The following is a 461373-nucleotide window of genomic DNA, read 5'->3' on the forward strand; positions in this document are numbered from 1 at the left end:
CGATCGAGCCGCCCGGCGCTTACAGGATGGGATCGATGCGGTAGACGCGGCTGGACCGCAGGTCGACGAAGTAGAGCTTGCCGTCCGGCCCGAAGGTGAATCCGGCGAGCGAGCCGGCCGGCAGGCCGGTATCCAGGGTGCGGACCAGCCGTCCTGTCAGATCGAAGGCATAGAATCGGCTGGTGGCGTGATCGGTGGCGTAGACGATGCCTTCGTGGACCTCGATCCCGCTCGGCGCTTCCAGCGTCCCCGGGGGGACGAGCTCGGTCAGCGTGGCCCCGTCGACGTGCTTGCGCGCCCTGACCGGCTCTTGCCCGTCGAAGCCCGCGCCGGGCGCGCCGCTCGCGGTATCCAGCTTGAGCAGCCGGCCGTGACCGGTGTCGGCGACGTAGAGATGGCGGTCCTCGGCGCGATAGAAGACGTGGCTCGGCGCGTCGTCGCTGCCGAGCACCTCGCCGGCGGCATAGCGGAGGATCGCGCCGTCGGCGTGGTCGTCGTTCCCGGGGCCGTGATCGTGGGCGAAGTCGTACCGGTCGAGCGCGAGGTCGTGGCCGTTGAAGACCCAGTAGACGTTGCCCGCCTCGTGCGCGATGCCCTTGCAGAAGGGGCTCGAGTGGAGCATGTCGAGGTGCGACCCGAGGCCGTCGGGGGTCGATTTCGCGAAGACCGCGAGGTCCGACGAGAAGAGCGTCGGACCCATGAAGTCATTGCCGCCGTTGTCGTTGTCGCCGCAGACCCCGAACGTGCCTGCGTCGCCGAAGTCGATCGCCGGCGGCCGGTCCATGAAGTGCGCTGCGGCCGGGTCGCGGAGGCGGATCGAGGCGCTGTCGGGCGCGCCGGGCCGCGTGATGATGACCACGCTGTCGTCCTGGCGGTTGACGACCCAGAGCTCCTCGGGCCGCTCGGGGTTGAAGTCGAGATCGGTCGGCTCACGCTGCCTGTCCTGCTCGTGGACCAGCACGAGCGCGACCGACGACGGACTGCCGTCCTTGACGCCGATCGGGGATCCGGGCGGGAGCGCGACGCACTCGCCGCGCACCTGATCGCACAGGGGCGTTTCGGGCGCGGGGGCGCAGTCCGGTGAGGCCTTGCAGAGCAGCGGCGGCTCCGGAGCGGCGTCCGGGTCTGCCCCGGAGCAGGCCGACACGAGTCCCACGCTTACCAGGACGAGCACCCTTTGCAGCATCACGCCGGCCTCTCAGTTGACGGTGACGCGGACATTGTGACCCCGCCGGTCACGCTGGCCATCCCTTTCACGGTGGCCATCCCTTTGCGGCGTGGCTCCTTGTGTCGTGGCTCCCGGGCCCTTGCGTTGGGGCGGCGGCAGGCGGGGGGCGGAAGTGGGAGCGGCGCGGCGGAAGCGGGGGCGGGGTGGCGGCAGGCGGGCCCCGAGGTTAGTCTCATGCGTCATGAGCGAGATCGAGCGAGCCCCGGAAGGCACCGAGCGTGCGAGGGAGGAGGCCGAGCCTGCGAGCGCGGAGGGCGCCGCGCCTGGGAGCTCGGCCGATGTGGTCGCGACGCTGGTCGAGAGCCACCGGGAGTTCCTGCGATTCCTGGAGCGCAAGGTGGGCAACCGGGCGGTCGCCGAGGACATCCTGCAGGACGCGTTCGTGCGGGGCATCGGCCGCATCGACAGCCTGCGCAACGATGAGTCCGCCACGGCGTGGTTCTATCGGACCCTCCGGAATGCCGTGGTGGACCATTTCCGGCGCAAGGGGGCGTCGGAGCGGGCGATGGCGGCGCTGGCCGCCGAGCTCGACGAGGTGGCCGAGCCGCAGGTGGAGCAGCGCGCCGTGTGCCAGTGTGTCCGGGCGCTGGCCGGAACGCTGAAGCCCGAGTACGCCGCCGCGCTCCAGCGCGTCGAGGTCGACGGGCTCTCGGTCCAGGCGTTCGCCGAGGAGGCGTCGATCACCGCGAACAACGCGGCGGTGCGCCTGTTCCGCGCGCGCGAGGCGCTCCGCAAGCAGGTGGCCGCGTCGTGCGGGACCTGCGCCGATCACGGGTGCCTCGACTGCTCGTGCGGCCCGGTGCCGTCGAAAGCGGCGAAGGGCGAGCCGGAGCCGCGGCGAGGCTGCGGGCACGGGGCGGGGGATCGCGGTCCGGTCGGGTGAGGCGGCGGGCTCGAAGGCGCCGAGCAGCTCGTTGGAGGTCGGCCTGTTCGGCCGCTGATTGCTTGGTGGATTCGGAGGAGTCTTCGGGTCGTGACATGTCGCGTGACTCCTATGCTTTCCCGGTGAGCGATCGGCCCTCCGCGCTGTAAGGCGATCCGAGACGCCGCCCCGTGTCGAGACGACGTGCCTCCGGCAGGGGGCGCCCAGCAGGGTAGGCCAGATCGCGTGACGAATCCGGGATGCTGGCCGGAATGTACGAGGTGGGAGGCGGCTGCTCCGGCGCGTGCGGGAGCTGCCGCAGGAGCCGGGCAAGCCGCCCGGAAGTCCAGCATGGCTGCAACCACCCGAGAGATGACCCGATGCCCTCAGTCACGCATGAAGTCCTGGTCGACCTGTTCAAGAACCGCCCGAGGCTGGCCGCGGAGATGCTGCAAGACGCGCTCGGCCAGCCGGTCCCCGCCTTCACGGAGGCGCGCGTCGAGTCCTCGGACCTGGCCGAGGTCGTGCCCTCGGAGCGGCGGGCGGACGCCATCGTCGTGCTGCTGGCGAGCGAGCAGCAGCGGCCGGCGATGGCGATCGTGGTAGAGGTCCAGCTCGGCGTGGACCGGGACAAGCCGTACGTCTGGCCGGTGTACGTGACCCAGACGAGGGCGCGGCACCGCTGCCCGACGCGGCTGCTGGTGGTGACGATCGACGCGGCGATGGCGCGGTGGAGCGCGCGGCCGATCGACACGGGCCACCCAGGCTGGACGCTGACGCCGCTGGTGCTCGGGCCCGAGGTCGTCCCGGTCGTCACGGACGCCGAGCAGGCGAAGGCGGCGCCGGAGGTGGTGGTGCTATCGGCGATGGCGCACGGGGAGGGGGAGGCCGGGGAGGCGATCGGGGTGGCGTTCCTGGCGGCGGCAGGTGGGCTCGATGAGGAGCGCCGGGCCCTGTACGCGGACGTGGTGCTATCCTCGCTGAACGCAGCGGCGAGGCGGACGTTGGAGGCGATGATGAAGAGCGGATACCAGTATCAGAGCGAGTTCGCGCGTGGCTACGTGGCCAAGGGCCGGGAGGAAGGGGTGCGCGAGGGCACCCTGAAGACCAAGGCGCACGATGTGCTCGCCTTCCTCGAGGCCCGCGGGCTGGAGGTCCCCGCCGACGTGCGGGAGCGCGTGCTGGCGAGCACCGACATCGCCGAGCTGGATCGGTGGATCCGCCGCGCCGCGGTCGTCAGCGACGCCCGCGAGCTCCTCGCTACGAACGGCTCCTGAGCGCGCGACCGCGTACCGCCGACAGCCCGAATCCCCTCGCACGCCAGCCGAGCTCCCACCATCAGCCGAATCGATCCACGAGGAAATCGATCTCGGCGAGCTCCTGAAAGCCCACGCGGCGCAGGATCGGCCGCGACATCGGGCCGGCCCTCGTCACGACCCGCGGCGCGCCGCGACGGACGGCGTCCTCCCAGAGGGCGGCGAGCAGCGCGCGGTACGCGCCGCGACCGCGCGCCGCCGCCTTCGTCGAGCCGGCGTGCAGGACGGCGCCGGCGTCCGTGAACGTCGCGGTGGCGGCCGCGACCGCCTCGCCGTCAATCCAGGCGAGATAGCGGACGAACCGCGGTTCGGCGAGGTCCCGCGCCCCGTCGCGGTCAATCCGGGCGAGCTCGGCGCCGAGCAGGTCCAGCCGTCCAAACACCTCAATGGGTGATCGAGACGAACGTGCGGAAGTCGCCGACCGTCTCGACGCGCGACACCGCGATGCCCGCGGGAGCGCGCGGCGGCGGCTCGAGCAGCGCCATGACGACGGCCCGCGGGGGCTCGGCAGGCGACATCCCGAAGGAGCGCAGACGGTCGGCGAGGCCGGACGGCGTGGCCGAGCTCGCGACCTCCCACGTCAGCGCCCGCCGGCCGTGCTGCGCGGCCAGCGCGCGCACCTCCTCCACCGCATCGAGGACCGCATCCGGCGCGAGCCGCAGGCGCTGCACGACGTTGAACGCCGGGTCGTCGCCCTGCCCGAGGAAGAGCACGTACCGGTCCGTCACGATCAGCCGCTCTCCCTCCCGGATCGGCTCATCGACGCTCGGCGCCTCGGCGAGCCGAAGGACCGCCTCGCCGTCCAGCGGTCCACCGCCCATCACCGGCAGCATCGATTCGCGCGGAGCGCTCACGGGGCGGCGCTGCACCACACGGCCGGAGGCGCGGAGGTTCGATCGCCGGACGCGAGCACGCCACAGCAAAGGGCAAACAGGAGGACAGCCTTGCGGTGCGGCATCGTCGACCGGACGAGCGGACGATAGGCGGAGGGGATATCTATCGCAAGTCTGGCCAAGGATCGTCTCGCGCGGCATTCAACCCATCACCGCGCTCGCCTTCCCGACATCATCCATCGCGTCACGCCTCGCGGTGAGCTCGGCGGTGAAACGATCGCGATCCACGACGGTCGCCCGGTACGGCCTCGAATCGGTACCGGCTGCGCGGCCGAGATCGTTTTCGATCACACCCCTCTTTCCGCGCCGCCCTGTCGCCCGAAGGCGCAGAATGCGCCGGGAACCGGGCTCGGTCATGAGCCCTCGTGTGCCCCGAGGCCCGGGCCTCGCAAACCTGCGCCCGATACGCCCGAAGCCCGACTGCACCTCATCGAGGATCAGCCGGATACCGGGGCGCGTCGCCAGCCCCCGCAGCCCCTTCGGCCGCCGGGTCACGGGCGCCGGGAGGATGCCCCTCGCCCTGCACCCGGGCAGCGCTCGCCACGCGGCGCCACGTGGGCCCGCGCATCTGCCACGACCGCGCGGAGACGCCTGGATTTTGGTGATGATGGAATTTGAATCCTGGATGGCACGATCTGGAGGAAAAATGAAATTGAATTCTGTTTTCATTTTAGGTACCGGAAGTTTTGTAGAATGGACGTCACCTCGGTTGCTCGACCCTCGCGTCCCGGACCGCGGGCCAGGCCAAAGGCGGGCGCGGTGGCACGAGGTCGCCTCGCGCTGCGAGGCCCGTTTGCAGGCGTGTTGGCCTTCCTGATCCTCGGCGTGCAGGCGCCGGCGCGCGCTCAGGACGGCGGCATGCCCGGGCGCGCGGGAGGTGACGGTGACGTGAGCGTGCGCGCGCCTGCCGCCGGATCGCCGGGCGGCGAGCGCTCATCGCCCGGCGCCGGAGGCCCCCACGTCGAGCCGCCGCAGCTGCTCGAGCTCGCCGAGGCGGAGTACCCGCAGGAAGCCCGAGCGGCACGACGAGCGGGCACCGTCGTGCTGAAGCTCCGGATTGATGCGGCGGGGCGCGTGACCGAGGCCGAGGTCACGAATCCCGTGGGTCACGGCTTCGACGAGGCCGCCCGGGCGGCGGCGCTCCGGTCCCGCTTCGCGCCGGCCCGCCGGGACGGCGCGCCGGTCGCCGCGCGCATCCTCTACAGCTACGAGTTCCGGCTCCCCGAGGAGCCCCCGGCCGAACCGCCCTCCTCGACGGAGGGAACCCGGGCCGCGGCCACGCCCCCGCCAGGGTCGGCTCCCCCGCCATCCACGGGGCCCGGCCAGGCACCCAAGGCGGCGCCCGTCCAGGTGATCGTGCGCGGCGCCGAGGCCGAGCGCCTCCGGCAGTCCGCGCAGGCGATCACGGTCATCGAGACCGAGGAGGCGCAGCGGCGGACCGCCGACATGGGCGAGGTGCTCGCCCGCACCGCGGGCATCAGCGTGCGGCGGAGCGCGGGGCTCGGGTCGTGGGCGCGGTTCTCGCTGAACGGCCTCACCGAGGATCAGATCCGCTTCTTTCTCGACGGCGTGCCGCTCGATCTCGCGGGGTACCCGTTCGGCGTCTCCAATGTGCCGGTGAACCTGGTCGAGCGCGTCGAGATCTACCGCGGCGTGGTCCCGGTGCGCTTCGGCGCCGACGCGCTGGGCGGGGCCGTCAACCTGGTCACGGACCGGGACGTCCGCGGCACCCATGGCGCGGTGTCCTACGAGATCGGCTCGTACGACACGCACCGGGTCGCGCTCTCGGCGCGGCACCTGCACGAGCCGAGCGGCTTCTTCACCCGCGTGAGCGGCTTCTTCGACTATGCGAAGAACGACTACCCGGTGGACGTCCTGGTGGCGGACGAGCGCACCGGGCGCGTGCGGCCGGCCCGAGCTTATCGCTTCCACGACGCCTACCGAGCCGCGGGCGGGGGCGCCGAGCTCGGCTTCGTGAACCGGCCCTGGGCGCGGCGGCTGCTCCTGCGCGCCTTCGTCACCGACGGCGACAAGGACCAGCAGCACAAGGAGGGCCATATGGACATCCCCTATGGCGAGGTCACGAGCGGCGAGCTCTCGCCGGGCGCGACGCTCCAGTACGAGCAAGGGCTCGGCCGCGGCGTCGCCCTCGACGCGCTCGTCGGGTACACGCTCGGGCGCGGCACCTTCCTCGACGTCAGCGACTGCGTTTACGACTGGTTCGGACGCTGCGTCCGCAAGCGCACCAGGCCAGGTGAGGAGCAGTCGCCCCCCCGGGATCAGGTGTTCTGGGAGCACAGCGGCCTCGGCCGCCTCAACCTCCGCTACCGGCCCCACCCGGAGCACGCGTTGCAGCTCTCCTTGTCTCCGACGTTCGTCTCGCGAACGGGAGAGGAGCGGAGGCCGGACAACCCCCAGGCCCGCGCTCGGCTCGGCGCCGAGCGCAGCCTGTTCACCTGGGTGTTCGGCGTCGAGCACCAGCTCAACGTGCTCGACGATCGGCTGGAGAACCGCTTCTTCGTGAAGGACTACGTGCAGATGCTCCGCGCGAAGGAGCGCCTCCCGGGGCTCGACGGGCGCTTCGGCCGGCGGGATCGCGACACCCATCGCGTCGGCGTCGGCGACGGCCTCCGCTACCGCTTCTCCGAGTGGCTCTATGCCAAGGCGTCCTACGAGTGGGCGACGCGGCTCCCGCGGCCCGACGAGGTGTTCGGCGACGGGGCGATGATCGTCGCCAACCTCGGTCTCTCGCCCGAGACGAGCCACAATGGAAATCTCGGCTTCACGATCGACGCGCGCGACACGCCTTCGGGCGCGTGGCGCCTCGACGCGAACGGCTTTCTCCGCGCGATCGACCGGCTCATCGTGCTGGACAACCACACTCAGCCGGCCACCTACGTGCATGTCACGGGGGCCCGGTCGCTGGGGATCGAGGCCGTCGCCGGCTGGACGTCGCCGGGAGAGTACATCGCCCTCGACGGCAACATCACCTATGAGGATTTTCGCAAGACGTCCGACGAGGGGAACTTCGCTGGCTCCGAGGGCGAGCGGATGCCGAACCGGCCGTGGCTCGTCGCCAACGGCTCGGCGCGCGTGCAGCTCCAGCAGCTCTTCGCGCCGCGCGACACGATCTCGCTCACCTGGGACACGCGCTATGTGCACGAGTTCTACGTCGGCTGGGCGAACGTCGGGCTGCGCGAGTCCAAGGCCAAGCTGCCTTCGCAGCTCCTGCACTCGCTCGCGCTGACCTACGTCGTGCGCGACGCGCCGCGCGTGGTGAGCTTCACCATCGAGGCGCACAACCTGACCGACGCGTGGGCCTCCGATTTCCACGGTGTCCAGCGGCCCGGGCGGACGTTTTCCTCCAAGGCGACGCTGGAGATGTGACGACGATGTCGAGGCGAACCGTTTCCCTCGCGCGACAGGAGAAAGAGTAGATGAGAGTGATCCAGCGAAAGCGGCGGCCATCGAATCGCGCGAGCGCCGCGACCTTCGTGCTCGTGCTCCTGACCGGCGTGTTCGGCGGCGGCTGCGGCGACGACGAGACGTCGAACCCCGCCGATCAGAGCAGCAGCGGCGGGCAGAACGGCGGCGATGCGTTCATCGTCGCCACGCGCATCTGGGACGACACCGCCACCAACTCTTACTATCACGTGGTGTCGTCGCTCGACGCAGCCACGGCGGTCGACCAGACCCAGGCGCTCGAGATCACCGGGTCGGCGAGGCTGTTCGCGTTCGAGGGAATGGGCTGGTTCGGCATCGGTGACGCCGAGTCGCCGACGATCTCGCGTTACACGCTCGATGGTCCCAACAAGCTCGTCAAGGGAGACGCGATCAGCCTCCAGCCCTTCGGCGTGGAGAGCCTCTGGCCCACGAATTACGCTATCTCTCCGACGAAGGTCTACCATCCGGATCGCGCGGGCGAGCAGATCGTCGTGTGGAACCCCACGACGATGGAGGTGGAAGGGACGATCCCGCTGCCGAACACGCACCGCGAGGGCTACCTGGCGCTGTACGGATACGGGTCTGTCCTGCGCGGCAAGACGCTCCTCTTCTCGGTGGGGTGGTTCGACTGGAACACGACCGACACCGTCCTCCCGGAGACCGGGCTCGTCGCGATCGACACCGAGACGGACACCGTCGTGCGGTTCGACGTCGACGATCGGTGCGGCGGGATCACGCAGTCCGTCGAGACGGCCTCTGGCGACGCCTACTTCGTGAGCTCGGCGCTCGGGGCAGCGGCCTATCAGCTCGATCGGCTGGAGACCGAGCCGTGCGCGCTGCGCGTCCTGAGAGACGCGGACGCCTTCGACCCCGAATTCCACCTGCTCCTGAGCGAGCTGGCGGGCGGCGCGATCGCGGGCGATCCCATCCCTGCGGGCGGGGACAGCCTCTTCCTCCGGGTGTTCGACGAGGACCTCGCCACGATCGAGGAGGAGACCAAGACCTTTGAAGTCACGGGCCAGCCGGCGTGGCACTGGTGGCGGTGGGACACCGCGACGGACGAGGCCGCGGCGATCGCGGCGCTGGCCCCCTCGCCCGCGAACGTCTCCTTTTTCGAGGTCGACGGCCGGGTCTTCACGATCGATGAGGGCGCCGACTCCACGGAGAGCACCCTGATCGAGCTCACGGCCGAGGGTGGGCCGAAGCTCGGCCTGACGACTCCGGGGTACCTGCACGGCCTGGCGAAGGTGCGTTAAGCTCGCGCGACGCGCGGCGCTCCGCGCGAGGGGACAGGGTGACTCGCGATGGCCAAGAAGCTCTCCCGCCATGCCTTCACGACCTTCTGGGACGTGCACGCCTGGGCCGGCGTGATCGGTGGGCTCTTGCTCCATGTCATGTTCCTGTCGGGGGGAATCACGCTCTTCCGGAGACAGCTCGCGGTGTGGGAGGAGCCCATCACCCAGCAGCGCTCCTCGGTCGAGCAGGCGGGGCTCCAGGCCACGCTGGATCAGGGGCTCGCCGCCGCGGGCACGACGCCCGAGCAACTCTGGCTCGACTTGCCGGAGAGCGGGCTGGGCGCCGCGCGGCTCCAATACTCCTCGCAGGGCGAGCTGGCCTCGTGGTGGCTCCACGAGGGGCTCTTGCCCGAGCGCGAGCGGCTGTCCGACTTCCTCTACGACCTGCACTACCTCTGGCACCGGGCGACCGGATCGTGGCTTTTCTATGTGGGCGGTCTCCTGTGCGTCGCGCTCCTGCTCGCGCTGGCGACCGGCGTGCTCATCCACCTGAAGGACATCGTCCGGCAGTTTCATCAGTTCCGGCCGGACAAGACGCGCCGAGTCCTGTGGTCGGACATGCACAAGGTGCTCGGCGTGATGGGCCTGCCATTTCAGCTCCTCTACGCGTACTCCGGCGCGCTCTTCGTTTTTTTGGGGTTGCTCGTGCAGGTGTTCACGGGTCCCGTGTTCGGCGGGGATGCCGGCCGGGCGGACCTGGCGGCGTGGGGGGCGTCGTACGTCGACGAGCCGGCGAGCGGGGCGCCCGCGCGCGGCCTCACCCTGGACGAGCTCACGGCGCGCGTGCGGGCGGTCGAGCCAGGGTTCGTGCCCGAGAGATACCGAATCCGGCATCTCGGCCTCGACAGCGGCACCGTGGATGTCCGCGGCTCGATCGCGGGGGTGCCGTTCGGGCGCGGCCTCGTGCGCCTGCGGGCGACCGACGGCGCGGTCCTCTCGGCCGACGTGCCCGGCGCGGAGGGCGCCCGCAGCGGCGTGCTTCGCTGGATCTACGGCCTGCACTTCGCCGATTTCGGCGGCGTCACCCTCCGCGTCCTGTTCTTCGTGCTCGCCCTGGCGACGTGCGCCACGATCCTCACCGGCAACTGGATCTGGCTCGCGCGGCGGGAGGCGCGGCAGGAGAGCGTGGGCAACCGCCTCCTCGCGCGGCTCACCGTCGGCTTCGGGGCGGGGACGGTCGTCGCGATCGCGGCGCTCTTCCTGGCGAGCCGGACGCTCCCGCTCGGCTGGGCCGGCCGCACGACGGCCGAGGAGCTCACGTTCCTCGCGGCGCTCGGGCTCTGCGTATCGTGGGCGCTCGCCGCGCGCGACGGCGGGAGCCTCTGGTGGCGGCAGCTCGGGCTCGCGGGGCTCTTGCTGCTGCCCGTCCCCGCGCTCGCGGCCCGCTGGTCGAGCGCGGGGCTCTTCGGCGCGGGGCCGAAGCTCGCGGCCGTCGTCGCTGTCGACGTCGCGCTCCTCGTGACGGCCGCGGCGCTCTGCGCCTCGGCCTGGGCGCTCCGCCGGGCGGCTTCGCGGCGCGCGGCGCCGCGGCAGGCGGCGCAGGACGAGGCGCCGGCATCGCTGTCCCACGGCGGGGCGGGGCTCATGGCCAGGGGCCAGACGGCGTCCGATGGTTGAGATCGCGTCCCTCCTCTCGGCGTACCTCGCCTTCGCCTTGCTCCACGCGGCGCGGCCGGAGTGCGTCCCGTTCCGCGTCGCGCCGCGGCTGCGCGGGAAGCGCGCGTGGCGCGTCGCGGCCCGCGCGCTGGCCGCCGCGTCGTTCGCGCTGTCGGTGTGGCTGTGGCGCCGGACCGAGGCCGGCCCCGCGGCGTACCTCGTCCCCTTCGCCGCGCTCCTCTGCGCCGCGAGCCTGTTCGTCCTGCTCGCGCCCCTCTGGCCGCGCGCCGCGTGGGGCCTCGCGCTCCTGTCTCCTCCCGCGGTCGTCGCGCTCTCGCTGGCAGGAGCGTGTCATGGCTAGCGGCCGGCTCGCGCGGCTCGGCGCGACCCTGCGCCCGCTGGCGGCGCTGGTCGGGACGCTCCCGGTCGCCGTTCTGGCCAGCGCGTGCGTCGCGCGGTTTGCGCCGCTCTCCGCGGACACGCGGGGCGTCCTCGCCTTCGCGCTCGTGGCACCGCTCTGGGTGACGGCGATGTGCGTCGCCTTCCTGGCCCGCAGCGCCGCCCGGGCGTGGGCGGTCTGCGCGGCGCTCGGCGCGGTGCTCTTGGCCCTGGCCTACGGCGTGCCGCAGTAACCCTCCACGAAAGGCGCCGCCGCCCGGCCGCCTGCGCCGCCGGCCGGGGAGGGCGGGTCCGGGCGGCACGCGACAAAAAGCTAATAAATATTCGGTAGTTGTGTCGTCGTGGACGCTCGCTGCGCGCGGGCGCGATCGCCCTCGCCGTCCGAACCGAGCTCCAAGGTAGAGCCGGCCGGCCCGCTGCCCTCGCCGCCGTCCCCTGGAGGCCCTCGCCCGTCCCTTGCGCGTCCCCGCACGATCTTTTTGTGCACGGCGGCAGCCTCTTTGGTATGTTGCCGCTCCCTCGACGGACCGCGCCGAGCGTCTGTCGAGTCAACGCTCTTTTTACTGTCGAAGCTTCGAGATCCGCATGGGACCCTGCGCCGAGCATGGGCCGGGCGGATCCTCCTGGAGACCAGGAGAGGTGGCCGAGTGGCTGAAGGCACACGCTTGCTAAGCGTGCGATCGGGAAACTGATCCGCGGGTTCGAATCCCGCCCTCTCCGCCGTGATCGCGCTCAGCGCTACGCCCGTCGTGAGGCGGCCTGAGCCCCGCGTGTGGACAACGTAGCGGCGGCGGACGTCGCCTACATGCGCCGATGCCGCATGCGCGGCGTCCGACGTGCTGTGCGCGCGCTCGCGCGTGTGCCTGCCCCTGCCCGCGCGCGGATCGCCGCCGGCGCGCGCCTCAGGCGGCCCTGGTCCTCAGCACGCGCGACTGCAGGAACTGATAGATCGTCTTGATCGCGTCGAACGAGCCGACCGCGCTCTCCTTGATCACCTCGTTCACCGTGCGCGAGCCGTTGACCGCGCCGAGCACGAGCTCCTCGATGCGCGTCAGCTTGCCCGAGCCCACGCCGTCGAGGGCGACCTGATCGACGACCACCACCTGGTCGAAGTTGATCGTCCCCTCCATGAGCCGCCACTCGTCGACGCGCCGGAACCCCTCGAGCACCAGCGCGGACACGGCGAGGCCGAGGCGCGCCTGCTCGACCTCGGGGCGGAACGGCTCGCGCGTGAACGAGAAGCGCCCGTAAGGCCAGCGCAGCACCTCGTAGATCAGCTCGCTCGACTGGCGCTCCAGCACGGCGATGAGATCGTCGTTCGTCGCGACGCCCGCCTCGACGAGCACCTGGCCGAGGAGCGTCTGCGGCGCCTTCATGCGGAGCAGCGCCTCGAGCCGCTCGCGCGTCACGAGCCCGCGCTCGATGAAGTAGCGCCCGAGCTTGAACTCGTCCGACGAGTTGCGCGCCTGCACGAGATCGATGAGCCCCTGGCGGAGCGAGATCGTGACCGACGCGCGGTTCGTGGTCACCCGGAGCACGCCCGTCTGCCGCTGCATCTGGAGCAGCTGGAGGATCTCGGCGAGCGGGATCGCCGAGACGTCGCCGCTCATCACCTCCTTCGCGTCCGGGGGCGCGTCGAGATCGCGGAGCGTGAGGGTCAGCTTCGAGACCACCTCGCTCGTCATCACGCGGGCGACCGCCTGCATGACGGCCGCCTCGTTCGTCCTCGCCTCGGGCGACAGGCTCATGATCGCGGGCGTCATCACCGTCGCCAGCTGCTGCGCGAAGTCGACCCCGGCGCGCTGGCGCATGTTCCGGGCGAGGAGGCTCGGCCGCACGCTCTCGGCGATCGTGTCCTCGTCGGGCATCTTCGCGCCCTCCGGCACGGGCCGCGCGCGCCCCTCGGCCGTCTTCGCGAGCGCGCCCTCGATCACCGCGACCAGCGCCCGCGCGTCGAACGGCTTCGTGATCGCGTCGACGGCGCCCGTCTGCTGGACGAACTGCCCCCGGATCTTGTCGCCCTTGGCGCTCATCAGGACGACGGGGACCGTGCGGTGCGACGGGTTCGACCGCAGCTCCCGGCAGAAGGCGTAGCCGTTCATCCTCGGCATCACGAAGTCGAGGAGGACGAGGTCGTACTTCGGCCCCTTCTTGATGAGCTCGATCCCGGCGAGCCCGTCGCGCGCCACCGTCGGATCGAACCCGTTGCGAGCGAGGATGGCGCTGACGACCTTCAGGATGGTCGGGCTGTCATCCACAACGAGGACTCGCGCCGGGGAGGCCATGGCGAAGGATACAGGCCCTACCCTATCAGAAGTGCGCGGCCTGCAAACATAAAGGCCGAGGGGCGCGGCCGCGCGCGGCGAGGCAGGGCACAGCGCGCGCGGTCGCGGCGGCGCCCCGCCGCGCTCGAGCGCCGGGGCACCGCGGTCGAGCCGTCCGATCGCGATCGCGCGCGCGCCCCCCGGTCCGGCATCAGGCGCCGGCGCTGCCGGTGCCCGCCGCGCCCGGTCGGGCGTCCGCGGGCGCGACCGTCTTCACGTGCAGCTCGGCGAGCTGCGCGCCGTCGACGGCCACGGGCGCGCCGGTCATCTGGTCCGTGCCCTGGTTGGTCTTCGGGAACGGGATGACGTCGCGCAGCGTCGGCGCGCCGCTGAGCAGCATCGAGAGCCGGTCCATGCCGAGCGCGATCCCGCCGTGCGGCGGCGCGCCGCTGCGGAGCGCGTCCAGGAGGAACCCGAACTTGTCGCGCGCGTCGCCCTCGTCGATGCCCAGCGTCTTGAAGACGCGCGCCTGCACCTCCGGATCGTGCAGCCGGATCGAGCCGCCGCCGATCTCGAACCCGTTCAGCACGAGATCGTAACGGTAGCACTCGACGCGCGCCGGATCGCTCTCGAGGAGCGGCACGTGCTCGTCGATCGGCCGCGTGAACGCGTGGTGCGCGGCGGCCCAGCGCCCCGTGTCCTCGTCGAACTCGAACAGGGGTGGGTTCGTCACCCAGAGGAACCGCCACTGGTCGCCATGCCCGTACTCCGGGATGAGCCCCATCTTCTTGGCGACGTCGATGCGGAGCTTCGCCATGACCGTGTGCACCACGGCCTCCTTGCCGAACTGGAAGCAGAGGATGTCGCCGGGCTTGGCGCCGAGCGCCTCGTTCAGCTTCTGCCGGAGCTCCGGCGTGATCGACTTCGTGAGGGGCGACTGCGTCCAGGAGCCGTCCTCGGCGAGCTTGGCGCGCGCGAGCCCCCGGAAGCCCTTCACGTCGCGGAGCCCCTTCTCGAGGTCCTCGGTCTGCTGGCGCGAGAGGTTGGCGCTCGCCGGGATCACGAGCCCCTTCACGATCTCGGCCGGCAGGTCGCGCCGCAGCTTGCCGGACCGGTACTTCTCGGCGAGCTCCACCCAGAACGGCACCCCGCCGCCGCCGTGCTCGATGATGATGTCGGTGAGGTCGGTGTGCTCGATCCCGAAGCGGAGGTCGGGCTTGTCGTTGCCGAAGCGGCGCATCGACTCGGCGTACGGCATGCGCGGGAAGCGGCCGGTCGGGTAGAGCTCGGTGAGGTCCTTGCCGAGGGCGGCCTTGAACAACGCGAAGACGAGCCCCTCGATCAGCCCGAAGACGTCGTCCTGGTTCACGAACGACAGCTCGACGTCGATCTGGGTGAACTCCGGCTGCCGGTCGATGCGCAGGTCCTCGTCCCGGAAGCACTTCACGATCTGGAAGTACCGGTCGAAGCCAGCGACCATGAAGAGCTGCTTGTAGAGCTGCGGGCTCTCGGCGAGCGCGTAGAACTTGCCGGCCGAGATCCGCGACGGGACGAGGAAGTTGCGCGCGCCGCCCGGCGTGTACTTCACGAGGAACGGCGTCTCGAGCTCGAGGCAGCCCTGGTCCGACAGGTAGTTCCGCGTCGCCCGGTTGATCTCGTGGCGCATCCGCAGCGTCCGCTGGAGCGGCGTCCGGCGCAGGTCGAGGTACCGGTGCTGGAGGCGGATCTCCTCCCGCGTCTCGATCTCGTCCGCGATCTCGAACGGCGGCGTCTCGGCCCGATTGAAGATCGTCGCCTCGGCGACCCAGACCTCGATGGCCCCCGTGTCGATCTTGTCGTTCACGTTGCCTTCACGGCTCACCACGACGCCCCGGACGCCGACGACCCACTCGGACCGGGCCCGCTCGGCGGCGGCGTGGGCGTCGACGAGGTCCTTCTCCTCCGCCTTCACGCCGTACTTCGTGATCGCTCCGAGGTAGCTGCGATCGAAGACGATCTGCGTCACGCCGGTGCGGTCGCGGAGGTCGATGAAGATGCAGCCGCCGTGATCGCGGCGCCGCGCGACCCAGCCGAACAGCACGACCTCCTTGCCAATGTCCGCCTCGCGCAGATCGCCGCAGCGGTGCGTCCTCTTGAGCTCATCGATGAAACGGGACACGAGCCGACCTCCGAATTTCCGTGGGAGGGGCGACTCTAGCCCAGGTCGCCGCTCACCGCCTCTCCGGATGATCGCGCCCCTCGCGCGGGGATCGGCCCCGCGCGCCGCCGTCGGGGGCGCGGATCGGGCCGCGCGCCGCCGCCGGGCCACGCGCCGCCGGGGCGCGGCCGTCCGGCGCGCCGGAACTTGGCCCGCCCGCGGCCGATCTGGCATGGCCGCCCGGTGAGCTCCGAAGAGAAACGCTGCTGGCTCGATCGGTCGCTCGCCTTCCTGTCGGCCGCGCTGCCCTTCGGGCTCTCGCTGGCCCGCGCCGCCTCGTCAGGGCAATGGCGAGAGGATCTCACGGCCGTCCGCGACCTCGGCCTCGTCGCGGTCGGGGTCGGCGGCGGCCTCTCGACCGCGGTCTCGCAGGCGCTGAGCCTGCTCCCGCTGGGCTCGCGCACCTTCCGCACCGCCCTCGGATCGGCGCTCGCGCTCGCGCTCGCGTCGCGCCTGCTCTACGAGATGGTCCGCCGGCTCCTCCTGGAGTCCGCGCGGCCGGCGCCCCTCCCCGGGCTGTCGCTCCTCCGCAAGCTCTTCGGCGCCGCCGAGGCGATCCCGGCCGCGGCGCGGCCCGCGCCGGCCGCGCCCGGCGGCGCCGCGAGCCCGCGGCTCGCCGCCGCGCTGTCGGCGATCGCCGTCCTCACGGCGGCGCTGTCGCCGACCTGGCAGCGGGAGGCGACGGTCGGCGGCGGCGCCATGCTCGCCACCTGCTGCGCGCTCGTGGCCCTCGCGCTCGCGTCGGTCTGCGCCGAGCAGGCGCGGCACGCGGGGCGCGCGTGGATCGCGCTCGGCGCGGTCCTCGGGGCCACGTTCGCCGAGAGCCCTCCCGCCGGCCTCGCGGCGATGGCGGCGTCGCTCGCGATGGTCCTCGCCCGCCGGGGCCTCGGCGGGGAGGCGGCGGCCGCGGGCCCGCCCCGGCGCCTGCTCGGCGCCGCCGCCGGCGCGGGCGCGCTCACGGCCACGCTCCTCCTCGCGCCGCTCGTGCTCCGGCCGCTCGCGCCGCGCGCGTGGGCCGACATCGGCCGCGCGCTCACGGCGGGGAGCCTCGCCGCCGCCGACGTCGCGAGCGCGCGCACCACGGCGCTCGCCGCGTGGAGCCGCGAGATCGGCGTCGTCTCCCTCCTCATCGCCGCGGCCGGCCTCGCGCTCTCGCTCCTGCGCCCGCGCGCGCGGTGGCTCGTCGCGCCGTTCCTCGTGCTGCTCGCGCTCGACACGCTCCTGCCCGCGCGCGCGGCCGGCGTGCTCTCCGCGGATCCGCTCACCCCCCTGCGGTCGCTCGCGGTCGCGGCGATCGCCGTCGGCTCGGCGCTCGGGGCGCACGCCGCCGTCCGGGCGCTGCTCGACACGCGCGTGCCGTTCTCGCGGAGCGGCGCGGTGCTGCTCGTCGTCTTCCAGCTGACGCTGGTCGCGCTGACGAGCGAGGAGGCCGGCTTCGCCGCCGACCGGAGCGAGCAGACGGCCGCCGAGGTCTGGACCGACGAGGCGTACGGCAGCCTCGATCCGAGCTCCGCCATCCTCGTGCGCTCGCCGGCGATCGCGTGGCGGGTCTGGGCGGCGCGGATCACGCGCGGCGAGCGGCCGGACGTCCTCGTGGTCCCGATCCCGCTGCTCGATCGCGGCCAGGTCGCGGCGAGCCTGCTCGCCGAGGAGCGCAAGCTCGCGCCGCTCCTGCGCGACTTCGCGCTCGCGGGCGAGCCCAGCGAGTTCGCGCTCTCCACGCTGGCCGACGTCCGGCCCCTCTACGTGGAGCTCGATCCGAGCTGGTCGAAGAGGCTCCTCGGCCACCTGAACGTCGCCGGGATCTGGCTGGAGTACGCCCCGCAGCCGCTCGGCCCCTCGGATCGCAAGCTGGCGACCGCGCAGTCGATCGTGCCGATCAAGCGCGTGCTGGAGGCGCTCTCGGCCGCCGCGGTGCCGGACACGTCGACGGCGACGGTCCTCGCGTCCACGATGCGCGGCCAGTCGAACGTCGTCAGCCTGCTGGGCGAGCGCGTCGTGGCGCAGTCGTTCGTGGACCGGCTGGGCGAGCTCTCCGCCCAGGACCCGTTCGTCTCCGGCGGCCCGACCCGCCGCGCCGTCACCGGCATCCGCCAGGCGTTCATCGCGAAGCGCCCGGTGCGGCGCCGCTGAGCGGGCGCCGCGCGCAGCGACGCTCCGCCGCGCGCGGCGCGCCGCGCGCGGCCGAGGCCCGCGATCAGGGCGACGCGTGGAGCCCGACGTTGCCTGCCGCGAGCGCGCGGCGATCGGTCGAGCGCAGCGCCTTGACGCGTCGCTCGAAGTCGCGGCTGTCGTCCTCGGTGAGCTGCGCCCCGCCGAAGCGGGCGCGCAGGTAGACCTGCGTGAGCTGCAGGATCTCGCGCGCCAGCGGGTGGTCCGCGTGCTCCAGCGCCTCGGCGTGGCGCAGCGGCGGCATGCTGGGCGGGCGCGGCACGCCCTGCGCGAGCATGGCGGCCTCCAGGCTCTCGTAGAGCGCGGTCGCCAGGATCGCGCTCGGGGTGCGCCCCCCGTCGGCGCGCGACTCGTCGCGCCCGCGGCGCGCGCGGCGGAACCGCCAGTAGAGCAGGCCGCCGCCCAGCGCGAGCGCGACGGCGGCGACGGCGAGGATCCGCGGGCGCGACAGCGCGACGTCGCCGCTCGAGCCGGACCTCCGGTAGCGCGACGTGAGCGTCTGGAGCAGGCTCACCTGCTGGTTCAGGTCGTAGCCGACGATGTGCCTGTCCCAGCGCTGGCTCGTCGCCTCGATGAAGTCGCGGAGGTACGCCCAGACCCCGACCAGCTCGCTCTTCGGCGCGGCGTCGGCCGGCGGCGTCGGATCGAACGTCTGCCACCCCTCGCCGTCGAGGAACACCTCGACCCACGAGTGGGCGTCGCCCTGGCGCACGGCGTAGAACCGGCCGAAGCGGTTGTAGGTGCCGCCGACGAAGCCGGTCACGTTGCGCGTCGGCACGTCCACCGCGCGCAGCAGGATCGCCATCGCCGTCGAGTAGAACTCGCAGTGCCCGCGCTTCGACTCGAACAGGAAGTGATCGAGCGGCTGCGGGTCCGCCCCCGACGGCGACGCGAGGTCGTACCGGTACTCCGTGCGCAGGCGATCCTGGACCGCGCGCGCGCGGTCGGCCGGGCGCTCCAGGCCCTGCGTCCATTGCTGCGCGAGCTCGACGACGCGCGGCGGCAGGTCCTTCGGCAGCTCCAGGTAGCGCCGCCGCTCGCCCGCCGGCAGGCGCTGGAACGTCGGCGACCGCTTGCGCGACAGGAAGACGTCGTAGACGAGCCCGCGGTCGTCGAGGGGCTGGTACCGGAACTCTCCCTCGGGCCCGCGGTGGGCCATCGTGTTCGCGTCGATGCCGAGCTGCCCGCGGCTCTTGAACCGGAGCCCCGTCGCGTTCGGCGGGATGAAGATCACGGGCGGATCGATCGGCTCGAGATCGATGCGCATCACCGGATCGACCGACGGATCCGGGTACCGCTCGATCGGCACGAGCCCCCCGTCGCTCTCGGTCGGGCGCTTGAACGCCTCGCTCTGGGTCCAGGTGCGGCCGTCGTACGCGTCGAGCGCGGTGCCGCGCAGGTGCATGGTGAGGCGCGGCGGCGGCGGCTCCGGGAGATCGGGGATCTCGACGCGCATCGCCAGCTTGGGATCGCTGCGCAGCACGCCGACCGCGCCCAGGTCGACCTTGCCCGAGAAGCCGATCATCCGCCCCGTGTGGCCGCGGTTCAGGAGGAGCAGCGAGAGGCCGACGCGCGGAAAGATGACGAACAGGAGCGCGGTGAAGACGAAGATCGGGATCGAGAGCAGGCAGGTGACGGCGAGGAACGAGCGCCCGACGACCCGCCGGGAGCGCAGGATGCGCGGCACGTCCACGGGCAGCCCGGTCCGGTCGCGCGCCCCCTGCCGGTAGTTGCCCTCGACCTCGCGCCTGAGGTGGCTGAGCACGAGGGCGCCGGGCGCGACGACGAGCACGCCGAGGAAGCACAGCCCGTAGCCGAGGCCGCCGCCGAGGACGGTCCCGGCGATGAGGTGCAGGAGCGCGAGCACGATGACCTGCTGGTCGTGCGCCGCGCCCTTCCGCGTCGCGAGCCGGATGATCTGCAGCGCCGCGGCGAACTCCACGAGCACGTCGAGCACGCTCGCGTCGGTCGCGACGATGCGGACCACCTGGACGGCGATGACGACCAGGAGGACGCCGGTGTCGAGGTGGCGGAGCGCCGGGTGCCGCTGCCAGGACTCGCGCACGACGAGCGCGAGCGCGAGGCCGATGAGGATGGCCCAGCTCACGTAGCGGTTGAACTGCCCGCTGGCGACGAGGGCGATGACGCCGAGCGCCGCGAGCGCGTCGGTCATGACCCGATGCACCATCCCGAATCTCATGAAGCGGTCCTCGGCGTGCTGGTGCGGCGCTCGCCGCTCGTGGGGCCCGGGCTGGAGACCTGCCGCGCGGATGCCCGAGCGGCGCGCGCTTCGCCGAGCTCCGGCAACCGCCCCTCGTCCACCGCCTCGAGCAGCGCCAGGAACCGGAGGATCGCGTCGGAGCCGATGTTGCGGTCGCCGCGCACCCGCTCGCCCACGGTCGTCGCGACGACCACGGCGTCGCCGCGCTTGATGTGGGCGACCGCGCGCGAGGCCGCCTCGCGGATCCTGCGCTCGAAGGTCTGCGCGAACCCGTCGCCCTCGCCGGCGGGCCGCACCGTGTCGACGACGATCCGCACGTCGGGCCGCGTCTCCCGGGTGCGCTCGCGCAGCACCAGCTGGTCGCGCATCGTGCTCTTCTTCCAGTAGATGTCGCGCGGATCGTCGCCTTCGCGCATCGGCCGCAGCCCGAACGTCTCGTCGCCGCCGCCGCGCCCGCTGAGGCTCGCGCCGCCCTCGCGCCGCCCCGCGTCCTCGACCGGGAGCCGCACCGGATCGACGGCGGGGTAGATGATGAGATCTCCCTCGGCCTCGACCTCGCGCGATTTCTCGAACAGCCCAAAGGGAAAGCGGGTCGCGATGCGGAACCCGGTGTGCCGGTCGCGGCCGCGCTTCGCCGGCGTCCGCCGGTAGGCGGCCACCTGCGCGCTGGAGGGGCTGATCTTCAGGAAGAAGCAGCGCTTGTCGGCCGGCTGACCGGCGCGCAGGTCCTCGACCTCGATCGCGTACGACGGCACGCGCTTCTTGTGGTTGTAGACCTCGATCTCGACGAGGTGCGCCCGGCCCACCTGGGCGCGGGCCGGGAGCCGCCGGGTCACGGTGAGGTGTCGGAGCGACAGGTCGCTCATCACGCCGGAGACGACGATCAGCGACAGCAGCATCCCGAGCAGCAGGTAGAGGAGGTTGTTGCCCGTGTTGATCGCCGCGAAGCCGACGCCCAGCGTGATCCCGAGGTAGTACTTCCCCTCCCGGGTGAACTTGAGCTTCCGGGGCGGCCTCAGGGCCAGCAGGACCTTCGTCCATGAAGCCGCCTGCTCCCCGCGCGAGGGCAAGAGCGGGCGCTGCTCGATCGGGGGCCGCTCGCGCTTCAGGCGGCTCGGCCGGATCGCGCTGCGCGCGGCCCCGCCTTCGCGCTCGGCGCCGCGGGAGCTGCCGCTGAGAGATCCCCGCTCCCGGTCCTCTGCGCCCATCGCCCCCTCAGAGCGGGACCGGCACCCGCGCCACGAGGTCGCGCACCGCCGCCTCGCATTCGTCGCGGGTCGGCATGTAGCCCTCGGCGTGGGCCGAGAGCCGGACCCGGTGCGCCAGCACGGCGACCGCGAGGTCATGGATGTCGTCCGCGATACAGTACGAGCGGCCGCAGAGGACGGCGCGCCCCCGGGCCGCGCGCGCCAGGTTCATGCCGGCGCGCGGCGAGGCGCCCAGCGAGAGGGTCGGGCTCGAGCGCGTGGCCGCGAGCACCGCCTGCAGGTAGGTCGCGAGCGACGAGTCGAGCTCGACGCGATCGACCTCGCGCTGCAGCGCCACGAGCTGCGCGGGATCGATGACCTGCGGCACGTTCCGCGCGCGATCGGGCTCGCCGCCCTGGAGGAGCAGCCGCATCTCCACCTGGGGCGGCGGGTACCCGATCCGGATCCGCACCATGAACCGGTCGAGCTGCGACTCCGGCAGGGGAAAGGTGCCGGCGAAATCCTGCGGGTTCTGGGTCGCGAGCACGAAGAACGGCTCCGGCAGCGGCGTCGCCGTCCCCTCGATGGACACCTGCCCCTCGTTCATCGCTTCGAGCAGCGCCGACTGGGTCCGCGGGCTCGCCCGGTTGATCTCGTCGGCGAGCAGGACGTTCGCGAAGATCGGCCCCTGGCGGAACACGAACTGCCCGAGCCGCTGGTCGAAGACGCTCACCCCGAGGACGTCGCTCGGCAGGAGATCGCTGGTGAACTGAACGCGACGGAGCTCGCCCCCTACGGCCTTCGCCAGCGCTCGCGCCAGCGTCGTCTTGCCGACGCCGGGCACGTCCTCGATGAGGACATGGCCCCGGGCGAGCAGCGCGATGAGCGCCAGCTCGACCGCCTCTGGCTTCCCTTCGAGGGCCTGCTCCACGGCAGAGCGAAGCTTCAGAAGAAGTGGCGAAGCTTCACGCGCGACCGAGAGCGCTGATGTCATCACGGGCGATGGTAGCACGAGGTTACGGCCAGCCTGCGGGGATGCGCATTTTGCGTTCCACAAGCCGGGGCGGCCGGTGCGAACGCGGATTCGCGACGTGCGCCGCGGGGGCCGCGGGCCCGGGTGCGCTGCGCCACGTTCCGCCAGGCGCGTCGGCTGGGCCCGGGGCGCTCGGCCCGTCGCCGCCGCTCGGTTCCGACAGTCCCGAGCGTCCACGTTCCTGCTCTTTTGCCTGCCGCGGAATGGCCGTGACCGGTGCTCCCGGGTATGCTCCGGCCGCCGTGACCGCCTCGGGTCCTCTCTTTCGCCACAGTGCCCCCGCCTTGCCTGCCCAGGAGGCGCCGGGCGCCGATGCTCGCCCGGACGCCGGCGCGCTGGACAACCCTGCGCCGGCCGAGCAGGGCGGCTCACCCGCCGCGATGAGCTCCGTCCCCGCCGGCAAGCCTCCCTCGTCGCCGCCGCGGAGCGGCGTGCCGAGCTCGCGTCCGCCGGAGAGCGGGCCCCCCTCGGGCGGCCTGATCGCGCAGCCGCCCATCTTGCCCGACTCGCCCAGGGGGACGCTGCTCTGGCGCGTGCGCGGGATGATCCGGGCGATGCGCCCCCACCAGTGGGTGAAGAACCTCTTCGTCCTCGCCCCGGTGGTGTTCGCCAAGCACCTGACCCACCCCTCGATCATCATGAGCGCGGTCGGGGCCTTCGCGATCTTCTGCCTGCTCGCCGGCGCCGTCTACATCCTGAACGACATCGTCGACGCCGAGGCCGACCGGGTCCACCCGGTCAAGCGTTTCCGGCCCATCGCCTCGGGCCGCGTGCCGATCCCGGTCGCCAAGGCGATGGCGGTCGGCCTCGCGGTCATCGCGCTCGGCGCCAGCCTGCTCGGCCCGCCGCTCTTCGCGGTGGTCGCCGCCAGCTACTACGTCCTCAACGTCGCGTACTCGTTCCGGCTCAAGAAGATCGCGTACCTCGACGTCGGCTGCATCGCGATCTTCTTCGTGCTGCGCGTGCTCGCCGGCGGCTTCGCGACGAAGACGCCGCTCTCCGGCTTCATGATCGCCTGCACCGCCCTGCTCGCGCTCTTCCTCGGCTTCGGCAAGCGCCGCCACGAGCTCGCGTGCGCCAACGCCTCGAAGCAGCGCGCGGCGCTGGACGCCTACACGCCCGGCGCGCTGACGGCGGCGCTCGCCGTGACCGGCGTCGCCACCATCGGCACCTACCTCGCGTACACGCTCGATCACGACACGCAGCGCTTCTTCGAGAACCCGTACCTCTGGCTGACCACGATCCACCCGCTCTTCGGGGTGATCCGGTTCCTCCAGCTCGTGGCCGGCAGCGCGAAGGCCGAGAGCCCCACCCAGGAGATCCTCCGGGACACCCCCTTCGTGCTGAACCTCGTCCTGTGGTCCGCGGAGGTGCTGGTCATCGTGTATCGCCTGAGGCCGTCCTGATGCTCGGCGCCGGGCCGGAGCTCGCCCGGCCGGGGGCGGCTCCTCCCGGCGACAAGCCGACCGCGAAGAGCGACGCGCTGACGGATCTGGCGCTGACGATGCCGATCTTCGTCCTCTACCACATCGGCGTCGCCTTCCTCCCCATCCGCAACGCGGCGGATCCGGTCACCGCCGAGCTCCGGGCGCTCGCCAAGCACAGCCTCCCGCTCTACGCGGGCCTCACGTTCGCCGTCGGCGCCGCGTTCGTCATCGTCCTCTCCGTCCTCGGCCGCGGCCACGCTTTGAAGACGCGGCGCTTCGCGCTGCTCGCCACCGAGAGCGCGCTCTACGCCATCCTGATGCGCTTCGCCGGCGCCTACGTGGTCGGCTCGCTCCGGCTCGGCCCGCCCGTCTTGTCGAACGACATCTTCACCGGGGTCGTGATGTCGCTCGGCGCGGGCTTCTACGAGGAGATCGCGTTCCGCGTCGGCCTCTACGGGCTTGGCGCGCTCGGGATCAAGCTCTTCTTCGGCCGGGGGGTCCAGGGGGTGGTGCTGCTCGTCGGCTGGGCGGTCGTGGCCGCGGCCGTCTTCTCCGGCTGGCACTACGTCGGCTCGATGGGCGATCCCTGGAACCTGCCCTCGTTCGTGTTCCGCATGGTGTGCGGGCTCGTGCTCACGGGGATTTATGTCTTCCGCGGCTTCGCGCCGGCCGTCTGGACCCACGCGCTCTACGACGTCTGGGTCCTCGTGCTCCGCTGAGCCCGGAGGCCGCGCCCCCCGGGCGCGGGGCTGGGCGCCCGCGTGCCATGCCCGCGTCATGGCCGCGCGTCGCCGTCCCGGCGAGGGCGCAATCGCGATCGGCGGCCGTTTGGCGCTATGCTTCGCGCCTCGACGCATGCGGCTACCTCCCTTCCCGAAGCTCGCGCTCAGGCTGGTCCAGACGATCCCCTCGCTGGACGGCCCTGGTTTCCTCAACGTGCGGCGCCAAGTGTTCCGCGTCGAGTTCCCGGACGGGTCGCTGAGCGACCCGTTCACCTACGACAGCGTCGATCGCGAGCGCCTCGACGCGGTGGTGATCGCCCCGCATTACCGCGGCGCGGACGGGCGCCGTCACGTCTACCTCCGCTCGGCGCTCCGGCCTCCGGCCGCGACCCGCGCGCCCGAGGTGTGCCCGTTCCCGGAGGCGCCGACGCTCGGCGCGCTGTGGGAGCTGCCGGCCGGGCTCGTGGAGCTCGACGAGCGGAGCCCCGAGGGCCTGAAGCGCTCGGCCGCGCGCGAGCTGCTCGAGGAGGCGGGGTTCGACGTGCCCCCGTCCGAGCTGAAGCCGCTCGGCCCGTCGACGTTCCCGGCGCCGGGCATGGTGGGCGAGCGGCACTTCTTTTTCCACGTCGAGGTCGATCCCGCGCGCCAGGGGGCGCCCCTCGAGGACGGCTCCCCGCTCGAGCGGCACGCCGTCATCGTGGCGGTCCCGCTCGACGAGGCGATCGAGCTCACCCGCCGCGGCGAGATCGAGGACGCGAAGACGGAGGTGGCGCTCCGGCGCCTCGCGGAGCTCTGATGGCGGAACAACCCCTCGCGCCCGCGCAGCGGCGTTCGCCCCGCGTCGCGCTCGTCGTCAAGCGCACTGCCTGGAGGATCTACCGCGACGAGCGGAAGGACCCGCGCATCACGCGGCTCATCGAGGCCGGCGACGCCGCCATCGCGCGCCTCAAGGCGTCGCACGAGGCGCACGAGCAGACCGTGCGCGAGGTCAAGGCGGCGCTCGACGACCTCGGCGCCCGCGTCGAGATCCTCGCCGGCGCGGCGCAGTCGTTCGACGCGGGCGAGCTCGACCTCGTGATCACGGTCGGCGGCGACGGGACGCTGCTCAGCGCCTCGCACAACGTGGGCGACGTGCCGATCCTCGGCATCAACAGCGCTCCCGGCCACTCGGTCGGCTTCTTCTGCGGCGCGACGAGCGGGGACGCGGCCGACGCGATCGCGAAGGCGCTGCGCGGCTCGCTCCGCCGCACGGTGCTCACCCGCATGCAGGTCACGGTGAACGACAAGCTCGCCACCGCGCGCGTCCTGAACGACGCGCTCTTCTGTCATGTCTCCCCGGCGGCCACGTCGCGTTACGTGATTCGGCTGGGCAAGGCCGAGGAGGAGCAGAAGTCGAGCGGCTTCTGGATCGGCCCGGCGGCCGGCTCCACGGCCGCGCAGCGCTCCGCCGGCGGGCGCGTCCTGCCGCTCACCTCGACGCGCCTCCAGCTCGTCGTGCGCGAGCCGTACACCCCCCACGGCGAGGAGTACCGCTTCCGCCACGCGCTGATCCAGCCGGGCTCCTCGCTCGTCGTGCGGAGCAAGACGCACGACGCGAAGCTCTTCTTCGACGGGCCGATCCACTCGGTGAACGTCGGCTTCGGCGACGTGATGGAGTTCACGCAGGCGCCGCAGTCGCTGACGATCCTGGGCCTCTCGGCCAAGCGGAAGTGGGGCGCGGGCTCGGCGGTCAGCCGCCGCTAGGCTCGCGACGGGCCGCCGAAAGGTCCCGAGAGGCTCGCGCCGACCCGCCGCCGCGAGGCCGCGAGCCGCCGTCGCGAGGCCGCGAGCCGGCGCTGCTGGGCGCGGGAGCTGCGCCGCTCGCCCGCCGCGCGGGGCGCGACGGCGAGGCGCGTCGCGCGCGCGCAGCGCTGGATCGAGCGGGGCGGCGCGGCGCGATCGCGCGCGCGGGGCGGGGCGGAGGAGGGCCGTCGGCCGAGGAGGCTCGACCCGAGGAGGGCGCGCGCGGCCCAGATCGCCTTCAACGGAAGGGGATCGGGTGATCTCCTACCCCGAGCGCCCGGCGTCGGACCGCCCTCGAGGAGGGCGCGCGAGGCCCGAAGACCGGTCGATTTCGGCCGTTTTCCTGGGGTTTTGGCGACCCGCGTCAGGCCCCCCCGGCGGTCTTTCCGGCGGCGCGACGCGCCCCCCGGGGCATGAAACCCCTTCTTTTGTAGCTCCGATCGACGATTCGACACTGGATCTGCGGCGGCCGTTGTGTTTCCTTTGGCGCGCAAGAGGCCACAAACCTCAGGAGGAATGAACATGGCGGCGAAGAAAACGGACGGGAAGAAGAGCACGTCGCTCAGCAAGAGCGCGCTGATCAACGCGGTGGTCGAGGCGAACGAGAACGAGATCTCGCGCAAGCAGGTCAAGGCGATCCTCGAGGCGCTGACCGACATCGCGTACAAGGAGCTGAAGAAGAACGGCATCTTCACGATGCCCGGGTTCGCGAAGTTCCGCGTCGTCAAGAAGCCCGCCACCAAGGCGCGCGAGGGGATCAACCCGTTCACCAAGCAGCCGATGACGTTCGCGGCCAAGCCGGCCAGCAAGTCGGTCCGCGCTCGCCCGATCAAGGCGATCAAGGACTCGCTCTCCTGAGCCTACCCGGCTCGCCGGAGGGCTCCTCGGCGCGGGGAAGGCCCGCGGCGGCCCCCTCTCCGGGACCGGATCGTCCCCGGGGAGCGAGCTTGGCTGGCCCCGCGCGGCCCCTGCGGTAGCATGGTGCGGCTGCCCTGCCGCACATGACGCTCGCCGTCCGACTCCTCCGCGCGCTGTTTGCGTTCTCGGTCATCCTGACGAGCTACCTGATCCAGCTGGGGCTCGGGCGGGTGTTCGCGAGGCGCCTCGGGAGCGGCGGCGCCGCGCGTGAGCTGCCCGGCTGGCTCGTCGCGCGCCGCGCCCGCGTCGATCAGAACAACGCCCGACGCCTGCTGCGGGCCATGCTCAAGCTGCGGGGCGTCTTCATCAAGCTCGGCCAGGTGCTGTCCATCATGGGCGGCTTCCTGCCGCGGGCCTACGGCAAGGAGCTCGAGCAGCTCCAGGACCAGGTGCCGCCCCACCCCTTCAGCGATCTCGAGGCCGCGCTGCGCGCGAGCTTCGGCCGCTCGGCGGGCGAGCTGTTCGCGTCGATCGAGCGCGCGCCGCTCGCGGCCGCGTCGCTGGGGCAGGTGCACGTCGCGCGCCTGCGCGACGGCCGCAAGGTCGCGGTGAAGTTCCTCTACCCGGGCATCCGCGGGATCATCGCCGTCGATCTGCGCGTCCTGCGCCTCGCGATCCTCGTCTACAAGCGGTTCGTCCCGGTCGGGCACATCGAGCGGGTGCACGAGTCGCTGGTCGACCTGCTCCGCCGCGAGACGGACTACCTGCACGAGGCGGCGTGCATGGAGCGGATGGCGCAGAACTTCGCGGGGGACGCGGGCGTCGCGTTCCCGGAGGTCATCCACGAGCTCACGACGCGCGACGTCCTCACGATGACGTTCATGGAGGGCATCAAGATCACCCGCCTCGACGCGCTGCGGAGCGCGGGCGTCCTGCCCTCGGAGGTCGCGCTCAAGCTCGTGCAGGCCTTCTACAAGATGCTCTTTCTGGATCGCTTCTTTCACGCCGATCCGCACCCGGGGAACTTCCTCGTCGCCCCGCGGAGCGCGGACGAGGGCGGCGGGTTTCGCCTGGTCGTCCTCGACTTCGGCGCGAGCTGCGAGGCCCGCGACGAGCTCATCGACGGGCTGCTCGACATCCTGAAGGGCATCTTCGCGCAGGACGACGCGGCGGTGGTGCGCGGCTTCCGGCGGATGGGGTTCGTCGCGCCCGGGGGCAACGACGCGCTCCTCGAGCGGACCGTGAAGACCTATTTCGCGAAGCTGCTCAAGATCCGGGATCGCACGCCCGCGGCGCTGATGCGCGCTCGCCCCGAGCAGCTGGAGAAGCTGGCCGACCCCGAGCTGGAGCGCGGCGAGCTCCAGGAGCTGATGCGCTCGTTCGAGTACCCCGAGGACTGGTTCTACGTCGAGCGCGCCTGCGTGCTGCTCTTCTGGCTGGCCGCCCAGATCGATCCCGACCTCGACACCATGGCGGCAGGCTTCCCGTACCTGATGCCGCTGATGGCCGAACGCGAGGCCAGGGCCGGCGAGGCGAGCCAGGCGCCCGGCCGGCCGCCCGAGCGCTAGCGCGCCGGGGCGGGGCCGAAGCGCGGGCCGGGGCGGGTCAGCCCGAGCCGCGCCAGGGAGGGGGCATAGCTCGCGTCGCGATCCGCCATGATCTCGGCGAGCCTGGCCTTGACCTCGGCGATCCCAGCCCCTTGAAGGCGCCGGTAATTGTCCTCGGCCGGGTCCGCGGCGGGCTCGACGCCCGCCCCCGCGAGGACAGTCCCCGAATGGTTCAACCCTTCTGGAATCGTTTGAATGAACGGATCCGGCGCGTGCCGGAGGAGGCCGACGAGCCGGTGCGAGTTCGTCTCGTCCCCGGCCATCTCGGGGTGGAACGCGGCGAGGACCGGCGCGGGGTTGCGCAGCCGCCGCAGCTGTTCACCCAGGCGCGACGAGAACCGCTCGAACTGGGGCGACGGAGCGTGGATGCACGGGAAAATCAGGTGCACCACGGCGGACTCCGCCTCGACCACGGCCGCCAGCGCCGTCTCCAGGACGGGCTCGCGGTCGAGCAGGACGTAAAAGCGTCCGAAACCGGTTGCGGCGTCGCGCATGAACGGGCACAGGCGATACCGAGCGACGACCTCGTCTGCGTAACGCCCGTGGACCCGGCGCACCTCGGCCGCCAGCCGAAGCGCCTCCGGGTGGTGGGCCAGCTCCCCCCGCACGACCGGCTCGCTCAAACGCATCACCTCAATTTCTTGGGGAAGCAATCTTCCCTCACCTCGTGATAGCTTACGCCGCGCTGCGGCGGAAGGAGGAGGCGTGCAGGAGACCGCGAAGTTAACGCTGAACAAGAACGGTGTGGAGCAGACGATCGAGCTGCCGGTGATCACGGGCACCGAGGGGGAGAAGGCGATCGACGTCGCATCCCTACGCGCGAAGACCGGGTACGTCTGCATCGACCCGGCGTTCGTCAACACGGCCTCGACCACGAGCTCCATCACGTTCCTCGATGGGGAGAAGGGCATCCTCCGCTATCGCGGCATCCCGATCGAGCAGCTCGGCGAGAAGTCGACCTTCGTGGAGACCTCGTACCTCTTGATCTACGGCAAGCTGCCGAACAAGAGCGAGCTGTCGCGGTTCTCCACGCTGCTCACCCGGCACTCGCTGATCCACGAGGACATGAAGCGCTTCTTCGACGGCTACCCGTCGACGGCGCACCCGATGGCGATCCTGTCCGCGATGGTGCTCTCGCTGTCGAGCTACTACCCCGAGGCGATCGACGTGAAGAACACCGATCTCCTCGACATCACCATCGCGCGGCTGCTCTCGAAGGTGCGCACGATCGCCGCGTTCTCGTACAAGAAGTCGATCGGCCAGCCGTTCGTCTACCCGCACAACTCGCTCTCGTACTGCGCGAACTTCCTGAACATGATGTTCTCGGTCCCGGCGGAGCCGTACGAGATCGACGAGGACATCGTGAAGGTCCTCAACCTCCTGCTCATCCTGCACGCCGATCACGAGCAGAACTGCTCGACGTCGACGGTGCGCCTCGTCGGCAGCGCGAAGACGAACCTCTTCGCCTCGATCGCCGCGGGCATCTGCGCGCTGTGGGGCCCGCTGCACGGCGGCGCCAACCAGGAGGTCGTGACGATGCTCGAGGCGATCCGCGCCGACGGCGGCGACGTCTCGAAGTTCGTCAAGCTCGCGAAGGACAAGACCTCGGGCTTCCGCCTGATGGGCTTCGGTCACCGCGTCTACAAGAACTACGACCCGCGCGCGGTGCTCATCAAGGCGGCCGCCGACAAGATCCTGGCGAAGCTCGGCATCAAGGATCCGCTGCTCGACATCGCGCAGCGGCTCGAGGAGACCGCGCTGAAGGATCCGTACTTCGTCGAGCGGAAGCTCTACCCGAACGTCGACTTCTACAGCGGCATCATCTACCGCGCGCTCGGCTTCCCCACGAACATGTTCACCGTCATGTTCGCGCTCGGTCGCCTCCCCGGCTGGATCGCCCACTGGAAGGAGATGAACGACGATCCGAGCGGCAAGATCGGCCGCCCGCGGCAGATCTACACGGGCGAGAACGCCATCGCCTACACGCCGCTCGAGGACCGCTCCTGACCGCCGCGGGGCCCCTCGGCCCCGCCGGCAGCCCTTCCTCCACGCCGCGTCTGCCGGCGGCGCCCTCCGAGGTCCCGCTGGCAGCGCCGCCCGTCAGCAGCTCAGCAGCAGCAGAACGACGATCACCGCCACGATGACGCCCGTGGCGAGCGAGGCGCCGCCGACGAGCAAGAGCAGCTTGCCCGTCGACCATTGCGTGAGCGGCGTGCCGGAGCCGGGCGGCACCGTCGCGCTGTCGTCGAGCGTGCGCTCCGGCCGGCTCATCGAGTGGCTCGGCGCGGCGGCGTGCTCCAGCACGGTCGGCTGCGGGCGGGCGCTCGGCGACACGCCGCCGGGGGACGGTGTCATCGGCGGCGACGCGAGCGGCGGCGCCGGCTGCGACAGCGGCTGGCCGGCGCGGATGCGCCCGTCGAGGACGGCCTGCGCGTACGGGGGCAGCCCGCCCGCGCGCACCGCGCGGACGTCCGCGCGCATGGTCTCCGCGTTGGGGTAGCGATGGAACTTGATGAACGCCAGCGATCGATCGACCACGGCCGCGACTGCGGGCGAGATCCCGGGCGCGACCGAGGCGAGCGGCGGGGCCTGCTCGGTCGCCGCGGCGATGACCTCCATCGCCTCCGTCACGTCGCCGTGCACCTGCCGGCCCGAGAGCAGACGGAACATCGTCGCCCCGAGCCCGAACAGATCCGTGCGCCCGTCGATGTCGTGGATGAGGCCTGTCGCCTGCTCCGGCGCCATGTACGTCGCCGTGCCCATGATCATGCCGGTCTTTGTCGCGGTCTTCTCGGGCAGGCCCGTGAGCCCGTCGACGACGCGCGCGATGCCGAAGTCGAGCATGCGCACGCGGCCGTCGATCCCGAGGTGGATGTTCTCGGGCTTCACATCGCGGTGCACGACGCCGCGCGCGTGCGCGATCGCCAGCGTCTCGAGCACCTGATCCGCGAGCGCGAGCACCTCGCCGGGAGGCATCGTCCCGGTGCGCGCCATCCGATCGAAGAGCGTCTCGCCCTGGAGCACCTCCATCGTCAGGTACGCGAGCCCCTCCGGCGACTCGCCCGAGCCGAGCACGCGCACCACGCCGGGCACCGCGTCCGTCCCCCCGAGCGAGTTCCCGATGAAGCCCTCGCGCAGGAAGCGCTTCCGCACCTCCGCGATCGCGTTGAGCTCCGGGTGCAGCACCTTCAGCGCGACCTGCGAGCCGTCCGCCGCCCGCCCGAGCAGCACGCTCCCCATGCCGCCGGTGCCGAGCACGCGCTCGATCCACCACGTTCCAGCGAACGTCTTGCCGACCCAGTGCTCCGCGTCGTCGTCGTACACGAAAGGCGCCCTCGTTCGACCCGCGCCATCCGAGGAGCGGGATGCTCAGCGGCGAAGCAACTGGTAGGCCGCACCGCGGCGGGTGCGCAAGCTAATTGATGGAGGTCGTGCCGAAGCGGGCGTCGTCGTCAAGCCGCTCGGCCGCCGCCTTGAGCCCGGAGGCGACGCCGCGGAACGCGTCCGCCGGCATGCGAAACGTCACGCCGGGGCCGAGGAGTGTCACGTGAACGGTACCGCACCCGCACCGGGTGACGCGCGTCGCCTCATTCGAGGCGAGCTCCGTGTGTGGACCGCATTTCTTGGACGCCGCCATGGTTGAACCTCTCCCACATCCTAGCAGCTTCTACCCCCGTTCGGCCACGACGGCCCGGCTCGCGCCGGATCCCTGCCGGCCGCGTGACATCATGGTCCTGAAATTGCCCAACGGTGTATATCTCCATCATTGCTGCTCCATTGACTGGAGGACCTCATGGCTGCTCGACGGCTGACGTTCGGTTTGCTTGCCCTCGCGCTGGGGGCTGCTGCCTGCATTGACGACCGCACGGGCCCTGGACCGGGCTCGACGGGCTCCGGTCCGGGGCCGACGGTGGACGAGTCGCTGCTCGATCCGCCTCCGGTGGGCCACGGCTTCCAGATGCAGACGGAGGACATCGAGGTGCCTCCGGGGGTGGAGCAGCAGGACTGCTACTTCTTCAAGGTCAGCGAGCTCGCCGCGTCGAACGGGCTCGACCCGCAGGCGCCCGTGAACCTCCACCGCGTGCAGATCGCGCAGCGCGACGGCTCGCACCACATGAACCTCTTCCGCGTGCGGACCATCAAGGGGCTGGGGCCGGAGGGCGGGCTCATCCAGAAGAACCAGAACGGCGTGGGCGAGTGCTTCAAGAGCCCCAACTGGGCCGACTGGCCGCTCGTCGCGAACTCGCAGCAGGACGGCCAGCTCGACTGGGAGTTCCCCGAGGGCGTCGCGAACGTCCTCCAGCCCGACGAGTGGCTCATGCTGCAGACGCATTACGTGAACGCGACGTCGCAGAAGACCCCCCAGGCGGTCGGCCGCGTCCGGGTGAACTTCTGGGCGCTGCCCGACGAGCAGGTGACGGCCGAGATGGGCACCGTCTTCGCGACCAAGCAATCGATCCGCGTCTGCCAGTCGAATCCGCGGCCCACGTTCGAGGGCTCGTGCCAGATCAACAGCCCCTCTCCCGTGCGGATCATCGGCGCCAACGGCCATTTCCACAGCCGGGGCACGCGGTTCGACATGTACGCGTGGGACGGCACATCGATCGGCACGCCCCCGGCCTCGGAGCGCTTCTACACCTCGAACGCGTGGGATGACCCGCCGATGCTCACCTCGCCGCAGCTCGACCTGGAGCTCCCGAAGAACGGCGGCGTCTGGTACGGCTGCACCTACGAGTGGCAGCCGCCGGACCCCTCCGTGGGCTGCAGCGGCCTCGACGAGTACGACGCGACAAAGAACAACACCTCGGAGGACCGGCTCGATTGCTGCTACACGTTCGGCCCGATCGTCGAGAAGAACGAGCACTGCAATATCTTCGTCTACTACTATCCGAAGCAGGACGACGTGTTCTGCAACTGAGCCCCCGGACAGGCGCGCGCCGCGCGCGCCGACAGGATCGCTCCAGGCTGGTCTTCTCCCCGATGCGCACCTGCTTGCATCCCGTTGCCGCGATGGCGCTCGCGGCGGCCGCCCTCGGCGGCTGCTCCGACGATCCTGCGACGCCGCCGTCCGAGGACGGACCGCCGGCGTGGCGCGTGCTGCTCGACGAGGGCGACCTCGATCGCGCGGTCCTGTCGATCTGGGGGACGGCGCCGGGCGACGTGTTCGCCGTGGGGGGGCCGCTCGGCAACACCGGGCGCGCGTCGCTCGCGCTGCATTACGATGGGTCGACGTGGCGTGAGCTCCCGGCCGGCGGGGAGGAGACGTTCTGGTGGGTGGCCGGCTCCGGGCCGAAGGACGTCTGGATGGTCGGCGAGCGCGGCCGCGCCGCGCGCTGGGACGGAGCAGCGTTCACCGAGCACGAGACCGGGACGGACGCTACGCTGTGGGGCGTAATCGCCTTCGCTCCCGACGACGCCTGGGCCGTCGGCGGCACGCCCGGCAGCGGCGCGGGGGCGGAGAAGGATATCGTCCTTCACTGGGACGGCAGCGCATGGTCGAGAGAGCCGCTGCCCGAGGAGCCCGGCCGCGCGCTCTATAAGGTCTGGGGGGAGTCGCCCGACGACCTCTATGCCGTCGGCGAATTCGGCGTGATCTGGCACCGCGCGGGCGCGACCTGGGAACTGCAGTCCGATCCGCCGATCGCGCAGGGCACCCTGTTCACGGCCGCCGGCTGCAGCCGTGAAGAGGTGTACGCGGTCGGCGGGAGAGACGTGCTCCGCTCGGACGGCACGGCGTGGCGCCGCCTCGACATCGAGCTCACCAACGACGTGAACGGCGTCGCCTGCGGCCGCCCGGGCGAGGTCGCGATCGTCGGCTATGGAGGCCTCAAGCAGCGCCTCGTGGACGGGGCCTGGATCGACGAGTTCACGGAAGAGCCGTATGCCGACCTGCACGCCGTCTGGGCCGAAGGGGAAGGGGCCTTCTGGGCGGTCGGCGGCGACTTCCTCAGCCAGCCGACCCCGGGCAGGGCGCGCAAGGGCGTGGTGGCGCGCTACGGGAAAGGGCAGATCGCCGACACTGTGAGCCGCTGATCACCAAGGCGCATGTCCTCTCACCTGCCCTGACATGCGCGCAGTGTGGCATGTCGCATCAGCGCACCGTGAACTCCGCGACACGCTCGGCATAGCGAGCACGACCGCAGAGATTTTTTTCTTGGGAAATGCTTCAAGGGGTAGTGCTGGTCGTCCGATTGCAATACCCGCGGAGACCACACGCGGATCCCGCGCTCTCAACCCAGGAGAATTGGCATGCGACGGACCATTGCTCAGCTTTTTGTAAGCGCTTTTACTTTTGCTGTTCCTTTGCTCGTTGTTTCTTCCGCATCAGCCCAGCCCAATCCGTGCGGGAACCTCCAGGCCGCGGCGGCCGGACAGTGCGAGATCCGCACCTCCGGCGGCTGTGAAGGGTACTGCGAGCCGGTCCAGTTCACCGCGGAGTGCTCCGGGCGGTGCACCGGTAGCGCGGAAGCCTCGTGCACGGGCAGCTGCAAGGCGGACTGCGAGGGGGAGTGCAACGTCGACCCGGGGAGCCTGGACTGCGAGGGGAGCTGCACGGCGAGCTGCAAGGCGAACTGCAGCGCCAATTGCTCGGCGCACGCCGACGGATCAGGGGCGCGGGCCGAGTGCGAGTCGTCGTGCAAAGCGAGCTGCGACGGAGAGTGCAACGTCAGCTGCGAGGGGACCCCGCCGAGCGCCTCGTGCGAGGCGAAGTGCGAGGCGAGCTGCGAGGGCGAGTGCAAGGTCGAGGCGAACATCGACTGCAACGTCGACTGCACGTCCGAGCTCAAGGGCGGGTGTGAGGTGCAATGCTCCACACCGGACGGCGCGCTGTTCTGCAACGGGCAGTACGTCGATATCGCCGGCACCATGGAGGAGTGCAAGAACTGGCTGCTGACGCAGGGGATCGACGTGGAGTTCCACGCCGAGGCCGAGGCCGAGGCCAGCGTCTCCTGCGCCGCGGCGCCGGGGTCGTCCTCGTCCGCGCCGTTCGCGGGCACCGGGCTCGCGGCGCTCGTCGCGGGCGCGGGCGTGGCCGCCGCGCGCCGCCGCAAGCGGTCCTGAGCGGGGCCCGGCGCCCCCGACGGCGCGGGCGCTGCCGCGGAGGCGCCTCCAGGCGAGGCTCCTCCGCGGCCCGTCGCGCGCCGCCGGGGAGCGCGCCTCGCGCCATGAACCGATCCCCGGGCCGGGTCGCCCTGCGCGGCCCGGCCTGGCTTTCTCCGGCACCGTAGTAGATTCGCGCCCACCCTGATGACCCTGCATCGTCGTTCGAGGCCGCGCTGGGTGCTCGCCCTCGCGCTGCTCGCCGGCTGCGAGGCCCGCACGCCGCCCGCCCCGCCCGCGGCGGCGCCCGCCGCCTCCAGCGCGCCGGCCCCCGGGAGCGCCGCCGCGGTGGCCAAGGCCGCGATCGCCGCGGTGCAGCCGGCAGCCCCGGCGGCGGCGCCGGAGCCGCTGCCCCCGGATCCGCCGATCGCGCTCGCCTCGGGGGGCGCGCGGGCGGTGCGCGGCGACGCGGGGCTCGTGACCTCGGTCGAGGAGCACGCGACGCGCGCCGGCGCGGACGTGCTGCGGCGCGGGGGAAACGCGATCGACGCGGCGGTGGCCGTCGCGTTCGCGCTGGCGGTGACGCACCCGAGCGCGGGCAACATCGGCGGCGGCGGCTTCATGATGGTCCGCCTCGCGAACGGCGAGACGCAGGCGATCGACTTCCGCGAGGCCGCGCCCGCGTCGGTGACCACCGCGTCGAACATGGCCATGGTGCGCGCCGGGGCGCACGGCTACGCGTCGGCCGGCGTGCCGGGCTCGGTCGCCGGCCTCGCCCTGGCGCACGAGCGGTTCGGCACGCGGCCGTTCGCCGAGCTCCTGGCCCCCGCGATCTCCCTGGCGCGCAAGGGGCACCGCCTCGGCGCGCGGCAGGCGCTGACGCTGCGCTGGGCGTGGCCGCGGCTGAGGGCCGATCGCGCCGCGAGCGCCGTCTGGGGGCGGGGCAAGGGGCCGCTCGCCCAGGGCGAGCTGGTGCGCCAGCTCGATCTCGCCCGCACCCTGGAGACGCTCGCCGCCGAGGGGCCGCGCGCGTTCTACGAGGGCGCGATCGCCCGGAAGATCGCCGCGGCGATGCGCGAGCGCGGCGGCCACATCACCGAGGACGACCTGCGGGCCTACCAGGCCAAATGGCGCGCGCCGCTCCGGTTCTCGTACCGCGGCTTCACCGTCGACACGATGCCGCCCCCGTCGATGGGCGGCGTCGCGCTCGCGGAGATCATGCTCACGCTGGAGCGGGTGAAGGCGCACGAGGCCCCCGCCGACTCCGGGCTGTCGCTGCACCTGTTCGTCGAGGCGGCGAAGCGGGCGTACGCGGATCGGCGCAAGGTGGGCGCCGACCCGGATTTCGCCCCGCCCGAGACGGGGCAGCTGCTCGCGAGGCTCCTCGACGGGAGCACCCTGATGCGCCGCAGCCCGCCCATCGACCCGGAGCGCGCCACGCCGGCGGGCGACATCGCGAGCGCGGCGGACGCTCTTCTGCCGGAGTCCCCGCAGACGACGCACTTCTCGGTGATCGACGCGCAGGGCAACGCGGTCTCGTGCACGACCACGCAGTCGGCGAGCTTCGGCGCGAAGATCGTGATCCCCGGGACGGGCATCCTGCTCGGCAACGCGATGGGCGCGTTCTCGGAGACGGGCATCAACGCCGTCGCGCCGGGCAAGCGCATGGCGAGCTCGATGACGCCCACGATCGTCAGCCGGGACGGCAAGATCGCGCTCCTCCTCGGCTCGCCCGGCGGCGACACGATCCCGAACACCGTGGCCCAGGTGCTCCGCAACCTGGTCGATCACGGGATGACCATCGACGAGGCGGTCCGGCACGCGCGCGTCCACCACCAGTGGATGCCGGACCGGGTGCGCGTCGAGCGGCTGACGCCGCCGCCGCAGGCCGCGCTCGACGACCTCGCGCGGCGGGGGCACGCCGTCGTGCTGGATCCGATGCCGATCGGCGACGCGAACAACATCCTCGTCGACGCCGCCGGCGTGGCGTGGGGCTACGCCGACACGCGCGAGGGGGGCACGGCCGAGGGCGTCAGCGCGCCCGACAAGCTCGGCCCGGCGGCGGAGGCCAGCGCGCCGCCGGCCTCCGGCGCGCGGTAAGTCGGGCGCGCGCGGGCGTCAGCGCGCGGCAGGTCGTCGCGCCAGGGGAAGAGCGGCGCGGGGCAGGCCGCGCGCCGGCCGTCAGCGCAGCCTGGGGTCGTACTCGGCCGCGTCGGCGTCGTCGTCCTCCTTGGGGCGCACGACCACGACCGGGCACGGCGCGTTCCGCGCGATCCGATCGGCGGTCGAGCCGCCGAACAGCCGCTGGAGCGGCGACTGCGGGTGCGTGGCCACCACGATGAGATCGGCGCTGAGCTCCCGGGCGAGCGAGACGATGGCCTTGTCGGGGCGGCCGGTGCGGAAGTGCATCGCCATGAGCCGGGCCTGGCCGTCCGCGAAGCGGTGCTGGAGCACCCGCAGCGAGGGCGGCGACGACGCGCCCGGGACCGTCACGTCGCACACCGCGGGGGCGACCTGCCGCGGGCCGACGACGACGGCGTGGATCTCGGTCTCGCCCCGGAGCGCCGCGAGATCGAAGGCGAAGCGCCACGCCCGCCCACCCGGCTCGGACAGGTCCATCGCGACCACGACGATGTACGGCTTCACGCGGCGACCGGCGCGCGCGCTCGCGCGGGCCGGCTCGCTCGCGGGGGGGGCGGCGTCCACGGCGCGCCCCGCGGGCTCACCCCGCCCGGGCTGGCCCGGGAGGTCCGCCGGCGCCCTGGCGGCTCCGGTCGGCTCGTTCGCCCCCGCGGGCAAGGTCTCGGGCGCGGCATCGCTCTCGGTGGACGGCGGGCGGACGACCGACCTGCCCTGGTCGGGGCGCGCGGGCGCCGGTGCTTCGGTAGGCATCGGGCGCCAACGTTTGGAGCGCGCCGCGCGACCGCAAGCGCCGCGCGGCGCGCTCCAAACGTCGGCGCGCGTCCAGGACCACTCCATCCTTGACGCACCCTCCAGACCTTCGCAGCGTCCCGCCCATGATCCCCCGCTATACCCCGTCCGAATTCGAAGAGCTCTGGTCGCCCGCCACCCGATTCTCGACCTGGCTCGAGGTGGAGCTCGCCGCCTGCGAGGCGATGGAAGCCGAAGGCCTCGTGCCCGCAGGCGTCGCGCAAGGGATCCGGGCGAAGCAGCTCTCGCTGGATCCGGAGCGGATCGAGTCGATCGAGCGCACGGTCAAGCACGACGTCATCGCCTTCCTGACCCACGTCGAGGAGCTGGCGGGCGAGGGGGCGCGGTGGCTGCACCGGGGGATGACCTCGAGCGACGTGCTCGACACGAGCCTCGCGATCCTGCTCGTCCGCGCGGCGGACCTGCTCTCGACGCGGCTCGACAAGCTCTGCGACGCGCTCGCGCGGCGCGCGGACGAGCACCGGCGCACCCCGATGATCGGCAGGAGCCACGGCATCGCCGCCGAGCCGATCACGTTCGGCCTGGCGCTCGCGGGCCACCTCGCCGAGATGAAGCGCGGCCGGGCGCGCCTGCGCGCCGCGCGCGAGGCGATCGCGGTCGGGAAGATCGCCGGCGCCGTCGGGACGTACGCGCACCTGTCGCCGCGCATCGAGGAGCGCGCGCTCGCCGCCCTGGGCCTGCGCCCCGAGACGGTCTCGACGCAGATCGTCGCGCGCGACCGCCACGCCGAGTTCTTCGCCGCGCTCTCGCTCATCGCGGCGGGCATCGAGCGGCTCGCGACCAACGTGCGGCACTGGCAGCGCACCGAGGTCCGCGAGGCGGAGGAGCGCTTCTCCGTGGGCCAGAAGGGCTCGAGCGCGATGCCCCACAAGCGCAACCCCATCCTCAGCGAGAACCTGTGCGGCCTCGCGCGAATCGTGCGCGCGGCGGTGATCCCCGCGCTCGAGAACGTGCCGCTGTGGCACGAGCGCGACATCTCGCACTCGTCGGTCGAGCGGATGATCGCCCCCGACGCGACCTCGACGCTCGGGTTCATGCTCGATCGCGCCGCGGGGCTCGTCGACGGGCTGGTCGTCTACCCCGAGAAGATGCGCGAGAACCTCGATCGCACGGGCGAGCTCTTCTTCAGCGAGGCGGTGCTGCTGTCGCTCGTGCAGAAGGGCCGGCCGCGGCAGGCGGCCTACGAGATGGTGCAGCGCTGCGCGATGCGCGCCATCGCGGGCGAGGGCCGCTTCCGCGACAACCTCGCCAAGGACGCCGACGTCGCGGCGCTGCTCGCCCCGGACGAGCTCGCGCGCTGCTTCGACCTCGACCACGCGCTCTCGCACGTGGACGCGATCATCGATCGAGCGATCCGCGGGTAGTCGGTGGCCTGCGCCGTTGACCCGCCCGGGCCGGTTTGAGAGGCTCCGGCCCGCCATGGCCGCACCTGCCCCCACGCCCGCCCGCCGCCCCCGCTCGCGCCGCCTCGTGGCGCTCGCCGCGGCGCTCGCGCCGATCGCCGCCTGCAGCGGGAGCGCCTCGGCGCCGCCTCCGTCCGCCGGCGAGGCCCCGCGCGCGGCGGCGCCTCCCGCAGCCGCAACGCCCGCGGCGCCCGCGCGGCCAGACGAGGCGCCGCGGGAGCCGTTCGCGGCGCTGCGCGGCCGGATCGTGCGCGAGTGGGTGGCGGACGAGCCGGCGTTCGCGCGATCGCGCGGGCTGCACGAGCAGGACGGCAAGGTCGGCGACTACTCCGCGGCGGCGATCGAGCGGAGGCTCGCGCGCCTGGAGCGCGATCGCGCGGCCCTCGCCGCCATCGACGCCGCGGCGCTCTCGCCGGACGAGGCGCTCGATCGCGCGCTCCTGCTCCAGCAGATCGACCTCAAGCTCTTCAACGGCAGGGATCTCGAGGAGTGGCGCCGGCGGCCGCAGTTCTACGGCGAGCTGTTCGGCGTGAACCACTACCTCGATCGCGCGTATGCGCCGCTGCCCGAGCGCGCGAGGCGCCTCCTCGAGCACGAGAAGGCGGCGCTGGCGCAGGTGCCGCGCGTCCTCGAGAACCTCGCGAGCCCGCTGCCGAAGCCGGTGGTCGAGGTCGCCGCGAAGATCTTCCGGGGCTACGCCGAGTACCTGCGCGGCGACGTCGTGAAGCTGCTGAAGGGCGTGGGCGACGCCGCGTTCCAGGCCGATCTCGAGAAGACGAACGCGGCGCTCGCCGACGCGGCGGAGCGGCTCGCCGAGCACCTCGCCAAGGTCGAGCTGCCGAAGGGCGACGCGAGCCACGTGCTCGGCGAGGCGCGGTACAGGAAGCTCCTCCTCGCGCAGGAGGGGCTCTCGATCCCGCTCGCCGAGTTCAAGAGGATGGGCGAGGAGGACCTCGCGGCGAACAAGGCGGCCTACCAGGAGCTCGCCAGGAAGGTGAAGCCCACCCGGCCGAAGGCGGAGCAGCTCCTCGCCGAGGCGACGCGGGTGATGGAGGCGTCGCGCAGGTTCGTCGTCGACCGGGAGATCGTGAGCCTGCCGTCCGACGAGCGGGCGATCGTGAAGGAGACGCCGCCGTACATGCGCTGGAACTCCGCGTTCCTCGACGCGCCGGGGCCGTTCGAGCGGAAGGGGCTCGAGGCGTTCTACTACATCACGAAGCCCGACCCATCCTGGCCCAAGAAGGAGCAGGAAGAGTACGTGATGCCGCGCGGGACGCTGCTCTCGACGACCGTGCACGAGGTCTACCCGGGGCACTTCGTCCAGGGCCTGTGGCTGAACCGGGCGCCGACCGAGGCGCAGCGGATGTTCGAGAGCTACTCGTTCGTCGAGGGCTGGGCCCACTACGCCGAGCAGATGATGATCGAGCAGGGGTTCGGCAAGGAGGACCCGCAGAGCCGGCTCGGTCAGCTCGCGGACGCGCTGCTGCGCAACTGCAGGGTGGTCGTGTCGCTCGGCGTGCACGCCGAGGGCATGGGGCTCGACGAGGCCGAGCGCCGCTTCGTCGACGACTGCGCCCAGGACCGCGCGACGGCGCGGGAGCAGGCGCTGCGCGCGACGTTCGACCCCGGCTATTTCGCCTACACGCTCGGCAAGCTCCAGATCCTGAAGCTCCGCGAGGAGGCGAAGGCGGCCCTGGGCGCGGCGTTCTCGCTGCGCCGATTCCACGACGCGCTCCTCGCGCACGGGTCGCCTCCGCTGCCGCTCATCCGCGAGCGCGTGCTCGCCGAGCTCAGGGCGCCCGCGCCGCTCCCGGCGAAGTAGCGCGGTAGGTCGTGCGCCGCGGCAGCCGCCGTTTTTTCCGTTTCGGGGGAGCCGGCGAGCGCTCGTTCGGAGCGGATCGTGCACCCGACGGCGATGCCGCGCGCCCGCGGGAGTAGGCTCGCCCTAAGCCGGAGGCATGAGGCGGTATACTCCTCGCGCACGAGCGCATCACCCGATCGGAAGAGCCCGCTGGAGCACGCATGATCACCCACCTGACCGTCTCGAACTACCGGAGCCTCGGCGAGAACGTCCGGATCGAGTTCGGGAAGCTCACCGTGCTCGTCGGACCGAACGGATCCGGAAAGAGCAACGTCATGGACGCGTTGCGGTTCGTCGCGGATGCGATGCACATGGGTCTCTCGGGAGCGATCACCATGCGCCACGGGATCGGGGCGGTCCGTCGCTGGAGCGGCGGGCACCCGTTTAACGTCGTCCTCCGGGTGGGCCTCACGCTGCCGTCCGGGAGGGCTGAGTACGGCTTCGAGCTGACCGGATCGAGCGCCGAGGAGTACGAGGTCAAATCGGAGGACGCGGAGGTCATCCGCGGCAACGGACGCTTCCGTTTCCGGGTCAGCGGCGGTAAGTGGCAGGACGGGCCGGAGGGGCTCCGGCCACCGCTGGACAAGAAGAACCTGGCCTTGCAGCTGATCGGAGGCGACGAGCGCTTCGAGGAGCTCGTCCACGCGCTCCAGAACATCGCCGTGTACGCGATCTTCCCGGACACCCTGCGAGCTCCGCAGAAGTACAGCCCCACCAAGCCGATGAGCCGGCACGGCGACAACTGGGTCTCCGTCCTGAAGGACCAACCCGCCGCCACATGGAAGCCGGACCTCATCGCGGCGCTCAACAAGCTCACCGGCGACACGCTCGACATCAAGGTGGCGCAGGCCGCGAGCTACCTCGTCGTCCAGTTCCAGCACGTATCGCCGAACAAGAAGCCGAAGTGGTTCGACGCCACGCAGGAGTCGGACGGGACGTTGCGCGTCGCTGGCATCATCACGGCGCTCCTCCAGGAGCCGTCCGTACCGGTGATCGGCGTGGAGGAGCCCGAACTCACCGTGCATCCGGGCGCCATCCCGCTCCTCTACGATCACCTGAAGCAGGCGACGAAGCGGAGCCAGGTCATCGTGACGACGCACAGCCCGGAGCTCCTCGACCTCGTCGAGCCCGAGGAGGTCCGCGTGGTGATGCGCGCCGAGGGGGAGACGGTGGTCGCGCCGATGCGCGCGAGCCAGCGGGAGGTGGTCAAGAGCGGGCTCATGACCCTCGGCGAGGTCATGCGCATGGAGGGGCTGCAGCAGGAGCTGCCCTTCGCCGCCGCGGAATAAGGCAATGAAGGGCTACATCCTCGTCGAGGGGGAAGGCGAGCTGGGAGCCGCGGAGAACCTGATCACACGGCTCTGGCACGAAGCCGGTCACTGGCAGCACTGGGCACGCGCCATCACCTGCAAGAACACGCATCAGCGCAGGGGGATCGAGAAGGGGATCGGCCTCGTTCGCGCCAAGCGCGACGCTGGTGCGCTGCTCATCCTTCGCGACGAAGACGACGCCTGTCCCAGAGAACGAGGGCCGCAGATGGCTTCCTGGGTGCGCGAGATCGATCCGCCCTTCCCCGTGGCGGTCGTGCTGATGTGCCGCGAGTACGAGGTACTCTTCTTGCCCTGCGTCGAGCGCATGGCTGGCCGCCCCCTCATCGGTCCGGACGGTCAGGAGCGACCTGGTCTCCTGCCGGGGACGCGCTGGGAGCACGGCGATGATTGGGAGCGGACGCGCGACATCAAGGGATGGCTCAGCGATCACTTCCCGCCCGGGCGCGTCTACAAGCCCACGGTCGATCAATGGCCCATGACGCGGATGATCGACGTGCCGACGCTGCGGGCCGCCGGCGTGCCCTGCTTCGGAACGCTGGAGCGAGCGCTCGCGTTTCTCGCCTCCTCGTTCGGAGGAGCCGGCGTCTACCCGCCGCGCGGCGGCTGACGACCGGACGGGCGTACGCCGCGCGGCGCGCTCCGCCCGGCTCACCTGTGGCTCACTCCCAGCGCGTCGGCCGCGACTTCAGCGTGCGCACGTCCAGCGCGTCGCACCACGCCTCGAAGCGGCCGCGCGGCACGCCGCGGAAGCGCAGGTCGTCGAGGCGCTCCGCGAGCGGCACGTCGGTCCGGAGCGTCGCCAGCGTGCGGTAGAGCAGCGCGTCCTCCCGCTGCTCGACCAGCGCGCGCGCGACCCGATCCGCGCCGCGCACCGGCACCGACCACGCCGCCGGGTCGTCCGGGATCCGCTCGATGTGCCCGTAGGCGCCGAGCAGCGCGGCCGCTGTGCGCTCGCCGATGCCCGCGAGCCCCGGGATGCCGTCGGCGTCGTCCCCGGTCAGCGCGAGGAAGTCCGGGATGCTCGCCGGGGCCACGCCCCGCGCGGCGCGCATCGCCGCCTCGTCGATGACGCGCTCCTTCCGGCGATCGACCTGCACGACCCGATCGCCCGAGAGGCACTGCCCGAAGTCCTTGTCCGGGCTGAGGATGCGCACCTGCGCCACGTCGCCCTGGAACCGCGCCGCCGCCGTCGCGAGCGCGTCGTCCGCCTCGAAGGCGTCCATCGACCAGACGACGACCCCGAGCGCGCGCACCGCCTCCTCGACCGGATCGAACTGCGCGCGCAGCGCGGGATCCATGCCCTCGTCGCTCTTGTACCCGGCGAACAGGTCGTTCCTGAACGAGCGGATCGGGTTGTCGAAGGCGACGGCGAGGTGCGTGACCTCCTCGTCCGCGTGGCGCAGCAGCGCGAGCAGCGAGGCGACGACGCCCACCGTGGCCTTCGCGTCCCAGCCGCCGGGCGCGCGGTGCCCGGGCCGCTTGGAGAAATGGGCGCGGAAGAGCTCGTAGGTGCCGTCGATGAGGTGCAGCCGCATCGTGGCGCCTCCCGCGGGCCGCGCGCCCGCTACGCCGTCATGTCGGCCATGAAGATCGGCGGCGTGTGCAGGGCCATGATCTCCGGCGTGGGCGGGGCCGACTGCTTCGCCATCCGGAGCGCCTCGTCCATCGTGCGCGCCGTCTCCCAGCCGAGCAGCTGCGGGATGTACTCGTTGTCGGCGCCGACCACGATCATCCGGCCGATGTGCTGCCGGCCCGCCTCGCCCCAGTACCACATGAAGAAGGGGTGGGTCGGGTGGTACGCGTGCCCGAAGCGGTACATCTCGATGTAGGCGGGGTTCTCCGAGAACTTCTTCTCGTAGCGCTTGTGCAGCTCCATCGCGTCGCGCGTCTCCGGCAGCAGCCGGTGCACGAACTCGATGTACGGGGCGTGGTGCTCGTTGTCGAACAGGTCGGTGCAGGGGTGGAGGATGATCATCGTCCCCCCCTTCTTGAGCATCGGCGCGCCCCGGTAGAGGTTGAACAGGTAGCCGTTCGCCATCACCTGCACGAGCAGCGGGTTCAGGAACGAGTTCACGTTGTACGGGCTGATGTACGGGATGCCCGTGATCAGGATGTCGGCCTGGCCCGTGACCGGGACGAGGTACTGGTCGAAGCTGCGCTTCAGCGTGTGCTCGTGGACCGCCTCGGTCTCGCCGGCGAACACGCCGGTCACGCCGTACGGCGAGGGGACGCGCTGGAAGATCGCCTGGCGCGCGGGCTGCGGCACCTTCGACAGCGTGAAGCGGAGGGCGCGCAGCGCGCTCTTCTCGCCCGCGCTCAGGTCGTCCTCGTTCCGGGCGAGGAACTCGAGCGGGCGATCGAACATGCGGTTGTTGATCGTCGTCTCGATCGTGAAGACGTTGAGCTTCTTGTTGGCCAGCCGGCCCATGCGCTCGACGCTCGTGTGCAGCGCCGAGCTCTTCGGGTCCATGTACGAGTAGCAGTCGCGCATCACCCGCGGGTTGTGGTGCGCGCGCAGGCTCCGGTACCCGCACAGGCCGACCGAGACCGACTTGTGCCCGCCGTCCATCGGGACGAGGTTCAGGTTCACGTAGATCACGAGGTCGCTGTCGACCGCGCGCTTGTTGAGCTCGACCTCCTCGCCGGCGTCGGTCGTGCCGAGGTACTTCATGTTGGCGAGGTTCTCGGCGTCGTGGTTGTAGAGCTTCTTCGGCCAGTAGGCGTTGAAGATCCGGTCGCCGACGATGTGGCGGACCTCCCAGTCCTTCATCCGCCGGTGGACGCTCGTGGCGATGATGATCTCGACGTCGTCGACGCCGTAGTCCGAGAGCAGATCGAGCACGATGGTGAGCACCCGCTCGCGGATGTCCGGCCGCTTCATCGGGGGCAGCGGCAGCGAGATGTCGTCCACCGCGATCGTGACCTTCATCCCCGGGCGGAGCTTCGCGTAGAGCGGCTCCGAGTTGTGCGGGTGGTTGATCGCGTAGCGGATCGCGGCGTCGACGTCCTTCAGCGGCTCGAGGGGCGGCTTCGCGTAGAGCACCCGGGTGCCGGTGGGCAGGTCGACCTCGACCAGCTGGTCGCCTGAGAAGAGCACCCGGGGGGCGCTGCGGCTGTCTAGCGTGACGACGCAAGGATGGCTCATGGGGCTTTCAGAGCAGGTGGTGCGACGTGTTGGGCTGCAAGGTGGTCTCCCGCCGCCGTGCGGGAGGGGCCGGGGTCATGCGGCGAGTTCGAGGATCGGCCAGTGGTAGGCCTGCGCGAGCAGCTTGAGCTTGCGGTCCGGGTTCACCGCCGCGGGGTAGCCGACGACCGAGAGCATCGGGACGTCCGAGTAGCTGTCCGAGTAGCCGAAGCACTCGTCGAGGTTGTGCCCGTGCGCGTGGGCGTGCTCGCGGATGAGCCGCGCCTTCTCGGGCCCGGCCACCACGGGGCGCAGGAGCTTGCCCGTCGCGAAGCCGTCCTTCACCTCGAGGCGGTTCGCGATGATGCCGGTCGCGCCCAGGTGCTCGGCCAGCAGCTGCATCAAGAAATCCAGCGCGCCGGAGATGAGGACCACGTCGTGCCCCTTGTCGAGGCTGCACTTCACGAGGTCGCGCGCCTTGGCGTAGATCGCCGGCTTGAGCACCTTCGCGAACGCCTCCTCGGCGAGCGCCACCAGGCGATCCTCGGAGACGCCATCGAACGAGCTGAAGAGCAGCTCGTTGAAGAGGCGCCGATCCTGGAGCTCCGCCATCGCCATCCATGGCGCCTTCACCAGGGCACGGCCGAGCTTCGCCAAGCTGTGCATCGGCGTCGGCTGGTTCAGCATGTAGAACACCGTGGGGTGCACGAGGTTGGTCGTGACCAGGGTGCCGTCTACGTCGAAGTAGCTCGCCGGCATGTGGGGCAAATCTCCCTGCATGCCGTTTGAGTCAAGATCGAGCTGCCGCGAACCGGGTTTCGCAGGCGGATCGTCACGCGGCGAAGAGGCGCAGGCGGAGCGTCACGCGGCGAAGAGGCGCTCGTACCGGTCGTCGAGGTCGACGCCGCCGTCGGTGTCGCCCCGGTCGACCGGGTTGATGCCGCAGTACTCGACGCTCGCCAGGTGGCGCCAGCGGCCGGCGCGCTCGGGCTCGTCGGGCAGGACGGGCGTCGTGCACGGGAAGCAGCCGATGGTGCGGAAGCCCATCGCGTGCAGCGGGTTCTCGATCGCGTCCGGGTGCGCCGCGAAGTACGCGTCGAGCTCCTCGCCGCTCAGCGACGCGAACGGGTGGACGCGGAGGACGTTGTTCGCGGGGTCGAGGCCGAACGGCGCGACCTTGGCGCGGGCGCCGCCCTCGCCCCGGCGGAGCGCGGCGACGAGCGCGTCGTAGCGGCCCCGGATGGCGTGGAGCGGGGCCGACTTGCGGAGGTCGCAGCACCGCTCCTGCCCCTCCTTCGAGAGGTAGAGCAGCCCCTCGTCGCGCGTCTGCTGCGCGAACGTGCGCTCGGGCGAGAGCGTGACGACGCGCAGGTTCGGGTGGGTGCGCGCGAGCTCGTCGCGCGTGGCGAGCGTCTCGGCGTGGAGCACGCCGGTGTCGACGAAGATGACGTCGAAGGAGAGCCCGGCCCGGTCGGCCATGTGGCACAGCGCGGTCCCGGCCCGCTGCATGCTGCTCATGAGGGCCGCGCGGGGGCCGAAGGTCTCGCGGACGAAACGCAGGAGCTCGACGGGCGACGCGCCCTGGAAGCGTCGGTTCAGCGGTTCGAGGTGTCGCTCGGTGATGCGCATACGTGATGCATAGCAGAGGCCGCTTCCTTGATCCGGGTTGCGTTCGCCCGAGCTCGCGCCTAACTCGGCAGACGCGGAATGACCATCGCCCATCTAGCCTCAGAAGCGGGCGGGCTCGGCCAGGATCTGCCGGAGCTCGAGGGCCGGCGCTTCCTGTTCGTGACCGGCAAGGGAGGCGTCGGGAAGACGACGATCTCCGGCGCGCTCGCCCTCGCCTTCGCCGCCCGCGGCAAGCGCGTCCTCGTCGCGATGTGCAACACGAAGGAGCGGCTCTCGGCCATCCTCGGCACGAAGCCGATCGGCCAGGAGGTCACCCACGTGGCCGAGCGCGTGTGGGCCGTGAACATCTCGCCGGACAAGGCCCTCAGGGAGTACGGCGAGATGGTCCTCAAGGTGCGCGCCGCGGCCGATCTCGTGTTCGACAACAAGTACACGCGCACCTTCTTCCGCGCGGTGCCGGGGCTGTTCGAGTGGGCGATGCTCGGCAAGGCCTGGTTCCACACGACCGAGCTGCTGCCGGACGGCTCCCACCGCTTCGACGTGGTCCTGCTCGACGCGCCCGCGACCGGGCACGGCGTGGACATGCTGCGCGTGCCCAAGGTGATCCTCGACGTGGCGCCGCCGGGCATCCTGCGCCGCGACGCCGAGGCGGCGTGGGCGATGTTCAGGGACCCCGCGCGGAGCGGGGTCGTCGTGGTGACGCTCCCGGAGGAGATGCCGGCCACCGAGACCGTCGAGCTCGTGGCGGAGGTCCGGGGCGAGCTCGGCCTGCCGGTCCACCGGCTGATCATCAACGGCGTGCTGCCGCCGCTGTTCTCGCCCGAGGAGCGGCGGGCGCTGCTCGCCGAGCCGGGGCGGCTCGACATCCAGGCGCCGGCGCGCGCGGCGCACACCGCCGAGAGCGCCGTCGTGGCCGGCGCGCGGCGGGCGATGCGCGAGTCGGTGCAGCACGAGAGCCTGGCCCGCCTGCGCCGCGAGCTCGACCTGCCGACCGTGATCCTGCCGTTCCTCTTCGACGAGGCCTCGACGGTCGCCGGCACCCGGACGCTGGCCGCGCGGCTCTGAGCGACGCCGATGCCGGCGGCCATGCTGCGAGCGAGCCCGCTGCTCACCGACGGACGCGCGCTGCTCGACGCCGAGCGCCTGCTCCACGCGGGGGTCGCCGACCGGCGCGCGAGCTTCGAGCTCGCCTTCACGGCGATGCCGCCGCACACGGGCTTCCTCGTGGTCGCGGGCGTCGAGGCGGCGCTCGACGCGCTCGCGCTCAACGACGCGCGCCTCGACGCGGGGGCGGTCTTCGCGGCGCGCGAGGCCTGCGGCCTCAGCGACGCGCTCGTGGAGCGGCTCGCCGGCGCGCCGATCTCGATCGACATCGACGCGATGCCCGACGGGACGATCGCCTTCCCGGGCACGCCGGTCGTCGCGGTGGAGGGGCCGTTCATCGAGGCGCTCCTCGTGGGCGCGCTGCTCGTGCCGGCGCTCCGCCGGGGCACGGCCGCGGCGACGCGGGCGGCGCGGCTCCACATCGCGGCGGACGGCGGCGCGGTCGTCGACGGGTCGTCGGCGCGGGTGCCGTTCGCCGAGGAGGCGCTGGCGCTCGCCCGCGCGGCGCACGTGGGCGGGGCGGCGGCGACGACGAGCGCGCTCGCGGCCACGGCGCTCGGGATCCCGTTCCGCGGCGAGGCGGGGATCGAGCTCGGCGAGCTCGCGCCGCCGCCGTCGCCGCTCGAAGGCAGCTGGCCCTGGTACGCCGATCGGATGGTCGACCTCGGGGGCCACGAGGAGGAGGCGCTGCTCCTCGAGGCGCGGCGCGTGGGGACGACCGCCGGCGGCTGGATCGCGACGGGGCTCGCGGAGCCGGAGGGCGCGCTGCCCGCGGCGCGCTACGAGCTCGTGGCGCTCGAGGAGTCGGGCGCGTGGGCGCTGCGGCAGGGGACGAGCGATCGCGGCGACGTGATCGCGGGGCGCAAGATGGTGGCGCGCTACTACGACGAGGCGGGGCGCGCGGCCTGCGACGTGATCCACCTGGCGCACGAGCGGATGCTGGCGCCGCGCTCGCTCGGGGCCGCGCGGCTCGCGCCGCTCGCGCGCGCGGTGATGCGCGGCGGGCACGCCCTGGAGGCGCCCGAGCCGCCGAGCGCGGGGCGCGAGCGCTCGATCGCGGCGCGGCAGCTGCTGCCGCACGCGGTCGCCCACCTGCGGGCGCCGGCGCGGTACCCGGTGCAGCTGTCGCCGGCGCTGATCGCGCTGCGGGAGCCGGAGCCGCCGAGCTCGTTGCGGTAGGCCCGGCCCCCGGAGAGGGTGTTCTCGGCGCGGGGCAGGGGGGCGGGGCCCCGCCGAACTCGCCCGAGATGTGAGCCATCCGGCAAGCCGGATGACCCACATCTCGGGCTCAGACATCGGCCCATCCCCACCCCCCTGCCCCGCGCCGAGAACACCCTCTCCGGGGGCCTACGGTGGATATGAAGGGGGGCGCCGTCACGGGAACGAAGGCTTCCGTCGCAGGCCCGGAAGCTTCCGTCACGGGAACGAAGGCTTCCGTCGCGGGCCCGGAAGCTTCCGTCACGGGAACGAAGGCTTCCGTCGCGGGGCGGGACGCGAAATTCGTCGGAAATTCGTGCTCCGGCGAATGCCGGACGGCGCCGGGAGCAGGGCCGGCACTCCTAAGTGCACGAAATGTCGTGCTCACGAGCGCGCCGGAAGGCTTCGTTTCGGCGACGGAAGCTTCCGGAGGGCGCCGGAAGGTCTCGGGCACGCGCCGGAAGCCTTTGTTGGTGTGCCGGATCACTCCAGATCGGCCGCCTCGGTGTCGTCGATCGACTCGCCGGGCTCGGCGAGCGTAGCGGGGTCCTCATCCCCGAGCGCGCGGCGCGCGGTGAGGGAGGGGCGGGCCGCGCGGCTCACATGTCGAGCAGCAGCTGCGTCAGGATGTAGTTCGTGACGAGCACGGTGACGCAGCTCTCGACGACGGCGCGCGTGGTCGCGACGCCGACGCCGCGCGCGCCGCCCGAGGCGAAGAAGCCGTGGCGGCACGAGATCGACGAGACGATGAAGCCGAAGACGCACGCCTTGATGAGCCCCATCGAGATGTCCTTGGGCAAGGCGAAGTCGCGGATGCTCTGGAAGAACGCGCCCTCGTCGCCGCCGAGCCAGAGCACGGCGACCAGGTACGAGCCGCACATGCCGACGCTCGTGTAGAGGATGCACAGGAGCGGCAGCATCACCGTCGCGGCGAAGAGCCGCGGCGAGAGCAGGTACTGCACGGGGCTCACGCCCATCGTCGCGATCGCGTCGATCTGCTCGGTGACGCGCATGTTGCCGAGCTCCGCGGCCATGGCGCTGCCAGCGCGGGCGGTGACCATGATCGCCGAGAAGACCGGCGCGAGCTCGCGCGCCAGCGAGACCGCGACGAGGCCGCCGACGCGGCCCTCGGCGCTGAACGCGCGCAGCGCGTAAGACGTCTGCAGCGTCACGACCATGCCGCTGAAGACGCCGGTCAGGCCGACGATGAAGACCGACTGCGCGCCCATGAAGTCCATCGCCGCCAGGAACTGCGCGGGACGAAACGGCGGGCGCACGAGCCAGACGAGCGTCTGGAATGTCAGCGTGACGATGTTGCCGATGTTGTCGAAGAACGCGAGGACCGGCTCCAGCGCCTTCGTGAGCAGCTCGCTCCGGCTGGTCTCAGCGCCTTCCTTCACGGTGCGCTCTTGTATCACGCAACGCCGCCGCGCACGGGGTCGGGCGTGCGAACTGCGGCGCAACTCGGTCGCCTCCTCGTGCGGCTGCGTCCGCCCGGGAGGTGCGGGCACCGGAGAGCCGGGCTGCGGAGCGGCCGTCGGGGGGACCGGCACCGTCGATCCGGAGGCCGTACGCGGTCGGCCCGCGCCGCCGCGGCGGCGCCTTCGCACCCTGCGGTGCCGGCTGCGCCCGATGGAAGCGTGGTACGGCGGCGAGCGGCGAGCGAGGATGCAGTCACATCGGCGCTCGACCTGCCCGAGGAGGCGGTGGCGAACACGGCGACCCTGGCGAAACCGCTAGCTCCCCACGTTTCCAGCGCGTATCACCCGTCGAGCCTCGATGCGAATCGACGAGATCAGGCTGATCAACTTCCGCGCCTTCGAGCGGTTCGCGATGCAGCTGGAGCCGCGGCTCACCGTGCTCGTCGGCCGCAATGGGACGGGCAAGACGACCGTGCTCGAAGGGCTGGCGGTGGCGCTGGGCGCGTGGCTGAGCTTCTTCAACGCGAGCCGGGATGATCGCCCGATCCCGAGATCGGCAGCACGCTTCGTTACCACGATGCACGACGGCGTCCCGAGCGTGACGACATGTTACCCGGTGCGCGTCGAAGCGAACGGACAGACGCCGATGGGGCCGGCAGCGTGGGCGAGGGAGCTCCGCAGCGCCGACGGACGCACGACGACGAGCGGCATCGCATCGGACGGCCGAACGGTCCTGCTGGAAGCGAACCAAGTCCAAAAGATCCGGCGCGACATCGAGGACGGCATGGCGGGGACCGAGCCCATCGCGCTCCCGGTGCTCGCCTACTACGGCACAGGTCGGCTCTGGCGCCACAAGCGGGACAAGACGCCCGAGAAGGCGGGCCTGAAGTCCAGGCTTCAAGGCTACCGGGCGGCGCTCGAGGCCGCGTCCGACCAGAAGGGGTTCGAGGCCTGGATGGCCTGGCGCGAGGAAGATCGCGTCCAGCGCCTCGCGCGCGCCGCGGAGGAGGGGCGCCCGCTCTCCGAGGTGCGCAGCCCCGAGCTGGAGGGGGTGAGCGCAGCGGCCTGCGCCTGCCTGGAGGGCGCCCGCCGGATCTACTACAGCGCCAACCATCAGGAGCTGCGCGTCGATTTCAAGGACGGCTCCTCCCTCCCCTTCGGCGCCCTCTCCGACGGCCAGCGGAACCTCATCGCCGTGGCGGCGGACATCGCGTGGCGCGCGACGCAGCTCAACCCGTCTCTCGGCGCCGAGGCCCCGGCGCGGGCGACGGGCGTCGTGCTCATCGACGAGGTGGATCTCCACCTCCACCCCGCGTGGCAATGGCGCGTGCTCGACGATCTCCTTCACGCCTTCCCGGGCCTCCAGTTCGTCGTGACCACGCACTCGCCTCAGGTGATGTCCGCAGCCCCGCGCGGCTCAGTGCGTCTCCTCGACCTGGATCACCAAGCGCATCGGGTCGAGCGGATCGCGGGAAAGGACACCAACAGCATCCTAGAGGACATCCTCGGCGCCCCGTCACGCTTGAAGGAAACACGGGAGAAGCTCGACGAGCTGGCGCGGTTGATCGACGACGGCCAGCTCGTGGAGGCGAAGGCGTTGCTGGCGGAGCTGTCGGGCCTCCTCGGCGAAGACGACGCTCAGATCGTCGCCGCGCGATGGGAGCTCTCCATGGCGGAGACCGGCGATGCGCCGGATTGAGAAGGACCGCGAGCCCGCTTGCCTCGCCGACCTCCGGGGCACTCCCGGCGCGGCCTGGAGCTCGGTGCACGGGACGCAGAAGCAGCAGATGCGCGAGCACGCGTTCAAGGAGCAGCACGGGCTCTGCGCGTACTGCATGTCCCGGCTGCCGGGACCGCCCAGCGCCGATGGCATGAAGATCGAGCATTTCAGGACGCGCGCGCTGTCGCCGGAGCTGGTCTTCGACTGGGACAACCTCCTCGGGGTCTGCCTGGGCGACGTGGGCATCCACGATGGCGGAGGAGATCACCGCGACCGCTATCACTGCGATACCTACCGCGGACACCTCCCGACGGAGGAGCAGCGGCTCGAGCTGAACCCGGCGGCATTTCCGCCCGACGTCAGCTCGATGTTCTCGTATACGAACCAGGGCGAGATGCGGCCCGCGCACGGCCTGGAGCCCACGATGCGCGCCAGCGCCGAAGCGCAGATCGAGCGTTTGAACCTCAACATCGCCCGCCTTCAACGCAACCGGAGGGCCGTGATCGACGCCCTCCGGTCCGAATTTCAGAGGAAAGCGCCGAGGGCCGCACGCGTGAAGGCGCTGCTGGAGCTCTCATCGACCCCGGATGCTGCCGGCCTCTTGCCGCCTTACTGCCAGGCCGCTGCCTACTATCTGGAAAAGAAGCTCCGGCAGCTCGGCTGAAGCGGCGCGTGCGGGTCGCCGCCGCCGAGGCGCATCGGACCCATGCGGCAGCACGTCCCCCGAACCGCTTGCCCGTGGCCACACCGCCACGATGCGCCGAGCTTACGAGCGCAGATCTCTCTCCAGCGCCGCGAGCACCTCGCCGCTCCGCGCGCCCGTCGCCCTGATCTCGGCGGCGCGGCCGGGCGCCGCGGCGTCCTCGGGGGCGATGAGGTGGATCAGGAGCGCGTCGCCGCCGAGCGCCTCCACGAACGGCTCGCCCCACTCCACCACGACGAGCGCCCCCTCCGCGCGGCGCTCGCGCAGCCCGAGCTGGGCGAGCTCCGCGGCCGCGCCGCCGGCCGCACCCTCCGCGGCCGCGTCGTCGCGCGCGCCCTCCGCGGAGGACGCGCCCCCGAGGCGGTAGGCGTCGGCGTGCGCGATCGGGACGCGGCCCTCGTGCTCGTGGACCAGCGTGAAGGTCGGGCTCGTGATCGGCAGCTCCGGCGGCACGCCGAGCGCACGGCAGAGGGCGCGGGCGAAGAACGTCTTCCCGGCGCCGAGGTCGCCGGCGAGGACCACCAGATCGCCGCCCGCGAGGCGGTCGGCGAGCGCGCGCGCGAGGCGGATGGTGCTGCGGCGGCTCGGCAGCTCGACGCGCATGCGTCAGAACCGGGCCCCGGCGCCGAGCGTCGCGCCGAGCAGGAGCAGGGAGCCGTCCCCGGTGGGGACCCACCGGAGGTTGCCGAGCTGCGCCTCGAGCTGCACCGAGGGGCTCAGCGCGAGCGCGACGTCGAGCGACGCCCCGATCACCGGGTGCACCTCGAGGTCGCCGCGGTACGTCGCGCCGCCCGGGCCCACGGCGCCCGCGCCCGACCTGAAGAACGCGCCGGCGTGCAGCGCGGGGCCGACGTGGAGCGGGAACGCGCGCCACGCGCCGCCCTCGGGCGTCCGGCTGGGCGTCAGCATCAGGCGCGCGCCGCCCTCGATCCAGCCGGCGAACGGCCCGACCAGGTTGCCGCCGCCGCCGGCGAACAGCTCGAGCCCGCGATCGCCGACCGCGTACGCCACGCGCGCCGCCCCGACCAGCGAGGCCGCGCTGCCGCTCGCGCCCGGGAGGCGCGCCGCCGCGACGGCTGTCCCGAGCGACGCGGACACGGCGAAGCGGCGCCCGCCCGAGTACGCAGGCCAGACGCGCTCCGGCCCGAGCGGGTACGCCATCTGCACCTCGTTCGCGGGCGGCGCCGGCGGCGGCGCGGGCACCGGCGGCAGCACCGTGGCGCCGCCGGCGGACGAGGGCGCGGGCGGCGCGGCGCCCGCAGGGCGCTCCCAGGGGAGCTCGCCGATGCCGACGCCCTCGGGGCGGAGGAGCACCGCCAGCATCTCCTGCGTCTGCTGGGCCGATCGGCCCCGGTCGACCTCCCGCGCGACCGACTCGACCCGGCCCGTCGAGGCGAGGTACGCGGTGAGCTCGACCCGGGCGGTCGTGACCGCAGGCTCGACGGTGCCGCTCAGGACCCAGTCCGCGCCCGTCTGCGCGCTCACGGCGCGGTACTCGTCCGTGGTGTCGGCGACGCCGTCGGCCACGCCCTTGAGCGCGGCCGCGACCGCGCCGTCCGGCACCGCGGTGTGGCCGAGGGCGGCGAGCCCGGCCGCGACCTCGGCCTGCGCGGCGCTCCGGGCGGCCTCGTCGGTGCCGCCGCGCGCGGGGAGCACCGCCACGCGGTCGGCGAGCGCGGCCGGGGCGAGCGCCGTCAGCGCGGCGGCGGCGGCACAGGAGAGGGCTCGGCGGATCATGCGGCGCCATGCTACGCCCCCCGCGGCGCCGGAGCAGCCCCAGGACGACGCGGCGGCACGCTCTCCACGCCACGCGCGAGCCCCGCACGGCGACCGGGCGCCGGCCAGGCGCGGCGGCCGCGCGCTCGTCCGGCGGCTCGCCCCGCTCATCGCGCCTTCTCGATCTCGCGGTGGCCGACCACCCGCGGCAGCACGCGCTTTCCGCCGAAGCCGGCCGCCGCCGTCGTCCAGAGCTCCACCGTCGCGCTGCTCAGGGCGCTCGCCGCCGCGAGGCGCCGCGCCTTCACCTCGGCCGGATCCTCGGTGCCTGTCTTCGGCAGCCGCTGCACGCCGGCCCACGCGAGGACGCCGGCGTCGCGCCCGAGCGCCGCCCAGAAGCTCGGCGGCGACGGGTGGGTGGCGAGCCACACCGCGAGCGCGGCCCCCGCGCCGCCCGCGCCCGGCGGAGGCTGCGCGCCGGCGGGCGCCGCGACGAACGGGAAGAGCCCCGCCGTCGCGACGAGCGACCCGGGCGGCGGCGGCACGGCCGCCTCGAAGCCGAGCGCGAGCGTCACCGCGCGCGGCGCGGCGCGGATCGCTTGCTCCGCGCACGGCGCGTCCCCGGCCAGGATGATCCCCCGGACGGCCGGCGGCCGGAGGGTGCGCGGATCGAAGGCCGCGTCGCACGGGAGCGCGAGCGCGATGCCGCGCTCGGCCAGCGCCGCCGGCGCGGCCCCGGCGCCGCCCGGCGCGGCCGCGGCCCCAGGCGCCGCGCCCCCGGCGGCGCCCGCCGGCGCGGAGGGCGCCGAGGCGGCCGCGTCCTTCCGGGCGCCGGCGTCGCCGCCCACGAGCGCCACCGGCTTCGCGCCCCGCTCCGCGAGCGCCGCGGCCAGCACCTCGATGCCTCGCGCGGGCTCCTCGCCCACGACGAACACGAACGCGCCGTCGAGCGCCGCCGGCTCCGGCGGGTGGACGAGCAGCACCGGGATCGCGTTCGCCCGCGCGAACTTCGCCACCGCGGTCGCCTGCTCGCGGTCGGAGCCGGCGATCAGCACCGCGGCGCCCTCGGCGGTGCGGCTGCTCAGCGCCTCGTCGACGCTGCCCTGGCCGCCGTCGTCGCGGCTCACGAGCCGCGCATCCGACCCCGGCCTCAGCAGCCCGAGCCCGTGCGCCACGCCGGCCGCGATCTCGACGCCCCGGCGGCGCGACTCGGACGTGCGCGTCGACAGCAGCAGGCCCACCGTGGGCGGCTCGACGCGCGCCGTCCCCGCGCCGGCCGCGAGCTCCGAGATCGCGTCGCCCTGGTTGCCGAGCAGCGCTCCGGCCCGATCGAGCAGCTCCTTCGCGAGCGCCACGTCGCGCCGCTCGCGGGCGACGATCGCGAGGCGCTCGGCGACCAGCGAGCGCAGGTCGACCTGCGGGTCCACGACCTCGCCGGCGGCCTCGCCCGCGCGCATCGCGGCGACGAGGTGCGCGATCGGCACCTTGCGCAGGAGCGCCCCGATCTGCGCCCGGATCGCGGCGCGGTCGTCGTCGTCCGCCTCGCGCAGCCACACGCCCATCAGCTCGACCGCCTGCGTCCACGCGCCCGCCTCCATCGCGGCGGTCGTGACCTCCTCGTTGAGGAGCGAGCGGACGTACGCGTCGATGACCTTGCTCACCAGCGGGCGCAGCACCCCGAAGGCCGGCTTCGGCTTGCCGGCGCGCCGGAGCGCCGCGCCGCGGAGCACGCGCGCGAGGTCCCCGGTCGCGCCCGGCCCCTCGGCCTCGACCTCGGCCGCGAGCGCCTCGGCGCGGCGGAGGTCGCCTCGCTCCAGCGCGATCCACGCGAGGTGGGCGGTCGCGACGCGCGCGAGGCCGTCGCCCGCGTGGCGGCCGCGGAAGGCGAGGAGCTCCGGCTCGAGCGCGATGCGCTCGGCGCGCGCGCCGCTCGCGAAGCGCGAGAGGATGCGGCGGAGCTCGGCCTGGGCCTCGGGCGACCCGCCGAGCGCCGGGCTGACCGCCTCGGCGCCGTCCTGCGCGCCGCAGCCGGCGCTCGCCGCGCCGAGCGCGATGAGCGCCGCGACCGCGACCGCGGGCGCACGGGCGAGGAGCGGCCGCCGTCGCCGCGCGGGGCGCCGCCCGGGCGCGCCGTCGGTCGACGCGCCGAAGGCAGCGGAAAACCGGCCAGAATTGTCGACTGCGTTCACCTTGACGTCACCCGGGGCATCCCATACACCCGCCGCGCCCGCCTTCCATCGAGGTCAGCGTGTCCGAGGCAACCCCCGCGAGATCGCTCTTCCACAAGAGCCGCCGGTCCTTTCTCCTGCGCAAGCTGCATTCTCTCACCGGCGCCCTCCCCGTGGGCGGTTTCCTGCTCTTCCACTTCTGGACGAACGCGAAGGCGCTCCAGGGGCAGGAGCGGTTCGACGCGGCGGTCTCCGAGATCTCGCACATGCCGTACCTGCCGGTGCTCGAGATCGGGCTCGTCGTGCTGCCGCTCGCGTTCCACGCCCTCTACGGGGTCAAGCTGGTGCTCGAGGGCAAGCCGAACGTCGGCAGCTACACGTTCTCGCGCAACTGGATGTACACGATGCAGCGGGTCACGGGGGTGCTCGCGTTCGCGTTCATCGGGTTCCACCTCTGGCAGTACTGGGCGCAGAAGTGGCTGGGCCGGATGGCGCCCGAGGAGTTCTACCCGCGGCTGTGCGCCGACATGGCGTCAACCGTGGGCGGCGTCCCGGTGATCGCGCTCGTCTACATCTTCGGCATCGCGGCGAGCGTGTTCCACTTCGCCAACGGCCTCTGGGGCTTCTGCTTCTCGTGGGGGGTCACCGTGTCGCGCCGGGCGCAGCGGATGGCGGCGGTGGTCTTCGGCGCGGTGGGCCTCGTGGTCTTCGTGCTCGGCGCCAACACGGTGATCTACTTCGCGACCGGCGCGCCGTTCCCCGGGACGCCGGGCCCCGCCGCCGAGGGGGCGCGCACGTGCGCGGACATCGTCGCCGGGCCCGGGCCCGGGCGCGCCTCGCTGGCCGCGCCGGCCTCGCACTGACCATCGTATCGGCCGCGCCCGGGTGGCAGCGGCGCGGGAGCATCGGGATCGAAACATGGCCGCGAAGAGCACGACGAGGAGCGAGGGGGGGAAGGTTCGGCGCGTGATCGTCGTCGGGGGCGGGCTCGCCGGCCTGATGACGGTGATCAAGCTGTGCGAGGCGAAGGTCCCGGTCGACCTGATCTCCCTCGTGCCGGTGAAGCGCTCGCACTCGGTGTGCGCGCAGGGCGGCATCAACGCCTCGGTGAACACGAAGGGCGAGGGGGACAGCCCCCAGGTGCACCTCGAGGAGACCGCCTACGGCGGCGACTTCCTCGCGAACCAGCCGCCCATCAAGGGGATGGCCGAGGCCGCGCCCGGCATCGTGCACATGCTCGATCGCATGGGCGTGCCGTTCAACCGGACGCCCGAGGGCCTGCTCGATTTCCGCCGGTTCGGCGGCACGCTGTACCACCGCACGGCGTTCGCGGGCGCGACGACGGGGCAGCAGCTGCTCTACGCGCTCGACGAGCAGGTGCGGCGGTTCGAGCTCGCCGACGTGATCGACGAGCACGGCGTGGCGATCCCGGGCGAGAAGATGGTCCGGAAGCACGAGTTCTGGGACTTCATCGAGGCGATCCTCGACGACTCCGGCACGTGCGTCGGCTGCGTCGCGCAGGACCTGAAGACGATGCAGATCCGCGCGTTCACCGGCGATGCGGTCGTGCTCGCGACGGGCGGCTGCGGCATCGTCTTCGGCCGCTCCACGCTGAGCGTCATCTGCACGGGGACGGCGGCGTCGGCGGTCTACCAGCAGGGCGCGGTGTACGCGAACGGCGAGTTCATCCAGGTGCACCCGACGGCGATCCCGGGCGCCGACAAGCTGCGGCTCATCTCGGAGAGCGCGCGCGGCGAGGGCGGCCGCGTCTGGGTGCCGAAGGACAAGACCGACGCGCGGAGCCCGCGGGACATCCCCGAGAAGGAGCGCGACTACCTCCTCGAGCGGCTGTACCCCGGCTACGGCAACCTCGTCCCGCGGGACATCGCGTCGCGCGCGATCTTCCGGACGTGCTTCCACGAGGGGCGCGGCATCTTCAACGCCGCGACGGGCCGGAACGAGAACGAGGTCTACCTCGACCTGACCCACAAGGACGAGAAGTTCCTCCGGGCGAAGCTCGCGGGCATCCTCGAGATCTACGAGAAGTTCGCGGGCACCGACCCGTACAAGAACCCGATGAAGGTCTTCCCGGCGGTCCACTACTCGATGGGCGGCCTGTGGGTCGACTACGAGGCGGACGCGCGGGGCGCGCTCAAGGTGGGGTCGCCGCGCAACCACGCGACGAGCATCCCGGGCCTCTACGCGGTGGGCGAGGTGGACTACCAGTACCACGGGGCCAACCGGCTCGGCGCCAACTCGCTGCTCTCGTGCATCTACGGCGGCATGGTGTGCGGCCCCGCGGTCGCGAGCTACCAGAAGAGCATCAAGCGGAGCGCCCTGGACCTGCCGCGCTCGATCTTCGACAAGGCCGAGAAGCGCGCCGAGGCCGACTACCAGCGCATCCTGACGCAGAACCAGGACGCCAAGCAGCCGGAGAACGCGTACCGGCTGCACCAGGAGCTCGGCGAGACGATGCTGCGCGACTGCACGATCGAGCGCGACAACGCCACGCTCGACCGGGTGCTCGAGAAGCTCGGCGAGCTCGAGGAGCGGGCGGGGCGGATCAAGAGCACGGACACGGCCCCGCGGGTGAACCAGGGGGCGCAGTTCGTGCGGCACCTCGAGAACATGCTGGTGCTCGCGCGGGTCATCGCGGAGGGGGCGCGGAACCGCGACGAGTCGCGCGGGGCGCACTACAAGCCGGAGTTCCCGGCGCGGAACGACGCCGAGTGGCAGCGCACGACGCTGGCGCGCCACGAGGAGAAGGGCGCCGTGCGGTTCATCCGCGCGTTCGACTACGCGTGCGCCGGCCAGTCGATCCACGTGACCGACGCGGTGGACACGTCGCTGGTGGCGCCGCGGGAGCGCAAGTACGAGCAGGCGGGCGCGGCGAGCGCGCAGGCGACGGGGAAGCTGTCGCAGAAGAGCGTGTAGGATGGCCAAGGCGAGCGGAGACAAGGCGAACGGGGCGGCGGCGCCGGCCGAGGCGCGGGGCGAGGGCCGGCTGGTGCACCTGCGCGTGCGGCGGCAGGACACCGCGGATCGTCCGGAGACGCGGCGCTGGGAGGAGTTCAAGGTCCCCTACCTGCCGCAGATGAACGTCATCAGCGCGCTGCAGCAGGTCCAGCGGGATCCGCGGACCGTGGACGGCAAGGAGGTGCCTCCGGTCGTCTGGGAGGCGGTGTGCCTGGAGGAGGTGTGCGGCTCGTGCACGATGGTGATCAACGGCCGTGTCCGACAGGCCTGCTCGGCGCTCATCGATCAGATCGCGCCGAAGGGCGAGGTGATCACGCTCGAGCCGATGTCCAAGTTCCCGCTGGTGCGCGACCTGCTCGTGGACCGGAGCCGGATGTTCGAGGACATGAAGCGGGTCCGCGCGTGGATCGACATCGACGGCACGCACGAGCTCGGCCCGGGTCCGCGCGAGTCGCCGGAGCGGCAGGAGGAGCGGTATCCGCTCTCCCGCTGCATGACGTGCGGCTGCTGCGTCGAGGCGTGCCCGCAGTACAATGACGGGACGAAGTTCGTCGGCGCCTTCGCGATCAACCTGGTGCGGCTCTACAACATGCACCCTTCCGGGGCGATGCACGCGGGCGAGCGCCTGGAGTCGGTGATGGGCGAGGGCGGGATCACCGATTGCGGCAAATCGCAGAACTGCGTCGAGGTGTGCCCGAAGGAGATCCCGCTCGTCGACTCGCTCGCGACGGTCGCCCGCGACACCACCAAGCGAATGCTGTTTGGGTGGTTGCTGAAGTGAGATCGCAAGCTCGTTGACCCGACGTCGCCCCTGAGCCCCTGACTCGCGATAGGCCTTCGGAGCCTGCACGGCGCGCGGCGCACGGAGCGCCGATGTCCGAGCGGGATCAGGGAAACGGCGATCCTGCCCCGAACCCGAGCCCGAGCCCGCTCCCGAACCCCAGCCCGACAGGCTCGGTCGTGGTCTGCCGCTCCAGCTTGCGGATGCGCAGCCCGAGCAGGTGCGTGACCAGCGTGCAGGTCTGGTGCGCCCGCGGCGTCACGCCGCAGCCCAGCCAGACGCCGAACGGCTCCCGCTCGCCCTCCTCGACGTAGCGGATCACCGCGCCGCTCTGCGCGACCGTGAGCCACGCGGTCGCCTCGCCCGGCAGCGACGCGTGCAGCACGCCGATCTGGCCCAGCGGGTCGTCGTTCGGGCCGATGACCCGGCCGTCCGGCTCGAGCAACGCCAGCGGCTCGGCCTCCAGGCCGAACACCCGCCCGCCGCGATCCACGTTGAGCTGGTGCTCGCCGTTCACGAGGATCTTGCCGTCGGGCAGGACGTCGACCGCGAGGTTTCCGTGCACCCAGCGCGCGCGCGGGATGTCGAGCAGCGCGCCGCCGCGGGCCCAGTTGGCCGGGGGCGCCGCGGTGCACGCCGCGAGCAGGGAGAGCGGCACGACGAGAGCGAGGCGTCGCATGCGCCGAGCATACCGCAGCGGCGCGCGGCGTTGTCGTCCGGCGCGCCACGGCGGCGCGTCGTCCGGCGCGCCACGGCAACGCGCCGGCGCAGCGCTACACCTTCTCGGTACCCGTCGTGCCGAGCAGCCCCGTCGGCTTCACGAGGAGCACCCCGATCAGCACGGCGAACACGAGGACGTCCTGCAGGCCCGAGTAGGGCGTGAGCTTCGTCATCTCGCCGATGATCCCGATCAGCATGCCCCCGAGCATCGCGCCCGTGATGTTCCCGATGCCGCCGATGACCGCCGCCACGAAGGCTCGGTTGCCGATCACCACGCCCATCGTGGGATACACCTGCGACTGATCCAGGCAGTAGAGCACCGCGCCCACCGCCGCGAGCATCGAGCCCGTGACGAAGGTCAGCGCGATGATGCGGCTCGTGCGGATGCCCATCAGCCGGGCGGCCTCGACGTTCACGCTGAGCGCGCGCATCGCCTTGCCCGTCCAGGTGCGCCGCACGAGCAGCTCCAGGCCGATCATCACGAGGATCGAGGTGACGAAGATCACCTTGCGCGTGTGCTCGATCGGCAAGAGCTGCGGATAGCCGCGGTAGCGCGCGGTGAACAGGAGCTGCGCCAGGTTCTGGAGGAGGACGCTCATCCCGAGCGCCGTGACCAGCGGCGTGATCCGGGTGTTGGCGAGGCCGCGCCCCCGGGATCGCAGCGGCGCGTAGGCTACCCGCTCGACCAGGACCCCGAGCGCGCCCGCGAACGCCATCGCGCAGAGGGTGCCGGCCACGCCCGCGAACAGCGGCGCGTCCTGGCCGCCGAACGCCGCGATCCCGAACAGCCCGGCGAAGGCGCCCATCATGAACACCTCGCTATGAGCGAAGTTGATGAGCTTGAGGATGCCGTAAACCATCGTGTAGCCGAGGGCGACGAGGGCGATCATCGACCCCTGGGCGAGCCCCGTGATCAGGGCATTCACGATCTTCTCCATGGAGACCCCTTCACCACGCGCGCGGGGTGGAGCCCGCGCGCGCGGCACGACCACTACTGCTTCGCGGACTTCTCGTTGACCGTCGCGTAGTAGGTAAACTGCTTGTCCTTGATCCGGACAATCACGACCGGCTTGTCGGCGTTGCGGTTCTCATCGATGGTGATGACCCCCGTCGCGCCCTGGAACCCCTTGGTGTCCTGGATGGCCTGCCGGATGGCGTCCGGCGTCATCTCCTTGGCGCGGCCCATGGCGTCGGCGAGCAGCCTGGCCGCGTCGTAGGCCTGGGCGGCGATGCTCGACGGCGTGCGCTTGTACCGCTCCTGGTACTTCTTCACGAACGCCTGCGAGTTGGGCCAGGGGACGTCCGGCGCGTAGTGGTTCGTGAAGTACGCGCCGTCGAGCTCCTCCGCGGCGTCGCGCAGGAGCTCGTTCGCGTCCCACCCGTCGGTGCCGACGAACATGCTGCCCGGCACGCCCGCGGCCTTGGCCTGCCGCGCGATCGGCGCCATCGAGGTGTAATAGATCGGCGCGTAGATCATCTCCGGGTTCGCCGACTTGAGCTCGTTGATGTACGTCGTGAAGTTGGTCTCCTTCTTGAGGAAGCTCTTCTCCATGACGATCTCCCCGCCTAGGCGCTTCACCTCGGCGCGGAACTCGTTGGCGAGGCCCGAGGAGTAAAGATCGTCGGAGGCGAAGAGGAGGCCGACCTTCTTCTTGCCGAGCGTGTTCACGATGAACTGCGCGCCCATCTGGCCCTGCACGTCGTCCGTGAAGCAGGCGCGGAACACGAAGGGGCCGACCTTCGTCACGTCCGGGTTCGTGGACGACGGCGAGATCATCGGCACCTTCTTCTTGTTCGCGACGATGCCGCCGGCGCGCGACCGGGACGAGGCGACCTCGCCGAGGAGGGCGAGCACGTGATCGCGGTCGATGAGCTGCAGGACCTTGTTGGTCGCCTCCTCGGGCTTCGACTTGTTGTCCTCGTAGAGGACGTTGATCGGCTTGCCCTTGACCCCGCCCGCCTTGTTGATCTCGTCGATGGCGAGGTCGATGCCCTCCTTCGAGTCGACGCCGAACGCCGTCTCCTCGCCCGAGAGGCTGAAGTAGGCGCCGACCTTCCACTCGGGGTCGTCCTTGGCGTGCTTGGCCGGGTCGCCGCCCGAGCCCTCGCTCTTCTTGCCGCACCCGAGCGCCATCGCGCTCAGCGCGAGCGCCCCGGCGATCATCCTCACCAAACCCCGTCGTCCGAGCATGCTGTCGTCCTCCCTGTCGCCGGGCCGCCTCCCGTGTGGGTCCGCCCGCCGGTGGCCATGGCCGCCCACGCAGCGGCCCCAGAGCGCGTGTACTCATCGCGTCTACCATTGTCTACGCGGCACGTCAGCTATCTCCGGCCGCGACGCGCTCGGCGCCGGCCCTCTTAAGTGTTCGATTCTCCACGGATTCCGCCGGTCGAGCCCGCCGCCGGCCCGCGCGGCGTCGGGGCTGACGCAACCGGATGCCGCGGCGCGCCGCTTGGGGCGCAGCCCACAAGCCGGCGCCCGACGCGCCTCGCGGGCCGCTGAAGCCGGCGCGGCGTGGCTAGCCGGCGCGGCGCGCGTGGACGAAGTGCTCGACGTTCCCCTTCGGCCCGCGCACGGCGCTGTCGACCGCCCCGACGACGGAGAAGCCCGCGGCCTCGATGGCCTGGCGCGCCTCGGCGATCGCCGCGAGGCGGGTCGCCTCGTCGCGGATGACGCCGCGCCCGCGGGCGGCGGCCTCGCGGCCCGCCTCGAACTGCGGCTTGATCAGCGCGACGAGATCGCCGGAGGGGCGGAGCAGGCGGGCGATCGCCTCGATGAGCCGGGAGATGCTGATGAAGGACGCGTCGACCACCACGAGATCGATGGGGCAGTCGAAGTCCTCGCGCCGGAGCTCGCGCGCGTTGACCCGATCGCGCACCTCGACGCGGGGATCGGCGCGGAGCTTGCTGGCGAGCTGGCCGTAGCCGACGTCGACCGCGAACACCCGCGCCGCGCCGCGCTGGAGCAGGCAGTCGGTGAAGCCGCCGGTCGAGGCGCCCACGTCGACGCAGGTCTTCCCGGCGACGTCGAGGCCGTGCTGCGCCGCGAACGCGGCGAGCGCATGCTCGAGCTTGTCGCCGCCGCGCGAGACGAACCGGGGGCCCGACGCGACGTGGACCTCGGCGTCCTCCGGGAGCAGCGTGCCCGGCTTGTCGATGCGACGCGGCCCGGAGGTGACCTTGCCGGCCATGATCAGCGCCTGCGCCTCGGTGCGCGAGGCGGCGAGCTTCCGGGCGACGAGCAGCGCGTCGGCGCGGACGCGGGTCACGGCGCCCCCGCCGGCGAAGGGGGGACGAGGCCCGCGCCGCCGTCCCCGGGGGCGGCCGCCGCGTCGGAGAGCGAGAGCGCGTCGCCGTGGAGCGCCCGGGCGACCTCGGCGAGCCCGTCGCCGATGCGCGGCCCCGGGCGCAGCACGGCGTCGGTGCGGAGCGGGCGCACGCGCCCCTCGCGCACGGCGCGCAGGGATCTCCAGCCGGGCGCGTCCCGGAGCACCGCCAGCCTGGGGGAACCTTGCGCGCGCGGCGGGTCGGCGCCGTCGGCGCCGTCGGCGCCGGCCGTGCCGTCGAGCAGCACGTCGGGATCCAGCGCGAGCAGGTGCTCGACGCTGATCGACGGATAGGCGCCGCCGCGGGCGATCGCGTTCTCGCCGCCGGCGAGCCGGATCAGCTCATCGGCGAAGCTGCCGGGACCCGCGGCGAAGATGGGCGAGGTGTCGAACAGCAGGGCGACCCGGACGCGCGGTCGCCCCTTCACGGCCTGCTCGACCTCCTGGCGGCGGGCGCGGATCCGGGCGATCGCCCGCTCGGCGCCGGGGGTCGCGTCGAGCCGCCGGCCGAGCTCCGCGAGCATCTCCTCGATCTGGGCGAGCGACTCGGTCTCGGGGAAGCACGTCGCGATCCCGTGCCCGCGCAGCGCCTCTTCCAGCGCCGGCCCCGCGGGGCCGCGGGCGCCGACGACGAGGGTCGGCGAGAGCGCGATGATCGCCTCGATGCTCGGGTCGGCGTAGCCGCCGACGCTGGGCAGGCGGAGCACCTCGGGCGGGTGGTCGCAGTGGCGGGAGCGGCCGACGAGCGCCGCGCCGGCCCCGATCGCGAAGACCGCCTCCGTGGTGCTGGGCGACAGGGAGACGACGCGCGCTCCGCCCTGCGCCGCCGGGGCCCGGCGCCCGCACGCCGCGAGCGCGACCGCCGCGAGCGCCGCGAGCGCGGCCCGCCGCGGGAGCGCGGCTCCCTGCGAAGACGCGGCTCCCCGCGGGAGTGCGGCGCCCCGCGCGCGGAGCGTCGACGATGAGCGCCGCCCTTCAGCCAAGCCGATCCCGGCTGCGGCGCCGCCGCAGGCTCGCCACCGCGCCCAGGCCCGCCGCGCCGAGCAGCCAGGGGACCGGCTTCGTCGGATCAGGCCTCGGCTGGACGCTGCAGGACCCGGCGGGCGCCTCGTCCTCCCCGTCCCCTTCGCCGTCGACCTCGGGCGGCGGCTCCGGGAGCTTCGCGCAGAAGCCGAGCTCGTCGTTGCAGCTGTAGCCGCTCGGGCACGTCGCGATCTCGGTGCAGGGGCGGGTGCAGTAGCCATCGAGGCACGCGTTCGTCGAGCACTGCTCCGGCTGCTCGCAGGCGCCCCCGAGCTCCGCCGAGTAGATCGGATCGGTGGGGAAGCCGGTCGCCCAGCGGGGCGCCGTGTAGCCTCCGAGGTCGGCGGCATGCAGGGTCGCTTCCTTAATCCATTCCGCCCAGCCGTACACATAGCCGTAGATCGGATACTCGCAGCCCTCGGCCCCGCGCGAGGTCACGCCGATGACCCGGTGCATCAGGTCGAGGCTGGGGCCGCCCGAGTCCCCCTCGCAGATGCCCGTGTCCCCGACCCACTCGGTCGGCTTCACCACGGACGCGGGGCAGCCGTCGGCCACGCAATCGATGAAGAGGTTGTCGCGGCGCCGCCGCAGGCCCGCGCCGGTGCTCAAGTCGTTCGTCGCGCCGAAGCCGATCGCGTAGTACTCCTCGCCCCTCTCCAGGGGCACGTCGACGCGCGGGACGAGCGGCACGGCTTCGCTCTCCGGGATGAGCTCGTCCAGGATGAGGATCGCCTGGTCGTTGCCGCAGAAGCTGTCCGCTTCCGTGCCGGGGAGCAGCACGATCTCGCTGCCGCCGTAGTAGCGCGAGGACCTGCCGATCTCCGCGTCGGTCGTCACGAAGATCCGCCGCGCCAGGTGCGTGTCCGTGAACTTGGTGCTCCGGCAGGTGATCTGGCCGTCCCGCTCATTGGCCATGTCCGATACGCAGTGCCGGGCCGTCAGCACCACGTTCGGGGCGATCAGGCTGCCGGTGCAGATCGCGCCGATCTCATCGTTGTAGATGCCCACGACGGCCCTGTCGCCGTCGTCCAGGTAACCGTCCTGGATGGCGTCGCGCGCCTCTCCGGTGTCATCAGGGAGCTCCTCCAGGGCCGAGCTGCACGCCGTAGCAGCGAGTCCCAAGGCAAGAATCAAGGCGACTCTGGGCGACCAAAACGACATCGCTAGCCTCCAAGTACTGCAATGTAGGTGCGAGCCGTGAGGCGACGCGCCGAGCCGATGATTCTAGAGGGGAATGTGCGGTCATGCACGCGCGCCACGCGCGTTGAACGACTCGTCTCGTTGCATGCACTACATCAAGAGACCGTCCCAGAGCCCTTGCAGGCTCGTCAGGGTACCGGCGTCCCCCGGATCCGCCATGGCGGCGCCAGGGACCTGGCGGCCGGATCCACCGTGAAAAGCCGCGGAAACGGGCGCGGCCCGGGTGTTGCGGGGCGGTGCGGCCGTGATCGATCCGGTCCTGCTCTTCGGGCTCGCGCTCGCCGCGGGCGCCCCGCTCGCCCTCTCCCCGATCCCCACCGCGCTCGGCGCGGCGCTCGCCGCGGCGGCGCTCCGCCGCCGGGCCGGCCGCGCGGCGCTCGCCGCCGCCGCGGTCGCGCTCGCCGTCAGCGGCCTCCGCGCCCGCGCGCTGCTCGACGGCGCGAGCGGCCTCTACGACGGCGCCGCCGATCTGCTGCATCCGCCGGCGCGCTGCGAGGTGACGGCCGCGGTCGTCGGCTCGCCGGTCGTGGTCGGGACGGCGCAGCGGCGCTCCGACGAGCCCGGCGAGGCGCCGAGCGCGCGCGTCGACGTGGAGCTCACCGGCGGGACGTGCGGCGGGCGAGCGCTGCCGGGACCGCTCCGGGCGCGCCTCTATGGAGCGCCGCTGGAGCTCGCGCGGGGCGACCGGATCGAGGTCGTCGTCGACCTCGCGCCGATCCACCTCTTCCGCAACGAGGGGCTCCGGGACGCGACCGCCGCGATCGCGCGGAGCGGGATCGTCGCGAGCGGGACGATCGTCGACGCGCGGCGGACGCTGGCGGGGCGCTCGATCGGGGCGGCGGTCGACCGCGCGCGGGCCGCGGTGCGGGCGCGCATCGAGGCCACGTTCCACCCCGACGCGGCCGCGCTCGGGCGCGCGCTCGTGCTCGGCGAGACCGACCTCACGCCCGAGGACCAGGACGCCTTCCGCGAGAGCGGCCTCGCCCACCTGCTCGCGGTCTCGGGGACGCACCTGATCCTCGCGGTGGCGGGCTTCGCCGCGGTCCTTCGGGCGATCCTCGTCCGCGTCGGCCCGATCGCGGCGCGGTGGGACGCGGGCCGCATCACCGCCGCGCTGTGCGTGCCGGCCGCGTGGCTCTACGCCGACTTCGCCGGCGGCGGCGGATCGGCCATGCGCGCGGCGGCGATGCTCAGCTGCGCCATGGGCGCCCGGCTCCTCGGCCTCCGCCCGGTGGGCGTCCGCAACTTCGCCCTCTCGCTCGCGGGCGCCGCCGCCGTCGATCCGCTGATCGCGTGCGATCTCTCGTTCGGCCTCTCCGCGGCCGCGACCGCCGGGCTGCTCTGGCTGCAGCGGCCGCTCGCCGCGCTGCTCGTCCCCGGAGCGCGAGGGCGCGAGGACGGCGACGGCGGCGGCGGCGTGGAGCGCGCGCCGCTCGACGCGTCGCCGCGCGCGCTCGCGCGCAAGGTCCTCGAGCCGCTGGCGACGACGCTCGCCGCCATGTTCGGGTGTACGCCGCTGCTGCTCATGAACGGCGAGACGTTCCCGCTGCTCGGCGTGGCGGCGAACGTGGTCGCCGCGCCGATCGGCGAGCTGGCGGCGCTCCCGTTCTGCCTCGCGCACGCCGTGCTCTCGTGGGCGCCGCCGGTCGAGCGCGGGTGCGCGCTCGTCGGCTCGGGCGCGCTGCTCGCCGTGCGCGCCGTCGCCCGCGCCTCGGCGGAGACCGGCGTGGTGCTGCGCCTGCCCGAGCCGTCGCCCGCCCAGCTGGCCGCGCTCGCCGCCGCGGTCGCGCTCGCGTGGGCCGCGGAGCGCCGCGGCCGCCGGCTCGCCGCGCTCGCGGCCGGCGCCGCCGCGTGGCTCGCGCTCGAGGTCGTCGCCGTGCGCGCCGGCGCGCCGCGCGGCGTGCTGCGCGTCAACGTCCTCGACGTGGGGCAGGGCGACGCCATCCTCATCGACCTGCCCGAGGGCGGCGCGATGCTCGTCGACGCGGGCGGCTTCGTGGGCAGCCCGGTCGATCCGGGGGCGCGCGTCATCCGGCCGCTCTTGCGATCGCGCCGCCGCGCGCGCCTCGACGCGATCGTCCTGTCGCACCCGCACCCGGACCACTTCGGCGGCCTGCCCGCCGTGGTCGAGGGCGTGGAGGTCGGCGAGCTCTGGGACACCGGCCAGGGCGAGGCCGAGGGCGCGGGCCCGGTCTACGCCAGGCTGCTCGCGGACCTGCGCCGGCGCGGCGTGCCCGTCGTGCGGCCCGCCTCGCTGTGCGGCAGGCCGCGGGTGCTCTCGGGGGCGACGATCGAGGTGCTCGCGCCGTGCCCCGAGCTCCACCCCGACCGGGGCGCCAACGACAACTCGTTCGTCCTGCGCATCACCTACGGGGCTCGCTCCGCGCTGCTCGTGGGGGACGCGGAGCACGAGGCCGAGGACGCGCTCGTCTCGCGCCACGGCGCCGCGCTCCGCGCCGATCTGCTCAAGGTGGGGCACCACGGCAGCCGGACCTCGACCGGCGCGGCGCTCCTCGCGGCCGTCGACCCCTCGGTCGCCGCCGTCTCCTGCGGCGTCCGCAACCGCTTCGGGCACCCGAGCCCCGAGGTGCTCTCCCGCCTGTCGGCCCGCGGCGTGGCGATCGCGCGCATGGACCGCGGCGGCGCCCTGGTCTGGGAGACCGACGGCGAGCGCGTGCTCTGGTCCCGCCCGGGCCGGCCGCCGAGCCCGGCCCCGGGCTCCGGACCGCGCCGTTCGCCGCCCGTGTCCTTGCGCCTGGACGCCCCCTGAGGGACGCTCCGGCGATGTCTCGTAGCGCGATGACGACCACGATCCGCCGCCGGCTCGCGAGCGAGATCGGTCGTATCGACAAGCAGGCGCCCTTCCGCGTCGCGCTGTCTTACCCATCCCCGTACCGGGCTGGCATGAGCTCGCTCGGCTTTCTCCAGATCTACAAGCTGATCCAGGCCGAGCCCGGGATGGCGTGCGAGCGCGCCTTCCTGCCGGACGACGAGGGCGTGAGCGCCGAGGGCGCTCCGGTCACGTACGAGGGGCTCCGCCCCCTCTCCGACTTTCCGGTCATCGCGCTCTCGGTGGCGTACGAGCTCGAGCTCGCCGGGGTCGTCCGCCTGCTCGAGCTCGCCGGGCTGCCGGCGCTCCGGGAGGAGCGCGACGGCCGCCACCCGTTCGTCCTCGCGGGCGGTCCGCTCACGTTCTCCAACCCGCTGCCGCTCGCGCCCTTCGCCGACGCGATCCTCATGGGCGAGGCCGACACGCTGGCCGTGGAGGTGCTCCGCCTGCTGCGGGACGCCCCCTCGCGGGAGGCGGCGCTCGACGCGCTGGCGGGCGTCCCCCACGTCTTCGTCCCCGCGCGCCACGGCGCGGACATGCCCCCGGTCGCCCAGTGCGACGACGCGCTGCTGCCCGCCTGGTCGCCGATCCGCGCCGAGGAAACCGAGCTCTCGAACATGTTCCTCATCGAGGCCGAGCGGGGCTGCTCGCGCGGGTGCACCTACTGCGTGATGCGCCGCTCGACCAACGGCGGCATGCGCATCGTCCCGAAGGACCGCCTCCTCGGGCTCATCCCCGAGGACGCGAGGCGCGTCGGCCTCGTCGGCGCCGCGGTCAGCGATCACCCGAAGATCGTCGAGGTGGTCCGGACGCTCGCCGAGCGGGGCTGCGAGGTCGGGCTGAGCAGCCTCCGGCCGGACCGGCTGACCGACGAGTTCGTCGGCGCGCTGCGGCTCGCGGGCTACAAGACGCTCACGACGGCGATGGACGGCACGAGCGAGCGCGTCCGCGAGACGCTGGAGCGGCGCGCGCGGCCGAGGCACCTCCAGCGGGCGGCCGAGCTCGCGCGGCAGCACGGGATGAACCGGCTCAAGCTGTATTTGATGGTCGGCGTCCCCGGCGAGACCGACGCCGACGTCGACGAGTGCGTCGCGTTCGTCACGGAGCTCTCCCGGATCGTGCCGGTCGCGCTCGGGATCGCGCCCTTCTGCCCGAAGCGCAACACGCCGCTCCACGGCGCGCGCTTCGCGGGGATCGACGTCGTGAACAAGCGGCTCGACCGGCTCCGCCGCGGGCTGCGCGGCCGCGCCGACGTGCGGGCCACGAGCGCGCGCTGGGCGTGGGTCGAGGCGGTGCTCGCCGCCGGCGGCGAGGCCGAGGGGCGCGCGGTGCTGCAGGCGGTGCACGCGGGCGGCTCGTTCCGCGATTACGAGCGCGCGTTCGAGAGGATCAAGCGCCCGGAGCCGCCGCGTCAAAAGAGCTTGCCGCTGCTCGCGGCGGGGTGAGCGAGGGGACCGCGCGTCCCGGAGGAGCGGATGAAGACGGTGACGCTGTTCACGCGCGAGCGCTGCCACCTGTGCGAGGACGCCCATGCCGCGCTCGAGCGCGTGCGCGCCCGCCTCCCGTTCGAGCTCGCCGTTGTCGACCTGGACCGCGAGGCCGGGCCGGAGAAGCGGGCGCTGTACGACTGGGAGGTCCCCGTCGTCGAGCTGGATGGGCGGAAGATCATGAAATACCGCGTCGACGAGGGGCGGCTCGAGCGGCTGCTCTCCGGGCCGGAGTGATCTTCGCGGCGCCGGGACGCTTCGCCTGCTTTCGCCCCGCGCCGCGCTAGGCTATGCCCACTCCCGTGAAGTGGACGACCATCGCGCAGATCCTCTTCATCCTCGTCGCGGCCGTCGCCGTGTACGGCTTCGTGCACGCGGCGCAGAACGACCAGCGCTCCACGGGCTGCAAGGCCATGTGCGCGCTGCGCCCCGCGTACGCTGGCCGCAACCGGCTCGCGCCGGACTTCGAGCTGCCGGACATGAACGGCAAGCCGGTCCGGCTCTCGTCGTTCCGGGGCAAGACGGTCTTCTTGAACTTCTGGACCAAGACCTGCGCGCCGTGCCTGCAGGAGATGCCGGCGCTCGCGGAGCTCGGCAAGATCGCCCAGTCGCGGAAGGACTTCGTCGTCCTCACGATCTCGACCGACGAGGGGCCGGACGACGTGCGGGACGCGCTCAAGGTGGCCCTGAACGGGGATCCGCCGTTCCCGGTCCTCTTCGATCCCGAGTCCAAGGTCGTGCTGGACCAGTACGGCACGCAGCTCTACCCGGAGACGTGGATCATCGATCCGAACGGGATCATCCGGGCCCGCTTCGACGGGGCGCGGGACTGGTCGAGCAGCCTGGCCATCGACGTGGGCGAGATGGTCTCGCGCTGGGGCGGGTGCCCGGTCGAGATCTACAAGGGCCAGCCGCGCGGCGGCTTCGCCGGCCTCTGCACCGACGACTCCTGAGCGGGGTCCGGCGCGGCACCGGAGAGGGGCGCGGGGAGGCGCGCGGCGGGTGCGCCGCGGGCGTGCAGGGGCGCGCTCCGGCCGCGGAGGGAGGAGCGCGCCGGGAGCGCGGGGCGCGCTGGCCGCTTGGCGCTTTCCCGAAAGATCGTTATGTGAGTCACCCATCATGACCGCCCGCAGGCCGACGTTGTCGACAGCGCACCCGCCGCAGCCGCCCGCAGCGGGCGAAGGGGGCGACGGGTCAGCCTCGGACGAGCGGGTCGCGGCCGCGCGGCAGGCGTTGCTCGAGGGGGTCGGCGCCGAGATCGCCGCCTCGTTCCCCGGCATCACGCGGCTCGGGGGGCAGGTCGTCGCGGCCCTCTACCTGGCGGACGTGCCGCGCTCGATGGATGAGCTCAGCCAGGAGCTCGGCCGCTCCAAGAGCAACATCTTCGCGAACCTGCGCGGCCTCGAGGCGGCCGGGATCATCGAGCGCCGGCGGGAGTCGGGGGCGCGGCACGACTCGTTCGCGCTGCGCGGCAAGTACCCCGACGTCATCGTCGGCGCCTACCTCGGCCGCCTGCGCCGCGTGGTGCAGGACAAGCGCGCGCTCGCGCGGCGCGCGCTCGCGCTGCTCGGCGACGCCGAGGGCCCGGAGGCCGACGCGATGCGCGCGCGGCTCGACGACCTGTCGCGCAAGTACGACCTGTTCGCCGAGCTGATGGAGCAGCTCTTGCCGTCGATCGACGGCCCCGTCGATCTCGAGCGGCTGATCGCGCAGGTGCCCGAGGCGGTGGTCCGCTCCCTCAACGCGGCCGCCCGCGTCGCCTGGGCCGCCGGCGACGCGATCAGCCGCCTCAGCAGCCGCGCCAGCCGCAAGCGCTGAACGGCGCTCAGCGGCACAGGGGCGGAGGCGCCGTCAGCCCCGCGGCGGGCAGTCCCTCATCTCGATGAGGATGCCGGTCGACGTCTCGATCCGGTGCATCAGGTTCACCTCCCGGGTCACCGGCGACGGCGTGATCGGGTTGGGCGCGGCGCCCACGATCATCGGCCGATCGGGGTCTCCGTCCACGAAGACCAGGAGCACCTCGATCCCGGGCTTGAGCGGGAAGTGGATGCCGTAGTTCGGCCCGGCGTGCGGCTGGATCATCCGTACGAGCCGCGACGGAAACGCGCGCGAGGCGGGCTCCCCCGCGTCGAAATGGAAGCGCACCCGGTAGCGCCCCTGCTCGTCGCTCAAGAGCTACTCGCGCTGTTCGCACCGCCCAACTCCGCATCCGAGCTCGAGTCGGAGATGTGTTTCCGCATTGTAGAGCGCGCTCAAGCTCGGGCACGACGGATATCGTCGATCTGTTCGATCCAGATGGTAGAATGCAAAACTTCTTGTCCCAATAGACCGTGGTCGAGTCCGCGCATCAGCCGAGGTGGATCTCCTTCCCGTTGATCGTCATGGTCTCCTCGGTCAGCACCGTCAGCGCCGGCCCCAGGTACTCCTCGGCGCGCACGGACGCGGCGCGCTCCCGGACCACGGCTCCCTCCGACATGATGGTCCCTCCAACCTCGTCGCGTTGCTGGCCGGAGCTGCCCCGCAGGGGCGCACGCGGGCGGGAAGATCGTGGCCTGATCTTCCCGTCTCGATGTTGAGCTCCGGCCAGCACCCCTCTCTCCGGCTCAGTCCTTGCGGAAGCGCTTGTACAGGCTGCCGAGGAGGCTGGGCCGCCCTTGCTTCGGCGCGGGCGGTTCCGGGACGGGCGCGCGCGGCTCGGGCGAACGCTCGACCTCGGCACCGCGCTCGGGTGTGGGCGACGGCGCGGCGGTAAGCGCAGGCGCAGGCGCGGCGACCTGCGCAGGCGCGGCCTCCGGCGCCGGCGGCGACGCGAGATCCTGCGCGGGCGCGGCATTCGGCGCAGGCGCAGGCGCAGGCGCAGGCGCGGCGTCCTGCGCGGGCGCGGGCGGTGACGCGAGATCCTGCGCGGGCGCGGCATCCAGCGCAGGCGCGGCGTCCGGCTCGCGCAGCTCGACCGTGCCCTCCAGCGGCGACGCGGGCACGGGGATCGCCGCCGCGCGGCCCGCCGACCACGGCGCGCCCGGGGGCTCGCCGCTCTCCCGCTCGCCGCGCACGCCCGCAGGCGCGATCGGAAACGGCGCGTGCACCGCGTCGTTACCCTCGCCTCGGAGCCGCGCGGGGGGCGGCAGCGCGGCGCGCGCCTCGCGGGACCGCGCCTCGCTCCCCGTCGGTGGCAGCGTGTCGTCGAGCGGGAACGTGCCCGCCAGCGGGTGCGTGCCCTCCAGCGGATGCGCCCGCCCGGCCGCGACGCTCTCCGGCGCCTCGACGAAGTCCTCGTCGTCGAGGGTCACCGTCGTGCTCCAGTCCGTCAGCTTCATGGTCTCCGGCGCCGCCTCCGCGAGCGGCGCCCTGGCGAGCACCTCGGCGAGGTCCGGCCACGGCACCGGCTCGCCGCCGGCCTCCACGCCCACCGCCACGCGCAGCGCCGAGAGCGCCTCCTCCGAGGCCACCTGGAAGCTCCCGCGGAAGACCACCGCGCACCGCTCGGCGTCGGCGTGCACGATCAGCGTGTCGCCCGCGAGCGACAGCCACCGCTGCACGCCGTTCGGCAGGTAGATCGTCGCGAGCGCCCGCAGCGCCGGCAGGCGCGTGGCCAGCGCCGGGTGATGCGGGCTCAGGCCCTCCAGCACGATCTGCTCGCCGCCGAGCACCCGGTCGAAGCGCTGATCCAGCGGCGCCGACTGGAAGTACGACCAGTCGAAATCCTCCGGGATCGACGCGGCCCCCTCCAGCTCGCTGCGCGCGAGCCCGCGGAGCAGGCGCGCCCGGGCCGGCGCGATCGGCGGGATCGGCCCGAGGCCGATCGGCGCGCGCTCCCCGTCCGGCGGCAGCACGTTGGGCAGCGACATCTTGCCGTCCGGGTCCGCGAGCGCGCCGACGCCGAACGGGTTCTCCGGCACGTCGACGCCGCCCCAGGCGCGCTGGTACTCGATCGGCATCTTCACGAACGGCTCCGGCTCGGGCTCGGGCGACGCCGCGGAGGCCGCTCGATCGCCGACGACCTCGAGGCGCTTGTCGACCAGCGCCGCCGCCCCGCGCACGATCGCGAGCCGCACCGGCATCCGCCGGACCGGCACCCCGCCCGGCGCCCACGCGTGCCCCGTGAGCACCACCTCGGCGCGCTCCAGCCAGGGCGCGAGATCGCTCGCGGCGAGGAGCGGCTTCATCGGGTGGCCGCGCACGTAGACCTCGCTCCGGATCACCTCCATCGGCTCGATCCGCCGCGCCTCGCCGCCCGGCACCATCGCGAAGGTGGCCTTCGCGACGAGCGTCACGTGGAGCTGACCGCGGCTGCGCCACAGCCTCGCGCCCGCGGCGACCGGTCCGGCGCGGAGGACGTCGAGCGGCCAGCGAGCGGCGGTCATGGGCGATCGCTCCTCCGGCGGAGATCGCGCCGGCTCGGCCGCGCGCGGCCGGTCGGCGCTCAGTTGGTGTTGAGCTCGACGCGCAGCAGCTTGCGGCCGATGAAGAGGTAGTCGCCGTGGGCGAGCTCGCGCTCGCTCTTGATCCGCACGTAGGTCCCGTTGCGGCTGTTGAGATCGGTGAGCGTGAACTTGCCGTTGTGCTCCTCGAGGCGGCAGTGCGAGCCCGACATGTACAGGTCGACGGGGAAGTTCAGGTCGCCGCCCTCGCGCCCGATCTGCAGCGAGCTGCCGCGCGCGCACACGGTCATGCCGACCGCGCCGCCCTGGAGCACCTGGGTGAGGCGGAACGGGCTCGGGTGCTTGGGCGAGGAGTAGAAGAAGGTCCCGTCCGGATCCTGGCCGTCGGAGGCGCGCGGCGTCGGATCGAGCCGGAAGAGCTGCTCGCCCGCGAGGAACGTGTCGCCCGGCGTGATGTCGATCGTGCCGCGCACGCGGATGTACACGCCGTTCAGCGAGCCCTCGTCGCGCACGACCAGCTTGCCGTCGCGGTAGAAGAAGTTCGCGTGCTTCGGCGAGACGAACGGATCGTCCGGGAAGACGAGCTGCCCGTTGCGGCCGACGATGTGCTGCTCGGCCTTCAGGTGGAAGGAGAGGCCGTCCATGCCCTCGCCGCGGATGAGGATCAGCTTCGCCTTCGCCGGGTTCTGCATGTCCCCGAAGAACAGCGTCTGCGCGTTGAGGATCTCGGGCGGGACCGCCGTTCCGCACCTCCCGCAGAACTTGTGGCCCGAGGGAACACCGCTCGAGCAGGAACGGCAGACGTAGTTACGGGCTTGCTCCATCAGCTCCTCCTGGGAGAGTTCGGCAAATTCGCTCTTGGACGAGGTGGTCTTGGGGCTCCGCCCCGCGCCGCGCGAGCTCGTCGGGTCGAGCCGGGGCTCCCTCGCGCCCAGGCTGCCGGCGGCGGGCGTCGGAGAGCGACGGGCCGACGCGGCCGGCGCGTTCCCCCGGCGCGGCGTGAACAGGGCCAAGTCGTTCGCGCACTCAGGACAACGCGCGGTGCCCATCGGGCTCCACAGGTCGCACTGGCCACAGACGATGCCAATCTCGTGCTGCTCGGTGTGCAAACGTCTCCTCGGTGCATTGGAGGACCGCGGACCGCGGTTCTCCGACCCGCGCCAGCAGAAGGCCGCCTGGGCGGACCTCCGACCGATGAAGCGAGCCCGGGGGCGGAGGACCCTGCCCGCTGCTCGCGCTGGATCCCCGACCCGGGTGGAGAGAACCACGGTTCTAGACGTCGAAGAGCGGAGGGGTCAAGCACGAGCTGACGCGGGCCGTCGACGCTGCCGTGGCCGCCGGCCTGACGTGGCCGCTGGCGCTGTCAGCGCACGAAGGTGAAGCGGCGCTGGTCGTCGCTCCAGCCCCCGGCGCCCCAGAGCCGGAACACGATCCGCTGGCTGCACGCCGCGCGCGGCTGGAGGCCGAAATCGCGCGAGTCGTCGTGGTAGCTCCGGTTGTCGCTCAGCAGGAAGACCGTGTCGGGACGCACCTCCACGCGGTGGCGGCGCTCGAGCGGCGGCCTGCGGCCCGTCGCCCGCAGGTGGAGGCCGGGGCCCATCCTCACCATGTCGCACGCGACCTGGACCGTGTCGTTCGTGGCGGGATCGACGATGCTCAGCTTCGGCTCGGTGCAGGCGACCTCGGCCTCGTAGCGCTGCCCGTTCACGACCAGGGCGCTGTGGTCGACCTCGACCGTGTCGCCCGGCACGCCCGCGATCCGGCCGACGATGTGGCTGCCGGGGACCTCGGGGTCCGGGCACCGCACCAGCTCGCCGAAGCCGGGCGTGCCCCGCGTCAGCACGACGACCACATCGCCCGGGGCGAGGCTCGGCGCGATCGAGGCGCCGAGGCTCGGGTCGTCCGGCACCGCCCACACGTCGAGGACGAGCGCGCGGAGCACGACGCCGATCACCAGCAAGGTTCCGACGATCCAGAGCAGCCCGTTGAACAGCTTCCGCATGGCGGCCCCGCAGCCTAGCGCAGCGGCGGCCGCGGGCGGCGAGCAACGCGGGCCCGCGGACGCCGCGCCGCCGTCAACGCAGGCAGCTCCGGTACGGCGGCAGCTCGCTCGGGCTCGCGCCCGCCGCGATCTCGCGGGCCGCGGAGAAGAGCTCGGGCCACACGTCGAGGCGGCTGAAGTACGAGGTGCCGGTCGTGTGCTCGTCGCCGTCCATCACGCTCGACGAGATCACGCCGACGACGTCGCCCCACGCGTCGCTCCGCGCGGGCCCCCCCGAGTCCCCCGGGCAGATCGAGGCGGTCGCGACGAAGTGCCCCGGGGCCAGCCGGTCGATCGTGCCGCCCAGCCGCGGCACGAGGTGGATCGGATCGCGCGAGAGCGCGCAGCGGCCGAAGCCGTACGGGGTCACCGTCTCCTTGAGCGCGGGCTCGCCCTCGATCCGCGGCGCGAGGGTCGGGATCCCGATCAGGCGGCGCGACAGCACCAGGATCGCGATGTCGCCCTCGCCCGACGTGTACCCGCAGTCCGGCGACACCACCGCGCGGACCGTCACGTCGCCCCACGGCAGGTGGTCGCCCCCGAGCTCGATCGAGATGGCCTCGGGCTCCTGATCGCGGCGCAGCGTCCTGCCGTTCTCGTCGCGCGCCGCGACGCAGTGGTGCGCGGTGAGCACCAGGTCCTCGGTGATGAGCGTCCCCGTGCAGGTCACGTCGGTGACGATCCGGACGATCGCGTCCTCGTTCGTCGCCAGCTCGAACGGCGGCCGCAGCTGGACCGGGCGCTGCTCCTGGCCCGGCTTCGCGGCGGGGATCGCCAGCCCTGCGTTGGTGATCGGCGGCGCGCAGCCCGCGGCGGCGGTGAGGCCGAGCGCTGCAGCGACCACGACGGCGCGTCGGTACAACCCTGTCGATGCAGTCGCCAGGGCGCCCAGCGTGCGAGCTTGCGGCTGTTCCACCTGAGGGAGACCCTCCCAAGCGCAACCGGTTGTTCAATCGGACAGCGCCCCCGGTGTGGACGCGCCGAGCAAGACCCAAGGCTACGACAGAAGGCGGTGACCGTCATTCGACAACGACAGGGTTTCCAAGCTTGGATACGACCCTGACGATCGGCGACCCCGCCGCGGGCGCCCTCGCCGCGCTCGCGCCCCCGCGCTGTCCCATGGACCGCCTGACGAACTCCCCTCCTGTCCAGCCAGATCGAAGAGATTGGCCCTGAGCAGATTTCTTCCGATGCGCGCGCACGATCTCGGCGCCTCGATCGTCCCTGACGCGCGCTGGGCGCGCTGCGTTCAGCGCATCGCAACGAGGCGCACCTCGCTCGCGCTGCGCTCGTAGGCGGCGCGCGCGGCGGTCGCGTCGAGCTGCGGATCGTCGACGCCCGCGGCGACGAGCTGCTCGAGGAAGGCGCGCTGCCGCTCGGACTTCGCCGCGAGCCACGCGGGACAGACGCCCGCCGCGCAGGCGGCCGAGGCCTGCTCGGCCGCGGCGAGCGCGTCGCGGACGCGACCGCGGCGGAGCAGCGCGCGCGCCGAGAGGTGCGCCGCCTCGGGGAGCTCGCGCACCTCGCGGGGCGCGGCCTCGAGCGCGGAGGAGGCGAGGCCCGGCTGATCGCGATCGAGGTAAGCCGCGGCGAGCGCGGTGACGCTCTCCCGCGTCCGGCCCTCGGCGTAGCGCGCCTCGAGCTCGGCGAGCTCACCGAGCCCCGCCGTGGCGCGCGCCGGCAGCAGCTGCGACGCCTGGACGCTCGGCCCGAGCCCGACCGTCCAGGCGACCCCCGCGAGAACCAAGCCGTTGGCGACGAACAACCCGAAGCGCATCACCCGACCTCCAGGAGCTGATGGAGCGGAGTGACAGCCGGGCGGCGCGGAGGTTCCCGCGAGCCTCGAAGAACGCGCGATCGGGTGGCCGTCGCGCCTACAGGGTGCGCCCGGGCGGCGGCGGGGTCACTCGCTCGGGAGCACCACGAGGTCGTCGCGGTGGACGACGACGTCCTCGCCGGCGTCGTCGCGCTTCTTCCGCGCGATGCGCGCGGCGTCGCCGGCGGACATCCGCGCGAGCCCGCGCGCGATCTCGGTGCCCTCCGGGTCGAAGACGGCCACGGCGTCGCCCGGGAGGAAGGTGCCGCGCACGCCGAGGACGCCGACCGCGAGGATGCTCCGGTTCTTCGAGGCGATCGCCTCGGCGGCGCCCCGGTCGACGAGGATCGCGCCGCGCGGGCGCAGCGTGTACGCGATCCAGTGCTTGCGCGCGCTGAGCCGCTGCGGGACGGCGGCGAAGAGGGTGCCGACGTCCTCGCCCGAGAGGATGCTCGTGATGATGCCCGGCTCGCGCGCGGCGGCGATGACCACGTGCGAGCCCGCGAGCGTGGCGCGCCGCGCGGCCTCCACCTTGCTGGCCATGCCGCCGGTGCCGACACCGGAGGTCGAGCCGCCGGCGAGGTGCCGCGCCTCGCGGGCGACGCTGCGCACGAACGGCACGCGGCGCCCGTCGCCGTCGAGCAGGCCCTCGACGTCCGAGAGGAGGATCAGGAGATCGGCCTCGCAGAGCGGCGTGACCATCGCCGCGAGCTGGTCGTTGTCGCCGAACTTGATCTCCTCGACCGCGACGGCGTCGTTCTCGTTGATGATCGGGATGGCGCCCGCCTCGAGCAGCGCGGCGAGGGCGTTCCTCGCGTTGTTGGTGCGGGTGCGGTCGGCGAGGTCGGCGTGCGTGAGGAGCACCTGCGCGACGCGCAGGCCGACCTTGCCGAAGGCCTCCTCGTAGCGCTGCATCAGCACGCTCTGGCCGGCCGCGGCCGCGGCCTGGAGCCAGGCCATGTCCTTCGGCCGCGCCTTGAGGCCGAGCTTCGTCACCCCGAGGGCGATGGCGCCGCTCGACACGATGACGAGGTTCCGGCCGGAGCGGGCGCGGAGCGCGGCCACCTCGACGGCGAGCCGGTCCCATGCGTCGCCGGAGAGGCTCTTCGAGCCGATCTTGACGATGATGCGGCGGCAGCGCTTGAGCGCGGCGCGCGCGCCGTCGGCGTCGATCTCGGGCGCGGGGCCCTCCGCGTGGCGGCCCGCGGCGCCCTTCGTGGCGGTGCGTTCCTCGTGGTCAGTCATGGGGCAGGCCGGCCGCGGCGATCTCGTCGAAGGCCGCGTCGAGGCGGCGCTCGATGTACTCGGGGACGGCGGCGCCGGCGAGCAGGAACGCATCGATCCAGCGCGTGAACTCGTCGCGCAGGTCCTCCGCGCCGCTCGGCAGGATGGTGACGCTCGCGTGGAGCGAGGGGGAGAGCGAGCGCCGCACGGCGCGATCGACCGCGTCGCGGATCCAGCGCGCCTCGTCGGCGTGGATGCGGACGGCGCTGCTCCGTCGGAAGCGCGTGATGTAGCGGTTCAGCAGGTGGCCGAGGGCGTAGACCTCGAGGCCGCGCGCGGCCGCCGCGAGCGCGAGGGCCGGGTTGAGCCGCCGGAGGACCTCCTTCGTGACGAGCTGCGCGGCCTTGCGGAGCGGGGTCTGCTCCGCGCCGGGCTGGGCGAGCAGGGCGCGCGCGTCGGTGGTGAGGCTGAGGCCGTGGCGGGCCACCGTGTCCTGGGCGATCGCCCCGCGGATGCGCAGGAGCATCCGATCGGGGAGGACCGGGACCGGGAGCCACGAGGCGCCCACCGCGAACGCGGTGAGCACGGCGAGTCGACCTCCGGGAGGCGGGCCGCCCGGGGTGACCTGAGCGGCGGACGGCTTGTTCGCGGCGGCTTCGGATGACATCGGGCGCACGGTACTACGGCGCCCGCCGGGTGGCGAACAGTGGCGACGGCGGCGCGGGGCGGAGAGAGCGGAGGCGAGGGCGGCTGACACCGCGGGGAGGGGAGGCGGCGAGAGGGCGAGGGCGAGCCCGAAGGCTCCCCTCGGCGCTCCCGCAAATCGCGCTGCCACGGCCGGGAAACGCGATGGTCCCGCGGCGAGCCGCGTTCCGAGCCGTTCCCCTCGGCCATCGCCGCGGGCGCAGCCGTTTCGAAGCGCTCGGCGGCGCCGGCGCCGCCGGATCCTCGCCTTTCTGACGGCTCCAGCGCCGCCTCGCCGCGGGATCGTCGCGCGCGGAGCGGCTCCAGCGCCGCCTCGCCCCTGGGTCGTCGCGCGCGGAGCGGCTGCTGCGTCCATCGAGCGCCCCTTGCACCGCGCTCGAGCGGCGGAGCAACATCACGCCCGGGCCGCCGCCCACGGTTGAGACTGCGAAACGTCGACGCGACCGCATGGTGCCCGCGCCCGCACCCATGCATGGTCATGCCATGGATGGCGACGACCTGCGCAGATGGTTGTGGACCGACGCGACCGCGGGCGCGCCGAACGATCCGACCGGGGTCCTCTCGTCCGTGGAGCGGGATCACGTGGACTCGGTCTGGAGGGAGCACGGCCAGATCGATGTTCGCGTCCTGATCCGGAACGAGCAGCGTCCGATGGACATGGAGGTCTTGCCGCGCCGGGTCGATGCGCCGTCGCGGTGCACCGTGCCCGAGCTCCTCGCCCGCCACGAGCGCGTGCTCGTCGTCGGCGGGCGAGGCTCCGGGAAGACGGCGCTCATCGCGCGGCTCGCCGCGCGGGCCGCGGCGGACCACCGTCAGGGCACGCGGACGCTCGTGCCGTTCGTCGTCCTCGTGTCGCTCCTCGACGACCCTCGCTTGGACGAACGCGCCATCGCGAAGCTCTCGCCGATCGGCGGGGTCGTGCTCCTTCGCCGTGCGCTCGAGGAGCGCCGCGCGCTCGTGCTCGTCGACGGGCTCGACGAGGCGGGATCCGGCGCGAGGCGGCTCTCCGAGTCGGTCGAGGCGTTCGCCGCGGCCCATCCGGGCAATCCGATGGTGGTCACGACGCGCCCGCGTCGCGCGGGGATCCCGGGCTATGCTCGCGTGGAGCTGCGCGGATTCGTGACCGCGACCCTCTTGCCGCAGCCCGGCACCCGCGTGGTCGCGGCGCATCAGTTCTTGGCGCGACGGGATCCGGGGCGCCGTACGTCCTTGATCGCCTCCGCCGTCGACGTGCTGCTCGAGCGCTACGCCGCCGAAGAGCTCAGGCCCGACGCGATCCTGAAGTCGCTCGATCTGCGCGACCGGCGGCTCCTCTTCAGCTCGATCGCCTGGCTGATGCACTCCGACCGGCTCGTCGAGCTCCCCGTGGAGCCGCTGGCCGAGCTCCTGCGATGGCGGCTGGACGGCGCCCGCTGGGTCGAGGGGCCGCGCCTCGTCCTCTGCAGGGCGGACGAGGAAGTCGACCTCTGCAGGGCAGACGAAGAAGACGACGAAGAAGACATGGATGAGGATGAAGATGAAGACGGCGATCCCCAGGGCGGCCCGCTCGAGCGCGGCGCGGCCGGCGACGCCCGTGAGCTCGGAGAGCTCGCGCAGGACATCGACGGGATGGTCGAGCGCGTCATCGAAGAGATCCGCGGGCAGCAGGGGTTGCTGATCGAGCGACGCCCCGGGGCCTTCTCGTTCGCGGACCTCTCCTACCAGGCGTACCTGAACGCGGTCGATCACGTCAGGATCGGCGCGCTCGACGCCCTCATCGAAGCGCGAAGCGACCCGTGGTCCCATGAGACCATCGTTCACGCGGCGGGCATACCGGAGGTAAACGCGGCCGCGTTCATCCGGGCGCTCCTCGAAGCGGATCGGGGTGAGGCGCCGGTCGCCACGCTGCTCGCCAGCCGATGCGCCGAGGTCGCCGGCGGGCGCCTCCCGCCCCAGCTCCGACGCACGATCGCGCGGCGGCTCTCCGCTGTGGTGCCGCCGCGCAGTTCGTTCGACGTCGCGTATCTCATCGACGACGTGGGCGAGATCGCGGGTCCAGCGCTGATCCAGGCGCTCGGCTCCGCCAGTCCGAGCGAGCGGGCCTACACGGCGATAGCGCTCGGAGGCCTGCGCCATCGGCCCGCCTACGGCGTGCTGGTGCGGATGGCCGCCGACGATTCCCCTGTGAACGAGCCGATCGTGTGCTGGCTCTGGGACGAGGAGCAGCTCGTGAAGGATCAGGTCATCGGCTGCTTCGCGCTCCTCGCGCTCTTCGACGTCGCGCTCGCCGTGCCGTCTGCGAGCACGCTCTTCCTGCAGGCCGTCGAGCGCGCTCCGCGCGGCGCGCTCGACGGCGTCTACACGCTCATCGATGACCAGCATGAGGAGAGGATCGGGAGGGCCTCCGAGGACGGGCCGATTCGCGATGTGGAGGCCGTCGATGTGCTCCTCGCAAAGATGCGCAAGGTGCTCGACCGCACGGGCGGGCCGTCGGCGTGGAAGTTTCCGTAGCCGCGCTGCGAGGAAGGCGTCGCGATCGCGATCTCCGCATGCCCATGGCAGACCGGAGATGAGGCTCCGGTCCGCCGACCTCCCACCCACGATCTGCCCGATGGCCAGCCCCATCCTGGCTTCCGGCGTCCCTTGGGCGAGCACGCCCGCGGCGTCCAGCAACCCATTGCCCCGCACCGGCGAAAGATTGACCAACTTGCATGCCGCGCAACACCGCTTGGCTCGGGTCTCTCTATTGAGGCTCTCGAGTCCATTCTCCTCCCACTTTGCTGCGAAAGGCTACCCATCCGAGGGGCAGGTCAGCCACCTCCGTTACGCTCGGATCCATAGCGACGATCTCTTCCAGATGGACGATCCGACCATCGCCCGGGTCGCTGGTTGTTCCACATAAAAATTGCCATCCGCCGTCGTCCGCGTCATGGGAGATCATCAGGATTGGGGCCCCCGTGAGGACTGGCGCCGTTGTGATAACGCCGAGGCACGGATCCTCTTCGAAACCTAGGTGGCTCACTTGGGTCCCTTCTCCAGGTTGCAGTTGCGACATAGAAGTTGCCCGTTCTCAACCGTGCCGGAACCTCCCTTTAGCCGGGAAGTCACGTGATCGACATGTCCTTCATGATTAGGTGGAGTTACGGATTTCGTGTGCTTCTGAGGCTTGACAACGTTGGCGCCACAGTTGTCGCACTTGTTAACCCCCCCATGCACAGCCGCGTTCTGTTTCCATATCTCGTCCTTCCCGGCCTTCGTAAATGGCTGTGCAGGTCGGCTTCCTGGCGCGCCGCCCCGCGCGGCAGGTGCGGCGACCTGCGGGCCTCTGCTGCCCGATCCTTGCGACATCAGCGCCTGCGACAGGCCCTGGATCCCCGCCGCGATGTTGCCGACGCCGCCGACGACGAGCCCGGTCGACACGACGATCGCAGGCACACCGATCGCGGCGCCGACGCCGGTGGCGCTCGTGATGCCCCCGAAGGCCTCCCCCGTCAAGCCCCCGATCGTGAGGGCGAGCCCTCCCACGATCTGCCCGATGGCCAGGCCCATCCGGGCTTCCGGCGTCCCATGGGCCAGCACGCCCGCGGTGTCCAGCAGCCCATGCCCGACGCCGGCGAAAGGGACCGCCCCGAGCGACAGCCCGGCGACGAAACCGCCCTCGAGCTGCACATAGGGGTTCTGCGACCAGTCGATCGGCGCCGTGGTCACCGGCTGGGGCACATGCCCGGTCGTGCTGACGTCGATCGGCGGCATGGCGCCGCCCGTCTCGGCAGCCACGGTGTTGGTATCGGTGTCGGGGCGCGCCTCGTGCTTCGGGGACGGGACGACGCGCAGATCGAGTCCGAGCGGCGCCAGGTCGTGTACTTCCAACCCGAGCTCCGCGCCAGGCGGCGGCGGTGGGCGAGCCCCGTCTTCCGGGGGCGCTTGCTGAAAGCCGCCCGGGTCGACGTAGGCGAGCGGGTTGTTCAGCACGTAGCTGTACGGGTTCCAGCTCTGCCCGAAGGACGGGATCGACACGATCGGGTCCGTCGTCAAGAACCGCCCGATCCTGGGATCGTAGATCCTGCCCTTCATGTTCACGAGCCCGAGCTCGTCGTCGCTCTCGTGCCCGGTGAACCCCTGCGTCGTCTCGCTCGGGAACGACGCCGGCGGGCGCTCTCCCCATACGGGGTTCCTGCGCTGCCCGAACGGGTCGTAGCTCCGCCGCTCGATCACGTCGCCGTCCTCATCGGTGAGCGCATCGATCGAGCCGAGGTGATCGACGTGCACGTAACGGGTGCCGCCGTCCGAGCCTCCCCGGGTCACGATCGCCACCACGCGCTCCGGCGAGTGGACGTGGTACCGATGCTTCACGGTGCCCGACGCCCGATCGGTGACCCGCTCGACCAGGTCGCCGAAGTAGAGCGTCTCCTTCTCCGGGGTGGTCTTGCGGATCCGCCGCTGGTCGCCGTCGTACCCGAACGTGATGGTGGTCGCGCCCTGCGTGATGCGCTCCGGCAGATCGAACGGCGTATAGCGCACCGTCGTGCCACCTGGCCGCGCCGTCTGATTACCGACAGCGTCATGCGCGAAGCTGCCCGTGCCCGCGCCGGTGACCGCGTGCGGGTGCAGCGGGTCATCGTAGGAGAGCGTTCCGACGTCCGACTTGAAGGTGAGATTGCCGTTCGGGTGATAGTCGTAGCGGAGCGCGCAGGGCGCCGAGGCGCGCTCGACGTCGCCGAAGTACGCGCAGGTCAGCCGCTGGAGCGGATCGTAGCGAAAGCGCTCCGTCGTGTTCTCGGGCTGGAGGGCGTCGGTGCGGCGCGTGAGATTGAGGAGATCGTCATAGCCGTAGTCCAGGTCTTGCACCTCGCCCGCGGCGCTCTGCGTCGCCATGTGCCTCAGGCGCTGCTTGTCGGCGAAGTAGCTCCGCTCCGTGACGGCGCCGTTGCCGAAGACCTCCTCCCGGAAGCGCCCCGCGTCGTCCACGTCCGAAAGGCGCCAGTAGGCGAGCTTCGTTCCGCTGTCGCGCACGGCGAGCACATGGCCGTGCGCGTCGCGATCGTGGACCACGATGAACGGCGCCGCGCCGGCCGGCGCCGGATACGTGACCGTCTCGGTGCGACCGAATTCGTCGTAGCGCAGCCTGGCCTCCAGGGGAGAGCGCTCGCCGTCGATGCGGAGCGAGATCCTGTCGAGCTGGCCGCGGTCGGTGTACCCGAATGTCTTCTCCCCGTCGCGGCTCGCGAGCGCGTGGAGCTTGCCGATCCCATGCGCCGCGGTGTCCCAGGTCCACGTGGTCGTGTTCGAGAACATCACTGTCGCAGGATGGGCTCTTCGTAATCAATGGCTCCCTCGCTCGCTTCAGCTTGGAGATAGTCCTGAACGTCTCGCAGATTGACGTTCTCTGGGATGCTCGCCGCCAGCAGATTGTGGGCCTTGATGTACTCGGTTGAGCACCCCAAAGCGACGAGCTGGTTGTTGACCCGCTCTACGCAAGCGCGATCGAAGAATACGACCCTTACTAGCGAGTTCCGCGATCGATGCACAACTTGCTCGAACCAAAGATGGCCGTCTTCTTCACGCACCAGCACAGTATCGCCGAGCGTGGCCTCCCGAGCGAAGAAGGGGAGGTTGTCGAGGACAAACTCGCTTGCTCTTGTAGTCGGCTGTGCCCAAACGGATTCCACGGCGACGGGCGGATAGCCGTCCTCGTCCTGAACCAATCGAAAATACACCTTCACTGTCTGGCCCATCAGTCGGAACCCTTTCGGAGGTTGCAGTCACGACAGAGCACTTGACCGTTGTCGGGGGAGCCGTTTCCGCCCTTGGACTTGGGGATTATGTGATCGACATGTGTTTCATTGGTCGGCGGCGTGACACCCTTGCGGCTCTGCTGCGCCGGAATCGTCGGCCGACCACAGCCCATGCAGGTCGTTTGTCCGCCATGGGCCGCGGCGTTTTCTTCCTTGACTTCGGCCTTGCCGGCCCGTGTGAATGCCTTGCCAGCGCGCTCGCCGCCGGGCGCGCTCCCTGCGGCAGGTGCGGCGACCTGCGGGCCTCTGCTGCCCGATCCTTGCGACATCAGCGCCTGCGACAGGCCCTGGATCCCCGCCGCGATGTTGCCGACCCCACCGACGACGAGCCCGGTCGACACGACGATCGCAGGCACACCGACCGCCGCGCCGACGCCGGTGGCGCTCGTGATGCCCCCGAAGACCTCCCCCGTCAAGCCCCCGATCGTGAGGGCCAGCCCTCCCACGATCTGCCCGATGGCCAGCCCCATCCTGGCTTCCGGCGTCCCATGGGCCAGCACGCCCGCGGCGTCCAGCAGCCCATGCCCGACGCCGGCGAAAGGGACCGCCCCGAGCGACAGCCCGGCGACGAAACCGCCCTCGAGCTGTACATAGGGGTTCTGCGACCAGTCGATCGGCGCCGTGGTCACCGGCTGGGGCACATGCCCGGACGCGCTGCCGGTCGTGCTGACGTCGATCGGCGGCATGGCGCCGCCCGTCTCGGCAGCCACGGTGTTGGTATCGGTGTCGGGGCGCGCCTCGTGCTTCGGGGACGGGACGACGCGCAGATCGAGTCCGATCGGCGCCAGGTCGTGTACTTCCAACCTGAGCTCCGCGCCGGGCGGCGGCGGTGAGCGAGCCCCGTCTTCCGGGGGCGCTTGCTGAAAGCCGCCCGGGTCGACGTAGGCGAGCGGGTTGTTCAGCACGTAGCTGTACGGGTTCCAGCTCTGCCCGAAGAACGGGAGGGAGATGATCGGGTCCGTGGTCAAGAACCGCCCGATCCTTGGATCGTAGATCCTGCCCTTCATGTTCACGAGGCCGAGCTCATCGTCGCTCTCGTGCCCGGTGAACCCCTGCGTCGTCTCGCTCGGGAACGACGCCGGTGGACGCTCTCCCCAGACGGGGTTCCTGCGCTGCCCGAACGGGTCGTAGCTCCGCCGCTCGATCACGTCGCCGTCCTCGTCGGTGAGCGCATCGATCGAGCCGAGGTGATCGACATGCACGTAACGGGTGCCGTCGTCCGAGCCTCCCCGGGTCACGATCGCCACGACCCGCTCCGGCGAGTGGACGTGGTACCGATGCTCCACGGTGCCCGACGCCCGATCGGTGACCCGCTCGACCAGGTGGCCGAAGTAGAGCGTCTCCTTCTCCGGGGTGGTCTTGCGGATCCGCCGCTGGTCGCCGTCGTACCCGAAGGTGATGGTGGCCGCGCCCTGCGTGATGCGCTCCGGCAGATCGAACGGCGTATAGCGCACCGTCGTGCCACCTGGCCGCGCGATCTGATTACCGACAGCGTCATGCGCGAAGCTGTCTGTACCCGCGCCGGTGACCGCGTGCGGGTGCAGCGGGTCATCGTACGAGAGCGTTCCGACGTCCGACTTGAAGGTGAGATTGCCGTTCGGGTGATAGTCGTACCGGAGCGCGCAGGGCGCCGACGCGCGCTCGACGTCGCCGAAGTACGCGCAGGTCAGCCGCTGGAGCGGGTCGTACCGGAAGCGCTCCGTCGTGTTCTCGGGCTGGAGGGCGTCGGTGCGGCGCGTGAGATTGAGGAGATCGTCATAGCCGTAGTCCAGGTCTTGCACCTCGCCCGCGGCGCTCTGCGTCGCCATGTGCCTCAGGCGCTGTTTGTCGGCGAAGTAGCTCCGCTCCGTGACGGCGCCGTTGCCGAACACCTCCTCCCGGAAGCGCCCCGCGTCGTCCACGTCCGAAAGGCGCCAGTAGGCGAGCTTCGTTCCGCTGTCGCGCACGGCGAGCACATGGCCGTGCGCGTCGCGATCGTGGGCCACGACGAACGGTGCCGCGCCGGCCGGCGCAGGATACGTGACCGTCTCGACGCGACCGAGCTCGTCGTAGCCCAGCCTGGCCTCCAGGGGAGAGCGCTCGCCGTCGATGCGGAGCGAGATCGTGTCGAGCTGGCCGCGGTCGGTGTACCCGTATGTCTTCTCTCCGTCGCGGCTCGCGAGCGCGTGGAGCTTTCCGATGCCGTGCGCCGCGGTGTCCCAGGTCCACGAGGTCGTCAGGCTCTCCGCGCCGTCCTGGTCCACGCGCGAGCGGGGTCGACCGAGCGCGTCGTACGTCCACGTGACCTTTCGGTCGAGCGCATCGGTCGAGGAGATCAGCTCGCCAAAGCCGTCATGGATCGAGACCGTCGTGCCCCGATCGGGGTCGTCGAGCTGCCGGACACGGCCGAACGCGTCGCGCCTCGTGCGCGTCACCGCACCGCCTGGATCGGTGACCGTGTGGAGCATGCCGAACGGGCCGTAACTGTAGCGAGTGATCCCGTCGGCCGCGTCGGTGATGGTCTTGATGCGCCCCAGCGGGTCCTGCTCGGTCACCGTCACGTGATCGAGCGGGTCGGTGACGCGCACGAGCAGGCCATCGTACGCCGTCGTCGTGACCGCGTTCCACGGCGTCGTATGCCGCACCTCGCGGCCCACGGCGTCGTGCTCGTAGCGCTCGTACAGCCGCTCACGCTCGGGGGTATCTTCGCGGACCGGCACCGAGCGCCGCGCGATGCGCTCGCCCAGCGCGTCATACCCGATCTCTTGCAGGATGCGCTTCGCCTTGCTCGAGCCCTGCGCAGCCTCCGGGTCGGGCCCGTACCACCACCACCGGATCGGGCGGCCAAGGCTGTCGAATTCGACCGTGTCGTCGGCGCCGCCGGCCGTTGTGCTCCGCTCCATCACGCGCCAGGCGTCCTGGTTCGGCCCACCGTCCTTGGTGCGCGAGAGCGCCACCGTCGTCGTCGTGCCGTCCGGACGCTTCACGACGCCGAGGCGGCCGAAGCCGTCGCACAGCCACGCCGTGACGCGCTGATTCGGGTCGACCCGCTCGAGAAGCACGCCGAGCGCGCCGTCGAACTCCACGAGCGTGGTGTGCCCGGCCGCGTTCACGTACTTCTCGGGGAAGAGGCCCTCTTCGTCGAAGCCCGTGCTGGATGTGCGCTTGTGCCCGAAGGCGTCCTCCGCCGTGACGTTGGTGATGTTCCCGAAGTCGTCGCGCGCATAGGTGAGCTTCAGCTTCGTGTCCCGCAGGCCGTCGTCGCTCTCCGTGGACTCGGTCTCCACCTCGCCGTAGATCGTGGTCGTTCGCGTGAGGCTCCGGCACTGCGACATCCCCGCCGCCGCGCTGCACTCCTCCTGCGTTTCGAGCTGGCCGAGGACCCAGCGCTCGGTGTCGTTCGTGAACGTCCGCGTGACCTTGAGCGTCAGGTCGACGCCATCGGTCGAGACCTCCTCGGCGCGCACGTTGCCGAACGGGTCGAAGTCCGTCACCTTCAACACCGAATCGTGCAGCAGCGTCGCGCCGTCGCCGCCGCCGCGCTCGATCTCCCGCACGTACGCCTCGATGGACGGCGCCGCGCCGCCCAGGGGCGGATAGACCCCTTGCGTTCGCCTCACCCGGCGCTCGGTGGGCAGCGTGAAGTACGTCGCGCCGTCGTTCGTCGATACGAGCGTCCGCGTCACGTCGACGAACGAGAGCTCGATCTGCTCCGGCCTGGGCTGGCTCGCCAGCCCAGGAGCCCCGCGCAACGTCCGCTGGACGCTCCCGGCGAAGGGAAAGACCTGGAGCTCGTCGTCGAAGGTGACGTGGTCGTAGACGTCGATCGCCACGGCGCCCGTATCCAGGTCGGAGACGATCCGCTCCCCGAACCCGAGAAATCCGCGGCCCAGCCGGTGGTAGCGCCCGTCGCGGTAGCCGACCTCGAAGCGCCGCGGTCGATCCGCGCCGTTGTTGAGCGCATACGCGCTGACCACCCGGCGAGGGCCCACGACGCAGCGCCGCGGGTAGCCGCAGTCGTCCGCCGCGCCGGAACGCGCGAGGTAGAGCGGGCTCTCCCGCGCCGGATCCCCCGCTCCGTCGCCCGTCGCCACCGACGCGTCGGTCAGATGCCCGTACGAGATGCTCACGTTGGGCACGAAGCCCGGCTCGGTCGGGTCGTGCGCGTTCATCCCGTCCGAGACCGCGACCAGCAGATCCTGGTCGGCCGAGAGGTTCCGGAAGACGTTGAACACGCCGCCGAGCGACAGGATCACGTCCTGCGCCCCATCCCCGTCGACGTCGCCGATGCGCGGCCCGCGCGTATCGGCGAGGGTGACCGCGTCGCCAAGGCTGGCCTCGAACGGGACCCCTGCATCGACGAGCCTGAACGGCGGCCCCACGCGATCGCCGGTCGCCAGCAGGACGGCCCATGACGGGAGCGCGTCGGAGCCGCCCAGCAGCATGCCTGGAGGAACCGGCATGAGCAGATCCTGCCGCCCGTCGCCGTTGACGTCGAGCGGTACGGCGAACCGGAAGAACGCGTCCTGATCGGGAAGACCGAACAGATCCCCGAAGCTGAACGCGTCCACGGTCCGGAACGGCGAGGCCACGAAGGTCGGCCCCGTGTTGAAGTAAGTATAGAGCTGGTGGTCACCCGGGCCGGATTCGACGGCATCGGGCAGGCCGTCTCCGTTCACGTCGAGAAAGACGACGCGGCCTCCGCCCCACACGACGGGTAGCTCGGTGTCGATCACCTCCCAGCGCCCCTCGCCCCGGCGCATGATCGCGTCGTAGCTCGATCCGAGGACGACCGTCCCGTCACCGAACCGCCGCATCGACGGCACGATGAGATCAATCTTGCTGTCGGCGTCGAGATCGAGCGTGTGGAGCTCCGTATCGCAGGGATAGCCGGTGAGCAGCTCGATCGATTCGCCCATTGGGGCGAATCCCGCGGGCGCCCCGCCGCGTGCGGGCCGCCAGAGATGGACGGCCCACACGGCTGCGAGCGGGAGCGGCGCCTGTCCCTCGCGGGCGTGGTCCTCGCACTGGATCAGATCCGGCACGCCATCGCCGTCCAGATCAGCCAGGTGCATCGAAGCGCCGGGGCTGCTCAGGCTCGGCGGCGCGGGCGTGACCCCGAGCGGGAAGGGCCGGCGGATGCCCGTGTCATGGAGCGCGAAGGTCCAGTCCGGCCGGGACAGGAGCACATGCCACGTCGTCTTGGCATCGTAGACGTCGTGGAGCAGCACGTCCGCCCGCCCATCGTCGTCGTAGTCCAGGACCGTCCCGAGCTCGGGCTGAAGAAGGGCCGGATCGGAGGGCCCCACCGGATCGGCGACCGTGGGCCACTCTTCGAGGAAGGCGAGCTCCGCCGGTGCGAGAAAGGACGGCGAGGCGCGCGGCCCGACGTTTCGCGCCACCCGCCACGCGGTGATCGGGTTCATCGGCGTGCTGAGCCCCGCGACCATGTCCGGAATCACGAGGTCGTCGCGCCCGTCGGCGTCGATGTCGAACACCATCGGGCTCGCCCTCTCGGAGACCGGCTTGTCGATGTCCGTCGTCACCCGCTCGAATCCGGGCGTGGCGCGGTTGTAGCGAAACCGCGTGGCGGGCTTGCAAACCCCGTCGCTCGCGCACTCCTCGACCTGCGTCAGGAGCGTGCGGCGCGTCGCCGGGCCGAGCTCGTAGCCGAACCCGTAGCGCCGGACCAGAGTATCGCCCGGGCCGAGCATCTGAATCTCGTCCAGGCGAAGCGCGCGCTGGAGCGCCATGCCGCCCGAATAGTCGGTGCGAATCGCAGCCGGATCCTTCGTCCCATACACGAAGCGCACCGCCCGCGAAGGCTCGAGCGACGGCGATCCCTCAAAAGCCGTGTAGCGGATCTCGTCGACGGCGTACTCGGCGGCATGGCCATCCTCCGCCTCAGCGAGGCAATACGCGTACGTCATGGCGTTGCCGCGGCCGTCGCGGGCCTTGTTCGCGAGCCACGCGCGCGGGACGCCTCCCCGGGCGAGCGGCTTGCTGCCCTCGGTGCGCCCGTACTCGACGACGCGGCCGGTGGGCAGATGGGCCTCGAAGAAGAGCGCCTCGGCGGGCGCACCGCCTTCCGGACCGTAGTGCCCGACCACCTTGACGAAGGTGTCCGGGAACATCCGGTATTCGATGGTTCCCGGCCGCTCTCGCACAGGCACGAGGCGCTGGCCGTCGAGGCAGAGCGCGTCGTCGCCGTCGTACCGCACGCCGCGGATCTCGCCGTCCTGCGCGAGGCTCTTCGGACATCGCGTGATCGCGGACAGCCCGGCGATCGAGAAGCCGGCGCCGAGCACGCCGGCGCCGCCATCGCTGCGATAGACGAGCTGGAGCCGAGGTCCCATGCCCGCGCGGGAGGGCACGGTGGTCAAGTCCATCGTGTACACGGCCTCCCCGGTGCTCGAGATGGAGAACGTCCCCGGAATCGTGCCGGCCGCGACGGTCTCGACCTCCGGCGCGGAGCGGGGCGTGGCAGGGCGGTGCGCGCGCTCGGTCCGGCAGGCGATGAAGCCATGCGGCTCCGGGATCGGGTCGCCGAAGCTGCACTGACACCCGCCCTGCGCGACCACGCAAGCGAGAAACATCAAGAGCGGGATCAGCGCCCGGGGCACACATCGAGGAACGATCGCCATCGCAGCCTCCCTCGCGCCGAGGAGGCCATGACACGGCGGCCCGAGTCAACCGCTGTTCTGGAGTCGATACCGCCTGCCTATGCCGAGTTCGAGCCATTCGTCGGGACATCTGTGCCCGGCCGACATGCACGCACAGCAGGAACGTCTTGTGTCGATAATGCATTCCGCCGTCTGCGCTGGAGCGCAGTGAGCCGAGCTCGATCGGACGGTGCATCGACATCATCGCCCGCCCATCGCCCTGGGGGTGGCCCTGGTTAGAGTCAGCCCGCCGGGGTCGGCACGCCGCTTACAACGACCCAATCGACGCTGGACTACTCGCACGCCACGGGGCACGCGCCGCCGCAGTCGATGCCGGTCTCTTGGCCGTTCTGCGTGCCGTCCGTGCACGTCGGCGCGCGGCAGACGTTGCCGATGCACACGCCGCTCGTGCAGTCCCGCTGATACGCGCACCGCTCACCGCCGGAGCACGCGGGCGCGTCACGGCCGCCGCAATCAACGTCCGTCTCGCTGCCGTTCGCCCGCCCGTCGCTGGCGGTGGGGGCGGCGCAGCGCTCGGACTTGCAGGCGCCAGAGGAGCAATCCGCATCGACCTGGCACCTCTGACCATCGGCGCACGGCACGCAGGGGCCGCCGCAATCGGTGTCCGTTTCGCCGTCACCAGGACGGTTGTCGACGCAGTGACCAGGCACGCAGGCGTTTTGATCGCACACTTCACTGTCGGAGCAGTCGGCCTGTCCGATGCACTCCACGCACTTCCCACGCGCGCAGTAGCCGTCGCGACATCGCGTCCCATCGGGGTGCGCCGTGTGGGTCGGTCCGGTCTCGTCGCACTGGTCAACCGTGCAATCGTTCCCATCATCGTGCATATCGGTGAAGTCGATGACATGCTCGAGGACGCCATTGCCGTCGCACCTCCGCCGCGTGCAGTCCCCCACCTTCTGGCTTTCCGTCGTCCCGGCCTGGAAGGTGTGCCCGCACCGCCCGGCTGCGCACGAGCTGACGTTCGGGCACGTGGTCGGCACGGGGGGGCAATCCGAGGGCAAACGGCAGTCGAAGTCCGCGCCCTCGCAGCCCCTGGTGCCCTCGGCACATTCCCAGCAAGGACGGCACACGAGCTTGCAATCCGGATCGTCGGCCCGCCTGAAGTCGCAGCAGATCGCGTAAGTCGGGTCCTGGCATTTGCAGACGTCCTCGACGCAGACCGTGCCTGGGACGTTCTGAGCTCCAGTGTGACAATCCTGGCTCACGTCACAATTGAGATAGACGTAGGGAGAATCGCACGCCAACGGGATCGTGAACCACATCGCCGTCACGACGGCGGACGCGAACATGCGGAATGACATATCACCTCCTAGCTGGACGGCGCATCGTGCACGAATACCATCCTTCGGACTCGCAGAGCTCCTCCGTCGGCGTGCGCGTCGTTCGCCGGGGGGCCGGCGCGCGGGACGAGGCCGGGCGCGTCGGCGCGACGGCGGACGCCGGCTCCGCTGGCGCGGGCGGCTCCGCTGGCGCGAGCGGCTCCGCTGGCGCGGGCGACGCCGTGGCGGACGGCGGCGGTGCAGAGGCCGGCGCAGGTACCTGCACCACGATGGGCGGCGGGCGGAGCAGCACGGCCAGGCTCGCAGCGGTCCCGAGCGCCAGCGCTGCGAGGCCGAGCGCCACGACGGCCACGGGGCCCGTCACACGGGGGGGCGGCGCGGGGAGCTCGGGGACCGACGGCGCCGGGGGCGCGGCCCCGCGCCGCACGGCTCGTATTTCTATCGACGCCGGGACCGTCGCCCGGCTCGACGGGCTTCGGGGCGTCTTCGGCCCGTCGTCCCTCTCGACGGGGGCCGTATCGCGATCGGCTGGCACGACGAGCTGGGCCGCGAGCACCTCTGTCGATGCGTCTCGCAGACGATCGAAGAGCTCGAGCATGTCGGTGTAACGCTCCTCGTGGTGCTCCGCCGTTCCCCTCGTGATGAGCTCGGCGAGCGGCGCAGGGAGGACGGCGCCCGCCGGCAGGCGCTCACGCACGATCCGATCAAGGATCGCCGCCAGGCTGTAGACATCGGCCTGCGGGCCGGTCGGATAGCCGCGCCTCAGCACTTCGGGCGCTTGGGGCCGATGCGCCTCGCAGAGCTCGACCCGGAACAGCGCCAGGAATCCAAGCCGCGCGATGCGCACTTCACCCCGCGCGTCGAGGCTCAGAGACTCGAGCGTCAGGTCCCCATGACACACGCCCATCTCGTGAGCGGCTGACAGCGCCCCCGCAGCGTTCAGGGCGTGACGAAGCATCTCTGCGATCCCCTGCCATCCACCCGGCAGGCAAACAGGCGTCCCTGCTGGCTCGGTGACGACGTACGGGCGGCCCTCTTCCGTCATCCCCCCATCGACGATGGCCGGCGACCACGGGAGCTTTACGCGCCGCAGGCGCTCCAGGCGCTCTGAAAAACCTGCGTCACCTCGGGGCGCCGCGTAGATGCACCACGGCTCGCCCTCCTTGGTGCATCGCCACCCCTGGAGCGGCGGAGGCGCGTCGATCCGATCGCCGATCTCGTAGCCCTGAATCACCATCGGCGTGCCACTGCCACGGATGCGCCGTCCGGCTGCAGGTACCAGTAGACGCCCGTGCCGGCGCCCAGCAGTGCGGCTCCGATGAACGCGCCGATCGCGACCGTGCGAAGCGTGAAATGCTCCTCCGCGAGCGCGGTCACCTCGTCACAACCGGGCCGCGGCGCGGCGCATCCATTCATCGGGCTGATCTGGTTCGCGCGCCGGACCGCGGTGACGCGCCGGTCCTCCGCGATCGCGAGCGCGGTCCCGCCGACCACGGCGGCCGTGGCGGCGCCAGCGAGGCCGACGTACATCGGCCACGTCGGGCCCGGCGCGGGCGGCGGAGAGGGCCGGCGCGCGGGGCGGGCGGGCCGCTCCGGCGGGAGCTCGGGCCGCTCCGGCGGGAGCTCGGGCCGCTCCGGGGGGAGCTCGAGCGTCACCTGCCGGCGCTCGCCCGCAGGCACCAGCGCGGGAGCAGACGCGCGCCGCCCTGCGCGCTCGATCTCCACGAGATGATCGCCGGCTCGCACCCACGTCTCGCGGGCCCCGGGCTCGAGCTCCCGCCCGTCCACCCGCACGGTCACGTCGGGGTCTGCACGGACGATCAGGCGCCCGAGCCGCGCCTCGACCCGCGCGAGCTCGATCCTGTGCGCCTCGTTGGCGTCCAGGCGCACGCAGATCGCCAGGTACTCCCGGGCCGTGACGAGCTCGCCCATGCGGCTCGATAGCTGTCCAATGTTACAGGCGGCCTCCGGCGCCTGCGCGGCCTCCCACAGCGCCCGCCAGAGCTCGCGAGCGTCGGCCAAGCGTCGCTCCGCGACAGCTCGGTTGGCCGCCTGGATCGTCTGCTCGCGCATGTCGCGGCGCGGCGGCTCGGCGCGGGCGACCGCCGACGCGAGGAGGACAGCCAGACACACACCGAGGAGACGCATGTTGGCGAGGCTACCGCAAGAAAACGTAAAAAACTACGGGGCCATTGGGAGTGCTCATCCCCCTGTGGCTTTGCCGGCCGTGCCCGAACCTTCATTCGTACTTCGCGGCCCAGTCGGTCGATTTTGAGGAAATTTGGCCGCGCCAACCGTAAGGGTGACACGGACTGCAAAGAAGGCGGCGTGGCGCTGGTCCTACGGGAGAGCCATCCTTCATCCACTCCCTACGATCCGACCAGGCGCCCACGTGGAACGAATGGTTCCGGCGCTACCTGCTCGACGGCGGCCCCTCGTCGCCGGCGATGCGCGCGAGGACATCCGGGAAGAGGTGCAGGCCGCCGCCGCTCACTCGCTCGATCGCGCGGAGCGCCTCGAGCTTGTCGAGGTCCCGCTGGACCGTCTGCCGGACGACGCCGAGGTACGCGGCGATCTGAGAGGCGGTCGGCTTTTCGTCGAGGGAGATGTGGTTTGCGCCGGCCCGCTTGGCGCCGAACCGGCGAGCGTGGTTGAGCAAGAATGCGGCGAGCCGTACGTGCGTCGTCGCCCCGAGCGAGCCGAGCCGTAGCTGGGTCTCGACCACGCGCCGGTACTGCTCGTTTCCCCACGCGAAGTTGAGCTCGGCATCCGTGGCGAGGGCGGCGCGCAGGGCACGAGCCGGCAGCTCCACGAACATGACCGGGCCGAGCGGGGTCGCCGTCGTACGGTACCTGACCTCGTAGACGGCTTCATCGCCGATGATCTCGCCGGGGCGGTACCACCCGACTGGCACCGTGTGCTCGGCGATCGTGGCGTCGAGCCGGACGGCGCCGCGGACGAGGAGCAGCGCGTGCGCCGCGGGGCTCCCCTCGGTATAGATCGGGTCGGGCCCCTCGGCCTGCGCGGTGCTGCTGGAGCTCGCGATCTGGATCAGCGTGTCGGGGCTCGCACGCTTGAGGACCAGCGAGCGCGCGAGCAACTCGACTCGCTCATGCAGGGTAACGTCGGGGAGCGGAGGCACGCGCGTATCCTAGACGAGCGCGACCGGTGCGCGGAAGGCCCGACCTCGACCTTCGCTAGTACCTCGAATCGCCACCGGGAGCGAGTCTACGCCTCGATTCACCTGCTCGAGGGCGGGCCTTCCTGGTCGGCGATGCGCTCGAGCACCGCGGGATGGATGTACAAGCCGCCGCTCACGCGCAGGATTCCGCCGAGCTCCTCCAGCTTGTCATAGTCCTTCTGCACCGTTTGCCTCACGACGCCGAGATACGCGGCGATCTGCGAGGCGGTCGGCCGATCCACCAGCAAGAGCTTGTTCGTTTCGAGCTCCTTGCTGCCGAACCGGCGCGCGTAATCCAGCAGGAAGCCCGCGAGGCGAATATGCGTTTTCGCGGCGAGCGCGCCCAGCCGTAGTTGCGTCTCAACCAAGCGCTCATGCTCCAGGTGCCCCCACGCGATCGCGAGCGCGGCATCGGACGCGAGCGCCGCGCGCAGGGCGCCGGCCGGTAGCTGGACGATCGACGTCGGGCTGAGCGGGATCGCCGTCGCGCGGTACGTGGGCTCATACGCGGCTTCCTCTCCGATGAGCTCCCCGCCGCGGTACCACCCGGTCGGCACGGTGCGCCCGCGGATGGTCGCATCGAGCCGAACGGCCCCGCGGACGAGCAGCAGCACGTGCAGCGCGGGGCTCCCCTCGGAGTAGAGCGGATCAGGCCCCTCGGCCTGCGCGATCGTGGCGGCGCCGGCGATCTGGGTCAACGTGTCGGGGCTCGCACGCCGGAGCACGGACGAGCGCGCCAGCAGCTCGACGCGGTGACGGAGGAGCTCGTCGGGCAGCGGGGGCACGGGCGCATGGTACGCGAGCGCGCCCCGTGCGCGGAAGAGCGGAGGCGCAGTGTCGCTTTTACGACACCTATGACAGGCCCACACCAGGCAGGGTGCGATCCGGCCGGAATTGCGAGGTGGGCTCCTCTTCCTCGCCGGGCTCGCTCAGCACGGGGAGCTCGGTCAGCGCGGCGGCGCGCGCGGCGACCCGGCGATCATCGGCCGGCCTCCACTGCCTGCTTCGCTCGCACGCGGGCGGGGCTGGATGATCGAGGGGTGCAGCGACCACCTGCGTCTCGGGAGCAGGGGCGGGACGACGCAACGGGCGCTGGCTCGGGCTCGGCCCCGGGACGTGAACGTATCGGCCCGGCGGCGGTCCCTTCGGCTGTGGCGGCGGCGCCGGGACCGTGGGCGGCGGCGGAGGCGGCTCGCCCGGGGGCACCGTCGGCACGGGGGGCGGCACCAAGGGCTCGACCGGGGCGGGCGCCTTTGGCTCGGCGCTGTCGGCGGGAGCGGGGGCGCCGGGGAGCTCGGCCAGCTCGGCGAAGGCGGCACGACGACGCGAGATCGCAGCCGCGAGGGCGTCGCGCGTGCGAACCATGGTCGTCTCCGAGAGCAAGCGATAGGCGGCATGGATGCGGGAGAGCATGAGCCACGCGTTGACAGAGACCCCCGTAAAGTCCGCGAGGTGCCGCGCCATCCTTTCGTTGATGGCGCGACGCCCGCAGATGACGGTCGCGGCGGCACCGGGGGACAGGCCGGATGCATAGGCAAACCTGGTCTGCCAATCGTCGTCCCCGCGGCAGAGCAGCCTGAAGGCTTCCGCCGGAGACGGCACGGATCGACCGCGAAACTCGTCGATCTCGGCGATCATGGCGTCGGCGGTCGTCGCAAACAACCGAAGGAGGCGTTGCATCTCCTCCACGTCCCAATTTTGAATCGCCCCGACAGCTTCTTTCGCCGCGCGCTCTCGCTCGACTGCGGCATCCCGCTCGCCTCTGGCTCTGCCGAGCTTTCGGTTCGCGAGGGCGAGCTCACCGACGAGACCGGCGATGACGAGAACAGAGACAAGCAAACCGAGCGCGAGCACACCGACGTTGATGCGTAACACCTCATGTACCTGAGCCCATGTCATAGGCACCTCCGGACAAAGCGCGGCCCAGCCAGCCTTGAACGCGCCACGCGTCGGCGCCGTCCCCCGGGGGGATGGCCGAGGAAGTAGCCAGCGGGCTGGACCGCATCGGGGCATTGTGTCACATTTGCGACATCATGAGGAGCCCCAAACAGGAATTCGAGAGATGTTGCAAGGTCGGGTCCGCCTGCTCCCCGAGCTGCACCGCCAGCGCGGTGGTGGACGCGGCGACGCGCGGGGCCTGGGCGCGGCGGGGCTCGGGGTCGACTTTGGTGAACGCCTGGTCAGGGGTGGCCGGTCGGCGCTCTCGGCGTGCGCCGCGACGGCGCTCCTGCTCGGGGTGCTCTCATCGCCCTTTACATGGTGTCGCATTTATGACACTGTTTGAGCATGGCGAAGGGGGACAATCGCTATCCGGGGATCGACGTCCTTCTTTCTGATCGCGCCCGCGGGCGCCTGATTCGATGGCTTGTCCGCCTCGGTGTTCCGTCATCAGACGTGCACGACGTGGCGCAGGATGTCTTGGAGCAGATGCTCAGGACATGGGGAAAGTACGACGCCGATCGCTCGCCGGCCGATCGATGGCAGAACCGAATCGCGGTCTTCACGGCGTCCCACTATCACGAGAAGGCCCAGCGCCGCTCACGGGAACAGCCAGGCACCGAGCCAGATCCCGAGATACCCGACGAGGGCCCCACGGCCCTCGAGCTCGTCGAGGACGTGTCGCAACGCCAGCACGCGCGCGCCCTCATTCAGCAGATCCCCCCCGAGCTGCGCGACGTGCTCACGCGTTACCTGGCTGGGGTGCCGATGGACGAGATCGCAACGCAGCTCTCGCTCCCGGTCTCAACGGCGTACAAGCGCCTGACCCGCGCCTGCGAGGAGCTCGGGCGCCTCCGGCGGATGGCCGAGGCTGCAGCGAATCAAACGCTCATTCCCGAAGCCCCGGACCCTCGAGCGCGACGGATCCGGGATAAGGAGTGAATGCCGTTGGGTGGTCGAACGGGGCTGGAAACTGACACGTGCCGTATTGCAAGATCGCGGCCACGATCGCCGCGATGCGGTCGCGTGGCTGGGTGGCGCGCTGCCGGCCCGCGGCGAGAACGTGCCGGCATGTTGCGATGCGCTCGCACCTCGACGAGCCTGCCGGGCCATGTTGCGGCCGTTCCGGCCGCGTTTTCCGAGAAGGCCATGTTGCGGCCGTTCCGGCCGCGTTTTCCGAGAAGGAGGGGTGCATGGCGTCGAAATTGGTGACCGACAGGGACAAGTCCAGCCGCGCCGTGGCCGCGTCGGCCGAGACGCACGCGGACGAGATCGCGAAGGGGATCGCGGCAGAGCTCGCGCCCTGCCTGAGGTCCGGCGAGAAGATGCCCGACGTGGCGTTGCTCGTGCGCCTCGTCGCGCGCCGGGTCGCCGCGGACACGGCCGCGCTCGTGGCGGCCGACGACGCGCACGAGCGCGAGCTCTCCGACGATGCGGCGCCCCGCGACGCGCGCGACGAGGCCGCCGCCCGGTTGCGTTCGGTGCTCGTCGACGGGCGCGCCGCCGTCGACGCGGCGTTCGGGCCGGCGGGCCTGCGCAAGCTGCTGCTGGACGGGGCCGTTCCCGAGGACCCCTCCGTGCTCGCGACGACCGGCGAGCGGGTCGTGAGCGCCCTGCGGGACGCGGAGATCAAGCTCCCGAAGCCGAGGCGCGCGTCGATGAAGCTCGATCGCGCCGCGCTCGCCGACGAGATTGCGGCCGAGCTGCCGGCGCTGAAGAAGGCGCTCGCGAAGGTCGCGACCGAGGAGCGCGAGAAGGAGGCGACGCTGCGCGCGAAGCAGAGCGCCATGCGCAAGAGCGACAAGAGCTTCGGCCGGGGCGCCGCGCTGCTCGCGGCGAGCTTCACGTTCGCCGGCCTCGAGGATCTCGCCGCCAAGGTGCGCCCGTCCGGCCGCAGGCCCGGCCGGACCGCGGCCGAGGAGGACGACGCGCTGCCCCCCGAGGCGCCCGCCTCGCCCGAGCCTGCTCCTCCGCTCGAAGGCGGCTGACGCCGGCCGAGCCTGAAAGGGGCGCCCACGCCGCCCACATCGCGCTGGCACGGCGAAGTCGCGCTGGCACGGCCGGGAAACGCGATGGTCCCGCGGCGAGCCGCGTTCCGAGCCGTTCCCCTCGGCCATCGCCGCGAGCGCGGCCGTCCCGGAGCGCTCGGCGGCGCCGGCGCCGCCGGATCTCGCCTTTCTGACGGCTCCAGCGCCGTCTCGCCCCGGGACCGTCGCCCGCGGAGCGGCTGCTGCGCCGGCCCGCCCTGGGCTCGTCGCCCGCGGAGCGGCTGCTGGGCCGTCTCGCCCCGGGACCGTCGCCCGCGGAGCGGCTCCAGCGCCGAGCGCGACACCCGCTGCTCGCCCTGCGCTCCGGCGGACGCTCGACCCGGGACGCTCAGAAGAGGGGGGTGAGCTCGACGATCGCGGCGCGGCAGCGCGCGGCGGCCAGGACGACGTCGCGGGTGGTCGCGCCTTCGGGCAGCGCGGCCGAGAAGCGCGCCGGCCCTCCCCGCAGCGCGATGCCCCGGGCGGCGAGCTCCTCGCGGAGGAGCTCCGCGTTGCTGCGGACGGTGAGCGTGTAGAGGCGCCCGCCGGCGGCGACCTCCGCGAACGTGCCCGAGAAGGCGAGCTCGCCGCCGGCGAGCACGAGCACGTCGGTGGCGCCGCGGACCAGGACGCCCCGCGGGCCCTCGACGTCGAGGCGCGCCGCCGTGAGCAGCGCGCCGCGGCCCTCGGTGGCGCCCGCGAGCGCGGCGAGGACGAAGCCGGCCGCGCCGTCGTCGAGGCCGACGAGCGGATCCTCGGCGATCAGCACGGGCGGCGCCGTCGCGATCGCCTGGGCGAGGACGAGCGCGCGGCGCTCGGGCAGCGCGAGCGTCCGGAGCGCGCGCTTCTGGGCTGCCGCGAGGCCGACCCGGGCCAGGGCGGAGGGCACCAGCTCGGCGGCCGCGCGCGGCGAGGCCCCGTCGAGCCGCGCGCCCCAGGCGACGTAGGCGTCCACGGTCCACGCGAGCGGCAGCGGCGGATCGAGCGGCGCCGCCCCGCTCGCGGCCCGGTGCGCCGAGCGCGCGACGTCGCGGCCCGCGATCGCGAGCCGGCCGGCGACGACGCGCGCCTCGCCGGGCGCCGTGTCGAGCGCGTCGTCCGGCGACGCGAAGCGGACGGCCGACAGGGGGATGCCCGTGAGCGCCGCGAAGAGCGCGCCGGTGTCGCCGGCGCAGAGCACGCGGTCGCCGCGCGACGCCGCGGTGAGCGCGTCGATCGCGACCACATCGTCGACGGCGATGCGCGCGGCGCGGGCGTCGAAGAGCGGCGGGCCCGCGGCCTCGGCGTCCCCCATGGGCTCAGCGCTCCTCGAGCGACGGCGGCGCGGGCTCGTCCTCGCGCGCCGTCGCGGGGGCGCCGAACGAGATCTCGCCGGCGAACTCGCTGCGCGCGAGCGGCCTGTCGGCGCCGAACACGAGGAAGGGCGTGAGGGCGCGCGCGGCGTCGAGCATGACGGGCGGGATGGTCGCCGTCGCGAGCTCGCCCTGGGCCTGCGCCGAGAGGCCGACGAGGCTGAGCGCGTAGCCGAGGAGCGACGTGTCCTCCTCGGGGAGCGACAGGACCGGCGCGTCGCCGGGCAGCTGGCCGAGCCGGCGCGCCTCGGCGAGCGCCTCCCGCAGCCCGCCGACGCGATCGACGAGCCGGCGCTCCAGGGCCTGGGCGCCGGTCCACACGCGCCCGCGCGCGATGGCGTCGACCTCGTCGGGCCGCATGCGCCGGCCCTCGGCGACGCGGGCGACGAACCGGTCGTAGAGCTGCTTGACCTTGACCCCGAGCTGCTCGCGCTCGTCGTCGGTGAACGGCCGGTAGATCGACTCGGCGTCGGCGCGCGGCGACGAGCGGTGCGTCTCGATGCTGACGCCGAGCTTCTGGAGCAGCCCGGTGACGTCGACCTTCCCGTAGAAGATGCCGATGGAGCCGGTGATGGTGGAGCGGTTCGCGAAGATCTGGCCGCCGGCGACGGACGCGTAGTAGCCGCCGCTCGCGGCCTGCGAGCCCATCGAGACGATGAGCGGCTTCACGCGCGCCGTGAGGATCGCCTCGCGGAGGATGACGTCCGACGCGAGCGTCGAGCCGCCGCCGGTCTCCACGCGGAGCACGACGGCGCGGACGTTGTGGTCCTCGCGCGCGCGGCGCAGCGCCCCGGCGATCGTGTACGAGCCCGCGAGCTTGACGCCGAGGAGCGGGATCGACCGGCTCTCGCCGTCGATCATGTCGCCGTCGAGGTAGACGAGGGCGATCTTGGGCGAGTAGCCCCAGCGCTCCGGCGCCTCGTCGCCCGCGTCGTCGTCGACGACGCGGGAGGCGCGCCCCATCACCTCGTCGATGACGCGGCCGAGCTCGTCGTCGTAGGCGAGCAGGTCGACGAGGCCGCTCTGCCGCGCCTCCTGCGCGAGGAACGGGCCGCGCGCGAGCCGCCGCTTGAGCTCCTCGACGGGGATGCGGCGCCCGGCGCTCACCGCGTCGAGGAACGCGCCGCTCAGCTGATCGACCAACGCCTGGTGGTCCTCCTTGCCGACCTGGGTGCTGCCCTCGCGGGCGAACTGCTCGGCGGCGAGCTTGTGCGGGCCGATGCGGACGAGGTCGGCCTGCACGCCGAGCTTCTTGAGGAGCCCGCCGAAGTAGAAGTAGCTCGACGAGATGCCGGAGAAGCGCAGCCCGCCCGCGGGGTTCATGGCGATCGCGTCGGCGTGCGAGCAGACGTGGAGCGCGCGGCCGCCGGCGTCCTCGAGGTGGCAGAGGACCTTCTTGCCGTGGCTCCTGAGGTTGCGGATCGCGTCGGCGACCTCCTCGGCGTGGGCGAGCGAGCTGGCCGGCTCGGCGCGGAGCACGAGCGCGACCCCGGAGACCTCCGGGGCCTCGGCGAGGCGCCAGAGCTGCTGGAGGAGCCGCGTGTGCCTGCGGACGCCCGGGGTCGAGTCGAGGCGGACGCGGACGACGCGGGCCAGCCGCCGGACGCCCGGCTCCGAGAAGCTGCGGAGCGCGACGCTGGTGTAGAAGCCGGTGCCGCTCTTCGTGACGGCGTCCCCGAAGACGCCGCCGCCGGAGACCTGGAGCCCGCCGACGTTGACGTCGAGGCCGGCCATGGCGGCGACCTCGGGGCCGTCCTCGCTGGCGAGGTCGCGCAGCGTCACGTCGCCGCGGAGGGTGCCCACGTAGGGCACGCGCAGGCCGAGCGTCGCGCGCGGCGTGAAGGTGCCGCTCCGGTCGGGGTCGCTGTTCTCGACGTAGGCGGTCTCGAGCCCGATCTCGAGCGCGCGCCTGCCGCCCACGGGCCGCACCGCGACGCCGAAATCGTAGCTGCGCTCGAGGGCCTCGCCGAGGCGGTTCTCGGGGCGGTTCCAGTCGCGCGCGACGGCCGAGAGGGAGAGCCAGGTGAAGGGCCGGAGGGTGATGCCGCTCGTGAGGGAGAAGTACCCGTCGAGCGCCGGCGCGTCGGAGCTGCCCCAGCCGAGCGTGGTGCCGAACGCGAAGCCCGGGCCGGTGTCGAGCGCGAGCCCCCAGCGGAACCACCGCGAGGGGCTGTCGAACGGCGCCGGCGCGGCCCCGGGCGGGTCGAGGAAGTCGAAGCGCAGGCCGGTCGACACGAACCAGAGCGGCACGCCGAGCGCGAACGCGTGGCCGCGCGCGGGCAGCGGCGAGGCCGAGCCCGTGGAGACCCAGGTCCACCGGAGCTCCGTGCCTGGGAGGAAGGAGAGGTTCGCGGGGTTCACCGCGATGGCCGAGGTGTCGTCGCTGCTGGCGACGGGCTTGCCCGGGTCGGGGATCGGCTGCGCGGGGCCGTCGGTCGGCGCGGCGAGCGCGGTGGTCGCGCTGGCGAGCGCGCACAGGCCGAGGAGCGCGGCGGCGGTGCGGGCGAAGCGGGCGCGGCGGGCGGGGGTCTCGGGGCGGGGTAGGTCGTTCATGCGGTGACGAGCTCCCGGAGCGTATCCGCTTCGGCGTCGTACGTCCGCTGGACCTCGGCGAGGGCGAGGCGTTCGACGAGGGGGCCGAGCAGGCGCAGCCGGATCTGGATGTCGCCGTCGACGCGGCGGCGGGTGCGCCCCTGGGGCAGGCGCTCGAGCCGGTAGGTGCCTGCGGAGCGGAAGTAGCTGCGCCACTGCTCCTTCGGGCTGACCTGCCACGTGGAGGCGTGATCGGAGAGCCGGTAGGTCGAGCGCTCCTCCCAGGACATGGCGTCCTTGGCGACGGGGTAGTCCTTGAAGATCGGCAGCGGCGCGCTGGCCTGGAAGCGGAGGATGCGGAGGAGCTCGCCGTCGCGGAGCGCGTGCTCGACGGTGACGACGCTCTCGAGGGAGGCGACCTTGGTGGCCAGCCGCGGCCCGAGCTCCGGCGACAGCACGGCGAGCTCGACGGCGTCGAGGGGGGCGTCGAGCTCGTGACAGATGGTGAAGTGCACACGGCCTTCTAACACGCCCTCTTCGAGGATCGGGTGGGGGAGGGAGAGGTGCGGTCGCGGGCGTGAGGGGATCGGGCGCCGGAGCGAGAGGAGCGGGCGCTGGAGCGAGAGGATTGGGCGCCGGAGCGAGAGGATCGGGTGCGGGCGTGAGAGGATCGGGTGCGGGCGTGAGAGGATCGGGCGCGGGCGTGAGAGGATCGGGTGCGGGCGTGAGAGCATTGCGTCCCGCGGGCGATGTTAGGCTTCCGCGGTCAGCTCCGGGCTCGATGCCGGGGCGGTGACGGGCGCGATGGGCTTGGCCTTCTCGCGGGAGCGCCGGCGCAGGCGGCGCGCCAGGGAGGTGAGCTCGCGTTCCGCGACGCTCACCGGCATGTCGGGGGCAGCCGCGTAGTTCGGGTCCAGCGCGAGGAGCGCCCCGTCGGCGGTGGGGTCGTGGCGCGAGGAGGCCGGGGGCTTTGTTCGCGGCCCCTGCGTCTTCCTGGATGTGGATGATCTGGGCTCGGTCTTGCTGGCTACCGGTTTGCTCATGGCAGTTCGTGTCGGGGGCACAGGTTCCCTCCTGGTTCAGGACAACCGGGCGATGGTCGCGCCCTGGGACGGGGAGTCAAGCGCGTTCGGGCAGTGGTGGGCGTCGGGAGATTGCTGGGCTTGGGGCTTGGACGGGTGGGGCCCGGGGGCGGGATCCCTGGCGGGGTGGGGAGAGGAGAAGAAGAGAGTGGTTGTCGTTGGCTGACGGCCGCGCGTGGGATGCGCCGCCCGCGGCCCCGGCGTCCTCACGGGCGAGAACGCAGGCGCGAGGGGCCGTTCGACGTCGGCCGGATGGCTGCCGGGTGGACGCGCGCGAGCGCTGGGGCTTGACGGCCGAACGCCCCACGGCGACACTGCTTAGGCTACGTGGCGCGGGTGGGCATGCTCTTTGGCAAGGTAGAGGCCGTCAGCCGGCGCTAGTACCGCGTCGCCTAAGTTCGTACCTGGTTCCGCGAGAGGTCTTGCCAAGCCTTCCCGATCAGACGACAGGCGTCAGCATCCAGGGGAAGTCGTGCACCAGGACGTCGAGGATGTCCTTGAGGGGCGCGCGGATGCCCGTCGGCTCCCAGCGCCCGGAATGTGTGGCAATCTCAAGCCTCCAGAGCTGGACGGTGCCGCGCCGCAGGCGCGCATGCGGGATGGGGTCGTCGTCGGGACCGGACTCGATGACGACCAGCTCGCCGCGCTTGCGAGCGCGCAGGTGGGGGAATCCGCGTGCTGACAGCCGCGAGGCGACGGCTTCGGCGTGTACCGGGTCGGCGTGGAGCTTGGCCATGACGGGCCGAGCGTCAGCTCAGGCCGCTCGAGGATGCAAGGTGCGGCGAAACCGGCCGCGGAAGGTCCAGCGGAAGGGGCGCGCCTCGACCCGGTTCCAGTGCTCCACGAAGGCAAGAACGCGAGCGGTCAGCTCGTGCACCGAGCGGAACGCGGCATGCTTCAGCACACGCCGCGTCAGGATGCTGAACCACACCTCGACCTGATTGACCCAGGAGGCATGCAGCGGCGTGTACACGAAGTGAAAGCGACCACCGTGGCGCGTGTTGAATTCGGCCCACCGTGGACCGCTGTGGATGTTGAGGTTGTCCCAGACGATGTAGACCGGTCCCGCCGGGTAGCGCTCGGCCACCCGCTCCATGAACGCGAGCAGATCGTGGGCCTTACGCGTGGGGCCGCAGGCGGCGAGGACCTCGCCCGTGCGGATGTTGAAGCTCGCGATCAGGGTGCGGGTGCCGCGGCGGCGGTACTCGAACTCCTTACGGCCGGGGCGACCTGGACCGCACGCTCGCGGAGCGAAGCGTTGCTCCCGCGCCTGCATCCCTGGCTTCTCGTCGATGCACAGCACCGTCGCTCCCTCGGGCGGCTGCACGTACAGGCGGCAGATCTTCGCTACCTTGGGTCGGAAGTCTGGGTCCGGGCTGTGCAACCAGAGCCGGACGCGATGCGGCTTTAAGTTGGCGCCCTCGAGGATCCTCCAGACCTCGGTCCGGCTCATCTGCACGCCGGTCGACCCGGCGAGCGCATCGGCCAGTGTTTTGAGGGTCCAGACCTGCTCGAACGGCGACTTGTCGTCGGGAGGCCGCTGGCAGGCGAGCTTGATGAGCTCGTGATGCACCTCGAGCGAGATGCGCGCTGGCCGGCCCCTGCGGTAGTCGTCTTCCAGTGCCAGGGGGTCCTCGAGCGCGGCCATGCGCTCGCGCCATTTGCGCACCGTCTTGACGTCACAGCCTACCTGCTCAGCGATCCCGGCGTTGGACAGCCCCTGCTCGGCAAGCAGCGCGATCTTCGCCCGCACGACGATGCGGTGCGGAAGCTTCAAAGAGCGCGCGTAGCGGGCCAGGCGCTTGCGTACCTTCGGCGGCAACTTGACGGGCGTAGCTTTCGGTCCGGGCATCCGGCCGGTGCGACCGGCCCCGAGCAACGAAATTCAAAAAGACCGAAGAGCGCACGGCGATGAGAAAAACGGCGCTGCTGGACGCAACGCATGCGGAGATGCCTCACGCTCCGCACCCCCTCTCCTCGCTCGGCACCTTCTGGCGCGCAGAACCAGGGAGGAACTTAGGCGACGCGGTACTAGCCGGAGAGGATGCCGTTTCCGGCGGCGGATTAGCGAATCGCGCAAGTGACCGGAAGGATTCGCTTATTCGCGCCGAGGCGTCTCGTTGAGGACGCGAAGTGAAGCGGGCGAGCGGAGCGCTGGCGCGGGGTTAGCGGAATGCCTTGGGTAAGTGGTGAATATTGTTATGGATTTGGATGGGGCTCCCGAAGGGGACATGCCTGCTCAAAGGGCATTGAAACAGATGATCAGTTGGTGCTGACATGATTTTCTCCTTGCGTTCGCCCCGAAGGGGACATGCCTGCTCAAAGGGCATTGAAACCGCTGTCGAACCCCGTCACGTTATCCTTGCCGTCCTCGCCCCCCGAAGGGGACATGCCTGCTCAAAGGGCATTGAAACGCGTTCTCGATTTCGCCTTCGTGCGGGATCGGCTGAGCCCCCGAAGGGGACATGCCTGCTCAAAGGGCATTGAAACAAGGAGATGGATGGAGAGCGAGGTGGGGTCGATAGTCTCCCGAAGGGGACATGCCTGCTCAAAGGGCATTGAAACAGGGAAGGGAGCAGCGCGAGATGTGATGGCTGCTCCCTTCCCGAAGGGGACATGCCTGCTCAAAGGGCATTGAAACAAAAAAGCGGTTGAGCCCTACCACACGCGTGGCAGGGCCCCGAAGGGGACATGCCTGCTCAAAGGGCATTGAAACGCGCCGCGATCTGAGCAGGTGGCGGTTGGCTCGGATATTCCCGAAGGGGACATGCCTGCTCAAAGGGCATTGAAACAGGGGCGATAACAGGCTTCCCGCCGCCCGATAAATTGCTCCCCGAAGGGGACATGCCTGCTCAAAGGGCATTGAAACAGTTGCACTTTCCCTCCAGCACGCATGAGGAAGGGGAGGCCCGAAGGGGACATGCCTGCTCAAAGGGCATTGAAACATCGTGATCCCACTGCACGAGCAGGAAGTAGTCGCAGGGCCCCGAAGGGGACATGCCTGCTCAAAGGGCATTGAAACAGTAACAAGCAGCGACTTTTGCGTTTCCATGATCCCCCCATCCCGAAGGGGACATGCCTGCTCAAAGGGCATTGAAACAGTTCTCGTAGCACTTGTCCTCCTCGTCTTGGCAGTCCCCGAAGGGGACATGCCTGCTCAAAGGGCATTGAAACAGCTTGATGAAATCCTTGAGAACCACGGCCGAAACGCCCGAAGGGGACATGCCTGCTCAAAGGGCATTGAAACATTTCCGGTTCGACACCCCGAATGTTAGCTGTATCCAGTCCCGAAGGGGACATGCCTGCTCAAAGGGCATTGAAACAGCTTCCGCCTCCCGGCTCATCATCGTCGTCCCTCATCAACCCGAAGGGGACATGCCTGCTCAAAGGGCATTGAAACACCCACTCGGATCTTGCTATCATCCTCCATGCGGTACACCCGAAGGGGACATGCCTGCTCAAAGGGCATTGAAACAAGTCGATCGTGAGACAAGTGGCTTCCTGCTGCTCATACGCCCGAAGGGGACATGCCTGCTCAAAGGGCATTGAAACAGCATTCCGAGCTCATCTTCCACAGTGCAACCCATCGCGCCCGAAGGGGACATGCCTGCTCAAGGGGCATTGAAACACGCATCCGTTCTCCGGGCCATCCTCGTCGATGCACTCGACCCGAAGGGGACATGCCTGCTCAAAGGGCATTGAAACATTCAGTTGCTCCTCCTGTCAAAAGTGCCATGCCGGAGACCCGAAGGGGACATGCCTGCTCAAAGGGCATTGAAACAGCAATTGGAGGATGGCGGAGCGGGCGAATGCATCTGCAGTCCCGAAGGGGACATGCCTGCTCAAAGGGCATTGAAACATTCAGATCCTGACAAAGCTGTACGCAAGAGCTGTCATCAGCCCGAAGGGGACATGCCTGCTCAAAGGGCATTGAAACGGGCAAGCGTAGGTCTCGAGCTCCTGGATGAAGAGCTGGGCACGAAGGAGACATGCCTGCTCAAAGAGCATTGAAACACTGACTCCTACTCCCTCGTCACCTACGCATCGGAGGTGGCCCGAAGGAGACATGCCTGCTCAAAGGGCATTGAAGCTGGCGCCTGGGCACACCGCCTGCTTGGTGGGCGACGGCTCCCTATTACCGCGCCCTCCCAAAAGTGGAGTTCGCCCCGATCTCGATCCCTGTTCGTGATGGCTATCTCCTGAGTGGTCCGTGCTCCTCCATCATGGAGTCGGTACCGAGCGGGGAGAGGAAGCCGGGGTGGATGCAGCGGCTCCGTCGTCGGTCGGCGCTCGCCGTCGTGGATTCCGTGTTCTCACCAGAAATTCTCACAGAATCTTGGACCCAAAGCTACATCGCTTCCGTTGTCATGCGTTCCGGCTCCTTGCCCTAAATTACCAGTGCACGTTGCTCCACGTCAGCACCGCCGCTGACGTAAGGCCGGGCCGACGGAGCGGAGCATCGGCGCGAGGCCGGCCACAAAATAGGTGACGAGGGGATGCGTGTTGTGGCGACCCGTCCTCCCCTCGTCGTGCTCCGAGCACCATGCAGGAGCGGAGCTCATGCAGGATCGTTCAAGCCGACGTGGATATCAAGCGCTGGATGACGGTGCTGCCAACGATTGAGCACCTGCGGCCGGCGCGCTGTCCCTGCTGCGACGCGGCCGGCCGACCCGTCGACGGCCCGCTGGTGATGCGTGGCCACGGCCTGCGCGAGCGTCAGGTGTACGGCCCGCTCGAGGCGGGCGGCGCTCCGCAGCAGGTCACGGTGCAGGCTCGGCGCTACCGCTGCAGCGCCTGCCGCGCGGTCGTGCTCGTGGTGCCTCGCGGGCTGCTGCCCCGGCGGCGCTACTCCGCGGCGGCGATCGGCTGGGTGCTCGCGCGCATCGGACTCGACGGCGCGACCACGCCCGTCGTCCGCGCCGAGGTCTGCTGCTCCACGATCCTGGGCGTCGCGGCGGCCGAGCGGTGGCTCGCGCCGTCGAGATGGATCGAGGCCAGTCGCCGCGGGCAGCTGTTCCTCCGGCTCGGGCGCCATGGCGCCGAGAGCACCCGCGCGCAGGTCGCCGAGCGGACGGCGATGCAGCTCGTCGCGCTGTCGCCGCGAGGCCGCGCCGGCGACCGTGTATTGCCGCCCGGTCTCGATGATGCTCCAGCCCCTCACATCGAGCATGCTGCGTGATGGTGAGGAGCTCTACGCAGCGAAGATGGCCATCATGGAGGGCGCTCGCTCCGCGTACGCAACGAGGGAGGACGACACCCCTGAAGCCGCGGTACCTACATTCCGGCCAGCTGCCCCGAATTCTCATCGGAAGGAGCTACCGGCACGTGACTGCATCTATTCCGGCCACCGCTCGAAAATTACCACCCATCGTTGCTCCCACGCCCGCCTCACGACGGGGTAGGTCCACCAGCGGAGCGGAGCAGCGGCGCGGTGCCGGCCACAAAATAGGCGACGAGGAGACCTGATCTTGGCCGACAGCCTCCTCGTCGTGCTCCGGTTCTTGTGCCCAGGAATCGAAGCGGTCGCAGTGTTATCCAGAGCGCCATCGACATCAAGCGCTGGCAGCAGCAACCCCCCTCGGTCGTCGAAGCGCGCCCTGCTCGCTGCCCCGCCTGCGGCGTCGCGAGTTGTCCGCTCGGAGGCGCCATCCAGCTCCAAGGTCACGGCAGGCGCGAGCGGCAGGTCTGGGGCCCTGCCAGCCCGGACCAACCGCCCGAGGTGATGCCGGTCACCGCCCGCCGCTACCGCTGCCTCCGTTGCGGCGCCGTGCTCCTCGTCGTTCCTCGCGGTGTGCTCGGTCGGCGCACGTACAGCGCCGCCGCGATAGGCTTCGCCCTCGCGCTCTGGGGCCTCGCGCTCGCGACGGCAGCCGAGGTCCGGCGGCGCGTGGGCCCGGCGAGGATCCTCGGCGACAGCGCCGTCACCGGCTGGGCCACGCTGCGCCGGTGGGCGCGCGATGTCGCGCAGCGACGTCTCTTTGCGGAAGCCCCCGGCCCAGGCCCACCCGCATCCCTTCGTCAGAGCGCGGCCAGCGCCGCGGCAGCGCTCGCGGCGAGCGCTGCCCCAACGACCCGGGCGCTGCCGATCGAGCACCGCGCCTTCCTCGGCGCCGCGCACGCGGCGTGAGGGCCTCTGCCCTTTCAGAGTCCCAATCGTACAGCCCACCTGAGAGGATCCCTGCCGAAAACGCCGCCGATCCCGGACAAGGACCGCGCGCCAGCAAGGCGCAGAAAGGACCTGTTCGAATGGCTCTCGGCCCCGCCGACCACGCCGAGACCGTGGCGATCTATCGCGCCACGGTCATCGGCCCTCTGATGCACCGCGTGCTCACCCACGGCCAGCTCGCCGCCGAGCTGCGCACGCTCAGCGAGCAGCGGTTTCGCCCGCCGGGCGCGCACAGCACGCGCACCTACTCGGTGCCCACGCTCCAGCGCTGGCTGTACGCCTATCGCGCAGCTGGCCTCGACGGCCTGCGTCCGCAGCCACGCAGCGATCGAGGCTTCGCGCAGCGGCTGCCTGAAGAGCTGCGTGCGTTGCTGCTCGATATCCGGCGCGAGCATCCCTACGCCTCGGTGCCGCTCATCCTCAAGACGCTCGTCGATGACGGACGCCTCGAAGCGGGCAAGGTCTCCGAGCCCACCGTACGGCGCCTGTACGCGGCGCACGGACTTCGCCGCCGCGCTGCGCGCGCCGAGGGCGAGCCGAAGACGCGGCTGCGCTGGCAAGCCGAGCGCCCCGGCGCGCTCTGGCACGGTGACGTCTGTCACGTGACCGGCTGCACCGTCGGCGGCAAAGCGATGCCGCTCCGCATCCACGGGCTGCTCGACGACGCCTCTCGCTACGTCGTCGCGCTCGAGGCGCACACCACCGAGAAAGAGGTCGACATGCTCGGCATGACCGTCGACGCCCTGCGCCGTCACGGCAAGCCCGACGCGCTCTATCTCGACAACGGCTCGACCTACCGCGGCGACATCCTCAAGACCGCGTGCGCGCGGCTCGGCATCACGCTCCTGCACGCAAAGCCCTACGACCCCGAGGCGCGCGGCAAGATGGAGCGCTTCTGGCGCACGCTGCGCGAAGGGTGCCTCAACTACCTCGGTGCCGTGGCCTCGCTCGTCGACATCAACACGACGCTCCGCGCCTTCCTCGACAGGCGCTACCACCCGGCGCCACACGCGGGCCTGCTCGGCAAGACCCCGGCGCAGCTCTACGCAGCCCGCCCCGCCGGAGACAGCGCCGTCGATGAGAAGGCGCTACGCAGCGCGCTCACCGAGCGTACCCGGCGCCGCGTCTCGGGCGACAACATCGTCTCAGTCGACGGCATCGCCTGGCAGCTCGACCAGGGCTACCTCGCTGGCCAGATCGTCTCTGTCGCCCGGTGCTTCATCGCGCCGGACGAGCCGCCGTGGGTCGAGCACGAGGGCAAGCGCCTCATGCTGCATCCGGTCGACCCGCAGCGCAACGCGCGGCGCAAGCGGCCTCCGTGCGGCGGCCCAGCGGCGGATAAGCCGACGCGCCCGGTGGACTTCAACCCCGCGCGGACGCTCGGCCGCCGGGCGGGCGGAGGCGAGGACACCGGCGAGGCCGGAGGTGCAGCGTGAGCGAATCATACGTCCGCTTCTTCACCCTCTCGGCTGCGCCCTTCTCCAAGGAGATCCAGGACGGCGAGCTGTGGCTGCCGCCCTCCAAGGAGCAGCTCGTCGAGGAGGTGTGCGAGGCCGTGCACGAGCACGCCCAGGTGCTGCTGGTCGGCGAGCCCGGCGCCGGCAAGACGTGTGTGCTGCGGGCCGTGCGTCATCGGTTGCCGCAGGCAGGCTTCCGGTTGACCTACTGCCACAATGCCACACTGGGCCGTCGCGACTTCTATCGTCAGCTCTGCCATGCGCTCGGCCTCAACCCCGCTGCAACCGCGGCGGCCGTCTTCTACGCCGTCAGCGCGCATGTCGAGACACTCGGCCGCGAGCGTATTCACCCGGTCTTTCTGCTGGACGAAGCGCATCTGCTCCACCAGGACACGCTTGATCATCTCCACATCCTGCTCAACTACGAATGGGACAGTCGTGCGCTGCTGTCGCTGATCCTGGTAGGGCTCCCTGACCTCCAAGATCGGCTCGAGCTGCGCAAGAATCGCTCGCTGTACTCGCGGATCGAGCGGCGTCTGTCGATTGGTCCAATGGTCCCCGACGATACCGGCCAGTACGTGCGGCTACGGATGAGCCGCGCCGGCGCCGACCGCGAGGTCTTCACCGCCGACGCCCTCCTCCTGCTGCACGAGGCGGCCGGATCGAGCCTGCGCGAGATCGACCGCATGGCCACCGCCGCGCTGCGCGAGGCAGCGCGGCGCAAGAAGAAGCTCGTCGAGCGCGAGGTGATGTCCCACATCGTCGGCGACCTGGGGACGGACGGCAGCTGACGCTGGACCGAGGCGGCGGGAACGCCCTCGGCGCCGGCGCAGGAGCGCCTCTTCGGCGCCAACGTCGGCGGACACGCGGTGATGGCCATCGCGAGGCAGCCCGCGGCGCACGCCGGAGCGATGGCCATCGCCCTCCTTGACCGCAACGGAGCACGCCCGCGATGGCCATCAAGGGGCCTGCTCGGCGAGCCATCAGCCAGCCTGAGCGTCAACACCGTGCCGCTCACCTGGCGTTCCGCGGCGCCGCGCTCGCCGCGTGATGCCCATCCGCAGGCAAACGCGCGCTCCGGCGACTCCACCACACAGGATCGGGCACGGCGGCCGGCAGATGAGGCACGGGATCCACACGGGTCGTCGAAACGCACCCGTGGAAAGGACCGTTCGTGGACATCCTCAAACCCAAAGATCACGCGGAGGAAATCGCCATTTTCCGCCATGGTGTCATCGGGCAGATCTGCGCTCGTGATCTCGAGCACGGCGACCTCGCCCAAGCGCTACGCACCCTCTCGATGCAGCGCCTGCGTCCGCCCGGGAGCGCGTGCACGCGCTCTTTCTCGATACCGACCCTGGAGCGCTGGCTCTATGCCTATCGCCGGCGGGGGCTCGAAGGTCTGCGCCCTCGCGCCCGTCGCGACCGCGGGCGCGGCCGCGAGCTCGACCCCGTGCTGCGGCAGCTCTTGTGCGACATCCGGCGGGAGCACCCGGATGCCTCGGTGCCGCTCATCCTGCGCACGCTCCGCGCCGACGGACGGCTGTGCGCCACGGTCAGCGCCTCGACCGTGCGCCGCCTCTTCCGTCAAGAGGGGCTCGACAAGATCCCGCAGCGCGACGGCAAGGGGCCGACGACCCGGCTCAAGTGGCAAGCCGACCACCCCGATGCGCTCTGGCACGGCGACGTCTGTCACGGCCCCACACTCCATCTCGCCGGGCGCAGGGTCACCGTCCGAATCCACGCCTTGCTCGACGATGCTTCGCGCTTCATCCTGGTTACCTCGGTCGAGAGCGACGAGAAGGAAGACACCATGTTGCGGCTGCTCGTCCGCGCCCTCCGGCTCTACGGCGTTCCAAGCGCGCTTTATCTGGACAACGGCGCTACCTGCCGGGGTGATGCCTTGCGCCTCTTCTGCTCGCGCCTCGGAATCACCCTGCTCCACGCGCGCCCTTACGACCCGCAGGCGCGCGGCAAGATGGAGAGATTCTGGCGGACGCTTCGAGAAAACGTGCTCGACCACCTGGGCTCGATCACCTCGCTGGAGGACATCTCCTCTCGTATTCAGGCCTTCGTCGACGTCCACTACCACCCGTCCCCGCACGCCGGTCTGATGGGGCGCGCGCCAGGGCTCGTGTACGCGCCCGGGCAGCGCGAGATCGACCCCCTCTCCGAGGCTCGTCTGCGCGAAGCGCTCACACTCCGGCAGCGTCGGCGCGTGCGCCGCGATACCACCGTCTCCGTCCGAGGGCGGCTCTACGAGCTCGATCACGGCTACCTCGCCGGCCGTGTCGTGACCGTCGCCTATTGCCTGCTCGACGAGCCTCTCGCCCCGGTCGTCGAGATTGAGGGACAGCGGATCCCGCTTCGCCTCGTCGACCCGGTACACAATGCACACGTCAAGCGGCCTCCGCGCCGCGTCACGCAGAGCGGCGCGTCACCCGCGGGGCAGCCGGTCGCCTTCGACCCAGCCGGCGCCCTGCTCGTCAAGAGCGCGCGCGACGCGGCTCTGGCCGCTGGCGCAGTCGACGTCGACGCAGAGGAGGATCTCGATGCGATCTTCTGAGCTCGGCTTCTTCGGCCTCCGCACCGCCCCCTTCTCCAAGGAGCTCGACGATGCCGAGCTGTGGCTGCCCACGTCGAAGCAGGTGCTCGTCGACGATCTCGAAGCCGCGCTCCTCGAGCGCGCCAGCGTGCTCCTCGTCGGTGAGCCGGGGGTCGGCAAAACGTGTGTGCTACGGGCCTTGCGGCGTAAGCGCCCGACCAACGCCATCGTGACGGCCCGTGCGGCGCCGGTTAGCTGTTCCCATCGCGACGAAGGAGGAAGCGATGGCGACGAGAGTGGAGTGGGCCGAGCGGGTGCAGCGATGGGAGCGGAGCGGGCTGAGCGCCGAGCAGTTCGCACGACGCGAGGGGTACAAGGCCAAGCAGCTGTACTGGTGGCGCTGGAAGCTGCGGGCTGACGGGGGCTCGCAGCCGTCGCCGCCGTCGGCAGAGGCGCCGCGCTTTCTGCCGGTGCACGTGGTGGCCGACACATCGCCGGCGACGACGGAGCCGATCGAGATCGCGCTGCCCAACGGCCGGGTGGTCCGTGTTCGGCCGGGCTTCGACCCGGCCACGCTCGAGCGGGTGCTGGCGCTCGCTGCCGAGGAGGTGCCGTGCTGACGCTGCCGCCGTCGGTGCGCGTCTACGTCGCGGCCGAGCCGACCGACCTGCGGAAGAGCTTCGATGGCCTTTCGGCGCTGGTCGCGCAGTGCTTCGGAGCCGATCCCCTCTGCGGGCATCTGTTCGTGTTCAGGAATCGGCGAGGCGACCAGATCCGGATTTTGTTCTGGGATCGCACTGGGTACATGCTTGTGGCGAAGAAGCTGGCGTGCGGAAGGTTCCACTTGGCGCGCGACGTGCCGCAAGGGGCGACGCACGTCGAGGTCGAGTCCGCGGAGCTGTCGCTGATGCTCGAAGGGCTGGACCTGTCGACCGCGACACGGCGCAAGCGCTGGCGCCCGAAGAGGGCCGAGACGGAGAAAACTCCGTCTGAAAACGGAACGCCTTGTTTGTCCGGCGCGCCGTGGATACATGGCGCGCCCGATGACCGAGCCGCCCGCACCGCCCGCCAAGCTACCCGTCGACATTGAGGATGTCCGGCTCAAGCTCGAGCAGCTGGCAGCCGAGGGGCGCATCGCGGACCTCATCGAGCTGGTCGTCCAGCTGCTCGTCGGGCAGCGAGACACCAACACCGCGCTGAGCGTCCGGCTGGCCAACGCGCTTCGTGAGCTGTACGGCCGCAAGAGCCAGAAGGTCAGCTCCGAGCAGCTGTCGCTCATGCTCGCGGCGCTCGGCGACGCGGAGCAGAAGGGCGGCGAGCCCGCGCCTGCTCCCTCGAACGAGGCGGCAGCGACAGAGCCGGGCGACGGCCCCGTCCCGCAGCCGCCTGATCCTCCGAAGCCTCCGCGCGGCCGTGGTGGCCGCGCGCCGCTGCCCAGGGACCTGCCGCGCGAGGAGCGCGTCATCCAGGTCCCTGAGGCCGAGCGCGCCTGCGAGCACTGCGGGGAGACGAAACAGTGCATCGGCTATCGCACCAGCGAGGTCCTCGAGTTCGTGCCGGCCCAGTTCCGGATCATCGAGGAGAAGCGCGAGAAGCTGGCCTGCCCCGCCTGCCCCGAGGAGGGCGTCGTCACCGCGGCGAGCGAGAAGGTCATGGATCGGGGCCGACCGGGACCGGGCCTGCTCGCGCACATCCTCGTGCACAAGTACCACGATTCGACGCCGCTCTACCGGCAAACGCAGCAGTACGAGCGCAGCGGCGTGTCGCTGTCGCCCTCGACCCTCGGCGACTGGGCGGCGTTCGGGGTCGACGTGCTCACCCCGGTCGCCGACCGCATCTTCGAGCGGGTGGTCGAGGCGTTCTACCTGCATGTGGACGACACGGGCCTGCGCGTGCTCGATCGCGATCATCCCAACGGGGTCAAGCGCGGGCATGTCTGGTCGTTCGCGGCCCAGGTCGATGATGGCACCAAGCTGGTTGCGTTTCGTTATGCCCCGGACTGGAGCTCGAAGCGGCCGGCCGTGATGCTCGCCGGCTTCTGCGGGTACATGCAGGGCGACGGCTACGCCGGCTATGACGCGATGGAGGACGAGGACGGCGCCCCCGTGGTGCCTGACGAGCGCCGTCTCGGCTGCGGCATGCACATCCGCGCCAAGTTCGAGAAGGCGGCGAAGAGCGGCGATGCGCGCGCCGCCATCGCGCTGTCGTACTTCAAGACGATCTACCGGGTGGAGGCCGCCTGCAAGGCCGAAGGACTGGGGCCCGATGCGCGCAAAGAGCGACGCGACGAGCAGGCGCTCGGCGCGGTCGATGAGCTGTATCGGTGGATTCGCGAGCTGCACCCGCGGCTCGTACCGAAGACACCGCTCTACGAAGCGACCCGCTACGCGCTCGGTCAAGAGGCGGCGTGGCGGCGCTGCTTCACCGACGGTCGATTCGAGATCGACAACGGTGAGGCCGAGCGAAGCCTGCGGCGTATCTCGATCGGCCGGAAGAACTACCTGTTTGCCGGCTCGGACAAGGGAGCAGAGCGCCTCGCCCGTGCGTATACCGTCTTCGGCTCCTGCCAGCTGAACGGCATCGACCCGCTGGCGTGGGCCACGGACGTCATCGGCAAGCTGCAAGCCGGCTGGCCGCTGTCGCGCCTGGACGAGCTGTTGCCCGACGCCTGGGGCAAGTCGCCGGCGACCGACGCGTGAGCCGAGGCCCCCCCGGGGGGGCGGCGGCTGATCGAACAGATCGCGGGGAGCGCGAGAGCCGCCGCCTGGTGCGCTGCGGCGACGCGGTCGCGTATGGCCGCGGACGGCCGCAGCTGCGCCGGGCGCCACTCCGCGCGGGCCTCGCCGCCTGCGAACGCGCGCGCACGGCTCGCAGCGGCGAAACGGCGGAGCGTGCTCGCGGGAGCGCGACGGCACAAGATGGCGCCTGTCGGGCGGTTACCTTGCGGCATCGGCTACCCCAGGCCGGCTTCCGCCTGACCTACTGCCACAATGCGACGCTCGGCCGGCGCGACTTCTACCGCTACCTCTGCCACGCGCTCGGCCTGCAGCCGACATCGAGCGCCGCGAGCCTGTTCCTCGCCGTCGAGCGGCATGTCCATGAGTTGCGCAGGGATCAGGTGCACCCGGTGTTTCTGCTCGACGAGGCCCATCTGCTCCACCCGGACATGATGGCGCATTTGCATATCCTCTTGAACCACGAGTGGGACAGCCGCGCTCTTCTGTCGATTGTCCTTGTCGGCCTTCCGGAGCTGGAGGGCCGGATGGCGCTGCGCTCCCACCGCTCGCTGCTCACTCGCATCCACCACCGCTTCATGATCGAGCCAGCAACGGTGGACGACACGGCGGAGTACGTGGCCTTCCGGCTGAAGGGCGCCGGCGCGGACCACGAGCTCTTCTCACGCGAGTCGCTCACCGCTCTGCATGAGCTCGCGTCCGGCTCGCTGCGCGAGATCGACCGCCTCGCCTCGGCGGCGATGCGGGAATCGGCGCGCCGCAAGCGGAAGCTGGTCGACCGCGACGTGGTCGCCCGCGTTGCGGAGACGCTCACGCTCTCCTCGTCGCTCGGCTAAGCGGCGGCGTGCAGCCCGCGAGGCTCATCGGCCTCGCGGGCTAAGTCGCTCAGGTCCACGATGGCCATCGCCTCGCCGCAAGGGGCGGTGGCCGGCAGGATGCCCATCGCAACGAGCGGCGTCGGGGCAACGCCCGCGATGGCCCTCGGCGCAGATGAGACCCTGCCGAGCGGCCGCGAGATGGCCATCCTCCAGGCGGAGCGCAGTGACACTAGCCAGTCGGCTCGGTAACAGCTCCCCGAAGGAGACATGCCTGCTCAAATGGCATTGAAAATCGCTGTAGCCTGATGGGTCATCGGTGTCTTGAGCCTCCGAATGGGGTATGCATGCTTGCATGTCGTTGAGGTCTTTCGAGGCTGTTTGAGATGTCGGTAGATCTGAAGAGCTCGCGGGGCGTGTCGGTGCCACGAGCACGGACGCAGCGAGTGGCGGAGCGACCGTGGCGCGCTACGTTCTTGCGACCAGGACGGCCCATGTCCGCTCCAGGGGCATCGCACCAGGATCCCTGGGTGGCGAGCACGCCGACCTCGCGGCCGCCTTGTGCTCGGTCCCCCCGCGCCGCTACCATCCCGCGGAGCCGGCGCGCCCGTCCGGCCGAGGAGCCGTATGACCACGTCCCAGGCCACCGCCAGCCGCATGCGCTTCGTCTCCACCTTCCTGTCCCACGCGTCGTCCGACAAACCCCTCGTCGATGACGTCGCGAAGCAGCTCGCGCGGCGCGGCGTCCTCGCGTGGCTGGACAAGGAAGAGCTCGCGCTCGGGCCGCTCGACGCAGCGCTGAAGCAGGCCGTCCAGCGTCAGGCCACGATGACCATCTTCCTGTCCGACGCCGCCGTCGCGTCGGACTGGTGCAAGGACGAGCTACGCTGGGCGATCGAGGCCGCGGACGGCGTCGAGCACCTCCTGCCCGTCTACCTGGGCGATCCGCTCAAGCTGGTGCGGCAACACGAGCGGCTGCGCACTCGGTTCCTCCACCCCGACGGAGACAAGGTCAACCAGCTCGGCTTCCTCGACAAGAACAACCCCTTGAACCCTGATCCGGAAGCCATCGCCGAGAAGATCGCCGCCGCGGCGTACCGGCGCACCATCCCCGCGACATGGTCCGAGATCGCGATCGTCCTGGACCAGCGCGGGAACGGACCTCGCCGCGGCCCGCCGCCGGTGCCCGCGAACGTCGCCAGCCTCGACATCCCGGCGCTGACCTTCCGGCCGGGCCTCGCGCCGCGCGAGCAGCGAGAGCTGCTCTCCGGGGCCGACTGGCAGCACGCGGCGCAGAGCCTGACATGGGCCCTGTCCAACGCGCTCGGCACGCTCCGCGGAGATCCGCGCAAGGTGCGGGTCCTGGGAGAAGCCCAGGCCGGGCTCGTGTGGGCGGTCGGGCGGCACTTCAACCGCACGACGTCCGTGGACCTGTACGGCTACGACAGGAACGGGGTGCCCGTCACGAACAAGGGACAGGTGAGGCATACACCCCTCCCGGGCGGCGATCCCGCCTGCGCCAGGCCCGTCTCCGGGACCCTGCTGCCGTCCCAGCCCGTGGTCGCGCTGGGGGTCGGCTCGTCTGCGAGATACGCACGGCTCGCGGAGCAGGCGGTCCCGGGCACGCCGCTCCTCTGGATCGAGTCCGGGCTCATCGCAGACTCGGACCAGGCCATGAAGCTGGTCGCGGACATCGTCGCGGCGGTCGAGCGCCTCCGCCACGACCACGGGGTACGCGAGGTGGTGCTCTTCTGGACCACGGCCAACCACGTGGCCCTGCTCGCCGCCGCCAACCTGACGCCGCACGTGATCCCCGCACTGCGCATCATGGAATGGGACCACGGCGCCGGCGCCTACGTGGAGCTGCCCATGCCTTGATCGTCGGAGCGCTCGGCTCCGGAGGCGTCGACGCCCAACCCGGTCCGCCGCTCCTCCGTCACCAGGAGCCGCTGGGCCCAGCCGAGCACGTAGAGTAGCTCGTCCGGATCGCTCACCCGCTCCAGGAGAGGACGGACCTGCTTCGCGATCTCGAGGAGCTGCGGGCGTGCGCTCTTCGACATTTTCGCGTGGAACGAGGTCGGCAGGAGGTTGAGGAAGCCTCCGAGCTGCTGAACGTCTCGGACCATCCGGAGATAGCGGTGCAGCTCCGCGAGACGCGATGGATCCACCGGATCGTCCGAGCCGGGAGCTCGATACCGCCTCAGCGAATCGGCCAGGCGCTCCGCCTCGCCCAGCAGCGGCTTGATGCGCTCCCGCGCGATCATCGATCATGCCCCGGCGTCGCCTGGAGCACTTCGAGCACGTGCTGCGCGGACTTTGGAAGGTGTGCCATGGCCCCTTTCATGGCGTCCTGCGCCAGCTTCGTGGCCTCCACCTCGCCGAGGTCGGTCGGCTTCGGCGTACGGTAGTCCCGCCGCAACAGGGCACCCGCCACCTCCGTCCGGATCCGGCCGAAGCCGCCGAATTTGCCGCCGCCGATGCGCAGCCGGAACGAGCCGTCCGCTCCGGCGGCAAGGAGGACGAGCCCAGCCTCGACGTGGGTCACATTGTGGAGGTTGAGCCGGGAGGTGAAAGACACGTCGGGCTTCACCGCCGCGTAGAGGACCGGCCTCTCGCTCCATCGATGATCCCCACGGTAAATCCGGCGCCCCTTCTTCAGCTTCGGCTCCCGCGGCATCGGCCCGTCCACCGCCACGATGCTCGCCGTGGCGCGCTCCCTATCTACCGGATGAGCGTCACCGAACCCGACCCGACCCAGGTATCCGCCCCTGGGGAGCAGGTGACCGAAGAGCGCGCAGATCGCGCAGGGAGGCGAACACGTCCCCTTCAAGTCACAACCGCCGCCCAGCGCCTCCGCGATGCTCCGCACCGCCCCCTTGAGCGACGCGCCGGGGATCACCGGCGCCTCGCCGTCACCGAACCGCTGCACCACGATGTCCCGTACGAGCCGCGTGTCCCGCGGCCCGATGGACCACTGGTTCGAGACGCCGCTGCCCATGTGGAGGTGATCGATCGTGGTCAGCCGCAGCTCGATCCAGCCCGACAGCTTTTCGGGATCCGTCCGGTCATGAGCGCGATCACGGAGCGGCGGAACGTCGCTTTGCGCGCGCGCCGTGGGCAGGATCGTGTACGTCGGCGGCGGTGCCCGGCGATCGTCAGGGCCGCTCATGCGTTCCGCTGGCTCCCGGCGTCGCAGAGCGCCGTCCAGGGCTCGCCGGCGCATCCGTCGAGCAGCGCCCAGGCCGCCGTGGAGCCGGTCCAGCGCCAGCGACGCCCGACCGACGCGGGGTCCTCCTCGCCGCCGTACGCGCCCCCCACGAGGTCCGTCGCGCCGGCGCGCAGACCGTAGGGCTTGACGAGATCCGGCCGCAGCGCGCCGACGCCCGCGGGCCGATCGAGCCGCCGGCGCGGGTCGGTCTGTTCGAAGACCAGCCGCACGGGCTCGACCTTGACCTGGCCGAGCCCCCGGCTCTTCGACGAGCCGAGACGCACGAAGCCTGCCTCGATGTCATGCAGCACCAGCCCGACCAGCGCGAGCTGCCAGAGCTCCACATTGGTGAGGTGAATCGAGGTGTCGAATGAACCGCCGGTGACCAGCTCCATATCGAAGAGCTTGCCCTTCCCAGGGCCGCCCGTCTGCCGGTCGATCGCGACGCTGCTGCGCTGCTCGGTCGTGTTCGCGCGCGCCCGATCGCCCTCCGGCGGGTAGGCGTCGGCGAAGGACACCCGCGATGCGAGCGCCTGGCTCCCGAAGGTGCGGCAGGCGTGGCACAACATCCGGTACACATCGGCTTGCGGATGGTCCACCCGCTCGGCGGCCTCGCCGCGCGGGTCGACACCGCCCCGTTTCCGGGCGAGCTCGTCCGCGAGAGCGCCAGCGGCTCTGTGACATGGGCTGTCGTGATCGAGCGGATCGCAGGCCTCCAGCTCCACGGTGCGCAGCACCCGCTCCGCCGACGAGCGGAACACGCCTTTCAGGCTGGAACCCGGGATATACACGGTCTCTCGTTCCCGCGAGCCCGTCCGTACGAACATCAGGGCAGGCCGCTCGGGGTGAAGCATCGCTGCCCCCTTGTCGCCGGCTTTGATCAGCAGCGGCGTCTCCGGCGTGATCTTCAGATCGATCCGTACGCGGTTGACAACGAGCTTCAGCATGCCCGTTCCTCCGCGGCCTCATGCGCCGCATCGATCTCGCGCGCCCACGCCGCCAGCGAGGCCTGCCGGAATTCGTCCCAGGTCAGCTCCGTCGGTCCCTGACCCGCCCGCAGCCGACCGATGTCGAGCAACCTGACGCGGGCACCCTGAAGCGCGACCCGCCCGAGCCCCCGGGACGTCGCCCCGCCGATCCGGATGAAGCCCTGATCGAGGAGATCCAGCCCCAGCACCAGCAAACCTTCCTGCCACGGCGCGGCCGAGTCGACCGCCACGCTGAAGGACAGCTCCGCCCCGGCCGCGAGGACCTCGAAATCATATTTCATACCACCCGAGACGCGTCCGAGATCCCGGTCGATCGCCACCCCATCCCGCCGCTCCACCCGCGCACGTCCCCGGGGACGTGCGTCCTGGAAGACGACGTGTGAAGCGAGCCCCGCCGTGCCGAAGGTCTGGCAAGCGCGACAGGCCGCCTTTACCCGCTCGCGCTGCCATACCGCGCGCTCCGCGAGCCGCATCTGGTCGACCGACCGATCCTCCTCGCGTGGATCGACGCACGGATCCAGGAAGGGATCGCAGGCCCACGCCTTGCTTGCCGAGGGGTCTTCCGGAATGCCGCGGAGCACCGCCTCGAGGGCGCTCCGGATCGCACCCTTCAGGGAGGCACCCGGAACGAGCGGCTCACCGCGCCCATCCTTCAGGACCGGCAGATCGGACGCCGCGATGTCACCGGCAACCTTGCCCGTCCCGATGCGCAGCGCTGTCTGGCACGCCAGCGTGGCATCGATCTCCACCCTCCGGGTGAACCGATCGAAGAACATCTCACCTTCTCCTGTCGCCGCGGAACCCCTCCCGGGCCCCACCTCGGCGATCTCCCTGCGCCGACCGGCCGTCGTGAGGCCCCTCCGCCCCGCCGTGAGGCCCGGTACCACCCTTGCGCTCCCCGGGGCTGCCGGGACCGGCCGCAGACGAGCCCTTCGCCGCTCCGGCTGACCCCTTCTCCGTCCCGACCGGCTCCCTGCCAGCCGCAGACGACTGCTTCGCGGCCGCGGCCGACTCCGCCTCGGCCGCGTGGTAGTACCGGTGCAGCATCACCAGGAAGCCGAGGTAAGCCACGGCGAGCTGCACCGAAGCGAGATCGCGGTCGCCCTCGGGCAAGCTGCTGACCTCCGCCTTCGAAACCAGCTCTGTCAGCTCGCTCTCCAGGCTCGACACCAGCCCGGCGTCCCACTTGTCCTTGTCCCGGCCCTGCTGATAGCGCAGGAGCATCTGCACCTCGAGCAGGCAGCTCGCCTGGATGGTCGCCCCGAGCAGCGTCCGGATCGCGGTCGGCTCCATCCGGGCGAGCTTCGACTTGATCTCCTGCTTCTCCGCGAACGACCACGCGCGCTTCGCCAGCGTTGCACGACGCGCCTCGACCCACGTCCGCACATCTTCTGCCATGGTCACCACCTCACCCGGCGCAGAACAGCTCATGATCGAGGACGAGCCGCCCGAGCCCCAGCTCACGCAGCGCGCCTATCCCCTCGGCTTCGAGCTGGGCGAGCCGCGCGTCGTTCGGGGCGACGCCACGCTCGTGCACGAACAGCCACGCCGACCCGCCCGCGACGACGGGCATCAGCGGCCGCGGCCCGGCCGGCGCGCCGTTCTTCCCCTCGCTCCATCCGGACCGCCACCCGGTCCCCTGGGCCGCAGCCACGCAGCGCGCCCGCGGCGCATCCGGGCCATAAAGCGCCTTCAGAAGCAGCTCCGGGCAGCGCTCAGGAGCGAGCGCCAGGTCGGTCCGCGCCAGCACGGCCAGCGCGCCCCTCGCCTTGAGGCCAGCGCGCTCGCCGAGCAGGGGCAGCGCATCTCTGATGGCCTCCCCGTAATGCTTGCGCCGCGCCGCGACGGCAGCCGCCCCGAGGCCGACACCGCCCGCACGGATCGTCAGCCGTATGCGGCCCTGGCCGCGGCTCCGTCCACCCCCAAGCCGCAGCTCGACGCTGGAAAGGCGGCGCAGCAAGTCGAGAGCGCGCGCCGAGAGCCGCGCCACCGTGCCGAGGAACACGGACCCAGCCTCGATCTGCGTCACGGTGTAGAGCATCCCATGCAGCGCCGAGCCGGTGTAGACGTCCCGAGCCAGGCGCGTCACCACCCGGCGCTGGAGCGGGACCGGAGGCCATTGTCCCTGCGCTCCCCGGAGCGGACCATGGCACGTCGGGACGGGGCAACGGTGGCTGACGACCGAACCGCCATGGCGCTCCAGAAGGTGGGGGACCAGCGCAAGGTTCAGCAGCCCATCCCGCGGCATGGGCAGCCCACCCTGCGCCGGCGAGCTCCGGGCGCGGTGGTCGGCTCGCTCCGCGTGCTTGCAGGCGAGCGAAGACCTGGGGACAGGGACCGGCAGGGCCGCGTCGCCCCGCCGCGCCGGAAGCGCGTCCGAGAACAGGAGGCACGTGCTCGGCTCCACGATGATCTCGTGGAACTCCGGCCCTGTCCCGAGGCGCGCGGCCGCATTGCCCAGGGCACCCCGGAGCGTGCTGCCGGGCACGAAGGAGAGCGTCTCGAGGAAATTCGATGTCTGCGAGAGCGCACCCAGCACCAGCGGCTCGAGCGCCTCGATTTCCACGATGCCCAGCTCGCCGTCGGGAACGTTGGCGGGGAAAGCGTGCACCGGCGCCGACGCGGCCAGCGCCGCGGATCGCAACGTGACCTGCACGCGGCCGAGTCCTCGGCTCTTGCTGTTGCCTAGCCCGGTCACCAGCGGCAACGCCCGCTCGAAGAGCGACCAGGCTTCCGGCTGGAGCCCCTCCGCAACCACAGGCGCGATGAGCTCCAGACCCGGCACGTCCAGCACCTCGCGCTCGAACAGCACCTGCGGCGTCGCCGCCCGGCGCTGGCGGTCGATGCCCACCCCATACCGCACGCGGAGCGCACGCTCCGGCTGCTTCAGCGAAGACCCTGGCCGGGCATCCCCCAGCATGAGCCGCCCGGGGGATCCCCCTTCGACCGATGTGCCGGCGAGCACAGCGTCGGTGCCCGACCCCGGCGCCCCGAAAAGGGCGCATACCACGCAGTTTCCGTGGCAAGGCGCGTCGAGCGTACACGCATGCGCTCCCTCGCCGCGCGCCAGGCGCGTGCAGGCCTCGCGCAGCGCGCCTCGGAGCGCAGAGGTCGGGATCACCGGCACGCCGGCCGCGTCGACGGCGGTCGTTGCGTCCAGGTGGCCTTCCGCCGTCGCGTAGCCGCCGACGAGGAGCGCCCCCTCGAGCCGCACGACCAGCTCCGCACGAAGGATCACCCTGCGTCCTCCTCAGCGCGCATCCCGCCGACGAAGCGCGCTGCCTCGAGGAGATCGGTGAGCCCCGTCGCCCACGTCGTCGAAGCCTTGGGGTTTCCGACGGGCGCCATCACCCACTCGCAGATCTCGGGTGGCACGGCGGCGAGCGGCTGGTCTCCAACAAGCGCGTTCCGGAGCGCTGAGTCGCGGACCATCTGATAGCGGACCGCGAGCAGCCCCACCTCCGGCTGCTGCATGGCGGCGCGCAGGTCGTGAAGCGCCGCGCGCGACACCCGCGCGAGCTGCCGCGCACGGTCGAGCATCCGCCGGAAGTCCGCCAGTGGATACGGACACCGCGAACGCCTGAGCGCGCCGATTCGATGCTGCCCGAGCTGCATGACGAGGGGCATCGTCTGCGCATCACGGAGGCTGCGAACGGACGACGACACGGGCGAGCCGCCTCGAAGGACGACGAAATCGACGGCCGACCGCGCCCCCTCCTCCCCGTCGCTGATGGCGTCCTTCGCAGAACGGACCAGCTCGCTCGCATAGTCGAAGCAGAACCGGGCGGGGATCCCCGACGTCAGCACCACGCCGACCCCGGCGCCGAGCCGGCGCACGTGGCGCAGGAGATCGCGATCCGCGTCGAAATAGTTCTCCAGCGCCACCTCGTCGAAGGCGCCTTCCGCTCGCTTCGCGAGGTCCGCCGCGAGCGTGAGCGCATCGCCCTGGCCTCCATCCGGCCGGCGGAAATGCCCGGGGACGACGATCAAGAGATCGTCCCCGCCAGCGATGGGCAGTTGATACCGCCCCGCGGACACCCCAAGCTTCCCTAGCTCCGCGTCGCGCGTCGCCGGGTCGAGCTCGAAGGCCCGCTGCAACGCGCAGGACACTGCGGCGTACTGCGCCATCGTGCGCAGCCTCTCCAGCAAGGTACCGACGCCGTGGCCGTCGAGCTTGATGAATGCGAGGTGGCGTGCTCGCTGGACCTCGGCGCCTTCGCTGCCGCTCCCCGCGGGGTCGCCGAGGATCTCCGCGAGGTCGCGCGCCTCGTCGAACTGCTTCTTTCCTTGCTGCCCCTGGCGTCGGTTGTGCCCGCAGCGGATACAGCGGTTATCCGTGGCGCGCGGTCGCTCCGCGCACTCCTCACACCGCGCCGCGGCGGACTCGTCCCACGCGGCTCGGGCCGGCGCACCCTTGCGGTGCCTCAACAAGAACGAGAGCGTCGCCATGCAGGCGCCGAACCCTCCGGCCCCCCTCGGCGACCAGGCAAGTCGGCGCGCGAGCGCGCCTTTCAGCGCGGGTGTGCTCGCTGCCGCCCCGCGCGGCCCTTCCACCAGCTCCCTGGCCGACAGCGGCAGGCACGCCACGGAGCAGGGCGCACCGGCCGTGTGCCTCGCAAACTCCTGCAGCAGCGTCTCCTCGATTCGAGGGGCGTGCTCCCGCCGTACGAGCATCGTCGCTTGCCCACCCCCGGCGAACAGCACCGCGGCGTGCGTGCCCAGCACCTCCCCACCGCCGAGACGCGCGTCCCATCTCTGCAGAACACGGCTCGCTCCAGCGATAGTAACCGGCCGAGGTGACGCGAAGACCTGAGCCTGCACGGAATCGGCGTCAAAGGCCACCAGGGCCAGGTCTCTCTCTGTCGGGAGCCGCGAGCCATCGCGCCCGGCGATCACCGAGCCAGCCAGCTCCATCGACAGCCCTAGCTCCGCGAGGCCCCGCGTCAGCCGCGCGATCCGGAGCTCCGCCTGCTCTGCGGTCACCTGGAGCCTATCCGCCAGATCATCGCCCCCCCTCTCCTGGATGCGTACATGCATCCAGAACGGCACGCTGGCAGGCCAGCGTACAACGACATATGCCGAGCGCCGTCGAGCGCGTCAAGTGGGAACCTGCCCTGCGATCACCTGGGTTAATACAGCCGTGCTCGCGTGGCCCGGAGGATCGCTCTTCATTTGCCTCGCCAGCGCGCTTGCCGGCGGCGATCCTCTCTCCATGCAGCTCCGCGCGACCGACTTCCAGGCCGCCTACCGCGCCTGCCGCCCCTTCCGGCTCCCACACCACAGCGGGAGCCTCCTCCGCGGCGCGCTCGGCCGCGCCCTGCGCCGCGTCGCCTGCCACGCCGCCTCGCTCACCGCCTCGCCGCCGTGCGCCGCCGACTGTGCAGAGCCTCGCCGATGCACCTACACGCGCCTCTTCGACCCCCTTCCCCCGGAACCAAGCCCGCACCCCTTCGTGCGCGGTCAAACCCGCGCCCCTCAGCCTCTCCTGCCGTTGTTTCCCCCGCCGGGCGCCCGCCATCTCGCCCCGCACGACTCCCTTCCTTTCAAGATACGCCTGCGGCTCCTCGGCCCCACGCACCCCGGTGACACCGATGTCCTCTTTACCGCTCTCGAAGCCTTCGACGTGATCCCCCTCGGCCGCGAAGGCGTCTGCCTCCGCCTCGAATCCGCCGCCCAGATCGGCCCGCGCGCGCATCGTATCGGCCTCGATCCGCCGCCGAGCTCCACCGTCCACCGCGTCCGCATCACCTTCGACACCCCCGCCTGGCTCGAGCGCGGTGACAGCCTCGCGGTCGATCTCGACTTTCGCTTCCTCTTCCGATCCATCTATCGTCGGCTCACCGTCCTCGCCGCGCTCTACGGCACCCCCGAGCCAGACGACGACGCTCGCTTCCAGCGCCTCGACGCCCTCGCCGCCCAGGTCCGTACCGGCGCCACCTCGCTCCGCCGTGCCGGCTGGAAGCGCCGCTCCACACGCCGCGGCACACACGAGATGCAGGGACTCCTCGGCGAGATCTCCTTCGATGGCCCGCTCACCGCCTTCGTCCCGATCCTCCGCCTCGCCGAGGCCATCCACATCGGCAAGGCGACGAGCTTCGGCCTGGGCCGCATCACGGTGGATGCCCACGGCGCGCCCGCGCCCGGTGGGGCCGCTTGACGAGTGACGGGGCCGGGCACACCGCTCTGCGTCCCGAAGCCGCGCCCGGCGGTCTGAAGCGGCTGAACGGCGCGCCCGGGTCACCGCCGCCTGCCGGACCGCTTCCTTGCTCGACCAACCGGAGCCGCGCTACGACCGCCGCAGGACCCCTCGCATGCGATCCCCGCGCCCGCCCCGCGCCGCCGCCCGCGCGCTCGTCCTCGCGGCGGGCGCCGTGCTCTCGGCGCTGTCCGTCGCCTGCGGCGGCGGCCAGACGCAGGGCGAGGCCTTCGATCCGCGCTGGAAGGACGACGGCGGCGCCGGGATCGCCGCCTTCCAGCGGCGGTTCGCCGGGAGACCCATCCCCCTCGGCGCCGACGTGGCCGTCGGCGTCGTGGCCGCCACAGGAGCGCGCCAGCTCGTCGGGGTGCCGCTCGGCGGCGGCCCCGCGTGGACCTTCGAGCACCCGCTCGACGGGCGGCCGGCCGTCGCGGGGAGCGTCGTCGTCGGGCTCGGCCAGGGCGAGCTGTTCGCGCTCGACGCGCGCACCGGCGAGCTGCTCTGGATGCGGAGGGCCGGCGGCAGGCTCCGCGGCGCGGGCGACGACGGCGAGACCACCGTGGTGTCGCTCGTGTCGACCACCGGCACCATGAGCGTGGTGCTCGCCATCGGCCACGACGGGATGGTGCAGCGCCAGATCGAGGACGACGCCGACATCGGCGTGCCCGCCGTCGTGGGGCGCTACGCGTTCCTGCCGTGGCAGGGGCGGTACGTCACGGTCTTCGACCTGCAGACGGGCCGCGAGGCGGCGCGGGCGCTGCTCCGCACCGAGGTGAGCCGCGCGTTCCTGCTCGGCGGCGCCGTCTTCTTCGGCGGCGGCTCGGCGGCGACGCGCTTCGACGCGGCCATCGGCCTCGGCGCGGCCGGGCGCGCGTCGACCGCGCGGCTGCCAGCGCGCGAGCTGCCCGGGGCGCCGATCTGGATGAGCGACGGGACCGAGGTGCTCGCGCCCGTCGCCTCGGCCGAGGACAGGGCGCGCCTCTACGCCCGCCCCCGCGCCTCCGGACCGCCCGGCATCGAGGCGGAGCGCTTCGTGGCGACGTACTACCGGGCCGCTGTCGGCATCAACGCGCGCACGGGCGCGCTCGCGTGGGCCCACGCAGGAGAGGCCGACTTCCTCGGCGGCGCGGCGTACGCCGGCGGCTTCGCGCTGTGCGACGCGCGCGGCGGGATCACGTTCTTCGACGCGCAGGGCGGCGCCGTGACAGGGCGCGCGTCGCTCGACCGGCCGGTCCAGGCGTGCGTGGTGCAGGCCGACGGGCTCACCGCCGCGGCGCTCGCGGCGCGGCGCCCAGGGCGCTCCGCGACCCCGGCCGGCCCCCCGTAAGCCGTCTCCGGGGGGCCTCTCGTGAGCAGTGGTCAAATTTGAACATGAAGGCGGGAAGGCCGGAAGAAAACCTTAATGATCTTCCCGCCTTCCCGCCTTCATGTGGACTCTCTCCGGGCACAGTCGACCACGACCCTCTCGTGCCCCGGCCGATCCCGGTGAAGCCCGCCCTCAGCGGGGCTTCTCGCCCTTGTCCTCCGGGTCGACCGCGATGCGGAACCCCGGGTCCTCCGGCGTGGGCCCCGTGGGCCGCGCCTCGGGCGCGCCGGCCTCCGCGCCGCCCTCCGGGCGCTCCTCGCGCGGCGGCGCCGCCGGCGGCCCCTTGCTCAGCTCGGCGCCGATCCGGCCGACCACGTTGGTCGCCGCCCGCACGAGCTCGCGCCCGGCGTCGTCGATCGCCTTGCCGACGCTCGTTCGATCGAGGTCCTTGCGCAGGTCCACCGCCGTCTTGCGCGCCGCGCGCCAGAGCAGGCTCAGCCCCTGCTTGAGATCGTCCTTCGGGTCGTCGCGATCCGGATCCGAGCTCATCGCGCCTCCTTGGCTTCGCCTCGCCGCGTCACGGTGGCTTATGTTCCCGCCGCGTGTGCGCCGCAAGCGGCGCGCGCCGCCTCACGCACCTCACGCGCCTCTCGCCCCGCGCGCCCCGCGCGCCGCACGCGCCGCGCCGCCTCAGGCCGCGGTCTTCGGCTTGCTCGAGGGATCAGCCTCCGACGGACGCCTCGGCTTGCTCCGGGGCTCGGCCTCGCCGGGCGCGCCGGGCGTCTTCGCCGGCGGCGGCCCCGAGGCCGCGGCGCGCCTCCCGGCCGCCGGCGCGCCGTCGTGCCCCGCGGGCGCCGGGCCGCCGCCCGCCGCGGGCGGCCTGCGCTGCGGCGCGGGCGCCGCCGTCGCGGGCCTCGCCGACGCGGGCCGGGCCGCCGCGGGCGGCGCGGACCTCGACGGCGCAGGCGGCTCCGACGCGGGCCTCGCCGGCGCGGGCGGCTCCGACGCGGGCTTGGTCGGCGCGCTCGCCTCCGGCGCGGGCGGGTGGCCGCTGCCGGACCGCATCGACGGCGACCACGCCGTCGAGCGGTTCCGGCCCGACCGCTTCGAGACGTACAGCGACTCGTCCGCGGCCTTGAAGAGCTCCTCCCACGTGCTGCCCGCCTCGGGGTACGTGGCGATCCCGATCGAGCAGGTGACCTGGCACTGCACCGGGCCGTTGCTCCCGGCCGCGTGGAACGTCGTCCGGCCGAGCTCTTCGCGCACGCGCTCGGCCAGCAGCATCGCGCCGCGCGCGTCCGTCTCCTCGCAGATCACCACGAACTCCTCGCCGCCGAAGCGCGCGACCGCGTCGGTCGTGCGCTTGGCGCGCCGGAGCACGTCGCCGAGCCCCTTGATGATCACGTCGCCCACGTCGTGGCCGTACGTGTCGTTCACCTTCTTGAAGTGGTCGATGTCGGTCACGAGCACCGAGAGCCGCCGCGAGAACCGGCGCGCCGCCGTGATCTTCTGGTCGGCCACCTCGAGCATCGCCCGCTTGTTGAGCAGCCCGGTGAGCCCGTCCATGGTCGCGAGCTCCTCGAGGCGCCGCATCATCCGCGCGTTCGAGAGCGACACGGCCATGTGGCTCGCGAGGACCTCGAGCGTGCTGCGAACCGAGTCGGTGAAGGCCGCGCGCCGCCGCGAGCCGAGGACCAGCGTGCCGAGCGGCCGGTCGTGGACGACGAGCGGGAGCACGATGATCGACGGCATCGACGGCGGGGTGACGCGGCGGGTGAAGACGACCTGCCGCTTCTCGTCGTACTCGCCGCGGTACGGCAGCGGGTGGCGGTTCTGGAGCACCATCGAGACGAGCCCGGCGTTGTGGCGGAACCGCTGCCCGGTCAGCTCGGCGACCCCATCGCCGCTCACGGCGCGGATCTCGTGGACCTTCTGGGCCTCGTCGTAGAGCGTGACCGCCGCGAAATCGACCGACGTGATCTCGCGGGCGCTCGTGACCCCCGCCTCGATGACGCCCGGCTCGGTCGTGGCGGCGCCGAGCGCCTCGGCGGCGCGGTAGAGCTTGCCCTGCTCGACCTTGGCGCGCTCGAGCTGGACGAAGACGCGCTCGTTCTGGATGGCGCGCACGGCGTAGCGGCACGCCTCGTCGATGAGCTCGAGCTCCCGCGGCGAGAACGGCCGGTCCTCGACGCGATCGACGACGAGCACGCCGCGGAGCTGGCCGTGCTCGAACACCGGCAGCGCGCACACGGCGCGCACCGGGGAGGGGCCGACGTAGTAGGGGAGCTTGTAGCCGGGCTTGAGGCCGCCGATGACGACCGGCGCGCGCTGCGTGATCGCCGCGCCGAAGACGCCGTCGCCCGAGAGGAACGGGCCCTCGGAGAGGTTCGGGGCGTCGCTCGCGAGCTCGCTGATGCGCAGGTGCGTGCCGGCGTCGTTCTGCCAGAGGAGCATCGCGGTGTAGAGATCGAGCGACTCGCGCAGGAGGCGCAGCGCGAAGAGCACCGACTGGTGGATCTCCTCGACGCCGGAGCGGGCGAGCCGCTCGTCGTCGCCCTTCTGGGCGGCGCCGCGCGCCTGGGCCGGGGCGGAGAGCAGGCGGTAGCTGCGCGCGTCGTCGCGGAGCCGCTCGATCTCGGCCTTCAGCCGGGTGTTGGAGGCCTTCCGGACGCGGCTGATCTCGGCGCGGAGGATGGCCGCGTTCAGCACCGAGAACACGGCCATGAAGCCGATGTGCGGCGCGGCGGCGCCCCACGCGATCGGCGCGCCGCGCTTGGCCATGGCCGAGCGGACGGCGAGCTCGAGGGCCGCGGCGGCGAGCGCGACGAGGAGCGACGCGCCGGGGCGGGCGAACGCGCTCACGAGGGCGATGACGACGTAGAGGGCGGCGTGGGCGTCGCCGTCGAGCGAGCCGTCGAGGCGGAGGACCGCGGCGAACGTCGCGACGACGAGGAGGGCGCCGACCTCGAGGTCGAGCAGCGCGCTCGCCTCGATGGCGGCCGCGCGCCGCCGCGCCCGCTGGACGAGCGCCGCGACCAGCACGATCAGCGCCACGGCGGCCGCGAGCTTCGGCAGGGGCTCGGCCGCGTCGAGGACGACGAGCCCCCCGAGGGCCAGCGCGCAGGCGAGCGGCGCCGCGTTGCGCGCGATACGGCGGGCGGTGAGCACGGCGAGCACCAGGTTGGCCATGGGCTCGCATGCCGGTAGCAGAGGTCGATCCTCAGGGCCCAGTTCTCTGTCGGCGAAGGGAGGAGGCCAGCCGGTGGGGTGGAAAGGGGCGAGAGCGGGGGTGGGGGTGCGACCTGGAGTCGCGGATGGCGGAGAGCTTGAGGGGCCTGGCGCGGATAGGCGCAGGCGGGGCAACGATCCTTGTCGACACGCGCGCGGCTCGACGAGCGCCAGCGGGCACCGTGAACGATCTCGCGCGGGCAACTGAGCTACCCCACGGGAGCGTGGACGGTTGGTACGCGCGGAGCGCGAGGTCGACCGGGGCTGGTCGGCCCTTGGGAGGCACGGCGCAGGACTGTGGCGATTGTGTGGCAGCTAACTAACTGCTGGACGAGCACCGGGAGAGCAGCGATAGAGTAAAGGATCGTGTCTCAGCGTCAGTGCAGCACCGAGATCAGGGGCGGTGACAGCTTCGAGGCTGTCGCTCAGGCGTCCGCTCTTACGACAAGGATGACCGAGGGAGCGCGAGGCGAGCCGGGCAGCTCGGCGGAACGCTCCTTCCGGGAGTCATGGCATCAGGTCGAGACGCTGAAAGGCCTCGAGACGCCGCCGGCGCGGTGCGCCTCCGGGGGGCCCCATGGCCTGCGTTTCACGCTGCTCTACCACCCGGACCTGCGCCGGGTCGGCGCGCGGGCAACCGTGGTGGCCGTCCCCGGGTACGCGGTGCCCCTTTCCCGCCTCGAGCCCGATTTCGCGCAGCCGCGCAGCCACGAGCGCGCGCCGCTCTGCGACCCTCACGTGAGCCGGAAACCTCACCTTGTGACGTGGGGCGCAGACGAGTCGCTGACCATCACGCCCGCGGGGCGAGGCCAGCTGTCTGTGGAAGGAGAGCCCATCGACGACGCGCATCGGTTTTCAGCGGAGGCCCTGCGCGCGGGCCTGATTTTGCAGCTCTCCAAGAAGATCGTGATCCTCGTCCATGTGGTGACCACCGCGCCCCGTGCGCCGAGACACGGGCTTGTCGGCGACAGCGACGCTCTCGAGGAGGTCCTCAGGTCGGTCGCGCGCGTCGCCGATCTGCAGGTACCAGTCCTGCTTCGGGGAGAGACTGGCGTCGGCAAGGAGCGCGTTGCGCAGGCGATCCACCAGGCGAGCCCGCGGGCCGGTCGTCCCTGGCTCGCCGTGAACATGGCCGCGCTCGCCCCGACCACCGCCGCCTCGGAGCTGTTCGGGCACGCGAAGGGGTCGTTCACGGGCGCTCACCACCGCCACGTGGGCCTCTTCGAGCGCGCGCACGGCGGGACGCTCTTCCTCGACGAGATCGGCGATATGCCAATGGATGTCCAGGCGATGCTGCTCCGGGCGCTCGAGACCGGCACGATCCGGCCGCTCGGCGAGGGCGAGGAGCGCGCGGTGGATGTCAGGATCATCGCGGCGACGGACGCCGACCTGGAGCAAGCCGTCGAGCAAGGCAGGTTTCGCGCGCCGCTGCTCCATCGGCTACAGGGCTACACCATCACGATTCCTTCCCTCCGCCAGAGCCGCGAGGATATCCCCCGCCTGCTGCTCCACTTTCTGCGCGAGGAGCTCGCGCGCGTCGGAGAGCTGTCCCGGCTGGAGCCGCCCGTGGACGGCGCCCTGCCATGGTTTCCTCGATCCCTCATGGTGCGGCTGATCCAGCACGGCTGGCCCGGCAACGTGCGCCAGCTCCGGAACGTCGCGCGACAGCTGGTGATCTCCAGCCGCGGCTCCGACGCCATCGTCATCGATGAGAGCCTGGAGCGGATGCTGGAGCAGGCGGGTCAAACAGCGCGGCCCCCGTCGGATGCACCGCGCCTGGCCGAGAGGCGAGATGCGGACGCCTCCACGGCCAATCCAGCGGACCACCCCATGGACCGGGAGGTCGACGAGGACGCCTTGCTCAGGGCGCTTCGGCAGAGCCACTGGTCGATCGGACCCGCGGCGGCGACGCTCGGCGTCTCGCGCACCGCCCTCTACCGTCTCATCGAGCGAAGCCCTCACGTCCGCAAGGCGGCGGACATCCCGCAGGACGAGCTGATGCGCTGCCACGAGGCGTGCGGCGGAGATCTCGACGCCATGTCGGCGCGTCTCGAGGTGTCGAAGCGGGGGCTGACGCTGCGCCTGCGGGAGCTCGGTCGCTCCGGGCGGCTGCGCGAAGCGCCGCCCGACTGACCGCGGCGGGCCGGACGGTCCGCGGGCGGTCCGGCTCATGGGCGGTCGAGCGACTCAAGCGTCCAGAAACCGTCCGCCAGCGTTCACGGACGGTTCGTGGACGCTCCACGGACGGTTGAGCGGAGCGCGCCGGGGGCAATAACGGGCTGAAATGGCCGGGGTTGGCGCCGCCTCGCCCCACGGCACCGGAGCTGCTTTACGGCGGCCGACGAAGGCGCGCTGGGCCGCCGCTCGACGGGCGCCGCGCGGGGCTCGCCGGGGGCAAAGGTCGCAGATCTCGAAAGCCCGAGGCTGCGAGCCCAACGCCGCCGTGCGCCTTCGTCGCGAACATCATAAGGAGCGATCCGTGTACAAGTATCGATACATAGCGTGGGGGGTCGCCTGGCTGCTCGCCGGGTGCGCGACCCACCAAAACGGGGCGGAGCGCGGGGACGCCCCGGAGCCATTGTCCAACGTCCAAGAGGCACTTGCGGCAGATCTTGACGACCTCACGCTGCCGGATCGTGATATCGATCCTACCGATGACCCGCTGGACATTCTCAACCCTCCGCCCCCGGATCCGCCGGCGCCGCCGGAGGAGCTCGTGATGCCCGACGACCCGATCGTGCCAACGAGCGACCGGGTCGGTGCGATTCCGGCGACCTGGGCCGTGGAGCAAGGACGCGCAACCTATCGGATTCCCATTGAAGTTCCGAAGGGTCGTGCAGGGATGCAGCCGGACCTCGCGCTCTCCTATACAAGCGGCGCGGGGAACGGACCGGCAGGCGTGGGGTGGAGTGTGACGGGGTTGTCCTCCATCAAGCGGTGCGCGAAGACGATAGCGCTCGACGGCAGACCGCGCGGTGTCAATTTCGATGACAAGGACGCATATTGTCTGGACGGAGAGAGGTTGCGTTCTCTTCCGCCGAACCCCGCCCTGCCGGATGCGGTTGAGATGCGGACAGAGCGAGACTCCTTGGCGCGCGTCCTCCTGTATGGCTCTTTGGGAGATCCGACGCGCTTCGAGGTGTGGGGCAAGGATGGGCGAATTTCTACCTACGAGCGCCTCGCGGCCAAGCGTATCCAGCCGACCACGCTGGGGTCCGGCTACGTGGAGGAGAACGAGGTCGGCGTCGCCTGGGTCCTGACGCGAGCGGAGGACCGCGCCGGCAACGCGATCACGATCTCGTACGACACGCGGCAGAATACCTCCGCGCCGTTCGATTTCGCCTATGCGCCCCGAAACATCGAGTACACGTCACGACAGGGAGAGGCTCCGCGCAGGAAGGTCCGCTTCGTGTACCAGTCGAACCCGGACGATGAGTTTCGATACGTCAGCGGCGTGCGCCTGAGCCAGCCCTGGCGGCTGCAGAGGCTGGAGATGTACGCGCTGGGCTGGCAATCGCCCGACACGACCCTGGCGTGGGAGTACCGGCTATCGTATGAGGAGAGCCCGACGACGGGACGCTCGCGGCTCCACCGGGTCGAGCGGTGCGGAGCCGAGGGGTCGTGCCTGCGCGCGAAGGTGGTGGAGTACGACGATACGCCCCTCGCGTTCAAGGCGGAGCCCGTCGCCGCGCACGACGCGCCGAAGCCGCACTGGCTGGACGGCGAGCCGAAGCCGCTCGTGATCGACGCGGATGGGGACGGGCGCGATGACCTCATCTACCGTATCGTCGGCACCGCCAGAGACTTCGAACCCTCCAGCACCGACGATCCCACGGAAGACTCGCTTTGGATTCGCCTGGGGACCGCCGATGGCCTGGGGGCGCCCATTCGACTGCTAGCCGGCGTCGGCGTCGACGATACGCTCACGTTCTCCGTGGAAGCTTCCATCAAAGTGGATGTGAACGCGAGCGGGAAGATGGCATTCACGGCGAAGGGGTGGGGAGACGATCCGATCTATCCGCTTCTCCGATTCAATCCGTCTACCAAGCGACTGGACTCCGCGGGGCTGGCGTTCCCAGGGATCTTTGCGACCGGAGGCTCTTACCTGCCGTTGCGCGCAGTCGCGGCGGATCTCGACGGCGATGGTCGCGCCGAGATCGTTCATCGACCCTACATTGGCGATGATTCCCTGGAGTGGCATATCCGCTGGAACCGTGCGGGATCATTCTCTTCGTCTCAGGTCATCGAAGGGGCCCTCGCGCCATGCGCCGCCTCGGCGCGGGTCCTGGACAAGAGCGGCGACGGGCGCGGGGACGTTCTGTTCGGCTGCGCATCGATGCAGATCCTGACGACCTCCGACACTGGAGCGCTTGTCGTCGAGGACGCCGAAGACCTCTACGACGACGCTGACAGCCTCTTCGCCGACATGAACGGGGATGGGTTGGATGATCTTGTTTTTCCGATATTCGACGACGGAGCGACTGGCGTAAGTTGGAATACGGGTCGAGGGTTTGGGCCCGTCGAAACGGTTCCGAATGGACCGCTTCCCGATGTGGCGCAGAACAACGACGAAGGCTTGCGGACGGCCGACTTCAACGGTGACGGCCGCGCTGATTTCATTGTTTTTCACGATTCCCTGACCAGAGAGATCGAGGTGTCATTGTCAACGGCCACGGGCGGCTACCGACCGACCATGATGTTGCCGTTCGACTCGGGTATCCTCTTCATCAATGGAGATCTGCCTTGGGGCGCATCGCGCGTCGGCGACTTCAACGGAGATGGGCAGACGGACCTGGTCCACGTCAACTCCACGACGTCCGACTGGGAGGTGCTGCTGAACCGCGGTGTTGACACCGATCGCGTGGTCGCCGTGAGAGACGAGGCCGCGGAGCAGCCCCAGGTCCGCTTCTTCTACGCGCGTGTGCGACCCGACTCCTCCAACACATGCATCTACCCGCAAGTATGCCAGAAGCGCGGCGTACCGGTCGTGCAGCAACTCTGGGAAAGCCAGGGCAGTCAAGTCGCCGCGTTCCGCCGGACGATCTACGGCTACCGCGATCTGCGGTTCGACTGGTCCTCTCGGAAGTCGCTGGGGTTCGGTGAGATTCGCATGTGGGAGCCCGAGCGCCCTCGAGAGACGCGGATCACCTACGATCACACGACCCAGATCGCCTCCCGCTACCCTCTCGCCGGGTCGCCGTCCAAGACGGTGGTGATCACCCCTGTCCTCGGGCCATCGGTGGTAGGTATACCTCCGGCGACGAGCGCGCCTACCACGCGCATCGTCGAGACTGTGAGGAATTATGCGTTAAGGCCGCTGCATTCCGGTCTCACGTATTTCGTCTACCCGTACACATGGACCGAGAACGAGTGGGAGCAGGCGGCGACCATCGACTGGGCGGACTTCGCGTGGACCCATGTGAGCTACGCAGGCTCGAGCAAGCCGAGCACGCGGCGCGAGCAGGTGGGGACGCAAGCCCTCGATGAGTTCGCGAACGTCACCCAGGTGGCCACCATCACGACGGGTGGCCAGCGTCATATCGTTTCGACGACGTACGACAACCTGACGGAGGACTGGCTCATCGGACTCCCGCGGCAGCGGCTCGAGACGGAGTACAAGAACGGGAGCACGCCGCCCGCGCCGCGCAAGGTGGAGTGGACGTACGACGATCGCGGCCTGTTGCGCGTCGTAGATATCGAAAAAGGGAGCACAAACGAGTCGATTCCAATCTCAATCACGTACAGCCGTAACCCGGATGGCCTCCCGTGGATGATCGTGCACTCGCCGGTCAGCGGTGAGGACCGACGGCAGTACATCGACTGGGGCGACGCGTCGATGGGCGACGAGCGCGTCTTCCCCAAGCAGAGCTGGACGGACGTGAATGGTATCGATCATTCGCGGTGGACTGTATACCATCCCGCGACCGGAGATCTGGTCGCTGAGATGGACAGCAACGGCGTCACCGTGACGCGGCAGTACGACGAGTTCCACCGCTTGCGCGCGGAGACGCCGGAGGGCGGCGCTCCCACCGGCGTGACCTATGAAGCGCTTCGCGAGGGTTCGCTGGTGACGGGGACGAAGGCGACGGTCGTGCGCGGCGGCGCCGTGGCGGCGGGTCGGGAAATCCTCTTTCTGGATGAGCTCTCGCGCCCGATTGAGATGGCCCACGAGCGCTTCGACGGAGCGCTCGCGAGCAGCCGCCAGAGCTATGACGTGCTGGGGCGCGTCGTTCGGACGACGCGGCGGGCCACGCCGGAAGAGGCGGTGCAGGTCACCCATTATAGCTACGACACGCTCGACAGGCTGGTCGAGGAGCGGCGCCCGGATGGGAGCCGCAATCGCTACGAGCACTCGCTCCTTGAGACCACCTCCTTCGACGCCGAGGGGCGCGAGCACCGCACCAAGATCGATTGGGACGGGCGCCTGGTGTCCAGCACCCGGGTCGCGCCGGAGGGAACCCAGACGCTGCGCTACGTGTACGAGCCGTTCAGCCTGCTAGGCAAGGTGATCAACGAGTCCAGCGGGAATTTGGTGCTCCTGGAGCAACGTTATGATCAGCGCGGCCGGCGCAGATGGTACAATGAGCCTGTGTCGGCGCTGACGAGCGTGACGTACAACGCGTTCGGCGAGGTGGTCGCGCTGGTGGATTCGATGTCCACGCGCACGTTCGAGCGCGACGCGCTGGGGCGTGTCGAGGAGATGGTCGACGCGGATGGCGAGACGGAGTTCGTCTGGGATACGGCGGCGCACGGCGTCGGCCGGCTGGCCAGCTCTACCAGCCCGGACGGGGTTCAGAAGACCTTCGCGTACGACGCGCACGGGCGGCCTGAGGCGACGACGTGGACCATCGACGGCAGCTCGTACGTCATTCAGCAGACGTACGATGCGCTGGGGCGGGTGGATCTGCTAGAGTACCCGTCCGTGGAGGGAGCGACCGGGTTTCAGGTGAAGCACCGCTACAACGCCCATGGATATCTTCATGAGGTCGTCCGTCGGCTTGTGGCCGGAAATGGGACGATCAGCAGCGCGGTCTTTCTTCCGATCTGGCGCATGAACAGCCGCAACAGCGACGATCAGCCGCTCTCTGTTCAGCTGGGCGCGACGGTCGAGACGACGTACAGCTACGAGCCGCTGACAGGGCGGCTGGATCGGGTTCGGACTCCTGGGGCGTACGATCTCGACTACGATTACTACCTGGATGGCCGCGTCAAGCGACGCTACGACAGGCAGTCGAACCGGGACGAGACGTTCGGGTATGACGCGCGCGAGCAGCTCAGGTGGTGGGAGCTGCAGACCAGCACGACGTCGACGAGGACGGATTACTCGTATGACGCCCTGGGAAACGTCAAGGAGGTGTCCGTCGACGGCGCGCTCCGGGAGGAATACGTCTTCGGGCCGCCCTACAGGCCGAGCGAGGTTCGGATCGGCGGCGCGGTGGCGGACACGCTCTCGTACGACGTTCGCGGTCGCCTGTTCAGCCGAGGTGGGCCGCGCGCCCCGATGAGCGTGACGTTCACGGAGTTTGACCTGCCCAGGCTGGTCGTGCACGGGGGCGGAACGACCTCGTTCCAGTACGACGCCGACGGCAAGCGTGTGATGAAGGAGGGGCCTTCGGAAACGGTATTGACGCTCGGTCGGCTGTACGAGCGGCGGACGGCGGGAGCGCAAACGACCCACGTCTTCCATGTATTCGCGGGCGGCGAGGAGGTGGCGCAGCACTTCGTTCACCCGGACGGGAGTTCACAGGACCGCTTCGTGCAGAAGGACGCGCTCGGAAGCGTGGGCGTGGTGCTGCGCCCGGATGGCAGCGTGCTCTCCCGGAACTTCCATGAGCCCTTCGGTGGGCGCATCGACGAGAACGGGGGGCCGATCGCCGGTCTGCCCCTCGGGATCAGCGACGTACGGACCGGGTTCACGGGGCACGAGCACGATGACGAGCTCGGCTGGATCGACATGCAGGGGCGTGTCTACGATCCGAGCGTTCGCCGGTTCCTCACGTCCGATCCCGTCATCCCGTCGCCGCTGACGGCGCAAGGGTACAATCCCTATGCCTACGTCTTGAACGATCCCCTCAACTTGAGGGATCCGACGGGCTTCCAGCCGTGCGACGGGACGAACTGCACGCCGAACACGCCCGAGACGATCGCGCCGCCGCCGGGGGTCATCATCGACAGCGACGGCACTGGCGCGAAGGAGGTGAATGTCTTCGAGGACGGTGAGGCGCTCCTTCCCGAAGACGACGGTTCCATCGAAGGCTCCGGCGGTGACGGTGGAGCGAGTCCTGGCGGAGGACTTGGCGGCGCAGAGGGCGGCCCCTCGTCGGAGGGGGACAGAGGGGAACTCAGGTTCAGCATCGCTCCGATGACGGGGGCGGACGCGCGCCTGCTCCTGCACACCTGCCTCGATGCTTGTGGCTTCGCGCCGCCTCCGATCGGCCCGACATGCGACGTGGTGAATGCCTGCTTCTACTCCGAGGAAGGTGACACGGAGAATGCGGCACTGAGCCTCATGGCCGCCCCTCCGGGGGCCGGCGACGTCAGCAAGCTTTATTCCAGCCTGAAGGGCGCGGGACAGGTTGGCAAGGCTGGCAGGATGGCTCGTGAAGCGGGGGCAACTCAGGCCGCAAGGGGGGGATCGCGAGCAGCAGCAGCAGCGAACCTGCGTAGGATGGGGCTAGAGGGCGTGAACCTCGCCGGGGAGACGTACAATTCGGGTCGCAAGGCACTGGAGCGAGCGGGATTCGTATTGGAGCGCACAACGGATACCGGGCGGCGCGTGTTTAAGAATTCCCAAACTGGTGCCGAAGTCTTCTATGACTCGGGTCGAGCTCTGGCTCCCGGACAAAAGCCTCACTGGCATATTCGAGACGCCGGAGGGAATCGCTACGACAGATCAGGTCGAATTGTGGACAGCGACGAAGTTGCCGGACATATTCCAGGAGGCTGATGTGAACCGCGAGCTGCTCTTGAGCATCTTCCGAGACGCTCATATCGTTGATATCGACATGTCCGATTGGGATCAGTGCATTCGACTGGCGGTGGTCGCGATGGAGGCGACAGCATTCCCGGCGAAAAGGCTGCCTGTCTATAACGTCGAGTTGCAGCGCGTTACAGAGTTCGCAGTCAAATTCGGCCATCACGAGCGTGCGCCGGATTTCGGGCACTATCAATGGAATGTCGATGCCGTGCAGCTAGAGAACTCCGACGAAGGATTCCGGCTTCGCCTGAGCGGATCGCGATTGATGCCGGTATTCACCGTCAGCTTCGCAGGTTTGGAAATACGGCAGCTGGACAACTCCATGCTGGATCGCTGCTTTCCAGGCTGGAGCAAGCCCGGCGCTTCGTTCATACGTTCTGGAATAGAGCAGCAGGTAGAAGAGAAGAAGCGAAAGCCGTGACCCAGCCGCAACTCGCAGGACGTCACGTATGAGGCTCTGTCTGACGAATCCGATACGCGCAAGCACCCCTCGATCCCTGACGAGCGCGTCGAACCGCACGCCGTGGCTGCCGCAGACCACGTGCAGCTTGGTGGTCAACGCGCCGCGTGGTCGCCCAAGAGCATGGTCGTCCGGTCCCTGGGCCCCCACGGGAGCGCGTGGGCGGGCTCATGGGGGGCGTTGACGCTCGGCTTCGCGGGCGCTGAGCAGGCGCGGATGGGGCTGATCCGGCGGCCGGGCCTACGATCCGGCCCAGCGGCGGTTCCTCAGCCCCGACCCGCTGGTGAGCGACCCGTACTTCGACCAGGCGAGGCACCGCTACAGCTACGCGCACAACAACCCGGCGACGTTCACCGACTCGATCGGCTACTGGGTGCCGCCCGCCTGGCTGTGCGGGCTGTTCGTCAACGCCGGGTACCTCACCATCGGCTCGTTCCAGTTCTCGTTCGGGAGCTACTCACCTCTGGGCGGCGGCCCGTTGTCGTGGCCCGAGGTCCGGGCGACCTTGCCGGACGTGACGCCGGACTCGTACCGGAGCCCCACGCCGACCGGGCTGACGTTCAGCGGGCCGGGGTACGCGGGCGGCGATGTGGTCGCGCGCGCTGATCGACCATGGTGTCGACGCATGGCTGCAGGAGAACGGGGACGCGGCGATCAACGTCTCGCTCGGGGGGCGCACGCGGCGCTGACGGTGGCGACGTACGGCATGGCGGCGGAGGCGGGGGTGTTCGCGGGCATGAGCGCCCGGATCGCGAGCGTCGGGGCGAGCTCGTGGCGGGCGATCACGGGCGTCGCGGGCGTGGTCGGCGAGGGCGCGCGGCGCTACGGCAACCAGGTCACCCGGTGGGGCGCGCAGGTGATCGGATGTTGTCTTGGCAAACCTGGGGTCGTTTGATTCAAACTGGCTCAAATTCTGGGGTCTACAATGAGGATCGTTCAACTGACTCCTCTTGCCAAAGCGCGAGTGTGGGTTTCCGAAAGCGCCACCTTTGGGGTGGAGTTTACTGGCGCCATATCCGGATCGTTTGTGGCAGCGAGAACTGCCTCCCCTGAGCACGCCGCAGTGACAGTAGAGGCTTTGGTGCCGCGGGGGGCCATGGCCGAATATGGTCTTGTCGGGCTCGATTTTCAGTCGATCCCGTCGGAGACATCGCGTGTCGAGGTTGGGTGTTCTGTCAGCGAAGGGATGAGGTGGGATAAATCCATCGCGGCTACCATTGATGACGTGAGGCTCGGGCTGTCGGAGGAGTATTCGCAGGCTGTATGTCAAGCGCTCTCGTCAGCGGCCACCACGAAGCTCGGCCCCGGAGTGCTGAGGCTGGTGGAGGCAGCTCACGGGGCTGTCGGGTCGAGCCCGAGCTTCTTTGCCAAGCTGTCGTTTGCGGCTGTGGAGCTAATGTTTGTCGACGTGTCGGACGCGTCCGACGAACTGCTGGCGGAGCTCCTTAGACGCATTCTTGTGGGATAATCGAGACGGATGAACATTGCCCGCATCGGTGTCATCTCGCCCGCGTGAATCGAGGCGGCCCTTCCACGATACACGTCGGTGCCCAAGCCCGCATGAGATTGCCCGTTTTGCACTCGCGTTCAGCGGCAGCTCTGCTGCGCATACCCGCTGTCATTCCACCTCTGCCTACCCGCCCGCGGGACGCGCCGGCGGCGAGCCGCCCTCCGGCGGGGCGCCCGCCCCGCCGACGGCGCGCGGCAGCTCGACGGAGAAGGTCGCGCCGCGCCCCGGCGCGCTCTCCACCCGCACGGCGCCCCCGTGCTGCTCCACGATGAGCCGCACGATCCACAGGCCGAGGCCGAACCCGCCGTAGTGCATCACCGACGCCGCGCGCTGGAACCGCTCGAAGATGCGCGCCTGGTCGCCGGGCGCGATGCCGATGCCGCGGTCCTGCACGGCGAACCGGACATGCGCGGCGTCGGCCTCGACGCGCACGTCGATGGGCGCGCCGGCGCCGTATTTCACGGCGTTCGACAGGAGGTTCGTGATCACCTGCTCCATGCGGGCGCGATCCCAGCGCACGAGGACCTCCTCGCCCCCGAGCAGCCGGATCGACGAGCCCCGGCGCGGCCCCTCCTCGAACCGCTCGACGCTCTCGCGGAGCAGCGCGACGAGGTCGAACTCCTCGACGTGGAGCGACAGGCCCCGCGCCGAGATCCGGGAGACGTCGAGCAGCTCGTTCACGAGGTCGCTCAGCCGGAAGACGCTCCGGTGCATGGTCGAGAGCTTGGCGTCGAGCCGCGCCGCGTCCTGGGAGGCGTGACCGAGGCGGAGCGCCCGGCGCAGGCTCTCCACCTGGAGGAGGAGCGCCGTGAGGGGCGTCTTGAGCTCGTGCGACGCGATGGAGAGGAACTCGTCGCGCACCTCGACCGCCTCCTCGAGGCTCCGCAGGAGCCGCTCGCGATCCTGCTCCAGCCGGAGCCGCTCGGTCTCGTCGCGGGTGTTCATCACCGCGCCCGCGGGCGCGCCGTCCGCGCGGCGCAGCGGGGACGCGCTCGCGGAGAGCACGCGCGCCGAGCCGTCCGGCCGCTGGACCTGCCAGCAGACGCTCTCCACCTTCTCGCCGCGCAGGGCGCGGTGGAGCGGCGTCTCCGCCGCGGGCGCCGGGGCGCCGTCCGGCGGGGCGGCGCCCGTCGCGCGCGCCCACGCGTCGATCGTGAGCTCCGTGGCCGGCCCGAGCTGCCGCTCGGCCTCCGGGTTCATCAGGCGGACGACGCCGTGCTCGTCCACCATGACGATCCCGTCGCCGCTCTGCCCGATGATGCGCCGCAGGACCGCGTGCTCGGCGGCGCGCCTCGCCTCGCTCTCCCGGAGCGCGTCCTCGGCGCGCTTGCGCTCGATCCCGTGGGCCACCGTGACGGCGATCGTCCCGAGCGCGTCGAGCACCTGCTCGTGCAGGGGCCGCCGCGCGAACATCGCCATCACGCCGATGAGCCGATCCTCGACGAGCAAGGGGTAGCCGGCGAACGACACCATGCCCTCGCGCCGCGCCCAGCCCTTCTCGCTCACCTGGGGATCGCGGAGGACGTCGTTCGTGAGGTGCGGCCGGCGCTCCTTCGCGATGCGGCCGATCTTGTAGCTGCCCACGGGGATGCGGCTGTGGGGGCCGTCGAGGTGCGTGTACATCCCCGCGCTCGCGCGGAGGTCCAGGACCTGCGCGCGCTCGTCGAGCAGCCAGATGCGGGCGAACGCCGCGTCGAGGTGCCCCCGGATCGCCTCGGCGCAGCGCTGCAGGAGCTCGCGCATCGTCCCGGGGAGGGACAGCGCCGCGCTCACCTCGGCCCGGAGCGCGCCCATGAGCGCCTGCGCGGAGAGCAGCTGCTCGCTCCGCTTGCGCTCGGTGATGTCCACGAACGTGACGATGGCGCCGACGACCTCGCCTTGCCTGCGGACGGGGCGGGACCAGTACTCGACGGGGAAGCTGGTCCCGTCGGCGCGGAAGAGCAGCTCGCCGGCGAGGTGCGCGGCCTCCCCGGCCCGGACCGTGCGGCAGATCCGGCAGTCCGACTCGGGCAGCGGCGCGCCGCCCTCGCGCGTGTGGTGGACGAGCTGGTGCATGGCGCGGCCGACGAGCTCCGCCTCGTCGCGGTACCCGAGCAGCCGCACGCAGGCCCGGTTGGCGAACGTGCACCGGCACGCGCGATCGAGCCCGTAGATCCCTTGCTCGGTCGACTCGAGCAGCGCCTGCGCCCGCTCCTCGCTCTCGCGGAGCGCCTCCTCCGCGACCCTGGCCCGCGTGACGTCGACGGAGAGGCCGCGGGCGACGGGCCCCCCGCCGGCGGGGGCCACGCGGCGGGCGAGCTCGCTGCTCAGCCACACCGTGCGGCCGTCGGCGGCGAAGAAGCGGTGCTCGATGCGCTCGGTCGACCCCTCCGCGAGGACCTTGCGCGCCACGGCGAGCAGCCGCGACCGGTCCTCCGGGTGCTGGTGCCGCCAGAAGAGGCCGTCATCGGCCGCCCAGCGCTCGGCGGCGTGCCCGAACAGCTCCCTCGCCGGCGCGCGCACCGTCGACAGCTCGAGCGCCTCGCCGGAGACCTCCCAGATCAGCGCGTCCAGCGCGCCGAGGAGCGCCGGCGCCCACGCGCCCTCGGCCGGCGTGTCCCGCTCGCCCTCGGCCGGCGAGTCCCGCTCGTCCTCGGCGCGCGCCGGGCCCTGTCGGCCTGAGCCCGGTGCGCTCCTCGTCTGGCCCTGCGCGTCGCTCGCCGGACAGCCCACATGTCAGGCTAGCATGGCTGCCGCAGCGCGCCGGTGGGTCTCCCGCTCTCGAGCCTGCGCGGATCGGCCCCCCTCGGCGCGCACGGCCGATCCTCCGCCGGGGCTCCGGCGCGGCGGGCGGCGATCGGCGGCCCAGCTCCCTCGATCCGCGCCGCGCCGGCTCGCCTGGCGGCGCGCGGGCGGCGGATCCGCCGCCTGCCCCGTGCGATCGGGGGCGACCTGGGCGAGGATGGCGCCGAAGGGGCAGGGACACGCCGTGCGGCTCGGGATCCGGCTTCAGCTCTTGTTCGCGCTCGGCGCGCTGCTCGTGCTGGCGTTCGTGCCGCTCTTCTTCGCCGTCGCGAACCTCACGCGGGCCACGATGGTCGGCGCGCGCGCGTCGAGCGCCCGCGCGATCGGCCGCGCGATCGCCGGGCACGTCGCCGCGGCGCGGGCGAGCCGGTCGGCGCCGGAGCTCTCGCCGCTGCTCGAGGCGCAGCTCGGGCCCGACGGCGCGTCGGCGATCGGCGTCTACGACGCGGCGGGCGCGCTCGTCGACCGCGCCGGGGAGCCGGACGCGGCGGCGGCGCTGCCGGCCTCGGTGGAGGCGGGCGCGGAGGTGCTGAGGACCGTGCGCACCGCGCGGGGCGGCGCGGTCCTGGTCGTCGTTCCGGAGCACGCGCGCGAGCCGGCGCCGCGCGCGGACGCGGAGCCCGACGCGGAGCCCGACGCGGCGCCCGCGCGGCCGCCGCAGGTCGGCTCCGTGGCCGTGCTGGTGCCGACGGACCCGTCGACGGTGCCGGCCGCGCCGCTCGTCCGGATCGTGGCGCTCTACACGGGGATCGTGGCGCTGGCGCTGCTCGTGTTCGCGTACATCGCGATGACGCGCCTCGTGGTGCGGCCGGTCGACGCGCTGTCGGAGGCCGCCCGCCGCGTGGCCGGCGGGGCGCGCGACCTCGAGGCGCCGCGCGCCGGCGCGCGGGAGCTCGCGGAGCTCGGGGCGAGCCTCGCGCACATGACGGCCCGCCTCCGGGCCGACGAGGAGTCGCTGCGGGCGAAGATCGCCGAGGTCGAGCGCTACGCGGCGGACCTGAAGAGCGCGCAGGAGCGGCTGGTCCGCTCCGAGCGGCTCGCGTCCGTGGGGCGGCTCGCGGCGGGGCTCGCGCACGAGATCGGCAACCCCATCGCGGCGATCCTCGGCTTCCAGGAGCTCCTGCTCGCCGGGGGGCTCACGCCCGACGAGGAGCGCGAGTTCCTCGAGCGGATGAAGCGCGAGACCGAGCGCATCCACAAGATCTTGCGCGACCTGCTCGACTTCGCGCGGCCGGCGGCGCGCGGCGCGGGCGACGCCGGGGAGGAGCCCTCCGGCTCGGTCGCCGAGGCGCTCGAGGACGTCGTCTCGCTGGTCTCGCCGCAGAAGGCGTTCCGCGCGGTCGAGCTCGTGCGGGACGTCGCGCCCGACGTGCCGCCCGTCCAGCTGTCGCACGGCCGCCTGGTGCAGGTGCTGCTGAACCTCCTCCTGAACGCGGCCGACGCGGTGCCGCGCGCCGGCGGGCGCGTCTGGGTGCGCGCGTCGCGGGCCGCGGGCGGGGGCGCGCGGATCGAGGTCGAGGACAACGGGCCGGGGATCGCCGAGGCGGTCTGCGAGACGCTGTTCGAGCCGTTCATCACGACGAAGGAGGTCGGCGAGGGGACGGGGCTCGGGCTCGCGGTGTGCCGCGGGCTCGTCGAGGCGGCGGGCGGCGCGATCGGGGTCGAGGCCGGGGCCGAGGGCGGGGCGCGGTTCGTGGTGCAGCTGCCGGGCGCCGCGGGGTGAGGGCTTCGCACGCGCTACGCGCCGAGCCGCGCCATCGCGTCGACGGCGGCGCGCCGGAGCGCCTCGGCCTGGTAGACGACCGCGCCGGCGTGCCCGGTGTCGAGCCACCGGAGCTCGCTCGACCTCCAGTGCGCGTGGAGCGCCTCGACCTGCTCGGCGAACACGTACCCGTCGCGGCGCCCGCCGACGAGGACGGTCGCGTCGAGCCGCCGCGGCGCCGGGTGGCGGTCGAGGTCGGCGGCGCCGAAGAGGGCGCCGAGCCGCGCCCGCGCCGCCGCGGGCCCGCCCAGCGCCTCGAACTCGACGCTGACGGACAGCATCCCCTCGGTGAACACCGGCACGGCGCTGCGGCCCGCGCCGAAGACAGCGACCGCGAGCGGGCGCGCCGTGACCGCCGCGGCGAGCGCCGCCGACGTCCCGCCCATGCTGAAGCCGACGACGCCGATGCGCTCGTATCCCTCGCGGGCGAGGTGCTCGACGAGCGCGCGCGTCTCCTCGACGGTGGAGAGGTTCATCAGGAGGTGCTCGGCCACGGTGCGGATCGCGGTGGCGCGCTGCCCGGGGGGCCGGCGGAGGCCGTACATCGCGTTCTCGAGGAGGATGACCTCGATGCCCTCGCGGGCGGCGAGCGGCCGGAAGAGCCGCGTCCGCGCGGCGAAGCCCTCGTCGCCGGAGGCCGCCAGCGCGACGTAGACCGGCCGGCGGCGCCCCCGCTCGGGCGCCCTGGGCGCGATGCGGCGCACGAAGGCCGTGCCCGCGCAGGGCGGCAGGCCCGGGAGCGCGGCGGCGAAGGAGCCGTCGGTCACGTCGACGGGCCCGTCCGCCCGCGGCCGCCCCCAGGCGACCGCCGCGGCGCGCGGGGGCTCCGAGAACCGCGCGATGGTCGGGACCCGCTCGAGGACGCCCTCGTCGCCCCAGCCGGCCGCGAACAGCCGGCGGCGGCGGGACAGGACGGCGTGGGCGTGGTCGAGCCAGTGAACGGATCGCGCGCGCACCGCCGCCCTCACGCTCCTCCGTCGAGCACCACGCCCCGGGCCTGGAAGCGCATCACCTCTTTCCCGTCCTGGTTCCAGCAGCCGCCGCGCATCGCGAGGCGCACGCGCCCCGGCTCGCGCGCGACGTCGGTGATGGTCGCCTCGCAGCGGATGGTGTCCCCGGTGAAGACGGGCCGCAGGAACTCGAACTGCATCTCCCGGGCGAGGAAGTCGATCTCGCCGCCGAGCCGGGTGGGGAGCGTCGCCGTGAGCAGGCCGTGCACGACGCGCCTGCCCTGCGCGTCCGGCTGCGCGTGATGGCGGCCGGCGTCGCCGGAGACGCGCTGGAACTCGACGACGTCCTCGTCCGTGAAGCGGCGCTCGACCGCCGACACGTCGCCGACCTGAAAGGCACGCTCGCGCTTCATCCCGTCATCCTCCTGCCTCGTGCAGCCGAGCCCTCTTCAATCGTATCCCTCTTCAATCGTATCCATGACCGCGAGTACAGCATCGAAGGCTCGCTCGGCGATGTCAGCCGGGAGCGCCTCCCGGATCGCCGTCTACCATGCTGGCAGCGTCGATGATGAGGAGAAAGCCCTCTCCGCCCTGCGCGCCTGGGGGTTGCAGCAGATGATCCAGCCGCGCGCCACCCTCGTGCCATTGATTGAAGCTTCGACGCGAGGGCTGTCGTTGCTAGAGCACCGATCACGCCGATCGACCGAGAATGCACCGCCAAGGACGCCAAGAAAAGAACAAGACCTTGGCGCCTTGGCGGTCTGAATTTCTGCTCTTTCGAGCGGCTTCAACCCGTCTGTCGCTCGAGACCTCGCCGGCGGGAGGCCCCTACTCCTCGACGGCACCCGGAAGCCACCACGAGGCGACCGCGAGCTCTCCGTGGAACGGAGGCAGCACGACGCGCTCGTCGTCCTGCGCCGTCGCCGTGAGCGCCGGCCTTCCGCCGACCGTCTCGAACACCTCGACCAGCCGGCGCATCGGGTCCACGATCCAGCTCCAGCCAACGCCGGCGCGCGCGTAGAGCGGCAGCTTCACCGCCACGTCGTCGCGGGCGGTCCCCGGCGACAGGACCTCGCAGCACCAGTCGGGAAGGATCGTCAGCGGGTTCTCGTCCGGCAGCTCGGGGACCCGCTCGACGCGGAATCCACACAGGTCCGGCACGACGAGCCGACCGCCAGGGAAGCGGATCTCGGTCTCGGGCTCGATCCACCAGCCGGCCCCACCGACGTTCGCGTCGAACGGGACGAGGCCGTGCAGGCAGAGCCTGGCCGCGCGGCGGTGGCGCTTCCCGGGCCGCGACATCGTGCGGAGGACGCCGGGCTCCAGGATCTCGCCCGTCAGGTGCTCGGGCAGGGCGCGGATGCGCTGGTAGAGCTCCTCGAAGGTCAGGGGGGCCGCGGCAGGTTGACCCATGCCAGCGAGGGTATCCGATCGCGCGCAGCGCGCGAGCGGCGATCGGGCGATGTCAGTTCAGCCCGCGCCCCAGCGGCGGCCACGGACGCTCCCCGCCGAGCTGGTCGAGCTCCTTGCGCAGCTCGTCGGTCGGCGCGAGCACCTGCATCCGCTCGAGCACGCTGCGCAGCCGCGCCGCGTCCGAGCGGCTCGTGTAGATCGAGCGCAGGTTGTTCAGCATGCGCACCAGGATCTGCCGCTTCTGCGCCGGCACGAGGAGCCGCGGGTCCGGATCGCGCGTGGCGCCGGTCGCGCGGGTGTGCAGCGCGCGCAGGTCGTCCCGGCCGAGCAGCCGGCCCTCGAACGGATCGATGAGCAGCACGCCGCCACGGACCGGCGTCCTCACCAGGAAGTGCCCCGGGAACGACACGCCCTGCGCCTCCAGGCCGGCGCGCTGGCACACCTCGAGGAGCACGACCGCCAGCGTGATGGGGATGCCCGTCCGGCGATCCAGGACCTCGTGCAGGTAGCTGTTCTTCGGGTCGTAGTAGTCGCCCGCGTTCCCGTGGAACCCGAGGTCGCCGTAGAACCAGCGGAGCAGCTGCTCGATCGGGCCGCTGCCGGGCGTCGCCTCCGGGGCGCGCAGGGGGCGCTCGATCGCCCGGCGCGCCTCGCCGCCGAGCTGGTCGAGCACGCGGAGGTAGTGCGGGATGTCGAGGCCCGGGTACGCGGCGTCGTCGATGAGGAGCGCCGCCTCGGCGAGGTCGAGCTCGTCCTCCGGCCTCGCCGCGATATGCGCAAAAAGCGTGAGACTCACCGGCGCAGCCATCGGACGGAGCGTAGCGCCACCTGCGAGAAATGGTCTAGGCCAGGGCGTCGTCCCGGCCGCCTTCGTCGAGCCACGCGTCGACGCGGACCCCGACCAGGTTGCGGTGGCCCATCGCCGCGAGGATCCGCGGGAGCGCCGCGACCCCCGCGGGCGCGTGGTCGTCGCGCTCGGCCGCGTCGTGCAGCAGCACGATGGCCCCGTCGCGGAGCCCCGGGATGACCCGGGCCGCCACCCGCTCGGGGCTCGCCCCGGCGAGCCCGTCGAACCCCCGCGCCGACCAGCCGATTACGTCGAGGTCGAGCGCGTCGACCGCCCGGGCGATGCGCGGGCTCGTGTGGCCGACCGGCGGCCTGAACAGCGTCGGGCGGGCGCCGGTGATCCGCTCGAGCACGTCGAGGCCCCGCCGGAGATCGCGCTCGACGGCGCGGGCCGAGCGCAGCGAGAACAGCCGGTCGTGCGCGTGGCTGTGCAGCGCGACGGCGTGGCCCCGCGCCGCGATCTCGCGGACGAGCTCCGGGTGGGCCTCGGCCTTGCGGCCGATGACGAAGAACGTCGCCTTCGCGCCCGCCTTGTCGAGGAGATCGAGGACCCGCGGCGTGTGCTCCGGGCTGGGCCCGTCGTCGAACGTCAGCGCGACGCCCCGCGCGCCGGGCGGGCCGCGCTTCACCACGTCCACGAACATGCCGAGCCCGAGGAAGAAGACCCCGCACAGGACGAGCGCGAGGTACCCGACGATCGCCGCGCCGGCGACCGCGAAGGGCACCGGCGCGACGAGCAAGGACCGCGCGACCAGCGCGAGCGCGCCGAGCGATGCCGCGTAGAGGAGCGCCCGCGCGACCGGCACGGCCTACTTCTTCGCGCGCTTCTTCTCGGGCTCGACCTCGAGATCGTCGTCGAGCTCGTCCGCCGCGGCGGACGCCGCGATGCGCTTGTTGCCCCCGGCCGCGGCCTTCACCGCCGGCTTCGCGCCCGGCTTCTCCTCGTCCGCGGGGTCGTTGTCGGCCTCGTAAAAGCCGCCGAGCAGGGCGGCGATCGCCGCGAGCGACGTGATCGCGAGGCCGCCGAACGTCCCGCCGCTCCCCGCGGCCTCGCCGAGCGACAGGTTCGCGCCGCCGAGCTCGCCGAGCGGCGCCGGCACCTCCATGGTCAGCCAGCGCCGCGCGGCGTACATCAGGCCCGCGCCGAGCAGCGCGCCCACGAAGGCCTTCATCCCCGCCTCGATCTTCGCGTCCTTGGCCCAGATGGGCTTGCCGGCGACGAGCCCCACGAGGACCCCGGCGAGCGCCGCGGCCAGGTAGGCGATGATCGCGATGGGCGCCGCGTAGCCGAGCTTCGCCAGCCCGAACCCGAGCAAGCCCCCCACGATGAGCCCCTTCACAATCCCGAGGATCAGGCGACCCAGCATCTGCTCCATCCTTGGCACGACGAGGGGCGCCGTTCAACATGGCGCCGCGCTGCCACCAGCCGCGCCGCGCGGCGCGCGCCGTGGTAGACGGCGCCCACCGCCCGGGTAGCCCGCGCGTTCGGCCCTGCCGGCCGTCGCCCCCCTCGCCGCAAGCCTGACCCGGGCTCCGACCGGCCGTGCTCTTCAACACCCTCCGCTACGCCGAGTTCTTCGCCGCCGTCTTCGTCGGATCGTGGGCGCTCGTGCGGTTCGCCGGCATCCGCGCGCGCGTCGTGTTCCTGCTCCTCGTGAGCTACGGGTTCTACGCGGCCTGGGACTGGCGCTACCTGCCGCTCATCTTCGCCTCGTCCACGGTCGACTTCCTCCTCGCCCGCGCGATCGCCCGCGAGACGAGGCCCCGGGCGCGGCGCGCGATGCTCATCGCCACCGTGGCGCTGAACCTCGGGTTCCTCGGCTTCTTCAAGTACTGGAACTTCGCCCTCGAGAACGCGGCCGCGCTGCGCGCGTTGCTCACGGGCGAGCCGGCGAGCGTCGGGCACGCGTTCCGGGTGCTCCTGCCGCCGGTGGGCATCTCGTTCTTCACCTTCGAGTCGATGAGCTACGTCATCGACGTCTACCGGGGCGAGCTCCCGCCCCACAGGAGCTACCTCCGCTACCTGCTCTTCGTCGCCTTCTTCCCGCACCTCGTCGCCGGCCCCATCGTGCGCCCGCGCGACCTGCTCCCGCAGTTCGAGCGCGCCCCGAGCCTCACCCGCGAGGAGGGCGGCGAGGGGCTGTTCCTCGTCGCGATCGGCCTCGTGAAGAAGGTCGTCCTCTCGGATCAGCTCGCGCTCAACCTCGTCGACCGCGTCTTCGAGCGCCCGGAGAACTACTCGGCGCTGGAGGTCCTCGCGGGCGTCTACGGCTACGCCGCGCAGATCTACTGCGACTTCTCCGGCTACACCGACATCGCCATCGGCTCGGCGCTGCTGCTCGGCGTGCGGTTCCCGAAGAACTTCGACGCGCCGTACAAGGCGCAGAACCTCGCCGATTTCTGGCGCCGCTGGCACATCTCGCTCTCCACGTGGCTGCGCGATTACCTGTACATCCCGCTCGGCGGCAACCGCGGCTCGGAGCTCGCGACGTACCGCAACCTGATGATCACGATGCTGCTCGGCGGCCTCTGGCACGGGGCGTCGTGGAACTTCGTCTTCTGGGGCTTCCTCCACGGCCTCGGCCTCGCCGTGACGCGCGCCTTCCAGCGCGCCGTGAAGCGCCGGCGCTCGGGGGCGGAGGGCGAGGGGAGGGCCGCGCGCTCATCCCTGGCCGGCTTCCCGATCCGCGCGCTGTGCGTGCTGCTGACGTTCCACTACGTCTGCCTCGCGTGGATCTTCTTCCGCGTGCCGACCTTCTCGCAGGCCGTGCTCATCCTGCGGCAGCTCGGCACGCTGACGACGTTCCACCCGAACCTGCCGCCCGTGCTCGTCGGGCTCCTCGCGGTCGCGCTCCTGTCCCACTACGTGCCCGAGCGCCTCTACGAGCGCGCCCGCGGCGCCTTCATCGCGGCGCCGGCGCCGCTCCAGGGCGCGCTGCTGTTCCTGGTCGCGGTCTCGCTGCACGAGGCGGCGAGCGCGGCCGCGGTGCCGTTCGTGTACTTCCAGTTCTGAGCGCGCGCAGCCGCAGCCCACCTCGGGGGCCGGCGATGAAAGCCAGCGCCGGAGACGCACCACGTCGGATCGATGACCTCATCGAGAGGAACGCGGTTCAGGGCGTCGGCAAGGAACGGCTGCGGATCGAAGCGCAGCGGGCCGAAGCGATCTTGCAGCTTGCGCCAGGCGAGCGCGAGCGGAACGCAGAAGACGAGATCTGTCCCCGGTGCGTGGGGCTCGGCGAGGGTGGCGCACATCGTGATGGGCATTGGACCTCTCCTATGCGAATCAGCCGGTTCGACGAGGCGACGACGTTGGCTCGAAGGGCGTCATTCTGCCGCGCGGCCCCGCGATGGTTACACCGGGCAGGGTTGGATGATCATACATGCTGTCGCCGACGCAGCCAATCGTCGTTACCTGAGTTTCGTTCGCGACCTGCTGTGCGATCGAGCCTCCGGGCTGCCCCGGAGGATCAGTGCCTCCATGACAGACCGTCATATGAATCGAGCTGCCCCTGAACCCGGCGCCGTGTATGAGCTGGCCGAGATCCCGACCCGACCACAGCCACGGGAAGCACGGCCCGCCCGTGTTGAGACTGACGATCTCCTTGAGCGTACCCGGCTCGTTGCCGTGACAGGCCTTGATGCACCCGCCGACGGTCAGGGCCTTCGCACCGTTGATCTTCGTGCGCATCGGCGCATCGATGACTCCCTCGGCCACCGTGCCCATGGTCGGGTAGGGGATAGGCACGGGGCTCGGCGCGGCGGGCGTGGTGCGCACGCTCACCGCCATGCCGGTCATCTGGTGGCCGGATCTCTCCGTTATCGTGTCCATTCCAAGCGCGGTGACCTTGCTCACGGCGCCGCGAGCGTAACGGACCGCCGGTCTCGCGGTCTACTCGCGCCCCTGACGGTCTCGGTGGGGGAGGACGACGGCTTCCGGCCGCTTGACGTCGGCGTCCGCATCGACGCCGACGGGCTCCCCCTCGCGACCGCTCGCGCGACGACAAGTCAGCGCGAGCTCTCGTTGTGATCTACGCTCACGCCGTGCGCCCGTCCCGTGCCGCTGCCCTCGTTCCCTTCGCCGCCCTCCTGGCCGGCGCGCTCTCGCCCGCGTGCAGCGTGGCCAACGTGCCGTCGAACGCGATGCCGATGGTCCGGGCGCGCGCCACCTCCGACCTCGACTGTCCCGACAAGGACGTCCGCGTCGAGGAGCAGCTCGGCGGCCAGTTCAAGGCCGTCGGCTGCGGCCGCAAGGCGTACTACCGGGCCGCGTGCGAGGCGCTCCGCTGCGTGGTGAGCGGCGAAGGCGAGGCGGCCGTCCCCTGGAGAGACCGGCCCGAGCCCATGGACGTCGACCGGGGCCGGGGCCTGCAGTAGGCCGCGCCGCGGCGGCCGATCCCGGGTTTTCCGGGCTTTTTGGGGGCACGTGGGTCCGGGTTCGAGGTAGCCTGCGGCGTCTCGATCATCCGCCCAGGGGTTCGGCCATGGCCTTCATCATCACCGAGAGCTGCACGTGACGGACAGGGCGCCGGCCGACATCGACGGTCCGGAGCCGGCCGCCGCCGGACGGTCCGAGCCGGCGGAGGGAGGCGGGCGCGAGCCGGCCGCCGCGGACCGGCCTGCGCCGGCCGGGCCGGACGCGACCTCGCCGCCGCGCGAGCCGGCCGACGCCGAGCCGCGGCGCCGGACGAAGAAGCGCGCCAAGCGGCGCGACGAGAAGGAGGCGCCGCCCCCCGGCGACGCCGCGCCGGGGCGCCCTCGCCATCCCGAGCTCGAGCGCCTCGAGCAGGCGTTCGAGCGCGGCGACTACGCGCTGGTCCGGGCAGGCGCGAGGCGGCTCTTGACGGACGAGATCGCGCGCAGCGAGCCTCCGGAGGAGGACCACCCCTATCGAGCTCGCGACGAGAAGAAGTCCGCGAAGGACCTGGCCGAGCAGCACGAGCGCGAGCGCGACGAGATCCGCCGCGCCGCGCGGGCGCTGCTGCGCCGGGTCGAGCCCGACCCGCTCGCCGTCGCCCTGCTCGTCGCGGCCGCGGCGCTGCTCGCGTTCCTGTCGCTCTGGTACTGGTCCCACAGCCACGGTTCCCCGTGACGACGCCGCCCGTGACGACCCCGCCGGTGGCGACCGACGAGGCAGCGCGGTGAGCCCCGCGAGCGAGCGCACCCCCGGCCGCCCTCGCGCGCCGCGGCTCGCCGCGCTCGCGCTCGCGCTGCTCGGCTGCGGGGGTGCGCCCGCCCCGGTCCGGCCCGCGGCGTGGAACGCGGCGCCCGACGGGCAGCAGGGCGCCTCCTCGGGCACGCGGGCCGAGCGCTACTTCCCGCTCGTCGACGGGCACATCTACCACTACGCGACCACGAGCGAGCGCGGCGAGCAGGGCCTCCTCGTCGCGCGCGTGCACCGCGCGGACGAGCGCCGCGGCGAGCTCCGGTTCCCCTCCGGGGTGAAGCGCTTCGCGTTCACCCCCGAGGGCGTGATCCGCAGCGACACGGGCGTCTTCGTGCTCAAGGAGCCGATCGCGCCCGGCACGACGTGGACCGGCGAGCACGGCGGTCGCGCCCGCATCGCCGCGGTCGACGCCGCGATCGAGGTGCCCGCGGGCCGGTTCACGGGGTGCGTGCAGACGGTCGAGGAGCGCCTCGGCGACAGGCCGGCGCGCTTCGTGTCGACGTTCTGCCCGGACGTCGGCGTGGTGGCGATCGAGGCGGCGAGCGGCGCGAGCTACGAGCGGGCCGAGCTCAAGAGCTACGCGCCGCCCGTCGACGTGGGCCCCGACGGCCTGCGGAGCGCGCCGGCCGTCGACGTCGGCCCGCCGCCTGGCGCGCCGTAGCGCGCCGCGGGGTGGAAAACGCGCCGTAGCGCGCCGCGGGGTGGAAAACGCGCCGTAGCGCGCCGCGGGGTGGAAAACGCGCCGTAGCGCGCCGCGGGTGGAACGCGCGCCGTGAGCGCGCGGCGCCGCCCGCCGGTGGAAGGCGCGGCGGGCCCGTGAAACCGCCCTCCGGACCGGGCGCGCTTTCCGTGCGCGCGGCGCCGGCGCACTTCCGTTTCCGGGGTCGCGGGAAGTAGACTCCCGGCGCCGCTCGAGGCGCCGGCGCACCGCGCGAGCTCCCCCGGCGGCCCGTCTCGCGATCGCCACCGACATGAACTACTGGGATTACATCCACGTCGAGGAGCTGCTCGCCCTCCAGGGTGGATTCGACGACGACGAGCAGAAGGTCAGCAACGACGAGGCCCTGTTCATCGTCGTCCACCAGATCTACGAGCTCTGGTTCAAGCTCATCCTCCGCGAGCTCACCTCGGCGCGCGAGCTCTTCCGCCAGAACCCGGTGCCCGATCAGAAGCTCGCCTCCGCGGCCCGCTCGTTCCGGCGGGTCGTCACCATCTTCGAGCAGGCGATCCAGCACTTCCGGGTGATGGAGACGCTAACGACGCGGGATTACTTGGATTTTCGGGATCGCCTCATCCCTGCGAGCGGCTTCCAGTCGGCGCAGCTGCGCGAGATCGAGGTCCTGCTGGGGCTCGACGACGCGCTCCGGATCCCGCTCGGCCGGGAGGGCAGCTACAAGGAGGCGCTCAAGGCCGCCGACGGGTCGCCGTCGTCCGCGACGCGCCGGCTCGAGGCGCGGCTCGCGAGCGGGCCGAGCCTCAAGCATTACCTGTACGAGTGGCTGTCGCGGACGCCGATCGACGGCTCGAGCGAGCCGGAGGCGGTCCTGCGCTTCCTGCGCAACTACATGCGCTCGATGCGCGCCGAGAACGAGCGCCGGGTGCAGATCGCGATCGGCAAGGCGCTCAGCCCGGCGGACGTCGAGCGGCTCCGCGCGCGGTACGAGGCCGAGAACGCGAACGCCGAGGCGTTCCTGCTCGCCGAGGACGACCCGGGCGCCGACGCGGCCACGCGCGAGAAGCGGCGGGCCGTCCGCGCGGCGATCGTCTTCATCGAGAGCTACCGCGATCTGCCCCGGCTCGCGTGGCCGCGCGAGGTGCTCGACCGCATCCTGGAGATGGAGCAGGCCATGCTCATCTGGCGGCAGCGCCACGCGCGGATGGTCGAGCGGGTGATCGGCCGGCGCACGGGCACCGGCGGCTCCGCGGGGGTCGACTACCTCGACCAGACCGCGCTGCGCTACCGCGTCTTCGGCGATCTCTGGACCGTGCGGTCCCTGCTCTTGCGACAGCCGAGCGTCCCCGAGCTCGAGCATGCATCGGATTACGGATTCCGGGTCGAGGACTCTCCGTGAAATCACTTCGCGATCATTTCTTGCGCATCGACGCCCGCTCGCTCGGGTTGTTTCGCATCACCTTCGGGCTGGTCCTCATCGCCGACCTGTTCGCGCGGTGGCGGTGGGTGCGGGACTTCTACTCGAACGAGGGCGTCCTCCCGAACCACAACCACCTCTTCAACCTCCGCGGCAAGCAGCAGGTCTTCAGCCTATTCCACGCCGTCTCGACGGTGGGGGAGGCCCACTTCGCCTTCGCGCTCGCGCTCGTCGTCTACGCCCTGTTCCTCCTCGGCTACCGGACGCGCGTCTTCCACGTCCTCGCGCTCGTCGTGCTGGTGAGCCTGACGTCGAGGAACATCCTGCTCGAGAACGCCGGCAACTACGCGGCGATCGCGCTGCTCGCGTTCACCGCCTTCCTGCCCTGCGGGAGCCGCCTCTCGCTCGACAGCCTCCGCGCCTCGCTGGCGCTCCGGGACGAGAAGCGCGACACGGAGCTGAACGACCGGTCGCGGACCTCGGACGCCGAGATCGAGGCCGAGCGCCTGCCCGGGTGGTCGCCGACGTCGCTCGCCGCGCTGGCGGTGCTGCTGCAGCTCGCGCTCATCTACCTGTGTACGGCGCTCCAGCAGCGCGGCGAGGCGTGGCGCGACGGCACGGCGTTCTACTACGCGCTCCACGCCGAGCGCCTGGCGAGCGACGCGGGCACCTGGCTCCGCGACGCCCTGCCGCTCGGCACGCTGCGCGGGCTCACGTTCGGCACGTGGGCCATGCAGCTCGCGATCCCGGCGCTCATCGTCGTCCCCGCGCTCTTCCGCTGGACGCGCGGGGCCGCCGCGGCGCTGATGGCGGTGCACGGGCTGATCCTCGGCGTCTTCTTCGATCTCGGGCTGTTCGGCTGGGGGCTCGCCGCCGCGGCGCCGCTCGTGATCCCCGGCGAGCTCTGGGACGCGTACGAGCGCTCCTGGAACGAGCGGCGGGCGCGTACGCTCGTGTACGACGCCGACTGCGGCCTGTGCCTCACGCTGTGCCGCCTGATCAAGCGGCTCGATCTGCGCGGGCACGTGGCCTTCCAGGGCAACGGCGCGCTCGACGAGCTCTACGTCCGCAACCAGACGGGCGCCACGGAGCGCGTGCCGATGCCGAAGGAGGTCACGCCGGAGCTCGTCGAGCGGACGGTGCTCGCGATCGACCGGAACGGGCGCGTGCACACGCAGGGCGGGGCGGTGACCGAGGCGCTCCTGGCGCTGCCGTTCGGCTGGCTCGCCTGGCCGCTCAAGCTGCCGGGCGTCTCGCACCTCCTCGACGCGCTCTACGAGGTGGTCGCGACGCGCCGGCACCACATCAGCACGCTCCTCGGCAAGCAGGCGTGCGGGATCCCGCTGTTCGACGAGAGCCACGCGGACGGCGACGACGAGGGCGCCGCGCCGCCGAGCCCCGCGCCGGCGGTGCGGGTGGCGCGCCTCGCGCTGGGGTCGCTGCGCGAGGCGGCGGTGCTGGTGGTGCTCGCCGCGATGCTGGCGCAGACAGCGAAGGAGAACCCGTTGCCCGGCGCGGCCGCCATCCCGCAGGGGCCGGTGCTCGCCGGCGTGGCGTCGTGGCCGCGCATGCTGGCGCGGTGGGACGTGATGGCGCCCGAGCCGCCGCGGGTCAACGCGCTCCTGGTGATCGACGGCCAGACGCGCGCGCAGCAGCCGATCGATCCGCTGACCGGGGAGGAGCCGCGGCTGCAGCCGGACGGGCACCCCGGGGCGAGGCTCGGCCAGCTCTGGTCCGACTACCTCGATCGCGTCCGGCGGCCGGAGTGGTCCGATTTCCAGCGCGCCTTCCGCGACTACCTCGCGAAGGGCGGGCCGCTCTCGGAGGAGGGCGGGCGCGAGATGGCGCTGACGGGCTACGACGCGTACTGGGTCTCGGCGCCGACCCCCGCGCCCGGCGAGCCCGCGCCCACGGCCTTCGAGCGGGAGAAGCTGTTCTCGCACTCGCGGGGTGGCATGGGGAAGCTCGGCGAGCGCATGCCGCCCCTCGCGCCGGGCCTCGCCCGACCGATCAAGCCGAACTGAGGCGCTCGCATGCGTGAGCCTGACGAGGATCCGACCGCCGCCGATCGCGGCGCGCCGGAGGAGAGCGCGCGTGCTGGCGAGGAGGCGCCGGAGCAGAGCGCCTCGCCCGGCCAGGAGCCGACGGAGGAGAGCGCGCGTGCTGGCGAGGAGGCGCCGGAGCAGAGCGCGTCCCCCGGCGACGGCGCGTCCCCCGGCGACGGCGCGCCGCCCCGGGCCGCAGCCGGCGCCCCGAGGCCGCCTGCGAGGGAGCGCCTCCGGCGCGCGGGGCGCTGGATCAAGGAGCATTACTGCACCATCGACGTCCGCACGCTCGGCCTGTTCAGGCTGGTGCTCGGCTTCCTCCTGGCGAGCGACTGCGTGCGCCACTGGGCCGAGGCGCGCTGGATCTACAGCAACGACGGGGTGCTCACCAACCACTACCACCTCTTTCACCCGAGCAGCGGATTCAACTTCAGCCTCTATCACGCGTTCTCGTCGATCGAAGAGGTCCACGTCGCGTTCGCGCTCTCGCTCTTCTGCTTCCTCTGCTTCTTCGTCGGCTGGCACACGCGGCTGTTCTCGATCCTCTCCTTCCTGCTCGTGACGAGCAGGGACAACCGGGTCGTCATGATCGAGAACGGCGGCTATGTCGTCGTGAACCTCATCACCTGCTGGGCGATGTTCATGCCGACCGGCAGGCGCTTCTCGGTCGACGCGCTGATCCGCTCCTACCGCGAGCGGCAGGAGCGGACGGCCGCGGATCTCGCGGACCGGAGCCGCCCCGCGTGGGCCGTGCGCCCGTACGTCTCGGGGATCGTGCTCCTCGCGATCGTCAACCTGGCGACCATCTACTATTTCAACGTCGTCAACAAGTCAGGCCTCATCTGGCGTCGCGGCGAGACGGTGCATTATGTGCTGCACCTCGACCGCATGGTGACGGGGCTCGCGGTCGTCGCGCGGGAGTACATCCCTTACTGGGCGAAGCGGGGGCTCACCTGGGGCGTCCTGATGGTCGAGGCGCTGCTCGTGATGTGGATCCTCTCGCCCTACGGCCGCCGCTTCACGCGCGCGCTGGCGATGGTCGGGATGTGGGCCTTGCACGGCTCGTTCGGCGTGATGATGCGCCTCGGCCCCTTCTCGTGGTTCATGATCGGCTGGTCGTTCCTGCTGCCGACGTCGCAGCACTGGGACGCGCTCGAGCGCTGGTATCGCCGCCGCGCGGCGCCGCGGGTCGTCGTCTACGACGCGGGCTCGCCGCTCGCCTTCGCGTTGATGCGGCTCCTGGTCCGGCTCGATCACCTCGAGCTGCTCCGGTTCGAGGAGGCGCGCGCGCCGGCCTTGGCGGAGGCGGAGGCCGCGGGGGAAGGGGAGGCCGTGGGGGGAGGCGAGGCGGTGGGGGGAGTAGAGGCGCGGCCGGAGCTCTTCGAGGCGCGCGATCCGTCGGATGGCCGCGTGTTCCGGGGCGCCGCGGCGCTGCGCGAAATCCTGCAGGCGCTCCCCGGCGGTCGCTTTGCCCGCCCGCTGGTCTGGGCGCTCTGCCTCGGCGCGCCCGGCGCGCTGCTCGCGGCCGTGTCGCGGCGGCGCGACGCCGTCGCCACGTTCTTCGGGCTGACGCGGCCGCCGCGCGCGAGGGCGCTGGCGGCGGGGAGCCCGTCGCCGCTCGCGGAGCAGGTCGCCCGCGGCCGGGCGATCGCGCGGGAGGCGCTGGTCGCGTACCTCGGGCTCTGCGCCGTGAGCCAGGCCATCAACGAGAACAAGAGCGTGCCTGCCGTCCTCAAGCACGCTCAGCCGAAGATCGTGCAGGCGACGATCGTGTATCCGCGCCTGCTCCAGGGGTGGGGGATGTTCGCCCCGAACCCGATCACCGAGGACGGGTCGATCAGCGTCGACGCGATCACCGTCGATGGGCGGCACGTGGATCCGTTCACGGGGCTCCCGCCCGATCTCGACCTCTCCGACGCGCGGGGGCTCGGGCTCGGGCAGATCCGGCAGGACTATTTCAACCGGATCCGGCTCGACCGGAACAAGCCGTTCCGCAAGCCCGGTCTCCAGGACTACCTGCTCGCGTACCACGAGCGCACCGGGCGGCCGGACGACCAGATCGTCGCGTTCGACGTCTACTGGGTGCGGGATCAGTGCCCGAAGCCGGGGGAGAGCGCGCCGTACAAGAACGAGGCGATCCCGATCCTGTCGTATCGGAAGCCGGGGTATCGGCCGCGTCCGGGGCTGCCGCCGCTGCCGCCGGCGCCGAAGGAGCAGAGCGCGGGGAATTGAGCCCGCGTCGCGAGGAGGCGAGGGGCGGCGGCGAGCCGCCCCGCGCCGCCGGAAGCGCGCGACTCCGGGGAGGCGGGGCGACGGATCACCCGGACGGTCGCAGGGCGGTCACCGCTGGCACTGGAGCGTCACCGTCCGGCCCGACGCTTCGGCGGGGACCGCCGTGCTGCGCACGTCGCCGCGCCCGCACTGCCAGCGGGCGTAGTACCCCTTGGCGCAGCCGTACGCGGGATCTCCGATGACACGGTGGTCGACCGCGTACTGGCAGTAGGTGAGGCCGTTGCAGGCGGCCCCGAGCACCCGGCCCGCACGGGTTGTTTAACGTCACCCCGGAGCACGTCGAGCCCCTTCCCGCGGCGTCCAGCGCGGCTTTCCGACGAAGAGAGGGCGTCCTGACCTTCCGGTATTCCGTGTGCTCGCCGCGGGGTAGTGGTCAACTTTGCCCTGAGAGAGTCCACATGAAGGCGGGAAGGCGGGAAGAACATCAAGGTTTCCTTCCCGCCTTCATGTTCAAATTTGATCACTACTCAGCGAGGAGCCCGCCAATCCCCCGTCACATCGGCCGGCCGCCGCTCGCGCGGATGATCTCCCCCGTGACCGCGGTGTTCGCGGCCGAGCACAGGAAGACGATGGTGGGCGCGACCTCCTCGGGCCCCAGGAGCCGCCCCACGGGATACGCCTTCCCGCGCTGCGCCAGCATGTCCGGCGACGCCCGCGCGCTCATCCGATCGGTCACGGTCAGGCCTGGCACCACCACGTTGGTCAAGATCCCGTGCGGCCCGAGCTCGCGCGCCAGCACCGCGGTGAGCCCGTGGAGCGCCGACTTGGCGGCGGCGTAAGGACCGGCGCCCACCACGCCGTCGAGCGCCACGCCCGAGGAGACGTTGACGATCCGGCCCCAGCCGCGGGCGCGCATGGAGGGCACCGCGGCCTGGATGGCGGCGAAGGCGCCGTCGACGTTGTCGTGGATGGTGCCCAGCCATTCGTCGAGCGGGATGTCTTCGAACCGCGGCGCCTCCCAGGGCAGGCGCTCGCTCCAGCGGACCGCGTTGTTGACGAGGACATCGATCTGCCCGAAGCGCGCCACGGTGGCCGCGACCGCCGCCTTGACCGACTCGAGCGACCCGAGGTCGAGCTCCAGCGCGAGCGCCTCGCCGCCTCGCCGCTCGATCGCCTGGACGACCTCCGCGGCCTTCTCACGCTCGCTCCGGTAGGTGAGCGCCACGCGGGCCCCCTCGGCCGCGAGCTGCAACGCCACCTCCTTGCCGATCCCCTGCGAGCCGCCGGTCACCAGCGCGGCCCTGTTCTCCAGCCCCAGCTTCATGCGCCACCTCGCTTTCGACGAGAAGGTAACCGAACTGGAAGAAACTTCCATGATGAAATTGGAAATTTCTTCCACTTTGGCCCGCGGTGGGCCGCTGGTCAGCGGCGCGGGGCTGCGGTAGGGAGGGCCATGGCCGTGGCGCGACAGAGCGGCGTGGCGCGCCGGGAAGCGCTGCTCGACGCGGCGCTGCGCTGCTTTGAGCAGCGGGGCCTCTTGCGCACCGGCATCGAGGACGTCCGCAAGGAGGCGGGGGCGAGCCCATCGAGCGTGTACCACCTCTTCGAGGACTTCCCGGCGCTGGTGGCGGCGCTGCTCGAGCGGACCTTCGAGCGGCTGCTGGGGGACGTCACCGCGCGCGTGCGCACTGCCAGGACGGCGCGCTCGGCGGTGCGGGCGCTGGTCTCGGCGCACCTGACGTGGGTGCTCGACCACGAGGCCGAGGCGCGCTTCATGTACCAGGCGCTCGCGCTGGAGCTCGACGGGCATCACCGCGCCGCGCTGCGGGAGACGAAGGCGCGGCTCAAGGCGGAGATGACGGCGCACCTCGCGGAGCTCGGCGTCCTCGCCGGGGCGCGCTCGTCCGAGGTGATGGTCGACGTCGTGCTGCTCGGCCCGGCGCACCAGGCCTGCCGCGCTTACTTCTCGGCGCCCGGCGCCGTGGACCCCGCGTGGATGAAGGCGACGCTGCCCGACCTCGCGTGCGCGGCGCTGGCCACGCTCGCGCCGAAGGAGCGTGGAAGTCCCCCGGCCAACGGCGCACCTCGCCGCCGTCGGTGAGCGGCGCGGCGGGCCGTGTGAGTCGGTCGCTCGAGGGATGATGGCAGGTCGCGTTCTGCGGGCTCATGGCCCCGCGGACCGCGCTCGGAGCTCACGAGGGGCGAATCGGCTCCGCGAGCCAGCGGACAAGCGCCTCGCCCTCGAGATCGAGCAAGGCGTCCTCGACCTCGCCGGGGCCGACCGCATGGGCTCGCTCGAGGATCATGCGCTCTTCTTCGGCCGTCGGCCGCCGGCCGATCCGCCGCGCGAAGAGGCGGCCGAGCAGCTCGAGGATCGCCTCCTGTTTGCCGCGTTGCTCTCCGCGTTGCTCGCCGCGCAGCTCTCCACGTTGCTCGGCCTCGATGATCATCTCGCCGATGATCGGCGTGCGCCGGAGCAGCCCCTCTTCCTTGTCCTCCACCATCTTGACCAGCTCCTTGTGCAGAGTATGCCCCCAGGGATCGACGGTCGCCATCACGAGCAGCGCCGTGTACAGCTCGGCCCGCTCCTCGGCCGTCGCTGCCCTCGCGTGGATCTCGGCGACGACCTCCCGCAGCGCCGCCGCGGTCGCGTCGCGCGCGAGCGGCGCGAACACCAGCCAGAGCACGCTGCCGCGCGCCCGCAGCTCGGCGACGGTGCGCTGGTAGACGGCGTCGACGCGGAAGCGCGCGCCGCTGAACGGCCGCCCCGGCCAGGCGATGCGGCGCTCGCCCGATGCCGGCAAGCGCCGCCTGCGGCCCGACAGGACCACGGCGACGCTCTCGATCGGCGGCACCGGCTCGCCAGGGGTCTCGCGCCGGAGCGCGGCGAAGAGGAAGCCGAGGTACTCGAAGACGCGATCCGGGACGTCGTCGCGGAGCGCGAAGCAGAACTCGATGTGCAGCACGCGCGGCTGCTCGTCGACCCGCAGGCGCAGGGCCTTGTCGAGGCGGCGCTCGAGGGTCGTGACCTGGCTGTCGACCCAGCCGAGGACCTCGATGGCGCGGACCTCGGGGACGAGGGCGCGCACCAGGTCCTCGGGGCGCCTCCGGGCGAGGTGGCGCAAGGCGATGTCGGCGTCTCCCATGCGCGGGCCCATGGCAGGGCGCGTGCCAGGGGCGCGGGGGGCGAAAACCTCGCGATGCGGGCGGCGGCGCGCGCCGCGGGCGGGTGGCGGCGCCATGGCGGCGGCGGCCTCGCGAACCGCCGGCGGGCAGGTGGAGCCCGAGGGCCGCCGGCCCGCATCGGTCGCCCAACCCGGCTTGGGTTGCCCCGGACAACGGGGCGACCACGGATGCCGGCGTCCCGAAGAGCCGGATGTGAGGTCCACAAGTCCGGTCTCTGAGAGGGCCCCCTGGGCGATCCAGGGGCCCTACTCGACGGTGGCGCCTCCAGCTGGTGCCTCTCGCACGTCTGACTCTGGCGGCCGCCGCCAGAACCGAAACTAGGTCTCGGACCTCTTGTGTGGCTTGTGGAGAGAAGCGATTTTTCTACACGCTTCATCGTGGAAGAGATCGGTGGTCATCATGATCGAATAGGGGTCGTAATCTTCAACGAACTTGCGCGCGTTCGCGCGAACGTCGTCCTCGGGCCGGAAGAATGGCTGTTCGCCCTCAATAATAAAAGCCAGATCGGACCGCATTATTGACTGGTCTTTGCGGCTCCATGGTGCCGGCTACGAGCCGAGGCTTTTCACGCACAGCGAGAGGACGGTGCCTTCGCGCGCGTCGACGCCCTCGTCCGACGGCGCGCACGCGTCCGACGGGCGCGCGCAGCGGGCACCGCCGCCCTCGGCGACGCACGCGCCCCCGATCGCGCCGCAGTCGTTCTCCGAGGCGACCGCGCCTGTGCAGATCCGCGCCCGGCCGCCGTCGGGCGAGCACGCGACGCCGCCCGGGTCCTCGCAGGGCGTGAGCGCCATCTGCGGCGCGAACGGCGCGATCCTGCCCTGCGCGCCCTCGGCGCCGGGGCGAGGGCCGCGCCGCGCCGGGGGTGGAGCTCGACGAGCTCCCCGCGTTCACGAACGCGCTGGAGACGAACCGCCTCGTCGCCGCCGAGGCTGACGGCGATCTGGAGCGGCTGGCGAATGCTGAAGGAGGGTGTCGGGACCAGAGCAAGGTCGCGCGGACGACCGCGCCAGGCGAGTTGCGGAAGGCTACGAGAGCCGGAGGACGCGGAAGACCACGATGGCGATCTGCATCAGAACCAGGAAGACGTTCCCGACGAGACCGAAGACGCGGGTGCCGCGGTGGAGCTCGCGCGACCCGAGGTAGCGTGGCGTGGATTTTACGAGGAAGACCACCAGAAGCCCGGTCGAAATCACGAGCAGGGCGACGACTGCAGCTGGGCTGGAGACCCAGAACGATCCGATCGCCATGGCCAGGCCCGGATAGTACCAGAAGTCATGCTTCCCGATGCCGAGGAACTCCTTAACGTTCTCGTCCACTCGTCCTCCCAGCTTCGGCTTGTGACAGGCCGATGGCGAGCCGCATCGGGCGCAGTGTACCTCGGGCGACCCTGGCTCGTCACCCGGCATAGGGGTGGGCAGGGCGGAGCGCGCTCCGTGTTCGGTCGAGGCGCGTCGTCCGGATAGCGCTCCCCAGCGCGGTGGCGGCCGAGGCTCCCGTCGAGCTCGGCGAGGGCGCCGAAGTCGTCGTCGCTGCCGAGCTGCCCCCCCTCGCCCTGCGCGCACGCGCGCTCACGGCACGGCCGTGAGCAACCCGAGGCTGTACTCGTTCAGGTCGTAGCTGCTCCCGGCCCGGGTGCGGCCCTGGAACAGGTATCGCATGTTGCACGTGTCGATCGTCATCGTCTCGTCGGGGTTGTCGCGGAGCATCTCGCCGTGGCTGATCCCGTCGTTCGACCAGCCGGCGCCGGAGACGTTGCTCTTCCCCGCGAAGGGGTTGGCCTGCGTGGCCGCGAGCGGCGTCCACGCCCCGTCGAGCCTGTCCGCCGTCCAGGAGCGGAAATACCGGCCATCGCCGATGGCCTCGTGGATCAGGAGGTACTTGTTGCTGCCCTTGATCTTGTAGACGTTGGCGGCCTCGAACAAGGCGAACCTGGAGTCGCTCAGGGCGATGACCGGCGTGCCGAAGCCGTTCGGGAAGCTCGACTTGCTGGTCTGGCTCCGATAGAGATGCCCGTTGTCATCCGAGAAGAACAGGTAGCAATTCGCGTCGTCGCAGATCACCCAGAAGTCGATCCACGTGCCCGAGCCCTTGTTCTCGGTGACGATGGCGGGCTCCCTCGCGATGAACGTCTTCGGCGCCGACCAGGACCTGACGTCGCTCGGGTTCGTGCTTGTCGAGTAGGCAGGCGGCTGTGTCTGGTAGACGAGGTACCACAGCTTCTGCGGTGAGAAATAGAAGAGCTGCGGGGCGCACTTGTAGCCGGTCAGGTTGCGGTTCGTGCTCAGGAGCGTCTTCGGCGCCGACCCGGCCTGGTCCCAGTCGGTGAAGTTCAGATACGTCATGTTGTAGCCGCCGGAGTAGTGCGTCGCGTACACGTGCCACTTGCCGTCATGGAAGAGAACGGTCGGGTCCTTGATCGACACGGAGCCGCTCGGCGGCGTGATCAGCGGGGGCGACGCCGTCCATTCGAAGCTCGTGGGCACGCCGCAGCCAGCGCCCGTGCTGCCCCCCGCGCCGCCGCCGCCCCCCGCGCCGCCGCCGGTGCTCGTGGACCCGCCCGCGCCACCGCCGCCGCCCGCGCCGCCGGCCCCGCCCGATCCGGCGCCGCTGCTCGCCGAGGAGCTCGCGGACGAGCTCGCGCTGCTGCTCGAGGAGGCGCTCGCGCTGGCGCCCGAGCCTCCGCCGCCGCTCACCGACGCGATCGCCGGCTTCCCGGTGCCGTTGGCGCAGAACCCCCACGTGGCCGAGGCGCCCGGACCCAGCGTCCCGTTGTAGTTCTCGTTGGCCGCCTGGATCTGCCCGCCCGACGCGGTGACGCGCGCGTTCCACGCGTTGCCCAGCGTCGAGCCGTTGAGCCCGACGACGACCCCCCAGGAGGTGACCGCGCTGTCGCCCGTGTTCTTCACCGTGACGTTCGCGCAGTACCCGGTTCCCCACTGCGATTGCAGCGCGAGGTCCGCCTCCATCGTGCCGTCCGGGCTCTTCAGCTCGGAGTCCAGGGACTCGCTGTCTTCGTGGTCAGAAGGTACGGAGACGCACGCGAGCGAGCAGCACGCGACAGAGGCGGAGATGCAGCTAAGCAAATAGGGGATGCGCATAAGGGTTCTCCACGGCCGGAGCGGCCGAACTGCAAGGTTTCACCGTCGAGCAGCCGCCACACGATGCCTGTGTCGATGACCACACGCGGCATGGATCCGAGGCGATGCTGAAGATGTGCGAGCGAATGTCGGGGCTCGTGGCCGTGACCGCTGTCACACCGCAGCCAGCCTGAACAAAGGAAAAGAATGCTACCGCGCCCCAATGTGAGCGTTCACATTGTCGATGTCAACGCGAATTCACCGACCCGCGGCCATCCTTCTGAATGCGGATGAAAGACTCGAGCATGGATGGATTCCATCCGCCCGCGCGCTACATCCCTGACCCGACGAGCGCGTCGACATCCGGCCCGAGGTGGGAGCCCAGAAGGTGAGCGCGCACATGAAGCTCCATGTCCGCTCTTCGCGATCGCTGCGGGCCGACGGGGGACGACCTGCGGGGTGGTGAACCGCTATGGCCGTTCGCGCGGGCGGATCGAGCTCGGGCCTCGGCCGCGCACCGGGCCGTCGGCCCCGCCGTCGACGGCGCCGCGCGGCTCAGCCCAGGCGCTGCTGCAGGCGGTGCAGGTGGTGCTCCTCGCCGTTCAAGGTCAGCACCGCCATGAACCCGTTGCGCACGAGCTCCTCCTCGAGCCTGAACTCGTGCGTCCCCGGGGTAACCGAGGTGTCGACGATGCGCGCGATCTCCGGCTCCAGGGCAGCGCCGGGGTAGCTGTAGATCTCGAGGCGCAGCGCGCAGGCGCGCTCGATCGTCGCGCGCGCGACGAAGGCGCCCGCGCCCTCGGTCACCGAGAAGGCGCGCCCGAACTCCCCCTCGACGGAAGATCGCCTGAGCGCCCATGCGATCTGCTGGCCGGCGATCGGGGCGTACACGTCCAGCACCATCACGTCCTTGTTCTGCTCCTTGAAGCGCGCGTGGAAGCGCGCCCGGGTGACGGCGTCCACGCCGCCGCCGATGGTGATGAGGTCGAAGTCGCCGGCGTGGAACTCCGCGTCCGCCGACTCGCTCGACGTGCCGACCGCCGAGTGCCCCTGCTGGTTCAGCGCCGCCACGCTCCGCTCGAGGATATCGGCCCTCTTGCCGATGACCAGGATCCTCTTCGCTCTCGATGCCATGCTCTCTCCTCTCTCGCGAGCTGCAGCCGCGTTATCGGAACGCCTCCACGTGGCGCTCCAGCCACTCGTCGAACGTCCGCGCCCTGCGCCCGAGGAACTGCTCGACCGTGGGCGAGGGCTCCTCGCCCTTGCCGCCCCTGATCAGCGCGAACGCCTCGAGCACGGCGCCAATGAACACGTCGGGGAGCCCCGCCTTCGCCATCTGCTCGCGGGCGGCGTCCTCGCTCACGTCGACGTACCTGAGCGGTCGCCCGATCGCGGCGCCGATCTTCGCCACCTGCTCCGCCGCGCTCAGGGCCTCCGGCCCGGCGAGCACGTACTCCTTGCCTTCGTGCCCCGCCGAGGTCAGCGCCTTCACCGCGACCGCCGCGATGTCGCGCTCGTCGATGGGCCTCGTCTTGGCATCGCCCAGGGGCTGGAACACCGCGCCCTGCGCCTTGATGGACCCGGCCCACTGGAGCGTGTTCGAGGCGAACCCTCCCGGCCGGATCATCGTCCAGCCGACGCCCGACGCCTTGACCCTCGCCTCGGCCTCGCGGTGCCAGCGGCCGATCTGGATGTCGGGCGCGCTGACGACGCTCGACGACGAGAGCAGCACGATGTGCTTCACGCCCGCCTTCTTCGCCGCGCCGGCCGCGTTGCCGGCGAGCTCTGGCAGGTCGCCGCCGGCGCAGACCAGAAATGCCCTGTCCACGCCCGCGAACGCCGCGTCGAGCGTCTCATGCTTCGAGAGATCGCCCTTCACGACGGCGACCTCGCCGCCGCGCCCTGCCAGCCTCGCCGGGTCGCGCACGAGCGCGCGGACCGGGTGGCCCGCCTCGACGAGCTGCTCGAGCACCGCGCCGCCGACGTTCCCTGTCGCTCCGGTCACGAGGATCATCTGCCGCTCCTTCTCCTGATCCGTGGTTCATCGCCCTCGCCCCGTCGGCGGGGGCGTCCGGAGAGCAGCATGCAGCGGCGCCTCTCGAGCGTTGGACTTCACGCCAATGTATTGGAAGAATTCTGCTCGTTTGTTGCACGCGCGCTGCGCGGTCCGCCCGCGACCTGTCCACCTGGCCGCGTCGCGTCACGGCGGCAGGGTGACAGCCGCGCTCATGCGCAGCCGGTCTGGCCGGCTCTGCTCAGCGGGCGGGACAGACGAGGTCACCGAACCGCGCGAGGTAGCGCCATAGTGTTGTACCAGTCGGCGATCTCTCCGCCGGTCGTCACCCAGACCTCGCGGCGCGAGGTGATGTGGGCGAGCGCCCTGGCGAGGTACTTGCTGCGATGCGGGTGCCCGCTCAGGAACGGGTGCAGGCAGATCGCCATGACGCGCCCCGAGCGCGCGCCGTCCTCGTAGAGGACGTCGAACTGATCGCAGATCATCCGCCCGAACGTCTCGCCGCTCTGCCCTTGCTCGAGGAAAGCCGTGTAGTCGTTGATCTCGACCGAGTACGGGAGCGACAGCACCGAGCCGCTCTTCACCCGCATCGGGTAGGGCTGCTCGTCGTTGACCCAGTTGGCGACGTACTCGATGCCGGCCGCGGCGAGCAGGTCGAGCGTGCGGTGCGATTCGGTCAGCCCCGGGCTGAGCCAGCCGCGGGGCCGCTGGCCGGTGCTCTGCCGGACGGTCTCGATCACGGAGCCGATGAGCTGCCGCTCCTCCTCCTCCGACTGGCCGTTGATCAGCGTGGAATTGTTGGTGCCGTGGGCCATCCACTCCCAGCCGAGCGCGTTGCCCCCCTCGATGATGCGAGGATAATACCGGCAGACGTCGGCGTTGAGCGCCGCGGTCCCCTTGACCCCGTGCTTCTCCATCACATCCATCATCCGCCAGACGCCGACGCGGACGCCGTAGTCGCGCCAGGAGTAGTTCAGCACGTCCGGCACGAGGCCCGCGGTCGCCGCGATGATCGAGGCGGAGGGGCGATCGAACAGGAAGTGCTCGATGTTGGGAATGACCCAGACCGCCACCCGCGCGCCGTTCGGCCAGCGCAACGGGGGACGGTCGGAGATGGCGGAATACGGGAAACGATCGTGCTGCTGCGGCGCTGATGGAGCGTGCGACATGGACTCTCTCCTTGGTTGGGAAGCCTGGTGGACACGCTACCTCCGCTCGACATCATGGACAACGACGCTATAGTTCCGAACACTTCGGATCCAGGTGTCCGAAATGGAGACGGCGCGAATGGACAGCCTCGGCCCGCTCAACGCCTTCGTTCAGGCCGCTCAGACGCGCAGCTTCACGGTCGCGGGGCGGCAGCTCGGCGTGTCGTCGTCGGCGATCGGTAAGGCGGTCGCGCGGCTGGAGGAGCGGCTGGGCGTGCGGCTCTTCCACCGCTCGACGCGCACGATCACGCTGACGCCGGAGGGCGCGCTCTTCCTCGAGCGGTGCCGGCGCGTCTTCGCCGAGATCGAGGCGGCCGAGCTGGAGCTCGCGCAGACGCAGGGCGCGCCGCGCGGCAAGCTGCGCGTGAGCCTGCCGCTCGCCGGCATGCTGATGATGCCGGCGCTGAGCGCGTTCATGCGAGCCTATCCCGAGATCGAGCTCGACCTCGATTTCTCGGACCGGCTCGTCGACGTGATCGAGGAGGGCTTCGACGCCGTGGTGCGCGCGGGCGAGAACCGCGACTCACGGCTGATGGCCCGCGCGCTGGGCACCTTCCGGCTCAAGCTCGTCGGCGCGCCCGATTACCTCGCGCGGAGGGGTATCCCGCGGAGGCCGGAGGACCTCAGGTCTCACGCCTGCCTGCATCATCGCTACGCGACCAGCGGCAAGCTCGAGCCGTGGCCGCTGCGCCGCGGGCGCAAGCACATCGAGATCGATCTGCCGACGACGGCGGTGGTGAACACGATCGAGCCTCTGATCCACATGGCCGAGCAGGGGCTCGGCATCGCCTGCCTGCCGGATTTCGCCGTCCGCCGTCAGCTCGACGACGGCGCGCTCGTCACCGTGCTCGACAGCCACACCCATCACGCGGGCCTGTTCCGGCTGCTATGGCCCTCGAGCCGCTACGTGTCGCCAAAGCTCAGGGCTTTTGCGGACTTCATGGCGCAGCATCTGTTCCCGGCGTGACCGACACGCCGTTCGCTGCCAGGGGACGGCGGCCGTCAGGAGGCGGGACAGGCGAGGTCGCCGAACCGCGCGAGGTAGTGCCACACCCTTTTGAGATCCTGCGGGTCGTGCTGCCCGCCGCGGGCGGCGTCGCCGATGAGCGCAGGCGTGAGATAGCCGTCGACGGCGAGCGCCAGCCCGAGCTCGACGTACCGAGGTCCGCGGTATTCTGGATGCTGGCGCAGCACCTCCACCGGGAGACGGAACCCGGCGTGCCACTCGAGCGGACACGGGAGCTCGCGCGCCAGCGCGTCCACCTCGGTGCCGCGATAGCACGGGTCCAGGACGAGCGCCTCGACGTCATCGCCCAAGCGAAGCGGCCCGTGCACGTGCGCCTCGATGTAGTCATCGAGCGCGTCTCGCTCGTCCGCTTCGGCGAGCGGGATGAGCGACATGCGGGAGGCGACGCCGAAGTGGACGGGCTCGAAGACGCTGTCGGGGTAGCAAAACGTGCAGCGGCTCAGCACCTCGGGGCGCAGGCGGAGGTGAGCGGAGCCGAAGCGCGGCGAGCCGCCGGTCGCGCGCCGGCGGTAGTTCAGCGTGCCGTACTTGGGCCGCTCGGCTGGCGGGGCGTCGTCGTAGGCGCCGCCGAATATCCGGCTCTCCCAGCGCCAGCGGTCGCCCCCCGGGTGCGCGGTCAGCCCACCGTTGCTCGTCCCGGTCTCGAACTGCGAGCGGTAGACGCCATCGGCCGCGAGCGCCCGCAGCACGGGGACGCCGCGGTGGAGCCGGTCCGGATGGAAGTTCAAGGTCACGCGCAACGTCGGGTCGGCGCTCTCCCCAGCGCTGAGCGAAGCGACATGGGCGAGCGCCCGCGCCTGTGCCGACCCGACCGGCGGAGTCCAGCCCTGTCTCGTCATGGGTCGATGAGCAGCCGCTCGGCGATCATCCCGTCGACGGCGTAGCGCCTCTCGCGAGGCAGCAGCTTCGCCGCGCTGTCCGCGCGGCCGGCCTGCATCTGCTGGTACATCTTCCGGACCAGGGGGGTCCTGTCCTCGACGGCGGCGACCCAGCTCTCTGCGTACTCGCGGATGAGGTCGCGGCCGATGCCGACCTGGATGCTGTAATAAGGCAGCGGGCCGCCTCGGAGGTTGCGCTCGGTGTCCCACTGGACGTGCACCTTGGCTTCGGCGAACGCCCTGCTCCACGCGTCCGGCGCGCGGAACACCGTCGCTTCCGGGGAGGTGAGGACGGCGAGGGAGAGCGCCCGCTCCCAGCCGGTCCGCCGGACGCGGACGGCGAGGATCCGCTCCTGACCGGGCTTTCGCCCCCAGTTGCTGCGGTGCATGAGCCAGAGGAACGACGGCTTGATCCACGTCATGCGACCGAACGAGAACGGAGCGACGAACCGCTGGGCGGCGAGCGCGGGCTCGGCGATCGCCGGCGCGTAGGCCTGGTACACGACGATGGTCTCCGCGTCGTAGTCCGCTCGGATCTCGTGAAGCTTCGGCATGCGGTCCACTCTCGCGATCGCCGTGACCGGAGGGCAGACTACCCTGCGGGGTCGTGAATCGCCACGCGGCCTCGACCGCCGCGAGCGGGCGCCTGCGCGAGGCCGGGCCCATGCCGCGCGGTCAGCCGCGCCGGGCCGCCGCGCCGTCGACCACCGCCGGCACGGACGCCCGCATCGCCTCGATGAAGCGCCGCAGCCGGGCCGGATAGAAGCGCGCCTGGGGATAAACCAGGTAGACGGGCAGCGGATCCGCCTGCCACGCCGGTGCGAGGTGCAGAAGCCGCCGCGCCGCCAGGTCGTCGGCGACCAGCCAGGACGAGCTCACGCAGACGCCGAGGCCCATCAGCGCGGCGCTGCGCAGGGCGTACAGGCTGTCGGTGCTCATGCGCGGGCGGATCGCGAGCTCGATCCGCTCGCCGCCCGGCGCGTGCGTCAGCGCGATCGTGTCGCGGTAATACGTGCGCAGCGAGAGCCAGGGCAGGTCGGCCAGCGCCGATGGATGATCCGGCGGCGCGACCCGGCCGAGCACCGAGGGCGCGGCGGCCACGATGCGCGGCACCTCGGCCAGGCGGATCGCCACCACCGCCGGATCGGCCACCGCGCCGACCAGGATCGCGCAGTCGATGCCGTCGGCGATGAAGCTCGGCGGCCCGTCGCGCAGCAGCCACTCGACCGAGACGCGCGGGTAGCGGCGCAGGTAGTCGGCCAGCGGCTTGACCAGCTGGTGCTGGCCGAACGCGTGCGGCACGACCACGCGCAGCGTCCCGTCGGGCTGGTCGCGGTCGCCCCGCAGGTCCGACTCGAGCGCGTCCAGGCTCGCCAGCAGCGCCTTGGCCCGCTCGAAGCAGCGCTCGCCGTCCTCGGTCAGCTTCATCGTGTGCGTCGAGCGCTGCAGCAGCGGCAGGCCCAGCGACCGCTCCAGCGCCTGCAGGCGGCGGCTCACGGTGGGCTGCGTCGTCCCCAGCTGGGCGGCCGCGGCCGACAGGCTCCCTGCCTCGACGATCCGCACGAACGTCTGCAACAGGGCGACGCGGTCCATCGACGGTGGGGAGGGCGGCGCCGGCCTGGTCATGCGTCGAGCGTATAACCGTCGTGCGCCGCACGCCACTACAGCGCCGGAGCAGCGCTCCACATACTGCGTGCACCATGGAAGCCATTCCGCTGACGCATACAACCCCTGCCCTCCAGACGGCGCCCGCCGCGTCCGCGGCGCCCCTGCCCGCCGCCCTTGTGCTGCTGCTCGCCACCGGCGCGGGCCTGGCCGCGGCCTCGCTCTACTACAGCCAGCCCATGCTCGGCGTGCTGGGGGCCGACCTCGGCGCGGGAGGCCGCGCGCTCGGCCTCGTGCCCACGCTGGCGCAGCTGGGCTATGCGCTGGGCATCCTGCTGCTTGCGCCGCTCGGCGACCGCTACGATCGGCGGCGCATCATCCTGGCCAAGGCGGCCGTGCTGGCGGCCGCGCTGCTGCTCGGCGGCGCCGCTCACGGGATCGGCGCGCTGCTGATCGCCAGCCTGATCACCGGCCTCACCGCGACCCTGGCGCAGGACATCGTGCCCGCGGCCGCGACGCTGGCCCCCGAGGCGGACCGCGGCAAGGTGGTCGGCACCGTCATGACCGGCCTGCTGCTGGGCATCCTGCTGTCCCGCGTGGTCAGCGGCTTCGTGGCGGAGCATTTCGGCTGGCGCGCGGTGTTCGTCGCCGCCGCGGCGAGCATCGCCCTGCTCGGCGCGGCGATGTGGCGCGGGCTGCCGCGCTTTCAGCCGACCACGCGGCTGAGCTACGCCGCGCTGCTCGGCTCCCTGGCCGAGCTGTGGAGGCGCCACGGCGCCTTGCGCCGCGCGGCGCTGGCCCAGGGGCTGCTGGCGGTGGGGTTCAGCGCGTTCTGGTCCACGCTCGCCGTGATGCTGCACGGCGCGCCGTTCCACCTCGGCAGCGCGGCGGCGGGGGCCTTCGGCCTGGCCGGCGCGGCGGGCGCGGTGGCGGCGCCGCTGGCCGGCCGCATCGCCGACCGCCGCGGGCCCGAGCTGGTGACGCGCATGGGCGCCGCCCTCGCGGTCGTGGCCTTCGCCGCCATGGCGCTGTCGCCCTGGCTGTCGGCCCACGGGCGGCTGTGGCTGCTCGGCGCCAGCGCCGTCGCCTTCGATTTCGGCATCCAGGCCGCGCTGGTGGCGCACCAGACCATCGTCTATGGCATCGAGCCCGGCGCGCGCAGCCGCCTCAACGCCGTGCTCTTCGTCGGCATGTTCGTCGGCATGGCCCTCGGCGCCGCGCTGGGCGGCGCGCTCTTCGCTCAGTGGGGCTGGCTCGCGGTGACGGCGCTCGCCTCGTCGACGGCGGCCGGCGCGCTCCTCGTCCGGCTCTGGCCGGCGGCGCGCCGGGCGCCGCGCGCGTGACCGCTCGCGAAGGTCGACCCCCGATGCCCGGCCTGCGCGTGGAGCAGCTCAGTAATGCTCGCCGCGGCGCTGCGGCATGATGGGCGAAGGCTGCGACGCCTCCCCATTGATCGTCGTCCCGCCGCCGTAGACCCCCGGCGCGAGCCGCAGAAAAGGGATGGGGAACGGCAGCTGCGGCGCGGAGACCGCGTCGAGCGCCGCGACCTGCTCGGCCGTCAACGTCACCTCGAGCGCCTGCACGTTGTCCTCGATGTGCGCGAGGGTCCGTCCTCCGATGATGGTCGACGCCACGCCGGGCTGCGAGCGCACCCAGGCCAGCGCCACGCGGGGAACCGTGGTGTCCAGCTCCTTGGCGATGCGGGCGAGCACATCGACGATCGCGTAGTCCTTGTCCTGCACCCGCCCCGCGACCATGGCGGCGCGGCCTCCGGTCACCTTGCCCGCGTTCTCCCGGGTGTACTTCCCGCTCAGCCGACCGCTCGCCAGCGGCGACCACGGCACGACGCCCAGCCCCAGCTCCCGCGCCATGGGGACGAGCTCACCCTCGACGGTGCGCTCGGCGAGCGAGTACTCGATCTGCAGCGCGATGAACGGCGCCCACCCGCGGAACTGCGCGAGCAGCTGCGCCTGCGCGACCTTCCATGCCGGGGTATCCGAGATGCCGAGATAGCGGACCTTCCCCGACTGCACGAGGTCGTGCATCGCTGCGACGGTCTCCTCGATGGGCGTGTGCTTGTCCCAGATGTGCAGGTAGTAGAGGTCGATGTAATCGGTGCGCAGGCGGCGCAGGGACTGCTCGCAGGCCGCGACGATCGCCTTTCGGTTGGAACCGCCGCCGTTGGGGTCGCCGGGGTAGAGGTTGCCGCTGAACTTGGTGGCGATGACCACCCGGTCGCGCTTCTCCCGGTCGTGCGCCAGGTGGTCACCGATGATCTTCTCGGAATGGCCGCGCGTGTAGAAGTTGGCGGTATCGATGAAGTTGCCGCCGAGCTCGAGGTACCGGTCGATGATCTGCTCCGACTCCTTCACGCTCGAGCCGAAGCCGGGGCCGAGGTCTTCGCCGAACGTCATCGCGCCCAGGCAGAAGGGGCTGACGCGGAGGCCTGAGCGGCCGAGGGTGACGTAGTGATTCAGGGGCATGGGCTCTCTCCGTGGGCTTCCCCGCTCGCAGATCCGCAGCGTCGCGGTTGCGCATGAGGGTCTTGGTTGAGCTACACGGAACATTGTTCCGTTTCTGCCGGGATCAATACGGAACGTTGTTCCGTTTGTCAAGGAGCAGCGCGGCCATGTCGTCCAGGATCCCGCAGGGGGATCACGAGGACGCTTGCGCGCGAGGGTGGCCGCCGTCTTCGTCTATCCTTGTCGCCATGAGCAAGCCCAGGAGGAGCGGTCGAGCTGCGCCGGCGGACGACGTGTTCGCCGCGAGGAGGCGCAAGCCGGTACCGCACGAGTTCGTGCTCGAGGCGCTGGCCCCGCTCGGGCCCGAGACGCGGCCGATGTTCGGCTGCGTGGCGGTCTATGTCGAAGACAAGATCGTCTTCGCCCTGCGCGACAAGCCCGCGCCGCCGCAGGACAACGGCGTCTGGCTCGCCACGACGGAGGAGCACCACGCATCCCTGCGCGCGGAGTTCCCGAACATGCGGAGCATCGCGGTGCTCGGGCGCGACGTGACAGGCTGGCAGGTGCTCCCGGCGAACGCGCCCGATTTCGAGGAGGCCGCCCTGCGCGCGTGCGCGCTCATTCATGCGGGCGATCCGCGCATCGGGAAGGTACCGGGAGAGCGGCGAAAGCGGGGCGAGGCGCCGGCGAAGAAGAAGGCGGTGGAAACGAAGAAGATGGCGACGAAGAAGGCGGCGGCGAAGAAGGCGGCGGCGAAGAAGGCGCCGGCGAAGAACGCGGGGAAAGCGGCCGCGGAGAGGGCCAGAGGCGGGATAGCGAAGAGGGGATAGTGAGCGTCGACTTCGTCGCTGCGGGCCGGCCCATCCGACCCGGTCAGGCGGGGCAGGTGTCAACCCCGTCGGGTCCGTTCATCTCATTGCCGGCGCGCGACGGTGGTGCGTGCCTTGCGGATCAGGCGCTCGAGGCGGCGGAGCAACCTGTCCTCGCCGAGGGCGGCCTCGAGCTCGCCGAGGAGATCGCGGATGCGGTCGAGGTCGAGGTCGCGCTGCTCGATCAGCACGCCGCGTACGTCCTCGAGGTCCTTCGGGCGGCCGGCCAGGACCTTCGTGACGACCAGGTCTTCCGGGCTGATCATCGGGACGCGCACGCCGCCGAGGTCGATCACCCTGCGGCGCGCCAGGAACTCGACGTGCAGGCTCGACGCCGCGATCACGACGTCGATGGGCATGCAGGTCGGGCGGTGCACGAGCGGGAGCAGGCGGGCGTCGCGGAGGAAGTCCTCGCCCAGGTGGATCCGGAGGTCGAAGCCCGCGCGCGAGAGGTCGTCCACGAGCGCGAGCGTGCTGGTGTGCGCGAGGTCGACGGTGACGTCGACGTCCGCGGTCATGCGGGGCCTCCCGTAGGCCACGGCGGCCTGCGCGCCGAAGACATACCAGCGGAGGCGCCGCCTCCGCAGCGCCCCGGCAAGATCAGCGAGCAGGGCGACGGGGGCGGGGCGGGACGCGGTCGAGGGCCTCGAGGACGCGGAGGTGCGTGGCGAGGTCTTCGCGGCGTTCTTCCGCGCTCGGCCAGCCGGGCTTTTGCGCGAGGACTTGCTTGCGGAGCTCATCGGCGATCCGGATCCCGGCGGCAGGGCCGTGCTGCCTCTTCCAGTCGCGCCAGTAGAGCTCCTTGTCGCGCTGGGCGGCCACCCAGCCCTGGCGAGCGAACCGCCGGAGCTCGTCAGCGTTGCGCATCGTGCTCAGACTACCACGACCGGCAGCGCCGCGGGACGCGGACCCGTGTCTCGGCCCGCGGCGCTCCTGTGCGTCATCCTGGAGGCGGCGAGGCCCAGGGATCTGCGGCGCGAGCACCGAGGTGAGCCCGTAAAGCGCCGACCTGGCGGAGGCCGATCCCGCGGCGACCTCGCGGGGACCCAGGATGCGAGCGACGGCGGGCTGAGCTGCGGGCGGCTCAGGTGAGCGGCAGCGCGCCCCCGGTGTTCAGCACACCCTCGCCGAAGCTCGTCATGTCGTCGAAGCCCATGTAGTGGAAGCAGCTCACGAGCATGTCGGCGAAGGAGCGCTTGCCCTTGAAGTCGAGCAGCCGCCCGCGCCGGAAGTGGTCGTGCGCCTTGCCCGCGAGGACGACCAGGCTGTCCTCGATGCTGTGGGTGTCGCCCTGCCCGAGCTCGTTCCAGTGCACGACGAGCGTGTGATCCCAGAGCGTGCCGTCGCCGTCGCTCGTCCCCTTCAAGATCTCGTAGAGCTTGGTGTTCTGTTGCCAGAGGTGCTTGTGGATCTTGCGGATGTCGGCGAACGCGGCGGGGTCGCTGTTGTGCGAGATGTCGTGGTGCCCCTCGCTGAGGCCCAGGTTCGAGTAGACACGATTGCTGGTGTTGCCGCTCCAGTTGAAGTTCACCACGCGCGTCAGATCGCAGGCGAACGCCAGGGCGCTGATCTTGAAGAACAGCTCGCCGATGATCGCGTGGTTGTCGTCGTGGTAGGGGTTGAGCTTCTCGCCGAGCGGCGTCTGCACACACGCGGCCGCGCCGTTGCCGGTCTGGAGCGCGCGCTCGACGTCGCGGATCGACTCGAGGTGCTGCTGGATCTTGGCGCGGTCCTCGGCGCCGAGCCGGGTGAGCAGGGAGTTGCCCTCCTCGCGCACCAGATCGAGCGCCGACTGCCGCTTCGCCAGGCGCCTCAGCACCTCTTGCTGCGCGGCCTGGTCGTCGGCCGTGAAGGCGAAGATGCGGGCGTAGGCCGCGTACGGGTCGGTCTCCGGCGGGATCGGGGTCTGCTGGCCCGCGGGCCCCGCGTGAGAATGCGTGTTCCAGATGTCGTTCCACTTGTCCCCGACGCGGAACACGAGGTGCCGGTGCGCGACGCGCTCGTCGGCTTCCAGCACGCGGCCGCCGATCGCGTGGTCGGCGCTCGGCCCCTCCACGTAACCGATGGTGCTCTCGGTCCCGCCGATCGGGAACGACCCGGTGCCCGACTTCCACGGCGCGAGCGAGCTGCCGCCCTGCTGGTGGTTGTCGGCCCGCGCGTCCTCCGGCAGGTCGTAGAAGCGCTTGTGCAGGTTGTTGAGGAACACGAGGTCCTCGCGGTATGGCTCGAGCGGGGAGAGGAACTCGCCGAGCTCGAAGCTCGTCTCGCCGGCGGCGCTGAAGCGCCTCGCCGTCTCGTCGCCGTTCGCCTGGAAGACGAACATGATGCGCCGCGGGGACTGCGCCGGCTGGGCTCGCGCGCGGCTCGTCCGCATGGCGTCGAGGAACGGAAGCGCGAGCGCGACTCCGGACGCGCCACGCAGGAAGGTTCGGCGGCTCAGCGGTTTCATGGTCTCTCCGGGTGGATCACGGGGCGGTAGCGGAAGGCGTCGGTGCGCGTGAGCGCGACCACGAGCTCGGACAGGCTGTAGCCGCTCTCCTGGAAGGCGACCGAGAGCGACGCCATCGAGCAGCGATCGGCGTCGGTCCGGTCGCGACCGTAGAAGAAGCGGAAGTTCTGCAGCACGTAGCAGGCCCGCGCCTCCTCGCTCTCCGCGAGGCGCTGGCCCAGCTCGGCGGCGTTCGCCACCGGGCCGTCGATGTCGCGCGTGTAGGCGATGGTGCTGGAGGTGTCGACCGGCTTGCCGTCCTCGTCCGTGGTGCGGGAGCGGCCCACGGCGTCGAACGACTCGAACACCACGCCGATCGGATCCATCATCTGGTGGCACCCCGCGCAGGTCGGATCGGTGCGGTGGCGCTCGAGGCGCTCGCGCTGCGAGAGCCCCTCGCCGAGGCCCTCGAGGTCGAGCTGCACGTTGTTGGGCGGAGCGGGCACGAGCCCGCACAGGAGATCGGTGCGCACCTTGAGGCCGCGCCGGACGATGGAGGTGCGCGTCGCCTTGTCGCGCGTGAGCAGCATTCCCTGGGTGAGCACGCCCGAGCGGCCGGGCATGTCGACCCTGACGAAGTCGTCGCCGCTCACCCCGTCCACGCCGTAGTGCCGCGCGAGCGCGCCGTTCACGAAGCTGTGATCGGCGGTGAGGAGCTCGCCGAACGAGCCGCCCGGGTCCGCGAACACGCTCATCACGAAGGCGCGCGTCTCCTCCTGCAGCAGGGCGGGCAGGCCGGACACGAGGCCCGGATACACCGCGGGATCGCGGGTCATGCCGCTCAGCAGGTCGATGTCGAGCCACTGGTCGAAGTACTCGAACAGGCGCTCGGCCTTGGGATCGGCGAGCATGCGCCGCACCTGGGCCTCGATCTGGTCGGGCGTCGCGAGCTCGTCGGCGGCCGCGGCGCGCGCGAGCTCCTCGTCCGGCTGCGACTGCCAGAGCAGGTACGAGAGCCGCGAGGCCATCTCGTACGGCGTGGGCTCGGTGACGTCCCCCGCGCTCTCCTTCCCGAGCTCGACGCGGTAGAGCACGTTCGGCGACTGAAGCATGCTGAAGACGACCCACTCGATGCCGTCCTGGAAGGTGTACCCGTCCGCGCCCGCGGTGAAGCGCTCCTCGTAGCTCTGGACCTCGGCCTCGGTGAGCGGCCTCCGGTACGCCCTGGCGCCGAAGGTGCGGATGAAGTCGCGCGCGCACTCGAGCTCACCGAGCGCCGCCGGATCGCAGGAGACCAGGCCCGGCGCCTTGGCCGCGACGGCGGCGATCTGCTCCGCGGCGTCGAGGTACTTCTGGGCGACGAGCGAGCCGACGGTCAAGAAGCCCGCGTTGTTGCGGAAGCCGAGCGACTCAGGCTCGTTCGGGAACGTGGCGACCGCCGCGTCGATGGTGGAGGCCACGCCCGCGACGCCGGCGAAGAGATCCTTCAGCGTGTTCGTGTATTCGTCGTTGCTGAGGCGGCGGAGCGGCGCCGCGCCGGGCTGCGGCGTCTGGCAGAAGGGCGAGGCCAGCACGTCGTCCGGGGGCTGGCCGCTCTCGGGCTCGCCCACGCCGCCGCTCCCAGCGCCCGGGCCGGGCCCCGTGTCCTCACCACCGGGCCCGCCGATCTGGCCGTTGCAGGCCGCGACGAGCGCGAGCAACAGCGGCGCAGCGCGCCTGAACCGTGAGCCGGTGAGCTCGAATGGAAAGCGATGCGTGTGTTGCTCGGGGTTCACCGTCTCCTCCACGCCGCGTCCGAAGAAAGGCACGAGTCGGTGCGAGCGCCGACCCCAAGGGTCGACGCCGGCACGGGTTCACGCCGCTGCGACGCGACAGCGACGAGAGGAGAAACGTACCAGAGCTCGCTCGGTCAGGCACACGCCATGGACCGATCGCGAACACTTTTGTGCGCCAAAAACTCACTCGCTCATCCAATTTCTCTACTATCGCTGCGCTTTTTGAATCTCCACGGCAACTGCGCGCGATGCCTCGCGCGGCGCCGGACATCGCCGCGATAGTAATATGTAGTAACGAATCGCCGTTCACCCCTCGCCGGCGGCTCCTGGATCGCCGGACCCGGGCGGCCCGGTGTCAGCGCCTGGACGCCGGCGCACGACGGACGGGCTCGCCTACGGGTTGAAGAAGCAGAGCGGCCATCGTCGTTCCAGCTCGGATACCTGTCGCTGGCCGCGAGGAGCTCATCGCGGTGGACGACGGGTATCCGTGCTGTCCGTTACGCGGTTACGCGGTTACGCGGTTACGCGGTTAAGCGGCAGTGTGGTCGCGCTCGACGCGGTGACAGGAAAGCTCCTGCGGCGGGCCTACCCTAGCACGGGCCACGGCCACGGCGCCAGCTCCCCCGCGGATCCGGCTCATGTTAACGTTCTCGCGGAGGTTCCACCATGCTTATGAAATTCCGTGCAGGTCCGATGATCGCCGCCGCCTCGCTGGCGCTCGCGGTGAGCTCGACCGCGGTCGCCAAGCCTTACAAGGGAGGAGAGCTCTACACGACCCAGGGCTACCTTCATGGTCGTATCGAGGTGCGCATGCGCATGGCGCGCGGGAGCGGCATCCTGTCGACCTTCTTCACCTACAAGGACGGGTCCGAGATGTCCGGCGCCTTCTGGGAGGAGATCGATATCGAGGTCTTCGGGAAGGACAACGCCCGGAGCTGGCAGTCCAACATCATCACCGGCATGGGCACGAGGGTGACGTCGGAGGCGGTCCACAACGCGGGCTTCTCCCTCGCCGACGGCTATCACACCTACGCGCTGGAGTGGACGCCGACCTACGTCTCCTGGAGCATCGACGGGACCGAGATCAAGAGGTCGACGGGCGCGCAGGTGACCGCGCTCACGAACCCCCAGTCCCTGCGCTTCAACTTGTGGTCCTCCGAGGCCGTCGAGTGGGTCGGGGCGTTCGACGATTCCGTCCTCCCGCAGCACCAGTTCGTCAACTGGATCAAGTACTATCGCTACAACAATGGAGCCTTCGAGCTCGCGTGGCAGGACGATTTCGACTCCGTGGACAGCGGGCGATGGGGCAAAGCGGACTGGACGTTCGACGGTAACCGCGTGGACTTCGTCCCGCAGAACGTGACGGTGAAGGACGGCACGCTGGTGCTGTCGCTGACACGGGAGGGGCAGACCGGATTCAATGGAACCGTGCCCCGCGACGAGGGCACCGAGCCTGGCACCGGCGCGGGCGGCGGCGAGGGCGGGGCGGGGACGACGACCGCCTCCTCCGGCGGCGGCGAGGGCGGGGCGGGGACGACGACCGCCTCCTCCGGCGGCGGCGCGGGCGGGGCGGGGACGACGGCCACCTCCTCCGGGAGCGGCGCGGGCGGGGCGGGGACGACGGCCACATCTGGCAGCACGGGCGGCGGCGCGCCGGGCGAGGGAGGTGCAGGCGGCGGGACAACGCCGGACGACGGATCCTCCGACGGAGGTTGCGGGGTCGTCGCCGCCGGGGCCAGCGCCCCGGCGAGCTCGTGGGCCGCGGCGCTCGCCGTGGGGCTCTCCGCCCTGGCGATGCGACGGCGCCGGAACCGCGGCTGATCTCGGGCCAGCCGAGCGGCTGAGGCGGCGTCGCCCGCCGCCGGCGGCGCTCCCGGCGGCAGCAGCTGCTGTTCCTCCGCCCGTGGAGCTCGCAAATACGCCTTCAGTTCATTCCTGCTCGCGTACGAGATGATCTCAGCGCCCCCATCGACGGGCGCCACTTCACGGTGCGGCTGGCCGTCGTCGCCGGTGTCATGGTCGACGCGGAGCTCCCGGGCGTGGAACAGCGAGCCTGGCATGGTGAACCTGTGTCGGGTCAAACGTCGTTCAGTCATGTTCAAATCCGGCCACCACCCCGTCGAGGGCTCGCTCCGCCGCCTCGCCACCGACCCCGACGCGCGGGGGCGATCGGCTCATCGCTCCTCGCGCGGCGCGGTGACCCTCGCCCACAACGCCAGGATCATGGCCTGTTCCATGGTGCTCGGCGGGGGATGGCCCCTCGGCGGCTCGGCCGGCAGGGGCGCCGGGGGCTTTCCCCTGCGCCATGGCGCGTCGTGGCGCGCCGAGGCCCCGGCCGTGGGGCCGCGGCGCGCGACCTCGTAATCGACCGCGGACACCGCCTCCTCGAGGGTCGAGAAGCGCTCGACCAGCTTGCCATCCAGCAGGACATGCCACCGCTTCCCGCGACCGCCGCGGGCGAGGACGGCGACCTCGCTGATCGCGCCGGGCTTCCTCTCGAAATGGAGCGCGAGCCCGAAGCGGCCGAGCGACACCCACGCGTTGCGCGAGATGGCCAGCACCTCGGGATCGACGCGGAGGCTCAGGGGATCGAAGCGCGCGGCGCGCTCCTGGATCTCGCGCAGCGTGATGCGGCCCGCCTCGACCTCGAACCCCGGATAGTCGAAGGCCACCTGCCGGTAGAAGCGGCTCGCCTCGGCGGCGTCCCTGCCCTCGAGATCGAGGTCGCGAGGCATGCCGAAGAGCGAGGGGAGCGTGCACAGCTGGAGAGAGGAGAGGTCGACGAAATCGAGGACGAGGCAATCCTTCTTGCCTGGATGGAGGCGGGTGCCGCGCCCGACGCACTGGGCATAGAGCCCCTCCGAGCGGGTGGGGCGGGCCATCGCGACGCAGGAGACGCCGGGGTCGTCGAAGCCCTCGGTGAGGACAGCGACGTTGGTGAGCACCTGGACGCGCTCTTCCCGGAAATCGGCGAGGATCCGGCCGCGGAGGTCGGAGGGCATGTCGCCGTGGACGTAGGCGGCCCGGACGCCGAGGTGGTTGAGCGCCTTCGAGAGGTTCCTGGCGTGCGCCACCGTGACGCAGAACGCGATGGTGCGCCGGTCGCGCGCGAGCTCTTGAATGGAGCGGGCGACGAGCGCGTTGCGCTCCTCCAGGTCGACGGCCTCCTCGAGCTCGTCCGCGGCGAAGTCGAGGCCGCCCCCGTCGAGGCGGGAGAGATCCGTGGCGGTGGCGACGCGGTAGCCGGTGAGGGGGGCGAGGTAGCCGTCCGCGATCATCTCGGGGAGGGTGCGGCTGTAGACGATCGCCTCGAAGACGTCGTCGAGGCCTTTGCCGTCGCCGCGGGCCGTCGTCGCGGTGAACCCGAGGAGGGTGCCTGTCCACGCGGGGTCGAAGGCGCCGAGCTGGCGGAGGACGCGGCGGTTGTCCTCGGCGGGGGCGTGGTGGCATTCGTCGTAGATCACGAGGCCGATATCGCGGCCGCGGGTGACCTGCTCGAGCCGCTTCTCGTGGAGAGAGCGTATCGAACAGACGATGACCCGCGCGTCCGCCGAGGCGCGGAGCTCGCCCTGCTCGACGGCGACCGCGGCCTGCCCGCCGAGGGCGCGCTCGATCTTGTCCTTGGCCTGGAAGAGGAGCTCTTCGCGGTGGGCGAGGACGAGGACCTGCCGCCTGGCGAGGCGGGCGAGATGGGAGAAGATGACGGTCTTGCCAGCGCCGGTGGGGAGGCACACGACCATGCGTCGGACGCCGCGCCTGCGGGCCGAGAGGACGGCGTCGACGGCGGCGCGCTGGTAAGGGCGCAGGGCGGGCGCGCCGGGGCCCATCGGCGCTGAGGGGGTCGTGAGGGTGGCGCTGGTCATGAGCTGTCGCGCTGGCGTCGCGCCAGCATAGCCCGGGGCCCCTGCCCGCGCCCTTTATGGGTGCAGGCCCGCGCCGCGCAGGCTACTCCCGGCGGACGCGGGCGCGCATGTGCTCGGTGCCCGCGAGCTGCGCGAAGTACTCGACGAGGCCGATCTGCCCGTTCATGAGGCCCTGCTGGGCCTCGCCGATGGCGCACTCGGCCCCGAGCGCCCCGCCGTAGGCGTAGGCCGCTCCGAGCTTGCTCACGCACGCGGTCACCTCGGGCGAGCCGGCGAGCGTCTCGGCCAGGCCCGTCGCGCCGGCGACAGGCCGCTTCTCGCCCTCGACGGCGATGTAGCCCGAGTCGTCGATGGGAAGGCCGCTCTCGTCGGCGCGGTAGCGCCCCGTCCCGTCGAAATGCTCGAGCGCGAAGCCCGTCGGGTCGAACGACGCGTGGCACCCGTTGCAGGCCTCGGCCGAGATGTGGATCTCCTCGTAGCGCGCGCGCGTCGTCGTCCTCCCCGGATCGGGCTTGGTGATCGCCGGGATGTTCGCCGGCGGCGGGGGGACGTCGCCGCAGAGGAGCCGCTCGAAGACGAGCAGTCCGCGGTGGGTCGGCGACGAGCCGTCCATGCGCGAGTTCCCCGCGAGGATGGAGCCCTGGGCGAGCAGCCCGACGCTCCACTCCGCGGGCCGATCCACGCGCTGGAAGGCCGAGCCTGTGACGTTGCCGTACCCGTAGAACGTCGAGAGCCGGTCGTTGAGGAAGGTGTACGGCGCGGTCAAGAGCTCGGCCACGCCGGCGCCGCGGGTGTAGAGGACCTCCTCGAGGAAGAGGCGTGTCTCTTCCTGCATGAGGGCCCCATAGGTGCTGAAGTCGGGGAGATTCTCCTTCGCGATCCCGTTCACCTTGCCATAGCTGAGCCACTGCTGCAGGAAGCGGCTCATGGCCTCGTGGCCGCGCGGCGAGCCGAGGAGCGCGCGCGCCTCGTCGACGAGCGCCTCCGGCGAGCCGAGCTCCCCGCGCGCCGCCTTGTCGAGCAGCTCGGGCGTGGGCGTCGTGCCCGTGTAGTTGTAGGCGAGCGCCGTCGCGAGCTCGTGCTGGGACAGCTCGTAGCGGCCGCCGTTCGGGGCGCCGATCTCCGAGCGGTAGAACGCGTGGGGCGACTGGATCATGGAGACCAGCGTCCACTTGAGGCCGACGCGGAAATCGGACTTCCCGCTCACCGAGGCGTGGAGCGCCAGGAGCTCGCTCTTCTCCTCCTCGCTCACCGGCCGGCGGAACAGCCGCAGCCCGTACCGGGCGACGAACTCGGCGGCGCACTCGGGGCCAGGCTGCGTCGCCGCGCACGGGAGCGACGTGGCCAGCGCGCCCTCGGCGGTCACGATGTCGGCGACGTCCTCCGCCGTGCCCAGCAGCTCCTTCGCGGTCTGGACGCCGACCTGCAGGGCCTCGGCGTCGTTGGTGAAGCCGAGCTTCGATGTCGGGTCGGTGCCCAGCCGGACGCCCGACCACGCCGCTGCGCCGAGCTCGGGGAAGATGTCGCGGAGGCTGTTCCCCAGCTCCAGCGCGGAGAGCCGCCGCAGCACCGGCGCGCCGACCTGCGCCTGCTCGCACGAGTCGCCGTCGATGGGAGGGTCCTTCTCGGGGTCGCCCCCGCCCGCGTCACCGACGCACGCGAGGAGCGATGAGGCGACCCCGGCGAGCACCCACGTTTGCCAGCGGATCATGACTTCAGCTCCTGGATCGGCTGCGCGCTGTGCGCGCCGATCTGCTTGATGGAAACGCCCATGGCATCGCCGAGCGTGGCCAGCATGTTGACGTGGTCGGTGTCGACGTCGACGACGCCGCGGCTCGCGATGCGGCCGCCGGCGTTGCCGATCAGGATCGCCGGAAGGTAGGAGTGGACGATCTGGTTCCCGAGGTAGACGTCGTGGACGTCGGAGTTGTGATCGGCGCCGTCGCCGATCTCGCTGCACACGTAGATGAGCGAGTTGTGGAGGACGGTGTTGCCGGGATCGAGCGGGTCGGGCTGGTCGAGGACGGCGAGCAGCTTCTCCGCGAGCCGCGCGAAGAACCAGCCCTGGACCGAAGCGAACTCCTTGCGACCGGGCGGCTCCCGGGCGTGGGACGTCGCCCCGTGGTAGTTGCTCGCGCTCCCGGGGCCGCCGGTGAAGCTCATGGGGAGATCGCAGTTGACCCACAGGTTCTGCATCGTGACGACGCGCGCCGTGCCGCACACCATCGCGTTGGCGGCGACCTCGAGGTGCGCGTCGATGACGCTCCGCAGGTTCGCCTGCTCGAAGACGCTCTTGCCCGAGAGCGCGTCGAGCGCGGGCAGCGCCGGCCGCTCGCTGCAGGCGTTCACGACCGGCCTGTCGGCCGCGGCCTTGAGCGAGCGCACCGACTCGAGGTGCACCCCGAGCTTGCGCTGCTCGCTCGTGAGGCCCGAGAGCGCGCGCTGCATCTTCTCGAGCTGCCGCTCGGTGAGCCCGAGCGCCTCGTTGCGGAACGCGACCTCGTCGGTAGCCGGGGCGCCTCCGCCCTGCTGCCCCCCGCCGACGGCCCCGAGCATCTCCGCGGCCGCGGCCGCGGGGTCCTCGATGGGGCGTACCCAGACACCCCCGTGCTTGATCAGGTAGGAGTTCTTGTCGAACCCCGTCCCGTCCGGGTTCCTCGGGTACGGGTTGGCCCCGAGGTTGTAGGCCTCGACGCCGAGCGCCTGCGCGATGGTATGGTCGATCGAGTCGGCCCCCGCGCCGTCCTTCACGCCGGTGAGCACGCCGGCGACCGCCTCGTGGTTGTTGAAGCCGTTGATGCCGAGCCCGCGGCAGACATTGACGTATTTCCCGAAGGGCGCGAGCGCCGACAGGACCGTTGAGCCCTTCAGGAAGTCCGCGCCCGGGGAGCCGTACGGCTCGGCATACTCCATGGGCATGCCATGGGGGACGAAGTAGATGAACAGCCGGACCGGCGCCGCGCTCGGCTCGGCCAGCGCCAGGTTGCTCATCCGGAAGGCGAGCGGCGCCGCGATTCCGGCGCCGAGCGCCTTCAAGAAGACGCGGCGCCCCAGCGCGAGGTCGCTCTTATGGTGTTTCTTGGCAAGAGAACGCATCTCGTCGTCTCCATTCGGGCAAAGCAAGAAAGCCCCGTGGATGGTCGTCGTACCGTCGTTTTGTTGCTGCGCCGGTAAGAAAGGAAGTTTGGCGTGAGAATTATCTCACGGTCGGCGCGCGAAGCAACTCCATTGAACGTCGATATCTTGTGCTGTGTCGCTCGGTGATGTAAAATACATTCGCTCGCGCTATGCGGCCAGGCGGGGAGTGGGGCGCCGGGCGGAGCGACGGATACGTGCGCTTCGGATGGCTCAGCGGCGGTCGCGACGCCGCCGCGCGCGGCCCGCGAGGGACAGCGCGAGCCCGAGCGCGGGCAGCGCCCAGCCGCACGAGGCGCCGCGGTCCGCGCTCGCCGAGCAGCCGACGCTGACGTGATCGCCCTCCGGGTCCTCCGGAGGGGCGCCGCCGGCGCCGGGATCGTCGCAGGAGCTCACGTCATCTTCGGCGCACTCGCTGGGGTGCCTCTCGCACGTCGCCGCCCTCGCGCTGCACCAGGCCTCCTCGAAGCCCTCGGGCGGAGCCGCGCACCCCTCGATGGCGTCGGCGATGGTCGCCGCGTCGGCCGGGAAGATGCCCGTCGCGCCCGCGTCGCCGTGCGGGACGCACGTGCGCTCCTTCTTGATCGTCGTGCCGTCGACGAGGCTCCTGTACGTGAGCTGGTAGCAGTACTCCGTGGCCGCGACGTCGTACGACTCGCCGAGGAACCCTCCCCAGACGGTCTTCTGGCCGAGCTCCTCCCCGTCGGGGCTCGAGAAGGTAAAGGTCTGCACGTACTGGCCCACGCCGTGGTCCACCCCCCCGCTCACATCGAGGTAGACCTTGACGTAACGCTCCACGTCCTTGGCCACGCACATCTCTTCCGGACCGCAGGTCCACCCATCGTCGATACAGCAGCTCGTCTCGCCGTGCCAGCGCTCGTCCACGACGACGCTGGCCTGGACGGGGACGGCGCCCACGTCCGTATCGACCGCGGCGCTGGCCTGGGTCTCCCAGATCTCGGCGCCGATGCTCTGTTGCTCGACCGTGACCTGGTAGGTGTGGCCGTCGACGAGCGGGGCCGCGGGGCGAAAGGCGAGCAAGGTCTCGCCCTCGCTCACGGGCACGTCGGCGACCTCCTCCTGGGCGCCGGCCAGGACCTCGCCTGTTTCCTTGTCCGTGACCACGAGCACGGGCGCGGTCTCCGGACAGTTGTAGTAGCAGCTGACCCGGGCCACGATGACCCCGTCGAGCGGCACGGCGCGCGGGACCGAGGACGCATAGCGCCCGTCCGGCGGAGGCGAGCAGGCGGCGCTCGGACGGGAGATACAGAGAGCGCTCAGGCCTCCCAGGACGGCGAGGGTCAACGCGGCGAAACGAGAACAAGGCATCGAAGTTCCTCCTCGAGCGACCCGGCGCGGGTCAGCTCCGCAAGGGCGTGTGCGGACACACGTGCCGGTGTGCAGTCGCCGTGCCGGCCGCGGATCGCCCGACCGCCGCGAGGTTCTCGCGGGCTCCGCGCGCGCCGCGCATGACGGTGGTGTCAGCCTGTGCCGCCAGCCATGGGCGCGCCGTCGCACCGTGGAGCCCTGCGCGCGCCCAGTCACCGATTTCATCGACCTGGTGCTCCCCGAGCTGCGCCGCCGGGGCCTCTTCCGCACCGAGTACGAGGGCCGCACGCTGCGCGAGAACCTGGGGCTGCCGCGCCCCGAGAACCGGTTCGCCCGGCGCGCCGCCGGCGCCGCCTGAGCGAGCGCCGGCAGCGCCGAACGCTGCGCTCAGCCTCCGTTCGCGTAATCGGGGAGCGCGATCTTGTCGGCCGGCGAGGAGACGAGCCAGCCCTCGCGTCGCCGCAAGAGGGGGCTTGACGCAACGCGAAGGGCCGTGTGGAGGAGCGAAACGCCGAGCCTCGATTTCGGGTGCGCGATCCAGGGGACGCCTGGCGGGAGCTTCTGGGCCAGGTCGACGTAGGGGCGCATGCGCTTTTCATAGGCCGCGAAGGCGCCTCGATGGTCGGAGTGCCGCGACAGCTCTCCCGCGAGCACGTAAGCGCCGACGAGCGAGAGGCTCGCGCCCATTCCGCTGACCGGCGACGGACAGTACGCAGCGTCGCCCACGAGCGCGGCCCGACCGTGTGACCAGCGCGGCGCCATGACCTGGCTGACCCCGTCGAAGTAGACGTCCTCGGCGTCGGCCAGCGCGGCGAGCACCCGCGGCGATTCCCAGCCGGCGTCGGCGAAGACGCGCGCGATGAGCGCCTTTTGCTCGGCGGCGCTCAACCTCTCATGGCCGCGCGCGGGCGACAGGAACCACAGCGACGCGCGGGTGGTGCCCACGTTGTCGGGACGCAGGATGATCGATCGGCTGCCGGGCGCGTGGTACCAGCGAGCCCAGGCGCTGTCGGACGCTCCGCGGGGGATCGTGAAGTAGCTGCCATAGAGGCCGAGCGGGCGGATCGTGGGCTCATCGCCGACGATGAGCGTACGGGTTCGTGAGCGGATGCCGTCGGCGGCGACCACGAGGTCGACGTCGCGCTCGGCGCCGTGCTCGAAGGAGACCGTCACCCGGTCGCCGTGGTCGCGGAGGCCCGTGATCTGGTTACCAAAGATATATTCCGTCGTGTTTCGGGTGCGGTCGTAAAGGATCTTGGCGAGGTCGCCGCGGAGGATCTCGAGCTCCTGGGTAAACCCGCCGCCGTCCGAGCTCGCCGCGGGGAACTCGGCCTTGGTCACGTCGCGCTCGTCGACGAAGCGGAGCCCCTGCTCCCCCGTGTTGGCGGCTCGGATGTCGCCTTCGATGCCCATGCGGCGCACGACCTCCCGCGCCGCGCCCTGGACGTCGATGTTCTGCCCGCCAAGCCGGAGCGCGCCGGCGCGCTCCACGACGACGGGCCTGAAGCCGTAGCGCGCGAGCCAGAAGGCGAGCGCGGGGCCGGCGATGCTCGCGCCCGCGATCAGAACAGTTCGATGTTCCACGGATCATTCGCTCCTATCTCGTACGATCGCCGTGAGGCGGTGAAGCCGCTCCGTTAGCCAGGCTCCAGACATTGCATGAATCCGCAAAATGTCGATAGTACCCGGATCTTCCACCCATCACGAGCGGCTCGTCGTGCGCGGCACCCTGCAGAGCGGCATTGCGTTCGCGATGGGGCGCGGATGAGCGCGATCGTCGGCGAGCCACCTCCACGTCCTCCGCGAGCGGCTGCTCGAGGACGACACCAAGCCGTTCGAGCGCCCGTGGCTTGCCTACCCCGACCTCAGCGGGGGCGCTCGACGAGCTCGATGCGGGTCCACACGTCGCCCTCACACGAGCCCTCGGCTTCGACCCAGGCGCGGCAGCGCTCGCACTCGGTATAGATCTCGAAATGCGCGGGCAGCCGGAAGCGCTCCCGGTCGCAGGCCGCAATGGCACACTCCTCGTCGACGTGCTGCCGTGGTGGTGAAGGCATCCCCTGCACCCATTCGAACAGGCCGCAGGGACCGTCCTTTCCCTGCCAGCCGTCGAGCGCAGTCCCACACCTGGGGCAAGCGAGCTGCGGCGCCGGCGTATACCAGTCAAACATCCCCATGCTGGAAACCTCTCGATGTGGTTGGTTCGCCCTGCGGCTCGGCGGTGCGCTGCCGCGCCGCAGGCGGGGTCAGCACCAGCGCTCCCGTCGGTCGTTCGCGAGACGGCACGCGGCTCCGCCTCGCGAACGACCGACGTCCTTTGGCACAACTTGCCACAATCCCGCTGATACCAGAAGCCGGCCATCGTGCACGCCGCAACATTGTATTTTCTCTGCTCAGGCTCTATGGTGCGGGCCCGAACGGACGGAAGGCGCGGATGAAGGACACCCTGTCGGCGGCGGAGGCCCGGCGCATCGCGCTTGCGGCGCAGGGCTTCCGGGCGGAGAGGCCCGGGCCGGCGGCGACGAAGCAGCATCTGACCCGGCTGATCGAGCGGCTTGGCGTGGTGCAGATCGACAGCGTCAACGTGGTCTCGCGCACCCATTACCTGCCGGCCTTCTCGCGGCTGGGGGCCTATCCGCGGCCGATGCTGGAGGAGCTCGCCTGGGCGCGGAAGCGGCCGCTGTTCGAGTACTGGGCGCACGAGGCCTCGCTGCTGCCGCTCGCCGCCCAGCCGCTGCTGCGCTGGCGGATGGCCGACGCGCGCGATGGGGTGGGCGTCTGGAAAGGCGTGGCGCGCTTCCTGCGCGAGCACCGGCCGGTGGTGGACCGGGCGCTGGAGCAGATCCGCGAGCGCGGGCCGCTGGCCGCGTCCGAGCTCGAGGTCGGCGCGAAGGGGGCGGGCGGCTGGTGGGGCTGGAGCGACGCCAAGCGGGCGGCCGAGTGCCTGTTCTGGAGCGGCGAGCTGACGACCGCCACGCGGCGGGGGACCTTCGAGAGGGTGTACGGCCTTCCGGAGAAGGTGCTGCCGAGGGCGGTGCTCGAGGCGCCGACGCCCGCGCGCGACGACGCCCAGCGCGCGCTGATCCGCATCGCCGCCCGGGCCATGGGCGTGGCGACCGAGCGGGACCTGCGGGACTATTTCCGCATGGGGGTCGCCGAGGCGAAGGCGCGGGTCGCCGAGCTCGTCGAAGCCGGTGAGCTGATCCCCGTGGGCGTGAAGGGCTGGCGGGAGCCGGCGTTCCTCGATCCCGCCGCCCGGCGGCCGAGGCGGATCGAGGTTTGCGCCCTGCTCTCGCCCTTCGACAACCTGATCTGGTTTCGCGAGCGCACCGAGCGGATGTTCGGCGTGCGGGTGCGGCTCGAGATCTACACCCCTGCCGCGAAGCGGACCCACGGCTACTACGTGCTGCCGTTCCTCGAGGGCGACGCGATCACGGCGCGGGTGGACCTGAAGGCCGATCGCAAGGCGGGCGTGCTGGTCGTGCAGGCGAGCCACGCCGAGCCCTCGGCGGGCGCAGAGACGCCGGAGCGGCTGGCGGGCGAGCTGCGGACGATGGCCGCGTGGCTGGGGCTGGAGCACGTGCGGGTGGAGCCGAAGGGCGACCTGGCGGAGCGGCTGACGAAGGCCGTGTCGGGCGCCTCGGCGTCCCGCAGGAAGCGCTAGCCGGACACGCGCTCGACGAGGTACCCCATCTCGCTCGTCTCTTCCTCCGCGCCAGCCAGCTCCTGTGGACCCGACGCTGGAGGGCCAATCCGCTCGGCGAACCAGCGCAGCACATCTCCAAAGGAGGCGCCGTCGAACAAGAGGTCGGAGCCTCCAGATGTCGGATGGGAGCTGTCTGGAGCGTAGATGATCGTCGTGCTCCGAACGATCGTCGCCATGGCGCGGGCAGCCTCGCGAAGACCCTCGCGGACGTGGGGCTCGAACACGAATGACCACCACCGGGCGGGATGCGTGAGCTCGAGGCCCGTGCGGAAGACAGTCGCGGAGAAGGAGCCAGGACCCGACAGCGAAAGGTGTCCTGCCTCGAACAGCTCCTCGGCGACGTTGCTGTAACGTGGGTCTCGGTCCCAGCGCCACGGACGAGGCGTGTCATCCAGGTCGAGGTGGGCATCGAGCACTGCTGCGGGACAGCCGAACCGCGCATCCAGCAGCTCCGGAAGGCGATAGAGCTCGTCCCAGGAGAGCGAGTGGTCGAGCAATGCGGTGAAATCGATGCCCACTCGAAGAACCTACCACGGTCCTCGACGCCCTCGCCGTGCATGAAGCCCACGAGGGGAAGCGTGCTGGTTCGCGCGAGATCCACCGGCCGTTTCGGCCTGAACGGATGATCCGCGTCGCGGGCGTCTTTCCCCGCCTCCCGCTTCAGCATGTATACCGGAGCTTGAGCGATAATACGATGAAAAATCGCATCGGCGGTGCCATTTCGTCCTCCGTCATCCACGCGGCGCGCGTGGTGAAAGGGAGAGAGACGATGCGGGTACTGCTGACGGGAGTGGGGACGCGCGGTGACGTGCAACCCGTGGTGGCTCTGGCCGTCGAGATGCGGCGCCGGGGGCACGACGTGCGGCTGTGCATTCCGCCGAACTTCATCGACTGGGTGGCCGGCATGGGCTTCACGGCGAGCCCGATCGGCATCGCGATGCGTGCGCCGAGCGGGGCCGCCGGCGCGCAGGCCGCGATACCGACGCCAGAGCAGGTCCGCGCGCTCGTCGCGCACCTCGTGAGAGACCAGTTCGACGCGACCGCGGCGGCCGCCGATGGATGCGACGCGATCGTGGCCGGCGGAGCGCACCAGTACGCCGCGCGGTCCATCGCGGAACGGTTGGGCATCCCGTCCGCGGTCGCCCTGTACGCGCCGGTGGCCCTGCCGTCGCCGGATCATGCGCCCGGCGGGGTGCCTGGTGGCGATCCGGACTCCAACCTCCGAGGCTGGCAGGGCGAAGCGCGGAGCTGGAACGAGCGGGTCCTCGAGCGGCTCAACGACCATCGGGAGCGGCTGGGGCTAAGTCCGCTGAGCGATGCCTTCAGCCACATCCTGGGCAAGGCTCCGTGGCTCGCGGCGGACCCGGTCCTCGGGCCGCTGCCGACGACGCCCGGCCTGGAGGTCGCGCAGACGGGAGCCTGGATCCTTCCCGACAAGACGCCGCCCGTCCCCGAGCTGGAAGCGTTCCTCGCCGCCGGCGAGCCGCCCGTCTACGTCGGCTTCGGCAGCATGCCTGTGGACCCGCAAACCGGCCGGATCGTCATCGAGGCGGTGCGGGCCGCGGGGCGCCGCGTCGTGCTGTCGCAGGGGTGGGCCGAGCTCGGTCTGGTCGACGACGCCGCCGACTGCATCGCGATCGGCGACGTCAACCAGCAGGCGCTGTTCCCGAGGGTCGCCGCGGTGGTGCACCACGGCGGGGCGGGGACGACCACGACGGCGGCGCGCGCGGGGGTGCCGCAGGTGATCGTGCCGATGTTCGCGGATCAGCCGTATTGGGCGTCGCGCGTGCGGGCGCTCGGGATCGGGACGTCGGTGGCGTGTGGGGCGCTGAGCGCGGAGTCGCTCCGGGCGGCGCTGGGGGGCGCGCTCGATGAGGGTGTCGCTGCTCGCGCGGGCGCGATCGCGGGCGCCGTGGCGGTGGATGGCGCGGCCGTCGCCGCGGGCCTCATCGAGCGGACCGCCGCGTGAACCTCGGGGGATCGCCGCGTTCGGGTCGCCGGGCGCGCGCAGGGACGTCGCTTGCGGCCTCGTGCGCGACGAGCTCGGTCACGCGGAGCTGATCTTGGTGCGTCACTGGAGCCGGACCCGCCTCGACGCAGGTCGACCGCACGCGGGGGATGGCGACCCGAACTGGACCGGGAAGGTGGATCGGCTGGTGCGGGGTGAGGCGAAGGCGGGCTCATCCAGCGCAGCGGGCAGCGCCGGAGCGTCGCGCAGCTGCCGAGAATCGCCGCCTGCCGCCGGCCGAGCGGCGCTTGCGAGCCCGCCGTCTCCGTCGCCGCGGCACGTCCTCGTCGATGGGGAGGCGCGCCTGGGTGGTGGCCCAATTTGCCCCGGAGTGATGCACATGAAGGCGGGAAGGCAGGAAGATAATTGATCTTTTCTTCCCGCCTTCCCGCCTTCACGTTCGAATCCGGCCAGCAGCAGCGCCTTCGGCCTCGGCGATGGCGGGCCTGGCGGCTGGGTGCTCCTGGATGAGCCGGAGCTCCACCTCGGGCCGCGGCCCGACAAGGTGGTCCCCGATCTCGCAGGGTGGAAGCGGGAGCGCATGCCGGACGCCCTCGGGGACGAGGACACGCCGGCGCACTACGACGTCGCTCCGGACTGGGTCTGCGAGGTGATCTCGCCGCGCACCGAGCGCGTCGACCGGGGGAAGAAGATGCGGATCTACCGGCGCGAAGGCGTGGGGCACGTGTGGCTGCTCAGCCCCTTGCTGCGGACGCTCGAGGTGTACGGGCTCGAGGGCGGGCGGTGGGTGCTGCTCGAGACCTACGAAGAGGACGCGAAGGTCAGGGCCGAGCCGTTCGACGCCGTGGAGCTCGATCTGGCGGCGATCTGGACCCGATGAACGACCGGACAGTGAACCGGTCGCACGCGGTACAAGCGTGGACGAGGTTCTCGATCTCATCGGAGCCACCCGCTGCCAGCGGGTGGGAGTCATCAATCTCCAGCTCGCCTCTCACTGACGTCTCGGAAACGCCGCAGCATCCACACCGGCCAACGACGGCGGCCCGCACGGCTGCGCCCGCTCCATGTGCCATCGCGCGTCGATGAGCCATCCGCCCAATCCGTCCTCCAACATGGAAGATTTGCAGGGACATGCGAGCCCGCGTGTCGCTCATGTTAAAATCTGTTAACAATCGTCGAACCCGGGAATGCGTGAATGGCCTCCGGCGCTTGGTGCCTCCGCAGTACCTGCCCATGGGTGGGCAGGAGGAGGAAACCACATGCGCTTACTCGATCTCGTTCAGAACCTCCGCCGTTTCACGCCGTCCCGCTCCCTGGGCTTGCGCGCCCTGGTGGGCGTTGGCGTCCTCGCGGGGGCCGGCCTGCTGGTTCCCGAGGTGGCCTCGGCGGACCCCGTTCCCTGCCCGTTCGACGGCGTCCTCTGCCTCTTCGAGGAGGAGGGCTACGGCGGGGAGATCTTCAACGTCCGGGCGCTGAACCCGCAGGTGGGCACGTGCGTCAACCTCCCGGAGCACGGCTGGGAGGGAAGGGCACACTCGGCCTACAACACCAACGGCGTCGGCGCCGCGATCTTCACGAACGAGGACTGCCTCGGCTACCCGTACCCCGTGGCCGGGGAGAGCGGCCTGAGCCCGCTGCCGTTCGTCCCCAAGAGCGTCTACGTCTTCTGAGGGCGATGATTCGGCTCGACCCGCGGCGCTGACTGCGAACCGCGCAGCGCCGCCGCGATGCGCCCATTCACCAGGCGGCGCCGGCCCGGACGGCCGCCCTCTCGCTCACTCGTAATCGCTCTTCAGCGCCTCGTAAAACGCATCGCTCATCAGGTAGTCCGCCCACCACGGCTCCACCGGCGTCGCCCCGCGGCGCTGCTGGAACAGCACCAGGTCGTCCAGCTCGCCGTCGTACCAGCCCCACAGAAACCGGGCCCGCAGCACGTCCACGTTCCGCCGGCGCAGCTCGGCCACCGCGTCCTCGAGCGACTCGTCGTCGAACTCGTCGACGAGCGCCTCCGCCTCGTCGATGATCTCGCCGAGGTAGGCCAGCCCCTTCTTGGTGACCTCGAACCGCGCCTTGCGGCGATTCACCTCGACGAGGTCCGCGTTGACGAGCTCCTGCAGGACGTCCTCCAGCGGGCTCAGCTCGGACGGCAGCACGACAGGGAACTCCATGCCTCCGTCGGCGGGCTTCAGGTCCATCTTCTTCAGCACGTAGATGCCGGCATAGACCAGCTTCTGCTCGCGTGACACGATCGGCTGTCTGCGTCCTTCGAACATGCTCTCACTCCGCGGTGCGCCAGGACTCCGCCTCGAGGCGGATGTGCCGGCGCCCGTCTGCGTCGGTGTCGAGCCACGCGTCGACGTCGCCGTGGGCGTAATACACGGGGGCGCGCCCCGCCGCCTCCGGCCGCCGGATGCGCGCGGCGTGGGGGTTGCACATGGCGAGCACGATGGCGCGCTCGCCGGCGTACGCCGCGGGCAGCCAGCGCTCGAGGAACGCCGACAGGAGCACGGTCACCGAGTAGCCCTTGGCGACCTCCTCGACGAAGAACTCCAGCTCCACGTCGTCGGCCAGCTCCTCCGGATCTTCCGCGGCGTGGACCGCCACGACGAGCGCGTCGGCCACCCGGAGCGGCCCCCGATCCGCGCGGCCATCCAGCCAGAGCGCCTCGACCCGGCACCAGCCGAACTGCGTGGACTCCACGTCCGGCGCGTCGCGGTGCTGCTCGAGGTTCAGCAGCTCCAGCGCGGGACGGCAGCGGAACGGGAGCTCGGAGATGCTGCGCAGGGGCTGCATCGCGGCGGGCGGGCAGGCGGCGGACGAGCGGCCGCTGCTATGCGACGAGGCGCTCGGGCCTGCGGCCGCGCTCGCCGCGGCGGACGCCGAAGCGCGAGCCGGCGCTGGACTTGCCGCTGCCGAAGCGGCTGCTGCCGGTGTTGTTGTAGCGCCGGCCCGTCTGCGACGACTTGCTGTGGTCGACCGCGGACGGGTTCGAGGCGCGGTACGCGTCCCGGTGGGACCGCAGATCGGGCGCGCGGCCCGGCGGCGTGGTGTACGGCTGCGTGTACACCGGCACGTAATTCGGGCGCAGCGCCGACGACACCATGGCGCCGAGGAGCATGCCCGAGGCCAGGCTCATCACCGGCGAGCTGTAGTAGGCGTAGGGGCCGAACCCGGACGTCTGCATCTGCGCGGCGCCTTCGCCCGACACGTCCCGGCGGATCGTGAACACCTTCTCGGGGTCCTGCACGCCGCCGTCGCCGTTCTTGTCGAAGAAGCCGGTGACGACCTGCGTCTTGGCGTCCACGTCCTTCACGGCGACGCTGATGACCTCGCTCCCATGGTAGAGCTCGTTGACGCGCCGCTCGAAGTCCTCGGGCCCCTCGGCCGCCTTGTAGGCCTCGTTGACCTTGTCGAGGTCGAGGTCGACGGTGGTGTTCTCGGTGGTCGCCCACCGCTCCTTGGACGGCCTGCCGTTGCCGGCGCTGTCGCAGCCGGCGGTCGCGACGGCGAGGGCTGTCAAGAGCACGACGGGCAGGGTGGTCTTCGTCATCGTCATCTGGGACGATCTGTCTGGGGCCTCGGGGGGATTCTGTCAAGCTGGCGCGGATGAGCCCGGCACCGGGAGCCCGGCAGGCACCGGGAGGGGCGCACGCACGCGAGGGGCGCACGCACGCGCGGTGTGGGGCGCCGCGCAAAATCCTGGAGAAGCGCGGAGAAGCGCGCCGCGTCCGCGTGGCGAGCGCCCCGCGCTCACAGGCCGAGCACCGCGCGGCTGCCGGCGCAGCCCGCTCGGTTGAGCCCCTCGACGCCTCGGTCGAGCTCCTCGGGTCCGACGGCACGCTCCCGCCAGGGCGCTCCGCCATGGCTCATCGCCACGGCGGGAGGCGTCTCGGCGTGTTCAGTACGGAAGCTCCAGCGCGCACTGGACGATCAGGGTTGACCCGGGCACAGGAAGTAGGCGGGGTCGACGAAGCCGCCGCAGATGGCGCGCACCTCTTCATTGCATTCGATCACGCCGCTGCAGCCGCATTCCGGCCTCGCTCGGCAAATCGTGCCGCGTCGGCCCGGCTCATTGCACCATTCCACGTAGACGCAATCGCGCGCCCTGGCGGCGACGCCTGCTGTGCCGGCGTCTTCGCCAGGTGTTCCATCGGGGATCTCCGCGCTCATGCTCGAATCCCCGACCCCGTGCAGCCGCATGACCCCTTCCCCAAGATCCTCCACGGTTATCTCGGCGGAGCTCTCTTCCGCCTCGCCGCACCCCGCCAGGAACACCGCCGCGACACTCAGGCTCATCAGTCGCCTGCCCATGTGACCCATAGAGCACCTCCCTTCAGGGAATCCATGACCAAAGGTTGCCGCCATCGCCTGATCCTGGGAGCCCGTCGAGCCCGCCGTGCTCCCAGAATCTCTTCTCCCGATGCTGCCCCCGGACGGGTTCGTCCCGTTCAGTACTGGAGATTCAGCACGTACTGGACCGAATCTCCCAGCTTCAGCCTGTCCTCCGAGTCGGGATACGCGTCATCCGGCTGACCGTGGTCGTGGAAGACGACCACGTACGACTCCCCCTCGGGAAGCGGATAGGTCGTCGCCCGATCCGCGCAGCGCGCCGGCACGGACACGGGCCACCTGGGCGCCATCCCGGGCTCGCTCTCGGCGGGCGGGCCGTTGGGATCGACGTAGGGCCCCACGCAGAGCACCGGCTGCAGGGTGTTCCCGCCGCCCGGCACCGTGCTGACCGATACCGCCCTTGCCCCGGTGGTCGCCTTGCTGATGCGATAGACGTCCTTCTCGCCGCGCCCGAGGATGCCCGTGACGCCGCTCTGCGTCAGCCAGAAGTCGGGCCCGGACTCGTACGCGGCCTGCAGGGAGAGGACGTCGTCCGCGCCGATGTCGTCCGTGGGGCCCAGCGGATCCCAGGTGACGGTGTTCGTCGTCGTGCCGCGGGGCTTGTATCCCGAGAGCACGAACGTCGCCTTGCCGTACTGCGCCTGCGGCGCGATCGCCTCCGAGTAGCGCTCCCACAGGTATTGATACGGGACGCTGCCGGACGCATCCGGATTCGTGGCGTCGAAGACGTACCACGGAACGGTGTCGCTGTTCGGGGCCGAGCTGCTGTTCTGCGTCTTGCCGCCGTGATGGGGCACGCTCGGGATGTACGCCTCCGTGAAGAAGTGATTGCCCCAGCCGCCGAGGTTGCCGTCGCTGGAGACGACCCGAGAGAGGACACCCGCGCTGCGGGCGATGGACGCCAGGACCGGCGCGTAGTCGTAGCACTGGACGCCGCCGATTCCGTCCTCCCAGCTGAGCTGCGAGTTCGGCTTCGCGTACTGGAGCGATTCGGCGGGATCCAGCCCGTCGCTCAGGAAGATATTCGACACGTCGCCCTGGTTGGTCGGCTGGCTGTACCGGTAACGCTGCGTGACGAGGCGATACAGCCGGCGCATGGTCTCGAGCTCGCTCGTGGTCCCCTGCGCCGCGGCCACCGCGTGATCCAGGAACGAGAACTTCGACTCGTCCGTCGTCCGGCGGAACGCCCCGGTGAGCTTCCTCTGCACGTCGTACGGCGGCGACCACTCGTAGAGCACCGTGAAGTGGTCGCGGATGTTGTCTTGATCGCTGCCGTACCCGCCGTTCAGGTTGACGCCGTCCTCGTCCTCGTCGTAGCCGTACGTCTCGAGCTCGGCCTTGGAGATCGCGCCGCTGGCGACGAGCGGGTAGGGGTTGTGGATCACGTAGAACACGACGTCCTGCCCGATGCGGGCGCCCCAGGGGGTGAAGGCTCGCGCGTAGTAGCGTCCGACGGGCGCGTCGCTCGGGACGGTGACCCGCCAGTGCTCGCGGTTCCGGCTGGAGAACGCGCCGTTCGCGAAGATCCCTCCCTGGTAGTCGCCCTCGGTCGGCAGGGACTTGGCCCAGGACACCTCGGCGCCCGTGGCGTCCGAAATGATCCGCACCGTCGCGTTCTGGGTCCCGTTCAGGCTCGAGTCCTCGACGGCCACCGAGAACGTCGTGCCGCGGCGGACGGGCGGCGGGCGGACCCCGTTCACGACCGTGGCGCCCTGCGCGAAGGCCACGCCCTCGCTCCAGGCGTCGTAGTCGCCCGTGCGCATCGCGCCCTGGTAGAGGAACTGGACCCGGTCCCAGCTCGCCTTGGCGGCCGCCCGCGCGAAGCTCTTCTCGCTGACCCCGAACCAGAACTTGGCAGGATTGTAGGCGCTGGCCGCCAGCGAGAACTCGAGCGTATGCTCCGCCGCGTTCAGCTGCCCGAGCGGGAAGTTGTACTGGCCCTGATCGAACCCGCGGCGGTAGAGCAGGTTGCCGTTCACCTTCACGTTGTCGGCATAGGCGAACTGGCTGGGATCGGTGTTCCGGTAGGCGCCTCCCTTGAGGAACACCGGGGACGCCGAGGCGTCGACCGCGACCTTGGCGCGGACCTGCGCGGCGGCGCTCGGGGGGTCGACCCACACGATCTTCAAGGAGTTCCCGGAGGCGTCGTAGGCCCTGAAGCTCAGGGTGCGGCCCGCGTTCGGGGCGACGTAGGTGAGCTCGAAGCGATACCAGCCCTGGCGTGAGCCGGGGACGTCGTACACGCGCTGGCCGCTGCTGTTCGGCTGCGTTTGCTGGATCTGGTCCGACTCGCCTGGGCGCGAGGTGACCTTGACGGACTGGAACCCATGGCTCGTGTCCACCTGTCCCGTGCTCGTCTTCGCGGCGAGCTCGAACCGGATCGTCTCTCCGTTCGCGTCGGGTTGATAGACGTGGACGATCTGCGAGAAGGTCCCCGAGCCGGCGAACGTCTCCTCGACGGATTTCATGTAGACCCTGCCAGGGACCTCGAGGGCGCGGATCGGCGCCAGGGTCTTCTGGAGAGCTTCGTCCGGGATCGTGGGGATGCTCGTGAGCTCCTGAGCGGCGGCCTCGACCGGGGTCTCGAGCGCGAGCTCGTTCTCGAGCGCGAGCTCGTCATCGGAGCACCCGACGGCGGGGCCGAGGGCGCCGAGGAGCAAGAGGGCCAGAGCATGGCCGTGACGGGCGGCGCCCCGAGCGCGACGAGGTGTGGCGTGCGTCGACGAAATGCTGTTGTCCAACATACTGCCTTTCTCGGAGATGCTGGGCCGCGCGCGCGGGGTGAAAAAGAGGGTGCGCGCATGGCGTGATTGGCCCATCGCGGCGAGCCGGCTCGCCCGCGGGCACGCGGCGCCCAGCGTAGATTCGACAGATATCTGGATCATTGTAAATACATTTTCCAAATCGAATGATGCATATCTATCATGCATCCTGTGCATCTCGTCGCCATGGCGTCTCGCGGGCGTGATCCCCGCGGCGCTGGTGTGCGTCCGCCGCGCGCTCGCGCGCTCGCGCGCTCAGCAAAGCGCCGGTACGCTCCTGCCTCGGTCTCCTTGACACGGCGGGGTAGGCGCCAGATACGCTACCTCGTGACGATGTGCGGGCGGCGCGGCACGATCGAATGTGCGCAGAGCACCCACCCGCGGAAGAGGCGGTCGCCGGCACGCTCATGAGCACTTGGACGGTATGGTCAAACCCGGAGCGGAGCGAGATGGCGCTCGTCCGTGGTGAGGATCCGCCACGCTGCTCCGCTCCGCCTTTCGCGGCGAGCTCATCGACGCCGATCACCCGGTCTACGACAGGGCCCGCGTCGTCTGGAACGCCCGGATCGACCGGCGCCCCGCGCTGATCGCCCGCTGCAGCGCCGATCGGGACGAGCTGGATCGAGCGTCGAGAGGCCCTGGAAGCAGCCGGGAATCGCGCGATCTGTGCCAGCTCGGCCGCGGCACACCTCGCGACGCGAATGTCGCTCTCGGAGCCGTCGAGCGCCGCTCCCGGCCGCAGCCGGCACGGCCGCCAGGCTGGCATCACGCTTGCTCGACTCCGGCCAGCTTCGGCGCGGGAGAACCCAATCGATGCGAGCCTGGATTTTGGCGCCTTGTGCGGCCGTGCTTTCGACAGCTGCGCTGACGGCGTGCGGCGATGCCTCGGACGTGAAGCCCGGCACGGGTGGGCGACCCCGCACCGAGGTGGACTTTCGCACGGAGCTCGCCACGCGCGACGATTACACCTCCCTGGCAGGCGACGGCGCGGAGGTGAAGTACCTGATGGTCGTCGACGGCCGCGAGCCGCCGGCGATCTTCGCCGGCGCGGAGTGCCTGTTTCAGGACACCGACAAGTACGCCTACCATCTGCAGTTCCTCCGTACGCTGCCGGAGTACGCGTCGCTCGCGCCGGAACGCTACGCGGACATGGTGCTGCGCCGCGCCAGCCGCGCGATGTGGGGCGGCGGCCTGAAGCTCTATCCGGCCACGCCCCATCCCCAGACCGGCGCGGCGGGCGTGCTCGCGTACACGGTGTACAGCGAGACCGGGCCCGACGAGATGTTGACCGTCGACGACATCGTGCAAGCCGACCGACGGCTCAAAGGCTGCAGCCCGTTCGCGGAGAGCTTCCTGGTGTTCACGCCGGATGGCGCTGCCCAGAGCGCGGCCGTGCGGGCCATCTCCGACGAGCTCGCCGCGGCAGGCGTCGCGCTCGTCGACCCGGACGCGCTGCTCGGCGGGCTGTCCGCCGAGACCTACAGCGAGGGCGAGGCGTACGGCTACCTGAACATCGTGGACGGCGCCGCCACGGCCGGCGTCGGACCGCGCGACGTGCTCGTGATCGACGCAGCGCCGAGCGATCTGGGGCTCGTCGCCGGCCTCGTCACCCGGCAGCCGCAGAGCCTGGCCAGCCACCTGAACCTGCGCCTGCGCGAGAAGGGGATCCCGAGCGCCGCGGCGCCGGGCGCGCTCGACAACAGCGTGCTCCGCGCGCTCGCGGATGGGCTGGTCCACCTCACGGCGCGCGGCGCGCACGTGGAGATCGAGCCCGCGCGTCTTGAAGACGCCGAGGCCTTCTGGAGCAAGCGCCGGCCGCCGCTCGGCGATCCGGCCGCGGATCTGGAGGTCGCCACGCCCGCAGCCCTCGGCTCGCTCGGCGCGGCGGACGTCGCGGCGTTCGGCACCAAGGCCGCGAACCTCGGAGAGCTGTCCCGGATCCTGCCCGAACCGAACCGCGTCGACGGTTTTGCGATCCCGTTCCGCGCCTACGCCGACTTCATGCAGCGGCGCGGGCTCGACGCCGACGTGACGGCGCTGCTCGCCGATCCACGGGTGTTCACCGACGCCGCCTACAAGAAGCGCCGCTTGTCGGAGCTCAGGGCCCGCATGCGCGCCGCCGAGCACCTGCCCGAGCTCGGCGCGGCGCTCGAAGCCGCGGTTCGCCAGGCCTACGGCCCCGCCGGGCTGGTCACCAGGCTGCGCTTTCGCAGCAGCACCAACGCCGAGGACCTGCCGGGCCTGTCGGGAGCAGGCCTGTACGACTCGCGCAGCGGTTGCCTGGCCGACGACCTCGACGCCGACGCGCTCGGGCCGTCGGCGTGCTTGAGCGCGGAGCACGAGGCGTACCTGCGCGGCGAGCTCGCGCGGCGCCGGCTCGAGCTCGCCGAGCACCCCGATCGGAGCCATCTCCTGCCGATCATCGAGGACCTGGAAGAGGACTTGACCGAAGAGAAGAGCGCGCTGCTCGCGGTGTGCCGGGTCTGGGCCAGCCTGTGGAACGAACGCGCGTTCGACGATCGCGCGTACTACGGCATCGATCATACAAAGGTGTTCATGGGCGTCGCGGTCCACCCCGCGTTCGTCGGGGAGCGCCTGGAAGCCGTCGTGATCACGGGGCTCGAGCCCGACGCGCCGGAGCCCTTGGTGCGCGTCGTCAGCCAGGTGGGCGAGGTCGGCGTCGTCGAGCCGTCGGACCCCACCGCCAGCCCTGAGATCCTGACGTTCCGGCGTCCTGCCGCCGGATCGCCGAGCGAGATCACGCTGGTGTCGCCGTCCTCGCTGGCCGCGGACGGGGCTCGGCTCTGGTCCGACGCAGCGCTCGACGAGCTCGCGGGGCTGCTGTTCGTGGTGCACGACCACTTCGCGGCCAGCGTGTATCCGACGCTCGCCCCGCTGTCGCTCGATCTGGAGGTCGACGTCACGATGCACGGGCGGACCGTGATCAAACAAGCCAGACCCTACACACCCTGATGGAGGCAGACATGACCTCGAAAATGACCCTGTACGGCCTCGCGATCTTGCTCGTGTGCGCCGGCTGCTCGAGCTCCGATCCAGGCGACGGAGCGCGCCCGGGGGGCGGCGGGGGCGGCGCCGGTGGCGGAGGCGGCGGCGATGGCGGAGGTGGCGCCGGCGGCGCAGGGCCGGGCGCGAGCGACGAGCTGTGCGGCGAGCGTCCCGGCGGCAGCTTCTACGCCGCCCACGTGCTGCGCTTCGAGGCCAGCGACGGGCAGATCGTCATCCAGCTCAGGCGCACCTGGGAAGAGGCCGGCGTCGGCGAATCGTCCTTGTTTCGGCTGGATGGGTTCAGCGTATTGCTCGACGGTGAGGCGACGTGCGTGACCGAGCCGAACAAGCTCGAGTACGTCAACACCCATCATAACTGGACGGACGTCGCGCGCGCCGACGCCGGCGAGGAGCGCTATGAGCTCGCCATGAATCTCGGCGCTCCGGCCACGTTGAGCGCGTTCGCCGCCGACGGCACCGTGCTGGTCGACGCCGCCCCGCTGATCGCGACCGGCAGCCCGGCGTTCTGTCCGGCGTGCCCGACGCCGATGCCCGTGTCGATCTCGGAGGTCATGCTCGACAACACGACAACGCTGGCGGACGACGCCGGCGAGCACGAGCCGTGGATCGAGCTGTTCAATCCATCCTCGGGGGACGTCGATCTGACGGGCTGGACGCTGTCCGACGACTTCACCGAGCGCGGCAAGTGGCCGCTGCCCCCCGTCACCCTTCCGCGCCACGGCCTGCTCGTGCTGTTTGCCGACGGCGACACCGACCAGGGCGAGCTCCACACGAGCTTTGCGCTCGATCCCAGCGGCGGCGAGCTCGTGCTGACCGCCGCCGACGGCTCGAGCGACGGTGGCCTCGTGCTCGGCGCGCAGGCGCCCGATGTGAGCCTGGCTTACCAATGGACCGCGGGCGACTACGTCATCGGCCAGCCGACACCCGGCGAGCCGCCGGCAGAAGACTGAGCGCGCTTCCGCGATCTCACCCCGCGCGAGCGGGCCCGCGCGGCCCGGCCCCCAGCGAAAGGCGCCCCACGCCGCGCGCCGGCGACGGAGGGCGACGACCGCCAGCCCTCTCCGTTGACATCCACCCACTTAACCGGTACAGCGATCCGAGCAACGTCGGGCGCGGCTCCGGGGTCTCGTACGATCCCACTTCCTTTCTTGGTTGCCGCGTCACGGCGCCGCGCGCTGTCACGGAAAACGAATCGTCGCGGGGAACCAGGCGTCGCCCGCGCGGAGAGGCTTGTCATGATGACTGGACTGATGCCGCGTCGCATCATCTTCCTGTCGGCGCTGATGCTGTCCGCCAGCGCCGCCGCGGGCTGCTCTTCCAAGGACAAGGGAGGCGCCTGGGCCGCTGGTGGCGCTCCGGAGGGGTCGGCGGCGCCCGCGTCGAAGCCGGCGGCCAAGGGCGCCGCGATGGTCACGATCTCGCGAGAACAGCAGGCTTCCTGGGTACGGAACTTCAACCCGCTGCTCGCCGAGGGGAACGTGCGGTTCCCGACCGTCGCCGGCATCTACGAGCCGATGCTCATCTACAACACGATGAAGAGCGAGTACACGCCGTGGCTCGCGACGAGCTACGCGTGGAGCGACGGGAACAAGAAGCTCACGTTCATGATCCGCCCCAAGGTCGCGTGGTCGGACGGACAGCCGTTCTCCGCGAAGGACGTGGCGTGCACGTTCGAGCTCCTGAAGAAGCACCCGGCGCTCGATCTCTCGGGGGTGTGGAAGTTCATCGACGCCGTGGCGGCGAAGGACGGCGCGACGGTCGAGTTCACGCTGAAGCGGCCGTACGTGCCGGGGCTCAGCTACATCGGGCACCAGCCGATCGTGCCGGAGCACACGTGGAAGGACGTCGCCGACCCGGTCACGTACGCGAACGAGAACCCCGTGGCGACAGGGCCGTTCACCGAGGTGAAGGTCTTCCAGAACCAGGTGTACGAGCTCGGCAAGAACCCGAACTACTGGCAGGCGGGCAAGCCGGCGGTCGACGGGCTGCGCTTCCCGGCCTACCCCGGCAACGACCCGATCAGCCTCGCGCTCACGAACGGCGAGATCGACTGGGCGGGCGCCTTCGTCCCCGACATCGACAAGGTCTTCGTCGCCAAGGATCCGGCGAACCATCATTACTGGTTCCCGCTCGTCGGCGGCACGGCCACGCTGTATCCGAACACGACGAAGAAGCCGTTCGACGACGTGCGGGTGCGCAAGGCGATCAGCATGGGCATCGACCGGGCGCAGATCGTCAAGATCGCGGCGAACAACTACACGCAGCCCGCGGACGCGACCGGCCTCGACGACTCCTACGACCGCTTCCGCAACGAGAAGGCGGTGGCGGCGGGCGACTGGGTGAAGCTCGACGTGGCCCGGGCGAACCAGCTGCTCGACGAGGCCGGCTACGCGAAGGGCGCGGACGGGATCCGGGCGAAGGACGGCAAGCCGATGCGCTTCGAGATCAACGTCGTCACCGGCTGGTCCGACTGGGTCCGCGCGGTCCAGATCATCGCGCAGAACCTGAAGCAGCTGGGCATCGACGCCACCCTCAAGACGTACGACTTCAGCGCGTTCTTCGAGGCGCTCCAGAAGGGCACGTTCGACATGTCGATGGGCTGGACCACCGTGGAGCCCACGCCCTACAACTTCTATCGCGATCTCATGAGCGCGGAGCTGGTGAAGCCGGTGGGCGAGGTCTCCGCCCGCAACTGGCATCGCTTCGGCGCGAAGGAGGCCGACCCGCTGTTCCGTGAGTTCGAGTCCGCGATCGACCCGGCCGAGCAGAAGCGCATCCTCGACGCGCTGCAGACGATCTTCGTGCAGGCCGCGCCGGTGATCCCGCTCTTCAAGAACCCGTCCTGGGGTGAATACAACACGAAGCGCTTCACCGGGTTCCCGACCAAGGAGAACCCGTACGCCAAGCTGACGCCGAACAACCCGCCGGAGTACCTGCTCGTCCTCACCGAGCTCCGGCCGAGATGACACGATGGGCGCCGCCCGCTCGGCGTCGGTCGGCCCGCCGGGTCGAAAGGTGCAATCAGGAGAGAGGAAGGGATGACATGACGTACGTGAATCATCGGTCGATAGCTGGTTGGGCCGGAGCCGCCCTCGTGGCGCTGGGCCTCTCCGTGGGGTGCGGCGACGGCTCGGGCGACCCGCAGGGCTCCGGGCAGGACGCGACCGGCACGGGCGGGGGCGCGACGGGCTCGGGCGGGGGGGCCGCCACGTCCGGCGGCGGCGACGGCGGCGCGTCGACGAGCAGCGGCGCGTCGACCAGCGACGGCGCCTCGACGAGCGACGGCGCCTCGACGAGCAGCGGCGCCACGTCGGGCACGGGCGCCGGGGGCGGGGGAGGGGGCGAGCCGTCGACGGGGTTCTCGGTGCGCGGCCGGTTCCTCTACGACCGCTGCGGTGAGAAGGTGCTGCTCCGGGGCGTCAACGAGATGGTCGTGTGGCTGCCGTCGGGCCCCGACGGACTGCCGGAGCTCGCGGAGATCGCGAAGACGGGCGCCAACACGGTGCGGATCGTGTGGAATACCGAAAACACCGCGGCGGGCCTCGATACGGCCATCACGAACGCGCTCGCGCAGAAGCTCATCCCGATCGTCGAGCTGCACGACGCCACGGGCAAATGGGATCTCCTGCCGAGCCTCGTCGACTACTGGACCGAACCGGAGACCGTCGCCGTGATCAAGAAGCACGAGCAGAACCTGCTCGTCAACATCGGCAACGAGGTCGGGGACCAGGTGGACAACGCGGCGTGGGAGGCGGGCTACAAGCAGGCCATCACGAGGATGCGCGAGGCCGGCATCACGGTGCCGCTCATCATCGACGCCTCCAAGTGGGGGCAGAACATCGACCAGCTCCAGGCCGTCGGCCCCGCCCTCGTCGCGCACGATTCGAACATCATGCTCAGCGTGCACATGTGGTGGACCGACGGGAGCGGGGCCACGATCACGAAGGAGCTGAACGAGTCCGTGGCGCTGGAGCTGCCCCTGATGGTCGGGGAGTTCGCGCAGCACGCCGTGTACGAGTGCAGCCAGCACCCGTTCGATTACAAGACGCTCCTCGCCAAGAGCGTCGAGCTCGAGGTGGGGTGGCTCGCCTGGTCGTGGGGCGCCGTCGAGAACAACGACTGCAAGGACGACGGGCCGTTCGACATGACGACCGACGGGACCTTCGCGGGGCTCACCGGCTGGGGCCGCGAGGTCGCGGTGACCGACCCGAACAGCATCCAGAACACCTCGGTGCGCCCGCACTCCATCGAGACCGGATCGTGCAAGTAGCGCGAATCGTGCCGCAAGGGCGCTGACCTTCCGGGACATCGCTGCACCCCGCGAACGACAAAGTCGAGCTCTGGCCTGCCGCGCCAGCGGCGCACGCGCTCTCGTAAACCGCCCATCGCACCCGCAGACGGGGCTCGCGTTCCGGGCAATCCCCCCCGGTGCGCTCGACCGCGCCGGGCCGCCGCACGTGCGCCTTGACAGGGACGGTGCCTCCCGGTAACTGTCGGCGGCGTCGATAATGAAAGTGATATTCGTTTTCGATGTGTGAGGCCTCACGACGCTGGCGCTCCGGGGCCCGGGTCCCTGCCGGACGCGCCCCCGAGGACCTGCCGTGCCGGGAGCGCGCCCGGTGCGGCTCCCCATGGGCGGCGCCGGCGCTCGCCGCCGCGCTCGCGCTCGGCGTCCCGCAGCGCGCGCGGGCCGAGCCGCCGGTGCCGCTCTCGAGGCTCACGGGGCAGGTCGAGATCGACGGCGTGGTGGACGAGGCCGCGTGGGAGGCGATCGCCCCGGTGCCGACCATCGTCTACTGGCCCGCGTTCGGCAGCGCGCCCTCCGAGGTCACCGAGATCCGCGTCGCCTACGACGACGGGCACCTCTACCTCGGGGCGCGGCTCCGCGACTCCGATCCCTCGGAGGTTCGGGCCAACTCGCTGTCCCGCGACGAGGACGCCGGGGATGACAGCGTGGGGCTCATCGTCGACCCGTTCAACGACGACGCGACGGCGCTCTCCTTTTACACGATGCCGACCGGCGCGCGCGTGGACGGCACCATCACGGGCGATCTGGCCTCCGGCGAGCCCGACTGGAGCTGGAACGGCCACTGGGAAGCGGCGGCGCGGCGGACGAGCGACGGATGGTCGGCGGAGATGCGTATCCCCTTCTCCACGCTCGGCTTCCAGAGCGAGACGGGCCGCGTGACCATGGGCCTCTCGGTGGTCCGCTGGCTCGCCCGGCAGAACGAGCGGCACGTCTGGCCGCACGTCCCGCCGAAATGGTTCAACGCGTACTCGAAGCCCTCCAAGCTGATGGACGTCGCGCTCACAGGGGTCGTCCCGCGCCGCGCGCTGTACATCACGCCCTACGCGCTCGTCGGCTACTCCGTCAGCACGCCGCCGGAGGCAGCGCGCCGGCCCGTTCGGGACATCGAGACCGCCGTGTACAACGCCGGCGTGGACGCCAAGTACGGCGTCACCAGCGAGCTGACCCTCGACCTCACCGTCAACACCGACTTCGCGCAGGTCGAGGCCGACGATGAGCAGATCAACCTGACCCGATTCCCCCTCTTCGCCCCGGAGAAGCGTCAGTTCTTCCTCGAGCGCGCCGGGATCTTCGAATTCAAATTCAACCTCTCCGGGGATGGCCGCCTGTTCCACAGCCGGCGCATCGGGCTCGCCGAGGGCGAGCCGGTCGCGATCCTCGGCGGCGCGCGTCTCGCCGGCCGCGTCGGACGGTGGGACATCGGCGCGCTGGACATGCAGACGGCGCGGAGCGACGCGCTGCCGTCCGAGAACTTCGGCGTCCTCCGGCTGCGCCGCCAGCTCGACGATCCGCTCTCGACCGTCGGCGGCATGCTGACGAGCCGCGTCGGCCTCGACGGCCGTTACCAGCTCGCCTACGGGCTCGACAGCACGGTCCACGTCGTCGCCGACGAGTTCCTCACGCTGAAATGGGCGCAGAGCCTGCGCTCGGCGCGGCCGGACGAGGCGGCGCCGGACGAGGCCGAGCCGGCGCGCCCCATCGACAGCGGCCGCGCCGTCGCGCTGTGGGAACGGCGGCGCGGCGAGGGGTTCAGCTACCGCGCGGAGCTGAGCTGGGCCGGCGACGATTTCGACCCCGGCATGGGCTTCGAGCCTTACCAGGGGTATCGCTCCGCCGAGGTCTACTCCAGCTATTCATGGCTGCTCGACGCCGGCTCTCCCGTGGCCGAAGCCTGGCTCGACACGCGCGTCCAGGCCTACCAGCGAAACAGCGACGATCTCATCGAGTCTGCGCTGCTCAGCCCCATGTTTGGGCTCACGCTCGCGAGCGGAGACGCGTTCGAGGTGCTGAGCCGCCACCGGCACGAGGCGGTGCGGGAGCCGCTGGTCCTCGACGGCGGGATCGAGGTCCCGGAGGGCCGCTACCTCTTCCATCGGGCCGGCGCGTGGCTGACCATGCCGGCCGCCCGCAGGCTGCGCTGCGACGTCACCCTCGAAGGAGGGGAGTTCTACGACGGCCACAGCTTCTCGGCCCTGCTGAGCCCGGGGTGGAACCCGTCGCCGCACTTCAGCCTCGGCGGCGACTACCAGATCGAGGCGATCCGCTTCCCGGCGCGGGACGTCGCCCTCGACGCGCACATCGCGCGGGTGCGCCTGAAGCTGGCGTTCGACATCCACGCCTCCCTCAGCGCGTTCCTCCAGTACAGCAGCCTCACGGACCGCACGAGCGTCAACGTGCGCCTGCGCCACCACGTCCGCGAGGGCACCGACCTGTGGCTGGTCTACGACGAGCGCGCCGGCGGAGAGACGGCCCATGAGCGCACGCTCCTGCTCAAGTACACGCACGCGATCGTGCGCTGAGCGCCGGCGCGGCCCCTCGCAGCGACGCCATCACGGCGCGGCGTAATCGCCGGTACTGGTCCGCCGCACGTCGCGCTTGACATCGACCCCTCGATCGGGTACCCCTCGCGCTGTTGATATTGAACATAATTTTCATTTTCGATGTGGTTTGAATCACCGATCCGGTCCGGGTCGCCCCCGCCGTCGGGGGCCTCCGCTGGGCGGATCGGCGGCTTCGTGGCGCGGCTGCTCGTCGAGCCGCGCCCAGGAGGGCGCCCCGGCCTCGGGGACCGGCGCGCCGGTGGAACGTCTCGGGGCAGGAGGGGCGCTGGACCCAGCGCCTCCGAGGGCCCGCGCAATGCCCATGAAGGAACTCACGCAATGAACGCTTTGCAACCGGCAGCACCCGCAGGGTCGATGAGGAGCTTCGTCGAGCTGATGAGCGAGAGGGCAGCCATCCACCCGCAGCGGGTGGCGCTGCGGTTCCTCGGCGACGGAGAGGCCGTCAGCGATACGTTCACGTACCGAGAGCTCCACGAGCGCGCCTGCGCGCTGGCCGCGTCGCTGCAATCGATGGCCACGAAGGGCGAGCGCGCGCTCATCGCGTGTCCGAGCGGGCCCGACTACGTCATCGGCTTCCTGGCCTGCCTGTACGCAGGGCTCATCGCCGTCCCCGCCTATCCGCCGGACCCGGGCCAGGTGCACCACGTGAAGCGGCTGCTCTCCATCGTCCGCGACGCGCGCCCGCGCCTCGTCCTGACGAGCTCGGAGCTGCTCGGCCCGTTCGAGGCGGTGAAGCAGGGGTTCCCGGAGCTCGCCCAGGTGGAGATCGTCGCGGCGGGCGGCCGAGGCGCCGCCGAGCACACGCTCTGGAAGATGCCGGCGATCGGCCCCGGCGACATCGCGTTCCTGCAATACACCTCCGGATCGACCGCCGCGCCCAAGGGCGTCATGGTCGGCCACGACAACCTGATCGCCAACGAGGTGGTGATCCGGAACGCCTTCTCCATGCGCGACGACGATGTCGTCGTGAGCTGGCTCCCGCTCTTCCACGACATGGGGCTCATCGGCGGGCTCCTCCAGCCGCTCTTCAGCGGGCAGTCGGCGGTGCTGATGGGGCCGCAGCACTTCATCGAGCGGCCGATGCGCTGGCTACAGGCGATCTCGCGGTACGGCGGGACCGTCAGCGGCGCGCCGGACTTCGCCTACCGGCTCTGCGTCGAGCGCGCCCGGGCGGCCCTGCCGGAGGGGCTCGATCTCTCCGGCTGGCGACTCGCGTTCTGCGGGGCAGAGCCGCTCAAGGCAGCGACGCTCCGGGCCTTCTCCGATCGGTTCGGCGCGGCGGGGTTCGACCCGGCGGCGCTCTATCCCTGCTTCGGCCTCGCGGAAGCCACGCTGTTCGTCACCGGCGGGCGGCGCGGCGGCGGCGCGGTCGAGCGGCGCTTCGACGCGAAGCGGCTGGCCGAGAACGCCGTGAGCCCGGCCGAGGCCGGCCAGAGCCTCGTGGGCTGCGGCGACGCGCAGCCGCTGCACGAGGTCGTCATCGTCGATCCCGAGACCGGGGCGGCCGCGGGGCCAGGCCGGGTGGGGGAGATCCAGGTCGCGGGCCCGAGCGTCACCCTCGGTTACTGGGAGAAGCCCGAGGCCACCGCGGCGACGTTCGCGGCGCGGGACGGGCGCGTCTTCCTGCGCACCGGCGATCTCGGGTTCAAGCACGAGGGCGAGCTGTTCATCACCGGCCGGCTCAAGGACCTCATCATCGTCCGCGGGCACAACCTGTATCCGCAGGACGTCGAGCGGACGGTCGAGGAGCAGGTCGAGGTGGTGCGCAAGGGGCGCGTGGCGGCGTTCGCCGTCGATCTCGGCGGGAGCGAGGGGATCGGCGTCGCGGCGGAGGTGAGCCGGCGCATGCAGAAGCTGATCGAGCCCGAGGACGTGTGCCGATTCATCAGCGAGGCCGTGGCCGAGGCGCACGGCGAGCCGGCCAGCGTGGTCGTGCTGGTACAGCCCGGCGCACTGCCGATCACGACGAGCGGGAAGCTCCAGCGCGCCGCGTGCCGGAAGGGCTGGCAGCGGGGCGCGCTCGACGCGTTCGCCGTCTACGAGCAGGGCCGCACGACGGTCGCTTCAGCAGCAGTTCGGAGTGTCGAGGAGCAGGTGCAATGAACCACGAATCCATCGAGAGCGCCGTCGAGTCCCAGATCGAGGTCGTCAAGAAGGGCCGCGTGGCGGCCTTCTCCCTCGCCGAGGGCGGCGAGGCGGGCATCGGCGTCGCCGCGGAGGTCAGCGCGGCGCTCCGGCGGATGATCAAGCCGGAGGCGCTCTGCCGGGCGATCGACGAGGTCGTGGCGCGCGCGCACCAGGGGCCCGCGGGCGTGATCCTGCTGCTGAACCCGGGGGCCATGCCGCTCACCGCGAGCGGAGAGCCGGTGCGCGGGGCCTGCCGGGACGGCTGGAGGGACAGGTCGCTCGACGCCTTTGCCGTCTACGAGCGCGGGAAGCTCCTCGCGCGGGACGCGGCCGCGCCGGCGGCCGCCGCGAGCGGCGCGGCGGCCACCGCGACGGAGGAGCGGCTCGCGGCGATCTGGCGGGAGGTGCTGCGCGTGCGCCGGGTCGAGGGCGACGACAGCTTCTTCGGCGCCGGCGGCGACTCGCTCAAGGCGGCGCAGCTCCTGTCGCGCGTCAACGAGGCATTCGGCGTGCGCATGGAGCTGCGCGGCCTGTTCGAGGCGTCGTCGTTCCGCGCGCTGGCCGCGAGGATCGATGAGCTGAGGCGCAGAGGGGCGCGCGCGGAGCCCGCGGCGATCGCGCGGGTCCGCCGCGACGGCCGGATGCCGCTGTCGTTCGCCGAGCAGCGGCTGTGGTTCCTGTGGCAGATGGAGCCGGACAGCGCGGCCTACAACATCGCCGGCAGCGCCGAGCTCGCCGGCGCGCTCGACGTCGAGGCGCTCCGCCGCACGTTCCAGGCGCTCGTCGCCCGCCACGAGGCGCTGCGCACGCGCTTTCCGCAGGAGGACGGGCAGCCGTACCGCGCGATCGACGAGGCCGCGCGGATCGCGCTGCCGGTCGTGGATCTGAGCGCGGCGCCGGAAGGGGAGCGCGAGGAGCGAGCGCGCCTCGTCGCGCAGGAAGAGGCGTGCGCGCCGTTCGACCTGGAGCGAGGGCCCGTGCTCCGGGTGCGGCTGATCCGGCGCGCGGAGCGCGACCACCGGCTGCTCGTGACCATGCATCACATCGTCTCGGACGGCTGGTCCATGAACGTGATGATGGACGAAATCGGCGCTCTTTATGAGGCGTACAGCCGAGGCCTGGAGCCGGCGCTGCCGGCGCTGCCGATCCAAACCGCCGACTATGCGGTCTGGCAGCGAGCGTGGCTGGAAGGAGGGGAGATCCAGCGGCAGCTCGAGTACTGGAAGCAGCAGCTCGGGGCCGAGCAGCCGGTGCTCGAGCTGCCGACCGTCCGGCCCCGGCCGGCGTCCCCCAGCCATCGCGCCGGGACGAGCGAGTTCGAGGTGGGCGAGGCGTTGACACGGCAGCTGAACCGCGTCGCGCGCGCGAACGGCGCGACGCTGTTCATGCTCTGCCTCGCCGCCTTCAAGGTGCTCGTCTACCGGTATTCGGGCCAGAGCGACCTCCGGATCGGCGTGCCGGTGGCGAACCGGAGCAGGGTGGAGATCGAGAAGCTCATCGGCTTCTTCGTCAACACGCAGGTCCTCCGCACCACGCTGGGCGGGAACCCGAGCTTCAGGGAGCTGCTCGGCAGGGTGAAGGAAGCGGCCCTCGGGGCGGAGGCCAACCAGGATCTGCCCTTCGAGCGGCTGGTGGACGCCCTCCGGCCCGAGCGACGGCTGACGCACTCGCCGCTGTTCCAGGTCATGTTCTCGTGGCGCCCGGAGGTCGGGGCGGAGCGCCACGCGATCTCCGGCCTGGAGATCGTGCCCGCTCCGCCCTCGGACGCGGTGGCGAAGTTCGACCTCACGCTGCACCTGACCGAGACGCGCGCGGGGCTGCGCGGGTCGTTCGTCTACCGGGCGGATCTGTTCGATCCCCGGCTGATCGCGGGGATGCAGGAGGGGTTCTTGCTCCTCCTGCGGGAGCTCGAGGGCAAGATCGACCGGCCCATCGCCGCGCTCGAGTGGGTCGAGGCGCGCGAGCGGGCCCGCATCGTCGCGGGGTTCAACCCGACGGGCGTGCCCTACGCGCAGCGGGGCGTGCACGAGTGGATCCAGGCGCAGGTGGAGGGGGCGCCCGAGGCGACGGCCGTTCGCTTCGAGGAGAGCGCGCTGAGCTACGCGGAGCTCGATCGGCGCGCGAGCCAGCTCGCCCGCTGGCTGCGCGCGCAGGGCGTGGGGCCCGAGGGGCGCGTGGGGCTGTACGTCGGCCGCTCGCTCGACTTCGTCGTGGGGCTCTACGGCGTGCTGAAGTGCGGCGCGGCCTACGTGCCGCTCGATCCGAAGCTGCCGGCCGCGCGCCTCCGCGACATGGTGGAGGACAGCGGAGCGCAGCTCGTCCTCGGCCGCAGCGAGGCGCGGGACGCGCTGTCTCAGCTCGGGGCGAGGCCGACCTTCCTCGACGATCCGGAGCTCCTGGCGACGCCGGACGGCGCCGTCGGCGAGCGCGTGCACCCGGACAGCGCGGCGTACGTCATCTACACGTCAGGCTCGACCGGGCGGCCCAAGGGGGTCGTGGTCACGCACCGCAGCGTGAGCAACTACGTGCAGGGGGTGCTCGAGCGGATGGCGCTCCCGGAGCGCGCGAGCCTCGCGATGATCTCGACGGTCGCCGCGGATCTCGGGAACACGGTGCTGTTCGGCGCCCTGTGCTCGGGGCGCGCGCTGCACCTGATCTCCGAGGACCGGGCGCTCGATCCGGACGCGATGGCCGAGTACATGCACGCGCACGGCGTGCACGCGATCAAGATCGCGCCGAGCCACCTCTCGGGGCTCCTGCAGGCCGCGCGGCCCGGGTGGGTGCTCCCCGAGCACACGCTGGTCGTGGGCGGCGAGGCGACGTCCTGGGAGCTCGTCAGCGAGGTGCGGCGCCTCGGCGCGTGCAGGCTCCTGAACCATTACGGGCCCACGGAGACGACGGTCGGCGTGCTCACGCACCTCCACGCGCCGGACGAGCCGCGGCCGGCGACCACCGCGCTGCCGCTGGGCAAGCCGCTGCCGAACAGCCGGGTGTACATCCTGAACCGCGATCTGCAGCCGATGCCGGTCGGCGTGCCGGGCGAGATCTTCATCGGCGGCGAGGGCGTGGCGCGCGGGTACCTGAATCGGCCCGACCTGACCGCGGAGCGCTTCATCCCGGATCCGTACGGCGAGCCCGGCGCGCGGATGTACCGCACGGGGGATCAAGCGCAGTACCTGGAGGACGGGACCATCGAGTTCCTCGGGCGCATCGACGAGCAGATCAAGCTGCGGGGATACCGCATCGAGCTCGGCGAGATCCGGGCGGAGCTCCGCGCGGCGCCCGGCGTGTCCGACGCCCACGTGCTCGTGCACGGCGGGCAAGCGGGCCACGCGCGGCTCGTGGCGTACGTGATCGCCGCCGGCGAGCGCCGGGACACCGAGGCGCTCCGGGCCGCGCTGAGCGCCCGGCTGCCGGACTACATGGTGCCGAGCGATTACGTCTGGATGGATAGCTTCCCGGTGACGGCGAACGGCAAGCTCGATCGCAAGGCGTTGCCGGAGCCGGTCCGCGCGGAGGCGCGGGCGCTCGTCCTGCCGCGCACGGAGGTGGAGGAGAAGCTCGCGGCGGTGTGGCGAGAGGCCCTGAAGGTCGAGCAGGTCGGCGTCCACGACAACTTCTTCGCGCTGGGCGGGGACTCGATCCTGACGCTGCAGGTCGTGGCGCGCGCCAGGAAGCTGGGCGTCTCGCTGACGCCAAAGCAGCTCTTCGCCCACCAGACCATCGCCGAGCTGGCCCGCGTGGCGGAGGTCGCGAGCGAGCCCTCCGCGGCGGCGCGCGAGGAGGCGTCCGGAGAGGTCGAGCTGACGCCGGGCCAGCGGCGCTTCCTCGCGCAAGGGGCTGCGGCCGACCTGCGCGCGGCGCAATCGGTCCTCCTCGAGCTCGCGGCGCCGATCGACGAGGGCCAGATCGAGCGCGCGTTGCAGCACCTCGCGGCGCACCACGACGCGCTCCGGCTGCGATTCCGGCGAGAGGGAGGGGCGTGGAAGCAATGGCTCGCCGAGGGCGCTTCGCCGCGCTTCACCCGGCGCGTCGACGTGGCGGGCGAGCGCGACCTCGAGGCGGCGGTCCAGCGCGCCGCGGAGGAGGCGGCGCAGGGCCTCGATCTGGAGCACGGGCCGCTGCTGCGCGCGGTGTACCTGGACCGCGGGGCCGAGCGCCCGGCCGGCCTGCTGCTCGCGATCCATCGCCTGGTGGTCGACGGCGCTTCGTGGCGGATCTTGCTCGAGGATCTGCAGACGGCGTGCGCGCAGCTGCGGGACGGGGTGCCCGTGGCGCTGCCCGCGAAGGGCACGCCGCTCAAGCGGTGGGCGCGGCTCGCCAGCGAGCCGGCGGAGGGCCCGGCCCTGGAGCGAGAGCTCGCCTACTGGCAGGAGGTGGCCCATGTCGGCGCCAGCCAGCCCGCCGGGACGCGGGACCGGGGGCGCGGCGGCGACGCGGCGACGGCGCTGCTCGTCGAGCTGCCCGAGGAGCAGACGGCGCAGCTCCTGTCCGCCGCCGCGAACGACGCCTACAGGACGCAGCCGCGCGAGCTGCTCCTCAGCGCGCTCGCGAGCGCGCTGTGCGACGGATCCGGGCAGGAGAGCGCGCTCTTCGAGCTGGAGGGGCACGGCAGGGGCGCGCTGGGCGACGGGGTGGACGCGGCGCGGACGGTGGGCTGGCTGGCCGCGCGCTGCCCCGTCCGGCTGACGCCGGTCGCGGGCGATCTCGGCCGCTCGATCAAGGCGATCAAGGAGCAGCTGCGCGCCGTGCCCCGCGGGGGGATCGGCTACGGGGCGCTGCTCGGGTCGGATCGCGCCGAGCTCGCGTCCGCGCGGGCGGCGCGGCCCGAGGTCAGCGTCTCGCTCGCGGCGCTGTGGGATTGGCCCCTGGAGGGCGGCGCCTTCCGGTTCGTCCGTGAGCTCTCGGGCGACGAGCGCGGCGATCACGGCGCGTCCGAGGCCGGCATCGCGGTGACGGCGGGCGTCGACGAGGGGCGGCTCCGGATCCGCTTCGGCTTCCGCGCGGGCGCCTGCACGGAGGAGCGGGCGCGCGAGGTCGCGGCGCGGTGCGCGCAGCAGCTGAGCGCGCTCGTCGCGCATTGCCTGGACGAGCGCGCCGGGGGCGTCACGCCGTCGGATTTCCCGCTCGCGCGGATGACGCAGGAGGAGCTCGACGCGCTGCCGGCGGCGCCGCGGGACATCGAGGACATCTTCCCGCTGAGCCCGATGCAGCAGGGGATGCTGCTGCACACGCTGCTCGAGCCGGGGTCCGGCATCTACGTGATGCAGGACCACTACCGCATCGACAGCGCGATCGATCCCGAGGTGTTCGTCGCCGCCTGGCGGCAGGTCGTCGCGCGCCACCCGGCGCTCCGCGCGTCGTTCGTGTGGCAGCACGAAGAGAAGATGGTGCAGATCATCCACCGGCGCGTGCCCTCGGCCGTGGAGTACCTCGACTGGAGGGGCACGCCGGAGGAGGAGCAGCAGCGGCGCATCCGCGAGATGATGGCGGAGGAGCTGCGGAACGGCTTCGACCTCGCGCGGCCTCCGCTCCTGCGGCTGCGCCTGTTCCGCCTCGGCGAGGCCAGCTTCCTCTTCGTGAAGAGCCGCCATCACATCCTGATCGATGCCTGGTGCCGCTCGCTCATGCTCGTGGACTTCTTCAAGCTCTACCGCGCGCTCTCGACGGGGACCGACGCGGCGCTGTCGGCCCCGCCGCTCTACCGGGACTTCATCGCCTGGCTCATGGGCCAGGACCGGGAGAAGACCCGGCAGTACTGGAGAGACGAGCTCGCCGGGTTCGAGGCGGCGACGCCGCTCTCGATCGACAGGCCGCTCACGAAGGACGCCCGTGTCTCGGACGTCGTCGACGCGGCGCTGTACCTGAGCGAGGCCGAGACGGAGGTCCTCGGCCGGGCGGCGCAGCAGCACCAGATCACCCCGAACACGATCGCGCAGGGCGCGTGGGCCGTGGTGCTGTCGCAGTACAGCGGCACGAACGACGTGCTGTTCGGGGTGACGGTGGCGGGGAGGCCGGCGGAGATCCCGGACATTCAAGAGACGGTCGGCCTGTTCATCAACACGATCCCGCTGCGCGTGCGGGTCCCCGCGCGCGAGCGGACCGCCGTCGTCCGGTGGCTGCGGGACCTGCAGGACAAGAACGCTTCGCTCCGGCAGCACGAGCAGCTGCCGCTGGTGGACATCCAGGCGTGCAGCGAGGTGCCCCGCGGTCTGCCCTTGTTCCACAGCCTGTTCGTGTTCGAGAACGCGCCGCTGGATCACTCCCTGTCGGAGTGGGGCGCGGAGTTCCGTGTCGATTTCGGCAGCCACCGGACGCACACGAACTACCCGATCACCGCGGTGGCGATCCCCGGCAAGCGGATGAAGCTGCTCCTGTCCTACGACGCGCGGATGTTCGCGGCGGCGGACATCGAGCGGATGCTGGGGCAGTTCCGGCGGCTGCTGCTGGCGATGGCGGAGCGGCCCGAGGGGGGCGTGCACGAGCTGCCGCTGCTCGGGCGCGAGGAGGCGGCGGCGCAGGACGCGTGGAACCGGACGGAGCGGGCGTATCCGCTGGAGCGCGGGTACGTGGGCCTGTTCGAGGAGCAGGTGCGGAGGCAGCCGGAGCGGGTCGCAGCGAGATGCCTGGGCCGGAGCGTGAGCTACGGCGCGCTGAACGAGCAGGCGGCGCGGGTGGGTCGGGCGCTGTCGGCGGCCGGGGTGAAGGCCGGGGACGTGGTGGCGGTGTTCGCCGAGCGCGGGCTGGAGCTGCTCGCGATGATGCTCGGGGTGTTCAAGGCGGGCGCGGCGTACGTGCCGCTGGACAGCAAGCACCCCGCCGAGCGCACGGCGCAGCTGATGAAGCTGTCGGCGGCGCGGGCGGTGGTGGTGAGCGAGGGGTGCCGCGGACACCTGAGCGAGGCGGAGCAGCGGCTGGAGGGGGAGCCGCGGCCGGCGGTGCTGGTGTTCGAGGAGCTCCAGCGAGAGGGCGATGCGCTGCGGGAAGAGGTGCTGTGGCGCGGGGCGCCGGTGCACCCGGCGCAGCTTGCGTACGTGATCTACACGTCGGGCTCGACCGGTACGCCGAAGGGGGCGATGGTGACGAGCGCGGGAATGCTGAACAACCAGCTCAGCAAGGTCCCGTATCTCGGGTTGACCGAGCAGGACGTCATCGCGCAGACGGCGTCGCAGAGCTTCGACATCTCGGTGTGGCAGTTCCTCGCAGCGCTGCTTTGCGGGGCGCGTGTGGAGATCGTGCCGGACGAGGTGGCGCACGACCCGATGGCGCTGCTGAGGCACGTGAACGAGACGGGGATCACGGTCCTCGAGAGCGTGCCGTCGCTGATCCAGGGGATGCTGGGGGAAGCGAGGGTGGAGCTCCCGAGGCTGAGGCGGATGCTGCCGACGGGCGAGGCGATGGCGCCGGAGCTGGCGCGGCAGTGGCTGCGGCGGTATCCGCACATCCCGCTGGTGAACGCGTACGGTCCTGCGGAGTGCGCGGACGACGTGTCGCTGCACACGGTGGAGGCGGAGCCCGGGGAAGATGTGGTGTTCCTGCCGATCGGGCGGCCGACCGACAACAACCGGCTGTACGTCGTGAATCAGGCGATGCAGCGCGTGCCGGTCGGGGTGGTGGGCGAGCTGTGCGTCGCAGGCGTGGGCGTCGGACGGGGCTATCTCGGGGATCCGGGGCGCACGGCGGAGGCGTTCGTGCCGAACCCGTTCAGCGACGTGGCCGGAGAGCGGCTGTACCGGACAGGGGATCTGGCGAGATACCGGGCTGATGGCGTGCTGGAGTGCGTGGGGCGCGTCGACCACCAGGTGAAGATCCGCGGCTTCCGGATCGAGCTCGGCGAGATCGAGGCGCGGCTGCTGGAACAGCCCGGGGTGAAGGAGGCGGTGGTGCTGGCCCGGGAGGACGCGCCCGGGCAGAAGCGGCTGGTCGCCTACGTGGTGCTGGAGCGCATCGACGGGGGGGCGCACACGGGCGATGACCCGCGGCGCGCGTGGGAGGCGCTGCGGGCGCAGCTGGGCGAGGCGCTGCCGGAGTACATGGTGCCGCAGGTGTACGTGCTGCTCGAGCAGCTGCCGCTGTCGGCGAACGGCAAGGTGGACCGCCGGGCCCTGCCGGCGCCCGACCTGAGCCAGGCGCAGCGCGCGTACGTGGCGCCGGAGAGCGCCCTCGAGCAGAAGCTCTCGGAGATCTGGAGCAAGTCGCTGCGGGTCGAGCGCGTCGGACTGCACGACAACTTCTTCGAGCTGGGCGGCGACTCGATCATCGCGTTGCAGGTGGTCGGCCGGGCGAAGAGCGCGGGCATCGGCCTCCATCCGAGGGACGTGTTCCAGCACCAGACGCTGGCGGCGCTCGCCGGGGTGGCGCGATGGATCGAAGCGGCGGTGATCGACCAGGGCGACGCCGAGGGCGACGTCCCGCTGACGCCGATCCAGCGGTGGTTCTTCGACCAGGATCTCGCCGAGCCGCACCACTGGAACCAGTCGGTGCTGCTCGAGGTCACGGAGCCGCTCGACCTGGAGCTCCTCGAGTCCGCGCTCCAGCACCTGGCGCGGCACCACGACGCGCTCCGGCTGCGCTACCGGCGCGAGGCCGGGACGTGGACGCAGTGGTACAGCCAGGGCCCCGAGCCGCGGCTGACCTCGCGCGTCGAACTGACGGGCGAACCGGACGCGCCGGCGGCCATCGAGCGCGCGGCGAACGCGGCGCAGCGGAGCCTGGACCTCGAGCAGGGCCCGCTCGTGCGCGCGGTGTACATGGGCTGGACGGACCGGGCGTCGGGCCGCCTGTTGCTCGTGATTCACCACCTCGTGGTGGACGGGGTGTCGTGGCGCATCCTGCTGGAGGATCTGCAGACGGCCTACCGGCAGCTGCAGAAGGGGGAGAGCCCCGCCCTGCCGGCGAAGAGCAGCTCGTTCAAGCGCTGGTCCGAGGAGCTCCAGCGCTATGCCGCGTCCGAGCGGCTCAGCGCCGAGCTCGCCACCTGGAAGCAGGCGCTCGATGGAGAGGCGCCGATGCTGCCCGCGCGGGATCCGGGCGGCGAAAACACGGTGGCGTCGGCGCGCACGCTGCGGGCCGAGCTGAGCGACGCGGAGACGCAGGCGCTGCTCACCCGGGCGCCGCAGGCGTACCGGGCGCAGGCGAGCGACCTGCTGCTCACGGCGCTGACCCGCGCGCTGTGCGCGTGGTCGGGCCAGGAGAGCCTGCTCGTCAGCCTGGGTGGCCACGGGCGCGAAGACCTGTTCGAGGGCGTGGACGTCTCGCGGACCGTGGGTTGGTTCACGACGCAGTACCCCGTCCGGCTGACAGCCGCGGGAGATGACCTGGGACGGTCGATCAAGGTCATCAAGGAGCAGCTCAGGGCCGTGCCCGGCAAGGGCATCGGCTACGGCGTGCTGCGCTATCTCTCGGGCGCCGGGGAGGCGCTGAACACGCCGGTTCGCCCGCGGGTCGCCTTCAACTACCTGGGGCAGTTCGACTCGACCGCGGATGGCAAGAAGCTGTTCTCCCTGGCCAAGGAGCCGTCCGGCGACGACCGCGCGGGGAGCAGCGCGCGGGACGCCTGGTTCGACGTCAACACCGCCGTCCACGGGGGCCGGCTGCAGATCAACTGGCGCTTCAGCGAGGGCCTCCACACGGAAGGGCAAGTCCGTCAGCTGATGGAGCGCTTCGTCGAGCAGGTGCGCCGCGTCATCGAGCATTGCCTCGACGGGCGGTCCGGCGGGGTCACGCCGTCGGACTTCCCGCTGGCGCGGCTGACGCAGGAGGAGCTCGACGCGATGCCCGTGCCCGCGCGGAACATCGAGGACATCTATCCGCTGAGCCCGATGCAGCAGGGCATGCTCGTGCACACGCTGCTCGAGTCCGGCTCCGGCATCTACCTCATGCAGGAGCACTTCCGCTTCGACAGCGCCATGGATCCCCAGGTGTTCCTCGCCGCCTGGGAGGCGGTGGTCGAGCGGCACCCGACGCTGCGCACGTCCTTCGTCTGGCAGACGGAGGGCAGGATGCTGCAGATCGTGAACCGGAGCGTCCCGTCGCCGGTCGAGTACCTCGACTGGGGCCACATGACCGCGGACGAGCAGCAGCAGAGCCTCGAGGCGCTCATCCAGGACGAGCTCCGGCGTGGGTTCGACCTGGCGAGGGCGCCGCTCATCAAGCTGCGGCTGATCCGGTTCCACGAGCGGTGCTTCTATTTCATCAAGAGCTATCACCACATCCTGATCGACGGCTGGTGCAGCTCGCTCCTGCTCGTCGAGTTCTTCGCGCGCTACCAGGCGATGATCGAGGGCGGCGAGCCGCGCCTGTCGAACCCGCCGCAGTACCGCGACTTCATCGCGTGGCTCGGCGCGCAGGACCGCGCCGCGGCGCTCCGGTACTGGCGAGAGACGCTGGCGGGGTTCGAGGCGCCGACGCCGCTCGCGATCGACCGGCCCATCCCGAAGGACGCGGGCACCTCGCGCGTCGCCGAGATCGTCGTGTACCTGAGCGACGCCGAGACCGAGCTGCTCGGCCGGGCGGCGCAGCGACAGCAGATCACGGTGAACACGATCGCGCAGGGCGCGTGGGCGGTGCTGCTGTCGCAGTACAGCGGCGCGAACGACGTGCTGTTCGGGGTGACCGTTGCGGGGCGGCCGGCGGAGATCGAGGACATCCAGGACACGGTCGGCCTGTTCATCAATACGATCCCGCTGCGGGTGGAGGTGCCGGGCCCGTCGGACGACGTGACCGTGTCCGGGTGGCTCAAGCGGCTCTTGGCCCAGAACGCCGTGATACGGCAGTACGAGTACATGCCGCTCGTGGACGTCCAGGCGTGCAGCGAGCTGCCGCGCGGCAAGCGCCTGTTCCACAGCCTGCTCGTGTTCGAGAACGCGCCGCTGGATCACTCGCTCATGAAGCGGAAGTACCAGTTTCACGCGGATCTGAGCAGCCACCGGACGCACACGAACTACCCGATCACGGTGGTGGCCATCCCCGGCAAGCGGATGAAGCTGTTCCTCTCGTACGACGAGCGGATGTTCGCTGCGGCGGACATCGAGCGGATGCTGGGGCAGCTCCGGCGGCTGCTGCTGGCGATGGCGGAGCGGCCCGAGGCGAAGCTCCGGGAGCTGCCGCTGCTCGGGCCCGAGGAGGCGGCAGCGCAGGACGCGTGGAACCGGACGGAGCGGGCGTATCCGCTGGAGCGCGGGTACGTGGGCCTGTTCGAGGAGCAGGTGCGGAGGCAGCCGGAGCGGGTCGCGGCGAGGTGCCTGGGCCGGAGCGTGAGCTATGGAGCGCTGAACGAGCAGGCGGCGCGGGTGGGCCGGGTGCTGTCGGCGGCCGGGGTGAAGGCCGGAGACGTGGTGGCGGTGTTCGCCGAGCGCGGGCTGGAGCTGCTCGCGATGATCCTCGGCGTGTTCAAGGCGGGCGCGGCGTACGTGCCGCTGGACAGCAAGCACCCCGCCGAGCGCACGGCGCAGCTGATGAAGCTGTCGGCGGCGCGGGCGGTGGTGGTGAGCGAGGGGTGCCGCGGACACCTGAGCGAGGCGGAGCAGCGGCTGGAAGGAGAGCCGCGGCCGGCGGTGCTGGTGTTCGAGGAGCTTCAGCGAGAGGGCGATGCGCTGAGCGAAGAGGCGCTGTGGCGCGGGGCGCCGGTGCACCCCGAGCAGCTGGCGTACGTGATCTACACGTCGGGCTCGACCGGTACGCCGAAGGGGGCGATGGTGACGAGCGCGGGAATGCTGAACAACCAGCTCAGCAAGGTCCCGTACCTCGGTCTGACGGAGCGGGACGTCATCGCGCAGACGGCGTCGCAGAGCTTCGACATCTCGGTGTGGCAGTTCCTCGCGGCGCTGCTTTGCGGGGCGCGTGTGGAGATCGTGCCGGACGAGGTGGCGCATGACCCGGTGGCGCTGCTGAGGCACGTGAACGAGACGGGGATCACGGTCCTCGAGAGCGTGCCGTCGCTGATCCAGGGGATGCTGGGGGAAGCGAGGGTGGAGCTCCCGAGGCTGAGGCGGATGCTGCCGACGGGCGAGGCGATGGCGCCGGAGCTGGCGCGGCAGTGGCTGCGGCGGTATCCGCACATCCCGCTGGTGAACGCGTACGGCCCTGCGGAGTGCGCGGACGACGTGTCGTTGCACACGGTGGAGGAGGAGCCCGGGGAAGACGTGGTGTTCCTGCCGATCGGGCGGCCGACCGACAACAACCGGCTATACGTGGTCAACAGCGCCATGCAGCGCGTGCCGGTCGGGGTGGTGGGCGAGCTGTGCGTCGCGGGCGTGGGCGTGGGGCGCGGGTACCTCGGGGATCCGGGGCGCACGGCGGAGGCGTTCGTGCCGAACCCGTTCAGCGACGTGGCCGGAGAGCGGCTGTACCGGACAGGGGATCTGGCGAGATACCGGGCTGATGGCGTGCTGGAGTGCGTGGGGCGCGTCGACCACCAGGTGAAGATCCGCGGCTTCCGGATCGAGCTTGGCGAGATCGAGGCGCGGCTGCTGGAGCAGCCCGGGGTGAAGGAGGCGGTGGTGCTGGCCCGGGAGGACGCGCCCGGGCAGAAGCGGCTGGTCGCGTACGTGGTGCTGGAGCAGGCAGCGCCGGAGGGCGGGGACGACGCGCGGCGGACCTGGGAGGCGCTGCGGGCGCAGCTGGGCGAGGCGCTGCCGGAGTACATGGTGCCGCAGGTATACGTGCTGCTCGAGCAGCTGCCGCTGTCGGCGAACGGCAAGGTGGACCGCCGGGCGCTGCCGGCGCCGGACCTGAGCCAGGCGCAGCGCGCGTACGTGGCGCCGGAGAGCGACCTCGAGCAGAAGCTCTCGGAGATCTGGAGCAGGACGCTCGGCGTCGAGCAGGTCGGCCTGCACGACAACTTCTTCGAGCTGGGCGGCGACTCGATCATCGCGCTGCAGGTGGTCGGCCGCGCGAAGAGCGCGGGTATCGGGATCTTGCCGAGGGACGTGTTCCAGCACCAGACGCTCTCGGCGCTCGCCGGGGTGGCGCGATGGATCGAAGCAGCGGTGATCGACCAGGGCGACGCCGAAGGCGAGGCCCCGCTGACGCCGATCCAGCGCTGGTTCTTCGAGCAGGAGCTCGCCGAGCCGCACCACTGGAACCAGTCGGTGCTGCTCGAGGTCACGGAGCCGCTCGACCTGGAGCTCCTCGAGGCCGCGCTCCAGCACCTGGCGCGCCACCACGACGCGCTCCGGCTGCGCTACCGGCGCGAGGCGGGGACGTGGACGCAGTGGTACAGCCAGGGCCCCGCGCCGCGGATGACCTCGCGCGTCGATCTGCGCCGCGAGGCGGATCCCTCGGCGGCGATGCTCCGCGCGGCGAACGCGGCGCAGCGCAGCCTGGACCTCGAGCAGGGCCCGCTCGTGCGCGCCGTGTACATGAGCACGGAAGAGAGGGCGGCGGACCGTCTCCTGCTGGTGATTCACCACCTCGTGGTGGACGGGGTGTCGTGGCGCATCCTGCTGGAGGACCTGCAGACGGCCTACCGGCAGCTGCGGAAGGGCGAGAGCCCCGCGCTGCCGGCCAAGAGCAGCTCGTTCAAGCGCTGGTCCGAGGAGCTGCAGAAGGTCGCCACGTCCGAGCAGCTCGCCTCGGAGCTCGACCATTGGATGCAGACGCAGGGCGGCGAGGCGCCGATGCTGCCCGCGCGCGATCCGGCCGGCGCCAACACGGTGGCGTCGGCGCGCACGCTGCGGGCCGAGCTGGGCGAGGCGGAGACGCAGGCGCTGCTCACCCGGGCGCCGCAGGCGTACCGGGCGCAGGCGAGCGACATCCTGCTCACCGCGCTGGCCCACACGCTGTGCGCGTGGTCCGGCCAGGAGAGCTTGCTCGTCGGCCTGACCGGCCACGGGCGAGAGGACCTGTTCGAGGGCGTGGACGTCTCGCGGACCGTGGGCTGGTTCACCGCGCATTACCCGGTCCGTCTGGCGCCCGCGCCGGAGGACCTCGGCCGGTCGATCAAGGCCATCAAGGAGCAGCTCAGGGCCGTGCCCGGCCGGGGCATCGGCCACGGCGTGCTCCGCTATCTGAGCTTGCATGGCGAGCGCCTGCGCGACGCCGCCAGGCCGCTCGTGGCCTTCAACTACCTGGGTCGGTTCGACGACCTGTCCGACGCACAGGCGCTCTTCCGTCCGGTGGCGGACTCCTTTGGAGACGACGCCAGCGGCGCGAGCCGGCGAGAGACCTGGCTCGACGTCAACGCGGGCGTGCACGGCGGCCGGCTGCAGATCGGCCTCCGCTTCAACGAGAACCTCCACGCCGAAGAGGAGATCGCGCGCCTCCTGGAGCGGTTCGTGGAGCAGCTGCGCGGGCTGATCGCGCACTGCCTCGACGAGCGAGCCGGCGGGGTCACGCCGTCGGACTTCCCGCTGGCGCAGCTGACGCAGGAGGAGCTCGACGCGATGCCCGTGCCCGCGCGGAACATCGAGGACATCTTCCCGCTCAGCCCGATGCAGCAGGGGATGCTGCTGCACACGCTGCTCGAGCCGGGCTCCGGCATCTACCTCATGCAGGAGCTCTATCACTTCGACACGCCGATCGATCCGGCCGCCTTCGTGAGCGCCTGGGAGGCGGTGGTCGAGCGGCACCCGACGCTGCGCACCTCGTTCGTGTGGCAGTCGGAGGGCAAGATGCTCCAGATCGTCAACCGGAGCGTCCCGTCGCCGGTCGCGTACCTCGACTGGAGCCACATGACCGCCGAGGAGCAGCAGCGGAGCCTCAAGGAGCTCGTCCAGGGCGAGCTCCGGCGGGGGTTCGACCTCGCGCGGGCGCCGCTCCTCGGATTGCGGCTGATCCGGCTCGCGGAGCGCAGCTTCTACTTCGTCGAGAGCTATCACCACATCCTCATCGACGGGTGGTGCAGCTCGCTCCTGCTCGTCGAGTTCTTCGCCCGTTACCGGGCGATCGTGGCCGGCGAGCGCCTGGAGCTCACCCATCCGCCGCCGTACCGCGACTTCATCGCCTGGCTCGGCCGGCAGGACAAGGAGCGGATGCTCCGGTTCTGGCGGGAGACGCTGGCGGGGTTCGAGGCCGCCACGCCGCTCGTGATCGACCGGCCGATCCCGAAGGACGCGGGCACGTCGCGCGTCGAGGAGCTGGTCGTCTACCTGAGCGAGGCGGAGACCGAGCTGCTCGGCCGGGCGGCGCAGCGGCAGCAGATCACGGTGAACACGATCGCGCAGGGCGCGTGGGCCACGGTGCTGTCGCAGTACAGCGGCGCGAGCGACGTGCTGTTCGGGGTGACGGTGGCCGGGCGGCCCGCGGAGCTCGAGAACATCCAGGACACCGTGGGCCTGTTCATCAACAGCATCCCGCTGCGGGTGGAGGTGCCGGGCGCGTCGGACGACGTGACCGTGTCCCGGTGGCTCAAGCAGCTCTTGGCCCAGAACGTCGTGATGCGGCAGCACGAGCACGTGCCGCTCGTGGACATCCAGGCGTGCAGCGAGCTGCCGCGCGGCAAGCGCCTGTTCCACAGTCTGCTCGTGTTCGAGAACGCGCCGCTCGACTCCTCCTTGATGAAGCGGAGGTTCGAGCTCCAGGCGGAGCTCACGAGCCAGCGCACGCACACGAACTACCCGCTGACGGTCGTCCTCACGCCAGGATCGCAGCTGGAGCTCCGGTTCTCCTACGACGAGCGGATGTTCGCGGCGGCGGACATCGAGCGGATGCTGGGGCAGTTCCGGCGGCTGCTGCTGACGATGGCGGAGCGGCCCGAGGCGAAGCTCCGGGAGCTGCCGATGCTCGGGCCCGAGGAGGCGGCGGCGCAGGACGCGTGGAACCGGACGGAGCGGGCGTATCCGCTGGAGCGCGGGTATGTGGGCCTGTTCGAGGAGCAGGTGAAGAGACACCCGGAGCGGGTGGCCGCGAGGTCCCTCGGGAACATCGTGCGCTACGGCGAGCTGAACGAGCAGGCGGCGCGGGTGGGTAGGGCGCTGTCGGCGGCCGCGGTGAAGGCCGGGGACGTGGTGGCGGTGTTCGCCGAGCGCGGGCTGGAGCTGCTCGCGATGATCCTCGGGGTGTTCAAGGCCGGCGCGGCGTACGTGCCGCTGGACAGCAAGCACCCCGCCGAGCGCACGGCGCAGCTGATGAAGCTGTCGGCGGCGCGGGCGGTGGTGGTGAGCGAGGGGTGCCGCGGACACCTGAGCGAGGCGGAGCAGCGGCTGGAAGGAGAGCCGCGGCCGGCGGTGCTGGTGTTCGAGGAGCTCCAGCGAGAGAGCGATGCGCTGAGCGAAGAGGCGCTGTGGCGCGGAGGGCCGGTGCACCCCGAGCAGCTGGCGTACGTGATCTACACGTCGGGCTCGACCGGTACGCCGAAGGGGGCGATGGTGGCGAGCGCGGGAATGCTGAACAACCAGCTCAGCAAGGTCCCGTATCTCGGGTTGACCGAGCAGGACGTCATCGCGCAGACGGCGTCGCAGAGCTTCGACATCTCGGTGTGGCAGTTCCTCGCGGCGCTCTTGTGCGGGGCGCGTGTGGAGATCGTGCCGGACGAGGTGGCGCACGACCCGGTGGCGTTGCTGAGGCACGTAAACGAGACGGGGATCACGGTCCTCGAGAGCGTGCCGTCGCTGATCCAGGGGATGCTGGGGGAAGCGAGGGTGGAGCTCCCGAGGCTGAGGCGGATGCTGCCGACGGGCGAGGCGATGGCGCCGGAGCTGGCGCGGCAGTGGCTGCGGCGGTATCCGCACATCCCGCTGGTGAACGCGTACGGTCCTGCCGAGTGCGCGGACGACGTGTCGCTGTACACGGTGGAGGCGGAGCCCGGGGAAGACGTGGTGTTCCTGCCGATCGGGCGGCCCACCGACAACAACCGGCTGTACGTGGTCAACGGCGCCATGCAGCGGGTTCCCGTGGGCGTCATCGGCGAGCTGTGCGTCGCGGGCGTGGGCGTGGGACGGGGCTACCTCGGGGATCCAGCGCGCACGGCGGAGGCGTTCGTGCCGAACCCGTTCAGCGACGTGGCCGGAGAGCGGCTGTACCGGACAGGGGATCTGGCCAGGTACCGCGCTGATGGCGTGCTGGAGTGCGTGGGGCGCGTCGACCACCAGGTGAAGATCCGCGGCTATCGCGTGGAGCTCGGCGAGATCGAGGCGCGGCTGCTGGAGCAGCCCGGGGTGAAGGAGGCGGTGGTGCTGGCCCGGGAGGACGTGCCCGGGCAGAAGCGGCTTGTCGCGTACGTGGTGCTGGAGCAGCCCGACGGTGGCGCCCCGGCGGACGGCGACCCGCGGCAGGCCTGGGAGGCGTTGCGCGCGCAGCTCGAAGCGGTGTTGCCCGAGTACATGGTGCCGCAGGTGGCCGTGCTGCTGGAGCAATTGCCGCTGTCGGCCAACGGCAAGGTGGACCGCCGGGCGCTGCCGGCGCCGGACATGAGCCAGGCGCAGCGCGCGTACGTGGCGCCGAGCACCGCGCTGGAGCAGAAGCTGGCGGAGATCTGGAGCAAGTCGCTGCGGGTCGAGCAGGTCGGGCTGCACGACAACTTCTTCGAGCTGGGCGGCGACTCGATCATCGCGCTGCAGGTGGTCGGCCGGGCGAAGAGCGCGGGCATCGGGCTCCAGCCGAGGGACGTGTTCCAGCACCAGACGCTCTCGGCGCTCGCCGGGGTGGCGCGATGGATCGAAGCGGCGGTGATCGACCAGGGCGACGCCGAGGGCGACGTCCCGCTGACGCCGATCCAGCGCTGGTTCTTCGACCAGGATCTCGCCGAGCCGCACCACTGGAACCAGTCGGTGCTGCTCGAGGTCACGGAGCCCATCGACCTGGAGCTCCTCGAGGCCGCGCTCCAGCACCTCGCTGGCCACCACGACGCGCTCCGGCTGCGCTGCCGGCGCGAGGCCGGGACATGGAGGCAATGGCACAGCCAGGGTCCCGAGCCGCGGCTGACCTCGCGCGTCGATCTGCGCCACGAGGCCGACGCCTCTGCGGCGATCGAGCGCGCGGCGAACGCGGCGCAGCGCAGCCTCGATCTGGAGCGCGGCCCGCTCCTGCGCGGCGTGCTCATGAGCACCGGTGCGGGAGAGCGGCTGCTCCTCCTGTGCCATCACCTGGCGGCCGACGGCGTATCCTGGCGCATTCTGCTGGAGGACCTGCAGGCGGCCTACCGGCAGCTGCGGGCAGGCCAGGCCGTGGAGCTCCCGCCCAAGACCACGTCCTTCAAGCGCTGGTCGCAGCTGCTCCACGACCACGCGAAGGGCGACCTCGCGCGGCGAGAGCTCGCAACCTGGCAGCGGGCGGTGGAGAAGGGCCATCCCGACCTACCCGCGACGAACCCCCGGGGCGACAACACGGTGGCGCGCGGGCGCACCGTCTCCGTCGTCCTGAGCGAGGCCGAGACGTCTCAGCTGCTGACCCGCGCCAACGAGGCCTATCACACGCAGATCAACGATCTGCTGCTAACGGCGCTCGCGCAGACGCTGTGCGCGTGGTCCGGGCACGAGAGCGCGCTCATCGAGCTGGAGGGGCACGGAAGAGAGGATCTGTTCGAGGGGGTCGACACGACCCGCACCGTCGGTTGGTTCACCATCCTTTACCCGGTGCGGCTCACGCCGGAGCGGACGGACGTCGGCCGCTCGATCGAGGCCATCAAGGGCCAGCTCAGGGGGCTGCCGAGCAAGGGCATCGGCTACGGCGTCCTGCGCTACCTGTCCGAGGAGGGCAGGGCCCTCGCCGGCGGCGCGCAGCCTCGGGTACAGTTCAACTACCTGGGGCAGTTCGATCAGACGTTCGACGAGCGCGGCTTCCTGCGGGTCGCGCCCGAGCCGTACGGCGACGAGCGCAGCCCGAGGAGCGTGGAAGATACCTGGTTCGGCGTGAGCGGGCACGTGCTCGGCGGGCGCATGCAGCTCAACTGGCGCTACAGCGCCGACATCCACACGGAGGAGGTTGCGCGTCACCTGCTGCACCTGTATGTCGAACACCTGCGGGGGATCCTCCAGCATTGCCTGAAGCGGGCGTGAGACGCCGCGGCGGCGGCCTTCGCCGCCGCCGCGCCCGGCCCGAGGCAGGGCCACCGCAGTAGGTTGGTTTCACTTGTGGCTTCGCCCCGCCGGCTGGCGGCGGGGCGGTCGAAGGAATGGGTGCTTCATGGACATCTCGAAACGACGCGCGCCCCTCATGGTCTCTCGCCGCATGGCGCTGTTCTCCCTCGCCGCCCTCGCGAGCTGCGGCAACAACGAGCCCGGCGGCGAGACCACGGAGTACGCCGGTGGTCCCCTGTACCTCATCGCGACCGAGGTCAGCGCGGGCGATCACTTCCAGGTCTACCTGGTCCTGTCCCCGACCTTCGATGCGTCGACGGCGATCGACGCGACCCGCGGTCTGGAGCTGCAGGGGCGGCCGATCCCCATCGTCCACAACGGGGCCGTCTACGTCTCCGACCGCACCGCGCCCACGGTCACACGCTACCTCGTGACGGAGGATGGACAGCTCGCGGCCGACCGGACCGTGAGCTTCGCCAGCGTGGGCGTGCAGGGCATCGACGGCGCGAACATGCACATCGTCAGCGACGAGAAGGCCTACCTGTTCGATCCGGCGAGCCTGCGGATCATCGTCTGGAACCCCACGGAGATGAAGCTCACCGGGGCGGAGATCGACCTCACCGAGATCAGCCGAGAGGGGTACACGGCGTCTGCCTGGCTCGAGCCGTTCAACATCGCCTCCAGGGGCGATCGCCTCTTCATCCCCGTGAGCTGGTACGATCAGGACGGCAACATCGCGTTCGGCGCCGCGCTGCTCACCATCGACACGAGCTCCGACAAGGTGATCGCCTTCTCGAAGGACGACCGGTGCGGTGAGGCGTACATGAGCGTCGAGGCGCCCTCCGGGGACATCTATTTCTTCCCTTCGGCGGAGAGCAGCGCCCAGCATCATTACGGGGACGGCGCGCGGCGCCCCTCCTGCGTGGCGCGGGTGCGCGCGGGGGCGGACACCTTCGATCCCGACGACGAGGTCCTTGACCTCTCGGCGCTCGTGTCAGGCCGCGCCGCGCAGGGCGCGATATCGGACGGGGCGACGGGCTTCTTCTTCGCTGCGGCGGATGAGGCGCGCTGGGAGGAGCGGGAGCAGAACGGGTGGTCGTTCTGGCGCATCTGGCACTACGACTTCGAGACGAAGGAGGCGCGCGAGGTCGACTCGCTCCCGTGGTGGGCCGGCTCCACCTACCACTACGAGATCGACGGCCAGAAGTACCTCCCCTTCTGGGAGGCCACGCCGGACGACGGCTGGAAGACGACGGTGTTCAAGATGAGCGGGACCGACAACCCCGCGCCGCTGTTCTCCTTCGCCGCCTCCTACAGGGCGATCGCGCGGCTCAAGTGAGCTCTTCGTGAGGCTCGATCCCGGAGCGTCGAGGTCCGATGTCAATAATCTACGGTCCCCTTGAAGTAGAATGCGCGTCCCGGCTTCTCCACCCGGAGCACGTCGTACGCGCGGGCATCGGTCAGGTTCTGCACCTCGAGGGTCGAGCTCACGGTGACGGCGCCTCGCACGAGGTACGTCAGCCCGATCGCGTGCAGGAGCTGCGACGGGATCGCCGCCTTCACCGCCGCCGGCAGGCCGGCGCTCTCCCAGCTCGGGAGGAACTCGTGGACGTAGCGCGTGGACCAGGAGAGCGACAGCTCATCGCCCGGCGCGTTGACGCCGGCGAACCTGAGCCCGGCGGTCGCGTTCGCGAAGAGCCAGGGCCGGTTGGGGAGCCGCTCCCCCGCGAACCGCTTGTAGGCGCCCTCGTCCGAGATGTTGCGGAGGTCCATCCAGGTCACGTTGCCTTCGAGCGAGACAAGCTCGCCCGGCGACGTCCAGCCGAGGGAGCCCTCGACGCCCACGGAGCGAACGGTCGCGATGTTCTCATGCATCTCGTGCAAGCGGTCCACGGAGGGGAGCCGCGCGATCATGTCGTCGACGTGGCGCACGAAGCCCTGAACCGTGCCGCGCACGGCGCCGGCGGGGGTGTCCTGCCAGGCGAGCGTGGCGCTCACGGTCGCGTTGTGGCTCGTCTCCGGCGCGAGCTCCAGGTTCGGCGAGAGGAGCGCTCCGTCGCCGAACACCTCCTCCGGCTGGGGGAGGCGCGTCGCGAGCTCGTACGCGCCCTTGAGCGACAGCCACTCGGCGGCCTGGAACACCAGCCCGTCCCCGATGCCCAGGCGGTGCGTCGCCCGCTCGAGCGGACGGACGGAGTTGTCGAACGTCTCCACCTGATCGGTCGACAGCCAGTACAGGTAGTCCTTGGCGAAGAGGATGTTCTCGAAGCGGCGCTCGGCGGCGTAGGCCTGGTACTCGACGCCGCTCACGAGCGTGAGCACCTCGCGGCGCGTCGTGAGCGGGTCGATGCGGCTCGGGTTCAAGCGCAGCCGCTCCTTGCCGGTCCGCCGCGTGTCGCTGGGAGCGACGGTGATGTGCAGCGCGTGGTCGTCCGCCAGGTAGATGTCCGCGTGGAGGCGGCCGAGCGCGCGGTGCTCCCACTGGGTGAGATCGCTCCGGAAGGGGCCCACCTCGCCGGCCGTCGACATCGCTGGCCGCTCGTACGTCCGGCGGCCGTACCAGTCGTAGACCCAGCGAGAGGTGTCCTTGAAATCGATCCTGCGATGGGTGTATCCCCCGGTCAGGGACACCGCGAGCCCGCGGACGAACAGGTTCCGCTTCTCGTAGCGCAGCGTCCCGCCCTGCGCCGATTCGCCGGACACGACCTCTCCGTAGGGCACGGTCATGCCGACGTTGTGCTGCAGCTCCTTCTCGAAGCTCGTCGAGAAGAGCCGGAGCAGCAGCCGCTTCGCCCACGGCCGGTCGACGACCCCGAATTCGACGTTGCCGCCGAGCGCGCGGTACCCATCGTGGAAGCGGTGCACGCGCGCGGGCCTGGGCTCTCCCGCCACGTCGACCTGCACATCGATGGGGTAGTTGTTCGCGGCGTAGTCGACGAAGCCGCTCCCGTTCACGACGAGCCCGCTCGGCTCATGGCGATGCCGGGCGGCGATCGTGGCCCGGTACGTCGCGAACGAGCCCACCTGGTACGAGGCGCCGGCGTGCGTCCCACGAACATCGTGATCGGTCACCAGGTTGATCGCGCCGCCGAGCGCGTCCGCGCCGAAGCGGATCGGGACGACGCCGGCGTAGACCTCCGCGCGCTCGATGGCGTTGACCGGGACATCGCCGACGCCGTTCCCGAAGCCCGCCGCCTCGAGCGGGATGCCGTCGAGAAACACGCGGATCTGGCCGTCGGTGAGCCCGTTCAGCTCGAGGCGGTTCCTGGATCCGAGCCCGCCCGCGCGCGTCACGGCGACGCCGGGGCTGCGGCTCAGGACCTCGCCGAGACTGGCGCTCTCGCGCCGGGCGCGCTCGGTCTCGATCACCTCGATCGGCATGGCCGACCTGCGGAGGCGGTCCGCCTCCGACGCGCCCTTCACGACGACCTCGATCGGCGCGGCCGCGCGGGCCGGGCGCGCCGGGCGATCGCGCGCCGGCGGCGGCGGCGCATCGACGGCGCCTCCCGCGGCGAGCGGCGGCGGCGCGGCCGGCGGCGGGGCCGCGTCGACGGCGCGAAACACGTAGTCATAAAGGATCTTCGCCGCGACCGGCTTTCCGTCGACCGTGGCGGGCGCGAAGCTGAGCTCCAGGGCCGCACGCGTCGCGGCCTCGTCAAACCCGTGTCCCTGCGGCGTCACCACCTCCGCGGAGGCGACGCGCCCCTCCGCGTCGACGAGGAGCTTGAGCCGGACGACCGCCTCGATCCGCGCCGCGCGCGCGGCCTCCGGGTACTCCGCCTCAGCGTGCTTCAGGAGCCGAGGCGCCTCGACGCTGCCCGTGCGCTCGGACGCCGGCCGCTCCCCGTCCGGCGGTGTCTGCGCGCGCGCCTCTCCCGCCATGAGCAGGAACCCCGCCGAGCCAGCGCCGAGCAGACGGATGAGACGATTGGCGCTCTTCGACCTCCGTGCTGGAAACTGCCTGAAACGACCGCCGCGAGCTCTCGACATGCTGGAGAGCGCCTCCGTTCCTGCGCATCGCGAACATTGCATCTCCAGCGCACGCGGCGCGGAGTGCTGCGCGATGAGTTTGTGATCTGAAATAGTGTTTGACAGGTTTCTCCGGCCGTGTCAAATGGCTCTTGAATGTGAAAGTGATTTTCAAGTTCCGGAAGGGACGTCCTTTCACCTCGGTTTGCCCAGCTCCGGGTGACGCCCCTCGGGCGGCGGCGTGGGCATCGACGTGAGTGTTCTGCAGCGCGCGAGCGCTGCGTGGCGGAAAGCGTGCCGATGGCGACGAGCGAAGCAGAGAGGCTACCTGGGTGGAGGCCGGTGCAAACGGACGTGCCGGGCGGGGGAGGGCTGCTCTCCGCGCTGGTCCGCTCGTCGCGCGGGCTGCTCGCGGCCGCGCTGATCACGAGCCTCATCAGCGGGTTTTGCGCGGCGCCGCTCGTCGCGCTCATCAACCAGGCGCTGAACGGGCAGAGCGGCGACTTGCCTGCGCTCGGCTGGAAGTTCGCCGGGATCAGCGTCCTTGTGCTGCTCACCCGCTGGGTGTCGCAGTCCCTCTGCGTGCATCTGAGCCAGGTCACGCTCGCGCAGATGCGCTCCCATGTCAGCCGCCAGGTGACCGGCGCGCCTTATCGACACCTCGAGCTCCAGGGCTCGGCGCGCGTCCTCGGGATCCTCACCGAGGACATCGCGACCCTCTCGCAGTTCTTCGTGTCGGTCCCGTCCCTGTTCCTGGACGGCGCCGTCGTGCTGGGCTGCCTCATGTACCTGTGTTTCCTCTCGTGGCGCGTGTTCCTCTTCGCGGCGGTCATCGTCGTCGTGGGCTCGCTCGGGTTCCACCTCGCGAACACGAGCGCCCTCCGTTACCTGCGCGCCTCACGCCTGCACGAAGACAGGCTGTTCCATCACTTCCGGTCGCTGTTCGACGGGGCGAAGGAGCTCAAGCTCCACCGGGCGCGCCGGGGGGCGTTCCTGTCGAGCATGCTGGACGGCAGCATCGACAAGGTGCGCGAGGAGCGCACGAGGGGGCTGACGATCTACGTCGGCGCGGAGAGCTGGGGCAGCTTCCTGTTCTTCGTCTTCATCGGAGCGGTCCTGTTCGTCTTCAGCCGCTTCTTCAGCGTCGACACCTATGTGATGTCCGGCTATGCGCTCGTCTTCCTGTACATGCAGCTGCCCATGGAGGCGGCGCTGCGGGCGCTCCCGAACATCAGCCGAGCGCGCGTCGCCCTGGAGCGCATCGAACAGGTGACCGGCAGCCTGTCCGCCGAGGGCGTCCGGGCCCTCGCGCCGCCCCCGCCCCCGTTCGAGCGGCTGCGGCTGCGGGGCGTCACGCACGCCTACTACCGGGAGCAGGAGGGCCGCACCTTCGTCCTCGGCCCGATCGACCTCGAGCTTCGCCCCGGGGAGATCGTCTTTCTGGTCGGCGGCAACGGGAGCGGCAAGACCACGCTCGCCAAGCTCATCGTGGGTCTCTACGCCCCGGAGGGCGGGGAGATCCTGCTGAACGGCGCGCCGGTCACCGAGGAGACGCGGGACGCGTACCGCCAGCTGTTCTCCGCGGTGTTCTCGGACTTCTTCCTCTTCGACAGCCTGATCGGCCTCGAGGGGGGCGCGCTCGACGAGCGCGCCCGGAAGCTCCTCGCCGAGCTGGAGCTCGGCCACAAGGTGACGGTGCGGGATGGAGCGCTCTCCACCACGGAGCTGTCGCAAGGCCAGAGGAAGCGGCTGGCGCTCCTGGTCGCGTATTTGGAGAACCGCCCTGTCTATGTGTTCGACGAGTGGGCCGCCGATCAGGATCCGGCCTACAGAGAGGTGTTCTACCGCCGCCTTTTGCCCGAGCTCAAGGCGAGGGGGAAGGCCGTGCTCGCCATCACGCACGATGATCGCTATTTCCACCTGGCCGACCGCTGCGTCAGGCTGGAATTCGGCCGGCTCGCCGCTCGCGGTGAAGAGGGAGACGCAGCGGAGAGCCACGCGGAGGCGCATGCCGTCGTGAGCGCCTGACGCGAGGCGCGACACGCAGGGCCGCTCCCGGCTTCGTGAGCGGCTGTCGCTGGACATCGCCGTACGGGCGGGAGCCGCCGCGCGAGCCGCGTTCGCCCGCGCCGGCCTCTGCGCCGCGAGCGCGGCAGCGCAGACGCGCGCCGCGCTGGATGCAGGTACGAGAATCGAAAGGTGCACGAGCATGCAAAAGGTGTTTGCCAACTCGCAGTTTGCCATCTATGATGACGTCCTGAGCTCCGCTGATTTTCAGCGGTTCTGGACGATGTTCCAGAACACGGAGTTTCAGCCCGCGCACGCCAAGCGGATGCGCGATTTCTACCGGGTGAGCGACGGCAACCCGTTCGTCGGCGAGAACATCGCGTGGGCGCCGGTCGCGATCGAGCCCATGCTGCCGCCCGGCATCACCGTCGAGTCCCTGCCGGTCCGCTTCTACCCGACGAAGACGGCGCTCGACGCCCTCCTCGACGCGCTCCAGAAGCTCCTGCCGACCTGCACGGATCTCATCGGCAGCAAGGGCCACGACTGGATGGGGATCGTGGGGAAGCTGTACGCCTATCCCGCCGGGAGCAGCATGTCGTGGCACAGCGACGACGACGAGCTCGACGGCTCGTTCATCTTCTACGCCAATCCGGTCTGGGACGTGCAGTGGGGCGGCGAGCTGTTCGTGGCCGACGAGTCCACGCGCAACCAGCTCGTCCGGGAGTCGATGCACAATTTCGGCAGCAAGCAGGACACGGAGGTGCTCCTGCGCAAGGGGTTCGGACACTACATCATGCCGAAACCGAACCGGCTCGTCGTCGTCGGGCCGGGCAACCCCCACAAGGTCGGCAAGGTCTCCTCGGGGGCCGGCGACCACGTGCGCGCGTCGTTCTCCGGCTTCTTCATCGCCCCCGCCGGCCTGGAGAAGCTCATCATGGCGGAGCGCGCCCGCCGCCCTCGCGGAGAAAGGCAGTAGGCCAAGCGGCGGAGGGAGAGGGTGTCGAGCGCCCGGCGCGCGCCGTCTCGCGCGGCTCCCGGGGCAAGAAAGGAACGGGTGCACGACCATGAAGCCAGTTTCCATCAATTCGCAGTTCGCTGTCTTCGATGACGTCCTGTCTCCGGAGGAGTTCGAGCGGTTCTGGCGGATGTTCCGGAACGCCGACTTTCGCACCATCCACGCCGAGCGCGTGCGCGCCTACTTCCGGGCGAGCGACGGCCACCCGTATACCGGCGGGAATATCGCGTGGACGTCGACGTCGATCGAGCCTTTGCTACCGCCGGGCGTGGCGATCGACGCCTTGCCGGTCCGCTTCTACCCGACGCGCGACGCTTATGACGCCGTCATCGACGCGCTCCGGCAGCGCGTGCAGAGCTGCGCGGAGATCATCGGCCGGGAGGGGCACGACTGGGTGGGCATCCTCGGGCGGCTCTACGCCTACCCGTCCGGGTGCAGCATCTCATGGCACAGCGACGATACGGACTGCACCGGCGCGTTCATCTTCTACGCCAACCCGGTCTGGGACGTGCAGTGGGGCGGAGAGCTGTGCGTGGCCGACGAGTCCACGCGCGATCAGCTCGTCCGCGAGGTGATGCACGACTTCGACAACCGGCACGAGACGGGCGTGCTCATGCGCAAGGGCCTGGGGCGCTTCGTCATGCCGAAGCCGAACCGGCTCGTGCTCGTCGGCGCGGGGAATCCGCACATGGTCGCCAAGATCTCGCCGGCGGCCGGCGATAACGTGCGCGCGTCGTTCGCGGGCTTCTTCATGAAGCCCAAGGGCGTCGAGCAGCTCCTCAGTCCGCTGCGCCGCTCATGAGCGCCGGGCTCGGCCGCATGTCTGCGGCGGGATGCGTGGGGAGACTCTTTTTTTGATCTGCAATTGAAAAGGACTTTCAAGTTCGACGAGGAGCGACAATGAGCTGGGATGACGAGGAGGCGACCTTCAAGGTCGTCGTCAATCACGAGGAGCAGTACTCGATCTGGCCGGAGTCGATGGACCTGCCGAGGGGCTGGCGAGCGGCCGGCAAGGCGGGCAAGAAGCAGGAGTGCCTCGCTTACATCAAGGAGCGTTGGACGGACATGCGACCCTTGAGCCTGCGCGAGCACCTGGAGCGCGCGCGCTCGTAGCGCGGCCGGAGGAGAGCGCTGGGGGCTTTCGGCCGCGGCCGTGAGGCGCCGGCGCCCCCTGTTCTGCCGCGTCGGCCGGCAGACGTCCTCGGGAGCTCGATGCTCCGGGGCGATTCACGTCTTTTTTTGATGAGGTGAGCCATGCGTCCTGGTGTCGAGATGGACTCTTCCAAGATTGTTGCGTTTGAGGCGAAGCCCTTCGCCCTGTCTGCCAACTACGCCCTCGGCGAGAACGAGCTCCTGGCGAGCCAGAGCCGGAGGGAGTCGAACGCGCGGAGCTACCCGCGGCGGATCCCGATCGCCCTGAGGCGCGCGCGCGGGATCTACGTCGAGGATGTCGAGGGCCGGGTGTTCATCGATTGCCTGGCCGGCGCCGGGACCCTGATCCTGGGCCACAACCATCCCGTCGTCATCGAGGCGATCCAGCGGGCCCTCCGCGAGGAGCTGCCCATGCAGACGCTGGATCTCACGACGCCCGTCAAGGAGCAGTTCATCGACGATCTCTTCTCGATGCTGCCTGACGAGCTCGCGCGCCACGCGAAGATCCAGTTCTGCGGCCCGACGGGTACGGACGCGGTCGAGGCCGCGCTGAAGCTCGTGAGGACGGCGACGGGCCGCGGCACGATGCTCGCCTTCCACGGGGCGTATCACGGGATGTCGCTCGGAGCGCTGAGCCTCATGGGCAACCTCGGCCCGAAGGCGGGGCTCGGCGGCGCGCAGACAGGGGTCCAGTTCCTCCCGTACCCGTACGATTACCGCTGCCCGTTCGGGCTCGGCGGCGAGGCGGGGGAGGCCGCCGGGCTCCATTACATCCGGAACATGCTCCACGATCCCGAGAGCGGGGTGCTGCCGCCGGCGGGGTTGATCCTCGAGGCGGTGCAGGGCGAAGGTGGGGTGATCCCCGCCTCCGCGTCATGGCTGCAGGGGATCCGGCAGGTGACGCGCGAGGCCGAGGTGCCGCTCATCCTCGACGAGGTCCAGACCGGCCTCGGCCGGACCGGGAAGTTCTTCGCCTTCCAGCACGCGGACATCGTGCCGGACGTACTGGTGCTGTCCAAGGCCATCGGAGGGAGCCTGCCGCTCTCGGTCGTGGTCTATCACGAGTCGCTCGATCGCTGGAGGCCGGGCGCGCACGCGGGCACGTTCCGGGGCAATCAGCTCGCCATGGCGGCCGGCTCGGCCACGATGCGCCTCGTCAAGAAGGAGCGCCTCGATCTGCACGCGGACGCGATGGGCCGCAGGCTGAAAGGCCACCTCCAGCAACTGCAGCAGCAGCTCCCGTGCATCGGCGAGGTGCGCGGCCGAGGGCTGATGCTCGGCGCGGAGATCGTGGACCCCAGCGGCCGGACCGACGCGCGGGGGAAGCGCCCGGCGCACGCGAAGCTCGCGTCCGCCATCCAGTCGGCGTGCTTGAAGCGCGGGCTGATCCTGGAGCTCGGAGGGCGCTTCGGGAGCACGATACGGCTCCTCCCGCCGCTGATCATCACCGAGCCCGAGGTCGACCGGGTCGCGGAGATCCTCGCGGCGGCGATCCGGTCTGCGGTCGAGTCGATCGATCGCGTGGCGTGAGCCGCCGAAGACGAGCGCGATGAGACGGATCGGCAAAGCACTGCTCGCGCTCCTCCTGGTGGTGGCGCTCGCCGCCGGAGGAGCGCTCCTGTTCATCCGCAGGTCTCTCCCGGCGATGTCCGGCGAGGTCGCGGTGATCGGCGCCTCGCAGCCCATCGAGATCCTCCGCGATCGCCACGCGATCCCCCATATCTACGCCCGGAGCAGGGAGGACGCGTATTTCGGGCTCGGTTACGTCCACGCGCAGGACCGCCTGTGGCAGATGGAGGTCAACCGGCGGCTCGGCTCGGGCACGCTGTCCGAGGTCTTCGGGGAGGACGCGCTCCCGCAAGACCGGCTGTTCAGGACCGTGGGCCTCCGCCGCGTCGCCGAGGAGAACGTCAATCACCTCTCCCCCGAGACGCGCGCCGTGCTCGAGGCGTATGTGCGCGGCGTCAACGCCTTCCTGTCCGAGGATCCCCCGCTCCCGCCCGAGTTCCTGCTCTTCGGCGTGGAGCCGCGCCCGTGGACGCCGGTCGATTCTCTCGTGTGGCTGAAGGTGATGGCCTGGAACCTCTCGGGCAACTGGGAGCGCGAGCTGTTCCGGGTGCGGCTCCGGGACCGGCTCTCGCCGCAACAGGCCGCAGAGTTCCTGGCGCCGTATCCCGGCGACGAGCCCCTCGTCGCGCCCGCGCCCCCGGAGCAGCACGGGGCGCTCGAGGCGCCGGCGAAGGCGCTCCGGGCGGCGGTGCCCGCGCCGATCGATCGCGCGATCGGCTCGAACAACTGGGCGGTCGACGGCACGCGGACCGAGAGCGGCAAGCCGCTGATCGCCAACGATCCGCACCTGGAGCTCTTCGCGCCGTCGCTCTGGTACTTCGCGCACCTCAGCGCCCCTGGGCTCGACGTCATCGGAGCGACGCTGCCGAGCCTTCCCGCCGTGCTGCTCGGGCGCAACGGCAGCGTGGCCTGGGCGTTCACGAACACGAGGTCCGACACGCAGGACGTCTTCATCGAGCAGCTCGTCCCCTCGGATCCCTCGCGCTACATGGCGCCTTCCGGGCCGCTGCCGTTCACGACCGTCCGCGAGACGATCCAGGTGAAGGGGCGGAGCGACGAGGTGCTCGAGGTCCGCATCAGCCGGCACGGGCCTGTCATCTCGGATGTGAGCGACGTCGCGCGGCGATCGATGCCCGGCGGACAGGTGCTGTCGCTGGCCTGGACGTCGCTGCGCGCCGACGATCGCACGCTGGAGTTCCCGGTGAGGGCGGCGGAGGCGCGGAACGCCGACGAGCTCCTGTCGGCGACGCGCGACTTCCACTCTCCTCAGCAGAACATCGTGTATGCCGACGCGTCGGGCGCCATCGGGTTCATCGCCGCCGGTCGCGTCCCGATGCGGCGGCCCGAGAACGACGTGAGGGGGCTCGTCCCCGTGCCAGGGTGGGTGGAGAAGTACGACTGGCTCGGGTTCGTGCCCTGGGAGGAGCTGCCGCAGTCCCGCGCGCCGGCCTCGGGGCGCATCGTGACAGCGAACCAGAGGATCACGCCGCCCGAGTACCCTCACTGGATCTCCGCCGACTGGGATCATCCCTCTCGGGCCGAGCGCATCGAGGCGCTGCTCGACGGGAGCCCTGCGCACTCGGTGCGTCGCTTCGCGGAGATCCAGATGGACGTGCGGAGCGGCGCGGCGGCGCTGCTCTTGCCCGGGCTGCTCCGGGCCGCCACGGCGAGCGACGAGGAGCGGCGCGTCGTCGAGCGCCTGCGCGCGTGGGACCTGGAGATGAGGGCAGACGCCGCAGAGCCGCTGATCTTCGCGACGTGGGTGCGGGAGCTCTCGCGGCAGGTCTACGAGGACGAGCTCGGAGAGCTGTTCCGCGAGGGCTTCAGCGAGCGGATCGCCTTCCTGCGCAGCGTCCTGTCGGACACGGGCGGCGAGGGGCGCTGGTGCGATGATACCCGGACACCGGACAGCGAGTCCTGCGAGGCGGTCTCCGGGCTGGCGCTCCGGCGGGCCCTCGCGTACCTCAAGGCGGAGTACGGCGACGACCCGGCGCGCTGGTCGTGGGGCGAGGCGCACCCCGCGATCTCGCAGCACGCGGTGCTGGGCGGCATTCCGGTGCTGTCACGCTGGTTCGACGTCACGGTGCGGAGCCCGGGCGACAATCACACGGTGAACCTGGGCGGCTACTGGATCAACCAGGAGGACGACCCGTTCGTCAGCCGCGATGGGCCGGGCTTCCGGGCGATTTACGACCTTGGCGACCCCGAGCGCTCGGTGTTCGTGCTCAGCACGGGCCAGTCCGGGCACCCGCTGTCGCCGCATTACAGGGACCAGAGCGAGCTGTGGGCCGCCGGCGGCTACGCGCCCATGACCACGCAGCGGAGCGCCGTCGAGAGGGACGCCATTGGCAAGCTTGTGTTGATTCCCCGCTGAGGGCGGGCAGAGACGAAAGGACCATGGGTCATGAATGTCGTTTGTGCGAATTCTCAGTTCGCCGTCCTCGACGACTTCCTGCCGCAGGACGAGTTCGAGAAGTTCTGGGCCATGTACCGGAGCAGTGAGCTCAAGAGCGTCCATGTCCAGCCCCTGCGCGCCGGCTACCGGGCGAGCGACGGCAACCCGTACGTCGGCGAGGACGTGGTGTGGACGCGGAGCGCGATCGAGCCCTTGCTGCCGCCCGGCGTGCCCGCGAGCGCCTTGCCGGTCCGCTTCTGCCCGACGGGGAAGGCGTACGACGCCCTCATCGAGCGGATCCGCGGGCTCGCGCTGCCGGCGTGCGAGGGCCTCATCGGCCGAGAGGGGCGCGACTGGGCGGGCATCCACGGTCGACTGTACGCCCACCCTGCCGGGAGCAGCGTCACCTGGCACAGCGATCCCCTCGAGGTCGCCGGCTCGTTCCTCTTCTCCGCCCACCCCGAGTGGGACGTGCAGTGGGGCGGAGACCTGTACGTGGCCGACGAGTCCACGCGCGGACAGATGATCGACGATCCCACGACGATCCGCTTCGACACCCGGCGCGAGACGGAGGTGCTTTTGCGCGCGGGGACGGGCCATTACATCATGCCGAAGCCGAACCGGCTCGTGCTCCTCGGGGCCGGCAACCCGCAGAAGGTGTCCAAGGTGTCTGCGGCGGCCGGGGATCAGATGCGGGCGTCGTTCGCCGGGCACTTCCTCACCGAGCTCGGCGTGGGGCAGCTCATTGAGCAGCTGCGCCCGAGGTGAGCGGCTGGCGGGCAGGAGCCGTAGGATGAGGCGCAAAACGCGCCCAAGTGCCTGGAAAGCAAGGCTTCGAGCGATCGAATCGTCAGGGCGAAGTGTCAGCGCATCGCGCGGCTGAGCTCTATCGAGGTCGAGGGCGCCATGCTGAGCGGCTCCGCCGACCACGACGAGGGCGCCGAGGTCGAGGGCGACGTCGCGATCCAGCACGCGGCGATCGGCAGGCGCATCCGCCCTGATCCAGCACGGCCAGGTGGTCGACGGACACTAGCGCCAGCCCGACCGCCAGGCCCGAAGCCAGGGCGGCCGGCGAGCTGCGGCAGAGCGAAGCATCCCCCCGGCCCATTCCCGCGCCGAAACTCAAGCCAGTCAACTTCACATAAATTCAACACCGGGTTCGACTCCCGGCGCCTCCACTCAGAAGACACGGCGAGAGCCGTGTCTTTTTTCCTTTGTGTGACCTGCGTGTGACCTGACAAATTTCGGCGACGCTCGATTTGGGGCGGGCTTCGTGTGAGTGGAACCACCGGGAGCGGGCGCGGCGGGTGACGTCAGGGTACGGGGCTCCACGGAACTCCACGAGCGGCACCAGGCCGGCGCGGCGGATCCCGGGGCCGAACCGGAGTGCTGGCGCAGCCTGGAGCCGAGCCCGAGCCGAGCGAGCTGACGTGGCTGGTTCTATGGAAGGGACGGGTACCCGAGCGCGAAGGGCCGGTCCCTCCGCACCCCCTTGGCGCACCAGAGCACTCAGGCAGACTCGGCAGCCTTATGGTCCGACCATCACTGTCGCAGCCGAGAAGTTCCCTCTCCCGAGGAAGAGCACGTGTGCTTCCGACGCAGAAATCACGATGCCGCACACTTTCGGTCTAGCTGGGAGGAAGTAACCGCCATCGCGAGGATGGCGATCAATCCGCGGTGTTGGCCGTGACCCACGGCGAACAGGACAGGAAAGGATTCCCCCTGTCGGCCACACAGGCACGAAACTCGATCAACTGACCCTCGGGAAGATCGTAGTTACATTGCTGACTGGTTCCGTAGCCCGATGCCCAACAAAAGTGATTCCAGCGCCGAACCTCACTCACGGCCGAGTGGCCATCGGACCTGGTATCGGTAACGAGCATTCGTTCACCATACGAATCAAAGACCGCTCGCGCTCCCACAATCTCAGCGACATAACTCAGCTCCGATTCCGCTTGCCCGGTCTGCTCGTCGTACTCCTCGCCTTCTGTCTCTCCTACACACGCAGACGCGCCGGCGCAGAGCAACGCCAGCAAAGACATGCTCACTCCGAGGTCAATGAATCTCTTCTTCATATGCCATACTCCTAAATTGTTGGAACAGACACGAGGCGGACAGCCTGTTCCGTCGAGACTCTCGTACCAAGACTTTTCGTAAAGTGCTGCCAGCACAGTCGCAAGGGCTAAACCTGGGACATCGAACTCCTCTTGAGTCCGTATGACGGGAGCAACTGCATGGCGGAGTCATCCGCAGAACGCGCGGCTGCCGGCAATCTCTTCGCATCCTTGGGCGCGTCCGTCCTTGACTCAACGCTCGAGAATATAGAACGAGATAGCGCTTGTCTTGTTACGCGGGCGTAGTACTTGGGCACCTCTGAGGTGTCACAGATCCCCGCGGGTTTCTACGTCCATGTAGATTCTTGACCAGTTCACTCGGGATCAGTTGCCGATCAGGTCGTTCTCATGAGGCCGGTTTCTGGCGCCAATCGTCCCCTTATGCCGGAGCTCGCATACCTCGTGGCAGGCGTATCTTGCGTGCCAGCGGCAGGCATGCCTCACGGCAGGCGGGAGCCGGGGCACCTGCGTACGCGCACGACGGAAACCGGCCCCTCGTCCGACACCACGCAACCGGCCCCCTCAGCCTGTCGGTACCTCGGGCATGATCGACCCTGACGAGCTCGACGCCATCGCTGAAGCCGTTCTCGCTGAGGAGGACGAAACCTTCTCCCTGCCCGTCGCGCCCGGCCTCGTGCTGGAGCTCGCCTACGACGGCTGCGGGCTGTTCGCCGCGACCTGGCGGGGCGGGCCTTGGTGGCGGGCGGCCGAGATCGGGGAGGCGTGATGCCTTGCCTCGCGTGCCTGCGGCAGGCATGACCTCGCGAAGTGCATACGCCCACAGCGGAACGACCAGGAGCTTGTTGGCGCTCGCGGTAGATGATGGGTGAGGGCCGCTTTTCGCTCACGCAGGATGATGGCTCGCTCGCGCGCGCGATGGTCATCGCCGACCCATCCGGTGCGCGGAGCCCCCGCCGGAGGCTCCGTCCGCCCATCGCCCGCGCGACGCGGCCGCCGGGGCGCGCAGGGCGCGTCAAGGGCGGCGCAGCCGCCGAGCCCTGCGAGGGAACCCTTGACGCGTCCGAGCACCCCGGCACGCTCAGGACTCGATGGGCCGACCATCACGCCCGTGACCGAGGCCCGCTCACCGTCGCGATGGCCATCAGCCAGCCCGAGCGAGAGAGCATCAACCAGTTTGACTCTCAACAGCTACCCGCCACCATCACCCCGGCTTGCTAAGTCACAGCGAGCTGCCCGCTCGGGTAGCGGTCAGGTCGCCGCCGGCTCCGCGGTGCCGGCCTTCCTCCGCTCCTGTCCCCGCGCCCTCGCCGGGTCGCGGCCGAGCAGCACGAGCGCCGCGATCAGCGCGAGCGCGCCGTGCGCCAGGAGGATCCCGGCCCCCGGCGCGACCCGCGCGAGGACCTGCCTCGCGTCCTCCTCGCGGAAGCGAAAGCGAGGGACGGCGGCGAAATCCGCCGGGCGCAGCGACTCTCCCTGGAGGACGCGCGGAAAGAAGAACCCGCGCATCTCGCCCAGGAACGCGTGCGCCTGCTCGGTGAACCGATCGTGCCGCTCCTGGCCGCTGCCCGCGAGCTCCTGGAGCGCGCCGTGGACGACGATGGCCGGCGACAGCAGCTGGTACCGGCTGACCACCGCGTTCTGGCGCGCGAGCGCGGCCTTGTACTCCGCCTGCACGGGCAGCGTGCGGGCGTCGATCGCGTCCTCCACCGCGAGGTAGCCGGCGATCCAGGAGGGCACGTCCTTGGCCTGCGCGCCCGGGCGGAGCTCCGGGTGGTCGTGGAGGTAATCGGCCAGGATCTTCGCGCCGCGCTGCTCGGCGTCGTTCGCGGCCGCGCGCATCTCCTGGGTGAAGAGGAGCCGCGAGGGCGCCGGATGCGCGAGCGAGGCGGCCAGGTTGGTCGACGCGGGGACGACGACGACCATGCCGAGCCACAGGCACGCGAGCACGATGGCGTTGGCGGCGGAGCTGAGGCCGAAGCCGTTGACGACCGCGGCGAGCGCGACCCAGAACGCTCCGTAAAGGGCGACCACGAGCAGCCACAGCGCGAGCCGCCCCGCGCCCTCCGCGCTCGCGAAGGCGCCCCCGGCGAGCGCGGCGCCGGCGACGGACGCCAGCACGGCGAGGCCGATCACCACGGCGCCGCGGAAGATCGCCTTGCCCGCGATGAGCCGTCGCAGCGAGATCGGCTGGCAAAGGACCATGGCGAGCGTCCCTTGCTCCCGCTCCCGGGAGACGAGATCGAAGGTCAGCGCGAGGGCGACCAGCGGCAAGAGATAGATGATCACGAACGCGAGATCGAAGCGGCCGGCCAGCAGGTTCAGCGGGTTCTGCACCTCGCGGTTCCTGAGCAGCGTCCGCGCGTTCGACCACAGGTTCGTGGTGGCCCGCGACGTCAAGAGGTCGCTCTGCCCGATGGCCAGCGCGGTGAGCGGGCCCGGCGGCAGCAGCATCTCCTGGTACTGCCGCCCCACGTACAGCGCGCTGCTCGGGTTGCCGTAAGGATCTCCTCCCTTCGCCGGCCCCTCCTCCGCCTTCGCCTTCAGCGGGGCCAGGGTCTGCTCGTACGACGCGCTGGCGTTCCGGACATCGGCGTCGAGCGCCCTCGTCCAGGCGATCCCGTTGCCAATGGCGTAGACCGAGATGACCAGGAAGAGCCCAATCACCCAGAACAGGGTGCGATCGGCGGCCATCTGCCGGAAGTCATGGTGGATGAGGCGGGTCAATCGAACAGGTCGCATACGGTTCACACCACTTTCATCTGGCTGGCCGAGCGGGCAGCGGCAGCCACGGCGACGACGAGCCAGGCGGCGAGCACCGCGAAGGGGAGGAGCTGGCGCCGCGCGACGTCGGCGAGGCCAGGAGCGCTGTAGGCGAACACCGGGGCCTGCTCCCACAGGCCGCGTCCGGCCATGTAGCTGGGGTCCCGGTTGCGGGCGAGATCCGCGTTGAGGAAGCGCTGGAGGTCGCGCCGGTGCTCCTCGGCGGCGGTCGCGAAGTGCACGTGGTGGTGGACGTCGGTCCCGGCGAGCCCCATCGACGCGCTGCGCACGGCGAGCAGCGGCGCCGCGATCGACCCGAGCAGCTGCAGATGCGCCTGGCGCTCGTAGGCGCCCCACAGCCGGCCGAACTCGCGATCGAGCACCTGATTGCCGTGCTCCTCCCCGGCCTGGAGCTTGAGCCCGGCGAAGTTGACCGGCAGATCTTCGACCCGCTCCACTCCATACTTCGCGAGGACCTGGGCCTTGAACTTCAGCACCTCCGGATCGTTCGGGTTGTGGCTGCCGAGCCCCGTGGCGAGCTGCTCGCGGACCGGCACCCAGAAGGCGCTCGCCGACGGCGTCGGCTCGATCCGCTCCGAGAGATCCGCGAAGACCCGCGGCAGCATCAGCCCGTTGCCGATCCAGAAGGCGAGCAGCACGACGAGCGCGGTCCGCGACGACGGCGCCCTCGCGGAGACGGCGAGCGTCACGGCGACGAACGCCGAGAGATAGAGGACGTAGGCGACCATCATCAGCGCCATCCGCGCCGCGAGGTCGGACGGCGCGGCGTCGCCACGGACGAGCAGCAGCGCCGCGCCGCCGAGGACGGCGGCGGGCACGAGCACGAGCGCGAGCGCCAGCGCCACGCCGAGCGCCTTGCCGAGGGCGAGCCTCCCCGGGGGGACGCCCAGGCTGGCGAGCTGCCGCAGCGTGCCGCGCTCGCGCTCGCCGACCAGCGCGTCGGCCGCGAGGAACACGATGAGCAACGGCAGCAGCAGCTGGAGGACGGCCGCGGCGGTGAGCTCGCCGAAGCGCTGGAGCGCCGTCCGGTCCTCGGCGGGCCGATCGTGCGCGAGGTTCTGGGTGTGCGCCTCGAGCCAGACGGCCTGGCCCGCGTACGCGTCGACCCCGCGATCCGCGAAGGCGAGCGGCGAGCTCGGCCGCGTCGCGTAGACGCCGTAGTGCGCGGCGGTGTGCGGGTCCTTCTCGCCCTGCTCGACCCAGGTCTGCCGGTCGAGCCGCTCGGCGAGATCGCGCTCGGCGGTATACCGACGCTGATGGACGATGCCGGTGACGAGCGCGGCGAAGAGGAGCACGAGGCAGACGCCCGAGCACCAGCGGAATCGCCGGTCGCGGACCATCTCTCGGAGCTCCTTGCGAGCGACGGTGAAGATGAGATCCATGTCAGTCCTTCATGTGCTCGAGGTACGCGCGCTCGAGATCGGCGTGGCCGATCTCGCGCGGATTCAGCATCTGCACCATCCGGCCTTGCCGCATGATCCCGATCCGCGTGCCGGTCTCCTTGGCGCGGAAGAGATCGTGGGTCGCCATGAGGACCGCCACGCCGCGCGCGCTCAGCTTGAGGAGCAGCTCGGAGAACTCGTTCGACGCCTTGGGATCCAGCCCCGAGGTGGGCTCGTCGAGGAGCAGCGCCTCGGCGTCCTTGGCGATCGCGACGGCGATGCCGACCTTCTGGCGCATCCCCTTCGAATACGTCGACACGCGGCGGTCGATCGCTCCCTCCGGCAGGCCCGCTTCGACGAGGTGGGCCCGGAGCGCCGCGCGATCCTTCTCGACGCCGGCGAGCGCGCAGAAGAACTCGAGGTTCTCGAGGCCGGTCAGGCTGCCGTAGAGCATGACCTGCTCCGGGATGTACGCGAGGTGGCGCTTCGACTCGAGGGGCGCCTGGCCGACGTCGACCCCCTTGACGAAGGCGTTCCCCGAGGTCGGGGCGATGAAGGAGAGGAAGAGGTTGATCGTGGTCGTCTTGCCGGCGCCGTTCGCGCCGAGCATGCAGAACACCTCGCCTGGAGCGATCGCCAGATCCAGGGAGCTCAGCGCGAGCACCTCCCCGTAGCGCTTGGTGAGGCCTCTGGCCTCGAGCACGGCGTCTGTCGGCTCGGCGCGCTCCCGCCGGCCGGCGGCGCCGCCCCTGCTTTGCTGGTGTTCTGCGGTGTGATCCATGCTCGTCACGGTAGCTCCCATGTTGGGGTGAACGGTCCTTGGCTCGTGCGTCGCGCGAGGCGCTGGGCGCTGGGCGCGCGGTCGCCTTCAGGATCAGGCGAGGATGCGCCGCAGCGCCGGGATGCGGTCGACCAGCAGGTGATCGAGCGCCAGGACGGCGATCAGCGAGATCCCCATCAGCGGAAACACCGCTCCGAGCACGATCATGATGGCCGCCGCCCCCCGCCAGAGCGGCATGTCCCTGGGCGTGGCGGGCGCGCCGATCCGCCCTTTGGGCCGTCGAATCCACCACATGACCACCCCCGTGAACGAGAGCAGCACCACCGCGGCGCACGCGCCCAGCATCAGCAGCTGGTTGGCGAGGCCGAAATACCGGCCTTCGTGGAGCGCGAGCCCGAGCTCCACGGCCTTGGGCAGCACTCCATAGTCTTCCCAGCGGACGTCCGCGAGGACATCGCCGCTGTACTGGTCGATGTGCAGCATCGCCTCGTTCGCCGGATCGTCGGGGAATACCGAGACGGTATAGACCCCCTCGGGCCCCTGGGGCAGGCTGACGCTGTACCCCGGCACGACGCCGCGCCGCTCCGCCGTCGCGACCACGGCGTCGAGCGTCGCGGGCGCGGGCGCGCTGCGCGGGCCCTCGCGATCGGCCCGGCCGCCCTCGGACGGCGGCGCCGTCGACTTTGGCACGTCGTCCCACATCTGCTCTGGAAAGTGATGCCAGACGCCGACGAGCTGCTCACCCCAGAAGCCCGTCGCGGGCAATCCGGTGATCAGCATGAAGAGCAGGAGGAGCGCGCCCCAGAAGCCGGGGACGGCGTGCAGATCGCGGTAGAAGACGCGCCTGTTGCTCGGATCGAGCCGCGGCAGGAGCGTGCCCCACACCTTGAAGCCCCGGCGCGGCCACCACAGGTAAAGGCCGGAGATCAAGAGGACGATCGCCCAGCACGCCGCGAGCTCGATCGCGCGGTCGCCCAGGTCGCCGGCGAGCAGCTCGGTGTGCAGCTTGAGGGCGTAGTGCTGGAGGTTGTTCTTCTCGTCGCGCTCGCCGAGCACCCGCGCCGTGTACGGGTCGACGAACACGGTCAGATCGCGGCCCGCCTCGCTGGTGAGCATCACCTCCGCGCTCCGGTCGGCGGCAGGCGCAGGCTTGAACTTTGTGACGGTCGCGCCGGGATAGGCCGCCTGCGCCGCGGCGACCTGCTGGCTCGGGAGCAGCGCTGTCGCCGCGGGCGCGACCGTCTGCGGATACATCCACCGATCGAGCTGCGGCTTGAACAGGTAGACGCCGCCGCTCAGCGCCAGCACGACCAGGAAGGGAACCACGAAGAGGCCGGCATAGAGGTGCCAGCGCCACGCGACGCGATAGAGGTGGGTCGCTGGCACCGCCGCCCGCGCCGCCTCGGGACGACGTCCGATGTCGGGCGCAACGGTCGCTTCGTTCGAGGTGAATGACATGACGGCGTTCCCTTTCGCAACGCAGGCGCACGCGGCGAAGCCATGCCGGCCCCAAACCCGTCGAGGATGTGAAGTTGAAAGTTATTTTCTTTATCAATACGCACATCGTGAGCTGGCTGTCAATCGCATTCGTCGGCGATCTGCGCTGCCTCGGGGGCCCAGGGGTCGCCGGAGGCCGTCTGCAACGGATTTCGGGGTGTTGGCGGCGTTACGGGGCCGGGAGAGGCCGCCGCGTCGTGCGGCTCGACGGCGAGCCGCAGGGGGCTGCACGTCGAGCTCTGCTTCGCGCTCCGCAGGCGCAGCTGCGGGCCGCGGTGCGGTTCGTGACGTGCCCTGGCGTCGGGGCGCACGCGGGTCACACGGCGTGACGACTCGAGGGAGGTGCCCGGAATTGAAGAGGTGGAGACGGCTGCTCCGGCCCCTGCGGCACATACGCCCAGGGCCCGGCACCGCTGCCCGACGTGGCTGCTGATCGTGACCATCGACGCGGAGATCGCGCGGTGGTGCTCGCGGCCCATCGACGCGGGCCACCCCGGCTTGAAGCTGACGCCGCTGGTGCTCGGGCCCGCGGGCGTCCCGGTCGTCACCGATCTCGAGGCCCGCGGGCTGGAGATCCCTGCCGAGGTCCGGGAGCGCGTCCTCGCGAGCACCGATCTGGCCGAGCTGGATCGCTGGATCCGCCGCGCTGCCGCCGTCAGCGACGCCCGGGAGCTGCTCGCGACGTCCGGCTCCTGAGCGCGCACGGCCCCGGCGCGGTAGGAACGCGCGCGAGCGACCCACGGCTGGCCCGTTCGTGATGGGCACGCGGCCATGGGCCTGCTTCCAGTCGCGCCAGCTGCCGAGCCCACTCGGCCGCCAGGCTGCGCGAGCCATCAGGAACGGCGTCACGGCGGCTCAGCGCCCACCCTCCGAACGGGTCGATGGCCATTCACCCTTGCCGGACCGATCAAAGCGACTTCAGGTATTCCACGAGATCGCGCTTCTCGTTGGGATCGAGCCCGAGCGCGAATCGATCGTCGTAGCTCCGCACGACGTCCAGCAGCGTCGCGAAGCGGCCATCGTGGTAGAAGCGGCCCTTGTTCTCCCGCTTCATGAACAGCCCTCGCTCCCGGACGAAGAGCGCCGCCAGGTTCATCGTCTTGTACGAGTTGCCGGGCGCTCGGTCCGCCTGGAAACCGTCGATCCTCATCTCTTCGGGCGTGTGCAGGTTCCAGCCGGCGTCGGTCCAGAGCGGCTTGTTGTGGCAGCCCGTGCACTTCGCCTTGCCGACGAACAGCCTCTTGCCGCGCTCGGCGGCCTCCTCGTGGAAATCGACGCCGGGCACCGGCCTCGGCGCCGGGAGCGCGAGCTGGTAGAAGTGCAGCGCGGGGAGCTTCGGCGTGACGAGATCGTCCTCGGGTTTGACGATCACGTTCCAGATCCCGGTGGCCGCCGCGTTCGGGTACTTCTCGGGGTCGCTGAGCCGTGGATCGAAGAAATTCCCCCTTCCATGCATCTGGGTCACGGCGACGTACGCGTTCCAGTAGGGGACCGAGCCCCAGTTGCCGGTCCAGGTGTGCTCGTTGATTCCACCCATGTCGAAGGCGTTGGGGAGCAGGGTCGCCCCGGACTTCCCGTCAGGCCGGAACGCCTTGCCATCGAGGAGCAGCTCGGCGTCGTACTTGCCCGGCCCCCAGCTGAGGAGGACCCTCCTCACGCCCTCCTCGGTGATGCCCGCGGGCACCCTCGGCAGCAGGTCGACGAGCGGCCGCAACGTCGGGGCCGAAGCGATGATGGCGCCGACGTTCAGATCGCGGTTGGCCCAGCCGTCGAGGCGCGCGCCGATGCCCGGCGCCACGGAGTCGTTGACCGTGGAGTGGCAGAAGGCGCACTGGAGGCCGATCGAGGCGAGCTCGCCGCGGCGATCGAAGAAGCCCGTCACTCCGAGGATCGCGTTGAGCCGCAAGAGGGTCCGCGTGACGGCGGGGTCGCGGAGGTCCACCTGGCCGCGCTCGATCTGGCCCCGCAGCGTCGACGGGAGCGCGTCCGCGTCGACCTTGAGCCCGAGCGCCAGCGCCTGCGCCGGCGTCACGTTGGCGATGCTCTCGTGCAACCGGAGCCTGCCGCCCCAGAACTGCTCGTCGCCGAAGGTGTCGAATCGAAAGATCTCCCGGCCCCGCCGGAGCAGCTGGTCCGTGTTTCGATCCGTGAGGGCGTCGAAGTCGCTGAACCGCGCGCCGCGGGGCAGATCGTCCTCGGCGGAGGCGATGTGCTCCGTTCCTTCGCTCCGGTCGGCCGAGCTGCAAGAGAGCGCGGCCACGCCGAGCGGAATCGCCGCTCCGACGAGCACGAACACCGTGGTGAGATGTGTCATCATGGCAAGCCCTTTCGAACTCCTCGCGTCATGCGGTGAATCCAAACGTGATGTGCGCCTGCGTTGCTGGGCAAGTAAGAGATTGCATGATCGTCTCATCGGGTGAGCGGCTCACGCGCAGATCGCTGGCGGCGACGGGCGTCGAGCGTCCGAGATCCGGTCGCGCCCGTGGGCGCTCATTCCTGTTCATGGCGGCTGATTCCTGTCCATGGCGACCGCGGAGTTGCGGAGATCCGCTCCTCGCGACGACGCCGCGGGCGATGGCGCGCCTTGCGCCTCGCACACAAGGGCCCGTGTTCGGGTCGACCTCGACGGCTTCGTCGACCTCGACGGCCTCGTGGTCTGAAAGAAAGGTGGCTTACGTCGGTGCGCCGCCGCCCGGCGATCGCCGGCGGGGGCTCCGGCGAGGCGCCGCTCGGCCGATGGCGCCCCTGACCGGCCTCTCTCCGCGCCCGGGATCCGTGGTGTAATCCCCGTGCTCCTCCCCTGGCAGCCCCCGCTGCCAGGGCCACCCCGCGGTGCCCCCCTTGAGCGATTCAGCCCCGAAAGCGACCATCGCCGTGCTCGAGCGGAACCGGGTCGTCGGCCAGCGGATCGCGCGGGTCATGTCGGCCGCGGCCGGCATGCAGGACGTGCCCGTCGCCGGCGATCCGGACGAGCTGCGCGCGCGGCTGTCCGAGCGGCCCCTGCTGCTCGGCTGCGACGCCGCCGACCTCGACCTCGCGCTCGAGTGGGCGGCCGAGCGCTACCCGAGCCTGCACCTCGTCGTGTGGACCTCCGGCAGCACCGACGCCGTCCTCCGCGCCGCCCTCAAGGAGCCGCGGCTCTCCAGCATCGTCGGCTGGCCGAGCTTCGCCTCCATGCCCCGGCCGTGGGAGATCTCGCTCGCCGTCCGCCGCATCCTCAAGCCGCTCGCGCTCCCGCCCCGCCTCGCCGACCTGCTCTCCTGGGGCGCCACCATCGTGAAATGGCGCCCCCGCACCAGCGAGGACCGGGACCGCACCGTCGGCGAGGTGGCGCACTGGGCCGAGCGCGCCGGCGCCCCCGCGCGCGTCGCCGAGCGGCTCGCCGCGCTCGCCCACGAGCTGCTCATGAACGCGATGTACGACGCGCCCGTCGATGGCCGCGGCCGCCCGCGCTACACGCACGACCGGCGGTCCGACATCGTGCTCGAGGAGAACGAGATCCCCACGCTGCGGCTCGGCACCGACGGCGCCCACCTCGCGCTCCAGGCCCACGATCCGTTCGGCGGCCTGAGGCGCCACCACGTCTTCGAGGGCATCACGCGCGGCCTGAGCGCCCGGGGCGCGGATGCGGCGCGCGCCGCCGTGCTCGACACCTCGCGCGGCGGCGCCGGCCTCGGCATGCTCAAGATCTACGCGGCCGGCGCGGTGCTGGTCATCGACGTCTCGCCCACCTCGTCGACCCTGGTCACGTCGTTCTGGGACCTCGACGTGAACCCGCGCGAGTTCCGCTCCCTGCCGGCGTCCATCCACTTCTTCGAGCGCTCCACCACCCCGGCGGTGGAGACGCTGGAGCCGGCCGAGTGGTAGCGCGCCGGCCCGCCGCGCGACCCAAAGAGCCCCGCCGAGGCGGACGCCATGGCTGAGATCGATCCGCTCCTCGCGCGGCAGCTCCGGCGCCTCGGCCTGGAGGACCTGAGCGAGCCGCCCGACCGGGAGACCTGGCAGAAGGTCGTCGCGCGCATCAGCGAGCACTACCGCCACGTCGCCGACGACCGGAGCCTGCTCACCCGGTCGCTCGACCTCTCCACGAACGAGATGGGCGCGCTCCACCGCAAGCTGCAGGCGGAGCGGGACCGCCTCCGCAGCGTCGTCGTCGCGATCGGCGACGCGCTGACCATCTTCCACGACGCCGCGAGCTCGCAGGTCGAGCCGGCGCGGCCGCTCGACGTCGACTCGACCATCTCGATGGCCAAGCGCCGCTTCGCGGCCAAGCTGAGCGATCTCCTCTCCCTGAGCGGCGCGGCGCCGGGCGGCGAGGCCCCGGGCGCGCCCCCGGCGAGCGAGGCGGACGAGGCGATCCACGAGGTCCGCGTCCAGCTCGTCGCGCTCGGCGACCGGCTGGTGCAGCTGCTCCACGACACCGCCGAGCGGGCGTCGCTGAAGAAGCAGCTCGAGGTCGCGCGCGCCGTCCAGCAGATGCTCGTGCCGAGCGACGACGTGATCGAGCGGCGCTCGCTGCGGCTCGCCAGCCACTTCCAGCCCGCGGCGGAGTGCGGCGGGGACTGGTGGACCTTCCACGACCTGCCGGACGGCAAGCTGCTCACGGTCATCGGCGACGTGACCGGGCACGGCATCTCCTCGGCGATCATCACCGGGGCGGCGAAGGCCGCGTGCGACGTCGCGCGCACGTTCGGGCGGGAGGAGCTCAGCGCCGCGCAGCTGCTCCGGCTCATGAACTGCTCGATCTTCGAGGCGGGGAAGCAGAAGTACCTGATGACCTGCGCGGCGTGCATCTTCGATCCGGAGGCGCGCACGCTGACCCTCGCCAACGCCGGCCACCCGTTCCCATACCTCGTGAGGAACAACACCGTCCGCCAGCTCGCCGCGCAGGGCTCGCCGCTCGGGGCAGCGAGCTCGGCCGAGTACGCGTCGAGCACCGTGCACCTGGAGGGCGGCGACGCCCTCCTCTGGTTCACCGACGGCGTGACCGAGTGCGAGAACGCGTCGAGCGAGCAGTTCACCGAGAAGCGGCTGCGCGCGCTGTTCCAGAGCGTCGCCACGTACGCGCCCGAGGAGGCGCGGGACGCGATCGTCGCGGCGGTCTCGAGGTTCCGCGGCGAGCGATCCCTCGACGACGACATGACGCTCGTCGTGGCCCGCGTGCTGTAGCCTGGGGGCGACGAGCCCCATGATCCTCGAGACGTTCCACTACGATCGGGACACCCAGAAGTGGTCGGTGCGGGTGCTGCCCGTGCTCGACAGCGACCGGACGCTGGTGCTCGTGTTCGGCGCGCCCGAGTTCCTCGACGACCCGGGGGCGATCCGTGAGCTGCGGCGTGCGTACCCGCGGTCGCACATGGTGGGGTGCTCGAGCGCGGGGGAGATCGCGGGCACGGCGGTGCGGGACGGGACGCTGTCGGTGGCGGTGGCGCGGTTCGAGCGCACGACGCTGTCGGCGGCGCAGGTGGAGGTGGCGAGCGCGTCGGGGTCGTTCGCGGCGGGGCAGGCGCTCGCGCGCGAGCTGGACCGGCCGGGGCTGCGCGGGGTGCTCGTGCTGTCGGAGGGGCTCGGGGTGAACGGCAGCCAGCTCGTGGCGGGGCTGAACGCGGTGCTGCCCGAGTCGGTGGTGGTGACCGGGGGGCTGTCGGGGGACGGGACGCGGTTTCAGCGGACGTGGGTGTGCGTCGGGGACACGGTGCGCAGCGGGCTCGTGGCGGCGGTGGGGCTGTACGGCGAGCACGTGGTGATCCAGCACGGGTCCAAGGGGGGATGGGACAAGTTCGGGCCGGAGCGGGTGGTGACGCGCTCGGCGGGGAACGTGCTGTACGAGGTCGACGGCAAGCCGGCGCTGTCGCTGTACAAGGAGTACCTCGGGGACAAGGCGGCGGAGCTGCCTGCGTCGGCGCTGCTGTTCCCGCTGGCGCTGCGTGCGACGGCGCGGGACGAGAAGTTCCTGGTCCGCACGGTGCTTGCGGTGGACCACGAGCAGCAGTCGATGACGTTCGCGGGGGACGTGCCGGAGGGCCACCTCGTGCAGCTGATGAAGGCGGACTTCGAGCGGCTGATCGGGGGCGCGGAGCAGGCGGCGCGGGCGGCGAGCGAGGCGGCGGCGGCGGGCGAGGGGGCGCTCGCGATCGCGATCAGCTGCGTGGGGCGGCGGATCGTGCTCGGCGACCGGACGGAGGAGGAGGTCGAGGCGGTGCTGGACGTGCTGCCGCGGGGCACGCAGGTGACGGGGTTCTACTCGTACGGGGAGATCTCGCCGTACGCCGCCGGCCACTGCGACCTGCACAACCAGACCATGACCCTCACCGTCCTCTCCGAGGCCCTCACCCCGCTGCTCGTCCGGAGCGAGGGCCCGCGGGAGCGGAGGCCGCGCGCCGCGAAGGGGACGCCGGCCGTGGCGGCCCGCGTCGTGGCGCAGCCTGCGGGCGGGATGGCGGAGTTCGAGGAGCTCGAGATCGCCTCCGACACCCATTTCGACGTGCCGTCCACGGCGTCGAGCGCGGCGCTCGGGATGCGGCTCGCGACGTTCTCGTTCTCGCGCGCGACGGGCAAGTGGTCGGTGCGGGCGCTGCCCGCGCTCGACAGCGACCGGACGCTGGTGCTCGTGTTCGGCGCGCCCGAGTTCCTCGACGACCCGGGGGCGATCCGTGAGCTGCGGCGTGCGTACCCGCGGTCGCACATGGTGGGGTGCTCGAGCGCGGGGGAGATCGCGGGCACGGCGGTGCGGGACGGGACGCTGTCGGTGGCGGTGGCGCGGTTCGAGCGCACGACGCTGTCGGCGGCGCAGGTGGAGGTGGCGAGCGCGTCGGGGTCGTTCGCGGCGGGGCAGGCGCTGGCGCGCAAGCTGGACCGGCCGGGGCTGCGCGGAGTGCTCGTGCTGTCGGAGGGGCTCGGGGTGAACGGCAGCCAGCTCGTGGCGGGGCTGAACGCGGTGCTGCCCGAGTCGGTGGTGGTGACCGGGGGGCTGTCCGGGGACGGGACGCGGTTCCAGCGGACGTGGGTGTGCGTCGGGGACACGGTGCGCAGCGGGCTCGTGGCGGCGGTGGGGCTGTACGGCGAGCACGTGGTGATCCAGCACGGGTCCAAGGGGGGATGGGACAAGTTCGGGCCGGAGCGGGTGGTGACGCGCTCGGCGGGGAACGTGCTGTACGAGGTCGACGGCAAGCCGGCGCTGTCGCTGTACAAGGAGTACCTCGGGGACAAGGCGGCGGAGCTGCCTGCGTCGGCGCTGCTGTTCCCGCTGGCGCTGCGTGCGACGGCGCGGGACGAGAAGTTCCTGGTCCGCACGGTGCTTGCGGTGGACCACGAGCAGCAGTCGATGACGTTCGCGGGGGACGTGCCGGAGGGCCACCTCGTGCAGCTGATGAAGGCGGACTTCGAGCGGCTGATCGGGGGCGCGGAGCAGGCGGCGCGGGCGGCGAGCGAGGCGGCGGCGGCGGGCGAGGGGGCGCTCGCGATCGCGATCAGCTGCGTGGGGCGGCGGATCGTGCTCGGCGACCGGACGGAGGAGGAGGTCGAGGCGGTGCTGGACGTGCTGCCGCGGGGCACGCAGGTGACGGGGTTCTACTCGTACGGGGAGATCTCGCCGTACGCCGCCGGCCACTGCGACCTGCACAACCAGACCATGACCCTCACCGTCCTCTCCGAGGCCCTCACCCCGGTGCCGCGGAGCCACGGCGCCGCGCCGGGGACGCTGCGCGCGGCGCGCGACGGCGGCGAGGAGGCGCGGCCGCTCGGCCGGCCGGCGCGGCCGCTCGTCGAGGAGGCGCGGCCGCTCGTCGAGGAGGCGCGGTCGACCGGCGACGAGGCGCGGCCGACCGTCCGCGTGCCGCCGAACGGCCAGCGGACGGCGCGCCCGCGCATCCCGGGGCCGCCGTCGGGGCCGCTGCTCGCCGGGTCGCGTTCGGGGCCGCTGCTCGCCGGGTCGCGTTCGGGGCCGGTCTCATCGGGGCGCCTGCCCACCACGGTGGACCGGCCGTCGCTCTCCTCCTGGTCGCCGCGCGCCGCGCCGGCGCGGATCGTGCCGCCCGCCGGCGCCGCCGGCCGCCTCGACAGCCTCGCGTTCGACCGGCAGAGGATCGGCGACGTCCTCGTCGTCCGGCTCGCCGGGCGCATGACCGAGTCGTTCAAGGGCGCGGCGCTCGCCCGGGAGCTCGACGGCAAGGTCCTGCTCGACCTCGCCGGCATCGAGCGGATCACGTCGTTCGGCGTGCGCGAGTGGCTCCAGATGATCCAGGCGGCGCAGCCCCGCCTCCGCGCCCTCTACCTCGCGCGCTGCTCCGAGCCGGTCGTCAACCAGCTCAGCATGATCCGCAGGTTCGCCGGGAGCGGGCAGGTCGTCTCGTTCTACGCGCCCTACTGCTGCGAGTCGTGCGGCGCCCAGTTCGAGCGGCTCGTCGACTGCGCCCACGACGCGGCCTCGCTCGCCGAGGGCAAGCCCCCCGAGGCGGTGTGCCCGCGCTGCCGCGGCGCCGGCGCCTTCGACGACGACGCGGCGACCTACTTCGGGTTCGTCGCCCAGCACGGCGCCGGCGCCATCCCGCCGGAGGTGCGGGAGATCCTCCTCGAGCTCGAGAAGGGCGACGAGCCGGCCGCCGGCGACGCGGTGGAGAAGTCCGTCGAGGGGCGCGTCACGCGGGTCAAGGTGGGGAGCAAGCTGACCGCCTCGCTCCGCTGGAGCCGCATCATCGACGGCCTCGAGGGGCAGGTCGTCTTCGACCTGAGCAGCGCCCCCGGGGTCACCGCCGACGGCGCGGCGCGCTTCGAGTCGGCGCTCCGCAAGCTCGACGGCGCCGTCGAGGCGGTCCGCATCGAGGGCTGTCCCCGGCTGCTCGCCGAGCGCATGGCGAGCCCCTCGTGGCCCGAGCTCGCGCGGCTCGCCTCCGCGGTCGTCGAGGGCCGCTGCGCGTCCTGCGGCGCGGCCCGCGCCGCGCTCGTCGAGGTCGACAAGCACGATGTCCTGCTCCGCGGCGGCCACGATCCGCGCGTCGCCTGCAAGCGCTGCAACACGCCGCTCGCCTTCGACGACGGCGACCGCGCGCTGCTCTCGCTGCTCGGCGCCCGCGCGACGCGCCCGCCCTCGGCCCCGCCGCCGGCGAGCGCCTCGCCGCCGCCGGGCGCCCCGCCGGCGGCGAGCGCCTCGCCGCAGCCGGGCGCCCCGCTGGCGGCGAGCGCCTCGCCGCCGCGGCCGGCCGCCCCCGCGGCGGCGCAGCCCGGCGCGGGCGCCAGCGCGGCGTTCGTCGCGCTGCTCGCCGGGGTGGCGATCGTGGCCGCCGGCTTCGCGGTCTGGCGCGGCGGCGCGCGCCTCGCCGGGGCGCCGCCGGCCCCCGCCCGGGCGCCCGCGGCTTCGACGGCGCCCGCGGCCTCGGTAGATCCCGCGGCCCCGGCGGCGCCCGCGATGGACGCGCGCGCGCCGGCGCCCTCGGCCAGCGCCCGGGCGCGGGCGGGCTGGTCTGCCATCGACGATCTCCCGCCCGCGTGGGTGGAGCGGCCGTTCGTCCTCGAGGGCGACAGCGTCTTCGTCGTCGGCCGCGGCGGCCCCGCGGTCAGCGACGCGGACGCGCTCGCGGAGGCGCGCAGCAGCGCGATCGAGCGCCTCGCGTCCGGCCTCGCCGCCGAGCTCGCGAGCTCCCCCGTGGCCCACCTGCTCGCCGCGCACCCGCGCGAGGTCGCCGAGGCGCGGCCGGAGCAGCGCGCGGAGGTCGTCGAGCGCGTCGCCCGGCGGTTCCTCGCCCAGGTCGGGTCGCTCGCGACGCCCGAGCGCGTCGACGCCGTGGTGCGGCGCGAGGGCGGCCGCGTCCTCGCCTTCGCGCGCTACCGGCTGACGCGGCCGAGCTTCGAGGCGGCCGCGGCGACCTACCGCCAGACGGCCACGTTCCAGGGGCTCACCGTCGCGCGCTTCTTCCCGCTGCTCGAGGCGAGCGCGCGCACCTCCGGCGAGCTCGTCGTCGTCGCGGTGGAGCGCCCGCAGCGCGGCGCGGAGCCGGGCATCGCCGCGGGGGACGTCGTCCTCTCGGTCGACGAGCGCCCGGTCCACTCGGTCGAGGCCTTCGCCAAGGCCGCGGCGGACGCGTGGGCGCGCACCCCGCCCGGTGGTACGATGGCCCTCCAGATCGAGTCGCGCGGTGAGCGCCGCAGCGTCAGCTTCGCGAAGCCCCACGCCGAAGGCCCTCGATGAGCACCCTGATCGCCCGCCGCGCTCCCTCCGAAGTGACGGTGCCGGCCCCCACGGCGGAGGCGAGCGCATGACCGAGCGCCCCGCCGCGGGCCCCCTGAGCGCCGCGTCGCGCCGCCCTACCGCGCTCGGCAGGTACCGCCTGCTCAAGAAGATCGGCATGGGCGGGATGGCCGAGATCTGGGTGGCCTCCGTCGCGGGCATCTCGGGCGTGAGGAAGATCTGCGTCGTCAAGCGGATCCTCCCGCACCTCGTCGACAGCCCCGAGTTCGTGCGGATGTTCCTCGACGAGGCGCGCATCGCCGCCACCCTGGACCACCCCAACCTGGTCCAGATGTACGACATCGAGGAGGTCGACGGCGTGCCCGTGATCGCCATGGAGTATCTCCACGGCGAGGACCTCAGGACGATCAAGAAGTCGCTCCGGTCGGCGAACCGGCGGATGCCGGTCGAGCACGCGATCACCATCGCCGCCGCGGTCGCGGCCGGGCTCCACTACGCGCACGAGAAGGTCGGCTTCGACGGCAAGCCGCTCGACATCGTCCACCGCGACGTGTCCCCGCACAACGTGTTCGTCACGTACGACGGGGCCGTGAAGATCCTCGACTTCGGGATCGCGAAGGCGGCGAACCGCGTCAACGAGACGCGGGACGGCGCGCTCAAGGGCAAGGTCCCGTACATGTCGCCCGAGCAGTGCACGAGCGAGAAGCTCGATCGCCGGAGCGACATCTACTCGGTGGGCATCCTGCTCTACGAGATGTCGACGGGCAGCCGGCTGTTCCGGCGCGGCGCCACCGAGTTCGAGCTGATGCGGGCGATCGTCGAGGATCCGGTGATGCCGCCGAGCCAGGTGTGCGACGACTACCCGCCGGAGCTCGAGCGGATCGTGCTCAAGTGCCTGGAGCGGGACCGGGAGAGGCGGTACGCGACGGCGCGGGACCTCCAGATCGACCTCGAGGCGTTCGCCCGGGAGGAGCGGCTCGCCACCTCGTCGCTCGCGCTGTCGTCGTTCATGGCGGAGCTGTTCGGCCAGCGGGTGGAGGCGTGGCGGGGCGCGCTCGCCTCGGAGACGGAGCTCCTGTCGCACATCGTCCAGAAGCAGGAGTCGACCCAGAGCGACGACTCGTCCGCGGGCGATCTCGACGTCGCGGGCGGGGCGCCGCAGGGCGCGCTCAGCGTCGAGCGCCCCGGCGGGGTCGCGACGAAGCTGTCGGCGCCGCTCTTCTCGGCCTCGCGGCTCGAGGCCGCGCACGACCCGGATCCGCCGCCGCCGCGCTCGAGGAGGCTCCCGTCGCTCGTGGACGCCGGCCCCGGGGTCGAGCCCGAGGGGGCGCACGGGCCCCGGGCCCTCACGGTGACCAAGCGCCGGCTGGGCGGCCTGCTCATCGTCTCGATGTCGGGGCGGATGACCGAGGAGCTCCATGGCCTCGCGGTCGCGCGTGGCATCGCTGGCCGCGTGCTCTTCGACCTGGGCGGGGTGCAGCGGGTCACGTCGTTCGGCGTGCGCGAGTGGATGGCGATGCTGGCCGAGGTGTCGCGGAGCGCGCCCGAGATCTACGTCGGCCGCTGCACTGAGCCGATCGTGAACCAGGTCAGCATGATCCGCCGCTTCTTCGGCGACGGGCGCATCGTGTCGTTCTACGGCCCGTACCGGTGCGAGCGCTGCGGCGCCACGTTCGAGCGGCTGTTCGACTGCGACCGGGACGCTCACGTCGTCAGGGCGCACGATCCGCCCGCGAGCCCCTGCCCGCGCTGCGGGGGGGCGGCGGTGTTCGACGACGACGCCGAGAGCTACTTCGCGTTCGCGGCCGCGCACGCGGGGATCCAGCTGCCCGACGACGTGCGGGCCGCGCTCGACGAGCTCGCGCGGCTCGACGCCGGGACCCACGAGGCGATCGAGAAGACGGTGGACGAGCGCGGGACGCGCATCCGCGTGCGCGGCAGGCTCGACGCGCACGTCCGGTGGAAGCGCGCGCTCGACGGGATCGAGGGGGATCTCGTCCTCGATCTCACGGCGGCGGCGGGGGTGACGCCCGAGGGGGCGCAGGCGCTCACGCTCTCGCTGCGCGCGCTGGGCGACGAGGTGACGTCGATCCAGATCGAGGGCTGTCCGGTCGCGCTGCTCGAGCACCTCGCCGCGTCGAGCCCCCCGCTCGGGGCGGCGGTGGTCTCGGCGCTCGTCGACGGCGCCTGCGCGCGGTGCAGCGCGCCCCGGCAGACGCTGCTCGACGTGCGGGATGCGGCCCAGGCGGCGCTCGAGGACCGGGAGCCGTACATGCCGTGCAAGCGGTGCAACGCGCCGCTCTCGTTCGCGGCGCTCCTGCCGGTGCTGAAGCGGCTCGGCGCCGCGCTGGAGCCGGCGCGAGCGCCCTCCGGCGCGCCCGGGCCGGCCGCGACGAGGCGCTCCGCCGGGATGGCGCCGGCGACGGCGGCGGCGGCGGGGGCGGCGGCGGCGGGGGCGGCGGCGGCGGCGGGGGCGGCGGCGGCGGGCGCGGCGGCGGCGGGCGCGGCGGCGGCGGGGGCGCTGGCTCCGGGGGCGCTGGCGGCGGGGGCGTCGGGAGCGCCGGCGGGGGCGTCGGGAGCGCCGGCGGGGGCGCAGGCGGCGAAGGCGCCGGCGTCCGCGTCAGCGGCGCGGGCGACGGCTTCCGGGGCGTCCGGGGCGCCAGCGTCGAGGGGGCCGGCGTCGGGCGCGTCAGGGGTACCGTCGTCGGAGGCGGCGACGGCGCGCCGGCGGGCGCGGCCCGCTGCCGCGGCCGGCGGGCCCGGGTCGCGCTGGGCGTTCGCGGCGGTCGGGGCGGCGGCGGCGTTGCTGGTCCTCAGCGTGGGCTACGCGTACCTGGGCTGGGGCCGCCCGCGCCCGGTCGCCGGCCCGAGCGCGGCGCCCGCGGCGAGCGCGAGGTGGCGCCCGGCGCCGCCGGCCGACGAGGTGCCTGCCTGGATGCAGCAGCCGTTCGCCGCCGAGGGCGACGCGATCTTCGTGGTCGGCGAGGGCGCCGGCGAGACCCGCGAGGCGGCGCTGTCGGTCGCGCGCGCCGACGCGATCTCCCGGCTCGCGAGCAACGTCGTGCCCGCGCTCGCGGGGTCGCAGGCGTACGCCTTCCTCGAGGCGCGCGGCGGCGGCGCGCGGCGGCCCGGCATGGCGGAGGCCGAGGCGAGCCGCTACCTGAAGCAGGTCGGCGCGTTCGCCACCCCCGAGCGCGTCGACGCGCGCTTCCAGGAGCGCGACGGCGCCGTGATGGCCGTGGCGCGCTACCGCATGCGCAAGGAGAGCTTCGACGCGGCGGTGCAGAGCTACCGGCGCACGGCGAGCGCGTTCGGCATGACGGCGGTGCCCGTCTTCCCGCTGCTCGAAGGCGAGCTGAAGACGAGCGGCGACGCCGTCGTCGTGGCCGTGGACGAGCGCAGCCCCGCCCAGGCCGCGGGCGTCCGCGTCGGCGACGTGGTGGTCGCCGTCAACGGCCGGCCGCTCGCCAACTTTGACGCGTTACGTTATTCGCTGTCGAACCTGCCGGAGGGCGTCGCGGTCGAGCTCACGGTCGAGTCGGGCGGCGCGCGGCGGACGATCGCGATCAAGAGCGCGAGCGGGGCGCGGAAGGGCGGCTGAGCGGGCCATTGCGACGAGCGCCGCAATGGCGTCGCGGCGAATCGGCGGCGGTGCGGCGAATCGGCGGCGGTGCGGCGAATCGGCGGCGGTGCGGCGAATCGGCGGCGGCGCGGGCGTGAAATGCCGGCGTTCCGCGGCGGCGGAGCCGCTCCCGGCGCTCCGCGGCGGCGGTGTCGCACTATGGCGTCGCTGAACTCGAGGCCGTCGGCTCGTCGGTCGCCGCGCCGCGGATCGACTGCGGTATGCTGGGCATTGCGGCGCGGCGTTCTCGGTCGGAGGCTTCGGACATGCGCGGCCTGGAAGAGATCCAAGGGCTGGAGATCGGGACGCTGATCGCCGGCAAGTACCGCGTGGATCGCCTGCTGGACAAGGGCGCGATGGGCGCGGTGATCGCCGCGACCCACATGGATCTCGGCGAGCTGCGGGCGATCAAGCTGCTGCTCCCGGCCACCGCGGCCGATCCGGAGATGTGCGAGCGTTTCCTCCGGGAGGCGCGGATCGCGGCGCGGCTGAAGAGCGAGCATGCGGTCAAGGTGCACGACGTCGGGCGGCTTCCGAGCGGGCTGCCCTTCATGGTGATGGAGTTCCTCGACGGCCGCGATCTCCGGGTCATCCGCAAGAAGCGGGGCCCGCTGCCGGTCGAGGAGGCGACGCTCTACGTGATCCAGGCCTGCGACGCGCTCGCGGAGGCGCACGCGCTGGGGCTCGTGCACCGCGACGTGAAGCCGGCCAACCTCTTCTTGACGCATACCCGCGAGAACGCGCCGTGCATCAAGGTGCTCGACTTCGGGATCTCCAAGGTGTCGGAGGCGGCGTCGCTGGGCGTCTCCGAGATGCGGACGAGCACGGGTCAGATGCTCGGGACGCCGCACTACATGCCTCCCGAGCAGATGCGCGGGCAGCGCGACGTCGACGCGCGCGCGGACATCTGGGCGGTGGGGTCGCTGCTGTATGTCCTGCTCACGGGCCGGTATCCGATGCACGCCCGCTCGGTGCAGACGGTCTCGCTGGTGCTCGGCGGCAAGTTCGTGCCGCCGCTGCCGTCGCAGGTCCGCCGCGGGCTCACGCCGGAGATCGATCCGATCATCATGCGGTGCCTCGAGCGGGATCGCGACCGGCGCTGGCCCGATCTGGCGGAGCTCACGCTGGCGCTCCGCCCGTTCGCGCCGCCCGCGGCGGAGCCGCTCGTCGAGCGCATCCAGCGCGTCCTCCGCGGGGGCCTGCGCGACTCGACGTCCGGCGCGCGCGTCGGCGTGGACGGAGAGGGCGCGGGGGAGCGCGGCCCGAGCTCGGCGGCCACGGGCTCCTGTCCGCCTTCGGGCGGCGCGGCGTTCGCGCTGCCCGCGGGGGGGCAGTCTTCGCCGGCCCCGCCGCCGTCGGCGCCGGGGGAAGAGGTCGATCCGGTGGAGCAGAGCGAGGTCGCCACCCTGCCGGACACGCCGCGCGCGCGGGCGGAGGCGGCGCTGGCGGCGGGGGGCGAGGAGGCGCTGGCGGCGCCGGGCGAGGCGGCGATAGCGGCGGGGGGCGAGGAGGCGCTGGCGGCGCCGGGCGAGGCGGCGCCGGTGCCCGCCGCGTCGTGCGCGCAGGCGGCCGGTACCGTGGCGCCGAGCGAGGCGGTCACCGTTGCCGGGACGCGGGTCGACGTCGACGAGGACGTCGAGATGGCGCTCGTCGATGCGAGCTCGCGCGACAGGGACTCCTCGGCGACGTGGGAGCGGCGGTTGCGCTCGCCCTCCCGGGCGGGCTTGGTCGTGGCGGCGCTGGCGGCGGTGATCGTCGCCGCGTTGCTCGTGAGCGGCGCTCAGCCCGGCGAGCCGCCGCCGGGCCCTCGCGCTTCCGGTGCGACGCCCGCGGTCGTCGCTGGGCACGAGGCGCGCGGCGCCGACGCTGCGGGTCAGGCCCTCCCGTCCGCCGCGGCGTCCTCGGCGCCCCTGCCACCTCCGTCCGGGCCGGTGGCGGACCTCCAGCGCGAGGCGCTCCGGGATCCGATCGGGCGCATGGCTCGCGACCCCTCGGGCCGCGCCGCGGCGGTGCCGGGGCTCCCCGCGAGCCGGAGCCTTCCGGTTCCGGGGTCGTCCCCGCGGCAACAAGGGATACAGGTCAGCGCTCCTCCTCGATGACGCAGAGGAGAGGAGTAGTTCCACCCGCCGGGAGTCCGGAGAGAGCTCAACGCAAAGGCCCCGGCGACGGGGCCGACGCGGGGTGCATCTGCTGCAACGCATAACGAATGCCGCTCTGGAGCGTGCCAGATGTCACGATCGATCCCAGATCGATGCCCAGCTCCACGAGGGTCTGCGCCACCGACGGCTTGATCCCCGTGAGCACGACCTTCGCGCCGACGAGGCCGACCGCCCGAGCGGCGCGGACGAGGGAATCTGCCACGCTCGAGTCGACGTCGCGAACGCCGGTGATGTCCAGAATCGCGACGGACGCCTGCCTCGCGACGACGCCGTCGAGGAGCGTGTCGAGCACCTGGTTCGCGCGGGTGCTATCGATGGTGCCGATGAGCGGCATGACGACGATCTTGTCGGCGATCGGGATCAACGGGGTGCTGAGCTCTCGCACGGCCGCCGCATGTGCTGCTCTCTCGTCCGAGAGCTGCCGTGCGATGTGCTCCGATGTGACGTCCCAGAAGATACCCTGGATCCCCACGATCTCGCCGCGCAGGTCGCGCACCGGCGCCTTGATCACCTTGACGTAGATCATCTCTCCGGTCGTAGGCACCCTGTGCTCCTCGATCGTCTCGAAGGCCTGACCGGTCTTCAACAAATGGGCGTCATCTTGCTTGTACTTCTCGGCCAGCTCGCGCGGGTAGATATCGAACGGCGTTTTTCCGCGAAGCTGCTCCATGGACATCCCCACCGATGCGAGGAGCGCGCGGTTCGCGAAGACACACCGCCCGTCCAGATCGCTCCGGTAGATGCTTTGAGGGAGCATGTCGAGGAGCGACAGATGAACGAGGTCGCGCTCGCGCCAGGCTTTCTCCGCGAGCTCCAGCTCGGCGACGCGTTGACGCAGAGTGCTCAGCTCGTCTCGGTCATCCTGACCCTTCATCATTGGAATGCCCCCTCCGTGCCGTGCACGGCCCGCACCGGATCGAGGCGTAGCATGGGTGCGCCTCGCTCCACAACAAGCTCGCCCCTGTGAGCCAGGACGCGAACAGCCGTTCGATCGCGGCCGTGTCGCCCCCGCTGCGGACGTCGCGTGGTCCGAGCCTGTCTGCCTCTGCCGAGCCCGCCGGAGAACACAGGGGATCAAGACCAGGCGCCGTGTGCGTCAGCGTGCGACGCCATGCTCGGCAGGCCATGTGAGCGTCGTTTGTGGAACAGAGGCGTGCCCGTGCTCACGTCGCCGTACTCACATCGTTTGAGCGGCCACTGCCCGGAACCGTCTTCCGTCTTCCGTCTTCCGTCTTCCGTCTTCCGTCTTCCGTCTTCCCTCCCGCGTGCGTGCGCGTGCGCGCTGACTCCGGGAAATCGCGCACGCGCACGCGCACGGAGGACGAGCACGGGAGAGGGCAGACGGGAGAGGGCAGACGGGAGAGGGCAGACGGGAGAGGGCAGACGGGAGAGGGCAGACGGGAGAGGGCAGACGGGAGAGGGCAGACGGGAGAGGGCAGACGGGAGAGGGCAGACGGGAGAAGGAAGAGGGCTGATCGCTCTAACGCACCAAGCCGCCAGAGAGGAACGGCATACCGGCAGTCCTCCCGGCGTCCTTGGCCCCTCGGCTTCGAGCGAGGTGGACTCAACGCATCCTGAGCGCGCCGCGGAGGCGGCTCACTTGCTCTGCCCGATGACGCCGCAACCGATGCGACCACCCGCGTTCCCGGCGGGCTGGCTGCCGTCGTCCTGCTTCTCGTGGACGATGATGGCGCGCCCGAGGAAGGAGTTCGGCGCGCCTTGCTTGAGGTTCGCCCCCTTGGCGACGATCTCGTGGGTCCCGGTCCCGTCGGCCTTGACCTCGATGTTGCCGAGATCGCCGAGGTGGCGCGCCGCGCCGTCAGGCAGGCCGTGCGGGTGGTTCTCGGGGTTGTAGTGCGCGCCCGCGCTCTTCGCGTCCGGCGCGCTGCAATCGCCGGTCTCGTGCACGTGCACGGCGATCTTGCCCTTGGGCGCGCCCGAGACCTGGACGGCGACCTTCACGCCGCCCTCGACCTCGGTGAACGTCGCGGAGCCCTTCAGCTTCGATTTGCTCCGCGCCTCGATGGGTACCTCGACGGTCACAGGCGCCGCGGGCGCAGGCGCCTCGCCGCCACCCTCCGGGGTGGCCGCGGCCTCGGGGGCCGCCGGCTCGGGCGCGGGCGCCGGGGTCGCCTCCGGCGCGGGCTGCGGCTGGGCGGGCACGTCGGGGACCGCAGGGGCCGGCTCGGGCGAGCCGCCGCAAGCGGCAGCGACCAGGACGAACGAGGCGAGCAGCGAGAGACGATGGGCCGGTTTCATCACAGCGGAGACCTCCAGGTTCGTGAGGCGTTGGACCTCCGCCGTCTCGTAGGCCGGACCCGGCGAGCGATCAATCGGCGAGCCCAACAATCGTCCGCCGCCGCCGCCGCCCCGGCCCCGCGGAGACCCGAGGATTCAGGGCCCGCCCGACGCCGGCCCCGGCGCTGCAATGAACGAGGCGCGGAGTCAACCTCCGCGCCTCCGAGCTCAGCGGGGCGAGCTCGAGCTCACTTCTCGGCCGGGCAGCCGATGGGCCCGGTGCCGATCACGACGTCATCGATCCACATCGCGCGGGGCGCGTCGCTCTGGTAGGACTCCCAGCCGAAGCCGATGCTGGTGAACTCCGGCGCGGTCCACTCGTAGTTCTCAATGTTGTTGGCGCAGCCCTGGCCGGTCCCGGACATCGTGAGCTCGGGGATCTCCGTGCCGTCCATCGAGAAGCGCATCTCGTTGTTCGGCCCGTCGAACGTGAACTCGACGCACGTCCACTTGCCCACCGGGACCACCTTCCCCTCGGCGTGATGCCAGCAGTCCGTCGCCGGCCCGGTCGGGGGATTGGTCCACTGCCCGGGCGTATCGTAGTTCGCCATGAGCTGGCTGCCGCTCGCGCTCGGATGCTGGCCGCCGTAGCGGTACACGGCCGTGTAGGGCATCCCATTGAAATCCTTGCCCGGAACGGTGCCCGCGCCGTCGATGATGGTCCAGTGCACGTCCGTGTCAGGCGCGGCCTCGAGGAAGAACATCATGCGTCCATGGATGACGTTCCCGTCGACGGGGAGGGCCGCCGCGTCCTTGAACTGGATCATCGCCGACTTGTAGTTGTTGTCTCCCGAGCTCTCGGGCGTGGTCACCTTGACGGACTTGGTGCCGCTGTACGCCATGGCCGTGTCGACCGTGACGGCTGAGCCATCCATCGCCGTGTAGACCGTCCACTTGCCGCCGGGCGCGCCCTGGGCCTCGTACGACTCGAAGTCGTCGCAGACCAGCGCCCCGTCGGCACAGGCCGAGTTGCCGCCGCCCTCGCCGGCGCCGCCGGTGCCCGTCGTGGCGCCGCCCGTGCCGGTGCCGCCGCCGCCCGTGCCGCCGCCGCCCGTGCCGGTGCCGCCGCCGCCCGTGCCGCTGCCGGTCGAGGTCGTCGCCGTCGTCCCGTTGCCATCGTCATCCGAGCACGCGCTTGCGCCCACTCCAGACGTCACGAGCAGGCCCAGCAAGATAATGCCATGTCGAAGCTTCATGTCGGTTCTGTCCTCCGCGGCGACTATTGCACGAGCGCGTCGCGTGGTTCAAGAACGAACGCTTTTGGTAGATCGCTCGATCCACGGGCTCGATCCCGCGTGGCGCGGCGCGCGCGGTGATGCGGGTGACGCCAGAATTACCCCTTGAATCACCGGCCTTTGCGCGGCTCCCAGCGAGCGAGAGCCCTCAGGCGCCGTCGGCCCCGCCGCCGATTCGCCCCATGTTAACGTTCACCAAGATCGCCTCCGGCGACATCGCATAGAGCTTCTCCTCTCCCTGCTTGCCCCGGATCCGGACGAGCGCGGGCATCGCCCCTGTCGGGCTCCCGGCCGCGGCGAACGTCGCCTCATCCATCAGCAGGCCACCGGCCTTCGCCTGTGCCTGAATCCGAAACGCGGTGTTCACACGATCGCCGATGATCGTGAACTCCCGCCTGCCGCTCGACCCGATGCTCGCGAGCAGGACCGGCCCTGTCGCGAGCCCGAGCCGCGTCGGGAAGGCGGGCCGGCCCCGCGAGCGCTGGTGTTCGTTGAAGGCCGCGATGCTCCGCTGGATCCGCTGCGCCGCCGCGAGCGCGTCCGGCGCGCTCCGGAAGAACGCGAGCATGCCGTCGCCCACGTACTTGTCGACCTCGCCCTCGTGGTCGTAGACGACCTGCGCCACCGTCGCCATGTACAGGCTGAGATCCGCGAGCAGCGGCCCCGGGTCCTCGTGCTCCGAGAGCCGCACGAACTCCTCGATGTCGCTGACCAGCACCGTCAGCACCTCGCGCGCCGGCGCGCTCGGCCGGTTCGACGATACGCTCTCCTCGATGCTCTCCCACGCCCGGTCCGAGAGGTACCCGCGCAGCGCCGCGTGCATCTGGCGCACCTGCGCGTAGCGCTCCTCGAGCTCCTTGCGCTGCCGCTCGAGCTCCCGGCGCTGCCGGTGCAGGAGCAGCTGCGTCCCCACCCGCGCCAGCACCTCGCGCAGCTCGAACGGCTTCGTCACGTAGTCGACGCCGCCCGCGTCGAACGCCATCACCTTGTCGCCGATGCCGGTCATCGCGCTCAGGAAGATGACCGGGATGTCCGCCGTCCGCGCGTCCGCCTTGAGCCGCCGGCACACCTCGTAGCCGTCCATGTGGGGCATGCTCACGTCGAGCAGGATCAGGTCCGGCGGCACCGCCGACGCCGACATCAGCGCCATCGCGCCGCTGATCGCCGCCCGCACCTCGTACCCCTGCGCCGTCAGCATCGAGGTGAGGAGCGACAGGTTCGCCGGCATGTCGTCCACGATCAGGATGTTCGCGGGCTCCTCCCGGGGGCGCTCCGGCCGCGCGCCCGAGGCCGCCCCGCGAGCGAGCGGCTTTGCGTCCGTGTCCGTCATGACGGCTCCTCCTCGTCGGCGCTCGATAGCGCCAAGATGCTGTCGAAGCGATACCCCCGCGCGAGCTCGGCCACCGCGCCCGCGAGCTCCGCGTCCTCCGGCCGGAACCGGTCGATCGCCGCCTGCACGGCCTTGGCGTCGAGCCGCGTCGCCGCCCGCCGGAGGTCCTTGCGCAGCGACGCGGGCAGCCCCGCCGCCGCGCGCGCGAGGTCGACCGCCGGCGGCCCCGCCGGCCGCCGCTCCGCGGGGCCCTCCTCGAGCTCGAAGCGGGCGCCGAGGTGCTTCGTCAGGAGGCTGAAGATCTCGGCGTCGCGGAACGGCTTGCTCAGGAAATCGTCGCACCCGGCCTCCGCCGCGAGCGACCGGTTCTGCTCGAACGCGCTCGCGGTCATCGCGACGACGACGGTCTCCCGCCCGCGCGGGCTCGACTTGATGCGGGTCGCCGCCTCGTAGCCGTCGAGCAGCGGCATGCGGAGGTCGAGCAGGACGAGGTGCGGCGACCACGTCTCCCACTGCGCCACCGCGCCGAGGCCGTTGGTCGCGCTGCGCACCTCGACGCCCACCGAGTCGAGCAGCTTGAGCAGGCAGTGGCGCACGTCCCACCGGTCGTCGACCACGAGCACGCGGTACCTCGGCTGCCCCGGCGAGAGCCCCACGACCCGCCGCGCGCGCGGCGCAGCGCCGCCCGGTCGCGCGTCGCCCGCGTCGGCCAGCGTGAGGCGCACGTCGAAGCGGAGCGTCGTCCCGCGGCCGGGCTGGCTCTCGACCTGCATGTCGCCCCCCATCATCCGCACGATGCGCCGGCTGATGTGCAGGCCGAGGCCGGTGCCCTCGCCGGACCTCCGCCCGGTCGCGGTCTGCCCGAACGCCTCGAAGAGCTCCTCGACCTCCTCCTTGGCCATGCCCCGGCCGGTGTCGACCACCTCGAACGACACCCGCACCCGCGCCGCCGCCGCGCCGTCGTGCGCGCCGCCCTCACGCACGCCTGTAGAGCGCCGCGCCCAGGCGCGCAGCGTCACCGACCCCCGGGGCGTGAACTTGAGCGCGTTGCCGAGCAGGTTGATCAGCACCTGCCGGAGCTTCCCCTCGTCGCCGTGGACGTGCTGCGGCACGTCCTGCTCCCGCTCGATCGCGAGCGTGAGCCCCCGCTTCTGCGCCTCGACCGAGAACATCTCCGACAGCCCCGAGAGCAGGGCGTGGAGGTCGAAGTCGGCGTCGACGAGCGTCATCCGGCCGGCCTCGATCTTCGCCATCTCGAGGATGTCGTTCACGAGGCCGAGCAGGTGCTCGCCGCTCTTGCAGATGACCATGAGGTTCTCGCGGTGGCGGTGGCCGAGCGAGAGGTCGCGCTCCATGAGCTGCGCGAAGCCGAGGATCGAGTTGAGCGGCGTCCTGAGCTCGTGGCTCATATTGGCGAGGAACGCGCTCTTCGCCCGGCTCGCCGCCTCGGCCTCCGCCCGCGCCCTGCGCGCCTCCTCCTCGGCCCGCCGCGCCTCGACGAGCTCCTCGCCGAGCCGCTGCTCCGCGGCGCGGCTGACCGCGAGCTCCTGCTCCTTGCGCTCGAGGGCGCGCTCGCAGGCGAGGAGCCGCCGGCGGAGCGCCCAGAGGACGACCACAAGGAGGGTCCCGACGACCACCGAGGCGGAGATCCCGACCAGCTGCATGCGATAAGCCCCCCACCCACCTGCTGGACGGCGGGATGGGCCGGAGCGCCGATCCCGCCCGAAGGCAGCGATCAGCGTACAGGAGTTCGGGACAGCGCGTGCGGCCCGCGTTCGGCCGCGCCGCGCGGCGCCGCCACGGAAGCGGCGCGCTCGTCAGGCGGCCCACGGAACCGCCCCGCCGCGGCGCGGCGCGGCGGTCGCTGTCCTGCACGCTGGGTGCATCTCTGCGCGCGTTGCCGGCGTCACGGCGTGCCGGCGTCGTCCGGCACGGGCCGCCGACGGGGCGTGATGATCGCGTCGGGCGGCGGCGCGCCGGCGTCCCCGCGCGGCGCGGCGTCCCCGCGCGGCGCGGCGTCCCCGCGCGGCGCGGCGTCCCCGCGCGGCGCGGCGTCCCCGCGCGGCGCGGCGTCCCCGCGCGGCGCGGCGCTGCGCCCGAGGGCGGGCGGCTCCGCCGGCGCGAGCGGCTCCCTCGGCGCGAGCGACGGCTGGCGGAGGCCGCGCAGCGAGGCGAGCCGCTCGACGAGGGCGCCGGCCTCCTCGGCCGACAGCTTGACGCGGGCGTGGAGCGCCTTGCCGTCGGCGGCGATCGCGACGCGCTCGAGCACGGCCCCGAGGCCGATGAGCCGCGTCGCGAGGTCGCCCGCGCGCGCGTCGCGGGCGGCGCGCAGCTGCGCGCCGAGCTCGGCGCAGGGGGCCTCGGCGTCGCAGAGGACGGCGCCGTGGACGGCGATCTCGGGGCCGAGCGCGACCGCGGCGCCGCCGGCGACGATCGACGCCGCGGGCGCCCGGCCGGCGCCGCTCAGCGCGAGCTCGCGCCCGAGCTCGGCGCGCTGCTCGGGCGTGAGGACCACGGTGACGCGCGCCGCGCCCTCGCCGACCGCGCGGGCGATGTGGTCGTGCGCGCCGCTCGCGCCGACCGTCGCCGCGCGCCCCTCGGCGGCGTCGACCATGGCGCGCAGGTACGCGCCGCCGCCGAGCAGGATCGGCCCGCCGGGGCGCACGGCGATCTCGCCGCGGCCCTCGTCGCTCGAGTCCCGCACCGCGCGGAAGCTGCCGAGCTCGGCGACGACGGGCTTGCCGCCGCGGGCCTCGATGACCTTCGAGGCGCACGCGAGCAGCGCCTGGTCCTGGACGGCGCCGGCCGCGACGAGCCCGAAGTCGCCGCCCTCGCCCGCCGCCGGGATGGCGATGGCGACCTCGGTGAGCCCGGCCAGCGGGTCGAAGCCGCACACGTCGCGCACCTTGCCGAGCCCCGGGATCTCGCGCTCCTCGCGCAGGAACGAGGCGAACGCGGGAGAGGCGCGCAGCGCCGGCAGATCGAGCGTCGCGACGAGCAGCGCGCCCGCCGGCACGGCGTCGAGCGCGCGGGGCGCGGCGGGGGGGCTCTCCCGCCGCCGGCCGAGCAGCCAGGCGAGCCCGCCGCCGAGCAGGACCCCGACGAGCAGGAGCACGAGGCCGTCTCTGGTCCGCGTCTGCACGCGCGACCCGTTAGCACACGGGCGCGGCGGACGCCCCGCGCGCGGCGCCTACGCCCCGGTGCGCGGCGGCGGCGACCAGCGCGTCCCGTGGACGATGTCGAACACGGGCACGGTCACGTTGAAATTCCAGCGCTTCATGAGCCGCGGGTCGTGGTGCCGCCGGTGGTGCTCGCGGAGCCGCGCGAGCCCCGGGACGCGGTACACCGGGCTCTCCGCCGGCAGGTGATACGCGAGGTGCAGCCACTCGTAGCCGACGAAGAACGCCATCGCCGTCGCGAGCCCGAGCAGCGCCGCGTCGCGCGAGAACAGGAGCGCCGCGCCCGCGGCGAGCGGCAGCAGCAGGGCGAGGAGAAGGAGCGCCGAGTAGGGCGGCGTCAGCACCAGCCAGAGCTCGCGGGCGCTCCGCAGCGCCATGTCGTCGGCGGTGAAGGCGAGGTGGTGCTCGCGCTCGTGCCGCTCGCAGAGCACGCCGAGCAGCGGCGCCCGGCGGTGCAGCACCGACCGGTGCGCCCACCACTCGAAGGCGAAGGCGAGCAGCAGCGTCGCCGGCACCGCGAGGAGCTCGACGGCCTCGACGGCGTCGAGGAGCCACACCGCCGCCGCGAGCACGAGCGCGCCGAGCGCCGTGGGCGCCGCGAGGTGGAGCGCCGGGGAATACCCGCGCGGGATCCGCGCCGCGATCGCCGCGCGCCGCGGCGGCCGCGGCCGCCGCGGCGGAGCCGGCTCGTTCACAGCCATCGAAGACTATGAATTTCAAAAAAACAGAACGCAAGCGCGGGCGGGGGCGCCGGCGCGGCGGCGCGCTCAGCTTTCCTGGCGCTCTTCCTGACGATCCGCACGATCCGCACGATCCGCGCCGTCCTCGGGCGCGTCTCCGTCCGCCGCGGGCGCGTTCCGCTCGAACAGCCCGCCGATGGCCTCGCCGATGCGGCCGATCTTCGCGGCGAGCAGCACCACGATGAGCAGGAAGGCCGTCAGGGCGATCTCGTTCGGGGAAGCGCCGAGCACCATGTGGCGAGGTCTACCACGCTGCGCGCGCCGCGGGGCCCGTGCGGCGCTTGGCGGGGCGCGCCCACGCGCCGCGAGCGCCCGCCCACGCGCCGCGAGCGCCCGGCCGCGCGCCGGCGATCTGCGGCGGAAGCGCCGCTGCCCGGCGGGAACACCCGAGGCGCCGCGAACCCGTTTGACAGCCCGCCTGCGACCGTTGAGAGTCCAGGCGATACGGGGGCCTGGGTGCTGCTCCGCTGGGCCGCCGCCACGAGATGACCGCCGTGTCCGAGCTCCGCGACGACCACGAAGCCGTGCAGGCGCGCCTGCGCGCGGGCGCCATCCTCCTGGCCGACGCCTCGGCGGAAGGGGCGGCGATCGGCGCGGCGCTGCGGGCCCGGGGCTTCGAGGTGATCGCGGCGCCGATCGACGCGCTCGAGGCGCGCCTCGCGAGCGACGCGCCGCGCGTCGTGATCGTCGACATCGACGAGCCCGGCGCGATCGAGGCGCTCGAGCGCCTCTACCTCCGGGCGGGCGGCGTCGCCGCGTCCGTGCTCCTCGTGGGCGATCCGGTCCGCTCCGCCGAGCTCGATCCGCAGCTGTTCGGGCAGGTGTTCGAGCGTCCGGTCGACATCGCCGAGCTCGCCGCGCACGTGAGCGCGGTCGCGGAGCCGGGGCGCTTCCGCGGGGATCAGGCCGCCGCGGCGCGGATGCCGTCGGGCTACTCGAGCCCGGTCGACAGCGAGGTCCCGTCGAACCCGGACTTCGCCAGCGATCTCGACCCCCTCGACGTCGGCTCGGTGCTGCCGCCGCCGGAGGACGGCGACGCGGTCGGCCCGCGGCTGCTGCCGGCGCGGATCAGCCCGGAGCTCGAGGAGATCCTCGTCGCCGCCGAGCAACGGGTCACGGCGAAGGCGCACCCGTCGAGCATCCCGGCGGCCGAGGAGGACGTCGACCTGATGCTGTCGCCGGAGCTGCTCTCGGCGCTCGACGAGCCGCTCGATCCGGAGGAGGACGAGCAGCACACCGGCGCGAGCGCGGGCCAGGCGCCGCTCGGCGCCGGCGCGGCGTCGCAGCCGAGGACCAGCTCCGATCCGCACGGCGCCGCGGCCGCGCTGCACCCGCCGGCCACGCGCGCCGAGCACACCGGGCCCGGCGACTTCCTCGCCGAGCTCGCCGAGCCGGGCGAGGACGAGAGCGACGGCGAGCTCCACGCCGATCCGTCGCTCGACGCGCCGTTCGCGACGAAGCGCGCCGGGCTCGAGCTCGCGGCGCTCTCGATCGACCTGCCGGGCAGGGAAGAGCGCGACCACGGCGCCCCGGCGCGCCGGAGCGGCGGGCGCGACGCCGCGCCGCCGACCCCGCGCGAGGCGGGCCGGCCCCACGGCTTCGGGTCGCCGCCGCCGCGCACGGAGTCCCCGTGGGAGCGCTCGCCCGCGCCTTCGCCCGCGCCGCGCGAGGAGCCCGCGTGGGACCGCGCGCTGCCGTCCGCCGCGCGCGGCGAGGACCTCGACTGGCGCGCCCCGTCGGCGCGCCTCGAGCCGAGCGTGCGCCAGCGTTACACCGAGCCGCCGCCGACCCGGTCGCGCGGCGCCCGCGACCCGCGCGCGCCCGGCTTTCCGCCGCCGCCCCCGCCGCCGCCGCCCCCGCCGGGCGTCGCGTTCGTGTCGCCGCCCTCGGTCGAGGTGAGGACCGCGCTGCTGCCGCCGGGCGGCGGGGCCGAGCCCGAGCCGCTGCCGCCCGCGCCGGTCCGCTCCGCCGCGGGGGCGCGCGCGCCGACGCCCCCGGGCGGGCCCGCCACGCTGGGCGCGGGGACGCTCGGGCGCGGCCTCCTGCCGCCGATCCCGCCGAGCACGCCGGGGGCGCTCGGCCGCATGCCGCTGCCGGCGCCGCCCTCCGTGGCGATCTCCGGCGCGGGCTTCCGTGGGCCGGCGCCCTCGCCGCCGATGCCGCCCGCGCCCTCGCCGCCGATGCCGCCCGCGCCCTCGCCGCCGATGCCGCCCGTGCCCTCCGGGCCCGCCACGGTCAGCACGGGCGCGCTCGGCCACGCGCCGCCGCCGCAGCTCGTCGAGGAGGCGCCGATCTCGAGCGACGCCTCCTCGACCACGGTGCTCGGCCCGGGCGACGCGCCGCGCGCGCTCGCCCGCGCGGTGGGCAGCCGCGCCTCCGGCTCCCTCGCGATCGCGACCGAGGAGGGCGCGCGGCGGATCGTCCTGCACGAGGGCGATCTCGTCACGGCCGGCTCGAGCGTCCCGGAGGAGACGCTGCTCGCCTTCCTGGTCGGGCGCGGCGACCTCGAGCGCGAGGTCGCCGCGCGGCTCGCGGGCAAGCTCCCCGCGTCGGGCCGGCACGCCGGCGCGGCGCTCATCGCGCACGGCCACCTCGGCCAGGACGACCTCTGGCCGGTCCTGCGCGCGCACGCCGAGTGGGTCATCGGCCACGTCGTGCTCGTCGAGGCCGGCACGTGCGATCTGGAGGCCGAGCCGCCGGGCCGCCTCAAGGCCGAGCCCAACGTCTTCGGCGGCGCGACCGGCGCCGAGGTCTTCGTCGAGACGATCCGCCGCGTGATCGCCCCCGAGGTCGCCCTGCGCCGCCTGGGCGGCCCCGGCGCGCGCCTCGACGACGGGGCCCGGCGCAACCTGCTCGGCGAGTGCGCGCTCCGGCGCGAGGAGGAGGAGCTCGTGCGCACCGCGCGCGGCCGGAGCGTCGGCGAGCTCGTGAACGCGGCGGAGCCCGAGAACGCCAGCGTGCTCTACGCGCTCGTCTGCCTGGAGGTGCTCGACGTCCTCATCCCGCCGTCGATCACCGAGGCGCCGCCCCCGCCGGTCGAGGATCCGCTCGACGAGGAGGCGATCCGGCAGCGCGTCCGGGCGCGGCTCGCGCTGGTGGAGGACGGGGACTACTTCTCGATCCTGGGCATCCCGCGCGACGCGACGAACTACGAGATCCGCCGCGCGTACCTCGCGCTCCGGAAGGCGTTCGAGCCGTCGACCCTGCTGACGGCCGCGACCGTGGACCTGCTCGACGACGTGCGGCTGGTCATCGAGGTGCTCGACGAGGCCTACGAGATCCTGCGCGAGCCGCACCGGCGGGAGCGGTACCGGCGGGCGATCGAGGCGGGGCCGCCGTAGCGGGCGATCGAGGCGGGGCCGCCGTAGCGGGCGATCGAGGCAGCGCCGCCGTAGCGGGCGATCGAGGCAGCGCCGCCGTAGCGGGCGATCGAGGCAGCGTCGCCGCTCGTCGAGCGGGCCGAGGTCCGCCCCTTGCAAGCGCCCGCGCTGCAGGAGGCATCATGTCCAAGGCGAGCGCATTCATCGAAGCCCTGCGCCGACTCGAAGAGAGCGGCGACGTCGAGCCCATGGCGCGGCTGTTCGCGCCCGACGCCGAGCTCAGCAACCCGACGATCTCGAGGCCGCTCCACGGCCCGGAGGGAGCCCGCGAGTTCTGGCGCGGCTACCGCCACACCTTTGGCGAGGTGCGATCCGAGTTCCGGTGCATCGCCGAGTCCGACAGGGCCTCTCTCCTCGAGTGGAAGAGCCACGGAACGCTGGCCCATGGAGCGGTGTTCTCGTACGAGGGCGTGAGCGTCATCGAGCACCCGGCCGGTCTCATCAGACGGTTCAAGGCGTACTTCGATCCGAGGGCGCTCGGGCTCCAGCTGGGGCGCGCGGCATAACGCCTCGCTTCCGCGGGAGCGCGCCGCGGAATGCCATGGCGCGCGGGGGCGATCGCGGGCCGCGGCCGCCCGGCTCGCCGCCGGGATCGGGCCGCTGGGCGCGGCGGCAGGGCGTCACTTCTGGAGCGCGGCGGCGACGAGCCCCGGGTTCAGCCGCGCCTCCGCGGGAGCCGGGGTGTTCTCGAGCATCTTCGCCTTGTTCATCGCCTGGGCCGTCGCGTCGTAGGCGGCCCAGAGCGACGGCCCCCCGGCGGATCGGTCGAAGAGCTGCCGATTGCGCGCGAGGTCGAGGAGGCTCAGGCCGGTCATGCTGCTCTCGAACTCATCGACCTTCATCCCCTGGGCTCGCGCCATGAGGCCGAGCGCCTCCGAGGGCCGGGCCCGCCAGAACTCGAGCGCTCGGTCCCATCCGCGCAGAAATGCGACGGTGTCCCGTCCGCGCCGCGCGGCGGCCTCCCGGGTCATGAGGAGCACGTCCGTGATCTCGTTCGGGAGCTCGGCGCTCGAGAAGATCTTTTTGGCCCCGTCGGCGACGGCCTGGGAAAGGAAGGGCTCCCAGCTGACGGCGGCGTCGACGTTCCCCGTCCGGAGCGCGTCGGTGGTCTGCTCGAGCGTGAGGTTGACGATCTCGACGTCGGACGTCGACATCCCCGACCTGTCGAGCGCCCGGATCAGCACGAGATGGCTGATGGTGGCCAGGTCGGCCGCCACGCGCTTGCCCTTCAGGTCGCGCATGCTCGCGATCCCGTCGCGGGCGACGATGCCGTCGGCGCCGTCCGAGGTGTCGAGCGCCATGACGGTCTGCAGATCGATCCCCTGGTCTGCCAGCCGGAGGGCGCCGAACAAGGTCGATGCGACGATGTCGAGCTTCCCGTCGATGAAGGCGCGCTCCATGTCCACGCCGGTGCTGAAGGTGATGATCTCCGCCTCGACGGGCGCGTTCATCTTGTGCTCGGCCGCGATGTAGAGCGGCGAGTATCCCACCCAGACGAGCAGCCCCACGCGGAGCGGCGCGGGCGCAGGCTCGCTGCACGCCGCCGCGAGGAGCGCGAGCAGGGCGAGGCCGGCGAGGCGCCGGAGGCGGCCCCCGCCGCGCGAGCGCGCCGGGGCGGGGAGCGCGCTCGCGGGGCGCGCGAGCGTGGCGCGCAGCACGAGGAGCACGGCCGCGAACAGGCCGAGCGACGCGGCGCCGGCGATCGCGAGCATCCGGAGCGCGGCGGCGGTCGCGATCGCGTCGACGTCCCGCCGCTGCATGACGAGCTCGATGGCCCCGACCACGTGCTGGGCGGTGATGCCCCCCGCCGGGCTATGGTACATGGGCCGGACGATCGTCAGCTCGCTCCGCTCGTCCAGCAGCTGGACCATCGGCCGGCTGGCGCCCTCGTCGAGGAAGCTGCGCAGCAGCGGAGAGGCGCTCGACGTCCCGACCTCGGGGCGATAGCTGCTCGCGAGGATGTTGCCGGAGAGGTCGGTGAGGCGCACCCGGCGCACGCTGGTGACGAGCGCGCAGTTCGCCAGCACGCGCTGCATCGCGTGCGGCGCCCCCTGCTCCAGGAGCGCCCGCGCGCTGTAGTTGAGGAGGTCGGCAATGGCGTCCCCGTGCCGCGCCAGCGCGGCCGCCTCCTCCTGCCGCGCCTGGTGGTACGCCGCCCCGGCGACGACGAGCGGGAACGCGACGAAGAGCACGCCGACGCGCAGCGCGACCCTGGACAGGAGCCCGGCGCGCTGCCCGAAGGACGCGCGTCCCCGCTCCTCTCCTGCGCGCGTAGGCTCCCCCATGCGCGGCATGATACACGAGCCCGATCGAGGGTACCGGCTCACCGGGCGAGGCCTCGAAGCGGGCGGCGCGGGCCGCGGGCGCGGGAGCTCAGGGCGCGCGGCGCTCGGCGGCGGTGAGCGCATCCGAGAGCTCGCGGCTGACGATCCTCGCGCGGAGCGGCGCCTCGGCCGGGAACGTCACGGCGGTGCCCGTTTGCGACGGCGCGACGTCGGCGCCCAGCCGATCGAGGAGCGCCTGGAGCGCCTTGTCGTCGAGCCCGGCGCCGCTCACCCTGGCCCGGAGCGCGCGGACCCGCAGCGGGGCGAGGGCGGCGAACGCCGACGGCGCCGGCTCGGCGCGGATCTCCATGTGATAGAGCAGCGCGGCCGCGGCGCCGCTCGCGTCGCGGCCGCGGAACCAGACGCCCAGGTCCGCCACCTCGAGCGCGGCGCAGCGGGCGTAGAGCGCGCCGAGCTCCGCGCCGGCGGCCTGGTAGAGGCGCTCGGCGACGGCGATGAACCTGGGCCGGACCTGCGCGTCGAAGAAGGCGCGGCCATAGCCGTCGCCGAAGGTCACGGTGATGTGGCTGAACGCGCGGGAGCTCGGGGGGCTGCCCTCCTTGACCGTGACGGTTCCATCGGTCACGCGGCTCAGCGCCGCGTCGAGCGCGGGCGTGAGCCGCCGGCCGGCCGTGATGTCGCCAAGGGACGCGGCGGAGAGCGGCGGGGCGTCCGCGCCGAGCGCCGGGGCGGCGTCGCCGGCGCGCGAGCCCGCCGGCGCCTGGGCAGCGCCGGTGGGCTCGCGCGACGGCGCCTCTGCAGCGCTCTCCGGCGAGGGGCGCTCCTCGGCGCCCGGCTCGCCGCCGCCGCGGGCGAGCCAGAGATCGACCTCCCAGCCGACGCCCTCCAGGGGGCCGAGCGCCGCGCCGCTCTGGAGGCGTACGCGGCTCTGCTTGCACGCCTCGCTGACGAGCTGGCGCTGCTGCTCCCGGTGGTGCGGCTCGCTCCTCGGGTTCGGCTCGCGCTCCCCCGACCTCCGGAGCGCGAGGACGCCGAGCCCCGCGAGCGCGACGGCGGCGGCCCCGAGGAGGACGCGGCGCGCGCCCATGGACGGGCGCCGGCTCCGCGTCGTCGCGCTCGCCCGGTCCTCGTCGCCGCCGCGGTCCTCGGGCGCGCGCCGCGCTGGCGTCGCGCTCTCCCAGAGCTTCGCCGTGCTCACCGTCGTCGCGTACCGCCGCGCCGGCGCGCCCCCCGCGGCGGCCCCCCGCGGCGGGTCCGGCTCCGCCGCGTCGCGCGCCGGCTCGGCCCGCGGCTCCGGAAGCGGCGCCGCGGGCGGGGTGCTCCTGGACGCCGCGCCCCGTGGCTCGGCGAGCTCCATCGTGAGCGTGGGGCCCTCGACGTTGACGGGCTCGTGGGCTCCGGCGGGGGCCGTCCGGGCGGTCGGGACGCCCGGGCCGCTGCAGAGGATCCGCTCCAGGGGCGCGCGGGCGCGCTCCGGCGCGAGGGGCGCGAGCGACCGCGCGAGATCGGCGACGGTCTGAGGGCGCAGGTACGGGCGCTTCTCCAGGCAGCTCAGGATGACGCGCTCCAGCTCGTCCGGGATGTCCGCGCGGTGGCGGCGCGGCGGCGCGGGCGGATCGGCCACGATGCTCGCGAAGATCGCGGACGCCGCCTCGGCCTCGAACGGCCGCCTGGCCGTGAGCATCTCGTAGAGGATCACGCCGATGGCCCAGATGTCGGTCCGGGTGTCGACGTTCCGCGCGCTGCGGACGTGCTCGGGCGACATGTACGGCGGAGAGCCGAGGATCATCCGCGTCGCTGTCAGCTTGCTGTCCGCGCCGAGCGCGCCCGCGTCCAGGGTCTTCGAGATCCCGAAGTCGATCACCTTGATCTGGCTCGAGCCGTCCTCCCGCTCGGCGAGGAAGATGTTGCTCGGCTTCAGATCGCGGTGGACGATCCCGAGCGCGTGCGCCTCGGCGATCGCCTCGCACACCTCGAGGACGTAGCCCACGGCGTCCTCGATCGAGAGCGGCCCGCGCTGCTCGATGAGCTCGGCGAGGTTGATCCCGCGGAGGAGCTCCATGACGAAGTACGGCACGCCCGCCTCGGTCGTGCCGACGTCGATGACGTGGGCGACATGCTGGCTCGTGATGGCGGCCGCCGCCTGCGCCTCGCGGAGGAAGCGCGTCACGTCCTGCGCGTCGCGGTTCTCCTCGGGGAGCAGGAACTTCAGCGCCACGCGCCGCTTCAGGGTGGTGTGGCGCGCCGCGACGACGACCCCCATGCCTCCCTGGCCGATGACGTGCTCGATGCGGTACTTGCCCCCGACGATCTCACCGGGTCCCGGGATCCCCCGCAGCGAGCCCGGTCGGTGAGGGCCGCCTCCCGCGCTGCTCATCGAGGTGCAGCTTACACGAGCGATCGGCCGGCGGAGACCCTTTCGCGCGCGCGGAGCGTGCTCCGCGCGGCGCCTCGACGCGCGGATCTCCGCCGGATCTCGGCTTCAGCTCGAGCACGCGGCGTAGCGCCGCTCGCCGGCCCGCGCGATCGCGTCCACCACGACCTCGCCCTGCTCGACGCCGATGAGCGCCGCGGACCCCTCCTCCAGCTGGCCGCGCAGGATGAGCTCCGCGAGCGGCGCCTCGATGAGCCGCGCGATCGTGCGCTTCATCGGCCGGGCGCCGAGCTCGGGGTCGAACCCGCCCGCGTCGAGCAGCGCGTCGATCGCCGCCGGCTCGACCTCGAGCTCCACGCCGCGCGCCTCGAGCTCGCGCTCGAGGCCGCCCAGCAGGCGGCGCGTGATCTCGGCGACGTCCGCCCGCGTGAGCGGCGAGAAGCAGAGGACCTCGTCGATGCGGTTGTAGAGCTCGGGCGGGAGCGCGGCGCGGGCGGCGGAGAGCATCGCCTCGCCGAGGCGCTCGGGCGACACGGCCCCGGAGGCGCGCGCGAAGCCGACGGCGCGCTCGGACCGGAGCGCGCCGGCCTCGGCCGCGCCGAGGTTCGAGGTCATCACGAGGACGGTGTTCGTGAAGTCGACGCGCCGGCCTCGGCCGTCGGTCAGGCGGCCCTCGTCGAAGACCTGCAGGAACGCCTCGAGCACGTCGCGGTGCGCCTTCTCGATCTCGTCGAGCAGCACCACCTGGTACGGCCGCCGCCGCACCGCCTCGGTGAGCTGGCCGCCCGCCTCGTGGCCGACGTAGCCGGGCGGCGCGCCGACCAGCCGCGCGACCGCGTGCGACTCGGCGTACTCGGAGAAGTCGAGCCGCGTCATGGCGTCCGGCGAGTGGAACAGCGCCTCGGCGATCGCCTTCGCCGTCTCGGTCTTGCCCACGCCGGTCGGGCCGAGCAGGAGGAACGATCCGATCGGCCGGCGCGCGCGCAGGCCGGCCGCGTTCCGGCGCAGCACCCGGGCGATGCGCGCGAGCGCCTCGCCGTGGCCGACGACGCGGTCGGCGAGCAGCGTCTCCAGCGCGAGCATCCGCTCGCGGTCGGTCTCGAGCAGCCGTTCGACCGGGAGGTCGGCGAGCTCGGCGACCACCTCGGCGACCTCGGCGGGCCCGACCTGCCGCGCGGGGTCGCGGAGCTCGGCGCGGGCGCTCTCGGGCGGGCGCGCGCGCCGGCGCGTGCGGGCGCCCGCGAGGTCGAGGATCGAGAGCGCCTTGTCGGGCAGCGCGCGCCCGGGCAGGTAGCGCACCGACCAGGCGACGGCCGAGGCGAGCGCCTCGTCGGTGAACGCGAGGCCGTGGTGCGCGCCGAGCCCGACGGCGACGCTCTGGAGCAGCAGGAACGCCTCGTCCTCCTCGGGCTCGTCGATCTCGACGACGGTGAAGCGCCGCGCGAGCGCCGGGTCGACCTCGATGCTCTTCCGGTACTCCTCGGGCGTGGCGGTGCCGATCAGGGTGAGCTCGCCGCGGGCGAGCGCGAGCTTGAGCTCGGCCATCGCCTCGTCGAGCGCGCCGCTGCCGAAGAGCTCCGACATGCCGTCGATGAACAGGATGACCCGCCCGCCCGCCTCGCGGAGCTCCGCCCGCAGCGCGGACAGGCGCTCGCTCAGCGCGCCGCGCGCGCCCGTGCCGGCGAGCAGCTCCGACGGCACGAGCTCGACGACGATGCGCGGCTCCCGCTCCTCGAACGCGAGCCGGTGCGCGATGCCGCGCGCGACGGAGGTCTTCCCCACGCCCGCCGGGCCGAGGAGGCAGGGGTTGTTCGCGTGGCGCTTGGCGAGGACGTCGAGCGCCTGCTCGATCTCGCGCTCGCGCCCGACGATCGGCTCGAGCTCGCCCTGGGCCGCGGCGAGCGAGAGGTTGTGGCCGAGCGAGGCGAGGGCCGGGAAGCGCGCGCGGTCGAGGGTGAAGCGCGCCGCGACGGAGCTCGCGGCGGCCGGGAGCCCCGCGAGCGGCCGCACCACGGAGGGCGGGACGGGCGAGGCGGCCGCGTCGTCCGCCGCGAGGGCGCGCCGGGGCGCGGGCGTGAGGGCGGTCGGCTCGGCGGGGAGGGGGGCCTCGCCGGCGCTCGGGGCCGCGATGGGCCGGCGCGGCGGCGGGAACAGCGGCACGGTGACGCCGGGGCCGGCGCCCTTGGAGGGCCGCGGCTCCGGCACGGCGACGCCGGCGCCCTTGGAGGGCCGCAGCTCCGGCACGGCGACGCCGGCGCCCTTGGAGGGCCGCAGCTCCGGCACGGCGATGCCGGTGGCCTTGGACGGCCGCAGGTCGGCCGAGGGGCGCGGCGTGCGCTCTGGACCTTCGACGTCGCCGCGGGCGCGGCGCGCGGGCGCCGTCTTGGCCGGCGCGGCCGGCTTCTCCGGCGCGCCGCCGTCGTGGACCACCCGGATGGGCGTCCGCCGCGCCTGGACCACGCCGAGGGCGATCTGGAGCGCGGCGGTCCTGAGCCGCGCGAGGTCGACGCCCGACTGCGTGAGGGCCCGGTGCGCGGCGGAGCTGCGGTCGGACAGGAGCGCGAGCAGCAGGTGGAGCGCCGCGGGCTCCTTGGCCGTCGCGCGCTTGGCGACGTCGCGCGCGCCGCCCATGGCCCGGCCGATCGGGTCGGGGCCCTCGTCGTCGACCGATCGGCTCGCCTTGAGCAGGGCCTCGTCGTCGAGCCGCCGATCGCGGAGCAGCTCCGCGGCGGGGCCTCCGCTCAGGGCGATGGCGGCGAGGAGGTGCACGCTCGACAGGCGCTCCTTGCGCTGGGCGGCGAGGTCCTGCGCGAGCTTGCGCAGCGTGACGAGCTCGGCGTGGGAGCGAGGGCTGGTCATCCTTGCAGAGGTCTCCAGGCCCCGGGTTCGCATGCTGGGGGCGGGAGGGCCAAATTTCGGATCGGAGGTCCCTTGCCCGCCCCGGCGTCCGCCAGGACGAGCTCGCGCGGCGCCGCTCGGCCGGCCCGCGGTTGTGCCCGGCGCGCGCCGCCCTGTCCCATGCGACACGACGGAGGTCGGCGGCTCGCCGGAGACGCTCAGCCGACCCCTCGTCCAGGTGCTACGCGCCAGGCACCCCGAGCTCTACGCGCCCCCGGAGCGTGGTACCGGACCTCGGCCTCCACCCGGCACACGCAGCAGGCCCTGCGTCGGTTCATTGACAGCGGCGCCAGGGGATCAGTCCATCGATATAGTTGAACTTGACGGCTGCTCTTCCCGTGCCACCGATCGTGGCACGGAGCTGCACGTTGACCGTAGCCGAGGTGGCGCCGCACGGGGCGCTGCCCGCTTGTTCCCCGGCAGGGATGGAGAGCAGCTCGAACACGCCTTCGACGTCCGTGTCGATGTTCTCAAACGTCTTGGAGACGCTGGCCGTGCCGGCCAGTGATTGGCTTGCTTGAACCGTGACGACAGCTGCGTCTTCGGTATATACGTCACCAAACACATCCAGGGACGGCGCATCGAACGTGTAGCCCGCTGGAAACGTGTAGGTGACCTCGACGTCGCAAGCGACGTCGTACGTGCCAAAGTCGTCGCGGCCCCCGCGAGCGTCATCGAACGTGAGCGCGTATTCCGTGTTGAGGGCCCCGACCTGCGTATCCATGGTTCCGCAGCCGGAGGCAGCTGCCGTGATCGAGACCTGGCTCGGGTCAGGCACGTCGCCGCCGTCGAGGGCGGCCGGCTGGCCTTCCACCAGCTCGCCTTCGTCGGAGGCGTCGGCGCACGCGACGCACAGGGAGGAACAAATCAGCATCGCAAGGCACGACCGAACATGACGGTTCAAAAGCTCGCTGGTAAGTTGGAATCGCCTCATAACGTCCTCTCATGGTGACCGGAAAGTTCGGCCCATCGCAAACCGCGCGCCATCCGGGTCGCGGCGGCGACGGTGCGTTCCCCCCGTGGGGCCGCGCGGCGTCGCTTCAGTCCGTGACCAGAGGCCCGATGCGGTCGGCGAACGGCCACCCCTGGCTCTCGTCGGTGTGGATCTGCCAGTCGAACGCCCCGCGGAGCGTCGGGTGATTGCCCTCGACCTCGTTCCACGTGGGGATCGCCTCGTCGATCGACATGTAGTGCTGCGCGTCCCAGATCCCGAAGCCCACGACGACGTGCGTGGGACCGAGCAGCTGGACCCACTGGTCCACGTTGTTCACGATGTAGGACTGCTGGTCCAGGTCGGGGCCGTCGTAGTACTGCGGGGCGGCGTAGTCCATGGCGCCGGCGTCCACCATCGCCTTGCAAAAATCCTTGTCGCGCTGGTTCCAGGGCGCCGGAGGCGCGGTGATGATGAAGCCGGGGAAGCGCCGCTTCAGCTCCAGGCTGATCCAGATCATCTCCTCGGTGTCGGGGTTCTGGTTGGCCTCGAAGGTGTTCCAGTCGATCCCGTCGAACCCACCCAGGTCGTTGTAGATGCCGACCACGCTGTCGACGAACGTCTGCGACTTGCCGCGGTCCGGGAAGCTCATGCCCTGGCCGGCGCCGCCGATGGAGAGGATGATCCTGCGATCCTGGGTCGTCCGGGCGTACTGGATGTCCTCCTTGAGGTGCGTCGCCGCTCCCCTGTCGTCGCCCGGCGGCGTCCAGGTGACGGCGCCGGTGGTGCCGGGCGGCCCTCCCACGGGATGCGCGGCGAAGAGGTAGATGAGGTTGTAATTGCTGTTGATGTCGCGGATGCGGACGGGCGACGGCGTCCAGTTGGGGTAGTAGCCGGCGACGACCTTCGCGGGGAGCGCGCCGACCGCGCCGGGCTCGGGGGTGTCGGCGCAGGCGGAGTAAGGCTCCCAGAAGTACGTGCTGACCGTCGGGATATAGCCGGGATTGTCGTGCTCGGCGATGTAGGCCGACCCCTCGTAGATCACGATGGCACCCTCCTCGTACCATTGACCTTCGTGCCATTCCGGATAGTCAGCGCACACGGCAGATTCGTTGTGCCCTACATCGGCCTCGCCCTGCGACGACCCGGAATCGAGGCATCCGATCCCGCCCGCGGCGATGGCGACAAGGAGAAAAGACATCCTGGCAGCAGTGAAGATAGAATTATGCAGCATGGCAGAACCCTTTCGCACATCGGCCCAGAGCACACAGGACAGCTCGCCTCCCGGATCCGGGCAGCTCATGGACTTGATGGCGCGACGGGGACCAGCCCTTCAGACTATTTGATCAGGGCTTGTTCGGCCCGTTCGCTCGTACGCCGCGTGATGATGCGGTTACGAACGGGTTAACCATGTACCGAGGCGCGGCATTTCCTGTCGCGCCGAAATCATCCGTGATCGCGGGACCACGGAACCGATGCAAGCCCCATGGCGGGTCCGCCTGGACGAAACCAGGTTCACCGCGCTGGCGCCGCACCTCCGAGCTCGAGCGGTGGCGTCGCGCGCCCGGCGACAGGTCACGGTCGCGGCGTGACATGTCACGCCGCGACCGTGACATGTCACGGCCGAAGCGTGACATGTCACGGTCGTGGCGCGAGGAGCGCCGCGGTCACCCCCGAGGCGCCGACAGAGCCCTGGCCCCGCGCGCGGAATGGAAAGCGTCGTCATTGGCCGATATTCCCGGCATCCGCGGCACGCGGCCCCCGGAGCGGGTTCGCCAGGTCCGCTGAAGCCGCCGGGGAGCCACGGCCGGCACGGCTGTTGCTGACGACGGACGGTTCAGGAAGCGGACTCGTCAGCGCTCCCACCGAGAGCTCAGCCCGTCGCCGTCCGGCGTCGTCGAGACGATCACCGGCGAAGGGCCGCCTGCGCCCACCATGGCGGTTCGGCGCATCGCGCAGGGCTCTCCCTGCGAAGCAGGGTCTCTGGAACCAGAGCAGGAGGAGCGCCCCGCTGCCGCGAAGGGAATATCGAAGTCAGTGAGAGCGACATTAAAAAAGCTATCAGTCGCCGGCACGCTCGCGGTGCTCGGCACCTGCTTCAACACCCCAGCATATGCCGTCGGAAACGGCATCGTGGACACCGGGAACCAGTACCCTCACGTGGTGAGGCTGAACTTTGCAAGCGGCTACTGCAGCGGGACGCTGATCACACCGTTCTGGGTCGTTTCAGCGAAGCACTGCTTCCTGAACGACGACGGGACCCTCAAGAACCAGAACTTCAGCGTCTCCCTAACCACGGATCCCGACGCGGCCTCGCCCGCCACCACCTTCATGCACACGACGGCCGTGTCGGGCCCGGTCTTCGTCGGCTCCACCGTGCCGAACAGCACATGGGACGACGACGAGCGGTCGCGCGACATCGCCGTGTTTCGCCTGGACACCCGGGTCCCGCGCACGCTGGCCCGGCCTCTGCACCTGCCGGACGAGGACGCGTGCGGCTCGGTCTTCGACGGTACCATCGTGGGGTTCGGGGGCGACACGGACGACATCCTCGTCTGCAGCGATATCCCCTCCTTGCGGAGGTACAGCAGCAGTACGCTCGAGTACGACCGCTCGCACGAGGACTACGGCGACATCTTCTACGACACCTCGATCTGGACGCTGGTGAACTGGCCTTGGGTGTGCGACGAGTACGAGGGGAGCTACGGCGGCGACTCCGGCGGACCTCTCCTGGATGACGAGGGCAGGCTCTGCGGCGCGGTCAGCGGCAAGACGTTCGGAGGGGCCCTGCCGGGCACCTACTTCCTGGAGAACGTCTTCGCCGCGCTCGACAGCGGCGAGGCGCGGAGCTTCATGCTCGGCGCGGTGACCCCCGCCGGAAACCGCATCATCGACGCGAAGGGCAACTTCGACGGTGAGTGCCAGAGGTTCGTCGACGAGTGCGACAGGTTCGGCTTTTGCAACGAGACCGACACGGACGTCGACGGCATCATCGACGTGTGCGACAACTGCCCGACGATCGCCAACCCGGAGCAGGCCACCGATCCCACCGATGACGCGGATGGCGACGGCCTCGGCAACGCGTGCGACATGTGCCCCACCCAGGTGACCAATCAGTGGGTAGGGCCGGCGACGAACTGCAATTTCGAGGCGGAGCTCGCCGCCTCTTATCCCGACGCGACCGAGCCGCCCATCATCCGCGCCGACTCGCCTACCCTCGCGGCCGATCTTCAGCTGTACAGGGACACGTTCCGCCCGAACGCTTGCGACCCCGTACCTTGCACCAAGGCGGACCTGACCCAGGGCGGCTCGCTGCCCGCGGCCGAGATCCCTCCTGTGCCGCACGGCCAGACCGAGTGCCCCGTGTGGGAGCCCTGCCGCTGGGAGTTGCGCAACCGGATCAACTTGAAGCCGGTCATCGGCAACGTCGGCGCCAATAACACGAACGGGACATTCAAACTGAAGTGGTGCGACTGCCGCGACCACGACACCGACACGCTGGCGGGGCGGCTCGCCTGCGATCATGACCCGCTGACCGACTGCAGACGAGAGTCCGCAGAGTTCACCACGCACCCAAAGTGGCTCAACCTCTCCACCAAGGCGAGCGGATCGAACACCGGCGACAACGGGTGGGCGAACGGAAAGAGCCTCGGCATCTCGTACACTCTGCCGTTCGACAGCAATCCGGAGCACATCAAGCGGACCGTCGATTGGGACTTCCTCGATCTCGGGGCCAACCACGTGGAGACGACCACCTATAGCCGCCGCGTCCAGGGGGTGCTCTTCAGTCACCTGACCAGCTTTTCCCCGGTGGCCGGGTACAACCAGACCCAGGCCATCCAGTTCGGCAACTACTATTTCTCCGGCAACGCTTCGCTCGTCGCCACGAGCAGGCCGATCATCCCGCCCGACGCCATCAACCTGAAAGACAAGTATTTCTGCCCCGAGTGCCCCTTGGGCTTCACCGACCTGTATCAGTCCCATGACCCCGTGATCAACCTGCCCCGGATCTACCGCGCTACGCCCACGGGGTTGGCGCTCGTGTCCGGCCTCAACGCCGACGCGACGAGCCTCTACGCCGACGCCGCCAGCGGGGACGTCAACCTTGTTACCGTCGCCGAGCCGTTCCGGCGGCTCCTCCGCGACCAGATCCCCGGCGAGACGCTCCTGAGAGCCGTCGCGCTCGACGGCGCCGATGAAAGCGAGCTCGTAGGTCAGGTCTTCAGCGCCAAGTTCGACGGACCGCCGCTCGTCTCGTATGCCGCTGGCCAGGGCAGCTCCATCCCGTTGAACGCGCCTGTGCTGCACGGCAACGAGGCGCGCGTGCTCTCGGCGACCACCCGCCGGCTCCTCGTCATCGGCGGGACCGTCGACGGCCAGCCGGCGTCGCAGCCCAACCCTTCGGCGTGGATGCTCGACATCGACTCGGAGCTCTGGACCGAGATCCCGATCCCAGGGAGCACCCTGCCTGGCGCCGTGATCAGCGCGACCTACCGCCTGGAAGACCGCTCCGTTTACCTGCTCGACAAGGTCGGCGGCGTCCTCAGGCTGAGGCGGTGGCAGCCGCAAAAGGAGGTCGAGACGCTGGCACAGTTCCCTGTGTGGTGGAACGACTTTCAGAAGTACTGGCTGGCCCCGGGCGAGGCGGGCGATCTGATCCTGGCCGCGACCTCCCCCATCACCTCCCCGTGGAATACGGCATCGCGGGCGGCGTTCGCTCGGTTCACCGTCAACGCGGGCGAGCTCGGATTCGCCGGCCTCAAGGAGATGGCGATCTATCTCAAAGGCGCCCCGATCGTGGGTGTGGACACGATGGCCGTGTCCCGCTTGCATCCGGACAGCAGCATCTCTACGACCGAGGTGTCGCTGATGACCGACTTCGTCACGCCCTCGAGCACCAAGATGCCCACGGTCTTCTGAGCCATGCAATCCGACCTCCTTGCGAGTCTCGCGGCGCGCGCCGTGCCGCTCTTCTTCTCCCTCTCGGCCCTCTCGGCGAGCTGCTCTCGCGGCGCGCCGGAGCCTCCGAGCCTCGACGGCACCGGCGGACATACGGCGGCCGGTGACGCGAGCCAGGGCAGCACGCACGCGTCCGGGACTGCAGGCGAGGCGGCGACCGGCGCCAGCGTCCCGGGTGACGCTGGCCCGGGCGCTCCCCCTGATGCGTCTGAACATCCAGGGGACAGCACCTGGAGGGCCACGCGTTGGCTCGACCGGTGCCAGATCGACGTCGCCGACGAGCCCAGCAAGGCGCTGCCGCACCTGCGCTGGGAGCAGTGCCCGGGGAACGCTCCGGGCTGCACGTCGCTCGTCGTCGACTGGGACGCTGGCAAGTATCCACGAACCGCCTTGCCAAGCGTCGTTCGATGGGGCGACGGCTACCGCGTCGGGCTGTACTTCGAGTACCGGGGTGAGCGACGGACCGGCGTCTACGACGCCGACGGGAGACCGCTCGCCGCATGGCGCTTCAGAGACCTCGAGCCGACCGTGCCCGAGGCCGACCCGCAACCGGAGTACTGCATACCGACGGTGCCCAGCGTCGGTCATGAGCGGGTCTGGCTCGGCGCGATGAGGGTGAGCGTCGGGGCGCCCGCCGCGGCCTACCTCGTCTCCGGCTACGACGCGCTCGCCACCGCGAGCCAACCCATCCCGGTCGACGCGCTGAGCCAGGGCCTCCACACGAGCGACGACACCTTCGCGCTCTCGGGGCCCGGGCCCGGCACGATCAACATCTACGACAGGATCAGCAACCAGGCCAAGAGGTTCGGCCGCCAGTCAGGCAACGACGCGCCATCGTTCGGCCAGATGTATCCAGTCGGCGATCATGCGCTCGGCCTGGCGGTCTTCGAGGTCGGTACGTCCGAGGGGTGGATCTGGAACCGCCGGACCCACACCATCGAACCGCTGCTCCGGGCGGAGCCGCCTCGGGTCGTCGCCGACATCAAGAGCGACGGGCAGACGCTCGTGTGGCTGGAAGCGGAGCCCTACTCCGACGACGGGCTCTACGGGGCGTCCAGCCTCTGGACCAGCCCCTTCGCGGCGACGAAGGCGGATCTCGCGCCGAAGAAGCGCCGGGCGGGCCCCATCATCGGATACCCCCTCTCGGCCGCCGGGGAAGGCTTCTATGCCGTCTACGCGATCGGCGAGAAGGTGATCCACGTCTACCGCCTGTCCGACGCCCATCACTGGTCGTTCAAGACGCCCCCCGAGCTCTTCGACATCCAGGACATCGCTCACGTGGACTCCCGCGAGGTCTGGGTCTGGGTCCCGGGCGGCATCGTGCGCCAGGCGATCTCGGAGCTCGGCCCCGGCGATCCCGCCCCGTGATGTCCGACCCGCACACCCAGCGGCACGCTGCATGGCGGGGTCCGCCTGCCCGTGGCGGGCTCACTGCTGCGGCGCTGCTGAGCGCACCGTCGTGACGAGCTCAGCAGACCGGCCTCAGATGATCAGGATGACATCGATATCGCCGTCGCCCGGGAGCGCCACCCCCGCGGGCACGTGAGGCGCGTTGGCCGGCGCCAGGCGGAGCGCGCCGCACGACCGCGTCACCGAGCTCTCGGGCGGAGCCCCGCCGGCGTCGGCTTGGCCTCCGCGCCGCTCGCCGTGCGTGCGCTCGGCGCAGCCGGCGATCGCGGCGCGGACCGCGCGGAAGACGCTCTCCGCGTCGAGCCCGCCGAGCTCCTCTGCCGCCCTGGCGAGGCGCTCGTCGACGCATCGGGCGCACGGCGTGGAGCTCGCCGCAAGCCGCACGATGAGCGTCGCCTCCGGACAGGCGAGCTCTGCCTTGTCGAACGGCACCGCGAGCGACGAGCCCCTGCCGACATCGACGCTGACGAGGAGAGTGTCGCCGTCGCGTACCACCACGGTTTCGCGCGGATGTCGGCCGCTCACGCGTTCTGGAGCTGACTCACGATGACTTGTGTTGACGAGGATCCACAGGCGATCTGAGCTCGCCTGCCCGCTCTTCTCCACAGCGTCGCTGGTGCGGCTCTCTGCCATTCGCACGCCCTCCGAGGAGGCGAACCTATCGCCGCCGGAGGCGGACGGCGATAGGTCCACCGGACAGACAATGTCCTGACCATCAGGTCCGCCGGGACGCTGCTGCCCCGGGCGAACGCGTGAGAGCAACCAGGGCTCGCTGCGTCCGTTGCGCCATCCGGCGCGAGGCGGTAAGCACAACCACGGACTGGAGGCTGAAGCGTGGATGAGCCGGAGCGACGCGACGAGGACCCGGAGCAGGGCGCGGGCGAAGGCGGAACGGACCGCGCGTCGCTCGGCATCTTGTTCCTCGCGGCGGCGTTCGCGCTCGCGCTGCTGCTGACCGTGGTGGGCCTCCTGGCCTTCGCGGCGATGAGCCCGCGGTCGCCGGCGCCGCCCGCGCTGCGCGGCGAGCAGGACGGCGCCGACGCCGCGCTGCTCGGCGACCGGGTCTGCGTCGCGCCCCTCCTGCGCGGCGACGCTTCACGGGCCGTCTGAGGGCGCGCGGGCGTGGCGCCGCGCTCGGCTGCTGCACGGACCACGACGCCGCGCGAACTGGGCGCTGCGCGGGAGCGTGACCGCCGCGCGCGCTCGGCTGCTGGGTGTGCTCGGCTGCTGGGTGCGCTCGACTGCTGGGTGCGTTCGGCTGCCGCGCGGGCTAGCCGCAGGTCTTCTGGACGATGGCGAGCAGCGCCCCGAAGTCGACAGGCTTCTTCAGGTAGGCCGTGCCCTCGGGCGGGCCGTCGTGGCCGGAGACGATGGTCACCGGAATGGCCGCGAGCGCGTGCACCTGCTTCAACGCGGCGAGCATCTCCTCGCCGGTCATCACCGGCATCATCAAATCGAGCAGGATGAGCCCGGGCGGCGGATCTGCCTCGTGCAGCAGATCGAGCGCCTCCCTGCCGTTGCTGGCGCAGTAGACATCGTAGCCCGAGGCTTCGAGCATCTCGCGGAGCATCTCGCGGAGCTCGGCGTCGTCGTCGACCAGGAGGACGGGGGCGCGCGGATTCGGGGGAATCGGCGTCAGGCGCGGCGCGCCGGGCCCGTCGGTTGGCCGTGGTTCACTCATTTCTGTCACCTCTCCCAGGCTGCGCGAGCATGTCGAAGCGATAGCAGGCGCAGGCCGCGCACGCATTGCATGGTCTCAGCATCTTCGGATCTTCTTCGGATCCATGGTCCCGGGCTGCGCGAGGCGGCTCCGGCTCCACGCCCCATCGGAGGGCAAGGGGCGTGGCGGGAGCGCGGGCGCCGCGAGCGAAGCCATGCGAAGCGCCGAGGGTTACGGGAGTTGCGCCGCGGGTCAAGCTTCTCGGCTCGCCGAGAGCGACACGGCGCCCGCCGCGCCGCTTTCGCCGGCGCCGCCGCGCCCGCCAGCGCCGCCGCTTTCGCCGGCGGCGCCGCGCCCGCTGCCGCCGCCAGCGCCGCCGCTTTCGCCGGCGCCGCCGCGCCCGCTGCCCTCGCTGCCCCCGCCGCGCTCGCCCCCGCCGCGCTCGCCCTCCGCCGAGCCGGACCGGAACCCGAGCGCGCGCGCCTGGGCGGGGCGCGTGTGGCGACGGCGCCATATCACCGCGTCGAGCATGTAATGGGTCGCCTGCGGGAGCGCGAGCAGCGGCACGAGCAGCGCCCGCGCGCGCGGGCCGAGGAGCGGCTCGTCCACGGCGCCGCCGAAGAGCTCCGGCCGGTCGTGCCAGACCAGCCGATCCCAGAGCATCTCCTCGACGAACGCGAGCGCCAGCGCGAGCCCGAGGAAGGCGAGGATCCCGCCGGCGAGGACCCGCGCGAGCAGCGAGCGCGGCGCCTCGCGGGCCCGCTCCCGCGCGTACGCGAACACGAGCGCCATGTACGGCACCCCGTGGACGATCACGTTCGTGACCGTGAACTGGAAGTCGCTGTCGGTCGCGACGATGCCGACGTACCAGGTCGCCGCCGTCGTGCCCACGACCACGTGCTTGCCGAGGTTCAGCGGCGCGCGGGCGATGCAGGCCCGGTGGATCGCGCGGGCGACGTACGCGACGGCGAGCGCCGCGTACACGGCGCCGAGCGGGCCCACCGCGGCCGCGAGCCGCGGCGAGCTCACGAAGTCGCCGTCCACGAACCACGCGAACGCGCGCGGCGGGTGCGCGTGCCAGTAGAGGAGCGGCCACCCCGTCGCCGCATAGATGAGGGCGTCGTCGAGGAGGCGATCGACGCGCGAGCGCTCGCCCGCGAGCGCGCGGTAGATCGCGGCCCACCCGATCTGCTGGCGCACGAAGTGGATCACCGCGGCGTAGGCGAGCGCGCGCCAGAACGAGAGCTCGGAGGCGAGGTGCAGCGCGACGCCGGCGGCGTAGCAGGCGAGCGGCACGGCGGCGTAGAGCGCGGGGTGGCGGCGGAGCTCCTCGGGATCGAGGTAGGTGCGGAAGAGCGTCGTGTGCACGTGGGCCACGTCGACGCCGACCACGAACAGCAGGAAGCCCCACGCGGGGAGCGCGCCGCCCGAGGAGAGCGCTGCGAGGGCGAGCGCGACCGCCGCGGAGCCGCCGAAGACCGCGAGGTCGACGCCGCGGCCCCACAGGAAGCCGCCGCGGGCCGCGGGGGCGGGCGCGGCCGGCAGCGCGCCGAGGAGGTCGGGCCCGGCCGTGGCCAACGCCGAGACCCGCGCGTCAGCCGTGGATGGCCGCGGAGATGATCCAGGCGAGGCCCAGGATCACCGAGCCGATCACGATCGCGAGCGCCGTGTTCTGGTCCTCCTCGATCTCCTTGCGGATGGAGAACGGGGTCAGCTTCGTGATCAGCACGAACGCCAGCAGGAAGACGAGCAGCCCCAGGGCGACGAAGATCAGCGTTCCGACTACGGCTTTCATCAGGTTTTGAGCGTCGGGCATCGGCGGTTCTCTCTGAGCGCGGGGCGGCGCGCGGCGCGCGCTCGCGACCTCGGAAGCTGCGGTGTGAGCCTACGCGAGACCGCCGGCAGCGTGAAGCGCGGTCGCCGCGTCGCGCGGCGGGCGCGCCCGGCCGGCGACGTGCTATCGCCCTGCGGTGTCCACGACCGCGAGCCGAACCCTGCTCCGCGGCGCCCTCACGGCCGGGCTCGCGGCGCTCGGCCTGCTGAGCGCAGGCGCGCCGTGTCCCGCCGCCGCGGCGCCGCCCGCCGACAAGCCCGCGCCCGCCGCGGCGAAGCCCGCCGACAAGCCCGCGCCGGCTGCGGCGAAGCCCGCCGACAAGCCCGCGCCGGCCGCGGCGAAGCCTGCCGACAAGCCCGCGCCGGCCGCGGCGAAGCCCGCCGACAAGCCCGCGCCGGCCGCGGCGCCGCCCGCCGACAAGCCCGCGCCGGCCGCGGCGAAGCCCGCCGACAAGCCCGCGCCCGCCGCCGCAGCGCTGCCCGCCGCGGCGAAGCCCGCCAGCAAACCCGCGCCCATCGCCGCAACACCGCCCGCCAGCAAGCCCGCGCCCGCGCGACCGCCGCGCGCCGCCGCGGCCTCGCCGAAGGGCGCCGCGGCGCCGCCTTCGGACGCGCCGATCGAGCTCGCGATCCCCGTCGAGCGCGCCACGCTCCAGAACGGCCTGCGCGTCGTGATGAGCCCCGACAAGAGCTCGCCCACGGTCGCGGTGGCCGTCACCTACGACGCCGGCTCGCGCGACGAGCCGAACGGCAGGAGCGGCGTCGCGCGCCTCGTGATGGGATTGATGGCCCGCGGCAGCCGCAACGTGGCCGCCGGCGAGCACCTGCGCCTCGTGGCCGAGCGCGGCGGCGAGCTCCACGCCGAGACGGAGGTCGACCGCACCACCTACGCGGAGACCCTGCCCGCGAACGAGCTCGCGCTGGCCCTGTGGCTCGAGGCCGATCGCATGAGGTCGCTCGATCTGAGCGCGCAGGCCTTCGAGGCGCAGCGCAGGGACGCGCAGGAGCGCCGCGGCGCGATCCTCGGCGCCGCCTACGGCCAGGGCGGCATCCGGCTGCGCGAGCTCGTCTTCCAGGGGTACTGGCCCCACGAGCACCCCGCGCTCGGCGACGCGGACGACCTCGCCGGCGCCGAGCTCTCCTGGGCCCGCGACTTCCACGCCGCCCACTACGGCCCGAACCGCGCGGTGCTCGCGATCGCCGGCGGCTTCGACCCCGGCGAGGCGATGGAGCTCGTGCGCCGGTACTTCGACGGCATCCCCGCCGTCTCCGCCGCGCCCTTCAAGGACGTCCCGTTCCCCGAGCAGACGAGCCAGCGCACCGGCGTCGTGAGGGACGCCGCCGCCCGCGCCCCGGCCATCCTCTACGGGTGGGCCGTGCCGCCGCTCGGGCACCCGGATCATCACGCGCTCTCGCTCGCGGCCTTCGTGCTCGGCGGCGGCGAGAGCTCGCGCCTCGAGGCGCTCCTCGTCGGCGACAAGGCGGTCGCGCAGTCGGTGCGGGTCGCGATCGACCGCCACCGCGGGCCCGACCTCTTCTCCATCGACGTGCGGCTCGCCGAGGGCGCCCGCGTCGGCGACGTCGAGAAGCTCATCGAGGGCGAGATCCGGACGCTCGCGACGGCGGGGCCGCCGGCGGCCGAGCTCTCGCGGGCGCGCCGGCAGCTCCAGTCGGCGTTCGTGTCGGGCCTCGCGGGCGCGAGCGCGCGGGCGCGGGCGCTCGCCGAGCACGAGCTCCTCTTCGGGGACGCGAGCCGCCTGAACGGGGAGCTCGCCCGCTACTTCGCGGTGACCCGGGAGGACATGCAGCGCGCCGCGCGCGATCACCTCGGCCCGACGCGCCGGACCATCGTGGAGACCTACCCGCCCGGGATCCCGGGAGCCGCCCCGCCGCCGCGCGCGTCGGCCGGCGCGCCGCGGGCCGCGGCCGCGCCGGGCAAGGGCCAGGACAAGGCGACGCCGGCCAAGGGCCCGGCGAAGGCGCGCGGCGCGGCGGCCCGGCCCGCGGCGAAGAAGAAGCCGGCGAAGACGGCGAAGCCCAGGAAGAAGTGATGGCATGAGTGAGGGAATCCACCGACGCGGACGGCGCGCCCGACGGACAGCGCGCCCCTATCTCTCCTGGGCCGCGGCGCTCGCCGCGGCGGTGGCGTGCGGCTGCGCTCCGGCCGCGCGCGCCCCGCGCCCGCCCGCGCACGCGGCCGCGCCGGCCAAGGGCGCGGCGGAGGCGCCGCCCCCCGAGGCCGCGCGCCGGGAGCAGCCACCGCCGTCCGGCCCCGCGCGGCCCGCGCGCATGCCCCCGATCGCGTGGGCCGAGCTCCCGAGCGGCCTGAGCGTCGCCACCGCGGTGAACCGCGCGCTGCCGCTCGTGGAGGTCCGGGTCGTCGTCCACGGCGGGTCCGCGGCCGACGGCGAGCGCACGGGGCTCGCCGCGCTCACCGGCCAGCTCCTGCTGCGCGGCGGCGCCGGCCACCTCCCCGGCCGCGAGCTGCTCGCGCGGCTCGAGTCGCTCGGCGCCTCCGTGTCGGTGGACACCGGCCTCGACGCCACGGTGATCCGCCTGCGCACGACCAGTGATCGCCTCGCCGAGGCGATCGAGCTGCTCGGGCTCATCGTGCAGCGGCCGCGCCTCGACGCCGCGGAGCTCGCCAAGCTGAAGGCCCGCGCGGCCGAGGCGGCGCGGGACCGCGCGCTCGCGGACGGCCGCTGGGGCGCGATGATGGTCCTCTTCCGCGACCTTTACGCGCTCCCGACCGAGCTGCACCCGTACGCCTCGTTCGGCGCGACCACGGCGGAGCTCGCGAAGATCACCGCCGCCGACTGCCGCGCGTTCCACACGGCGTGGTACGTCCCGAAGAACACCGTGGTCGTGGTGGCGGGCGACACGACGCCCGAGGCCGCGCGCGCCGCGGTCGAGAAGGCGTTCGCCGACCGGAGGGCCGACGAGCCGCCGGCGCTCTCGTTCACCGATCCCATGCCCCGGGGGTCGCTCAAGCTCACGGTCGTCGATCGCCCGAAGAGCGCGGAGACCGAGCTCTTCCTCGGCGTCCTCGGCCCCGAGCGCGGCGCCCAGGACTTTCCTGCGCTCGCGGTCGCGAGCGAGGTGCTCGGCGGCCCCTCGGGGCGCTTCTCGCAGGACCTCCTCGAGCCGCGCGGCGCGGCGCGCGCGGCGTCCGCGGCGACGCTCGACCTCGCGCACGGCCCGGTCCCGCTCCTGGCCCACGTGAGCGTCCCGGCGGCGCGCACGGGCGCCGCCGCGCAGGCGATGCTCGAGCACATCGAGCGGCTCGCGACCACGGCGCCGTCGCAGGAGGAGGTCGACGCGGCGGCGCGGCGGCTCGCGGGCGGCCTCGGGCTCGGCGTCGAGACGGCCGCGGGGCTCGCGGACGAGATCGCGCGGCTCTCGGTGCTCGATCTGCCGGACGACCACCACGACGGCTACCGCAAGGAGCTCCGGGACATCACGCCGGCCCTCGCCGGCAAGGTCGCGGCCGACCACGTGCGGCCGGCGCGCGCCGTGGTCGTCGCGGTGGGCGACGCGCAGGTGATCGGCCCGATGCTGAGCCGCTTCGGCGACGTGAAGGTGGTCGACCCGACGCGCGCCTTCGAGCGGAAGCGCACGATCCCGCGGGACGCGAGCGCCTCGCCCGCGGCAGGGCAGGGGCCGGCGCCCGACGCGGGCCGCGACGCGCCGGCGCAGGAGCAGCCGTGACGGCCGCCGGGCGCCTCGGGCGGGCGCGCGCGCCGCGGGCGGCGCTCGCCGTCCCGCGCGCGCCGGGGGCGGCTGGCGGATGCGCGCTGCGGGCGGCGCGCGGCGTCGCGCTGCGGGCGGCGCTCGCGCTCGCGGCCGGGCTCGCGGCCGCGGCCGCCCCGGTGCGCGCGGGCGCGCAGCCGAGGCCCGCGCCGGTGGCCGCCGCGAAGGCGGCGCCCGGGCTGCGTGCGGGGCCGCTCGACGGCGCGACCTACGACTACGAGCGCCCGCCGGCGAGCGGCGCGGTCGAGCAGGGCGCGGCGCAGGCCGGGGCTCCCGCGGGCGCGGTGCCGCCGGAGCAGCGCTGGCTGGGCCGCGCGTTCGTGCACCGCCTGGCGGCCGCCGAGCCCGCGCGGCCGCTGCCGATCCTCGTGTTCCTGCACGGCACCAACGCGGCGCAGATCAAGTACCGCTGGATGGGGGGCGGCCAGGAGGGCGACGTCCGCCGGATCGCGGCGCAGCTCATGGAGGCGGGCCAGATCCCGCCGATCCTGGTCGCGGCGCCGAGCGCCGTGCTCCCGGCGGCCGTGGCCGTGGCGCGGACGAGCTGGCCGGCCTTCGACCTGGACGCGTTCCTCGACGCCACCGCCGCCCGGCTGCGCGGCGTCGCCACGATCGACCGCACGCGCGTCATCGTCGCGGGCCACTCCGGCGGCGGCTGCAACCGGGAGGGCGGCGTCGCGACCGCCGTGCGCGCGTCCATTCCCGTGCACGCGGCGCTCGTGATCGACACGTGCATGGACGTCGACATCGCGCTCCCGCTTTCGCAGTCGCCTCCGGCCACGCACGTCGTCGTGTCGTGGCAGACGATGAGCTGGGCGAAGCGCCCCATCGCCGACTTCCGCCGCGCCTTCCAGCGCGGCGTCGAGGCGCGCCCCGCCGCGCCCGGCGTGCTCCGCGAGCTGGAGCAGCTCCAGCCGACGGAGCCCATGCCGCACGACGCCATGGTGCCCCTGGTGCTGCGGCGGTGGTTGCCGCCGCTGCTCTCGCCGGACGCCGCGCCGGCCGTGCCCTGCGTCTCGCCGTGACCGCCGCGGGACGCGGCGCTCCGGCGCAGCACCCGCGCGCGGCGGCACCGAGGCCGCAACGCGCACAAAAAAAAAGAGCGCCTGTCCGACGGTTGGGGGGGGGATAACCGTCCCTCAGGCGCTCGCCGTCCAGTAGAAGCAGGAGCTGGGCCAGGGGTGTCCCGACGAGATATCGTGCGTTTGCGCACGCGCCGTGGGGCTTCGGCTTTCGTTTTGGCCGGGGCGGGTTTCGCCGGTGAAGTCTGGCCGCGCTCGCTCGCTCGAAGCTGCTCCCCGGTGGCGGCGCCGCGGAGCCTCTCGATGGCGGCGGCGCAGCCTTGGTGCTCTGCGACGGCGGCGCTCGCCTGGGCGCCTCGCGCCGGGGGCTAGGCCGGGCGGTGGGGCGTGCCGGCGACGGCCCCCACGCGGCGCGTCTTTGCCACGCGCCTCGCCTGCTGCCGGATGTGCTCCACGGCCTTCTCGAAGAACGGCTCGGGGGCGGCCTTGCTGACGGTGATCTGCTCGCCGCCGACGAGGACGACGAGGAGGCCCCGGTCGGTCCTGCCCACCGCGAAGAAGTCGACGGTGAACGGCAGCTCTTCCTCGACGGTGAGCGACAGCTGGCACTTCAACACCTCGCCGACGCCGGGGTGATTCTCGACGACGAACCGCTGCAGCAGCCCGTTGGCGTGGACATCGCCGGCGATCCGGTTGAGCGCCCACTTGTCCCGCGGCCAGGCCATGTGGTCCCGCAGCTCGTATATCCAGTGCAGGAGCTCCTCCGCGACCTGGCCGATCGCCGCCTTCGACGCCTCATAGGACAGCTTGATCTGCTCGTATTTCGTCATCGGGACTCCATCGCACGCCGGCGCGCCCCCTCGAGGCTACCAGAACGCCGCGCCCCGCCGCACGTAGATCGGGGCTGTCGGCCCCGCCGGCGCCGCAGGATCCGCGGGCGCCGCTCGCGGCGCTCGGCGGTCATCGAGGCGCGGCGCGCCCGGGGCGGCGCCGGAGCTCGCTCCCGGCCACACCGGCGGCGGCTCCACGCCCGCGGGGACAGCGCGGGCGGTTCGCCCACGCCTCACCCGCCGGGTTGCGCACCGCTCTGTGCTCGAGGCCGCCGGGCTGCTCCAGCACGACGTGCGGGCGAGCGCGTCGACCGCATCGAGCGGCCGGCGTGGAGATCGTCTCCGACCGAAACCCCCTCATCGCGGGGTTCTTCATCCAGCGAAGCCGGCCCAACAGCGCGTCGCCGATGCACTTGATGTCCTATTCCGCGACCCGTCAGGGTGGTTCTGGTCGCGATAGATGAGCCGGATGTCGCCGCCGTGGAGCTTCACGTAGGGGATAGAGCCGGAGTTCAAATCGTGCCAGACACCCTCCAACGAGTGCAAAGTGATGCTGGCCGAGCCCGGTCTCGAGGCGCTCTCTCGCCGCGGGCCGGGTAGTGGTCAACTTTGCCCAGAGAGAGTCCACATGAAGGCGGGAAGGTGGGAAGATAATTGAGGTTTTCTTCCCGCCTCCCCGCCTTCATGTTCAAATTTGACCACGACTGCGGGCCGCGCGCCCTCAGGCATATTGCTGCAGCAGCGCGCCGCGCATCGGGTTGTCCCACGCGCTCACGGCCGCGCGGACGGCGTCCCGGTCGACCGGCACCCGGTGCAGGCTGACGCTCACGGCGCCGCCGCGCGCCTCCACGATCGCGTACTCGGCGTGGTGCAGCAGCGTCGGCGGCCCGCCGTTCGCGTACTCCTTGAACGGGAGCCCGACGCTCCCCGGGTTCACGAGGAGCGCGCCGCGGTGCTGGCGGAGCATCTGGAGGTGCGTGTGCCCGCCGGCCATCACCGTCGCCGCGTGGCCGTCGAGGCGGCGATCCAGCTCCTCGGCCGGCGTGCTCGAGAGGAGATCCTCCATGTGAGACCGGGGCGAGCCGTGAAACAGGAGGAGCGTCGCGCGGTCGTCGAGCGGGATCGTGAGGCGCGCCTGGAACGTGCGCAGGAAGTCGAGGTCGTCCGCGGACAGCTGATCACGGCACCAGTCCACCGCGTCGATCACGATGGGCGCCTCGGTGTAGGTGCGGATCAGCCCCGGATCCAGCATGAACTCATCGTGGTTGCCGAGGATGCACGGACACCCGAGCTCCCGCAGCATGTCCAGGATGGCCCGGGGCCGCGGCCCCAGCGTCGCGACGTCCCCGAGGCAGATCACCTGATCGACGCCGGCCGCCTGGATGCTGGCCAGCACGGCCCTGAGCGCCACTTCATTGCCGTGAATGTCGGATATCAGGGCGACGCGCATGGGAGGACCTCTTCGCGGGCGGCCGTCGGGGCGCTGGGGCGGCCCTCGGCGCCGCGGTGGTGCGGCGGTTGGTCGAGCGACAACCCGAAAGGCTAGACCATGTCCGGCGTCGCCTCCAGCCCCTCGCGTCCGCCCGAGCGATGCCTGTGGTCCCGCGTGGCGATCTCGGCTCGGGGTCGACGGATGCAGTCGACGTTTCGCTCACCGGGCGCGCTCGCCCGCCCTTGACATCCTCACAAGAAGAGGGTCTTGGTGTCCGTGAACACGATGACGAAGCGCGCGTCCGCCGCCGCGCCGCTGGCGTCGAAGCAGGCGACGTAGGCCTGCGTCTCCGCCGCGTCACCGGACCAGCTGACGACCTTGCAGTGCTCCGAGCCGGCGCCGTAGGCCGTGACCTGCACGTTCGAGCCGGTCGCCGCCATGCCGGGGAGGTTGACGACATAGCGGCCTGCGGACGTGCGCCCGGCGGTGATGTCGGTTGTGACGTCACCCACGTCGCCCGCGATGTAGCCTTTCTGATAGGAGAGGCTCGGCGTGTACGCCGCGGCGGTGGCGTCGTGCGCCCAGGCGTAGCTGTACGACAGCGCGCCGTTGACCTGCGTCGATCGGCCGAAGTTCAGGGTGAAACGCCCATCCGACGGGGCGCCCGAGCTGTCGAAGCATCGCACGTAGACCACGGCGTCGTCTCCGGACTGCGCCCAGCTGCTGACCTTGCAGTGCTCGCTTCCCGGGCCGTAGGCCGTGACCTCCACCGTCCCGCCGGCCGCGGTCTGCGACGGCAGGGTGACGGCGTAGCGACCCACGCCCTGGCGCTCGATCGTGTTGCTCTCGCCGCTCGAGTTGAACTGGTACGTCAGGTTCGGCGTGTACGCCGGCGCCGTCGGGTTGTCCGCCCAGACGTACGCTTCGTGCGAGGGCCCTGTGCCCGACTTGCGGACATACGCGATGCTGAAGAGGGTGTCGACCGGCGCGCCGCCGGCGGTGAAGCAATTGACGCGGACGTCGACGGCATCGCCGCTCCCGTTCCAGCCCTCGACCTTGCAGCGCTCGGAGCCCGGACCGTAGGCCGTGACCTGGACGTTGCCGCCGGCATCCGCGCCGATGCCTGGAAATCGCGCGCGATACCGCCCAGTGCCGAGCTGCGTGACGGTGTTGTCCACGCCCTGCCCGAAGAGGTCACCGGAGGAGCTCCGCGAGTAGCTCGAGCTCGCGGTGAACGAGCCCGTCGCCTGCTGCGCCCAGGCATACGCCCAGGTGCGAGAGATGAGCGCCTGCTGGGCGGAGTCCACCTCGCCCTCCTCGGTCCCATCGTGAGCTTCACCGCAACCTACGCTCATGATGCCGGCGACGAGCGAGCCCACGAGCAGAGCCTTGCTTTTCATGATCAGTCCCCTTCCTCGATTCCGACGTTGACAGCGATCGTGGTGTGATCGCGGAAGGGAGACTGCAACGCGCATGCCGTGGGCGCCGCGCAGCGAGACCCGCTCAGGCCAAGCCTCGTGTCCGGCGTCGCGAGGTGCGTTGATCGACGGCGATCTGGCCTTGAGCGTCAGGCCCGCGGCGTCGAGCGGCCTGGCTTGTCACGAGGGGGACCCAGGGGCGCTGTCGCGCGCGCGTGACAGCTCGCGTCGCGGCCGAATGACACTGTCGTGGACCCGTTCCGCGGCGACCCGCCGCGGTGCGGTGTCATCCCGCCGCCGGGGGCTAGAGCGGTTTTGGCTCGGGCATCATGGAGACGTCGTCCGTCCCTCGTCCCTCGTCTGCCGTCTATCGTCTTCCGTGCTCGTCCTTCGTGCGCGTGCGCGTGCGCGCTCACTCCGGCGGAATCGCGCACGAGCACGCGCACGCGCACGAAAGAGGGAAGAGGGAAGACGGAGGAGGGAAGAGGGAAGACGGAGGAGGGAAGAGGGAAGACGGAGGAGGGAAGAGGGAAGACGGAGGAGGGAAGAGGGAGGGCGAACGGCGGAAGACGGCGGTGAGCGACAGAGGGCGGTGCACCAGTCCCCGCCGAAACCCGCGCTAAGCTTTCGGGGACCGGGGCGTGAACTCCCAGACGAACTTCCCCTTGCCCTTGTTCTCATCCGCCGGCGTCAGGACGAGCCCCTCGATCGAGTCGACGACGCAGCTCGCCACCTCCTTCGAGGCGGTGGTGCCCTCCGGCTCGACGACGATGTCCACGAGGCGGCCGCTGTCCTCGAGCACGAGAAAGCTGACGGTGACCTTGCCCTCCGCGCCGGGGTTCCGGGCGAGCTCCGCGTCGTAGCACGCGCGGATCTGCTCCTCTCTCGTCGCGAGCAGCGCGGCCGTGTCGTCCCGGTACATCTCCGGGCTACGCAGCGCGAAGGAGCACCCCGTGGACGCGCCCGACGAGGCCAGAACGACAACACCCAAGAGCCAATGCTTCATGCGCGCCTCCTTGCCGGGAGCAGCGTTCGTGGATCGACCCCGGATCAGCATCTACTGCCCCTCCGCCGCGGGCTTCGCGGTGTCCTGCTCGACGATGTTGAACTCGACCCGGCGGTTCTTCTCACGCCCCTCCTCCGTCTCGTTGTCCGCGATGGGCTTGGTCTCGCCGAAGCCCTTGGCGGTGAGCATGCCCTGAGGGATCCCGTGCTGGACGAGGTACTCCATCACCGCCTTCGCGCGGCGATCCGAGAGCTTCAGGTTGTGCTCGTCCGCGCCATCGGAGCTCGCGTGCCCCTCGATGGCGATCTTCTTGATGTGCGGGTGCTTCTTGATCGTGTCGACGACCTCGTTGAGCAGGCTGTGCGACTCCGTCCGGATCACCGCCTTGTCGTGCTCGAAGAGGATCTTCTCGTTGATGACGATCTGCTTCTCCGTCACCTCCACGCGCTTCTTCTCGGGCGGGGGCGGGGGCGGGGGCGGCGGGGGCGTGCCCGCGATGGTGAACGCCCGCCCCCCTTCGAACGCGGTGACGCCGCCGCAGGCCGCCGAGCCGAGGCTCACGCCCACGAGCAAGGCAAGGGCGAGCCGAGGCCCGAGGCCCGCGGGGCGCCGCGACACGCGATGGGCGCCGGGCCAGGAGCGAGGGCGCGGACGGCGCCTCGCGCTTTGGTTGTCGGAGAGTTCGTTCATGATCGAGACTCCAAGGGCCGCTATCACGGGCCCAGGTCGCTGGGCGGCGCGCTCAGCGCGAGCACGACGAACACCCCGGATAGAGGTAAGGTCGGCTCGCGGGCGAGCTCCATGCCTCGCACCCTAGCCCAGATCAGGCGCCGCGAGCTAGCCCGGATTTTCACCGGAACGGCTCGCGCCGGCGCACCACGCAATCGGCGTGCCATATGCGTGACGGGCGATCCATCGTCGCGTTCTCGACCGACGCGCCGATGAGATCCGCGCGCTCCGGCGGTCCATGCTCCGAGCCCGTCCCCGGGCAGCGCCCGCACCGGGCGAGGCCCATTCCCGATGACCCTGGAGACGTACCCATGACCCGGATCGAACTACCGCGCGTCGTCTCGCGCGCCGAGTGGCTGGAAGAGCGCAAGGCGCTGCTTACCCGTGAGAAGGAGCTGACGCGAGCGCGCGACCAGCTCAACGCGGATCGCCGGCGCCTGCCGATGGTCGAGGTGACCGAGCCGTACGAGTTCTCGGGGCAGCACGGCAGGCTGCGCCTGCTCGACCTGTTCGAGGGCCGGCAGCAGCTCATCGTTTATCACTTCATGTGGCTGTTCGAGGACGGCAAACCCAAGGACCGCGGCTGCCCGAGCTGCTCGGGCTTCGCCGATCAGATCTCGAAGGGACACCTGCGGCACTGGCACCATGTCGACACCACGTTCGCGTTCATCTCGCGCGCTCCGTGGGAGAAGATCGCGCCGTTCAAGGCGCGCATGGGCTGGCCGGTACCCTGGTACTCGTCGGAAGGCAGCCGCTTCAACTACGACTACCACGTCACGCTCGACGAGTCGGTCGCGCCGGTGGAGTACAACTACCGTACCCCCGCCGAGCACGAACAGGCGGGCTCCGCTTATTATCTGGGCGGCAAGCAGCCCTTCGACCTGCACGGGCTGAGCTGCTTCCTGCGCGACGGCGAGCGCGTGTACCACACCTACTCGACCTACGGGCGCGGCACGGAGTCGACGGGCGGCTCGTATTACTTCCTCGACCTGACCGCGCTCGGGCGCCAGGAGGACTGGGAAGAGCCCAAGGGGCGGAGCGCCGGGCAGGGCGCCAAGGCCGGCGACGAGCGCATCCGCTACCCCGACGAGCAGGAGGATCTGTCCGACTCGAGCGGCGCGCGGCCCGCGCCCGCCGCCCCCGAGGCCGACGACTGCTGCTCTCGGCTGCGGCGCTGAGCCGCGCCGGATGACCCCTCACCGCGCTGCGAACCTCACGTCCAGATCCGGGTACTTGCGGGCGAGGTACTCCAGCGCCAGCGACGTGTGACAGCGCCGAACGTCGGGTTGGCGCGCCGTGGGGCAGTTGCAGCCGAGGAAGACGTCGCCCTGCCGGGCCTCCTGCGCCAGCGCGTCGAAGCGCGACGCTTGCTCCGCAAACCGCTGATCGAGCACCGCGATGTAGGCGGCGCGGAACCGCTCGAAGCCCGCTTGCGACGGGTCGGACAGGAACGCTTCGACGATCTCCGGGGTGGGCCTCAGGACGTGCTGCGTGTGTTTGCGCGTATCGTACCGCTTGCCTGCTGGCAGCGGATCGCCGTCGCGACGGCGCCCGCGGACGATCTGGTAGCGTGCGATCATGCGCCCGATCCTACGCTCGCACGCGCTCGGCGGCCCGCTCGCGCTTCACGGAGCTCGCCCTCCGTTCTCGCGCGTCACGAGCGCCTTCAGCTCATCCAGGCCGCGGACGGTGTACGTCGCGTCCTCGCCCCGTGGCACGCCCGGCCGCAGGATCTGCACCGTCCTGATCCCGAGCCGGTTTCCGGCCTCGATCTCCGACTCCAGGTTGTCGCCGACCACGAGCACCTCCCTGGGGTCGAGGCGGCGAGCGCGCAAGATCTCCTCGAAGATCCCCTGCTTCCCCTTCCTGCCCGGCTCATCGATCGCGTCGACGTGGATCCCCGCGAAGAGCCGCTCGATGCCGAGCGCCCTGATCTTGCTCTCCTGGAGCCGTCGAAAGCCGGACGTCACCAGGAAGCGCAGGGTAGGCAGCTCGGCGAGCGCGCCGAGGTCGGGGTAGCCGCGCATCGGCGCCCTCACCTCCAGCCGGGCGCACGCCGCCCAGCCGTCCGCGAGCATCTCCGCGGAGAAGCCGTGCTCCCGGGCGACGTAATCGAGCGCGTGGCGCCAGCAGTCGGAGAATGCCCGCTCGAGCGCCTCCTCGGAGAGCTCGCCCTGGTTCGCCCGCCGGATCGCCGCGAACACCGGATCGAGGAGCTCTCTCCCCACCTCGTCCGCCGCGCTCAGGCAGTTGTCCAGATCGAAGAGGACGGCGTGGATCATCCCGCAGGTTCCCTCGCGCGCGAGCGTAGGCGAGCGGGGCCGCAGGCTGCAACGGCGAGCCCGGCCGCCCGGCCGGCGGAGCCGTGCTCCGCGGAGGCGCACGCCCTCATGGCGCGCGCGCCGCGCCCTCATCGCGCGGCGCGCACGCCCTCATGGCGCGCGCGCCGCGCCCTCATCGCGCGGCGCGCGCGCCACGCGGCCGCCCACGACCACCATGTCGATCGGCGTGTCGACGAGCGAGCGATCGGGCGAGAGATCCCGGCCGAGGACCGTCAGATCGGCCACGAAGCCTTCCGCGATCCGGCCCCGCTGGCCCTCGGCCCAGGCCGCGTACGCGGGCGCCGCGGTGAAGGCCAGGAGCGCCTCGTCGAGGTCGAGCCGCTCCTCGGGCATCCACCCGCCCGGGGGCTGTCCCGAGAGATCCTGCCGGGTCACGGCCGCGTAGATGCCGAGCAGCGGCGAGGGCTCCTCCACCGGGAAATCCGAGCCGAACACGACGCGCGCGCCCGACGCGAGCAGCGACCGAAAGGCGTACGCGCCCTTCAGGCGGCGGGCGCCGAGCCGCGCGGGCGCCCACGGCATGTCGCTCGTCGCGTGCGTCGGCTGCACCGACGCGATCGCGCCGAGCGCCGCGAACCGCGGCAGATCGTCGGGCGAGACGATCTGCGCGTGCTCCACCCGGAACCGGAGCGCCGCCGCCCGCCCCGGGCCGAGCGCCTCGAACGCGTCGAGCACGGCGCGGTTCGCGCGGTCGCCGATGGCGTGCACCGCGAGCTGGAAGCCCGCGTCGGCGACGAGCCGCGCCGCGCGCGCGAGCGCCTCGCGATCCATCAGCAGGAGGCCGCTCGTCGAGGGCTCGTCCGCGTACGGCTCCAGGAGCGCCGCGCCGCGCGAGCCGAGCGCGCCGTCGGCGAAGAGCTTGACCCCGCGCAGCACGAACATCGCCGTGCCCGCCGCGTCCGCGTCGGGCGCGCGCGCCCGCAGCCCCTCGAGCCGCCCCGCGCCGGCGAGGTACGCGTGGACGCGGATCGGCAGCCGCCCGGCGGCGGCGAGCGCGCGGTAGACCGCCACGGTCTCGTCGTCGATGCCCATCTCGTGCACGCCCGTGAGCCCGGACGAGAGCGCCTCCTCGGCGGCGCGCAGGATGCGCCGCTCGCGCACGGCGGGCGGATCGGCCGGGATCTTGGCCTCGACGAGGTCCATCGCGCTGTCGATGAAGACGCCCGTCGGCTCGCCCGCCGCGTCGCGCAGGATGCGCCCGCCCGGCGGATCCTGCGCGCCCCTGCCGACCCCGGCGGCGCGCATCGCCGCCGCGTTGCCCCAGAGCGCGTGCCCGTCGACGCGGCGCAACGCCACCGGGTGCTCCGGCGCCGCGGCGTCGAGCGGGGCGTGCGTGGGGAACGCCGCGCCCGGCCAGAGGTTCTGGTCCCAGCCGCGCCCGGTGATCCACTCGCCCCTCGGGCGGGCCTTCGCCGCCTCGGCGACGACCGCCGCCGCCGCCTCCGCGCTCCTCGCGCCGCGCACGCTCGGCGTCTCCAGCGCGACGCCGAGCCCGTAGAGGTGGGCGTGCCCGTCGACGAGCCCGGGCACGACCGCGCGCCCCGGCAGCTCCACGACGCGCGTCGCCGGTCCGACGAAGGCCCTCGCGTCGGCCGCGCTGCCCACGAAGACGATCCGCTCGCCGCGCACGGCGACCGCCTCGGCGAGCGGGCTCCTGGGGTCCATGGTCCGGACGACGCCGGCCGTGATCACGAGATCTGCGGGCGCTGGGGGCTCTGCCGGCGTCGAGGGCGCCGGCGCGGCGGCGGGCGGGCCAGCGGAGGCACAGCCGAGGGCGAGGCTGCCGAAGAGGCTCAGGAGCGCCGCTCGGAGCACGTTCGACATGAGCGCCACCCTAGCACCCGCGCGGGGCGCGCAACGGCGGTCAGGGCGTCGGCCTCACCTCGGCCGAGCCAGCGCCGCAGGAAGGGGATGGGGAGTCCCCGAGGAGCGGGTTGCGAGTCGTGGTCGAATTTGAACGTGAAGGCGGGAAGGCGGGAAGAGCATTAAGGTTTTCTTCCCGCCTTCCCGCCTTCATGTGGACTCTCTCTGGGCAAAGTTGACCACTACTGGCACTGTCGAGCTCCTCACAGGACATCTCCTGCGACAAGCAGCTCATGGCCGTCTGGTACTGTTGGACCAGAGGACCGCAGACGTCGTCGTTCTGCATGGCGTTGTAGACTTCGTGGAGCGTGGTCGCGCACTGGAGCTCGCCTGCGGGTCCAGCGTGCGCGTGGCAAACTTTGCCGTACTGGCAACGATTGCCCCACCGTCTGGGCAAGGAGCAGCAAGGATTGCCATCGAGCGTGCCGAGGAAGAAATCCCGCGTCGAACGCGTAGCTCTTGGGAGTATCGATGACGTCTGTCCAGCATCGACGGCGAACGCCGTCGATGCATCCGAGCGCCGCCCCTCCGCTGGGCGAGGGAGGCGCGCTCGCGGCGGCCTGCGCCGGCGTCGATCAGGGGATCACGACGGCTATTTCGGGTGAGCGCCGTGGCGCCCGTCGTCGTCCTCGCCGGCCGCGCGCCGCGGCAGCTCGACGATGAACGTCGTGCCCGCGCCGAGCGCGCTCTCGACCCGAATGGTCCCGCCGAGCGACGCGAGGACGTGGCGCACGATCCAGAGCCCGAGCCCGAGCCCGCCGTACGACGCGTGGTCCGCGGCGCGCTCGAACCGCTCGAAGATGCGGACGTGGTCCTGGGGCGCGATGCCGATGCCCCGGTCCCGCACCACGAGGAGCGCCGTCCGGTCGTCCCCCGCGACCTCGACGTCGATGGGGTTGCCCGCGCCGTACTTCGCGGCGTTGGACAGGAGGTTCGTGACGATCTGGTCGACGCGCGTCCGGTCCCATCGCCCGCTGACCGGCTCATCCGCGGCGACGCGCAGCGCGTAGCCCGCGCGCGAGAGCGAGTCCCGGAAGCGCCACGCCACGTCGCGCACCACCGCCGCCAGATCGACCTCCTCGAGCTGCAGATCGAGGCGCCCCGCGGTGAGGCGCGAGACGTCGAGCAGGTCGTCCACGAGCTCCGCGAGCCGATCGACCTGCCGGAGGATGACCGCCGTCTTCTCGCGCAGCGCCTCCGCGGGCGCGTTTCGCTGCACGGCCCGCAGGATGCTGCCCGCGAGGAGCCTCAGCGGCGTGAGCGGCGTCTTGAGCTCGTGCGCGGCCAGCGCCAGGAAATCGTCGCGCCGCTTGATGGCGTCCTCCGCGTCCTGGTACAGCCGCGCGCGCTGCGCCTCGGCGCGCCGGCAGAGGATCGCGCTGGCGAGCACGTTCGCGATCGCCCCGATGAAATGGACCTCGTCGTCCGTGAACCTCCGCGCGCGCGTCGTGCACGCGCAGAGGGCGCCGAAGCCGTGGACGCTCACGCTCATCCCGCTCTTGATGCCCTGCGCGAGCAGGCAGGGGGCAGGCCGGAACCGCCGGTCGCCGGGCAGGTCGTCGAACACGACCGCCTCCACGCGCGAGAGCGTGTGGCCGGCCTGGGTTCCGGGCCCGGCGTCGATCCGCTCGGCCCCGGCGGCGCGCGGGCAGCGGCCCACGGCTGCGCGCCGCACGAGCGTGATGCTGTCGGGCAGCACCTCGAAGACGCCCACCTCCTCGGTGCCGAGCGCCGCGGCGGTCTGCCGGGCGGCGCTCTCCAGGAGGTCGTCTGTCGCGGCGCCCGCGAGCGCCTGCTGCCCCACGGCGGCGACCGCCGCCTGCTGAGCTGCCCGGCGCTTCGCCTGCTCGTGCAGCGCCGCGTACTGGGCCGCCAGCGCCCCGGTGCGCAGGTGGGTCGACCGCACCGCGGCGCCCAGCCCGCCGGTGGCGAGCCCGACGACGCCGTACAGCGAGAGCACCAACACATCGGCTCTCGAGTCGATGGCGAAGGAACCGCGAGGCTCCAGGACGAGGTATGCCCCCCCGAACCCTCCGATGATCCCGGTCGCGATGGCGGGCCCGAAGCCGGCGCGGACGGACACGAAGACGATGGCGATGAGCGGCAGAAGAAAATAGCCGTTCCGGAGATCGATGTTCGGCCAGACGAGGGCCGTCATCCCGACGGCCGCGATGCCCGCCAGGACGGCCCCGCCGTAGCGCTGGGGGATCGCATGGCTGTCGGGCGGGCAGCCGTCGCCCATCGGCCGCTCGATGCCGCCGAGGGCGCCGGCCGCCGACTCGCCTGACACGGGCGGGGAGCGTCGCCACATGGGCGGTGAATCTGGGCCGAAGCGGCGTGGTGGCGCAACCGAACGGGCGAGGACGTCGCCGTGCGCCGGCGATCCTCGTCAAGGCAGCCTGCACACGTACGGCAGCTCGGCGTCGCACGGCATGTCGTTCCACAGCCCGCTGGCCCAGCTCGCCAGCTCCACGCAGTTCTCTCCGTCGCCGGCGTTGTTCGGCTCGCCGCCGGCCCAGCGCTCGTCGTCGTACGGCGTGCCGTCGGTCCACGCGAAGTCTCCCTCGGACTCCGCGTCGGTGAGCCCGATCCAGTAGTCGCCCGGCTGGACCGCGTCGGCGATCGAGACCACGAGATCCTGCGTCTCCGCGTCGTGGATGGACACGAGGTGCCCGCCCTGCGCGACGCAGTCGAGCTCCGCGTCCTCCCATGTCGCGGGCGCGAAGCAGAGCGCCAGGGAGCCGCCCTCCGGGAGCGCCAGCAGGCCGCAAGGCGGGCACGACGGGTCGTCGTCCACGCGCCCATCGCAGTTGTTGTCGATCAGGTCGCACAGCTCGGGGGCGCCCGGGTGCACCGACGCATCGCCGTCGTCGCAGTCTTCCCCGCAGCCGGACGAGAGGTCGCCGTCCGCGTCGATCCCCGAGGGGTCCGCGCAGGCGAGCGACGCCCGCACGTCGGCAGGACGGTCGTTCAGGAAGGCGATGGTGGCGTCGATCTGCGCGGCGACGACGTCGGAGCTCACCTCCCGGCGCGGATCCGCGAGCACGTCGTCCCAGATGAGGTCGCGCGCCGCCTCGGCGTCGCTCACGAGGTCGAGCGCCGACGCGCGCTCGAGGACGCGCTCGAACGCCGCGGCGAGCGCCTGCAGGCACGGCGGCGAGGCGGTGCACATCCGCTGGAGTCGGGCCTCGCCGCCGAAGGGATAAAGCGGGTCCGAGAAGGTCTGGTCGACGCCCCACGGCAAGAAGGTCCAGCGGCCGTCGTCCGGGCGTCGCGCGATGAAGTAGTTGTTGCGATACCAGGCATAACCGTCCCAGTGGCCGATGAAGGTCTCCGCGGCCGCGAACGCGAGGTAGCGCTCCATGTCGATGCGGCGCGACGCGTCGGCGAGGAACGTGTCCGGGCTCTCCATCTCGTCGAGCGCCTCCACGAGCTCCACGAGATCGGCGAACCCGACGTCGTCGCCGTTGTCCTGATCGAAGGTCGCGACGCTCGAGCGCTCGAGATCGCTCCCGTAAGCCCCCTCGTACAGGCTGCTCTTGTGGCCGCCGAACCATCGATCGAGAAAGCGAGGGTTATCCGCCGTCTCGACGGTGGCATACAGGCCATAGAGCGAGCCGTTCACCCAGACCGTCGCGTGGGCCGAGCGCGGCGCGGGCACGTCCACCGCGCGGAACAGCGCGTAGGCGAGGCGCTCGTGGATCATGCTCGGGTCCTGGACCATGTTGTTGAGCGCGAGCTTCTCCACCCCGAGCAGGGTCTGGTCGTCGGTGAACGCGTCGAATTTCAGCAGGAATGCGGCCTTCTGGTCCAGGGTCCGGAACGAGCCGTGGACGCCCTTGAGCCGCACGCCGATGTCGGCGAGCTCGATCACCTCGCCGTCCAGGGTCACCGTGAGCTCCCCGGGGACGTAGTCCTCGGGCGCGGCGTCGAGCCGATCGATCGACACCTGCGACAGCTCGATCTCGAACCGCGGGATGCTCGTTCCGGCGAAGAGCGGCGCTGCCGGATCGGGCGGCGGCGGCTCCTCCCCGCCGGCGCCGCCCGCGCCGCCGGTCCCACCGCCCGCGCCGCCCAGCCCGCCGGCGCCCGCGGCCCCTGCGTCGCCGCCGGAGCCGCCCGCGCCTGCGCTGACCGCGCTGCTGCCGTCCGGCCGGGGATCCACCGCGGCGTCGCCGCAGGCGACGAGCAGCGCAATCGACATCGCGAGCGGACCGGGCCAGCTCCAGGAGGGCGAAAATGACTTTCTCACGGTCATTCTCTTCTACATGCGTTGCTCGGTCCTTGCACGTCTCCTCGAGTCAGCGCGTCGAGCCGGGGTCCACGAGCCTCCAAACGCGGTGCGTCGCGCCCTACATCGGCCCTCTCCCGGCGAGGAGCACGAAACCGGCGGGGAGGGGAGCCAATCGACGGAGGGCCACGGCTTCTTCTTCCTCCATCGAGGTGTTCGAATGGACCTTGCCAGATCCTTTGTCCGCCCGGGGGCGCGGCTCGCCGCCGTCCTCCTGGCGTCGTTCGCGGCCGCGTGCTCCGGCGCCGATCCCGTCGCACCAGGCCAATCGCCGCCCGACGGCACGCAGCAGCCGCCGCCCGACACCGGGCCGCCGCCCGAGCCCGAGCCGCCGGCGGGCGCGGCTATCGACGTCCAGCGCTACGCGGTGACGGGAGAGTTCGACTGGAGCCGGGGGCGGCTGGTCGCGACGGTCGCGATGACGCTCCTGCCAGGCGACGACGGCCTGCGCTCTCTGCGCCTCGACAGCGCGGTGGCCGAGGTCAAGGCGGTCCGCCTGGCCGGCGGCGCCGACCTGCCCTACGCGGTCGACGCCGAGCCCGGGGCGCTTAGCATCGACGTCTCGCGCGTGCCCGGCATCGCGGCGGACCAGGCGATCACGCTCGAGATCGACTACGAGGCCGCCGAGGGCGAGGCGCTCCGCGCGATCCCCGCCCGCTGGGGGGACCCCGCCGCGTCGCGCGTGGTCTACACCATCTCGGAGCCGCTCAACGCCGCGCTCTGGCTGCCGTGCCACAACACGCCCGAGGACCGCGCCGTCTTCTCCATCGACCTCGCGATGGACGCGCACGAGACGATGATCGCGAACGGCGCGCTCGTCTCCGACGAGCAGGGCGCGTCCGGCCGTCGCATGAAGTACGCGACGGACTACACGGTGCCGACCTACCTCATGGCCTTCGCCATCGGCGACTTCGAGGTGGAGGGCACGATGAAGGGGAGCCTCCCCGTCTCGGTCTGGCACCGGCGCGGCGTCCCGGGCGACTACGGCCGCCTGCTCGACGAGGTGGTCCGCTCGATCGGCGTCTTCGAGGAGCTGCTCGTGCCCTATCCCTTCGAGAAGTACGCGGTGGTGCTCGTGCCGGAGTTCGGCGGGGGCATCGAGAACCTCGGCATCAGCTTCCAGGGGGAGCTCGGGAGCACCGCTCCGACGATGTCCGAAGACCTGAAGCTCACGATCCACGAGATCGGCCACCAGTGGTTCGGCGACCTCGTGACGGTCGAGAGCTGGGACGATCTGTGGATCAAGGAGGGCATGGCGACGTTGCTCGCGAGCGAGGGCGCGCGCGTCTACCTGGATGAGAGCGGCGAGGGGACGCTGAACGGCGACTCCTTCTCGGCCGGGTCGCACAACCCCATCGTGGATCCGGACCGCGCTCCCGCCGATAAGTACACGTCCGGGCCCTACGGCCGCGCTGCGTGGCTGCTCACCCAGATCCGGAGCCTCGTCGGGGAGGAGGCTTTTTGGGGCACGCTGCGCGACGTCCTCGACGACCACCGCTTCGGCGCCATCGGTACGGACGAGTTTCTCGACGCCTTCGCGGGGCCCCTCGGCCCCGACGCGGCCGCCCGCGCGCGGCGGGCGGTCCGGGCCAGCGCGCTCCCGCACCTCGATCTCGGGCGGTCGCCCTCCGGCGGCGTGCTCGTGACGTTGCGCGATCCGGATGGGGCGCTGGTTGCGCCGATCGATCTCCTCTGGATCGCGGACGACGGCACGACGCGCTCGCAGGTGCTCGAAGTCGACCAGGGCGTGGACGTCGCCCCGCAGCGGGAGGGCGAGCTGCTGATCCTCGACCCGCTCGACCGCCACGTCTCCTGGCACCACCTGGTCGATTTCAGCCTGCAACCGGACGACCTCCCGGCGCGCCTCTCCTCGTTTCGCCTTCCCACGAGCCCCTCGCAGGTCGCGCGCCTCCTCGAGGCCGGCGGCGTCCACCAGACGGCCGTCCTCGGCGCCGGCTTGCCGGAGCCCGTGACCCCGGACGCGTTCGCGGCCTTCCTCGACGGCCTCGACGCTGAGGACGCCAAGGCCATGGCGGTCTGGGTGGCGTGCATTCGGGCCGCGGATCCGGCGCTGGATCCAGCGCTGCGGGCGGCGTGGTCGAGCGCGCTCGCGCCGCTGCTCGCGGGGCCTCCCTACGCGCGGTGGACCGAGTTCACGCCGTGGCTGGAGTACGGGGCGTGCGGCGAGGTCGTCGATGTGCTGGCGCTCTACGCGGACGAGTGGTCAGCGCTCGCGGCGGGGCCCCCGGCCGGCGATCTCTCCGACGCGCACCTGAGGTTCCTGTACAACTTCGACCTGCCGCTCGAAACGGTGCTGTCGTCCTGGGGGAACGTCGCCAGGCAGTCCAGCTCGCTGCGCGCGCGCTCGCTCGCCACGACCCGGATCCGCACCGAGGCCGATCGCGCTCCGCCGGAGGATTTTCCCGCCTTCCGCGCCTTCTTCTCCGAGATCGTCGCGTCCACGGAGGTGCCCGATCTCCTCTCCGAGGCGCTCACAGGGCTGAGCCGCACGATGGCGCCCACCGCGGCGGAGAACGCGGAGGCCCTGGCCGCCCTGAGCCAGCAGCTGCGCACGGCGTCGACGACGCCGTTCGATGGATGGGTGGTGTGCGTCGCCTTCACGCTGACGCAGGGCGACGCCGCCGCGTGGAGCGAGTTCGTCAGCGGCCTCGACGGCGTGGAGCTCTCCCCCGAAGCCGTCGAGATGCTCGAGGACCTCGCCCGCTGCTGAGGGCGACTCCGCGCCTCGGCAACTCCGATCTATCCGCCGTCCTTCTTCTTCAGCTCGCCCTTGAACCGCCACTCCACCGCCGCCTTCACGGCCAGCGTGATCACCGAAACGCCGGCGAGGAGGCTGGCGACGGCGAACGCGGGCATGACGCGGACCATGTTGGCGTAATAGACGCGCTCGACGTGGAGCGGCAGCGTCACCTGATCCGACGAGCCCGCGGAGACCACGTACACGGCGCCGAACTCGCCCATCGCCCGGGCGGTGCAGAGGATGACGCCATACAGGAGGCCCCACCGGATGTTGGGCAGCGTGACGCGCCAGAAGATCTGCCACCCGTTCGCGCCGAGGACCCGGGCCACCTGCTCCTCCTCGCTCCCCTGGGCCTGCATCAGCGGGATGAGCTCGCGCGCGACGAACGGGAAGGTGATGAACACCGTGGCGAGCACGATGCCGGGCAAGGCGAAGATGACCCGGGTGGAGACGTCGAGGCTCGCGAACCCGAGGCTCACCGTGTAGGTCCGGTTCACGAACGCGCCGAAGAAGCCGTTGGCCCCGAAGAGCAGGACGAAGCACAGCCCGGCGACCACCGGCGAGATCGAGAACGGCAGATCGATCAGGGTGACGAGCAGGCTCCTGCCCCGGAACTCGAACTTGGTGATGGCCCACGCCGCCGCGACGCCGAACAGCGTGTTGAGCGGCACCGCGACGGCCGTGGTGAGGAGCGTGAGCGCCGCCGCGCGGAACGTCGCGCGGTCGAAGACCGCCTGTCCATAGGCGCTCAGGCCCTCGCTGAAGGCGTGCCAGAACACCACCCCGAGCGGCAGGACCAGGAACACGCCGACGAGGATCACACACAGGCCGATCAGCAGCCGGCGCGCTCCGCGGCCACCGGCGGTGTCCTCGCGGCCTGTCTGGGGGCGGGGGGCGAGCATCGCGCGACTCAAGTCCACCGGCCGCGGGCGTCAGCCCGCCGCCCTGCCCGCATGGCCGCGCGCGGCGGCGCGCTGGAGCAGGTTGATCGCGAAGAGGAGCGCGAACGACGCCCCGAGCAAGAGGACCGCGACCGCCGTCGCGTCGGCGTAGGTGCCCGTCTCGTTCACCTCGATCATCTTGATGATCACCTGGGACGCGATCTCGGTGTCCGGCCGGTTGCCCGAGATGAAGATCACCGACCCGTACTCGCCGAGGCCGCGCGCGAGCGCCAGCGCGAACCCGGTGAGGAGCGCCGGCGCGAGCTCCGGCAGGACCACGGCGCGGAAGATCTGGAATCGGCTGGCGCCGAGCGTCGCCGCCGCCTCCTCGACATCGCGGCTCAGGTCCTCGATCACCGGCTGCACCGTGCGCACGACGAACGGCAGGCCGACGAAGGCCATCGCGATCACCACGCCGAGCGGCGCCAGGGAGATCCGGTCGTACACCGTCCACGCGATCGGCGATTCGCGCCACCCGCCGGCCGCGAACCCGCGCCAGACGGGCCACGGGTACCGGAAACCCACGCTGGAGAGCGCCCCGCCGAGCAAACCGCCCTCGGCGTACAGCGTGGAGAGCGCGATCCCGGCCACGGCCGTGGGGAGCGCGAACGGCAGGTCGATCACCGCGTCGATGACGCGCGCGAACGGGAAGGTGTACCGGCCGAGCACCCACGCGATGAGCAGGCCCACGACGACGTTGAGGAGCGCCGCGGCGATCGAGGCGCCCAGCGTGAACCGGACGGCCGCGGCGACCCAGCCGCTCGTGATCACCGCGAAGAAGCGACCCCACCCGAGCTCCGCCGTCTTCAGGAACAGGGCGGAGAGCGGCAGGAGGACGACGAGGCTCAGGTAGAGCACCGCGACGCCCAGGGAGAGCGAGAACCCGGGGAGCACGCGCGCGCCGCGCGACATCACTTCTTCCGCATCTTGTCGAGCTCGGCCCCCTGGCCGAAATGGACGCTCATCACCGTCGGCCAGTCGGCGAAATGGTCCTTGAACCGGAACAGCGCGAGGGGCCTCAGCCGGTCCGCGTGCTTCTTCGCGATCACCTCGCTGTACGGGCGGTTGTAGCGCTTCGCGATGAGCTCCTGGCCCTCGTCGGAGAAGTGGAACTCCACGTACGCCTCGGCGACGTCCTTGACGCCGTGCCGCTCGGCGACCTTGTCGACGACCGCGAGGGGGACCTCGATCGTGATCGAGTCCGAGGGGACGACGACCTCGAACTGGTCGGCCGTCGCCGGGTCGGCCGCGATCTGGAGGATCTCGTTCTCCCAGCCGAAGAGGACGTCGCCCGTGCGCTGCACGATGAAGCGCGTCGACGAGCCGCGCATGGCCGGGTCGAGGATGGCGTCGTCGTAGACCTTGGCCGTGAACTCGCGCGCCGCGGCCTCCGCCTCCGCGTCGTTCCGGCCCTCGGCCTTCGCCTTGCGCGCGGCGTGCGCCCAGGTCGACAGGTAGATCCACCGCGCCCCGCCGCCGGTCTTCGGATCCGGGCACAGCGACACCACCTCGGGCCGCGCGAGGTCCTCCCAGGCCTTCACCTGCTTGGGGTTGCCCTTGCGGACCAGGAAGATGACGGCCGACGTGTACGGCACCGAGCCGTTCGGCAGCCGATCGCGCCAGGTCGCGGGCAAAAGGCCCGCCTTGGCGATGGTGTCGACGTCGAAGTCGACCGACAGGGCGGCCACGTCCGTCTCCTTGCCGGCGGCGATGTCGCGCGCCTGCTTGCCCGACGGGCCGTGATCGGTCTCCACGTCGACGTCCCTGCCGGTCTTCTGCTTGTACCACCGCTCGAACGCGGGATTGAGCTCCTGGTAGAGCTCGCGGGTGGGGTCGTAGGACGCGACCGAGAGCTTCGCGACCCGGCCCTCCGCGCTCCCCTCGGCCGCGGTCGTCGTCTTCTTCTCCTCGCACCCGACGGCGGAGAGGAGCAGGGCGCCCAGCGCGAGCGCGAAACGGAGCGAGGTTGTCTTCATCGTCTCATCCTGGGTGGAAAGGGCGGCAACTCTACCGCCGGACAGGGCCCTTGTCGCGAGGAGCGCCCCGCGCTCTCCGGCGGAGCGGGGCGGCGGCCGCCGGGCGCTCGCGCTCAGGGCGGCGCGAGCCTGACCGCGACCGGCGACAGCTGCTCCTCGACGACGTCGAGGCCCACGCCGAGCTGCCCGTCGGTGTTCTCGCCCCAGCAGAGCACCTCGCCGGTCGTCCGCAGCGCGCACGTGTGGTGATAGCCGGCCGCGAGCTGCGCCACGCCGTCGATGGGCACGTCGACCGGCTGCGACGACAGCCCTGGCTTCCCGTGGCCGAGGGCGCCGACGCCCCACATCTTGAGGCCCCGCGCGGCGCCGGACACCGCGCCGCTCCGCTCGCGGCCGACGTCGATGGTCGCGGCCTGAGGCACGGCGACGAGCGTGGGCTCTGGCACGGGCCCGTAGCGGTCGGCGCCCACCGCGCCGTTGTAGTCGTTGCCGAAGCAGTAGACCTCCACGCCCTTGCGCGCGCAGGTGTGCCGGTCGCCCGCGGCCACCTCGTCGACCCCCGCGGTGAGCGGCGCCGCGACCTCCACCGCAGAGGTGGCGTTCTCGCGGGCCCCGGCGAAGCCGAGCTGTCCGTCGAAGTTCCGGCCCCAGCAGAGGAGGCCTCGGTCGGAGGCCTTGATGGCGCAGGTGTGATCCTGGCCGGCGGAGACCTGCCGGATGTCGCTCTGGATGAAGTCCGGGGTGCCCGTCTGCGGCGACTCCCCGTTGCCGAGCTGGCCCTCGTCGTCGGCGCCCCAGCAGTAGAGCTCGTCGCCCGTCTTCACCGCGCACGAGTGCGCCGCGCCGAGCGAGAGCTGCACGACGTTGATCAGGCTCGGCACCCGCGCCGGCTCGCTCGCCGAGTAGAACGAGCCGTTGCCGAGCTGTCCCAGCGTGCCGCGCCCCCAGCAGGTGACCGTCGTGTCCTCCAGGATCGCGCACGAGTGGGCAGGGAACTGGTCGTCGTCGCGCGCGAACCCGCCGCCCGCCGCCACATGGATGGCCTTGCCGGGGAGGGCGACCTGCGCCGGCACGGGGACGACCGGCTCGCTGTCCGGCTTCCCCGACTCGGAGAACGCGTTTCTGCCCCAGCACCACACGCTGCCGTCCCGCCGGAGCACGCACGTGTGGGCGAACCCGGCCGAGATCTCGACCGGGTCGTTGCAGAAGGCGCCCTCGTCGCCCTTCACGCACTCCGTCGCGCAGCGGTTGCCGCAGGCGCCGCAGTGCTCGTGGGCGCTCGCGCTCGTCTCGCAGCCCGGGGCCGCGGTGTCGCAGTCCAGGAAGCCGGCGTCGCAGGCGACGCCGCAGACGCCCGCCTCGCACGTCGGCGTCTCGTTCTCCGCGGCGGGGCAGTCGTCCGGCGAGGCGCACGCGTCGCCCTTGCCGCCCGCGCCGCCTCCGGCGCCCGCGCCGCCCGCGCCGCCCGCGCCGCCCGCGCCGCCGTGGCCGGCGTCGCCGCCTGTGCCCGTCGCGAAGTTCCGCTCGGAGGGCGAGCAGCCGGCGCAGAGCGCGAGCGTGAAGAGCGCCAGCGAGTTCGTCAGCAAGCGAGGCATGTACGTCATCGAAGCTCCTGAAGCGGCAGGTGTCCCGGAGCAGCAGGTTGCTCCTGGAACAGCTTTTTACGCTGCCGCTGCCCGCGCGCAAAGCGCGTCTCTTCGGCAAGATCCGGACGCCCGCCGGCGTTGGATCGCCCCGCGCCGGAGCGTCGGCGCGCTGGTTTGGGGGAGACGCCTCTGGCGGCGCCGCGTAAGGTCGCTGCGCCATCCGGCAGGAGGGAGATCGCATGCACCGGAGTCGTCTTTGTGCTCTCGTGATTGACTGCAAGGTGGATGACGTCGACGCCGCGGCGGACTTCTGGGGCCGCGCCTTCGGCAAGCCCGTCAAGAAGGCCGCTCCGGACGCGGGCGGCTACCGCGAGCTCGAGACCCGGGACGATGAGCTCATCGTCCTCGTGCAGCAGGTCGAGCACCCGAGCCGGACGCACCTCGACATCGAGACGGACGACCTCGACGCCGAGGTGCGGCGGCTCGAGGCGCTCGGGGCGCGGCGCGTGGAGTTCATCAAGCGCTGGTGGGTGATGGAGGCGCCGACGGGCCAGCGGTTCTGCGTCGTCCGCCCGCAGCGCGGCCCGCTCGAGGCGCACGGCAACGCCAACGTCTGGAGCGACGATCCCGGCAAACCGGGCGCGCAGTGAGCCGGGGCGCGCGGCGCGCCGGGCGCGCGGTGAGCCGGGGCGCGCGGCGGGCGCGGCGCGCAGATCGAGGCTCGGGCGGCGTCCGCCGGAGGAGATCGGGACCTGCTCCGACGGCCGACATGAAGTAACCTTCCCCCCGCGCCGGTCGACGCGGCGCGCTGTGCATGCGCCACGCCGAGATCCCCCGCGACATGACATGCAGCGCATGAGCACCGACGGCCGGGATCCCGGCGCCGCGGCCCTGTTCGACTGGAATCGCGCGGAGCCCGCGCCGGCGGAGCGCCGGCTCCCGCCGGGCGGCGTGCCCGCCGAGGCCTGGGCCGCTGCCCGCGCCGAGGACGAGGCGTGGCTGCCCTTCGAGCGGGCGGCCCGGCCGGTCGAGGTGCTCGACGAGACGCTGCGCGACGGCATCCAGGGCGTCTCCACGGTGAACCCGCCGAGCGCGCAGAAGATCGAGCTGCTCCAGGCGATGGCGAGCGTCGGCGTCGACGCGGTGAACCTCGGCATCCCCGCGGCCGGGCCGCGCCAGTTCGAGGACGCCTGCCTGCTCGCCCGCGAGATCGTCTCGTCCCGGCTGCCGCTCGCCTTGACCGCGGCCGCGCGCACGACCGCCGCGGACATCGAGGAGGTCGCCCGCGTGGCCGAGCGCGCCGGGGCGCCGATGGTGGTCTACGCGTTCATCGGCAGCTCGCCGATCCGGCATTTCGTCGAGGGGTGGGGCCCCGATTTCCTGGCCCGCAGCGTCGAGGCCGCCGGGCGGGCCGCCGCCGCGGCCGGCCTGCCCTTCTGCCTCGTCGCCGAGGACGCGACCCGCGCGCCTCCCGGCATGCTCCACACGCTCTTCCGCGCCGCGGTGGACGCCGGCGCCGCGCGCCTCTGCCTGTGCGACACGACCGGCCACGTCACCCCGCCCGGGGTGGCGGCGCTCGTCGCGTTCGCCCGGCGCGAGCTCGCCGCCCTGGGCGCGCCCGGGATCGAGCTCGACTGGCACGGCCACAACGACCGCGGGCTCGGCCTCTCCGCCGCGCTCTGGGCGGCGGCGTGCGGGGTCGAGCGGGTCCACGCCACGGCGCTCGGCGTCGGGGAGCGGGTGGGCAACAGCTGCCTCGAGCTGCTCCTCGACAACCTTGGTCGCCTCGGCGCACGCGCCCCGGTGCCGCGCGAGCGCCTCGCCGCGTACTGCGCGGTCGCCTCGCGCGCCCTCGCCTGGCCCATCCCGCCGGACCACCCCATCGCGGGGGCGCTCGCCCGCCGCGGGTGACGCGCACCCCGGCGCGGGTGACGGCGCTCCTGGGCCGGGGGTGACGCGCTCCTCGGCGGCGCGACGTCGCCCCTCGGCGGGGCGCGACGGCGTTCACCCGCCGGGCGTGGCCTTGCCGCCGCCGACGCGCGCCAGGGCGGCGTGGACGATCGGCGCCGCGGGCGCGAGCGCGTCCGCGAGCTCGCCGACGCGGGCGGCGGCGCGCTCGGCGCGGGCCCACGCCGACGAGAAGCCGAGCGTGCCCGGCGGGTGGGCCGCGGCCAGGGCGATCGCCTGCCGCAGATCGTCGCCCACCGCCGCGATGGCGTGGAGATCTGCCACGCTCGCCCCCCGCGCGCGCGCCGCGGCGTAGAGCGCGCGCACGATGCCGAGCAGGTCGCGGGCGGCCTCCAGCGGGAAGGGGTCGTGGCGGATCGAGAGCACGCCGGCCGCAGATCACGGATGCCGGGGCGGGGCGTCAAGCCGGGCGCGGCTCGTACGCCGCGGCTCGAAGATTGCACGATGCAGTGGCTCGACGGTTGCAGTGAACGGTTGCTGGAGGAGCACATGAACAACCGCACGCAGGAGCTCGCAAAGACGGACGTACCCGGCGGCGACGAGGAGGTCCCGCTGCCGCCGAACCCGGGTGACCCTGGGCCGGAGCAGCCCGAGCCGCCCTCGCCCGACCCCACCCAGGACCCGCGCATCCCGCCGCAGGGCGACTTCCCGCGCGGGGTCTGAGCCGCGCGCGATGCGCGCGATGGAGAAAGCCCATGGACGAGCAGAAGATCCAGGAGATCAAGAAAGAGGCCGCGCGGCAGGCGGCGGTGGGCGCCTCGGGCGGGATGGAGGGGCCTGACGAGCACGAGGAGCCGAGCGACATGCCCAAGCCGCCGGTGGCCATCGAGGCGGCCACGGCGGCGCAGGAGGACGGCGACCGGCAGCCGAACGGGACCGGGAACGTACCCGCGGCGTCGAGAGCGGCCGAGCGCGGCCTCGGACCGACCCAGGGCGCGCCGGCGGTGAAGCCGCACGGCGGCCGCTGAACGCGACGATCCCGGCCTTGCGGCAGGTCTCCTCCGGGGCCGTCACGCGCCGGCCTGCTTCTTCTTCCCTCTCCGGGCCGCCCGCGGCCTCGCCGGAGGCTTCGGCCGCGGCCCGTACGCGCGGAGGAACATCTCCAGGTTCTCGTCGACGATGGCGTCGATCTGCGACGGCGCGAGCGGCAGCGTGCCGTAGACCGAGACGTCCTGCGCCTCCGCCGAGAGGAGCGCGATGAACTGGCGCGCGGCGCGCTCCGGCTTCGCCACGTCGAGCCGGCCGCGCTCGGTCTCGCGCGCCAGATAGCCGACGAGGCGGATCATGAACCGCAGCGGTCCACCTTGCGCCCACGCGAGGCGGAGCTGCGGATAGCGCGCGACCTCGGACACCACGAGCCGCCGGAACGCGGAGAGATCCTCGCGGAACACCCACGCCAGCAGGCGCCGCCCGAGCTGGCCGAGCGCGACCGCCGGCTCGGCGTCGGTGGCGAAGAGCTCGTCGAACGCCCGCTCCTGCTCGGCCGACGCCGCGCCCTGCACGCCCTCGATCACCGCGAAGAAGAGGCGCTCCTTGTCGCCGAAGTGGTTGTAGATCGTCTGCTTCGACACGCCCGCCTCGGCGGCGATGGTGTCGACGCTCGCGCGCGAGACGCCCTCGCGCAGGAACACGCGCTTCGCCGCCTCCACGATGGCGGCGTGCTTCACGGGCGAGCCCGCGGCGGGGGGAGCCGAGGCGCCCTCGCGCGCAGGCCTGGGGTCGAGCCGCTTCCGGGTTGACATTTGGACTCACCAGTCCAATCTGTTGGACTGCCGAGTCCAACCGTAGACCATCGCCGCCGCGCGCTCACCCGAAAAGCGCGCGCGCGCCGGCCTGGGCTCGCGCTGCGCACCGCCACCCTGCGAGCGAGGTGAAGGCATGGATCACGATCCTACCGAGAGCGAGCCGCCGGTCCCCGTCCTGATCGTCGGCGGAGGCGTCGTCGGCCTCTCGGCCGCGCTGTTCCTGCGCCGTCACGGCGTCGACGTGACGCTGGTCGAGCGCCACGCGGGCACGTCGATCCACCCGCGCGCGCGCGGCGTGAACGCCCGCACGATGGAGCTCTATCGCGAGCTCGGCCTCGAGCCGGCCATCCGCGAGGCGGGCGAAAAGACACCGATCCACCTGGGCTTCCTCTTCGGCGAGACGCTCGCGCAGGCGATCGACGCGCCGGTCGGCAAGCTCTTGCGCCGGCTCTTCCGCGCGCTGCTCGGGCGCGAGATCGGGCTCGGATCGGCGAGCCCCACGCGCGCCTGCCGGATCACGCAGGATCTGCTCGAGCCGGTGCTCGCGGCCGCGGCCCGCGAGCGCGGCGCGCGCCTGTCGTTCTCGACCGAGCTCGTCTCGTTCGAGCAGGACGACGAGCGCGTGCGCGCCGTGCTGCGCGATCGGGCGACCGGGGCCACGCGGCGCGTCTGCGCGAGCTACCTCGTGGCGGCGGACGGCGCGAGGAGCCCGGTGCGGCAGGCGCTCGGCGTCTCCACGAGCGGCCGCGGATCGCTGGGCCATCTGCTCAACGTCCTCTTCGAGGCCGATCTCGCCGACTTCGTCCGAGATCGGGAGTTCAGCCTCGCGATCGTCCACCACCCCGAGGTGCGCGGCCTCTTCGCCGCCATCGACAACCGCGCGCGCTGGGTGTTCCACCTCGTGTACGACCCGGCGCGCGAGTCGCCGAAGGACTACCCGCCCGAGCGCTGCGCCTCGCTCGTGCAAAAGGCGCTCGGCGCGGGCGAGGTGCCGATCCGGATCGAGAGCGTTTTGCCGTGGGAGTCGGCGTCCCGCGTCGCCGATCGTTACCGGGTCGGGCGCGTCTTCCTCGCGGGAGACGCCGCGCACCTCATGCCTCCGTGGGGCGGCATGGGCGCGAACACCGGAGTCGCCGACGCTCACGATCTCGCGTGGAAGCTCGCGTTGGTGCTCCGCGGCGAGGCGCGCCCCGCCCTGCTCGACACGTACGAAGCGGAGCGCCGGCCCGTCGCCGTCGTGGCGGCGGAGGACTCGGCGAACAACGCCGACGAGCAGGGCCTCATGGCGCGCGCCGCGTTCTCGAAGACGCTCGGCCTCGATCGCCGCTCGATCTGGGGGCGCCTGACCGGCCGGACGCCGCCGAGCCCGGGGCGCTGGCACAAGCTCCTCGGCGTCGGATACCGATATGGATCCGCGGCGATCACGGCGGATGGGCGCGCGGCGCGCTTCCGGCTCGACGGCCGCCCGGGCACGCGAGTGCCGCACGCGTGGATCGCGCGCGACGGAGAGCGGGAGTCGACGCTGGACCTGATCGACGGGCGCTTCACGCTGGTCGCCGGGCGCGAGGCCGCGGCGTGGGGCGAAGCGGCGCGCGCGATCGGGGCGACCGTCGGCGTGCTGCGCGCGGGGATCGATTTCGAGGACGAGCGCGACCGCTGGCAGCGGCTCGCGGGGATCGGGCGGCGCGGGGCGCTGCTGGTGCGACCCGATGGCGTGGTGGCGTGGCGGGCGCGGGGCGAGGAGCAGGACGCAGCGTCGGTGTTGAGAGGCGCGCTCGCGCGGGCGCTCGGGGGGTAGAGAGCTCGCGCGGCGGGCCGCCGGGATCGCGCTCTCGTGCGCGGGCCGGCATCGCTGCTGTCCCCACTGTGACAGCGCCGCTCCTGCAAGCGCGGCTGTCCTCACTGTGAGCATGGCGCATTGGCGATTGGGCTGTCCCCGCTGTGACGACGGTGACGGGCAATGAATGCTGTCTTCCAGAGACGGCCCATCGGTAGTAACGTCGTGGCCAGAGGCGACGTGTCCACCGCCGTTGCCTGAAATCAGCCAGCCTTGGGGGGAGTACGATGGATGCTCACGATACGGCGATCCATTCGCATCATGGCGAGCTTGCTGCCCTGCGCGCTCGTGTGTCCAAGCTGGAGCAGATCGAGCGGGATCTGCGCGCCGAGCTGCGTCGTGTGTACTTGATGCAGGAGGCGGCGCCCTACCTGATCCAGGTCCGCGATCCGGTCGAGCAACGCTGGATCTATGAGAATCGCTCGCTGGCCCGCGAGCTCGGATACACAGACGACGGCGCGAACCCCGGCGGCCTCGATGCGTTCATGACGCTGGCGCACCCCGACGACCAGCCCCGCATCCGCGAGCAGCTCAATCGTGCGAGGTGTGGTGTCGAAAGCGACATGACGGAGCTCGAGGTCCGGCTGCGCAGAGCGGACGGATCGTGGTGCTGGCTTACGAGGCGCGACATCGTCCTCGAGCGCGACGGCGCCGGGACGCCGCGACAGACCATGAGCGTGATTCACGACATCACCGACCAGAAGGAGAGAGAGGCGGAGCAGCGCCGACAGGCCGAGGATCTCAGCGTGTCCAAGAGGCTGGTCGATCATGCTCTGGACGGCATCACCCTGACCGCGATGAACGGCGAGGTGGTCTACGCCAACCTCGCCTTCAAGACGATGAGCGGCTTTGGCGACGGTGCGGTCGGCCGCGGGCTGATCGACTTCTACTCGCCGGAGAGCTTCACCCAGCTCTCCACCGAAGTCCTACCGGCCCTGGCGAGGGACGGCGCGTGGCGCGGCGTCCTGAAGATCCGTCGCCCGGACGGGAGCGAGTGGATGGGACAGACCAGCGCCTTCGTGATCTCGAGCCCGGCGGGGGAGCCGACGGGCATGGCGGCGTTCTTCAGGGACATCACCGAGCAGCTCCGGTACGAGCAGGAGACGCTCGCGCAGATGCAGGTGATCCAGGCGCAGCAGGCGGCGCTCCGGGAGCTCGGCACGCCGCTCATCCCGATCGCCGAGGGGGTGATCGCGATGCCGCTCGTCGGGGCGATCGACCGGGAGCGCGCGCAGCAGATCCTGGAGACGCTGCTCTGCGCGCTCGGCGAGAGGCACGCCGCGGTGGCGATCCTCGACATCACCGGCGTGAAATCCGTGGACGGCGAGGTCGCCGCTGCGCTGGTCCGCGTCGCGCAGGCGGCGAGGCTGCTCGGCGCCGACGTGGTGTTGACGGGCATCCGCCCCGTCGTCGCACAGGCGCTGGTCGAGCTGGGCGCCGAGCTCCGCGGCCTCGTCACCTGCGGTACCCTGCAAAGCGGCATCGCCTACGCGCTGAAGCGCAAGGCGCGCCCGAACACCGCATGATCGCCCGCGCCGCTCTCGACGGCACAACGATGGATTCGCGACATGCGTGATCGACCTCCACAGCCCCGTACGTTGCCTGCCGAGGCGGCGCCCGCGCCCGCGCCGTCCCCGCTCGAGCTCGCGACGGATCGCCCCCGCCCGCCCGCGCTGTCGCCGCGCCGCGCGTCGGTGTCGCGGGCGCTGCCGCCCCGGCTGGTCCAGGCGCTCGATCGCATGCGCCGGGCGTCGAGCGCGACGCGCTTCGTCACCCTGCTCTCGGCCTATGCGGCGCTGCTCTACCGCTATACCGGGCAAGGCTGCCTCGCGATCGGCGCGCCCTGGCCCCGCCGCGGCCGCCGGCAGGGCGCTCGCGCGGGGGGAGGGCCCCGTCACCCGCTCGTCGTCCGCGCCCGTCTCGACGACGAGCTGAGCTTCCGAGCGCTCCTCGCGCAGGTCGCCGCGCAGGTCGCCGCGGCCGAGGCCCACCGTCCGGCGCCCCGCGGCGCGTGGCCCGAGGGGCTCGGGGCCGCGGAGGACGCGGGCCGTCACCCGCTGTTCCAGACCACCTTCGAGCTCGCGCCGCCGGGGGGCGGCCTGCCCGGCGCCGCGGCCGCGGCAGACCCCGCGGCGGCGCGCGCCCCGCGCCCCCGCCCGGCCGCGGCGGTCGAGCTCTCGCTGTCCGTGGCGGCGCGCGGGCGGGGGCTCGTCGCGACCCTGGAGTATAGCACCGACCTGTTCGATCCGGAGACCATCGAGCGGATGCTCGTCCACCTGGACCTGCTGCTCGCGGGCGTCGCCGAGGGCGCGGAGCGGCCCATCTCCGAGGTTCCGCTGCTCACGCCGGAGGAGCGGCGCCGGATGACGGTGGCGTGGAACGCGACGCAGACCGCGTATCCGCGCGACGCGTGCATTCACGAGCTCTTCGAGGCGCAGGCCGCGCGGACTCCCGACGCCATCGCCGCTGTCGAGGACGGCGAAGCGCTCACCTACCGCGAGCTGGATCGCCGCGCCAACCGGCTCGCACGCCGGCTCGCGGCGCGCCGCGCCGGCCCCGACCTGCGCGTGGCCGTCTTCGTCGAGCGGTCGCTCCGCGTGCTCGTCGCGCTGCTCGGCGTCCTCAAGGCCGGCGGCGCCTACGTCCCCCTCGATCCGAGCACGCCGGACGAGCGGCTGCGCCTCATGCTGGAGGACGCCGCGGCGAGCGTCCTGCTGGGAGAGCCGGAGCAGGTCGCGCGGCTCGCCTTCTGCGGAGAGGTCCTGTGCCTCGACGACGAGCGCGGCGCGCCCGGCGACGACGAGCGCCCGGCTACCCGGGTCGCGGCAACCGATCTCGCCTACGTGATGTTCACGTCGGGATCGACCGGCCGGCCCAAGGGTGTGGCCGTCCCGCACCGCGGTGTCGTCCGCCTCGTCCGGGACACGAGCTACGTCGCGTTCGGCCCCTCGGATCGCGTGGCGCACGCCTCCAGCCTCGCTTTCGACGCGTCGACGTTCGAGATCTGGGGCGCATTGCTGAACGGCGCGCGCCTCGTCCTCGTCCCTCGCGAGACGCTCCTGTCGCCGGAGGCCTTGCGGGCGTTCCTCCGCCGCGAGGGGGTCACCCTCCTGTTCCTGACCACGGCGCTGTTTCACCAGCTCGCGCGCGCGAGCCCGGGCGCCTTCCAGGGGCTCTCTGCCCTCGTCGTCGGCGGCGACGTGCTCAGCCCGACGCTGTCCGGTGAGGTGCTCGAGCAAAGCGCCCCGAAGCGCCTCGTGAACGGCTACGGCCCGACCGAGAGCACGACGTTCTCCACGGCCCATGTCGTGCGCGCGGTCCCGGAGGGCGCCGCCCGCGTGCCGATCGGGCGGCCCATCTCCAACACGCGCGTCTACGTCCTGGATCGCCGGCTCCAGCCGGTGCCGGTCGGCGTCCCGGGAGAGCTCTACGTCGGCGGCGACGGCCTGGCGCTGGGATACGTGAACCGACCCGAGCTGACCGACAAGGCGTTCATCCCGAACCCCCTGCCCGAGGAGCCCGGGGACCGCCTGTACAAAACCGGCGATCTGGCCCGCTATCTGCCGGACGGCTCGATCGAGTTCCTCGGGCGCATCGACACCCAGGTGAAGATCCGCGGCTTCCGCGTCGAGCTCGCGGAAATCGAGGCGGCGCTCTCCGCGTGCCCCGCCGTGCGCGAGGCCGCGGTCGTGGCCGTGGAGCACGCGCACGGCGACCGGCGCCTCGTGGCCTATGTCGTCGCGCAACCCGGCCCGTGCCGCGCCGCGGGGCCACGGCAGCGATCGGAAACCGACAGCGACGGCAGCCGCTCGCGCGACGGCCTGTCGTCGACCCTGCGCCGATTTCTGCAGAAGAAGCTGCCCGACTACCTGATTCCGGCGGCGTTCGTCGTGCTGCCGTCGCTGCCGCTCTCCGCCGGCGGGAAGATCGATCGCCGGGCGCTGCCGCCGCCCCGCCTGGGTCGGCCCGGCGCCGTAGCGCCGAGGACGAGCGGCTCCCGGAGCGAGCGAAAGGTGGCCGGGATCTGGGCCTCGGTGCTCGGGGCCGGCCGCGTCGAGGCCGGCGACGACTTCTTCGAGCTCGGCGGCGACTCGCTCCTGGCCGCGCAGGTGCTCCTCCGCGTGAAGGCGCTCTTTCAGGTCGACGTGCCCGCGCGCCGGCTGTTCGAGTCGCCCACAGTGGCCGGCCTCGCCCGCGCCATCGACGAGGCCCGGCGCCGGACGTGGCGCGGCGCCGTCGCGGACGCGGTCGACCTCCGCGCCGAGGCCGTCCTCGACCCGGACATCCGCCCGTGCGGGGAGGCCGCCCTCGCCGGCGCTGCGCCGCGCCACGTCTTTGTCACCGGCGCCACGGGGTTCCTGGGGGCTTTTCTCGTGCGCGAGCTCCTCGTGCAGACGCGCGCCACGGTCCACTGCCTCGTCCGCGCCCGCGATGCCGTCCACGGCCTGTCGAGGATCCGGCGAGCCCTGGAGGCGTATTCCCTCTGGGACGACGCGGCCCGCGCGAGGATCGTCGCCGTGCCCGGCGATCTGACGAAGCCGCTGCTCGGCCTCACCGAGGCCGGCTTCGACGCGCTCGCGGAGCGCATCGACGCGATCTATCACGCCGGGGCGGAGGTCAACTACGTCAAGCCCTACGTGTCCCACCGGGCGGCCAACGTGCTCGGAACCCAGGAGATCCTGCGGCTCGCGTGCCGCGGCCGGACGAAGCCCGCACACCACGTCTCGACGATCGGCGTGTTCGGCCATGTCGGATACTTCACCGGGGTCCGGACCGTGAGGGAGCGCGACGATCTCGAGCGCTGGGCGGACTACCTCCCCACGGACATGGGCTATTCCCAGAGCAAGTGGGTCGCGGAGAAGCTCGTGGCGATCGCCCGTTCGCGCGGGGTGCCGGTCACCGTCTTTCGCCCCGGGGTCATCATGGGGCACAGCGAGACCGGCGCCGGCAGCGTGAGCGACTTCGCCAGCCGGATGATCAAAGGGTGCCTCGAGATGGGCTGCGCTCCCGATCTGCCGGAGCAGAGCAAGGAGTTCGTGACGGTCGATTACGTCAGCCGGGCGATCGTGCACCTGTCCCGCCGGCCGGGAGCCCTGGGGAAGGTGTTCCACCTGGTGCCCGCGCCGTCGCATCGGCTCGATCTCAACGGCTTCTTCGACCTGCTCGGCTCGTACGGCCATCCGCTGTCGCGGCTGCCGTACGCGCGGTGGTGCGAGCGGCTGTTGAAGCGGATACGCCGATCGGGCGACAGCCCGCTGCTCCCCCTGCTGCCGATGCTGACCGAGCGGGTCCACGGCGAGCTGACCCGGTGGGAGCTGTACGAGAAGATGCCGGCCTGCGACTCCCGGAACACGCTCGACGAGCTGGCCGGGACGGCCATCGTGTGCCCGCCCATGGACCGGCGGCTGCTCGATCGGTTCTTCGCCTATTACGCGCGCACCGGCTACCTGCGCGCCTCCGCGCCGCCCCGGAGCGGCGTCCGCCCGACCGCGCGCCCCGAGCAGGAGCGGCACGTGGCGCAGAAGCCCTCGCGCCCGCCACGGCGGGGCGCGGGCGGCTGAGGCCAGCGCCGCCCGCCCGTAGACCGTGACCGTCAACGCGGCGCCAGCGCCGCCCGATCGAAGAGCGGCTCGCCGAGGAGCTCCTCCAGCTCGCCCAGGCGCCGGCTCGATGCTGATGTGCCATTTGGAATTGACATGAGTATTGTTAACGTTAACATCGTGCTCCCGAGCCCCTCATGCGTTCCAGCAGATGGCTGCAGCGGCCGGAGAAAATTCGCGCATGAAAAGCATACTTCGATGTTCTCCCGGGCTCATGCCGTGGTGCGTCGCATTCTCGCTCATCGGTGCTCTCGCTTGTAGTGGAGCAGACACCCCGGCCGGAGCGACGGGAGCCGCGGGCACCGGCGGGGCTGGCGCGACGAGCGGTGCCTCTGTCGGCGCTGGCTCCGGGTCCACCTCGGCGGCGGGCACAGGGGCGGGCGGCGCGCCTTCCGAGGCCGCGTCCTCGGCGTCCGCGGGCGGCGGGGGAGGCGGAGAGGCCTCGGGGGCTGGCGGCGCGGGCGGCGCGAGCAGCAGCGCAGGGCCGGCCGAGCCCGTGTTTCACGTCTTCCTCCTCCTCGGGCAATCGAACATGGCCGGGTACCCGAAGGCCTCGAACGCGGACAAGATGGAGAATCCCCGCATCAAGGTCCTCGGCTTCGACGACTGCGCCGCGACCGGGCGCGTCGAAGGCGAGTGGGACATCGCTGCCCCGCCGCTCCACGAGTGCTGGAACGGAGCGATCGGGCCCGGCGACTATTTCGCCAAGACCATCCTCGACCGCTACCCCGCTCAGGACAGCATTGGCCTCGTCCCGTCCGCCCTCAGCGGGGAGAAGGTGGAGACGTTCATGAAGGCGGGGGGGAGCAAGTACACCTGGATCCTGTCGCGCGCGAAGGCGGCGCAGGAGGCCGGGGGCGTGATCGAGGGCATTCTGTTCCATCAAGGCGAGTCGAACTGCGGCGACCCCGCGTGGCCCGGCAAGGTGAAGACGCTCGTCTCGGACCTGCGCGCAGACCTCGGCCTCGGCGACGTGCCGTTCCTCGCGGGGGAGCTCCTCTACTCGGGGTCGTGCGCGAGGCACAACTCGCTCGTCGGCCAGCTCCCAGGGCTGGTCGCCAACGCCCACGTCGTCTCGGCGGAAGGGCTCGCCATCGATCCTGCCGACACGTGGAATCTCCACTTCGGCCACGACGCGCTGGTCACCCTGGGCACCCGCTACGCCGAGAAGATGATCGGCGTCCTGGGTCTCTGAGCGCGGATTTCACATCGTCCCTCGCGGCGCTCGCGCGTGCGGCGCCGCGCGGGTTTGGCGCTTCGATGACACACCGATGACCAGGGGTGATATGAGCTTGGCAGCCTCCCTGTTGCGGATCGATCCCCGAGACGATGTGGCCGTCGCCGTGCGCGGCCTGGCCGCCGGCGATCCGGTGGCCGAGGCGATCACCGCCCGCGCCGACATCCCGGCCGGGCACAAGGTGGCGCTGCGCGCGGTGGCCGCCGGCGAGCCGGTGCGGAAGTACGGCTGGCCGATCGGGCGGGCGACCGCGGACATCCAGCCGGGCGACCACGTGCACACGCACAACCTGGCCACCGCGCTCTCCGGCCTCGACACCTACACCTACGAGCCCACGAGCCCGGAGCCCCTCTCCGCGACCGAAGACCGCACCTTCCTGGGTTACCGGCGGAAGAACGGGCGGGTGGGCACCCGCAACGAGATCTGGATCCTGTCGACGGTGGGCTGCGTCGCGCGCACCGCGCAGAAGGTGGCCGCCGAGGCGGACAAGCGCTTCAAGGGCCGCGTGGACGGGGTCTACGCCTTGACCCATCCTTACGGCTGCTCGCAGCTCGGGGGCGACCTCGACGCGACCCGCCGGATGACCGCGGCCCTGGCTGGCCACCCCAACGCGGGCGGCGCGCTGATCATCGGCCTGGGCTGCGAGAACAACCAGCTCGGCGTGCTCCTCGAGAGCGCCCCGCAGCTCGATCGCGAGCGCCTGCGGTCCTTCGACGCCCAGGCGGCCGAGGATGAGCTCGAAGCGGGCCTCGAGGCCGTCGAAGCGCTGGTCAGGGTCGCCGAGCAGGACCGCCGCGAGCCCTGCCCCGTCTCCGACCTGGTGATCGGCCTCAAATGCGGCGGCTCGGACGGCTTCTCGGGGCTGACCGCCAACCCGCTCGTGGGCCGCATCGCCGACAAGGTCTGCGCCGCCGGCGGCTCGGCCATCCTCACCGAGATCCCCGAGATCTTCGGCGCCGAGCGCCTGCTCATGGCCCGCGCCGAGAGCGAGGGGGTCTATGCCGACGTCGTCGGCGTGGTCAACGACTTCAAGCGCTACTTCATCGCTCACGGCGAGCCGGTGTCGGAGAACCCCTCGCCCGGCAACGTCGCCGGCGGCATCACCACGCTGGAGGAGAAGTCTCTCGGCGCGGTGCAGAAGGCCGGCCGCGCCCGGGTGTCCGAGGTGGTCCGCTACGGCGGCCAGATCCGCGGGGAGCCGGGCGTGGCGCTCCTGGAGGCCCCCGGCAACGACGCTGTCTCGTCCACGGCGCTCGCCGCCGCGGGCGCGACGGTCATCCTCTTCACCACCGGCCGGGGCACGCCGCTCGGCTTTCCCGTGCCGACCCTCAAGCTCGCCACGAACTCCAGCCTCGCCCAGCGCAAGCAGCGCTGGATCGACTTCGACGCCGGCCGCGTCGCCTCGGGAGAATCGATGGACGCGGCCGCCGGCGCGCTGATGGACCTGGTGCTGGCCACCGCCTCGGGCCGGAGTACCCGCGCCGAGGAGAACGAAGAGCGCGAGATCGCGCTCTGGAAGCGGGGCGTCACCCTCTGAGGCTAGGCCGCCTCGCGGTGCTCGACGTCGAGCCGGAGCGGCTCGATCTTGCCGACGATGACGAGGTAGCTGAACGCGCCGAGCAGGCAGAAGCCGCCCGCCGCGACGAGCGGTATCGTGAACGAGCCCTGGGTCAGCGAGACCATCACGCCGGTGAACGTCGTGATGACGATGCCGGCCAGGTTCGACGCGAAGTTCTGGATGCCGCCGATGGTCGCCACGTGGCGCGGCGTGGGCGCGACGTCGCCGGGGAGGGACCAGATGCTGGCGCCGGCGAACGCGAGGCTCGCGTACGAGACGCCGAAGAGGACGAGCATCAGCGTGATGTCGGACGTCAGCGCCGACAGCGTGATCGCCGACGACATCAGCATGCCGCCGACCATGCAGGTCTTGCGCGCGGCGGTGAGGCTGAAGCCGCGGCGATAGAGCGCGTCGGAGACGAAGCCGCCGATCCAGCCGCCCGGAATCGCCATCAGCGCGGGGATCATGCCGAGCGTGCCGAGCGCCTTGAGCGAGAAGCCGCGCGTCTGCACGAGGTAGCTCGGGAACCACGTGATGAAGAAGTAGTTGGTGAAGTTGAGGCAGAAGAAGCCGAGCATCATGCCCCAGAGCGTGCGGTGGCGGAAGAGCGACACCCACGTCACGCCGCCTGGCGCGTCCTTGGCGGGCGCCGCGTGGACGACGTCGGTCTCGCCCGTCATGTCGCCGTGCGCGGGGCCGCGGTAGATGACGACCCAGCCGAGGATCCACACCGCGCCGAGCAAGCCCGTGATGATGAAGGCCGCCTTCCATCCGAGCGCGTCGACGATGAGGGCGACGAGGGGAATCGACAGCGCCGAGCCGACGCGCGCGCCGCTGTCGAAGATGCCCGTCGCGAGCGCGCGCTCGCGCGGCTTGAACCACTGGCTCACCAGCTTCGCGCAGGCCGGGTAGGCGCCGGCCTCGCCGACGCCGAGCAGCAATCGGCAGCCGAACATCCCCGCGACGCTCGACGCGCCGGCCGTCGCCGCGGTGAAGAGCGACCACCAGCCGACGGCGAACGGCAGCGCGACGCGCGCCCCCACGCGATCGATGAACCAGCCGAACGGCATCTGCATGAGCGCGTAGGTCCAGAAGAAGCCGCTCATGATGAGCCCCATCTGGGCAGGGCCGATGCCGAGCGCCTTCTCGATCTGGGGCGCCGCGACCGCCAGGTTGGCGCGATCGATGTAGTTGATGGCGACGGCGAGAAAGCACAGGAAAAGCACGGCCCAACGCATCTTCCTCATCTGCATGTCTCCCTGGGTAGCGGTTCTGTTCGCGCAATCGGCAGGTCTCGCGCGCTGTCCGCCGGGCGGCGCCGCCTCGCGGCACGTTGCGCGCGCGCGGACCCACGGCAACGGCGCCGGGCTCGTGGGGCCCTCCGCGTCGCGAGGGCGGCGGCGCGCGCGGTCGGCCTGCCGCGCGAGCTCGCCTGCGGGAGCCTCACGGGCTCATGCGGGCACGCTCGCGCGGAGCGACCGGTGCAGCCGGGGCTGCTCGATCTTCAAGTCGAGCTCGCGCGCGAGCTCGACCACGGGGGCGAAGCGCCGCCGCTTCTTCTCGCCGTGGTTCTTCGAGATCTCGGACAGCCGGTGATCGAGGAACGGGTTCTCGAAGCGATCGCGCACCTCGTCGAGGTACGCGCGCGCGGCGGCGCCCTTGCCGAGCGCGTCGAAGACGGGCACCACCTCGTCGCGCCACAGCGCCTCGAGGTCGGCGCGCAGGGCCCGATCGCGCATCGCGCTCCGCGTGTTCTCGTCGGCGGGGCGCCCGTCCGTCTGCCAGCGCTCGGCGAGGTAGGTGTGCCCGAGGTTCAAGAGCAGCAGCTTCAGGCGTTCGTAATGCGGCAGGTCGTCCGTCACGATCATCGCCTCATGCCGGCACGGCAGCACCATGCCCTCGCGCCGCTCGATCGCCCAGAGCGCGTAGGGCTCGGCGATCGCGCCGACGGGGCGGATCGGCTCGGAGACGATCCGGTCGACGAGCGAGTTCACCCAGACGCACGTGTGCTTGATATAGCGCAGGAAGGCGGCGTCGGCGCCCCACCGGCGCGCGACGCCGACGACCAGCGCGCGCAGCGTGTCGCCGTTGTTCGACACGAGCTCGCAAGGCAGCAGCGTGAGCGGCGCGGCGCCCGCCTCGAAGCGCGCGCGCAGCAGGACGACGAGCTTCGCGGCGAACCCGCGCGGCGCGCGCGCGCCGGGCGCGAGCGACGCCTCCGTGTCCTCGTGGAAACAGGCGTATCCGCTGTCGCTCGTGTTCGAGAGCACGACGCGCGCGTCGCGCGCGAAGCGCTCGAGCACGAGCGGCCAGTCGGTGTTCGCGTCGAGCGCCTCCGTGATCGAGCTGCACTCGATCGTCGTATCGACGACCTCATCGCGGCGCAGCCCGCGGATCCGCACGGGGTAGCGCGCCCGCGCGCGCAGCGCGTCGACGCGCGCGCGGCTCTCGGGGTTCGACGTGGTCTGCACCACCGTGACCGTCCCGAGCGCGTCGCCGGCGCCGAGCGCCTCCGAGATGAAGAGGTCCGCGTGAGCCTGGAGGAACCGGCTCGTGCCGAATTGAAGGATCGGATTGCCCATGTCAGCCCTCCGGCGGCTCACGATGAGGGGATGTTAAAAGTCGCTGCTCGTCCTCGAGCGGAGGCGTTCGGATCGTCGTCGTCCGAAATCCGCTCGGGGAACGCGCCGAGCCGCGCGCGCTCACGACAGGCCGACCATGATCTTGGCCGTTCGACCGGGGTAGGCAGCCCAGTCGGCGAGCGCCTCGGGCACGCCTTCGATGGGGATCGTCTTCGAGATCAGGAGGTTCGGGTCGAACGTGCGCCGCTCGAAGAAGGCGATCACGTCCGAGAACTCGCCCATGCAGTTGCGCGACCCGAGGATGTCGAGCTCCTTCATCACGAACAGCTTGGTCTCGTAGCTCACCGGCTCTTTGCCGTACCCGATGTACACGACGCGACCGCAGAACTTCACCCACTCCACGGCGTCGCGGTACGTCGCGACCGCGCCCACGGCCTCGATCACGACGTCCGGGCCGTCGCCGTTCGTCAGGTCCATGACGCGCTCGCGCGCGTCGGCGTTCGCCTGCACCGCCTCACGCGCGCCGAGCGCCCTGGCGAGCCCGAGCTTCTCCTCCTGCGTGTCGAGCGCGATCACGCGCGCGCCGCGGCTCACCGCGCCGGCGATGGCGCCGAGCCCCACGCCGCCGCAGCCCATCACGAGGACGGTCTCCTCGGCCTCGACGCGCCCCCTCGCCGCCGCGTGAAAGCCGACGGAGAACGGCTCGACGAGCGCAAGCTCGGTGAGGCTCAGCCTCCGTGACGTGAAGAGCTTCTGGTACGGCACGGCCACGAGCTCGGTGAGCGCGCCGTCGCGCTGAACGCCCATGGTCTTGTTGTTCCGGCAGGCGTTGCGCCGCCCCGCGGAGCACGAGGGGCACACGCCGCACGCCGTGTACGGCGTGAACGTGACGTCGGCGCCGACGCGCCAGTCCGCCTCGACGCCGGAGCCGAGCTCCACGATCGTGCCGGCCACCTCGTGACCCAGCACCCGGGGGTACGTGACCATCGGGTTCTTGCCCAGGAACGTGTTCAGGTCGGAGCCGCACAGGCCGACCCGCTGCACGCGGACCAACACTTGATCGTGCGCCGGCCTGGGCTCGCTGATCTGGGTCACCTGTGCGACCGACGGGCCGGTGATCGTCAGGGCTTTCATGCTGTCATCACCTCGCGGAGCGACCTCGTTCACTCGCGGCTCTCACGGCGCGCTCCGACGCCGGGCCGCTTCGTTCGGCGAGAAAAGTACATGGCCGCGTCGAACGGCCGGATCCGCAGCGACGTGGCGCCGCTCTACGACCCGTGACCGGGGCGGCGGCCGCCGCCACCGCCGTGGCGCTCGGGACGCCGCTGTTCAGGGCCGGCGCGCATAGAACTTCTGCGCGTTCGTGTACATGACCTTGTCGCGCACTCCCTGACCGAGCTCCTTGAGGTAAACCTCGGCGATCGCGATCTCCGAGGCCAGGCTGCCGCCCATGTCGACCACGGGCCAGTTGCTGCCCCAGATCAGCCGGTCTTCGCCGAAGGCGTTCATCAGCACGTCGAAGTGCGCCTTGTACGCCGCGAGGTCGGTCGGCGCGCTCCAGGGATCGTCCTCGGTGGCGGCCGGATTGTACATGTCGAAGAACGACGAGAATTTGATGTAGATGTTCGGGTGCTTGGCCAGCCGCTGCATCGCGTCGACCCAGGCCGGATCCGGCGTCGCGCCCTTCGCGCCCGCCAGGTGGTCGATGATGATGCGGAGCTTGGGCACCGCGGTCGCGAGCGCCTCGACCTTGTCCTTCGGGTTCAAGGCGCCGCGGCTGATGATGTCGAGCGTCATGCCCTTGGCCGCGAGCTCCTCCAGCGAGGCGAGCTGCTTCTCGTCGAGCGTCAGCTTCGGGCTCCAGAGGAAGCCGCGAATGCCGACCACGCGCGGGTCCGCGGCGAGGCGGGCCAGATCGGCGCTGAAGGTCGGCGAGCCGATCTCGAGCTGCGCGACGAGGAACTTGAAGAAGCCGTTGCCCTTCATCATCTCGAGGACCTTGAAGTTGTCCTCGACGACGGGGCTGGCCTCGACGACGCCGGTGCCGACGATGCCGTTCTGCATCGCGATGGCCTGGTATTCGTCGGGCAGCACGTCGCGGTAGATCGGCTTCTGCTTGGCTTCCGGCCAAACGACGCCGCCTGGCCGCGTGACCTGGTAGAGATGGATGTGCGTGTCGAGGATCGGGCCGCGCTGCTGCGCCGGCGCGGTGAGCGGGGCCGCCGCTTTGCTCGTGTCGTCCGCGCTCTCGGGCGGCGGGGCGGTGGTCGAGGAGGACGACGCGCACGCCGCGAGCGGCGAGAGCACCGTCATCAGGCACAACCTGGCGACGGTGGTCCTGATGCTCGTGAGCGCGCTCAGGTGGAGCCTTTCGGAACCGGCGGCGGACCCGATCCCGACGGCGATGATGCCGGTACGCATGACAATCCCCTCAGGGCAAAGCCGAAGTACGAGAGCTATATGTTAACGTTAACATTCAAGATGTCAACATCGATCCGTTCGTCCGCCCGACGAGCCTGGGCGGCTCCCTGGCGCTGGCGATGAGGTGAGCCCACGAGGGTGGTGTCAGCACACGAATGCGGCCGCGGGGGCCTGGAGATCGGTAGATCGCGTAGAATAAGAATGTTCTATCGATCCGGGCACTTCTGCCGGTCGAAGCTTGACGTCCCGGATACGTTTGGGTTTCCTTCTCCACGTGAACACGGGAGCGCCGCGATGACGATGAAGGAGCAAAGCTTCGAGGCCGCCTTCGGCCGCCCGGCGAAGGTCGTGGCCGAGGCGCCGGGGCGCGTGAACCTCATCGGCGAGCACACCGATTACAGCGGCGGGTACGTGCTGCCGACCGCGATCCCGCAGAAGACGCGTATCGAGATGGCGCCGCGGGGCGACGGGCTCGTCCAGGTCGCCACCACGAGCGTGAACCGCGGCGGCCAGCGCTGGTTCCGCGTCGGCGAGGAGTCGCGCGGCGGCCTGTGGCTCGACTACGTGCAGGGCATCACCGCCGTCCTCCGCGGCCGGGGGGTGTCGATCTCGGGCTTCGACGCGAGGATAGAGTCGTCGGTGCCGCTCGGCAGCGGCCTGTCGTCGAGCGCCTCGCTGCTCGTCGCGCTCGCCCGCGCGCTGCGGCAGATGCTCGACCTCTCCATCGACGACGTGGAGATCGCCCGGATCGCGCACGCCGCGGAGCACGACTTCGTGGGCGCGCCCGTCGGGAACATGGATCAGATGGCCGCGAGCCTCGCCGACGAGCACACGGCGCTGTTCATCGACACGAGGACGCTCGCGTTCGAGCGCATCCCGCTGCCCGCCGAGGCCGAGCTGCTCGTCGTGAACTCGGGGGTGGCGCACCAGCACGCGAGCGGCGACTACAAGACGCGGCGCGCGGAGTGCGAGCGCGCCGCGGCCCTGCTCGGGGTCCCGCAGCTCCGGGACGTCGACGCGGCCGCCGAGCAGCGCATCGCGTCGCTGCCGGCGCCGCTCGACCGGCGCGCGCGCCACGTGGTGACCGAGAACGCCCGGGTGCTCGCCGCCGTGGCCGCGCTCCGCGCCGGGGATCTCGGCCGTTTGGGCGAGCTCTTCGACGCGTCGCACCGGTCGATGCGCGACGATTTCGAGGTGTCGGTGCCGGCGGTCGACGCGCTGGTGGAGAGCGCGCGCGCGCAGCCGGACGTCTTCGGCGCCCGGCTGACCGGCGGCGGCTTCGGCGGCTCGATCGTGGCCCTGGTGAAGCGCGGCTGCGCGGCACAGGTGGGCCGGGCGGTCGTCGAGGCCTACGGGCGAACGCCGGGGCGCCAGGCGACGGTGCTGGTGGGAGGGCCCGCCTCGTGACAGCGCGCTACGGCGCCGCGGCCGCTGGCGAATCCACGGCGCGAAGCCTCGGCTCGGCGGCAGTGCTCAAAATTGAACATGAAGGCGGGAAGGCGGGAAGAAAAGCTCAATGAGCTTCCTGCCTTCCCGCCTTCATGTGAGCTCTCTCCGGGCAAATTCGAGCACTACCGGCCCGGCCGCGGGGCTCGTCAACCGGGATACCAGGTGATCCGCGGGTCCTCGGGCGCGCGCACGTGGTCGAAGGCGGCGTCCGTGAGCCGCGCCAGGTCGTACTGCGGCCGCCAGCCGAGCAGGAACTTCGCCTTTGTGTTGTCCAGCCAGGTCGAGCGGTACGGCGTCTTCACCCTCACGCTCGGCAGGCCCCGGGTGGCCTCCAGGTAACGCGCCAGCTCACCGTAATCCACCGGCTCATCCATGCAGATGTTGAAGGTCTGCTGGCGAGCCTTCTCGTGGTCGATGGCCTTGAGGATCGCGGCGACCAGATCCTCCACATGCACGAAGTTGCGCTTCACCGGCGCGCCGTCGGGGTCGAGCATCACGGGGACGGCGCCCGAGCGGACGTAGCCCTCTGCCGCCTGGGCGCCGACCAGATCGCGCCACCTCGGCCCTCCGAACACGTCGTCACCGAAGGAGAGCTGCGCCTTGAAGTCGTCCTTCTCCATGATCCACGGCGCGCGCAGGCAGCATCCGTTCAGACCATACTGGATGTAATACTGCTCGAGCATGACCTCCTCGAGCACCTTGGACAGGGCGTAACAGCCCGGGTAGGCGCTGTGCTTCTGCGCCTCCGTGACCGGGACGGGGTGCGGGTAAAAGAAGTGGCCCATCCCGGCGTCGCCCCCGATCAGGATGAACTGCTCGAACGTGGGGCTGACGCGGCACGCCTCGAGCAGCCAGAACATGCCCTTGATGGCCACGTCCATGATGCTCTCGGGGGTCTCCTTGCAGGTCGCCAGGTGCAGCACGTGGGTCACGCCCTCCACGGCCTCGTCGACCACGGCCCTGCTCTCGATGGACCCGCGCACCACCTCCATGCGCGCCGTCGGCTGCAGCATGCGGTTATGGCACAGCGCGCGGACCTTCCATCCCTCGAACCCGGGGTCGGACAGGAACCTGCGGATGAACGTCTGGCCGACCTTGCCCGTCGCCCCGGCGACAAGGATTCGCTTCGTCTCGCCCATTCTATCGCTCCTCGCTCTCCTGCATCATCGATGAGACCGCGCTTCGCCACCCCTGGCCGCGGGGGCCGAGCGGATCAGGAGCTGCTGCATGACGATGAAGCCGAGCAGCAGCAGCCCGATGCTGATGTGGTGCCACGGCGACGGCAGCCGCCCATCCAGGTTGATCACCGCCCGCACGATGCCCGTGATCATCACGCCCATCGCGGTGCCGACGACGCTGCCAGCGCCCCCGGTCAGCAGCGTCCCGCCGATCACCACCGAGGCGATGGCCTCGAGCTCCAGCCCGGCGCCGATGTTCGGCTTCCCCGCGCTGTCGATCAGCGCCGTGGTGACCCCGCCGAGGCCCGCGCACAGGCCGCTGAGCGCGTACAGGGCCACCGTCGTGGCGCCCAGCGGCACCCCCATGAGCAGCGCGGCCTGCCTGTCCCCGCCCATGGCCAGGACGTTCCGGCCGAAGCTCGTGCTGCGGTGAAGGACCACGCCGAGCGCGAGGACGATCAAGAACAGGAGCGCCGTCGCCGGGACCCAGGTCCGGCCGAGGCCCGGGATCATCGCCGTGAAGCCGAGCTCATCGACGATCCAGTCGAGCGCGGGATGATCGACGGCGATGGGCTGCATGCTGACGAGGAAGGCCGCGCCGCGCGCGAAGAACATGCCCGCGAGCGTCACCAGGAACGGGGGCAACGAGAACTCGTGGATCAGGTACCCCGTGGCCGCGCCGAGCGAGACCGCCACCGCGAGGCCGACACAGAACGCGAGCAGCGGATGACAACCGCCTGTTATCAGCGTGCCCACGACGACCGTCGTCAGCGCGACGACGGACCCGACCGAGAGGTCGATGCCCCCCGACAGGATGACGAACGTCATGCCCACCGCGCAGATGCCCATCGCCGCGTTCCCCTTGATCAGGTCGACCAGGAAACGCAGGCTGCGCGCCGACTCGTAACCGACCAGCACCCCCGCGTAGAGCGCGACCAGGAGGACCGCAGTCGCCACGAGCGGCACATCTCGCCGATCCAAGCTCCGCATCGCTATTGCCCCCGCTTGAGGCCGAGCAGCGCCATGAGCCGCCGGCGCGACTCCTCCGAGACGAGCAGGCAGCTCACCAGCATCACGCCGGCCTTGGGCATCGGCTCGATCTCCGAGGGGACGTGCTGGATGTACATCGTGGTGGAGAGCGTCTGGATGAGCAATGCTCCGATCAGCGTGCCGCCCAGGTAGAAGCGCCCGCCGGTGAGCGCCGTACCGCCGATGACCGCGGCGAAGATGGCGTCGAGCTCCCGCAGGCGCCCCACGCGGTCGGGATCGGCCGTGGAGATGTACGAGGCGGCCACGAGCCCGGCGATGCCGGCGCACAGGCCGGAGAACCCGTACAGCCAGAGCTTGATGCGGCGGTCGCTGACACCCGCGAGCCGGCTCGCGCGCTCGCTGTCGCCGATCGCCTCCATGAACAGGCCGAGCGCCGTCTTCCGGCAGAGCAGCGCGGCGACGACGAACACGGCCGCTACCAGCAGCATGGAGAACGGCAAGCCGCCGACGTGACCGTTGCCGATGAACGCGAACGTCGCGTCCACGTGCGTCACGGGCTCGGCGCGGGTGATGAGCATGGCGACGCCGCGAACGCCGACCATGCTGATCAAGGTCACGACGATGGGCTGGATGTTCAGCGACGTCACCAGCGCGCCGTTGAACAAGCCGACGCCGCCGGCGACCAGCAGGGACAAGAGCGCCGCGACGAGCGGCCCGTGGCCGGCGTCCTTCATCAGGATGACGCAGGTGGCGCCGGAGAGCGCCATGACCGAGCCGACCGACAGGTCGATGCCCCGGACGGCGATCACCAGGGTCAGGCCGATGGCGAGGAGCATCACCTCCGCGCCCTGGTTGAGCAGGTTGATGGGTGTCCCGTAATACGCCCCGTCGCGCTCGACGATGGAGAAGAAGTTCTTGGACAGGAAGAAATTGAACAGGAGGAGCGCCAGGAGGCCGAGCAAGGGCCAGGCTTCGCGGCGCCCGCGCCTGAGCAGCAGGGCGCCGGCGGCGGCGGTGAAGAGGATGATCCCGACGCCCGTTGGGCTCGCGTTCGTGCGCGCGGCTTCAGCGATCTTCTCGAGCATCGCGCGGCGCCTCCTTGTGCTGTGCAATGGCCTGGATGATCGACGAAGGGGTCACCGACGCTCCCGCGAGCTCGCCCTGCTGCTTGCGGTCCCTCAGGACCACCACCCTGGAGCAGTTGCGCGCGATCTCCTCGAGCTCCGACGAGATCAAGAGCGTGGCGACCCCCTTCTCGCCGAGCGACCTCACCAGCGCCTCGATCTCCAGCTTGGCGCCGATGTCCACGCCGCGCGTGGGCTCGTCGAGCAGCATGACCCGTGGCTGCATGGCCATCCAGCGCGCGAGCAGCACCTTCTGCTGATTGCCGCCCGAGAGCAGCTTGACGGGCGTCTCCGGGGACGGCGTCTTGATGCTCAGCGCCTTGATGTAGTGCTGGACCAGGCGATCCTGCTCGCTCCGCGGGAGCACCCGCAGCGCCCCGCGGGAGGCCTGCAAGGCCAGCACGAGGTTCTCTCGCACGGAGAGGTTCGGGATGATGCCCTCCACCTTCCGGTCTTCCGGGCAGTACGCGAGCCCCGCCCGGATCGCGCGCCGCGGCGTCTTGATCTCGATCCCGCGGCGGTCCACCGCGAGCTCGCCGCGATCGGCCGGCTCGATGCCGAAGAGCATCCTCGCGGTCTCGCTCCGGCCCGAGCCGAGCAGCCCCGCCAGCCCCACCACCTCGCCGGGCCGCAGCGCGAGATCGATCGGCCCGACGACCCCCTTTCGCTCGAGGCCGCGCGCGGCGAGCACCGGCTCCGCGGCGCTCGCGTCCTCTCCATCGCCGGCGGGGCTGCCCTTCGCGGGCTTCTCCTCGTCGCCGAGCTCCACGCCGAGCATCGCCTGGACGAGCGAAAGGCGCGGCAGCGCGCTGCTCGCGTATTGCCCGACCAGGCAGCCGTTCCGGAGCACCGTGATCGTGTCGCTGACGGCGTAGACCTGATCCAGGAAGTGGGTCACGAAGAGCACCGCCAGCCCCTGCGCCTTCAGCCTCTGCATCACGTCGAAGAGCCGCTCCGTCTCCGCTTCGTCCAGGCTGGAGGTGGGCTCATCGAGGATCAGGAGCCGGGCGTCGACGGCGAGCGCGCGGGCGATCGCGACCATCTGCTGCAGCGCGGTGGAGAGCGACGCGACCGATCGAGACACGTCGAGGTCCAGCGAGAGGCGCGCGAGGGCCTGACGCGCCTTCGCGCGGACGGCGCGCTGGTCGATGAGGCCGAAGCGCCGGGGCTGCCGGCCCAGCATGATGTTGTCCGCGATGGAGAGGTGCGGGATGAGGCTGATCTCCTGGTGCACCGCGCTGATCCCCAGCGACTCCGCGTGGCGGGGGGAGGTCGGCCGGATCGACGTCCCGTCGAGCCGCAAGGCCCCCGCGTCCGGGAGATACACCCCGGTGAGCAGCTTGATCAGCGTCGACTTGCCGGCGCCGTTCTCCCCCATCAGCGCCTGGATCTCGCCCGCGTGCGCCTCGAGGTGAACGTCGTGCAGCGCGCGAACGCCGGGGAAGGATTTGCTGAGGCCCTCGACGGAGAGCAACGCTTTCGAACCAGGCATGCGGCTGCTACTCCGTGGGTGAGGGCCGCTCGACCAGAGGGCTCACGTGCGTGGGGGGCTCGCGCCGCCGCCTCAGGGCGCCGGCGCCGGCTCCTCTTCCGTGGGTTCAGTAGGCCCGCGAGCCGATGGTCGCCGCCGCCTGCTCGCGCTCGAAGACCTGGCCAGGGACGACCGTGCGCTTCGGCACCGCCTCGCCGCGCACGATCTTCTCGATGGTGTCGAAGAGCAGGGGGCCGTGCAGGGGGTTGCACTCGACCGTCGCGTTCAGCTTCCCCTCCATCATGGCCTCGAAGGCCGGCTTCACGGCGTCGACCGAGACCACCACGATGTCCTGCCCGGGCTTCAACCCCGCCGCCTGGATCGCCTGGATCGCGCCGAGCGCCATGTCGTCGTTGTGGGCGTAGACGGCGTTGATCTCCCCCTTGTGGGCCGAGAGCAGCGTCTCCATCACGGCTTTGCCCTTGGTGCGCGTGAAGTCGCCGCTCTGGCTCGCGATGATCTTCATGTCCGGGTGCTTCGCGATGGCCTCGGCGAAGCCGGATTTGCGCATCACCGCCACGTCCGCCGCCGGCGTGCCGACGAGCTCGATGATGCGCGCCTTGCCGTTCGTCTGCTTCGCCAGCCACTCGCCCGCCTGGCGCCCCTCCCAGACGAAGTCCGCGACCATCACCGTCGCGTACAGATCTTCTTCGGCGTCCACGCCCCGGCTCGTGAGCACCACCGGGATCCCGGCGCGCTTGGCCTCCTTCAGCGTCGGCTTCCAGCCCACGGACTCTTGCGGCGCGATGACGATGACGTCGACGCCCTTGGTGATGAACCCGTTGACGGCGTTGACCTGGTTGTTGTGCACGTTCTGGCCGTCGGCGAAGAGGAGCTGCACGCCGCGCTTCTCGGCTTCCTCCTGGATCGACTTGCTGTGCGCGATCCTCCACGAGCTCTCGGCGCCGGTCTGCGAGAAGCCGACGACGATCTCGGACAGCTTCTTCGGCTTCTTTCCCGCGGGCTCGGTGCCGGATGCCGGCTTCGGCGCGGCGCTGTCGGCCTCGCTCTCCCCGCGGGAGCAGCCGGCGCCGATGGAGAGTGCGCCCAAGATGGCCAGGAGCGCCCTCCGTGACACGTGGTTCTGGCGGTGCATGCTATTCTCCCTTCCTGCTGTCCCTTCGGACGCGGTTCGATGGCCGGCCCAGCGCGGGCGCCGATGCATCGCTGTCGATGCAGCCCTCGGGGCCGAAGGGCCCGGGCGCACGCGAGTCTACCCAGCGCGAAGCGAAAGGATACCAGAAACCGTTGTGAACGTTAACATGGCTGATGTCAACCAAAATGGATCGGCCGCGCCGAGGGCGTCGCGCTCGCCGGCGTCATGCCCGGCGCCGCCGCGCTCGGGGTGACCCGCTGACCCGCGCCGCTCTCGCGCCGATCTAACGCGCCCCCCCGAGCAGCCCCCTCGTGACGCGCCGCTCCGGAGGAGCCCCACCAGTCGCCGGTGTCCGGGCACACCGACTAGGTACACCGACTAAGTAAATAGTGTTGACTTAGCCTTTGTGATCGTTAACATCTCAAATCGTCCTTAAGGCTTTCTCAGCAGGGTCGTTATGCGAACCGGGAATTTTCTGGATCGGTCGCGGCGTCGACTCCGTTCGTTCGGTCGCCGCGGACGCGCGACACCTCGCTCGCCGACGCAGCGGTCAGGCCCTACCCGCGCCGGGCACACGAGCGCTGGTGCGATTGGCACGAGCACTGGCACGGTTCCAATCCGACTGCCCTGAAATACTGCGCCTATCAAAAACTTACCCAATCACTGAAGGGGAAGTCCAACGTGAACAAGAACCGCTCTTCTCGATGGCTTTGCAACTCGGCCTGGATCGCGCTCGGAATCGCGGCGCTCGCTGCCTGCGGTGATGGAGGCGATGGGGGCGACGGCGGCGGCGGCGGCGCGGGGGCGGCGGGCAGCACCGGCACCACCACCAGCGCCAGCACGACCTCCAGCGCGAGCACGACAGGCGCGAGCACGACAAGCGCGAGCACGACCAGCGCCAGCACGACCAGCGCCGGCACCGGCGGGTCGAACGAGGGCGGCGGCGGTTCGGACGCCTCGAGCACCACCTCCACCGGGACGGGCGTCCCCGAGCCCATGGGGAAGTTCGTCGGCAACATCACGACCAACGGCAACGTGCGCGACGGCTTCGCCAAGTACTGGAACCAGATCACGCCCGAGAACGAGGGCAAGTGGGGCTCCGTCGAGAGGTCCCGCGGGAACAGGGACTGGAGCGCGCTCGACCGGATCTACAAGTACGCCCAGGACAACAACATCATCTTCAAGCACCACGTCTTCGTGTGGGGCGCCCAGCAGCCCGACTGGGTGGGTCGCCTCTCCGCGGGGGAGCAGCAGGCGGCCGTGCGGGACTGGATGAAGGCGTTCTGCGAGCGCTACCCCAAGACGAAGTACATCGACGTCGTCAACGAGCCGCCGCCCCACACCACGCCCTCGTACAAGAACGGCATCGGCGGCGACGGCGCCAGCGGCTGGGACTGGATCGTGAACTCCTTCAAGTGGGCGCGCGAGTTCTGTCCGAACGCGGTCCTGATCCTCAACGACTACAACAACATCGAATACGAGAACGACCACAACAACTTCATGCGGATCGCGAGGGCCGTCATCGGCGCTGGCGCCCCGGTCGACGCGCTCGGCGCGCAGGCCCACGACGCGTACAAGATCAACACCAACACGGTGAAGGGCTACATCGACAAGATGGCCTCTCTGGGCAAGCCCGTGTACATCACCGAGTACGACATCGGCATCGGGGACGACAACCGGCAGAAGCAGGTGATGGAGGAGCAGTTCACGATGTTCTGGAATCACCCCTCGGTCCCGGGCATCACCCTGTGGGGCTACATCGTCGGCGCGACCTGGCGGGACAACACCGGCCTCCAGCACCCGGACGGCAGGCTGCGTCCGGCCATGCAGTGGCTGATGGACTTCCTGGACCGCGGTTGACGCCGCGCTGACGCGGTCTCGCGTCGGGGGCGCCGCGTGAGGCCGCCCCCCGGGCGTCGAGCTCCCCCCACGGGAGCCGGGTAGATCCACGAGATCCCTCTACCCGCGATCCTCCTCGCGACGCACCTTCACCGCGCACGCCTTGTACGACGGCTGCCTCGAGTACTGGTCGAACGCCGGAAACGTCAGCTTGTTCGTGATCTCGTAGTGCATCGGGATGAAGATCTCCCCCGGCTGCACCGAGTTCGTGACGAACGCCCGCGCCTTGATCTCCGCGCGGCGCGACGCGATGACCACCCACTCGTTCATCTCGACGCCGAGCTTCTTCGCGTCGACCGGGCTCACCTCGGCGTAGATCTCCTTCGGATAGAGCCGCTGCAGCACCGCCGACTTCTTGGTCCGCGTCTGCGTGTGCCACTGGCTGGAGCTCCCTCGCCCGGTGAGCAGCGTGAACGGATACTGCTCGTCGGTCGGCTCGGGCAGCTGCCGCGGCGCCTGGAACGCGAACTTCGCCCTCTGGTCCGGCCGGTAAAACGCGCCGTCCTCGAACAGCCGCCGCTCGTTCGCCTCGAACGACGCCCCCTCGGGGTACGGCCACTGGATGCCGCCCCGCTCGTCGATCATCGCGTAATCCTCGATCCCCGTGATGTCGCACGGCTGCCCCTTCGAGAGCCGCTTCAGGATCTGGAAGACCGCCTCCGGGCTCTTCCACTCCTTGAACAGATCGCCGCACCCCCAGTACTGCGCGACGAGCTGGAAGATGTGGAAGTCGGCCAGCGCCTGCCCCGGCGCCCGCGCGACCTTCTTCACGAGGCCGATGCGCCGCTCCGAGTTGATGAACGTGCCCTCCTTCTCGGCCCACGAGGCCGCCGGCAGCACGAGGTGGGCGCGCTCCGCCGTCTCGGTCGTGGCGTACATGTCCTGCACCACGAGGAACTCCAGGCGGCCGAGCAGCTCGTGCAGGTCCTCCTGGTTGATCCACGAGTGGGCCGGGTTGGTCGCGATGATCCAGAGGCCCTTGATCTTCCCCTTCAGGATGCCTTCGATGATCTGATCGTACGCCAGGCTGTTCCGGGTCGGGATGACCTCCTCCGGGACGCCGAGGATCCCGGCGATCTTCTTCCGGTGCTCCTCCTTCGTGAAGTCGTGGCCGGCGAACAGGCCCGTCGTGTTGCTGAACATCCGCGAGCCCATCGCGTTGCACTGGCCCGTGATGGAGTTCGCCCCGGTCCCGGGCCGCCCGATGTTCCCCGTCATCAGCGCGAGGTTGATGAGCGACTGCGCGACCCGCACGCCCTCGTGGCTCTGGTTGACGCCCATGGTCCACCAGAACGACACCCGCTTCCCGTTGTGGATCGTCTCCGCGAACGTCGCGAGCTGCTCCTCGCCGATCCCCGTCGCCGCGGCGACCCGCGCCGGCGTGAACTCCTCGACGTGCGCCTTGAACTGCTCGAATTCGACCGTGTGCGCGTCGATGAACTCCCGGTCGATCCACCCGCGCTGGATGAGGATGTGCGCGATGCCGTAGAACAGCGTCAGATCCGACTTCGGCTTCAGCGCATAATGCGCCGTCGCCGCCATCGCCGTCTCGGTCTTGCGCGGATCCACGACGAGGATCGCCGGACGGTTCTTGTTCTTGCACAGCCGCTCCCACATGATCGGGTGGGCGATGCAGAGGTTCGAGCCGACGAGCACCACGACGTCGGACTCCTCGAAATCGCGGTACGTGTAGGGCGGCGCGTCGAACCCGAACGACTCCTTGTAGGCGACCACCGCCGTCGCCATGCACTGCCGGGTGTTGCCGTCCCCGTGCAGCATGCCCATCCCGAACTTCGCCAGCGCCCCGAGGAAGGCCATCTCCTCGGTGACGATCTGCCCCGTGCTGATGAAGGCGACCGACTCCTTGCCGTGCGCCTCCTGGATCGCCTTGAACCGGTCGACGAACGTGCGCAGCGCGACGTCCCACTCCACCCGCTCCAGCTTCCCTCGGGCGTTCCTGAGGAGCGGCGCGGTGGCGCGGTCGCTCGCCCGGAGCGGCGTGAGCGCCTCCCAGCCCTTCGGGCACGCCATCCCGAGGTTGACCGGATAGTCGGTGTTCGGAGAGAGGTTGATCGCCTCGCCGTCCTTGAGGTGGACGTTCAGCCCGCACCCGGTCGAGCAGAAGCCGCACACGACCGTGGTCGTCTGATCGGGCTTCAGCCGCGCGGGCACCCGCCCGAGGCCGAACTCGCCGGGGGTGAGCAAGAGGTCGCGCGTGAGCGGCCCGTTCCGCTGGAGGAGCAGGTTGTCCGCCTTCTTGGGCTCCGCTTCCGTCTTCTTGGCGTCGGGGGTGGTCATCAGGAGAGCCCTCCGGGCATCTTGGACGCGGGCGCGGCGGCGAAGAAGAGGTACCGCTCGAGGAACTCCCCCGCGAGGCAGAACAGGAAGGCCACGACCGCCATGGCCATCAGGACCTCGGAGCTGACGCCGCTGTTCGGCGCCGAGAAGAGGCTGAGCGCCGGCAGGACGATGCCGCCGAGCGCGCCGCAGGCGAACCGCCAGCCCGTCGCGCCCTTCAGCTCCCCCGTCATCAGGATCGCGCTCCGCTTGAGCGTCGAGTGGCTCCGCTTGCGGAGGTGCCGGAACATCGAGAGCTCCACGAGCAGCTTGAGCCCCATCGCCACGCACAGGAACCCGCTCAGCGCGCGGAAGCCGCCGGTCAGGAGCAGCGCCGCGTGCTCGTCGCTGAGGAGCAGCGCCACCATCAGGACCGTCGAGCTCCCGAGCACGGCCGCCGTGCTCGCGAACTTGAAGCCCGTGAGGCCGCCGCTCCAGTGGTCTCGCTGGGTCGCCGCGTACACCATCACCGAGCAGAACACGCCGAGCATCCCGCTCAGCGCGACCGCGTAGGACAGCGGCGTCTGCAGCTGGCCGAGCGGCGAGAGCGGCGCGAGCGCCGGGATCGAGGGCACCCAGAACGAGGCGGCGTAGGCCGTCCCGGCGCCCGCGAAGAGCGAGAAGCCGAGGATCTCCCGGCTGAGCCACGACGTCTTGAGCCCGAGGAACGCCCGGAACGCGAACTGCGGCCGGCCGAGGTGGAGGAGGCTCGCGCCCAGCGCGGCGAGCCCGAAGACGAGCGCGAAGGTGGCGCTGTGGCCGCCGAAGCCCCGCGTCGCCTGTGCGCCGAGGAGCTCGTTCAGGGCGAGGCTCACGCAGAACGCGCCGACCGAGAGCTGCGTGAGCACGAGCATCGCGACGAGCGGAGGGTGGGAGTGCTCCCGGCTCACCTGGTAGAAGTCCGCGGGGAGCATGTTGCGCGGGAGCGATTTCTTCGTCTTGTAGCTGGTCGTCGGGATCGTGATCTCCGGCGCCGCCGCCCCCGGCAGGAAGACGTTGGTCTGGCTCTCCTGCACGGCCTGCGCTTGATCGACCACCGTGATGCGGATGGCGCCGTTCGGGCACGACTGCACGCACGCCGGGGCCTCGTCGTTGGCCAGCCGGTCGCTGCACATGTCGCACTTGCGCACGATCCCCCGCTCCGCGTTGAACTTCGGAGCGTCGTAGGGGCACATCAGGATGCAGTACTGGCAGCCGATGCACTGGTCATCGAGGTGCTTGACGATGCCGGTGACCGGGTCCTTCTCGTAGGCCTTGACCGGACAGCCCGACATGCACGCCGGGTCCAGGCAGTGGTGGCACGCCGTGGTCACGCTCTGCTGCGCCGGCGTCTGGGGCGTGCCGCCGTGGAGGAGCCCGACCGAGCGCCACACCTCGTCCTCGTCGAGGCCGTTCAGGCTGTGGCAGGCGGTGACGCACGCCTTGCACGCGGTGCAGGCGTCCAGATCGACCTCGAAGGCGTACTGCTGCCCGGGCTTCGGCTTCTCGAACGGGATGAGGTCGCGGTAGTACTTCGACTGGGCCGGGAGCGCGTGCTCCTCGTGCAGCTTGGAGAACCGCTCGACCGCCGTGAGCTTCTGCTGGTCGGCGAGGAGCGCCTGGAGCAGGTTCTTGTTGCTGTCCTGGATCTTCGGCGGCGAGTTGACGATGGGCAAACGAAAGTGAGTGTCCGACACCTTTGCAACGCTCATCGAGATTCCCTGTCTACCCGGCGCGGAAGCCCAGCCCGGAGAATTCCAAGAGACACAGAGACAGCGGCGGCGTGCCCGTCGCGAAGCGGAGCGCGGCGCTGCCCAAGAAGCCCATCGGGTCAGCTCGCCACGCCGCGCGGCTGCGCCGCGTCCAGGACCTCGACGCGCCCGCCCCGGATCCGGGTGGGATACACGGGTACGCGCACGGTCGGGTCGTCGAGGCACTGGCCCGTGCGCAGGTCGAAGTTCTGCTTGTAGATGGGCGAGGCGATCTTGGGGACGCCCCCCTTGTCGCCGACGATCCCGCGGGAGAGGACGAACGCCTTGCTGAACGGGTCGAAGTTGCTGATGGCGTAGATCTCCTCGCCCTCGCCGACCCGGACGACGGCGACCTGGCGCTTCCCCACGAGCGCGCAGACCCCCGTGTTCGGGATGATGTCCTCGACCCCGCAGACCTCGACCCAGCCCTGGCCCGCGCCCTCGCTTCTCGGCGATTCCGACATGTGCAGCTCGTTCATGGCGATTTCCCTCGGAAGAGGCCCCTCGGCCCGCGGTCAGATCATCTCCTCGACGAGCGTCGACTTTTCCTTCCAGGCCGCGGGGCGGTGCTGCGCCCGCTCGCTGACGAAGACGATGCTCCGGTCGGGCTCGCCGGCGTTCACGAACGGGCGGAACTGCTTGAGCTTCTCGGGATCGGAGACCGCGGCCTTCCACTCGCACTCGTAGGTCGCGATGAGGTGGGCCATCTCCTTCTCGAGCTCCTCGCAGATCCCGAGCGAGTCCTCGATGATGACCTGGCGGAGGTAATCCATGCCGCCCTCGAGGTTGTTGAACCACGTGGCCGTGCGCTGGAGCCGGTCCGCCGTGCGGATGTAGAACATCAGGAACCGGTCGAGGTACTTGATGAGCGTCGCCTCGTCGAGATCCGCGGCAAACAGCTGGGCGTGCTGCGGCTTCATCCCGCCGTTGCCGCAGAGGTAGAGGTTGTAGCCCTTCTCCGTCGCGATGATCCCGAAGTCCTTGCTCTGCGCCTCGGCGCACTCGCGCGCGCAGCCGGACACCGCGGACTTCAGCTTGTGCGGGCTGCGCAGCCCCTTGTAGCGGTTCTCGACCGCGACCGCGAAGCCCACCGAGTCCTGCACGCCGTAGCGGCACCAGGTGCTGCCCACGCACGACTTCACGGTGCGGAGCGCCTTGCCGTAGGCGTGCCCCGACTCGAAGCCGGCCGCGATGAGCTCGCTCCAGATGTCGGGCAGCTGCTCCAGCCGCGCCCCGAACAGGTCGACGCGCTGGCCGCCCGTGATCTTCGAGTACAGGTTGTACTTCTTCGCGACCTGCCCGAGGGCGATGAGCTGATCGGGCGTGATCTCGCCGGCCGCCACGCGCGGCACCACCGAGTAGGTGCCGTCCCGCTGGACGTTGGCCAGGAAGCGATCGTTCGTGTCCTGGAGCGGGAGGTGCTTCTTGTTCAGGATGTGCTCGTTCCACGTCGAGGCGAGGATCGAGGCCACCGCCGGCTTGCAGATCTCGCACCCCTTGCCCTTGCCGTGGCGCTCGATGAGGTCGTCGAAGGTCTTGATCGCGTGGACCCGGACGAGGTGATAGAGCTCCTGCCGCGAGTAGTTGAAGTGCTCGCAGATGTAGTTCGTGACCGCGACGCCGGCCTTCTTGAGCTCCTTCTTGAGGATGTCGGTGATCAGCGTGGTGCACGAGCCGCAGCCGGTGCCCGCCTTGGTGTGCCCCTTGATGGCGGCGAGCGTGACCTGCTTGTCGTCGCAGATGGCCGAGCAGATGGCCTTCTTCGTGACGTTGAGGCACGAGCAGATCGTCGCGGTGTCGGGCAGCGCCTCGACCCCGAAGCCCGCCGGCTTCGCGCCCTCGCGCGCCGTGACGATGAGGTCCTCGGGGTTCGGCGGCAGGACGATCTTGTTCTGCACGAGCTGGAGCAGCTGCCCGTAGTTCGAGGCGTCGCCGACCAGGATGCCGCCGAGGAGGTGCTTGCCGTCCGAGCTGACGACGAGCTTCTTGTAGACGTTCGACGTCGCGTTCATGAAGCTGACCACGCGCGCGCCCGCCTGCGCCGCGAACGCGTCGCCGAAGCTCGCGACGTCCACGCCCATCAGCTTGAGCTTGGTGCTCATGTCGAAGCCGGCGAAGGTCTCCTTCCCGCCGGTGAGGGCGTCGGCCGCGACCTTGGCCATGTGGTAGCCGGGCGCCACCAGGCCGTAGAGCTGGCCTTGATAGCTCGCGCACTCGCCGATCGCGTAGATGTCCGGATCGGACGTCTGACAGCGCTCGTTGATGACCACGCCGCCGCGGCTGCCGATCGCGAGGTCGCACGCCCTGGCGAGCTCGTCCCGCGGCCGGATGCCGGCGGAGAAGACGATCATGTCGGTCGCGAGGTCGGTCTGGTCGGCGAAGAGCATCCGCGCCACGCGGCCGTGCTCCGCGACGATCTCCGTGGTCGAGGTGTTCGTGTGCACGTGGACGCCGAGCGACTCGATCTTCCGGCGGAGGATCGCCCCGCCGGCGTCGTCGACCTGGAGGGCCATCAGGCGCGGGGCGAACTCCACGACGTGGACCTCGAGCCCCATGTTCTTGAGCGCGTTGGCCGCCTCCAGCCCGAGCAGGCCGCCGCCGATGACCGTGCCGACCTTCGCGCCCTTCGCGTGGGCCGCCATGGCCTCGAGGTCCTCGATCGTGCGGTAGACGAAGCAGCCCTTCGTGTCCTTGCCCTTGATGGGCGGCACGAACGGGTACGAGCCCGTGGCGAGGATGAGCTTGTCGTAATAGACCGTCTTCCCCTTCGCGGAGGTCACGGCCTTCTTGCGGCGGTCGATCGATACGGCCTTGTCGCCCAGGTGGACCTGAATCCCCGCCTCCTCGTAGAGGCCGGGCTTCACCATCGAGAGGTCGTCGGCCGATTTCCCGCTGAAGAAGGCGGACAGGTTCACCCGATCATAGGCGAGCCGGGGCTCCTCGCAGAAGGTCGTGATGTTCCATTCGCGCAGGAACCCACCGAGGACCATGTTCTCGATGAGCTTGTGCCCGACCATGCCGTTGCCGATGACGAGGAGGTCCTTCTTCTTGCTCATGCAAACCCACCTTTGGACCCGGTGAGTCACCCTCACCGTCACTGCCGTACTGCCGTCCGAGCGCGGCGCAGGCCGTAGTCTCGGACAGGATCTTGTCTACTGTGACCTCTGTTTCACAACTGTTTCGCTGGAATAAATTGTGTGTCCGATGGCGCGCTCGAGCCCGGACATCCCCTCTGTTTCCTGCGTGTTTCGCGGCGCCCGGCGAGCGCAACGAGGCTGCGCGCGAGGGCGATCTCGACAGCGTCAATGAAAGGAAACGGGCGATTATCGCGAATCAGGAGGAGTTTGTTTCGCGCGTGTGTCGCGCCGCCGCGGCGACTGCATTGCAGTTCTGAAAGGCGGCGGGCCGGTCACCCGCGTGGGGCGGCCTCGGCGACGAGGGCGAGCAGCTGCGCCGTGGCCACCGGCTTGGTCAGGTGCGCGTCGAAGCCGGCCTCGCGCGAGCGGCGGCGGTCCTGATCCTGCCCGTAGCCGGAGACGGCGGCGATGTAGGAGCCCCGGAGCTCGGGCTCGGCGCGCAGGCGCCGGACGACCTCGTAGCCGTCCATCCCGGGCAGGCCGATGTCGAGCAGGACGAGCTCGGGCTTCGACGCGCGCGCGGCCTCGAGCGCCGCCGGGCCGTCGTGCGCCATCGCGACGGTGTGGCCGTGGAGCTGGAGGATGCGCCGCAGGCCCTCGGCGGCGTCGACGTTGTCGTCGACGAGGAGGACGCGGAGGGCGCCCGCCCCGGAGCGCGGGATCTCGGTCGAAGGCGCCGCGGCGCTGTCCGCCGACGCGCCCGCGAGCGGGAGCCAGACGCTGATGGCGGTGCCCTCGCCGGGGCCGGCGCTCATGGCCTCGACGCGCCCGCCGTGCAGCTCGGCCAGCCGCTTCACGAGCGTGAGCCCGACCCCGAGGCCCCCCTGCGAGCGATCCAGCGTGCGCCGCGCCTGCATGAACGGCTCGAAGACGCGCGGCAAGAGCTCGGCGGAGATGCCGACGCCGGTGTCCGTCACCCGGATCCACGCGTCGCCGCCGCTCGCCGCGCAGGAGAGCGACACGCGGCCGCCCGGGTTCGTGTACTTGATGGCGTTGGTGAGCAGGTTCACGACGATCTGCTCGATCCGCACCCGGTCGCCGTGCACGAGCATGCCCGGCTCGACCGACAGGGCGAGCTCGTGCCGGCGCTGCGCGAGGAGCGGGCGCACCGACTCGACCGCGGTCTCGACCACGGCGCCGACGTCGAACCGCTCCCGCTTCAGCTCGATTTTGCCGCGCGTGATCCGGGAGACGTCGAGCAGGTCGTCGACGAGCCGCACGATCGTCTTCACCTGCCGCTCGAGGGTCGCGAGGATCTGGCTGTCGTCGCGGTCGCCGCGGTCGCCGGTGCTCATGCGCAGGAGCTCGAGGCCGGTGGTGATGGGCGCGAGCGGGTTGCGGAGCTCGTGCGAGAGCATCGCGATGAACTCGTCCTTGCGCCGGTCCGCCTCGTGGGCCTCGCGGTACAGCCGGGCGTTCTCGAGGGCGACACGCCGCTCGCGCTCGATGATGGCGGCGCGCTCCTCGTGCAGGCGGGCGCGCTCGAGGGCCTGCGCGCACTGGCGCGACAGCGCGAGCAGGAACTCCTGCTCCTCGTGATCGAACGGGCGGGGCTCCGCGAAGCTCAGCCCGAGCGCGCCGATCGGCCGCTCCTGGACGAGGAGCGGGAGACAGCAGAGCGAGGCGGTCGTGGAGGTCAGCGCGGTGGCCGCGAAATCGGGGTACCGCGCGGCGCACTCCTTGCGCGTGCGCAGCCAGACGGGCGCGCCGGTCCGCAGGGGCTCGGTGAGGGGGAGGCCGTCGGAGACGGCCATCCTCCGGAAGCGCTCGAGGATCTCGGGCTGGTAGCCGACCGCCTTGAGGCACTCGATCGCGTCGCCCGCCGTGATGACGATCGACCCGGCGTACGCGCCCGCGGCGGCGGCGCCCTGGTCGACGGCGACCTCCGCGACCGCCTCGCAGGTGAGCGCGTCGGCGAGCGCCGCGGTGATGCGCTGGAGGCCGGCCATGCGCTGCGCGGCGCGCTCGGCGGCCCGGCGCGCCTCCTGCTCGGCCAGGAAGCGCCGCCGCGCCTCGGCCTCGGCGTCGCGGGCCATGTCGTAGAGGCGCATGCGCTGCAGGGCCACCTGGATGCACTGCGCGAGCTCCTCGGCGAAGGCGAGATCGGCCGCGGTGTAGGCGCGGCCCGACTCGGCGGAGGCGAGCGTGAGCGCCGCGAGGACGCACTCCTCGCCGCGGATCGGCACGATCACCGCCGAGAGGCAGCCGAGCGCGCGCAGGGCGGCGAAGTGCTCGGCGTCGCGCGCCACGCCGGCGAACACGCTGTCGGGGATCTCGGACAGGAGCCGGCCGGGGCCGCCGTGGAGCACCTCGTGCAGCGGCGTCTCGGCCTCCGGCGGGATCCGGCTGCGCTCGGCCAGCCTGGACACGAGCTCTGCCTTGGCCGGGTCCGCGTGCGCGATGACCCGGGCGCGCAGGGTGCCGTCCGGCTCGATCGTGTGGACGGAGCACCAGTCCGCCACGGAGGTGACCGCGAGCTCCGCGACGCGCCGGTAGCTCGTGTCGCGGTCGAGCACCGGATCGAGCAGGGCGGTCGCGTCGGCCAGGAAGCGGCGCGCCTCCTCGGCGCGCTTCTGCTCGCTGATATCCGCGACGAGCGTGAAGAATCCGGCCACCTCGCCGCTCGCGCCGAAATGAGGAATGTACTGGATGCGGACGTGGCGCCTGCCGCTCCTGCGGTACGCGAGCCGCGACTCGAAGTCTTGCGGCTGCCCGCCGAGCACCGCGTCGATGCGCGGCTTCACGGCGGCGTAGGCGGAGTCGCCGATCACCTCGCGCACGTGCCGGCCGGCGAGGGAGACGCGATCCTCGCCGAACCAGCGCTCGTAGGCCCGGTTGACGATGCGATAGCGCTCCTCGTCATCGATATAGGAGATGAGCGCCGGCAGGGCGTCGAGCAAGAGCTGGATCTGCTCGCCTTCCAGCGTCGCGCTCGGCTCGCCGCCTTCGGTCATGCTGCCGCCGGCTTGAGCCGTGGTGGGGACGTCCGGCCTTTGCATCTGGGCTCATGCATATCCGCAATCCGCGCTGATCGCCACATGTCGGTTCTCTGCGCTCGGTCCTCGGTCCGAGCGTGCTATGGTCGCCGCCGATGCGGATCCTCGTTGTCGGCGCGGGCGCGGTGGGCGGTTATTTCGGGGCGAGGCTCGCCCTCGCCGGGCAAGACGTCACCTTCGTCGCGCGGGGCGCGCACGCCGAGGCGATGCGGTCGCGCGGCCTCATCCTCCGCACGCCGACCGGCGAGGTGCGCACGCCGCCGCTGCGCGTGGCGCCGCTCGACGCGGTGCGCGGGCCGTTCGATCTCGCGCTCGTCGCCGTGAAGTGGCCGTCGCTCGGCGACGTCAGCGCCAAGCTCCCCGGGCTGCTCGCGGCGGACGGCCTCGCTCTGCCCCTGCTGAACGGGCTGGAGTCGGAGGATGCGGTCGCGCGCGAGGTCGGCGCCTCGCGGGTGCTGGCCTCCATCGCGTACATGTCCGCGGGCCTCAGCGGCCCTGGGGAGATCGAGACGCTCGCGGCGACGCGCGCCGGCCTCGCGCCGTACCGGCCGGGGCAGGAGGCGCGGGTCGAGGCGACCGCCGCGCTGCTCGAGCGCGCCGGCATCCCCGTCCGCCGGGGCTCGGACTACCGGTCGATGCTCTGGGAGAAGATGGTTTGGAACGCCCCCTTCAACGCGATCTGCGCGCTGACCGGCCAGCGCGCCGGGGCGGTCGTGGAGCGCATGGAGGACCTGCTCCGGGCGGCGATGCTCGAGGTGATCGCGGTCGCGCGGGCGGAGGGGGCGGACATCTCCGAGGCGACGGCGGACGCGATGATCGCGCTCACGCGCGCGGACTTCCCGCTCACCGAGCCGTCGATGCTGCAGGACGTGCGCGCCGGCCGCGCGACCGAGGTCGACATCCTCCAGGGCGCCGTGGTCGATCGCGGGCGCCGGGCGGGGATCGACACCCCGGTGCTGCGCACGCTCGCGACGCTCGTTCGCGGCCTGTCGCTCCGGGCGAGCGCGCCGCCTGCCGCCGGCTAGGCCCCGGGCCCGCGGCGGGGCCGGGGCGGGCTCACGACGTCCCATGTCGGCTCAGAACACCGTCCTGGCGGCGAGCCCCTTGCCCATGGGGATGATCTGCACGCTCCCGACCTCGGTCACCGTGCGCTTCGCCGGGAAGATGAAGCCGCTCAGGATCTGCAGCGCGCCGATGGCCTGACCGAGCCCGTCGGCCACGAGCAGCACCTTGTTGGTCGCCTCGGTGTTGCACGACCGATCGCCGCCGCATTTGCCGCGGGTCCCGAGATCGATCCAGGGCCCCGCGATGGGCACCCAGAGCGCTCGGTCCGCGGGCCTGTCGCTGAACGTCGCCACGACGGTCGAGATCCCGTAGGTGGTGCCGAGCACGGCGACGCCGCTCCAGATGAGCCCGCGGTTCGGCACGGAATCGGTGATGGTGACCGTGTCGCGCGTCCTTTCCTGAGCGTGCGCGGCTTCGGTGAATCCCATGGTAGCCACCGCCACGGCGGCGGCCGAGGTGAGAAGAGCGAGCTTGTTCATGCGGTCCTCCTGGCCGCATGGCGCATGAGCAAACGGGGTGCCGGTGCGGCGCGCGTCGGCGCGCGCCGAGCGTCGACGCGCCACGCCGGTCGTCTCGTGTGGCGATCTGCCCCGCGTGGGACGGCGCGCCTCGTGGTGCTCGCGCCGAGAGGCGCGATCTACGCGGGAAACCGCGTCGCGCGCTCGCGTTCTCCCTCCTCGGCCGCGGGCTCGACGCTCGCGGGTCCGTCACAGGCCGAACGGCTCGAGCGCTCCAACATCGCTACACCCCCGAACGGATGGGCTCGCGAGCGCGCCGATCTGCGCGGAGAAATGGACGTGGAAGGAGAGGAGGGGAGAGCGTCGCGGGCGTTTCTTCCCGTCTTCCCTCCTGTTCGAGCCCGGCGCTCAACCTTGATGGAGCAGAGAGGGTGACGCGACGAGAGGAGGGGAGTTCGAGGAGCTGGAGAAAGCGTGTGGACCGGAGGGCCTCATCCGCGATGTCCGCGGCGCTCGCTGGGGAGGAGAGGCCCGGGTCCGGGGGACTTGCCGCTCAGGCGCCGCCAGCGCCGCCAGCACCGCCCGCGCCGCCAGCAGCGCCGGTGCCGCCTGCGCCGCCGGTGCCGCCGGTCGCGCCAGTGCCGCCCGCGCCGCCGGTGCCGCCGGTCGCGCCGGTGCCGCCCTCGCCGCCCGTGCCGCTCGTCGCGCCGGTGCCGCCCTCGCCGCCGGTGCCGCTCGTCGCGCCGGTGCCGCCCTCGCCGCCCGTGCCGGCGCCAGCACCACCGCCGCCGTCGCCGCCGGCGCCACCACCGCCGCCGCCGCCGCCGCCCGTGCCGGCGTCGTCCAGCGGGAAGGCCGGATCGAGGCAGAAGAGGCCGTTCGGCGTCTCGCTGCAGACGGTCCCATCCTCGCACTCTTCCCCGACGTCCTCGCACTCGGCCGGCCCGAAGAAGCAGAAGCCCACGACGTTCGTCGCCGTGCCCAGGTTCTCGCAGGAGAAGAGCGGCAGGAGGCAGTCGCTGTGGGCCTTGCACGCATTGACGCAGAGCCCGATGTCGCCCGGACCGGCGTCCCGCTCGAGCGGGTAAGCGCAGAGGCCCTTCTGGGGACCTCCGCAGTCGAGGGCGGGATCGCCATTGAGCCCGCAGAGCTCGGCGCACATGGCGACTTCGTCGGTGACGCCGACGCACCACCCGGCGCAGGGATCGTTGCCGTCCTCGTCGAGCTCGCACTGGGTGCCGTTGGGCAGCCCCTCGTTCGGCTCGTCGACGCAGACGCTCGACCGGGGGTCGCACACGCGGTCGCTGCACTGGACGTCCGCGCCGCAGCCCGGCAAGCAGACCGTCGCCCCCTGGAATGCCTCACAGCGCAGCTCTTCGCGCCCCTGGCACTTGTCCGGATCGACGCTCGCGTCGCCCTCCGTGAACGGGGGATCCCCCGGAATGCAGCCGAGCAGGCAGAGGTCGCCGATGCACGCGCTGCCTTCCCCCTCGCAATCGTCGTCTCCGCCGCACTCCTTCGTGCAGTACCCGCCCGCAGGGCCGCCGCCGAAGAAGTCGTTGGACCCCTCCAGAAAGCAGATCCCGTCCGGCCCGCAGTCGGCGTCCGCTTCGCACGCGGTGCCGAGGAACTTCGCGAGATCCGGGCCGCTGCTGCCGGTGCTCACGGCGACGGGGCCCGTGGTCGACGCGGACGTGGACGAGGCCGAGCCCGAGGCCCCGGTCCCGCCAGCGCCATCGTCCGGATCGTCAGAGCCACAACCGATGAATCCTGCCGAGGTGGCGACCGCGGTGAGCAAAACCGCCGAAATGCGTTGGATTTTCATGCCTGTCTCCGGAGCCAAGAGGCGGTGCCCAGGTCGGGCGCCTGCATGTGGTTTCCGGACAGTAACGGAATCGGTGAGGCTCCGCCATACCTGGGAACCGAGAAGCTCGCGAAATGGAGCCTCCGCAAAAGCGGACGACGCTCCGGGGTGCAGCCGCCGGCAGCAACGCAATCGGCGCGATTCGCGACTTTCTCAGGGGGCGCCCTACCTGGCGATCAGGCATTCTTGGCGGCTTCTGGCAGATACCGCACTGCGCGTCGATCGGCCCCGGTGAGCGGCCAGCGATACCGGAGATCGGTCGCGGGCGCCCAGCCGGCGTGCGCCGGCGGCTCGTCGCGGGCGAGCAGGACCCAGATCTCGCGCCGCTCCGCCGGCTCGCGCGCCGTGAGCGCCGCGCCGAGGGGCAGCCACGCGTCCGGCGCGAGCGTCGCGCGGGAGATCGCCACCTCGAACGACCTCCCTGCCCGCACGAGGTCCTCGCCGCGCGCGCGCTCGACCCGCGGTGCCCTCTTGAGCTCGCCCTCCTGAACCAGCGTGCCTATCGCCGTCCGCAGGAAGGCGACGCGCTTTTGCAGGGGCTCGACCAGGGTCACGTCCAGATCCGGCCGCAGCAGCGCGAGCGGCAGCCCGGGCGCGCCGGCCCCGGTGCCGACGTCGACCACGCGCCGCCCCTCGGGGACGTGCTCCGAGAGGAGCCGCGCGTCCGCGAGCATCAGGTCGGCGAGCTCATCGGGGCTCCGCGCGGCCGTCAGATCGACCTTCGCGTTCCACCCCTGGACGAGCTCGAGCCAGCGCGCGAGCGCCTCGCCGGCGCGGGCAGGCAGGCTCGGCTCGCGGCCGGCGAGCACCGCCGCGATCTTCTCGGTCATTCGCGCCGCGGCGCTCTCCGTCATGGGCGCAGTGGAGCACAAGACCCGGGGCGGATGCACCCGGCGGCGCGGCGCGGCCCGCGGATCACCGCGCGCGGCGCGGGCGCGCGGGCCGGGCCGACGCGGGGGCGCGCCCGGCGCCGGCGCCGCCGAGCGGCAGCGCGCGCTGGGCGCCGACGTCGTAGATGAGGCGGCCGGAGCGGTCGATCCGCGCCGCGGGGTTCAGCGCGTGCGGGGCCCGCGCGCCGGGGCCGAGCAGGTGGACGACCGCGACGCCGCGCGCCACGAGGGCGTCGGCGATGAGGCGGCGGTGGCAGCGCCACCAGAGCGTCTCGGCGCACATGACGGCCAAGCGCCGTCCGGCCCGGGCTTCCGCCTCCACCTCGGCGAGCGCGCGCTGGAACTCGGCCGTCTCCATGTGGTCGGCGTAGGCCCGGAAGCTCGGGTTCTCCCAGGCGATATGGGGCGAGCCGTCCCGCCCGGTCCGCCGGCCGCCCAGCGCGTCGCCGCGGAAGACGTAGGTCACCCCGAGCGGCGGCAGCGCCTCGGCCAGCGCGGGGCGGCCGAGGTGCGGCGAGCGGCTGGATCCCGGGAACCTCCGGACGTCGACGAGCGTGTCGGCCGGCCCCTCGCCGAGCAGCTCGACGAGCTCCTCCACGCTGCGCGTGCCGTGGCCGATGGTGAAGACGGTGTCCACGGAGAGAGCTTTGCGTCCCGGCGGCGGGCAGGCAACGCGCGGCGGAGGCGCGGGGCGGGCTCTGCCGCGCCGGCGCGGGCCTCATGCCCCGGCGGCGCGCCGCCGGCGCGCGTTACCCCATCCAGCGCAGCAGGTGCTCGAGCGCCCGGCGCTCCTCCGCGTCGGTGACCGACTTCAGCGCGCGGTTCACCTCGCCGACGGCGGCCGCCGCCAGCAGCGCGACGACTGCGGGGTCCGGCGCGCCGCGCCCGCGCAGCCACGCGAGCGCCTCGTGCTCGGTGTTGACGACGATGTGGCACCGGCTCGCGTCGTAGCGGACCGGCCGCCCCGAGCGGCTCTCGACGACGGCGCGGACCGGGGACCCCGCGAGGCCCATCCGGGCGATGGCCTCGCCGAGCGCCGCCGCGAGCGGGCTCTCGGCCGGGGCGCCGCGCCGCTCGGGCGAGGCGCCGGGCAGCGCCGCCGCCTCGCCGCCGATGAGGCCGCGGACGCTGCGCCACAGCGCGCCGACCCACGCGCGCGCGCGGCTCGAGTCGGGCGCGCCCGCGGCGGCCTCGGCGCTGGATGCCCCCGCGTGGGATCGCTCCAGGGTCATGCCCGCGGCGGCGCGCGCGCCGCGGGAGCTCGGCGGCGCTTCGGCGTTCGCCGCGAAAGCGACGGCCCCGGCGGCGACCCCGACCTCGGCCGCGCCGGCGCCGGCGCCGGTCGACGCCGGCGGCGCCGCGGGCGCGCCGAGCTCGCGCAGCGCGCCCGGGGAGGCCCGGTGGCGCAGCACCTCGACGAGCGGCGAGCCGTCGTCGAGCAGCACGAACGCCGGCGTCTCCTCCGGGAAATCGCCGTCCGCGCTCCCGCGGCGATCGGTGATCCACAGGCAGCCGCGCGCCGCGAGCTCCGCGCGGACCTCCGCCGGGCCGACGGTCTCCCCGCCGGCGGTCCGCGCGGCGAGCCTGCCGCCGGAGAGGCGGCCGAGCAGGTGCAGGTTCCACAGGTACGGCGCGGCGGCCGCCTCGTCCGAGAGCTCGGCCGCCATCGAGGCCGCCGCCGCCATCGCGAGCTCCGCGACCGTTTCCCACGGCGCCGCGTGGAGCGGCCACACGAGGAGCATCCCCTCGACCGGCGCGAGGCCGCTCACGCCGCCGGCGCCCGCCCCGGAGAGCAGCGCGCGCGGCGCGAAGCCCTCGCCGGGGCCGCCGGCCTCGCCGTGGCCGCTGCCCTCGCCGGCGTCGCTGCCCTCGCCGGGGCCGCCGGCCTCGCCGTGGCCGCTGCCCTCGCCGGCGCCGCGGCCCTCGCCGGGGCCGCTGCCCTCGCCGGCGCCGCGGCCCTCGACGGTCGCCGCGGAGGGCGCGCCGACGAGCACCCGCGGCGCGCGGGGCCACCGCGCCGGCAGCCAGAGCGCGCCGGTCACGAACAGCGGCCGCGGCCCGCCCGTGGCGGCGTCGATCCACCGCGTCGCGAGCGCGTCCCCGGGCGGCGCGAGCCGGCCGCGCAGCCACCGGCCGGCGGCGTCGCGCACCGCCTGCCGGAGCCTCGCCGCGTCCGCGCTCGCCTTGAGCCCGTCGAAGGCGCGGTTCGGCTCGAGCGCGTCGTCGTTGACGGCCGCGCACAGCGGCCACCCGTCGCCGGCGTCGATCGCGCAGAGCGGGCGCCGCCCGACGTGCACCGCGATCCCGGCCGCGCCGGCGTGCTCCGGGGCGAGCAGGCCGATCTCGCCGTGCGCCGGCGGCGCGCCCTCCTGCGGGGCGAAGGGGAAGACGGCGAAGCACGCCGCGCGCGCGGCGTCGTCGAGGCCGACGACGGCGAGCGGCGGCGCCGCGAGGCGCTCCTCGGTCGCGCGATCGCGCGCCACGACGTCGGTGATGTCCTTGACGACCACCGCCGTCGCGAGCTGCAGCCGCTCGGGCGTGCTCAGCGCGAGCACCGGCCGCTCGTAGCGCTGCTTCGGGTAGGGCGGCGGCGTCGAGGTGCACAGCCACGTGGCGCGCGGGTCGAGCCGGAGCTCGTCGAGCGACCAGAGGGTCCCCTCGATGTCGGGGAACAGCGGCGCGCTCGCGGCGCCGGCGACCACGCGCTTGCCCTGGGCGAGCGTCCGCAGGACCGCGCGGCGCGTGTGGCTCCGGACGAACGGCGGTAGCTCGTCGAAGTGGGGCGCGAGCGAGATCAGGTAGCGGCCCGCGCCCTTCGCGAGGCGCGTCAGCAGCGCGTGCACCTCGTCCCTCGGCGGGTCCGCGGCGGAGGCGCGCGCCACGATGCGCAGCGGGATCGGCAGGTCCACCTCGAGGCGCCGCTCCTCGCCGCCCGGGCCGACGAGGCGGGCGTCCGACGCCGGCCCCTCGACGATCTCGATCTCGCCCTCGATATCGCGCACGCCGAGCGCCGCGGGGCTCACCCGGAGGAGCGGGTGCGACGGCGCGCCCGGCTGCGCGAGCGGCGCGCGCGGCGCCGGCGCCGCGCCGGCGCCGGCCCGGCGCTCCTCTTGCGTCTCTTGCGTCTCTTGCGTCTCTTGCGCCCTCTCGGCGCGCCTGCGGAGGTTCTGTTCGATGGCGGCGCGGAGCCGCCGCGCCGGCACCCCGGCGGCCGCCGGGAGGACGCGGCCGCCCGCCCACCGCAGGAGCGCCGCGCGCTCGCGCGGGTCGCGGACGACGAGGGGGTGCCAGGCGAGCGTCTCGAAGCCGGGCGCCTCGTCGAGCACCGGGATCGGCGCCGGCGGCGGGTGCGTCCGGTCGACGGCCTCGAGCGAGCGCGCGACCTCCTGGCCGCGCGGGTCGAGCATCGTGAGCAGCGGCAGGCGCCGGATGCGCGCCGCGAGCCCGCCGGGGCCCGCCTCGGCCGGCGTGCTCCGGGCCCGCTCCGCGAGCGCCCGCGCGCTGTCGAGGAGGTAGGCGGCGAGGCGCGCGTCCGGCCTGCCGCCGTGGCGGAGCGGATCGTCCCGCAGCCCGAGCCGCGCGCGCGCCGCCGCGTCGCCCTCGAGCGCGGCGACGATCGCCTCGCAGAGCGCGCGCTCGACCTCGTGGACCGCGGCGTCGTTGCGGGGCGACGCGACCCCGTTCCACGCCCGGTTCGGCACCGCCGCGTCGTCGTCGATCGCGACGTGGGCGGGGCCGAGGAGCGGCGCGGCCTTCAGGGTGGCGAGCGGTTGCGACGCGTGGTGCCACACCTCGACCATCGCGTCGCCGGGCGTGGCGAGGGCGAGGAAGCCGGCGCCGGCGACCTCGAGGACCGGCGCGCCCGCGGCGCCCTTCGGCGCGAGCTTCTCCAGCGACGCCGCGAGCGCTCGCCGCCGCGCCGGGCCGCGCGCCTCGAGCTCGTCCTCGCCGAAGAGCCCCGGCGTGTAGGGGACGAGCTCGCACCCCGGGATCGCGGCGGCGAGCCAGTCGAGCTCGCGCTGCGAGGCGGCGAGCACGGGCCGCCGGTCGGCCGCGCGCCCCCGCGCCTCGGGCGGCGCGGTGCAGAGGCCGCCCGCGGCCCGCGCGAACGCGGCCAGGCCCTTGAGGCTCATGAGCCGGCTCGACCCGTGCAGCGGCCAGAGCCGCGCCTCCAGGAGGCCGCCGAAGCGCGACGGCGCGAGGTCATCGCCGCCGCGCCGCCCCGGCGCGCCGCGCCGCGCCTGCCTGCCGCCGGGCGCGCCGAGGCGCGGCGGGGCGCAGAACAGCGTCCCGATCGCGGCGCGCAGCGGGCCCCTCAGGCGAGCGAGCTCGCGCTCGGGCGGCGGCGCGCCCTGGTGCGCGGCCCTCGGCCCGAAGAGCCGCCGCGCCTCGGCGTCGGCCGCGGCGAGCGCGACGCCGAGCGCGTGGCGGATCGCGCGGATGAAGCGCGCGTCGCGCTCCACGCCGTCGTACCCGAACCGCGGCCGCACGCGCCCCTCCCACGCGAGCGCGATCTCCACGGGCAGGGGGACGGCGGCGGGATCGAGCGCCACGGTCTCGAGGTGCCGCCCGTCCACGAACACCCGGACCTCGGCGCCGCGGTGGGCCTCGCCGCCGTCGGCGAAGACGGCGAGCTCGCCGCGCAGCCCGTCGAGCGGCCCCTCGTCCACGTGGAAGGCGGCGCGGAAGGCGTGCTCGGGCGAGGGCGGCACCACGGGCTCGCCGGTCGCGTGCAGGAGGAACGCCCTGCGGCGCCCGGCGCCGAGCTTCGCCTGCTCGATCATCGCCTCCGTGTCGGCGAGCGGGAGCCCGGCGAGCGCGCGCTCGACGAGCCCCCCGCGGCTCCAGATCACGTCGCTGGCCCAGGGGGAGAGCTCCTCCGGGAGCCTCGCGTCGCCGCGATGGATGAAGAGGGTCGTCGCGTCGTGCGCGTCGAGCGCCGCGAGCGACATCGGCCGCCCGTGCCCGTCGCGGAGCAGCGGGAGCTCGCGCGCGGCCTGCGCCTCCGGGGGCAGCCGCCCGCCCGCGCGCGCCGCCCCGGTCGCGACGCACGCGAAGGCCGCGAGCGCGTCCTCGATCCGGCCGGGGTCCTCGTCGAGGACGAGCGCGCCCTCGGGGATCGTGCCCTCGCCGCGGGCGACGGCGGTGAGCGCCGCGAGCGCGTCGAGCAGCGCGCCGCTCGCCGCCTCGCGCAGGCGCGCGCGGAGGGGCGCGTCCTCGCGCAGCGCCGAGCGCGAGGCGTTGGTGGGCAGCTCGTCCGCGTCGACGACGAGGCGGACCGGGAGCTCGACGCCCTGGTAGGGCGCCGAGGGGAACCGCGGCTCGAAGTGGAAGCGCTCGCGGACGAGCCGCACGCCGTGCTCGAGGTAGTCGACGGCGGGGAGGCCGGAGAGGGGCGAGGAGAGGGGCATGGAGAGGGGCAGGGGCAGCGGCGGGGACAGCGGCGGGAGGGGAGACAGGGCGTTGGAGAGCGGCGACGAGGGCGCCGCGGGCAGGGGCGTGGCGGCGGCCGGCGCGGCCGCGAGGTCGCGGGGCGCGACGATCTCGATCGCGGCGCGGCGCGCGCCGTGCACGTGGAAGGGCACGCGCACGAGCGCCGCGGGCTGGCCGCCCGGGAGGGCGCGGCGGAGCGGCTCGCCGGCGAGGGTGATCGGGATCGGGAAGTCGGCGGTGGCCGCGGCCAGGTGGGCGAGCTCCGGCGGGGTGTCGCCGGTGAGCGCCCGGCGCAGCACCGACCATCCGAGCCGCCGCCGCACCTCGACGCGCAGCCCGGCGGCGGGCATCCCGGGCGGCCGCGGCACCTCGTCGCAGGCGGGGGCGGTGGCCGGCGCGAGGGCGTCGGCTGGCGCCTCGAGCAGGGCGGGCGTGAAGCGCACGCGCGTGCAGGTCGCCCCGGAGGCCTCGCCGGACGGCCCGCGGGCGGTCGTGATCAGGTCGACGCGCGCGGGGCGCAGCCCGAGCGCCGCGTTCACGCCGAGCGCGAGCAGCCGGAGCCTCCGGGACGACGCGTCGGGCGCGGCGTTGAGCACGTGGTCGAGCAGGCGCGTGAGGGCGGGCGCGTCGGGCGGCGCTCCGTCGAAGGTCACGGCGACGTCGTCGGCGTCGTACTCGAGGTCGATCCGCGTCGCGCCGCCGGCCGCGGCGGCGCGGACGAGCTCGAGCAGGTAGAGGTCCAGGTCGACGAGCAGGTGTTCCCGGAGCTTCTGGACGGCGCGGCGGGCATCGACGCGGATGGCGCCGCGGGCGACGATCCGGCTCACCGCGGGAGCCCCCTCGGCGCGCGCGCGAGCGGCGGCGGGCTCGCCGCGAGGTCGAGGAGCCGGTCGCTGTCGTCGGGGTCGAGCGGCCCCTTGGCCTCGACGAGCAGCGCGCGGGCGAGCAGGTTGCCGGCGGTCACGGGATCGACGGCGGCGCGCCTGCGCGCGAGCGCCACGGTGTCGCTGTCGACGTTGAGGTAGAGGGCGTGCCCTGGCCGGAAGCGGGCCGCGCGCCGCACCACGTCGCGCGCGGCGTGGCAGCTCCGCTCGGGCCCGCCGCGCTCGCGGGCGGGCAGGAGGATCGCGCCGCGCTCGCGGAGGGCGCCCTGGATCTGGCAGAGGCTCACGCGGGCGACGCGGTGCCGGGCGCGGGCGAGGGCGCCTTCGACCACCTGGAGCAGCGGCGCGTCGGCCGCGCGGGCGCTCTCGGGCGATTCGTGCACGAGCAGGTAGGCCGCGCGCGCGTGCTCGATGCGCGCCGCCGGGAAGCACCGCTTGAGCAGCGCGACGGTGGCGGGGTGGTTGCACAGCACGACGGGCAGGCCGCCCTGCGCCATGGCCTCGGTCAGCGCGTCGGCCCGATCGGCGACGAGCAGCGGCTCGCGCCCTGGCGCGAGCGCCCGCAGGCCGGCGCGCGCCCGGTCGCCGGCGACGGGGCTCGCGAGCGGGAACGGGATCTCGTCGGGATCGAGCGCGGTCGGCGGCGACAGCGCCGCCTCGAGCATGGCCGCGTACGTGGCGGCGGCGCGCTCGCTGGCGGCGGCCCTCGCCGCGGCCTTGGGGAGGCGTGCGGCGAGCTTGCGGCGGAGCGGCCCTTTGACGAGCTCGCGCACGCGGGCGAGCGCCTCCCAGAAGGCGTCGTCGCGGCGTACGTTGTCGCGGCTCAGGGTGTGCTGGAGGTGGGGGCTCATCACCTTGAACCGAACGCCCGACAGCCCGCCGAAGAGCTCGTCCGTGGTCTCGAACAGGGTGAGGCCGCGGTTGTAGAAGCCGGCGAAGCTCTGGCCCTGCTCGGCGGCGGGCTCGCCGCCGGTGGGGGGTGGGAGGTGCTGGGCGCCGGCGGACGGGCCGACCACGAAGGTGGTGTCCTCCTCGACGGCGGTCACGGACACGGGCGCCGCGACGGAGAGCGGGGCGTCGATGCGCTCGACGGATGCGCGCGCGTTTCCTTCGTGGTCGGCGATGCTGAGGGCGATCTCGCACTCGGCGTGGCGGCACCAGCGGCGGAGCGCCGCCCGCGCGCGCCGCGCGTGCTCCACGAACGCCTCCCGGCTGAGCCGCTGGATCAGGGTCACGCGGGTGCCGCTGCCCTGTCGGGGGCCGGCGTCGTCGAGCTCGTAGCTCGTGTCGCTGCGCAGGTGGAGGAGCCAGGCCTGGCCGTCGCGCCACGTCTCGACGTCGACCTGCTCTGGCTGGATGGCGAACACGGAGACGAAGCCGACGCCGTATTTGCCGATCTTGCTGGGGTCGCCTTCCTTGGACGAGCTGAAGAGGGTGAGGAGCGGCCCCTCGATGTCCTCGCGGCTCATGCCGCTGCCGTCGTCGGCGACCGAGGTGGCGCAGGCGCCGGGCAGCGTCTCGACGCGCACGGAGATCTTGCGCGCGCCGGCGTCCATGCCGTTCTGCACGAGCTCGCGGAGGAAGGCGTACGGGTCGGCGAACTGCTGCACCATGTCGGCCACGGGGCCTGGGGGCGGCGCCTTCGGCGCGGCGCGGTCCTCGCGGGACGATCGGTAGGGGGCCATGGCGCGTTGCGAGGGTATCACAGGGCGGAGGTGGTCCTCGGGCGTGTCCTGGAAGGCTCATGGGGTATCCCAGGGCGGAGGCGGTCCTCGGGCGTGTGCTGGAAGACTCATGATGTCCCCCTTCCCGGCGCCCTGCAGATGGCCGTCGCGGCTTCGGTCTTTTCGCCTCGCGGCCGGGGCATCAGGGATGGTCGGCGCGACGGCCGCGCCTCGCCGCCGGGGCAGCGGGGATGGTCGGCGCGACGGCCGCGCCTCGCCGGCGGGGCAGCAGGGATGGTCGGCGCGACGCCCGCGCCTCGCCGGCGGGGCAGCAGGGATGGTCGGCGCGACGCCCGCGCCTCGCCGCCGGATCAGGCACTGTTCCGACGGCCGGGGCGGCTTGATCTTCCTGCTCGCCTTTCTACCCTCGACAGGATGCAAAACCTCACGCTGTCCGATCTGAAGCTCGGGCTCACCGACCTGTTCGACAAGCGCAGACCGGCGCTCTTGCGCACGAGCTCCGGCAAGACCTACGAGCCGATGCTCGCGAAGAAGCTGGAGGAGATCTCCGCCCTTCCTCCCGTCGTGATCGGAGGGAAGGCCCTCGCGGCGGAGCTCGAGGAGACCGACGTGGAGCACGATGGCTTCGGCAAGGCGGTCTGGTACATGACCGAGGCTTACCTCCGGCACCCGCAGGTTTCGGCGGAGACGGTCGCTGCTGCGACACGGATCCGCCGCGCGTTCATCCCCGCCCTGTCCGAGCTCAAGGCGAGCTACGCGGACGAGGCCAGGGCGGCCATCGAGCGCAAGAAGATCCTCAAGCAGCACAAGGCCGATCTCGAGCGCTTCCCCGCCGCCGGCGGAGAGACCCTCCATGACTGGATCAGCGGCTTCCTCGACGCCGGCGAGCGGCTCCACTCCATGCTCAGCGATCGCGCCGACATGAAGGAGACCTCGCGCAAGGGCGCGGGCGCGCTCCGCGCCGCCACGATAGGCCTCCTCTCCCGCCTGCGGGCAGGCATCGCCGACGAGCTGGAGCACAACCCGAAGCTGCCGCCCGACCTCGAAGCCCAGGTGTTCGGCTATCTGGACGAGCTCCATGTCCCCCGCGCCGCCGCGGCGAGGGTGAAGAAGGCGAAGAAGGCCGTGCCCGAGGCGCCCGCGCCGCCAGAGATTGCCTGAGCACCGGGGAGGCCGTGTACACCACTGAGCTGGCCTCCCGCCCTCGCGCGCGGGCATGGGTCCTCGATACGATCGTTGGATATCTCGCCGGGGTGCGGCGCGTGCTCGAGGTCGAGTGCACCACGTCGATCTACTCCGGTCTGCTCCGGATGTCGGATCTCCTGTCCCTCCAGCCGAACCTCGACATCATGCTCTACCTGGTCGCTCCCGAGGAGCGCCGCGACAAGGTCGAGCAGGAGATCCAGCGCCCGACCTTCGCGCTGCGCGAGAAGGCACTTCCCGAGGTCTGTGGCTTCCTGCCGTTCAACAAACTGTGCGAAACCATCGAGGGAATCCGTAAGCTCCAGCTCGCATCGTCCCTCAAACTCAACTTTCTCGAGAAGGTGGCGGAGTACTTCGCTCAGGAGCCCGACACCTGACGCCCCACCGTGCACGGCGGCGCCCGCTCGCGCTATCCTCTTCCTGTCGGCTTCGGCCGAGCCACGCCACGACCCGAAGGAGCCCGCCGTGCCCATCGTCCACCACGCCGTCCGCCTCTCCAGCGCGAAGCGCTTCGGCCATCGCGTGCCAGCCGCCCCGCTGGGCGTCGCCCTCCAGCAGGTCGACGTTGCGGTGCGGCGCTCCGTCCTGATGGCCTTCGAGGGGCGGAGCGTCGCGGCCGGACGACCTCGTGCCTGGTTCAACGCCGCCTGCGACATCCGGCTCGTGGACGTCGAGGGCAACGACGACACGACCTTGCACTTCGAGGCCCCGGAGCTCGGCGAGGCCGCCGAGGAGCTCTATCTTCAGGCGGAGATATGGCCGTCGCGGCCTCCTCCCGGTTGGACAGGGTTCGACGTGCTCGCCGGCGTCCTCCAGGACGTCGGCGCCGGCAACCCGGACAGCGAGCGCTTCGATCGCCCCCTGCTCCAGCGCGTCGCTCATTTCGGCCGGTTGCTCGAGGCCGGATTCGACGCGCTTCGGGTCGAGGAGCACCGGACCGGTGCTCCCGGCGAGGCCGTGGTCGACCGAGTGACGGTCGAGACGGCGAGGAAGCTCAGCGCATCCACGCCAAGAGCCCAGGCCGTGCGCATCGCTGGCCTGCTCGACATGGTCCGGATGAGCACCCAGTCCTTCGCGATCAAGCTCGACAGCGGAGAGGAGATCCGGGGCGTGCTCGCTGGGGGGAGCGTCGAGGCCGCCCGCGAGCTCCTCAGCCGTCGCGTCCTGGTCCACGGCCGGGCAGTGTACCGCCCTTCGGGTCGTATCCTTCGGCTCGACGCCGAGCGGATCGAAGATGGGGAGGGGATCTCCGGCTTCTGGTCGAAGGTCCCGAAGCCCATCTTCGGTCGTCGCAGGGAGCCGCGAGCGCTCTACAGACCGCAGACCGCGACGTCCGGCGTCAACGCGATCTTCGGGAAGTGGCCGGGCGACGAGACGGACGAGGAGTTCGACCAGGCCATCAAAGAGCTCTCATGACTGGGCTCGTTCTGCTCGATACTGTGGTCGTCCTCCATCTCGTAAGAGGGAACGAGACCGGCAGGGCGATCGATGCAGCGATGCGCCTCGGCAAGCGCGCGGAGCGCCCGCTGATCTCCGTCGTCACGGTCGGCGAGGCGCTCGCGTTTGCGCAGTACCGCGGCTGGGGCGAAGACAAGACAGAACGTCTCCGAGCTCTCCTCGGGCAGCTCGTGCCGATCGATATCCACGATGAGGCCGTGTTCGAAGCCTACGCCGCGATGCATGCATGCCTGGTGCGAAAGGGAAAGAAGCTGTCCGATAACGATATCTGGATCGCGGCATGCGCTCGGGCAGCATCCGCTACCCTGATCACGACGGACAAGGACTTCGACCCACTTCACGGCGAGTTCATCCAGCGCGTCTGCTTCGAGTGAAAGACAAGGTCCCCTGAACGTGTCGAACCCCTCCGCTCAAATCGTCCAGAAGCTCTGGTCCTGCTGCAACGTCCTGCGCGACGACGGCCTGTCCTACGGCGACTACGTCCGGTCTGCCGATCAAACCAATCCTCGATGAGCTCTCACGTTCCTGTGACCGCCAAATCCCCCGCACCTCTCACCGCCGCTGCGCCGCTCCTGCCCACGCAACTCGCTCTCGGCCGCGCTCCCCGCAATGCGCCGCTGAGCCGGCCCGCTTTCTCTCCGCGTAAGCCGGCACGCTGATGCCGCGCGCATTCTCATCCCGATCGCATCGCGCCGACCCGGGAAGCCCTTCCCCCGCGCGCTTCGTCCACGGTATATCTGGGCTTCTTGCCCTCGAGGAGATGTGAGCCTGATGGAATCTGCCCCCAGCGCGTTGCTCGGCGAGCTCTTCGCCCGTTCTCCCGATCTGCTCTTCATCGCCTCGGCCGACGGGGCGCTGCTCCACGGCAGCGGCGGGCTGCGCGAGGCGCTGGGCCCCGGGGTCGAGGGCGGCGCGCTCCTCGCGGATCTCGCGCACCCGGACGATCGCGCGGCGCTCGCGGCGGCGTGGTCGGCGCTCCTCCAGCGCGGCGAGCCCCTCTCGTTCGACGTGCGCCTGCGCGACGGCGGCGGCGCCTACCGGCCGCTCTCGTGCAACGCCAGCCGGTCGTCGTCCGACCGCGGCGCCGTCCTCGGCTCGCTCCGCCCCGCGTCCGCGGCCGCCGCCGCGCCCGCGGCCGCCGCCGCGCCCGCGGCCGCCGCCGCGCCCGCGGCGACCGAGGAGGAGCTGAGCACGCTGCGGCTCAAGGCGCGCATCCTCGACGGCATCGCCGAGCACGTGGAACCCATCGCGATATGGGCGACCGACGGCGACGGGACGTACGTCTATCACCAGGGCAAGGCCATCGCGAAGACCGGGTTGACGCCGGGGCAGCACCTCGGGCGCAACGTGTTCGACCTCTATGCCGCCTCCCCGGACACCGCCGCCGAGATGCGGCAATGGTACGACGGCCAGGTGCGCCACGGCCGAAGCGAGGCGCACGGCACCTACTGGGACACCTGGCTCATCCCGCTCCGCAGCGCGCCCGGCGAGCGCGTCGACGGCGTGCTCGGGATCTCGCTGGACGTGTCGGACTCCAAGATCGTCGAGAACGAGCTGCGCATTCAGATCGACCGGATCGCGGCGCAGCAAAAGGTGATTCGCGATCTCTCCACGCCCATCATCGAGGTCTGGGACGGCGTGCTCACGCTGCCCATGGTCGGCACCGTCGACAGCGTGCGCACCGCCGAGGTCATGGACAGCCTGCTCCGGCAGATCGTCGAGAAGCGGGCGAGCTTCGCCATCCTCGACCTCACCGGCGTCGAGGTCGTCGACACCAAGGTCGCCTCCCACCTCGTCGAGCTCGTCACCGCGATCCGGCTCCTCGGCGCCGACGGCATCGTCGCCGGCATCAAGCCGACCGTCGCCCAGACCATGGTCTCCCTCGGCCTCGACCTCTCCCAGCTCAACACGCAACGCAACCTGCGCGCCGCGCTCAACTACGCCATCCGGACCATGACCCGCGCCCAGGCCGCCTCGCTCGCGCCGAGCCACCCGGCGCCCGGCAAGACGCCGTCCCCCTGAACGCCGCCCCGGCGCGCGGCCGCGCCGCCCCGGACCCAGCCGCGCCGCCCCCCGCGCGCGGCCGCGCCGCCCCGCGCCCAGCCGCGCCGCCCCCGTGCGCGGCCCGCCGCCCCGGGCCCACGCAGGGGCGCGCCTCGCCCGGGGCGCCGCGCGCGGCTCACTCGTCCACGAGATCGAAGACGATGCCCCCCTGCGTCTTGATCCGGTGGGTCGACCGGTTGGCGCTGTTCACCGGAGAGGGCGTCAGCGGGTTGGGCGCGGCGCCCACGATCACCGGACGATCGGGATCGCCGTTCACGAAGGCGATGAGCACCTCGGTCCCTGGCTTGAGCGGGAAATGCGTGCCGTAGTTCGCGCCGGCGTGGTTCTGGAGCATGCGCACCGGCCTCGACGTCAGGCTCCCGGCCGCCCCCGTGTCGAACAGGAACCGGACCATGTACCTGCCCTGATCGTCAATCTGCGCGTCGTTGCCCCCGCCGCCCGGCCCCGCATCGACGATCCCCGTGACCACGCCGCTGATCCGAGGGACCGGCGTGACGCGCGGCGGCCGATACGTGTTCTTGCTCGGGATCGCCCGGAAGGTGTTCACGTAGCGCTGGGGCGCCTCGCCCCCGCCCCAGCCGCCGGCGGGCTGCGTCGCCTGGTGCTCCACCTCGACGAAGAGCAGCTCGAGCCCCTCGAGGTTCGGGTGCCCCTCCAGCGTCGACCGCGCGCCCGCGCCGATCCCGCACACGGCGCTCCTGCCCGTGTAGACGAGCTGCGTCGCCTGCCGCTCCTCGGCCCGGATCTGCGCCAGCACCTTCCCCTCCGCCGGCGTCTTGTAGTGCCCGCCGAACTCGATCACGCCCCCCGCATACCCGGCGGGCAGGACGTGCTCCGACGTCAGATCGAGCATCGGTTGCCGGTAGTTGTAGTCGCGGGCCACGAACACGCTCGGCACGAGCCGCGATGTCGCCGCGATCTCGAAGACGTCACGGGTCTCCCCCCGCTCGCGGAACTGGACGGATGCGGCGGCCCCGGCCGCGGGCTTGAACCCGCTGGCGTCGTCGGTGAAGACCATCGTGTCCTGACCGTCCTGGTGCTCGAAGAAGAAGCTGATCCCGACGTGCTCGGCCAGGCGGCAGATGAAGGCGAAATCGGTCTCCTGGTACTGCACCGAGAACTCCCGCTGCGGATAGCTGCCCATCAGCCGGAAGTCCACGTCGCTCCCGCTCAGGCCCACGAGCTCCAGCTTCTGCTTGATGATCTCCGGCACCGCCTTGTTCATCGTGATCTCGGTGGTCTCGACGAGCGTGAGCCGGTGCGCGCGCGGGACGATGCGCAGCCGGTACGCCCGGTGGTCGAGCAGCGTCGCGAGGCGATCGTGCACCTCGGCGACCATCCCGTGGATGCGCCGCAGCTCGACGCCGTCCCGCTCGAAGACGAGCGCGACGCTCTCGCCCGCGAAGGCCTGGCCGTCGACCGCCGCCTCGTTCGGGCACGCGACCTCGACGTCGAACGCGAACAGCTGCGAGATCGCCTCGCGCCCCGAGAGGCTGTTGAGCTGGAGGACGTCGGACGACAAGCCGGCGAGCTCGATGCGAATGTCTACGGATTCGTGCTGGGTGGTCATCGTCGCAGCTCCATCCATCGTGCTGTGGGAGAGGATCTCCCGCCTCGGTGCGCCGCCCGCCAGGGCGCCCGGCGCGCCCGTCGAGGCGGGCCTTGCGGGCTATCGTTTGCGCTCGAACCGTTCGTAAAGGCTCCTCCTCAATGCGGGGGACGGGGTCGGCAGCGACGGGCGCTCCGGCGGCGGGGGCGGCGGCCGCCGGGGCGGCGGGGCCGCCGGCGGCTCGTCCGGCTCGAACGACCGCGCGGGCGAGGCGCTGAGCACGGGCTGCGGCGACGGCTCCGGCAGCGCGAGCGCCGGAGGCGGCGGCTCCGCGGCCGGCAGGAGCTCCGGGGACGACGGCTCCGGGATCCGCGCGAGCGAGGGCTCCGCCGCGGCCGCGGGCTCCGGATCGAGCGACGGCGCCGCGGGGACGGCGCCGCCGGGCGCGTCGGCGCGCGGCTCCCAGTCGTCCTCGAACGAGAGCGCGAGCGTGCCCGAGCCCATGCGCTCGTCGGCCGCGACCGGCTCCCGAGCGAGCATCGACGGAGGCAGCCCGGCGCCCGGGGGCGCCGGCTGGAACGGGAGCGCCGGCGCGTCCGCCGCGTCGTCGGCCTCGGACAGCAAGGCCAGCGTCGTGAGGGGAGACCCCGCCGGGGCGTCCTCCGCCGAGGAGAGCGAGAGTGTCCCGGTGTCGAACCGGGGCGCCGGCGCCCCCGCGCCCGCGGCGTGCCCGGCGGGGTCGCCGGGGGGAGGCCCGTCGCGGAACGGCGTCGCCGCCCGGACGAAGGCCGCGACACCGTCCTCCGCGAGGCTCATCGTGCGCGACCCGGCGGCCGGATCGGCCTGGGTGGCGCCGAGGACGCCGTCGTCCGGGCCGAACGCGCGGCCGGCCGCGTCGGCCGCCCGGGCGAGACCGGGGCCCGCGGCGCCCGCCTCGGCGGGCCGCTCGGGCCACTCGAGCGGCTCCCCGGGGAGCTCGACCCCCGCCACGATGGCGGCCGCCGCGAGCGCGGCCTCGTCGGGGACGGCGAAGCTGCCCCGGAAGACGAGGGTGCACCGCTGCTCGTCGCCGTCGATGCGCAGCGTGTCCGCGTGCAGATCGAGCGGCTGGCCCTCGCTCACGCCGAAGGCCGAGAGGCCGTGGATGCGCGCGCGGCCGCGCGCCTCGGGCAGCCGCATCCGGAGGCGCGGCAGCGTGGGGTGCAGCCCCGTGAGCTCGATCCATTCGCCGCCGCGCAGAGGGCGCGTCCGCTGATCGGGGGGCGCGGCCTGGTAATACGCCCACGCGAAGGCGTCGGGGATGTCGGCGATGGGGGCGTCGAGCGCCTTGCGCGGGGTGGCGCCGAGCAGCCGCCTGCGCGCCGGCCAGGCGCGCGCGATCGGGCCGAAGCCGGCGGCGCGCGCCGGATGGAGCGGATCGAGGATGTTGGCCTCGGGATCGGACGGGTCGCCGGTCGCCTGCACGCCGAGGAAGTTCTCGTGATCGCTCTCGCCGCGGAGCGCCCGCTCGTACACGATCGGCATCCGCTGGAACCCGGCCCTGTCCTGGACGAGGAGCTCCTTGTCGAGGAGGACCTCGCCCTCGTCGGAGATCGTGAGTCGCACAGGCAGGGAGTGCACGGGCGCGCCCGGCGGCGGCGCGTGGGCGTGGCCGGTGAAGAGCACGTCGGCCTGGTCGAGGCGCGGCGCCAGATCGCTCGTGAGCCTGACGCTCCGGCCCGGGTTGTTGCCGTGGTGCACCTCCCCGTGGAGGATCTTCTGCGGCTCGACCCTCGGCATCTCCGCGTCCGCCGCGAAGGCGAAGGTGGCCTTGACGATCACGGTGATGCGGAGCTCGCCCCGGTGACGCCAGGCCACCGAGGTCGCCGCGGCTCCGTTCAGCGGCGTGACCCTCTCCGGCGCCGTCGCACTGTTCGCCATTCCACGGGTGTATAGCACAGCCGCCGTCGAGCCCCTGGCCGAACGCGCGCCGCGCCGGGCCGATCTGCCGGCGGTGCGCGCGCGGCGGCCCTGCTGTAGGGCGCCGCGCGGGTCGGCGGCTGCGCCCGAGAGGGTCGATGGCGCGCCGCGAGGGTCGGTGGCGGCGCCGCGAGGGTCGTTGTCGCCATAACGAATGGCTGGAGGCGAGCGTCGTATCGGCCGCTGCGCGGGGCGGAGGCGCGCAGAAACTTGCGGCCGCCCTGCGCCCATGCGACCCACTGCGATCATGAAGCTGGCTGGAACCGCTCGCGCGCTGGCGGCGCTCGCCGTCCTCGTCATGATTGGCTCGTTCGGCTGCGACACGGTGGCCACGCTCGTCGCGCCCGCAGTCCCGGTGGTCATCGAGAAGGCGACCGCGCCCGGGGACCCGGCCGCGCCCCAGGATCCGGCCGCCGCGCCCGAGCCGCCCGAGAGCCGGAAATGCTGCTTCCGGAGCGGCGAGAGCGTCGCGAAGGTGTGCGAGAGCAAGGAGCGCTGCTGCTCGGGCAGGTACGACCGCAGCGAGTGCGAGGATTCTGGCGGCCTCTGGTTCCAGAGCGCCGACGGCTGCGCCGGCGCCTGCTGAGGCGCGCTGGCGGCCACGCCGCCGCGCCGGGAGGCGATCGCGCCAGGAAGGCTGGCGCCCGCACGGGCTGACGGCGTACGAAGGGGCGTGCGCGAGCTCGACCCCGACGCCCTGCACCGGCTCGTCCAGCGGGTCACGGGCCATGTACCGTCGTCGCTTTCGCCCCTGCGCGGCGGCGTGTCGTGCCGGCGCTACCTGCGCGTCGTCACGCCGGCCGGCACGGCGGTCGCGATGTTCGCGCCGAGCGCCGACGGCGATGGCGCCGCGGTCGGCGCGGCTCCCCCGCGGTGGCCGTTCCTGGAGGTGCACGCGCTGCTGCGCGAGCGGGGCGTCCGGGTCCCGGCGCTGCTCGCGGAGGACTGCGAGCACGGCCTGCTCCTCCTGGAGGACCTCGGGGACCGGACGCTCGCGGCCTTCGTCGAGCGCGAGCCCGCGCGTCGCGCCGAGATCTACGCGCTCGCCGTGCGCGATCTGGCGCGGGCGCAGCGGGCGCTCGCGGCGCTCCCGCGCGGCTCGATCGTGGACGCCTGCGCGCTCGACGCGACGCTGCTGCGCTGGGAGCTCGACCATTTCCGCGCGTGGGCGCTCGACGCGCGCGGGCTCCGGCTCGACGACGCCGCGCGGGCCGAGTTCGACGCGCTGGCGGATCGGCTCGCCCGGCGCATCGCCGCGTGGCCGCGCGGCTTCGTCCACCGCGACCTCCAGAGCCGCAACCTCATGGTCGTGGACGCGCCGGGCGGGGGCCTCGAGCTCGCGTGGCTCGACTTCCAGGACGCCCTCCTCGGCCCGCGCGTCTACGACCTGGCGACGCTCCTCAACGACAGCTTCCAGGACCTCGATCGACCGTTCGTCGAGGCCCGGCTCGACGACTATGCGGCCGCCGCCTCGCTCGATCGGGCGGCGCGCGAGGCGCTCGGCCGGGAGTTCGAGCTGGTGACGGTCCAGCGCAAGCTCAAGGACGCCGGCCGCTTCGTCTTCCTCGACCGCATCGGCGCGGATCCGGGCTACCTGCGCTACGTCGAGCCCGCGCTGGCGACGGCGCGCGCCGCGCTCTCGCGGCTCGGCGATGATGCGGACATGCGGGCGCTCTCGAGGATCGTCGCGCGGGCGTGAGGGAGGATTAAACGCAAAGGCGCAAAGGCGCAAAGACGCAAAAAAGATAAGAGAAAAAAGGGAGTTCGTCGAGCGTCTCGATCTGGCGAGCGCTTCAATCTCTTCTTTTCTCATTCTTCTTCTTGCGCCTTTGCGCCTTTGCGCCTTTGCGTTAAATTCTCTCCCTCCCGCGTCGTCCGGCTGGCCCGCGCCCCTCCGGAACCGTCCGGCTCAGAGATCCGACGCCTCGAGGAAGCGCTGGAGGAACGTGACGCCGCTCGTCCCACCGGCCTCCGGCACGCCGCCGAACATCGCGAACTGGTGCCATACCCAGTCGGCGTTCAGATAGGCATCCTTCTCGCCGTCGTCGAGCGAGGAGCACACGTGATCCCAGCGCGGGTTGACCCCGGGGAGATAGCCGCTCTTGTCGGGCGGCAGGCACGAGACGCGGGCCCCGTCCGAGTTGCCCGCGAGCCTCCGCTGGATGGCCGCGTTCGCGTCGAGCTGGTGCCCGCCGGTCATCCGCAGCCGGCGCGAGGCGTCGCCGCTGTACCAGCGGAGGATCGTGGCCTCGCTCTTGGCGATGCCGCGGGCGTCGAAGGCGAACACCTCGCTCACCCGCCGCAGGTTGGCGGCCAGCGCCTGCCACAGCGGCAGCCCGCCCGCGCTGAAGCCCGCGAGCCCGAGCTTCCCGAGCCGCGCCCCGCCCGGCCCGAGCCCGATCCTGCGCGCGCCCCCGAGGAAGCGGAGCGCCGCCTCGGCCAGGCCGGGCAGGCCCGCGCTCGTCGCGGCGCCGAAGCTCGTGCCGCTCGGCCACGGGTGCAGCAGGACCACCGCCCTGCCGCTCGCGGCGAGCGCCTCCTCGAAGCCGCAGCGGAGATACACCCAGCGGGACTGGTCGCGCGGATCGCGCTCGAACACGTCGCGCGCCCAGTACGGGGCGCTCGGATCCGGGTCGGGGCTGAGCAGGTACCGATTCAGACCGAACATCTCGTGGCGCTGGTCGACGCGGGTATACGCGTACCCTTCCGGCCGGTAGAACACGAGGGCCGAGACCCCGGCGTCCGGCGGCGCCTTGCACGCCTCCGGGATGCTCGCGAACCAGATCTTCGGCTCTCCCGCGGTGGCGCCGAGGGCCACGAACTCCGTGCCGGGCCGGTGCTCGCGCTGGTACTCGTCCGAGTACCGCGCATAGGCCATCCAGAACGGGGTGATGTCGACGAAATCGGTCCTGATCTGCGCGAGCGCGAGGCCCGGCGTCGACGTCACGTCGACGAGCGGGTGCGCCTGCCCGAGCGCCGGGTCCGGGGCGGGGCCGAGCGCCGTCCCGCCGCCGGCGACGTCGAAGGCCTGCTCGACCGACAGGACCTCTTCCTGGAGGGCCGGGACGTCCTCGAAGGCGCCGAAGGCCGCGGAGAAGCGCGCCGTGAGCGCGACGCGCGCCGCGCCCGCGGGGACGTCGAACTCGCGCAGCCCCGGGCCCGCGCGGGCGAGCGGCAGCGGCGCGCCGTCGGCCGTCGCCTGCACCTCGGAGAGCGCGTCCGGCAAGAGCGGGCTGCCCGCGTTGCGCCAGGTGACCCGGAGCTTCAGCGGCATGCGGCGCTCCGGTCCGGACAGCGCGCGCGCGGCGCGGCGGCGCGGGTGGCGCGGCTCGGGCCGCGTCCGGCGAGGAGGCAGCGCTGCGGGGCGGGTGGCACGGTGCGCCCAGGATACCAAAAGGCGCGGGGCGCGGGAGAGCGGGAGAAGAGGGGAGTCCGGAGGGCCTCTGCCCCGTGTCGATCAGCCGTTCGGCGGGCCGGCGCGCCGCGCGGCCGTGAGGCGCTCCTCGCCTCCGCGGCCGCGCGGCGCCCTCGATCCGGCCGTCAGCGGTTCGCGCAATAGCCGAAGGTGGTGCTCGAGCCGGCCGAGAGCTTGGCGTTCCACGTTCCAGAGAACACGAAGTTGGTGCTCGTCGCGTCGGCCTTGACGTTCCAGCTGTTGTAGATGGTGCCCTCCCTGGGCACATAGAGCGTCCACGTGACCTCGCGGGTGTCCTTGTTCGTCAGCTTGACGTCCTTGCAGTACCCGCTGGACCACGACGTGGACGTGGTGATGCTGACGTCGACATTGCCGCCCTCCACGCGCACGCCGGTCCCGGTGCCGCCGCCGGAGCCGCCGCTGCCGCCGGAGCCGCCGCTGCCGCCGCTGCCGCCGGAGCCGCCGCTGCCGCCGCTGCCGCCGGAGCCGCCGCTGCCCCCGCCGCTGCTGCTGCTGCTCGTGGTCGTCGAGCTGCTGCTGGAGCTGCTGGAGCTGCTGCTGCTGGAGCTGCTGCCGCCCTTCACCCGAGCGATGAAGCTGTCGTAGGCGCCGACGTCGCCCGTCTGCGACAAGATGAGGATCGCGACCCCCATGTCGACGGCCTTGGCGACGTTGGTCTCGTTGAGCCAGGTGGAGTCGACGTCGATCGGTCCGCCGCCGAACGTGTACGCGTCGACGATGACGAGCGGCAGGCTGAGCTCGCTGGTGATCTGCCGGTAGGTGTAGTTGTCGATCTTGCCTTCCGTGAACGGGAACGGCTTGCCCGTGAGGCCGACGTACTTGACCACGCTGCGGTCCCAGCCCTGGTAGAAGTGGGCGGCGGACTGCGCCCAGGCGGTCTTCTCCTTGCTGAACCACGGGCTGAAGTCGATGACCGCCTTGCACGACGGGCAGCCATCCTTGATGGCGCGGAGGATACCGTTCATGATCTGATCGGACTCATCCTTCGAGAGGGCGTCCGTGCCCTGCGCCTTCTCCGAGAACTGGAAGTAGTCGGGCTCGAGGTGGATCAGCGCCTCGCGCCCCCCGACGGCCCCGGCGATCCCCTGCGCCGCGGTCTTGTAGGCGGACGCGATGGCGGTGGCGTTCGTGCGGACCCACTGCGCGCCATCCGTGCACAGCTTCTCCGAGGGGTTCCCGTCGCAGTCGCGATCGGAACCGAGCGCCTTCTTCGTCATCGACGTGCCGATGTAGCCAAAGAAGTAGGGGGTCTTACCCCTGCTGACGATGTCCGCGGCCTTGGTCCGATGTGTGCTCGTGAACCCGGTGTTGAGGAGCCAGTCGCCGATGACGACCGTGTCCACGTTCCTCGGCCCCGTTGCCGCGGTCCCCGTCCCCGAGGCGGGCGGTGCATACGTCTGGTTCCACTGGGGAGCCACGCCGAAGCGCATCTGCGACGCCGCCGCGGCTGCTGCCACCTCATCGGCGAAAATCTCGTTCTCTTCCGAGACGCTGGAGCCGTCGTCCGCGGCGACGATGCACCCGCCGAGCGCGGCGAGCATGCACGAGACCGCCCCAGCACCGAAAAGCGAACCCTTGATCTTCGTCATTGCGTCAATCTCCAAGTGGCCGAGCGGCTCGGCGCCGCGTCGGATTTTTCTCACTCCCGAGCGCCAGCATCGGCTTGGCGCGGGGCACTCGTTGAAGGTGCCAGGGGGACTGCAACGACCGGGCCATCGATCTCTCGAGATCGGTAAACGCCAATTCATGCGCAGATTTTCGACGGAGCCTGTCCGCGAGAGATGGTGAGTGATCGCGCGAGTGGATCGCCGATCCGGGGCACGGACGATCCACCGCGAAAACCCTGATTCCATTGGGAAAAGCGCGGGAAAAAGCGCGGGAAAGCGCGGGAAAGCGCGGGAAAATTCGCGCAAACACAGGAGAATGCGACCGTGGGAAAGGGCCACATCGGGGGATCACGACTCGGGTCCTCGGCGCGGCTCGCACCCACGAACGTTCGCCGCCTCACCGGGTGAAGCGCCATCTCGCGCGCCGGTAGCGCCGGTAGAAGATTCCACGAAAGAGGCCTTGAGGACGCAGCCTGGTAGTAATATTCAAGCTGACGACCCTCGGTCTCGCCGCATCACATCGCGCATGTCTGACATGCGCCGACATGTAAGACCGACATGTGAGACCGACATGTGAGATCGTGTGCCGCTCGTCAAAGGCGCTTGAATTGCGAGGTGTCGCTGGATAGGATGTTCATCTTTTATCCAGCTAGGCACTCCGGTAGTCTGCGCCGCATGAACGCGAACCGTGGAGTGGAACGATGAGCGCGCCCGCGCTCATCGAGATCGAGGACGCCGAGGTGTACCGCGGCGATACGCGCGTCTTCGAGGGGCTGTCGCTGCGCATCGAGCAGGGGGAGAGCACCGCGATCCTCGGGCCCAACGGGGCGGGGAAGTCGACGCTGCTCCGGCTGCTCTCGAAGGAGATCTATCCGGTCCACCGCGAGGGCTCGGGCGTGCGGATCCTCGGTCGCGAAAGGTGGGAGGTGTTCGCCCTCCGGCGCAGGTTGGGGCTCGTGTCGTACGAGCTGCAGATGTCCTATCCGCGGGAGGTGCGAGGGGCCGACGTGGTGCTCTCCGGCTTCTTCGCGAGCGCCGGGCTGCACGAGCACCAGCCGCCGACCGGCGCGCAGCGCGGGCGCGCCGAGGCGGTGCTCCGCGAACTCGGCGTGGCGCACCTCGGGGGCAAGCCGATCGCGGAGATGTCCGCCGGCGAGCAGCGGCGCTGCCTGCTCGCGCGCGCGCTCGTGCACGACCCGGAGGCGCTCGTGCTCGACGAGCCGACGACCAGCCTCGACCTGAAGGCCGCGTTCGAGCTCGTCGACCTGCTCAGGCGCCTCGTGCGGAGCGGGAAGACGCTGATCCTGGTGACGCACCACGTGCAGGAGATCCCGCCCGAGATCGAGCGGGTCGTCCTGCTGAGAAAAGGCCGCATCTTCGCCGACGGCCCGAAGCGCGAGGTGCTGACCGACGAGAACCTGTCGCGCCTGTTCGACGTACCGCTCTCCGTGGTCGAGCGAGACGGCTTCTACCAGGTCTTCCCCCGCTCCCCGTGACACACGGCGCTCTCGCGACTCACCCGCCGCCGGAAATTACCGATCTCCGATCACATTCATAGAAAGCGGTAGGCCCCCAGAGAGGGTGTTCTCGGGGCGGGGTGGGGGATGGGCCGATGTCTGAGCCTGAACCATGAGTCATCCGGCTTGCCGGATGGCTCATGGTTCAGGCGAGTTCGGCGGGGCCCCCACCCCGCCCCGAGAACACCCTCTCTGGGGGCCGGGCATTTCGTCGAAGCCCCCCGCGCTACCCGATCTCCACCTTGCTCCACATGTCCCTCCGCATCCGCTCCTTGCGCCGGTCGGTGCGGGTCACGAGGCGCGCCGCGCCCCACGCGGCGAGCAGCTGGCCCTCCTGGCCGAGGCCGGGCAGCACGCTCCGGCCGACGAGCAGCGTGCGCTCGATCGGACCGCGGATCGGCTCGCCCGCCAGCCCGAGATAGCCGGGCGGGTCGACCTCGAGCTGGCGCACCATCGGCTCCGCGCCCGGGACCGCGCCCTTCAGGGCGGCGCGCTCGATCAGGCGGCGGCGCTGGCCGTCGTAGAGCCACACGGGCAGCCCGTCGTGCACCGAGTCGACGAGCACGAGGTGACGCTCGAGGAAGGGGAGCTCGGCCGTGAGCGCGTCGAGCACCGCCTGGCGCGCCTCGAGCAGCGACAGCGGGCTCCGGTCGGGCAGCAGGATCTCCGCCACGAGCAGCGTGTCGGTCGACGGCGGCGGGAGGTCGCAGCGCTGGAGGTGGATCACCGGGCGCCCCGGCCCGGACGGCCGCGTGGCGCGCGGCGAGCTCGGCCGCCCGCCGGAGGCGTCGCCCGGCGCGCGCGGCGGCGGCGGGGCGAGCGAGCGGCCGGCGGGCACGGACGGGAAGGGGAGCAGGAGCGACTCGGGGCCGAGCGGCTCGGGCAGGCCCTCGCGGCGCACGATGAGCGACACGACGAAGCGGCCGACCGAGGAGGTGATGCGAGGCCACTCGCGCAGCGCGCGCTTGTGGATGCCCTCGCCGCCCGAGAGGCTCGCGAGCGTCTCGCCGTCCATGTCGGTGATGACGAAGCTGCTGCCGTTCGGGTGGTCGTCGCCGTCGACGACGACCCCCGCGGCGGTGCCGCGGCGGACGTGGACCGAGGCGGCGCGCTCGTCGAGGAGGCAGCGGCCGCCGTGGGCGAGGATGCGCTCGACGAGGAACTCCTCGAGCTCCTCCTCGCCGCGCGGGAGCATCATCAGCCCGCGCGTCCACGCCCCGTGCAGGCGCGCCACCGCGAAGGGGGGCGGGAGCGCCGAGAGATCCGTGGCGAAGAGGACGGACTGCGTGACGATCGAGCGGAACAGGTGGCCGCGCGGGAACTCGACGAGCAGGTCGGCGTCGGGCTCGGCGCGCGCGTACGGGAGCATGGCGGCGTAGCGCGCGGTCTCGCGCCGCTCCCAGAACGTGCCCGGCGGCCAGACGGCGTCGTGCGAGAACGCGTCGTCGGCGGCGCCGTTGACGTGGGCGAGCTCGGCGTAGAGCTCGTCGACGACGCGCCGGAGCTCGGGGAACTCGCGGTCGATCTCGCGGCCGAAGAGGACCATGTCGGGCGGCACGTCGAGGCGCCGGCGCGGGGCGACGACCTGCAGCATGGGCATGGCCGGGACGATGCGGCGCTTCCAGGTCTGCGACTGGGCGAGCTCGACGAGGAAGCGGCGCCACGCGGGCGAGGGCTCGGCGAGCATGGTGAAGGCGCGCCGGCGGAGGACGTGCTGGTCGAGGCGGTAGGTGGGCGGGCGCTCGCCGTGCCCGACGACCATGACGGTGAAGTCGCGCCGCGCGAGGAGCGCCGCGGCGGTGAGCGCGCCGATGGAGCGGCCGAGGACGATGACGTCGTAGTGCTTGTGGATCACGCCCCTTCCCCGACCTGTTCGGGCGCGCGGCCGCCCTGGGCGAGCCCGAGCGCGGTGTCGACGCCGGCGATCGTCGCGCGCGCGCGCCCGCCGGGCGCGGCGGGCGGCGCGACCCGGAGGCGCCCCTCGGCGATCCACGAGAGGGCGCGGACGAGCAGGGCGTGCTCCTCGACGAGGATGCGCGCGGCGAGGGCGTCGCGGTCGTCCCCGTCGAGGACGGGGACGGCGGCCTGCGCGAGGATGGGCCCCGTGTCGGTGCCGGTGTCCACGAGGTGGACGGTGCAGCCGGTGATGCGCACGCCGTGATCGAGCGCCTGCTGCTGGGCGTCCACGCCGGGGAAGGAGGGCAGGAGCGAAGGGTGGATGTTGACGACCCGGTGCGGGAAGGCGTCGAGGAAGGTCGGCGTGAGCAGGCGCATGAAGCCGGCGAGGACGACCCAGGCCGCGCCCGCCTCGCGGAGGGCGGCGACGACGGCGGCGTCGAAGCTGTCGCGATCGGCGAACCCCTGGTGCGGGATGACGCGCGTCGGGATGCCGGCGCGCTCGGCGCGCGCGAGGCCGGCGGCGCCGGGCTGGTTCGAGAGGACGAGCCGCACGCGGGCGTCGAGGCGGCCGGCGGCGATGGCGTCGAGGATCGCCTGGAGGTTCGAGCCGCGGCCGGAGATGAGGACGCCGAGATCGAGGGGGGGCATGGGGGGCAGATACTACGGCGGGGGCGGGCGCGGGAGAGATCCGGGGCGGCAGCGGCCGTCCGGCGCCGGCGCGGGGGCCCGGCCCCGGGGTCATGGCGCGCTGCCTTTCGCGCGAGCGGCGCAAGAGCGCCTCGGCTCGCCACGGAGCGTCGCTTGCGGCCTCGCCGCGGTCGCCTATCCTCAGCCCATGGTCGCCGTCGCTCCGCTGTCCGAGCCCTTGGCACCCCTGTCCGAGTCCTTGGCGCCCCCGTTCGGTGAGGGCGAGCAACGCTTCGTGATGTCCAACGTCTCCTGGGACGAGTACGTCGCGCTGCGCAAGCTGCTCGACGATCACCCGGGGCTGCGGATGACCTACTGCGAAGGGGTGCTCGAGCTCATGAGCCCGTCGGCGGACCACGAGGATGTCAAGAAGCGTATCGCGCGCCTCGTCGAGCTGTGGGCGTTTGCGCGCCGCGTTCGCGTCTACGGCTACGGCTCGACCACGTACCGCCGCAAGAAGAGGCAGCGCGGCCTGGAGCCCGACGAGTGTTACTGCGTCGGCAAGGTGAACACGAAGCGGCCCGACATCGCGATCGAGGTGTTCATCACGAGCGGCGGCATCGACAAGCTCGACGTCTACCGGGGGCTCGGGGTGCCCGAGGTGTGGATCTGGAAGGAGGGACGCATCTCCGTCCACCGGCTGGGGGAGGGTGGGTACGCGCCGATCGAGCGGAGCGGGTTGCTCCCCGAGCTCGATCTGGACGAGCTCGCGGAATGCGCGCGGATCCCCGATCAAGCGGACGCGGTCGACACCTACGGGGCGCGGCTGAACCGCGGGGGATGAGCGGCGAACGCGGCCCCGCCGGGGGTCGGCCCCCGCGGGTCGGCCACCTACCAATGCCGCGCCGCTCGGGTTAGGGTGGCGCCGCCACGATGTCGGAACGCCCGCCCGAGACGACCCTGACCCCCGAAGAGGCCGCGAAGCAGCGGGCGGTGTCCTACCTCGGGCGGGTCATCTCGAAGCGCTACCGCATCGACGAGGTCATCGCGATGGGCGGCATGGGCGCGGTCTACCGCGGCGAGCACGTGCACATGCACAAGCGCGTCGCGATCAAGATCCTGCACCCGGACACCGAGCGGCTCCCCGAGCTGGTGCAGCGCTTCGAGCGCGAGGCGATCGCCGGCGCCCACATCCAGCACCGGAACGTCGCGACCGCGACCGATTTCGGCGAGGCGGAGGACGGCTCGTTCTTCCTGGTCCTGGAGTACGTCCGCGGCACGACGCTCCACGAGATCATCCGGCGGGGGCCGATGCCCGCGGCGCGCGCCGCCCTGATCGCCCGGCAGATCGCGGCCGCCCTCGGGGCGACGCACGCGATGAGCATCGTCCACCGCGACGTGAAGCCGCGCAACGTGATGGTCGTCGAGCCGCAGGGCGACCTCGTGAAGCTCATCGACTTCGGCCTCGCGAAGGTGAGCGTCGATCAGCTGCGCCGCTCCGTCGCGTCGCCGGAGTCGACGCGCATGGAGGGGGAGTCGCGCCCGGTCCGGCTCACGACGGCCGGGGTGATCTTCGGGACGATCGCCTACCTCGCCCCCGAGTCGGCGCTGGGGATGGATTTCGTCGACGAGCGCGCGGATCTCTATGCCCTCGGCCTGATCTTCTACGAGATGCTGGCCGGCAAGCACCCGTTCCTGGCCAAGGATCCGGTCGAGCTCTTCAACCAGCAGCGCAGCGCGCCCGTCCCGGCGATCGCCGAGCACGCGCCCGGCGTCGCGGTCCCGCCGGCCATCGAGGCGGTCGTGCGGCGCCTCCTCGAGAAGCAGCCGCGCGCCCGCTTCGAGAGCGCGGCGGAGCTGATCGCGGCGCTCGACGCGGCGTGCGCGGCGTCGGGGATCGTGATGGACGAGCCCAGGGCGGAGATGGGGTCGAGGGCCGAGATGACGTCGGTGCCCGCGATCGGCGAGGCGGCGCGGGTGCCGAGCAACCGGCCGCCGCCGCTGCCCAGCGCCGCGCCGCCGCGCGAGCCGAGCAACCGGCCGCCGCCGCTGCCCAGCGCCGCGCCGCCGCGCGAGCCGAGCAACCGGCCGCCGCCGCTGCCCAGCGCCGCGCCGCCGCGCGAGCCGGAGGCGGGCTCCGGCGGCTCTTCGGCGATCCTCCTCGGGGATTCGTGCCTGGTTTCGCTGACGGACGTGGCGGACGAGCTGGAGCCGGCCGCGCAGCGGGCAGCCGGCGAGCCGGCGGGCGGCGGCGCGAGCGCGCCGGAGCCGGCGCGCGCGGATGACGACGCGGAGGCGACGGCGCGGGCGGAGGGCGAGGACGAGGACGAGGAGGACGCCGCGAGCTACTCGCGGCCGACGCCGGTGCGCAACACGCCGACCCTCGTCGCCGAGCTGACGCGCGACTCGCGCCCGACCGCGGTGGGCGGCGCGGCGTTCATGGCGCAGGTCGCTTTCTCGCGCGAAGAAGCCGCGCGCGATGCTGCTGCCGAGGTCGAGGCGGCGCCGCTGTCGAGCGACTCGCGCCCGACCGCGGTGGGCGGCGCGGCGTTCATGGCGCAGGTCGCCTTCTCGCGCGAAGAAGCCGCGCGCGACGCTGCTTCCCGCGCGGGCGCGCCCTCGCCGCGATCGGGGGAGCAGCCCGCGTCGCAGGAGCCGGCGCCGCTGGTCTCGACGCCTCCGCCGGAGGAGGCACCGTCTCCGGGGCCAGCGGAGCCGGTACGGTCGCTGGAAGAGCCAGTACCCGAGGAGCGGGAGGGCTCGGCCACCACGCAGCCACCGATGAGGGCGACGTTGCCCGCGCCGTCGGAGCGTGGCCGGTCGGCGCTCCCGCAGGAGAAGCCGTCGCAGCCGGGCACGGCGGAGCTGCCAGCGCACGCGGTGGAGCGGGCGTCGTCGAAGCCGCCGTCGGCGTCCGCAGCAGGGCCGGCGTCATCGAAGCCGCCGTCGGCGTCGGCAGCAGGGCCGGCGTCGTCGAAGCCGCCGTCGGCGTCGGCAGGGGAGCGGGCGTCGTCGAAGCCGCCGTCATCGCCCGCGGCGGGGCCGGCGCCCTCGAAGCCGCCGTCGGCGTCGGCAGGGGAGCGGGCGTCGTCGAAGCCGCCGTCGTCGCCCCCGGTGGAGCGGGCGTCGTCGAAGCCGCCGTCGTCACCCGCGGCGGGGCCGGCGGCATCGAAGCCGCCGTCATCGCCGGCAGCGGAGCCGGCGCCGTCGAAGCCGCCGTCATCGCCCGCGGCGGGGCCGGCGCCGTCGAAGCCGCCGTCATCGCCGGCAGCGGAGCCGGCGCCGTCGAAGCCGCCGTCATCGCCCGCGGCGGAGTCGGCGCCGTCGAAGCCGCCGTCGTCACCCGCGGCGGGGCCGGCGGCATCGAAGCCGCCGTCATCGCCGGCAGCGGAGCCGGCGCCGTCATCGCCGGCAGCGGAGCCGGCGCCCTCGAAGCCGCCCGCTCCCTCCGCAGAGGATCCCGCGTCCGCGAAGACGCCCGTCTCGCCCGCGAAATCGCGGCCGCCGGTGACCGAGCCGCCTCCCGTCACAGCGTCCGCATCGCGGCCGCCGGACGAGCCGCCCCCGGAGGACGACGCGCCCGCGTCGGAGCCGACCTCCGAACGAATGAGCGGCTCGCGGCCCGCCTTCGCTCCCACGCTGCTGCGGGAGCTGGAGGCCGCCGAGGCGGAGCGTGTCGCCCGGGAGCGCGAGGAAGAGGCCAAGCGAAAGCTCGCCGAGGAGGCCGAGCGCGCCGCCAAGGAGCGCGAGGAAAAAGCCAGGCGGAAGCGCGCAGCCCAGGAGGCCCGCGCGTCGCGACGGCGCGACGAAGGCGCCGGCCGCGGCCTGGGCCGGCTCGCCCCGTACCTCGGCGGCGCCCTCGTCGCCGTCGGCGTCATCGCTGCGCTCGCCAGCAGCGGGCGCGCCCCGCCCGAGCCGGAGCCCCAGCTCGGCCAGGCGGCGCCGGCCGCCAGCGCGCTCGCCACGAGCGAGCCCGCCACGGCCGACGCGGCGGCCACCCCGGAGCCCTCCGGGCCCACCGCCGCGGCGCCCGAGGACGCTGCGCAGGCATCGCCCGCGGCGCCCGAGGCGCCCGCCGAGCCACCGCCCGACGAGGCGACCCGGAAGGCGCTCACCGACGCGGCCCGGGCGCGCCGGTGGGTGAAGGCCGCCGAGGCGCTCAACCTGCTCGCGGAGCGCGATCCGACCGCGCTCCGCGAGCGCCCGGTCGCGATCGCGGCGCGCAACCTCGCCATCGCCATCTCGAAGACGGGCGAGGAGCTCGCCGACCAGGTCTTCGACGCGCTCGCGCGCCGGTTCGGGACCGCCGGTCTCGACGTGCTCTACGAGATCGTCGAGACCCGGGGCCGCTCCACCCCGGCCACCCGCGCGGCGAAGCTGCTCCGCGATCCGGAGGTCGCGGCCCGCGGGACGCCGGCCGTCCGGATCTCCTTCGAGCTGCGCGACGCCACCTGCGGCGAGAAGATGCCGTTCCTCGATCGCGCCGTCTCCGAGGGCGACCACCGCACCCTGGTCGTGCTCGAGACGGCGGTGAGGCCCTGTTACACGAAGAACCGCACCATCGATGAGGCGATCAAGAAGCTGAGGGCGCGGCTCGAAGGCGGGTGAGCTCGCGCCGGCGCCCGACTGCCTTCGCCGTCGCGCCGGGCCGCGCGGGGCCCTTGCGTGCGCCGCGCCGGCGCTGTCAGCCGAAGCGGACGCGCTCCTCGAAGGGCACGTCGCCGACGGGGACGATCTCGCCGAGGACCCACGCGCGCTCGCCGCTGGCGGCGAGCGCGTCGATGGCCTTGTCGGCCGCGGACTTGTCGACGACCGCGACCAAGCCGACGCCGAGGTTGAAGGTGCGCCGCATCTCGGCCTCGTCGACGGGCCCGCCGCGCTGGAGCAGGTGGAAGATGGCGGGCCGCTGGTAGGAGCCGAGGTCGAGCCGAGCGCCGAGCCCGTCGGGCAGCACGCGCGGGAGGTTGCCCGGCAGGCCGCCGCCGGTGATGTGCGACAGCCCGCGGACCGCATCGCCGCAGGCGGCGAGGAGCGCGGTGATGGCGCGGGCGTAGATGCGGGTGGGGGTGAGCAGCGCGTCGCCGACGGTGGCGCCGAGCTCGTCGATGCGGTCGCCCATGCGCAGCCCCATCTCCTTCTCGAGGACCCGGCGGGCGAGCGAGTAGCCGTTGGAGTGAAGGCCGCTGGACGCGACGGCGAGCACGGCGTCGCCGGGGGCGATGCGCTTTCCGTCGAGGATGCGGGAGCGCTCGACGACGCCGACGGCGAAGCCGGCGAGGTCGTACTCGCCGTCGGCGTACATGCCGGGCAGCTCGGCGGTCTCGCCGCCGATGAGGGCGCAGCCGGCCTGCTTGCAGCCGTCGGCGATGCCGCGCACGACGGCTTCGCCGACGTCGACGTCGAGCTTGCCGGTGGCGAAGTAGTCGAGGAAGAAGAGAGGCCGTGCGCCGACGGTGAGGACGTCGTTGACGCACATGGCGACGAGGTCGATGCCGACGGTGTGGTGAACGCCGGTGGCGAAGGCGACCTTGAGCTTGGTGCCGACGCCGTCGGTGCCGCTGACGAGCACGGGCTCGGAGAGCCCGCCCGGCAGCGCGCACAGGCCGGCGAAGCCGCCGACGTCGGCGAGCACCTCGGGGGTGCGCGTCGGCTTGGCGAGCCGCTTGATGCGCTCGACGAGCGCGTCCCCTGCATCGATGTCGACCCCCGCTTCCCGGTATGTGACGCTCATGCGAGGCGCCATCCCATACCTCGGCGGCAAAGGGAAGCGGGCTCGCTCCCGGCGGGGGAGCGCGCGGCGCGACAAGTCAACATCAGGCAGTTGGGCAGCGCATGTCGAGGACGCCAGGCCGTTTGACTTCGCGCGCGGTGCTCCGCGACGATGGCCTCCATCATGGCGCGCACGGCCCCCGTCCCCAATCTCCCAGCGATTCCTGGCATGAACCCTGGCACGTTCATCCTGGGTGGCGGAGGGGGCGGAGGAGGTGGTCGCGGTCGTGGAGGGCGGGGCCGCGGCGGTGACCAGGGGGCGGGCGGGAAGGGTGGTGGCAAGGGGCCTAGCGGCGGCGGCAAGAACGCCGGCGCCTGCGGGCCGGGGAGCAGCGGCGGGTGCCCGAATCCAAAGCACGGGCGCGCAGGCGGCACGTCGGCGGGAGATCCGGTCGATCCGGTGACGGGGCGCGTCTATACGGCGAAGACCGTGGACTTGGCGCTCGGCGGGATCATCCTGCCGCTCCGGATCGAGCGGAGCTACTCGTCGGACGCGAGCGACCTGGATCTGGGGCTCGGCTTTGGATGGAGCCATTCGCTGGCGTGGGCCATCGAGGAGCGGCGGAGGACGCTGCGCGTCGTCGAGCCGCACGCCGCGTCGACCGAGGCGGAGATCCCCGAACCCGGGCACCCCATTCCGTTGCCGTGCGGCGTCCTGCGGCGTCATGAGGGGGGCTACACGCTGGAGGCGGACGGCGTGCTTCTTGTGTTCGGCGAGCGACGGGAGAGCACGTGGCTGCTGTCACGCATGGTGGACCGGTACGACAACGAAATCCGGCTCTCGTACGAGCGAGGTCGACTTTCTCATGCGATCGACGCGGTGGGGCGGATGGTGCGCGCGCGGCGGTATTCGGACGGAAGGATCGCCGCGTTCGAAGTGAAGGACGCCTCGGCCGGAGGAGCATGGCGAGCCTTTCGGGTGTACCTTTATGACGGCCGAGGGGATCTGGTGGCGGCGCGCGACGCGGCGGGCCACGAGGAGCGGTACGACTACGATGACCAGCACCGCTTGATCCGGCGCCGCGAGCCCGGGGGGCTCGTGGCGGAGTTCCGCTATGGCGACCACGGTCGCTGTATGGAGACATGGTGCCATCGCGAGGGCAACGACGCGCTCGACCGCGACGTGTCGGACGCGCTGAATGACCGAGAGACGAAGGCGAAGGGGTTCTGCCACGTCAAGATCGACGACTACGACCACTTCGTCGAGGTGATCAACTCGCGCGCGATCCGACGGATCGAGGGGAACCACCTGGACAAGACGGACATGGTCGCGTGGTACGGAGGCGTGCATTCCTACACGTTCGACGCCGCGGGCAACGTGCTCGCGTACCAGGACGCGCTGGGGCACACGTGGCGCTGCGAGCGTGACGCCCTGGGTCGGGTGCTGTCTCGCACCGATCCGATGGGCGCGAGGACCGAGTACGTTTATGACGAACGTGGCTTCGTCGCGGCGGTGCGCGATGCCCTCGGCGGGTTCGCGCTGTACGAGCGCAACGCGCAAGGCGATGTCATCGCCGTGACCGATGAGCTCGGGCTGGTGGTGGCGTTCCGCCATGACGAGCGTGGACTGCTCGTCGAGGCGACCCTGCCGAACGGCGGGGTGACGCGGATGGAGTACGACGACCTCGGCAACCGCGTGGCGGTCGCGGAGCCGGACGGGGCGCGGCGGCAGATCCGTTATGACTTCCTGGGGCGGGTGACGAGCTTCATCGATGAGCGCGGGCAGGAAACATTCTATGGATACGATGCCTGCGGAAGACTCTTGAGCGTCCGGCGGCCAAGCGGCGCGACGGACTGGTACGGCTATGACGTCGATGGCAACTTGTCAGAGATCGCGGACGCGGATGGCCGGGTGACCGAGCTGCGGTGGGGCGGAATCGGGGTGGTGACGGAGGTGGTGAGGCCGGACGGAAGCGTCGTGCGGTACTACTACGATCGCGAGCAGGACCTGGTGCGGGTGATCAACGAAGCGGGCGAGGAGTACCGGTATGCACGGCGCGGGGAGGGGAGCATCGGCGAGGAGCGGACGTTCGACGGGCGGACGATCCATTACCTGCACGATGCGATGGGGCGGATCACGCAGATCCGGGATGGGGTTGGCCGGGTCGAGTTCGCCTACGACCCATGCGGCCGGTTGGTGGAGCGGACTTTCATGGGCGGGCAGAAGGAGGAGATCGGCTATGATCTGCTCGGCCGGGTGGAACGGGTGATGAGAGGGGAGGTGGCGTGCGAGTACACGTATGACGCGCGCGGAAGGTTGGTGCGCGAGACCGTGACGGGGGGCGGGCGGCGGACGGTGGTGGAGACGGCGTACGATGCGCTCGGCAAGGCAGTGCGCATGGGCGGGCCGTTCGGGCGGATGGAGATCGCGCGGGACGTGGTGGGGCGGCCGGTGGAGGTGACGTTTGGAGTCGCCGGCGCGCGTGGGACGATGCAGATGGCGTATGATCCAGCGGGTCATCTGCTCGGCCGAGCGCTGCACGCGGGGGGGCGCATCTCGGAGGGGCTGACGCCGGACGGGCTGCCGGCGCGGGTGCAGGTGACCGGCCCGCGGGCGATGCCTGCGGTGCGGCCGGGCGAGCCGGCGTGGGCGGGGCCGCTGCCTTCCGAGGTGACATGGGCGCAGAGCTACGGGTGGTCAGCGGCCGGGCTGCTCAGCGCGGTGGGCAGCGGCGAGGCGGGCGCGGCTTACGTGGAGTACCCGCGCGACGCGCAAGGGCGGGTGGTGGGGCGGCAGCGGGCGGCGGGGGCGCGGCGGGAGCCGATCGAAGGGTATCGCCATGGGCCCAGCGGGGAGCTCTACGAGAGCGGAGCGCCGCGGGAGTATGCGCCGGGCGGGCAGCTCAAGAGGCGGGGAGGCGTGGAGCTCGCGTATGACGAACGGGGGCGGATGACGAGCAAGAGGATGCCGGACGGGCGGGTCTTTCGCTTTGAATGGGGCGAAGACGATCTTCTCCAGGCGGTGCGGCTGCCGGATGGCGGGGTAGTTCGCTTCGCGTACGACCCGCTCGCGCGGCGGCTGGAAAAGCGGGTAGAGCAAGGGCGCGACCGGGTGCTGGAGAGCGTGACGCGGTATACCTGGAGCGGGGATGTGCTGGTGCACGAGATCCGCGAGCTGTTCGTGGGAGCGGAGCCGATGGTGGAAGAGCGGGCGTATGCGGTGCTCCCGGAGGGCGTGACGCCGCTCGCCGACCGGGTGCGGCGCGGCGATCGCGATGAGGTGCGGTACTACGTCGAGGCGCCGAACGGGATGCCGGCGGCGCTGGTGAGCGGGGACGGGAGGCTCGTCGGCAAGGTCGAGGCGTCGCTGTTCGGCAAGGTCGAGGGAGAGCAGGCGGGGCTGACGCCGGTGCGGTTCCCGGGACAGTACGCCGATGAGGAGACGGGGCTCTACTACAACAGGTATCGGTATTATGACCCGGAGACGGGACAGTACCTGAGCCCGGAGCCCATCCGGCTGGAGGGGAGCCTTCGAGCTTACGCGTATGTCGATGGGTGGCCCCTCGAGTTCTCGGACCACGACGGTCTCTCGAAGATGCATACGGAAGTGACCGGGGCCTACGTAAAAAAGAACGGAAAGCAAGCCAATGTGACAAAGTATGGGCACTCCGGCATGGCGGGGTCCACTGACCTGCACCCCGCAGTGGAGGCTGCGCTGGCGCCGAAGAATGCGCGTCCTGATGGCAACGGCGGAGCGCAGAATGTTTGCTCCGAGCCCAAGGCGCTGAGCGACTATTTGAAGCAATGGGAGCAGGATACAGGAAAGTCGTGCAGGCCAGGCCATGAGAACTGGCAGAATCACCTGGGGGAGGCTCTCGATAGTATTGGTAGCGTGAAGTCGTACATGGGAAGTAACAAGGATCAGCTCGAGCAGGCCTGCCCCAATTGCTCTCAAACGGTCCCGCGCCTTTGGGGGCTCGCGGGCAAACCTCCCCCAGGGGTGGAGAAGGTGCCCGGGGGGTTCACCAGCCGCAGCAATCCGGCTCAGAATACGACAGGGCCGAACTACGACCCGTCATGGACCCCTGACGCGAACAGGGCACAGTCATCGACGAGGGAAGGCCCGTATATGGACAGAGAAGGCAAGGCCGTGGACCCCGGTGCCTGGAATTGGGATGGGAATCGATGGACGAAGCTTTGATGCAACGATGGTCTCCCGCCACGCGCGAGCGGATCGGCCAGGCTCCCGTCTTGCCCGGCGTCGGTCTTCGATCCGATTCGCCGACGCTCGTGGAAGACGAGGAGCTCCTCGAGCTGACAGGGCGCCGTGGGTTCCCGCTCCTCGGAGGGGTAGCCTTCGGCTACCCCGCTGCCCGCGCGCTCGCGCCCAGCACGGTGCCCTCGAAGGGCCGCGGTGAGCGCCGCCTCTTCGCGTGGGATCGTTGGAAGGGCGCGCTCTACCTCGACTCCTTTGGTGGCCTCGGTGTCGGCCTGTGGCGCGAGTACGTGGCGCTGATGGCGTGCGTCGACTGTTTTGACGCTTTCTGGCCTTCGCTCGTCGTGCGCCGTCGTCGGGCCGCGCAGGCGTTCTGGTCACGGCTGAGTGAGCAGTTCTCGCTCTCACCGTCTGGCGAACATGCATCGATCCTTCGCGGGGGCGATATCGTCGTCGCGCAGCCGCGCATCTTCACGCGCACGCTGGCAGCGCTCGGGGACGTGCTTCGGTTCTGCGCCCGCGAAGGTGCCCGGGCGGCGTTCGACGTGGGCGCTGGGGTCGCTGTGCGCGAGCTTCCAGAGCTGTCGGTGCCCACGGCCGCTCCTCTCTACACGGACGAGTCCCCCTTCTCTTCGCGCCGTGTGTGGGTGGCTGATGACCAAGTGATTCAGGGCGATTTCGTGCTGGGACAAGCGGTCGCGCGGCTCGACATCGTGCGCGCAGAAACGACTCAGCACCGCTCCCGCGCGCCGGCGCTCGGCTCGCCTCGGCTCGAACGCTACCTGGAGGACCAAGGGGCCGTCTGCGTCGCTGCGCCGTCGGTCTCCGCGCCGTCGACGCTGGTCGACTCGATTCGCGGACTCGTGGCAGGAGCCTGTGTGGTCATGCGCCGCGAGCACGAGATGCCGGACGGCGCACTGTGGCTGGGGTTGCTTCCGCGCGAGATGCTCCCGGAGCGAGCTCTGGCGCTCCTCGATTTCGAAGGCGGAGCAGAGTCGTTTCCGACGGGCCTTCGCCTTGTACACTGGCCGCTCTGGTCTTGGAAGGACATGGAGCTCGTCGCCGTGGGAGCATGGCACGACTGGAAGCTCATCCTGTGGTCCGGCGAACGCGGACTGTGGGTATACGCAAACATGCCTGAGCAGATGGACTTTGTGGCAGGCGAGCTCCGGACATGGCTCGAGATCCTGGCCGTGGAGGATGGTCTGGCGGAGGCCGAGCGGCTCCGCGTCGAGCTGGCTTTTCCGCTGGGGGCGCACCTGCAGCGGGGGCTCATCGCGGAGCGGCTCGGGCTCCGACCTGTCCCTGAGTGCACGGACCGCCTCGTGTCCAGCTATGAGGGTGAGGACCTCTGGGTCCGCGAGCTGATAGCCCCACTTGGAAGCTCGTTCTGTGTGGTTCGCTGCGACACCAGCGAGCAGGCGCTCCTGCTGATCGAGAATGTACGAGAGGTGATGCGGCTGGAGGCAGTGGCCATCAGCGCCTGGAGCGAGAGCCGGACGCAGCTCTCGCAGACGCTCGCCCGCGAAGGCATACGGACGATCTCGTCAAATCGACAATGGTGGTCCGATTTCAACGATTCCGATGTGCTGGACTCGTAATATCCAGCGGATCGACGGGCTCGCACCCTACTCGTCGCCTCACCCGGCGCCGTCAGCCGAAGCGGACGCGCTCCTCGAAGGGCACGTCGCCGACGGGGACGATCTCGCCGAGGACCCACGCGCGCTCGCCGCTGGCGGCGAGCGCGTCGATGGCCTTGTCGGCCGCGGACTTGTCGACGACCGCGACCAGGCCGACGCCGAGGTTGAAGGTGCGCCGCATCTCGGCCTCGTCGACGGGCCCGCCGCGCTGGAGCAGGTGGAAGATGGCGGGCCGCTGGTAGGAGCCGAGGTCGAGCCGAGCGCCGAGCCCGTCGGGCAGCACGCGCGGGAGGTTGCCCGGCAGGCCGCCGCCGGTGATGTGCGACAGCCCGCGGACCGCATCGCCGCAGGCGGCGAGGAGCGCGGTGATGGCGCGGGCGTAGATGCGGGTGGGGGTGAGCAGCGCCTCGCCGACGGTGGCGCCGAGCTCGTCGACGCGGTCGCTCATGCGCAGCCCCATCTCCTTCTCGAGGACCCGGCGGGCGAGCGAGTAGCCGTTGGAGTGCAGGCCGCTGGACGCGACGGCGAGCACGGCGTCGCCGGGGGCGATGCGCTTTCCGTCGAGGATGCGGGAGCGCTCGACGACGCCGACGGCGAAGCCGGCGAGGTCGTACTCGCCGTCGGCGTACATGCCGGGCAGCTCGGCGGTCTCGCCGCCGATGAGGGCGCAGCCTGCCTGCCTGCAGCCGTCGGCGATGCCGCGGACGACGGCCTCGCCGACGTCGACGTCGAGCTTGCCGGTGGCGAAGTAGTCGAGGAAGAAGAGAGGCCGTGCGCCGACGGTGAGGACGTCGTTGACGCACATGGCGACGAGGTCGATGCCGACGGTGTGGTGAACGCCGGTGGCGAAGGCGACCTTGAGCTTGGTGCCGACGCCGTCGGTGCCGCTGACGAGCACGGGTTCGGACAGCCCGCCCGGCAGCGCGCACAGGCCGGCGAAGCCGCCGACGTCGGCGAGCACCTCGGGGGTGCGCGTCGGCTTGGCGAGCCGCTTGATGCGCTCGACGAGCGCGTCCCCTGCATCGATGTCGACCCCCGCTTCCCGGTATGTGACGCTCATGCGAGGCGCCATCCCATACCTCGGCGGCAAAGGGAAGCGGGCTCGCTCCCGGTGAGGCCGCCGCCTCGCTCCCCGAGAGGGCACCGCGCCTGCTCCCGGCCAGTCCGCCGCGCCGCTCGCCACGGCCGGCGAGCGCGGCGGCCTGCGGCTGAGGCACACCCCGCTGCGCCGCCGCCGCAGGGCGGCGCAGCGCCGCACAGTCCCCCGAGCGCGGCCGCTCCTCGCGTCGAGGGCTGTCGCCCGGTTGCCCACACCGCGGCGCGCATTCTCCTTGCGTGCTATTCCGCTTTCGGGTGCGACTTTCTCGCTGGATCCGACCATCTCCGGCCGATGTCGATTCTTCGCTGCGGTGCTGTCGTGAGCGGCTCTCCGGCCTTGTCTTCTGCGCCGCGGTCGACATCCTAGGCGCCCATGTCCGCCGCGCCCGATCCGCCGCCTGCCCTCGTCCTCGTCGCCGCCGCCGTGGTCATCGAGCGCGGCCGCGTGCTGCTCACGCAGCGCAAGGTGGGCGCCCACCTCGCGGGCGCGTGGGAGTTTCCGGGCGGCAAGGTCGAGGCCGGCGAGGATCCGCGGGACGCCCTCGTCCGCGAGTTGCGCGAGGAGATCGGCGTGGAGGCCCGCGTCGGCGACATCGTGGAGGTGACCTATCACCGCTATCCGGCGAAGCCGGTGCTGCTGCTCTTCTACGAGGCTTCCTTCGCCGAAGGGTCTCCCGCGCCGGCCGCGCTCGACGTCGCCGCCGTGCGCTGGGCCGAGGCGGCCGAGCTCCGGGACGAGCTCTTCCCGCCGGCCGACGTCGCGGTGCTCGCCAAGGTGCGCGCGCGCCTCGCGGGAGCCTAGCCCCGCGTCGCCCGAGCGCGGATCGGCGCGAGCCGCCGCGCTCGTCGCTTCACGTCAGGCGCGCGCTCGCAGCCGTCGTCGGTGGCTCATCAGCGCGTCGACGGAGAACGCGCCTGCGCCGCCGAGCGCGAGGGCGACCAGCCCCGCGATGTACAGCAGGTTGAGCTCGTACCCGGGCGGGCCGAACACAGGCCCATCCGCCGTCAATCCGATGGTGTTGACGGCGCTGAACCCATGCTTGAGGTGAACGGAGAACATCGCCGTCAGCATCGTGGCGATGAGGGGAACGGCGACGATCGCGGTGAACGCGCCCGCGAGGACGGCGACGCCGCCAAGGAGCTCCACGAACGGCACCGCCCAGGACATGAGCTTCGAGAAGGGGACGCCGAGCTGGGTGAGCAACGCCTCGAATCTGGCGGGCCCTCGGCTGAGCTTCACCCAGCCATGCACGATGAACCCATAGCCCATGACCAGGCGCAGGAGCAGGGGGGCCCATTGGCCGGCTCGCGCTTCGGGGATCGATGGTCTGTTAGCCATACTAACGATGTCTCCTGCCCGAGCGGGTACACGACGCCCCGCGAAGCTCGGGTAGCTGGCGGGGCGGATGAGGGAGCGAGCCCCGCGGTTGGCTTGCGGGGCGATGAGGGAGCGAGCCCCGCGGTTGGCTTGCGGGGCGATGAGGGAGCGAGCCCCACCGTGGGGGCTCGCCGTGGGGAGCTCACATGGCAGGGGGGCAAGCCTCGCCGCGTACGTCGCCGAGCAGGCTCGCGAGCCGCTGACGGGGGAGCTCGCCGACGGCGCGCTCCACCTCCTGACCGGCGGCGTCGACGGTGAGGAACGTCGGCACGAAGCGCACGCCGTAGTGGGCCGCGAGGGCCTGCCCGCGAGGATCGTCGACCCGGACGCGCAGGACCGTGCCGGCCTCCTTGGCGCACCGCGCTTCGAGCTCCTTCACGAGCGGCGCCATGCGCTCGCACACCGCGCAGTGCGCGCTCTCGAACTCGATCAGCCGAGGCATCCCCTCGGGAAGGGCGGCGTCGCCGGGCTCGACGGCGCCCTCCGGGGCCGCGCACGCCGACGCGGGGCCGCTGTCGCAGGGCGCGCCTGCGGCCACGGCCGCCGCGGGCGCCGGAGAGAGGGCGTCCAGACGACCGGTCGCGAACGCGATCCCGAGGACCACGAGCAGCGCCCCCGTCACGCGCTGGAGGGCCGGCGTGGCGGGCATCAGGCGGCGCGCGAGCGCGACGGCCGCGGGTCCGACGAAGGCCGCGACGACGAGCGGCGCGGCGAGCCCCGCGGCGTAGGCGCCGAGCTGGACCGCGCCGGCGAGCGGGCTGGCCCCCGCGCTCGCCGCGTAGGTCAGCGCGGCGCCGAGCACCGGGCCGACGCACGGCGTCCACCCTGCCGCGAAGGCGATCCCGAAGAGCATGCCCCCCCAGAAGCCGCCCGCGGCCGGCAGGCGGGCGAGGAGCGGGCGCGCCTCGCGCTCCAGCCACGGGAGGCGCAGCACGCCGAGGAGCTTCGCGCCGAAGAGCGCCAGGATCGCGCCGGATACGAGGGCGAGCGCGCGCCGGTGGGGCGCGAGGGCCGCGGCGATCGCCGACGCGCCGGCGCCGAGCGCGACGAGCACGAGCGCGAGGCCGATCGCGAAGCCGACGCCGGCGAGGCGCACGCTGCGGCTCGCCGCCGCGCGGTCGGGACCGCCGAGCGCCCCGGCGCCGCCGAGGGCCGACAGGTAGACCGGGAGCATCGGGAGCACGCAGGGCGACGCGAACGTCAGCAGCCCCGCGCCGAAGAGCGTCAGCAATGAACCGAGCGTCATGGGTCCTCGTGGTGCACTGGATCAGGGCCTGCCAAGCGCCGGCGCGAGCGCCGCCACGTCCACTTCAGCGACGGCGAGCACCGGCTGCTCCACGCTCCTCGCGCAGATCGCGTTGCCGAGCGGCCCCCGGGTGCACCCCACGCCGCGCCCCGCGAGCGCGCGCGCCGCGGTCGCGGCGTCGGACCCGGGGGGCGGCACGAACACCGTGAGCGGCTTGTCCCCGCTCTCGTACATGAGCGCCGCCGTGCGCGTCTCTCCGATCTGGCAGAGGCGCGCCCCGAGCAGCCGGGCGCCGGACACGGCCGGGACGGTCACCGCGTAGCCGAGCTTCCCCTCGAGCCACCCGGCGACGGCGCCCGGATCGGAGGACTCGAAGTCGCACGGGCGCTCGCGCGCGAAGCCGCGCACGTGGTGGCTCACGAGCTCGTCGGCCATCGCCGCGCCCACGCCTCGGCTCGGGCTGCCGACGAGCAGCGCGGCGGCCGCCGCGGCCGCGGCGAGGGCGCCCGTGATCGCGAAGGGGCGGCGGCGCGGCGCGCGCGAGCTCCTCGCGGCGGCCTCCGCCCGATCGCGCAGGCGCTTCGGGACCTCCCCGTCCGCCTTCGCGACGAGCGCGCGCCGCACGCCGCCGAGGACCTCCGCGGCGCGCCGGCAGGGCCCGCAGCCGGCGACGTGCGCCTCGATGCGCGCGGCGTCCTCGGGCGTCACCTCGTCGTCGTGCCACGCCGAAATGTTCTCGAACCACTCGCGGTTGCACCCTGCCATGACGTCTCCTCGTGCCGTTCGGAGAGGCCCTCGACGAGCGCGAGCCGCGCCCTCGAGAGCCGTGATCGCACCGTGCCCACGGGGCACCCCTGGAGATCCGCGATCTCCTCGTAGGAAAGGTCCTCGACCTCCCGCAGGAGCAGCGCCTCGCGCCACTCCGGCGGCACGCGCGCGAGCGCGCGCTCGACCTCGTCCGCGAAGCCGCGTCCGAGGAGCTCCGCCTCCAGATCGCCCTGCGGCTCCGGCACCGACTCGGCGCCGCGGCCGCCCTCGATGACCTCGAGGCGCTGCCGGGCGCCGCGCGTCGCGTTGAGCAGCACCGATCGCTCGATGCGGAGCAGCCACGCCCGCATGCGGCCCTCGTCGCGCAGGTCCGCGTGCCGCTCGATCGCGCGCACCACCGTCGCCTGCGCCAGATCCTCGGCGTCCTGCTCCGAGCGCGTCAGGCGGCGCGCCGCGCGCAGGAGGCACGGGAGCTCGGCGAGGAGCCGATCGAGGAACGTGGCGTGGGGAAACGTGGGCATGGGCTGGAGGGGGAGCGGGAGGGCTTTCGCCGGCCTCGTTTCCCTGACACTCCCAGGACACGGCGGGGGGCGAGAAAAGTTCCCGACCCCGCCGGAGCTCGACGGTGATCTAGCCCACGTGGCGACCCGACCCGCGCTGAAGGTCCATGGGCCGGGCAGCCCGGCGAGATCTCCCGCGCGACGACAACCCCCACGCCGAGGCCCTTTTCCGGGCGCTCGAGCACCGGTCCGGGGACCCGCGCCCACCGCGGACGCCTTTGCGCTGAACCGGCCAGGCTCGCAGCTGGACGTCCATCGGTCCCGTGACCCTCAACCCCAAACTCACGAGGCAAAAACGCGCATGAGCGCCGTGACCGAAATCAACGGTCAACCATGTTGACGCCTGCTGGCTGCGGGCGCGGGGACCGCCGCCGCCTTGGGCGCCGTCGAGCGCTTGTAGCGGCGGATCGCCGATTCCCCGATCACCTGGGTGACGGCCGTCGCAGCGAGCGCCCCCGTCGCCACGACGAAGACCGGGTTCATCGTCGTCGCGAGGACGGCCACTGGAGCGGCGGCGCCGCCAGCGCACGCCGCCACCACGGCCGCGAGCTCCTTCACGCGATCAGATTCGTCGATGTCCTTCCCGAAGAGCAGCGCGATCTCGAGGACAAGGTACAGGTGCATCCTGGTAAGGATGGATGTGCCTGCGACGAATCCCAGGCCTTCGTACATGATGCCGAACCCAGGGATGATGGCGGGCGTATGGACGATGCCACCGGCGGCGAACGCGATCGCCGCGGTCGATCTGATCAGATGGCGTGCCTGCTGCTCGGGCGACTCGTCCGAATACATGCGCCGCACGCGATCCGCGACCGAGTGGATGCGGGACTTCCGGAGTCTCAGGACAAAGTAGAAAAAATCATCGGTGAACAGGCTCTGCTGACCCGCGTGCCGCTGCGCGATTGCCATGTGTTGCTCCTCTACTGGCCTCTACGCGAAAGCCTCAAACGGATGTTTTCTCACCAGGAGATCGTCGGCGGAGCGCCGTCTCTCTACACGCCGGCGGCTATGGCTGCCGCAGGGCGCCGGGTGGCAGTTTCCGCACTCGCCCTTGCCGAAGGAGGGAACAACGCCACGGCAGACGAGGCTGCGTTCACACATGATGGCCAGCGAGCTCCTCCCGGCGACTTTCTTTACTCATGCTCGGAAGCCAAGCGAGCGCCGTGCCAATCCGCGTCTACCGCTCCTCCTCATTCCCTGGTCACGTGGCAAACGCGATATGCTGGAGTCCCAAACCCTTGGGAGCTAGCTCGTCGCCGCGCCGCGGCCGAGCTGCACGGGCGGCGGGGTCCGCGTGATGCTCCGCCAGGTGTCGACGGCCCAGTCCCGGTCCGACTCCTCCTTGCAGACGATGGTGCAGCGCGCGAGCCGGCCGGCCTCGGGGCACACCATGATGGCCATCAGCACCCAGCACGGCTCCGGCTCGTCATCGCTCTCGCCGTGCATCCACAGCGCGGCGCCCGCGACCTGCCCCTCCTCGTGCTCGTAGCGCAGCCCGGACATCTCGTGCGGCGGGAAGGTGTCCAGCACCTCCTTGGCCGTGAAGGGCGCGCCGTCGTGCCGCCGGTAGAGCATCGACGAGAGCGAGACCTCGCGACGCTCGCCCGGATCGAACATCCGCAGCGTCTCCCCGCCGTACAGGAGCTCGGACTCGAAGGAGGGATCCACCTGGATGGCCCAGCCGCAGTGGAAGTAGAACCGGATCGGGATGAGCTCGCAGGTGGGCGGCATCGCGGCGCTCAGCGTAGGCGCTCCGCGCGGCGAGCGCACGCGAACCTGCCCCGGCCTGGCCGCCGGGGGCGCGGCGCGCCGCCGCGCGGGCGCCCGCGAGGCGGCGGCGATGGGCCGGGGGCCGCCGCGCTCAGCCGTCGGCGGCAGCCGCCGCGCTCAGCCGGCGATGCCGGGCCGCCCGGGCGAGAACGGCGACAGATCCAGCGGCGGCTGCTCTCCCGCGATGAGCGCCCCCACGATCTTCGCGGTCACCGGGGCGAGGAGGACGCCGTTGCGGAAATGCCCTGTCGCGAACACGAGGCGCTGGAGCTCCCCCTCGCCGAGGATCGGCAGATCGTCGTTCGTGTGCGGCCGGAGCCCGGCCCAGGTCCGGCCGATCGGCGCGTCGCCGAGCGCGGGCGCGAGCCGGAGCGCCGCGGTCAGCAGATCGCGCACCGCGCGCGAGGTCACGGCGGGGACGTAGCCGGCGAACTCCATGGTCGCGCCGACCAGCACGCGCCCGTCGTCGCGCGGCGACAGGTAGCACCCGGGCCCGTAGATCACCTGCGTCAGCACCGGCGACGCCGGCGTGAGCTCGACGATCTGCCCGCGCGCCGGGCGCACCGCGGCGGGCGCGAGCCCCGAGGCCTCGAGCAGCGACGACCAGCTCCCCGCGGCGAGCACCGTCCAGCGCGCCTCCACCTTGGTCCCGTCCTCGAGCTGCGCCCCGCGCGCCTGCTGGCGGTCGACGAGGACGCGCCGGACGGTCGCGCCGGTGCGGAACTGCACGCCGGCGCGCTCGGCCGCGATCCGCAGCGCGCGCATGAGCGACGGCGGATCGATCCGCGCCTCGTCGGCGAGCCACACGCCGCCGGCGACCTCCTGGCAGAGCGCCGGCGCGCGCGCCCGCGCCGCGTCGCCGTCGCAGATCTCCACGGCGAGGCCGGCTTCCCGCTGCCAGGCGACCTCGCGCGCGATCTCGTCGCGCCCGGACGGCGTGAGCGCCACGCGCAGCGCGCCGCACTGCCGGTAGCCCACGTCGATGCCCGTCGCCTCGGCGAGGGAGGCGGCCAGCTCCGGGTAGAGGCTCCGGCTCGCGAGGCAGAGCCGCGCGAGGGGGCCGTCGCCCGCGGCCTCGAGCTGGGGGCCGATGATGCCCGCCGCCGCCCAGGAGGCGCCCTCGCCCGGGTTGCGCTCGAGGACGCGGACGGACAGCCCGCGCCGCGCGAGGGCGAGCGCCGACGCGCACCCGGCCACGCCGCCGCCGATCACCACCACGTCGCTCATCGGCGCGTGCATAGCACGCCGGGCGCCTCGGGGAGGCGTGCCGGAGCGCTGCGGGCGGCTGGCGCCGGAAGGAGCGACCCGAAGCGTTGCGCGATCACCTCTTCCGCGGCTTTCGTGGGGGGAGACCGGCCTCGGCCAGTGGCCGCTGCTGCCGCGCGTGGAAGAGGCGCAGCAGCCAGAGGTCAGCGTCGGGGTCGGAGTCGTCCGCGAGATACCAGACGACGTAGGGGAGCTTGCGCAGGAGGAGCCTGCGGACGACGGCTCGGTCTTGGCTGTCCTTGGCCTCGGCGGGGCCGATCGCGGGGAGGCGGGCGACGAGCTCGATGGCCTCGTCGAGGCCGGTCCGCAGGCGCTCCACCCATTCGATCCCGCGGTTCTCTTCGAGCCAGCGCACCTGATCGCGGAGGTCGCGGGCGAACTCCCGGCGAAAGCGGACGCGGCGGCCCACGCGGCGCCTGGCCTAGCGGGCGCCGCGACGAGGGGCGCGACGGAGCGCCTCGTCGAAGATGGAATCGATCTCCTGGCGCGAGGCCTCGTCGTGCTCTCCGGCCTTCATCCGCTCCCAGACCGCCCAGACCTGGGCTCGCTGCCACTCCTCCGCCCGGCTGAGCTGCTCCGCGTCGTCGAGCTCCTGGACGCGCTCGCTGAGGAGCGCGCGGATCGCAGGGGAGAGCTTGAGGCCGCGCTTCTTCGCCTCGGCCTGGACCCGCGCCCGGAGCTCGGCCGGGAGGACCACGCTGACCGGGCCGCTGTCCTCGTCCGGACCACGCCCGGGCGGATCGCGCTCCTCGCCCTGGTTCCGCCTCGCCGCTCCCGCACCTCTCATCTGCGTTCCTCGCGGAGAAAGGATAGTGGAATCCACTATGATGCACAACCGGGCAGCTTGGACCGTGCGAGGAGGCCTCGGGAGATCTCTGGAGAGAGCCGCTGCCCAGCGCCGGCAGGGGTGAGGGGCAGCGCTGCGGACGGCCGGCAGGGGTGAGCAGGGGTGAGGGGAAGCGCTGCGGACGCCCGGCAGGGGTGAGCAGGGGTGAGGGAAAGTCGAGCGCTGATAAAGGCCAGCAGTCCACACGGCGACTTTCGAGGCGTGCCCCCTGGACGCCTCCGAGCTCGCCCGCACTTCAAGGAGGAGTGTGCGTCGCGATGAAGCTACGCCGACGCCCCTCCGTCGCGCTCCTTGATTGTCGCTGTGGGGCCACTCGCACTCGCCTCGGCATCGGAGGGTTCTGCCGCGATTTCCGTGGCCGCTGAGGCGATTTTCGGGGCTTCGTTGGCGGTTTCTTGAGCCGCTGAGGCGGTTTTCGGAGCCTCGGTGGCGGTTTCTTGAGCCGCTGAGGCGGTTTCCGCAGCCGGGGTGGGGGGGGCCCCGGCCGTCGAGGCGGTTTCCGCAGCCGGGGTGGGGAGGGCCCCCGCCGTTGCGCCCCCCTCGGCCGCCGGCGCCGCCTCGGCCGCCGTCGCGGCCCCCTCCGCGCCCGTCGCCGCTGCCGCGGTCCTGGGCGCCTTCGCTGCGGTAGCCTTCGGCGCCTTCGCCGCTGGCTCCGGCGCCGCGGTCGCCGCCTCGCCGCCCGCCGCCGCCTCCGCGGCCTTGGGCGGCGCCCCCGCCGCCTCCGCCGCCTTCGCCGGCGCCCCCGCCGCCTTCGCCTTCTTCTCCTTCGCCGCCTTCGCCTCGAGCGCGCCCGCCGCGATCGGCTCCCGCTTGCCGTGGCCGACCGCGCGCGGATCGCCGTACGGGAACGCCGCGCTGCCGCTCGCGTCGATCGGCTTGCGCGGCGCCTCCGGGTCGGTCGCCGGGCTCGGCGGCGGCGCGATCGGCCGCGGCGCGCGCAGCCGGTTGCCCGGGCCGGCCTGCGTCCAGACCTGCACGTCGCCGAGCACGCGCGTCCGGTTCGCCATCCGCCGCTGGCCCTTCGCGCCGCGCAGCCGCTCCAGGAAGGTCGGCGGCGACGTCGCGCCGGGCTCCCCCTTCACCCAGCACGTGTAGTCGCCGATGCCCGTGCCCCGGAACGTCTCGCGGCAGACCGCGATCCCGAGCTCGGCCGCGATCTCGCTGAGGAGCCGACCCGGCTCGGTCTCGACCGTCCTGTGCTCGTTGACGAAGGTGACCTTGGGCATCGCTGGACGGGCAGCGTCCTGCTCCCCCGCGGCGAGCGCGTCAAGAACCGCCGCTCGCGTCCCTCGCGTCCTTCGCGTTCCTCACGCGCCTTTCGCGTTCCTCACGCGCCTTTCGCGTCCCTCACGCGCCCTTCGCGTCCCTCGCGTCCCGCACGCGATGGAGCACCCGCGCGATCCCGAACAGATTCCAGCCCGCGAACCCGAGGAACAGCGCGAACAGCGCGACCGCCCAGCGCGACGCGCGCGGCGAGCTGCCGTCGATCAGCAGCCAGGCGTCGTCCGTGACGGCCGTCCCCGTCTGCTCCTCGACCTCGGCGGCCAGCCGCGCGTGCCGGATGCCCGCGGCCTTGAACGGCACGAGCCGCCCGGCGAACGAGCTCGGCGGCACGAACCGCGGACCCTCGAACCCCTCCGGCACCCGGATCTCCACCCACAGCCCCGGGTTGCCAGCCACAGGCGCCAGCCGGAACGAGTCGCCCTCCGCGGCGCGGCCGTACCGGATCGCCCCGCGCGTCCCGAGCAGGCCCGCCGCCCGCACGTACCGGTTCGCGAGCTCCGCCGTCGGGCGCAGCGGCGCGAGCTCCCCCACGTCCACGAGCCGGCCGGGCGACAGCGCGTAGCGCGCCTCCCCGAACAGGGCGACCGCCATCCACAGCGCGGCCACCGCGGTCACCGCCATCAGCACCACCGTGACCGTGCGCTCCTGCCGCGGCGGCGACGGCAGCGCGAGCAGCTCCGGATCCGGCCCCGTCACGTCGAGACCAGCGCCGCCCGGACCGCGCGGGCCGTGCGTCATGGATTCCAGGGTCGAGGTCGGGTCGGTGGGCACGCTTCGCCGAGTATACAGCCGGAGCGCCGGCCGCGGTGCAGGGAGCCGCGCCGCGCGCTCCCTCCTCATCCATCCCGCATCCATCCCGCGTCGCGCGCGGCCCGTCCCCATCTCGCGCGACGCGGGATGGGATGAGGGCGCGGGCCTCGCAGCACCCCGTCCGAGACAACCCGCGCCCGGCGCGGTTCCGGTCGACGCGCGCTTGCCCGCCCGCGGCGGCTTGCCTAGCCTAGCCGCGATGGCCTCGAAGAACGACAGCTCCATCGTCTGCCCGTCGTGCGGCGCGAACAACGCCTCGGTGACGGCGAGCGGGCGCTGCGTCGCGTGCGGCGCCCGGATGGGCTCGCTGCAGCCTCTCCGCGACGCCGACCTCGACCGCCACCGCCGCTACCAGCAGGAGGGCTTCTCGATCCTCTGGTGCCTCATCGCCCTCGTCCTCCAGAGCGTGCTCACCGCGGCCCTCGTCGGCGGCCTCCCCATGATCGTGCAGCAGCTCGACTTCGAGGGGTCCAACGGGATGATCGTCGCCATCCCCGTCTGGTTCATCGGCGGCGTCCTCCTCGGCATGATCTCGCCCGGCAAGACCTTCCTCGAGCCGGTCGTCGCCTCGTTCCTCGTCGCGATCCCGACCGTCTTCTACCTCCTGCAGAGCCAGACCGTCCGGACGATGCCGCTCTTCATGTACGTGATCATGGCGCTCATCGGCGTGCTGTTCACGCTGATCGGCTCCTACCTCGGCGAGCGCATCCAGATGGGCCCGCCCCCCCCGAAGCCGGCCGACTGAGGGCGCCCGGCGTGATGGCGAGGCCCGGCGCGACCAGGAGCGCAGGCGCAGCAGGGACGGCAGCGCGGCGGGCCGCGGCGGCAGCGCGGCGGGCCGCGGCGGCGCTCGCCGCGGTCGCCGCCCTGGCGGCCGCCGCCGGGTGCGGCCGGTCGGCCGAGGAGCAGGAGGCGGACGCGCTCCTGCACGCCATCGACACCCTTCGCAACGCCCCCAGCGAGCCGCGCGCGGGGCGCGAGGCGCTGCTCGCCGAGCTCGAGCGGCAGCCCGCGTCGACCCCTCCGGCCGCGAGCGCCAGGGACACGTGCGCGCGGGCCTACCGCCTGCTGCTCGAGGCGACGGCCGCCGAGGCGCGCGTGCGCGCCCTGCTCGAGGCGCCCGAGGGGCCCGCGGCGCTGTCCGATCTGACCGACCTCGCCGCGGCCGACGCCAAGGTCAAGGAGAGCGCCGAGGTCATGCCGAGGTGCGCCGAGGCGCTCGCGGGCCTCCGCCGCGCCCGGCGCGGGATGTGACGGCCCGCGCCGAGGCGCTCGCGGGCCTCCGCCGCGCCCGGCGCGGGATGTGACGGCCCGCGCCGAGGCGCTCGCGGGCCTCCGCCGCGCCCGGCGCGGGATGTGACGGCCCGCGCCGCGGGGCGCGGTGCGTCGTGGGGGCCCGCGCGGTGCATGGGGGGCCCGCGCCGCCGAGAGAGATCGCTTCCGGACCGGGCAAGGGATCCGCGCTCGCGGTCCCCTGTGCTAAGACCGCCCTGCCATGTTCGACACGCTGACACGGGGCTTTCGTCAGGCCAGAAACCGCCTCGCCGGGCTCACGGAGCTCACCGAGAGCAACATCGACGCCGCGCTCCGCGAGGTGAGGCTGAGCCTGCTCGAGGCGGACGTCGAGATCGGGGTGGTCAAGGCGTTCCTCGCCCGGGTCAAGCAGGCCGCGCTCGGCCGCACCCTGGAGACGCGCGTGAAGCACGCCGGCGAGGTCCACCAGGTCTCGGCGAGCGACCACTTCATCAAGATCTGCCACGACGAGCTCGAGGCGATGATGACCCACGAGGGCGACGAGATCGCCTGGGCCGACGGCGGGCCCACGGGCATCATGATGGTCGGCCTCCAGGGCTCCGGAAAGACGACGAGCTGCGCGAAGCTCTCGCGCTACCTCGAGAAGGCGGGGCGCAAGCCGCTGCTCGTCGCCGCCGACATGCAGCGCCCCGCCGCCGTCGAGCAGCTCAAGGTGCTCGGCGAGCAGCTCAAGATCCCCGTGTTCAACCTCCCCGGCGAGTCGCCGGTCGCGATCTGTGCCGCGGCCCGGGGCGAGGCGAAGCGGCTCGGCCGCGACGTCATCATCTACGACACCGCCGGCCGCCTCGCGATCGACGAGCCGCTCATGCAGGAGCTCGCCCAGATCAAGGAGGCGACGTCGCCGGAGAACATCTTCCTCGTGGTCGACGCGATGATCGGCCAGGACGCGGTGAAGACGGCGCGCGGCTTCAACGAGCGGCTGTCGATCAGCGGCGTCGTCCTGACGAAGCTCGACGGCGACGCCCGCGGCGGCGCGGCGGTCAGCATCAAGGAGGTCACGGGCGCGCCGGTCCTCTTCAGCGGCATCGGCGAGACGGCGGACAAGTTCGAGCCGTTCCGCGCGGACGGCATGGCGAGCCGCATCCTCGGCATGGGCGACGTCGTCGGCCTGATGCAGGACTTCGAGGAGGTCGTCGACCAGAAGAAGGCCGAGAAGGACGCCGCGCGGATGCTCCAGGGCGACTTCACGCTCGACGACTTCCTCGACCAGGTGCGGATGATCCAGAAGATGGGGTCGCTGAAGGACCTCGTCGACAAGCTGCCCCTCGGCGGCATGTTCCCGGGCGGCCTGCCGCAGGACGTCAACCTGGACGACCGGGAGCTCGTCCGCATCCAGGCGATCATCCAGTCGATGACGCCCTTCGAGAAGGGCGACCCCTACGCGCTCGTCCGCGAGCCGAAGCGGGTGGAGCGCATCGCCAAGGGCTCGGGCTCGAAGCCCGAGGCCGTGAGCGAGCTCGTCCAGAAGTTCCTCTTCATGCGCCAGATGATGAGCGGCCTCGGCCAGAACATGGGCCTCATGGGCAAGATCCCGGGCATGAAGCAGATGGCCATGGCCAAGAACATGCGCGAGATGCAGAAGCAGATGATGGCCGGCGGCGGCATGCCCGGGATGGGGATGCCGGGCATGGGCCTCCCGGGCATGGGCTTCCCGGGCATGGGCTTCCCCGGCATGGGCATGCCGGGCATGGGCGGCTTCCCGGGCGCCGGCGCCGGAGGCCCGACCCTGACGAAGATGAAGACGCTCAGCGCCAGCGAGCGCAACGCCAAGAAGGCGCAGCGCAAGCGCGAGCGCGACGCCCGCAAGAAGGGGCGGAAGTAGCGGCGGCCGCGATGCGCCGCCCCCGCAGCCAGCGGCGCTCGGTCGACGAGGCGCGCGAGGCGCACGACGCGGGCGCGCGCCGGCGGGCCCTCGGCCTGGTGGCCGCGGTGCTCGCCGCCTCGTGCTCCCGCGGCGGCGGGGGCGAGCAGGACGCGGCGGCCGCCGGGTCCGCAGGCCGGGCGCCGGCGAGCAGCGGCGCGGGCGCCGGCCAGGGCCAGCGGAGGGCGCCCGCGGCCGTGAAGGAGCTCGAGGTGCGCAAGCTCTCGCCCGGCGCGGCGGTCACCATCGACGGCCGGCTGGACGAGCCGGCGTGGCAGGCGGCGGCGAGGACCGGCCCGTTCGTCAACGTGGGCACCGGCCGCGAGGAGCCGTCGCTGCCCACGCAAGGCGAGGCGCGGCTGCTCTGGGACGATGCGTTCCTCTACGTCGGGTTCGACGTCAGCGACGCGACGATCACCGGGGGATTCCCGCAGGACGCGCGGGACCCGCACCTGTGGGAGCGGGACACGGTCGAGGTGATGATCGACCCGGACGGCGACGGGGACAACAAGGACTATTACGAGATCCAGATCAGCCCCCAGAACCTCGTCTTCGACTCTCGGTTCGACGACTACAACGCTCCGAGGGGCGGCCCGAGCGGGCCTTTCGGTCATCAGGAGTGGAGCGCGGGGCTGACGAGCGCGGTGACGCTGAGGGGGACGATCGACGACGGCTCGGATCAGGACCGGGGGTACGTGGTCGAGGCGAAGATCCCGTGGAGCGCGTTCGCGAAGGCGAAGGCGGCGCCGCCGTCGCCGGGGGACGCGTGGCGGATGAACTTCTATGCCATGCAGGACAACGGCGGCGCCGCGTGGTCGCCGATCCTGGGCGAGGGGAACTTCCACCGGGCGCGGCGGTTCGGGCGGGTCCGGTTCGTCGGGGCCGGGGGCGAGGCGGGCGGCGCGGGGGCGCCCGCGCGCGACGCGGGCCCCGCGCCCGTGACGGCGCCCGCGCGCGACGCGGGCCCGGCGCCCTCGGCGGCGCCGCCCGGCGCAGAGGGCGCCGCGGGCGAGAGGCCAGGCGTCGCGGCGCCCTCCGCGCCGGCCGGTCCGAAGCCGGGCTACCGGGCCGATCCGCCGGACCGCTGAGCTGCGGAGCCCGGCAGGCGCTCAGCGCTTCGCGCCACCGGCCGCGGCGCACGCCCGGGGCGCGGGCTCAGGTCCGCGCCGCGTGGCTCGCCGTCGGGCGAGACGCGCCCTGCGGCGTGCCCGCCAGCGCGGCATCGCCCATCGTGCCCGCCGTGGCGGTCGAGCGGGTCGTCGGCTCGATGGCGCGCTGGACCCGGATCCGGTTGTGCACGTCCTCGACGCCCCGCACGCCCTCGGCGACGTGCTCGATGATGCGCTTGTGGTGGCGCTCGGGCACCGTGCCCTCGAGCGTCACCTCGTTGTTCTCCACCCGGACCGTGACATCGCTCACGTCGATGTCGCCGCGGTCCGAGAGCATCTCGCAGATGTCCTCCTGAATGCGCGCGTCCGAGCGCTTGTAGCCCTTCGGTCCACGGCCGAGCGCGCTGCGCACGCGATCTCCGACCTTGTGGAGCGCGTGGCTGACGCCCTCCAGCGCCGAGTGGCCGGACTCGCGTGCCGTGCGCGCGAGATCGTGGCTCTCCCCGTGGTACGGGCCGTCGCGCCACGCCTCATCGACGTGGGCATCGGGGCTCACGACGCGGGTCATGCCGAGGTGATACGCGCCGCCGAGGTTGAAGCTGTACGCGCTGGCCGCGGGGGGAAGGGGATTGCCGCCGAAGCTCCAGCTCGTATCGCGGCCGCCGACGTAATCGCCGCCGCGGTCGTCATGCGGAAAGCCGCGGGCCTGGTCGTCGAGGCCACGGTCGCCGCCGGCGAAGCGACCGTCATCGAGAGAGCGGCCCAGGTCGTCGCGCTGCGTCGTGGGCCTGTACGTGCGACCGTGCTCACGACCCCAGTCGCGGTGGTCGCGCGCGGCGTCCCCGTGATCGTAGATCGGGAGCGCGCGGCGGCGCTCGTCGCGAGCCCAGCCGCGCTCGGTGGAATAGCTCCGGTCGTCCTCGTAGCGCTGCTCCCAGCGGCGCTCATTCCGTCCGTAGTCCGTGTCCCTATCGAATCGATCTCGCATCCTGTGCCTCCTTTCCTCCTTGCGAGCCATGGGCGTCAAACACGCCTCCGACGCGCGACTGCGCTGCGCGGCAGATCTCGCCACCCTGGTAGCGTGGAGCACGAACATGGGTCGCGTCGGCGCCCGTTGCTACCGGGGAGAACCCTTCGTCTCGCGCCGGGGTGATCCCGAGGACGGCAAGTCACCGGATCAGCACAGAAGAGCCTGCTTTGAGGGATGGAGATGCCCGGCGCCGCCGGCAGGACCCCGGGAGCCGCGCCCGAGCACGCGCTCGGTGCCGCGCGGGGTCCTCCTCGAATGGCGACGTCGCTACTGCTCTGCGCCGATCTCGCCGAGGAAGTCGTTGTAGGCGCCGACCTGCTTCGACAGGACCACGCCGACGCCGAGGTCGAACAGGCTGCCTTCGACGAGCTGGGGCGCGAGGATCTGCTTGACCGCGTCGAGGCCGATGCTCTTGATGCCGTAGACGATGTAGGGACCGAGGTATCCCTCGTAGTACTGCCGCTGGACGTGCGTGGCCCTGATGCGACCCTGGCGCATGTACTCGGCGGTCTGCGGCGCGAAGTCGAAGGTGACGATGGGGAGGCCCGTCGCGCGCGCGGCGTCCGCGGCCAGCACGCATCGATACGAGTCGCTGAACATCCCGATCAGGCCCACGACGGGCGGGTCCGCGTCCTCGATCTGGCCCCTCATCACCTCGACGTCCTTGGCTTCGTCATCATAGATCGACTGATGTACGATAACGTCGTAACCGGCTTCCTCGAACACGTCCCTGGCGCCGTCGGTTCGATGGACACCGTCGAGCCAGATCGGGTCGGCCCAGCCGTGGATGAGCACCGTGCCCGGCGGCTTGGGCAGCATCCGGAGCAGGGTGTCCCCCGCCGCCTTCCCGGCAGAATAGCTGCGTATCCCGACGTGGATCGAGCGGTTCGAGCCCGCCAGATCGGTGTCGAGCGTCACCACGGGGATCCCATCCGCGATGGCCTCGTCGAGCGCGGCCGCGTTGCCTTCGCCGAAGGGCGTGATGGCTACCCCCTCGGCGCCCTCCGCCAACGCACGTCGTATCTGCTCCGTCTGGAACTCCGTCAATTGCTCTTGATCTGGCGAAGCATCGGTGGACCCGAGCACGTTCCCCGTGGCCCTCCCGGAGGCCCCGAGCTCACCCATGGCCCGGTTCGCGCCCGTGGCGATCGGCGCAAAGAAGTCGTGGAGGGACTTCAGCAACACCGCGATCTGCATCGGCTGGATCGAGCTCTTGTTGATCTCGGCGACGAGCTCGTCGATCGTCGCCTCGATCTTCTCCGGAACGAACTCGTTCGGAGGGAGCGGTACTCGCTTGATGGGTGCGGCTGCCTGCGCCGCGTCCGTATCGCTCGCGCCGCACGCCGCCGTCATCAGCGCGAGCCCGATGGCGGCTGCCCAACCTCGCCCAGTCATCGTCATGAGTCCCCTCCTGATGCGTCGCCGCTCGTTCGTACGTGGCTCGTACGGTCGCGCGCGCTGCCCTCGCGCCCAGATCAGACCTGCAACGACCTCAGAGACACGGCATCACAGCGAGGAGCGGCCTGTCAAGTGGCGCCCAGGGAAGAAACTTCAGATCTGGATTGGGGATCACGTAAAGCTGCTGTGGAAACCCGTGTGGCCAGGAACCATCCTGGGAGACCGCGGTACGTGTACGTGGTTGGCGGCTCCTCTGCCAGCGTCACGGCGCCGCTCGTGGACACCGCCATGAGCGGCTGAGTCGCAGCGGCGCTCGCCCCGGGCCCCCAGCCGGCGAGCGCGCGGCCGAGCGAGGCGAGCAGCCTGCGCAGCGGCGCGCCGGCGAGGTGCCGCGCCGCCGCCCGCGCTCGCGGCGCGCGGGGCGGTGACAGCGCCCTCGCAGCAAAGCGGGCCCATGCGGCGGCCGCTGCGCTAAGCTCCGCGCCCTGTGCCCGTCCTCACCGCTCACGATCTCCACAAAGCCTTCGGCCCGCAGACCATCCTCGACGGCGTCTCCGTCACCATCCGCACGGGCGAGCGCGTCGGCCTCGTCGGGCTGAACGGCTCCGGCAAGAGCACGCTCGCCCGCATCCTCGCGGGCGTCGAGCCGCCGGACGGCGGCACCATCTCCCGCCGCCGCGGCGCCGAGATCGGCGTCCTCTCCCAGGACCCGGTCTTCGAGCCGTCCGACACCGCGCGCGACGTCGTGCTCGCCGGGCTGTCCGCGTGGCACGCCGCCAAGGCCCGCCACGACGAGGTGAGCCGCGCGCTGGCCGCCGGCTCCGGCGACGCCGAGGCGCTGCTCGCCGAGCAGACCGAGGCCGCGGCCGACGTCGAGCGGCTCGGCGGGTGGGACATGATGCACCGGGTCGACGCCATCATCGGCCACGTCGGCGTCACCCGGCCCGACGCGCCCATGAGCGTGCTCAGCGGCGGCGACCGCCGGCGCGTCGCCCTCGCCCGCCTGCTCGTCTCGCGACCGGCCCTCGCCGTGCTCGACGAGCCCAGCAACCACCTCGACGTCGAGACCGTCGAGTGGCTCGAGCGCTACCTCGTCGAGGAGCACCCCGGCGCCCTGCTCCTCATCACCCACGATCGCTACCTGCTCGACCGGGTCGTCGAGCGGACGCTCGAGATCGACAAGGGCAAGGTCTACAGCTACGACGGCGGCTACGAGGAGTACCTCGAGCAGAAGGCCGAGCGCCTCGCGCTCGAGGCGCGCACCGAGTCGAACCGGCAGAACTTCCTGCGCACCGAGCTCGAGTGGCTGCGGCGCCAGCCGAAGGCGCGCACCGGCAAGCAGAAGGCGCGCATCCAGCGCGCCGAGACGACCAAGGCCGCCCCGCCGCCGAAGGCCGAGCGCACCGCGCAGCTCTCGGTCGAGTCGGTGCGCACCGGCAAGACCATCCTCGAGCTGAAGAAGCTCGGCCTCGCGGTCGACGGCAAATGGCTCGTGCGCGGCCTCGACTTCTCCCTGACCAAGGGCGAGCGCGTCGGCATCGTCGGCCGCAACGGGACGGGCAAGACAACGATGCTCCGGGCGATCCTCGGCCAGCTCGAGGCCGGGGGCGACGGCGCGGCGCTCTCCGACCCGCGCGGGCCCACCATGGAAGGCGAGGTCGTGCTCGGGAAGAACACGAGCGTCGCCTACTTCGACCAGCACCGCAGCGGGCTCGACCTCGACAAATCGATCTTCGAGAACATCGCGGGCTCGCACACGCGCGTCGAGGTCGGCGGTCGATCCATGGACGTGCGCAGCTACCTGGAGCGGTTCCTCTTCGATCCGAACAAGGCGCGGCAGCCGGTGGGCTCGCTCTCCGGCGGCGAGCGGGCGCGGGTCGCCCTGGCGAAGATGCTCACCCAGAGCGTCAACGTGATCATCCTCGACGAGCCCACGAACGACCTCGACGTGATGACCCTGGCCGCGCTCGAGGAGATGCTCATCGAGCTCGACGGGTCGGCGCTGGTCGTGACCCACGACCGCTGGTTCCTGAACCGGGTGGCGACCTCGATCCTCGCGTTCGAGGGCGGCGGCCGGGTGGTGCGGTACGCGGGCAACTACGACGCCTACCGCGAGCAGCGCGCCCACGCCGCGGCCGAGGCGGAAGCGGAGGCGGCGGCGCGGGCCGCGAAGGCGCAGGCCGCGGAGCCCCGGCCCGCGCAGGCGGCGGCGAAGCCCGCGGCGCGGGCCGGCGACAAGCCGAAGCTCACGTTCGCCGAGCGGACCGAGCTCGAGGGCATCGTCGGGCGGATCGACGCGGCCGAGCAGAGGGTCGCCGAGCTCGAGGCCAAGCTCGCCGATCCGACGCTCTACGCGAGCCGCGGCGCGGACGTCGCGGGGCTGCTCGCCGAGCTCGATCGCGAAAAGCAGGAGGCCGCGCGCCTCGTCAGCCGGTGGGAGGAGCTCGAGACGAAGCGCGAGGCCGCCGGCAAGGGGTGACCGGCCGCGCGGGCCATGCGACGGCGCTACACGCGTGAGCGCCCCTCCGCGCGTCGGAGCGATGCATTTCACCGAGATGTCACGCACCGGGTTCGCTAATCGTCTCGGACGCAATTGGGGCTATCTTTCTACAGCGGAATGCTGTATTGGGCGCCACGCCTCGTCGGACCATTCCATGGGCTACCGATAATTCGCGTATCCTCACAGCGAGCCGGCCCAAAATCTCCATGCACGCAGGACTCCGTTCACTCGTGGCGACGATGCCCAGCGAGATCCGCACCAACGACTACTGGAGAGAGAGATTCCCCAGGGTGAGGGAAGCGGAGGAGCGCCAGCGCCGAAAGCGCGCCTCGAGCGGGCAGGAGGCGACGAAGCGCCTCCTGCCATCTCACCGGCTCATCATCGACGCAGAGATGGCGCCCTATCTGGACGATCCGTTCCACGGGGCCGTGGAGCGCCGGGTGCTCGGGCCTGGTCAGTCGACGACGACGCTGGCCCTTGCGGCTGCGCGGCAAGCCATCGAGGCGGCCTCGCTCTCGCCCCGCGACATCGATCTCGTCATGGCCACCTCGATGTTCCCCGATCGGGTGGGCTCCGGAGACGCGGGCTTCATCGCGCGAGAGCTCGGGCACGAGGGCGGCGCCTTCAACGTGGAGGCGACGTGCTCCGGCTCGCTCGTGGCATTCCTGATCGCGTGCGCGCTCGTCCAGAGCGGGCGCAATGAGAACGTGCTCGTCGTCGCGACCTGCAATTTCTCCCGCGCCATCGACGACGCGGAGGCGACATCCATGCTGTGCGGCGACGGCGCAGGCGCCTTCGTCGTCGGCCGAGCGGCGCCAGGCGAGGGCCTCCTCGGCTCGAAGAGCGTCCACACGGGGGAGACCTGCGGCACCTGGCTCATGGACACCGCGCCCGACCCCACGGGCACCACGGCAGGCGGGCGCAAGATCCGGCTGCGCGTCGACGAGAGCATCGCCCATGTCCTCCGGACGACGGCCGAACCTTACCTGCTGAAGGCCTGTCGCGGGGCCCTCAAGGCAGCCAAGGTGGACATCGACGACGTCGCGCTCTTCGTCGTGAACACGCCGACCGCATGGCACGCGTCCTTCAGCGCACGTGCGCTGAAGATCGACCCAGAGCGCATCGTGGATACATTCCCGCTCTACGGGAACATCGGGCCGGCGCTCATGCCCGTCAACCTCCACCACGGCGCGCGCACGAGGCGGCTGAGGCGAGGAGATCTCGTGCTGCTCTACACGTTCGGCGGCCAGGCCGAGGCCACCGCGGCGGTCATCCGCTGGGGCGATGTCCGGCTCGGCGGCGCCGCGCTGCCGAGGGCGGAGCAGCCCGCGACGTGATCCGCGGGCCGTCAACCAAGGCACCGCGACAGCAGAGGATCAGATGACGAAGGAAGACATCAAGTCAACGCTGCGGGATTTCATACTCTCCGAGTTTCTCCCCGGGGAGTCCCCCGCCAACCTCAAGGATGACACCGATCTGCGCAAGACCGGCATCCTCGACTCCATGGGCACCCTCAAGACCGTCTACTTCGTGGAATCGCAGTTCAACATGATCGTGGAGGCCATGGACGCTGGCGCCGACAATTTCGGCACCATCGACGCCATCGCGACCTTCGTGGACGAGCGCCTGCGGTCGCGGTGACGTCGCTCGCGGTGGAGGAGGGCCATGCCCCATCTCGTCTCCTATCTTGAAGAGAGCGCGCGGAGATCCCCGGACAACGTGGCCGTCGTCGAGCCGCTCGGCCGCGGCGTGACGTACCGGGAGCTCGCCGACCACGTCGCTCGCGTCGCAGGATTCTTGGTCTCACGGGGCGTCTCGCGCGGCGATCGGGTGGGAATCGCGCTGCCCAAGAGCGCCGCCGCCGTCGCCGCGATGCTGGGGACCATGAAGGCCGGGGCCGCTTACGTGCCCATCGACTGGCGCGCTCCACCGGAGCGGGGCCGCGCGATCCTGAGCGACTGCGCGGTGAAAGCGCTGTTCGCCGACCCGCGATGCCTGGAGTCGCTCTACGCCGGATCAGCGCGGTGCCCCGCCGAGATCGTGGTCATGGTTCCGCCCCAAGGCAGCCATGCGCCGCCCTCCAGCGGTCCGGGGGACGTCCCGGCGGGCATCGCGCGCCCGGCCTTCGGCTTCGCCGAGGTCCTCGCGCACGAGCCGCTCGGCGGCGAGGCGCGGGGCGAGCACGGCGACGCGCTGGCCTACATCCTCTACACGTCCGGCTCCACGGGGCTCCCGAAGGGGGTCATGTTGACCCACGCGAACGCGACGAGCTTCGTGGAGTGGTGCTCCGAGACGTTCTCGCCGACGGAGGACGATCGCTTCTCCAGCCATGCTCCGTTCCAGTTCGACCTGTCGGTGCTCGACCTCTACCTGCCGCTGAAGCATGGCGCGAGGCTGTGCCTCATCTCCGAGGACGCCGCCACGAACCCGAAGCAACTCGCGCACCTCATCGCCGAGCGAGGCATCACCGTGTGGTATTCGGTCCCGGCTGCGCTCGGGATGATGGCCGAGTACGGCGGCCTCGATCAGGCGGACGCGAGCTCGCTCCGCCTCGTGCTGTTCGCTGGCGAGGTGTTCCCCGTGAAGCGGCTGCGCCAGCTCAGGGAGCTCTGGCCCCACCCGACGTACTACAACCTGTACGGGCCGACAGAGACGAACGTCTGCACCTTCTTCCGCCTGCCCACGCCGCCCGACGACGAGCGCGCCGAGCCTTACCCCATCGGTCGCCCTTGCTCGCACTGCGCGGCGCTGGTCCTCGACGAGGCGGATCGACGCGAGGTGGACGCGGGGCGAGAGGGGCTGCTCTACATCGCGGGCCCGTCCGTGTTCCGCGGCTACTTTGGGCGGCCGGAGCTCGGCGAGAGGTGCTTCATCGAGCGCGGAGGCCGGCGGTGGTACAACACGGGAGACGTCGTCGTCCGGGCTCCCGACGGCGAGCTCGTGTACTGCGGCCGCCGCGACCGCATGGTCAAGCGCCGGGGATACCGGATCGAGCTCGGGGAGATCGAGAGCGGGCTCCATCGCCACGAGCTGCTCCGCGAGGTCGCGGCGGTCGCGCGGAACACGCCGGAGGGCGTCCAGATCGCCGCGTTCCTCGTGCCGCGCGGAGAGGCGCGCCCGACCCTCATCGAGCTGAAGGCGTTCTGCGCGCGCGAGCTCCCCTCGTACATGAGCCCGGACGCGTTCAAGCTCATCGACGAGCTGCCGAGGACGCCGACCGGCAAGATCGACTATCAGGCGCTCCTCGGCGCGCTGCACGCCACGTGAGCGTCATGGATTTCGACCTGTCCGAAGAGCAACAACGCCTCCAGGACGACGCCGTCCGGTTCGCTCGCGCTGCCCTCGCCGGGGACATGATCCGGAGGGATCGAGAGGGCACGTTTGATCGCGACGGGTGGCAGCGCTGCGCGGAGTTCGGGCTGCTGCGGATGCCGGTGGCGCGCGAGCACGCCGGGCTCGGCCTGGGGCTCACGGACGTCATCGCCGTGATGGAAGGGCTCGGCTACGGCTGCCGCGATCAGGGGCTGCTCTTCTCCATCAACGCACACCTGTGGACCAACTCGATACCGATATCCATCTACGGGAGCGAAGCGCAGAAGCAGAGATACCTCGAGCCGCTCAGCGATGGAACCTTGATCGGGGCCAACGGGGCGAGCGAGCCGGACGCGGGGTCGGACGTCTTCTCCATGAAGACGCGCGCGGTCCGGCGGGGCGACGGCTATCTCCTGAACGGGCGGAAGACGTTCGTGACCAACGCCAGCGTGGCTGGGCTCTACGTCGTGTATGCGACGCTCGACCCGGCGCTCGGCCCGATGGGGATCACGGCGTTCCTCGTGGAGCGCGGCACGCCCGGGCTCTCGATAGGCAAGCCGCTGGAGAAGATGGGGCTCAGGAGCTCTCCCATGGCGGAGCTCATCTTCGAAGACTGCCATGTGCCCGTGGAGAACCGCCTCGGCCGCGAGGGGCGGGGCGCGGAGGTCTTCGAGTGCTCGATGGTGTGGGAGCGCGGATCCATCTTGGCGAGCTGCCTCGGCGTCATGCGCCGCCAGCTCGAGGAGTGCCTGAGTCAAGCGCGTTCACGCAGGCAGTTCGGCCAGCCGATCGGCAGGTTCCAGGCGATATCGCACGCCCTCGTCGAGATGAAGGTCCGCCTCGACGTGTGCCGGATGCTGGTCTACCGTGTCGGCGCCCTCAAGGACAGAGGGCGGCCTGCGCTGCTCGAGTCGGCCATGGCGAAGCTCCACGTCTCCGAGAGCTACGTGGCGTCGTGCATGGACGCCATGCGGATCTTCGGCGGGTACGGTTACATGACCGAGCAGCAGGTCGAGCGCGACCTGCGGGACGCGCTCGGCAGCATCTTCTACTCGGGCACTTCCGAGATGCAGCGCAACATCATCGCGCGGAGCTTGAAGCTGTAGAGGCGCAGGCCCGGCACGCGCGCTCGAGGCCGAGCTCGCCGATCCGACGCTCTACGCGAGCCGCGGCGCGGACGTCGCGGGGCTGCTCGCCGAGCTCGATCGCGAAAAGCAGGAGGCCGCGCGCCTCGTCAGCCGGTGGGAGGAGCTCGAGACGAAGCGCGAGGCCGCCGGCAAGGGGTGACCGGCCGCGCGGGCCCATGCGACGGCCCTTGTCGGCGCTCCGCCGCCCGGCGACCATGGCCCCATGATGACCGTGTTCGAGGTGGTCCTCGCCCCGGGGACAGGCAGCGCCGACCTGCTCAGCGCCGAGGTGCTGCGCGAGACCGGCGCGCAGATCATGACGCTCCAGGAAGCGGAGGCGGTCGGCTTCCAGGGCCTCAAGGCGCTGGACGGCGCCGGCGACGTCCGGCTCATCGCCGTGCGCGCGAGCGACGCCCCCTGGATCCATCGCTGCCTGGAGACGAGCGGGGCGGTCGTCTCGTTCCGGGCCCACCAGGTCGACTGAGCCGCCCCGGCGCGACCCGCGCGACCGGCCCCCCGGCACCCATGGCGGCCAGCCGATGAGCGCAGCCCGAGAGCTCCGGCGCTCGCCGCCGGCGTCCCTGCTCCAGACGGTCGATCGCCACCGAGCGCAGGCGTCCCTGCGCCTCGACCCCGCCCGGCGCTCCGAGCTCGGCCAGTTCCTGACGCCCCCCCGCCTCGCCTCGTTCATGGCGTCGCTCTTCCAGCGCCTCGGCGGGGCCATCCGCGTCCTCGACGCCGGCGCGGGCGTCGGCTCCCTCACCGCGGCGCTCGTCGCCGAGGCGTGCTCCCGGCCCGACCCGCCGACGGACATCGTCGCCGTCGGCTATGAGCTCGATGCCGCGCTGGTAAAGCATCTTTCCCAAGGCATGCGCGCGTGCCGCGACGCCTGCCGCGCGGCGGGCATCGCGTTCCACGGGCGCGCCGTCCGCGCCGACTTCATCGCCGCGGCCGTCGAGGAGCTCTCCCTGCCCGGGCCGCGCGCGGGCTTCACCCACGCGATCCTGAACCCGCCCTACAAGAAGCTCGGCGCCCGCTCGGCGGCCCGGCGCGCGCTGCGCCGCGCCGGGATCGAGGCGAGCAACCTCTACGCCGCGTTCCTGGCGCTCGCGGTGCGCGTCCTCGAGCCCGGCGGCGAGCTCGTCGCCATCACGCCGAGGAGCTTCTGCAACGGCCCTTATTTTCGCGCCTTCCGCGAGCTGTTCCTGCGCGAGATGTCGCTCTTCCGGGTGCACGTCTTCGAGTCGCGCACGGCGGCGTTCGCGGAGGACGACATCCTGCAGGAGAACGTCGTCGTCTGCGGCGTGAAGGGCGCGCCGCCGGGCGCCGTGCTCGTCTCGTCGAGCAACGGCCCGGACGACGCGCCGATCGCGGCGCGGGTGGTCCCCCTCGCCGAGGTGGTGCGGCCGGGCGACCCGGAGCGCTTCATCCACGTCGTCCCGGATCAGGCCGGGAAGGACGTGGCGGACGCGTTCGCGCGGCTGCCCGCGCGCCTCGCCGATCTCGGCCTCTCGATCTCCACGGGCAAGGTCGTCGACTTCCGCGCTCGGGCGCTCCTCCGCACGGACCCCGCGGCGGACACCGCGCCGCTCATCTACCCCGCGCACCTCGACGCCGGCGTGGTCCGCTGGCCGAGGCCCGGAAAGAAGCCGAACGCCCTGGTCGATTGCGCCGCGACAGCCCACCTCTGGATGCCGAGCGGGACCTATGTCGTGGTCAAGCGCTGCTCCTCGAAGGAGGAGCGCCGGCGCATCACGGCGGCCGTGTTCGATCCGGAGGTGGTGCCCTGCGCGCGCGTGGGCTTCGAGAACCACCTCAACGTCTATCACCGGGGCGGCGCCGGGCTGCCGCCGCTCCTCGCCCGCGGCCTGCGCGCGTTCCTGAGCTCCACGCTCGTCGACGCGTATTTCCGGCAGTGGAGCGGCCACACGCAGGTCAACGCCGCCGACCTCCGGCGGCTCACGTACCCCGCCGCGGCGTCGCTCGAGCGGCTCGGCGCCCGCACCGGCGATCGCGCCCTCGACCAGCGCGAGATCGATCGCGCCGTCGAGGAGGCGCTCGGCGCGGGCCCGTGAGGCGCCCTCCCCGGCGGCGGCCCGCCGGCATGCCGTGAATGCCAGTCCGGCGCCGGACGCAGAGAACATGGCGTTTCGGCGGGCGCGCCGAAGCCGGCGATCCTCGCCTTCGGGGACATCGACGAGAGCCGGTGTCCATCGCCACGAGGGGAATGCTCTCTCCGAGGAAAATGGCGAGTCTCCTGCGCGCGCGTGGCTCGCTTCACCGCATCTTCTGCTGTGCGAAAGATGCGGTGTGGTTGCTTTATCGACCGGCGATGGTAACAACACCGCATGTTTCATTCCTCTCTGCGTGGTCACGCGCTCCTCGCGCTCTTCGCTCTCTCCGCGCTCGCGCCGGGCTGCGGATCGGAGCGGCCGCAAGCGGGCGATACGAAGCCGCCGGCCTCGGGGCCCGGCCAGGGGACGCCGTTCGAGAACCCCGGCGGGATGTGGATGCCCGAGCAGATGGCGCAGCACAAGGATCAGCTCGAGGCGCTCGGCCTCGAGATCGATCCGGCGTCGCTCGCCGATCCCACGGCGTCCCCGCTCGGCGCGGTGGTGAGCCTCGGCGGCTGCTCGGCGTCGTTCGTCTCGCCCGACGGGCTCATCGCGACCAACCATCACTGCGCCACGCGGGCGCTCCAGTACAACTCCACCCCGGAGCAGGATCTCCTGACGAACGGCTACCTCGCGAGGACTCGCGCCGAGGAGCGGTGGGCCGGCCCCACCGCGCGGGTCTTCGTGACCCGCGCCTTCCGCGACGTCACCGGCGAGGTGCGGCGCGGCCTCGAGGCGATCTCGAGCGATCTCGAGCGGTATGAGGAGATCGAGCGGCGCAAGAAGCGGCTCGTGGCCGCGTGCGAGGAGGGGCGCCCGGAGCTCCGCTGCTCCATCGCCGACTATTTCGGCGGCGGCCAGGTCTCCTTGATCGAGCAGCTGGAGATCAAGGACGTCCGCCTCGTCTACGCCCCGCACGAGGCCATCGGCAACTTCGGCGGCGACGTCGACAACTGGCGCTGGCCGCGCCACACCGGAGATTTCTCCTTCTTCAGGGCCTATGTCGGCAAGGACAACCGCCCCGCGAGCCACGCGGACGACAACGTGCCTTACCGCCCGGCGCACCACCTGAAGCTCGCCTCCGCGCCGCTCCACCAGGGCGACCTGGTGATTGTCGCCGGCTACCCCGGCACGACGAACCGGCTCCGGACCGCGGCGGAGGTGGAGTCCGCCGTGTCATGGCAGTACCCGAAGCGGGTGTCGTTCTACGAGGAGTCGATCGCCCTCCTGGAGGGTCTCGGCAAGAACGACCCGGCGGTGCGCATCAAGGCGCATTCCACCATCCAGGGCTACAGCAATTACCTGCTCAAGACGCGCGGCCTCCTCGAGGGGCTGGTCCAGGGCGGCCTGGCCAAGGAGAAGGAGAAGCTGGAGGGCGAGCTCAAGGCCTGGATCGACGCCGACCCGGAGCGCAAGGCGGCCTACGGCGGCGTGATCGAGAAGATCGCCGCGCTGCACGACGACCAGCGGAAGACGCGCGACCACGACGCGGCCGTGGGGGAGATCCTCTCGTCCGCGAGGCTCCTCGACGCGGCGGTGACCCTGGTGCGCATGGCGGAGGAGCGGTCCAAGCCGGACGCCGAGCGCGAGGCCGAGTACCAGCAGCGCAACTGGGAGCGGCTCGAGCAGGCGCAGGTGTCGCTGCAGAAGTCCTACGACCGCGCGATCGACCGGAGCACCTTCAAGCTGGCCCTGAAGCGCGCGCTGCGGCTCGATCCGAAGGACAGGCCGGCGCTCGTCGGGAGCCTCGCGGGCGGGGTGCCGCCGACCGAGGCCGCCCTCGGCGCGGCGGTCGACGCCCTCTATGAAAAGACGGCGCTCGAGGACGCGGCGACCCGGGTCAAGCTGCTCAAGACGGCGACGACCGAGGAGCTCAAGGCGAGCGGGGATCCGATGATCCGCCTGGCCCTCGCGCTCGCGCCCGTCGACAAGGCCATCGAGGCCCGCGACAAGGCCTACGCCGGGGCGATGGCCCTCGTGAAGCCGCGCTTCGTCGAGGCGCTCCGCGCGTACCGGGGCGGCATGCTCGCGCCCGACGCGAACGGCACCCTCCGCATCACCTACGGCACGGTGCGGGGCTACCGCCCGGAGCTCGACAAGCCGGTCTATCGGCCGTTCACCGTCCTCAGCGAGGTCGTGAAGAAGACCACCGGCAAGCCGCCGTTCGACACCCCGGAGCCCCTGCTCGAGGCCGCCCGCGAGCGGCGCTTCGGCCCGTACGTGGACGACGATCTCGGCGAGATCCCGGTCTGCTTCCTCAGCGACCTCGACATCACCAACGGCAACTCCGGCTCCGCCACGCTGAACGCGCGCGGCGAGCTCGTCGGCCTCGCCTTCGACGGCAACTACGAGGCGATGGCGTCCGACTGGCTCTTCATGCCGTCGATCACCCGGACCATCCACGTCGATCACCGCTACATGCAGTGGGTGATGGACGCGGTGTCCGGCGCGGACGCGGTGCTCAAGGAGATGGGCGGCTCGCCCGTCATCGAGTAACTCAACCCGGGCGGCGCCGGCGCGCGATCCGATGCGACCGCATCGTCACGCGCCGGCGTCGTCGGACGAGATCCGCACCTCGCCCTCGGCCACCGTCCACAGGATCGACGTGCAGCTCCTGCCGAACGCCCGGTCGTGGGTGACGAGGAGCAGCGCGCCCGGGTAGTCGGCGAGCGCGCGCTCCAGCCGCTCGATCGAGGGCAGATCGAGGTGGTTGGTCGGCTCGTCCAGCACCAGCGCCCACGCGTGCTGCCCGAGCCCGAGCGCGATCATCAGCTTGCGCGCCTCGCCCGGCGACGGCCGCGCCGACGCGAGCAGCCGGCCCGGCTCCACCCCGAGCGCCGCCACCAGCGACATCACCCGCCCGCGCTCCTCCGGGGGCAGGCGGCGCGCCCGCGCGAGCAGCGCCTGCTCCTCCGCCTCGCCGAGCTCCTGCGGCACATAGAGCACCTTCTCGGCCGGCACCCGCGCGCCCTCGAGCAGCGCCTTCACCAGCGTGGTCTTGCCGCTGCCGTTCGGGCCCGCGACCCGGATGCGGTCCTCGCGGCCGACGCTGAGCCGCACGTCCCGGAGCAGCGCCCGCCCCTCGCCGCCGGCGCGGATCTCGGGCGCGTCGAGCACGAACAGCCACGGCGCGGGCGACCGCTCGTAATCGACGAACACGCTGCGGCCCACGGCCTTCTCGAACTCGAACTCCCCCGCCTCGGCCGACACCTTCTCGAGCTTGCGCCGCGTCACGCCCACGGTGCGCGACAGCCGCGCCTCGGCCGCGGCCACCCGGATGCCCGCGAGCATGCCGCGGGCGTCGTGATCGCGCGGGCCCTTGACCCGGTTCTTCGTGCTCCGCTCCGCGTCGGCCGCGGCCTGCGTCCGCCGCTCCTCGCCGAGCCGGCGGCGGAGCTGCCGCTCCTCGGCGCGCAGCCGCTGGTGCGCCTCCTCGCGGCCGCGCGCCTCCGACTCCCAGAGCTCCTTGGCCGCGCTGTACCCGCCGGGGTAGAGCCGCGCCGCGGCCCTGTCGACCCGGATCGTGCCGACCGTCAGCGCGTCGAGGAGCTCGCGATCGTGCGAGACGCACGCGCCGATCCCCTGGAATCCGCCGAGCGCGACGACGAGCAGCGCCCGCGCGTCCGCGTCGATGTGGTTCGTCGGCTCGTCGAGCAGGAGCACGTCCGGCTCGGCGGCGAGCGCCGCGCCGATCTGCCACCGCTTGCGCTCGCCCGGCGACAGCGTGGCCCAGCGCTCGAGCTCCGTCGGGTCGAGGAGGAGCTCGCCGCGCAGCCGGCGCGCGAGGCCGTCCTCGGCCTCGGCGAGCGCGCGGATCGCCGCGTCCGCGTGCTCCACGGCCTGCGGGCAGACCGCGATCGTCGCGCCCCGCGGCTCGACGCGCAGGCCCCCGGCGTCGGGCTCGAGGTCGCCGGAGAAGAGCCGGAGCAGCGTGGTCTTGCCGGCGCCGTTCGGCCCGACGATCCCGTACCAGCCGGGCGTGAGGCAGAGATCGACGTCGGTGAGGATCGGGGACGCGTCGGAATAAGCAAAGGAGAGGCGGTGCGCGCGCAACGACGACATACAAGCTCCTGAATCCGAGGGCCACGCGGCCCGGTCACGGGACGGGCGGGCTGCGCCGCGCGCCAAGGCTCATGCGACCTGGCGCGCTCGCGACCCGCGACGGAGACCGATTCAGGAGCTGATCTTCACCGGAGCACTCTCCTCTTGCGTCAGCCGCACTCTGTAACAGACGGACCTGGCTCACGCAACCGCCCGCCCCCTCGCTCAGGCGGCCAGGAAGCCCCCGTCGACCGGGAGCGCGGCGCCGGTCACGTAGCCCGCGCCCTCCGAGCAAAGCCACAGCGCGGCGCCCGCGATCTCGTCCTCGGTCGCCATGCGCCCCAGCGGGTGCTGCGCCACGAGCGCCCGCACCAGCTCGGGCGCGAACGCCTCGGCCTGCTCCATCGCGGGCGTGCGCGTGACGCCGGCGCAGAGCGCGTTCACGCGGATCCCCCGGGGCGCGACCTCGAGCGCCACCGACCGCGTCATCCCGACGACCGCGTGTTTGGACGCGACGTACGCGTGGTGCGCCGCCTTCCCGGCGACGCCGTAGATCGAGCTCATGTTGACGATGGCGCCCCCGCCCGACCCGAGCATGGCCGGGATCTCGTGCCGCATGGCCAGCCAGACCCCGCGGGCGTTCACCGCCATGACGTCGTCCCACACCGCCTGGTCGGCGTCCTCGAGGCGCGCCATGTCGCCGCCCACGCCCGCGCAGTTCGCCGCGACATCGAGCCGGCCGAAGCGCTGCACCGTCTGCTCCACGGCGCGCCGCACCGAGGCCTCGTCCCGCACGTCGGTCGGGATGAACAGCGCCGGCGCGCCCTCCCGCTCGATCGCCGCGCAGGCCCGCCGCCCGGCGTCCTCGCCGCGCGCGGCCACCGCGACCCGCGCCCCGCCGCGCGCGAACGCCCGCGCCGTCGCGAGGCCGATGCCGGAGGTGCCCCCGGTGACGAGGGCGACCCGCCCGGAGAAGTCGTACGTGATCATGACAGCTCCCTTCCTTGTGAAAGCCGCGTGGAACTACGCGGCGTCCGCGCCGAGGCCGCGTGGAACTACGCGGCGTCCGCGCCGAGGCCGCGTGGAACTACGCGGCGTCCGCGCCGAGGCCGCTCCGGATGAACCGCACCGCTTGCTGCGCGAGGCGGCGGCGGCGCTTCGGGCCGAGCTGCTTGCGCAGCGCGTCCGAGGCCAGCACCTCGTGGAGCTCGGCCCCGAGCTCCTGGAGCACGACCTCGGTCAGCCCGGGGCCGACGACGGCGGAGACGAGGCGCGTCGCGACCTCGAGGCTCGTGTCGGTCGCGCGGAGGGCGCCGCTCGCGATGCCCTGCTCGAGCAGGGCCCGGAGCTCGGCGACGCCGGCCTCGCAGATGGCCCGGTGCAGGCCGCGGACCTCGGCGTCCGCCGTCGGGTCCGCGGCCGCGGCCGACAGGCGGGCGAGGCGCGGGTGCTCGACGAGGAACGCCATGCCGCGCTCGATCTGGGCCTCGAGCCGCGCCCAGAGGTCGCCCTCCAGGGCCGCGGCGCCCACGAACTCGCGCTTGCGCCGCGGCGCCTCCTCGGTGAGCAGCCACCTGTACAGATCGAGCTTGTCCTCGAAGTACTGATAGAAGCTGCCCTTCGGGATGCGGGCGCGGCGCGCGATCTGCGACAGCGACGCCTCGGCGTAGGTCCGATCCGCGAACTCGGCGATCGCCTCGCGCACGAGGCGGTCCCGCCGCTCCTCGGGCAGCCCAAAGAACGTGCTCTTCGGCATGCGACCGATCAGTCATATGACCGATCGGTCGCATGGTCAAGGAGGCGCGTCGGGCTGTGGGCGGGATCGCGGACGCGGCGCGGTCGCCCGCCGCGCCGCCAGATGGGCGATGGCGGGCGAGTTGGGCGATGATGGAGGCGTGAGGGCGGCACCCGCCCCGCGCACCCCCTTTCTACCAAGGACCGATCCGTGACCAGCACCCAGCCGATGATCCAAGGAAGCGTGGCCCCTGGCTTCGAGCGCGTTCGCGACGCGTTCGTCGAGAACCTCACGCGACAGGGCGAAGCCGGCGCGTCGTTCTGCGCCTACGTGGACGGCGTCGAGGTCGCCCACCTCTGGGGAGGCGAGGCCCGCCCCGGCGTCCCGTGGACCGCGGACACCCTCGCGTGCGGGGCCGCCGTGGGCATCGGCGTCGCCGCCCTCGTGGCGCAGCGGCTCGCGGACCAGGGCAAGCTCGACGTCGACGCGCCGGTCGCGGCGTACTGGCCGGAGTTCGCGGCGGAAGGCAAGGGCGCGATCACGGTGCGCATGGTCCTCGGCCACAGCGCCGGGCTGCCCTGGTTCCCCGACCCCGAGCTGCGCGTGCGCCTGGACCGCCCCGAGACGCTGCTCGACAACGAGGCCATCCTCCGGCTCATCGAGGCGGCGCCGCCGGTCTGGGAGCCGGGGACGCAGTGTGGTTACCACACGGCCACCTACGGCTGGCTCGTCGGCGAGATCGTCCGCCGCGTCACGGGCAAGAGCCTGGGGACCTACCTGCGCGACGAGATCGCGGGACCGCTCGGGGCCGAGTACTGGATCGGGCTGCCCGAGGCCGAGCACCACCGGGTCGCGTGGATGAGCCCCGATCCGATCACGGATACCGACCAGTTCTACAAGTTCCTCAACGCCGACACGCCGCCCGGCAAGGCGATGTTCATGAGCCCCCACCGGCGCTTCGGAGACATGATCCGGGATGGGATGAACCATCCGACGTTCTGGCGGGCGGAGCTCGCGTCCCGCAACGGGGTGGGGACCGCCCGCGGCGTCGCCCGGCTGTACGCCATGCTCGCCTCGGGGGGAGAGCTCGACGGCGTCCGGGTGGTCTCGGCCGACTCCACGGCTCGCCATATCGAGGTGCAGTACGACGGCAACGACTTCATCTGGGGCAACCCGCTCCGGGTCGGCCTCGGCTACATGCGGCCCTCGGCGAGCGTGGGCATGGGCCCGCACGACGAGGCGTTCGGCCACCCCGGGTTCGGCGGCGCGATCGGCTTCGCGGATCCCGTCTCCCGGGTCGGCTTCGCCTTCCTCCCGAACCGCATGGTCCTCGCGCTCACGACCGACGCGCGGGCCGAGACGCTCGCGTCGGCGCTCTACGCGTGCCTGAAGACCTCCGCCTGAGGGCCGGCGGTGCCGCATTGCCGGCGTGCGCGCTACCATGGAGTGACGGAGATCCATGACCTCCTGTTCCCGCCCTCCTCCCGCTCTCCCGCGATCCTGTTGAAATCTCACCGCCGCCGGTGGGCTCTCGTCCTAGGCGGCGGCGGCGCGCGGCGGCGCGCGACGTCGCGCCACGTCGACGGCCCGCCGCCCCGGCCGTCGCGGCGGCGCGCGACGGCTGCGGCGGGTGCGGCCAGCCGCGCGTGGGATCGATCGCGCCGCGTCACGGCCGCCGCGACCATCGCCGGGAACGGTGATCGCGCTCCGGGACGGAGCGAGGCGTTCATCTTGCATAGCGGGCGAGCTCGACGTCGTGCAGTGCTGTCTCGCTGCAATCCGCGTCACATCGAAAGTGAATTACTTCGCCGCCAGCATCTCTGGAAGGGGCCACGGGCGTTCGATCCAACGCACGCCTCGGGCTCTGTCGTCGACGAGGCGCGCTCCATGGAGCGCGCGCCGAGGCGGTGTGCCCGGGCCGCGCGTCATGCATTCAGAGATGAAACGCGCGGTGAGCGAGGCTTTCATTGCTGCACAGTCGCTCCCGAGAGCTCATGCGGATCATCCGGTCGCCACTGGCCAGGGGTCGCAATGCTTGTCCACCGGACGGCCACTGCAGTGTCGTCCAGGTGCAGTAGGTCTCGCCGGCGCCGCCTCCATGAGGACAAGCGCGCGTCGGGCGCGCAGAAATGTATTTTTATTTACGCTGCCTTGCTGCCGCCGTCGGCCACCGCGTCTGCAGACTCGGTATGCCCGACGCTTCGAACGCGTGACTGAACCCACGCCCGAACGCGCGAACCAACGCGCGAACGTCATCGTGAGGAATTCTCCTACAAAGAATACAGTTGCGCATTTGTCCGCATCGTATATACCACGCTGTCATCAGATGGAGGAGCACCGACGACTCATCGGACGTCCGCAGCAATGAAGAGAGCTTAACGGTTCTCTCGTTGGCTCTGGTCTCATGATGCACCGGGAGATGCCCTCGCTGCAGTCCAGGCGATCGTGAGTCGCGCGCTCGCATCATCGCGAGCGCGACGACGACCGAGGAACGCGGCCACGCCGCGCGGGAGCCGAGCCCATGGCTCGCGCCGCGCGGCGGCCGCGAAGCGCCTTGCAGGCGAGCGATGCGCCCAGGTGGCCACGCACCAGAGTATTGCGGGGTTGCGTCCCGAGTCGTCCGACGGGTGCTCTCTCCAGCGCTAGGCAAGCTGTTCTCGGAGCAGCGCCGACCAACGCCATAGCGCCGCCCAGAACAACATCTGAGGCACCACCCCACTGCACGTTGGTGGACGTGCGCCGTCATGGCGTTGCGGCCGTGTCCTCCCCACGTCACAGGAGAGCCCAATGACTCGACTGAACTTGTTTGCCCCCGATGTGCGAGAGAACCCATACCCCTTCTATGCGGCGCTGCGGCGAGGGTCGCCGGTGTGCCAGGTCGAGCCGAACGGGATGTGGGTCGTCACGCGGTACGACGACGTCGTCGCGGCGCTGAAGGATACGCAGGTGTTCTCGTCGGCGGGGCTGCGCGTCGCCTCCGAGCCGCCTCACCTGCAGCGCCACAACCCCCTGTCCGACTCGCTGATCCTCGCAGACCCGCCGCGGCACAGCCAGCTGCGCAACCTCATCGGCCGCGCGTTCACCGCCGCCACGGTCGGCTCGCTGGAAGCCGACATGCGCTCGACGGCGGCGCGGCTCGCCGACGAGATGTCGCAGCGCCGCGTGGTCGACTTCGTGTCTGATTTCGCACATCCGGCGCAGGCGAACGTCCTCGTCCAGCTGCTCGGCCTCGACCCGGCGCGACAGGGGAGCTTCCAGCGCTGGACGACGGACATCCTCGGCGTCGCGGCGATCGCGCCGGACGACGAGCGGCGGCTCTCCGAGGTGCGCAGGACCATCGACGAGATGGAGACGTGCATGAGAGAGCTGCTGGAGAGCCGCCGTCGCCAGCCGGGGAGCGATCTGGTGAGCGGCCTGCTCCGGTCGCGGGTGAACGACTGCGCGCTGACCGACGAGGACCTGATGGGCTTTCTCTTCCTGCTCTTCGTCGCAGGGCTGGAGACGGCCGTCACGTTGATGACCCACATGGCGTTGATCCTCGCCCGGCGCCCGGTCTGGATGGATCGCTTGCGGGCGGAGCCCGGGCTCAGCGCGCACTTCATCGAGGAGGTGCTGCGGTTCGAGCCTCCCGTGCACGCGACGATGCGGCTCACCCTCGCCGAGGCGGAGCTCTCGGGCGTCCGGGTGCCCGCCCACGCCGTGGTGGCGCTGCTCGTGGGCTCGGCGCTGCGCGACGAGGCGAAGTTCCAGGACCCCGATCTCTTCGATCCGGCGCGCCGCGCGCCGGCGAGCCTGGCGTTCGGCCACGGCGCTCATGCCTGTATCGGGGCCATGCTGGCCCGGGCGCAAGCCCGCGTCGTGCTCGATGAGCTCCTGCGCCGCTACCGGCGCGTCGAGCTCCGCGCCGAGCGCCTCGACTGGAACGTCTCCCTCAACACCCGCTGTCCGCTCGCGCTCCCCGTCGAGGTCATCCCCGCCTGACGACATCGCCGCCCGCGCGCGGCTCACCACCCATGAAAGCAGAAGAAGATTCACGGTTTGCGTTGGAGTGTAGGATGTCGTCCGGTCGAACCAGCGTCGTGGTCAGCAAGAACGAAGCGGACCACTTCGAGTATCCGTTCTCTGCGTCGTGTCACCCCATGGTCGACGCCGCCGAGCGCCGCACGCTGCAGTGGGTGCGCCGGCTGCGGCTGGCGCCCGACGAGCGGGCGCTCTGGCGCATCAAGGCGGCGAGCGTCGCTCACCTGGCGGGGTGGGTGTTCCCCTCCGCGAACGTGCAGGTCTTGCAGGTCGCGTCCGATTTCACGGCCGTGCTGTTCCTGCTGGACGACGCTTACGACGAGGGCTCGCTCAGCGCGGACCCTCAAGGCGTCGCGAGGCTGAACGAGAAATACCTGGGCGAGCTCTTCGGCTATGTGCAGCCGGACATGGACGACCCGCTGACGCGCGGGTTGCTCGATATCCGCGACAGGATCAGGGAAGGTAACCCCCACTTCTTCCTGAACCGATGGCTCTCGCATTTCCAGTACTACTACGAGGCCAACCTGTGGGAGGCGAACAACCGCAGGCGCGGGAGGGTTCCACGCCTCGAGGAGTACGTCATGATGAGGCGCTACAGCGGGGCGGTCTACCCCTACTGTGATCTGATGGAGCTGCTGCTCGATCAGCCGCTGCCCCTGGAGGTCGTCCAGCACCCGCTGCTCCGGAGCGTCCGCGAGATCTGCAACGATATCCTGTGCTGGACGAACGACTACTTCTCGCTCGAGAAGGAGCTGCGGTCGGGCGAGGTGCACAACCTGATCGTCGTGCTGCGAGACAGCGACGGCGTCACGCTGGAGGAGGCCACCGCGCGCCTCAGGCGCATGCACGACCAGCGGGTCTCGGACTACCAGGACGTGAAGGACAAGGTGCTCTCGCTGTGGCCGACGGACGGGATCCGCCAGTACCTGGACGCGACCGACGCGATGATCGCGGGCCATCAGCGCTGGGCGATCGCCGCGCTCCGCTACGCCGAGGTGCCCGGGGTCGCCGCGCACGCCGGCTGAGCGCTCGCTGTACGCGTGCAGCTAGGCGTGCAGTTATGCGTGCATTTACGCGTGCAACCTCGCGGCCGTGCGCCTCATGGCGTACGCGATGCCCGCCTTGAGGTTGGCCCGCGTCTCTATCGAGCCGAGATCCACGCCCAGCGCGACGAGGCTCTGCGCGACGGCGGGACGGAGCCCCGTCAGGATGGCCCGGCTCCCGAGCAGGCCCACGGCGTGGGCCAGGCTCATCAGCCTGCTCGCCACGCTCGTGTCCACGCTCTTGACGCCGGTGACGTCGACGATCACGACCTTCGCAGCGCTGGCCGCGACGCCCTGCATCGCGGTCTCGATCATCTGCGCAGCCCGCTTGTCGTCGATGGTCCCGATGATGGGCATCACCATGATGTCGTCGGTGATCGGGATGAACGGGGTCGACAGCTCGAGCAGCCGATCTCGCTGGCTCCGGATGATCTCCTCCTGCATCTGGACGCGCTCCTCCTGCAGGCGGACGCGCTCGGCGAGCTCCACCTGCAGCCTGTCGTTGACGGCGCGGAGCTGCTCGTTGGACCTCCGGAGCTCCTCGGTGCGCGCGGAGACCTCCCTCTCGAGCCCCTCGTACATCTTCGCGTTCTCGATGGAGATCGCGATCTGCGACGAGAGGATGCCCAGGAGCTCGAGGCGATCCTTCGTGAAGACGCCGGTCGAGAGGTTGTTCTCGAGGTAGAGCACGCCGATCAGCCGACCTTGACGCATGACGGGAGAGCAGAGCAGCGACTTCGGGCGCTTCTCCTGGATGTAAGGATCGGCCGAGAACCGGGTCTCCTCGGCCGCGTTGTCCAGGAGGACGCTCGTCTGCGTGCGCTGCACGTAGCTGATGAGCGAGCGCGGGGCTCTGCCGAACGAGTCGACGGGGACGCTCCTCAGCACGTGCGCTTGCTTCGGCTGGGTGGTCCCCTCCACCTCGACGAAGAGGCCCTCGCCGCGCGCGAGGGCCAGCGCGCCGGACTGCGCGCCGACGTTCTCGAGCACGATCGTCATGAGGCTCTCCAGCAGCTTCTCCAGGACGATCTCGCTGGCGACGGCCTGCGACGCCCTGACGACGCTGAGCAGGTCCAGGGTCGCGCCGTCGTGGCTGGTCACCGCCACCGAGGAGGGCGGCTCGGGCGTCCCCTCGAGCATGAGGTGCGGAAACGCGGACACGAGGCTATGGCACTTCGCGTTCGCCCCCCAGAGCGCGTACCCTCGGTAAGCCAGCGTCATGTAGTGGTGAGCGATCTCGTGCCGGCCGATGGATCGGTAGAACGCCGACGCCAGCTCGCACGAGAGCGCCTCGTGCTGGATGTATCCATGCTTCCGGGCGCCCTCGATCGCGCGGTCGTACAGGGCCATGGCCTCCACCACCTCCTGCTTCACGCGCGCGAGCTCTGCGCTCACGAGGTCGTGCCTGTGGCGGTTGTTCGCCGGGGCGGCGCTCGCCCAGGCCTCGAGCCGCCGCTGGTTCTCCTCGACCCTGGCGAGCGCGGCGCCCTGCTCGCCCTCCGCCGCGCGGCCCAGCGCGGCGAGGATCGAGAGCGAGTAGTAGAAGTTGTGCTCGACGACGATGGCCATGCCGCCGACCGCGTCCTGGTACTCCTCGGCGGCGCGGAGGCAGTCGTACGCCTGCGCCGCGTGGCCGAAGGTGTACAGCTGCATCGCCTTCGCCACGTGAAACGAGAAGATCGAGGTCCTGCTCTGCCCGAGGCGCGGCATCATCGTGGTCTCGTCGAAGCTCTCCCCGACGAGCCGCAGCCTCTCCGCGGACGGATCCTGCAGGCCCTTCACGAGCTGTCGCCAGATGCTGGCGTAATAAAGCGAGTACTGGTTGTTCAGCTTCAGGGAGAGATCGACGGAGTGCTTCAGCCGCCGCTCGGTCTCGGCGAGCTCGTCGCCCACGAGGAACGAGTGCAGCGAGTGGTGAATCGAGCCGTGCAGCGCGTACTCGATGTCGCCCGTGTCCAGGCCGACCTGCACGGCGTGCTGCAGCGGATCGATCGTCTCCCGGAGGTGCCGTTTCCAGTGGTAGATGAGCACGTGCACGGTGGCGTGGATCTTGGATTCCAGATCGACCGCGCCGAACCGACGGGTGAGATCGATGGCCAGACCGCCGAGGGCGAAGGCCCGGTCGGTCTCGTTCATGAAGCACTGGACGACGCCGTAGATCAGATAAGCGAACGCGGCGAGCGGCGAGTTGCCGTGCCGTATGCAGATGTCCACCATCGTGAACGCGAACTGCGGGACCAGGGCCGGCTGCGCGAGGTACACGGCGGGGGTCGCCGTGCACATGATGCGGATCGCCGCCCGCATGCGCTCGTTCGTCATCGAGGGGAGCTTCGCCAGGCTGGCCGTGTCGACGTCCGGCGGCGGCGCGCTGCGCAGCGGGACCTCGAGCAGGGCGAGCACGCTCAGCGCCAGCTCGATGGCCTCGTTCATCCGGTTCTGCGATAGACAGAACTGGATGCGCAGCTCGTAGATCCGGATCTTCTCCAGCACGTCCCTGGCGTGGTCCACGGCGACCTTCGCGCACGCCTCCGCGCGCTCGAAGTCGATCGCCAGGTACTCCAGCTCGACCAGATCCGTGTAGACGGCGAGCGCCAGATCGTGGTTCGCCTCCCACGCGTCCTCCGGCAGGAAGTCCGCCGCCGCGCGGAGGCACTGCACCCCGGGGCCGTACGCGGTGGAGCGCCTCGCCTTCTGGCCGGCCCTCAGGTTGAGCAGCGCCGCCTCGTACCGCTCCCGCCGGTCCACGATCAGCTCTGCCCCCATGTTGAGGTGCATCACGATGTCGTAGATCCGCTCCTCGATCGACTCGATCGGGGTCTCGCTGATGAGGAGCCGCCCGAGCTCCAGGTGCGTCCTCTCCTGCTCGATCTCCGTGAGCAGCTTGTAGGCCGCCTGCTGCACGCGGTCGTGCAGGAACTTGAACGTGACCGGGCCCTCCTCGTCGTCGTCGAGGAAGCGCGCGATCTTGTAGTCGCCGTCGACGGGCACGACGAGCCCCGCGTCCAGCGCGTCCCAGAGATCCTCGTCGGTGGCGCGCACGTCCTTGTGGTGGAGGAGGGCGAGGATCCTCAGATCGAACTGGTTGCCGATGCACGCGGCGAGCTTCAGGACCCGCTGCGTCGACGCGCGGAGCCCCTGGATCCGCCGGACCATGAGATCGACGACGTTGGCCGCGACGTCCATCCGCTCGATGTCGGCGATGTTCCACGTCCAGGCTCCCGTCTCAGAGCTGAAGCGCAGGTGACCGTCGCGACAGACGCTCTCGAGGCACTGGATGGTGAAGAACGGGTTGCCGTGCGTCTTCGCGAAGATGATGTCCGAGAGCGGACGGCACTCCTCGGGAGGCGCGTCGAGCGTGTCGGACACGAGCTGATTCACGTGCTCGGGCGCGAGCGGCTTCAGCGTGATCGTGCGCACGCGCGCCCCGCTGCGCGGCAGCGCGCTCAGCATCACCCGGAGCGGGTGCGCCTCGTCCACGTCGTTGTCCCGGTACGAGCCGAGCAGGAGCAGGTGGCGGATGTCGGCGTCCTCCAGGAGGACGCTGATGAGGTTGAGCGAGCCCGTGTCGGCCCACTGGAGATCGTCGAGGAACAGCACGAGCGCCCGCGTCTTCAGCGCGATCGCGCCGATGAAGCTCCGGAACGTCAGGTTGAACCGGTTCCGCGTCTCCATCGCGCCGAGGGCCGGGACGGGCGGCTGCTCGCCGAGGATGAGCTCGATCTCCGGGATCACCTCGGCGATGACGCGGCCGTTCGGGGCCACCGCCGCGAGGATCCGCGCCTTCCAGTCGGCGAGCTCCTCCTTGCTCTCGGTGAGGATCTGCCGGACGATCTCCCGCAGCGCGGCGATGACGGCGGCGTACGGGACGTTGCGCGTGAACTGGTCGAACTTGCCGGCGGCGAAATAACCCCCCTGCTTCGCGATCGGCTTGTGGATCTCGCTCACCACCGCCGACTTGCCGACGCCGGAGTAGCCGGCGACGAGGACGAGCTCCGACGGGCCCCCCGCGCCGCTGATGCTCGTGAACGCCGAGAGGAGCGCGCCCACCTCCTCCTCCCGGCCGTAGAGCCGCTGCGATATCTGGAGCCTCGTGGGCTTGTCCTTCCTCCCCGGCACGAAGTCCAGCGCTGGCGCGCCGTGCTCCAGCATGTCGAGGCAGGCCTTGAGATCCGCCTTGAGGCCGAAGATGCTCTGATACCGCTCCTCCGCCGTCTTCGACAGGAGCTTCATGATGACCCTGGAGAGCGCCTCCGGGATCTCCGGCCGGAGGAGGTGCGGCGCGACGGGCGTCTGCGCGATGTGATGGTGCACGAGCTCCAGCGGATCCGTCGTCTCGAAGGGGAGCCGCCGCGTCGTGAGCTCGTAGAGCGTGACGCCGAGCGAGTAATAGTCCGAGCGGAAGTCGATCGAGCGGTTCATCCGGCCCGTCTGCTCGGGCGAGATGTACTGGAGCGTGCCCTCGCCGGCCGACCAGGGGTCGTACACCGCCGCGCGCTCCCCCGGCAGGAGCGAGGCGATGGAGAAGTCCGTGAGCTTCGACGTGCTCACGTCGCTGTCGACGATGATGTTGCTGGGCTTGATGTCCTTGTGGATGATGTTCCGCTCGTGGATGGCGCCGAGCGTGTCCGCGAGCTGCAGCGCTATCCGGACCGACTGCACGAGCCCGATGCCCCGGCCATTGCCCCTCTCGCCGATGCCCTCGTCGATGATCGCGCGAAGCGAGCGGCCCGCGAAGTACTCCATGATGAGCGCGGCGTAATCGAGGCGGACCTCGAGGTCGTAGACCTTGACGACGCCATCGAGGTCGAGGTTCCGCGTGATCTCGTACTGGCGCTTCAGGATCGCGACGTTGCGGGTGCCATTGACGCCCTTGCGCGCGACCTTGATGACGCACATCTTGCCCGTGCTCTTCTTCCGGCCGAGGTAGACGCTGCTGCGAGCTCCGTCGTGCAGCGTGTCGAGCAGCTCGTGATTCAGTAGTTCCACCATGACTGCTACCCCCTGGAATGATAAGGCTATCGATCCGGCGCGGCGTTCGGTCTGTGTCGAGGAGGCCCCGGAAAGACGGCAGTCCTCAGGGGCGCGGAGATCGGCTGCGTCGCTGGAAGCGCGCGCGAACCGCGCGAACCGTGCGAACCGTGCGAACCGTAGGAAGAACGGACGTGCTCGGCGGGGCGCATCACCGTAAGCAATCGAAACGAGCGGCTTGTGTCAAGGTCGAACCGCCGCTTCTCCACCGCACGGATCGTGCGCTCTCACGCGGGGCTCCGCGGTCGAGACGCCGCGCGTCACGGCTCCGGCGCGCGAGCCCGTTGGCGCGCCGGAGCGAATGCGACGCCGGCTTCTCGTCGCTGTGCGAGCGCTCACGGCCCCCGCGGCGCAGGCGCGCTCGACGGCGTGTACATCACGTGATGACGGCTTCGCCCCGCGAGAGCCACGATGCTTTGGCCCCGCGCGCAGGAAACGCCATGGAACACCAGGATGGACGGAATCCCTTAGGGGAGCTCCTGATATTCGCGGCGAGTCCGCATGTCGACAGGTCATTGCGTTGGAGCGCAATCGGCTCGTTCGCAATCGGGCGAGGCGCGGCGTGATCCACGCGCGGTCACGGCGGCGACGCCGCGGGCGTGGGCCAGGGGCAGGGAAGGGGGCTGAGCTCGTGGTGGGAAAGGTGGGTGTCGCGTGAGCTCATGTGGGGAGCGCAGGACGACCGAGGGCCCGCTCAGGCGTTGCACCCGCCGGGCCCGCGTGGCTCCGGCAGCGCGATCTCGCCGCGGGAGAGCGCCTCGAAGCGCGCCAGGATGACCTGCCAGCCCTCGTCGTGGCGGGCGCGCATCGGCGCCGCGCGCTCGCCGGCCCGGTCCCAGCCGCGATGCACGACGTCGACCCGCGTCTGCGCCGCCACGAGCTCGACGAACTGCACCTCGACCTCCTGCGCCGCGGCGGGCGCGCGGCCCGGGTGCCACGTGAACGCGAGCCGCCACGGCGCGTCCCAGGCGACGACCGTCCCCCAGAGCGCCTCGGTGCCGTCCCGCGCCCGCTCGAAGACGCGGCCGCCGACCGACGGCTCGATGTGGCACGACGCCGCCGCGCCGCGCCCCACCGAGTGCGTGGCGAGCGGCCACCAGTCGGCGATCCGCCGGACGAACAGGTCGAAGGCGTCCGCCTGCGAGAGCGGCACGATCAGCGAGCGCCGGATCGGCGGGACGACGTCGGCCGACATCGCCGGCTACTTCCCCGCCGCCGCCTCGGAGCCCGGCCGCCGCGGCTCCCGCGCGCCCGCGAACGCCGCGCCCTCGCGGCCGATCGCGGGCGCGTCGGCGATGTGCCCGCGCTCGTCGAAGGCGTGGCCCATCGCGCCGAGCGCGCTCCGCAGCTCGTCGGGGAAGCCGCCCTTCTCGATGAACAGCTTGTCGGGGTAGTCCTGCTGGTGGAAGCGCGGCGCGTTGACCGCGGTGGTCACGTCGAAGCCGAAATCGACCACGTTCGAGAGGATCTGGAAGACCGCCGTGAGGATCGTGGGGCCGCCGGCGGCGCCGAGCACGAGCTCCACGCGCCCGTCCTTCCCCGTCACGATCGTCGGCGACATCGACGAGAGCATGCGCTTGCCGGGCGCGACGGCGTTGGCCTCCCCCTGCACGAGGCCGAACTGGTTCGCGGTGCCGGGCACGGTGGCGAAGTCGTCCATCTCGTTGTTCAGCACGAAGCCCGCGCCGGTCACCGTCACCCCCGAGCCGTACCAGCCGTTCAGCGTCGTGGTCAGCGCGACGGCGTTGCCCTGCGCGTCGACCACCGAGAAGTGCGTCGTGTGCGGGCCGCGGCCGCCCGAGTCCTTGACGCCCGCGCCGCGGGTCAGCTCGTCGGTCGGGGTCGCGCGGTCCGGCGCGATCGTGGCGCGCTGCTTCTCGGCCCACGCGACCGAGAGCAGCTCCTCCACCGGGTTCTTCACGAAGTCGGGATCGCCGAGGATCTCGTTGCGCGCGAGGAAGACGCGGCGCATCGCCTCGGCGACCACGTGCACGTGCGACGGCGAGTGCCAGCCGAGCTTGGCGACGTCGAGCCCATCGAGCTGGTGCGCGATCATCGCCAGGGCGAGGCCGCCCGACGAGGGGAGCGGCATGGAGGCGACGCGGCGCCCGCGGTACTCGAACACGATCGGGTCGCGCCACTTCGCCTTGTAGCCCTTGAGGTCCGCGGCCGACATGATGCCCTTGCCGCGCCGCATCTCGGCGACGACGAGCTCGGCGGTCTTGCCCTCGTAGAAGCCCGCGGGCCCCTTCGCGGCGATGCGCTCGAGCGTCGCCGCGAGCTCGGGCGACTTCCAGGTCGCGCCGACCTGGATGGGCGCGCCGCCCGGCAGGAACAGCGCGGCCGAGGCCGGGAAGCGCGCGAGCTTGCTCGAGGCCGACTTGACCGTGGTCGCGAAGTTCTCGTCGACCGGGAAGCCCTCCTTCGCGAGCCGGATCGCCGGCGCGATGAGCTCGGCCCAGGTCTTCTTCTTGGAGCCGAGCTTGTCGTACGCCTCCCAGAGCCCGGCGACGCTGCCGGGCACGCCGGCCGCGAGGTGGCCGACGCGGGAGCTCTCGGTGGGCTTGCCGTCCTTGCCCTTGTACATGTCGTGGGTCGCCCTGGCCGGCGCGGTCTCGCGGAAGTCGAGCGCGTGCTCCTTGTCGCCGACGCGCGCGACGAGGAACCCGCCGCCGCCGAGGTTGCCCGCCGTCGGGTGCACCACGGCGAGCGCGAACGCCGTCGCGACCGCCGCGTCGACGGCGTTGCCGCCCGAGGAGAGGACGTCGGCGCCCACCTTCGTGGCGAGCGCGGCGTCGCTGGAGACCATCGAGGGCCCCCGCACCGGCGGCGCGCCCTCGGGGTAAGGCCACCCGGCGGGGAACCGCGACACCGGCGCGGGCGGGGGGGCCGGCGCGGCCGGCGCGGGCGCCGAGGCGGCGGCGCTGGGCGGCGGGGGCGGGGGCGGCGCGGGCGGCGGCGGCGGGACGGCGGCCTCGCAGCCGGCGAGGGCGAGGAGGACGACGGCGAGCAGCCGGTGAGAGGCGCGGAGCTTCATCGCGGCGGCTTATAACCCAGGCCCAGCGCCGCTCGAAGGCCGGAGGCGCAGCCGCGCGAGCGCGACCGCGCGCCGCCGGTTCTCCACACGCCGCGCGCCGCCCGCGCGCGGGCGCGGGTTCTCCACACCTCGCGTGCGGGCGCGGCGCGGGTGGATCGCGCGGCGTCTCCATCCGCGCCGCGCGCGGCGCCCGGGGTGCGCGCGTCCCGCGGGTCTCCGCGCCGCGCCGGCGCGCGCGGCGGAGCGTGCGCCGTAATCCGTCACAGCTGTTCGGGTTTCTGCTGATCAGCTGTACCGCTCTCCCGCGAGCGGGAGAGCGACGCGCCGTACAGGGCGCGTGGAGCAGGGCGTCTTACCGAGGCGCCCGGAGACGCCTCTAGGCGCCGCGAATCGATCCGTGTTGGTCGTTGGCTTGGGGGCTTCGCCGCGCTTGGGTATGATCGGCCTCGGATGTTTCCGACGGAGCCCGCTCCCGAGACGATTGGGGCCTACAAGATCCTCCGGCGCCTGGCCGGTTCTGGGCCCACCAGCGTCTATCTCGGGCGGCTGGACGGCCCGCTCGGGTTTCGCCGCGTCTGCGTGCTGAAGCTCGTCCCGAATACGGCCGAGGGCGATCCGCGCTTCGCCGACGAGCTCGCCCGCGAGGCGTCGATCTGCGCGTCGATGAACCACCCGGCCATCGTGCGGATGTTCGACTTCTTCGAGCACGCCGGCCGGCTCGTGCTCGTGCTCGAGCACGTCGAGGGCGTGAACCTCAATCGGCTGCTCCAGCACCTCGCGGCGCGGCAGCACAAGCTCGCCGACGCGGCGGTCTACTACCTGGTCCACTGCATCGCCGGCGCGCTCGCGCACGCGCACGGGCTGACCGACGAGCACGGCAGCCCCGCGCCGGTGATTCACCGGAACCTCCACCCGGAGAACATCGTGATCGGGTGGGACGGGCAGGTGCGCCTGACCGGCTTCGGCATCGGCAAGATCCTCGGGCGCACGCCGGACACCATCGCGGGCGTGGTGAAGGGAGCGCCGGGCTACATGGCGCCCGAGCAGGTGCGCGCCGAGCGGGTCACGGTCAAGGCCGATATCTACGGCGTGGGGCTCCTGCTCTGGTCGCTGCTCTCGGGGCGGCGGCCGCCCGCCGACGGCACCAAGCCGGCTGGGATCGCGTCGATCCGCCCCGAGATCCCGCGCCCGGTCGTGGCGCTGCTCGACACGGCCCTGGCGCTGTCGCCGGACGATCGGAAGACCACCACCCAGGAGATCGAGCAGACGCTCGCGAAGGTGGCCCGCCCGGAGAAGGGGAAGGCGGAGCTCGTGACGCGCGTGCAATCCGCGCACGCGACGATCGAGATCGAGGACGCGGATCCCGAGGAGGACCGGCGGCCGACGATCCCGGTGAAGGGCAAGGGCGGGCAGACGGCGCGGCCCGCGGCGGACGCGGCGAAGCGGCTCGCGAAGGATCTCTTCGCGAAGGATCAGGCCGCGAGGGAGGGCGGGGCCGCGCGGCTCCGGCCCGGCGGCGCGCGGGCGGGGACGACGCCGCCCGCGCCGGCGCCGTCCGAGGCGCTGGCGGCGGCCGCGCGCCCGGACGGCAAGCTGCCGGCGCGCGCGCCTGGGCCCGAGCCGATCACGATCCCGGTGCCGGCGGCGCCGGCAACTCAAGCGCCGCCGACGCCGGTCGCGGCGGCGCTGCCGGCCGCGGTCGGGGTGAAGGGCGCCGACGGGCGGAAGCCGGCGCTGCCGGATCGCGAGACGTTCGGCCGGCTGTACGAGGCGTCGAAGCGCGCGGCGGAGCGCGACGCGGCGGCGGCCGAGGAGGTGCTGGCGGGGGGCGGGCCGGCGACGCTGCCCGAGCTGGAGCCGGTGTTCGAGGAGGACGACGCGACGATCCCGGGCACGGGCGCGCCGTCGGTCCGCTTCGGGACGTCGATCTCGGCGATCCCGGAGGCGATCCGCTTCGGTCCGCCGCCGGCGCTCCCGGCGGATCTCACGCCGGCGTTCTTTGCGCCGCCGCCGCCGAAGCCGCCGTCCAACTCGCCGGTGACGCCGTCGGGGGTGACGGTGCCCATGGGCACGGCGGGCCTGACGCCGCCCGGGGTGACGGTGCCCGTGGACCGCACGGCGGGCGGGACGCCGCCCGGGGGGGTGCCGTACCCGAGCGCGGCGGGCCCGCGCGGCCCCTCGGCGGAGTCGTCGCCGCCGGGCGGGCCGCGGCGCCAGCGTTCGCCCACGCTGGGCTGGCAGGCGCCGCGCTCGCTGTCGCCGGTCGGGACGATCGCGGTTTCGGCGATCACGGCGACGGTGGTGGCGGCGATGTGGATCTACGTCGCGCGCCGGGAGCGGCCCGTGCCGGACGCCGCGGCGCCGGTCGAGCAGGCGGCGACGGCCGCCGAGCCCGTCGTCACGGCCACGGCGGCGCCGGCGCCGCCGCCGAGCGCTGCGACCTCGGCGAAGCGGGCGCCGGGCGCGAAGGCGCCTTCCGCGAAGGAGCTGGCGGCGCAAGAGGCCGCGGCGGCGAAGGAGGCGGCGAGGGAGGCCGCGGCGGCGAAGCAGGCGGCGGCGAAGGAGGCCGCGGCGGCGAAGGAGGCTGCGGCGAAAGAGGCGGCCGCGAAGGAGAAGGAGGCGAAGGAGGCCGCCGCGAAGGAGGCTGCCGCGAAGGAGGCGGCGGCGAAGGAGGCGGCGGCGAAGGAGGCCGCGGCGAAAGAGGCTGCGGCGAAGGAGGCTGCGGCGAAGGAGGCCGCGGCGAAGGAGGCCGCCGGCCAAGGGCGGGGGGTCAACCCCGCCACCCTGCCCAAGGGGCAGGGCGTGCTCACGGTGGGGTTCCCCGAGCCGGGGGGCGTCTACGTGACCGGCAAGTACGCGGGGGACGTCAACGAGCCGCTCGTCATCCGCTGCGGTCGTTTCTTCGTGCGGGTGGGGAAGCCCGGCAAGACGAAGTTCCCCGAGTGGCTCAGCGCGGGCGTGACGGCGCAGGTGCCGTGTCAGGGGGCCACGACCGTCGATATCAAGCCGACCGCCCCGCCGAAGCCGCGAAAGAAGCGGTAGCGCGGCGCCCGGGAGCGGCGCGGGGACGAGGAGGGGCCGAACCGTCAAGGCACCAAGGCGTCGGGTGCATCCGCTGGTTGGGTCGTCTACTCCAGCACCTTGGTCGTTGAACGGCGGCGGAGCCCGTCGGTCGCAGCGGCGAGCGGGAATTTAACGCAAAGGCGCAAAGGCGCAAAGACGCAAAAAGGCAAGAGAGAGGTAGGACGTCATTCCTGCAATCCGTTGACCACGCGATGGATACCCTGCCTCACTCTCACCTCGCCAAAGTTGATGACGATCGCGAGCTTGAGATTCG

Annotated in this window: 332 protein-coding genes, 1 tRNA gene, 5 pseudogenes and 1 CRISPR repeat array (1 of these 339 running past the window's edge); of the genes and pseudogenes, 150 read left to right on the forward strand and 188 right to left on the reverse strand. The window is 71.9% G+C overall.

Annotated features, from left to right (window positions below; all coding sequences use genetic code 11):
- Positions 1-19 precede the first annotated feature (19 nt).
- Positions 20-1174: a hypothetical protein gene (locus WME98_RS18830; RefSeq protein ID WP_437952530.1), complete on the reverse strand. Its 1155-nt coding sequence runs from the start codon at positions 1172-1174 to the stop codon at positions 20-22.
- Between the two features lie 235 nt (positions 1175-1409).
- On the opposite strand from WME98_RS18830, the gene WME98_RS18835 reads away from it, so the two are divergent.
- Complete coding sequence (locus WME98_RS18835; protein ID WP_437952531.1) at positions 1410-2111, forward strand: RNA polymerase sigma factor; 702 nt, start codon at positions 1410-1412, stop codon at positions 2109-2111.
- A 359-nt stretch (positions 2112-2470) separates the two neighbouring features.
- The gene (locus tag WME98_RS18840; RefSeq protein WP_437952532.1) at positions 2471-3367 is read left to right on the forward strand and encodes a hypothetical protein; all 897 of its coding nucleotides are present in this window, start codon (positions 2471-2473) and stop codon (positions 3365-3367) included.
- Between the two features lie 61 nt (positions 3368-3428).
- Here WME98_RS18840 and WME98_RS18845 read toward each other — a convergent pair whose 3' ends face one another.
- The 3 genes from WME98_RS18845 to WME98_RS18855 all read right to left on the reverse strand — a co-directional run bounded on the left by WME98_RS18845 (position 3429) and on the right by WME98_RS18855 (position 4656).
- Positions 3429-3788, reverse strand: coding sequence for a GNAT family N-acetyltransferase (locus tag WME98_RS18845; RefSeq protein WP_437952533.1), 360 nt, complete (start codon positions 3786-3788; stop codon positions 3429-3431).
- 1 nt (position 3789) lies between these two features.
- A complete protein-coding gene (locus WME98_RS18850; protein WP_437952534.1) occupies positions 3790-4260 on the reverse strand; it encodes a hypothetical protein in 471 nt (156 codons plus the stop codon).
- Between the two features lie 180 nt (positions 4261-4440).
- A complete protein-coding gene (locus WME98_RS18855) occupies positions 4441-4656 on the reverse strand; it encodes a hypothetical protein (RefSeq protein ID WP_437952535.1) in 216 nt (71 codons plus the stop codon).
- 444 nt (positions 4657-5100) lie between these two features.
- Between WME98_RS18855 and mxcH (WME98_RS18860) the strand changes: the two genes are divergently transcribed.
- The 6 genes from mxcH (WME98_RS18860) to WME98_RS18885 all read left to right on the forward strand — a co-directional run bounded on the left by mxcH (WME98_RS18860) (position 5101) and on the right by WME98_RS18885 (position 11753).
- Positions 5101-7686 carry a TonB-dependent siderophore myxochelin receptor MxcH gene (gene mxcH / locus WME98_RS18860; RefSeq protein WP_437954005.1) on the forward strand — a complete coding sequence of 862 codons (2586 nt, stop codon included), beginning with the start codon at positions 5101-5103 and terminating at the stop codon, positions 7684-7686.
- Between the two features lie 50 nt (positions 7687-7736).
- Positions 7737-8999 carry a hypothetical protein gene (locus WME98_RS18865; protein WP_437952536.1) on the forward strand — a complete coding sequence of 421 codons (1263 nt, stop codon included), beginning with the start codon at positions 7737-7739 and terminating at the stop codon, positions 8997-8999.
- Positions 9000-9047: 48 nt separating this feature from the next.
- A complete protein-coding gene (locus WME98_RS18870) occupies positions 9048-10655 on the forward strand; it encodes a PepSY-associated TM helix domain-containing protein (RefSeq protein WP_437952537.1) in 1608 nt (535 codons plus the stop codon).
- Positions 10648-10995, forward strand: coding sequence for a hypothetical protein (locus WME98_RS18875; protein WP_437952538.1), 348 nt, complete (start codon positions 10648-10650; stop codon positions 10993-10995). The genes WME98_RS18870 and WME98_RS18875 overlap by 8 nt, the downstream gene beginning before the upstream one ends.
- On the forward strand, positions 10988-11266 hold the full coding sequence (locus WME98_RS18880) for a hypothetical protein (protein ID WP_437952539.1): 279 nt from the start codon (positions 10988-10990) through the stop codon (positions 11264-11266). The genes WME98_RS18875 and WME98_RS18880 overlap by 8 nt, the downstream gene beginning before the upstream one ends.
- 400 nt (positions 11267-11666) lie before the next feature.
- Positions 11667-11753, forward strand: a tRNA-Ser gene (locus WME98_RS18885).
- Between the two features lie 182 nt (positions 11754-11935).
- On the opposite strand, the gene WME98_RS18890 is transcribed toward WME98_RS18885, so the two are convergent.
- On the reverse strand, positions 11936-13291 hold the full coding sequence (locus WME98_RS18890) for a DUF4388 domain-containing protein (protein WP_437952540.1): 1356 nt from the start codon (positions 13289-13291) through the stop codon (positions 11936-11938).
- Positions 13292-13508: 217 nt separating this feature from the next.
- Entirely contained in the window at positions 13509-15455 is a 1947-nt protein-coding gene (gene aspS, locus WME98_RS18895; protein ID WP_437334486.1) for an aspartate--tRNA ligase, read from the reverse strand.
- Positions 15456-15677: 222 nt separating this feature from the next.
- Between aspS and WME98_RS18900 the strand changes: the two genes are divergently transcribed.
- Positions 15678-17627 (forward strand): hypothetical protein, encoded by a 1950-nt coding sequence (locus tag WME98_RS18900; protein ID WP_437952541.1) that lies wholly within the window; start codon positions 15678-15680, stop codon positions 17625-17627.
- 64 nt (positions 17628-17691) lie between these two features.
- Here the strand turns inward: WME98_RS18900 and WME98_RS18905 are convergent, their stop codons facing one another.
- The 3 genes from WME98_RS18905 to WME98_RS18915 are packed head-to-tail and all read right to left on the reverse strand — an operon-like array spanning position 17692 to position 22068.
- Positions 17692-19866, reverse strand: a complete 2175-nt coding sequence (locus tag WME98_RS18905; RefSeq protein ID WP_437952542.1) for a transglutaminase TgpA family protein — start codon at positions 19864-19866, stop codon at positions 17692-17694.
- Positions 19863-21095, reverse strand: coding sequence for a DUF58 domain-containing protein (locus WME98_RS18910; RefSeq protein ID WP_437952543.1), 1233 nt, complete (start codon positions 21093-21095; stop codon positions 19863-19865). The genes WME98_RS18905 and WME98_RS18910 overlap by 4 nt, the downstream gene beginning before the upstream one ends.
- A 7-nt stretch (positions 21096-21102) precedes the next feature.
- Positions 21103-22068, reverse strand: coding sequence for an AAA family ATPase (locus tag WME98_RS18915; protein WP_437954006.1), 966 nt, complete (start codon positions 22066-22068; stop codon positions 21103-21105).
- Positions 22069-22391: 323 nt separating this feature from the next.
- On the opposite strand from WME98_RS18915, the gene WME98_RS18920 reads away from it, so the two are divergent.
- The 6 genes from WME98_RS18920 to WME98_RS18945 all read left to right on the forward strand — a co-directional run bounded on the left by WME98_RS18920 (position 22392) and on the right by WME98_RS18945 (position 28464).
- On the forward strand, positions 22392-23513 hold the full coding sequence (locus tag WME98_RS18920; protein WP_437952544.1) for a decaprenyl-phosphate phosphoribosyltransferase: 1122 nt from the start codon (positions 22392-22394) through the stop codon (positions 23511-23513).
- The gene (locus WME98_RS18925) at positions 23513-24253 is read left to right on the forward strand and encodes a CPBP family glutamic-type intramembrane protease (RefSeq protein WP_437952545.1); all 741 of its coding nucleotides are present in this window, start codon (positions 23513-23515) and stop codon (positions 24251-24253) included. The genes WME98_RS18920 and WME98_RS18925 overlap by 1 nt, the downstream gene beginning before the upstream one ends.
- 136 nt (positions 24254-24389) lie before the next feature.
- The gene (locus WME98_RS18930; RefSeq protein ID WP_061622301.1) at positions 24390-25052 is read left to right on the forward strand and encodes an NUDIX hydrolase; all 663 of its coding nucleotides are present in this window, start codon (positions 24390-24392) and stop codon (positions 25050-25052) included.
- A complete protein-coding gene (locus WME98_RS18935; protein ID WP_061622300.1) occupies positions 25052-25999 on the forward strand; it encodes an NAD(+)/NADH kinase in 948 nt (315 codons plus the stop codon). The genes WME98_RS18930 and WME98_RS18935 overlap by 1 nt, the downstream gene beginning before the upstream one ends.
- 561 nt (positions 26000-26560) lie before the next feature.
- On the forward strand, positions 26561-26896 hold the full coding sequence (locus WME98_RS18940; protein ID WP_044989678.1) for an HU family DNA-binding protein: 336 nt from the start codon (positions 26561-26563) through the stop codon (positions 26894-26896).
- Between the two features lie 143 nt (positions 26897-27039).
- Positions 27040-28464 (forward strand): ABC1 kinase family protein, encoded by a 1425-nt coding sequence (locus WME98_RS18945; protein WP_437952546.1) that lies wholly within the window; start codon positions 27040-27042, stop codon positions 28462-28464.
- Here the strand turns inward: WME98_RS18945 and WME98_RS18950 are convergent.
- Positions 28461-29132 (reverse strand): hypothetical protein, encoded by a 672-nt coding sequence (locus WME98_RS18950; protein ID WP_437952547.1) that lies wholly within the window; start codon positions 29130-29132, stop codon positions 28461-28463. The two genes, WME98_RS18945 and WME98_RS18950, sit on opposite strands and share 4 nt — an antisense overlap.
- Positions 29133-29232: 100 nt before the next feature.
- Here WME98_RS18950 and WME98_RS18955 point away from each other — a divergent pair, with 100 nt between their 5' ends.
- Complete coding sequence (locus WME98_RS18955) at positions 29233-30510, forward strand: citrate synthase (RefSeq protein WP_187346073.1); 1278 nt, start codon at positions 29233-29235, stop codon at positions 30508-30510.
- A 93-nt stretch (positions 30511-30603) separates the two neighbouring features.
- On the opposite strand, the gene WME98_RS18960 is transcribed toward WME98_RS18955, so the two are convergent.
- Both WME98_RS18960 and WME98_RS18965 read right to left on the reverse strand, forming a co-directional pair.
- Positions 30604-31827, reverse strand: coding sequence for a protein kinase domain-containing protein (locus tag WME98_RS18960; RefSeq protein ID WP_437952548.1), 1224 nt, complete (start codon positions 31825-31827; stop codon positions 30604-30606).
- Positions 31828-31918: 91 nt separating this feature from the next.
- Positions 31919-32050 (reverse strand): hypothetical protein, encoded by a 132-nt coding sequence (locus WME98_RS18965; RefSeq protein ID WP_437334494.1) that lies wholly within the window; start codon positions 32048-32050, stop codon positions 31919-31921.
- Positions 32051-32296: 246 nt separating this feature from the next.
- Here WME98_RS18965 and WME98_RS18970 point away from each other — a divergent pair, with 246 nt between their 5' ends.
- The 4 genes from WME98_RS18970 (at position 32297) to ggt (WME98_RS18985) (ending at position 37644) form a co-directional block, all read left to right on the forward strand.
- Positions 32297-33421: a hypothetical protein gene (locus WME98_RS18970; protein WP_437952549.1), complete on the forward strand. Its 1125-nt coding sequence runs from the start codon at positions 32297-32299 to the stop codon at positions 33419-33421.
- A gap of 74 nt (positions 33422-33495) precedes the next feature.
- Positions 33496-34536 carry a WD40/YVTN/BNR-like repeat-containing protein gene (locus WME98_RS18975; RefSeq protein ID WP_437952550.1) on the forward strand — a complete coding sequence of 347 codons (1041 nt, stop codon included), beginning with the start codon at positions 33496-33498 and terminating at the stop codon, positions 34534-34536.
- A 270-nt stretch (positions 34537-34806) separates the two neighbouring features.
- Entirely contained in the window at positions 34807-35565 is a 759-nt protein-coding gene (locus tag WME98_RS18980; RefSeq protein WP_020741507.1) for a hypothetical protein, read from the forward strand.
- Positions 35566-35751: 186 nt separating this feature from the next.
- The gene (gene ggt, locus WME98_RS18985; protein ID WP_437952551.1) at positions 35752-37644 is read left to right on the forward strand and encodes a gamma-glutamyltransferase; all 1893 of its coding nucleotides are present in this window, start codon (positions 35752-35754) and stop codon (positions 37642-37644) included.
- A gap of 81 nt (positions 37645-37725) precedes the next feature.
- Here the strand turns inward: ggt (WME98_RS18985) and WME98_RS18990 are convergent, their stop codons facing one another.
- Positions 37726-38436, reverse strand: a complete 711-nt coding sequence (locus tag WME98_RS18990) for a universal stress protein (protein ID WP_061621733.1) — start codon at positions 38434-38436, stop codon at positions 37726-37728.
- A 125-nt stretch (positions 38437-38561) separates the two neighbouring features.
- On the opposite strand from WME98_RS18990, the gene purB reads away from it, so the two are divergent.
- From purB to WME98_RS19010, 4 genes are all read left to right on the forward strand, one after another.
- A complete protein-coding gene (purB, locus tag WME98_RS18995) occupies positions 38562-39860 on the forward strand; it encodes an adenylosuccinate lyase (RefSeq protein ID WP_437952552.1) in 1299 nt (432 codons plus the stop codon).
- 55 nt (positions 39861-39915) lie between these two features.
- Positions 39916-41721, forward strand: a complete 1806-nt coding sequence (locus WME98_RS19000; protein WP_437952553.1) for a DUF885 domain-containing protein — start codon at positions 39916-39918, stop codon at positions 41719-41721.
- 200 nt (positions 41722-41921) lie between these two features.
- A complete protein-coding gene (locus WME98_RS19005; RefSeq protein WP_437952554.1) occupies positions 41922-43049 on the forward strand; it encodes an AAA family ATPase in 1128 nt (375 codons plus the stop codon).
- Between the two features lie 4 nt (positions 43050-43053).
- The gene (locus tag WME98_RS19010) at positions 43054-43698 is read left to right on the forward strand and encodes a DUF4276 family protein (RefSeq protein ID WP_437952555.1); all 645 of its coding nucleotides are present in this window, start codon (positions 43054-43056) and stop codon (positions 43696-43698) included.
- Between the two features lie 52 nt (positions 43699-43750).
- On the opposite strand, the gene WME98_RS19015 is transcribed toward WME98_RS19010, so the two are convergent.
- From WME98_RS19015 to WME98_RS19030, 4 genes are all read right to left on the reverse strand, one after another.
- Positions 43751-44626, reverse strand: coding sequence for a 5'-3' exonuclease (locus tag WME98_RS19015; protein ID WP_437952556.1), 876 nt, complete (start codon positions 44624-44626; stop codon positions 43751-43753).
- 29 nt (positions 44627-44655) lie between these two features.
- Positions 44656-46236 (reverse strand): lactate racemase domain-containing protein, encoded by a 1581-nt coding sequence (locus tag WME98_RS19020; protein ID WP_437316374.1) that lies wholly within the window; start codon positions 46234-46236, stop codon positions 44656-44658.
- A gap of 75 nt (positions 46237-46311) precedes the next feature.
- Complete coding sequence (locus WME98_RS19025) at positions 46312-46974, reverse strand: HAD family hydrolase (RefSeq protein ID WP_020741513.1); 663 nt, start codon at positions 46972-46974, stop codon at positions 46312-46314.
- Between the two features lie 102 nt (positions 46975-47076).
- Positions 47077-47844 carry a phosphoadenylyl-sulfate reductase gene (locus WME98_RS19030; protein WP_437952557.1) on the reverse strand — a complete coding sequence of 256 codons (768 nt, stop codon included), beginning with the start codon at positions 47842-47844 and terminating at the stop codon, positions 47077-47079.
- A 78-nt stretch (positions 47845-47922) separates the two neighbouring features.
- Here WME98_RS19030 and WME98_RS19035 point away from each other — a divergent pair, with 78 nt between their 5' ends.
- Entirely contained in the window at positions 47923-48909 is a 987-nt protein-coding gene (locus WME98_RS19035; RefSeq protein WP_437952558.1) for an ArsA family ATPase, read from the forward strand.
- Between the two features lie 21 nt (positions 48910-48930).
- A complete protein-coding gene (locus WME98_RS19040; protein WP_437952559.1) occupies positions 48931-50127 on the forward strand; it encodes a hypothetical protein in 1197 nt (398 codons plus the stop codon).
- A gap of 617 nt (positions 50128-50744) precedes the next feature.
- Here WME98_RS19040 and WME98_RS19045 read toward each other — a convergent pair.
- Positions 50745-51545, reverse strand: a complete 801-nt coding sequence (locus WME98_RS19045; RefSeq protein ID WP_129580327.1) for an MlaE family ABC transporter permease — start codon at positions 51543-51545, stop codon at positions 50745-50747.
- Between the two features lie 379 nt (positions 51546-51924).
- Between WME98_RS19045 and WME98_RS19050 the strand changes: the two genes are divergently transcribed.
- Positions 51925-53265, forward strand: a complete 1341-nt coding sequence (locus tag WME98_RS19050; protein WP_437952560.1) for an AAA family ATPase — start codon at positions 51925-51927, stop codon at positions 53263-53265.
- Positions 53252-53950, forward strand: coding sequence for a retron system putative HNH endonuclease (locus tag WME98_RS19055; protein ID WP_437952561.1), 699 nt, complete (start codon positions 53252-53254; stop codon positions 53948-53950). Before WME98_RS19050 ends, WME98_RS19055 begins: the two co-directional genes overlap by 14 nt.
- Positions 53951-54052: 102 nt before the next feature.
- Here WME98_RS19055 and tsaE read toward each other — a convergent pair whose 3' ends face one another.
- The 3 genes from tsaE to WME98_RS19070 form a co-directional block, all read right to left on the reverse strand.
- Positions 54053-54592 (reverse strand): tRNA (adenosine(37)-N6)-threonylcarbamoyltransferase complex ATPase subunit type 1 TsaE, encoded by a 540-nt coding sequence (gene tsaE / locus WME98_RS19060; protein WP_437952562.1) that lies wholly within the window; start codon positions 54590-54592, stop codon positions 54053-54055.
- Between the two features lie 3 nt (positions 54593-54595).
- The gene (locus tag WME98_RS19065) at positions 54596-55726 is read right to left on the reverse strand and encodes a hypothetical protein (RefSeq protein ID WP_437952563.1); all 1131 of its coding nucleotides are present in this window, start codon (positions 55724-55726) and stop codon (positions 54596-54598) included.
- 146 nt (positions 55727-55872) lie between these two features.
- Positions 55873-57894 (reverse strand): hypothetical protein, encoded by a 2022-nt coding sequence (locus tag WME98_RS19070; protein ID WP_437952564.1) that lies wholly within the window; start codon positions 57892-57894, stop codon positions 55873-55875.
- A 59-nt stretch (positions 57895-57953) separates the two neighbouring features.
- On the opposite strand from WME98_RS19070, the gene WME98_RS19075 reads away from it, so the two are divergent.
- Genes WME98_RS19075 through sdhB form a run of 3 tightly spaced genes read left to right on the forward strand, consistent with a single transcriptional unit; the run spans position 57954 to position 61630 of the window.
- A complete protein-coding gene (locus WME98_RS19075) occupies positions 57954-58736 on the forward strand; it encodes a succinate dehydrogenase (protein WP_437334508.1) in 783 nt (260 codons plus the stop codon).
- Positions 58737-58791: 55 nt separating this feature from the next.
- Complete coding sequence (gene sdhA, locus WME98_RS19080) at positions 58792-60807, forward strand: succinate dehydrogenase flavoprotein subunit (protein WP_437952565.1); 2016 nt, start codon at positions 58792-58794, stop codon at positions 60805-60807.
- A gap of 1 nt (position 60808) precedes the next feature.
- On the forward strand, positions 60809-61630 hold the full coding sequence (gene sdhB, locus WME98_RS19085; RefSeq protein ID WP_061623559.1) for a succinate dehydrogenase iron-sulfur subunit: 822 nt from the start codon (positions 60809-60811) through the stop codon (positions 61628-61630).
- Positions 61631-61736: 106 nt separating this feature from the next.
- On the opposite strand, the gene WME98_RS19090 is transcribed toward sdhB, so the two are convergent.
- The 6 genes from WME98_RS19090 to WME98_RS19115 all read right to left on the reverse strand — a co-directional run bounded on the left by WME98_RS19090 (position 61737) and on the right by WME98_RS19115 (position 67818).
- Positions 61737-62309, reverse strand: a complete 573-nt coding sequence (locus WME98_RS19090) for a hypothetical protein (RefSeq protein ID WP_437952566.1) — start codon at positions 62307-62309, stop codon at positions 61737-61739.
- A gap of 94 nt (positions 62310-62403) precedes the next feature.
- Entirely contained in the window at positions 62404-63288 is an 885-nt protein-coding gene (locus WME98_RS19095; RefSeq protein ID WP_061623561.1) for a branched-chain amino acid ABC transporter permease, read from the reverse strand.
- Positions 63289-63341: 53 nt separating this feature from the next.
- Positions 63342-64541 (reverse strand): ABC transporter substrate-binding protein, encoded by a 1200-nt coding sequence (locus WME98_RS19100; RefSeq protein WP_437316386.1) that lies wholly within the window; start codon positions 64539-64541, stop codon positions 63342-63344.
- Between the two features lie 325 nt (positions 64542-64866).
- Positions 64867-65616, reverse strand: a complete 750-nt coding sequence (locus WME98_RS19105) for a TlyA family RNA methyltransferase (RefSeq protein WP_437334512.1) — start codon at positions 65614-65616, stop codon at positions 64867-64869.
- Positions 65613-66656, reverse strand: coding sequence for an ABC transporter substrate-binding protein (locus WME98_RS19110; protein ID WP_437952567.1), 1044 nt, complete (start codon positions 66654-66656; stop codon positions 65613-65615). Before WME98_RS19110 ends, WME98_RS19105 begins: the two co-directional genes overlap by 4 nt.
- The gene (locus tag WME98_RS19115) at positions 66649-67818 is read right to left on the reverse strand and encodes a trypsin-like serine peptidase (RefSeq protein ID WP_437334514.1); all 1170 of its coding nucleotides are present in this window, start codon (positions 67816-67818) and stop codon (positions 66649-66651) included. The genes WME98_RS19110 and WME98_RS19115 overlap by 8 nt, the downstream gene beginning before the upstream one ends.
- A 322-nt stretch (positions 67819-68140) precedes the next feature.
- Between WME98_RS19115 and WME98_RS19120 the strand changes: the two genes are divergently transcribed.
- The 5 genes from WME98_RS19120 (at position 68141) to WME98_RS19140 (ending at position 74031) form a co-directional block, all read left to right on the forward strand.
- On the forward strand, positions 68141-70666 hold the full coding sequence (locus WME98_RS19120) for a DNA internalization-related competence protein ComEC/Rec2 (RefSeq protein ID WP_437952568.1): 2526 nt from the start codon (positions 68141-68143) through the stop codon (positions 70664-70666).
- Between the two features lie 14 nt (positions 70667-70680).
- Positions 70681-72171: a B12-binding domain-containing radical SAM protein gene (locus WME98_RS19125; protein ID WP_437952569.1), complete on the forward strand. Its 1491-nt coding sequence runs from the start codon at positions 70681-70683 to the stop codon at positions 72169-72171.
- Between the two features lie 30 nt (positions 72172-72201).
- Complete coding sequence (locus WME98_RS19130) at positions 72202-72450, forward strand: glutaredoxin family protein (protein WP_437952570.1); 249 nt, start codon at positions 72202-72204, stop codon at positions 72448-72450.
- 65 nt (positions 72451-72515) lie between these two features.
- Positions 72516-73166, forward strand: coding sequence for a TlpA family protein disulfide reductase (locus WME98_RS19135; protein WP_437952571.1), 651 nt, complete (start codon positions 72516-72518; stop codon positions 73164-73166).
- A 166-nt stretch (positions 73167-73332) separates the two neighbouring features.
- Entirely contained in the window at positions 73333-74031 is a 699-nt protein-coding gene (locus WME98_RS19140; RefSeq protein WP_437952572.1) for a GbsR/MarR family transcriptional regulator, read from the forward strand.
- Positions 74032-74064: 33 nt separating this feature from the next.
- Here WME98_RS19140 and WME98_RS19145 read toward each other — a convergent pair whose 3' ends face one another.
- The 9 genes from WME98_RS19145 to WME98_RS19185 all read right to left on the reverse strand — a co-directional run bounded on the left by WME98_RS19145 (position 74065) and on the right by WME98_RS19185 (position 82343).
- Positions 74065-74385, reverse strand: a complete 321-nt coding sequence (locus WME98_RS19145) for a phage baseplate assembly protein V (protein ID WP_437952573.1) — start codon at positions 74383-74385, stop codon at positions 74065-74067.
- Positions 74386-74560: 175 nt separating this feature from the next.
- Positions 74561-74689 (reverse strand): hypothetical protein, encoded by a 129-nt coding sequence (locus tag WME98_RS19150; protein WP_437952574.1) that lies wholly within the window; start codon positions 74687-74689, stop codon positions 74561-74563.
- Positions 74690-74816: 127 nt separating this feature from the next.
- A complete protein-coding gene (locus WME98_RS19155; RefSeq protein ID WP_437952575.1) occupies positions 74817-76577 on the reverse strand; it encodes a DUF2169 family type VI secretion system accessory protein in 1761 nt (586 codons plus the stop codon).
- A gap of 59 nt (positions 76578-76636) precedes the next feature.
- The gene (locus WME98_RS19160; RefSeq protein ID WP_165374547.1) at positions 76637-77419 is read right to left on the reverse strand and encodes an FHA domain-containing protein; all 783 of its coding nucleotides are present in this window, start codon (positions 77417-77419) and stop codon (positions 76637-76639) included.
- Between the two features lie 539 nt (positions 77420-77958).
- Positions 77959-78597 carry a signal peptidase I gene (gene lepB / locus WME98_RS19165; RefSeq protein ID WP_437334526.1) on the reverse strand — a complete coding sequence of 213 codons (639 nt, stop codon included), beginning with the start codon at positions 78595-78597 and terminating at the stop codon, positions 77959-77961.
- A 73-nt stretch (positions 78598-78670) separates the two neighbouring features.
- The gene (locus WME98_RS19170; RefSeq protein WP_061623224.1) at positions 78671-79480 is read right to left on the reverse strand and encodes a trypsin-like serine peptidase; all 810 of its coding nucleotides are present in this window, start codon (positions 79478-79480) and stop codon (positions 78671-78673) included.
- A 405-nt stretch (positions 79481-79885) separates the two neighbouring features.
- Positions 79886-80413: a hypothetical protein gene (locus WME98_RS19175; RefSeq protein ID WP_437952576.1), complete on the reverse strand. Its 528-nt coding sequence runs from the start codon at positions 80411-80413 to the stop codon at positions 79886-79888.
- Positions 80414-80539: 126 nt separating this feature from the next.
- Positions 80540-81697 (reverse strand): glutamate 5-kinase, encoded by a 1158-nt coding sequence (proB, locus tag WME98_RS19180; RefSeq protein WP_437334528.1) that lies wholly within the window; start codon positions 81695-81697, stop codon positions 80540-80542.
- The gene (locus WME98_RS19185) at positions 81690-82343 is read right to left on the reverse strand and encodes a hypothetical protein (protein WP_437316408.1); all 654 of its coding nucleotides are present in this window, start codon (positions 82341-82343) and stop codon (positions 81690-81692) included. The genes proB and WME98_RS19185 overlap by 8 nt, the downstream gene beginning before the upstream one ends.
- Before the next feature lie 521 nt (positions 82344-82864).
- Between WME98_RS19185 and WME98_RS19190 the strand changes: the two genes are divergently transcribed.
- Positions 82865-84871: an NACHT domain-containing protein gene (locus WME98_RS19190; RefSeq protein ID WP_437952577.1), complete on the forward strand. Its 2007-nt coding sequence runs from the start codon at positions 82865-82867 to the stop codon at positions 84869-84871.
- Positions 84872-85378: 507 nt separating this feature from the next.
- On the opposite strand, the gene WME98_RS19195 is transcribed toward WME98_RS19190, so the two are convergent.
- From WME98_RS19195 to WME98_RS19235, 9 genes are all read right to left on the reverse strand, one after another.
- The gene (locus WME98_RS19195; protein WP_437952578.1) at positions 85379-87658 is read right to left on the reverse strand and encodes an RHS repeat-associated core domain-containing protein; all 2280 of its coding nucleotides are present in this window, start codon (positions 87656-87658) and stop codon (positions 85379-85381) included.
- Positions 87655-88095, reverse strand: coding sequence for a DUF4265 domain-containing protein (locus WME98_RS19200; RefSeq protein ID WP_437952579.1), 441 nt, complete (start codon positions 88093-88095; stop codon positions 87655-87657). Before WME98_RS19200 ends, WME98_RS19195 begins: the two co-directional genes overlap by 4 nt.
- Positions 88095-94778, reverse strand: a complete 6684-nt coding sequence (locus tag WME98_RS19205; protein ID WP_437952580.1) for an RHS repeat-associated core domain-containing protein — start codon at positions 94776-94778, stop codon at positions 88095-88097. Before WME98_RS19205 ends, WME98_RS19200 begins: the two co-directional genes overlap by 1 nt.
- 311 nt (positions 94779-95089) lie before the next feature.
- The gene (locus WME98_RS19210; protein WP_437952581.1) at positions 95090-96121 is read right to left on the reverse strand and encodes a hypothetical protein; all 1032 of its coding nucleotides are present in this window, start codon (positions 96119-96121) and stop codon (positions 95090-95092) included.
- A 1-nt stretch (position 96122) separates the two neighbouring features.
- On the reverse strand, positions 96123-97337 hold the full coding sequence (locus WME98_RS19215) for a hypothetical protein (RefSeq protein WP_437952582.1): 1215 nt from the start codon (positions 97335-97337) through the stop codon (positions 96123-96125).
- A complete protein-coding gene (locus WME98_RS19220; RefSeq protein WP_437952583.1) occupies positions 97331-98248 on the reverse strand; it encodes a hypothetical protein in 918 nt (305 codons plus the stop codon). Before WME98_RS19220 ends, WME98_RS19215 begins: the two co-directional genes overlap by 7 nt.
- Positions 98249-98513: 265 nt before the next feature.
- Positions 98514-99242 (reverse strand): Crp/Fnr family transcriptional regulator, encoded by a 729-nt coding sequence (locus WME98_RS19225; RefSeq protein ID WP_437952584.1) that lies wholly within the window; start codon positions 99240-99242, stop codon positions 98514-98516.
- A 98-nt stretch (positions 99243-99340) separates the two neighbouring features.
- Positions 99341-100150, reverse strand: coding sequence for a Crp/Fnr family transcriptional regulator (locus WME98_RS19230; protein ID WP_437952585.1), 810 nt, complete (start codon positions 100148-100150; stop codon positions 99341-99343).
- Entirely contained in the window at positions 100134-101156 is a 1023-nt protein-coding gene (locus WME98_RS19235) for a hypothetical protein (protein WP_437952586.1), read from the reverse strand. Before WME98_RS19235 ends, WME98_RS19230 begins: the two co-directional genes overlap by 17 nt.
- Positions 101157-101567: 411 nt before the next feature.
- On the opposite strand from WME98_RS19235, the gene WME98_RS19240 reads away from it, so the two are divergent.
- Positions 101568-102161: an RNA polymerase sigma factor gene (locus tag WME98_RS19240; RefSeq protein ID WP_437954007.1), complete on the forward strand. Its 594-nt coding sequence runs from the start codon at positions 101568-101570 to the stop codon at positions 102159-102161.
- 251 nt (positions 102162-102412) lie between these two features.
- Positions 102413-103207 (forward strand): hypothetical protein, encoded by a 795-nt coding sequence (locus tag WME98_RS19245; RefSeq protein ID WP_437952587.1) that lies wholly within the window; start codon positions 102413-102415, stop codon positions 103205-103207.
- A 388-nt stretch (positions 103208-103595) separates the two neighbouring features.
- Here WME98_RS19245 and WME98_RS19250 read toward each other — a convergent pair whose 3' ends face one another.
- The 6 genes from WME98_RS19250 to WME98_RS19275 all read right to left on the reverse strand — a co-directional run bounded on the left by WME98_RS19250 (position 103596) and on the right by WME98_RS19275 (position 110034).
- Positions 103596-104540, reverse strand: a complete 945-nt coding sequence (locus tag WME98_RS19250) for an ABC transporter ATP-binding protein (protein ID WP_437952588.1) — start codon at positions 104538-104540, stop codon at positions 103596-103598.
- A gap of 4 nt (positions 104541-104544) precedes the next feature.
- A complete protein-coding gene (gene sppA / locus WME98_RS19255) occupies positions 104545-107151 on the reverse strand; it encodes a signal peptide peptidase SppA (protein WP_437952589.1) in 2607 nt (868 codons plus the stop codon).
- Positions 107148-107645 (reverse strand): DUF2505 domain-containing protein, encoded by a 498-nt coding sequence (locus WME98_RS19260; protein ID WP_061622903.1) that lies wholly within the window; start codon positions 107643-107645, stop codon positions 107148-107150. Before WME98_RS19260 ends, sppA begins: the two co-directional genes overlap by 4 nt.
- Before the next feature lie 237 nt (positions 107646-107882).
- Positions 107883-108173 (reverse strand): hypothetical protein, encoded by a 291-nt coding sequence (locus tag WME98_RS19265; protein ID WP_437952590.1) that lies wholly within the window; start codon positions 108171-108173, stop codon positions 107883-107885.
- 478 nt (positions 108174-108651) lie between these two features.
- Positions 108652-108948 carry a hypothetical protein gene (locus WME98_RS19270; RefSeq protein ID WP_437952591.1) on the reverse strand — a complete coding sequence of 99 codons (297 nt, stop codon included), beginning with the start codon at positions 108946-108948 and terminating at the stop codon, positions 108652-108654.
- Positions 108949-108966: 18 nt separating this feature from the next.
- Positions 108967-110034: an IS630 family transposase gene (locus WME98_RS19275; protein WP_437952592.1), complete on the reverse strand. Its 1068-nt coding sequence runs from the start codon at positions 110032-110034 to the stop codon at positions 108967-108969.
- A gap of 397 nt (positions 110035-110431) precedes the next feature.
- A CRISPR array of direct repeats spans positions 110432-112304; the repeat unit is 38 nt; unit sequence CCCGAAGGGGACATGCCTGCTCAAAGGGCATTGAAACA.
- A gap of 490 nt (positions 112305-112794) precedes the next feature.
- Between WME98_RS19275 and WME98_RS19280 the strand changes: the two genes are divergently transcribed.
- The 10 genes from WME98_RS19280 to WME98_RS19325 all read left to right on the forward strand — a co-directional run bounded on the left by WME98_RS19280 (position 112795) and on the right by WME98_RS19325 (position 123808).
- Complete coding sequence (locus tag WME98_RS19280) at positions 112795-113391, forward strand: DUF6431 domain-containing protein (RefSeq protein ID WP_437952593.1); 597 nt, start codon at positions 112795-112797, stop codon at positions 113389-113391.
- Positions 113392-113934: 543 nt separating this feature from the next.
- Positions 113935-114339: a hypothetical protein gene (locus tag WME98_RS19285; protein ID WP_437954008.1), complete on the forward strand. Its 405-nt coding sequence runs from the start codon at positions 113935-113937 to the stop codon at positions 114337-114339.
- Positions 114340-114458: 119 nt separating this feature from the next.
- Positions 114459-115814: a DDE-type integrase/transposase/recombinase gene (locus tag WME98_RS19290; protein ID WP_437952324.1), complete on the forward strand. Its 1356-nt coding sequence runs from the start codon at positions 114459-114461 to the stop codon at positions 115812-115814.
- On the forward strand, positions 115811-116626 hold the full coding sequence (locus tag WME98_RS19295) for an ExeA family protein (RefSeq protein WP_437945293.1): 816 nt from the start codon (positions 115811-115813) through the stop codon (positions 116624-116626). The genes WME98_RS19290 and WME98_RS19295 overlap by 4 nt, the downstream gene beginning before the upstream one ends.
- Before the next feature lie 383 nt (positions 116627-117009).
- Positions 117010-118401 (forward strand): DDE-type integrase/transposase/recombinase, encoded by a 1392-nt coding sequence (locus tag WME98_RS19300; protein ID WP_437952594.1) that lies wholly within the window; start codon positions 117010-117012, stop codon positions 118399-118401.
- 263 nt (positions 118402-118664) lie between these two features.
- Positions 118665-119000, forward strand: coding sequence for an IS66 family insertion sequence element accessory protein TnpA (tnpA, locus tag WME98_RS19305; protein WP_437952595.1), 336 nt, complete (start codon positions 118665-118667; stop codon positions 118998-119000).
- On the forward strand, positions 118994-119470 hold the full coding sequence (tnpB, locus tag WME98_RS19310; RefSeq protein ID WP_437952596.1) for an IS66 family insertion sequence element accessory protein TnpB: 477 nt from the start codon (positions 118994-118996) through the stop codon (positions 119468-119470). Before tnpA ends, tnpB begins: the two co-directional genes overlap by 7 nt.
- Positions 119424-121079, forward strand: coding sequence for an IS66 family transposase (gene tnpC, locus WME98_RS19315; RefSeq protein ID WP_437952597.1), 1656 nt, complete (start codon positions 119424-119426; stop codon positions 121077-121079). Before tnpB ends, tnpC begins: the two co-directional genes overlap by 47 nt.
- A 68-nt stretch (positions 121080-121147) precedes the next feature.
- Positions 121148-121951, forward strand: a complete 804-nt coding sequence (locus tag WME98_RS19320; protein WP_437952598.1) for an ExeA family protein — start codon at positions 121148-121150, stop codon at positions 121949-121951.
- Between the two features lie 606 nt (positions 121952-122557).
- A complete protein-coding gene (locus WME98_RS19325; RefSeq protein ID WP_437952599.1) occupies positions 122558-123808 on the forward strand; it encodes a TIR domain-containing protein in 1251 nt (416 codons plus the stop codon).
- Here the strand turns inward: WME98_RS19325 and WME98_RS19330 are convergent.
- The 7 genes from WME98_RS19330 to WME98_RS19360 are packed head-to-tail and all read right to left on the reverse strand — an operon-like array spanning position 123784 to position 130852.
- Positions 123784-124194: a hypothetical protein gene (locus WME98_RS19330; RefSeq protein WP_437952600.1), complete on the reverse strand. Its 411-nt coding sequence runs from the start codon at positions 124192-124194 to the stop codon at positions 123784-123786. The two genes, WME98_RS19325 and WME98_RS19330, sit on opposite strands and share 25 nt — an antisense overlap.
- On the reverse strand, positions 124191-125099 hold the full coding sequence (locus WME98_RS19335) for an RAMP superfamily CRISPR-associated protein (protein ID WP_437952601.1): 909 nt from the start codon (positions 125097-125099) through the stop codon (positions 124191-124193). Before WME98_RS19335 ends, WME98_RS19330 begins: the two co-directional genes overlap by 4 nt.
- Complete coding sequence (gene csx7, locus WME98_RS19340) at positions 125096-126085, reverse strand: type III CRISPR-associated RAMP protein Csx7 (RefSeq protein WP_437952602.1); 990 nt, start codon at positions 126083-126085, stop codon at positions 125096-125098. The genes WME98_RS19335 and csx7 (WME98_RS19340) overlap by 4 nt, the downstream gene beginning before the upstream one ends.
- On the reverse strand, positions 126079-126903 hold the full coding sequence (csx7, locus tag WME98_RS19345) for a type III CRISPR-associated RAMP protein Csx7 (RefSeq protein ID WP_437952603.1): 825 nt from the start codon (positions 126901-126903) through the stop codon (positions 126079-126081). The genes csx7 (WME98_RS19340) and csx7 (WME98_RS19345) overlap by 7 nt, the downstream gene beginning before the upstream one ends.
- Position 126904: 1 nt before the next feature.
- Entirely contained in the window at positions 126905-127525 is a 621-nt protein-coding gene (locus WME98_RS19350; protein ID WP_437952604.1) for a hypothetical protein, read from the reverse strand.
- A 10-nt stretch (positions 127526-127535) separates the two neighbouring features.
- Positions 127536-129365, reverse strand: coding sequence for an RAMP superfamily CRISPR-associated protein (locus WME98_RS19355; RefSeq protein ID WP_437952605.1), 1830 nt, complete (start codon positions 129363-129365; stop codon positions 127536-127538).
- A complete protein-coding gene (locus WME98_RS19360) occupies positions 129362-130852 on the reverse strand; it encodes a hypothetical protein (protein WP_437952606.1) in 1491 nt (496 codons plus the stop codon). Before WME98_RS19360 ends, WME98_RS19355 begins: the two co-directional genes overlap by 4 nt.
- Positions 130853-131228: 376 nt before the next feature.
- Between WME98_RS19360 and cas6 the strand changes: the two genes are divergently transcribed.
- Together cas6 and WME98_RS19370 are read left to right on the forward strand one after the other, a co-directional pair.
- The gene (cas6, locus tag WME98_RS19365; protein WP_437952607.1) at positions 131229-132284 is read left to right on the forward strand and encodes a CRISPR system precrRNA processing endoribonuclease RAMP protein Cas6; all 1056 of its coding nucleotides are present in this window, start codon (positions 131229-131231) and stop codon (positions 132282-132284) included.
- 154 nt (positions 132285-132438) lie between these two features.
- Positions 132439-133650: an outer membrane protein assembly factor BamB family protein gene (locus WME98_RS19370; protein ID WP_437952608.1), complete on the forward strand. Its 1212-nt coding sequence runs from the start codon at positions 132439-132441 to the stop codon at positions 133648-133650.
- 171 nt (positions 133651-133821) lie between these two features.
- On the opposite strand, the gene WME98_RS19375 is transcribed toward WME98_RS19370, so the two are convergent.
- Both WME98_RS19375 and WME98_RS19380 read right to left on the reverse strand, forming a co-directional pair.
- Positions 133822-134178 carry a hypothetical protein gene (locus tag WME98_RS19375; RefSeq protein WP_437952609.1) on the reverse strand — a complete coding sequence of 119 codons (357 nt, stop codon included), beginning with the start codon at positions 134176-134178 and terminating at the stop codon, positions 133822-133824.
- A gap of 141 nt (positions 134179-134319) precedes the next feature.
- On the reverse strand, positions 134320-136818 hold the full coding sequence (locus WME98_RS19380; protein ID WP_437952610.1) for a sensor domain-containing diguanylate cyclase: 2499 nt from the start codon (positions 136816-136818) through the stop codon (positions 134320-134322).
- 489 nt (positions 136819-137307) lie between these two features.
- Between WME98_RS19380 and WME98_RS19385 the strand changes: the two genes are divergently transcribed.
- The 5 genes from WME98_RS19385 (at position 137308) to WME98_RS19405 (ending at position 147762) form a co-directional block, all read left to right on the forward strand.
- Complete coding sequence (locus WME98_RS19385; protein ID WP_437952611.1) at positions 137308-138990, forward strand: sigma 54-interacting transcriptional regulator; 1683 nt, start codon at positions 137308-137310, stop codon at positions 138988-138990.
- Positions 138991-139336: 346 nt separating this feature from the next.
- Entirely contained in the window at positions 139337-145804 is a 6468-nt protein-coding gene (locus tag WME98_RS19390) for an RHS repeat-associated core domain-containing protein (RefSeq protein ID WP_437952612.1), read from the forward strand.
- Position 145805: 1 nt separating this feature from the next.
- On the forward strand, positions 145806-146255 hold the full coding sequence (locus tag WME98_RS19395; RefSeq protein WP_437952613.1) for a hypothetical protein: 450 nt from the start codon (positions 145806-145808) through the stop codon (positions 146253-146255).
- A gap of 322 nt (positions 146256-146577) precedes the next feature.
- On the forward strand, positions 146578-147189 hold the full coding sequence (locus WME98_RS19400) for a hypothetical protein (RefSeq protein ID WP_437952614.1): 612 nt from the start codon (positions 146578-146580) through the stop codon (positions 147187-147189).
- Positions 147190-147219: 30 nt separating this feature from the next.
- On the forward strand, positions 147220-147762 hold the full coding sequence (locus WME98_RS19405; RefSeq protein ID WP_437952615.1) for a hypothetical protein: 543 nt from the start codon (positions 147220-147222) through the stop codon (positions 147760-147762).
- A gap of 165 nt (positions 147763-147927) precedes the next feature.
- Here the strand turns inward: WME98_RS19405 and WME98_RS19410 are convergent, their stop codons facing one another.
- Positions 147928-150516, reverse strand: a complete 2589-nt coding sequence (locus WME98_RS19410; RefSeq protein ID WP_437952616.1) for a PAS domain S-box protein — start codon at positions 150514-150516, stop codon at positions 147928-147930.
- Positions 150517-150745: 229 nt separating this feature from the next.
- Between WME98_RS19410 and WME98_RS19415 the strand changes: the two genes are divergently transcribed.
- Positions 150746-152311, forward strand: coding sequence for an ATP-binding protein (locus tag WME98_RS19415; protein WP_437952617.1), 1566 nt, complete (start codon positions 150746-150748; stop codon positions 152309-152311).
- A gap of 14 nt (positions 152312-152325) precedes the next feature.
- Here WME98_RS19415 and WME98_RS19420 read toward each other — a convergent pair whose 3' ends face one another.
- The 6 genes from WME98_RS19420 to WME98_RS19445 all read right to left on the reverse strand — a co-directional run bounded on the left by WME98_RS19420 (position 152326) and on the right by WME98_RS19445 (position 156926).
- Positions 152326-153306, reverse strand: a complete 981-nt coding sequence (locus tag WME98_RS19420; RefSeq protein ID WP_437952618.1) for an alpha/beta hydrolase family protein — start codon at positions 153304-153306, stop codon at positions 152326-152328.
- An 8-nt stretch (positions 153307-153314) separates the two neighbouring features.
- Positions 153315-153713, reverse strand: coding sequence for a hotdog domain-containing protein (locus WME98_RS19425; protein WP_061626844.1), 399 nt, complete (start codon positions 153711-153713; stop codon positions 153315-153317).
- A 415-nt stretch (positions 153714-154128) separates the two neighbouring features.
- Positions 154129-154713, reverse strand: coding sequence for a Uma2 family endonuclease (locus tag WME98_RS19430; RefSeq protein ID WP_061626834.1), 585 nt, complete (start codon positions 154711-154713; stop codon positions 154129-154131).
- A 52-nt stretch (positions 154714-154765) separates the two neighbouring features.
- Positions 154766-155509: a SirB1 family protein gene (locus tag WME98_RS19435; protein ID WP_437569947.1), complete on the reverse strand. Its 744-nt coding sequence runs from the start codon at positions 155507-155509 to the stop codon at positions 154766-154768.
- Between the two features lie 46 nt (positions 155510-155555).
- Entirely contained in the window at positions 155556-156365 is an 810-nt protein-coding gene (locus WME98_RS19440) for a polysaccharide deacetylase family protein (protein ID WP_437952619.1), read from the reverse strand.
- Between the two features lie 3 nt (positions 156366-156368).
- Positions 156369-156926, reverse strand: coding sequence for a hypothetical protein (locus WME98_RS19445; RefSeq protein ID WP_437952620.1), 558 nt, complete (start codon positions 156924-156926; stop codon positions 156369-156371).
- 176 nt (positions 156927-157102) lie between these two features.
- Here WME98_RS19445 and WME98_RS19450 point away from each other — a divergent pair, with 176 nt between their 5' ends.
- Complete coding sequence (locus WME98_RS19450; protein ID WP_437952621.1) at positions 157103-158572, forward strand: MBOAT family O-acyltransferase; 1470 nt, start codon at positions 157103-157105, stop codon at positions 158570-158572.
- A 270-nt stretch (positions 158573-158842) separates the two neighbouring features.
- Here WME98_RS19450 and WME98_RS19455 read toward each other — a convergent pair whose 3' ends face one another.
- The gene (locus WME98_RS19455; protein ID WP_437952622.1) at positions 158843-159412 is read right to left on the reverse strand and encodes a PAAR-like domain-containing protein; all 570 of its coding nucleotides are present in this window, start codon (positions 159410-159412) and stop codon (positions 158843-158845) included.
- A 188-nt stretch (positions 159413-159600) separates the two neighbouring features.
- Between WME98_RS19455 and WME98_RS19460 the strand changes: the two genes are divergently transcribed.
- From WME98_RS19460 to WME98_RS19485, 6 genes are all read left to right on the forward strand, one after another.
- The gene (locus WME98_RS19460) at positions 159601-159933 is read left to right on the forward strand and encodes a hypothetical protein (protein ID WP_129580382.1); all 333 of its coding nucleotides are present in this window, start codon (positions 159601-159603) and stop codon (positions 159931-159933) included.
- A 136-nt stretch (positions 159934-160069) separates the two neighbouring features.
- The gene (locus WME98_RS19465; RefSeq protein ID WP_437952623.1) at positions 160070-160648 is read left to right on the forward strand and encodes a hypothetical protein; all 579 of its coding nucleotides are present in this window, start codon (positions 160070-160072) and stop codon (positions 160646-160648) included.
- A gap of 49 nt (positions 160649-160697) precedes the next feature.
- Positions 160698-161384 carry a hypothetical protein gene (locus WME98_RS19470; RefSeq protein WP_437952624.1) on the forward strand — a complete coding sequence of 229 codons (687 nt, stop codon included), beginning with the start codon at positions 160698-160700 and terminating at the stop codon, positions 161382-161384.
- Positions 161385-161694: 310 nt separating this feature from the next.
- Positions 161695-162795 (forward strand): tryptophan 2,3-dioxygenase family protein, encoded by a 1101-nt coding sequence (locus WME98_RS19475; RefSeq protein WP_437952625.1) that lies wholly within the window; start codon positions 161695-161697, stop codon positions 162793-162795.
- Positions 162792-164837 (forward strand): DCC1-like thiol-disulfide oxidoreductase family protein, encoded by a 2046-nt coding sequence (locus tag WME98_RS19480; protein ID WP_437952626.1) that lies wholly within the window; start codon positions 162792-162794, stop codon positions 164835-164837. The genes WME98_RS19475 and WME98_RS19480 overlap by 4 nt, the downstream gene beginning before the upstream one ends.
- 9 nt (positions 164838-164846) lie before the next feature.
- A complete protein-coding gene (locus WME98_RS19485) occupies positions 164847-167090 on the forward strand; it encodes a hypothetical protein (RefSeq protein ID WP_437952627.1) in 2244 nt (747 codons plus the stop codon).
- 108 nt (positions 167091-167198) lie between these two features.
- Here the strand turns inward: WME98_RS19485 and WME98_RS19490 are convergent, their stop codons facing one another.
- Entirely contained in the window at positions 167199-167390 is a 192-nt protein-coding gene (locus WME98_RS19490; RefSeq protein WP_437952628.1) for a hypothetical protein, read from the reverse strand.
- 253 nt (positions 167391-167643) lie between these two features.
- Complete coding sequence (locus tag WME98_RS19495; RefSeq protein WP_437952629.1) at positions 167644-168414, reverse strand: SDR family NAD(P)-dependent oxidoreductase; 771 nt, start codon at positions 168412-168414, stop codon at positions 167644-167646.
- Between the two features lie 129 nt (positions 168415-168543).
- Between WME98_RS19495 and WME98_RS19500 the strand changes: the two genes are divergently transcribed.
- Complete coding sequence (locus WME98_RS19500; RefSeq protein ID WP_437952630.1) at positions 168544-169191, forward strand: TetR/AcrR family transcriptional regulator; 648 nt, start codon at positions 168544-168546, stop codon at positions 169189-169191.
- A 91-nt stretch (positions 169192-169282) separates the two neighbouring features.
- On the opposite strand, the gene WME98_RS19505 is transcribed toward WME98_RS19500, so the two are convergent.
- Complete coding sequence (locus tag WME98_RS19505) at positions 169283-170236, reverse strand: hypothetical protein (protein ID WP_437952631.1); 954 nt, start codon at positions 170234-170236, stop codon at positions 169283-169285.
- Positions 170237-170653: 417 nt separating this feature from the next.
- Between WME98_RS19505 and WME98_RS19510 the strand changes: the two genes are divergently transcribed.
- Positions 170654-170797, forward strand: a complete 144-nt coding sequence (locus tag WME98_RS19510) for a hypothetical protein (RefSeq protein WP_437952632.1) — start codon at positions 170654-170656, stop codon at positions 170795-170797.
- A 27-nt stretch (positions 170798-170824) separates the two neighbouring features.
- Here WME98_RS19510 and WME98_RS19515 read toward each other — a convergent pair whose 3' ends face one another.
- The 6 genes from WME98_RS19515 to WME98_RS19540 form a co-directional block, all read right to left on the reverse strand.
- Complete coding sequence (locus WME98_RS19515; RefSeq protein ID WP_437952633.1) at positions 170825-171070, reverse strand: hypothetical protein; 246 nt, start codon at positions 171068-171070, stop codon at positions 170825-170827.
- Positions 171071-171304: 234 nt separating this feature from the next.
- The gene (locus WME98_RS19520; protein WP_437334555.1) at positions 171305-171595 is read right to left on the reverse strand and encodes a hypothetical protein; all 291 of its coding nucleotides are present in this window, start codon (positions 171593-171595) and stop codon (positions 171305-171307) included.
- Between the two features lie 252 nt (positions 171596-171847).
- Positions 171848-173377 (reverse strand): non-reducing end alpha-L-arabinofuranosidase family hydrolase, encoded by a 1530-nt coding sequence (locus WME98_RS19525; protein WP_437952634.1) that lies wholly within the window; start codon positions 173375-173377, stop codon positions 171848-171850.
- A 534-nt stretch (positions 173378-173911) separates the two neighbouring features.
- Positions 173912-174490, reverse strand: coding sequence for a hypothetical protein (locus WME98_RS19530; RefSeq protein ID WP_437952635.1), 579 nt, complete (start codon positions 174488-174490; stop codon positions 173912-173914).
- 31 nt (positions 174491-174521) lie between these two features.
- Complete coding sequence (locus WME98_RS19535; protein WP_437952636.1) at positions 174522-175370, reverse strand: SDR family oxidoreductase; 849 nt, start codon at positions 175368-175370, stop codon at positions 174522-174524.
- Between the two features lie 263 nt (positions 175371-175633).
- A complete protein-coding gene (locus WME98_RS19540; protein ID WP_437952637.1) occupies positions 175634-176539 on the reverse strand; it encodes a polysaccharide deacetylase family protein in 906 nt (301 codons plus the stop codon).
- Positions 176540-176657: 118 nt separating this feature from the next.
- On the opposite strand from WME98_RS19540, the gene WME98_RS19545 reads away from it, so the two are divergent.
- Positions 176658-177545: a LysR family transcriptional regulator gene (locus WME98_RS19545; protein ID WP_437952638.1), complete on the forward strand. Its 888-nt coding sequence runs from the start codon at positions 176658-176660 to the stop codon at positions 177543-177545.
- Positions 177546-177580: 35 nt separating this feature from the next.
- Here WME98_RS19545 and WME98_RS19550 read toward each other — a convergent pair whose 3' ends face one another.
- From WME98_RS19550 to WME98_RS19560, 3 genes are all read right to left on the reverse strand, one after another.
- The gene (locus tag WME98_RS19550; RefSeq protein WP_437952639.1) at positions 177581-178444 is read right to left on the reverse strand and encodes a DUF3626 domain-containing protein; all 864 of its coding nucleotides are present in this window, start codon (positions 178442-178444) and stop codon (positions 177581-177583) included.
- The gene (locus WME98_RS19555) at positions 178441-179037 is read right to left on the reverse strand and encodes a DUF4291 domain-containing protein (RefSeq protein ID WP_437952640.1); all 597 of its coding nucleotides are present in this window, start codon (positions 179035-179037) and stop codon (positions 178441-178443) included. The genes WME98_RS19550 and WME98_RS19555 overlap by 4 nt, the downstream gene beginning before the upstream one ends.
- A 121-nt stretch (positions 179038-179158) precedes the next feature.
- On the reverse strand, positions 179159-180109 hold the full coding sequence (locus tag WME98_RS19560) for a LysR family transcriptional regulator (protein WP_437952641.1): 951 nt from the start codon (positions 180107-180109) through the stop codon (positions 179159-179161).
- Positions 180110-180183: 74 nt separating this feature from the next.
- On the opposite strand from WME98_RS19560, the gene WME98_RS19565 reads away from it, so the two are divergent.
- Positions 180184-181431 carry an MFS transporter gene (locus tag WME98_RS19565; RefSeq protein WP_437954009.1) on the forward strand — a complete coding sequence of 416 codons (1248 nt, stop codon included), beginning with the start codon at positions 180184-180186 and terminating at the stop codon, positions 181429-181431.
- 48 nt (positions 181432-181479) lie between these two features.
- On the opposite strand, the gene WME98_RS19570 is transcribed toward WME98_RS19565, so the two are convergent.
- On the reverse strand, positions 181480-182571 hold the full coding sequence (locus WME98_RS19570) for an aldo/keto reductase (protein ID WP_437952642.1): 1092 nt from the start codon (positions 182569-182571) through the stop codon (positions 181480-181482).
- Positions 182572-182798: 227 nt separating this feature from the next.
- Between WME98_RS19570 and WME98_RS19575 the strand changes: the two genes are divergently transcribed.
- Positions 182799-183380: a hypothetical protein gene (locus WME98_RS19575; RefSeq protein WP_437952643.1), complete on the forward strand. Its 582-nt coding sequence runs from the start codon at positions 182799-182801 to the stop codon at positions 183378-183380.
- A gap of 83 nt (positions 183381-183463) precedes the next feature.
- Here WME98_RS19575 and WME98_RS19580 read toward each other — a convergent pair whose 3' ends face one another.
- From WME98_RS19580 to WME98_RS19595, 4 genes are all read right to left on the reverse strand, one after another.
- Positions 183464-183937 (reverse strand): nucleotidyltransferase, encoded by a 474-nt coding sequence (locus WME98_RS19580; RefSeq protein ID WP_437952644.1) that lies wholly within the window; start codon positions 183935-183937, stop codon positions 183464-183466.
- An 82-nt stretch (positions 183938-184019) separates the two neighbouring features.
- Positions 184020-184286 carry a hypothetical protein gene (locus WME98_RS19585; protein WP_437952645.1) on the reverse strand — a complete coding sequence of 89 codons (267 nt, stop codon included), beginning with the start codon at positions 184284-184286 and terminating at the stop codon, positions 184020-184022.
- Positions 184287-184503: 217 nt separating this feature from the next.
- Positions 184504-185868, reverse strand: a complete 1365-nt coding sequence (locus tag WME98_RS19590) for a DUF1552 domain-containing protein (protein WP_437952646.1) — start codon at positions 185866-185868, stop codon at positions 184504-184506.
- Positions 185865-187622, reverse strand: coding sequence for a DUF1592 domain-containing protein (locus WME98_RS19595; protein ID WP_437952647.1), 1758 nt, complete (start codon positions 187620-187622; stop codon positions 185865-185867). The genes WME98_RS19590 and WME98_RS19595 overlap by 4 nt, the downstream gene beginning before the upstream one ends.
- 666 nt (positions 187623-188288) lie before the next feature.
- Here WME98_RS19595 and WME98_RS19600 point away from each other — a divergent pair.
- Positions 188289-189443, forward strand: coding sequence for a family 16 glycosylhydrolase (locus WME98_RS19600; protein WP_437952648.1), 1155 nt, complete (start codon positions 188289-188291; stop codon positions 189441-189443).
- A 353-nt stretch (positions 189444-189796) separates the two neighbouring features.
- On the opposite strand, the gene WME98_RS19605 is transcribed toward WME98_RS19600, so the two are convergent.
- The 4 genes from WME98_RS19605 to WME98_RS19620 form a co-directional block, all read right to left on the reverse strand.
- Positions 189797-191485, reverse strand: a complete 1689-nt coding sequence (locus WME98_RS19605) for a DEAD/DEAH box helicase (RefSeq protein WP_437952649.1) — start codon at positions 191483-191485, stop codon at positions 189797-189799.
- A gap of 82 nt (positions 191486-191567) precedes the next feature.
- Positions 191568-193196, reverse strand: coding sequence for a DUF1592 domain-containing protein (locus WME98_RS19610; RefSeq protein WP_437952650.1), 1629 nt, complete (start codon positions 193194-193196; stop codon positions 191568-191570).
- On the reverse strand, positions 193193-194581 hold the full coding sequence (locus tag WME98_RS19615) for a DUF1552 domain-containing protein (protein ID WP_437952651.1): 1389 nt from the start codon (positions 194579-194581) through the stop codon (positions 193193-193195). Before WME98_RS19615 ends, WME98_RS19610 begins: the two co-directional genes overlap by 4 nt.
- 252 nt (positions 194582-194833) lie before the next feature.
- The gene (locus tag WME98_RS19620) at positions 194834-195949 is read right to left on the reverse strand and encodes a hypothetical protein (RefSeq protein ID WP_437952652.1); all 1116 of its coding nucleotides are present in this window, start codon (positions 195947-195949) and stop codon (positions 194834-194836) included.
- 211 nt (positions 195950-196160) lie between these two features.
- Between WME98_RS19620 and WME98_RS19625 the strand changes: the two are divergent.
- A pseudogene (locus WME98_RS19625) lies at positions 196161-196307 on the forward strand (nitrilotriacetate monooxygenase); the annotation flags it as partial.
- A 29-nt stretch (positions 196308-196336) separates the two neighbouring features.
- On the opposite strand, the gene WME98_RS19630 reads toward WME98_RS19625, so the two are convergent.
- On the reverse strand, positions 196337-197533 hold the full coding sequence (locus WME98_RS19630) for an FAD-dependent monooxygenase (protein ID WP_437952653.1): 1197 nt from the start codon (positions 197531-197533) through the stop codon (positions 196337-196339).
- 281 nt (positions 197534-197814) lie between these two features.
- Entirely contained in the window at positions 197815-198126 is a 312-nt protein-coding gene (locus WME98_RS19635) for a hypothetical protein (protein ID WP_437952654.1), read from the reverse strand.
- A 257-nt stretch (positions 198127-198383) separates the two neighbouring features.
- Between WME98_RS19635 and WME98_RS19640 the strand changes: the two genes are divergently transcribed.
- The gene (locus tag WME98_RS19640) at positions 198384-199613 is read left to right on the forward strand and encodes a winged helix-turn-helix domain-containing protein (RefSeq protein ID WP_437952655.1); all 1230 of its coding nucleotides are present in this window, start codon (positions 198384-198386) and stop codon (positions 199611-199613) included.
- On the opposite strand, the gene WME98_RS19645 is transcribed toward WME98_RS19640, so the two are convergent.
- A complete protein-coding gene (locus WME98_RS19645) occupies positions 199610-200173 on the reverse strand; it encodes a hypothetical protein (protein ID WP_437952656.1) in 564 nt (187 codons plus the stop codon). The genes WME98_RS19640 and WME98_RS19645 overlap by 4 nt on opposite strands.
- Positions 200174-200424: 251 nt before the next feature.
- Between WME98_RS19645 and WME98_RS19650 the strand changes: the two genes are divergently transcribed.
- From WME98_RS19650 to WME98_RS19660, 3 genes and pseudogenes are all read left to right on the forward strand, one after another.
- Positions 200425-201624, forward strand: coding sequence for a glycosyltransferase (locus WME98_RS19650; RefSeq protein ID WP_437952657.1), 1200 nt, complete (start codon positions 200425-200427; stop codon positions 201622-201624).
- Positions 201625-202087: 463 nt separating this feature from the next.
- Positions 202088-202504: pseudogene (locus WME98_RS19655) on the forward strand (Uma2 family endonuclease); the annotation flags it as partial.
- 379 nt (positions 202505-202883) lie between these two features.
- Positions 202884-203294: a peptidase inhibitor family I36 protein gene (locus WME98_RS19660; protein ID WP_437952658.1), complete on the forward strand. Its 411-nt coding sequence runs from the start codon at positions 202884-202886 to the stop codon at positions 203292-203294.
- A gap of 105 nt (positions 203295-203399) precedes the next feature.
- On the opposite strand, the gene WME98_RS19665 is transcribed toward WME98_RS19660, so the two are convergent.
- The 5 genes from WME98_RS19665 to WME98_RS19685 form a co-directional block, all read right to left on the reverse strand.
- On the reverse strand, positions 203400-203897 hold the full coding sequence (locus WME98_RS19665; protein WP_437952659.1) for a hypothetical protein: 498 nt from the start codon (positions 203895-203897) through the stop codon (positions 203400-203402).
- A gap of 4 nt (positions 203898-203901) precedes the next feature.
- On the reverse strand, positions 203902-204417 hold the full coding sequence (locus WME98_RS19670; RefSeq protein ID WP_437952660.1) for a hypothetical protein: 516 nt from the start codon (positions 204415-204417) through the stop codon (positions 203902-203904).
- Between the two features lie 37 nt (positions 204418-204454).
- Complete coding sequence (locus WME98_RS19675; RefSeq protein WP_437952661.1) at positions 204455-205180, reverse strand: hypothetical protein; 726 nt, start codon at positions 205178-205180, stop codon at positions 204455-204457.
- Positions 205181-205554: 374 nt separating this feature from the next.
- Entirely contained in the window at positions 205555-205935 is a 381-nt protein-coding gene (locus tag WME98_RS19680) for a hypothetical protein (protein ID WP_437952662.1), read from the reverse strand.
- Between the two features lie 137 nt (positions 205936-206072).
- Positions 206073-208634, reverse strand: coding sequence for a transglutaminase-like domain-containing protein (locus WME98_RS19685; RefSeq protein ID WP_437952663.1), 2562 nt, complete (start codon positions 208632-208634; stop codon positions 206073-206075).
- A 948-nt stretch (positions 208635-209582) separates the two neighbouring features.
- On the opposite strand from WME98_RS19685, the gene WME98_RS19690 reads away from it, so the two are divergent.
- The 8 genes from WME98_RS19690 to WME98_RS19725 all read left to right on the forward strand — a co-directional run bounded on the left by WME98_RS19690 (position 209583) and on the right by WME98_RS19725 (position 241055).
- Positions 209583-211709 (forward strand): PEP/pyruvate-binding domain-containing protein, encoded by a 2127-nt coding sequence (locus WME98_RS19690; protein WP_437952664.1) that lies wholly within the window; start codon positions 209583-209585, stop codon positions 211707-211709.
- Between the two features lie 11 nt (positions 211710-211720).
- A complete protein-coding gene (locus WME98_RS19695; RefSeq protein WP_437952665.1) occupies positions 211721-212713 on the forward strand; it encodes a lamin tail domain-containing protein in 993 nt (330 codons plus the stop codon).
- 300 nt (positions 212714-213013) lie between these two features.
- Positions 213014-214729, forward strand: coding sequence for an ABC transporter substrate-binding protein (locus WME98_RS19700; RefSeq protein ID WP_437952666.1), 1716 nt, complete (start codon positions 213014-213016; stop codon positions 214727-214729).
- A 77-nt stretch (positions 214730-214806) separates the two neighbouring features.
- The gene (locus tag WME98_RS19705) at positions 214807-216033 is read left to right on the forward strand and encodes a cellulase family glycosylhydrolase (protein ID WP_437952667.1); all 1227 of its coding nucleotides are present in this window, start codon (positions 214807-214809) and stop codon (positions 216031-216033) included.
- Between the two features lie 260 nt (positions 216034-216293).
- A complete protein-coding gene (locus WME98_RS19710) occupies positions 216294-218591 on the forward strand; it encodes a DUF5916 domain-containing protein (protein ID WP_437952668.1) in 2298 nt (765 codons plus the stop codon).
- Positions 218592-219008: 417 nt separating this feature from the next.
- Positions 219009-220736 carry an AMP-binding protein gene (locus tag WME98_RS19715; RefSeq protein ID WP_437952669.1) on the forward strand — a complete coding sequence of 576 codons (1728 nt, stop codon included), beginning with the start codon at positions 219009-219011 and terminating at the stop codon, positions 220734-220736.
- Complete coding sequence (locus tag WME98_RS19720; protein WP_437952670.1) at positions 220733-239695, forward strand: non-ribosomal peptide synthase/polyketide synthase; 18963 nt, start codon at positions 220733-220735, stop codon at positions 239693-239695. The genes WME98_RS19715 and WME98_RS19720 overlap by 4 nt, the downstream gene beginning before the upstream one ends.
- 127 nt (positions 239696-239822) lie before the next feature.
- Positions 239823-241055, forward strand: coding sequence for a hypothetical protein (locus WME98_RS19725; protein WP_437952671.1), 1233 nt, complete (start codon positions 239823-239825; stop codon positions 241053-241055).
- A 41-nt stretch (positions 241056-241096) separates the two neighbouring features.
- On the opposite strand, the gene mxcH (WME98_RS19730) is transcribed toward WME98_RS19725, so the two are convergent.
- Positions 241097-243706 carry a TonB-dependent siderophore myxochelin receptor MxcH gene (gene mxcH / locus WME98_RS19730; protein WP_437952672.1) on the reverse strand — a complete coding sequence of 870 codons (2610 nt, stop codon included), beginning with the start codon at positions 243704-243706 and terminating at the stop codon, positions 241097-241099.
- Positions 243707-244027: 321 nt separating this feature from the next.
- Here mxcH (WME98_RS19730) and WME98_RS19735 point away from each other — a divergent pair, with 321 nt between their 5' ends.
- From WME98_RS19735 to WME98_RS19765, 7 genes are all read left to right on the forward strand, one after another.
- Positions 244028-245713, forward strand: coding sequence for a cyclic peptide export ABC transporter (locus WME98_RS19735; protein ID WP_437952673.1), 1686 nt, complete (start codon positions 244028-244030; stop codon positions 245711-245713).
- A 181-nt stretch (positions 245714-245894) separates the two neighbouring features.
- Complete coding sequence (locus WME98_RS19740; protein ID WP_437952674.1) at positions 245895-246668, forward strand: 2OG-Fe(II) oxygenase; 774 nt, start codon at positions 245895-245897, stop codon at positions 246666-246668.
- 88 nt (positions 246669-246756) lie between these two features.
- Positions 246757-247509, forward strand: coding sequence for a 2OG-Fe(II) oxygenase (locus WME98_RS19745; protein ID WP_437952675.1), 753 nt, complete (start codon positions 246757-246759; stop codon positions 247507-247509).
- A gap of 98 nt (positions 247510-247607) precedes the next feature.
- The gene (locus WME98_RS19750; RefSeq protein ID WP_437316493.1) at positions 247608-247820 is read left to right on the forward strand and encodes an MbtH family protein; all 213 of its coding nucleotides are present in this window, start codon (positions 247608-247610) and stop codon (positions 247818-247820) included.
- 159 nt (positions 247821-247979) lie between these two features.
- Positions 247980-249389 carry a diaminobutyrate--2-oxoglutarate transaminase gene (locus WME98_RS19755; protein WP_437954010.1) on the forward strand — a complete coding sequence of 470 codons (1410 nt, stop codon included), beginning with the start codon at positions 247980-247982 and terminating at the stop codon, positions 249387-249389.
- A gap of 19 nt (positions 249390-249408) precedes the next feature.
- On the forward strand, positions 249409-251802 hold the full coding sequence (locus WME98_RS19760; protein ID WP_437952676.1) for a penicillin acylase family protein: 2394 nt from the start codon (positions 249409-249411) through the stop codon (positions 251800-251802).
- A gap of 30 nt (positions 251803-251832) precedes the next feature.
- Complete coding sequence (locus tag WME98_RS19765; protein WP_437952677.1) at positions 251833-252591, forward strand: hypothetical protein; 759 nt, start codon at positions 251833-251835, stop codon at positions 252589-252591.
- Positions 252592-252686: 95 nt separating this feature from the next.
- Here WME98_RS19765 and WME98_RS19770 read toward each other — a convergent pair whose 3' ends face one another.
- On the reverse strand, positions 252687-252815 hold the full coding sequence (locus WME98_RS19770) for a hypothetical protein (RefSeq protein WP_437952678.1): 129 nt from the start codon (positions 252813-252815) through the stop codon (positions 252687-252689).
- A 675-nt stretch (positions 252816-253490) separates the two neighbouring features.
- A complete protein-coding gene (locus WME98_RS19775; protein ID WP_437952679.1) occupies positions 253491-253898 on the reverse strand; it encodes a hypothetical protein in 408 nt (135 codons plus the stop codon).
- Positions 253899-254481: 583 nt separating this feature from the next.
- On the opposite strand from WME98_RS19775, the gene WME98_RS19780 reads away from it, so the two are divergent.
- The gene (locus WME98_RS19780) at positions 254482-254664 is read left to right on the forward strand and encodes a hypothetical protein (RefSeq protein ID WP_437952680.1); all 183 of its coding nucleotides are present in this window, start codon (positions 254482-254484) and stop codon (positions 254662-254664) included.
- A 482-nt stretch (positions 254665-255146) separates the two neighbouring features.
- On the opposite strand, the gene WME98_RS19785 is transcribed toward WME98_RS19780, so the two are convergent.
- The 4 genes from WME98_RS19785 to WME98_RS19800 all read right to left on the reverse strand — a co-directional run bounded on the left by WME98_RS19785 (position 255147) and on the right by WME98_RS19800 (position 260300).
- Positions 255147-256637, reverse strand: coding sequence for a DUF3526 domain-containing protein (locus tag WME98_RS19785; protein WP_437952681.1), 1491 nt, complete (start codon positions 256635-256637; stop codon positions 255147-255149).
- Between the two features lie 5 nt (positions 256638-256642).
- Positions 256643-258061 (reverse strand): DUF3526 domain-containing protein, encoded by a 1419-nt coding sequence (locus WME98_RS19790; RefSeq protein WP_437952682.1) that lies wholly within the window; start codon positions 258059-258061, stop codon positions 256643-256645.
- A 1-nt stretch (position 258062) separates the two neighbouring features.
- Complete coding sequence (locus WME98_RS19795) at positions 258063-258764, reverse strand: ABC transporter ATP-binding protein (protein ID WP_437954011.1); 702 nt, start codon at positions 258762-258764, stop codon at positions 258063-258065.
- A gap of 171 nt (positions 258765-258935) precedes the next feature.
- Complete coding sequence (locus WME98_RS19800; protein ID WP_437952683.1) at positions 258936-260300, reverse strand: PepSY-associated TM helix domain-containing protein; 1365 nt, start codon at positions 260298-260300, stop codon at positions 258936-258938.
- A gap of 474 nt (positions 260301-260774) precedes the next feature.
- Between WME98_RS19800 and WME98_RS19805 the strand changes: the two genes are divergently transcribed.
- Positions 260775-261035, forward strand: coding sequence for a hypothetical protein (locus WME98_RS19805; protein WP_437952684.1), 261 nt, complete (start codon positions 260775-260777; stop codon positions 261033-261035).
- Positions 261036-261246: 211 nt separating this feature from the next.
- Here the strand turns inward: WME98_RS19805 and WME98_RS19810 are convergent, their stop codons facing one another.
- Positions 261247-262656 (reverse strand): hypothetical protein, encoded by a 1410-nt coding sequence (locus tag WME98_RS19810; RefSeq protein WP_437952685.1) that lies wholly within the window; start codon positions 262654-262656, stop codon positions 261247-261249.
- A gap of 524 nt (positions 262657-263180) precedes the next feature.
- Here WME98_RS19810 and WME98_RS19815 point away from each other — a divergent pair.
- From WME98_RS19815 to WME98_RS19835, 5 genes are all read left to right on the forward strand, one after another.
- Positions 263181-264206 (forward strand): hypothetical protein, encoded by a 1026-nt coding sequence (locus WME98_RS19815; RefSeq protein ID WP_437952686.1) that lies wholly within the window; start codon positions 263181-263183, stop codon positions 264204-264206.
- A gap of 48 nt (positions 264207-264254) precedes the next feature.
- Entirely contained in the window at positions 264255-265508 is a 1254-nt protein-coding gene (locus tag WME98_RS19820; protein ID WP_437952687.1) for a PP2C family protein-serine/threonine phosphatase, read from the forward strand.
- Positions 265509-265527: 19 nt separating this feature from the next.
- Entirely contained in the window at positions 265528-270522 is a 4995-nt protein-coding gene (locus WME98_RS19825; protein ID WP_437952688.1) for an FIST N-terminal domain-containing protein, read from the forward strand.
- 67 nt (positions 270523-270589) lie between these two features.
- On the forward strand, positions 270590-274123 hold the full coding sequence (locus tag WME98_RS19830; RefSeq protein ID WP_437952689.1) for a protein kinase domain-containing protein: 3534 nt from the start codon (positions 270590-270592) through the stop codon (positions 274121-274123).
- 287 nt (positions 274124-274410) lie between these two features.
- Positions 274411-276243: a serine/threonine-protein kinase gene (locus tag WME98_RS19835; protein WP_437952690.1), complete on the forward strand. Its 1833-nt coding sequence runs from the start codon at positions 274411-274413 to the stop codon at positions 276241-276243.
- 46 nt (positions 276244-276289) lie between these two features.
- On the opposite strand, the gene WME98_RS19840 is transcribed toward WME98_RS19835, so the two are convergent.
- The 8 genes from WME98_RS19840 to WME98_RS19875 all read right to left on the reverse strand — a co-directional run bounded on the left by WME98_RS19840 (position 276290) and on the right by WME98_RS19875 (position 285319).
- The gene (locus tag WME98_RS19840) at positions 276290-277060 is read right to left on the reverse strand and encodes a PAS domain-containing protein (RefSeq protein WP_437952691.1); all 771 of its coding nucleotides are present in this window, start codon (positions 277058-277060) and stop codon (positions 276290-276292) included.
- An 839-nt stretch (positions 277061-277899) separates the two neighbouring features.
- Entirely contained in the window at positions 277900-278562 is a 663-nt protein-coding gene (locus tag WME98_RS19845) for a superoxide dismutase family protein (RefSeq protein ID WP_437952692.1), read from the reverse strand.
- A 227-nt stretch (positions 278563-278789) separates the two neighbouring features.
- Positions 278790-279797, reverse strand: a complete 1008-nt coding sequence (locus WME98_RS19850; RefSeq protein WP_437952693.1) for a hypothetical protein — start codon at positions 279795-279797, stop codon at positions 278790-278792.
- A 187-nt stretch (positions 279798-279984) separates the two neighbouring features.
- The gene (locus tag WME98_RS19855; protein ID WP_437952694.1) at positions 279985-281166 is read right to left on the reverse strand and encodes a response regulator; all 1182 of its coding nucleotides are present in this window, start codon (positions 281164-281166) and stop codon (positions 279985-279987) included.
- Positions 281163-282830 carry an ATP-binding protein gene (locus WME98_RS19860; protein ID WP_437952695.1) on the reverse strand — a complete coding sequence of 556 codons (1668 nt, stop codon included), beginning with the start codon at positions 282828-282830 and terminating at the stop codon, positions 281163-281165. Before WME98_RS19860 ends, WME98_RS19855 begins: the two co-directional genes overlap by 4 nt.
- 242 nt (positions 282831-283072) lie before the next feature.
- On the reverse strand, positions 283073-284308 hold the full coding sequence (locus tag WME98_RS19865; protein ID WP_437952696.1) for a hypothetical protein: 1236 nt from the start codon (positions 284306-284308) through the stop codon (positions 283073-283075).
- A 48-nt stretch (positions 284309-284356) separates the two neighbouring features.
- Positions 284357-285046 (reverse strand): sterol desaturase family protein, encoded by a 690-nt coding sequence (locus WME98_RS19870; protein WP_437334595.1) that lies wholly within the window; start codon positions 285044-285046, stop codon positions 284357-284359.
- 66 nt (positions 285047-285112) lie between these two features.
- Entirely contained in the window at positions 285113-285319 is a 207-nt protein-coding gene (locus WME98_RS19875) for a hypothetical protein (protein WP_437952697.1), read from the reverse strand.
- A gap of 260 nt (positions 285320-285579) precedes the next feature.
- Here WME98_RS19875 and WME98_RS19880 point away from each other — a divergent pair, with 260 nt between their 5' ends.
- Both WME98_RS19880 and WME98_RS19885 read left to right on the forward strand, forming a co-directional pair.
- On the forward strand, positions 285580-288426 hold the full coding sequence (locus WME98_RS19880; protein WP_437952698.1) for a hypothetical protein: 2847 nt from the start codon (positions 285580-285582) through the stop codon (positions 288424-288426).
- Between the two features lie 161 nt (positions 288427-288587).
- Positions 288588-288971 carry a nuclear transport factor 2 family protein gene (locus WME98_RS19885; protein WP_437952699.1) on the forward strand — a complete coding sequence of 128 codons (384 nt, stop codon included), beginning with the start codon at positions 288588-288590 and terminating at the stop codon, positions 288969-288971.
- 114 nt (positions 288972-289085) lie between these two features.
- On the opposite strand, the gene WME98_RS19890 is transcribed toward WME98_RS19885, so the two are convergent.
- The 5 genes from WME98_RS19890 to WME98_RS19910 all read right to left on the reverse strand — a co-directional run bounded on the left by WME98_RS19890 (position 289086) and on the right by WME98_RS19910 (position 298055).
- Positions 289086-290750, reverse strand: a complete 1665-nt coding sequence (locus WME98_RS19890; protein WP_437952700.1) for an ABC transporter substrate-binding protein — start codon at positions 290748-290750, stop codon at positions 289086-289088.
- Between the two features lie 88 nt (positions 290751-290838).
- Complete coding sequence (locus WME98_RS19895) at positions 290839-293127, reverse strand: protein kinase domain-containing protein (RefSeq protein WP_437952701.1); 2289 nt, start codon at positions 293125-293127, stop codon at positions 290839-290841.
- A 105-nt stretch (positions 293128-293232) separates the two neighbouring features.
- Complete coding sequence (locus WME98_RS19900; protein ID WP_437952702.1) at positions 293233-295983, reverse strand: AAA family ATPase; 2751 nt, start codon at positions 295981-295983, stop codon at positions 293233-293235.
- 313 nt (positions 295984-296296) lie between these two features.
- A complete protein-coding gene (locus WME98_RS19905) occupies positions 296297-296896 on the reverse strand; it encodes a DUF4360 domain-containing protein (protein ID WP_437952703.1) in 600 nt (199 codons plus the stop codon).
- Between the two features lie 166 nt (positions 296897-297062).
- Positions 297063-298055 carry a glycosyl hydrolase family 18 protein gene (locus tag WME98_RS19910; protein ID WP_437952704.1) on the reverse strand — a complete coding sequence of 331 codons (993 nt, stop codon included), beginning with the start codon at positions 298053-298055 and terminating at the stop codon, positions 297063-297065.
- A gap of 1031 nt (positions 298056-299086) precedes the next feature.
- On the opposite strand from WME98_RS19910, the gene WME98_RS19915 reads away from it, so the two are divergent.
- Together WME98_RS19915 and WME98_RS19920 are read left to right on the forward strand one after the other, a co-directional pair.
- Entirely contained in the window at positions 299087-301873 is a 2787-nt protein-coding gene (locus tag WME98_RS19915) for a trypsin-like serine protease (RefSeq protein ID WP_437952705.1), read from the forward strand.
- Positions 301874-301876: 3 nt separating this feature from the next.
- A complete protein-coding gene (locus WME98_RS19920) occupies positions 301877-303280 on the forward strand; it encodes a hypothetical protein (protein ID WP_437952706.1) in 1404 nt (467 codons plus the stop codon).
- A 114-nt stretch (positions 303281-303394) separates the two neighbouring features.
- On the opposite strand, the gene WME98_RS19925 is transcribed toward WME98_RS19920, so the two are convergent.
- The gene (locus WME98_RS19925; protein ID WP_437952707.1) at positions 303395-303820 is read right to left on the reverse strand and encodes a hypothetical protein; all 426 of its coding nucleotides are present in this window, start codon (positions 303818-303820) and stop codon (positions 303395-303397) included.
- A 336-nt stretch (positions 303821-304156) separates the two neighbouring features.
- Between WME98_RS19925 and WME98_RS19930 the strand changes: the two genes are divergently transcribed.
- On the forward strand, positions 304157-304432 hold the full coding sequence (locus WME98_RS19930) for a hypothetical protein (protein WP_437952708.1): 276 nt from the start codon (positions 304157-304159) through the stop codon (positions 304430-304432).
- Between the two features lie 160 nt (positions 304433-304592).
- Here WME98_RS19930 and WME98_RS19935 read toward each other — a convergent pair whose 3' ends face one another.
- The 3 genes from WME98_RS19935 to WME98_RS19945 all read right to left on the reverse strand — a co-directional run bounded on the left by WME98_RS19935 (position 304593) and on the right by WME98_RS19945 (position 306777).
- Positions 304593-305003 (reverse strand): response regulator, encoded by a 411-nt coding sequence (locus tag WME98_RS19935; protein ID WP_020741642.1) that lies wholly within the window; start codon positions 305001-305003, stop codon positions 304593-304595.
- A 231-nt stretch (positions 305004-305234) separates the two neighbouring features.
- Positions 305235-306560 (reverse strand): hypothetical protein, encoded by a 1326-nt coding sequence (locus tag WME98_RS19940; RefSeq protein ID WP_437952709.1) that lies wholly within the window; start codon positions 306558-306560, stop codon positions 305235-305237.
- Positions 306561-306576: 16 nt separating this feature from the next.
- Entirely contained in the window at positions 306577-306777 is a 201-nt protein-coding gene (locus WME98_RS19945) for a DUF350 domain-containing protein (protein WP_020741644.1), read from the reverse strand.
- A gap of 175 nt (positions 306778-306952) precedes the next feature.
- Between WME98_RS19945 and WME98_RS19950 the strand changes: the two genes are divergently transcribed.
- The 3 genes from WME98_RS19950 to WME98_RS19960 are packed head-to-tail and all read left to right on the forward strand — an operon-like array spanning position 306953 to position 311590.
- Positions 306953-308866: a M16 family metallopeptidase gene (locus tag WME98_RS19950; protein WP_437952710.1), complete on the forward strand. Its 1914-nt coding sequence runs from the start codon at positions 306953-306955 to the stop codon at positions 308864-308866.
- Between the two features lie 4 nt (positions 308867-308870).
- Entirely contained in the window at positions 308871-310523 is a 1653-nt protein-coding gene (locus WME98_RS19955; protein WP_437952711.1) for a M16 family metallopeptidase, read from the forward strand.
- Complete coding sequence (locus tag WME98_RS19960; RefSeq protein WP_437952712.1) at positions 310520-311590, forward strand: hypothetical protein; 1071 nt, start codon at positions 310520-310522, stop codon at positions 311588-311590. The genes WME98_RS19955 and WME98_RS19960 overlap by 4 nt, the downstream gene beginning before the upstream one ends.
- Before the next feature lie 365 nt (positions 311591-311955).
- Here WME98_RS19960 and WME98_RS19965 read toward each other — a convergent pair whose 3' ends face one another.
- The 6 genes and pseudogenes from WME98_RS19965 to WME98_RS19990 form a co-directional block, all read right to left on the reverse strand.
- Complete coding sequence (locus WME98_RS19965) at positions 311956-312417, reverse strand: hypothetical protein (RefSeq protein ID WP_061622719.1); 462 nt, start codon at positions 312415-312417, stop codon at positions 311956-311958.
- Positions 312418-313138: 721 nt separating this feature from the next.
- On the reverse strand, positions 313139-313867 hold the full coding sequence (locus WME98_RS19970) for a metallophosphoesterase family protein (RefSeq protein WP_437952713.1): 729 nt from the start codon (positions 313865-313867) through the stop codon (positions 313139-313141).
- Positions 313868-314100: 233 nt separating this feature from the next.
- Entirely contained in the window at positions 314101-315249 is a 1149-nt protein-coding gene (locus tag WME98_RS19975) for a hypothetical protein (RefSeq protein WP_437952714.1), read from the reverse strand.
- A 467-nt stretch (positions 315250-315716) separates the two neighbouring features.
- Positions 315717-315815 (reverse strand): annotated as a pseudogene (locus WME98_RS19980) (GNAT family N-acetyltransferase); the annotation flags it as partial.
- A gap of 71 nt (positions 315816-315886) precedes the next feature.
- Positions 315887-316273 carry an AgmX/PglI C-terminal domain-containing protein gene (locus WME98_RS19985; protein ID WP_437952715.1) on the reverse strand — a complete coding sequence of 129 codons (387 nt, stop codon included), beginning with the start codon at positions 316271-316273 and terminating at the stop codon, positions 315887-315889.
- 51 nt (positions 316274-316324) lie between these two features.
- Positions 316325-316963, reverse strand: coding sequence for an OmpA family protein (locus tag WME98_RS19990; protein WP_437952716.1), 639 nt, complete (start codon positions 316961-316963; stop codon positions 316325-316327).
- 350 nt (positions 316964-317313) lie between these two features.
- Between WME98_RS19990 and WME98_RS19995 the strand changes: the two genes are divergently transcribed.
- Positions 317314-318180, forward strand: a complete 867-nt coding sequence (locus WME98_RS19995) for a DUF899 domain-containing protein (RefSeq protein ID WP_437952717.1) — start codon at positions 317314-317316, stop codon at positions 318178-318180.
- An 18-nt stretch (positions 318181-318198) separates the two neighbouring features.
- Here WME98_RS19995 and WME98_RS20000 read toward each other — a convergent pair whose 3' ends face one another.
- From WME98_RS20000 to WME98_RS20020, 5 genes are all read right to left on the reverse strand, one after another.
- A complete protein-coding gene (locus WME98_RS20000) occupies positions 318199-318582 on the reverse strand; it encodes a hypothetical protein (protein WP_437952718.1) in 384 nt (127 codons plus the stop codon).
- Positions 318583-318627: 45 nt separating this feature from the next.
- Entirely contained in the window at positions 318628-319284 is a 657-nt protein-coding gene (locus WME98_RS20005) for an HAD family hydrolase (RefSeq protein ID WP_437952719.1), read from the reverse strand.
- 150 nt (positions 319285-319434) lie between these two features.
- On the reverse strand, positions 319435-321168 hold the full coding sequence (locus WME98_RS20010; RefSeq protein ID WP_437952720.1) for an amidohydrolase: 1734 nt from the start codon (positions 321166-321168) through the stop codon (positions 319435-319437).
- A gap of 631 nt (positions 321169-321799) precedes the next feature.
- The gene (locus WME98_RS20015) at positions 321800-323497 is read right to left on the reverse strand and encodes an ATP-binding protein (protein WP_437952721.1); all 1698 of its coding nucleotides are present in this window, start codon (positions 323495-323497) and stop codon (positions 321800-321802) included.
- A 99-nt stretch (positions 323498-323596) separates the two neighbouring features.
- Positions 323597-325459 carry a CotH kinase family protein gene (locus tag WME98_RS20020; protein ID WP_437952722.1) on the reverse strand — a complete coding sequence of 621 codons (1863 nt, stop codon included), beginning with the start codon at positions 325457-325459 and terminating at the stop codon, positions 323597-323599.
- 199 nt (positions 325460-325658) lie between these two features.
- Here WME98_RS20020 and WME98_RS20025 point away from each other — a divergent pair, with 199 nt between their 5' ends.
- On the forward strand, positions 325659-328229 hold the full coding sequence (locus tag WME98_RS20025; RefSeq protein ID WP_437952723.1) for a M1 family metallopeptidase: 2571 nt from the start codon (positions 325659-325661) through the stop codon (positions 328227-328229).
- 29 nt (positions 328230-328258) lie between these two features.
- Here WME98_RS20025 and cysW read toward each other — a convergent pair whose 3' ends face one another.
- From cysW to WME98_RS20045, 4 genes are all read right to left on the reverse strand, one after another.
- Positions 328259-329161 carry a sulfate ABC transporter permease subunit CysW gene (gene cysW / locus WME98_RS20030; RefSeq protein WP_061622886.1) on the reverse strand — a complete coding sequence of 301 codons (903 nt, stop codon included), beginning with the start codon at positions 329159-329161 and terminating at the stop codon, positions 328259-328261.
- Between the two features lie 30 nt (positions 329162-329191).
- Complete coding sequence (locus WME98_RS20035; RefSeq protein ID WP_437952724.1) at positions 329192-330112, reverse strand: ABC transporter permease; 921 nt, start codon at positions 330110-330112, stop codon at positions 329192-329194.
- On the reverse strand, positions 330112-331176 hold the full coding sequence (locus tag WME98_RS20040; protein WP_437952725.1) for a sulfate ABC transporter substrate-binding protein: 1065 nt from the start codon (positions 331174-331176) through the stop codon (positions 330112-330114). The genes WME98_RS20035 and WME98_RS20040 overlap by 1 nt, the downstream gene beginning before the upstream one ends.
- Before the next feature lie 113 nt (positions 331177-331289).
- Positions 331290-332780 (reverse strand): hypothetical protein, encoded by a 1491-nt coding sequence (locus WME98_RS20045; protein WP_437952726.1) that lies wholly within the window; start codon positions 332778-332780, stop codon positions 331290-331292.
- 221 nt (positions 332781-333001) lie between these two features.
- Here WME98_RS20045 and WME98_RS20050 point away from each other — a divergent pair, with 221 nt between their 5' ends.
- Both WME98_RS20050 and WME98_RS20055 read left to right on the forward strand, forming a co-directional pair.
- Complete coding sequence (locus WME98_RS20050) at positions 333002-333412, forward strand: VOC family protein (RefSeq protein ID WP_437952727.1); 411 nt, start codon at positions 333002-333004, stop codon at positions 333410-333412.
- Positions 333413-333617: 205 nt separating this feature from the next.
- A complete protein-coding gene (locus WME98_RS20055; protein WP_437952728.1) occupies positions 333618-334673 on the forward strand; it encodes a 2-isopropylmalate synthase in 1056 nt (351 codons plus the stop codon).
- A gap of 93 nt (positions 334674-334766) precedes the next feature.
- Here the strand turns inward: WME98_RS20055 and WME98_RS20060 are convergent, their stop codons facing one another.
- Positions 334767-335096 (reverse strand): hypothetical protein, encoded by a 330-nt coding sequence (locus WME98_RS20060; protein WP_437952729.1) that lies wholly within the window; start codon positions 335094-335096, stop codon positions 334767-334769.
- A gap of 78 nt (positions 335097-335174) precedes the next feature.
- Between WME98_RS20060 and WME98_RS20065 the strand changes: the two genes are divergently transcribed.
- Together WME98_RS20065 and WME98_RS20070 are read left to right on the forward strand one after the other, a co-directional pair.
- Positions 335175-335393 carry a hypothetical protein gene (locus WME98_RS20065; RefSeq protein ID WP_437952730.1) on the forward strand — a complete coding sequence of 73 codons (219 nt, stop codon included), beginning with the start codon at positions 335175-335177 and terminating at the stop codon, positions 335391-335393.
- Between the two features lie 32 nt (positions 335394-335425).
- Positions 335426-335698 (forward strand): hypothetical protein, encoded by a 273-nt coding sequence (locus WME98_RS20070; RefSeq protein WP_437952731.1) that lies wholly within the window; start codon positions 335426-335428, stop codon positions 335696-335698.
- Positions 335699-335740: 42 nt separating this feature from the next.
- On the opposite strand, the gene WME98_RS20075 is transcribed toward WME98_RS20070, so the two are convergent.
- Positions 335741-336472 carry a TetR/AcrR family transcriptional regulator gene (locus WME98_RS20075; protein ID WP_437952732.1) on the reverse strand — a complete coding sequence of 244 codons (732 nt, stop codon included), beginning with the start codon at positions 336470-336472 and terminating at the stop codon, positions 335741-335743.
- 136 nt (positions 336473-336608) lie between these two features.
- Here WME98_RS20075 and WME98_RS20080 point away from each other — a divergent pair, with 136 nt between their 5' ends.
- The 6 genes and pseudogenes from WME98_RS20080 to WME98_RS20105 all read left to right on the forward strand — a co-directional run bounded on the left by WME98_RS20080 (position 336609) and on the right by WME98_RS20105 (position 346686).
- Entirely contained in the window at positions 336609-338273 is a 1665-nt protein-coding gene (locus WME98_RS20080; protein ID WP_437952733.1) for an FAD-dependent oxidoreductase, read from the forward strand.
- Between the two features lie 389 nt (positions 338274-338662).
- Positions 338663-338971: pseudogene (locus WME98_RS20085) on the forward strand (PAS domain-containing protein); the annotation flags it as partial.
- Between the two features lie 87 nt (positions 338972-339058).
- Positions 339059-339838 (forward strand): PAS domain S-box protein, encoded by a 780-nt coding sequence (locus WME98_RS20090; RefSeq protein ID WP_437954012.1) that lies wholly within the window; start codon positions 339059-339061, stop codon positions 339836-339838.
- A 42-nt stretch (positions 339839-339880) separates the two neighbouring features.
- Complete coding sequence (locus tag WME98_RS20095) at positions 339881-343873, forward strand: amino acid adenylation domain-containing protein (RefSeq protein WP_437952734.1); 3993 nt, start codon at positions 339881-339883, stop codon at positions 343871-343873.
- 535 nt (positions 343874-344408) lie between these two features.
- Positions 344409-345107 carry a sialate O-acetylesterase gene (locus WME98_RS20100; RefSeq protein ID WP_437952735.1) on the forward strand — a complete coding sequence of 233 codons (699 nt, stop codon included), beginning with the start codon at positions 344409-344411 and terminating at the stop codon, positions 345105-345107.
- Positions 345108-345183: 76 nt separating this feature from the next.
- The gene (locus WME98_RS20105; RefSeq protein WP_437952736.1) at positions 345184-346686 is read left to right on the forward strand and encodes a UxaA family hydrolase; all 1503 of its coding nucleotides are present in this window, start codon (positions 345184-345186) and stop codon (positions 346684-346686) included.
- A 2-nt stretch (positions 346687-346688) separates the two neighbouring features.
- On the opposite strand, the gene WME98_RS20110 is transcribed toward WME98_RS20105, so the two are convergent.
- The 4 genes from WME98_RS20110 to WME98_RS20125 all read right to left on the reverse strand — a co-directional run bounded on the left by WME98_RS20110 (position 346689) and on the right by WME98_RS20125 (position 351710).
- Complete coding sequence (locus WME98_RS20110) at positions 346689-347954, reverse strand: MFS transporter (protein WP_437952737.1); 1266 nt, start codon at positions 347952-347954, stop codon at positions 346689-346691.
- 204 nt (positions 347955-348158) lie between these two features.
- Entirely contained in the window at positions 348159-349289 is a 1131-nt protein-coding gene (locus WME98_RS20115) for a mannitol dehydrogenase family protein (RefSeq protein WP_437952738.1), read from the reverse strand.
- Positions 349290-349409: 120 nt separating this feature from the next.
- On the reverse strand, positions 349410-350423 hold the full coding sequence (locus WME98_RS20120; RefSeq protein ID WP_437937336.1) for a zinc-binding alcohol dehydrogenase family protein: 1014 nt from the start codon (positions 350421-350423) through the stop codon (positions 349410-349412).
- Positions 350424-350618: 195 nt separating this feature from the next.
- Entirely contained in the window at positions 350619-351710 is a 1092-nt protein-coding gene (locus tag WME98_RS20125) for an amidohydrolase family protein (RefSeq protein ID WP_437952739.1), read from the reverse strand.
- Between the two features lie 294 nt (positions 351711-352004).
- Here WME98_RS20125 and galK point away from each other — a divergent pair, with 294 nt between their 5' ends.
- Complete coding sequence (gene galK / locus WME98_RS20130; protein WP_437952740.1) at positions 352005-353117, forward strand: galactokinase; 1113 nt, start codon at positions 352005-352007, stop codon at positions 353115-353117.
- Positions 353118-353305: 188 nt separating this feature from the next.
- Here galK and WME98_RS20135 read toward each other — a convergent pair whose 3' ends face one another.
- The 6 genes from WME98_RS20135 to WME98_RS20160 form a co-directional block, all read right to left on the reverse strand.
- Positions 353306-354298: an NAD-dependent epimerase/dehydratase family protein gene (locus WME98_RS20135; RefSeq protein ID WP_437952741.1), complete on the reverse strand. Its 993-nt coding sequence runs from the start codon at positions 354296-354298 to the stop codon at positions 353306-353308.
- 24 nt (positions 354299-354322) lie between these two features.
- On the reverse strand, positions 354323-355294 hold the full coding sequence (locus tag WME98_RS20140) for an ABC transporter permease subunit (RefSeq protein ID WP_437334639.1): 972 nt from the start codon (positions 355292-355294) through the stop codon (positions 354323-354325).
- A 35-nt stretch (positions 355295-355329) separates the two neighbouring features.
- Positions 355330-356412 carry an ABC transporter permease gene (locus tag WME98_RS20145; protein ID WP_061625973.1) on the reverse strand — a complete coding sequence of 361 codons (1083 nt, stop codon included), beginning with the start codon at positions 356410-356412 and terminating at the stop codon, positions 355330-355332.
- On the reverse strand, positions 356393-357943 hold the full coding sequence (locus WME98_RS20150) for a sugar ABC transporter ATP-binding protein (RefSeq protein ID WP_437952742.1): 1551 nt from the start codon (positions 357941-357943) through the stop codon (positions 356393-356395). The genes WME98_RS20145 and WME98_RS20150 overlap by 20 nt, the downstream gene beginning before the upstream one ends.
- Before the next feature lie 106 nt (positions 357944-358049).
- Positions 358050-359078 carry an ABC transporter substrate-binding protein gene (locus tag WME98_RS20155; RefSeq protein ID WP_437334642.1) on the reverse strand — a complete coding sequence of 343 codons (1029 nt, stop codon included), beginning with the start codon at positions 359076-359078 and terminating at the stop codon, positions 358050-358052.
- A gap of 644 nt (positions 359079-359722) precedes the next feature.
- The gene (locus tag WME98_RS20160; RefSeq protein WP_437952743.1) at positions 359723-360076 is read right to left on the reverse strand and encodes a hypothetical protein; all 354 of its coding nucleotides are present in this window, start codon (positions 360074-360076) and stop codon (positions 359723-359725) included.
- Here WME98_RS20160 and WME98_RS20165 point away from each other — a divergent pair.
- Positions 360075-360938 carry an endo-1,4-beta-xylanase gene (locus tag WME98_RS20165; protein ID WP_437952744.1) on the forward strand — a complete coding sequence of 288 codons (864 nt, stop codon included), beginning with the start codon at positions 360075-360077 and terminating at the stop codon, positions 360936-360938. The two genes, WME98_RS20160 and WME98_RS20165, sit on opposite strands and share 2 nt — an antisense overlap.
- A 99-nt stretch (positions 360939-361037) precedes the next feature.
- On the opposite strand, the gene WME98_RS20170 is transcribed toward WME98_RS20165, so the two are convergent.
- The 5 genes from WME98_RS20170 to WME98_RS20190 form a co-directional block, all read right to left on the reverse strand.
- On the reverse strand, positions 361038-363275 hold the full coding sequence (locus WME98_RS20170) for a molybdopterin oxidoreductase family protein (protein WP_061625976.1): 2238 nt from the start codon (positions 363273-363275) through the stop codon (positions 361038-361040).
- Positions 363275-364990, reverse strand: coding sequence for a DmsC/YnfH family molybdoenzyme membrane anchor subunit (locus WME98_RS20175; protein ID WP_437952745.1), 1716 nt, complete (start codon positions 364988-364990; stop codon positions 363275-363277). Before WME98_RS20175 ends, WME98_RS20170 begins: the two co-directional genes overlap by 1 nt.
- Before the next feature lie 134 nt (positions 364991-365124).
- Positions 365125-365508 (reverse strand): nitrite reductase small subunit NirD, encoded by a 384-nt coding sequence (gene nirD, locus WME98_RS20180; RefSeq protein WP_437952746.1) that lies wholly within the window; start codon positions 365506-365508, stop codon positions 365125-365127.
- A gap of 51 nt (positions 365509-365559) precedes the next feature.
- The gene (nirB, locus tag WME98_RS20185) at positions 365560-368100 is read right to left on the reverse strand and encodes a nitrite reductase large subunit NirB (protein ID WP_437952747.1); all 2541 of its coding nucleotides are present in this window, start codon (positions 368098-368100) and stop codon (positions 365560-365562) included.
- 353 nt (positions 368101-368453) lie between these two features.
- A complete protein-coding gene (locus tag WME98_RS20190) occupies positions 368454-371180 on the reverse strand; it encodes an ATP-binding protein (protein WP_437952748.1) in 2727 nt (908 codons plus the stop codon).
- 92 nt (positions 371181-371272) lie between these two features.
- Here WME98_RS20190 and WME98_RS20195 point away from each other — a divergent pair, with 92 nt between their 5' ends.
- Positions 371273-372202, forward strand: a complete 930-nt coding sequence (locus WME98_RS20195; protein WP_437952749.1) for a ketopantoate reductase family protein — start codon at positions 371273-371275, stop codon at positions 372200-372202.
- Positions 372203-372253: 51 nt separating this feature from the next.
- Here the strand turns inward: WME98_RS20195 and WME98_RS20200 are convergent, their stop codons facing one another.
- The 6 genes from WME98_RS20200 to WME98_RS20225 form a co-directional block, all read right to left on the reverse strand.
- Positions 372254-372721: a hypothetical protein gene (locus tag WME98_RS20200; protein ID WP_437952750.1), complete on the reverse strand. Its 468-nt coding sequence runs from the start codon at positions 372719-372721 to the stop codon at positions 372254-372256.
- A 532-nt stretch (positions 372722-373253) separates the two neighbouring features.
- A complete protein-coding gene (locus WME98_RS20205; protein ID WP_437952751.1) occupies positions 373254-374525 on the reverse strand; it encodes a hypothetical protein in 1272 nt (423 codons plus the stop codon).
- Between the two features lie 215 nt (positions 374526-374740).
- Complete coding sequence (locus WME98_RS20210; protein WP_437952752.1) at positions 374741-375394, reverse strand: 16S rRNA (guanine(527)-N(7))-methyltransferase RsmG; 654 nt, start codon at positions 375392-375394, stop codon at positions 374741-374743.
- Between the two features lie 85 nt (positions 375395-375479).
- On the reverse strand, positions 375480-376091 hold the full coding sequence (locus tag WME98_RS20215) for a DUF488 domain-containing protein (protein WP_437952753.1): 612 nt from the start codon (positions 376089-376091) through the stop codon (positions 375480-375482).
- A 112-nt stretch (positions 376092-376203) separates the two neighbouring features.
- Positions 376204-381714: a hypothetical protein gene (locus tag WME98_RS20220; RefSeq protein ID WP_437952754.1), complete on the reverse strand. Its 5511-nt coding sequence runs from the start codon at positions 381712-381714 to the stop codon at positions 376204-376206.
- Positions 381711-383456: an ATP-binding protein gene (locus WME98_RS20225; RefSeq protein ID WP_437952755.1), complete on the reverse strand. Its 1746-nt coding sequence runs from the start codon at positions 383454-383456 to the stop codon at positions 381711-381713. Before WME98_RS20225 ends, WME98_RS20220 begins: the two co-directional genes overlap by 4 nt.
- A gap of 414 nt (positions 383457-383870) precedes the next feature.
- Here WME98_RS20225 and WME98_RS20230 point away from each other — a divergent pair, with 414 nt between their 5' ends.
- The 5 genes from WME98_RS20230 (at position 383871) to WME98_RS20250 (ending at position 388139) form a co-directional block, all read left to right on the forward strand.
- A complete protein-coding gene (locus WME98_RS20230) occupies positions 383871-384617 on the forward strand; it encodes a hypothetical protein (RefSeq protein WP_437952756.1) in 747 nt (248 codons plus the stop codon).
- Between the two features lie 14 nt (positions 384618-384631).
- Positions 384632-385036 carry a hypothetical protein gene (locus WME98_RS20235; RefSeq protein ID WP_437952757.1) on the forward strand — a complete coding sequence of 135 codons (405 nt, stop codon included), beginning with the start codon at positions 384632-384634 and terminating at the stop codon, positions 385034-385036.
- A gap of 88 nt (positions 385037-385124) precedes the next feature.
- A complete protein-coding gene (locus WME98_RS20240) occupies positions 385125-386075 on the forward strand; it encodes a hypothetical protein (RefSeq protein WP_437952758.1) in 951 nt (316 codons plus the stop codon).
- A complete protein-coding gene (locus WME98_RS20245) occupies positions 386072-386491 on the forward strand; it encodes a PIN domain-containing protein (protein WP_437952759.1) in 420 nt (139 codons plus the stop codon). The genes WME98_RS20240 and WME98_RS20245 overlap by 4 nt, the downstream gene beginning before the upstream one ends.
- 397 nt (positions 386492-386888) lie before the next feature.
- On the forward strand, positions 386889-388139 hold the full coding sequence (locus tag WME98_RS20250) for an STAS domain-containing protein (protein ID WP_437952760.1): 1251 nt from the start codon (positions 386889-386891) through the stop codon (positions 388137-388139).
- A 157-nt stretch (positions 388140-388296) separates the two neighbouring features.
- Here WME98_RS20250 and WME98_RS20255 read toward each other — a convergent pair whose 3' ends face one another.
- Positions 388297-389751: a type VI secretion system Vgr family protein gene (locus WME98_RS20255; RefSeq protein WP_437952761.1), complete on the reverse strand. Its 1455-nt coding sequence runs from the start codon at positions 389749-389751 to the stop codon at positions 388297-388299.
- A gap of 99 nt (positions 389752-389850) precedes the next feature.
- Positions 389851-391650 carry a DUF2169 family type VI secretion system accessory protein gene (locus tag WME98_RS20260; protein ID WP_437952762.1) on the reverse strand — a complete coding sequence of 600 codons (1800 nt, stop codon included), beginning with the start codon at positions 391648-391650 and terminating at the stop codon, positions 389851-389853.
- A 286-nt stretch (positions 391651-391936) separates the two neighbouring features.
- On the opposite strand from WME98_RS20260, the gene WME98_RS20265 reads away from it, so the two are divergent.
- Together WME98_RS20265 and WME98_RS20270 are read left to right on the forward strand one after the other, a co-directional pair.
- Positions 391937-392275, forward strand: a complete 339-nt coding sequence (locus WME98_RS20265; protein WP_437952763.1) for a hypothetical protein — start codon at positions 391937-391939, stop codon at positions 392273-392275.
- Between the two features lie 87 nt (positions 392276-392362).
- Positions 392363-393388, forward strand: coding sequence for an aminoglycoside phosphotransferase family protein (locus WME98_RS20270; protein ID WP_437952764.1), 1026 nt, complete (start codon positions 392363-392365; stop codon positions 393386-393388).
- 210 nt (positions 393389-393598) lie between these two features.
- Here WME98_RS20270 and WME98_RS20275 read toward each other — a convergent pair whose 3' ends face one another.
- A complete protein-coding gene (locus tag WME98_RS20275; protein ID WP_437952765.1) occupies positions 393599-394963 on the reverse strand; it encodes a hypothetical protein in 1365 nt (454 codons plus the stop codon).
- 266 nt (positions 394964-395229) lie between these two features.
- Positions 395230-396714 (reverse strand): hypothetical protein, encoded by a 1485-nt coding sequence (locus WME98_RS20280; RefSeq protein WP_437952766.1) that lies wholly within the window; start codon positions 396712-396714, stop codon positions 395230-395232.
- Between the two features lie 719 nt (positions 396715-397433).
- Here WME98_RS20280 and WME98_RS20285 point away from each other — a divergent pair.
- Positions 397434-398228 (forward strand): ABC transporter ATP-binding protein, encoded by a 795-nt coding sequence (locus tag WME98_RS20285; RefSeq protein ID WP_437952767.1) that lies wholly within the window; start codon positions 397434-397436, stop codon positions 398226-398228.
- A gap of 247 nt (positions 398229-398475) precedes the next feature.
- Here the strand turns inward: WME98_RS20285 and WME98_RS20290 are convergent, their stop codons facing one another.
- Together WME98_RS20290 and purN are read right to left on the reverse strand one after the other, a co-directional pair.
- On the reverse strand, positions 398476-400104 hold the full coding sequence (locus tag WME98_RS20290) for an NAD(P)-binding protein (RefSeq protein WP_437952768.1): 1629 nt from the start codon (positions 400102-400104) through the stop codon (positions 398476-398478).
- Positions 400101-400796 (reverse strand): phosphoribosylglycinamide formyltransferase, encoded by a 696-nt coding sequence (gene purN / locus WME98_RS20295; RefSeq protein WP_437952769.1) that lies wholly within the window; start codon positions 400794-400796, stop codon positions 400101-400103. Before purN ends, WME98_RS20290 begins: the two co-directional genes overlap by 4 nt.
- A gap of 277 nt (positions 400797-401073) precedes the next feature.
- On the opposite strand from purN, the gene WME98_RS20300 reads away from it, so the two are divergent.
- Together WME98_RS20300 and WME98_RS20305 are read left to right on the forward strand one after the other, a co-directional pair.
- Positions 401074-401619: a Uma2 family endonuclease gene (locus tag WME98_RS20300; RefSeq protein WP_437952770.1), complete on the forward strand. Its 546-nt coding sequence runs from the start codon at positions 401074-401076 to the stop codon at positions 401617-401619.
- An 89-nt stretch (positions 401620-401708) separates the two neighbouring features.
- A complete protein-coding gene (locus WME98_RS20305; protein ID WP_437952771.1) occupies positions 401709-405383 on the forward strand; it encodes a protein kinase domain-containing protein in 3675 nt (1224 codons plus the stop codon).
- Positions 405384-405459: 76 nt separating this feature from the next.
- Here the strand turns inward: WME98_RS20305 and purM (WME98_RS20310) are convergent, their stop codons facing one another.
- Positions 405460-406506 (reverse strand): phosphoribosylformylglycinamidine cyclo-ligase, encoded by a 1047-nt coding sequence (purM, locus tag WME98_RS20310; RefSeq protein ID WP_437952772.1) that lies wholly within the window; start codon positions 406504-406506, stop codon positions 405460-405462.
- Positions 406507-406713: 207 nt separating this feature from the next.
- Here purM (WME98_RS20310) and WME98_RS20315 point away from each other — a divergent pair, with 207 nt between their 5' ends.
- Both WME98_RS20315 and WME98_RS20320 read left to right on the forward strand, forming a co-directional pair.
- A complete protein-coding gene (locus WME98_RS20315) occupies positions 406714-410685 on the forward strand; it encodes an RHS repeat-associated core domain-containing protein (protein WP_437952773.1) in 3972 nt (1323 codons plus the stop codon).
- A complete protein-coding gene (locus tag WME98_RS20320; RefSeq protein WP_437952774.1) occupies positions 410670-412301 on the forward strand; it encodes a hypothetical protein in 1632 nt (543 codons plus the stop codon). Before WME98_RS20315 ends, WME98_RS20320 begins: the two co-directional genes overlap by 16 nt.
- Positions 412302-412353: 52 nt before the next feature.
- On the opposite strand, the gene purM (WME98_RS20325) is transcribed toward WME98_RS20320, so the two are convergent.
- On the reverse strand, positions 412354-413400 hold the full coding sequence (gene purM, locus WME98_RS20325) for a phosphoribosylformylglycinamidine cyclo-ligase (RefSeq protein WP_437952775.1): 1047 nt from the start codon (positions 413398-413400) through the stop codon (positions 412354-412356).
- Between the two features lie 411 nt (positions 413401-413811).
- Between purM (WME98_RS20325) and mutT the strand changes: the two genes are divergently transcribed.
- Positions 413812-414240: an 8-oxo-dGTP diphosphatase MutT gene (gene mutT / locus WME98_RS20330; protein WP_437952776.1), complete on the forward strand. Its 429-nt coding sequence runs from the start codon at positions 413812-413814 to the stop codon at positions 414238-414240.
- 54 nt (positions 414241-414294) lie between these two features.
- Here the strand turns inward: mutT and WME98_RS20335 are convergent, their stop codons facing one another.
- The 11 genes from WME98_RS20335 to WME98_RS20385 form a co-directional block, all read right to left on the reverse strand.
- Positions 414295-414777: a DoxX family protein gene (locus WME98_RS20335; protein WP_437952777.1), complete on the reverse strand. Its 483-nt coding sequence runs from the start codon at positions 414775-414777 to the stop codon at positions 414295-414297.
- Positions 414778-414958: 181 nt separating this feature from the next.
- Positions 414959-416062 (reverse strand): cytochrome c biogenesis protein/redoxin, encoded by a 1104-nt coding sequence (locus WME98_RS20340; protein WP_437952778.1) that lies wholly within the window; start codon positions 416060-416062, stop codon positions 414959-414961.
- 21 nt (positions 416063-416083) lie between these two features.
- Positions 416084-416827 carry a zf-HC2 domain-containing protein gene (locus WME98_RS20345; protein ID WP_437952779.1) on the reverse strand — a complete coding sequence of 248 codons (744 nt, stop codon included), beginning with the start codon at positions 416825-416827 and terminating at the stop codon, positions 416084-416086.
- Positions 416767-417351 carry an RNA polymerase sigma factor gene (locus WME98_RS20350; protein ID WP_437952780.1) on the reverse strand — a complete coding sequence of 195 codons (585 nt, stop codon included), beginning with the start codon at positions 417349-417351 and terminating at the stop codon, positions 416767-416769. The genes WME98_RS20345 and WME98_RS20350 overlap by 61 nt, the downstream gene beginning before the upstream one ends.
- A gap of 366 nt (positions 417352-417717) precedes the next feature.
- Positions 417718-418299, reverse strand: a complete 582-nt coding sequence (locus WME98_RS20355; protein ID WP_437952781.1) for a hypothetical protein — start codon at positions 418297-418299, stop codon at positions 417718-417720.
- A gap of 336 nt (positions 418300-418635) precedes the next feature.
- Positions 418636-419121 (reverse strand): hypothetical protein, encoded by a 486-nt coding sequence (locus WME98_RS20360; RefSeq protein ID WP_437952782.1) that lies wholly within the window; start codon positions 419119-419121, stop codon positions 418636-418638.
- 156 nt (positions 419122-419277) lie between these two features.
- Positions 419278-420387 (reverse strand): glycine oxidase ThiO, encoded by a 1110-nt coding sequence (thiO, locus tag WME98_RS20365; RefSeq protein WP_437952783.1) that lies wholly within the window; start codon positions 420385-420387, stop codon positions 419278-419280.
- Between the two features lie 94 nt (positions 420388-420481).
- On the reverse strand, positions 420482-420835 hold the full coding sequence (locus WME98_RS20370; protein WP_061629782.1) for a type II toxin-antitoxin system RelE/ParE family toxin: 354 nt from the start codon (positions 420833-420835) through the stop codon (positions 420482-420484).
- A 12-nt stretch (positions 420836-420847) separates the two neighbouring features.
- Complete coding sequence (locus WME98_RS20375; protein WP_437952784.1) at positions 420848-421213, reverse strand: hypothetical protein; 366 nt, start codon at positions 421211-421213, stop codon at positions 420848-420850.
- Between the two features lie 323 nt (positions 421214-421536).
- Positions 421537-422499 carry a hypothetical protein gene (locus WME98_RS20380; RefSeq protein WP_437952785.1) on the reverse strand — a complete coding sequence of 321 codons (963 nt, stop codon included), beginning with the start codon at positions 422497-422499 and terminating at the stop codon, positions 421537-421539.
- A gap of 121 nt (positions 422500-422620) precedes the next feature.
- Complete coding sequence (locus WME98_RS20385; protein ID WP_437952786.1) at positions 422621-423328, reverse strand: hypothetical protein; 708 nt, start codon at positions 423326-423328, stop codon at positions 422621-422623.
- Positions 423329-423566: 238 nt separating this feature from the next.
- Here WME98_RS20385 and WME98_RS20390 point away from each other — a divergent pair, with 238 nt between their 5' ends.
- From WME98_RS20390 to WME98_RS20405, 4 genes are all read left to right on the forward strand, one after another.
- Entirely contained in the window at positions 423567-424112 is a 546-nt protein-coding gene (locus WME98_RS20390) for a hypothetical protein (protein WP_020741727.1), read from the forward strand.
- Positions 424113-424126: 14 nt separating this feature from the next.
- Entirely contained in the window at positions 424127-424621 is a 495-nt protein-coding gene (locus WME98_RS20395; RefSeq protein WP_437954013.1) for a hypothetical protein, read from the forward strand.
- A 241-nt stretch (positions 424622-424862) separates the two neighbouring features.
- Positions 424863-426503, forward strand: coding sequence for a signal recognition particle protein (ffh, locus tag WME98_RS20400; RefSeq protein ID WP_437952787.1), 1641 nt, complete (start codon positions 424863-424865; stop codon positions 426501-426503).
- 11 nt (positions 426504-426514) lie between these two features.
- A complete protein-coding gene (locus tag WME98_RS20405; protein WP_437952788.1) occupies positions 426515-427630 on the forward strand; it encodes a carbohydrate-binding family 9-like protein in 1116 nt (371 codons plus the stop codon).
- A 67-nt stretch (positions 427631-427697) separates the two neighbouring features.
- Here the strand turns inward: WME98_RS20405 and WME98_RS20410 are convergent, their stop codons facing one another.
- Positions 427698-428639, reverse strand: a complete 942-nt coding sequence (locus WME98_RS20410; RefSeq protein WP_437952789.1) for a BON domain-containing protein — start codon at positions 428637-428639, stop codon at positions 427698-427700.
- Positions 428640-428948: 309 nt separating this feature from the next.
- The gene (locus tag WME98_RS20415) at positions 428949-430082 is read right to left on the reverse strand and encodes a sugar ABC transporter substrate-binding protein (RefSeq protein ID WP_437952790.1); all 1134 of its coding nucleotides are present in this window, start codon (positions 430080-430082) and stop codon (positions 428949-428951) included.
- 484 nt (positions 430083-430566) lie between these two features.
- Between WME98_RS20415 and WME98_RS20420 the strand changes: the two genes are divergently transcribed.
- The 9 genes and pseudogenes from WME98_RS20420 to WME98_RS20460 all read left to right on the forward strand — a co-directional run bounded on the left by WME98_RS20420 (position 430567) and on the right by WME98_RS20460 (position 441628).
- Positions 430567-432558, forward strand: a complete 1992-nt coding sequence (locus WME98_RS20420; protein WP_437952791.1) for an ABC-F family ATP-binding cassette domain-containing protein — start codon at positions 430567-430569, stop codon at positions 432556-432558.
- 260 nt (positions 432559-432818) lie between these two features.
- Entirely contained in the window at positions 432819-433916 is a 1098-nt protein-coding gene (locus WME98_RS20425; protein WP_437952792.1) for a 3-oxoacyl-ACP synthase III family protein, read from the forward strand.
- A 43-nt stretch (positions 433917-433959) separates the two neighbouring features.
- Positions 433960-434220 carry an acyl carrier protein gene (locus tag WME98_RS20430; RefSeq protein ID WP_437952793.1) on the forward strand — a complete coding sequence of 87 codons (261 nt, stop codon included), beginning with the start codon at positions 433960-433962 and terminating at the stop codon, positions 434218-434220.
- A gap of 24 nt (positions 434221-434244) precedes the next feature.
- Positions 434245-435846, forward strand: a complete 1602-nt coding sequence (locus WME98_RS20435) for an amino acid adenylation domain-containing protein (RefSeq protein WP_437952794.1) — start codon at positions 434245-434247, stop codon at positions 435844-435846.
- Between the two features lie 5 nt (positions 435847-435851).
- A complete protein-coding gene (locus WME98_RS20440) occupies positions 435852-436997 on the forward strand; it encodes an acyl-CoA dehydrogenase family protein (RefSeq protein WP_437952795.1) in 1146 nt (381 codons plus the stop codon).
- A 79-nt stretch (positions 436998-437076) separates the two neighbouring features.
- Positions 437077-437178, forward strand: a pseudogene (locus WME98_RS20445) (hypothetical protein); the annotation flags it as partial.
- Positions 437179-437241: 63 nt separating this feature from the next.
- Positions 437242-437502 carry a hypothetical protein gene (locus WME98_RS20450; protein WP_020741734.1) on the forward strand — a complete coding sequence of 87 codons (261 nt, stop codon included), beginning with the start codon at positions 437242-437244 and terminating at the stop codon, positions 437500-437502.
- A gap of 55 nt (positions 437503-437557) precedes the next feature.
- Positions 437558-439093: an Eco57I restriction-modification methylase domain-containing protein gene (locus WME98_RS20455; protein ID WP_437952796.1), complete on the forward strand. Its 1536-nt coding sequence runs from the start codon at positions 437558-437560 to the stop codon at positions 439091-439093.
- 273 nt (positions 439094-439366) lie between these two features.
- On the forward strand, positions 439367-441628 hold the full coding sequence (locus WME98_RS20460; protein ID WP_437952797.1) for a S46 family peptidase: 2262 nt from the start codon (positions 439367-439369) through the stop codon (positions 441626-441628).
- Positions 441629-441673: 45 nt separating this feature from the next.
- Here WME98_RS20460 and WME98_RS20465 read toward each other — a convergent pair whose 3' ends face one another.
- The 3 genes from WME98_RS20465 to WME98_RS20475 all read right to left on the reverse strand — a co-directional run bounded on the left by WME98_RS20465 (position 441674) and on the right by WME98_RS20475 (position 444929).
- Positions 441674-443194 carry an ATP-binding cassette domain-containing protein gene (locus WME98_RS20465; protein WP_437952798.1) on the reverse strand — a complete coding sequence of 507 codons (1521 nt, stop codon included), beginning with the start codon at positions 443192-443194 and terminating at the stop codon, positions 441674-441676.
- Positions 443195-443398: 204 nt separating this feature from the next.
- Complete coding sequence (locus tag WME98_RS20470) at positions 443399-444163, reverse strand: SDR family NAD(P)-dependent oxidoreductase (protein ID WP_437952799.1); 765 nt, start codon at positions 444161-444163, stop codon at positions 443399-443401.
- A 97-nt stretch (positions 444164-444260) separates the two neighbouring features.
- Entirely contained in the window at positions 444261-444929 is a 669-nt protein-coding gene (locus tag WME98_RS20475) for a TetR/AcrR family transcriptional regulator (protein WP_437952800.1), read from the reverse strand.
- A gap of 189 nt (positions 444930-445118) precedes the next feature.
- Here WME98_RS20475 and WME98_RS20480 point away from each other — a divergent pair, with 189 nt between their 5' ends.
- The 3 genes from WME98_RS20480 to WME98_RS20490 all read left to right on the forward strand — a co-directional run bounded on the left by WME98_RS20480 (position 445119) and on the right by WME98_RS20490 (position 449953).
- Entirely contained in the window at positions 445119-446312 is a 1194-nt protein-coding gene (locus WME98_RS20480) for a serine hydrolase domain-containing protein (RefSeq protein WP_437952801.1), read from the forward strand.
- 1383 nt (positions 446313-447695) lie between these two features.
- Positions 447696-448889, forward strand: coding sequence for a cytochrome P450 (locus WME98_RS20485; RefSeq protein WP_437952802.1), 1194 nt, complete (start codon positions 447696-447698; stop codon positions 448887-448889).
- Between the two features lie 74 nt (positions 448890-448963).
- The gene (locus WME98_RS20490) at positions 448964-449953 is read left to right on the forward strand and encodes a terpene synthase family protein (protein ID WP_437952803.1); all 990 of its coding nucleotides are present in this window, start codon (positions 448964-448966) and stop codon (positions 449951-449953) included.
- A gap of 45 nt (positions 449954-449998) precedes the next feature.
- On the opposite strand, the gene WME98_RS20495 is transcribed toward WME98_RS20490, so the two are convergent.
- From WME98_RS20495 to ggt (WME98_RS20505), 3 genes are all read right to left on the reverse strand, one after another.
- The gene (locus WME98_RS20495; protein WP_437952804.1) at positions 449999-454960 is read right to left on the reverse strand and encodes an AAA family ATPase; all 4962 of its coding nucleotides are present in this window, start codon (positions 454958-454960) and stop codon (positions 449999-450001) included.
- 733 nt (positions 454961-455693) lie between these two features.
- Positions 455694-456194, reverse strand: coding sequence for an SRPBCC family protein (locus WME98_RS20500; protein ID WP_437952805.1), 501 nt, complete (start codon positions 456192-456194; stop codon positions 455694-455696).
- Positions 456195-456200: 6 nt separating this feature from the next.
- Positions 456201-458036 carry a gamma-glutamyltransferase gene (gene ggt / locus WME98_RS20505; RefSeq protein WP_437952806.1) on the reverse strand — a complete coding sequence of 612 codons (1836 nt, stop codon included), beginning with the start codon at positions 458034-458036 and terminating at the stop codon, positions 456201-456203.
- A 450-nt stretch (positions 458037-458486) separates the two neighbouring features.
- Between ggt (WME98_RS20505) and WME98_RS20510 the strand changes: the two genes are divergently transcribed.
- A complete protein-coding gene (locus WME98_RS20510) occupies positions 458487-461078 on the forward strand; it encodes a protein kinase domain-containing protein (protein ID WP_437952807.1) in 2592 nt (863 codons plus the stop codon).
- 206 nt (positions 461079-461284) lie between these two features.
- Here the strand turns inward: WME98_RS20510 and WME98_RS20515 are convergent, their stop codons facing one another.
- On the reverse strand, positions 461285-461373 hold the 3' portion of the coding sequence (locus WME98_RS20515) for a GxxExxY protein (protein WP_437952808.1). 298 nt of this gene lie beyond the right edge of the window; the window shows 89 of its 387 coding nt (coding positions 299-387); the start codon falls outside the window, past its right edge — the gene reads right to left on this strand; it ends in the stop codon at positions 461285-461287.

The organism is Sorangium sp. So ce296 (genome assembly GCF_051529605.1).
In the GTDB taxonomy this organism is placed as follows: Bacteria; Myxococcota_A; Polyangia; order Polyangiales; family Polyangiaceae; genus Sorangium; species Sorangium cellulosum_D.

What these genes read in the sequence shown, in the direction of transcription:
- WME98_RS18835 (WP_437952531.1), top strand. Translation starts at nt 1,410, where the DNA reads ATGAGCGAGATCGAGCGAGCCCCGGAAGGCACCGAGCGTGCGAGGGAG.
- WME98_RS18840 (WP_437952532.1), top strand. Translation starts at nt 2,471, where the DNA reads ATGCCCTCAGTCACGCATGAAGTCCTGGTCGACCTGTTCAAGAACCGC.
- WME98_RS18855 (WP_437952535.1), bottom strand. Translation starts at nt 4,656, where the DNA reads ATGACCGAGCCCGGTTCCCGGCGCATTCTGCGCCTTCGGGCGACAGGG.
- WME98_RS18865 (WP_437952536.1), top strand. Translation starts at nt 7,737, where the DNA reads ATGAGAGTGATCCAGCGAAAGCGGCGGCCATCGAATCGCGCGAGCGCC.
- WME98_RS18870 (WP_437952537.1), top strand. Translation starts at nt 9,048, where the DNA reads ATGGCCAAGAAGCTCTCCCGCCATGCCTTCACGACCTTCTGGGACGTG.
- WME98_RS18875 (WP_437952538.1), top strand. Translation starts at nt 10,648, where the DNA reads ATGGTTGAGATCGCGTCCCTCCTCTCGGCGTACCTCGCCTTCGCCTTG.
- WME98_RS18880 (WP_437952539.1), top strand. Translation starts at nt 10,988, where the DNA reads ATGGCTAGCGGCCGGCTCGCGCGGCTCGGCGCGACCCTGCGCCCGCTG.
- WME98_RS18905 (WP_437952542.1), bottom strand. Translation starts at nt 19,866, where the DNA reads ATGAGATTCGGGATGGTGCATCGGGTCATGACCGACGCGCTCGCGGCG.
- WME98_RS18910 (WP_437952543.1), bottom strand. Translation starts at nt 21,095, where the DNA reads ATGGGCGCAGAGGACCGGGAGCGGGGATCTCTCAGCGGCAGCTCCCGC.
- WME98_RS18915 (WP_437954006.1), bottom strand. Translation starts at nt 22,068, where the DNA reads ATGACATCAGCGCTCTCGGTCGCGCGTGAAGCTTCGCCACTTCTTCTG.
- WME98_RS18925 (WP_437952545.1), top strand. Translation starts at nt 23,513, where the DNA reads ATGCTCGGCGCCGGGCCGGAGCTCGCCCGGCCGGGGGCGGCTCCTCCC.
- WME98_RS18930 (WP_061622301.1), top strand. Translation starts at nt 24,390, where the DNA reads ATGCGGCTACCTCCCTTCCCGAAGCTCGCGCTCAGGCTGGTCCAGACG.
- WME98_RS18935 (WP_061622300.1), top strand. Translation starts at nt 25,052, where the DNA reads ATGGCGGAACAACCCCTCGCGCCCGCGCAGCGGCGTTCGCCCCGCGTC.
- WME98_RS18940 (WP_044989678.1), top strand. Translation starts at nt 26,561, where the DNA reads ATGGCGGCGAAGAAAACGGACGGGAAGAAGAGCACGTCGCTCAGCAAG.
- WME98_RS18945 (WP_437952546.1), top strand. Translation starts at nt 27,040, where the DNA reads ATGACGCTCGCCGTCCGACTCCTCCGCGCGCTGTTTGCGTTCTCGGTC.
- WME98_RS18950 (WP_437952547.1), bottom strand. Translation starts at nt 29,132, where the DNA reads ATGCGTTTGAGCGAGCCGGTCGTGCGGGGGGAGCTGGCCCACCACCCG.
- WME98_RS18970 (WP_437952549.1), top strand. Translation starts at nt 32,297, where the DNA reads ATGGCTGCTCGACGGCTGACGTTCGGTTTGCTTGCCCTCGCGCTGGGG.
- ggt (WP_437952551.1), top strand. Translation starts at nt 35,752, where the DNA reads ATGACCCTGCATCGTCGTTCGAGGCCGCGCTGGGTGCTCGCCCTCGCG.
- WME98_RS18990 (WP_061621733.1), bottom strand. Translation starts at nt 38,436, where the DNA reads ATGCCTACCGAAGCACCGGCGCCCGCGCGCCCCGACCAGGGCAGGTCG.
- purB (WP_437952552.1), top strand. Translation starts at nt 38,562, where the DNA reads ATGATCCCCCGCTATACCCCGTCCGAATTCGAAGAGCTCTGGTCGCCC.
- WME98_RS19000 (WP_437952553.1), top strand. Translation starts at nt 39,916, where the DNA reads ATGGCCGCACCTGCCCCCACGCCCGCCCGCCGCCCCCGCTCGCGCCGC.
- WME98_RS19005 (WP_437952554.1), top strand. Translation starts at nt 41,922, where the DNA reads ATGATCACCCACCTGACCGTCTCGAACTACCGGAGCCTCGGCGAGAAC.
- WME98_RS19010 (WP_437952555.1), top strand. Translation starts at nt 43,054, where the DNA reads ATGAAGGGCTACATCCTCGTCGAGGGGGAAGGCGAGCTGGGAGCCGCG.
- WME98_RS19015 (WP_437952556.1), bottom strand. Translation starts at nt 44,626, where the DNA reads ATGCGGCTGCACCTCATCGACGGCACCTACGAGCTCTTCCGCGCCCAT.
- WME98_RS19020 (WP_437316374.1), bottom strand. Translation starts at nt 46,236, where the DNA reads ATGAGCCATCCTTGCGTCGTCACGCTAGACAGCCGCAGCGCCCCCCGG.
- WME98_RS19025 (WP_020741513.1), bottom strand. Translation starts at nt 46,974, where the DNA reads ATGCCGGCGAGCTACTTCGACGTAGACGGCACCCTGGTCACGACCAAC.
- WME98_RS19030 (WP_437952557.1), bottom strand. Translation starts at nt 47,844, where the DNA reads ATGCGCATCACCGAGCGACACCTCGAACCGCTGAACCGACGCTTCCAG.
- WME98_RS19035 (WP_437952558.1), top strand. Translation starts at nt 47,923, where the DNA reads ATGACCATCGCCCATCTAGCCTCAGAAGCGGGCGGGCTCGGCCAGGAT.
- WME98_RS19040 (WP_437952559.1), top strand. Translation starts at nt 48,931, where the DNA reads ATGCTGCGAGCGAGCCCGCTGCTCACCGACGGACGCGCGCTGCTCGAC.
- WME98_RS19050 (WP_437952560.1), top strand. Translation starts at nt 51,925, where the DNA reads ATGCGAATCGACGAGATCAGGCTGATCAACTTCCGCGCCTTCGAGCGG.
- WME98_RS19055 (WP_437952561.1), top strand. Translation starts at nt 53,252, where the DNA reads ATGCGCCGGATTGAGAAGGACCGCGAGCCCGCTTGCCTCGCCGACCTC.
- tsaE (WP_437952562.1), bottom strand. Translation starts at nt 54,592, where the DNA reads ATGCGCGTCGAGCTGCCGAGCCGCCGCAGCACCATCCGCCTCGCGCGC.
- WME98_RS19065 (WP_437952563.1), bottom strand. Translation starts at nt 55,726, where the DNA reads ATGATCCGCCGAGCCCTCTCCTGTGCCGCCGCCGCCGCGCTGACGGCG.
- sdhA (WP_437952565.1), top strand. Translation starts at nt 58,792, where the DNA reads ATGGCCGCGAAGAGCACGACGAGGAGCGAGGGGGGGAAGGTTCGGCGC.
- sdhB (WP_061623559.1), top strand. Translation starts at nt 60,809, where the DNA reads ATGGCCAAGGCGAGCGGAGACAAGGCGAACGGGGCGGCGGCGCCGGCC.
- WME98_RS19090 (WP_437952566.1), bottom strand. Translation starts at nt 62,309, where the DNA reads ATGCGACGCCTCGCTCTCGTCGTGCCGCTCTCCCTGCTCGCGGCGTGC.
- WME98_RS19095 (WP_061623561.1), bottom strand. Translation starts at nt 63,288, where the DNA reads ATGGAGAAGATCGTGAATGCCCTGATCACGGGGCTCGCCCAGGGGTCG.
- WME98_RS19100 (WP_437316386.1), bottom strand. Translation starts at nt 64,541, where the DNA reads ATGCTCGGACGACGGGGTTTGGTGAGGATGATCGCCGGGGCGCTCGCG.
- WME98_RS19125 (WP_437952569.1), top strand. Translation starts at nt 70,681, where the DNA reads ATGTCTCGTAGCGCGATGACGACCACGATCCGCCGCCGGCTCGCGAGC.
- WME98_RS19130 (WP_437952570.1), top strand. Translation starts at nt 72,202, where the DNA reads ATGAAGACGGTGACGCTGTTCACGCGCGAGCGCTGCCACCTGTGCGAG.
- WME98_RS19140 (WP_437952572.1), top strand. Translation starts at nt 73,333, where the DNA reads ATGACCGCCCGCAGGCCGACGTTGTCGACAGCGCACCCGCCGCAGCCG.
- WME98_RS19150 (WP_437952574.1), bottom strand. Translation starts at nt 74,689, where the DNA reads ATGTCGGAGGGAGCCGTGGTCCGGGAGCGCGCCGCGTCCGTGCGCGCC.
- WME98_RS19155 (WP_437952575.1), bottom strand. Translation starts at nt 76,577, where the DNA reads ATGACCGCCGCTCGCTGGCCGCTCGACGTCCTCCGCGCCGGACCGGTC.
- WME98_RS19160 (WP_165374547.1), bottom strand. Translation starts at nt 77,419, where the DNA reads ATGGAGCAAGCCCGTAACTACGTCTGCCGTTCCTGCTCGAGCGGTGTT.
- lepB (WP_437334526.1), bottom strand. Translation starts at nt 78,597, where the DNA reads ATGCGGAAGCTGTTCAACGGGCTGCTCTGGATCGTCGGAACCTTGCTG.
- WME98_RS19175 (WP_437952576.1), bottom strand. Translation starts at nt 80,413, where the DNA reads ATGCGCTTCGGGTTGTTCGTCGCCAACGGCTTGGTTCTCGCGGGGGTC.
- proB (WP_437334528.1), bottom strand. Translation starts at nt 81,697, where the DNA reads ATGACTGACCACGAGGAACGCACCGCCACGAAGGGCGCCGCGGGCCGC.
- WME98_RS19185 (WP_437316408.1), bottom strand. Translation starts at nt 82,343, where the DNA reads ATGTCATCCGAAGCCGCCGCGAACAAGCCGTCCGCCGCTCAGGTCACC.
- WME98_RS19190 (WP_437952577.1), top strand. Translation starts at nt 82,865, where the DNA reads ATGGATGGCGACGACCTGCGCAGATGGTTGTGGACCGACGCGACCGCG.
- WME98_RS19200 (WP_437952579.1), bottom strand. Translation starts at nt 88,095, where the DNA reads ATGGGCCAGACAGTGAAGGTGTATTTTCGATTGGTTCAGGACGAGGAC.
- WME98_RS19205 (WP_437952580.1), bottom strand. Translation starts at nt 94,778, where the DNA reads ATGGCGATCGTTCCTCGATGTGTGCCCCGGGCGCTGATCCCGCTCTTG.
- WME98_RS19210 (WP_437952581.1), bottom strand. Translation starts at nt 96,121, where the DNA reads ATGTCATTCCGCATGTTCGCGTCCGCCGTCGTGACGGCGATGTGGTTC.
- WME98_RS19215 (WP_437952582.1), bottom strand. Translation starts at nt 97,337, where the DNA reads ATGGTGATTCAGGGCTACGAGATCGGCGATCGGATCGACGCGCCTCCG.
- WME98_RS19220 (WP_437952583.1), bottom strand. Translation starts at nt 98,248, where the DNA reads ATGCGTCTCCTCGGTGTGTGTCTGGCTGTCCTCCTCGCGTCGGCGGTC.
- WME98_RS19240 (WP_437954007.1), top strand. Translation starts at nt 101,568, where the DNA reads ATGGCGAAGGGGGACAATCGCTATCCGGGGATCGACGTCCTTCTTTCT.
- WME98_RS19245 (WP_437952587.1), top strand. Translation starts at nt 102,413, where the DNA reads ATGGCGTCGAAATTGGTGACCGACAGGGACAAGTCCAGCCGCGCCGTG.
- WME98_RS19250 (WP_437952588.1), bottom strand. Translation starts at nt 104,540, where the DNA reads ATGGGGGACGCCGAGGCCGCGGGCCCGCCGCTCTTCGACGCCCGCGCC.
- sppA (WP_437952589.1), bottom strand. Translation starts at nt 107,151, where the DNA reads ATGAACGACCTACCCCGCCCCGAGACCCCCGCCCGCCGCGCCCGCTTC.
- WME98_RS19265 (WP_437952590.1), bottom strand. Translation starts at nt 108,173, where the DNA reads ATGAGCAAACCGGTAGCCAGCAAGACCGAGCCCAGATCATCCACATCC.
- WME98_RS19270 (WP_437952591.1), bottom strand. Translation starts at nt 108,948, where the DNA reads ATGGCCAAGCTCCACGCCGACCCGGTACACGCCGAAGCCGTCGCCTCG.
- WME98_RS19285 (WP_437954008.1), top strand. Translation starts at nt 113,935, where the DNA reads ATGCCGGTCACCGCCCGCCGCTACCGCTGCCTCCGTTGCGGCGCCGTG.
- WME98_RS19290 (WP_437952324.1), top strand. Translation starts at nt 114,459, where the DNA reads ATGGCTCTCGGCCCCGCCGACCACGCCGAGACCGTGGCGATCTATCGC.
- tnpA (WP_437952595.1), top strand. Translation starts at nt 118,665, where the DNA reads ATGGCGACGAGAGTGGAGTGGGCCGAGCGGGTGCAGCGATGGGAGCGG.
- tnpC (WP_437952597.1), top strand. Translation starts at nt 119,424, where the DNA reads ATGACCGAGCCGCCCGCACCGCCCGCCAAGCTACCCGTCGACATTGAG.
- WME98_RS19325 (WP_437952599.1), top strand. Translation starts at nt 122,558, where the DNA reads ATGACCACGTCCCAGGCCACCGCCAGCCGCATGCGCTTCGTCTCCACC.
- WME98_RS19330 (WP_437952600.1), bottom strand. Translation starts at nt 124,194, where the DNA reads ATGATCGCGCGGGAGCGCATCAAGCCGCTGCTGGGCGAGGCGGAGCGC.
- WME98_RS19335 (WP_437952601.1), bottom strand. Translation starts at nt 125,099, where the DNA reads ATGAGCGGCCCTGACGATCGCCGGGCACCGCCGCCGACGTACACGATC.
- csx7 (WP_437952602.1), bottom strand. Translation starts at nt 126,085, where the DNA reads ATGCTGAAGCTCGTTGTCAACCGCGTACGGATCGATCTGAAGATCACG.
- csx7 (WP_437952603.1), bottom strand. Translation starts at nt 126,903, where the DNA reads ATGTTCTTCGATCGGTTCACCCGGAGGGTGGAGATCGATGCCACGCTG.
- WME98_RS19350 (WP_437952604.1), bottom strand. Translation starts at nt 127,525, where the DNA reads ATGGCAGAAGATGTGCGGACGTGGGTCGAGGCGCGTCGTGCAACGCTG.
- WME98_RS19370 (WP_437952608.1), top strand. Translation starts at nt 132,439, where the DNA reads ATGCGATCCCCGCGCCCGCCCCGCGCCGCCGCCCGCGCGCTCGTCCTC.
- WME98_RS19375 (WP_437952609.1), bottom strand. Translation starts at nt 134,178, where the DNA reads ATGAGCTCGGATCCGGATCGCGACGACCCGAAGGACGATCTCAAGCAG.
- WME98_RS19380 (WP_437952610.1), bottom strand. Translation starts at nt 136,818, where the DNA reads ATGGCCAACCTGGTGCTCGCCGTGCTCACCGCCCGCCGTATCGCGCGC.
- WME98_RS19385 (WP_437952611.1), top strand. Translation starts at nt 137,308, where the DNA reads ATGACCGAGGGAGCGCGAGGCGAGCCGGGCAGCTCGGCGGAACGCTCC.
- WME98_RS19405 (WP_437952615.1), top strand. Translation starts at nt 147,220, where the DNA reads ATGAGGATCGTTCAACTGACTCCTCTTGCCAAAGCGCGAGTGTGGGTT.
- WME98_RS19415 (WP_437952617.1), top strand. Translation starts at nt 150,746, where the DNA reads ATGGCGCCGAAGGGGCAGGGACACGCCGTGCGGCTCGGGATCCGGCTT.
- WME98_RS19425 (WP_061626844.1), bottom strand. Translation starts at nt 153,713, where the DNA reads ATGAAGCGCGAGCGTGCCTTTCAGGTCGGCGACGTGTCGGCGGTCGAG.
- WME98_RS19430 (WP_061626834.1), bottom strand. Translation starts at nt 154,713, where the DNA reads ATGGGTCAACCTGCCGCGGCCCCCCTGACCTTCGAGGAGCTCTACCAG.
- WME98_RS19445 (WP_437952620.1), bottom strand. Translation starts at nt 156,926, where the DNA reads ATGCTGGGTCGCCTGATCCTCGGGATTGTGAAGGGGCTCATCGTGGGG.
- WME98_RS19475 (WP_437952625.1), top strand. Translation starts at nt 161,695, where the DNA reads ATGAACTACTGGGATTACATCCACGTCGAGGAGCTGCTCGCCCTCCAG.
- WME98_RS19485 (WP_437952627.1), top strand. Translation starts at nt 164,847, where the DNA reads ATGCGTGAGCCTGACGAGGATCCGACCGCCGCCGATCGCGGCGCGCCG.
- WME98_RS19495 (WP_437952629.1), bottom strand. Translation starts at nt 168,414, where the DNA reads ATGAAGCTGGGGCTGGAGAACAGGGCCGCGCTGGTGACCGGCGGCTCG.
- WME98_RS19500 (WP_437952630.1), top strand. Translation starts at nt 168,544, where the DNA reads ATGGCCGTGGCGCGACAGAGCGGCGTGGCGCGCCGGGAAGCGCTGCTC.
- WME98_RS19505 (WP_437952631.1), bottom strand. Translation starts at nt 170,236, where the DNA reads ATGGGAGACGCCGACATCGCCTTGCGCCACCTCGCCCGGAGGCGCCCC.
- WME98_RS19515 (WP_437952633.1), bottom strand. Translation starts at nt 171,070, where the DNA reads ATGGCGCTCACGCCCTGCGAGGACCCGGGCGGCGTCGCGTGCTCGCCC.
- WME98_RS19525 (WP_437952634.1), bottom strand. Translation starts at nt 173,377, where the DNA reads ATGCGCATCCCCTATTTGCTTAGCTGCATCTCCGCCTCTGTCGCGTGC.
- WME98_RS19530 (WP_437952635.1), bottom strand. Translation starts at nt 174,490, where the DNA reads ATGGCATCGAGAGCGAAGAGGATCCTGGTCATCGGCAAGAGGGCCGAT.
- WME98_RS19535 (WP_437952636.1), bottom strand. Translation starts at nt 175,370, where the DNA reads ATGATCCTCGTGACCGGAGCGACAGGGAACGTCGGCGGCGCGGTGCTC.
- WME98_RS19540 (WP_437952637.1), bottom strand. Translation starts at nt 176,539, where the DNA reads ATGTCGCACGCTCCATCAGCGCCGCAGCAGCACGATCGTTTCCCGTAT.
- WME98_RS19545 (WP_437952638.1), top strand. Translation starts at nt 176,658, where the DNA reads ATGGACAGCCTCGGCCCGCTCAACGCCTTCGTTCAGGCCGCTCAGACG.
- WME98_RS19550 (WP_437952639.1), bottom strand. Translation starts at nt 178,444, where the DNA reads ATGACGAGACAGGGCTGGACTCCGCCGGTCGGGTCGGCACAGGCGCGG.
- WME98_RS19555 (WP_437952640.1), bottom strand. Translation starts at nt 179,037, where the DNA reads ATGCCGAAGCTTCACGAGATCCGAGCGGACTACGACGCGGAGACCATC.
- WME98_RS19560 (WP_437952641.1), bottom strand. Translation starts at nt 180,109, where the DNA reads ATGACCAGGCCGGCGCCGCCCTCCCCACCGTCGATGGACCGCGTCGCC.
- WME98_RS19565 (WP_437954009.1), top strand. Translation starts at nt 180,184, where the DNA reads ATGGAAGCCATTCCGCTGACGCATACAACCCCTGCCCTCCAGACGGCG.
- WME98_RS19570 (WP_437952642.1), bottom strand. Translation starts at nt 182,571, where the DNA reads ATGCCCCTGAATCACTACGTCACCCTCGGCCGCTCAGGCCTCCGCGTC.
- WME98_RS19575 (WP_437952643.1), top strand. Translation starts at nt 182,799, where the DNA reads ATGAGCAAGCCCAGGAGGAGCGGTCGAGCTGCGCCGGCGGACGACGTG.
- WME98_RS19580 (WP_437952644.1), bottom strand. Translation starts at nt 183,937, where the DNA reads ATGACCGCGGACGTCGACGTCACCGTCGACCTCGCGCACACCAGCACG.
- WME98_RS19585 (WP_437952645.1), bottom strand. Translation starts at nt 184,286, where the DNA reads ATGCGCAACGCTGACGAGCTCCGGCGGTTCGCTCGCCAGGGCTGGGTG.
- WME98_RS19590 (WP_437952646.1), bottom strand. Translation starts at nt 185,868, where the DNA reads ATGAAACCGCTGAGCCGCCGAACCTTCCTGCGTGGCGCGTCCGGAGTC.
- WME98_RS19600 (WP_437952648.1), top strand. Translation starts at nt 188,289, where the DNA reads ATGCTTATGAAATTCCGTGCAGGTCCGATGATCGCCGCCGCCTCGCTG.
- WME98_RS19605 (WP_437952649.1), bottom strand. Translation starts at nt 191,485, where the DNA reads ATGACCAGCGCCACCCTCACGACCCCCTCAGCGCCGATGGGCCCCGGC.
- WME98_RS19610 (WP_437952650.1), bottom strand. Translation starts at nt 193,196, where the DNA reads ATGATCCGCTGGCAAACGTGGGTGCTCGCCGGGGTCGCCTCATCGCTC.
- WME98_RS19615 (WP_437952651.1), bottom strand. Translation starts at nt 194,581, where the DNA reads ATGCGTTCTCTTGCCAAGAAACACCATAAGAGCGACCTCGCGCTGGGG.
- WME98_RS19620 (WP_437952652.1), bottom strand. Translation starts at nt 195,949, where the DNA reads ATGCCTTGTTCTCGTTTCGCCGCGTTGACCCTCGCCGTCCTGGGAGGC.
- WME98_RS19635 (WP_437952654.1), bottom strand. Translation starts at nt 198,126, where the DNA reads ATGGGGATGTTTGACTGGTATACGCCGGCGCCGCAGCTCGCTTGCCCC.
- WME98_RS19640 (WP_437952655.1), top strand. Translation starts at nt 198,384, where the DNA reads ATGAAGGACACCCTGTCGGCGGCGGAGGCCCGGCGCATCGCGCTTGCG.
- WME98_RS19650 (WP_437952657.1), top strand. Translation starts at nt 200,425, where the DNA reads ATGCGGGTACTGCTGACGGGAGTGGGGACGCGCGGTGACGTGCAACCC.
- WME98_RS19660 (WP_437952658.1), top strand. Translation starts at nt 202,884, where the DNA reads ATGCGCTTACTCGATCTCGTTCAGAACCTCCGCCGTTTCACGCCGTCC.
- WME98_RS19665 (WP_437952659.1), bottom strand. Translation starts at nt 203,897, where the DNA reads ATGTTCGAAGGACGCAGACAGCCGATCGTGTCACGCGAGCAGAAGCTG.
- WME98_RS19670 (WP_437952660.1), bottom strand. Translation starts at nt 204,417, where the DNA reads ATGCAGCCCCTGCGCAGCATCTCCGAGCTCCCGTTCCGCTGCCGTCCC.
- WME98_RS19675 (WP_437952661.1), bottom strand. Translation starts at nt 205,180, where the DNA reads ATGACGATGACGAAGACCACCCTGCCCGTCGTGCTCTTGACAGCCCTC.
- WME98_RS19680 (WP_437952662.1), bottom strand. Translation starts at nt 205,935, where the DNA reads ATGGGCAGGCGACTGATGAGCCTGAGTGTCGCGGCGGTGTTCCTGGCG.
- WME98_RS19695 (WP_437952665.1), top strand. Translation starts at nt 211,721, where the DNA reads ATGACCTCGAAAATGACCCTGTACGGCCTCGCGATCTTGCTCGTGTGC.
- WME98_RS19700 (WP_437952666.1), top strand. Translation starts at nt 213,014, where the DNA reads ATGCCGCGTCGCATCATCTTCCTGTCGGCGCTGATGCTGTCCGCCAGC.
- WME98_RS19705 (WP_437952667.1), top strand. Translation starts at nt 214,807, where the DNA reads ATGACGTACGTGAATCATCGGTCGATAGCTGGTTGGGCCGGAGCCGCC.
- WME98_RS19710 (WP_437952668.1), top strand. Translation starts at nt 216,294, where the DNA reads ATGTGTGAGGCCTCACGACGCTGGCGCTCCGGGGCCCGGGTCCCTGCC.
- WME98_RS19715 (WP_437952669.1), top strand. Translation starts at nt 219,009, where the DNA reads ATGAGCGAGAGGGCAGCCATCCACCCGCAGCGGGTGGCGCTGCGGTTC.
- WME98_RS19720 (WP_437952670.1), top strand. Translation starts at nt 220,733, where the DNA reads ATGAACCACGAATCCATCGAGAGCGCCGTCGAGTCCCAGATCGAGGTC.
- WME98_RS19725 (WP_437952671.1), top strand. Translation starts at nt 239,823, where the DNA reads ATGGACATCTCGAAACGACGCGCGCCCCTCATGGTCTCTCGCCGCATG.
- mxcH (WP_437952672.1), bottom strand. Translation starts at nt 243,706, where the DNA reads ATGTCGAGAGCTCGCGGCGGTCGTTTCAGGCAGTTTCCAGCACGGAGG.
- WME98_RS19740 (WP_437952674.1), top strand. Translation starts at nt 245,895, where the DNA reads ATGCAAAAGGTGTTTGCCAACTCGCAGTTTGCCATCTATGATGACGTC.
- WME98_RS19745 (WP_437952675.1), top strand. Translation starts at nt 246,757, where the DNA reads ATGAAGCCAGTTTCCATCAATTCGCAGTTCGCTGTCTTCGATGACGTC.
- WME98_RS19750 (WP_437316493.1), top strand. Translation starts at nt 247,608, where the DNA reads ATGAGCTGGGATGACGAGGAGGCGACCTTCAAGGTCGTCGTCAATCAC.
- WME98_RS19755 (WP_437954010.1), top strand. Translation starts at nt 247,980, where the DNA reads ATGGACTCTTCCAAGATTGTTGCGTTTGAGGCGAAGCCCTTCGCCCTG.
- WME98_RS19760 (WP_437952676.1), top strand. Translation starts at nt 249,409, where the DNA reads ATGAGACGGATCGGCAAAGCACTGCTCGCGCTCCTCCTGGTGGTGGCG.
- WME98_RS19765 (WP_437952677.1), top strand. Translation starts at nt 251,833, where the DNA reads ATGAATGTCGTTTGTGCGAATTCTCAGTTCGCCGTCCTCGACGACTTC.
- WME98_RS19770 (WP_437952678.1), bottom strand. Translation starts at nt 252,815, where the DNA reads ATGCGCCTGCCGATCGCCGCGTGCTGGATCGCGACGTCGCCCTCGACC.
- WME98_RS19775 (WP_437952679.1), bottom strand. Translation starts at nt 253,898, where the DNA reads ATGAAGAAGAGATTCATTGACCTCGGAGTGAGCATGTCTTTGCTGGCG.
- WME98_RS19780 (WP_437952680.1), top strand. Translation starts at nt 254,482, where the DNA reads ATGATCGACCCTGACGAGCTCGACGCCATCGCTGAAGCCGTTCTCGCT.
- WME98_RS19785 (WP_437952681.1), bottom strand. Translation starts at nt 256,637, where the DNA reads ATGCGACCTGTTCGATTGACCCGCCTCATCCACCATGACTTCCGGCAG.
- WME98_RS19790 (WP_437952682.1), bottom strand. Translation starts at nt 258,061, where the DNA reads ATGGATCTCATCTTCACCGTCGCTCGCAAGGAGCTCCGAGAGATGGTC.
- WME98_RS19800 (WP_437952683.1), bottom strand. Translation starts at nt 260,300, where the DNA reads ATGTCATTCACCTCGAACGAAGCGACCGTTGCGCCCGACATCGGACGT.
- WME98_RS19810 (WP_437952685.1), bottom strand. Translation starts at nt 262,656, where the DNA reads ATGATGACACATCTCACCACGGTGTTCGTGCTCGTCGGAGCGGCGATT.
- WME98_RS19820 (WP_437952687.1), top strand. Translation starts at nt 264,255, where the DNA reads ATGGCTGAGATCGATCCGCTCCTCGCGCGGCAGCTCCGGCGCCTCGGC.
- WME98_RS19825 (WP_437952688.1), top strand. Translation starts at nt 265,528, where the DNA reads ATGATCCTCGAGACGTTCCACTACGATCGGGACACCCAGAAGTGGTCG.
- WME98_RS19830 (WP_437952689.1), top strand. Translation starts at nt 270,590, where the DNA reads ATGACCGAGCGCCCCGCCGCGGGCCCCCTGAGCGCCGCGTCGCGCCGC.
- WME98_RS19835 (WP_437952690.1), top strand. Translation starts at nt 274,411, where the DNA reads ATGCGCGGCCTGGAAGAGATCCAAGGGCTGGAGATCGGGACGCTGATC.
- WME98_RS19840 (WP_437952691.1), bottom strand. Translation starts at nt 277,060, where the DNA reads ATGCTCCCTCAAAGCATCTACCGGAGCGATCTGGACGGGCGGTGTGTC.
- WME98_RS19845 (WP_437952692.1), bottom strand. Translation starts at nt 278,562, where the DNA reads ATGAAACCGGCCCATCGTCTCTCGCTGCTCGCCTCGTTCGTCCTGGTC.
- WME98_RS19850 (WP_437952693.1), bottom strand. Translation starts at nt 279,797, where the DNA reads ATGAAGCTTCGACATGGCATTATCTTGCTGGGCCTGCTCGTGACGTCT.
- WME98_RS19855 (WP_437952694.1), bottom strand. Translation starts at nt 281,166, where the DNA reads ATGACGGACACGGACGCAAAGCCGCTCGCTCGCGGGGCGGCCTCGGGC.
- WME98_RS19860 (WP_437952695.1), bottom strand. Translation starts at nt 282,830, where the DNA reads ATGCAGCTGGTCGGGATCTCCGCCTCGGTGGTCGTCGGGACCCTCCTT.
- WME98_RS19870 (WP_437334595.1), bottom strand. Translation starts at nt 285,046, where the DNA reads ATGGCTGTGAACGAGCCGGCTCCGCCGCGGCGGCCGCGGCCGCCGCGG.
- WME98_RS19875 (WP_437952697.1), bottom strand. Translation starts at nt 285,319, where the DNA reads ATGGTGCTCGGCGCTTCCCCGAACGAGATCGCCCTGACGGCCTTCCTG.
- WME98_RS19885 (WP_437952699.1), top strand. Translation starts at nt 288,588, where the DNA reads ATGTCCAAGGCGAGCGCATTCATCGAAGCCCTGCGCCGACTCGAAGAG.
- WME98_RS19890 (WP_437952700.1), bottom strand. Translation starts at nt 290,750, where the DNA reads ATGGGGGAGCCTACGCGCGCAGGAGAGGAGCGGGGACGCGCGTCCTTC.
- WME98_RS19895 (WP_437952701.1), bottom strand. Translation starts at nt 293,127, where the DNA reads ATGAGCAGCGCGGGAGGCGGCCCTCACCGACCGGGCTCGCTGCGGGGG.
- WME98_RS19900 (WP_437952702.1), bottom strand. Translation starts at nt 295,983, where the DNA reads ATGACCAGCCCTCGCTCCCACGCCGAGCTCGTCACGCTGCGCAAGCTC.
- WME98_RS19905 (WP_437952703.1), bottom strand. Translation starts at nt 296,896, where the DNA reads ATGCTGATTTGTTCCTCCCTGTGCGTCGCGTGCGCCGACGCCTCCGAC.
- WME98_RS19920 (WP_437952706.1), top strand. Translation starts at nt 301,877, where the DNA reads ATGCAATCCGACCTCCTTGCGAGTCTCGCGGCGCGCGCCGTGCCGCTC.
- WME98_RS19935 (WP_020741642.1), bottom strand. Translation starts at nt 305,003, where the DNA reads ATGAGTGAACCACGGCCAACCGACGGGCCCGGCGCGCCGCGCCTGACG.
- WME98_RS19945 (WP_020741644.1), bottom strand. Translation starts at nt 306,777, where the DNA reads ATGAAAGCCGTAGTCGGAACGCTGATCTTCGTCGCCCTGGGGCTGCTC.
- WME98_RS19955 (WP_437952711.1), top strand. Translation starts at nt 308,871, where the DNA reads ATGAGTGAGGGAATCCACCGACGCGGACGGCGCGCCCGACGGACAGCG.
- WME98_RS19965 (WP_061622719.1), bottom strand. Translation starts at nt 312,417, where the DNA reads ATGACGAAATACGAGCAGATCAAGCTGTCCTATGAGGCGTCGAAGGCG.
- WME98_RS19970 (WP_437952713.1), bottom strand. Translation starts at nt 313,867, where the DNA reads ATGCGCGTCGCCCTGATATCCGACATTCACGGCAATGAAGTGGCGCTC.
- WME98_RS19975 (WP_437952714.1), bottom strand. Translation starts at nt 315,249, where the DNA reads ATGAAAAGCAAGGCTCTGCTCGTGGGCTCGCTCGTCGCCGGCATCATG.
- WME98_RS19985 (WP_437952715.1), bottom strand. Translation starts at nt 316,273, where the DNA reads ATGAAGCATTGGCTCTTGGGTGTTGTCGTTCTGGCCTCGTCGGGCGCG.
- WME98_RS19990 (WP_437952716.1), bottom strand. Translation starts at nt 316,963, where the DNA reads ATGAACGAACTCTCCGACAACCAAAGCGCGAGGCGCCGTCCGCGCCCT.
- WME98_RS19995 (WP_437952717.1), top strand. Translation starts at nt 317,314, where the DNA reads ATGACCCGGATCGAACTACCGCGCGTCGTCTCGCGCGCCGAGTGGCTG.
- WME98_RS20000 (WP_437952718.1), bottom strand. Translation starts at nt 318,582, where the DNA reads ATGATCGCACGCTACCAGATCGTCCGCGGGCGCCGTCGCGACGGCGAT.
- WME98_RS20005 (WP_437952719.1), bottom strand. Translation starts at nt 319,284, where the DNA reads ATGATCCACGCCGTCCTCTTCGATCTGGACAACTGCCTGAGCGCGGCG.
- WME98_RS20010 (WP_437952720.1), bottom strand. Translation starts at nt 321,168, where the DNA reads ATGTCGAACGTGCTCCGAGCGGCGCTCCTGAGCCTCTTCGGCAGCCTC.
- WME98_RS20025 (WP_437952723.1), top strand. Translation starts at nt 325,659, where the DNA reads ATGGACCTTGCCAGATCCTTTGTCCGCCCGGGGGCGCGGCTCGCCGCC.
- cysW (WP_061622886.1), bottom strand. Translation starts at nt 329,161, where the DNA reads ATGCTCGCCCCCCGCCCCCAGACAGGCCGCGAGGACACCGCCGGTGGC.
- WME98_RS20035 (WP_437952724.1), bottom strand. Translation starts at nt 330,112, where the DNA reads ATGTCGCGCGGCGCGCGCGTGCTCCCCGGGTTCTCGCTCTCCCTGGGC.
- WME98_RS20040 (WP_437952725.1), bottom strand. Translation starts at nt 331,176, where the DNA reads ATGAAGACAACCTCGCTCCGTTTCGCGCTCGCGCTGGGCGCCCTGCTC.
- WME98_RS20045 (WP_437952726.1), bottom strand. Translation starts at nt 332,780, where the DNA reads ATGACGTACATGCCTCGCTTGCTGACGAACTCGCTGGCGCTCTTCACG.
- WME98_RS20050 (WP_437952727.1), top strand. Translation starts at nt 333,002, where the DNA reads ATGCACCGGAGTCGTCTTTGTGCTCTCGTGATTGACTGCAAGGTGGAT.
- WME98_RS20055 (WP_437952728.1), top strand. Translation starts at nt 333,618, where the DNA reads ATGAGCACCGACGGCCGGGATCCCGGCGCCGCGGCCCTGTTCGACTGG.
- WME98_RS20065 (WP_437952730.1), top strand. Translation starts at nt 335,175, where the DNA reads ATGCAGTGGCTCGACGGTTGCAGTGAACGGTTGCTGGAGGAGCACATG.
- WME98_RS20070 (WP_437952731.1), top strand. Translation starts at nt 335,426, where the DNA reads ATGGACGAGCAGAAGATCCAGGAGATCAAGAAAGAGGCCGCGCGGCAG.
- WME98_RS20075 (WP_437952732.1), bottom strand. Translation starts at nt 336,472, where the DNA reads ATGTCAACCCGGAAGCGGCTCGACCCCAGGCCTGCGCGCGAGGGCGCC.
- WME98_RS20080 (WP_437952733.1), top strand. Translation starts at nt 336,609, where the DNA reads ATGGATCACGATCCTACCGAGAGCGAGCCGCCGGTCCCCGTCCTGATC.
- WME98_RS20095 (WP_437952734.1), top strand. Translation starts at nt 339,881, where the DNA reads ATGCGTGATCGACCTCCACAGCCCCGTACGTTGCCTGCCGAGGCGGCG.
- WME98_RS20105 (WP_437952736.1), top strand. Translation starts at nt 345,184, where the DNA reads ATGACCAGGGGTGATATGAGCTTGGCAGCCTCCCTGTTGCGGATCGAT.
- WME98_RS20110 (WP_437952737.1), bottom strand. Translation starts at nt 347,954, where the DNA reads ATGAGGAAGATGCGTTGGGCCGTGCTTTTCCTGTGCTTTCTCGCCGTC.
- WME98_RS20115 (WP_437952738.1), bottom strand. Translation starts at nt 349,289, where the DNA reads ATGGGCAATCCGATCCTTCAATTCGGCACGAGCCGGTTCCTCCAGGCT.
- WME98_RS20120 (WP_437937336.1), bottom strand. Translation starts at nt 350,423, where the DNA reads ATGAAAGCCCTGACGATCACCGGCCCGTCGGTCGCACAGGTGACCCAG.
- WME98_RS20125 (WP_437952739.1), bottom strand. Translation starts at nt 351,710, where the DNA reads ATGCGTACCGGCATCATCGCCGTCGGGATCGGGTCCGCCGCCGGTTCC.
- galK (WP_437952740.1), top strand. Translation starts at nt 352,005, where the DNA reads ATGACGATGAAGGAGCAAAGCTTCGAGGCCGCCTTCGGCCGCCCGGCG.
- WME98_RS20135 (WP_437952741.1), bottom strand. Translation starts at nt 354,298, where the DNA reads ATGGGCGAGACGAAGCGAATCCTTGTCGCCGGGGCGACGGGCAAGGTC.
- WME98_RS20145 (WP_061625973.1), bottom strand. Translation starts at nt 356,412, where the DNA reads ATGCTCGAGAAGATCGCTGAAGCCGCGCGCACGAACGCGAGCCCAACG.
- WME98_RS20150 (WP_437952742.1), bottom strand. Translation starts at nt 357,943, where the DNA reads ATGCCTGGTTCGAAAGCGTTGCTCTCCGTCGAGGGCCTCAGCAAATCC.
- WME98_RS20155 (WP_437334642.1), bottom strand. Translation starts at nt 359,078, where the DNA reads ATGCACCGCCAGAACCACGTGTCACGGAGGGCGCTCCTGGCCATCTTG.
- WME98_RS20165 (WP_437952744.1), top strand. Translation starts at nt 360,075, where the DNA reads ATGGGGAAGTTCGTCGGCAACATCACGACCAACGGCAACGTGCGCGAC.
- WME98_RS20160 (WP_437952743.1), bottom strand. Translation starts at nt 360,076, where the DNA reads ATGGGCTCGGGGACGCCCGTCCCGGTGGAGGTGGTGCTCGAGGCGTCC.
- WME98_RS20170 (WP_061625976.1), bottom strand. Translation starts at nt 363,275, where the DNA reads ATGACCACCCCCGACGCCAAGAAGACGGAAGCGGAGCCCAAGAAGGCG.
- nirD (WP_437952746.1), bottom strand. Translation starts at nt 365,508, where the DNA reads ATGTCGGAATCGCCGAGAAGCGAGGGCGCGGGCCAGGGCTGGGTCGAG.
- nirB (WP_437952747.1), bottom strand. Translation starts at nt 368,100, where the DNA reads ATGAGCAAGAAGAAGGACCTCCTCGTCATCGGCAACGGCATGGTCGGG.
- WME98_RS20190 (WP_437952748.1), bottom strand. Translation starts at nt 371,180, where the DNA reads ATGCAAAGGCCGGACGTCCCCACCACGGCTCAAGCCGGCGGCAGCATG.
- WME98_RS20195 (WP_437952749.1), top strand. Translation starts at nt 371,273, where the DNA reads ATGCGGATCCTCGTTGTCGGCGCGGGCGCGGTGGGCGGTTATTTCGGG.
- WME98_RS20200 (WP_437952750.1), bottom strand. Translation starts at nt 372,721, where the DNA reads ATGAACAAGCTCGCTCTTCTCACCTCGGCCGCCGCCGTGGCGGTGGCT.
- WME98_RS20205 (WP_437952751.1), bottom strand. Translation starts at nt 374,525, where the DNA reads ATGAAAATCCAACGCATTTCGGCGGTTTTGCTCACCGCGGTCGCCACC.
- WME98_RS20210 (WP_437952752.1), bottom strand. Translation starts at nt 375,394, where the DNA reads ATGACCGAGAAGATCGCGGCGGTGCTCGCCGGCCGCGAGCCGAGCCTG.
- WME98_RS20225 (WP_437952755.1), bottom strand. Translation starts at nt 383,456, where the DNA reads ATGGCCCCCTACCGATCGTCCCGCGAGGACCGCGCCGCGCCGAAGGCG.
- WME98_RS20230 (WP_437952756.1), top strand. Translation starts at nt 383,871, where the DNA reads ATGCAAAACCTCACGCTGTCCGATCTGAAGCTCGGGCTCACCGACCTG.
- WME98_RS20245 (WP_437952759.1), top strand. Translation starts at nt 386,072, where the DNA reads ATGACTGGGCTCGTTCTGCTCGATACTGTGGTCGTCCTCCATCTCGTA.
- WME98_RS20250 (WP_437952760.1), top strand. Translation starts at nt 386,889, where the DNA reads ATGGAATCTGCCCCCAGCGCGTTGCTCGGCGAGCTCTTCGCCCGTTCT.
- WME98_RS20255 (WP_437952761.1), bottom strand. Translation starts at nt 389,751, where the DNA reads ATGACCACCCAGCACGAATCCGTAGACATTCGCATCGAGCTCGCCGGC.
- WME98_RS20260 (WP_437952762.1), bottom strand. Translation starts at nt 391,650, where the DNA reads ATGGCGAACAGTGCGACGGCGCCGGAGAGGGTCACGCCGCTGAACGGA.
- WME98_RS20265 (WP_437952763.1), top strand. Translation starts at nt 391,937, where the DNA reads ATGAAGCTGGCTGGAACCGCTCGCGCGCTGGCGGCGCTCGCCGTCCTC.
- WME98_RS20275 (WP_437952765.1), bottom strand. Translation starts at nt 394,963, where the DNA reads ATGCCGCTGAAGCTCCGGGTCACCTGGCGCAACGCGGGCAGCCCGCTC.
- WME98_RS20280 (WP_437952766.1), bottom strand. Translation starts at nt 396,714, where the DNA reads ATGACGAAGATCAAGGGTTCGCTTTTCGGTGCTGGGGCGGTCTCGTGC.
- WME98_RS20285 (WP_437952767.1), top strand. Translation starts at nt 397,434, where the DNA reads ATGAGCGCGCCCGCGCTCATCGAGATCGAGGACGCCGAGGTGTACCGC.
- purN (WP_437952769.1), bottom strand. Translation starts at nt 400,796, where the DNA reads ATGCCCCCCCTCGATCTCGGCGTCCTCATCTCCGGCCGCGGCTCGAAC.
- WME98_RS20300 (WP_437952770.1), top strand. Translation starts at nt 401,074, where the DNA reads ATGTCCAACGTCTCCTGGGACGAGTACGTCGCGCTGCGCAAGCTGCTC.
- WME98_RS20305 (WP_437952771.1), top strand. Translation starts at nt 401,709, where the DNA reads ATGTCGGAACGCCCGCCCGAGACGACCCTGACCCCCGAAGAGGCCGCG.
- purM (WP_437952772.1), bottom strand. Translation starts at nt 406,506, where the DNA reads ATGAGCGTCACATACCGGGAAGCGGGGGTCGACATCGATGCAGGGGAC.
- WME98_RS20315 (WP_437952773.1), top strand. Translation starts at nt 406,714, where the DNA reads ATGAACCCTGGCACGTTCATCCTGGGTGGCGGAGGGGGCGGAGGAGGT.
- WME98_RS20320 (WP_437952774.1), top strand. Translation starts at nt 410,670, where the DNA reads ATGGACGAAGCTTTGATGCAACGATGGTCTCCCGCCACGCGCGAGCGG.
- purM (WP_437952775.1), bottom strand. Translation starts at nt 413,400, where the DNA reads ATGAGCGTCACATACCGGGAAGCGGGGGTCGACATCGATGCAGGGGAC.
- mutT (WP_437952776.1), top strand. Translation starts at nt 413,812, where the DNA reads ATGTCCGCCGCGCCCGATCCGCCGCCTGCCCTCGTCCTCGTCGCCGCC.
- WME98_RS20335 (WP_437952777.1), bottom strand. Translation starts at nt 414,777, where the DNA reads ATGGCTAACAGACCATCGATCCCCGAAGCGCGAGCCGGCCAATGGGCC.
- WME98_RS20340 (WP_437952778.1), bottom strand. Translation starts at nt 416,062, where the DNA reads ATGACGCTCGGTTCATTGCTGACGCTCTTCGGCGCGGGGCTGCTGACG.
- WME98_RS20345 (WP_437952779.1), bottom strand. Translation starts at nt 416,827, where the DNA reads ATGGCAGGGTGCAACCGCGAGTGGTTCGAGAACATTTCGGCGTGGCAC.
- WME98_RS20350 (WP_437952780.1), bottom strand. Translation starts at nt 417,351, where the DNA reads ATGCCCACGTTTCCCCACGCCACGTTCCTCGATCGGCTCCTCGCCGAG.
- WME98_RS20355 (WP_437952781.1), bottom strand. Translation starts at nt 418,299, where the DNA reads ATGGCAATCGCGCAGCGGCACGCGGGTCAGCAGAGCCTGTTCACCGAT.
- WME98_RS20360 (WP_437952782.1), bottom strand. Translation starts at nt 419,121, where the DNA reads ATGCCGCCCACCTGCGAGCTCATCCCGATCCGGTTCTACTTCCACTGC.
- thiO (WP_437952783.1), bottom strand. Translation starts at nt 420,387, where the DNA reads ATGAGCGACGTGGTGGTGATCGGCGGCGGCGTGGCCGGGTGCGCGTCG.
- WME98_RS20375 (WP_437952784.1), bottom strand. Translation starts at nt 421,213, where the DNA reads ATGAGAGGTGCGGGAGCGGCGAGGCGGAACCAGGGCGAGGAGCGCGAT.
- WME98_RS20380 (WP_437952785.1), bottom strand. Translation starts at nt 422,499, where the DNA reads ATGCCCAAGGTCACCTTCGTCAACGAGCACAGGACGGTCGAGACCGAG.
- WME98_RS20390 (WP_020741727.1), top strand. Translation starts at nt 423,567, where the DNA reads ATGGCCTCGAAGAACGACAGCTCCATCGTCTGCCCGTCGTGCGGCGCG.
- WME98_RS20395 (WP_437954013.1), top strand. Translation starts at nt 424,127, where the DNA reads ATGGCGAGGCCCGGCGCGACCAGGAGCGCAGGCGCAGCAGGGACGGCA.
- ffh (WP_437952787.1), top strand. Translation starts at nt 424,863, where the DNA reads ATGTTCGACACGCTGACACGGGGCTTTCGTCAGGCCAGAAACCGCCTC.
- WME98_RS20405 (WP_437952788.1), top strand. Translation starts at nt 426,515, where the DNA reads ATGCGCCGCCCCCGCAGCCAGCGGCGCTCGGTCGACGAGGCGCGCGAG.
- WME98_RS20410 (WP_437952789.1), bottom strand. Translation starts at nt 428,639, where the DNA reads ATGCGAGATCGATTCGATAGGGACACGGACTACGGACGGAATGAGCGC.
- WME98_RS20415 (WP_437952790.1), bottom strand. Translation starts at nt 430,082, where the DNA reads ATGACGATGACTGGGCGAGGTTGGGCAGCCGCCATCGGGCTCGCGCTG.
- WME98_RS20425 (WP_437952792.1), top strand. Translation starts at nt 432,819, where the DNA reads ATGCCCAGCGAGATCCGCACCAACGACTACTGGAGAGAGAGATTCCCC.
- WME98_RS20430 (WP_437952793.1), top strand. Translation starts at nt 433,960, where the DNA reads ATGACGAAGGAAGACATCAAGTCAACGCTGCGGGATTTCATACTCTCC.
- WME98_RS20435 (WP_437952794.1), top strand. Translation starts at nt 434,245, where the DNA reads ATGCCCCATCTCGTCTCCTATCTTGAAGAGAGCGCGCGGAGATCCCCG.
- WME98_RS20440 (WP_437952795.1), top strand. Translation starts at nt 435,852, where the DNA reads ATGGATTTCGACCTGTCCGAAGAGCAACAACGCCTCCAGGACGACGCC.
- WME98_RS20450 (WP_020741734.1), top strand. Translation starts at nt 437,242, where the DNA reads ATGATGACCGTGTTCGAGGTGGTCCTCGCCCCGGGGACAGGCAGCGCC.
- WME98_RS20455 (WP_437952796.1), top strand. Translation starts at nt 437,558, where the DNA reads ATGAGCGCAGCCCGAGAGCTCCGGCGCTCGCCGCCGGCGTCCCTGCTC.
- WME98_RS20460 (WP_437952797.1), top strand. Translation starts at nt 439,367, where the DNA reads ATGTTTCATTCCTCTCTGCGTGGTCACGCGCTCCTCGCGCTCTTCGCT.
- WME98_RS20465 (WP_437952798.1), bottom strand. Translation starts at nt 443,194, where the DNA reads ATGTCGTCGTTGCGCGCGCACCGCCTCTCCTTTGCTTATTCCGACGCG.
- WME98_RS20470 (WP_437952799.1), bottom strand. Translation starts at nt 444,163, where the DNA reads ATGATCACGTACGACTTCTCCGGGCGGGTCGCCCTCGTCACCGGGGGC.
- WME98_RS20475 (WP_437952800.1), bottom strand. Translation starts at nt 444,929, where the DNA reads ATGCCGAAGAGCACGTTCTTTGGGCTGCCCGAGGAGCGGCGGGACCGC.
- WME98_RS20485 (WP_437952802.1), top strand. Translation starts at nt 447,696, where the DNA reads ATGACTCGACTGAACTTGTTTGCCCCCGATGTGCGAGAGAACCCATAC.
- WME98_RS20490 (WP_437952803.1), top strand. Translation starts at nt 448,964, where the DNA reads ATGTCGTCCGGTCGAACCAGCGTCGTGGTCAGCAAGAACGAAGCGGAC.
- WME98_RS20495 (WP_437952804.1), bottom strand. Translation starts at nt 454,960, where the DNA reads ATGGTGGAACTACTGAATCACGAGCTGCTCGACACGCTGCACGACGGA.
- WME98_RS20500 (WP_437952805.1), bottom strand. Translation starts at nt 456,194, where the DNA reads ATGTCGGCCGACGTCGTCCCGCCGATCCGGCGCTCGCTGATCGTGCCG.
- ggt (WP_437952806.1), bottom strand. Translation starts at nt 458,036, where the DNA reads ATGAAGCTCCGCGCCTCTCACCGGCTGCTCGCCGTCGTCCTCCTCGCC.
- WME98_RS20510 (WP_437952807.1), top strand. Translation starts at nt 458,487, where the DNA reads ATGTTTCCGACGGAGCCCGCTCCCGAGACGATTGGGGCCTACAAGATC.